Annotated in this window: 408 protein-coding genes, 7 tRNA genes, 2 rRNA genes and 1 pseudogene (1 of these 418 cut by a window edge); 219 read left to right on the top strand and 199 right to left on the bottom strand. The window is 30.9% G+C overall.

All coding sequences use genetic code 11. The features are described from left to right. Window positions 1-77: 77 nt before the first annotated feature. The 4 genes from tig (at window position 78) to dnaG (ending at window position 6,025) form a co-directional block, all read left to right on the top strand. Complete coding sequence (tig, locus tag LPB136_RS08830) at window positions 78-1,400, top strand: trigger factor (RefSeq protein ID WP_072555968.1); 1,323 nt, start codon at window positions 78-80, stop codon at window positions 1,398-1,400. A gap of 580 nt (window positions 1,401-1,980) precedes the next feature. Continuing rightward, complete coding sequence (gene clpP / locus LPB136_RS08825) at window positions 1,981-2,640, top strand: ATP-dependent Clp endopeptidase proteolytic subunit ClpP (RefSeq protein ID WP_072555967.1); 660 nt, start codon at window positions 1,981-1,983, stop codon at window positions 2,638-2,640. Window positions 2,641-2,694: 54 nt separating this feature from the next. Beyond that, on the top strand, window positions 2,695-3,933 hold the full coding sequence (gene clpX, locus LPB136_RS08820) for an ATP-dependent Clp protease ATP-binding subunit ClpX (RefSeq protein WP_072555966.1): 1,239 nt from the start codon (window positions 2,695-2,697) through the stop codon (window positions 3,931-3,933). A gap of 73 nt (window positions 3,934-4,006) precedes the next feature. Continuing rightward, window positions 4,007-6,025: a DNA primase gene (dnaG, locus tag LPB136_RS08815; protein WP_072555965.1), complete on the top strand. Its 2,019-nt coding sequence runs from the start codon at window positions 4,007-4,009 to the stop codon at window positions 6,023-6,025. 461 nt (window positions 6,026-6,486) lie between these two features. Here dnaG and nadE read toward each other — a convergent pair whose 3' ends face one another. Beyond that, on the bottom strand, window positions 6,487-7,275 hold the full coding sequence (gene nadE, locus LPB136_RS08810; RefSeq protein ID WP_072555964.1) for an NAD(+) synthase: 789 nt from the start codon (window positions 7,273-7,275) through the stop codon (window positions 6,487-6,489). A 147-nt stretch (window positions 7,276-7,422) separates the two neighbouring features. Here nadE and gldB point away from each other — a divergent pair, with 147 nt between their 5' ends. Beyond that, on the top strand, window positions 7,423-8,382 hold the full coding sequence (gldB, locus tag LPB136_RS08805) for a gliding motility lipoprotein GldB (RefSeq protein WP_072555963.1): 960 nt from the start codon (window positions 7,423-7,425) through the stop codon (window positions 8,380-8,382). After that, window positions 8,382-8,720, top strand: coding sequence for a gliding motility protein GldC (gldC, locus tag LPB136_RS08800; protein WP_072555962.1), 339 nt, complete (start codon window positions 8,382-8,384; stop codon window positions 8,718-8,720). Before gldB ends, gldC begins: the two co-directional genes overlap by 1 nt. 126 nt (window positions 8,721-8,846) lie before the next feature. Here the strand turns inward: gldC and folK are convergent, their stop codons facing one another. Then, entirely contained in the window at window positions 8,847-9,983 is a 1,137-nt protein-coding gene (folK, locus tag LPB136_RS08795; protein ID WP_072555961.1) for a 2-amino-4-hydroxy-6-hydroxymethyldihydropteridine diphosphokinase, read from the bottom strand. 329 nt (window positions 9,984-10,312) lie between these two features. On the opposite strand from folK, the pseudogene LPB136_RS08790 reads away from it, so the two are divergent. Then, window positions 10,313-11,245, top strand: a pseudogene (locus tag LPB136_RS08790) (IS110 family RNA-guided transposase). Window positions 11,246-11,383: 138 nt separating this feature from the next. Here LPB136_RS08790 and LPB136_RS08785 read toward each other — a convergent pair. After that, window positions 11,384-12,430: a ligand-binding sensor domain-containing protein gene (locus LPB136_RS08785; RefSeq protein WP_083426207.1), complete on the bottom strand. Its 1,047-nt coding sequence runs from the start codon at window positions 12,428-12,430 to the stop codon at window positions 11,384-11,386. Between the two features lie 391 nt (window positions 12,431-12,821). On the opposite strand from LPB136_RS08785, the gene LPB136_RS08780 reads away from it, so the two are divergent. From LPB136_RS08780 to LPB136_RS08730, 11 genes are all read left to right on the top strand, one after another. Continuing rightward, a complete protein-coding gene (locus tag LPB136_RS08780; RefSeq protein WP_072555959.1) occupies window positions 12,822-14,039 on the top strand; it encodes a site-specific integrase in 1,218 nt (405 codons plus the stop codon). 3 nt (window positions 14,040-14,042) lie between these two features. Next, window positions 14,043-16,091, top strand: a complete 2,049-nt coding sequence (locus LPB136_RS08775) for a hypothetical protein (RefSeq protein WP_072555958.1) — start codon at window positions 14,043-14,045, stop codon at window positions 16,089-16,091. A gap of 101 nt (window positions 16,092-16,192) precedes the next feature. After that, entirely contained in the window at window positions 16,193-16,477 is a 285-nt protein-coding gene (locus tag LPB136_RS08770; protein WP_072555957.1) for a helix-turn-helix domain-containing protein, read from the top strand. A gap of 5 nt (window positions 16,478-16,482) precedes the next feature. After that, entirely contained in the window at window positions 16,483-17,376 is an 894-nt protein-coding gene (locus LPB136_RS08765; protein ID WP_072555956.1) for a hypothetical protein, read from the top strand. Window positions 17,377-17,485: 109 nt separating this feature from the next. Next, window positions 17,486-19,087 (top strand): type I restriction-modification system subunit M, encoded by a 1,602-nt coding sequence (locus LPB136_RS08760; protein ID WP_072555955.1) that lies wholly within the window; start codon window positions 17,486-17,488, stop codon window positions 19,085-19,087. A 3-nt stretch (window positions 19,088-19,090) separates the two neighbouring features. After that, window positions 19,091-20,305 (top strand): restriction endonuclease subunit S, encoded by a 1,215-nt coding sequence (locus LPB136_RS08755; RefSeq protein WP_072555954.1) that lies wholly within the window; start codon window positions 19,091-19,093, stop codon window positions 20,303-20,305. 1 nt (window position 20,306) lies between these two features. After that, window positions 20,307-23,135 carry a type I restriction endonuclease subunit R gene (locus tag LPB136_RS08750; protein ID WP_072556956.1) on the top strand — a complete coding sequence of 943 codons (2,829 nt, stop codon included), beginning with the start codon at window positions 20,307-20,309 and terminating at the stop codon, window positions 23,133-23,135. A gap of 65 nt (window positions 23,136-23,200) precedes the next feature. Continuing rightward, window positions 23,201-24,226, top strand: a complete 1,026-nt coding sequence (locus LPB136_RS08745; protein ID WP_072555953.1) for a hypothetical protein — start codon at window positions 23,201-23,203, stop codon at window positions 24,224-24,226. Window positions 24,227-25,244: 1,018 nt separating this feature from the next. After that, window positions 25,245-25,412, top strand: a complete 168-nt coding sequence (locus LPB136_RS14020; RefSeq protein ID WP_158009627.1) for a hypothetical protein — start codon at window positions 25,245-25,247, stop codon at window positions 25,410-25,412. Window positions 25,413-25,661: 249 nt separating this feature from the next. Beyond that, window positions 25,662-26,102: a DUF6943 family protein gene (locus LPB136_RS08735; protein ID WP_072555951.1), complete on the top strand. Its 441-nt coding sequence runs from the start codon at window positions 25,662-25,664 to the stop codon at window positions 26,100-26,102. Window positions 26,103-26,239: 137 nt separating this feature from the next. Next, window positions 26,240-26,881, top strand: coding sequence for a DUF6266 family protein (locus LPB136_RS08730; RefSeq protein ID WP_072555950.1), 642 nt, complete (start codon window positions 26,240-26,242; stop codon window positions 26,879-26,881). Window positions 26,882-27,378: 497 nt separating this feature from the next. Here LPB136_RS08730 and LPB136_RS08720 read toward each other — a convergent pair whose 3' ends face one another. Further along, on the bottom strand, window positions 27,379-27,831 hold the full coding sequence (locus LPB136_RS08720) for a hypothetical protein (protein ID WP_158009626.1): 453 nt from the start codon (window positions 27,829-27,831) through the stop codon (window positions 27,379-27,381). Window positions 27,832-28,066: 235 nt separating this feature from the next. Between LPB136_RS08720 and LPB136_RS08715 the strand changes: the two genes are divergently transcribed. Beyond that, window positions 28,067-29,059, top strand: coding sequence for an IS110 family RNA-guided transposase (locus LPB136_RS08715; RefSeq protein ID WP_072554704.1), 993 nt, complete (start codon window positions 28,067-28,069; stop codon window positions 29,057-29,059). 167 nt (window positions 29,060-29,226) lie between these two features. On the opposite strand, the gene LPB136_RS08710 is transcribed toward LPB136_RS08715, so the two are convergent. The 4 genes from LPB136_RS08710 to LPB136_RS08695 form a co-directional block, all read right to left on the bottom strand. Next, window positions 29,227-29,769, bottom strand: a complete 543-nt coding sequence (locus tag LPB136_RS08710) for a hypothetical protein (RefSeq protein ID WP_072555947.1) — start codon at window positions 29,767-29,769, stop codon at window positions 29,227-29,229. Window positions 29,770-30,100: 331 nt separating this feature from the next. After that, a complete protein-coding gene (locus LPB136_RS08705) occupies window positions 30,101-30,577 on the bottom strand; it encodes a tetratricopeptide repeat protein (protein ID WP_162272277.1) in 477 nt (158 codons plus the stop codon). A 186-nt stretch (window positions 30,578-30,763) separates the two neighbouring features. After that, complete coding sequence (locus LPB136_RS08700) at window positions 30,764-31,567, bottom strand: phospholipase D-like domain-containing protein (RefSeq protein ID WP_072555945.1); 804 nt, start codon at window positions 31,565-31,567, stop codon at window positions 30,764-30,766. A 150-nt stretch (window positions 31,568-31,717) separates the two neighbouring features. Beyond that, window positions 31,718-32,194: an SRPBCC family protein gene (locus LPB136_RS08695; protein WP_072555944.1), complete on the bottom strand. Its 477-nt coding sequence runs from the start codon at window positions 32,192-32,194 to the stop codon at window positions 31,718-31,720. Window positions 32,195-32,414: 220 nt separating this feature from the next. Between LPB136_RS08695 and LPB136_RS08690 the strand changes: the two genes are divergently transcribed. Then, a complete protein-coding gene (locus tag LPB136_RS08690; RefSeq protein WP_072554704.1) occupies window positions 32,415-33,407 on the top strand; it encodes an IS110 family RNA-guided transposase in 993 nt (330 codons plus the stop codon). Window positions 33,408-33,574: 167 nt separating this feature from the next. Here LPB136_RS08690 and LPB136_RS08685 read toward each other — a convergent pair whose 3' ends face one another. The 16 genes from LPB136_RS08685 to LPB136_RS08610 form a co-directional block, all read right to left on the bottom strand. Then, window positions 33,575-34,465: a hypothetical protein gene (locus tag LPB136_RS08685; protein WP_072555943.1), complete on the bottom strand. Its 891-nt coding sequence runs from the start codon at window positions 34,463-34,465 to the stop codon at window positions 33,575-33,577. A gap of 148 nt (window positions 34,466-34,613) precedes the next feature. Further along, window positions 34,614-35,708: an AcrVA2 family anti-CRISPR protein gene (locus LPB136_RS08680; RefSeq protein WP_072555942.1), complete on the bottom strand. Its 1,095-nt coding sequence runs from the start codon at window positions 35,706-35,708 to the stop codon at window positions 34,614-34,616. Between the two features lie 322 nt (window positions 35,709-36,030). Beyond that, window positions 36,031-37,989, bottom strand: a complete 1,959-nt coding sequence (locus tag LPB136_RS08675; protein ID WP_072555941.1) for an AAA family ATPase — start codon at window positions 37,987-37,989, stop codon at window positions 36,031-36,033. A 167-nt stretch (window positions 37,990-38,156) separates the two neighbouring features. Next, the gene (locus LPB136_RS08670) at window positions 38,157-38,744 is read right to left on the bottom strand and encodes a hypothetical protein (protein ID WP_072555940.1); all 588 of its coding nucleotides are present in this window, start codon (window positions 38,742-38,744) and stop codon (window positions 38,157-38,159) included. Window positions 38,745-38,982: 238 nt separating this feature from the next. Beyond that, window positions 38,983-40,251 (bottom strand): hypothetical protein, encoded by a 1,269-nt coding sequence (locus tag LPB136_RS08665; RefSeq protein WP_072555939.1) that lies wholly within the window; start codon window positions 40,249-40,251, stop codon window positions 38,983-38,985. Between the two features lie 321 nt (window positions 40,252-40,572). Beyond that, window positions 40,573-41,238, bottom strand: coding sequence for a leucine-rich repeat domain-containing protein (locus tag LPB136_RS08660; RefSeq protein WP_072555938.1), 666 nt, complete (start codon window positions 41,236-41,238; stop codon window positions 40,573-40,575). 666 nt (window positions 41,239-41,904) lie between these two features. Then, window positions 41,905-42,588: a hypothetical protein gene (locus LPB136_RS08655; RefSeq protein ID WP_072555937.1), complete on the bottom strand. Its 684-nt coding sequence runs from the start codon at window positions 42,586-42,588 to the stop codon at window positions 41,905-41,907. A gap of 377 nt (window positions 42,589-42,965) precedes the next feature. Beyond that, window positions 42,966-43,283, bottom strand: a complete 318-nt coding sequence (locus tag LPB136_RS08650) for a type II toxin-antitoxin system RelE/ParE family toxin (protein ID WP_072555936.1) — start codon at window positions 43,281-43,283, stop codon at window positions 42,966-42,968. After that, window positions 43,274-43,516 (bottom strand): hypothetical protein, encoded by a 243-nt coding sequence (locus tag LPB136_RS08645; RefSeq protein ID WP_072555935.1) that lies wholly within the window; start codon window positions 43,514-43,516, stop codon window positions 43,274-43,276. The genes LPB136_RS08650 and LPB136_RS08645 overlap by 10 nt, the downstream gene beginning before the upstream one ends. A 215-nt stretch (window positions 43,517-43,731) precedes the next feature. Then, complete coding sequence (locus tag LPB136_RS08640) at window positions 43,732-44,172, bottom strand: hypothetical protein (protein WP_072555934.1); 441 nt, start codon at window positions 44,170-44,172, stop codon at window positions 43,732-43,734. Window positions 44,173-44,631: 459 nt separating this feature from the next. Beyond that, window positions 44,632-45,711, bottom strand: coding sequence for a type I restriction enzyme HsdR N-terminal domain-containing protein (locus LPB136_RS08635; RefSeq protein WP_072555933.1), 1,080 nt, complete (start codon window positions 45,709-45,711; stop codon window positions 44,632-44,634). Between the two features lie 159 nt (window positions 45,712-45,870). Continuing rightward, window positions 45,871-46,380, bottom strand: a complete 510-nt coding sequence (locus LPB136_RS08630) for a hypothetical protein (RefSeq protein WP_072555932.1) — start codon at window positions 46,378-46,380, stop codon at window positions 45,871-45,873. A gap of 27 nt (window positions 46,381-46,407) precedes the next feature. Further along, window positions 46,408-46,962: an XAC2610-related protein gene (locus tag LPB136_RS08625; protein WP_072555931.1), complete on the bottom strand. Its 555-nt coding sequence runs from the start codon at window positions 46,960-46,962 to the stop codon at window positions 46,408-46,410. 11 nt (window positions 46,963-46,973) lie between these two features. Beyond that, the gene (locus tag LPB136_RS08620; protein WP_072555930.1) at window positions 46,974-47,333 is read right to left on the bottom strand and encodes a hypothetical protein; all 360 of its coding nucleotides are present in this window, start codon (window positions 47,331-47,333) and stop codon (window positions 46,974-46,976) included. 55 nt (window positions 47,334-47,388) lie between these two features. Beyond that, a complete protein-coding gene (locus LPB136_RS08615; protein ID WP_158009625.1) occupies window positions 47,389-48,057 on the bottom strand; it encodes a hypothetical protein in 669 nt (222 codons plus the stop codon). Further along, window positions 48,054-48,470, bottom strand: a complete 417-nt coding sequence (locus LPB136_RS08610) for a hypothetical protein (RefSeq protein ID WP_072555928.1) — start codon at window positions 48,468-48,470, stop codon at window positions 48,054-48,056. Before LPB136_RS08610 ends, LPB136_RS08615 begins: the two co-directional genes overlap by 4 nt. Before the next feature lie 219 nt (window positions 48,471-48,689). Between LPB136_RS08610 and LPB136_RS08605 the strand changes: the two genes are divergently transcribed. Beyond that, window positions 48,690-49,682 carry an IS110 family RNA-guided transposase gene (locus tag LPB136_RS08605; protein WP_072554704.1) on the top strand — a complete coding sequence of 331 codons (993 nt, stop codon included), beginning with the start codon at window positions 48,690-48,692 and terminating at the stop codon, window positions 49,680-49,682. A 163-nt stretch (window positions 49,683-49,845) separates the two neighbouring features. On the opposite strand, the gene LPB136_RS08600 is transcribed toward LPB136_RS08605, so the two are convergent. The 12 genes from LPB136_RS08600 to LPB136_RS14195 all read right to left on the bottom strand — a co-directional run bounded on the left by LPB136_RS08600 (window position 49,846) and on the right by LPB136_RS14195 (window position 64,273). Further along, entirely contained in the window at window positions 49,846-50,559 is a 714-nt protein-coding gene (locus LPB136_RS08600) for a class I SAM-dependent methyltransferase (RefSeq protein WP_072555927.1), read from the bottom strand. A gap of 226 nt (window positions 50,560-50,785) precedes the next feature. After that, a complete protein-coding gene (locus LPB136_RS08595) occupies window positions 50,786-53,008 on the bottom strand; it encodes a toxin-antitoxin system YwqK family antitoxin (RefSeq protein ID WP_162272276.1) in 2,223 nt (740 codons plus the stop codon). A gap of 364 nt (window positions 53,009-53,372) precedes the next feature. Then, the gene (locus LPB136_RS08590; protein WP_158009623.1) at window positions 53,373-54,602 is read right to left on the bottom strand and encodes a hypothetical protein; all 1,230 of its coding nucleotides are present in this window, start codon (window positions 54,600-54,602) and stop codon (window positions 53,373-53,375) included. Window positions 54,603-54,805: 203 nt separating this feature from the next. Then, window positions 54,806-56,089, bottom strand: a complete 1,284-nt coding sequence (locus LPB136_RS08585; protein ID WP_072555924.1) for a HEPN domain-containing protein — start codon at window positions 56,087-56,089, stop codon at window positions 54,806-54,808. Between the two features lie 187 nt (window positions 56,090-56,276). After that, window positions 56,277-58,019: a TIGR04141 family sporadically distributed protein gene (locus LPB136_RS08580; RefSeq protein WP_072555923.1), complete on the bottom strand. Its 1,743-nt coding sequence runs from the start codon at window positions 58,017-58,019 to the stop codon at window positions 56,277-56,279. A 210-nt stretch (window positions 58,020-58,229) separates the two neighbouring features. Next, window positions 58,230-58,808, bottom strand: a complete 579-nt coding sequence (locus LPB136_RS08575; RefSeq protein WP_072555922.1) for a hypothetical protein — start codon at window positions 58,806-58,808, stop codon at window positions 58,230-58,232. A 158-nt stretch (window positions 58,809-58,966) separates the two neighbouring features. Next, on the bottom strand, window positions 58,967-59,974 hold the full coding sequence (locus tag LPB136_RS13955) for a toxin-antitoxin system YwqK family antitoxin (RefSeq protein ID WP_083426204.1): 1,008 nt from the start codon (window positions 59,972-59,974) through the stop codon (window positions 58,967-58,969). A 174-nt stretch (window positions 59,975-60,148) separates the two neighbouring features. Then, window positions 60,149-62,134, bottom strand: a complete 1,986-nt coding sequence (locus LPB136_RS08560) for a Helicase associated domain protein (RefSeq protein WP_072555921.1) — start codon at window positions 62,132-62,134, stop codon at window positions 60,149-60,151. Window positions 62,135-62,304: 170 nt separating this feature from the next. Next, window positions 62,305-63,150, bottom strand: coding sequence for a hypothetical protein (locus LPB136_RS08555; protein ID WP_072555920.1), 846 nt, complete (start codon window positions 63,148-63,150; stop codon window positions 62,305-62,307). A gap of 157 nt (window positions 63,151-63,307) precedes the next feature. Continuing rightward, the gene (locus LPB136_RS08550; RefSeq protein ID WP_072556954.1) at window positions 63,308-63,829 is read right to left on the bottom strand and encodes a hypothetical protein; all 522 of its coding nucleotides are present in this window, start codon (window positions 63,827-63,829) and stop codon (window positions 63,308-63,310) included. A 149-nt stretch (window positions 63,830-63,978) separates the two neighbouring features. After that, complete coding sequence (locus LPB136_RS14015) at window positions 63,979-64,140, bottom strand: hypothetical protein (protein ID WP_158009622.1); 162 nt, start codon at window positions 64,138-64,140, stop codon at window positions 63,979-63,981. A gap of 4 nt (window positions 64,141-64,144) precedes the next feature. After that, on the bottom strand, window positions 64,145-64,273 hold the full coding sequence (locus tag LPB136_RS14195; protein WP_257785978.1) for a hypothetical protein: 129 nt from the start codon (window positions 64,271-64,273) through the stop codon (window positions 64,145-64,147). Between the two features lie 271 nt (window positions 64,274-64,544). Here LPB136_RS14195 and LPB136_RS08545 point away from each other — a divergent pair, with 271 nt between their 5' ends. Next, window positions 64,545-65,612 (top strand): tyrosine-type recombinase/integrase, encoded by a 1,068-nt coding sequence (locus LPB136_RS08545; RefSeq protein ID WP_072555919.1) that lies wholly within the window; start codon window positions 64,545-64,547, stop codon window positions 65,610-65,612. Between the two features lie 91 nt (window positions 65,613-65,703). On the opposite strand, the gene LPB136_RS08540 is transcribed toward LPB136_RS08545, so the two are convergent. Together LPB136_RS08540 and rpsO are read right to left on the bottom strand one after the other, a co-directional pair. Beyond that, window positions 65,704-67,929: a polyribonucleotide nucleotidyltransferase gene (locus tag LPB136_RS08540; protein ID WP_072555918.1), complete on the bottom strand. Its 2,226-nt coding sequence runs from the start codon at window positions 67,927-67,929 to the stop codon at window positions 65,704-65,706. 182 nt (window positions 67,930-68,111) lie between these two features. Further along, on the bottom strand, window positions 68,112-68,381 hold the full coding sequence (gene rpsO / locus LPB136_RS08535; protein WP_072555917.1) for a 30S ribosomal protein S15: 270 nt from the start codon (window positions 68,379-68,381) through the stop codon (window positions 68,112-68,114). A gap of 143 nt (window positions 68,382-68,524) precedes the next feature. On the opposite strand from rpsO, the gene LPB136_RS08530 reads away from it, so the two are divergent. Both LPB136_RS08530 and LPB136_RS08525 read left to right on the top strand, forming a co-directional pair. Beyond that, window positions 68,525-69,139 (top strand): DUF4230 domain-containing protein, encoded by a 615-nt coding sequence (locus LPB136_RS08530; RefSeq protein ID WP_072555916.1) that lies wholly within the window; start codon window positions 68,525-68,527, stop codon window positions 69,137-69,139. Window positions 69,140-69,396: 257 nt separating this feature from the next. Then, window positions 69,397-69,762, top strand: a complete 366-nt coding sequence (locus LPB136_RS08525) for an MmcQ/YjbR family DNA-binding protein (protein WP_072555915.1) — start codon at window positions 69,397-69,399, stop codon at window positions 69,760-69,762. On the opposite strand, the gene LPB136_RS08520 is transcribed toward LPB136_RS08525, so the two are convergent. After that, on the bottom strand, window positions 69,759-70,598 hold the full coding sequence (locus LPB136_RS08520) for an AraC family transcriptional regulator (RefSeq protein WP_072555914.1): 840 nt from the start codon (window positions 70,596-70,598) through the stop codon (window positions 69,759-69,761). The genes LPB136_RS08525 and LPB136_RS08520 overlap by 4 nt on opposite strands. 140 nt (window positions 70,599-70,738) lie before the next feature. Beyond that, on the bottom strand, window positions 70,739-71,707 hold the full coding sequence (locus LPB136_RS08515) for a dihydrodipicolinate synthase family protein (RefSeq protein WP_072555913.1): 969 nt from the start codon (window positions 71,705-71,707) through the stop codon (window positions 70,739-70,741). A 298-nt stretch (window positions 71,708-72,005) separates the two neighbouring features. Between LPB136_RS08515 and LPB136_RS08510 the strand changes: the two genes are divergently transcribed. The 7 genes from LPB136_RS08510 to LPB136_RS08480 all read left to right on the top strand — a co-directional run bounded on the left by LPB136_RS08510 (window position 72,006) and on the right by LPB136_RS08480 (window position 79,449). Continuing rightward, a complete protein-coding gene (locus LPB136_RS08510; protein WP_072555912.1) occupies window positions 72,006-73,607 on the top strand; it encodes an aldehyde dehydrogenase (NADP(+)) in 1,602 nt (533 codons plus the stop codon). A gap of 73 nt (window positions 73,608-73,680) precedes the next feature. Further along, complete coding sequence (locus LPB136_RS08505) at window positions 73,681-74,688, top strand: 4-hydroxyproline epimerase (RefSeq protein WP_072555911.1); 1,008 nt, start codon at window positions 73,681-73,683, stop codon at window positions 74,686-74,688. A 40-nt stretch (window positions 74,689-74,728) separates the two neighbouring features. Next, window positions 74,729-75,091 (top strand): four helix bundle protein, encoded by a 363-nt coding sequence (locus LPB136_RS08500; protein ID WP_072555910.1) that lies wholly within the window; start codon window positions 74,729-74,731, stop codon window positions 75,089-75,091. A gap of 20 nt (window positions 75,092-75,111) precedes the next feature. Then, a complete protein-coding gene (locus LPB136_RS08495) occupies window positions 75,112-76,356 on the top strand; it encodes an NAD(P)/FAD-dependent oxidoreductase (protein ID WP_072555909.1) in 1,245 nt (414 codons plus the stop codon). A gap of 1 nt (window position 76,357) precedes the next feature. Next, window positions 76,358-77,656, top strand: coding sequence for an aminopeptidase P N-terminal domain-containing protein (locus LPB136_RS08490; RefSeq protein WP_072555908.1), 1,299 nt, complete (start codon window positions 76,358-76,360; stop codon window positions 77,654-77,656). A 1-nt stretch (window position 77,657) separates the two neighbouring features. After that, entirely contained in the window at window positions 77,658-78,866 is a 1,209-nt protein-coding gene (locus LPB136_RS08485; protein ID WP_072555907.1) for a M24 family metallopeptidase, read from the top strand. Window positions 78,867-78,900: 34 nt separating this feature from the next. Next, entirely contained in the window at window positions 78,901-79,449 is a 549-nt protein-coding gene (locus LPB136_RS08480; RefSeq protein WP_072555906.1) for a 5-formyltetrahydrofolate cyclo-ligase, read from the top strand. 1 nt (window position 79,450) lies between these two features. Here LPB136_RS08480 and LPB136_RS08475 read toward each other — a convergent pair whose 3' ends face one another. The 3 genes from LPB136_RS08475 to lhpI are packed head-to-tail and all read right to left on the bottom strand — an operon-like array spanning window position 79,451 to window position 84,543. Next, a complete protein-coding gene (locus LPB136_RS08475; protein ID WP_072555905.1) occupies window positions 79,451-82,489 on the bottom strand; it encodes an aminotransferase class III-fold pyridoxal phosphate-dependent enzyme in 3,039 nt (1,012 codons plus the stop codon). A 34-nt stretch (window positions 82,490-82,523) separates the two neighbouring features. After that, window positions 82,524-83,591 carry a proline racemase family protein gene (locus LPB136_RS08470; protein ID WP_072555904.1) on the bottom strand — a complete coding sequence of 356 codons (1,068 nt, stop codon included), beginning with the start codon at window positions 83,589-83,591 and terminating at the stop codon, window positions 82,524-82,526. Further along, the gene (lhpI, locus tag LPB136_RS08465; RefSeq protein ID WP_072555903.1) at window positions 83,575-84,543 is read right to left on the bottom strand and encodes a bifunctional Delta(1)-pyrroline-2-carboxylate/Delta(1)-piperideine-2-carboxylate reductase; all 969 of its coding nucleotides are present in this window, start codon (window positions 84,541-84,543) and stop codon (window positions 83,575-83,577) included. Before lhpI ends, LPB136_RS08470 begins: the two co-directional genes overlap by 17 nt. A 136-nt stretch (window positions 84,544-84,679) precedes the next feature. Between lhpI and LPB136_RS08460 the strand changes: the two genes are divergently transcribed. From LPB136_RS08460 to LPB136_RS08445, 4 genes are all read left to right on the top strand, one after another. Then, window positions 84,680-85,996: a S28 family serine protease gene (locus tag LPB136_RS08460; protein ID WP_072555902.1), complete on the top strand. Its 1,317-nt coding sequence runs from the start codon at window positions 84,680-84,682 to the stop codon at window positions 85,994-85,996. Between the two features lie 51 nt (window positions 85,997-86,047). Next, window positions 86,048-87,673 carry an adenine deaminase gene (gene ade / locus LPB136_RS08455; RefSeq protein WP_072555901.1) on the top strand — a complete coding sequence of 542 codons (1,626 nt, stop codon included), beginning with the start codon at window positions 86,048-86,050 and terminating at the stop codon, window positions 87,671-87,673. An 81-nt stretch (window positions 87,674-87,754) separates the two neighbouring features. Then, the gene (locus LPB136_RS08450) at window positions 87,755-87,988 is read left to right on the top strand and encodes a ribbon-helix-helix domain-containing protein (protein ID WP_072555900.1); all 234 of its coding nucleotides are present in this window, start codon (window positions 87,755-87,757) and stop codon (window positions 87,986-87,988) included. After that, the gene (locus LPB136_RS08445; protein WP_072555899.1) at window positions 87,988-88,275 is read left to right on the top strand and encodes a type II toxin-antitoxin system RelE/ParE family toxin; all 288 of its coding nucleotides are present in this window, start codon (window positions 87,988-87,990) and stop codon (window positions 88,273-88,275) included. Before LPB136_RS08450 ends, LPB136_RS08445 begins: the two co-directional genes overlap by 1 nt. 92 nt (window positions 88,276-88,367) lie before the next feature. On the opposite strand, the gene lpdA is transcribed toward LPB136_RS08445, so the two are convergent. Then, window positions 88,368-89,768, bottom strand: a complete 1,401-nt coding sequence (gene lpdA / locus LPB136_RS08440) for a dihydrolipoyl dehydrogenase (RefSeq protein WP_072555898.1) — start codon at window positions 89,766-89,768, stop codon at window positions 88,368-88,370. A gap of 132 nt (window positions 89,769-89,900) precedes the next feature. Between lpdA and LPB136_RS08435 the strand changes: the two genes are divergently transcribed. Both LPB136_RS08435 and LPB136_RS08430 read left to right on the top strand, forming a co-directional pair. Next, window positions 89,901-90,374, top strand: coding sequence for a heme-binding domain-containing protein (locus tag LPB136_RS08435; RefSeq protein WP_072555897.1), 474 nt, complete (start codon window positions 89,901-89,903; stop codon window positions 90,372-90,374). Further along, a complete protein-coding gene (locus LPB136_RS08430) occupies window positions 90,375-91,613 on the top strand; it encodes a glycosyltransferase family 4 protein (protein ID WP_072555896.1) in 1,239 nt (412 codons plus the stop codon). A gap of 51 nt (window positions 91,614-91,664) precedes the next feature. Here the strand turns inward: LPB136_RS08430 and LPB136_RS08425 are convergent, their stop codons facing one another. From LPB136_RS08425 to LPB136_RS08405, 5 genes are all read right to left on the bottom strand, one after another. After that, window positions 91,665-92,879, bottom strand: a complete 1,215-nt coding sequence (locus tag LPB136_RS08425) for a carboxypeptidase-like regulatory domain-containing protein (protein ID WP_072555895.1) — start codon at window positions 92,877-92,879, stop codon at window positions 91,665-91,667. A gap of 66 nt (window positions 92,880-92,945) precedes the next feature. Further along, complete coding sequence (locus tag LPB136_RS08420; RefSeq protein WP_072555894.1) at window positions 92,946-94,964, bottom strand: M3 family metallopeptidase; 2,019 nt, start codon at window positions 94,962-94,964, stop codon at window positions 92,946-92,948. Between the two features lie 57 nt (window positions 94,965-95,021). After that, the gene (purE, locus tag LPB136_RS08415; RefSeq protein WP_072555893.1) at window positions 95,022-95,501 is read right to left on the bottom strand and encodes a 5-(carboxyamino)imidazole ribonucleotide mutase; all 480 of its coding nucleotides are present in this window, start codon (window positions 95,499-95,501) and stop codon (window positions 95,022-95,024) included. 2 nt (window positions 95,502-95,503) lie between these two features. Continuing rightward, window positions 95,504-96,661 carry a 5-(carboxyamino)imidazole ribonucleotide synthase gene (locus LPB136_RS08410; RefSeq protein ID WP_072555892.1) on the bottom strand — a complete coding sequence of 386 codons (1,158 nt, stop codon included), beginning with the start codon at window positions 96,659-96,661 and terminating at the stop codon, window positions 95,504-95,506. 61 nt (window positions 96,662-96,722) lie between these two features. Continuing rightward, window positions 96,723-97,130 (bottom strand): Rieske (2Fe-2S) protein, encoded by a 408-nt coding sequence (locus tag LPB136_RS08405; RefSeq protein WP_072555891.1) that lies wholly within the window; start codon window positions 97,128-97,130, stop codon window positions 96,723-96,725. Between the two features lie 111 nt (window positions 97,131-97,241). On the opposite strand from LPB136_RS08405, the gene greA reads away from it, so the two are divergent. From greA to LPB136_RS08390, 3 genes are all read left to right on the top strand, one after another. After that, entirely contained in the window at window positions 97,242-97,715 is a 474-nt protein-coding gene (gene greA, locus LPB136_RS08400) for a transcription elongation factor GreA (protein WP_072555890.1), read from the top strand. 250 nt (window positions 97,716-97,965) lie between these two features. Then, window positions 97,966-98,355 carry an HIT family protein gene (locus LPB136_RS08395; RefSeq protein WP_072555889.1) on the top strand — a complete coding sequence of 130 codons (390 nt, stop codon included), beginning with the start codon at window positions 97,966-97,968 and terminating at the stop codon, window positions 98,353-98,355. 2 nt (window positions 98,356-98,357) lie between these two features. Then, window positions 98,358-98,549, top strand: coding sequence for a hypothetical protein (locus tag LPB136_RS08390; protein WP_072555888.1), 192 nt, complete (start codon window positions 98,358-98,360; stop codon window positions 98,547-98,549). Here LPB136_RS08390 and LPB136_RS08385 read toward each other — a convergent pair. Beyond that, window positions 98,546-99,697 carry a sensor histidine kinase gene (locus tag LPB136_RS08385; protein ID WP_072555887.1) on the bottom strand — a complete coding sequence of 384 codons (1,152 nt, stop codon included), beginning with the start codon at window positions 99,695-99,697 and terminating at the stop codon, window positions 98,546-98,548. The genes LPB136_RS08390 and LPB136_RS08385 overlap by 4 nt on opposite strands. A gap of 76 nt (window positions 99,698-99,773) precedes the next feature. Here LPB136_RS08385 and LPB136_RS08380 point away from each other — a divergent pair, with 76 nt between their 5' ends. Both LPB136_RS08380 and LPB136_RS08375 read left to right on the top strand, forming a co-directional pair. After that, on the top strand, window positions 99,774-100,634 hold the full coding sequence (locus LPB136_RS08380; protein ID WP_072555886.1) for a flavin reductase family protein: 861 nt from the start codon (window positions 99,774-99,776) through the stop codon (window positions 100,632-100,634). 7 nt (window positions 100,635-100,641) lie between these two features. Further along, entirely contained in the window at window positions 100,642-101,004 is a 363-nt protein-coding gene (locus LPB136_RS08375; protein ID WP_072555885.1) for a DUF3127 domain-containing protein, read from the top strand. A 364-nt stretch (window positions 101,005-101,368) separates the two neighbouring features. On the opposite strand, the gene LPB136_RS08370 is transcribed toward LPB136_RS08375, so the two are convergent. Both LPB136_RS08370 and LPB136_RS08365 read right to left on the bottom strand, forming a co-directional pair. Continuing rightward, window positions 101,369-101,608 (bottom strand): DUF1456 family protein, encoded by a 240-nt coding sequence (locus tag LPB136_RS08370; protein ID WP_072555884.1) that lies wholly within the window; start codon window positions 101,606-101,608, stop codon window positions 101,369-101,371. Window positions 101,609-101,627: 19 nt separating this feature from the next. Next, a complete protein-coding gene (locus LPB136_RS08365; RefSeq protein WP_072555883.1) occupies window positions 101,628-102,248 on the bottom strand; it encodes a YqaA family protein in 621 nt (206 codons plus the stop codon). 130 nt (window positions 102,249-102,378) lie between these two features. On the opposite strand from LPB136_RS08365, the gene aat reads away from it, so the two are divergent. Both aat and LPB136_RS08355 read left to right on the top strand, forming a co-directional pair. Next, on the top strand, window positions 102,379-103,020 hold the full coding sequence (gene aat, locus LPB136_RS08360) for a leucyl/phenylalanyl-tRNA--protein transferase (protein ID WP_072555882.1): 642 nt from the start codon (window positions 102,379-102,381) through the stop codon (window positions 103,018-103,020). Window positions 103,021-103,044: 24 nt separating this feature from the next. After that, window positions 103,045-103,371 carry a nucleotide pyrophosphohydrolase gene (locus LPB136_RS08355; RefSeq protein WP_072555881.1) on the top strand — a complete coding sequence of 109 codons (327 nt, stop codon included), beginning with the start codon at window positions 103,045-103,047 and terminating at the stop codon, window positions 103,369-103,371. 102 nt (window positions 103,372-103,473) lie between these two features. On the opposite strand, the gene LPB136_RS08350 is transcribed toward LPB136_RS08355, so the two are convergent. Further along, a complete protein-coding gene (locus tag LPB136_RS08350) occupies window positions 103,474-106,581 on the bottom strand; it encodes a WD40/YVTN/BNR-like repeat-containing protein (protein WP_072555880.1) in 3,108 nt (1,035 codons plus the stop codon). Window positions 106,582-106,636: 55 nt separating this feature from the next. Between LPB136_RS08350 and LPB136_RS08345 the strand changes: the two genes are divergently transcribed. The 4 genes from LPB136_RS08345 (at window position 106,637) to LPB136_RS08330 (ending at window position 111,509) form a co-directional block, all read left to right on the top strand. Beyond that, the gene (locus LPB136_RS08345; RefSeq protein WP_072555879.1) at window positions 106,637-107,869 is read left to right on the top strand and encodes a 3-phosphoshikimate 1-carboxyvinyltransferase; all 1,233 of its coding nucleotides are present in this window, start codon (window positions 106,637-106,639) and stop codon (window positions 107,867-107,869) included. A 68-nt stretch (window positions 107,870-107,937) separates the two neighbouring features. Further along, on the top strand, window positions 107,938-108,987 hold the full coding sequence (queA, locus tag LPB136_RS08340; protein WP_072555878.1) for a tRNA preQ1(34) S-adenosylmethionine ribosyltransferase-isomerase QueA: 1,050 nt from the start codon (window positions 107,938-107,940) through the stop codon (window positions 108,985-108,987). Between the two features lie 253 nt (window positions 108,988-109,240). Continuing rightward, entirely contained in the window at window positions 109,241-110,278 is a 1,038-nt protein-coding gene (rlmN, locus tag LPB136_RS08335; protein WP_072555877.1) for a dual-specificity RNA methyltransferase RlmN, read from the top strand. Between the two features lie 253 nt (window positions 110,279-110,531). Beyond that, a complete protein-coding gene (locus tag LPB136_RS08330; RefSeq protein WP_072555876.1) occupies window positions 110,532-111,509 on the top strand; it encodes a polyprenyl synthetase family protein in 978 nt (325 codons plus the stop codon). A gap of 8 nt (window positions 111,510-111,517) precedes the next feature. Here LPB136_RS08330 and LPB136_RS08325 read toward each other — a convergent pair whose 3' ends face one another. Beyond that, a complete protein-coding gene (locus LPB136_RS08325) occupies window positions 111,518-113,026 on the bottom strand; it encodes a GH3 auxin-responsive promoter family protein (protein ID WP_072555875.1) in 1,509 nt (502 codons plus the stop codon). A gap of 56 nt (window positions 113,027-113,082) precedes the next feature. On the opposite strand from LPB136_RS08325, the gene LPB136_RS08320 reads away from it, so the two are divergent. Then, window positions 113,083-113,877, top strand: coding sequence for a DUF2797 domain-containing protein (locus LPB136_RS08320; RefSeq protein ID WP_083426235.1), 795 nt, complete (start codon window positions 113,083-113,085; stop codon window positions 113,875-113,877). A gap of 36 nt (window positions 113,878-113,913) precedes the next feature. After that, window positions 113,914-114,867: a carbon-nitrogen hydrolase family protein gene (locus LPB136_RS08315; RefSeq protein ID WP_072555873.1), complete on the top strand. Its 954-nt coding sequence runs from the start codon at window positions 113,914-113,916 to the stop codon at window positions 114,865-114,867. Between the two features lies 1 nt (window position 114,868). Here the strand turns inward: LPB136_RS08315 and LPB136_RS08310 are convergent, their stop codons facing one another. The 6 genes from LPB136_RS08310 to LPB136_RS08285 all read right to left on the bottom strand — a co-directional run bounded on the left by LPB136_RS08310 (window position 114,869) and on the right by LPB136_RS08285 (window position 122,777). Further along, window positions 114,869-115,882, bottom strand: a complete 1,014-nt coding sequence (locus tag LPB136_RS08310) for a LacI family DNA-binding transcriptional regulator (protein ID WP_072555872.1) — start codon at window positions 115,880-115,882, stop codon at window positions 114,869-114,871. A 63-nt stretch (window positions 115,883-115,945) separates the two neighbouring features. Next, window positions 115,946-117,334 (bottom strand): MptA/MptB family glycosyltransferase, encoded by a 1,389-nt coding sequence (locus LPB136_RS08305; RefSeq protein ID WP_072555871.1) that lies wholly within the window; start codon window positions 117,332-117,334, stop codon window positions 115,946-115,948. Beyond that, window positions 117,335-118,825: a cellulose synthase family protein gene (locus LPB136_RS08300; RefSeq protein ID WP_072555870.1), complete on the bottom strand. Its 1,491-nt coding sequence runs from the start codon at window positions 118,823-118,825 to the stop codon at window positions 117,335-117,337. It lies immediately after the preceding gene. Next, entirely contained in the window at window positions 118,822-119,532 is a 711-nt protein-coding gene (locus LPB136_RS08295) for a glycosyltransferase family 2 protein (protein ID WP_072555869.1), read from the bottom strand. Before LPB136_RS08295 ends, LPB136_RS08300 begins: the two co-directional genes overlap by 4 nt. A 270-nt stretch (window positions 119,533-119,802) precedes the next feature. After that, a complete protein-coding gene (locus LPB136_RS08290) occupies window positions 119,803-121,425 on the bottom strand; it encodes a 4Fe-4S binding protein (RefSeq protein WP_072555868.1) in 1,623 nt (540 codons plus the stop codon). Window positions 121,426-121,427: 2 nt separating this feature from the next. After that, on the bottom strand, window positions 121,428-122,777 hold the full coding sequence (locus LPB136_RS08285) for an NAD(P)/FAD-dependent oxidoreductase (protein WP_072555867.1): 1,350 nt from the start codon (window positions 122,775-122,777) through the stop codon (window positions 121,428-121,430). A gap of 161 nt (window positions 122,778-122,938) precedes the next feature. On the opposite strand from LPB136_RS08285, the gene LPB136_RS08280 reads away from it, so the two are divergent. From LPB136_RS08280 to LPB136_RS08270, 3 genes are all read left to right on the top strand, one after another. Next, on the top strand, window positions 122,939-123,796 hold the full coding sequence (locus LPB136_RS08280) for a hypothetical protein (protein WP_072556953.1): 858 nt from the start codon (window positions 122,939-122,941) through the stop codon (window positions 123,794-123,796). 65 nt (window positions 123,797-123,861) lie between these two features. Then, on the top strand, window positions 123,862-124,824 hold the full coding sequence (locus tag LPB136_RS08275; protein WP_418361240.1) for a glycoside hydrolase family 113: 963 nt from the start codon (window positions 123,862-123,864) through the stop codon (window positions 124,822-124,824). Further along, entirely contained in the window at window positions 124,821-126,074 is a 1,254-nt protein-coding gene (locus tag LPB136_RS08270) for a POTRA domain-containing protein (RefSeq protein ID WP_072555865.1), read from the top strand. Before LPB136_RS08275 ends, LPB136_RS08270 begins: the two co-directional genes overlap by 4 nt. Before the next feature lie 69 nt (window positions 126,075-126,143). Here LPB136_RS08270 and LPB136_RS08265 read toward each other — a convergent pair whose 3' ends face one another. Beyond that, complete coding sequence (locus tag LPB136_RS08265; protein ID WP_072555863.1) at window positions 126,144-128,264, bottom strand: carboxy terminal-processing peptidase; 2,121 nt, start codon at window positions 128,262-128,264, stop codon at window positions 126,144-126,146. Between the two features lie 190 nt (window positions 128,265-128,454). Here LPB136_RS08265 and surE point away from each other — a divergent pair, with 190 nt between their 5' ends. From surE to LPB136_RS08240, 5 genes are all read left to right on the top strand, one after another. Continuing rightward, complete coding sequence (surE, locus tag LPB136_RS08260) at window positions 128,455-129,225, top strand: 5'/3'-nucleotidase SurE (protein WP_072555861.1); 771 nt, start codon at window positions 128,455-128,457, stop codon at window positions 129,223-129,225. Further along, the gene (locus LPB136_RS08255; RefSeq protein WP_072555859.1) at window positions 129,213-129,500 is read left to right on the top strand and encodes a hypothetical protein; all 288 of its coding nucleotides are present in this window, start codon (window positions 129,213-129,215) and stop codon (window positions 129,498-129,500) included. Before surE ends, LPB136_RS08255 begins: the two co-directional genes overlap by 13 nt. Before the next feature lie 15 nt (window positions 129,501-129,515). Next, a complete protein-coding gene (gene lpxB, locus LPB136_RS08250) occupies window positions 129,516-130,625 on the top strand; it encodes a lipid-A-disaccharide synthase (RefSeq protein ID WP_072555857.1) in 1,110 nt (369 codons plus the stop codon). A gap of 4 nt (window positions 130,626-130,629) precedes the next feature. Next, complete coding sequence (locus tag LPB136_RS08245) at window positions 130,630-131,109, top strand: C40 family peptidase (RefSeq protein ID WP_072555855.1); 480 nt, start codon at window positions 130,630-130,632, stop codon at window positions 131,107-131,109. A 152-nt stretch (window positions 131,110-131,261) separates the two neighbouring features. Continuing rightward, on the top strand, window positions 131,262-133,175 hold the full coding sequence (locus LPB136_RS08240) for a ComEC/Rec2 family competence protein (RefSeq protein ID WP_237267368.1): 1,914 nt from the start codon (window positions 131,262-131,264) through the stop codon (window positions 133,173-133,175). Between the two features lie 14 nt (window positions 133,176-133,189). On the opposite strand, the gene LPB136_RS08235 is transcribed toward LPB136_RS08240, so the two are convergent. The 4 genes from LPB136_RS08235 to LPB136_RS08220 all read right to left on the bottom strand — a co-directional run bounded on the left by LPB136_RS08235 (window position 133,190) and on the right by LPB136_RS08220 (window position 138,130). Next, window positions 133,190-133,651, bottom strand: a complete 462-nt coding sequence (locus tag LPB136_RS08235) for a thioredoxin family protein (RefSeq protein ID WP_072555851.1) — start codon at window positions 133,649-133,651, stop codon at window positions 133,190-133,192. A 3-nt stretch (window positions 133,652-133,654) separates the two neighbouring features. Further along, a complete protein-coding gene (locus LPB136_RS08230) occupies window positions 133,655-134,200 on the bottom strand; it encodes a thioredoxin family protein (RefSeq protein WP_072555849.1) in 546 nt (181 codons plus the stop codon). Between the two features lie 91 nt (window positions 134,201-134,291). Next, window positions 134,292-135,881 carry a peptide MFS transporter gene (locus LPB136_RS08225; RefSeq protein WP_072555847.1) on the bottom strand — a complete coding sequence of 530 codons (1,590 nt, stop codon included), beginning with the start codon at window positions 135,879-135,881 and terminating at the stop codon, window positions 134,292-134,294. A gap of 26 nt (window positions 135,882-135,907) precedes the next feature. Beyond that, a complete protein-coding gene (locus LPB136_RS08220) occupies window positions 135,908-138,130 on the bottom strand; it encodes a S9 family peptidase (RefSeq protein WP_072555845.1) in 2,223 nt (740 codons plus the stop codon). A gap of 143 nt (window positions 138,131-138,273) precedes the next feature. Here LPB136_RS08220 and LPB136_RS08215 point away from each other — a divergent pair, with 143 nt between their 5' ends. The 4 genes from LPB136_RS08215 (at window position 138,274) to LPB136_RS08200 (ending at window position 142,559) form a co-directional block, all read left to right on the top strand. After that, window positions 138,274-140,034 (top strand): hydroxymethylglutaryl-CoA reductase, degradative, encoded by a 1,761-nt coding sequence (locus LPB136_RS08215; RefSeq protein WP_072555843.1) that lies wholly within the window; start codon window positions 138,274-138,276, stop codon window positions 140,032-140,034. 7 nt (window positions 140,035-140,041) lie between these two features. Next, the gene (locus tag LPB136_RS08210; protein WP_083426203.1) at window positions 140,042-140,254 is read left to right on the top strand and encodes a GIY-YIG nuclease family protein; all 213 of its coding nucleotides are present in this window, start codon (window positions 140,042-140,044) and stop codon (window positions 140,252-140,254) included. A gap of 110 nt (window positions 140,255-140,364) precedes the next feature. Then, complete coding sequence (locus LPB136_RS08205; RefSeq protein WP_237267367.1) at window positions 140,365-141,351, top strand: GYDIA family GHMP kinase; 987 nt, start codon at window positions 140,365-140,367, stop codon at window positions 141,349-141,351. After that, on the top strand, window positions 141,348-142,559 hold the full coding sequence (locus LPB136_RS08200) for a BaiN/RdsA family NAD(P)/FAD-dependent oxidoreductase (protein ID WP_072555841.1): 1,212 nt from the start codon (window positions 141,348-141,350) through the stop codon (window positions 142,557-142,559). The genes LPB136_RS08205 and LPB136_RS08200 overlap by 4 nt, the downstream gene beginning before the upstream one ends. Window positions 142,560-142,628: 69 nt before the next feature. Here LPB136_RS08200 and LPB136_RS08195 read toward each other — a convergent pair whose 3' ends face one another. The 3 genes from LPB136_RS08195 to LPB136_RS08185 are packed head-to-tail and all read right to left on the bottom strand — an operon-like array spanning window position 142,629 to window position 144,421. Further along, on the bottom strand, window positions 142,629-143,006 hold the full coding sequence (locus LPB136_RS08195) for a ribosomal protein L7/L12 (RefSeq protein WP_072555839.1): 378 nt from the start codon (window positions 143,004-143,006) through the stop codon (window positions 142,629-142,631). 60 nt (window positions 143,007-143,066) lie between these two features. After that, entirely contained in the window at window positions 143,067-143,351 is a 285-nt protein-coding gene (locus LPB136_RS08190) for a hypothetical protein (protein WP_072555837.1), read from the bottom strand. Window positions 143,352-143,362: 11 nt separating this feature from the next. After that, entirely contained in the window at window positions 143,363-144,421 is a 1,059-nt protein-coding gene (locus tag LPB136_RS08185) for a branched-chain amino acid aminotransferase (protein WP_072555835.1), read from the bottom strand. Between the two features lie 122 nt (window positions 144,422-144,543). Here LPB136_RS08185 and LPB136_RS08180 point away from each other — a divergent pair, with 122 nt between their 5' ends. From LPB136_RS08180 to LPB136_RS14190, 3 genes are all read left to right on the top strand, one after another. After that, the gene (locus LPB136_RS08180; protein ID WP_072555833.1) at window positions 144,544-145,035 is read left to right on the top strand and encodes a DUF4920 domain-containing protein; all 492 of its coding nucleotides are present in this window, start codon (window positions 144,544-144,546) and stop codon (window positions 145,033-145,035) included. A gap of 95 nt (window positions 145,036-145,130) precedes the next feature. After that, on the top strand, window positions 145,131-145,784 hold the full coding sequence (mnmC2, locus tag LPB136_RS08175; RefSeq protein WP_072555830.1) for a tRNA (5-methylaminomethyl-2-thiouridine)(34)-methyltransferase MnmC2: 654 nt from the start codon (window positions 145,131-145,133) through the stop codon (window positions 145,782-145,784). A 10-nt stretch (window positions 145,785-145,794) separates the two neighbouring features. Then, window positions 145,795-145,926, top strand: a complete 132-nt coding sequence (locus LPB136_RS14190; protein ID WP_257785976.1) for a hypothetical protein — start codon at window positions 145,795-145,797, stop codon at window positions 145,924-145,926. Here the strand turns inward: LPB136_RS14190 and LPB136_RS08170 are convergent. The 3 genes from LPB136_RS08170 to LPB136_RS08160 form a co-directional block, all read right to left on the bottom strand. Beyond that, window positions 145,923-146,648 (bottom strand): Bax inhibitor-1/YccA family protein, encoded by a 726-nt coding sequence (locus LPB136_RS08170; protein ID WP_083426234.1) that lies wholly within the window; start codon window positions 146,646-146,648, stop codon window positions 145,923-145,925. The genes LPB136_RS14190 and LPB136_RS08170 overlap by 4 nt on opposite strands. Before the next feature lie 215 nt (window positions 146,649-146,863). Next, window positions 146,864-147,988 (bottom strand): glycosyltransferase family 2 protein, encoded by a 1,125-nt coding sequence (locus LPB136_RS08165; protein WP_072555826.1) that lies wholly within the window; start codon window positions 147,986-147,988, stop codon window positions 146,864-146,866. Further along, window positions 147,985-148,944 (bottom strand): lysylphosphatidylglycerol synthase domain-containing protein, encoded by a 960-nt coding sequence (locus tag LPB136_RS08160; RefSeq protein ID WP_072555824.1) that lies wholly within the window; start codon window positions 148,942-148,944, stop codon window positions 147,985-147,987. Before LPB136_RS08160 ends, LPB136_RS08165 begins: the two co-directional genes overlap by 4 nt. Window positions 148,945-148,964: 20 nt before the next feature. Here LPB136_RS08160 and ruvC point away from each other — a divergent pair, with 20 nt between their 5' ends. From ruvC to LPB136_RS08135, 5 genes are all read left to right on the top strand, one after another. Beyond that, complete coding sequence (ruvC, locus tag LPB136_RS08155; RefSeq protein WP_072555822.1) at window positions 148,965-149,519, top strand: crossover junction endodeoxyribonuclease RuvC; 555 nt, start codon at window positions 148,965-148,967, stop codon at window positions 149,517-149,519. A 111-nt stretch (window positions 149,520-149,630) separates the two neighbouring features. Next, window positions 149,631-149,996 carry a four helix bundle protein gene (locus LPB136_RS08150; RefSeq protein ID WP_072555820.1) on the top strand — a complete coding sequence of 122 codons (366 nt, stop codon included), beginning with the start codon at window positions 149,631-149,633 and terminating at the stop codon, window positions 149,994-149,996. A 32-nt stretch (window positions 149,997-150,028) separates the two neighbouring features. Then, a complete protein-coding gene (gene hemW / locus LPB136_RS08145; protein ID WP_072555818.1) occupies window positions 150,029-151,156 on the top strand; it encodes a radical SAM family heme chaperone HemW in 1,128 nt (375 codons plus the stop codon). Window positions 151,157-151,185: 29 nt separating this feature from the next. Further along, the gene (locus tag LPB136_RS08140) at window positions 151,186-151,935 is read left to right on the top strand and encodes a cyclase family protein (RefSeq protein ID WP_072555816.1); all 750 of its coding nucleotides are present in this window, start codon (window positions 151,186-151,188) and stop codon (window positions 151,933-151,935) included. Window positions 151,936-151,937: 2 nt separating this feature from the next. Continuing rightward, window positions 151,938-152,879 carry an alpha/beta fold hydrolase gene (locus LPB136_RS08135; protein WP_072555814.1) on the top strand — a complete coding sequence of 314 codons (942 nt, stop codon included), beginning with the start codon at window positions 151,938-151,940 and terminating at the stop codon, window positions 152,877-152,879. Here LPB136_RS08135 and lipB read toward each other — a convergent pair. Next, window positions 152,876-153,580, bottom strand: coding sequence for a lipoyl(octanoyl) transferase LipB (gene lipB, locus LPB136_RS08130; RefSeq protein ID WP_072555812.1), 705 nt, complete (start codon window positions 153,578-153,580; stop codon window positions 152,876-152,878). The genes LPB136_RS08135 and lipB overlap by 4 nt on opposite strands. A gap of 76 nt (window positions 153,581-153,656) precedes the next feature. Between lipB and LPB136_RS08125 the strand changes: the two genes are divergently transcribed. Next, window positions 153,657-156,974 carry a reprolysin-like metallopeptidase gene (locus tag LPB136_RS08125; protein WP_072555810.1) on the top strand — a complete coding sequence of 1,106 codons (3,318 nt, stop codon included), beginning with the start codon at window positions 153,657-153,659 and terminating at the stop codon, window positions 156,972-156,974. Between the two features lie 109 nt (window positions 156,975-157,083). Continuing rightward, entirely contained in the window at window positions 157,084-157,977 is an 894-nt protein-coding gene (gldA, locus tag LPB136_RS08120) for a gliding motility-associated ABC transporter ATP-binding subunit GldA (RefSeq protein ID WP_072555808.1), read from the top strand. On the opposite strand, the gene LPB136_RS08115 is transcribed toward gldA, so the two are convergent. The 4 genes from LPB136_RS08115 to LPB136_RS08100 all read right to left on the bottom strand — a co-directional run bounded on the left by LPB136_RS08115 (window position 157,974) and on the right by LPB136_RS08100 (window position 164,923). Further along, entirely contained in the window at window positions 157,974-158,630 is a 657-nt protein-coding gene (locus LPB136_RS08115) for an HAD family hydrolase (protein ID WP_072555806.1), read from the bottom strand. The two genes, gldA and LPB136_RS08115, sit on opposite strands and share 4 nt — an antisense overlap. Next, on the bottom strand, window positions 158,617-159,942 hold the full coding sequence (locus tag LPB136_RS08110; RefSeq protein WP_072555804.1) for a D-arabinono-1,4-lactone oxidase: 1,326 nt from the start codon (window positions 159,940-159,942) through the stop codon (window positions 158,617-158,619). The genes LPB136_RS08115 and LPB136_RS08110 overlap by 14 nt, the downstream gene beginning before the upstream one ends. 22 nt (window positions 159,943-159,964) lie before the next feature. Beyond that, window positions 159,965-164,305, bottom strand: coding sequence for a DNA polymerase III subunit alpha (gene dnaE, locus LPB136_RS08105; RefSeq protein ID WP_072555802.1), 4,341 nt, complete (start codon window positions 164,303-164,305; stop codon window positions 159,965-159,967). Between the two features lie 168 nt (window positions 164,306-164,473). Further along, window positions 164,474-164,923, bottom strand: a complete 450-nt coding sequence (locus tag LPB136_RS08100) for a ferritin-like domain-containing protein (RefSeq protein ID WP_072555800.1) — start codon at window positions 164,921-164,923, stop codon at window positions 164,474-164,476. A 376-nt stretch (window positions 164,924-165,299) separates the two neighbouring features. Between LPB136_RS08100 and LPB136_RS08095 the strand changes: the two genes are divergently transcribed. The 4 genes from LPB136_RS08095 to LPB136_RS08085 all read left to right on the top strand — a co-directional run bounded on the left by LPB136_RS08095 (window position 165,300) and on the right by LPB136_RS08085 (window position 167,227). Further along, window positions 165,300-165,800, top strand: coding sequence for a 30S ribosomal protein S16 (locus LPB136_RS08095; RefSeq protein WP_072555798.1), 501 nt, complete (start codon window positions 165,300-165,302; stop codon window positions 165,798-165,800). 14 nt (window positions 165,801-165,814) lie between these two features. Next, window positions 165,815-166,348 (top strand): ribosome maturation factor RimM, encoded by a 534-nt coding sequence (gene rimM, locus LPB136_RS08090; RefSeq protein WP_072555796.1) that lies wholly within the window; start codon window positions 165,815-165,817, stop codon window positions 166,346-166,348. A gap of 5 nt (window positions 166,349-166,353) precedes the next feature. After that, window positions 166,354-166,440, top strand: a tRNA-Ser gene (locus LPB136_RS14010). Between the two features lie 118 nt (window positions 166,441-166,558). After that, complete coding sequence (locus LPB136_RS08085) at window positions 166,559-167,227, top strand: tRNA1(Val) (adenine(37)-N6)-methyltransferase (protein ID WP_072555794.1); 669 nt, start codon at window positions 166,559-166,561, stop codon at window positions 167,225-167,227. A 28-nt stretch (window positions 167,228-167,255) separates the two neighbouring features. Here LPB136_RS08085 and LPB136_RS08080 read toward each other — a convergent pair whose 3' ends face one another. Next, entirely contained in the window at window positions 167,256-168,473 is a 1,218-nt protein-coding gene (locus tag LPB136_RS08080; protein WP_072555792.1) for an aminotransferase class I/II-fold pyridoxal phosphate-dependent enzyme, read from the bottom strand. A gap of 164 nt (window positions 168,474-168,637) precedes the next feature. Between LPB136_RS08080 and LPB136_RS08075 the strand changes: the two genes are divergently transcribed. Next, window positions 168,638-169,096, top strand: coding sequence for an Lrp/AsnC family transcriptional regulator (locus LPB136_RS08075; protein ID WP_072555790.1), 459 nt, complete (start codon window positions 168,638-168,640; stop codon window positions 169,094-169,096). A 35-nt stretch (window positions 169,097-169,131) separates the two neighbouring features. Here LPB136_RS08075 and LPB136_RS08070 read toward each other — a convergent pair whose 3' ends face one another. From LPB136_RS08070 to LPB136_RS08045, 6 genes are all read right to left on the bottom strand, one after another. Then, a complete protein-coding gene (locus tag LPB136_RS08070; protein ID WP_072555788.1) occupies window positions 169,132-171,141 on the bottom strand; it encodes a DUF3857 domain-containing protein in 2,010 nt (669 codons plus the stop codon). A gap of 8 nt (window positions 171,142-171,149) precedes the next feature. Then, window positions 171,150-173,093, bottom strand: a complete 1,944-nt coding sequence (locus LPB136_RS08065; RefSeq protein WP_083426202.1) for a DUF3857 domain-containing protein — start codon at window positions 173,091-173,093, stop codon at window positions 171,150-171,152. Beyond that, entirely contained in the window at window positions 173,093-175,006 is a 1,914-nt protein-coding gene (locus tag LPB136_RS08060) for a DUF3857 domain-containing protein (RefSeq protein WP_072555786.1), read from the bottom strand. Before LPB136_RS08060 ends, LPB136_RS08065 begins: the two co-directional genes overlap by 1 nt. Before the next feature lie 75 nt (window positions 175,007-175,081). Further along, window positions 175,082-175,720, bottom strand: coding sequence for a YceI family protein (locus LPB136_RS08055; RefSeq protein WP_072555784.1), 639 nt, complete (start codon window positions 175,718-175,720; stop codon window positions 175,082-175,084). Window positions 175,721-175,791: 71 nt separating this feature from the next. Beyond that, window positions 175,792-176,244 (bottom strand): D-aminoacyl-tRNA deacylase, encoded by a 453-nt coding sequence (dtd, locus tag LPB136_RS08050; RefSeq protein ID WP_072555783.1) that lies wholly within the window; start codon window positions 176,242-176,244, stop codon window positions 175,792-175,794. Between the two features lie 59 nt (window positions 176,245-176,303). Then, the gene (locus LPB136_RS08045; RefSeq protein WP_072555781.1) at window positions 176,304-177,326 is read right to left on the bottom strand and encodes a metal-dependent hydrolase; all 1,023 of its coding nucleotides are present in this window, start codon (window positions 177,324-177,326) and stop codon (window positions 176,304-176,306) included. Between the two features lie 136 nt (window positions 177,327-177,462). Here LPB136_RS08045 and nhaC point away from each other — a divergent pair, with 136 nt between their 5' ends. Then, entirely contained in the window at window positions 177,463-178,929 is a 1,467-nt protein-coding gene (gene nhaC / locus LPB136_RS08040; RefSeq protein WP_072555779.1) for a Na+/H+ antiporter NhaC, read from the top strand. A gap of 1 nt (window position 178,930) precedes the next feature. Further along, entirely contained in the window at window positions 178,931-179,389 is a 459-nt protein-coding gene (locus LPB136_RS08035) for a GNAT family N-acetyltransferase (RefSeq protein WP_072555777.1), read from the top strand. On the opposite strand, the gene LPB136_RS08030 is transcribed toward LPB136_RS08035, so the two are convergent. Both LPB136_RS08030 and LPB136_RS08020 read right to left on the bottom strand, forming a co-directional pair. Then, window positions 179,390-179,626, bottom strand: coding sequence for a hypothetical protein (locus tag LPB136_RS08030; RefSeq protein WP_072555775.1), 237 nt, complete (start codon window positions 179,624-179,626; stop codon window positions 179,390-179,392). It abuts the gene before it with no gap. Window positions 179,627-180,033: 407 nt separating this feature from the next. Then, on the bottom strand, window positions 180,034-182,166 hold the full coding sequence (locus LPB136_RS08020) for a putative porin (protein ID WP_072555771.1): 2,133 nt from the start codon (window positions 182,164-182,166) through the stop codon (window positions 180,034-180,036). Window positions 182,167-182,248: 82 nt separating this feature from the next. Here LPB136_RS08020 and LPB136_RS08015 point away from each other — a divergent pair, with 82 nt between their 5' ends. Continuing rightward, entirely contained in the window at window positions 182,249-182,848 is a 600-nt protein-coding gene (locus tag LPB136_RS08015) for a ribonuclease HII (protein WP_072555769.1), read from the top strand. A 4-nt stretch (window positions 182,849-182,852) separates the two neighbouring features. Here the strand turns inward: LPB136_RS08015 and LPB136_RS08010 are convergent, their stop codons facing one another. Next, entirely contained in the window at window positions 182,853-184,217 is a 1,365-nt protein-coding gene (locus LPB136_RS08010; RefSeq protein ID WP_072555767.1) for a saccharopine dehydrogenase family protein, read from the bottom strand. A gap of 83 nt (window positions 184,218-184,300) precedes the next feature. Here LPB136_RS08010 and LPB136_RS08005 point away from each other — a divergent pair, with 83 nt between their 5' ends. Together LPB136_RS08005 and pckA are read left to right on the top strand one after the other, a co-directional pair. Continuing rightward, on the top strand, window positions 184,301-184,681 hold the full coding sequence (locus tag LPB136_RS08005) for a DUF423 domain-containing protein (RefSeq protein ID WP_072555765.1): 381 nt from the start codon (window positions 184,301-184,303) through the stop codon (window positions 184,679-184,681). Window positions 184,682-184,768: 87 nt separating this feature from the next. Next, the gene (gene pckA / locus LPB136_RS08000) at window positions 184,769-186,379 is read left to right on the top strand and encodes a phosphoenolpyruvate carboxykinase (ATP) (protein ID WP_072555763.1); all 1,611 of its coding nucleotides are present in this window, start codon (window positions 184,769-184,771) and stop codon (window positions 186,377-186,379) included. A gap of 67 nt (window positions 186,380-186,446) precedes the next feature. On the opposite strand, the gene LPB136_RS07995 is transcribed toward pckA, so the two are convergent. The 4 genes from LPB136_RS07995 to LPB136_RS07980 all read right to left on the bottom strand — a co-directional run bounded on the left by LPB136_RS07995 (window position 186,447) and on the right by LPB136_RS07980 (window position 189,371). Further along, on the bottom strand, window positions 186,447-187,595 hold the full coding sequence (locus LPB136_RS07995; RefSeq protein ID WP_072555761.1) for a hypothetical protein: 1,149 nt from the start codon (window positions 187,593-187,595) through the stop codon (window positions 186,447-186,449). Between the two features lie 12 nt (window positions 187,596-187,607). Further along, window positions 187,608-188,423, bottom strand: coding sequence for a hypothetical protein (locus tag LPB136_RS07990; RefSeq protein ID WP_072555759.1), 816 nt, complete (start codon window positions 188,421-188,423; stop codon window positions 187,608-187,610). A 74-nt stretch (window positions 188,424-188,497) separates the two neighbouring features. Next, window positions 188,498-188,692 (bottom strand): hypothetical protein, encoded by a 195-nt coding sequence (locus LPB136_RS07985; protein ID WP_072555757.1) that lies wholly within the window; start codon window positions 188,690-188,692, stop codon window positions 188,498-188,500. 175 nt (window positions 188,693-188,867) lie between these two features. Beyond that, entirely contained in the window at window positions 188,868-189,371 is a 504-nt protein-coding gene (locus LPB136_RS07980) for a GNAT family N-acetyltransferase (RefSeq protein WP_072555755.1), read from the bottom strand. 171 nt (window positions 189,372-189,542) lie between these two features. On the opposite strand from LPB136_RS07980, the gene LPB136_RS07975 reads away from it, so the two are divergent. Beyond that, window positions 189,543-190,139 carry a PhnA domain-containing protein gene (locus tag LPB136_RS07975; protein WP_072555753.1) on the top strand — a complete coding sequence of 199 codons (597 nt, stop codon included), beginning with the start codon at window positions 189,543-189,545 and terminating at the stop codon, window positions 190,137-190,139. 137 nt (window positions 190,140-190,276) lie between these two features. Here LPB136_RS07975 and LPB136_RS07970 read toward each other — a convergent pair whose 3' ends face one another. From LPB136_RS07970 to LPB136_RS07955, 4 genes are all read right to left on the bottom strand, one after another. Continuing rightward, window positions 190,277-191,377: a DUF4407 domain-containing protein gene (locus LPB136_RS07970; protein ID WP_072555751.1), complete on the bottom strand. Its 1,101-nt coding sequence runs from the start codon at window positions 191,375-191,377 to the stop codon at window positions 190,277-190,279. Between the two features lie 175 nt (window positions 191,378-191,552). After that, window positions 191,553-193,529 (bottom strand): M56 family metallopeptidase, encoded by a 1,977-nt coding sequence (locus LPB136_RS07965; RefSeq protein ID WP_158009621.1) that lies wholly within the window; start codon window positions 193,527-193,529, stop codon window positions 191,553-191,555. Next, window positions 193,529-193,897 carry a BlaI/MecI/CopY family transcriptional regulator gene (locus LPB136_RS07960; RefSeq protein WP_204218397.1) on the bottom strand — a complete coding sequence of 123 codons (369 nt, stop codon included), beginning with the start codon at window positions 193,895-193,897 and terminating at the stop codon, window positions 193,529-193,531. Before LPB136_RS07960 ends, LPB136_RS07965 begins: the two co-directional genes overlap by 1 nt. 236 nt (window positions 193,898-194,133) lie before the next feature. After that, on the bottom strand, window positions 194,134-195,522 hold the full coding sequence (locus LPB136_RS07955; protein WP_072555745.1) for a dipeptidase: 1,389 nt from the start codon (window positions 195,520-195,522) through the stop codon (window positions 194,134-194,136). A 104-nt stretch (window positions 195,523-195,626) separates the two neighbouring features. Here LPB136_RS07955 and LPB136_RS07950 point away from each other — a divergent pair. Both LPB136_RS07950 and LPB136_RS07945 read left to right on the top strand, forming a co-directional pair. After that, window positions 195,627-195,708 (top strand) — tRNA-Leu (locus LPB136_RS07950). A gap of 67 nt (window positions 195,709-195,775) precedes the next feature. Further along, a complete protein-coding gene (locus LPB136_RS07945) occupies window positions 195,776-196,018 on the top strand; it encodes a hypothetical protein (protein ID WP_072555743.1) in 243 nt (80 codons plus the stop codon). A gap of 11 nt (window positions 196,019-196,029) precedes the next feature. Here the strand turns inward: LPB136_RS07945 and LPB136_RS07940 are convergent, their stop codons facing one another. From LPB136_RS07940 to LPB136_RS07885, 12 genes are all read right to left on the bottom strand, one after another. Beyond that, complete coding sequence (locus tag LPB136_RS07940; protein WP_072555741.1) at window positions 196,030-196,830, bottom strand: DNA/RNA non-specific endonuclease; 801 nt, start codon at window positions 196,828-196,830, stop codon at window positions 196,030-196,032. Between the two features lie 3 nt (window positions 196,831-196,833). Beyond that, on the bottom strand, window positions 196,834-197,277 hold the full coding sequence (locus LPB136_RS07935) for an acyl-CoA thioesterase (protein ID WP_072555739.1): 444 nt from the start codon (window positions 197,275-197,277) through the stop codon (window positions 196,834-196,836). A 162-nt stretch (window positions 197,278-197,439) separates the two neighbouring features. Beyond that, the gene (locus LPB136_RS07930) at window positions 197,440-198,501 is read right to left on the bottom strand and encodes an ABC transporter permease (protein WP_072555737.1); all 1,062 of its coding nucleotides are present in this window, start codon (window positions 198,499-198,501) and stop codon (window positions 197,440-197,442) included. Between the two features lie 82 nt (window positions 198,502-198,583). After that, entirely contained in the window at window positions 198,584-199,468 is an 885-nt protein-coding gene (locus LPB136_RS07925; RefSeq protein WP_072555735.1) for a sterol desaturase family protein, read from the bottom strand. Window positions 199,469-199,536: 68 nt separating this feature from the next. Continuing rightward, window positions 199,537-200,505 (bottom strand): arsenosugar biosynthesis arsenite methyltransferase ArsM, encoded by a 969-nt coding sequence (arsM, locus tag LPB136_RS07920; RefSeq protein ID WP_072555733.1) that lies wholly within the window; start codon window positions 200,503-200,505, stop codon window positions 199,537-199,539. A 71-nt stretch (window positions 200,506-200,576) separates the two neighbouring features. Next, window positions 200,577-201,392, bottom strand: coding sequence for a purine-nucleoside phosphorylase (locus LPB136_RS07915; RefSeq protein ID WP_072555731.1), 816 nt, complete (start codon window positions 201,390-201,392; stop codon window positions 200,577-200,579). A gap of 1 nt (window position 201,393) precedes the next feature. After that, entirely contained in the window at window positions 201,394-202,008 is a 615-nt protein-coding gene (locus LPB136_RS07910; protein WP_072555729.1) for a TIGR04282 family arsenosugar biosynthesis glycosyltransferase, read from the bottom strand. A gap of 59 nt (window positions 202,009-202,067) precedes the next feature. Further along, window positions 202,068-202,556: a rhodanese-like domain-containing protein gene (locus LPB136_RS07905; RefSeq protein WP_072555727.1), complete on the bottom strand. Its 489-nt coding sequence runs from the start codon at window positions 202,554-202,556 to the stop codon at window positions 202,068-202,070. Between the two features lie 41 nt (window positions 202,557-202,597). Next, complete coding sequence (gene arsS / locus LPB136_RS07900; RefSeq protein WP_072555725.1) at window positions 202,598-203,653, bottom strand: arsenosugar biosynthesis radical SAM (seleno)protein ArsS; 1,056 nt, start codon at window positions 203,651-203,653, stop codon at window positions 202,598-202,600. Between the two features lie 81 nt (window positions 203,654-203,734). After that, complete coding sequence (locus LPB136_RS07895; RefSeq protein WP_072555723.1) at window positions 203,735-204,070, bottom strand: arsenosugar biosynthesis-associated peroxidase-like protein; 336 nt, start codon at window positions 204,068-204,070, stop codon at window positions 203,735-203,737. Between the two features lie 74 nt (window positions 204,071-204,144). After that, window positions 204,145-204,855 (bottom strand): DUF547 domain-containing protein, encoded by a 711-nt coding sequence (locus LPB136_RS07890; RefSeq protein ID WP_072555721.1) that lies wholly within the window; start codon window positions 204,853-204,855, stop codon window positions 204,145-204,147. 54 nt (window positions 204,856-204,909) lie between these two features. Then, the gene (locus tag LPB136_RS07885; RefSeq protein ID WP_072555719.1) at window positions 204,910-205,596 is read right to left on the bottom strand and encodes a queuosine precursor transporter; all 687 of its coding nucleotides are present in this window, start codon (window positions 205,594-205,596) and stop codon (window positions 204,910-204,912) included. A 266-nt stretch (window positions 205,597-205,862) separates the two neighbouring features. Here LPB136_RS07885 and fabD point away from each other — a divergent pair, with 266 nt between their 5' ends. Next, complete coding sequence (gene fabD, locus LPB136_RS07880) at window positions 205,863-206,750, top strand: ACP S-malonyltransferase (RefSeq protein ID WP_072555717.1); 888 nt, start codon at window positions 205,863-205,865, stop codon at window positions 206,748-206,750. A 74-nt stretch (window positions 206,751-206,824) separates the two neighbouring features. Here fabD and LPB136_RS07875 read toward each other — a convergent pair whose 3' ends face one another. The 4 genes from LPB136_RS07875 to LPB136_RS07860 form a co-directional block, all read right to left on the bottom strand. Continuing rightward, window positions 206,825-209,656, bottom strand: coding sequence for a M16 family metallopeptidase (locus LPB136_RS07875; protein WP_072555715.1), 2,832 nt, complete (start codon window positions 209,654-209,656; stop codon window positions 206,825-206,827). 143 nt (window positions 209,657-209,799) lie between these two features. Next, window positions 209,800-210,201 carry an MFS transporter gene (locus LPB136_RS07870; protein ID WP_072555713.1) on the bottom strand — a complete coding sequence of 134 codons (402 nt, stop codon included), beginning with the start codon at window positions 210,199-210,201 and terminating at the stop codon, window positions 209,800-209,802. A 6-nt stretch (window positions 210,202-210,207) separates the two neighbouring features. Next, window positions 210,208-211,215, bottom strand: coding sequence for a UDP-glucose 4-epimerase GalE (gene galE, locus LPB136_RS07865; RefSeq protein ID WP_072555711.1), 1,008 nt, complete (start codon window positions 211,213-211,215; stop codon window positions 210,208-210,210). A gap of 37 nt (window positions 211,216-211,252) precedes the next feature. After that, window positions 211,253-212,380 carry a DegT/DnrJ/EryC1/StrS family aminotransferase gene (locus LPB136_RS07860; protein ID WP_072555709.1) on the bottom strand — a complete coding sequence of 376 codons (1,128 nt, stop codon included), beginning with the start codon at window positions 212,378-212,380 and terminating at the stop codon, window positions 211,253-211,255. 74 nt (window positions 212,381-212,454) lie between these two features. Here LPB136_RS07860 and LPB136_RS07855 point away from each other — a divergent pair, with 74 nt between their 5' ends. Continuing rightward, window positions 212,455-214,842: a penicillin acylase family protein gene (locus LPB136_RS07855; protein WP_072555707.1), complete on the top strand. Its 2,388-nt coding sequence runs from the start codon at window positions 212,455-212,457 to the stop codon at window positions 214,840-214,842. A gap of 182 nt (window positions 214,843-215,024) precedes the next feature. On the opposite strand, the gene LPB136_RS07850 is transcribed toward LPB136_RS07855, so the two are convergent. From LPB136_RS07850 to LPB136_RS07825, 6 genes are read right to left on the bottom strand one after another with little or no spacing between them, the layout of a single operon-like run. Further along, a complete protein-coding gene (locus LPB136_RS07850; protein ID WP_072555705.1) occupies window positions 215,025-215,303 on the bottom strand; it encodes a hypothetical protein in 279 nt (92 codons plus the stop codon). A 4-nt stretch (window positions 215,304-215,307) separates the two neighbouring features. Further along, window positions 215,308-216,048, bottom strand: a complete 741-nt coding sequence (locus LPB136_RS07845; protein WP_072555703.1) for a nitroreductase family protein — start codon at window positions 216,046-216,048, stop codon at window positions 215,308-215,310. A 27-nt stretch (window positions 216,049-216,075) separates the two neighbouring features. Then, window positions 216,076-217,449 (bottom strand): aldehyde dehydrogenase, encoded by a 1,374-nt coding sequence (locus tag LPB136_RS07840; RefSeq protein WP_072555701.1) that lies wholly within the window; start codon window positions 217,447-217,449, stop codon window positions 216,076-216,078. Between the two features lie 42 nt (window positions 217,450-217,491). Beyond that, a complete protein-coding gene (locus tag LPB136_RS07835; protein ID WP_072555699.1) occupies window positions 217,492-218,193 on the bottom strand; it encodes an RluA family pseudouridine synthase in 702 nt (233 codons plus the stop codon). Window positions 218,194-218,197: 4 nt separating this feature from the next. After that, the gene (yihA, locus tag LPB136_RS07830; RefSeq protein WP_072555698.1) at window positions 218,198-218,809 is read right to left on the bottom strand and encodes a ribosome biogenesis GTP-binding protein YihA/YsxC; all 612 of its coding nucleotides are present in this window, start codon (window positions 218,807-218,809) and stop codon (window positions 218,198-218,200) included. A gap of 8 nt (window positions 218,810-218,817) precedes the next feature. Further along, a complete protein-coding gene (locus LPB136_RS07825; RefSeq protein WP_072555696.1) occupies window positions 218,818-219,582 on the bottom strand; it encodes an alpha/beta fold hydrolase in 765 nt (254 codons plus the stop codon). Window positions 219,583-219,789: 207 nt separating this feature from the next. Between LPB136_RS07825 and mraZ the strand changes: the two genes are divergently transcribed. From mraZ to LPB136_RS07755, 14 genes are all read left to right on the top strand, one after another. Next, a complete protein-coding gene (gene mraZ, locus LPB136_RS07820) occupies window positions 219,790-220,257 on the top strand; it encodes a division/cell wall cluster transcriptional repressor MraZ (RefSeq protein WP_072555695.1) in 468 nt (155 codons plus the stop codon). Continuing rightward, complete coding sequence (gene rsmH / locus LPB136_RS07815; RefSeq protein ID WP_072555693.1) at window positions 220,244-221,143, top strand: 16S rRNA (cytosine(1402)-N(4))-methyltransferase RsmH; 900 nt, start codon at window positions 220,244-220,246, stop codon at window positions 221,141-221,143. The genes mraZ and rsmH overlap by 14 nt, the downstream gene beginning before the upstream one ends. 1 nt (window position 221,144) lies before the next feature. Then, complete coding sequence (locus tag LPB136_RS07810; RefSeq protein WP_072555691.1) at window positions 221,145-221,474, top strand: FtsL-like putative cell division protein; 330 nt, start codon at window positions 221,145-221,147, stop codon at window positions 221,472-221,474. 58 nt (window positions 221,475-221,532) lie between these two features. Beyond that, the gene (locus LPB136_RS07805; protein WP_072555689.1) at window positions 221,533-223,464 is read left to right on the top strand and encodes a penicillin-binding protein; all 1,932 of its coding nucleotides are present in this window, start codon (window positions 221,533-221,535) and stop codon (window positions 223,462-223,464) included. 1 nt (window position 223,465) lies between these two features. Continuing rightward, entirely contained in the window at window positions 223,466-224,932 is a 1,467-nt protein-coding gene (locus LPB136_RS07800; RefSeq protein ID WP_072555687.1) for a UDP-N-acetylmuramoyl-L-alanyl-D-glutamate--2,6-diaminopimelate ligase, read from the top strand. Window positions 224,933-224,935: 3 nt separating this feature from the next. Continuing rightward, window positions 224,936-226,162: a phospho-N-acetylmuramoyl-pentapeptide-transferase gene (gene mraY / locus LPB136_RS07795; protein WP_072555685.1), complete on the top strand. Its 1,227-nt coding sequence runs from the start codon at window positions 224,936-224,938 to the stop codon at window positions 226,160-226,162. Between the two features lie 65 nt (window positions 226,163-226,227). Further along, a complete protein-coding gene (gene murD / locus LPB136_RS07790; protein ID WP_072555683.1) occupies window positions 226,228-227,613 on the top strand; it encodes a UDP-N-acetylmuramoyl-L-alanine--D-glutamate ligase in 1,386 nt (461 codons plus the stop codon). A gap of 137 nt (window positions 227,614-227,750) precedes the next feature. Continuing rightward, entirely contained in the window at window positions 227,751-228,938 is a 1,188-nt protein-coding gene (locus tag LPB136_RS07785) for an FtsW/RodA/SpoVE family cell cycle protein (protein ID WP_072555681.1), read from the top strand. Then, window positions 228,925-230,013 carry an undecaprenyldiphospho-muramoylpentapeptide beta-N-acetylglucosaminyltransferase gene (gene murG / locus LPB136_RS07780; RefSeq protein ID WP_072555679.1) on the top strand — a complete coding sequence of 363 codons (1,089 nt, stop codon included), beginning with the start codon at window positions 228,925-228,927 and terminating at the stop codon, window positions 230,011-230,013. Before LPB136_RS07785 ends, murG begins: the two co-directional genes overlap by 14 nt. After that, window positions 230,013-231,359 (top strand): UDP-N-acetylmuramate--L-alanine ligase, encoded by a 1,347-nt coding sequence (murC, locus tag LPB136_RS07775; protein ID WP_072555676.1) that lies wholly within the window; start codon window positions 230,013-230,015, stop codon window positions 231,357-231,359. Before murG ends, murC begins: the two co-directional genes overlap by 1 nt. After that, window positions 231,356-232,081 (top strand): cell division protein FtsQ/DivIB, encoded by a 726-nt coding sequence (locus LPB136_RS07770; protein ID WP_072555675.1) that lies wholly within the window; start codon window positions 231,356-231,358, stop codon window positions 232,079-232,081. The genes murC and LPB136_RS07770 overlap by 4 nt, the downstream gene beginning before the upstream one ends. A 6-nt stretch (window positions 232,082-232,087) precedes the next feature. Further along, on the top strand, window positions 232,088-233,422 hold the full coding sequence (gene ftsA, locus LPB136_RS07765; RefSeq protein WP_072555673.1) for a cell division protein FtsA: 1,335 nt from the start codon (window positions 232,088-232,090) through the stop codon (window positions 233,420-233,422). A gap of 92 nt (window positions 233,423-233,514) precedes the next feature. Continuing rightward, complete coding sequence (gene ftsZ, locus LPB136_RS07760) at window positions 233,515-235,398, top strand: cell division protein FtsZ (protein WP_072555671.1); 1,884 nt, start codon at window positions 233,515-233,517, stop codon at window positions 235,396-235,398. 93 nt (window positions 235,399-235,491) lie between these two features. Further along, window positions 235,492-235,941, top strand: coding sequence for a GatB/YqeY domain-containing protein (locus LPB136_RS07755; RefSeq protein ID WP_072555670.1), 450 nt, complete (start codon window positions 235,492-235,494; stop codon window positions 235,939-235,941). 139 nt (window positions 235,942-236,080) lie between these two features. On the opposite strand, the gene LPB136_RS07750 is transcribed toward LPB136_RS07755, so the two are convergent. From LPB136_RS07750 to LPB136_RS07700, 11 genes are all read right to left on the bottom strand, one after another. Next, window positions 236,081-236,269 (bottom strand): YgaP family membrane protein, encoded by a 189-nt coding sequence (locus LPB136_RS07750; protein ID WP_072555668.1) that lies wholly within the window; start codon window positions 236,267-236,269, stop codon window positions 236,081-236,083. Between the two features lie 15 nt (window positions 236,270-236,284). Continuing rightward, the gene (locus LPB136_RS07745; RefSeq protein ID WP_072555666.1) at window positions 236,285-239,479 is read right to left on the bottom strand and encodes an efflux RND transporter permease subunit; all 3,195 of its coding nucleotides are present in this window, start codon (window positions 239,477-239,479) and stop codon (window positions 236,285-236,287) included. A gap of 109 nt (window positions 239,480-239,588) precedes the next feature. Further along, a complete protein-coding gene (locus LPB136_RS07740) occupies window positions 239,589-240,665 on the bottom strand; it encodes an efflux RND transporter periplasmic adaptor subunit (protein ID WP_072555664.1) in 1,077 nt (358 codons plus the stop codon). Window positions 240,666-240,673: 8 nt separating this feature from the next. Next, window positions 240,674-241,978, bottom strand: coding sequence for a TolC family protein (locus LPB136_RS07735; protein ID WP_072555662.1), 1,305 nt, complete (start codon window positions 241,976-241,978; stop codon window positions 240,674-240,676). Window positions 241,979-242,073: 95 nt separating this feature from the next. After that, the gene (locus tag LPB136_RS07730) at window positions 242,074-242,382 is read right to left on the bottom strand and encodes a hypothetical protein (protein ID WP_072555660.1); all 309 of its coding nucleotides are present in this window, start codon (window positions 242,380-242,382) and stop codon (window positions 242,074-242,076) included. A gap of 11 nt (window positions 242,383-242,393) precedes the next feature. Then, the gene (gene cydB, locus LPB136_RS07725; protein WP_072555658.1) at window positions 242,394-243,467 is read right to left on the bottom strand and encodes a cytochrome d ubiquinol oxidase subunit II; all 1,074 of its coding nucleotides are present in this window, start codon (window positions 243,465-243,467) and stop codon (window positions 242,394-242,396) included. Window positions 243,468-243,470: 3 nt separating this feature from the next. After that, window positions 243,471-244,802: a cytochrome ubiquinol oxidase subunit I gene (locus LPB136_RS07720; protein ID WP_072555656.1), complete on the bottom strand. Its 1,332-nt coding sequence runs from the start codon at window positions 244,800-244,802 to the stop codon at window positions 243,471-243,473. A gap of 59 nt (window positions 244,803-244,861) precedes the next feature. Further along, a complete protein-coding gene (locus LPB136_RS07715; protein WP_072556950.1) occupies window positions 244,862-245,455 on the bottom strand; it encodes a methyltransferase domain-containing protein in 594 nt (197 codons plus the stop codon). 2 nt (window positions 245,456-245,457) lie between these two features. Further along, complete coding sequence (locus tag LPB136_RS07710; RefSeq protein WP_072555654.1) at window positions 245,458-246,090, bottom strand: Crp/Fnr family transcriptional regulator; 633 nt, start codon at window positions 246,088-246,090, stop codon at window positions 245,458-245,460. A 12-nt stretch (window positions 246,091-246,102) separates the two neighbouring features. Further along, window positions 246,103-246,759, bottom strand: coding sequence for a ribulose-phosphate 3-epimerase (rpe, locus tag LPB136_RS07705; protein WP_072555652.1), 657 nt, complete (start codon window positions 246,757-246,759; stop codon window positions 246,103-246,105). A gap of 249 nt (window positions 246,760-247,008) precedes the next feature. Further along, the gene (locus tag LPB136_RS07700; RefSeq protein ID WP_072555650.1) at window positions 247,009-247,872 is read right to left on the bottom strand and encodes a sigma-70 family RNA polymerase sigma factor; all 864 of its coding nucleotides are present in this window, start codon (window positions 247,870-247,872) and stop codon (window positions 247,009-247,011) included. Window positions 247,873-248,077: 205 nt separating this feature from the next. Between LPB136_RS07700 and LPB136_RS07695 the strand changes: the two genes are divergently transcribed. The 3 genes from LPB136_RS07695 to LPB136_RS07685 are packed head-to-tail and all read left to right on the top strand — an operon-like array spanning window position 248,078 to window position 249,708. Then, window positions 248,078-248,650 carry an RNA polymerase sigma factor gene (locus tag LPB136_RS07695; protein WP_072555648.1) on the top strand — a complete coding sequence of 191 codons (573 nt, stop codon included), beginning with the start codon at window positions 248,078-248,080 and terminating at the stop codon, window positions 248,648-248,650. Between the two features lie 2 nt (window positions 248,651-248,652). After that, window positions 248,653-248,841 (top strand): hypothetical protein, encoded by a 189-nt coding sequence (locus LPB136_RS07690; protein ID WP_072555646.1) that lies wholly within the window; start codon window positions 248,653-248,655, stop codon window positions 248,839-248,841. 36 nt (window positions 248,842-248,877) lie between these two features. Then, a complete protein-coding gene (locus tag LPB136_RS07685) occupies window positions 248,878-249,708 on the top strand; it encodes a mechanosensitive ion channel family protein (protein WP_072555644.1) in 831 nt (276 codons plus the stop codon). Between the two features lie 275 nt (window positions 249,709-249,983). Here the strand turns inward: LPB136_RS07685 and porT are convergent, their stop codons facing one another. The 5 genes from porT to LPB136_RS07660 form a co-directional block, all read right to left on the bottom strand. Further along, the gene (gene porT / locus LPB136_RS07680; RefSeq protein WP_072555642.1) at window positions 249,984-250,691 is read right to left on the bottom strand and encodes a type IX secretion/gliding motility protein PorT/SprT; all 708 of its coding nucleotides are present in this window, start codon (window positions 250,689-250,691) and stop codon (window positions 249,984-249,986) included. Between the two features lie 3 nt (window positions 250,692-250,694). Continuing rightward, entirely contained in the window at window positions 250,695-251,423 is a 729-nt protein-coding gene (gene ubiE, locus LPB136_RS07675; RefSeq protein WP_072555640.1) for a bifunctional demethylmenaquinone methyltransferase/2-methoxy-6-polyprenyl-1,4-benzoquinol methylase UbiE, read from the bottom strand. A gap of 66 nt (window positions 251,424-251,489) precedes the next feature. Then, complete coding sequence (locus LPB136_RS07670; protein ID WP_072555638.1) at window positions 251,490-252,389, bottom strand: NifU family protein; 900 nt, start codon at window positions 252,387-252,389, stop codon at window positions 251,490-251,492. Between the two features lie 140 nt (window positions 252,390-252,529). After that, entirely contained in the window at window positions 252,530-253,915 is a 1,386-nt protein-coding gene (locus LPB136_RS07665) for an OmpP1/FadL family transporter (RefSeq protein WP_072555636.1), read from the bottom strand. Window positions 253,916-253,966: 51 nt separating this feature from the next. Beyond that, window positions 253,967-255,121, bottom strand: coding sequence for a hypothetical protein (locus tag LPB136_RS07660; protein ID WP_158009620.1), 1,155 nt, complete (start codon window positions 255,119-255,121; stop codon window positions 253,967-253,969). Between the two features lie 184 nt (window positions 255,122-255,305). On the opposite strand from LPB136_RS07660, the gene proS reads away from it, so the two are divergent. From proS to rpsT, 3 genes are all read left to right on the top strand, one after another. Next, complete coding sequence (gene proS, locus LPB136_RS07655) at window positions 255,306-256,784, top strand: proline--tRNA ligase (RefSeq protein WP_072555632.1); 1,479 nt, start codon at window positions 255,306-255,308, stop codon at window positions 256,782-256,784. Window positions 256,785-256,948: 164 nt separating this feature from the next. Continuing rightward, window positions 256,949-257,020: transfer RNA gene (locus LPB136_RS07650), tRNA-Glu, on the top strand. A 36-nt stretch (window positions 257,021-257,056) separates the two neighbouring features. After that, entirely contained in the window at window positions 257,057-257,308 is a 252-nt protein-coding gene (gene rpsT, locus LPB136_RS07645) for a 30S ribosomal protein S20 (protein WP_072555630.1), read from the top strand. A gap of 252 nt (window positions 257,309-257,560) precedes the next feature. Here the strand turns inward: rpsT and rodA are convergent, their stop codons facing one another. The 7 genes from rodA to LPB136_RS07610 form a co-directional block, all read right to left on the bottom strand. Next, complete coding sequence (gene rodA, locus LPB136_RS07640) at window positions 257,561-258,838, bottom strand: rod shape-determining protein RodA (protein WP_072555628.1); 1,278 nt, start codon at window positions 258,836-258,838, stop codon at window positions 257,561-257,563. After that, window positions 258,819-260,705, bottom strand: a complete 1,887-nt coding sequence (mrdA, locus tag LPB136_RS07635) for a penicillin-binding protein 2 (protein WP_072555626.1) — start codon at window positions 260,703-260,705, stop codon at window positions 258,819-258,821. Before mrdA ends, rodA begins: the two co-directional genes overlap by 20 nt. Next, window positions 260,706-261,212 carry a rod shape-determining protein MreD gene (mreD, locus tag LPB136_RS07630; RefSeq protein ID WP_072555624.1) on the bottom strand — a complete coding sequence of 169 codons (507 nt, stop codon included), beginning with the start codon at window positions 261,210-261,212 and terminating at the stop codon, window positions 260,706-260,708. Continuing rightward, the gene (gene mreC, locus LPB136_RS07625; protein ID WP_072555622.1) at window positions 261,205-262,026 is read right to left on the bottom strand and encodes a rod shape-determining protein MreC; all 822 of its coding nucleotides are present in this window, start codon (window positions 262,024-262,026) and stop codon (window positions 261,205-261,207) included. The genes mreD and mreC overlap by 8 nt, the downstream gene beginning before the upstream one ends. 12 nt (window positions 262,027-262,038) lie before the next feature. Then, window positions 262,039-263,067, bottom strand: coding sequence for a rod shape-determining protein (locus LPB136_RS07620; protein ID WP_072555620.1), 1,029 nt, complete (start codon window positions 263,065-263,067; stop codon window positions 262,039-262,041). 75 nt (window positions 263,068-263,142) lie between these two features. Continuing rightward, window positions 263,143-264,669, bottom strand: a complete 1,527-nt coding sequence (gene purH, locus LPB136_RS07615; RefSeq protein WP_072555618.1) for a bifunctional phosphoribosylaminoimidazolecarboxamide formyltransferase/IMP cyclohydrolase — start codon at window positions 264,667-264,669, stop codon at window positions 263,143-263,145. Window positions 264,670-265,119: 450 nt separating this feature from the next. Further along, window positions 265,120-265,572, bottom strand: coding sequence for a GAF domain-containing protein (locus LPB136_RS07610; protein WP_072555616.1), 453 nt, complete (start codon window positions 265,570-265,572; stop codon window positions 265,120-265,122). 39 nt (window positions 265,573-265,611) lie between these two features. Between LPB136_RS07610 and xrtF the strand changes: the two genes are divergently transcribed. The 6 genes from xrtF to LPB136_RS07580 all read left to right on the top strand — a co-directional run bounded on the left by xrtF (window position 265,612) and on the right by LPB136_RS07580 (window position 270,008). Further along, a complete protein-coding gene (gene xrtF, locus LPB136_RS07605) occupies window positions 265,612-266,157 on the top strand; it encodes an exosortase family protein XrtF (RefSeq protein ID WP_072555614.1) in 546 nt (181 codons plus the stop codon). Next, complete coding sequence (locus tag LPB136_RS07600) at window positions 266,154-266,591, top strand: exosortase F system-associated membrane protein (RefSeq protein ID WP_072555612.1); 438 nt, start codon at window positions 266,154-266,156, stop codon at window positions 266,589-266,591. The genes xrtF and LPB136_RS07600 overlap by 4 nt, the downstream gene beginning before the upstream one ends. 39 nt (window positions 266,592-266,630) lie before the next feature. Continuing rightward, on the top strand, window positions 266,631-267,038 hold the full coding sequence (locus LPB136_RS07595) for an HYC_CC_PP family protein (protein ID WP_072555610.1): 408 nt from the start codon (window positions 266,631-266,633) through the stop codon (window positions 267,036-267,038). A 73-nt stretch (window positions 267,039-267,111) separates the two neighbouring features. Then, window positions 267,112-269,355 carry a TonB-dependent receptor gene (locus LPB136_RS07590; RefSeq protein ID WP_072555608.1) on the top strand — a complete coding sequence of 748 codons (2,244 nt, stop codon included), beginning with the start codon at window positions 267,112-267,114 and terminating at the stop codon, window positions 269,353-269,355. 18 nt (window positions 269,356-269,373) lie between these two features. Next, window positions 269,374-269,754: a heavy-metal-associated domain-containing protein gene (locus tag LPB136_RS07585; RefSeq protein WP_072555606.1), complete on the top strand. Its 381-nt coding sequence runs from the start codon at window positions 269,374-269,376 to the stop codon at window positions 269,752-269,754. A 2-nt stretch (window positions 269,755-269,756) separates the two neighbouring features. Continuing rightward, window positions 269,757-270,008: a heavy metal-binding domain-containing protein gene (locus tag LPB136_RS07580; RefSeq protein ID WP_072555604.1), complete on the top strand. Its 252-nt coding sequence runs from the start codon at window positions 269,757-269,759 to the stop codon at window positions 270,006-270,008. A gap of 67 nt (window positions 270,009-270,075) precedes the next feature. Here LPB136_RS07580 and LPB136_RS07575 read toward each other — a convergent pair whose 3' ends face one another. From LPB136_RS07575 to miaB, 9 genes are all read right to left on the bottom strand, one after another. Beyond that, entirely contained in the window at window positions 270,076-272,424 is a 2,349-nt protein-coding gene (locus tag LPB136_RS07575) for a hypothetical protein (RefSeq protein ID WP_072555602.1), read from the bottom strand. A gap of 115 nt (window positions 272,425-272,539) precedes the next feature. Further along, complete coding sequence (gene groL, locus LPB136_RS07570) at window positions 272,540-274,171, bottom strand: chaperonin GroEL (RefSeq protein WP_072555600.1); 1,632 nt, start codon at window positions 274,169-274,171, stop codon at window positions 272,540-272,542. Window positions 274,172-274,277: 106 nt separating this feature from the next. Then, window positions 274,278-274,553 carry a co-chaperone GroES gene (locus tag LPB136_RS07565; RefSeq protein ID WP_072555598.1) on the bottom strand — a complete coding sequence of 92 codons (276 nt, stop codon included), beginning with the start codon at window positions 274,551-274,553 and terminating at the stop codon, window positions 274,278-274,280. A gap of 174 nt (window positions 274,554-274,727) precedes the next feature. Beyond that, window positions 274,728-275,066: a preprotein translocase subunit SecG gene (gene secG, locus LPB136_RS07560; RefSeq protein WP_072555596.1), complete on the bottom strand. Its 339-nt coding sequence runs from the start codon at window positions 275,064-275,066 to the stop codon at window positions 274,728-274,730. Beyond that, a complete protein-coding gene (locus LPB136_RS07555) occupies window positions 275,067-275,777 on the bottom strand; it encodes a hypothetical protein (protein WP_072555594.1) in 711 nt (236 codons plus the stop codon). 15 nt (window positions 275,778-275,792) lie between these two features. After that, window positions 275,793-276,293, bottom strand: coding sequence for an LptE family protein (locus tag LPB136_RS07550; protein ID WP_072555592.1), 501 nt, complete (start codon window positions 276,291-276,293; stop codon window positions 275,793-275,795). Between the two features lie 2 nt (window positions 276,294-276,295). Continuing rightward, window positions 276,296-276,487, bottom strand: a complete 192-nt coding sequence (locus LPB136_RS07545) for a hypothetical protein (RefSeq protein ID WP_072555591.1) — start codon at window positions 276,485-276,487, stop codon at window positions 276,296-276,298. Between the two features lie 11 nt (window positions 276,488-276,498). Next, window positions 276,499-277,719 (bottom strand): sigma-54 interaction domain-containing protein, encoded by a 1,221-nt coding sequence (locus LPB136_RS07540; RefSeq protein ID WP_072555589.1) that lies wholly within the window; start codon window positions 277,717-277,719, stop codon window positions 276,499-276,501. An 82-nt stretch (window positions 277,720-277,801) separates the two neighbouring features. Then, complete coding sequence (gene miaB / locus LPB136_RS07535) at window positions 277,802-279,259, bottom strand: tRNA (N6-isopentenyl adenosine(37)-C2)-methylthiotransferase MiaB (RefSeq protein WP_072555587.1); 1,458 nt, start codon at window positions 279,257-279,259, stop codon at window positions 277,802-277,804. 206 nt (window positions 279,260-279,465) lie between these two features. Here miaB and topA point away from each other — a divergent pair, with 206 nt between their 5' ends. From topA to LPB136_RS07500, 7 genes are all read left to right on the top strand, one after another. Continuing rightward, complete coding sequence (topA, locus tag LPB136_RS07530; RefSeq protein ID WP_072555585.1) at window positions 279,466-281,961, top strand: type I DNA topoisomerase; 2,496 nt, start codon at window positions 279,466-279,468, stop codon at window positions 281,959-281,961. A gap of 4 nt (window positions 281,962-281,965) precedes the next feature. Continuing rightward, window positions 281,966-283,123 (top strand): formimidoylglutamase, encoded by a 1,158-nt coding sequence (locus LPB136_RS07525; protein ID WP_072556949.1) that lies wholly within the window; start codon window positions 281,966-281,968, stop codon window positions 283,121-283,123. Window positions 283,124-283,201: 78 nt separating this feature from the next. Beyond that, on the top strand, window positions 283,202-284,569 hold the full coding sequence (porK, locus tag LPB136_RS07520) for a T9SS ring complex lipoprotein PorK/GldK (RefSeq protein ID WP_072555583.1): 1,368 nt from the start codon (window positions 283,202-283,204) through the stop codon (window positions 284,567-284,569). A gap of 53 nt (window positions 284,570-284,622) precedes the next feature. Next, entirely contained in the window at window positions 284,623-285,255 is a 633-nt protein-coding gene (gene porL, locus LPB136_RS07515; RefSeq protein ID WP_072555581.1) for a type IX secretion system motor protein PorL/GldL, read from the top strand. A 45-nt stretch (window positions 285,256-285,300) separates the two neighbouring features. Next, window positions 285,301-286,839 (top strand): type IX secretion system motor protein PorM/GldM, encoded by a 1,539-nt coding sequence (gene porM, locus LPB136_RS07510; protein ID WP_072555579.1) that lies wholly within the window; start codon window positions 285,301-285,303, stop codon window positions 286,837-286,839. Window positions 286,840-286,857: 18 nt separating this feature from the next. Then, the gene (gene porN / locus LPB136_RS07505) at window positions 286,858-287,718 is read left to right on the top strand and encodes a type IX secretion system ring subunit PorN/GldN (RefSeq protein WP_072555577.1); all 861 of its coding nucleotides are present in this window, start codon (window positions 286,858-286,860) and stop codon (window positions 287,716-287,718) included. A gap of 194 nt (window positions 287,719-287,912) precedes the next feature. Next, window positions 287,913-288,968 (top strand): NAD(P)/FAD-dependent oxidoreductase, encoded by a 1,056-nt coding sequence (locus LPB136_RS07500; protein WP_072555575.1) that lies wholly within the window; start codon window positions 287,913-287,915, stop codon window positions 288,966-288,968. Between the two features lie 6 nt (window positions 288,969-288,974). On the opposite strand, the gene LPB136_RS07495 is transcribed toward LPB136_RS07500, so the two are convergent. Beyond that, on the bottom strand, window positions 288,975-289,349 hold the full coding sequence (locus LPB136_RS07495; protein WP_072555573.1) for a DUF983 domain-containing protein: 375 nt from the start codon (window positions 289,347-289,349) through the stop codon (window positions 288,975-288,977). A 75-nt stretch (window positions 289,350-289,424) separates the two neighbouring features. On the opposite strand from LPB136_RS07495, the gene LPB136_RS07490 reads away from it, so the two are divergent. Continuing rightward, entirely contained in the window at window positions 289,425-291,341 is a 1,917-nt protein-coding gene (locus LPB136_RS07490) for an ABC-F family ATP-binding cassette domain-containing protein (RefSeq protein WP_072555572.1), read from the top strand. Here LPB136_RS07490 and LPB136_RS07485 read toward each other — a convergent pair. Further along, window positions 291,331-291,966: a transmembrane-type terpene cyclase gene (locus LPB136_RS07485; protein ID WP_072555570.1), complete on the bottom strand. Its 636-nt coding sequence runs from the start codon at window positions 291,964-291,966 to the stop codon at window positions 291,331-291,333. The two genes, LPB136_RS07490 and LPB136_RS07485, sit on opposite strands and share 11 nt — an antisense overlap. 319 nt (window positions 291,967-292,285) lie before the next feature. Between LPB136_RS07485 and LPB136_RS07480 the strand changes: the two genes are divergently transcribed. Then, complete coding sequence (locus LPB136_RS07480) at window positions 292,286-293,227, top strand: 1-aminocyclopropane-1-carboxylate deaminase/D-cysteine desulfhydrase (RefSeq protein WP_158009619.1); 942 nt, start codon at window positions 292,286-292,288, stop codon at window positions 293,225-293,227. Next, window positions 293,227-294,078, top strand: a complete 852-nt coding sequence (locus tag LPB136_RS07475; RefSeq protein ID WP_072555568.1) for a glucosaminidase domain-containing protein — start codon at window positions 293,227-293,229, stop codon at window positions 294,076-294,078. The genes LPB136_RS07480 and LPB136_RS07475 overlap by 1 nt, the downstream gene beginning before the upstream one ends. 61 nt (window positions 294,079-294,139) lie before the next feature. On the opposite strand, the gene LPB136_RS07470 is transcribed toward LPB136_RS07475, so the two are convergent. Together LPB136_RS07470 and LPB136_RS07465 are read right to left on the bottom strand one after the other, a co-directional pair. Further along, window positions 294,140-295,270, bottom strand: a complete 1,131-nt coding sequence (locus tag LPB136_RS07470; RefSeq protein WP_083426201.1) for a vWA domain-containing protein — start codon at window positions 295,268-295,270, stop codon at window positions 294,140-294,142. Between the two features lie 47 nt (window positions 295,271-295,317). Further along, window positions 295,318-296,031: an SIMPL domain-containing protein gene (locus LPB136_RS07465; protein WP_072555565.1), complete on the bottom strand. Its 714-nt coding sequence runs from the start codon at window positions 296,029-296,031 to the stop codon at window positions 295,318-295,320. A gap of 209 nt (window positions 296,032-296,240) precedes the next feature. On the opposite strand from LPB136_RS07465, the gene LPB136_RS07460 reads away from it, so the two are divergent. The 5 genes from LPB136_RS07460 (at window position 296,241) to LPB136_RS07440 (ending at window position 300,876) form a co-directional block, all read left to right on the top strand. Continuing rightward, on the top strand, window positions 296,241-296,975 hold the full coding sequence (locus tag LPB136_RS07460; RefSeq protein WP_072555564.1) for a carboxypeptidase-like regulatory domain-containing protein: 735 nt from the start codon (window positions 296,241-296,243) through the stop codon (window positions 296,973-296,975). After that, window positions 296,975-299,164, top strand: a complete 2,190-nt coding sequence (locus LPB136_RS07455) for a tetratricopeptide repeat-containing sensor histidine kinase (RefSeq protein WP_072555563.1) — start codon at window positions 296,975-296,977, stop codon at window positions 299,162-299,164. The genes LPB136_RS07460 and LPB136_RS07455 overlap by 1 nt, the downstream gene beginning before the upstream one ends. A 106-nt stretch (window positions 299,165-299,270) precedes the next feature. Beyond that, on the top strand, window positions 299,271-300,002 hold the full coding sequence (locus LPB136_RS07450; protein WP_072555562.1) for a LytR/AlgR family response regulator transcription factor: 732 nt from the start codon (window positions 299,271-299,273) through the stop codon (window positions 300,000-300,002). Between the two features lies 1 nt (window position 300,003). Continuing rightward, on the top strand, window positions 300,004-300,354 hold the full coding sequence (locus LPB136_RS07445; RefSeq protein ID WP_072555561.1) for a hypothetical protein: 351 nt from the start codon (window positions 300,004-300,006) through the stop codon (window positions 300,352-300,354). Window positions 300,355-300,360: 6 nt separating this feature from the next. Further along, window positions 300,361-300,876: a gamma carbonic anhydrase family protein gene (locus tag LPB136_RS07440; protein WP_072555559.1), complete on the top strand. Its 516-nt coding sequence runs from the start codon at window positions 300,361-300,363 to the stop codon at window positions 300,874-300,876. Between the two features lie 117 nt (window positions 300,877-300,993). On the opposite strand, the gene LPB136_RS07435 is transcribed toward LPB136_RS07440, so the two are convergent. Next, complete coding sequence (locus LPB136_RS07435; protein WP_158009618.1) at window positions 300,994-301,440, bottom strand: DinB family protein; 447 nt, start codon at window positions 301,438-301,440, stop codon at window positions 300,994-300,996. Window positions 301,441-301,580: 140 nt separating this feature from the next. Next, a complete protein-coding gene (locus tag LPB136_RS07430) occupies window positions 301,581-302,039 on the bottom strand; it encodes a Spy/CpxP family protein refolding chaperone (protein WP_072555555.1) in 459 nt (152 codons plus the stop codon). Window positions 302,040-302,164: 125 nt separating this feature from the next. Between LPB136_RS07430 and LPB136_RS07425 the strand changes: the two genes are divergently transcribed. The 5 genes from LPB136_RS07425 (at window position 302,165) to LPB136_RS07405 (ending at window position 326,889) form a co-directional block, all read left to right on the top strand. Beyond that, the gene (locus tag LPB136_RS07425; RefSeq protein ID WP_072556947.1) at window positions 302,165-303,784 is read left to right on the top strand and encodes a mechanosensitive ion channel family protein; all 1,620 of its coding nucleotides are present in this window, start codon (window positions 302,165-302,167) and stop codon (window positions 303,782-303,784) included. Further along, window positions 303,781-304,758: an endonuclease/exonuclease/phosphatase family protein gene (locus LPB136_RS07420; RefSeq protein ID WP_072555553.1), complete on the top strand. Its 978-nt coding sequence runs from the start codon at window positions 303,781-303,783 to the stop codon at window positions 304,756-304,758. Before LPB136_RS07425 ends, LPB136_RS07420 begins: the two co-directional genes overlap by 4 nt. 326 nt (window positions 304,759-305,084) lie before the next feature. Further along, the gene (locus LPB136_RS07415) at window positions 305,085-323,924 is read left to right on the top strand and encodes a DUF7507 domain-containing protein (protein WP_072555551.1); all 18,840 of its coding nucleotides are present in this window, start codon (window positions 305,085-305,087) and stop codon (window positions 323,922-323,924) included. 58 nt (window positions 323,925-323,982) lie between these two features. Continuing rightward, a complete protein-coding gene (locus tag LPB136_RS07410; RefSeq protein WP_083426198.1) occupies window positions 323,983-324,900 on the top strand; it encodes a PorP/SprF family type IX secretion system membrane protein in 918 nt (305 codons plus the stop codon). Window positions 324,901-324,912: 12 nt separating this feature from the next. Further along, window positions 324,913-326,889 (top strand): OmpA family protein, encoded by a 1,977-nt coding sequence (locus LPB136_RS07405; protein ID WP_072555547.1) that lies wholly within the window; start codon window positions 324,913-324,915, stop codon window positions 326,887-326,889. A 107-nt stretch (window positions 326,890-326,996) separates the two neighbouring features. On the opposite strand, the gene LPB136_RS07400 is transcribed toward LPB136_RS07405, so the two are convergent. Continuing rightward, complete coding sequence (locus LPB136_RS07400; protein WP_072555545.1) at window positions 326,997-327,830, bottom strand: universal stress protein; 834 nt, start codon at window positions 327,828-327,830, stop codon at window positions 326,997-326,999. Window positions 327,831-327,956: 126 nt separating this feature from the next. Between LPB136_RS07400 and LPB136_RS07395 the strand changes: the two genes are divergently transcribed. Then, complete coding sequence (locus LPB136_RS07395; RefSeq protein ID WP_072555543.1) at window positions 327,957-328,601, top strand: hypothetical protein; 645 nt, start codon at window positions 327,957-327,959, stop codon at window positions 328,599-328,601. Between the two features lie 54 nt (window positions 328,602-328,655). Here the strand turns inward: LPB136_RS07395 and LPB136_RS07390 are convergent. After that, window positions 328,656-328,731 (bottom strand) — tRNA-Phe (locus tag LPB136_RS07390). Window positions 328,732-328,830: 99 nt separating this feature from the next. On the opposite strand from LPB136_RS07390, the gene LPB136_RS07385 reads away from it, so the two are divergent. The 7 genes from LPB136_RS07385 (at window position 328,831) to LPB136_RS07355 (ending at window position 336,432) form a co-directional block, all read left to right on the top strand. After that, entirely contained in the window at window positions 328,831-329,562 is a 732-nt protein-coding gene (locus LPB136_RS07385; RefSeq protein WP_072555541.1) for a type III pantothenate kinase, read from the top strand. After that, the gene (locus LPB136_RS07380) at window positions 329,555-330,835 is read left to right on the top strand and encodes a hypothetical protein (protein WP_072555539.1); all 1,281 of its coding nucleotides are present in this window, start codon (window positions 329,555-329,557) and stop codon (window positions 330,833-330,835) included. The genes LPB136_RS07385 and LPB136_RS07380 overlap by 8 nt, the downstream gene beginning before the upstream one ends. Window positions 330,836-330,852: 17 nt before the next feature. Continuing rightward, window positions 330,853-332,166, top strand: coding sequence for a tetratricopeptide repeat protein (locus LPB136_RS07375; protein WP_237267366.1), 1,314 nt, complete (start codon window positions 330,853-330,855; stop codon window positions 332,164-332,166). 11 nt (window positions 332,167-332,177) lie between these two features. Further along, window positions 332,178-332,741, top strand: a complete 564-nt coding sequence (gene lptC, locus LPB136_RS07370; protein WP_072556945.1) for an LPS export ABC transporter periplasmic protein LptC — start codon at window positions 332,178-332,180, stop codon at window positions 332,739-332,741. Between the two features lies 1 nt (window position 332,742). Then, a complete protein-coding gene (locus LPB136_RS07365) occupies window positions 332,743-332,946 on the top strand; it encodes a hypothetical protein (protein WP_072555537.1) in 204 nt (67 codons plus the stop codon). Further along, window positions 332,946-334,214, top strand: a complete 1,269-nt coding sequence (locus tag LPB136_RS07360; RefSeq protein ID WP_072555535.1) for a hemolysin family protein — start codon at window positions 332,946-332,948, stop codon at window positions 334,212-334,214. Before LPB136_RS07365 ends, LPB136_RS07360 begins: the two co-directional genes overlap by 1 nt. A gap of 100 nt (window positions 334,215-334,314) precedes the next feature. Then, on the top strand, window positions 334,315-336,432 hold the full coding sequence (locus LPB136_RS07355) for a peptidylprolyl isomerase (RefSeq protein WP_072555534.1): 2,118 nt from the start codon (window positions 334,315-334,317) through the stop codon (window positions 336,430-336,432). 184 nt (window positions 336,433-336,616) lie between these two features. On the opposite strand, the gene rho is transcribed toward LPB136_RS07355, so the two are convergent. Beyond that, window positions 336,617-338,278 carry a transcription termination factor Rho gene (gene rho, locus LPB136_RS07350; protein WP_072555532.1) on the bottom strand — a complete coding sequence of 554 codons (1,662 nt, stop codon included), beginning with the start codon at window positions 338,276-338,278 and terminating at the stop codon, window positions 336,617-336,619. Between the two features lie 208 nt (window positions 338,279-338,486). Between rho and LPB136_RS07345 the strand changes: the two genes are divergently transcribed. The 4 genes from LPB136_RS07345 to LPB136_RS07330 all read left to right on the top strand — a co-directional run bounded on the left by LPB136_RS07345 (window position 338,487) and on the right by LPB136_RS07330 (window position 342,477). Further along, complete coding sequence (locus tag LPB136_RS07345) at window positions 338,487-338,918, top strand: DUF4293 domain-containing protein (RefSeq protein ID WP_072556944.1); 432 nt, start codon at window positions 338,487-338,489, stop codon at window positions 338,916-338,918. A 244-nt stretch (window positions 338,919-339,162) separates the two neighbouring features. Next, window positions 339,163-339,816, top strand: coding sequence for a response regulator transcription factor (locus LPB136_RS07340; protein WP_072555530.1), 654 nt, complete (start codon window positions 339,163-339,165; stop codon window positions 339,814-339,816). Window positions 339,817-339,980: 164 nt separating this feature from the next. Further along, the gene (locus tag LPB136_RS07335; RefSeq protein ID WP_072555529.1) at window positions 339,981-340,655 is read left to right on the top strand and encodes a hypothetical protein; all 675 of its coding nucleotides are present in this window, start codon (window positions 339,981-339,983) and stop codon (window positions 340,653-340,655) included. A 10-nt stretch (window positions 340,656-340,665) separates the two neighbouring features. Beyond that, complete coding sequence (locus LPB136_RS07330) at window positions 340,666-342,477, top strand: tetratricopeptide repeat-containing sensor histidine kinase (RefSeq protein ID WP_083426196.1); 1,812 nt, start codon at window positions 340,666-340,668, stop codon at window positions 342,475-342,477. Here the strand turns inward: LPB136_RS07330 and LPB136_RS07325 are convergent. Further along, the gene (locus LPB136_RS07325) at window positions 342,467-342,961 is read right to left on the bottom strand and encodes a metallophosphoesterase family protein (RefSeq protein WP_072555525.1); all 495 of its coding nucleotides are present in this window, start codon (window positions 342,959-342,961) and stop codon (window positions 342,467-342,469) included. The two genes, LPB136_RS07330 and LPB136_RS07325, sit on opposite strands and share 11 nt — an antisense overlap. Before the next feature lie 60 nt (window positions 342,962-343,021). Between LPB136_RS07325 and truA the strand changes: the two genes are divergently transcribed. From truA to LPB136_RS07310, 3 genes are all read left to right on the top strand, one after another. Then, complete coding sequence (truA, locus tag LPB136_RS07320) at window positions 343,022-343,762, top strand: tRNA pseudouridine(38-40) synthase TruA (protein ID WP_072555523.1); 741 nt, start codon at window positions 343,022-343,024, stop codon at window positions 343,760-343,762. Next, window positions 343,763-345,526 (top strand): ABC transporter ATP-binding protein, encoded by a 1,764-nt coding sequence (locus LPB136_RS07315; RefSeq protein WP_072555521.1) that lies wholly within the window; start codon window positions 343,763-343,765, stop codon window positions 345,524-345,526. A 78-nt stretch (window positions 345,527-345,604) separates the two neighbouring features. Beyond that, window positions 345,605-346,081 (top strand): hypothetical protein, encoded by a 477-nt coding sequence (locus LPB136_RS07310; protein ID WP_072555519.1) that lies wholly within the window; start codon window positions 345,605-345,607, stop codon window positions 346,079-346,081. A gap of 193 nt (window positions 346,082-346,274) precedes the next feature. Here the strand turns inward: LPB136_RS07310 and cdaA are convergent, their stop codons facing one another. The 4 genes from cdaA to LPB136_RS07290 all read right to left on the bottom strand — a co-directional run bounded on the left by cdaA (window position 346,275) and on the right by LPB136_RS07290 (window position 349,393). Next, window positions 346,275-347,054, bottom strand: coding sequence for a diadenylate cyclase CdaA (cdaA, locus tag LPB136_RS07305; protein WP_072555517.1), 780 nt, complete (start codon window positions 347,052-347,054; stop codon window positions 346,275-346,277). 36 nt (window positions 347,055-347,090) lie between these two features. Beyond that, window positions 347,091-347,711: an ExbD/TolR family protein gene (locus LPB136_RS07300; protein ID WP_072555515.1), complete on the bottom strand. Its 621-nt coding sequence runs from the start codon at window positions 347,709-347,711 to the stop codon at window positions 347,091-347,093. A gap of 274 nt (window positions 347,712-347,985) precedes the next feature. Then, window positions 347,986-348,810: a dihydropteroate synthase gene (folP, locus tag LPB136_RS07295; protein ID WP_072555513.1), complete on the bottom strand. Its 825-nt coding sequence runs from the start codon at window positions 348,808-348,810 to the stop codon at window positions 347,986-347,988. Window position 348,811: 1 nt separating this feature from the next. Beyond that, the gene (locus LPB136_RS07290) at window positions 348,812-349,393 is read right to left on the bottom strand and encodes an LOG family protein (RefSeq protein ID WP_072556943.1); all 582 of its coding nucleotides are present in this window, start codon (window positions 349,391-349,393) and stop codon (window positions 348,812-348,814) included. A 90-nt stretch (window positions 349,394-349,483) separates the two neighbouring features. Here LPB136_RS07290 and LPB136_RS07285 point away from each other — a divergent pair, with 90 nt between their 5' ends. The 4 genes from LPB136_RS07285 (at window position 349,484) to LPB136_RS07270 (ending at window position 352,286) form a co-directional block, all read left to right on the top strand. Beyond that, window positions 349,484-350,017, top strand: a complete 534-nt coding sequence (locus tag LPB136_RS07285; RefSeq protein ID WP_072555511.1) for a DUF1599 domain-containing protein — start codon at window positions 349,484-349,486, stop codon at window positions 350,015-350,017. Between the two features lie 187 nt (window positions 350,018-350,204). Beyond that, window positions 350,205-351,167, top strand: coding sequence for a BT_3928 family protein (locus tag LPB136_RS07280; protein ID WP_072555509.1), 963 nt, complete (start codon window positions 350,205-350,207; stop codon window positions 351,165-351,167). Next, entirely contained in the window at window positions 351,167-351,538 is a 372-nt protein-coding gene (gene crcB, locus LPB136_RS07275; RefSeq protein WP_072555507.1) for a fluoride efflux transporter CrcB, read from the top strand. Before LPB136_RS07280 ends, crcB begins: the two co-directional genes overlap by 1 nt. A 46-nt stretch (window positions 351,539-351,584) precedes the next feature. Next, window positions 351,585-352,286, top strand: coding sequence for a crotonase/enoyl-CoA hydratase family protein (locus LPB136_RS07270; protein WP_072555505.1), 702 nt, complete (start codon window positions 351,585-351,587; stop codon window positions 352,284-352,286). A 195-nt stretch (window positions 352,287-352,481) separates the two neighbouring features. Here LPB136_RS07270 and LPB136_RS07265 read toward each other — a convergent pair whose 3' ends face one another. Genes LPB136_RS07265 through LPB136_RS07255 form a run of 3 tightly spaced genes read right to left on the bottom strand, consistent with a single transcriptional unit; the run spans window position 352,482 to window position 354,685 of the window. Beyond that, window positions 352,482-353,099, bottom strand: a complete 618-nt coding sequence (locus LPB136_RS07265; RefSeq protein ID WP_072555503.1) for a DUF1684 domain-containing protein — start codon at window positions 353,097-353,099, stop codon at window positions 352,482-352,484. Beyond that, entirely contained in the window at window positions 353,099-353,632 is a 534-nt protein-coding gene (locus tag LPB136_RS07260) for a DUF4252 domain-containing protein (protein WP_072555501.1), read from the bottom strand. Before LPB136_RS07260 ends, LPB136_RS07265 begins: the two co-directional genes overlap by 1 nt. A gap of 9 nt (window positions 353,633-353,641) precedes the next feature. After that, window positions 353,642-354,685, bottom strand: a complete 1,044-nt coding sequence (locus tag LPB136_RS07255) for an SMP-30/gluconolactonase/LRE family protein (protein ID WP_072555500.1) — start codon at window positions 354,683-354,685, stop codon at window positions 353,642-353,644. Window positions 354,686-354,903: 218 nt separating this feature from the next. On the opposite strand from LPB136_RS07255, the gene LPB136_RS07250 reads away from it, so the two are divergent. Then, a complete protein-coding gene (locus tag LPB136_RS07250) occupies window positions 354,904-356,121 on the top strand; it encodes an MDR family MFS transporter (protein ID WP_072555498.1) in 1,218 nt (405 codons plus the stop codon). Window positions 356,122-356,173: 52 nt separating this feature from the next. On the opposite strand, the gene lysS is transcribed toward LPB136_RS07250, so the two are convergent. Together lysS and LPB136_RS07240 are read right to left on the bottom strand one after the other, a co-directional pair. Next, window positions 356,174-357,868 carry a lysine--tRNA ligase gene (gene lysS / locus LPB136_RS07245; protein WP_072555496.1) on the bottom strand — a complete coding sequence of 565 codons (1,695 nt, stop codon included), beginning with the start codon at window positions 357,866-357,868 and terminating at the stop codon, window positions 356,174-356,176. 374 nt (window positions 357,869-358,242) lie between these two features. Beyond that, window positions 358,243-358,746, bottom strand: a complete 504-nt coding sequence (locus LPB136_RS07240; RefSeq protein ID WP_072555494.1) for a DUF456 domain-containing protein — start codon at window positions 358,744-358,746, stop codon at window positions 358,243-358,245. 311 nt (window positions 358,747-359,057) lie between these two features. Here LPB136_RS07240 and LPB136_RS07235 point away from each other — a divergent pair, with 311 nt between their 5' ends. The 5 genes from LPB136_RS07235 (at window position 359,058) to LPB136_RS07215 (ending at window position 363,924) form a co-directional block, all read left to right on the top strand. After that, the gene (locus LPB136_RS07235; protein WP_072555492.1) at window positions 359,058-359,426 is read left to right on the top strand and encodes a BlaI/MecI/CopY family transcriptional regulator; all 369 of its coding nucleotides are present in this window, start codon (window positions 359,058-359,060) and stop codon (window positions 359,424-359,426) included. Between the two features lie 192 nt (window positions 359,427-359,618). Then, the gene (locus tag LPB136_RS07230) at window positions 359,619-361,154 is read left to right on the top strand and encodes a M56 family metallopeptidase (RefSeq protein ID WP_072555490.1); all 1,536 of its coding nucleotides are present in this window, start codon (window positions 359,619-359,621) and stop codon (window positions 361,152-361,154) included. 9 nt (window positions 361,155-361,163) lie between these two features. Further along, on the top strand, window positions 361,164-362,057 hold the full coding sequence (locus tag LPB136_RS07225) for a hypothetical protein (RefSeq protein WP_072555488.1): 894 nt from the start codon (window positions 361,164-361,166) through the stop codon (window positions 362,055-362,057). Between the two features lie 3 nt (window positions 362,058-362,060). After that, a complete protein-coding gene (locus LPB136_RS07220; protein WP_072555486.1) occupies window positions 362,061-363,314 on the top strand; it encodes a tetratricopeptide repeat protein in 1,254 nt (417 codons plus the stop codon). Between the two features lie 142 nt (window positions 363,315-363,456). After that, window positions 363,457-363,924 (top strand): hypothetical protein, encoded by a 468-nt coding sequence (locus tag LPB136_RS07215; protein ID WP_072555484.1) that lies wholly within the window; start codon window positions 363,457-363,459, stop codon window positions 363,922-363,924. 231 nt (window positions 363,925-364,155) lie between these two features. Here LPB136_RS07215 and obgE read toward each other — a convergent pair whose 3' ends face one another. The 3 genes from obgE to secDF form a co-directional block, all read right to left on the bottom strand. Beyond that, window positions 364,156-365,145 carry a GTPase ObgE gene (gene obgE, locus LPB136_RS07210; RefSeq protein WP_072556942.1) on the bottom strand — a complete coding sequence of 330 codons (990 nt, stop codon included), beginning with the start codon at window positions 365,143-365,145 and terminating at the stop codon, window positions 364,156-364,158. A 91-nt stretch (window positions 365,146-365,236) separates the two neighbouring features. Continuing rightward, complete coding sequence (locus LPB136_RS07205; RefSeq protein ID WP_072555482.1) at window positions 365,237-366,355, bottom strand: adenylate kinase; 1,119 nt, start codon at window positions 366,353-366,355, stop codon at window positions 365,237-365,239. Window positions 366,356-366,462: 107 nt separating this feature from the next. Further along, window positions 366,463-369,429, bottom strand: a complete 2,967-nt coding sequence (gene secDF / locus LPB136_RS07200) for a protein translocase subunit SecDF (RefSeq protein WP_072555480.1) — start codon at window positions 369,427-369,429, stop codon at window positions 366,463-366,465. Window positions 369,430-369,718: 289 nt separating this feature from the next. On the opposite strand from secDF, the gene LPB136_RS07195 reads away from it, so the two are divergent. Beyond that, window positions 369,719-371,395 carry a formate--tetrahydrofolate ligase gene (locus LPB136_RS07195; protein ID WP_072555478.1) on the top strand — a complete coding sequence of 559 codons (1,677 nt, stop codon included), beginning with the start codon at window positions 369,719-369,721 and terminating at the stop codon, window positions 371,393-371,395. Between the two features lie 202 nt (window positions 371,396-371,597). Here LPB136_RS07195 and mdh read toward each other — a convergent pair whose 3' ends face one another. The 4 genes from mdh to LPB136_RS07175 form a co-directional block, all read right to left on the bottom strand. Continuing rightward, window positions 371,598-372,524, bottom strand: coding sequence for a malate dehydrogenase (gene mdh / locus LPB136_RS07190; protein WP_072555476.1), 927 nt, complete (start codon window positions 372,522-372,524; stop codon window positions 371,598-371,600). Between the two features lie 125 nt (window positions 372,525-372,649). Beyond that, entirely contained in the window at window positions 372,650-373,666 is a 1,017-nt protein-coding gene (locus LPB136_RS07185; RefSeq protein WP_072555474.1) for a DUF6588 family protein, read from the bottom strand. A gap of 101 nt (window positions 373,667-373,767) precedes the next feature. Then, a complete protein-coding gene (gene gyrB, locus LPB136_RS07180) occupies window positions 373,768-375,705 on the bottom strand; it encodes a DNA topoisomerase (ATP-hydrolyzing) subunit B (protein ID WP_072555472.1) in 1,938 nt (645 codons plus the stop codon). A gap of 275 nt (window positions 375,706-375,980) precedes the next feature. Next, window positions 375,981-379,433: a pyruvate carboxylase gene (locus LPB136_RS07175; RefSeq protein ID WP_072555470.1), complete on the bottom strand. Its 3,453-nt coding sequence runs from the start codon at window positions 379,431-379,433 to the stop codon at window positions 375,981-375,983. Window positions 379,434-379,961: 528 nt separating this feature from the next. On the opposite strand from LPB136_RS07175, the gene LPB136_RS07170 reads away from it, so the two are divergent. From LPB136_RS07170 to trpA, 17 genes are all read left to right on the top strand, one after another. Continuing rightward, on the top strand, window positions 379,962-380,219 hold the full coding sequence (locus LPB136_RS07170) for an Asp-tRNA(Asn)/Glu-tRNA(Gln) amidotransferase subunit GatC (protein WP_083426233.1): 258 nt from the start codon (window positions 379,962-379,964) through the stop codon (window positions 380,217-380,219). A 2-nt stretch (window positions 380,220-380,221) separates the two neighbouring features. Next, on the top strand, window positions 380,222-381,622 hold the full coding sequence (locus tag LPB136_RS07165) for an amidase family protein (protein ID WP_072555466.1): 1,401 nt from the start codon (window positions 380,222-380,224) through the stop codon (window positions 381,620-381,622). Further along, the gene (gatB/aspS, locus tag LPB136_RS07160; protein WP_072555464.1) at window positions 381,622-384,954 is read left to right on the top strand and encodes a bifunctional amidotransferase subunit GatB/aspartate--tRNA ligase AspS; all 3,333 of its coding nucleotides are present in this window, start codon (window positions 381,622-381,624) and stop codon (window positions 384,952-384,954) included. Before LPB136_RS07165 ends, gatB/aspS begins: the two co-directional genes overlap by 1 nt. A 131-nt stretch (window positions 384,955-385,085) precedes the next feature. After that, the gene (locus LPB136_RS07155; protein WP_072555463.1) at window positions 385,086-386,060 is read left to right on the top strand and encodes an ADP-ribosylglycohydrolase family protein; all 975 of its coding nucleotides are present in this window, start codon (window positions 385,086-385,088) and stop codon (window positions 386,058-386,060) included. 62 nt (window positions 386,061-386,122) lie between these two features. Then, complete coding sequence (locus LPB136_RS07150; RefSeq protein WP_072555461.1) at window positions 386,123-387,190, top strand: hypothetical protein; 1,068 nt, start codon at window positions 386,123-386,125, stop codon at window positions 387,188-387,190. A 244-nt stretch (window positions 387,191-387,434) separates the two neighbouring features. Continuing rightward, the gene (locus tag LPB136_RS07145) at window positions 387,435-388,406 is read left to right on the top strand and encodes a hypothetical protein (RefSeq protein WP_072555459.1); all 972 of its coding nucleotides are present in this window, start codon (window positions 387,435-387,437) and stop codon (window positions 388,404-388,406) included. 27 nt (window positions 388,407-388,433) lie between these two features. After that, entirely contained in the window at window positions 388,434-389,426 is a 993-nt protein-coding gene (locus LPB136_RS07140; protein WP_072555457.1) for a hypothetical protein, read from the top strand. Window positions 389,427-389,442: 16 nt separating this feature from the next. Beyond that, window positions 389,443-389,883, top strand: a complete 441-nt coding sequence (locus tag LPB136_RS07135) for a hypothetical protein (RefSeq protein ID WP_072555456.1) — start codon at window positions 389,443-389,445, stop codon at window positions 389,881-389,883. A 6-nt stretch (window positions 389,884-389,889) separates the two neighbouring features. Next, a complete protein-coding gene (locus LPB136_RS07130) occupies window positions 389,890-390,684 on the top strand; it encodes a thioredoxin domain-containing protein (RefSeq protein WP_158009617.1) in 795 nt (264 codons plus the stop codon). A 176-nt stretch (window positions 390,685-390,860) separates the two neighbouring features. After that, window positions 390,861-392,252, top strand: coding sequence for an anthranilate synthase component I family protein (locus tag LPB136_RS07125; RefSeq protein WP_072555454.1), 1,392 nt, complete (start codon window positions 390,861-390,863; stop codon window positions 392,250-392,252). Between the two features lie 71 nt (window positions 392,253-392,323). Then, a complete protein-coding gene (locus tag LPB136_RS07120) occupies window positions 392,324-392,902 on the top strand; it encodes an anthranilate synthase component II (RefSeq protein WP_072556941.1) in 579 nt (192 codons plus the stop codon). Window positions 392,903-392,990: 88 nt separating this feature from the next. Next, entirely contained in the window at window positions 392,991-393,980 is a 990-nt protein-coding gene (trpD, locus tag LPB136_RS07115) for an anthranilate phosphoribosyltransferase (RefSeq protein WP_072555453.1), read from the top strand. Between the two features lie 12 nt (window positions 393,981-393,992). Continuing rightward, complete coding sequence (locus LPB136_RS07110; protein ID WP_072555452.1) at window positions 393,993-394,352, top strand: four helix bundle protein; 360 nt, start codon at window positions 393,993-393,995, stop codon at window positions 394,350-394,352. A gap of 29 nt (window positions 394,353-394,381) precedes the next feature. Beyond that, window positions 394,382-395,170, top strand: a complete 789-nt coding sequence (gene trpC, locus LPB136_RS07105; protein WP_072555451.1) for an indole-3-glycerol phosphate synthase TrpC — start codon at window positions 394,382-394,384, stop codon at window positions 395,168-395,170. A gap of 1 nt (window position 395,171) precedes the next feature. Continuing rightward, window positions 395,172-395,870, top strand: a complete 699-nt coding sequence (locus LPB136_RS07100; RefSeq protein WP_072555450.1) for a phosphoribosylanthranilate isomerase — start codon at window positions 395,172-395,174, stop codon at window positions 395,868-395,870. Beyond that, window positions 395,851-397,029 (top strand): tryptophan synthase subunit beta, encoded by a 1,179-nt coding sequence (trpB, locus tag LPB136_RS07095; protein WP_072555449.1) that lies wholly within the window; start codon window positions 395,851-395,853, stop codon window positions 397,027-397,029. Before LPB136_RS07100 ends, trpB begins: the two co-directional genes overlap by 20 nt. 93 nt (window positions 397,030-397,122) lie before the next feature. Beyond that, window positions 397,123-397,890 (top strand): tryptophan synthase subunit alpha, encoded by a 768-nt coding sequence (gene trpA, locus LPB136_RS07090; protein WP_072555448.1) that lies wholly within the window; start codon window positions 397,123-397,125, stop codon window positions 397,888-397,890. Window positions 397,891-397,927: 37 nt separating this feature from the next. Here the strand turns inward: trpA and LPB136_RS07085 are convergent, their stop codons facing one another. Beyond that, on the bottom strand, window positions 397,928-398,455 hold the full coding sequence (locus tag LPB136_RS07085; protein WP_072555447.1) for a hypothetical protein: 528 nt from the start codon (window positions 398,453-398,455) through the stop codon (window positions 397,928-397,930). Between the two features lie 115 nt (window positions 398,456-398,570). Here LPB136_RS07085 and LPB136_RS07080 point away from each other — a divergent pair, with 115 nt between their 5' ends. The 4 genes from LPB136_RS07080 to LPB136_RS07065 all read left to right on the top strand — a co-directional run bounded on the left by LPB136_RS07080 (window position 398,571) and on the right by LPB136_RS07065 (window position 400,931). Then, window positions 398,571-399,074 carry a GbsR/MarR family transcriptional regulator gene (locus tag LPB136_RS07080; protein ID WP_072555446.1) on the top strand — a complete coding sequence of 168 codons (504 nt, stop codon included), beginning with the start codon at window positions 398,571-398,573 and terminating at the stop codon, window positions 399,072-399,074. Between the two features lie 406 nt (window positions 399,075-399,480). Further along, entirely contained in the window at window positions 399,481-399,825 is a 345-nt protein-coding gene (locus LPB136_RS07075; protein ID WP_072555445.1) for a hypothetical protein, read from the top strand. 2 nt (window positions 399,826-399,827) lie between these two features. After that, a complete protein-coding gene (locus LPB136_RS07070) occupies window positions 399,828-400,208 on the top strand; it encodes a hypothetical protein (protein WP_072555444.1) in 381 nt (126 codons plus the stop codon). A gap of 12 nt (window positions 400,209-400,220) precedes the next feature. Then, complete coding sequence (locus LPB136_RS07065) at window positions 400,221-400,931, top strand: YqjF family protein (protein WP_072555443.1); 711 nt, start codon at window positions 400,221-400,223, stop codon at window positions 400,929-400,931. A 49-nt stretch (window positions 400,932-400,980) separates the two neighbouring features. Here LPB136_RS07065 and LPB136_RS07060 read toward each other — a convergent pair whose 3' ends face one another. Beyond that, a complete protein-coding gene (locus LPB136_RS07060) occupies window positions 400,981-404,421 on the bottom strand; it encodes a methylmalonyl-CoA mutase family protein (RefSeq protein WP_072555442.1) in 3,441 nt (1,146 codons plus the stop codon). Between the two features lie 464 nt (window positions 404,422-404,885). Here LPB136_RS07060 and LPB136_RS07050 point away from each other — a divergent pair, with 464 nt between their 5' ends. From LPB136_RS07050 to LPB136_RS07035, 5 genes are all read left to right on the top strand, one after another. Continuing rightward, window positions 404,886-406,880 (top strand): urocanate hydratase, encoded by a 1,995-nt coding sequence (locus LPB136_RS07050; RefSeq protein WP_072555440.1) that lies wholly within the window; start codon window positions 404,886-404,888, stop codon window positions 406,878-406,880. Window positions 406,881-406,890: 10 nt separating this feature from the next. Then, window positions 406,891-407,445, top strand: coding sequence for a DUF4136 domain-containing protein (locus LPB136_RS07045; RefSeq protein WP_072555439.1), 555 nt, complete (start codon window positions 406,891-406,893; stop codon window positions 407,443-407,445). Window positions 407,446-407,535: 90 nt separating this feature from the next. Further along, complete coding sequence (locus LPB136_RS14005; RefSeq protein WP_158009616.1) at window positions 407,536-407,703, top strand: DUF5522 domain-containing protein; 168 nt, start codon at window positions 407,536-407,538, stop codon at window positions 407,701-407,703. Window positions 407,704-407,754: 51 nt separating this feature from the next. Further along, window positions 407,755-408,459, top strand: a complete 705-nt coding sequence (locus LPB136_RS07040; protein WP_072555438.1) for a DUF4197 domain-containing protein — start codon at window positions 407,755-407,757, stop codon at window positions 408,457-408,459. A gap of 92 nt (window positions 408,460-408,551) precedes the next feature. Next, window positions 408,552-408,749 carry a Lacal_2735 family protein gene (locus LPB136_RS07035; protein WP_072555437.1) on the top strand — a complete coding sequence of 66 codons (198 nt, stop codon included), beginning with the start codon at window positions 408,552-408,554 and terminating at the stop codon, window positions 408,747-408,749. On the opposite strand, the gene LPB136_RS07030 is transcribed toward LPB136_RS07035, so the two are convergent. The 3 genes from LPB136_RS07030 to LPB136_RS07020 are packed head-to-tail and all read right to left on the bottom strand — an operon-like array spanning window position 408,732 to window position 410,966. Beyond that, a complete protein-coding gene (locus tag LPB136_RS07030) occupies window positions 408,732-409,517 on the bottom strand; it encodes an ABC transporter substrate-binding protein (protein ID WP_072555436.1) in 786 nt (261 codons plus the stop codon). The two genes, LPB136_RS07035 and LPB136_RS07030, sit on opposite strands and share 18 nt — an antisense overlap. Window positions 409,518-409,552: 35 nt before the next feature. After that, the gene (gene pyrF / locus LPB136_RS07025; protein WP_072555435.1) at window positions 409,553-410,368 is read right to left on the bottom strand and encodes an orotidine-5'-phosphate decarboxylase; all 816 of its coding nucleotides are present in this window, start codon (window positions 410,366-410,368) and stop codon (window positions 409,553-409,555) included. A gap of 4 nt (window positions 410,369-410,372) precedes the next feature. Next, the gene (locus LPB136_RS07020) at window positions 410,373-410,966 is read right to left on the bottom strand and encodes a hypothetical protein (RefSeq protein ID WP_072555434.1); all 594 of its coding nucleotides are present in this window, start codon (window positions 410,964-410,966) and stop codon (window positions 410,373-410,375) included. 62 nt (window positions 410,967-411,028) lie between these two features. Between LPB136_RS07020 and LPB136_RS07015 the strand changes: the two genes are divergently transcribed. The 6 genes from LPB136_RS07015 (at window position 411,029) to LPB136_RS06990 (ending at window position 414,958) form a co-directional block, all read left to right on the top strand. Beyond that, entirely contained in the window at window positions 411,029-412,105 is a 1,077-nt protein-coding gene (locus LPB136_RS07015; protein ID WP_072555433.1) for an ABC transporter permease, read from the top strand. Further along, window positions 412,106-412,609, top strand: a complete 504-nt coding sequence (locus LPB136_RS07010; RefSeq protein ID WP_072555432.1) for a TlpA family protein disulfide reductase — start codon at window positions 412,106-412,108, stop codon at window positions 412,607-412,609. A 51-nt stretch (window positions 412,610-412,660) separates the two neighbouring features. Then, window positions 412,661-413,419, top strand: a complete 759-nt coding sequence (tpiA, locus tag LPB136_RS07005) for a triose-phosphate isomerase (protein WP_072555431.1) — start codon at window positions 412,661-412,663, stop codon at window positions 413,417-413,419. A gap of 91 nt (window positions 413,420-413,510) precedes the next feature. Beyond that, window positions 413,511-414,347, top strand: a complete 837-nt coding sequence (gene prmA, locus LPB136_RS07000; protein ID WP_072555430.1) for a 50S ribosomal protein L11 methyltransferase — start codon at window positions 413,511-413,513, stop codon at window positions 414,345-414,347. A gap of 10 nt (window positions 414,348-414,357) precedes the next feature. Beyond that, a complete protein-coding gene (locus LPB136_RS06995; RefSeq protein WP_072555429.1) occupies window positions 414,358-414,669 on the top strand; it encodes an ATP-dependent Clp protease adaptor ClpS in 312 nt (103 codons plus the stop codon). Window positions 414,670-414,673: 4 nt separating this feature from the next. Then, window positions 414,674-414,958 (top strand): hypothetical protein, encoded by a 285-nt coding sequence (locus LPB136_RS06990; protein ID WP_072555428.1) that lies wholly within the window; start codon window positions 414,674-414,676, stop codon window positions 414,956-414,958. 354 nt (window positions 414,959-415,312) lie between these two features. Here LPB136_RS06990 and LPB136_RS06985 read toward each other — a convergent pair whose 3' ends face one another. Then, window positions 415,313-415,999 (bottom strand): Crp/Fnr family transcriptional regulator, encoded by a 687-nt coding sequence (locus LPB136_RS06985; RefSeq protein WP_072555427.1) that lies wholly within the window; start codon window positions 415,997-415,999, stop codon window positions 415,313-415,315. Window positions 416,000-416,104: 105 nt separating this feature from the next. Here LPB136_RS06985 and LPB136_RS06980 point away from each other — a divergent pair, with 105 nt between their 5' ends. From LPB136_RS06980 to LPB136_RS06940, 9 genes are all read left to right on the top strand, one after another. Next, on the top strand, window positions 416,105-418,480 hold the full coding sequence (locus LPB136_RS06980) for a heavy metal translocating P-type ATPase (protein ID WP_072555426.1): 2,376 nt from the start codon (window positions 416,105-416,107) through the stop codon (window positions 418,478-418,480). A gap of 3 nt (window positions 418,481-418,483) precedes the next feature. Continuing rightward, window positions 418,484-419,854, top strand: coding sequence for an oxygen-independent coproporphyrinogen III oxidase (gene hemN / locus LPB136_RS06975; protein ID WP_072555425.1), 1,371 nt, complete (start codon window positions 418,484-418,486; stop codon window positions 419,852-419,854). 100 nt (window positions 419,855-419,954) lie between these two features. Then, window positions 419,955-420,137: a cbb3-type cytochrome oxidase assembly protein CcoS gene (ccoS, locus tag LPB136_RS06970; RefSeq protein WP_072555424.1), complete on the top strand. Its 183-nt coding sequence runs from the start codon at window positions 419,955-419,957 to the stop codon at window positions 420,135-420,137. Window positions 420,138-420,144: 7 nt separating this feature from the next. Beyond that, the gene (gene ccoN, locus LPB136_RS06965) at window positions 420,145-422,346 is read left to right on the top strand and encodes a cytochrome-c oxidase, cbb3-type subunit I (protein WP_072555423.1); all 2,202 of its coding nucleotides are present in this window, start codon (window positions 420,145-420,147) and stop codon (window positions 422,344-422,346) included. 4 nt (window positions 422,347-422,350) lie between these two features. Continuing rightward, window positions 422,351-422,518: a cytochrome C oxidase subunit IV gene (locus LPB136_RS06960; RefSeq protein ID WP_072555422.1), complete on the top strand. Its 168-nt coding sequence runs from the start codon at window positions 422,351-422,353 to the stop codon at window positions 422,516-422,518. 12 nt (window positions 422,519-422,530) lie between these two features. Beyond that, the gene (locus tag LPB136_RS06955; RefSeq protein WP_072555421.1) at window positions 422,531-423,400 is read left to right on the top strand and encodes a cbb3-type cytochrome c oxidase N-terminal domain-containing protein; all 870 of its coding nucleotides are present in this window, start codon (window positions 422,531-422,533) and stop codon (window positions 423,398-423,400) included. A 30-nt stretch (window positions 423,401-423,430) separates the two neighbouring features. Beyond that, on the top strand, window positions 423,431-424,852 hold the full coding sequence (gene ccoG, locus LPB136_RS06950; protein WP_072555420.1) for a cytochrome c oxidase accessory protein CcoG: 1,422 nt from the start codon (window positions 423,431-423,433) through the stop codon (window positions 424,850-424,852). 110 nt (window positions 424,853-424,962) lie between these two features. Further along, complete coding sequence (locus tag LPB136_RS06945) at window positions 424,963-425,409, top strand: FixH family protein (protein ID WP_072555419.1); 447 nt, start codon at window positions 424,963-424,965, stop codon at window positions 425,407-425,409. Beyond that, window positions 425,409-426,113, top strand: coding sequence for a sulfite exporter TauE/SafE family protein (locus tag LPB136_RS06940; RefSeq protein ID WP_072555418.1), 705 nt, complete (start codon window positions 425,409-425,411; stop codon window positions 426,111-426,113). The genes LPB136_RS06945 and LPB136_RS06940 overlap by 1 nt, the downstream gene beginning before the upstream one ends. Here LPB136_RS06940 and LPB136_RS14070 read toward each other — a convergent pair. After that, window positions 426,110-426,250, bottom strand: coding sequence for a hypothetical protein (locus tag LPB136_RS14070; protein WP_204218314.1), 141 nt, complete (start codon window positions 426,248-426,250; stop codon window positions 426,110-426,112). The two genes, LPB136_RS06940 and LPB136_RS14070, sit on opposite strands and share 4 nt — an antisense overlap. Window positions 426,251-426,607: 357 nt before the next feature. On the opposite strand from LPB136_RS14070, the gene LPB136_RS06935 reads away from it, so the two are divergent. From LPB136_RS06935 to LPB136_RS06915, 5 genes are all read left to right on the top strand, one after another. Further along, window positions 426,608-427,852 carry a tyrosine-type recombinase/integrase gene (locus tag LPB136_RS06935; protein WP_072555417.1) on the top strand — a complete coding sequence of 415 codons (1,245 nt, stop codon included), beginning with the start codon at window positions 426,608-426,610 and terminating at the stop codon, window positions 427,850-427,852. Window positions 427,853-427,858: 6 nt separating this feature from the next. Next, window positions 427,859-428,944 carry a hypothetical protein gene (locus LPB136_RS06930; RefSeq protein WP_072555416.1) on the top strand — a complete coding sequence of 362 codons (1,086 nt, stop codon included), beginning with the start codon at window positions 427,859-427,861 and terminating at the stop codon, window positions 428,942-428,944. A 72-nt stretch (window positions 428,945-429,016) separates the two neighbouring features. Next, complete coding sequence (locus tag LPB136_RS06925) at window positions 429,017-429,352, top strand: helix-turn-helix domain-containing protein (protein WP_158009615.1); 336 nt, start codon at window positions 429,017-429,019, stop codon at window positions 429,350-429,352. Continuing rightward, the gene (locus LPB136_RS06920; protein WP_072555414.1) at window positions 429,352-429,690 is read left to right on the top strand and encodes a hypothetical protein; all 339 of its coding nucleotides are present in this window, start codon (window positions 429,352-429,354) and stop codon (window positions 429,688-429,690) included. The genes LPB136_RS06925 and LPB136_RS06920 overlap by 1 nt, the downstream gene beginning before the upstream one ends. A 2-nt stretch (window positions 429,691-429,692) precedes the next feature. Then, on the top strand, window positions 429,693-430,895 hold the full coding sequence (locus LPB136_RS06915) for a primase-helicase family protein (RefSeq protein WP_072555413.1): 1,203 nt from the start codon (window positions 429,693-429,695) through the stop codon (window positions 430,893-430,895). Between the two features lie 258 nt (window positions 430,896-431,153). On the opposite strand, the gene LPB136_RS13950 is transcribed toward LPB136_RS06915, so the two are convergent. From LPB136_RS13950 to LPB136_RS06875, 8 genes are all read right to left on the bottom strand, one after another. Beyond that, a complete protein-coding gene (locus tag LPB136_RS13950) occupies window positions 431,154-431,549 on the bottom strand; it encodes a DUF6508 domain-containing protein (RefSeq protein WP_083426194.1) in 396 nt (131 codons plus the stop codon). Between the two features lie 21 nt (window positions 431,550-431,570). After that, window positions 431,571-432,002: a hypothetical protein gene (locus LPB136_RS06905; RefSeq protein WP_072555412.1), complete on the bottom strand. Its 432-nt coding sequence runs from the start codon at window positions 432,000-432,002 to the stop codon at window positions 431,571-431,573. Then, window positions 432,002-432,373: a helix-turn-helix domain-containing protein gene (locus LPB136_RS06900; RefSeq protein ID WP_072555411.1), complete on the bottom strand. Its 372-nt coding sequence runs from the start codon at window positions 432,371-432,373 to the stop codon at window positions 432,002-432,004. Before LPB136_RS06900 ends, LPB136_RS06905 begins: the two co-directional genes overlap by 1 nt. Before the next feature lie 11 nt (window positions 432,374-432,384). After that, a complete protein-coding gene (locus LPB136_RS06895; RefSeq protein ID WP_072555410.1) occupies window positions 432,385-432,909 on the bottom strand; it encodes a hypothetical protein in 525 nt (174 codons plus the stop codon). Window positions 432,910-433,051: 142 nt separating this feature from the next. Further along, the gene (locus LPB136_RS06890) at window positions 433,052-436,405 is read right to left on the bottom strand and encodes an Eco57I restriction-modification methylase domain-containing protein (protein WP_072555409.1); all 3,354 of its coding nucleotides are present in this window, start codon (window positions 436,403-436,405) and stop codon (window positions 433,052-433,054) included. A gap of 572 nt (window positions 436,406-436,977) precedes the next feature. Then, a tRNA-Arg gene (locus tag LPB136_RS06885) sits at window positions 436,978-437,051 on the bottom strand. A gap of 44 nt (window positions 437,052-437,095) precedes the next feature. After that, window positions 437,096-437,323 (bottom strand): putative signal transducing protein, encoded by a 228-nt coding sequence (locus LPB136_RS06880; protein ID WP_083426193.1) that lies wholly within the window; start codon window positions 437,321-437,323, stop codon window positions 437,096-437,098. Window positions 437,324-437,338: 15 nt separating this feature from the next. Further along, window positions 437,339-437,491: an SsrA-binding protein gene (locus LPB136_RS06875; RefSeq protein ID WP_072555407.1), complete on the bottom strand. Its 153-nt coding sequence runs from the start codon at window positions 437,489-437,491 to the stop codon at window positions 437,339-437,341. Between the two features lie 624 nt (window positions 437,492-438,115). On the opposite strand from LPB136_RS06875, the gene LPB136_RS06870 reads away from it, so the two are divergent. Then, window positions 438,116-439,057, top strand: a complete 942-nt coding sequence (locus LPB136_RS06870; RefSeq protein WP_072555406.1) for a calcium/sodium antiporter — start codon at window positions 438,116-438,118, stop codon at window positions 439,055-439,057. Between the two features lie 76 nt (window positions 439,058-439,133). On the opposite strand, the gene LPB136_RS06865 is transcribed toward LPB136_RS06870, so the two are convergent. Continuing rightward, window positions 439,134-440,153, bottom strand: a complete 1,020-nt coding sequence (locus LPB136_RS06865) for a glutamine synthetase beta-grasp domain-containing protein (RefSeq protein ID WP_072555405.1) — start codon at window positions 440,151-440,153, stop codon at window positions 439,134-439,136. Window positions 440,154-440,719: 566 nt separating this feature from the next. On the opposite strand from LPB136_RS06865, the gene LPB136_RS06860 reads away from it, so the two are divergent. From LPB136_RS06860 to LPB136_RS06825, 8 genes are all read left to right on the top strand, one after another. After that, on the top strand, window positions 440,720-441,580 hold the full coding sequence (locus LPB136_RS06860) for a hypothetical protein (RefSeq protein WP_072555404.1): 861 nt from the start codon (window positions 440,720-440,722) through the stop codon (window positions 441,578-441,580). 89 nt (window positions 441,581-441,669) lie between these two features. Beyond that, window positions 441,670-442,119 carry a hypothetical protein gene (locus LPB136_RS06855; protein WP_072555403.1) on the top strand — a complete coding sequence of 150 codons (450 nt, stop codon included), beginning with the start codon at window positions 441,670-441,672 and terminating at the stop codon, window positions 442,117-442,119. 5 nt (window positions 442,120-442,124) lie between these two features. Beyond that, window positions 442,125-442,847 (top strand): CsgE family curli-type amyloid fiber assembly protein, encoded by a 723-nt coding sequence (locus LPB136_RS06850; protein ID WP_072555402.1) that lies wholly within the window; start codon window positions 442,125-442,127, stop codon window positions 442,845-442,847. A gap of 4 nt (window positions 442,848-442,851) precedes the next feature. Further along, window positions 442,852-443,268 carry a curli assembly protein CsgF gene (locus LPB136_RS06845; protein WP_072556939.1) on the top strand — a complete coding sequence of 139 codons (417 nt, stop codon included), beginning with the start codon at window positions 442,852-442,854 and terminating at the stop codon, window positions 443,266-443,268. 11 nt (window positions 443,269-443,279) lie between these two features. Beyond that, window positions 443,280-444,626: a CsgG/HfaB family protein gene (locus LPB136_RS06840; protein ID WP_072555401.1), complete on the top strand. Its 1,347-nt coding sequence runs from the start codon at window positions 443,280-443,282 to the stop codon at window positions 444,624-444,626. Between the two features lie 9 nt (window positions 444,627-444,635). Further along, on the top strand, window positions 444,636-446,135 hold the full coding sequence (locus LPB136_RS06835) for a carboxypeptidase regulatory-like domain-containing protein (protein WP_072555400.1): 1,500 nt from the start codon (window positions 444,636-444,638) through the stop codon (window positions 446,133-446,135). Window positions 446,136-446,250: 115 nt separating this feature from the next. Then, a complete protein-coding gene (locus LPB136_RS06830) occupies window positions 446,251-447,429 on the top strand; it encodes an AIR synthase related protein (RefSeq protein WP_072555399.1) in 1,179 nt (392 codons plus the stop codon). 119 nt (window positions 447,430-447,548) lie between these two features. Further along, on the top strand, window positions 447,549-448,598 hold the full coding sequence (locus tag LPB136_RS06825) for a nucleoid-associated protein (protein WP_072555398.1): 1,050 nt from the start codon (window positions 447,549-447,551) through the stop codon (window positions 448,596-448,598). Window positions 448,599-448,662: 64 nt separating this feature from the next. On the opposite strand, the gene LPB136_RS06820 is transcribed toward LPB136_RS06825, so the two are convergent. Both LPB136_RS06820 and LPB136_RS06815 read right to left on the bottom strand, forming a co-directional pair. Next, entirely contained in the window at window positions 448,663-449,607 is a 945-nt protein-coding gene (locus LPB136_RS06820; RefSeq protein WP_072555397.1) for a hypothetical protein, read from the bottom strand. A gap of 5 nt (window positions 449,608-449,612) precedes the next feature. Next, entirely contained in the window at window positions 449,613-450,047 is a 435-nt protein-coding gene (locus tag LPB136_RS06815; protein WP_072555396.1) for a DUF6265 family protein, read from the bottom strand. A 149-nt stretch (window positions 450,048-450,196) separates the two neighbouring features. Here LPB136_RS06815 and prfA point away from each other — a divergent pair, with 149 nt between their 5' ends. After that, window positions 450,197-451,273, top strand: coding sequence for a peptide chain release factor 1 (prfA, locus tag LPB136_RS06810; RefSeq protein ID WP_072555395.1), 1,077 nt, complete (start codon window positions 450,197-450,199; stop codon window positions 451,271-451,273). A 254-nt stretch (window positions 451,274-451,527) separates the two neighbouring features. Here the strand turns inward: prfA and LPB136_RS06805 are convergent, their stop codons facing one another. The 7 genes from LPB136_RS06805 to thrS all read right to left on the bottom strand — a co-directional run bounded on the left by LPB136_RS06805 (window position 451,528) and on the right by thrS (window position 457,043). Beyond that, window positions 451,528-451,911: a hypothetical protein gene (locus LPB136_RS06805; RefSeq protein WP_072555394.1), complete on the bottom strand. Its 384-nt coding sequence runs from the start codon at window positions 451,909-451,911 to the stop codon at window positions 451,528-451,530. A 211-nt stretch (window positions 451,912-452,122) separates the two neighbouring features. Beyond that, complete coding sequence (locus LPB136_RS06800) at window positions 452,123-452,881, bottom strand: MBL fold metallo-hydrolase (protein WP_072555393.1); 759 nt, start codon at window positions 452,879-452,881, stop codon at window positions 452,123-452,125. Window positions 452,882-453,061: 180 nt separating this feature from the next. After that, complete coding sequence (locus LPB136_RS06795; RefSeq protein WP_072555392.1) at window positions 453,062-453,652, bottom strand: hypothetical protein; 591 nt, start codon at window positions 453,650-453,652, stop codon at window positions 453,062-453,064. Between the two features lie 96 nt (window positions 453,653-453,748). Further along, the gene (gene rplT, locus LPB136_RS06790) at window positions 453,749-454,093 is read right to left on the bottom strand and encodes a 50S ribosomal protein L20 (RefSeq protein ID WP_072555391.1); all 345 of its coding nucleotides are present in this window, start codon (window positions 454,091-454,093) and stop codon (window positions 453,749-453,751) included. Between the two features lie 88 nt (window positions 454,094-454,181). Continuing rightward, window positions 454,182-454,379 (bottom strand): 50S ribosomal protein L35, encoded by a 198-nt coding sequence (rpmI, locus tag LPB136_RS06785; protein WP_072555390.1) that lies wholly within the window; start codon window positions 454,377-454,379, stop codon window positions 454,182-454,184. A 128-nt stretch (window positions 454,380-454,507) separates the two neighbouring features. Further along, window positions 454,508-455,026 (bottom strand): translation initiation factor IF-3, encoded by a 519-nt coding sequence (infC, locus tag LPB136_RS06780; protein WP_072555389.1) that lies wholly within the window; start codon window positions 455,024-455,026, stop codon window positions 454,508-454,510. A gap of 73 nt (window positions 455,027-455,099) precedes the next feature. Further along, window positions 455,100-457,043: a threonine--tRNA ligase gene (gene thrS, locus LPB136_RS06775; RefSeq protein WP_072555388.1), complete on the bottom strand. Its 1,944-nt coding sequence runs from the start codon at window positions 457,041-457,043 to the stop codon at window positions 455,100-455,102. A gap of 1,093 nt (window positions 457,044-458,136) precedes the next feature. Here thrS and LPB136_RS06770 point away from each other — a divergent pair. From LPB136_RS06770 to LPB136_RS06755, 4 genes are all read left to right on the top strand, one after another. Next, window positions 458,137-459,660, top strand: a 16S ribosomal RNA gene (locus LPB136_RS06770). 78 nt (window positions 459,661-459,738) lie between these two features. After that, window positions 459,739-459,812 (top strand) — tRNA-Ile (locus LPB136_RS06765). 83 nt (window positions 459,813-459,895) lie between these two features. Beyond that, window positions 459,896-459,969: transfer RNA gene (locus LPB136_RS06760), tRNA-Ala, on the top strand. A gap of 169 nt (window positions 459,970-460,138) precedes the next feature. Continuing rightward, a 23S ribosomal RNA gene (locus tag LPB136_RS06755) occupies window positions 460,139-461,373 on the top strand; it runs 1,640 nt beyond the window's last position. Together the 16S and 23S rRNA genes with 2 tRNA genes alongside form the textbook arrangement of a ribosomal RNA operon.

Here is a 461,373-nt window from a genome sequence, read left to right as displayed (position 1 = left end):
TCTTGTGTCTAATTGTCTTGTTTCTAAATAAATAAAAACGTAATTTTGCACCCGATTTTAAAGAAACATATTTTAAGATGAATATCACAAAAGAAAATGTAGATGCGTTAAACGCAGTTGTAAAAGTAAATATTGTAGCAGAAGATTATAATGACGCTGTAGCAAAAGTATTATCAAATTATCGTAAAACAGCCAACATTCCTGGTTTTAGAAAAGGTCATGTGCCAATGGGAATGGTTAAGAAACAATACGGTAAATCTGTAATGATTGATGAAGTAAATAAGCTTTTACAAGAGTCTTTAAACAAGTTTTTAGTAGAAGAAAAATTAGATATCTTAGGAAATCCATTACCAAGAGTAAAAGAAGATTTTAACTGGGATGCTGATGAGTTTTCTTTTGAATTTGAATTAGGTTTAGCACCAGAATTTGATGTAAACTTAAAATCTAAAAATAAAGTAACACAATATAATATTGTTGCTACAGATGAATTAATAGACAAAGAAGTAGAAAATATTCAATCTCGTTACGGTAAAATGTCTCCTTTAGAGGCAGCAACAGAGCACGCTAATGTAACAGGTACTTTTGTAAACGAAGAAAAAGGAATTGAGAAAAAATCTACATTCTTAGTAAACGATTTAAAAGGAAAGAAAAACGAAAAGAAAGTAATAGGCGCTAAAGTTGGTGATGTTATCGAATTAGATACTAAAAAATTATTTGAAGACGATCACAAATTACAGCACATTTTGGGTGTTTCTCATGAAGAAATTCACGATTTAGACATCAAAGTTACCTTAACTGTAGAAGATATTACAAAAACAGAACCAGCAGATTTAGACAAAGAATTGTTCGATAAATTATTTGCTGACGGAAGTGTAAATACTGTTTCTGAATTAAGAGAAAAAATTAAAGAAGACGCAGAAAAGCAGTTTCAACAACAAGGAGATCAGCAGTTATTAAACGCAGTAACTGAAAACTTAGTAGAAAATACAAAGTTCGATTTACCAGCAGAGTTCTTACAAAAATGGTTAGCAACAGCTGGCGAAAAAGAATTAACAGCTGAAGAAGCAACTGCAGAATACACAAAATCTGAAAAAGGTTTACGTTACCAATTAATCGAAGGAAAGATTATGAAGGATAACGATATCAAGTTAGATTATAAAGAATTGGTAGACTACGCAAAAGGATTTATCCGCACGCAAATGGCACAATTTGGTAACATGAATCCAGAAGAAAAAGAATTGGATGATATTGCTGGTAGAATCTTACAAAACCAAGAAGAAGCTCAGAAGTTACAATCTCAATTGATTAGTCAAAAATTATTGACTTTTTACAAAGAGAATATGAATTTCAAGACTAAAGAAGTTTCTTACGAAGACTTTATCAAAGAAGTTTACAAATAAACCTTGTTTATTTGTCATTCTGAACTCGTTTCAGAATCTTTCAAAACCTAAAAACCGATGCGAAAGTGTCGGTTTTTTCTTGTATTGAGCGTAGTCGAAATATGGGCGTTACCTTTCAGGTCGCGCTTTCCGCACTCGCTTTTTTTCGTGCCTCAAAAAGAGCTCAAACAAACGCTTCAATCGCTAACGCGGGCGTATTTATTAACCAATTGTTATTTCAGTTGGTTAATTTCTTCTTTATTTTAAGTATAAAAGTAATTACAATACCTTAAAAAAATAAAAGTAAATTCGTTTGCAATTGTCCCCTTGAGGGGACTTTAGGGGTGTTTTAATGTGGGCTTAAATAAACATGCTGCAATTGGTGTTTTTTTATTGAAGCCTGAGCTGATCTTGATTCAGTTTTTTCATCAATGGAAAAAAGAAAAAAACTAAAGAAAACCACATGTTTCATCCTCGTCACAAAGGAATCTACTTCTTTAAAACATTGATTTAAAGTCTTATTTCTTGTATCTACAAATCTAATAGTCTAAAAGACAAAATCTTCGTATCTTTACAACTTATAACTAAAATAAAACTCAAAATGGATTACGGAAAAGAGTTCGAAAAATACGCAACAAAACATCACGGAATTAACAGCACATACTTAGGTAAAATAACAAGTAGTTTAACGCCATATATTATGGAAGAACGTCAAATGAACATTACTCAAATGGATGTTTTTTCTCGTTTAATGATGGATAGAATTATATTTCTTGGTACAGGAATTAACGACCAAGTAGCAAATGTTATTCAAGCGCAATTATTATTTTTAGAAAGTGTAGACGCAAGCAAAGATATTTCAATATACATTAATTCTCCAGGAGGAGGCGTTTATGCAGGTTTAGGTATTTATGACACTATGCAGTTTATAAAACCAGATGTAGCAACAATTTGTACAGGAATGGCAGCATCAATGGGAGCAGTTTTAATGTGTGCAGGAGCACCAGGAAAAAGATCAGCTTTACCACACTCAAGAGTTATGATTCATCAACCATTAGGTGGCGCGCAAGGGCAAGCATCTGACATAGAAATTACAGCTCGTGAAATCTTAAAGTTAAAAGATGAATTGTATCAAATTATAGCAAAACATTCTGGTCAAACAGTAGAAAAAGTTGATCACGATTCAGACAGAGATTATTGGATGAAAGCAGACGAAGCAAAAGCTTACGGAATGGTAGACGAAATTTTAACAAGAAAATAATACAAGTTTGTCATTCCTGCGAAAGCAGGAATCTCATCATAAAAGAAGGATAAAATGTCGAAAGAAGAAAACTTACAATGCTCGTTTTGTGGTCGTAAAAAACCAGAAACAGATTTGCTTATTGCAGGTGTAGATGCACATATTTGCGATAAATGTATTGAACAAGCACATGGTATTGTAGAAGAAGAAATAGCCGAAGCAACCTCTACGAGTTTATCTAAAGATTTAACGTTAAAAAAACCAAAAGAAATTAAGGCGTTTTTAGATGAATATATCATTGGACAAGATCAAACCAAAAAATCGATGTCAGTTGCTGTTTACAATCACTATAAAAGATTGTTACAAGTAAAAGACGAAGAAAATGAAGTAGAAATAGAAAAATCTAACATTGTTTTAGTTGGAGAAACGGGTACAGGAAAAACTTTAGTAGCAAGAACAATTGCTAAAATGTTAAACGTGCCATTTTCAATTGTTGATGCAACCGTTTTAACACAAGCAGGTTATGTTGGAGAAGATGTTGAAAGTATTTTAAGCCGTTTATTACAAGCTGCAGATTACGATGTAATAAAAGCACAAAGAGGAATTGTATTTATTGATGAAATAGATAAAATAGCTCGTAAAGGAGATAATCCTTCAATAACAAGAGATGTTTCTGGAGAAGGAGTTCAACAAGCTTTATTAAAATTATTGGAAGGTACAGTTGTAAATGTTGCGCCAAAAGGAGGAAGAAAACATCCAGATCAAAAATTTATTCAAGTAGATACTAAAGATATTTTATTTATTGCAGGTGGCGCATTTTCTGGAATTGATAGAATAATCAGCAAGCGTTTAAATATGCAAGCTGTTGGTTTTAGCGCTTCTTTAGATGATGATAAAGTAGATGATGATAATTTATTACAATACATCATTCCTTCAGATTTAAAAGCATTTGGGTTAATACCAGAAATTATTGGTCGTTTACCAGTGTTAAGTTATATGAATCCGTTAGATGCTAATACATTAAGAGCAATTTTAACTGAGCCTAAAAATTCAATAATTAAGCAATATACAAAGCTTTTTGCAATGGATGATGTTGCTTTTTCTATGACAGAAGATGCGCTTCTTTATATTGTTGGAAAAGCAGTTGAGTATAAGCTTGGAGCTCGTGGATTACGTTCACTTTGTGAAGCTATTTTAACCGATGCAATGTTCGATTTACCAAGTTCTGACGAAAAAGAGTTTGTAGTAGATTTAGCATATGCAGAAAGTAAATTGACAAATACAACACTTAAAAAACTAAGAGCAGCTTCTTAGAAAAATATAATACCCAAAAGACAAACCTCACAGTGTATAAAATCTGTGAGGTTTTTTTTACATTTGTAATCTTATGATAACCAAACAAACCATAGACCGTGTTTTTGAAACTGCAAGAGTAGAGGAGGTTATTGGTGAATTTGTTCAGCTAAAAAAAGCTGGAAGTAACTTTAAAGGATTAAGTCCCTTTGTAGATGAAAAATCACCATCATTTATGGTGTCTCCAGTAAAACAAATCTGGAAAGATTTTTCTACAGGAAAAGGTGGAAATGCAATTTCTTTTTTAATGGAACACGAGCATTATTCGTATCCAGAAGCCATACGTTGGTTGGCAAAAAAGTACAATATAGAAATTGAAGAAACCGAACAAACTAACGAGGAAAAAGAGAAAATTAACGAACGAGAAAGTATGTTTTTGGTGTCTAAGTTTGCCAAAGATTATTTTCATGATTTAATGCTAAATTCTCAACAAGGTAAAGCAATTGGTTACAGTTATTTTAAAGAACGTGGATTTACAGAAGAAACGATAAAAAAGTTTGAATTAGGATATTGTAAAGATGAATGGGATAACTTTACAAATGCAGCTTTAGATAAAGGATACGATATAAAATACTTAGCTTCCACTGGTTTAACAATTGTTAAAGAAGGTGGTAAACAATTCGATCGATTTAAAGGCCGTGTTTTGTTTCCAATTCACTCAATGTCTGGTAGAATTTTAGGTTTTGGTGGAAGAATTCTTACCAACGATAAAAAAGCCGCTAAATACTTAAATTCACCCGAAAGTGATATTTATCATAAGAGTAAAATTCTGTACGGAATTTATCAAGCAAAAAAAGAAATAGCCAAACAAGATAATTGTTATTTGGTTGAAGGTTATACAGATGTAATTTCTTTTAATCAATCTGGAGTAGAAAATGTTGTTGCCTCTTCAGGAACAGCTTTAACATCAGATCAAATTAGATTGGTAAATAGATTAACAAAAAATATTACTGTACTTTTTGATGGTGATGCTGCCGGAATTAGGGCTTCCATTCGTGGAATAGATTTAATTTTAGAGCAAGGAATGAACGTAAAAGTGGTTCAGTTTCCTGATGGAGAAGATCCAGATAGTTTTGCAAAATCACATTCTGATGCCGAATTAAAAGAATATTTAGATACTTCTGCGAAAGATTTTATCAATTTTAAAGTATCACTTTTATTAAAAGAAGCAAATAATGATCCGGTTAAAAAAGCTGGATTAATAAGAGATATTGTTACCAGTATTTCTAAAATTCCAGATGCAATTCAACGAGAAGTGTACGTGCAAGAATGTTCTAATATTATGGACATTTCTGAACGTGTTTTATTTAGTGAGTTAGCACAAATTATAAGTAAAGAAGCTGCTAATCAGCGAAAGAAAACAAGTTCAAGAAGTAATTCTAATGTAGATCCAAATGAACCGCCGCCAGAGTATTTTCTAGAACAAGAACAAGCGCAAATGGGCTTGGTTAAAGGTGGTGTTTCTTCAGAAAAAATAGATCAGCTTTTAATTTTAGAAAAAGAAATTATTAGAATTTTACTTTTATACGGAAATGAAGAAGCAGATTTTGTTGATTTTATTGAAGTTGAAGATGAAAATGGTAAGGTGACAATTGAAAAAGAAAGTCATACAAATCAAGTTTCAAAAGAAGTCTATTTACACTTGCAAGACGATGAGATTGAGTTTACAAATCCGCTTTTTCAAGAAGTTTATTTTGAGATGATACATCAGTTAAATCAAGCTGAAAAAATAGATGTAGCTCAACTTACAAGCCATCAAAATGTAGAGGTAACATCTTTGGTTACTTCTATTTTAATGGATGAAGAAAATCCTAAAAGACAATTAAGCGATTGGGAACGTAAAAACATCTATGTAACCGAAGCAAGTAAAATCTTACCAAAATTAATCTCAGATGCAGTTTTTAATATTCGTAGAGTATTAATAGATCGTAAAATTAAAGACTTAATTACTCCAGATCCTTCCGAGGAAAAACCTATTATTAACCTAGAGTTAATACAAGATTACACCAATCTTAAAATTAAATTATACGAGAAATTAAACAGGGTAATTTAACTATTTCAGTTTAAGTGTTTTCCTTGTTTTAATGTTAACTAATTGTAAATTAGTATTTTTACTCTTTTTTTTAACTATCTTTGGATTCTAAAATTTCCGTGAAAAAGAATTTAAAAATATAAATTATGAAAAGAGTACTTCAAATATTGAAGCTGCTTAAGCTAATAATAGTTCTTCCTTTTGATGTTATTTCAACAGGATCAAAAAAGCGAGCATATCGTAAAATTAAAAAAACAATGATAGCTGCAAACTTACTTTAAGTTTCAGCTTGTTATTTTGTTAATTGTGACTTTTTAAGTCTTTGGGTGTCATAAGTATACCAAAAAGAAATAAAAATGTATACTATTTATCAAATTTTACTTGTTGTAGCGCACTTTATTTTATTGCCGTTTCATATTATTTTTACTGGCTCTAAAAAAAGAACGTATAGACGTATAAAGAAATTAATGATACAAGCTAATTTACTTTAAGTCATTAGGGATTTCACAAACAGGTATTGGCAACATTTTGTGCTGATTTATGCTGTTTAATCTTGTGTATATTTTAAAAACTTCCAATTCCCTACCATTAAAATCTGCATTAACTTTACCTTCATCTTGCATTTTCATAGCCCATTCTAGTTCGTCATAAGAAGCGCCAATTTGATCTTCATCAGTTCTACTATCACCAAATAAACCATCTGTAGGTTGTGCGTTTTGTATAGAATCTGGAACTTCTAAATGTGCTGCTAAAGCAAAAACTTCAGACTTTACCAAATCAGCAATTGGACTCAAATCCACACCGCCATCTCCGTATTTTGTGTAAAACCCAACACCAAAATCTTCAACTTTATTTCCTGTACCAGCAACTAAATAACCGTGTAAACCTGCAAAATAATATAAGGTTGTCATTCTTAAACGAGCTCTTGTGTTAGCTTCTGCTAAAGCAACCTTGGCAGCATCTTCAGTTTGTGGAACATTAGTTTTAAAATCTTCAAACGTAGAAGTTAAATTAACTTCTGCTTCACTAACATTTTTAAAACGTTTTTTAAGTTGTGCAATATGTTCATTTCCTCTGTTTACCTGACTCTCTGCCTGGTGTATTGGCAATTCAACACATAAAGTAGGAAAACCAGTTTTAGCACACAAAGTAGATGTTACTGCAGAATCAATACCGCCAGAAATACCAACAACAAAACCTTTTACTTTTGCATTTTCAGCATACTCTTTTAACCATTTTACAATATGATTGGTAACTTTCTCGGTATTCATTGATAAACTATTTTTTAAAATTGTTCTTCGAAGTTTTTCTTCGAAGTTTCCTGTTAATTATCATTCCGAACTTGTTTCGGAAACTAAATAAAGAGTTTAATGAAATTCTTTATTATTTTTGACGTTATATTCTGAATAGCTAATATAATGCGAAAAATTTTATTTTATTTTCTTCTTGCCCTTCTTTTTTTGTCTTGTGATAAAGAATCGAAAACAATTGTAGATGTTTCTGATGTTTCAGCCAATTTTTCTGTAAATCGATTTGATGTAGATTTTTATTCCTCAACAAAAGATAACCTTCAAACCTTAAAAAATAAATACCCGCTATTATTTCCAAAAGGAGTTCAAGACTCTGTTTGGGTTAATAAAATTAATAATAAAGACGAGCAAGAATTATTTGTAGAAACACAAAAAGAATTTAAAGGTATTACCTCTTTAAAAGAGCAACTTACCTCACTATTTAAACATGTAAAATATTACAATCCAAAGTTTGTAGCGCCTAATGTTATTACCATGCTTACCAATATAGATTATGATAATAGAGTAATTTATGCAGATAGCTTATTGCTAATTTCTTTAGATGCTTATTTGGGTAAAAATCACGAGTTTTATGGTAGTTATCCACAATACATCAAACAGAATAACACTAAAGAACATATAATTGTTGATGTTGCTAATTCAGTAATTGAAAAACAAGTTTTAGCCAATACAGAAAGAACTTTTTTAGGTAAAATGATTATTGAAGGAAAAAAAATGTATTTATTAGATGCATATTTACCTAAGGTTTCAGACAATGAAAAAGCCGGTTATTCTCAAGAAAAGTTTAATTGGGCGGTTGCAAACGAAGAGCAAATTTGGAAATATTTTGTAGAGAAAGATTTACTCTACAGTACAGATGCAAAATTAGATAAACGATTTATGGATTTAGCGCCATTTTCTAAGTTCTATTTAGCCGAAGATAACAAGTCTCCAGGGCAAATTGGAGGTTGGATTGGTTGGCAAATTGTACGCTCTTATATGCAAAATAATGATGTATCTTTGCGCCAATTATTACAATTAGATACAGAAACAATCTTTAAAAAATCTAAATACAAACCAAGACGATAATGGCTGTAAAACACACTTCTGAAATAAAATTTACTGTAGGCTTAGACGAAAATAAAGTTCCTGAAGAAATTTCTTGGAATGCACAAGATGGCGGAGTTACTAATGCCGAAACTAAAGCTATTATGCTTTCCGTTTGGGACTCTAAAGCTAAAGACACACTTCGTATGGATTTGTGGACCAAAGACATGCCGGTAGATGAAATGAAACAATTTTTTCATCAAACCTTAGTCTCAATGGCAGGTACTTTTGAACGCGCTACCGACGATCAGAAAATGAGTGCAACAATGAGAGATTTTTGTGAGTATTTTGCAGAAAAGTTAGAGATAGTTAAAAAATAATTATTGGGCGTTACCTTTCAGGTCGCGCTTTCCGCACTCGCTTTTTTTAGGGTTTCGGCTACGCTCAACCACCAAAAAAGAGCTCAAACAAACGCTTCAATCGCTAACGCAACATACTTGCTATCGCTATTGAGGTTTAGTGTGTGTTTTTATCTTCCTAAGAATGGTTTGGTAATCTTCTGGATTATTTACAAAATCAAGATCAGAAACATCAATAGTTAAAATGTTTAAATCTTGTTGCGTTTGTATAAAATTACTATAACCATCATGTATTTTTTGTAGGTACTCAGCTTCAATATTTTGTTCGTAATCGCGACCACGATTTTTAATATTCGCTAATAATCTACCCGTATTTTGATATAAATACACATATAAATCTGGCTTAGTAATTTCCTTATACATTAAATCGAACATTTTTCTGTACAATTTATATTCATCTTTTTGCAAAGTAACTTGTGCAAAAATTAGTGATTTAAAAATATAGTAATCAGAAACTATAAAGTTTTTAAACAAATCGAACTGCGCTAAATCATCTGACAATTGCTGATATCTATCGGCTAAAAAACTCATTTCTAACGGAAAAGCATAGCGTTCATTATCTTCGTAAAACTTTGGTAAAAAAGGATTGTCTGCAAAGCGTTCCAAAACTAATTTGGCATTAAATTCATTAGAAATTAGATTAGCTAAAGATGTTTTTCCTGCGCCAATATTCCCTTCAATAGCAATGTAATTGTACTTTTCTGTTATTGGAATTGGGCGCACAAGTATTTCTGGAATCACTTTTATTTTAGAAGAATCTGTACAGTTTTCCAAACAAATAGATAGCGATTTTTTCTCTATTGGATGTAAAATATCTGGTGCAATTTCTACTAGTGGAACTAAAACAAATTTACGATCTAACATTCTAGGATGCGGAACAATTAAATTTTCAGAAGATATAATTGTATCATCTAATAATAAAACATCTAAGTCAATTTTTCTGTTTTCGTAATTGCCAGAATTAGAACGTGTTCTACCTAATTCCTTTTCAATAGAAAGTAGTTGTTGCATTAACGTCTCAGGTAGTAAATAGGTAGTAACTTTAATTACCGTATTTAAAAAATCATCACCTTTAAAACCAACCGATTGTGTGGTGTAAACAGAAGCTATTTTTTGAACATCACCAATAGTATCTGCAATTATATTAATTGCTTTTTGTAGATTTTCTAACCTGTTTCCTTGGTTAGAACCTAAAGATAAATATGTGATTCTTTGTATTTTCATTTAAGGAATACAAAGAACGGAAAAACTAATGCTATTTTTTAGTATTAGCACAAAAAAAAACGACAACATTTGTTGGCGATTTTAATATTAATTATTTTTAATTCTACATGTTATACACGGCTTAAGTTTGTCTTTTAATAAATTTGATATTTAATCAGAAAGAATAAAAGAGAGCATTAAGTTTAATATACACGGTGAAGCTTAGACTTCGACAACATTAATAATCCTCCCTCTTTTCTACTAAAAATCACGTTCAGTTCTGTGAGACCAAGATCTCGTTTTCAAGTTGTTGTGAAAAGAGTAGGTTATTCTTTCGTAAATCAGTTCTTATGAATAAATATAAGGAAATTTTTGGAAGTAAAAGTGGTCATAATCAATTTAAAAATGATGCTAAAGGTTTTGTGTCTTTTCTTAAAAATCTTCCTAAAGAATCGTTAGTTGTTATGAAGGTAACAGGCTATTATCATTACAGATTCGCGCAGTTTCTATATAAAAACGGAGTCTTAGTTTCTGTGGTAAATCCTTTGTCTATAAAGCGTTTCATTCAAATGAAATTAGCAAAAGTGAAAATAGATAAAAGTGATGCAAAAGCAATTTGTGAGTATGGATTAATTAATGAAGTTCCATTGTATACAGCTTTAACAGATGTTCAAAGCGAATGTTTACAACTCTTTAGATGGTTAGATAATTTAATAAAGAAACGAACCGCCACGAAGAATAAAATTCATGGATAAAAGGTTTTAGGGTTTCCTTCAAAATATGTTTATCATTCACTAAATCGAACAAAAAAGCATTTAGATAAAGAGATACAAGGTGTTGAATTAAAGTTGCTTTCGTTGGTAAAACAAGACCAGCAGGCTCAATTAAGTTTATTGCAAAGTATACCAGGTATTGGTTTAAAAACAGCTTTATTTTTAATTGTAGTTACAGATGGGTTTAAGAAGTTTGAAACTTCATCACAATTATGCAGTTACGTAGGAATTACGCCAACAATTAGGGAATCAGGAAGTAGTGTAAGAGGAAGAAGTAGAATAAGTAAAGTTGGTAACAGAAAATTACGAAACCTTTTATTTCTGTGTTCGTTTACTGCATGTAAGCATAATAAAGGATGTCGAGAAATTTATGAACGAATTGTAAATAAAGGCAAGAGTAAAAAATTAGCTTTAATAGCGGTTTCAAATAAGTTAATCAAACAGAGTTTTGCAATAGCAAAATCAGGTTTGCCTTATGATGAAACACATGTTTCAGTTTTAACAAAATAAGTTGAAGTAAATAAAATAATAAAAGCCCAAAATAGAACGTAAATTTATTTTGAGCCTAGAATAATATTGTGCAAATTTAATGAAGGAAAGAGTTGTTTTTTAGCTCAGTTCTTTGTTAGCTGTAGCTTTTTTCATTCGTTATTTTTTAAATTTTTCAAATGTTCTACGATTAAATTTATATGCTCCGTTTTGGTGTGTTCCGAGCCATAGGTCACCATTATTGTCTTTGTAAATACTGAATAATGAAATGTCTTTCGAGTTATCTTGAACTGGATAGTGAGTTACTTTTGTTCCATCATATTTCCAAACTCCATCAAGATATGTTACGAACCATAAATCATTATTGTTGTTTATTGCACTTGAAAGATACTCGTCTAAATTACTGTCCTTTTTTCCATCTAAACTGCCAATACTTTTGTGTCTTGTGTAAAATTTTTCGCTTTCTAATGTTGTGCTATCGTAAACGCTATAACGATATTCAGTATTGAACCAAAAATCGCCATTTTTATCTTCAGTAATAGAACGCACTCCGTTGGCACCCTCGTTTCGAAATTCTGTTACATCGTCTTCCGTAATCCAATTAAATGATATTCCATCGTATCGGCAAACTCCAACTGGGTTTGTTCCAAACCAAATATTTCCTTTCTTGTCTTTATAAATGCTGTAAATTTCAAAAGGATTTGGAAGATTTTGTGGTTTGGGCAACTGCAATTTATATAAAGTAGTTCCATCATAACGATACACTTTCTCATTTCCGAACGTGTTTTTAAACCATATATCTGTGGATTTAAGTTTCCAATCATTACTGACTATTGGTGATAAAGTTGTAAATGTACTTCCGTCAAACTTAACTATCGTAGAATTAGGGTGACAACTGGTAAAGTATATGTTGCCAAATTCATCCTCATTTATCTCGTCAATTCTATTGTTTGGTAAACCGTGTTTTGTTGTGTAATTGGTCAATTTCTTGCCATCGTATTTATAAACTCCTGTTTCCCAACTACCGAACCAATAATCATTGTTCTTATCTTGATGGATAACCATTATACTTTTCCCAAGTTCAGCTACGGTATTGCCTTTTACAATGTTGTCTGTGTTAATCTTTTGTTTTTTGATTTGTCCATTACAGGATGTCAATAATATTAATGCGAAGAAAAATGTAATTCTGTTCAATTTTATTTCCATCTGTTTAATGTTTGCAGGATGTTTTTTAAGTTACAGCTAACGCCGCGAGGCGATGGGATGCAAAAGACCGAAGGTATTGCATCCCATCGGTCTTGTGTATGATTTCGTTGCGTGTTTAAGCACTAAAGTTAGCAAATAAATCACAGATAGAAAGTCCGTGAGGACTTTCGTAAGCAAGCCAGCACTAGCAATGAATTATATACGGTGTTGTCTAACTATTATATCCAATTTCTTTTAAATTCACTTAAAGCCTTATAAATAAAGGGTTTTGCTATTTTTCGTAAAGCAAAATAAAGTAATAAAATACAATAAAAAGCATTGTTTGTTGTACCTATTGTTGTACCTTAGTATTAGATTGCACTCTATTGCACCTATTCTAAACCAATAAGTTATGGCTTCAATAAAACTAATTTTAAAAAAATCAAAAGTAGATAAGTCTGGAAAAGCACCTTTATATTTAAGGGTGATAAAAGACCGTAAAACTAAATTCATTTCTTTAAGCTTAAAATTAGAGCCTAATGAATGGGATGAAGATAAACAAAAGGTTAAAAAAAATCATAGTAACTCTACACGACTAAATAAATACATCTCTCAAAAGGTTGCAGATGCACAAGGACAAATAGCAGATTTAGAAACTAAAAATCAATCCACATCAGCAAGAAAACTAAAAGAAGCTATAAAGGGGAAACCGTTAGTTAATTTCTTTGAGTATGCATACAACCGATGCGAAAAACAAAAAGACACTTTAGCACTATCAACATATAACAACTATAAAAACTACTTGAAAAAGTTTGAAAAGTTTATAGGCCATAAAGAGTTAATGTTCGATGATATTACTGTAACCACTTTAAAAGACTATGCAGGTTACTGTAGTACTACTTTAGGCAACAATAACACGACGATAAATTTTTCTTTAAAGATTCTTAACCTAATGTTTAAAGAAGCGCAGAGAGAGGATTTAATACCGTTAAATCATTTTCCTTTTAGTAAATTTAAAGTCAAGAAAGCAAAAAGCACAAAACGATTTTTAACAGTTGAACAGTTAGAAGCTTTTACTAAATTAGAGGTTTCAGATAAAGCAAAAGCACAAATTATAAAAGATATGTTTCTATTTGCTGTCTTTTCAGGAGGTTTAAGGTTTGGCGATATAATAGAATTAAAGTGGAATAATTACAACGCTAAAACACATAAAATAACAAAGACAATACGCAAAACAAACAGACAGCACAGTATTAGAATTGGGCAAGTTGCAATAGATATTTTAGAAAAATATAAAACTGAAAATGTAAATCAAGACGATATAATATTTCCTTTCGCAAATATTGATAACGATTATTTTACAGACAGAGAACAAAGAGCAAAAGTAGTAAGACAAGCAATAGCGTTAAGTAATATGTATTTAACTAAAATGGGTAAAACTTTAGAGTTACCATTTTCTTTAACCTTTCATATTAGCAGACATACATTTGCTACCAGAGCATTAAATAATGGTATGAGAATAGAACACGTATCTAAATTAATGGATCATTCCGATATTGGAATAACACAAGTATATGCAAAAATTATAAGTAGTGAATTAGATAATGCAGTAGATAAATACATCAATTAGAATATGTTTAACAAACCAATCAATACTATTTTAAAAGCTCAATTTGATACCATTCATTCTGAAGCAGTCCAGACAGCAGAACAAGATTTTAAAACTAACGTTTTAAATAAGATTGAGAATCTGGAACACTTTGATAAATTTAAGTTTCTTATAACTGAAGAAAACAGAATTAAAGACTTAATTGATAAAAATAAACATCCTTACTATGTGAAAAATCATAGTTCGGGAGATTGGTTACTTTCACAATTTTCAAGTAGGCATTTTTTATTAAATGTAGATGAATTTGCAGAATTAAAAGAAGCTATTTATTTAGGTAAGATTAATTCCTTAATACATAAAAGAGTTAGTGATTTAAAAAAGCAAATACCAAAATTCACTTATAATGATTTTTTATCTGGTAAAGAATGTAAATATCTTATTACGTACGATAACCAGTATAATATAGAAAAAGAGGACTATTATAAAATGGTGACTTGGCAATCTGATAGGCTTATAAAAGTAGTTTCTTATGAAGTTGAATTATTAGTAAAAAATCATCAAGAATATTGTTCTAAAATAGATGAGCCTTTAGAGTTTCTTAATCAGCAAATTCAAATACTTGAAGAAGAATTAATAGAATCATTAAACGATGCTAAAGAAATAAAAGAAATACTATCTAAACTGTTTGCTTTTAAAGATTTTGATATAGATAGTTTTAATGATGAATTGTTAGTATATAATTACCCATCTTTTTTTAACGACAGAATAGAGTTTAGACGCTTAAATCCATCAACAATAGGCAAAGTATTAACTAAGTTGTCAAGTGAGCCTAAAACGTTATTCAGTAATGAATATATGGTGTTTTACACGCTTGATGTTTTTTTATCTTGGTTAAAAGATATAGTTAAAGGAAAATCTATTCAACAACCTTTTAAATATCCTGTTTGGGAAGATTTATTAAATCAAAAAATTAAGGAAGCAGAAAATGAACTTCAACCTAAAATTGATGAGATACAAGATTTTGTGTTTGATTCAGTAAAAAGTAAAAAAGAGATTCGTAACTATTTAAGAAATGAATTTGAAAAGCAGATAGATAAATATAACACTATTGAAGAAAAGCAAATATTTTATCTATTAAGGGATGAAAATAAAAATCCGCTTATATCAGATTTTAAGATAAATGCATTATTTAATAATGAAGAAGAAGAATATTTAAAGAATTTAAAAGAGGCATATATTTTACAAAATATCAGTTGGCATATTTCATTAACTTTTAATGAAGTTTTTGATTCTAAAACTATCTACTTCAAAAAAGACACGACTTCACATTTAATGATTTTATCATTAACTAAGGATATGGTATTAGATAAAGAATTGTCAATTGAATTAGATGAAGCAATGGATTCTTTTTTTAAAGAAATGTATACTACTTCATTGCCTTTAGATATTCATTTTTATAATCATCGTGAAAAGTATAGTAGAATATTTGAGAAAAGTATAACACGCTTACAAGGTGTTTTAGATTATGCAGAACCAAATAATAAAGTTTTATATATACAAAGTAGATTAAAAGAGTTAAGACATAGAGAGCTAAAGTTTAGAAACTTATTAGGTAGAAAAAAGGATTTAAAAGATAAAGAAGATAAATACCCAAATCTATTTAAAGAGTTTTTAACGATTGAAGCCGAATTTATAAAAGAAACAGTTCAAATATTTCCTGTTACTTTATTACCTAATCAAACAGATCCTTTATTGTTAGAAAAAGAAACAGATAGTTTTAAAACATTTGTAAATCAAGAGAAGCAAGATTATATTCTAAAAATACTTGAAGATTTAGCGATTACAAAAGATGGTGTTTATAATTTAGGCGACAGAAGTAAAGGAACAGTAAGAGGTGTAATAGAAGCATTAAGAGAAGAGCATATTATTCCAAAATTGAGTTTAAAAAGATTATGTGATATAATAGCGAATCAAATTAACTTAGAATTAAAATCAAAATTAGATTGGTCAAATACATCAGACGACTATCATAAAAAGGCAAAACAATACATAAAAGACAATCCACTTCATTAAAATACAGCCAATAAAAGGTCTTATAAGGTCAGCCTTATAAGTACCTATCCAGAGCTTAATATTTGTTACAGAAATAATTAGTAACATTAAAAATTAAGTAAATGGAAGCAGTAATTTTAACAAAAGAACAGTACAACGAATTAGTAGTAAGATTAGATAAATTAAATTCTACTTTAGAATCTAATCAAAAACCATCACACGAAACCTTTCTCGATAATCAAGAGTTTATCCAGCTAATGAATATTAGCAAACGAACAGCGCAAACTTGGAGAGATGAAGGTAAAGTATCATTTTCTCAAATTGGCAGTAAAATTTACTACAAGATGAAAGATGTAGAAGTCTTACTGGATAAAAACTACAATAAAGCCTTTAAAAATAAAAGGTAGTCGTTTTGTACGATACGCTTAAAATAAAGCATCAAGTAATACAATTACCTAAAGAAGTTATAGAACAACAAGAAAGTCCATTTTTTTGGAAAGGCTTAAAATGGACGCCTATTTTCAATAAAAAAACAAACCAAGTAAAAGGTTATGAAACGAGTGTAAATAACTTAGACCTGCGTTTAAAAGGAAATATAATCTCTTGTAATAACTCATTACAAAAATGGTATATGGGTAATAATTACCAGTTGTTTACCTATGTACAAGTCGTTGAAGCATTAAAGAAACTAAATAGTGTTTTACCGTTCAATGTATATAATGCAAATATTCATTATTTGGCAGTAGGCACGGTAATAGAAGAAGAAGCACAGGCAATTCTAAATCCTTGGTTAAGCCTAAATGGTAAAACACCAATACCAATGTTAGGTGCAAATAAACAATACGGTAAAAAATTCTATCTTACAGATTATAACGTTAAGGGATATGATAAAACATTTGAAGTAAAAACACACAACCGTATAAATATAGGGAAACCAATATTCAGATTCGAGTTAGAAATATACACACGCAATTTAAATAAACGTAAAAATGCTATTGGTATTTATACCGTTAAAGATTTAATAGATAAAAAGAAATATAAAATGTTAGCTGATGAGTTATTGTGTAAGTATGATAAAATTGAAAAGGAACAGAGTATTCCATTGTCAGAACTTAATACTAAAGAAAAAGAGGTGTTAGCGTTATTTCAAAATCAAGAAATATTAAAACAGTATAAAATAGACCATTCTGAAACATACCGTAAGCGCAGAAAGGTGTATAATAATCTTAAAAAAAGCTCTAATAATAAGTATCTAACACACGTAAAAGAGCAATTAAAAACAAGTGTAAAACACACGCTATTTTAGTACTTGTAATATAACATAAAACAGGGGTAAAAAGTAAATGCGAAAATCCTTATAATTTAACCAATATATATTTATATTTTTAACATTTTAAAATACACCATAACAATCAATGTCAGAAGAACAAAAAAAACTATTAGAGAAACAACTATGGGCTATTGCCAACCTTTTACGTGGCAAAATGGATGCAGACGATTACAGAAACTACATCTTGGGCTTTATCTTCTTTAAATACCTTTCAGAAAAATTACATATCTACGCTAATAAAATATTAGCACCAGACAATTTAACGTATGAGCAGTTAGATGAAAATTCAGATAATGGCAAAGTATATGTAGAAGCTGTTAAAAAAGCCTGTATAAAAGAATTAGGCTACTTTTTAAAGCCAAGTGAACTATTTACTTCTATTGCTCAAAAAGGAAACAATCTTTCAGTAATAGTTACCAATGATAATGATGAAGCTACTCAATTTTTTATAATTGAAGATTTAGAGCGTATTCTTACCAACATTGAACAAAGTACAATGGGAACAGAATCAGAAGATGATTTTGTAAAACTCTTTGAAGATTTAGATTTAACTTCTGGTAAGTTAGGTAGAACTGTAAAAGCTCAAAATGAAACCATTGCAAAAATAATCACTCATTTAGATGCAATAGATTTTCAATTAGAAGATACTGAAAGCGATTTATTGGGTGATGCTTATGAATATTTAATAGGCGAATTTGCATCAAGGGCAGGTAAAAAAGCAGGAGAATTTTATACACCTCAAGAAGTATCTACCATATTAGCAAAAATTGTTACTACTCGTAAAAAACGATTAAAATCAGTATATGATCCAACGTGTGGGAGTGGCTCGCTACTGTTACGTGTAGCCAAAGAAGTTGATGATGTAGGGATGTTCTACGGTCAAGAATTAAATCGTACTACGTATAACTTGGCACGTATGAATATGATACTACACGGTGTAAATTATCGTGAGTTTGATATAAAACAAGAAGATACTTTAGAAGAGCCTCAACATATGGCTATCGACTTAAAAGCAGAGGCTATTGTAGCAAATCCACCATTTTCTGCTAAATGGAGTGCTAAAGGTATTTTTAGTACAGATGATAGGTTTAGTCAGTATGGAAAGTTAGCACCTAAAACAAAAGCAGATTTCGCCTTTGTTCAACATATGATTCATCATTTAGATGAAAACGGTATTATGGCAACGGTATTACCTCACGGTGTATTATTTAGAGGAAGTTCAGAAGCTCATATAAGACGTTATTTAATAGAAGATAGAAACTATATAGATGCTGTTATTGGCTTACCTGCAAATATCTTTTTTGGTACAGGTATTCCAACGTGTATTTTAGTAATAAAAAAATGTAGAGAGGTTAATGAAGATGTATTATTTATTGATGCTTCAAACCATTTTGAAAAGCAAGGTAAAGACAATAAATTATTACCAAGCCATATTGATGATATTGTAGATACATATACTAATAGAGAGGTCATAGACAAATATAGTTATAGAGCTACTTTACAAGAAATAGCAGATAATGATTATAACCTTAATATACCTCGTTATGTAGATACTTTTGAAGAGGAAGAATCAATTGATGTTAATGCAGTTGCAGAAGAAATAAAAGCATTAGATATAGAAATTGCAGAAACAGATATACGTATTGCATTGCATTGTAATGAGTTAAATATTAAAACACCTTTTTAAATTATGGTAGGAAAATCAATACCATTAATTAGGTTTCCAGAGTTTAGTGGTGAATGGACAAAAAAGAAATTAAGTGATATAGGTTATTTTTATTACGGTAAAAGTGCACCAAAGTGGTCTCTTTCTAAAGATGCTAAAACACCTTGCGTTAGGTATGGTGAATTGTATAGTACTTTTGGCGAAGTAGTTGATAAGATACATTCTTATACAAACATAGACCCTAAAAATTTAAAATTTAGTAAAGGTGGTGAAATTCTTGTGCCTCGTGTTGGAGAAGACCCATTAGACTTTGCTAACTGTAGCTACTTGCCCTTTAAAGATGTAGCGATTGGAGAAATGATTTCAGTATTTAATACTGAAGAAAACGGTTTATACCTTACATACTACATTAATGGTTGCCTAAAAAAAGGGTTAGCAAAAATGGTTGAAGGAGGTAGTGTTTCCAATCTTTATTTTAGATATTTAGAACCTCTTAAAATTAACATCCCATCCCTTCCAGAACAACAAAAAATAGCATCATTCCTTACAGATGTAGATAATAAAATTACCATATTAACCAAAAAGAAAGAGCTTTTAGAGCAATACAAAAAAGGTGTAATGCAAAAAATCTTTAGTCAGGAATTAAGATTTAAAGATGAAAATGGTAATGAGTTTCCTGAATGGAAGGATAAAAGATTGGGATTGATTGGTTCGATAATAAGCGGTTTAACATATAGCCCTAATGATATTAATAAAAATGGTGTTTTGGTATTACGTTCTTCTAATGTAAAGAAGCGTTTAATAACTTTAAATGATAACGTTTTTGTAAATGTTGAAGAAGGTAAGTTTAATCCTGTAGAGTTAAATGATATTTTAATTTGTGTTAGAAATGGTAGTAAAAGATTAATAGGCAAGAATGCTATCATAAAAGAAGAGCATATTGGTTTAGCATTTGGTGCATTTATGACTGTGTACAGAAGTAAATATAACCAGTTTTTATTTCATTTTTTCGATAGTCAACATTATAAAAAAGAAGTTCATAAGAATTTGGGTGCAACTATTAATTCTATAAATGGTAGCGATTTGAAAAAGTTTAAAGTGCCTTTTCCTTGTATCGAAGAACAAAATAAAATTTCTACTTTTTTATCAGATATTGATTTAAAAATTGAATCATTGGCTATTAATATTAAAAAAGCAAAATCTTTCAAAAAAGGCTTATTACAAAAAATGTTTATATAATATGACAACACAACCAGAACAAGTATTAGAAAACAATTTAGTAAGCCAATTAATAGCATTAGGCCATAAATCGGTTGTTATAAAAACAGAAGATGATTTATTAAGCAATCTAAAATCCCAATTAGAAAAGCATAATAAAACCACATTTACAGTTTCAGAGTTTGAAAGAATAGTCATACATCTTTCAAAAGGTAATATTTTCGATAAAGCCAAAACCTTACGAGATAAATATGTACTTCTAAAAGATAACGGAGATAAAGCATATATTGAGTTTATCAATCAAGATTTTTGGTGTCAAAATCAATTCCAAGTAACCAATCAAATTACTATCAATGGCAAACGTGAAAACCGTTACGATGTTACCATTCTCATTAATGGCTTACCATTAGTACAAATAGAATTAAAGCGCAGAGGTATAGAACTTAAAGAAGCCTTTAATCAAATACAACGATATCAAAAAGAATCATTTGCTTTTAATAATGCACTATTTAATTATGTACAAATCTTTGTAATTAGTAATGGTGTAGATACCAAGTATTATGCAAATAGTCAAAAGCAGAGTTTTAAGTTTACATCGTTTTGGGGTGATGAAAAGAATAAAAAAATCACACAATTAGAGCCATTTACAAGCATCTTTTTAGAGCCTTGTCATATTGCTAAAATGATTACTAAATACATTGTATTACACGAAAGTGATAAAACATTAATGGTATTAAGACCTTATCAGTTTTTTGCAGTAGAATCAATTATTGATAGAGTTAAAAATTCTGATAAAAATGGATATATATGGCATACCACAGGTTCAGGTAAAACGCTAACATCATTCAAAGCAAGTCAAATATTAACACATAATCCTAAAATTAAAAAAGTAGTATTTGTAGTAGATAGGCAAGATTTAGACGACCAAACCGTAAGAGAATTTAGGGCATTCGATAAAGATAGTATTGATGGTACAGAGAATACCAAAATGCTTATCAGTCAATTTTTAGATAATAACAGACCTTTATTAGTTACAACAATTCAGAAGTTAAACGGTGCTATAAAAAATGTAAAGTTTAGAAGGCAAATAGAAGTCTTAAAAGATGAAAAAGTAGTATTCATATTTGATGAGTGTCATCGTTCTCAATTTGGAGATACTCATAAGCGAATTGTAAACTTCTTTACCAATCATCAATTATTTGGTTTTACAGGAACACCAATATTTGTAAAAAATGCGATTAGTAAAAAGAGTATCAAACAAACAACTGCAAACCTATTTCACGAGTGTTTACATCAATACGTAATTACAGATGCTATTAGAGATGAAAATGTATTAAAATTCTCAATAGAATATTACAATGTTTTTAAATCTAAAGACGGTGTAGATGATACTAAAGTAGAGGATATAAACAAGCAAGAAGTATATGAAAGTGATGATTATCTAAATACCATTACTAATTATATAATAGCAAATCACAACCGTAAAACACATCATAGAACGTTTACAGCAATGTTTTGTGTAAGTAGTGTAGATATTCTTATAAAATATTACGACTTATTAAAAGCTAAAAAAGAAGCTGGAGAACATCTACTTAATATTGCTACAATCTTTTCCTATAATGTAAATGAAGAAGATAAAGATGCAAATGGTCAAATACAAGAAGAAGATGTAAATGATGATAAACCTGTAAATAAACATTCAAGAGATAAATTAGATGAATTTATTGCAGATTATAATAAGCAGTTTGGATCTAAACATTCTACTAAAGATGGTAATGCGTTTCTAAACTATAAAAAGGATATTTCAAAACGAGTTAAGAATAAGCAGATTGATATATTATTAGTAGTTAATATGTTCCTTACAGGTTTTGATAGTAAGTCTTTAAATACGCTTTATGTTGATAAAAATTTAAACTTTCACGGTTTAATACAAGCCTATTCACGTACCAATAGAATTTTAAACGAAAAGAAATCACAAGGAAACATTTTAGCGTTCCGTAATCTAAAACAAAACACAGATGATGCTATTGCATTGTTTTCAGATAAAAATGCACAAGAAACTATTATAATAGCACCTTATGAAGAGCAAGTAAAGAAATTCAATGAAGCATATAAGGTATTAATGGGTATTGCACCAACGGTAGATAGTGTAAATGATTTGGTTACTGAAGAAGATGAATTAGAATTTGCAAAAGCATTTAGAGAAATAATGCGATTAAAAAATATATTATCATCATTTATAGAATTTACATTTGATGATACCTATATGAAAGATCAAGAGTTTGCAGATTACACAAGTAAATATTTAGACCTTTACGATAAGATAAAAACAAATAACCAAAAGGAAACAGTATCTATCTTAGATGAAATTGATTTTGAATTAGAGTTAATACATCGTGATGAAATTAATGTAGCTTACATAATGAAGCTATTAGCACAATTAAAAGATGCGAAACCAAAAGACCAAGCAAAACAGAAAAAACAAATTATAGATTTAATAGCTGGTGAATCTGAATTAAGAAGTAAACGTGTTTTAATAGAAAAGTTCATTCAAAATAATCTTCCTAAAATAAACGATAGTGAAGCTATTGAAGATGAATTTAAAAACTATTGGCAAGTAGAAACTAAAAAAGCTTTACAAGACTTAAGTAAGGCAGAAGCATTAAAACAGGATAAAGTAGAAGATATTATAAACGATTTTCTTTTTACAGGTAGAATGGCAACCGAAGATGAAGTAATAGAAGCATTAGAAAAACAACCAAGTGTCTTGCAAAGAGAATCAATAAGCACAAGAATCACAGAAAAAATAAAAGACTTTGTAAAGACTTTTATAAATGGTGTGGATAATTAAATAGTCAATTTTGTATTATAGAGATAAAAGTTCTTTATTTACAGAGTTTTATGAAATAAGTTTTTATGAGTTTAGAATCAAATATTGAAAATTTTTACAGTTCAGTTCCTGTAATACCTCAAGGGAAAAATTATTGGTTAATTAGAACGTTATCAGGTAATCTCTATGAAACCTTTGTAGAAAGGAATTTTGTTGCTATTGGTTATAATGAAATATCTCTAGAAGCTATTCACACTATAAATCGCTCAAGTATTAATGAAAGTGATAAATTAGAAGATATAAAAAGTCTGATTGTTGACGCATATGAAAACGAAAAAAGACCAGGCTTAATAGCTAGTCAAATATATAAATTTACTTATAAACTTAAAAAAGGCGATGTAGTTGTAATACCTTCTAAAGATTCAGGTTATGTATCCTTTGGTGTTATTACAGAAACACCTCTTTTATCTATAGATTTCACTAAGAATGATGATTGTGATTTTTATAGACGTAAATCGGTTAAATGGTTAAAACATATTAAAAGAAATGAATTAGAGCCTTTACTTTTTAAGATGTTTTTCTCACATAATACGATTAATGACATAACAGGTTATGGAAGCATAATAGAGTCAACTTTAAATAATTATTTTATTAAAGATGATGAAGAATATGTTGTATTTAATATTGAACGCAATGAAGATATTTCCGCAATTGATTTATTTCAATTAGGGTTTTATTTATTAAAACTTACAGAGGAATTTTACATAAAAAACGGTTTAGATTTTGATATTGATGATTTTGATGTTAAGGTTAATCTTAATTCAAAAGGGAAGTTAAAGTTTATAAAAAAGTATGGAAAAGGTGCATTTATATTAGCATTAATCACTATCTTTATTAACGGTGGTGGTGGTACAATATCTTATGGCGATTTTAATTTAGACATAAGTTCCGACGGTTTAATACAAAAAATTATAGATTATCAAAACAATGAGTTTGACCGTAAAATGGTGGAGGAAATAAAAGAATCTATGGATTCTTTACAAATTGAAAATCCTAATGACGCATTAGAATTATTTAGACAATTTTCTGTAAACAAAAAGACTGAAGAATAAATATATGTTTTTATTATTAAATATTATTTCAATAATAGCAACTTTAATTGTTATTGAAGGTGTAATTTACTTTGCTCTTAATTCAACAATTGGCAGAATAAGTTATGTTAAGAAATTAGAATATAAGGATATATTTTTTTTATGTATTGGTTTAATTTTAATTCTTTTCTTTTTTGAATTTCATTTACCTTATAATTGAATCTATTTTTAGTAAGCTTTTGTAATTCCCCACAACCCAAAACCCAGTTTTTTCGTACCTCAAAATCCTCTGTCTTTTGTGTTGTTCCGCGCGCCACCGCATAGTTGGTTTTATGTCACAATAGTTGTAGCCAACGCTATAATAGCACATTGCTTCTTTTATTTAAAAGTATCTATTTTAAAAAAATGGTACAATAAAAAAGCAAAGAGCTATTGCCAACGCTAAAAACAACTATTCCGCCACAAAACCAACCCAAAGCTATGTTACATAATAGAAGTTATAGGAGCAAAAATCCTTTCAAAGGTTGCCTACGGCGTTTTATTATATTTTCGTCGCTATAACTGCTATTATGTAAAATATCCGCTCATCCAACGCTCACATCCGAACATATAACAACATTTTGAACAAACATTAAACAGTCGAACAATTAAAGGATTAAGATAATTGGAAATAATATTCGTTATCTCATTCAACTGCACAAAACCATCATTAAGTCCAAGTATTCCTTAACTCAAGTCTTTGTTTGTTTCATTTCACTAACAAATATTAAAGACCACTTTTCCCCACCACCCAAGAAATAGGATATAAAAAAATAGGTTTAAGAAAGTTAGTACTACGCCATAGCATATTGCTTTTTCTCGTGCCTCAAAAAAACAAAAAGCTATCGTCTAAAAGTCCTGTATAAGTATTAATTTAAATGCTGTTTTATCAAACAACTATTTAAACCAATACCCATACAAACGCTTCATCCACCGCACAGTAAAAGATTAAAACCTATTTTTTTAAGTGTTAATTCCCCAGAAAAGTTAAATTTATAGTATGAAAAAAATGATTGAAGATTTATTTGATTTATTCTTTCCTAAAGATATAGATAAAAACGGTATTGAAATTGAAAATCCTGAAGGCGACGATTCATATACAACAAAAGTTTTCACAATAGTTATGCTGATAATTATAGTAATATTCGCATTTATAGGATTAAAATAAAAAAAGGTAGCAAATATATGTGGCTTCCTCTGCCAGCCGCACAAGCCTGTAAAGGTCAAGCCCTACGGGTTTTGAATAAAACTTTTTTCACAAACCTTTTTCTTTTTCATTAAACATTTTAACTCAAAAAACTTTTATCCAAAAACCTTGACAGCCTTACCCACGCCACAACAACTATGGCTATCTTTTTATTCTTTTCAAAAAAAATAATGTAGCGAAGCGTAGCGAGCAATTTTAAATTGGATAGCTATGTCAACTTTTGAACTGAAAACACACCGTACAGGAAAAACTTACTCAAACCCTCATTTTTTCATCTTAAACAAAGGACTAAACAGCGGAAAACCGCTCTCAAATCCTTGTCCTAATTGTTTTGTAGTTACTACTTCAACCGAAAAAGAGAAAAACACACTTTTTCATTTATCTATGATGCTACAAATAGGCGGTTTTTACGCTTATTATTTAAAAGGAAGTGTTATTCCGTTTATCTCTATAGATGATTGCAGAAAAACGCTTAAAAATAGTTTAAAATCTAATTCTAATACAGAGGATATAATGCAAAAACATATTAAAGCGGTTGAGGTTATCAGTAAAAAAGAAAAAGAGTTACAAAATGTCATTGATAAAATGGCAGTTTTAAAGGTCGCATATATACGTAATTGTTTCAACTTGATGCAAACGAAAGAAGCATAATGCAAAGGCATCTAAACGACTGAAAACAGTAACAAAATGGCATTATTTTGGTTATATTAGAGGAGTAAACAAAGTTTAAAAGCAATATCAAGTCCGTACCAAATCCGAACAAATATTAATTTTAAATTGTAATAAAGATGGGAAAAATTCCACAGGGTATTTTAGGAAGCTTATCGGGTAAGGTAGGAAGTATTATTGGAGGTAGTTGGAAAGGTATCGACTACATAAGAATTAAGCCAGCAAGTGTGGCGAATCCTCGTACAGAGGGACAAGTGAATCAGCGTAATAAATTTACTATTACTTTGGAGTATTTGCAAGCGACTAAAGATTTTATAAAAATCGGTTATAAGTCATTTGCAACCAAGAAAACGGAATTTAATGCTGCTATGTCTTATGTGTTGAATAATGCAGTAGGCGGTGTTGCACCTAACTTCACGATTGATTATTCTTTAGCGTTATTAAGTAGAGGTGGTTTGTCTGGTGTTTTAAATGGTACAACTGATTTAACCAATGCAGGACAAGTTTCTTTTGGATGGGGTGACAACTCAGCAGAAGGAAATGCAAATGCAACGGATAAAGCAATGGTGTTAGTTTACAACCCAAGTAAGAAAGAATCAATTTCTATTCTTGATGGTGCTGATAGAACAGTAGGTTCTCAAGTCGTTACTATACCAGGCACTTATGCAGGTGATGCAGTAGAGCTATTTATGGCGTTTGTTTCTGCTGATGGAACACAAGTATCAAACAGCGTGTATTTAGGCTCTGGTACGGCAGCTTAATAACTTTAAGCATAAATACATTCAAAAAGAAACCGTTACAATATATTTGTAACGGTTTTTTTATGCTTATAGATCACTATATTTTCCTCTCTATTTTACAGTTTAAAAAGTTGTACCTATGTTGTACCTTTTTTAATTAATTTTTGTTTAAGTCAATAAAATCAATACATACAGAGTGTTATCTACACAATACGGTGTTGTAAAACGTTTTTATTTTTTTATTACTAATTTATATAGTTTTATAACTCCTATTATAATAAAGTGTAAAAGCACAAATATTCCTCCATAAAACAAGACAACAAGTGAATTACCATATCTGAAATTTTCTGAATCTGAAAAAACATAAATCATTATTGCTAAATAGATTCCAAAAAAAAGAAAATTCCATTTGTAGAATGCTTTATTTTTTGATTTTAATAAACCAAATATCAAAAACATTAGCATTAATAAATATGCGATATAAAGAGTCGTAAATTCGCTATCTGTTGGAATCATTTTTATTCAAATTCTTGATAATTGTTGTTTATGTTTTCCTTCATTTTATTCCATTCCGAATTATTCTTAACTTCTATTAATTCCACGTTTATTTCTGATTCAAATTTCGATGGAATTTTCGGTTTTTGATGCGAGTAGATTTTCAGAGTATTATTTTCCACTTTGTATATTATTCCTCCAAAGCCTTGAAAAATATATTCAGATATTGAGTCAGGTTGAAATTCAAGGTCTGACTTTGTCGAAATAACAGAAATTTTATGGTCAGCAGTCAATCCCCAATTTTTGCTTTTCAGATAAAGAAAGGTTTTTTTATTCGGAAAGTAAATCTGTTCCTTTTCAAATACTGGTTTTCCGATTTCGTCCCAACTTGCTAATTCACGCTCAACTTTCATTCCGAGCCAAAAGGAAAGTATAATCAATACAAACGAAATTATTATTAAAGTTCCTTTTTTCAATTCAGTTTTCGGTTTTTTTTTAAATGTTTTACAACGTGTTTCTTTAGTTTGTATTAAATATCTTTATATAGGAAAGGAGGAGAACTATAACGTGTTTTAGAATTGCAGTTCCCTTACACGTACGAGTCCTCAGTTCCTATAAAGTTGCAAAGAACCATTTGGAATACCAGGATTATAAAAACCCGATAAAGGAAGTAGTTTTTGCAACATATTTAATCATTCTAATTGTAAAAATATGAAAAATTACAGAGAAGTAGTAGGAATAGATGTATCAAAAAAGACGATTGATGCCTATTGTTATCATGCTCAAGTTCACCAAGAGTTTAAGAACGATATAGCTGGTTACAAAAGTCTCTTAAAATGGGTTTTAAAACAGACAAAAGAAAGTGCTGTTTTTTATTGTTTTGAGAACACAGGTTATTATTCATTAAAGTTGGCACTTTATTTCCATAGTAAGAAAGTTGTTTATGTTGAGGAGAGTCCGTTAAAAATTAAGCGTTCTTCTGGGATTGTAAAAGAGAAAACAGATAAGCTAGATGCTCAAGTAATAGCAAAGTATGGTTGGTTTTACAGAGAAGAGTTAATGCCGAGTACAGTAAAAAGCAGTTCTCATTTAGAACTTGGTAGACTGTTAGCTTTAAGAGATCAATTAGTTCGAAATAATGCAGGTTTAAAAGGCACTTTAAAAGAGATGAAAGTACTTTTAACAAGTTCTACAACAGATTTAGGTTGTATCAGTTTAAAGCGTAGTATTGACTATTTGTCTAAACAAGTAAAATCTATAGAAATTAGAATTGAAGAAATCATTTTTGATGATGTTTCTATGAGTAAAAATTACGAATTACTAAAAAGTATGAAAGGAATTGGTTTGGTCGTTGCTTGCCAATTAATTTATCATACAGGTAACTTTACCCGTTTTAAAAGTTGGCGTGCTTTTTCCAGTTATTGTGGAACTGCACCTTTTGAGCATCGTTCTGGCACCAGCATTCACAGGCGAAAACAATGTCATTATTTAGGAGACAGAAAGATGAAAAGTTTATTGAGTATGGCAAGTGTTTCTGCAATACAACATGATAGTGAGTTAAAGTTGTATTATCAAAAAAAGTTGGCAGAAGGAAAAGATAAAATGTTGGCGATAAATAATGTGAGAAACAAACTAATAGCAAGAGCATTTGCAGTTGTTAAAAGAGGAACACCATATGTTGTTCTTCAAAATTATGCTGCTTAAAATAAAAACTAAATTTTATTAGGATTTGATCTTGGAATACGTGTATGCTTTGTTGCGTTGGTTTAGCGTAAAGTTAGCAAATAATTACTGAATAGAAAATCCGAGAGGATTTTCGTAAGTTGGCTAAAAGAAAGCAATAAAATATACACGGTGTTGGCAAATCGTTTTTATTCAGTTTTTATTTTTTCCCATTTTCCTTTTCTAAAATACATATTATGAAACTTTTTAGATTTAAAAACTAAATAAAAATTCCACCAACTTTTTCGATAAGTTGTCGGGTTTGTTTCAGTAATATGGTGATTAGGCTCATTCATTTTTAGAACGAGTCTTTCAGAACTATATGGTTTTACTGTTGATATTGTTCCTTTGTTTATCGAAATTATTTTTCCATTTTCCATTGTGTAAAGAAAAATCGAATCGTTTTCAGTTATTTCCATTCTAAAATGGTTGTATTGCCAATCAGCTTGTTTTCCTTTGAAAAAATTTCGGTCAATTATATATTCTCCATAATAATCTTCTTTTTCAAGAACACTTGTGTCAGGAAATATGCTCATAATTACAGAAAGTCCAATCAGGCACAATATTGGAATCCAAATACAACCAATAGCTTTAAAAAACCCTCCTTTTTTTGTAATTGCTCCTAATAAAAAAAGTATTAAAGTCAGAGGAAGTATTATGAAAATCATTCCAAGATTAAATCCAAATCCCATTTAGTTTATTTTCGGTTTTTAATGTTTGCCAACGCCGCGAGGCTAAATTTAGTTTTTGAAATTGGAAGATACGCAGTATTTTTCAATTTCAAAAATTGAATTTAGCCGATGATGTGTGCAGTCCCGAAGGGCTGCGCATGTCATCGGCGAAGCCGCGCGGCGATGGGATGCAAAAGACCGAAGGTATTGCATCCCATCGTGTTTGTGTATGATTTCGTTGCGTGTTTAAGCACTAAAGTTAGCAAATAAATCACAGGTAGAAAGTCCGCGAGGACTTTCGTAAGTAGGCTATAACTAGCAATGAATTATACACGTTGTTGTAAACAGTTTTTTATTCACAATTCATTTTTATTCTTGGTCGGACATTTTCGTTTCCTAATTCCAAAGATTTTTTCCAATTCTCACAAGCCTTTTCATTATCTAATTTCAGTTTGTATGCATTTCCTAAATTTCCATATACAATTGAATAATTAGGATTAATTCGGATTGACTCTTTGTAATCAGAAATTGCTTTTTCATTATTTCCCATTTTCATATAAATAAGTCCACGATTCATATGAGCTTCGTTGTCATTTGGATTTAGTTCTAAAGATTTTGAGTAATCAGAAATTGTTTGCTTTTCCTTTCCACCTAATAAGTGTTGTGCGTAAGCTCGATTATAATATGCGTCTGCATCTTTAGGATTAACTTCTATCGCTTTTGTGAAATATTCTATTGCTTTTTCTTGATTTCCTTGTCTTGCTTGGTAAATTCCGAGATTGTAATAATCAGCTCCGTTACAGCCAAAAACCACTAATGCAAAAGTCAAAAATCCGTATTTTATTATTTTCCTCAATGTTCGTCTTAAATTGTTTACAACGTTGTTGTATATGGTTTGTTGAGTGTTTCAAGCAACTAATTTAGTAAATAATTACCGACAAAGAAAGTCCGCGAGGACTTTCGCAAGTAGGTAAGAAGCCAGCAATAAATTATATACGGTGTTAGCAACTGCTTTTTATTTCCCTTCTAATTTTTTTAATCTTTTTTCAGCTTTTTCTAAAATTTCTTTACTAAATAGTATTCTATATTTTTCCTGAAGAATTATACTTTCAAAACTTATGTCTAATCTTTTTATTTCCCAAAGTTTTATAAATCCTGATTGTAATTTTTCGGTTCCTAAATTAATTAATCTTGAAGCTCCTCCAATTGCTCCATAATTATGAATATATGAAATAATGTTATTTGAATTAATTTTCGCACCTAAATCATTAGCTTCTTTTATAGTTTCCATAAATCGTTCTTCTAATTCATTCTCAAGTTTTAGAAATTCGGTTTCTTTCGTGTCTGCTAATAATTCGGATTTACTTGATAGTATTAATTGGTCATAATTTGTAACAATTTCTTTTAAGTTTTTAAATCTAATATTGAATTGTTTCAACAATATATTTTCCTCACTTTGTATAATGAATTCGTGATTATAATATTCAGCTGAATTTGTCCAATTATAAGAACCAGCAATTAGCTTATTTTCATCAAAAACTGCAAATTTATCGTGCAGAAATTTCCCGCTCCTTGTTTGCATTATAAAAACTTTACCTCCAAGTTTAATAAATTTATCAAATGATAATCTCTTATTTTCAATATTGTCACTTATTATTATTTCAACTTGACACCCATTTTCAACTTTATCAATTAATTGACCTAATAAATCTTTACTTGTAAACCACGCAACAGAAATTTTAATTGAGCTTTTTGATTTTTCAATTTGTTCTTGAATTTTCTTTTTTATTCCTGTAAATGTTGCTGTCGTTGTCGTCATTTAGTTGTTGCTAACGGTTTTGTGTATGGAAAGTTGCGTTTTTGTTACGTCTGATTTTCCGAAGGAAAATCAGACGTAACAAAAATGCAACTGACTTTGGTTAAGCACTAAACTACGCAATTTTTTATACACGTTGTTACCATACGTACTTTATTCATTTATTATTTCTTTCCATTTTTCAGATTCCGCAAACTCTTTTACAACTCTATTTCGTTCGGTCAGTAATTCAGTCATATATTTTTTAAGGAATAGTTTGTCTGCAATCTTTCCTAATATTCCAAAAGGTGAATTATACTCAAAAATATCAGTCATCAAAGTTCCGTTATTCAATTCCGCAAAGTGATGTTCGTGTTTAAATTCTTTAAATGCTCCTTTAACCATTTCGTCCACAAAGAAATTTGGTCGGTCAAATTCCGTTATTTTGGAAGTCAGTTTTTGGTAGATTCCAAAATGTTTAGCTCTCCACGTTACGCTTTCATCCATTCCAATTAATCCGCTTGTTTTTCCAGCGATTGCTTCTTCATTAGTTTGTTCAGTGGAAATTTTGTGTAAATCGATACTTCTCGAAAGGTCAAATACAACTTTTCTATCAGCTTTTATTTCAGTTTGAAGTTCAATTTTGGGCATTTTGGCGTATGTATGGTAACGTGTTTCTTTAGTTTGTATTAAATATCTTTATATAGGAAAGGAGGAGAACTATAACGTGTTTTAGAATTGCAGTTCCCTTACACGTACGAGTCCTCAGTTCCTATAAAGTTGCAAAGAACCATTTGGAATACCAGGATTATAAAAACCCGATAAAGGAAGTAGTTTTTGCAACATATTTAATCATTCTAATTGTAAAAATATGAAAAATTACAGAGAAGTAGTAGGAATAGATGTATCAAAAAAGACGATTGATGCCTATTGTTATCATGCTCAAGTTCACCAAGAGTTTAAGAACGATATAGCTGGTTACAAAAGTCTCTTAAAATGGGTTTTAAAACAGACAAAAGAAAGTGCTGTTTTTTATTGTTTTGAGAACACAGGTTATTATTCATTAAAGTTGGCACTTTATTTCCATAGTAAGAAAGTTGTTTATGTTGAGGAGAGTCCGTTAAAAATTAAGCGTTCTTCTGGGATTGTAAAAGAGAAAACAGATAAGCTAGATGCTCAAGTAATAGCAAAGTATGGTTGGTTTTACAGAGAAGAGTTAATGCCGAGTACAGTAAAAAGCAGTTCTCATTTAGAACTTGGTAGACTGTTAGCTTTAAGAGATCAATTAGTTCGAAATAATGCAGGTTTAAAAGGCACTTTAAAAGAGATGAAAGTACTTTTAACAAGTTCTACAACAGATTTAGGTTGTATCAGTTTAAAGCGTAGTATTGACTATTTGTCTAAACAAGTAAAATCTATAGAAATTAGAATTGAAGAAATCATTTTTGATGATGTTTCTATGAGTAAAAATTACGAATTACTAAAAAGTATGAAAGGAATTGGTTTGGTCGTTGCTTGCCAATTAATTTATCATACAGGTAACTTTACCCGTTTTAAAAGTTGGCGTGCTTTTTCCAGTTATTGTGGAACTGCACCTTTTGAGCATCGTTCTGGCACCAGCATTCACAGGCGAAAACAATGTCATTATTTAGGAGACAGAAAGATGAAAAGTTTATTGAGTATGGCAAGTGTTTCTGCAATACAACATGATAGTGAGTTAAAGTTGTATTATCAAAAAAAGTTGGCAGAAGGAAAAGATAAAATGTTGGCGATAAATAATGTGAGAAACAAACTAATAGCAAGAGCATTTGCAGTTGTTAAAAGAGGAACACCATATGTTGTTCTTCAAAATTATGCTGCTTAAAATAAAAACTAAATTTTATTAGGATTTGATCTTGGAATACGTGTATGATTAGTTGCGTGGTTTATGCACTAAAGGTAGCAAATAAATCACTGATAGAAAGTCCGCGAGGACTTTCGTAAATAAGCTAAAACCAAGCAATTAATTATACACGGTGTTGCCCACAGTTTTTATTCCGTCATCCATTTTATCAAATCTTTTTCGTTAACAATCGCCCAAGAATGTGGATGTCTTTCTCCATTTGCTCGATAGCCTTTGTTCTCTGTTTTTATTAATTCGATATTTTTGTTTCCAAATTCAGATTTTAATTTGTCTGATACTTTTTCAATGTAAAAAGCATTTAAATCTTCAAAATCGTTTTTTCGGTTTTCTTTCCACCATTTCAAGTCAGGTTCTGTATATAATCTGATTTTTAAATTTTGTAATCCTTTTAAATTACTGATATTTTGTGTTTCATAAGTAAAAGGTGAGTTATTTTCATAATTGACTATTCCATTTTTTGGATTTCCAAACTCATTGTCAAAAAACTCTTTAATCCACTTTGCTTCTTGAATAGATGGCTCGGAAAAGTTCAATTCTAAATTCTTTTTAGCAGTTTTATAGAGTGCTAAAAGGTCAATTGGCGAGTCTACTATAAAAACGCCTTTAGGTTCAATTAGACTTTTGCTCTCCACAAGGTAATCGCTAATTAACAGACTTACATTTCCGCCACTTGAAAAACCACCTATAAATATATTTTCCTTTGATAGTTGGTTTTTAGTAATTATACTTTCCAATTGTTCTGCTATTTTTTGTTTTTCAATTTGTCTTAAAAATAGTCGTTGATTCAAGTTCATTGCTAAAACCGAAAAGTCATTTTCCAAACTGATTTCCGTAATTTTAAATTCAGATAATGTGTTTTCTGCATCACAAGGGAAACAAGGAAATAAAATCAATAATCCTTTTTGGTTTTCGGCTTTGATTAATTCAAATTCGTCCGTCTTTATAATTTCAGATTTTGGTTTTCCCTTACAAGAAGTTCCAATTAAAAGCAGAATTATTATATAATTGATGATTTTCATAAATTGTGGGCAACGTTGTTGTATAAGCTTTGTTGCGTTGTTTAAGCAGTGAATTTACTAAATAAAACACGAACGGCGAAATTCCGGAGGAATTTCTCAAGTGAGCTAAAACCAGCAATAAAGTTTATACGGTGTTAGCACCAGTTTTTTATTTTATTTCGTAAATATGTCCTTTTTTCGGTTCTCCTTTTTCTTTATTTACAATTGTAGGAATTATCCAAATAAGTTTTGATTCTAATAAATTTTCTCCAATTTTTTGATTTCTCCAATGTCCTTTTCTCCAATGAGTTGATATTTCTCTATCTGGAGTATTTGAGATATAATTCGACTTAATTTTCCGACCAACGTATTTGATTTTTGTAAACCCTCCTTTTATAATTTCAGTTTCTACAATTTCTTTTTTCCTTTTAGTATTAGCCTTATTTAGTTTTGTTTTCAAATAAGAGGGTAAATCGGATGGATATTCTTTTTCAATATCGACATCTTTAGTTGTTAGATATAAAAGACAATTTATAATGAAATTTATTGTTCTATCTACGAATTGTTTATGAATTAGATATAATTCTATTTTTGTATTATCATCTCTTTCGTCAAAAGTTGCTTCTCCAACAAATCCTTTTTTATCAAAATTAATAGCGTCTTGAATAGTTCTTAAATCACCATTTTTTTCAAGAAAGAGTGTCATTGAATGAAAACCTCTATCTCCATCCCAACAAAGATTTTTATTTATTTTCCAATATTTTTCAATGTAGTCTTTACCAGCAAAATCTACACCTATTGCTCTTTCAAAAGAGTCTCCATTGTCAGCATCATAATTTTCATCTGTTATAAACGCACCTTCAATAAACTCAGAGCCATTTTCTTCAAAAGGAATTTTTGCTGAAGTTAAGTCAATGTAAAAGTTTTTGTATGGTAGTTTTATAATTGAAATATCAAGGTCAAGGACATTTGTTTCTTTCAAAAGTTCTGTTAGGTTTTTTGAAAAATTAAAAATATTCTTTCCTGTATTTTTCCATTCTTTCCAAACTCCAAATTCTTGTAAAATAAAAGCTCTTTTTACAGCTTCTTTTATTGGTATATTCCCTATGTCAAGTTTTGTTCCCCAATTTCCCTCGTCTTTGTAATATGGAATTTCTTTCCCTCTGCAATATTCTTGAAACCTTTTTTCGTTTTTTAAATGTTTGTCAAATTTGAAATCTTTTGCAAGTTTGTTCGGATAATATTCTAAATATTCATTCGTCATATTTTCTTGTTAATTTTCAAATTGGTGCTAACGCCGCGAGGCTAAATTTAGTTTTTGAAATTGGAAGATACGCAGTATTTTTCAATTTCAAAAATTGAATTTAGCCGATGATGTGTGCAGTCCCGAAGGGCTGCGCATGTCATCGGCGAAGCCGCGCGGCGATGGGATGCAAAAGACCGAAGGTATTGCATCCCATCGGTTTTGTATAAGATTAGTTGCGTTGTCTAAGCAACTAATTTTGCAAATACAAACCGAATAGAAAATCCGCGAGGATTTTCGTAAGTAGGCTTGTACTAGCAATTAATTTTATACGTTGTTGTGCCTAGTTAATTACTTTTTTTATTTTCATAATCCATTCCATTTCATTTTCATCTTTGAAAAATGGTTTTTGTAAGATTTCAATATATTTTTCTGCAAATCTTATTTTGTTATAACCTTGATTATCATCGAAAAAAGCTTTGATATCATCTTTTTCACTATCTCTTAAATCGAAAGTAGAATAGGAGTTAGTCGCATTTTCTCTAACTTCACAGTTACTTATAATACTTTTAATGCTTTCGTATTCCTCTGTAAATTCAATTAATGTTTGCTTATAAACGTATGGATTCAAACAGTCTTCAATTTCAGTTGGTGGATTCATTGAGTTTCTGTTTACGTCTATAAGTTCAGTTTTTAAATTATTTTTTTTATTATTCCAAAGTCTATAAAAAAATAAATTTTTATTATTGTTTTCATAATCAACTTCTACTCTTTCTGAATCTGTGTCAATAAGGCAAATGACTTTACCATTTATAGTATAATCTGGATCTTTGATTGGAGATAATAAGTTATTATATAACTTTCTGACTTCTTTGAAAGAACCCAAAGGAAGTATTCTTAATTTGTTATTTTCAATTTCGTTTTTGAACATAATTTCAAAATATATTTTTTCTGAAAGACCTTCACATACAATCCAATTGTATGGTTCATTTTTTAAAATTGAAAATAGAATTGATTGAACTAAATCATTATAGCTTTTAATATTATAGTCAATTGGTAATTTACCTTTAGTTTTTTTTCTAGCTTGTGTTATTGTTTCTCTGTAATTATATAGATTAAAAAAATCAGCAGAGTTCTCATTTGAAGCTTTTTTTCTAATTGAAGTTGCACTTCCATTCAAAACAATTGGTAAAAATCCATACCAATGGGTAGATATGATTATTTGATGTTTATTTTTAGTTAAACTAAAAAGTTTTTCAAATTGGTCATAACAAGCAGAAATATGTAAAGATGCTTCTGGTTCGTCAACAGCTAGAATTACATTTGAATTTGTGTTCTTATTTTTTAAGAGAAATGAATATGCTACATCAATTAGTGCTTTTCTTTTCTCACCAGAACTTAATTCGCTGACAGGTATTAGTTTAGAGCCGTTTTTTGGCTTTTTGTTTAAAACCTTAATAGAAAAGTATGCTTCAATTATTTTAGAAACTAAATCAGGCATTGTTAAGCTATTCTTGTGATAGCCTTTATACTCGTATTCTTCTAATATACTTTCAACATCTTTAACAAAATAATTTAAATCTTTATTGATTTGTTTTAAGGTTCCTGGTTTAATTGCTTTAACGATTTCATCCTGAATGTTTTTGTCCATTAGTTTCTGCATTTCTACAGTTTCTAATTTGGTATAAGTAAAAACATCTGTTTCTACTGGAATATATAAGTAAGAATAGTGTGAGATAATATAATCATAAAAACCTTTAAAATATTCTTGTATTTCTTTTTCAGAGGGTTTTATTGTTGGTTTTTCTCCGATAAAATCTAGATAGTTTTGATAACCTCCAAAATATATAGAGTTATCATTATGTTTTTTACCAACGATTAGAATGAAATAATCATCTTTATCATAAGACTTTTTCAATTCATTAACGTGCTCATTAAATGCAGATGAACTTTTTGTTGGAGCCTTAAGATTATTGTTCCAAATAAAATTGGATAATTTTTCAGCTTTTCGGAATAATTCTTGGTCCGCTAGTTTTGTGTTTCTTAATTTTTCTTTTTTGATTAAAAATACTGGAGCTATATATGGAAAATTATCTCCACCAACACCTTCATTTTTGGCTTCGTTATTTATTGGCCAATTATTGTTTTTTTGATTCAAAACACAATCAATAGCTTCTAAAACAGAACTTTTTCCAACTCCATTTTCGCCAATTAAACTAGAAAACCCAACTCCTTCTGAAATAGGGATGAAAGTAATTCCTTTATAAATTTTAAAATGGCGTAAAAATATAGATGTTATCATTCAGTTTTTTTTCTAATTAGGCACAACGGTTATGTATATGGTTTGTTGCGTGGTTTAAGCAACCAAGTTACTAAATAAATCACGAACGGCTAAATTCCGAAGGAATTTCGCAAGTGAGCTAAAACTAGCAATAAATTATATACTTTGTTAGCTGTAGTATTTTCGTTTCATTCATCTACTTTCTTATGTATTAAATTATTAATTTCTTTATTATCACTGAAAGGAATTAAGAAATAGTATGTTCCGAATTCAATCTTTTTAAAGTCAGTTATTAAATTATTGTCTTTTAAATATCCAATTCTGAACTTTGATGAATAAATTGTGTTAAACAGAATTACTGGAACTGCACCCATTTTTCTATTCTGTTCAAAATATCCATTTCTCACTTTACCTTTAATTACATTTGATTTTAGGATTCTTTCATCAACTTTAATTTCAACCCTCAGACTGTTTTTATCGAGGACTTTCAATGTAATGAAATAAGGAACTTTTTTTTCAGAAATTAATTCATAAATAGATTGAAATTCTTTCATATTTATACGTGAACCCCAAAAATATTCAGAAAGTGCAGGTCCTTTGTACATATTATTCTTGTATGTACCGTTTAATAAGTTTAAATTTTCGTCAGTCAAATAGGTTTGATTTTCAGATAATTTACTTTTCTTAAATGAAGCACAAGAAGTTAGTGATGCGATTGCAATTACAAACAGAATAACTTTAATTTTCTTTAAATAAATATGAATTATAAGTTTCATTGTTCTTGCTTGCTTGGGTTCAGTTTTATTACAGCTAACGTCTCGTATATGAAAAGTAGCGCTGAAAATAAGCGATAATTTTCGGATTAAACACAAGCCAAATTTTTAAATTTCACTATTTATCTTTTTATTGGAAATCGTCAAATTTAAAAATTTGGCGACTTCCTAAAAATGCCCAAACCTTAGTATTAGCAACGACTTGCGCTATTTTTTATATACATTGTTATGCCTCGTTATTCTACAGTTCTTTTGAGGTTTCTAATATTAGAGTTTCAGCTATTAAACGCATTAAATACAATTCGTTTATCAAATCTTTGTCATTTTTAAACGGAACATATTTACTTTTTTCGTTTTCTTTACTATGAACAATAGCATTTCTTGTTTTATAAATCCTTTTAGCAAGATTTCTATAAATTTCTTCTTTGTTTGTGTTTTTAAAATCTACTTTTTGACCTTGACAAAAACTAACTTCATTCCCTTTATAATAATCAAGTAATGTTTCAGATAACTCATCTAAAGATTCTGTGAACATTTCTATATCTGATATGTATTTCTTTAAGGTTAATTCTAAAGCTTCAAGTTCGTTTATGCTAAATTCTTCATTTCGGTAACGTAATTTTTTTTGAATAGTACTTACCAAACCTTTTACATCTCTTTGTCTCTTGTATGAGAAATTTGGTTTTGTTAGTTCTTGCCTAATTGTGTCTATAACATCATCGTTATATATTTTTTCAAAGAAGTATTCCATAACGTGATAGTATGATAAATATTGATGGTCAATACTATCAGATGAAATAGCTTTTTGATAATGTAGTACTAAATCATTTATATAAATTCGTTTAGGTGGTTCGACTTCCATAGGTCTTGCTCTCCTAATTCTTCCAATTTTATATGGTTGAGTAAATTCTTCAATAAAGCGAAGAGGTTGAATGTTCATATCTAAATTAAAACCTAGATTAAATATGAAAGCATAAAGAAAACGTTCGTATTCATCTAATTTTCTAATAGTTTTAGATTTTATACTAATAGTTTCAAGACGCATTAATCCTCGTTTTATTACCTCAAGTAAAGAATGCTCAAATAATTCGGGTTGTTCCTCTTGTTCTCCAAATATTCTTTTTAATCTGTGACCCATTATACTTCTACGAAATATATTAGGTGTGTTCTCTTTATTTAGATTAAACAATAAGAAAACGAGATATTCATCGGAAGGACTATTTAGGCTATATTCCAACTTATTTACACTGTCAACTTGTTCTAATTCTCTTCTCATTGCAATTCGAGACTCATTTCGGACGAGTACTTCATAATTTTGAGAATCAAATAATTCTATGTTTTCGTTGGATTTTAAACCTCCTATTTTCTCTATTATATCAGAAAGATTTTGTTTGTCAAGAATTGCAGTATATTCAGATACAATTCGGAATGTAACTTTTGTTTCCGTTTCTTCAATCAGTTCAAAGTTGAAAAGATTAACGATTGATTCAATTATATCTTTTATTTCCATAGGTGGCTATTAATGAGGCATAACGCCGCGAGGCTAAATTTAGTTTTTGAAATTGGAAGATACGCAGTATTTTTCAATTTCAAAAATTGAATTTAGCCGATGATGTGTGCAGTCCCGAAGGGCTGCGCATGTCATCGGCGAAGCCGCGCGGCGATGGGATGCAAAAGACCGAAGGTATTGCATCCCATCGTGTTTGTGTATGCTTTGTTGCGATGGTTTAGCGTAAAGTTAGCAAATAAATACTGAATAGAAAATCCGCAAGGATTTTCGTAAGTTGGCTAAAAGAAAGCAATAAAATATACACGGTGTTAGCAAACGTTTTTATCTTAATTCAATTTTTTTTGATAATTTATCTTTCATTTTAGAATGATATGAATCTGGTAGTATTAAACAATTCAAATTTTTTAAATTCAGAAGGGAATTTAGATTTAACTTTGTTTTGATGTCTAAACCAAGTACTTTTAAGTTTTCCAATTTAGATAAAGGTTCAATATTTTTTAAATTCAAAGATTGTCCGTGATAATTTCCAAATAAGTTCAGTTTTTCGAGAGAATGTAATTTCGACAATTCCTCAACAGTTTCAATTCCGAAAAATTGAGAAAGTTTGCAATATCTTAGTTCAGGCAATAATTCAATTCCTTTCAAATTAGAAATTCCTTTACTACCGCAAAAATCAAGGTTCTCTAATTTTTTCAGTTTTCCAATAGAACTAAAATCTTTAATTTGACTGACTTTAACTTCAAGACCTTTCAAATTTGGTATATTACAAATTGATTCAAAATATTCTTGATTGACTCTATGTCCAACAAATAGATATTCAAGATTTTCAAGTTTTGGTAATACTTTTATCCATTCATTTCTTAATTTTTTTATTTTTGAATAACTCAAATTATTTTCCTGACTGTAATCAGGACTTAAAATTTTAGCATCATAGATTTGTGAATCTTCAATTCTAAAGTGTTCTATTTTCTTGTTCCAGAATTCCATTTTCTAATGTTTGCTAACGGTTTTGTGTATGAATAGTTGCGTGTTTGTGCGCGAGGAATTTCCGAAGGAAATTCAGATGTGTGCAAACGAGCAACTACCTTTTGATTAAGCCAATATAAGCAATTTTTTATACACGTTGTTACCTCTAGTTATTGATTTTCAGTTCCAGTTTTCCGTCCGCAATTCAATTCCGCTTGAGTAAATTCCGATTACGTTTTATTCCGCAAAGTTTTTCAATTCCGATAGAGTGAGCAAATCCGAAAGTGGCTCAATTCAGATGCAGTTCAGTTTTCATAAACTTGCTAAATTCCGATTGAGTGAAATTCCGCAATCGACTATTTTAGTTTTTACTTTCTTAAAACTCAAAAAAAAATCGAAAATCAAACTAGTTTTTTTTCGGTAAACTTGCTAAAATTCCGCAAGAGTAAATTCAGGTTTCGAGTGATAAATTCAGCATTTTGTTCCGCTTTAATTGCGCAGTTTTCAGTTCATATTTTGTTCAGATTTGAGTGCGTGCGTAATTAGAGGTAACGTGTTTATATATGGTTTGTTGCGTGAATTAAGCAACTAATTTAGTAAATAATTACAGACCAAGAAAATCCGCGAGGATTTTCGCAAGTAAGCAAAAAGCCAGCAATAAATTATATATGTTGTTAGGCACAGTACTTATTCCGCTCTAATTGGTTTAAATATTCCATAATCAGAGAACATTTCGACTTTTGTTTCATTTTTTGGCGTTAAAAAATATGTTTTATTAGAAAGAACTTCATTATTCTTTTTGTCAATTCTCAAATCTTCCATAACAATTTTTTTGATTATTCCGAGACTATCATTTTTTTGAATTAACACCATTTTCTTTTTTAGTTTTAAACTATCTAAATGAATTCCGTTTAAACTTTCTACGTCATCTAAATCATAGAAAAAAATACTATCTCTTTCTTCTTTGAAACTTTCAAAATGAAATCTTCCTAATCCACCACTTCTTTCCGCAAATCCACGATATTGATAAATGGTATTTTCGATTTCGATGTTTTCTTTTTTTGTGTATTCGGTTTCTATTGGCTCATAAATAGGTGTTGAGTTCTTATAATTTTCTCCACAACTATTATCACACTTATGGGTAACTCCTAAAATTTTATTCTTTTTTGGAATCTCTCGTAAGTAATAAAATGGTAATTCTTCTTGAACATTAACTTTAAAGGTTTCTGTTGAATCTAATATAATATATCCATTTGCGTTCGAATCTAATCCTCCCCAAGCGTCATATTTATAAATTATTTTAGAGCTTCCTTCTATTTTTAAGGCATATAGTTCACTAATATACCAATCTCCAAATCTGCAACCGTACATTGAGATTAAAAGACCGAAACAAAATATTTTAGCGATATTTTTCAATTTATTAACTGGTGTTTTTTCGTATTGTGCCTAACGCCGCGAGGCTAAATTTAGTTTTTGAAATTGGAAGATACGCAGTATTTTTCAATTTCAAAAATTGAATTTAGCCGATGATGTGTGCAGTCCCGAAGGGCTGCGCATGTCATCGGCGAAGCCGCGCGGCGATGGGATGCAAAAGACCGAAGGTATTGCATCCCATCGTGATTGTATATGGTTTGTTGCGTGGTTTAGCACTAAAGTTAGCAAATAAAAACCGAATAGAAAATCCGCGAGGATTTTCGTAAGTAGGCTAGAACTAGCAATAAATTATATACGGTGTTGGCAATCTGGCATTATTTCGTTCGCTTAATTTTCGGTGGATTTTGTCGAGTATCAAATACATCATTAATTTCAACCCAATTTTTGTTAGTATTTATCCAATAAATAATTTTATAATTATTAAACACTAAATATCTAAAATTTTGTTTCCTTCCTTTTAATAATTCCTCAATTTGTCCAATTTCTGGTTGAGTTTTTAATTTTAAAGTTTCATTATAAATTCCGTCAACTATTTTTTTTGCAACTTGATAATTTGCTTTTCTGTTATAATATTTAAAAATTTCAGTGAGTTCTTTTTCGGAAAATTCAGTCCAATATATTTTTAACCCCATTGTTCCATTTTGGCTTTTAAATCACTAGCCTCAATTAACTTTCCGTTTTCTGAATCATTCATTGATTGGTCAATCCTCAAATTAAATTCATTAATAGACATTGGTGTAAAATCAATATTTTCAGTATTGATCTTTCCTTTTCTCAATATATTTTCAAGCCTAGAAATAACTTCTTCACTTTGAATTTTAAGAAATTTTTGCATAAACTCTATTTTTCTTGATTGTATGTCCATTGTTATAACTTTTTTCAAATATACAAAATTTTCAAATTCAGAACTATTTTTTGTTTTTGGAACGGTTTTTTTTGCTTGTTGCCAACGGTTTCGGCTATGGTTTCGTTGCGTGAAAATCCGCGAGGATTTTCCGATTAAGAAACCAAGATAGTAAAAGTGCGAGGATTTTCGGCAGAAAATCCGAAGCAATGAACTATAGCCATTGTTAGCATACGTTATTTATTTTCAGTTAGTTTTTCAAAATTCATTTCGTTTTCCCAACAATCTCCAAATTCCGATTCGCAGTTTACTTCAATTCCGTTTTTCGTTATTTCTCCGTTATATTTTAATTGTCCTTTTGAAACTCCGCTTGTTGAATCCTTTTCTAAATTCTTTCTGTTTTTTACGATTCTAAATCGAGTCGTTTCGTATAAGTTTCTTTTTCCGATTTCAAAACTGATTTTATCGTTATCTAAATTCAGGTTTTCCATTCCGTTTCCATAAAAGAAAACTCCGTGTCCGCCGCTATCTTCGGTTCCGAAATAAAGTCCGTTATAATTTCCATTCAAAGTGTCAATAACGATGTAGTGATTTTCGGATTGTTCAGGTGTTTTATATTCATAAATTCCGATTAGGTCAGCATTTAGTTTTTCAGATGTAGTTTTTGATTCAGCCATTTTTTTGTCCGAATTACAACTTATAAAACTCAATATTAAAATCAGTAACGTGATGTTTTTCATAATGTATGCTAACGCCGCGAGGCTAAATTTAGTTTTTGAAATTGGAAGATACGCAGTATTTTTCAATTTCAAAAATTGAATTTAGCCGATGATGTGTGCAGTCCCGAAGGGCTGCGCATGTCATCGGCGAAGCCGCGCGGCGATGGGATGCAAAAGACCGAAGGTATTGCATCCCATCGTCTCTGTATATGGCTCGTAGCGTGCAAATTAGAAAATAATTTTCGGATTAAGCACAAGCTAGATTTTTAAATTTTACTATTTATCTTTTTTATTGGAAATCGTCAAATTTAAAAATTTGGCGACTTTCCAAATATGCCTTAACTTTGATTAAGCAACTACCAAGCTATGAGCTATATACGTTGTTGGCAACTGGCTTTTTGAGTTCTGATTTTCAATTCAGACTTCTTCCACTTGAAAACCTTCTTTTCTTGCTAAATCGACAATTTCGGTTATGTTATGTTTTCCCCATTGAGTTGATACAACAAATTTTATTCCATCGGAACTTTCTAAAATTTCGTCATTTTCAAGAAAATGTCTTTTGTCCGTTTTGTTGGCGTATTTCGTTTCTACAAACTCAAGTTCGTTAACAACTCCTGTAGAACCTTGAAATTCATCGAGAAACACGTTTTTCAAACGACTAAACGTTGTCGGTTTCCTTTTTAAATATTGTCTTACAAATTCCAAGACAAATCTATTTTTTGCAAGTCGTTTATTGCCACCATTTAGCCTGTATTTTGTCGTATCTCTTGAACTTCCGTTTTCCGAGTTAGTTTGTTCGTAAACTATTCGTTTTGGTGTTTCGATATTCTGATGTCCCAAAATATTTATTGTTATCTCGCTTAAGGCATTGTCAATTAATTCCGCATCATATTCGTTTAAGAAATCTTGCTTAATCAACTCTAAAACTTTTGATTGATATTCTTCCGATAATATTTTGTTGGTGAGAATTTTTCGGTCAGCTCTTCGATTGATTTTCTTTAAAGAATTTTCTGTAAATGACTTTAGTAAATCAAAACTGAAATTTTCTTTAGTGAACAATTCTACAAATTTCTCTCCTTTTGTTTCTGTCTTTTCTATTCGGAATGTTTCGAGTAGAACTGGGTCATCGTGATTTGTTAAATCGCCATCGTAAAATACTTGTATAGCTTCACCAATTAAAACTCCATATTCAAGCCTTAATTGTCGCATATAGGAAAAAAGTTGTTGCTGAAATTTAGTCGTTAATGGAATGCTTGGTTGTTTAATTTCAATTACAAACAGATTTTTCTTATCAGGTGAATTAATCACAAAATCAGGCATTATTCTGTTAGATGCTCCAAATGGAAATGATGGTCGAATTTGAATATCGCCAGCAAACTCTTTCCAATTCAAAACCCTTAACGCTTGGATTACATTTTGTTCAAATTCACTTTCGCTAATTTCTGTTCCTATATTTTCGGACAGTAAAAAGCAAATTTCTTCCCATTTTTCATTCATTCTCGATGTTTTTTTAGCTTGTTGCCAACGTTTTTGTATAAGCTTTGTTGCGTTGTTTAAGCAGTGAATTTACTAAATAAAACACGAACGGCGAAATTCCGAAGGAATTTCCCAAGTGAGCCAAAACCAGCAATAAAGTTTATACGGTGTTGGCAATAGTTATTTTTCTTTCATGTTAAATTCAATTCTACTTTTCAGAATTTCAATTTGTATTTTTTTTAAAATATCATAACTCGACATTTTACAAACTTTAGTTTTTTCGTAAATTAAACCTTCATTTTCTGGACAGACATAATGTGCATCTCCATCTATTTTGTCTATTAATATTTTTTCATTTTTTGGATTTTCTTTTTTTGAAATAATTAAATATGTATTTAATCTTTTCTGTAAATATTCCACAATTGTTGTAATGTCTATTCTTAATTTGATAGATATTTCTGTTATAGTTTTACTTTTATAATAGTCGTTTTCATATTCAATTAATTTTTCTCTGTGAGATTTTAAAAATTCAACTAATTTATCGTTTATTTCTTGATAGTCTTTAATAGCATACTTCTGTGGATTTTTTACATAAGTATGAATATTCAAATTTAAGTTGAATGTTTTATTATAATTATTTATAGTCTTATTGTAAACATCTAATTCTTTTCTTAATTCTCCTAAAGTCATTTGTTAATTTTAAATATGGTATGGTTATTAAGTATTAATTTCAATAATTTCCATTCCTTTTATCTTAAATAATTTTATGTTATCTTTAATTGCATTTCCGCTTGGATGAGATATAATTAGTTTGTTTTTTTTATCTATTCTTTGAATTCTTAAATAATCCCAACTCTTCTTGTGTTCAAATCTATTTAATTTAGGATTGAAGATATAATATTTTTCCCAACAACTATTTCCACAATTAATTGGAATAGAAAAATCCGTGTAACCATCAAAATTATAGTCATAAAAAGAAAAATAAATATTTCCAAGAGCTACTGAATCTTCTATGATTTTTATTATTTGTAATTTCTTATTTCCTTTGTGTATGGTCAATTTTTCAATTCCACCATAATAGCCAATATTTTTTGAATAATTTAATTTCTTATTCCAAGTAACATCGAATATTAAATCTTCAATTTTATATTCTCTTGTTTTATTTATTTCCAATATTATAATTTTCTCTTTCAAAAATTCTACCCAGTTATTTTTTTGAGCAAAAATTAAATTCGGTAAAATAATTATATACATAATTAAAATATTTTTCATTTTTTTGAGAGTTAAATATTTAATTTTTTAAAATAATCAGATATAATTTTTTCTGAATTTTCTGACATTACAATATCCATTGTTCTTTTCATTATTACTTCTGCATCTGATTGAGTAAATTGATTCTTGAAATTTTGTAAATAAAAGTCGCCAACATTCTCAAAAATTACTTCTAATTGGTATTTAGTTAAAGGACCTTTACCTTTTTTAAAGTTTTGTTGATGTAAGTTTTCTATAAAATGGGCTGAAATAAATGAGCCAACTTCAAGTACATACCCTTTATTAATTTCGTTTTTATCTAATAACTTTGAAATTATTTTATCTAATTTTAGTGATAATGGTATTTTTATTTTTGATTTAAAATCTTCCATTTTTGTGTATAATTATTAGTTTTTAAATTTTTTTAGAAAATTTTAAAATTAAGTTTTAAAGATTATCCCAATATTCAGGGCTTTGTTGGTCTAAATCTAATTGGTCATTGTAGCTATAGTCTGCACCAAAATCATCTTTTACATAATCGTCTACAATATCATTATAATGTTCTTTATGCTCATTATATAGATAATATTCCACAATTTCAATTAGTTCATTTTTATTAATTATTTTTTCAAATTCAAGTTTTGCAAACTCCAACAAACTTATTTCTTCCTCATTTCTTAAACAGACAATGTTTTTAACTAAAGTATTGTCATTTTCAACAATTTCACTTTTAATATTATTCAGAGACTCACCTTTTTTATAAAATTCATAATATATTTTTGGATTGAAGTGATTTAATATTGCCAAATAAGAGATAAGTTGCCAATCCTCTAATTTTCCAAAAAAAATAATAGTTGGTAAGTAAATAATTTTTTCTTCTTTAGCCACATAATCAAGAAAATTAATGCTTATTAAGTTTTTATAAGTGTATTTATTTTTTTTCCAAAAATCATATTCTAAAGTATATTCTTCAAAAAATCCTTTTCCTTTATTTATTATTTCAAAAGCAGGAACATAAATATTTGATTTGTTTTTGTACTCATCCATACAGTAATGGCAAAGAGTATGGTTCAGTCTAATTAATTCGAAAATCTTAAATTCTTTATTATGTTTCATTTTAAATAATTATTAAATTTTAGAAATTCATAGTTACCCCCTAAATTATAATCTATTGCATATGATGAAATATATTTTAAACAGCTACTGTTTTCAAATTTAAAATTTATGTCGTTATGAAAATTAGAATTATTTTTTTTAAGATATTTCTCAATTTCATCTAAAGGTCTGTTAATTTTTTTTGCAATATAGGAAGCAGTTTTATCGTGATAATTATCTTTTTCATATAAACGAATAAAATTATGATTTGATTTTAAAAAGTCAATAAATTCTGGCTTAAATATTGAATTTGAAACAAAACCTCGACCAATAAATTGATTATTAAAATCTATTCCAAAATCTGAACAAAAATTTTTAATAGTTTGTTGGTAAACTTTAAGTATTGAAGAAATTTCTTGAAAGGTGGTTTTCATTTTTTTAATTATTGCCAACGTGTTTCTTTAGTTTGTATTAAATATCTTTATATAGGAAAGGAGGAGAACTATAACGTGTTTTAGAATTGCAGTTCCCTTACACGTACGAGTCCTCAGTTCCTATAAAGTTGCAAAGAACCATTTGGAATACCAGGATTATAAAAACCCGATAAAGGAAGTAGTTTTTGCAACATATTTAATCATTCTAATTGTAAAAATATGAAAAATTACAGAGAAGTAGTAGGAATAGATGTATCAAAAAAGACGATTGATGCCTATTGTTATCATGCTCAAGTTCACCAAGAGTTTAAGAACGATATAGCTGGTTACAAAAGTCTCTTAAAATGGGTTTTAAAACAGACAAAAGAAAGTGCTGTTTTTTATTGTTTTGAGAACACAGGTTATTATTCATTAAAGTTGGCACTTTATTTCCATAGTAAGAAAGTTGTTTATGTTGAGGAGAGTCCGTTAAAAATTAAGCGTTCTTCTGGGATTGTAAAAGAGAAAACAGATAAGCTAGATGCTCAAGTAATAGCAAAGTATGGTTGGTTTTACAGAGAAGAGTTAATGCCGAGTACAGTAAAAAGCAGTTCTCATTTAGAACTTGGTAGACTGTTAGCTTTAAGAGATCAATTAGTTCGAAATAATGCAGGTTTAAAAGGCACTTTAAAAGAGATGAAAGTACTTTTAACAAGTTCTACAACAGATTTAGGTTGTATCAGTTTAAAGCGTAGTATTGACTATTTGTCTAAACAAGTAAAATCTATAGAAATTAGAATTGAAGAAATCATTTTTGATGATGTTTCTATGAGTAAAAATTACGAATTACTAAAAAGTATGAAAGGAATTGGTTTGGTCGTTGCTTGCCAATTAATTTATCATACAGGTAACTTTACCCGTTTTAAAAGTTGGCGTGCTTTTTCCAGTTATTGTGGAACTGCACCTTTTGAGCATCGTTCTGGCACCAGCATTCACAGGCGAAAACAATGTCATTATTTAGGAGACAGAAAGATGAAAAGTTTATTGAGTATGGCAAGTGTTTCTGCAATACAACATGATAGTGAGTTAAAGTTGTATTATCAAAAAAAGTTGGCAGAAGGAAAAGATAAAATGTTGGCGATAAATAATGTGAGAAACAAACTAATAGCAAGAGCATTTGCAGTTGTTAAAAGAGGAACACCATATGTTGTTCTTCAAAATTATGCTGCTTAAAATAAAAACTAAATTTTATTAGGATTTGATCTTGGAATACGTGTATGATTAGTTGCGTGGCTAAGCACGTAATTTAGCAAATAAAAACCGAATAGAAAATCCTCGCGGATTTTCGTAAGTAGGCTAGAAACAAGCAATTAATTATACACGGTGTTGCCAATAGTTATTTTATTTTTCTTCCTTTAATTCCACTTGCACAACCGAAAAAATATTCCACATATTCAACTTTAAATTCTGGTCTGTTAAAAATCCGATGTGTGTTTTTTGAGTTACCAAATTGTTCTGTATAAACTCCTAACATTCTATAAGTCTCTGGACTTCCAAGAAATACTTTTCCTAAAATAGGAATAATATTTTTCAAGTAAAACATATAAAATGGTTTTAATATTCTACTTTTCGGAACAGAAACGTCAATCAGTGAAAATTTTCCATTTGGTTTTAAAATTCGGTTAATTTCTTTTGCTAATTCTCCAAGTTGTTCATCATTAAATGTCTTTAGCCCAAAACCTGAAATTACATAATCAGCAGTTTCGTTTGGGATTGAGTTGTCAAAAACATTTTCTTTAAGAATCTCAACTTTAGATTTTCTGAATTTCGATTTATTCTTCTCCGCACGATTAATCATTTCCGTTGAGAAGTCAATTCCGATTAGTTTTGAGTTTTTGTCCGAATTTTTTAAAATATGTTTCCAACATTCTCCCATTCCAGTCATTAAATCGACAACTATTTTTCCTTTCTCGATTTCAATTTCTTCAACACACTGTCTTCTCCATCTTTCACTAAATCCAAATGAGGTTATGTAATTCATTTTTGAATACGAACTACTCATTTTGTCAAATAGCTTTTCAACAAATTTAGGCTCGTAGATTTCTTTCATTCGTGGTGGTGGTCATAATTATTGGCAACGGTTTTGTATATGGCTCGTAGCGTGTAAATTAGAAAATTATTTTCGGATTACGCCTAAGCCAGATTTTTAAATTTTACTATTTATCTTTTTTACTGAAAATCGTCAAATTTAAAAATTTGGCGACTTTCCAAATAATCCTTAACTTTGTTTATGCAACTAATTAGCTATGAGCTATATACGTTGTTAGCACCAGTACTTATTTTATTTTTCCGTCTTTGTATTTTACTTTTTTAATTCTTTTTCCAGTATTTATGTCGATAAATTCCGTATTTCCATTTCTTAATCCATTCTTAATTTTACGAATTTCTTTAATATAATCTTCTTCGTTAATATAAGTGAACTCTCCAGAGAATATAGCATCATTTAAATCCAAGTACTTTTCCGAAATAATTTTATTGTCGTCATATTCGATTTCTATTTTGACTTTTTGCGGATAGTAATAGTAAGTCCAATCTCCAATTTTACTTTCTTCAAAGTATTCTCCAATAATTAGAGGTCTATTATTTATGTCGTAATCTTTATATGTTCCGTCTTTGTAAATTTTTGACTTGTCGTTTTCTTTTAGTTTTAATAGGAATGAAATTTCAAACCAATTATGGCTTATTTCATTTTCTTTTTTTAACCAATAAACTTGAGAAATTTTTCCGTTTGGCAAGTATTGGGTAAATCTGCATTTATATCTGTTTGAATATTCATCAAAAATTTCAAATTTTCTTTCAGGCTGTTGTCCTATGCTATCATAAACAATTAGTTCCCTAAATTTTCCATCATCAAAACGTTTTATTTCTTTTGGTTTATTTTGATTATTCCATTCTGTGAATTTTCCATCAAATTCTCCGTTTGAATAATTTATAGTTTTGTTGATTTCTCCTTTTTTATAATAGTATATCCATTCTCCTTCTCGTTCATCATCTTCATAAGAGCCTTCCATAAAATATGTGTAAGGGTTACCGTCATAATCTTCATCTTCATAACGATGAAACCATTTGCCAATTTTTTGGTCATTTGTAAAATTACCTTTTGCTACTAAAATATCTAATGAATCTCTTAACTCAAAAGCACCATTCAATTTGTTGTTTTTGTAATTAGATTTTTGTAAAACTTTTTGGTAAACCATTCGAGTGCAGGAATCTTTTGGTTTATTGTTTTCGTCTAATTCTGAACACTTGTATTTCTCTTTATTCAAATAGGAAAATCGAGTTGACAATCCATTTAGTTTACCTTTTTTGTAATTTTCTATTAAGTACAGTTTTTCTGAATAGTGAGTAGGTTTATCGTCATTAGTATATTTTGAATAGTAATTTTTCCATTCGCCAGTTTTTTCATCGTTCAAATAGTTTCCTTCACTACTTAAAGATTTTGTTAAGGAATAGTTTTTCCAATAATCTGTTTTTTTATCTTCCTGATACTTCCCTTCTGATATTAAAAATAATTTTGAAACATCAGTCTCTATAACGCCTCCAAATACAGTTCTTGTAACATCTAAATAAACTTTGTAGTTGCCGTCTAATTTATCGTTTGTATAGTTTGCTATTATTAAGCTGTCTCCTTTTATATCTTGTGAATAACCATTTTTTAAACCTTTCGAGTAATTTGTTTTTGTTAATATTCTTTCTCCTTTTTCTTTATCTATGAAGATTAAACTCCAATTTCCTTCTTTTTCTCCTTCCAATAAGGTTCCAATTACTTTTAGGTATAGTCTTCCGCTTTCGTCATCATAATAGTATTCGGTTCTCTCTCCATTTTGAATATCATCTTTGTAGTGAGTTGAATAAGATATTTTATTGTCTTCGTATGCTGTTAATTTTCCATTTTTTTTATCGTTGCTCTGATAATATTCGAACGTTTTATTTCCTTCTTCGTCATACTCTACAAAGTTTCCATTTGCTAAACCATTTTTATAATAACCTGTCTTTTTTAGTTTTCCATTTTCATAATAGACTTTTAAAGCACCATTAATTTCTCCATTTACTTTTGTATATTCAGCTTGTTTTGTATTGCCATAATAGTAATCGACTTTCTTTCCGTTATCTGGGTCGTAAATACTTGACTTTTTTATTAATAAAAATCTGTATGCAGTAATACTTTCGTCAAAACTTGAATAACTATCTTTTTCTCTTTTTTCTGTTGTTATTTTTAAAATAAATTTGCTATTCGCATATGTAGAAATTAATTCATTGTTTTCAATTTCGCTATTTTGAAGTTTGTAACCTTTTGAACTTAGTGAATTTTGGATGGCAGAATATGAAGGCTTATTAAAAACGGAATAACTTAATTTATTTGGAAATCCTTCATAAGTATAAAGGTAAAACCAAGCAGAAGCCTTATCTCCATAAGTTTTTTCATAAGACCAAGTTATAGTGCTATACTTTTCTGAATTTCCCTTTTCAGATTCATAGTATTCCCAATTCTTATTCATTAGAAATTGATTGACACTTTCCCAATTTGATTTGTTGCAAATATTTTCAATGTCGTTCAATGTAAGTCTTTGTCCAAAAGAAATTTGGCTTATAAAGAGTAGAAGAAATAGTAATGTTTTCAATGTAATATTTTTCATTCGTTGGTTTTTCTCGTATTGGTGCTAACGGTCTTGTGTATGAAACGTAGCGTTTAAATAGACGCTAACTTTTCGGATTTAGCACGAGCCGAATTTTTATGTTTTGTTTTTACTTTTCTATTTTAAAAGCCAAATTTAAAAATTTGGTGGTCTTTGCAAATATGTACAAACCTTTCAGTTTAGCACTTACTAGCTATGTTTTATACACGTTGTTGGCAGCTGCTATTTACTCCGACATCTCTTCGTACATTTTTTCCATACATTCATAGTACACACTAAAATTTTTAGTTCTATAGAAGTTAGGGATATCGGTTTTGTCAATTTCACTCATCCAAATTCTACCCGCTAACCAATAGTATTCAAATTTTCCATCCGAAATATCCTTTATTCCGTGATATTTATCAGTATCAATATGTCCAAATTTGTTAAGTATATTTGGCACATTCCAATAATCAGTTGCTTGAGTAAGTTCAAAATTTATTGAGTTTATTGTGAGGTCTTCTTTAGAAAAATCAATAAATATTGAAAGGACAGTATTAGCATCTATTGGTAAATTCTCACAGATGTAATTAGAAATAGTTTTTTTTAGAATTTGCTTTAGTCCAATGAACTTATCCAAAAGCCCTTTCTCTTTTAAGTGATTTACTCTTTCTATGTGTTGGTGACAAACAGTTTCAAAGTCTTCATCATACAAATCATTTGGTAAACTAATACTCCAATTTCCAAGTCCGTCACGACATTCGTAACTAATTTCATTTAGATATTCAAAAGCTTTTATTGGGTCAATTTCTTCTGTTATCTTTTTAAAGTAATCATATATCTCCTCTATATTTATCATTGCAGAATGAGCAGATTCTTTTAAATTTTTAAATTCTTTTGGGATTTCTCCCCACCAATTATCTAAGGGTTCCTTAAATTCAGTTATTATGGCATCTGTATCTGAGTTCGCACTCGGCAATTTCCAAGAGAGAAAATTTCTGTTTTTTGTGAAATCTGCTAATTTTAACTGATTCTCTATTCTGTCAAGTGTGTTTTTATTAGAGGTAATTAGGTACCTGTTTGTATTTAAAACACTATTTCCAGATATTCTGAATTTTTCAACCCCATTTTTAATAATTACTTCAAAATTTTCTAAAATCTCTTTTGCAGTAAGAAAAAATGTCTTTGGATTGTCTTCGCTTCCTGTATGGCAAAGAACAAAAAATTCATCCCTTGATTTTTCTTCATTATCTACAATATAAACTTTAGGAATATAATGGTATGTCTTATTTGAATCAAAAAATTTTACTTGTACAACACCTAGACGTGGTGGATTTCTATCAAGAAGATTTTGTTTTGTAACTTTTCGTTGAATTATGAAGTCTGCTCCATCAATATCGACAGAGCGTTCTAATATCCAAAACCTGTCAATTAAGAAGGCTTTTGCTCTTGCTTCTCCAATTGAACCATTCTGCATTATTTTCAACCAAGTAGGTGTATTGTTATCTTCCATTTTAGTGAAGTACTGTGTTTTTTTTTAGTTGCTGCCAACGTGTTTGTATATGGTTTGTTGCGTGGTTTAGCATGTAATTTAGCAAATAAAAACCGAATAGAAAATCCGCGAGGATTTTCGTAAGTAGGCTAGAACTAGCAATAAATTATATACGGTGTTGCCAGTAGTTATATTTTCCTTATTGCTTTTACAGGCCAATACGACATATCGTCTTCGACATCATAAATTTCGACTTTATTTTGTTCTTTAAGTATGTTTGCAAGAGCATAACTTGGACCAAAAGAATAACCTTTCGAACCTAAAAGTTTGGTAATAAATGATTTCAGTCCTACATATTTAAAATGGGAAAGTTTGACAGACCTTTCTGCTCTTTCTAATACTTTCATAAATTCTTCTTCTGTAATAATTTCAAATTGTGATTCATCATCATCTTTATCAAATTCTGAAAGATCAACCTTTCCTAAAACTTTGATACTAGGTTTGTTTTCTTCTTTTTCATCTTTTTCTGAAATTGTCTCTCTAATTGCTACTTGTTCTTCAACTGAAAATTTGAAGTCATCTATTTTAGATTCTGCCGTTAAAATTATTTCTTTTAATTCTTTATGTAATGTAACAGTCGTTTTTAAATCTTCTAAAACAAATAAATTATTATGAGCAACTTTGTTACGGACTTTAAAAAGTTGTTTCCATTTTTTGTCAAAGTCTTTATCCTTAAAATTTTGCTTAAAAAATCTGTTGTAATTACTATCTAAATCTGCTTTTAGTTTTTCGAGCTCTTCAATTGTGTTTATGCTTACCAAACTTTCTGCTAAATTTTGAGGTCGATTGAAACCTAATTTGTGTTTGTAAATTATTTCTCCAAGGTCATCAAAATCTATTAGAGTAAGGTCTGTTTGAACTATGTTTGAAAATACATTTTCATTTCCTGTTCTCATTTTAGTTTTAGCAATAACTTTGTCAGGAACAGCCTTTTCCCACCAATCTAATCCGATTTTTTGAGTAAAAAATTTTGATATATATCGTCTTAAAAGATTTTCAAGTTCATTTATAAGAGGGTATGCTTTGTTCGATATTTCTGTAGAAATATCATCTGTTAGTATTCGAATATGTTCAAAAGAAAGACGTTTCCTTAAATGTATTACAAACAAGTATCGAAATCTTTCTAGTTTTTCAAAATCATTAGAAGTAATTTTTATTAAAAACCCAGCTTCAATCAAATCGTACAAAGTGGAAGATGTATCTACTGGTTTAATTTTTAATTCTATAGCTCCATCGCTAATAGAATATGTTCCATCTTTTTCTACACTTTTGGCATTGTCCCATAATTTTTCAGTTGACATTAAACCATAAACTAAACTTTTAGGCGATAAAATTTCACTCTTTCCATTTGGGTCAAGAATCAAAACTTCAAATGCGTATTCTTTTGATTCTTTAGCTGTCTTTTTTGTCATATTTCTCTTTCGTTTTTTTTAATTACTGGCAACGTGTTTGTGTATGATTAGTTGTGTGGTTAAGCAACTAAATTAGTAAACTTTTACGAACCTAAGAATATTCCGAAGGAATATTCCAGATGAGTACTTACAAAGCAATTAATTATACACGGTGTTAGCTGTAGTTGTTTTCGCAATGTTTTTGTTATTAGAAACAAGCATCATTCTTTATAACTTCAAAAGATAAATCATAATATTCTGTTCTCATTTCTTGGTAGCATTGTATTAATGATAACTTTGCAATGTTAGAGGTGTATTTATTCATTGTTTTCTGAAGTGGTTTGTTTTTCAAATGACTTGTAATACACATCACATATTTTATACTATCACTTTCTTTAAAAAGATTTACAAACTCTTCTTCTGTTAAGTTTCTATTTTTATTTTTTGTTTTTAAGCTTTTATAAACCTTTCGTAAGTAAATGTTTTTCTCATCTTTAAGGTCATTTTTTAATCTTCTTGCAGAAGATATGATTTGGCTATAAAGTTCTCTCATATCTGTGCTAAAGCCATATTTTACGTGACATAAATAAATTGTATTATCCTCAATATACATAACATCTGCTAATTCTATCGACTCTGGACTTATTGTATCTAGAACAAGATAATTCTCTTTTTTATATCTATCGTTGTAAGTTGATTCATTTTCTCGTTTTCCACTTGCTTTTTTAATCCATTCCTCATTTAGTACCTTATTTTTTAAATCTTGCCCATTTAAAATTTCAGAACATCTTTCATTCATTTCTTTTATGAAAATACCTCTCAATTTATACCACTTAGAATCTAAATAAATATAAGTACCTAAGTCTTTGATATAAAGTTCTGTGTTTAGATGGTATATTAGAGCTGTTTTTAGAATTAGTTTTTTTGTTCCATTTTTATATGTGTATATGTAAATATTATATATTCTATAACTGAATGATGCCAAATTGCCATCGAAATTTTCTGTATTTAAGTATACCAAAACAATTTTAAGAATCTCACTTTTGTCGTTTGTTCTACCAATTTCCTTATATTTTCTTTTGTCTTCTTTTAGTTTAATTACATATTCATCAGCACTATAAAAATCCTCTATTTTGTTAGGATAGCATATATCAAAATTCGAAATTTTATTATTTATAATGTTGGCTCGTTTGTTAAATAACTCATTTATGACTGCTGGTTTTAACGAGTCCGAAATAGTATCTTTATTTGTAATTTCTTTGTAGGAACTAAAAAAATCATCCGCTTTCTTCTTTTCGATATGTTCTAATATTTCTACTAAAAGACCTAATTCCTGAAAAGAGAGCTTTTTATTTATATTAAAACCGCTTGATATATTTAAAATTATGTTTGGCGACCTGTTTGTTAAATACTGACTAAAATAAAGGTCAGCAGTTTCAATCGAGAGTTTGATTTTTAATTCAGTTGGTATTTTGCCAAACTTTATGTAGTCCATTAAACGATAATTATCTTTAAACTGTTCTGACATTCCAGCACGTAAGCCAGTAACACCTCTAGTTTTGATTGTAATTATTTCATCTTGGACAGGATTCATTATTCGTGAATAAGTATTTAGTCCATAAGATGTGTCTAGGAAGGGTAGGATATATTTATAGAATGCTCCTCCAATTATTGAAAAGATTCCAGAATTTGTATTTACAAGTATGAGGATTGACGGTATTTGATACTCAAGAGATATTCCTTGGATGTATTCTTTCGGAAAGAATTTAGCCCATTCTGATTCTTTTTCACTTGACTGTATCACAATAAGCTTAGCATCATAATCGCTTAACTTAATATCTCGAACAATTGAAGGCTTTTTATTTACTAATAAGTGAGCTAAAACTCCATCAACTACAGTAGTGAAGTTATATTCTTGTTCTATTTTATATATAGTGGGATTCTGTTTCAAGGAATTTAATATCTGTTTTTAAATATATAAAATATGAGTTTTATGTTAGTTCGAGTTTTTTTTCAATTACAGCTAACGTTTATGTATAAGCTTTGTTGCGTGGTTTAAGCATTAAATTTAGCAAATAAAACACGAACGTTGAAATTCCGGAGGAATTTCCCAAGTGAGCTATAACTAGCAATAAAGTTTATACGGTGTTGTACACTGTTTTTAATTACAAATTTCTTCTTTCACTTTTCCATATTCAACAGATTTTATTAATTCGCCCAAAATTTCCTTTATTTTCTCAAAACTTTGATTTTCAAATTGTGTTGATGCGATTGAATAAATGAATTCTTCTGTTAATCTCGAAACAAATACTTGTCTTTCAGCTTTTATTGGTTCATTTATATTTTTCTTAAATTCTTCTGGTATTTTAAAAAACCATAAAACAGCTTTTTTATTTTTCTCTAATTCAATAGGTACAAAATTTAAGTCCAATTTAGACTTATAGACACTTGTAAGATATTCAGATTCTTTCAATATATAATTCACAATAATTTCAATTTCATTGTCTTTTCCTTTATTAAATTTATTTTTTTCTATTAATAAGGTTTGCAAGATATAGTCACCTAATTTGAAGACTTTTGGATTTTCAGTTTTTTCTAATTTTCCTTCTACTTTCAGATAAGAATGATAATTATTGTTTTTTATATAAAGGTAATTTATTGAGTCTTTACATTTTATAAATTCCTGTGAATAAGAGAATAATGTTGAAAGAAAAATAATCAGTAAAATCAGTCTTTTCATAGTTTTTTTCGTAAATAGTGTACAACGTGATTGTGTATGATTTCGTTGCGTGTTTGAGCACCTAATTTAGCAAATAAAAACTGAATAGAAAATCCGCGAGGATTTTCGTAAGTAGGCGAGTGCTAGCAATGAATTATACACGGTGTTGTAAGTAGTTTTTATTCAGACTTTTTTTTATAAATTAATACGTAATCTTTCTCATATTCAACTTTCATTTCGTTTTCTGTTATTCCAATTATTTTGTCAGATGATGCATCAAGAAAATTGCCATTTTCATCTTGTCTCCATTTTTTATTCGGTAACAATTTTTGAGTTTGAACTATTAATTTTCCTTGTCTTGAATCTCGAGCAATAAACATTTCATATTCAATTTCTTTTTCTGAAATAAATTTCCAATTTCCATAATCTGTATTATTTTCAGTGAATTTTTTCTCATAAGTTCCATCTTTATTTATGGTAATATCTGGTCCACTTGCAATAATTTTCATTTCTTCTCCATTTGGATACTTTCTAATAGTATGTTGAATCGAATTACTCTCTTTGTCAACGGTTTTTATATATTCCCATTTTCCAATGATTAATTGTTCTAAATTTTTAAATTTCAATTCGTTTTCTTGATTTGAAAAATCTTTTTCGTGTATTAGTTCTCCTCTTTCATTCCACCAAAACCATTTACCTATATTTCTATCGTTTAGTAATTTACCCTCGGATTCTTTTTCTCCATTTTCAAAATACCAAGTCCATTTGCCATTTGTGACTCCATTTTTATAGATTCCTTCCTTTTTTATTTTTCCGTTTTCAAACCACCATTTAAAATTTCCCTCTTCTTTATTATTTATATATTTTCCTTCTCTAATTTTATTTCCGTTAGCAAACCAAGCAATCCAAATTCCATCTTTTTCTCCATTTAACATTTTTCCTGAAACTTGTAATTTTCCATTTAAATACCAGTTTTTTATTTCTCCATTTAGTATTCCGTTTTTAAATTCAGCGAGAGATTCTTTTTCGTTATTGTCATAATAAGTATATACTTTTCCAGTGTATGGATTTTCTTTTCCTATTTCGTATTGAATTCCTGCACGTGATTCTAATTCAGATTTTTTTATTTGAGAATGAACATTAAATGATACAAATATTAAAATGATAATTACAAATTTATTTTTCATTGTTTATTGAAATTCAGTATTTTGGCTTAAATTACTTACAACGTGTTTGTATAAGATTAGTTGCGTGTTTTAAGCACTAAAGTTAGCAAATAAATCACAGATAGAAAGTCCGCAAGGACTTTCGTAAATTGGCTGAAACCAGCAATTAATTTTATACGGTGTTGTGCAACGTTTTTATTCACTTTCTATAATTCCTAATTCTTTTAATTTTTCTACTTTTTCAGTTTTCAATGCTTTTGCTCTGTAATTTGCTCTTTGCTGATTTACCCAAATATAAATCTCTTTATCAAATTCAGACGTAATTTCTTTTGTTCCATATTCCTCTCTAAAAAGTTCAATGATTTCAATATATTCATCCCACTTTTTTCTTTTTTTACTCCTTGCAGGAAGTTTTATGTTTAACTTTTTTAGTTCATTAATTTGTTCTTCTTTTAGTCTGCCATATCTAAAAGTTCTTTTTTGGTTATGAAGCCATTTAGCCAATTTAGGATATTCAAGATTATCTTTTTTTAAATCTGGATTCTTTAATTTTTTTAACTTGTTTAAGTTATTATACCAATTCTGTGTAATATGTCCGCCTTTTTCTTTTTTTGATTTCGTTCCAATTTCAAAGAACCCAATTTGATGCAATTTTTCTTTTTTCCAATCTTCTTTAATTCCTTTTGTTTTTATGCGATAAACATAATTTCCAAGATTTGGATTTGGTTTGTAATTTGATGGGATATTAAAATCTCCAAATTCTTTTTTGTATTCTTGAATTTCTTTAATTCTTTGTTCAAAATTATAAACATCCATATCCCAAATAACACCCATATCTTCTAAAAGAACAATTCTTTCCTCGTTCAAAAAATCTCTTTTCTTTTTGTAATATGTTCTTTGGTCATTTAACCATTTACCAAGTTTTGGGTATTTAGGATTCTTAAAAGTTTGTGAAACATTGCAATCTCCAAATTCTATTTTATATTGTTCTAAAAGTGCTAATTTATCGAGCCAATCATCTTCGTTATTTAATGACCTAACTCCATCCATTTCCCATTTAAAACCTATTTTTTCGAGTTTTTCTATTTGCCAATCTTTTAGTTTTCCTTTTTTATATTTTCCTCGTTCCAAAGCAACCCAATTTGAAATATAAAAAAGAGGATGAGTATTATCTTTATATCTTTTTACATTACTTTCTCCTGTTTCTTTATAGACTTTTAATAATTGACTATAACTGTCGAGCCATTTTTTGTCCCAATACAATACGTGAGCATCTCCGAAATAGAAATTTATTGTTTTTAATTTCTCTAAATGTTCTTTAGGTAAGATTCCAGCTTTAAATAATTGTTTTTGTTTACTATACCAACCGTAAAGTGTTCTGTCTTTGTATTCTCTTGGAACTGTACAATGTTCATTTTCTTTATAGAAAAGTTCCATTTTTTTAAACATATAATCCCACTTCGCAAGATAATCTTCTGTTATTTTTAGTATTGACTGATACTTTTTAATCGGTTTCTTTTCCTTGATTTCTAAATTACCTAAACCAGTAATTTTCGGATTTCTACCTCTTTTTTTTGAGTTATCGTGAATATTTGAATTGTAGTCAGAGCCTTTTGAAAATTCTTCAGATGATACTTTATCTTCAAGAACAAGTTTATTCAAGTATTCACTTGTCAATAATTCCAGATTTGGGTCGCTAAAATCGAAAAATGAAGAATAAAATTCTTTTAACTGATTTATAATTTTTAATCCACTTTTGTCAGTATTTGTAAAGTCCAAAAGGATTGAGGACTCAACGTTATAAAAAAGTCCTGATTTAGTAAGATTTGATGAACCTGTAATTATTCTATTTCTATCTCCTTCAAATAAGTAAATTTTAGGATGGTAAATGTAACTGTCAGAATAATAAATGTACGTTTCTGTGTCTAATTCTAAAAGTAATTCGAGAGCCTCTTTTGATGTAACTCTTTCATCAATTCCAACATAGAAAGTTACATTTCTATTTTCTTTTCTTGCTTGTTTTATGAAAGGTGCTAAATAGTCTAAACCAGGTTTTCTCAAAAATGCGACAAAGATTGTTATTTGTGTAAATGATTCGTCTTTTATAGCAGAACAAACGTGATTTCCGCACGTTTCATCTTCTTCGAGATGTAAGCCTTGTCCTAAAAATTCTACTATCATTCTTTTTTCACGGATTTTTTTTCAAATGTTGCACAACGTTGTTGTATATGGTTTGTTGCGTGTTTTAAGCACCTAATTTAGCAAATAAAAACCGAATAGAAAATCCGCGAGGATTTTCGTAAGTAGGCTAGAACTAGCAATAAATTATATACGGTGTTGTAAAACGTTTTTTATTTAATTCCAATTACTATCGGAATTTGGGATTTAACTTCTTTTTCATTTACACAAGCAGGATACCATTCAGTAAATTCAATCAGCAATTCCTTAACTTGTTTTTGTGTTTCGTTATTCAATTTTCTAAATTCTCCAAAAAACCTAAATGGTTCTTTTTCGATTTTCCCTTTTTCGTTAATTATAACGAAAGCTCTTATTTTTTCAGGTTTATAGCCTTGAATTTTTTTTATTTTTTCGGTCAGAATTTTATGGTCAGATTTTAATGAAGGCATTTTATCCGGACGCAAGTAAACTCCGTTTTCATTTGTTATTCCGTAAAATACTTTGTTTTGTTTCAAAGCCCATAAATAATCAGATGATGATTTATCAATTCCTTTGAAAGTTTTGAATTTTCCTTTGAATATTATTTTCTCTAATAGTTCTCCATCTAAACTAACTTTTTTTACTTGCATTGTATATTGTCCACGTAAACCGTTTATTTTTTCGAATGGATTTTGGTTCAATTTCAAATCGATACTATCTACTTTGTATTCCGTTCCAATTTCTGCAACATCCGTCCAATATTCATAGTTTGCTTTTACTACATTTAATTTTTTGTCGATTATTATTGAAATAGTGTGTCCAGTAAAACCTGTACTATATCTATTTAGAATTTTAATATTCGACTTGTCATTAGATTCTATATCTAAACTTTTATAACTTTTAAGTTCGTTAGCTATATTGTCAAATCGGTTGAATTCGTCTTTAATTTCATACTTTACAATATCTTTGTCAATCGTAACTTTTTCTTGTCCGAAAGCAAAATTTGCGATTAAAATCAGTATGATAATTTGAATTCTCAAGGTTCGTTTTAAATGTTTTACAACGTGATTGTGTATGGTTAGTTGCGTGGTTAAGCAACTAAATTAGTAAACAAATACTTGCCAGAGAAAATTCCGAAGGAATTTTCCAAATAAGCAATGACCAAAGCAATTAATTATACACGGTGTTGTGCGTTCGTTATTTTTCAAACGGTATTTTTTGTTTAAATTCAGGATTCCGTTTATCCCAATTCGTTTTTTCTATTAGATAATGCTTTTTAAATTCTGATAACATCTTTTCATAATCAGCTTTTGAGAATTCAAATCCGCTTATTTTTTCAAACCATTCAACTTTTGAGCCAACTTTTTCAGCGTCATATTCTGTCGTTTTATCAATTCCTAATTTATTCCACTTTATCGTATTTTTACAATTTTCAATTTCTGCCAAAATCAGAGTGCAAGAAAAGTCATTATCATCAGGACACATTAGAATTGGGCTAATTGCTATTTCTCCGACCTTTGGTAAAATTCTATTCCAAACAACTTTTTCCTCCTGTGCTATTTCCATTGCAAAAAGTAAAGTTGGATAAAGTCCTTTGTACATATTGTTCGGATAAAGTTCTTCGAGTTTTTCGTCAAGCCAAAATCCGTCAATTTTCAGATTCAGAAATTCATCTGTTCCGTAGTCACTTTTATCTATTTCGGCTTTTATCGTATTCATTGGTTTTAATGACGCACAACGGTTTTGTATAAGAATAGTTGCGGGTTTGCGTGCGAGGATTTTCCGAAGGAAAATCAGATGTAGCAAACACGCAACTACCTTTGTTTTAGCACAAAACCGCAATTATTTTTATACGTTGTTGTGTAACGTTATTTTTTTTCAGGAATCACAAAATCAACAACTTTGTCAATCATTTTACTTATCCAACTTCCACCTTTGTCTCCTAAATCATATGCGATTTTTTGATTAGGGTTTAGTTTGTCGAGAATAGAGTTCTCAATTTTTTCCAAACTGCTTTTTTCTTCATTCATAATTTTATTCAGTTTTTTTATTCAGTTTATTTTTGTCAGCATTAGCATCTTTTGCTAATCTCACACTTGCTGCTAATGCTGCAACTGCTGCAAGTCCTTTAACCACTACTTTTGTTATAATATTTGCGCTCATAATTATTCGGTTTTTTAATATTTTATTTTCGTTTAAGGCTTTCAGAAGTTTAAAAAGCCCTCAACTTTTGTTAGTTCAGATTGCGTGCTGTTAATGTTACACAACACGTAAATATACGTACGTATTGTTTCAAAAATACAATAATTTAATTTCACTCACAAACACCTGTTTTAATGAGTAATTACATGGTAGGTGTATACGGTTTCCATATATCATATTCTTTTTTTTGTTATATTTATAAATTATTGATATATAAATAACGTAATTATAAATGGATTTTAATCACTACACTTTTAGCCTAGGAGAACATAGAAAAAGAAATGTAATTTGGATCAGTTTTCAATATAAACAAAATCTAGTTAATGATTTAAAAAAACGTTTTCCATCCGCAAAATGGAGCCAAAGCAATAAGTCTTGGTATCTGCCAGATCTTCCTTCTGTAAGAACAGTTCTAGGAATAACTCAAGATACAAAACCTATAAAATTACTTAATAAGATAGGTGACAATAACAAAATAGCGTTGTTAAAATTTCATGAACAATTAGTGCTTAAGGCTTATAGTCCGAATACTATTCGTATGTATGAAGCAGAATTTACACACTTATTAATCATATTAAAACACAATTCTGTCGATGATTTATCACATAAAAGGTTAAAAGATTATTTCCTCTATTGTGTTAGAGTTTTAAATATGGGCGAAAGAAAAATGAATGGTAAAATTAATGCTATAAAGTTTTATTTTGAAAAAGTTATGCATAAGCCACAAATGTTTTTCGATATTCCAAGGCCTAAAAAGCCATCCACGCTACCTAAAATGTTGAGCAAATCTGAAATAAAAAAACTTTTTAAGCAAGTAGCTAATCAAAAGCATTTACTTGCCTTAAAGTTATGTTATGGCATGGGTTTGCGTGTAAGTGAAATTGTTAATATCAAGATTTCTAATATTGATAGCAATAGAATGCAAGTGCTAATTGAAGGTGCGAAAGGAAAAAAAGATAGGTATGTAAATTTACCAGAAAGTGTTTTAGAATTATTAAGAGAATATTACAAAGCTTATAAGCCCAAAAACTGGCTTTTTGAAGGTCAATATGGTGGCGCTTATAGTGCAAGAAGTGTGCAAGCTGTTTTTAAGCGTGCTATGAAAAATGCCGGAATAAAGAAACAAATAGGTATTCATGGTTTACGTCATAGCTATGCAACGCATCTTTTAGAAAGTGGTGCAGATCTACGTTTTATACAACAACTGTTAGGTCATTATAACATTAAAACCACACAAATTTACACACATGTATCTAATACAGCAACTTCTAAAATAAAAAGTCCATTAGATGTATTATAAAAAAAAACCAGAACAAATAAATGCTCTGGTTTAATTAAACTTATAATCGTCAAACTATTTTAGGGTGACTCGATAAGGTTCCATAAAAAAATTAATCTTCTTTTCTTGGAGCTCTAGGTTTTCTATCGTCACTTCTGTTATCACGTCCACGATTATCTCTACCTTTATTATTGTCTCTTGGTGGTCTTGCTACATAACCTTCTGGTTTTGGTAACAATGCCTTTCTAGATACTTTTTCTTTACGAGTTCTTGGGTCAACACCAAAGTATTTTACATCAAAAACATCGCCCATGTTTACTACATCAGTAACATTTTCTGTACGTTCCCATGCTAATTCAGAAACATGTAATAAAACTTCATTTCCTGGAGCTTCTACATATTCTACAACAGCACCAAAATCTAACATTTTAATTACTTTAACTTCGTATGCAGAACCTTTTTCTGGTTTGAATAACATAGATTCGATCTTAGCAATTACAGCTTCAATTCCTTCTGGTTTTGTTCCAAGAATTTCAATAATTCCTTCTTCAGTTACAGGGTCTTCAGTAATTACAATAGTAGTTTCTGTTTCTTTCTGTAATTCTTGAATGTGTTTACCACCTGGTCCAATAAATGCACCAATCATATCATTAGGTATGCGTCTGTTAATCATTTTAGGAGCATGATCTTTTACTTCTTCGTTTGCAGATGAAATTGTATCCGTTAATTTTCCTAAAATATGTAAACGACCATCACGAGCTTGTTTTAGTGCATTTACTAAAATTTCGTATGAAAGTCCTTTTACTTTAATATCCATTTGACATGCAGTAATTCCTTCAGAAGTACCCGTTACTTTAAAGTCCATATCTCCTAAGTGATCTTCATCACCTAAAATATCAGATAAAACTGCGTAACGATCTCCGTCAGAAATTAATCCCATTGCAATACCAGAAACCGGTCTTGTCATTTTTACACCTGCATCCATTAATGCCATTGTACCAGCACAAACAGTTGCCATTGAAGAAGAACCGTTAGATTCTAATACTTCAGAAACAACTCTTACTGTATATGGGCAATCATCTGGAATCATTCCTTTTAAACCACGCTGAGCCAAGTTACCATGACCAACTTCTCTACGAGATGTTCCTCTTAATGGTCTAGCTTCACCCGTACAAAAAGGAGGGAAGTTATAATGTAAATAGAAGTTTTCTTCACCTTCGTAAGATGGCATATCTATTTTAATTGCATCTCTAGAAGTTCCTAAAGTTACCGTTGCTAATGCTTGTGTTTCTCCACGTGTAAAGATTGAAGAACCGTGTGTAGATGGTAAGTAATCTACTTCACACCAAATTGGTCTAATTTCATCAGTCTTTCTTCCATCTAAACGTAAACCTTCTGCTAATGTTAATTCTCTAACTGCATTTTTTTGTGATTTATTGAAATATTTTCCAATTAAATCTCCATAATCTGCAATTTCTTCTTCGGTAAAAGTAGCTACTAATTCTTCTTTTACTTCTGCAAATGCAGTAGAACGTTCTACTTTAGAAGTTCCTTTTTTAGCAATTGTATAACATTTGTCATAACAAAAGTCATTTATTTTTGCAGCTAATGTTTCATCTTCTCTTTCTCCTTCGTATTCTCTTGTTTCTTTTTTACCAAAAGCTTCAGCTAAACGAACCTGAGCAGCACATTGAATCTTGATAGATTCGTGAGCAAACTTAATTGCATCTGCCATTTCTTCTTCAGAAATTTCATCCATTTCACCTTCAACCATCATTACTGAATCGGCTGATGCTCCAATCATCATATCGATGTCAGATTCTGCTAATTGAGCTCTACTTGGGTTAATTACAAATTCTCCATTTACTCTAGCAACACGTGCTTCAGAAATTGGACATTCAAAAGGAAAATCAGATAATTGAATAGCTGCTGATGCTGCTAAACCTGCTAATGCATCTGGCATAACATCTTCATCATGAGACATTAATTGGATCATTACTTGTACTTCACTATGATAATCTTTTGGAAATAACGGACGTAAAACACGGTCTACTAAACGCATTGTTAAGATCTCTCCGTCACTTGGTCTTGCTTCTCTTTTAAAGAATCCTCCAGGATATCTACCTGCAGCAGCAAATTTTTCTCTATAATCTACTGTTAATGGTAAAAAGTCAACAGTACCTGCTTTGTAGCTAGAAACTACTGTACATAATAACATTGCTTTTCCCATTTGAACAACAACCGAACCGTGTGCTTGTTTAGCTAATTTACCGGTTTCTAACGAGATGGTTCTTCCGTCTCCAAGGTCAATGACCTCTCTAAATACTTTTGGAATCATAAATTTTTAATTCTAAATTTAACTTTGTTTTGTTGTTGTGTTGTGGTTTTTCCTGATGGAAATACAGAACTGTTGTTAAGAATTCTGATTTTTTATATTTTGCTGATGTTGTTAGTTTCAGACTTTTAATTTGTTTTCATAAAAAAAAGAGGCTGAAAATTCCAGCCTCTTTTGTATAAGAATTATTTTCTAATTCCTAATTCTTTAATAATTGCACGATATCTATTGATTTCTGTTTTCTTTAGATAATCTAATAAACTTCTACGCTTACCTACTAATCTTACTAATGAACGCTCAGTATTGTAATCTTTACGATTTTGCTTTAAGTGCTCAGTTAAGTGATTAATTCTAAATGTGAATAATGCAATTTGTCCTTCAGATGTTCCAGTATCAGTTTTACCTTTACCGTGCTTTTCAAAAAGACCTTCTTTTACTTCTTTTGTTAAATACATTCCAATATTATTTAAATGATTATTATGTATATCAATGACTTTTCATTGAAGCTGCAAATATATGATTAATTTTTGAAACAAAACCACAGTAAATGGTAGCTTTTTAATGGTTAGTTTAAAGATAATTAGTAATTTCGTTTTCTATGGAATTACTTTTTCTCGGATTAATTGGCGGAGCCATTATTTCTTATTTTATTTTTCTTCGATTTTCGTTTTCTAAAAAACGTAATTTAACTGAAAAACAATCGGTTATATTGTTAGATAAAATAAAAAGAGTGCTAAAACTGATAACTGTTCAAGGTGAATTCTCTGAAATTTATCATCATGAAAACACCAAAGAAAAATGGATGGGAATGTTTACCAGCAAAAAGAAAGCACTTATCTTAATAAATGCAAAAGCACATATTGGTTTCGATTTTAAAAAGATGAAAATGGTTGCCGATAGTAAACGTAAAACAATAACAGTTACAGATTTTCCGCAACCAGAAGTATTATCATTAGAACCAGATTTACGTTATTATGATATGCAAAACGGCATGTTAAATAAGTTTGATGCATCAGATTTAACCGCTTTAAACAAAGAAGCAAAAGAGCATATTTTAGACAAAATACCAGAGAGTAATTTAATGGAAACGGCAAGTAAAGAAGCTCTTGAGGCAATTCATTTAATGGAAAATTTAGTAGAAACTATTGGCTGGTCTTTAGATTATTCTCAATTAGAGTTACCGATGTCTGCACAGAAGAAATTGAAAGAATAGTTTTTTATGATTAGAAAGTATTCTAGAGTTATAATTTATTGTGTGCTGTCTTGGGTATTATATTATTTGATTAATTATAGTGAACCTACGAAGGTATCTATTAATAATCTTTTTTTGATATTAGAAAAGTCTTTACATTTTCGTAGAGTAGATTTTTCAAGTTTTATGTTTTTAGGGCTACTTAAATATTTCCTATTACTATTTGGAATAATATCAATAATCTTTTTAATCATTAAATTCTTCAATAAAAAATAACGATGCACATAGAACAACTAAGAGATTATTGTATTGCTAAAAAAGGAGTGACAGAACATTTTCCTTTTGATGATGTTACATTGGTTTTTAAAGTAATGAATAAAATGTTTTTACTCACAGGTTTAACTTCTTGGGAAAAAGGTGACGCAAAAATGAATGTAAAATGCGATCCTGATTGGGCAGTAGAACTTCGTGGTGAATATGAAAGTGTACATCCAGGTTATCACATGAATAAAAAACACTGGAATACTGTTCATTTAAATGCTGATGTTTCAGATACTTTTGCTTTTGAATTGATAGATCATTCTTATGATTTAATAGTTAGAAGTTTGACTAAGAAGTTAAAGGAAGAGTTCAATAATCTTTAGTTTTTTCGATATTTTGAAGGCGTAATTTTCTTAACTTCTTTAAACTTTCTATTAAAATTAGATAAGTTTTTAAACCCACATTGATACGCAATTTCACTTACAGATAAGCCTTTATTTCCTACCAATAATTTACAAGCATTTTCAACTCTTAGTTCGTTTAAAAAAGAAAAATACGTTTTGTTAGTACGTTGTTTAAAATACCTACAAAAAGCATTCGGAGTCATATTTGCTTTGTTAGCAATCTCATCCAAACCAATATTTTTATAGTAATGATGTATGGTGTAATCCATAACATTTCGCATTCGTTTTCCTTCGTTATCCGTATATTTTTTAGGATAGACAAACTCAGCCAAAGCTTGCGTTTTAGATTTTTTTATCAACTTAATAATTTCAAAAAAACCAATAAAACGTTCTAAATTAGAAGCTGTTTGTAAACTTAAAAACTGTTTTTGTACTTTTTGTTGATTGGATAATAACTTAAAACCAGTGCGAGATTTTTTAAAGAAGGGTTTTAATTCTTTAAAGTCATCCAAAGCAAAAAAGTTTTTTCCAAAAGAGTTTTTTGTGAAAAATAAAGAAATCATAAAAGATGCGTCTATAGTAGAAGTGTCGCTTTTAAATACATGAGGTAAATTACTACCAATAACCAAAACATCTCCAGATTTATAATCGTTAATAGTGTCTCCAATAATTAAAGTTCCTTCACCTTTAACGATATAACACAATTGTATCTCTTCATGTTGATGCAATTTATCATAAAAAAGTTCTTCTTTATCTTCTTGATAAATCAGTCCTAAGTTTTTTGTTTTTGGTATTTCAAATGGTAAAACTTTCATTAAGTTTTTGTTTTTAATAGACAGTTTTAAATTTATATCCGAATAAAAAGAAGAAAATCACTCTATAGAAATTTACAAAGTATTTGTTGCAAAAGCCACACAAATGGAGTTTTCCTTTTTTGAATAATAAAAAAGTCGTTCTATATTAGATCTAGAGCTTCAAGTCTTTCTTTTGCTAGAATATATCTTGCTTTGACATCATCAATTTGTTGTTGCGTTAATTTATTACCAAAGGTACGAAGCCCTCCGTCAGTATCATTATGATGAATTGCAAAAGCATATTTAAGATATTCCATAAGTAGCGGCTGCGCATCTAGGTATGAAATAGAATTCATAGCTCGAGATATTTGATTGGCTTTCGCCCATTCACCGTTTACCACATACTCTTGCATAGTAACACTAGCTTTTGGAAAGATACAACCTACACCTGTAATTCCACCACATGCTCCAGCAAGTCCTGCATGTACAGTTACAGTATCAACCCCTGCCAAAACTTTTAAATCGTTGTTCTCTAGCATCAATGTTTCAATAATGGAAACATCTATAGTCGATATTTTAAGAGCAGTTACATTAGGCAGCACAGAAATTCTTCTAAGAAGATTTGTTGAAAGTGCATGATATCCTGCTGCGTCGGGATTATTATAAGGCATAATAGTTACACCTGCACCTCTTGCAGTTATTTCAGCAAGCTCATAATACGCAAACATCTCTTCATCAGATGGAACTGTTGTGGTTTTTGGCGGCATAACCATAACAGAATCCACCCCAATAGTTGCAAGGTCTTCTACGATTTTAGCAAGCTCTTCTTTAGTTTCTGCTGCAGCTCCGCTAATTAACGGTACACTGTATTCTTTAGCAACTTCAGAAAGGGCTTTAAGTAGAGCAAGCCGTTGTTCGGAAGTTAGGTAACTATTCTCACCCAAAGTGCCAGAACCGACAAGTCCTCCCATTCTGCTTCCACCTTTTCCCTGAACTTTTAAAATATTTGCAGCGTGTTTTTTTGTTGCATCAAAGTCAATTTCAAGGATACCAGGTTTTACTTCTTTTAGCCATGTAAACACAGCTGGCATAACTGTATGTCTCCAATCTGTTCTATTTGTTTTTTTCATATTTTTTTCATGTCTAAAATTATGTCAATAAATTCCTTACAAAGCTATATAAAATAGCCAAAGAAAACAATGTATTATGTATGATATTTGCGTATAAAGTTAATAAATACGTTTAAATAGGTAAAATAATACCATAACAAGATAGAAAACAAACAAAACATACATTAAATCAATATTATTTTTGTAATCAAAATATTTATTATTAGCTTATTACTATAATAGGCTACATAAATTAAAATCTTTATAAAGATGAAGTACTTTAGGTATTTCATTTAACATTTTTAAAATTAAATAGATTATGAATACAGCTGGAACACACGTTACAGGAAAAAATTACATAGGCAATCAATTATCTGCCAAAGGAAAAAAAACGTACACAACTTTTAATCCGCAAACAAACACAGAGAATACGAATGTTTTTACTGAAGCTACTCAAGATGAAATCAATCAAGCAACAGATTTAGCAGCAGATGCATTTCAAGTGTACTCTAAAAAATCTGGAAAAGAAAAAGCAGGTTTTTTAAGAGCAATAGCTGAAGAAATTGAAAACCTAGGAGACGAGTTACTTACTGTATATGCTTCAGAATCTGGCTTACCAGCTGGAAGAGCAATAGGAGAAAGAGGAAGAACGCTTGGGCAATTAAGAGCTTTTGCAAATCATGTAGAAGAAGGTTCTTGGCTAGAAGCAACAATTGATACAGCACAACCAGAAAGACAACCAATGCCAAAAGGAGATTTACGTAAAATGAATATTGGTTTAGGACCAATAGTTGTTTTTGGAGCATCCAATTTTCCGTTAGCATTTTCAACAGCTGGAGGAGACACAGCAGCAGCTTTAGCAGCTGGATGTCCTGTACTTGTAAAATCGCATCCAATGCATGCAGGAACAGGAGAAATGGTAGCTTCTGCAATAATTAAAGCAGCAGAAAAAACAGGAATGCCAAATGGTGTATTCTCTAATTTAAATTCTAGCGGAATTGAAGTAGGACAAGCATTAGTGAAAAATCCAAATGTAAAAGGAGTAGGATTTACAGGAAGTATTCGTGGAGGTAGAGCTTTATATGATTTGGCAGCTACAAGACCAGAACCAATACCAGTTTTTGCAGAAATGGGAAGTATAAATCCAGTAGTGTTTTTACCAGAAGCTTTAAATAAAGAAGCAGATGCTTGGGCAAAAACATATGCAGGTTCTATTACTTTAGGAGCTGGACAATTTTGTACAAATCCAGGATTGTTATTAGGAATTAAAGGAGAAGGATTAAATACATTTGCACAAACATTAGCAGAAGAAATTGTAAAAATTGAACCTTCATGCATGCTGCATCCAAATATCGTTGGTGCTTACAAGAGTAATAAAGAAAAAGCGCTTGCACAAAAAGGTGTAGAAGTTTTAGCAAATTATGATGGAACACCAAAGGCTAACTATGGTCGCCAAATAGTATCTAAAGTTTCCGGTAAAACATTTTTAGAAAATCCAACATTACATCACGAAGTATTTGGCCCATTTTCTTTATTAGTAGAAAGTGATAATGAAGCGCAAATAGAACAAATTTTAAATAAATTAGAAGGACAATTAACAGGAACAATTGTAGCAACAGATAAAGAAATTGCTGCAAACCCAAATATTGTTTCTGCATTGCAAAATAGAGTTGGACGTATTATTTTTAATGGCGTTCCAACAGGAGTTGAGGTTTGTCCTTCCATGTTACATGGTGGGCCATATCCAGCTTCAACAGATTCTCGCTTTACAGCAGTTGGTGTAGATTCTATAAAACGATGGGTAAGACCATTTAGTTTTCAATCTTGGCCAAATAATTTATTACCAAACGAACTTAAAAATGAAAACCCATTAAACATTTTAAGACATGTAGATGGTGTAAAAACAACTGATAAAATATAAATTTAATATCCTATAAGGTTTTCAAAACCTGTAGGTGTTTTTAATTAGATTTTCGTTTTAACGGAAAAGAAATATGAAAAAAACCTTTGTTTGTATTGATGCACACACTTGCGGAAATCCTGTGCGAGTTATAAAAAGTGGTGGACCAAATTTAATTGGAAATACCATGAGTGAGAAACGTCAACATTTTTTAAAAGAATACGATTGGATTCGTAAAGGACTAATGTTTGAACCTCGAGGACATGATATGATGAGCGGAAGTATTCTGTTTCCTCCACATAATCCGGAAAATGATTTTGCTATTCTGTTTATAGAAACTTCTGGTTGTTTACCAATGTGTGGACATGGAACCATTGGAACAATTACCATAGCAATTGAAGAGGGTTTGATAACACCAAAAATTCCTGGAAAAATTAAAATGGAAGCTCCAGCTGGTTTGGTAGAAATTGCATATCAGCAAACTGGAGAAAAAGTAGATTGGGTAAAATTAACGAATGTAAAAAGTTATCTAGCGGCTCAAAATTTAACGATAGAATGTCCAGAATTAGGAGAAATTACTTTTGATGTTGCCTATGGCGGAAATTATTATGCCATTGTAGATCCACAGAAAAACTTTTCTGGAGTTCATGATTTTACAGCTTCCAAAATTATTCAATATTCGCAAATTGTTCGCGACAGAATAAATGAAAAATATCCAAATCTATTTGTGCATCCAGAAAACGAAACCATTAGAGATGTTACGCACATGTTATGGACTGGAAATCCAATAGATCCAACTTCCTCAGGAAGAAATGCTGTTTTTTATGGAGATAAAGCAATAGATAGAAGTCCTTGCGGAACAGGAACTTCGGCACGTTTAGCACAATTGTATGCTAAAGGAAAACTGCAAGTTGGTGAGCCTTTTATTCACGAAAGTTTTATAGGAAGCAAGTTTATTGGTCGTGTAGAAAAAGAAACCCTTTTAGATGGAAAAAAAGCCATAATACCAAGTATTCAAGGTTGGGCAAAAATTTTTGGGCACAATACCATTACAATAGATGATGTAGATGATCCTTATGCGTTTGGTTTTCAGGTGATTTGATTTTTAATGAAGCAATGAGATAATGAATAAATAATATATTATGAGTAAAACAGAATTTGTAGAATTATTAAAAAAAAGGACAAAACAGCTAGCTTTAGATGTTATTCTGTTATATGATAATATTAAAAAAACAGATTCTACAAGAGTTATTGGGCGACAATTAATCCGTTCAGTGACATCTGTTGCTGCAAATTACAGAGCCGCATGTATAGCTCGTTCTCAAAGAGAGTTTTTTTCAAAAATGTCAATAGTAGTTGAAGAAGCTGATGAAACATTGTTTTGGTTAGAAATGTTAAAAGATGCTGGTTTTGTTTCAAATGAAAAAATAGAACCTTTAATGGATGAAGCATTACAAATTCTTAAAATAGTATCAAAAGCTAGAAAAAGTGCTGGTAACAATTAATTCATTTAATCATTAATTCAATGAAACATTGTATAGTTATTGGAGGCGGAATTATAGGTTTATGTTCTGCATATTATCTGCAAAAAGAAGGACATCAAGTAACAGTTATAGATAAATCTAATTTTTCAAGTGGTGCATCTTATGTAAATGCTGGTTATATAACACCAAGTCATTTTATTCCGTTGGCAGCTCCAGGAATGATAAATAAAGGAATTAAATGGATGTTTAATTCGTCAAGTCCTTTTTATATAAAGCCTCGTTTAAATTCCGATTTTTTAAAATGGACTTGGGCTTTTAAAAAGTCTGCTACAGCTTCTAAAGTAGAAAAAGCAATTCCTGTAATTAAAGATATAAATATTTTAAGTCGTGATTTATACGAAGATATAAAAGCATCCAAAGATTTTAATTTTCATTATGAACGCAAAGGCTTACTCATGTGTTACAAATCTGATAAAGTTGGAGAAGAAGAATGGGAAATTGGTAAGCGAGGAATTACAGAAGGTTTAGGAGTAAAAAACTTAACCAAAAAAGAAGTAGCTATTTTAGAGCCTAATGCAAACCTAAATATTAAAGGAGCAATTTATTATGATAGTGATGCTCACATGACTCCATCAGATTTTATGTCTGAAATGTTAAATTATTTAAAAGTAAGAGGTGTTATTTTTTATGCTAATGAAGAGGTTAAAGATTTGGAGATTTTAAACGGAAGCATTTCCAAAATCATAACAAATAATCAAGAACTAGAAGCAGATGAAGTTGTTTTAGCTGCAGGAAGTTGGAGCCCTTTACTTACTAAGAAACTAGGATTACAAATTCCAATTCAAGCAGGAAAAGGATACAGAATTAATATAAACAGAGAAACAGGAATTTCTATTCCTGCAATTTTATGCGAAGCCAAAGTAGCTGTTACACCAATGCAAGGTTTTACACGTTTTGCTGGTACTATGGAAATTGCCGAAATTAATCATAAAATCAATCTAACTAGAGTAGAGGCTATTGCTAATGCAGCAAAAAGTTTTTATAATAATTTAGATATTTTGGAAGTAGAGAAGGCTTTAGCAGACTGTGGTTTGCGTCCTTGTTCACCTGATGGTTTACCATATATTGGAAAATCTTCCAAGTGTAATAATTTAACAATTGCAACAGGACATGCAATGATGGGTTGGAGTTTAGGACCTGCAACTGGGAAGTTAGTTTCCGAAATTATCTCAGATAAAAAAACTTCGCTAAATTTACATGCATTTCATCCAGATAGAAGATTTTAATATGAGATATCAACCAATTCCGAATACCTTATTCCAAAAAAATAGAAATAATTTCAGTTCTAAAATGGAACCAAATACCATTGCTATTTTAACATCCAATGATGTCAAACATAATAATGCAGATGATGTTATGGGTTTTACACAAAACAATGATTTGTTTTACCTCTCAGGAATAGACCAAGAAGAAACCATTCTTGTTTTATATCCTGATGCACATAAAAAGGAGAATAAGTCTATTCTATTTGTCAAAGAAACTAGTGAACAAATAAAAATTTGGGATGGAGAAAAACTAACCAAAGAGCAAGCAACTCAGGTTTCTGGAATTTCTAGAGTAGAATGGATTCATGATTTTGAAATGCTTTTGCAATACATGGCATTTGAAGCAGACGGATTTTATCTTGGACATAATGAATATTTAAAACGTGCAACTAAAGACCAAGAAACACAACAAGATAGAATGATACAATGGTGTAAAAAAAAATATCCTTTACATAATTATCATCGAGCAGCAAAAATAACTAGAGATTTGCGTCCAATAAAATCGGAAGTAGAAATTGCGCAAATGCAAAAAGCTGCAGATATTAGTGTTGTTAGTTTTAAACGTGTTTTAAAAACCTGTAAACCAAATATAAATGAATATGAGTTAGAAGCAGAATTAGCTTATAATTTAATAAAATCTGGAGCAACAAGACATGCTTTTAAACCTATTGTAGCTTCTGGTAAAAACGCTTGTGCATTGCATTATAATACCAATGATGCTGTTTGTAAAGATGGCGAAATGATACTCATGGATTTTGGTGTTTGTTATGCCAATTATAATAGCGATACTACACGTTGTTTTCCTGTAAATGGAAAATTTAGCAAAAGGCAAAAAGAAGTATATAGCGCTGTTTTACATTGTTTAAAAGAAGGAAGTAAGCTGTTGAAACCTGGAGTACTTCCAGCAGATTACGAGTTAGAAATGGCAAATTTAGTTGAAACAGAATTGATAAAACTTGGTTTGTTAGATGCAGATGCCGTTGCTAACCAAGATCCTGAAAAACCATTGTATAAAAAATATTTTATGCATGGTACAGCACATCATATTGGATTAGATGTGCATGATGTTGGATTGTATTCTCGTCCATTAGAAATAGGAATGGTACTTACTTGCGAACCCGGAATTTATATTCCAGAAGAAGAAATTGGTTGCAGGTTAGAAAACGACTATGTAATTACAGAAAACGGAAATAGCAATTTAACAGAAGCAATGCCAATAGAAATAGAAGACATTGAGGCTTTAATGAATAATAAAAAATAGTATGATAGGAATAGGAGGATCCACCATAAAAGCAGAATTAGCAGCAATTAAGCCAACTGCACATTTAGTAAAACCAATTCAAAAAGAAGAGTTTCAACAAAGAATAGACAAAGCTTGTAAGTTAATGCAAGAGCAAAACGTTCCTGCTTTGTATCTTCATTCTGGTACCAATTTATTCTATTTTACAGGGATGAAATGGAATGCAAGTGAACGTATGGTTGGTGCGTTATTGTTTCCTAATGGGAAACTAATTTATATTACTCCAGAATTTGAAATAGGAACTATTTTCGATTTTATGCTAATAGAAGGAACTGTTCATGGTTGGGAAGAACATGAATCTCCATACCAATTATTCGCAACACTTTTAAAAGAAAATGACGTGGCATCTGGAGCTATTTCTATGGATGAAGCAACACCTTTTTTTGTGTTTGATGGTATAAGAAACTGTCAGGATTCATATACATTAGTAAGCGCAAAAGCCATTACTGCAGGTTGTAGAATGATTAAATCGGAAGCAGAAATTGCTATTATGCAACATGCAATGAACATCACATTAGAAGTCCATAAAGCAGTAGCAAGAATTTTACGTGTAGGAATTTCAGCAAAAGAAGTAACCGATTTTATTAACGATGCGCATATAAAACATGGAGCAGCTTCAGGATCATATTTTTGTATTGTATTATTTGGTGTAGATTCTTCTTTTCCGCATGGCGTAAAAACACCAAAAAATCTAGAAGAAAACGACATGGTTTTAATAGATACCGGTTGTATGTTACAGGATTATATTTCTGATATAACAAGAACTTATGTTTTTGGAAAACCAAATGAAGAGCAAACTCGTATTTGGAATATTGAAAAAGAAACACAACAAGCAGCATTTGATGCAGCACAATTAGGAAATACTTGTGCAGATGTAGATAATGCTTCAAGAGTTGTTTTAGAATCTCATGGTTTAGGACCAGATTATAAATTACCAGGATTACCACATAGAACAGGACATGGAATTGGTTTAGGAATTCATGAATGGCCATATATTGTTAGAAATGATAAAACCATTTTAACCGAAGGAATGACCTTTAGTAATGAACCCATGATTTGTGTTCCAGATAAATTTGGTATCCGTTTAGAAGATCATATTTATATGACAAAAGATGGCCCAAAATGGTTTACTAAGCCTATGTTTAGTATTGAGAATCCGTTTGGTGTTTAATAATATTAAAAGTTTTCTTAATATCTTTGATAGCATGAAAAAAAGCGAACTTAGAAAATTATATAAAGAGAAACGAAACAATTTGTCTGAGGTTGAAATTACTCAATTTCAAGAAAACATGTATCAACAAATCTATGATTTAGACATTTCTAATGTTAAAAATGTGCATTTATTTCTTTCCATGAGAAAGTTTAAAGAGATTGACACAAAACCTCTAATAGGTTATTTTAGAAGTAAAAACAAAAGAATTGTAGTAAGTAGATGTAATTTTGAATCTACTACTTTATCTCATTTTTATTTTGATGAAGATACTAAAATAACCCTTAATAAATTCGGAGTTCCAGAACCAATTAATGCAGAAGAGATTTTAGAAACGGAGTTGGATTTAATATTTGTTCCGATGTTAATTTCCGATGAAAATAACTACAGAGTTGGTTATGGAAAAGGATATTACGATCGGTTTTTATCGAATTGCAGAAAAGATGCAATGATTATTGGTTTAAATTTCTTCAAACCAATCTCAAAAATTGAAGGTTTGCATGAATTTGATGTTGCTTTAGATAACGTTATCTATCCGAGGTAATTTAATTCACGGTCATAAAATCTTCTTTTAAAATTTTCTTTAAGTAAAGTAATAATTCATTTGCATTTTCTATGGTAAAAACAATTGGAGGTTTAATTTTTAAAACATTATAATCCAAACCATCTGTACTCATTAAAATACCATGATCTTTCATTCGGTTTGCTAAATAATCTGTTTGCGCTGCTAACGGATTTAAGTTGACATCTACCAATTCAATCCCTAGAAACAATCCTTGTCCGCGTACATTACCAATTATTGGAAATTCTTTAGAAAGTTTATGTAATTCAGCTTTTAAAAACTCGCCAACTTCTAACGCATTTTCTTGTAGTTTCTCTGTTTTTACAGTTTTTATAACTTCGGTGGCAATGGCACAAGAAACAGGATTTCCACCAAAAGTGTTAAAATATTCCATTCCGTTTGCAAAAGCTTCTGCCACTTTTTGAGTGCAAGCAACAGCCGCAATTGGGTGTCCGTTTCCTAAAGGTTTTCCAATAGTTACAATATCTGGCACAACATTATGCAATTGAAAACCCCAAAAAGTTTTGCCCATTCTACCTACACCTGTTTGCACTTCATCTGAAATACAAATGCCGCCAGCTTGTCTAACTAATTCGTAAGACTTGGCTAAAAAACCTTCGGGTAGTTCTATTTGTCCGCCACAAGAAATAATAGGTTCAACAATAAATCCACCAACATTTCTTCCTTTTTTCTGAATGTTATCTATACATTTTTGAACTTCTGCTACATATTTACAAGCAACATTTTCTCCTCTATATTTTCCTCTAAACGCATCTGGTAATGGAAATATGTGTGTGTGTTCTGGTGCTCCGTTTCCACCTTTTCCATCAAATTTGTAAGAGGAAATATCTACACACATATTCGAGTTTCCGTGATAGCCAACTTCACTGGCAATCATATCTTTTTCTCCCGTAACTGCTTTTACCATTCTTATGGCTAGTTCATTTGCCTCGCTTCCAGAATTTACGAAGTGTAAAACATTTAATTCTTTGGGCAAAGTTTCAATCAGCTCTTTTGCTAATTCATTCATATTTTCATGTAAATACCTAGAATTGGTATTTATCAAAGCCATTTGTTTTTGACCCGCTTTTACAACCTTATAATGTTCATGACCCACATGTGCTACATTATTTACAGTATCTAAATATTTTTTTCCGAATTGATCCATTAAATATTGACCCGCTCCACGAACCATTTTAATAGGAGTTTTGTATTGCAGACTTAAACTTTTTCCTAAATGCTGTTTTCTGTAGTTGATAATAGACTCATTAGAAAGTGTTGTTTTTCCTATCAATGCATCCGATTTAAACAATAAGTTAGGGTCTGGGCAAACACTTTTCCAAACATCAATTTGTTTTAAATAAGCAACACCAGGAAAGTCAATTTTATAATCAAATAAGGAAAGCATAATTTGAAAATGTAGATGTGGCGCCCAATTACCGTTTTCAGGATAATTTGCCAATTCAGCAATTTTATCACCCTTTAAAATTAGATCTCCAATTTTATTTTTTGTTGCACTTTCTGCAGTATTATGGCCGTATAAAGTGTAGAATTCAAAATCTTCTAAGATATGTTTTAATACTACCAATCCACCATATTCTTTTTCTCCAGCATCGTTAAAAGCAATTACAACTTCGCCATCAAAAAGCGCATGAACTGGTGTATAAGCTGGCAGCCAAAAATCGACTCCTAAATGAATAGTTCTGCTTTCTCGTCCAGAGTTTCCAACGGTATCATACGCCTTAGAAGTGTATAAAGCTCTTGGTTCTAAATAACCGCCGGCAAAAATTTTAGTTGGATTTTTTTTCTGTAATTGATCTATTTTAAACTGAAATAAATCTAGATTATTAAAATCATTTTGATGACCAATCCATTTACTAGAAACACTTAAATCTAAATGATAGGCTTCGTTTCTTTGTATGGTTGGAAACAAGTCGGATAATAGAAAAGTATTATTAACAGTCCATTTTTTGAACTTTTCTTCATTAGGATGCGCAATAAATCCGCACACAGCTCTAAAGCTATATTCAGCAAATTGTGGATGAATGGCTCTCCATTTTTTTAAAACGTCCCAAGCACGCTGCTCACTAATTAATAAATACTCGTTATTTGGTTCTTCAATTTTATTGATGGCAGATTTTGTAACAGAAATAACCAAGCGCATTGCAATGGCATTGTACAAATGAGCTAACTCATTTTCTTGTAACGGAAAAGTACTATGATACCCTTTTATGATTGGCAAACAAGCCTCTAAAACATCATTATGATTCATAATTGCATACGCACAAGCAATTGCTAAATCGTTAATTATTTGTGTGTAAATAGCGTCTCCATAATCTATAGCAGCTTTTACGGTTGGGTTTATAAGTTCTTTAGATACAATAACATTATTGTCATTAGCATCATTATGTACAACCGATTTTCTTAAAGCATCATAGGATGTTTTTTTTGCTTCAAATTCATTTTGGAAATAGGTGATAATTTCTTTTTTTTTATCAGAAAATAAATGAATATGCTCTTTTGTCCAAAGAGATTGTGCAACATCCCAAACAAATGCTCTTGATGCTTTTTTGTGGTTAAAACCTTTTAAAGAAGCAGTTAATAAACCACATTGTTTACCTAAACTAGAACGTAAACTGTTTAACTGCGGATTTACAGAGCTCCAGACTCTGCCAGAAACCCATGTTAATAAACGTACTTTTCGGGTGTTTCCAAAATCGTCTTTAATAGTTGCAATTACTTTTCCTTCTTTATCATTTACTACTTTTGGAGCAATTAAATCTTCTCCATTTTCTGCAACATATTGTAATAGTTTTTGTTGAAAATCTAAATAGTTTTCATCTTCATTTGGACGCGATATTTTTAGAATATAACCTTCAGAATTATCAACTTTAATTCTAAAATTAAAATCGATTTCTCCTGGTAAAATAGCCGCTTTCCCTTTTATTTGAAATACTTCAGAAAGAATTTCTTCTGCTTTTTGGGTTGTGATTTTAACTTGATTGTAATCTGTTTTCAACATATAAAATACTATTGTTGGGTCTTTGTTGTATTTATTATCTCAGTATAAAACCGTTTTTCATTGGGTCGTTTGGATCAACTACAAAAGTGTGCATTCCTGTAATATGTGCAGTTCCTTCAACTTGTGGAATTACAGCGGTAAACGGACCATAATCTTCTTCTGAAATTATAGAACCTTTAAAAACAGAATTGGTGATACTTTCAATAGTTATGGTTTCTCCATAATCTATTTCATTTCTAGCTTTATGTATTGCCATTCTGCCTGATACTCCAGAACCTGTTGGGCAACGATCTACTTCTCCCTCAGCAAAAATGCAAACGTTTTTGCTATCATTTCCAGTGGGCTGTTTGTTGTTGTCTATAAAAATAGTTCCGTATAAAAAACTTAAATCATCTTCAAAAGGATGTAAAATTTCTTTATCTGCTTTTAGTACGGCATTTTTAATTTTCATTCCGTTTGTAATTAATGCCCTATAAGAGTTTGTACTTAAATCGAAATTAAAATTATTTTTTGCCATATCTACATACGCATAAAAAGCACCTCCATAAGCTAAATCATAAGTAATTTTACCTAAACCTTCAATTTCTAAAGTTCTATCTAACCCGACAACAAAACTAGGCACACAATGAAATCGGACTCCTTTTACTTCTCCGTTTTCTACATTTGCAAAAGAAGTAATTCTTCCGCATGGTGCATCAATTTTAAGAATATTTTCTCCTTCAGTTACAGTTATCCAGTTCATTTTAATAGCTAAAGTAGTTATAGCAATAATTGCATGCCCACACATTGTAGAGTAGCCTTCATTGTGTAAAAAGATAATTCCGAAGTCTCCATCATTATCATTTGGTGGCAATAAAATACAACCATACATATCTGCATGTCCGCGAGGTTCAAACATTAATGCAGTTCTTAAATGATCGAAATTTTCTTTACAATAACGTCTATATTCTAAAACTGAACTTCCTTTTAATTCAGGAAAACCATCAACAATAACACGCAGCGGTTCTCCTCCTGTGTGCATATCGATCGTTTTAATTTTTAACCAATCTTTATTTGGTGTAAAATTGGTTTTTGAAAGTATATTTTTATAGGTTGTACTCATTTATAAATTTATTATAATAGTAATTGACCGCTGCTAAATCTTCTAAGGCATGCCCCACAGATTTAAATACCGTTATTTCTTTTTGGTTATTTCTACCCGATTTTTGATTAGAACATAGTTGAAATAAATCTGCTTTTATGTCTTCTTTTTTTAGAGTTTCGTTTTGTAATGGAATAACAATATCTCCACTTTCTTTTAATCCACCTTGAAAAGTATCAAGATAAATCGAAGCTTTAGAAATAGTTTCATCATCTGCTTCTCTCATGTCTTTTTTATAAGCACCAACCAAATCTATATGCTGTCCTTTTTGTAAATATTTTCCTAAAATAAGGGGTGTTTTGGATAAAGTTGCACAAGAAACAATAGCTACTTCAGCTATTTTTTCTTCAATCGTTCTTATAGGAGTTATCGTAAAGTTTTCATTCTTTAATGCTTCAGAAATTGCGACTGCTTTGTTAAAATTTCTTCCCCAAATAAATACATTCTTAATCGGGCGAACAGCTGCATGCGCTTTAATTAAATTAATAGACAGCGCACCCGTTCCAATCATTAATAAAGTTGACGAGTCTTCCCTAGATAAATAACTTGATGCTAAAGCAGAAGCTGCAGCGGTTCTTATAACCGTTAAACTTTTGGCTTCTAAAATTGCTTTAATAGATCCCTTAACTGCATCAAAATAAATATAAGTACCTTGGATAGAAGGTAAATCAAACTGCCCATTTTCCGGACTCACAGTCACAATTTTTACACCTGCATTTTTACTTGGGTTCCAGGCTGGCATTAAAAGTAAAGTAGAATCTGCATTCACTTCTGGGTTAGGAAAATCGTGATGATGACGCATTGGCACTATAACTTCATTAGAAGAAAAAGATTGTTTTAATTCAGTAATTAATTCTAGAAAATAGGTATTCTCCTCAATAAATTTATTACTTATTTGTTTAATTTTATCCATAAATTAAAAATAAGAAAAATTCAAGGTATAATAACATAATAGCTTGTTTTAGCATAATATTTACCAATACTTGGTTAAAATACTATCAATTAGATTAATTTACTTCCTTTAAATTTAGAAAATTAAATCGATAAAAATGAAGGCACTAAAAACAATATTCATTCTACTATTTATTTCTGTTGCAATTGTTTCCTGTTCAACAAAAAAAAAGCAACAAGATGGTTTAACTTTTAAAGAACAGTTAGCTATCTTATTTCCAAAGGCAAAAATAGATTCTGTGAAAATAACAGATCATTTTACAGGTGCATTTGAATTGACCTTACAACAACCTTTAGATCATAATAATTTAAAATCAGGAACATTTGAACATCATATATATGTTTCTCACTCAGATTATAACAAGCCAACTGTTTTAGTAACTGAAGGATATAATGCAAGACCACAAACGTATGAGTTAAGCACCTTGTTAAAAGCAAATCAAGTACAAGTTGAATATCGTTTTTATGGAAAATCTAGACCAGATTCTATTCAATGGAAATATTTAAAAAATGATGCAGCAGTTGCAGATTATCATGCTATTGTAACCAAATTGAAAGCAATTTATAAAACGAAATGGTTGTCTACGGGAATAAGTAAAGGAGGAGAAACGGTAATGATTTACAAATCTAAATATCCTAATGATATTGATGTTGCTGTGCCGTATGTTGCTCCATTAATTAATACACAACAAGATAAAAGAACAACAGATTTAATTAATTCGTTTGGTAACAAAGAGTGTAGGGGTAAGATTAAAAATTTTCAAAGAGCTATTTTAAAAAACAGAAAAAGTATTATGGCAGAACTTAAAAGTTTTGCTGAAAAAAAGAATGTATCTTTCACTAAAATACCAATTGATGAAGCTTTAGAGCATGCAGTGCTAGAATTTCCTTTTTCTTTTTGGCAATGGGGAAGCAAGTGTGAAGATATTCCAGATGAAAGTGCAAGTCCACAAGATTTGTTTCAATACTTAAAAAAGGTTGCAGGATTCTATCTATTTAGTGATGCTGGAGTTTACAATTATTTGCCATCTTTTTATCAGCATATGACAGAATTAGGGTATTATGGTTATGATTTTACACCCGTTATAGATTTATTGAAATTTGTAAAAACTACCTCTTTAATAAGTTTTGGACCACAAGATGTTGCCTTAACGTATAATCCAAATTACATAAAAGAAGTAAGAAGTTATATTGAAAATAAAGGGAATAATATTTTATTTATTTATGGAGAAAATGATCCTTGGGGTGCTTGTGCACCAAACCCAAAACCAGAAGTAGATGCTTTAAAAATGGTTTTAAAAGGTGGGCATCATGGAACAAGAATTAAGGATTTCTCAAAAGAAAATCAACAAAAAATATATGATAAATTACAAAGTTGGTTGGGTAAGGATGTGAAAATATATCCTTTTGAATAAATTGTAGTAGAGGTGTTTTTCTTTGTAAATTTGTTTTAGAAACAGAACGCAATGATAGTACAAGGAAACATAGTTGACATACAGAACAAAAGAATTTTTAAAGGTGAGGTTGAAGTTGAAAACGGAAAGATTTCAGCAATTAGAGAAGCCAATCATAGTAAAGAAAATTACATTTTACCGGGTTTTGTAGATGCGCATATTCATATTGAAAGTTCAATGTTGGTGCCTTCGGAATTTGCTAAAATTGCAGTAAAACATGGAACAGTTGCAACGGTTTCTGATCCGCATGAAATTGCCAATGTTTTAGGTGTAAAAGGTGTTGAATTTATGATTGAAAATGGAAAAAAAGTTCCGTTAAAATTCAATTTTGGAGCTCCAAGTTGTGTTCCTGCAACTTCTTTTGAAAGTGCTGGCGCAATTATTAATGCAGAAGATATTAAATTAATGATGGAAAATCCAGACATTAAATATCTTGCAGAAATGATGAATTATCCAGGTGTTTTATTTGACGACGCTGAAGTTTTAAAGAAAATTCAACATGCAAAAAACAACAATAAACCAATTGATGGTCATGCGCCAGGTTTAAGAGGAGATGATGTTACCAAATATATTGCTGCAGGAATTTCTACAGATCACGAGTGTTTTTCTTATGATGAAGCATTAGAAAAGTTACAGAAAGGAATGAAAGTAATTATCAGAGAAGGTTCTGCGGCAAAAAACTTTGAAGCTTTAATAGATTTATTACCAGAACATTTTGAAAACATGATGTTTTGTTCAGACGATAAACATCCAGATGATTTGTTGTTGGGTCATATAAATCAGCTTTGTGAAAGAGCAGTTGCTAAAGGAATTGATGTTTTTAAAGTATTACAGGCTGCTTGTGTAAATCCTGTAAAACATTACAATTTAGACGTTGGATTGTTGCAAAAAGGTAACGATGCAGATTTTATTGTTGTTGATAGTTTAGAGAAATTCAACGTTTTAGAAACCTATATAAATGGAGAATTAGTCGCAAAAAACGGAGAATCTTTTGTAAAGCATGTAGATTTTGAAGTGCTGAATAATTTTGATACTGATAAAAAGAACATTTCAGACTTTAGGTTTGAGTCTTCATCAGAAAAAATAAGAGTTATTGAAGCTTTAGATGGTGAGTTGGTTACCAATCAACTTGAAGAAGATTCTTTAATTGTAGATGGAAATTTAGTTTCAAGTATAGATACCGATGTTTTAAAAATGACCGTTGTAAATCGTTATAAAAATGACGAACCGGCTATTGCGTTTATTAAAAACTTCGGATTAAAAGAAGGTGCAATTGCAAGTTCTGTTGGGCACGATTCTCATAATATTATTGCGGTTGGAGTTTCCGACGAAGCCATTTGTAAAGCAGTAAATTTAATTATAGAAAATAGCGGTGGAGTTTGTGCGGTAAACAATTCCGAAGAAAAAATAGTTTCTTTACCTGTTGCAGGAATTATGTCTGATAAACCTGCGGAAGAAATTGGAAGAGCTTATGCTGAGTTAGATAAAATGGCTAAGCAAATGGGAAGTAAATTACGTGCACCTTATATGAGTTTATCTTTTATGGCATTGTTGGTAATTCCTGCTTTAAAACTATCGGATAAAGGTTTGTTTGATGGAACTTCATTTAAATTTACATCGCTTGAAATAGTGAAATAGTTATTCGGTATTTATAAAGCTGAGAAATTAAAATTTGTAAACTAATCATTTTTGGTGTAAATTAGCACCAAAATAAATATTATGGCAAGACAAAGTATTTCATTTACGCAACCAAATGATGAGTGGTTAAAAAGTCAGGTTGACCAAAAAGAGTATACTACTAAAAGTGAGCTTGTAAACGATTTAATTAGACAAGCAAGAAAACAACAAAGACAAATTGATTGGATTAGTGCTAAGTTAGAAAAAGCCGAGAAAAGCGGATTTACAAATTTAAATAAAGAACAGATATTAGCGGAATCTAAGTCGTTAATTTAATGACAAGCTATAAGCTAAGTAATATAGCGAAAGAAGACTTACTTAAGATTCATAAATACGGAGTTGAAAAATTTGGAATGATTCAAGCAGATAAATATTTCGATTCTTTTTTTGAGTATTTTGATATTATAACAGAAAACCCTTTTTCTTTTGAATCTGTAGATTATATAAAAATTGGATATAGACGTTGTGTATGTGGTTCTGAAAGTATTTATTACAAAATAAATGGCAATACGGTAGAAATTATGGCAATTATTGGTAGACAAGATTTAAAAAATATAACGTAATTTTTATTCAAAAAAAACAAAAAAATCCGAAGTAAATTTTACTTCGGATTTTTTTTATAAATGTCATTCCCGAGAAATCGGGAATCTATAATTTAAGAATTCAAAGGTTTTCCATCCCAAGCGGCTTTAGAAGCTTCTTTTACTGCTTCAGAATATGTTGGGTGACCATGACAAATTCTTGCAATGTCTTCTGCAGAAGCTCTAAACTCCATAGCAACTGCCATTTCCATAATTAAATCGGCAACACGTGCGCCAACCATATGAACTCCTAGAATTTCATCTGTATTTTTATCAGCTAATACTTTTACAAATCCGTCAATATCTCCACTTGCTCTAGATCTACCTAAAGCACGCATTGAGAATTTTCCAGCTTTATAAGCAACACCAGCATCTTTTAATTCGTCTTCAGTTTTACCTACAGCAGCAACTTCTGGCCATGTGTAAATAATTCCTGGAATTAAATTATAATCGATATGTGGTTTTTCTCCTGCTAAAAATTCAGCAACAACAACACCTTCTTCTTCAGCTTTGTGTGCTAACATTGCTCCACGAACAACATCTCCAATTGCAAAAATATTACCAACATTTGTTTGTAAATGATCGTTAACTTCAATCATTCCTCTGTCAGAAACTTTAATACCAACTTTTTCTAAACCTAGTCCAGTTGTAAATGGTTTACGACCAACAGCAACTAAACAGTAATCTCCAGTAAAAGTAACTTCTTCACCTTTCTTATTGGTAGCTTTTACAATAACTTCATCACCATTTCTTTCAACAGAAGTAACACCGTGATTTGCGTTAATTTTCATTCCTTGTTTCTTCAGTACTTTGTTAAGTTCTTTAGAAATATCAGCATCCATAGTTGGAGTTATTTTTGGAGCGTACTCAATAACGGTAACTTCTGCGCCTAAACGCTTGTAAACTGAACCTAATTCTAATCCAATAACCCCACCACCAATTACTAATAAATGTTTAGGAACTTCTTTTAATACTAAAGCTTCAGTAGACGTAATAATACGTTCTTTGTCTAAAGTAATAAAAGGTAAAGTAGATGGTTTAGAACCTGTTGCAATAATGGTATTTGTTCCTTCAATTATTTCAGAAGTACCATCGTTTTTAGTTATTTTAACATGTGTTGCATCTTCAAAAGAACCTAATCCTTCAAAAACATCCACATTGTTTTTATCCATTAAATATTTAATTCCGCCAGTTGTAGTTTCTACAACTTTAGCTTTACGATCAATCATTTTTCCGAAGTCAAAAGAAGGATTTTCTACAGAAATTCCATGTTCTTCAAAATGATGTACAGCATCATAATAATGATGTGAAGAATCTAATAATGCTTTTGATGGAATACAACCAACGTTTGTACATGTTCCTCCAAGAGTTGCGTATTTTTCTATAATGGCTACTTTTTTTCCTAATTGAGAAGCTCTAATTGCTGCGATGTATCCTCCAGGACCAGAACCAATTACAATAATATCGTATTTCATGTGTGTTTGTTTTCGTATAATCTAGCCTTTCGGCTGTTTTCTTAATTACAGTTAACAAAAATACGGATATTTTCACAAATTAAAGAGGGAATTTAGTAGTTTTACTTATTCTAACATTTTAAAACCAAGCTTATGAAAATTATTAAAAAAATAGCACTAGTACTACTTATTATTTTATTGATTTCGCAATTTTTTGGGCCAGAAAAAAATGAAGGAGATGTAAATGCTGTTTCAGTTTTTATTGCTGAAACGAATCCACCAGAAAATGTACAGAAAATTTTAAAAGAAAGTTGTTTTGATTGTCATTCAAATACAACTAGTTATCCTTGGTATAATAAAATTACTCCGGTAAATTATTGGTTAGCAAACCATGTTAAAGATGGTAAAAAACATTTAAATTTTTCTGAGTGGAATTCCTATTCTTTAAAACGAAAAGAGCATAAAATGAAAGAGGTTTGGGAGGAAGTAGAAAAGAAAAAAATGCCTTTAGACTCTTATACTTGGACGCATGCTGAAGCAAATTTAACACCAACGCAAATTGAAGCTGTTGTTGTTTGGGGAAAGAAAGTTCAGGCTGATTATCAACAACAATTAAAAGCAAAATAATTGAAGAATAACGTTTTAATAATTGGTTATGTTTGGTTAGAAACAACATCTGCTGCAGGAAGTAGAATGTTGCAGTTAATTGAACTTTTTACAGCACAAGGTTGGAATATTACCTTTGCTTCTCCAGCTCAAAAAACGGAAAACTCAATTGATTTAAGTTCTTTAAATATTGATGAGGTTTCAATTGAATTAAATAATGCTTCTTTTGATGCTTTTATACAAGAATTGAATCCAACTATTGTGTTGTTTGATCGTTTTATGATGGAAGAACAATTTGGTTGGCGTGTTGCAGAAAACTGCCCAAATGCATTACGAATTTTAGATACAGAAGATTTACACTTTCTAAGAAAAACCCGTCATCAACAATTAAAAAAAGGTGAGGAGTTTACCAACGAAGCTTTATTGAAATCTGATGATGCAAAAAGAGAAATTGCAGCTATTTTACGTTGCGATTTATCGTTAATTATTTCAACTTTCGAATATGATTTGTTAAAAACTGTTTTTAAGATTGATGAAAATTTATTGTATCATTTGCCTTTTTTACTGAATAAGATTGATGAAAAAGACATTCAAGTTTGGAATTCTTATGAAGAACGAGAACATTTTGTTTTTATCGGAAATTTCTTTCACAAACCAAATGTTGATGCAGTTTTAACGTTGAAAAATGAAATTTGGAATCAAATAAGAGAAATGCTTCCAGAAGCAGAAATTCACATTTACGGAGCTTATGCAACACAACAGATAAATCAGCTACATAATAAAAAAGAAGGTTTTTTAGTAAAAGGTTTTGCTGAAGATGCTGAGGAAGTTGTAAGAAATGCAAAAGTTGTTTTAGCACCAATCAGATTTGGAGCTGGAATAAAAGGAAAATTGACCGAAGCAATGATTTGCGGAACTCCTTCAATTACAACTTCAATAGGAGCAGAAGGAATGCAAAATAATTTACCATGGAATGGTTTTATAGAAAATAACTTTACTCAATTTTCAGAAAAAGCAACTCAGTTATATTCAGATGAAATTCTTTGGAAAGGATCTCAGCAAAAAGGTATAAAAATCATTAATCAGATTTATGATAAGAAAAAAATTGGTGCGCCTTTTATCAAAATAATTAAAGAACTTCAAGATAATTTAGAATCACATAGAACTCAGAATTTTTTAGGTAGTTTATTGCAGCACAAAACGATGCAAGCCACAAAATATATGAGTAAATGGATAGAAAGTAAGAATAGTAAACAGTAGACAGTTTAGTTAGTAGTATTCAACTAACTTAAAATTGAGACTTACTGAATACTAATCTTCAGGTCTGTAGTCCAATGGTAATGTATTTGCGAATTTCTCATAAGACCAATAACCTTCGTAATAAATATCTAAAGGGTTAAATAAGAGTCCGTTTTTGTCAACTAAACTATTTGCTTTTAAAGCTATCATAGAGGAAGTTTGAGGTAGTCCTTTTCTCCTTTTATTATGAGGCAGTCTTAGTTGATAGCCACTTTCTTCTTTTTCATTATTATAAACAATACTTAAATTATCTTTAAAAGATAATTGAGTAAAGTTGTTTTTATAGGTTATTATTTCATCTTTTGTTAATTTAGATTTGTATAGATAGTCTCTAAACCTTGGAAGCCTTATTTTACTTAGTACAACTCTAGCTGAATCAATTGCATTTTTTGGGTTGATAATATTTTTACGATCAAAGTAAGTTGAACCGGATAAGCGAATCAATTCTCTCGCTTTTTTTACTTCTTGTTCGCTTGGTCTTTGAGGGTTTTTCACTCTTTTAAATTGATTTACAATATAACCTTCTTCAGTAAAAGTGTCGTTTAATACAGATTTTAAAAAATGAGCTACAGAGCCATTATAAGTTAATGTTCTATTGTTCTTCCAGCGCTTTAATTTTCTCGCTCCACCTTTAATTTCTTCATATTTAGAGTACCCTAAATAAGTAACGTAGTTTTTATTGATTTCAAAACTCACTAATTCATAGGAAATTAAATAACCTAAACTTTTGTTTTTTATTTGTAAGGGTTCTTTTGCAAAAGCAGTTAAAATATTGTTTTTACCATCAAATTCAAAATGTAAAACTTTAGGATTTAAAATTGTACAGTTTTTGGATATTTTTGTTGTGCCTATAAACTCTCTTTTAAACCTATTTAAATTATACTTCCAATTTTCATCATATTTTGTTTTTCTTATAACAACTTCATTTAAGAGGTTGTCTTCTTCTTCCAATGAAAATAAAAGAGGGTTTTTGTATTCGCTAGTGTTTAATGAAAAAACTTTCTTTTTATAGCCTAAATAAGAAATAATTAAATCGAATTTTCCTTCTTTTGTTTTGAATGAAAACTCTCCGCTATTATTTGTAATTGTACCAGCTGTAGTATTGTTTAGATAAACAGAAGCGCCTTCTAAAGGGGTGTTTTTAAATACAACTTTACCTTTTAAAGTCTTTTGAGAAAAAGTTAAGTAATTAATAAAAAATAAAATTGCAAAAACCTTTATTTTCATAGATGAAATTTTCTCTAAAAATAAAGGTTTTTTATAAATGATTGTGTTTTGAAGTGTTATTTAATGTTAAATTAAACCTGCTCTTCTTAATAACGCATCTGGTTTTGGTTCTTTACCGCGAAAGCGTTTGTATAATTCCATTGGTTTTTCTGTTCCTCCTTTAGAAAGTACATTTTCTTTAAACTTGGTGGCAACTTCTTTGTTGAAAATTCCTTCTTCTAAGAAATATTCAAAAGCATCTGCATCTAAAACTTCGGCCCATTTATACGAATAATATCCGGCAGAATATCCGCCTTGAAAAATATGAGAAAAAGCAGTGCTCATGCAGTTTTCTTCAGCATCAGGATATAGTTTTGTTTCTGCAAAAGCAGAAGTTTCAAATTCTTTTACAGATGTTATTGTCTGTGGCGACTCGCTACCGTGCCATTGCATGTCTAAAAGACCAAAACTTAATTGACGAAGCGTTTGCATACCTTCATGAAAACTTGCTGATTCTTTTATTTTCTGCACATATTCCATCGGAATTGTTTCACCAGTTTCATAGTGTTTAGCAAATAATTCTAAAGCCTCTTTTTCAAAACACCAATTCTCTAAAACCTGACTTGGTAATTCAACAAAATCCCAAGAAACTGAAGTTCCAGATAAACTATTGTAGGTTGTGTTAGCCAACATTCCGTGTAAAGCATGTCCAAACTCATGAAACAAAGTTGTAACCTCGTTAAAAGTTAATAAAGACGGTTTTGTTTCGGTTGGTTTGGTGAAATTACAAACAATAGAAACTTGTGGTCTTTCGTTAATTCCGTTTTTAATTTGTTGCGATTTATAACTTGTCATCCATGCGCCATTTCTTTTCCCTTTTCTTGGGTGAAAATCAGCATAAAAATGGGATACAAAATTTCCTTTGGCGTCAGTTACAGAATATGTTTTTACATCTTCGTGATATTTATCAATTGAGTCAATTTCTTCAAATTGTAAATCGAATAATTTATTGGCAATTTCAAAAACACCGTCAATTACGTTTTCTAATTGAAAATACGGTTTTAGTAATTCTTGATCTAAAGAAAATAATTCTTTCTTTAATTTCTCTGAATAATAACTACCATCCCATTTTTGAAGCTTGTCTATTCCATCTAACTTCTTAGCGTAGTTTTCTAAATTGGTAAATTCTCGTTGCGCAGCAGGTTTTGCTTTTGCTAATAAATCATTAGAAAAAGAAATCACTTTCTCCGGAGTTTCTGCCATTCGTTCTTCTAAAACAAAATGTGCGTGTGTTTTATAACCTAAAATATTGGCTCTTTTATGACGAAGATTTACAATATCTAAAACAATCTGTTCGTTGTTGAATTCGTTTTGTTGAAACCCTTTTTTACCAGCAGCTATTGCTAATTTCTTACGCAGTTCTCTATTGTCTGCATACGTCATAAACGGTATATAGCTTGGATAGTCTAATGTAAAAACCCAACCATCTTTCTCTTTAGATTTAGCAACTTCTTTTGCCGCTTCTTTTACACTTTCAGGTAAGCCAGATACATCTTTTTCATCTGTTAAATGCATTTCAAAAGCATTGGTTTCTGCTAAAATATTTTCACCAAATTTTAAAGATAATTTAGATAATTCAGCATCAACTTTACGTAATTCGGTTTTATCTGTATCGCTTAAATTCGCCCCATTTCTCGCAAAACTTTTATATTGTTTGTCTAACAACATTTGTTGCTCTGGAGTTAAGTCTAAACTTTCTTTAGCGTCAAAAACGTGTTTTACTCTTTTAAATAAATCTTCATTTAACGTAATATCGTTACTAAATTCACTTAACCAAGGAGAAACTTCTTGTGCTATTTTCTGAATTTCCTCGTTAGTTTCAGCAGAATTTAAGTTGAAAAAAATAGACGTAATTCTATTCAGTTTTTCGCCTGTAAAATCTAGTGCAACTGTTGTGTTTTCAAAAGTAGGAGCATCTGTATTATTTATAAGTGCATCAATTTCTGCTCTAGCAATTTCAATCCCTTTTTTAATTGCGGGTTTGTAGTCTGTATTAGAAATTTTAGAAAACGGAGCAGTATTAAAATCTTGTAAAAGTGGATTCATCTTAAAAAATGTGTAATTGGTTATTTGTTGAAGCGTGTAATTGTTAAAAATGAATTTTTATTTTCTTACGCGTTCAGAAGCTTTTTCAACCTTCACTTTTAACTCTTCTTTGTAGGCTATAATTTTATCTAAAACAGTTTTGTCCGAAGCACCAATAATTTGTGCTGCTAAAATACCTGCATTTTTTGCGCCATCTAAAGCAACAGTTGCTACAGGAACACCGCCAGGCATTTGTAAAATTGATAAAACAGAATCCCAACCATCAATAGAATTTCTACTTTTTACAGGGACTCCAATTATTGGTAACGGACTCATAGAAGCTACCATTCCTGGTAAATGCGCTGCACCTCCAGCGCCTGCAATAATTGCTTTTATGCCACGTAAATGTGCGTTTTTAGAATAGTCAACCAATTTTTCTGGAGTTCTGTGAGCAGAAACAATGTCTACTTCAATTTTAATATTAAAACTCTCTAAAATATCAATTGCTTCTTGCATTATTGGAAGATCAGAATCGCTTCCCATTATAATTCCTACCATAATTATTTACTTATTACTCTAATTGTTTCTTTTACTTGTTGCGCTATTTTTCTAGCGTCATCTATATTTTCATTTACAATAGTTACATGTCCCATTTTTCTAAAAGGACGTGTTTCTTTTTTACCGTAAATATGTGGCGTTACACCATCAATTTTTAAAATTTCTTCGATATTTTCATAGATAACTTCACCAGAAAAACCTTCATCTCCAACTAAGTTTACCATAATTCCTGCAACTTTACTGTTAGTGTTTCCTAAAGGAAGATTTAAAATGCTACGTAAATGTTGTTCAAACTGATTTGTATAACTTGCTTCAATAGAATAATGCCCAGAATTATGTGGTCTAGGAGCTACTTCGTTTACTAAAATTCTATCATCTACTGTCTGAAACATTTCAACAGCCAATAAACCAACAAAATCTAAATCACTTACTATTTTTAAAGCCAATTCTCTTGCGTTTTCAGCAACTTGAGAATCTATTCTTGCTGGGCAAATAACATATTCTACTTGGTTTGCTTCTGGATGAAACTCCATTTCTACAACGGGATATGTTTTTACTTCTCCGTCAGCATTTCTTGCAACAATTACAGCCAATTCGTTTTTAAAGGGAATTAACTTTTCCGTAATACATTCAACTAACGGTAAACTTTCTAAATCTTCAATATTTCTAACAATTTTTACGCCGTTTCCATCATAACCAAAACGAGCAGCTTTCCAGACAAAAGGGAATTCAACGATATCGTTTTCTACCGCGTGTTTTAATTCTTCCAAATATGCATAATGAGAAAACGCTGCTGTAGGTATTTGATGATCTACATAAAAATTCTTCTGCCTAGCTTTACTTTGAATAATTCGTAAATCTTTAGGTTTAGGAAAGATGGTTAATCCTTCGTCTTCCAATTTATCTAACGCATCTAAATTTACATTTTCAATTTCTATGGTTAATAAATCTACTGTTTTTCCAAAGTTATAAACTGCATCAAAATCAAGTAAATCACCTTGATGAAATTCGTTACAAATTTGTGCACAAGGTGCGTTTTTATTACTATCTAAAATAGCTGTATAAATGTCTAGTTTTTGAGTTTCGGCAAGTAGCATTCTACCTAGTTGACCGCCACCTAAAATTCCTAGTTTAAAATCGGAAGAGAAATAATTTTTCAAAAGTGTTATTGTTGAGTTGTGTACACAAAAATAACAATCTAAATGTAGAAATTAGATAAAATTAACGAGTAATTTGTAAAGTGTTATTACCAACATTAAAGATACTGTATTCAAGCGCAAAACAACCTTCTCCATTAATTGGTGAACCGTCTAAAGTGCTATATTCTTTGCTGGAGCAAGTACATTTCAGTTTTAAACCATCAAAAGTCATTGGTGTAGTGCAATCATTTTCTGGGCATTTTAAATCAAAAGCTTTATAAGCAGTATTAGTTCTACGAATAATTATTAAATTTCTTGCAGCAACACTAGTAATAGAACTTCCGCCTGGAACTTGTATATCTATATATTGCGCATTATTAAGATCAATAGTTTCATTAAAAGAAAAATTAGAGAAACAATTATTATTTATAATATCGCTACTGCAACCTAAAAAAGTAATAAAAACAAGTAATAATAATAAATTTTTCATCTTAAAAAAGGGCTTTGTATTTAGGTAAACGAGTGCAATTTACAAATATTTTGTACATTTGTAATCTAATCTCATTCCTATTGGTGTGAGATTTTTTAAATTATTAGAAAGATGAGTGAAATATCATATTATTCGCCAGAAGGTTTAAAAAACCTAAAAGACGAGCTAGTTCAGTTAGAACAAGTAGAAAGACCAAGAGTAACGCAAGAAATTGCAGATGCAAGAGATAAAGGAGATTTAAGTGAAAATGCAGAATATCATGCAGCAAAAGAAGAACAATCTCACTTAGAATTTAAGATTGCAAAATTAAAAAATGTAATTTCTAATGCACGTATTATAGATGAATCTCAATTAGATACGTCTAAAATATTAATACATTCAATTATAAAAATTAAGAACACCGTAAACAATATGGAGTTCAGTTATACCTTAGTTGCCGATTCAGAAACTGATGTTAGAAACGGAAAACTATCGGTAAACTCGCCAATTGGTAAAGGTTTATTAGGTAAAGAAGTTGGAGATATTGCAGAAATTCAGGTTCCAAACGGAATTATGAAGTTCGAGATTATGGAAATTTCTAGATAATTTTTTTAGAAGCTATTTCCTGCTTTCCGCACTCGCTTTTTTTGGGTTTTCGACTACGCTCAACCACCAAAAAAGAGCTCAAACAAATGCTTCAATCAGGGCTAAGCTACTTTATAAACTGTAGTGTTTACTCAAAAAGCATAGTTTTTTAAGAAGATTAAATTATAAATTCGGGTTTTGGCTTTGCCAAAACCCGAATTCTTTTTTATATTTACTAAGAACTTAAAACTAAAAATTTAGAACTTAAGAAATGAGCATATTTACAAAAATAATAAACGGAGAAATTCCATCTTATAAAATAGCAGAAGACGATACTTATTTTGCTTTTTTAGATATTAATCCAAATGCAAAAGGACACACATTAGTAGTTCCAAAACGAGAAGAGAACAAATTATTCGACCTTCAAAAAGACGAATATTTAGGTTTAATGGATTTCTCATACAGAGTTGCAAAAGCTATTGAAAAAACAATACCATGTAAACGGGTTGGTATGAGTGTAATTGGATTAGAAGTGCCGCATGTTCATGTACATTTAATTCCGTTAAATGAAATGGCAGATATTCAATTTAGCAAAAAAGAAAAATTAACAAATGAAGAATTTGTTGCTTTGGCAGAAGGAATTGCAGGAAATTTTATTTAGTTATGAAAAAATGGCAAAAAGTTGGCTTAGTTTGGGGTTTAAGTATGTTTATATTTATGTCTTTTGTATGGCCTCTAATTAGTGGAGAAGAGATTACTTTAAAAAAGATTTTAATTGGTATTCCAATATGGACAATAGCTGGTTTTCTTTTTGGTTATTCACAAAGAAATAATTTAGATAAAAAGAAAAACTAAACCTTTTCTAACTGTACCTCAAAAGTAGTTCCTTTTCCAATTTCCGATTTTTTTACAACTATTTTTCCTTTGTGGTAATCGTTAATAATACGCTTAGAAAGCGATAAACCTAAACCCCAACCACGTTTTTTGGTAGTAAAACCAGGTTTAAAAATCTGTTTTTGTTGCGATTTCGGAATTCCTTTTCCCGTATCAGAAACTAATATTTTTACATGTTTGTTGGTTTCTTCAATTTGTACACTTAAAGAACCTTTACCTAACATTGCATCAATAGCGTTTTTAATCAAATTTTCTATAACCCAACTATATAATTCGGAATTTAAGTTAGCAAAAATGGCTTCCTGCGATGCAGAAAAAGAAAAGGTAATTTGCTTAGAGCTTCTAGATTTTAAATAATTGTAAGATGTTTCAGTTTCTGTAACAATATTTGTTTTCTTCAATTCTGGCAAAGAACCAATTTTAGAAAAACGATTTGCAATAGTGTTTAATCTATGTACATCTTTTTCTATTTCATCAATATATTTATCATCTACCTTTTCCATTTTTAAAATAGCAATCCAACCCAAAAGAGAAGAAAGCGGCGTACCAATTTGATGCGCGGTTTCCTTTGCCATTCCTGTCCAAAGTTTGTTTTGTTCCGCAATTTTATTCGAATTAAAAAACAAATAAATAACCGATAAAAACAAGATTAAAATCAAGATTAACGCTAACGGATAATACGTAAGTTTATTCAGTAAATCGGAATTTCTATAGTAGATTAGTTTTTTGTTTTCACCTTTATAACTAATTTCAATAGGTTCATTTTCTGACTTCATTTTTGCCAACTGTAATGCAACGTATTCTGGATTTAAAGATTTTATAGCATCTAAATTCTGAAACGATTCTATTTTACCATTTTCATCAACAAGAATTAAAGGAATGTTATTACTACTTTCAATAACTTTTAGTGGTAAATCTACATTTGCATTTAAGTCTGTGTTAGTTGCAAGTTCCTTTTGTGCGGTAGCTAAAATTTCCATTTTAACGCGTTCTTCATCCTTAAATTTCTGAAAGAAAACGTAGGTGTTCCAAAGAATTAAAGAAACAATAATAAACGATATTAAGATGGCAAATCGTTTAAACCATAATGTGTTTTTAAAAAGGCTCATTGGTCAAATATAAAGCATTCTCAAAACATAACTTATATTATAAATAGATAGTATATTTACAGTAAAATTTTTATTGATGCTTACAATAGACCCAAAAGAAATACCAACAGGCAAATTACACGGTTATTTATTAGGTGCAATTGCACCAAGACCCATTGCATTTGCAAGTACAATTGATGCTAATGGAAACCCAAATTTATCGCCATTTAGTTTCTTTAATGTGTTTGGTGCAAATCCGCCAATGTTAATTTTTTCTCCTGCAAGAAGTGTTAGGAATAACACAACAAAACACACTTTAGACAATGCGGAAATCACAAAAGAAGTAGTAATAAACGTAGTGAATTACGATATTGTTCAGCAAATGTCTTTAAGCAGCACAATGTATGCAAAAGGTGTTAATGAGTTTGAAAAAGCAGGATTAACAATGTTAAAATCGGACATTGTAAAACCATTTAGAGTCGCGGAATCTCCAGTACAATTAGAATGTAAAGTAACCGATATTATTTATACGGGAACAGAAGGTGGCGCAGGAAATTTAATTGTTTGCGAAGTTGTAAAAATGCACATAAATGAAGACATTTTAGCAGAAGACGGAAGTATAGATCAGCACAAAATAGATTTAGTTGCCAGAGCAGGAGGAAGCTATTATACGCGTGCAAGAGATGGGTTTTTTGAAATACCAAAACCAATATCAACTTTAGGAATTGGCGTAGATGCAATTCCTTCTTCAGTAAGAAATAGTACTGTATTAACAGGTAACAATTTAGGAATGTTGGGTAATGTAGAAAAATTACCAAACACAGCAGATGTTGATAACTTTGCAAAAGAACAACCACAGTTTTTAAACATTTCTGAAGAAAAAAAGCATATTTTTGCCCAAGAATTTTTAACAAAAAACGATGTGGATAGCGCTTGGAAAGTGCTATTAATTAAATAGATAGAAAATGGAAGTAATAGGAAAAATCAAATTAGTAGGCGAAACTCAAACTTTTGGAAGTAATGGATTTAGAAAACGTGAAGTTGTTGTAACAACTGACGAACAATATCCACAAATGATAATGATTGAGTTTGTACAAGATAAATGTGATTTATTAAACAGCTATAAAGTTGGTCAAGACGTAAAAGTATCTATTAATTTACGTGGACGTGAGTGGATTAATCCAGAAGGAGTTGCAAAGTATTTTAACTCTGTACAAGGTTGGAGAATTGAAGGCCTTTCTCAAGCAGCATCTAGCACACCACCAGCAGAGCAATTTGCTCCAGCTCCAGATTTAACAGCTAGCGAGCCAGACGATTTACCATTCTAGTTATAGAAGTAAGATTTTTAGAATCAAGAGACAAGACTAAAAAAGAGAGCGAATATTTTCGCTCTCTTTTTTGTTTATTTCTATTTTGTCTTGGTTCTTGTATCTAAAAGCGAAGCGGTCTTTTTTCTAAAAGATTTTTTTTTGAAGCTATTTCCAGCTTTCCGCTATATCTTTTTTCTTTTGTTCTCGATACAAATTTTTCATTCTTCAAAATTCACTCGAACTGACAGAAAAAAGGATGCTCCCGAAACTTCGGGACAATCTGGGCTAGGCTTGTTTGTTATTTATAGGTAAAATTGTTTTGCCTTCTAACGTCTAGTATCTAAAAGCAAAGCGGTCTAAAAATCTAAAAAAAAAAAGAAGTTTACTTCTTTTTTTCTGGCATTGGTCCACGAAGATGTATAATTAAACCATTTAAGAAATTACGTAAAAACTGATCTCCACATTCCATGTATTTCGGATGTTCTTCATTTCTAAAAATTGCACCTAATTCTCCTTTAGTAACTTTAAAATCTACCAAGGCACAAATTTCAATAATATCTGTATCACGTAGTTTATTAGCTACTCTTAATTTTTTGAAAATATCGTTATTTGTCAATCCCATTTTAATAAATATAAATTATTTAATTAACTACATTAAAAATTAATGAAGCATAAAAAGCAAAACGTAAAAAACGAAATAACCCAAAAAGAACTACTCGTTTAAACGGATATTTGATCATACCAGCTGTTAAACAGCTAATAGCAAAAGGAAGTGGTAATAAAGCACCTGCAATAATTAACAGGCTTCCCCATTTGCTAGTATTTTTTAGATTGTCGGCCATTTTTACTTCTAGGTATTCTTTAACCGATTTTATTTTTAAAGACATTCTTCCTAAAAAATAAGCCGTTAAACCTCCTAAATAAGATAAAGTAGCTAAAATAGATAAGTTTAAAATTGGGCTTGCAGTTTTCTTAGACCAAGCTATAAAAATTTCTGGAGGAATTAATCCAAGAATAGTTTCAGAAATATAAAAAGTAACTAAAACTCCAATTCTAGAAAAGGTCTCAGTAATTGTTTGCAAACCATCGTTGATATTATAAACGTACTTATTAAATAAAATTAATCCAACAACAGCGGCAACAATAGGCCAAAAAGCTTTTTTTAAACTTTCCCAAAGAAACATGTAAAACCCTGTACGTTGATAGTAGTTGTGTATCAGTTTCGCTTTTTGCTTAGCAGATTTTTGTTTCTTTTTAGCCATTTAATTTTTGTTCCTTTTTCGGAATAGCAAAAGTACGCACATTTTAATAATTTCATTGTTAAGATTTTTCTATTTTTGAATTTAATTTAAGTATAACCTTTACCAACCTAAAAAAAACAATCATTTATTAATGATTTGGCTCAGTGAAAAATTAGAATTCCCACCACACAAAACCGCTACAAAAGATGGTGTTTTGGCGTTAGGAGGTGATTTATCAATAGAAAGATTAAAGTTAGCATATAGTAACGGAATTTTTCCTTGGTATTCTGAAGGAGAACCAATTGTTTGGTATACTCCGCCAGAAAGGATGTTATTGTTTCCTGAAAATTTAAAAGTGTCTAAATCGATGCGTAAAGTCATCAAAAAAAATGATTTCATAATTACAGAAAACACAGCTTTTGAAGAAGTTATTTTTAATTGTAAAACAATAAATAGAAAAGACGAATTTGGTACTTGGATTACAGATGATATGCAGCAAGCCTACATTAACTTACATAAAAACGGATTTGCAAAATCGATAGAGGTTTGGCACTTCGACTCCGCTCAGTATAAGCAAATTTTAGTTGGAGGTTTATATGGAGTAGATTTAGGAAACGGAGTTTTCTGTGGAGAAAGTATGTTTAGCAAAGTCTCCAATGTTTCTAAATTGGCATTTATTCATCTAGTAAATAATTGTGGGTATAAATTTATAGATTGCCAAGTATATAACCATCATTTAGCTAGTTTGGGGGCGCTTGAAGTTAGTAGAAAAGAATTTTTAAAGTATCTTTGATTTTTAATTTTTTCATATAAAAAGATGAACATACAAAACGCACAGCAACAAGTAGACGATTGGATTAAAAATCACGGAGTTCGTTATTTTAACGAGCTTACAAATATGGCACAGTTAACGGAAGAGGTTGGTGAAGTAGCACGTATTATTGCACGTCGTTATGGAGAACAGAGTGAAAAAGAATCTGATAAAAATAAAGATTTAGGAGAAGAATTGGCAGATGTTATGTTTGTTGTTTTATGTTTGGCTAACCAAACAGGTATTAATTTACAAGATGCTTTTGAAAAAAAGTTAGACATTAAAACAAAAAGAGATCACGATCGTCATCATAATAATGAGAAGTTGAAATGATTATTTGTCATTCCTGCGTAGGTAGGAATCCATAATTTGCCAATTACAATTAATCAACTTTTAATAGATTCCTGCCATTGCAGGAATGACAGAAATGTTATGTTAATCCAACTGAATTAAATCAATATTACTGTCTTTTACTTTCTGATTTAATTCTTTTACGCCATTTGTAAATAGTGCATTTAGTTTACCTAATTCTACATTAATTTCTTTCGTAATTTCATTTTTAAAATCGATAGATTGCTGCGTAGGAGCATAGTTTCCTATTCTTGTTAACGAGTTTAAATGGGCTAATTTATTGTTTAATCGAATAGGGAAATTCAACGGATCTTGACCGCTTTTAGATTTTGTTTGATATAAAGTTTCTTCAACTTTCGTCATGTCTTTTACCAGTTTGTCAGCAAAATCTAGTAGTTCTTTATGTTTTTCCTTGTCTTTAATAGACTTCTTTAAACTACCAACTTGAGTTCTCACTTTCTTTACATTTTTTAAAGCAACATGAATTTCAGTCATTTTTTCGTTGATTTCATTTATAAAATCAAATTGCATTTTCATATCGCTTTCGGTAGCTTCCGAAGTTGGATTTCTCAAAATTGTAAATTCAGAAATTTTCTTAGTGTCATTAACTGCTAATTCCACTTTGTAATTTCCAGGCAACGCCATTGGGCCATTTAAAGAAGCCCACCAAAGAATCATTCCTTTTACTTTTTCTGCTCCAGGATACATCATATTCCAGTAGAAAATATTGTTACCATCCTCAACTTTTAATTTTTCCTCTTTTTCTTCCTTATCAGGTCTTGTTGAGTATTTTTTAATCAATTTATCATTTGAATCAAAAATTGATAACGAAATTGTATCCTTTTCAGAAGTTTTTTTGATGAAATAATTTATGGCAACTCCACCAGGATGATTTGTTCCTGCTGTTCTGGAAGTTCTACCATTTCCGCCACTCATATTGTAGGCATCTTTCGGTTTGTATAAAACCATATCTTCATTTAATAGGGAAGAATTTAATTGATGAAGTGGTGTTAAATCGTCAATAATCCAAAGTGAACGTCCTTGCGTTGCAGCAATTAAATTATCATCTTTAATTGTTAAATCTGTAATTGGAACAATTGGTAAATTCTGCTGAAAAGATTGCCAATTTTTTCCGTCATCAAAAGAAATATACATACCTCTTTCTGTTCCTGCATACAATAAACCTTTACGTTTTGGATCTCCTCTCAATGCTCTTGTAAAATCTTCTGAAGCAATTCCGTTGGTAATTTGTTTCCAAGATTTTCCGTAGTTTTCTGTTTTATAAATATACGGTTTGTAATCTCCAGATTTGTATTTTGTTCCAACAACGTAAGCACTTCCTTTATCAAAAGGACTTACTTCAATTGCGTTAATCATCATCCATTCTGGCATGTTTTTAGGCGTTACATTATCCCAAGAAGCTCCATTGTTTTTAGTAACATGTACTAATCCATCGTCTGAACCCGTCCAAATTAAACCAGTTTCTAAAGAAGATTCTGTGGCAGCGAAAATAGTTCCGTAATATTCTACTCCTGTATTGTCTTGCGTTATTGGTCCACCAGAAGATTTTAAAGTTTTAGGATCGTTTCTTGTTAAATCTGGACTAATTACTTTCCAAGATTGTCCTTCATTTTCACTTACGTGTAAATGATTGGAAGCTGCGTATAACTTCTTTTTATTATTAGGCGAAAAGAAGATTGGAAAATTCCATTGAAAACGATATTTAAAATCTTCAGCTCCGTGTCCCATTGGATCATCTGGCCAAACATTTACGGCTCTTGTTTCTCCTGTTTTATGATTTTTTCTGGTTAACAAACCACCGTAACTTCCACCATAAACAACATCATCATTTAAAGGATCTACAGCGATATGAGCACTTTCTCCACCAGCGGTAGATTCCCAATCAGATTCAGTAATAAAACGTCCAGCAGTTCTGTGAGAAATTCTAACTGTAGAATTATCTTGTTGTGCTGCTAAAATTCTGTACGGAAAATGATTATCGGTAGTTACTCTATAAAATTGTGATGTTGGTTGATTCATATATGTACTCCAATTTTCACCAGCATCAAAAGAAACTTGCGCGCCACCATCATCTCCTATAACCATTCGTTGGTTGTCTTCTGGCGAAATCCATAAATCGTGATGATCTCCATGTGGAGCATTATACGTTTTATAAGTTTTTCCGCCGTCTGTAGATTTATGATAACGAACATTTAACACATATAAAATATCTTCGTCTTGCGTATCTGCATACAAACGCGTGTAATACCAAGCTCTTTGGCGTAATTTTCTTTCTGAATTGATAAGTTTCCAGGTTTTTCCAGCATCCGTAGATTTATAAACACCACCTTTTTTATTTTCGATTAAAGCATACACAATATCAGAATTTACAGGTGAAACTGTAACGCCAGAAATTCCCCAAACACCTTTTGGTAAACCTTTATTTGCAGAAATATTTGTCCAAGTTTCTCCACCATCTGTACTTTTAAACATTGCCGAGCCTTTTCCACCAGAAGATAAACTATAAGGTGTTCTTCTAACATCCCAAGTAGTTGCGTATAAAATTCTTGGGTTATTTGGGTCTATAATTAAATCGATTGCTCCAGAATTTTCATCAGAAAATAAAACACGTTTCCAGTTTTCTCCGCCATCTATAGATTTATAAACACCTCTTTCTTGGGTTGGTTTATATAAATCTCCCATAACGGCAGCAAAAACAATGTCGGAGTTTTTAGGATGAATTCTCATTCTCGAAATATGACGTGAATTTTTTAGTCCAATATGGCGCCAAGTTTTACCTGCGTTTTCAGATTTCCAAATTCCGTCTCCAGAAGAAACATTTCCACGAACTGTTTTTTCTCCCATTCCAACATACATTACATTATTGTCGGACTCAGAAACAGCAACGGCACCAACAGAACCACCAAAAAATCCGTCGGAAATATTTTGCCAAGTATTACCAGCGTCATTGGTTTTCCAAACACCACCACCAGTTGCGCCCATATAAAACAAGTTTGCTTTATTTGGAACACCAGTTACAGCAGCAGATCTTCCGCCTCTAAACGGACCAATATTTCGCCATTTTACAGCGCTAAAATATTCGGTAGAAACTTTGTCAGTTTTTTTTTGTGCATTAACTTTGAAATTTGCTGATAATAACAAGCAAATTGATAAAAAAAGGATTTTTTTCATGTTGATTAGTTGTAAGTTTGGGCATTAAAAGTAAGAATTAAAATTAGTTTTTAGAATGGATGTATTGTTAAAAGTTTTAAACGATAAAATAATAAAAGAAGAAATCATTATTTCGGGTTCTAAAAGTGAATCTAATAGATTGTTAATTCTTCAGAATTTGTTTCCGGAAGTAACCATAGAAAACTTGTCCGATTCAGATGATTCTGTACATATGCAACACGCACTTTCTACAAATAATGAAACGGTAGATATTGGCCACGCAGGAACAGCAATGCGCTTTTTAACATCGTATTTTGCTGTAAAAGAAGGTAGGGAAGTTGTGCTTACAGGTTCAGAAAGAATGCAAAATAGACCTATAGAAATATTGGTTAATGCATTAAAAGATTTAGGAGCAGAAATTACTTATGAAGACAAAATTGGTTATCCTCCAATTAGAATTAAAGGGAGAAAAATTACTACAAGTAGAGTAGCAATAAACGGAAATGTAAGTAGTCAATACATTTCTTCATTATTATTAATTGCTGCTAAGTTAAAAAGTGGTTTAGAGATAGAACTTATTGGTAAAATTACTTCTGTTCCATATATAAATATGACGCTTAGTTTGTTAAATCAACTTGGAATCGAAACTAGTTTTCAGGAAAATAGTATAAAAGTTCTTCCAAAGAAATCAATAGAAAAACAAACAGTTGTTGTAGAGTCAGATTGGTCTTCGGCAAGTTATTTTTATTCAATAATTGCATTGGCAAAAATAGGGTCAGAAATAAAATTATCTGCCTATAAAAAAGATAGTTTACAAGGAGATTCTTGTTTGGCAGAAATTTACCAACATTTTGGAGTAGAAACAGTTTTTGGAGATAATTTTATCAACCTTAAGAAAGTAAAAGATACTCAAAAAGAAGTATTGGAAATCAACTTACAAAACGCACCAGACATTGCACAAACTATTGCAGTAACTTGTTTTGCAGAAAGTATAGCGTGTAATTTAACAGGTTTGCACACACTTAAAATAAAAGAAACAGATAGGTTAGAAGCACTTAAAGAAGAACTTACTAAATTAGGCGCAACAATTTCGGTAACAAATGAAAGTTTGCATTTAGAAGTAAGTTCAGAAATTAAAGAAAATGTAGCAATAAAAACCTATAATGATCATAGAATGGCAATGGCATTTGCGCCACTTGCTTTTAGAACTTCTATTAAAATTTTAAATGCAGAAGTAGTTTCAAAATCCTTTCAAAGTTTTTGGAAAGACATGCAACAAGTTGGTATTCAAACGCAAGAAATAAAATAAACATCAAAACACTTGACAACGCCTATTCCGATATCGTATATTTGCCCACCTTATAAGAAAACGCATATATGAAATTATCACACTTTGGATTTGAATTGCCAGAAGAATTATTAGCAGAATATCCTACTGAACATAGAGATGAGTCTCGTTTAATGGTATTACACCGCGATACGCAAAAAATTGAACACAAACTTTTTAAAGATGTAATCGATTATTTTGACGAAGGTGATGTTATGATGCTAAACAATACCAAGGTTTTTCCTGCGCGTATGTTTGGTAATAAAGAAAAAACAGGTGCTCGTATAGAGGTTTTCTTATTAAGAGAATTAAATGCAGAAAACAGATTGTGGGATGTTTTAGTAGATCCAGCACGTAAAATTAGAATTGGAAACAAATTATTTTTTGGAGAAGATGATAGTTTAGTAGCAGAAGTTATAGACAACACAACATCTCGTGGTAGAACTTTACGTTTCTTGTTCGATGGAGATTACGATGAGTTTAGAGTAAAGTTACAAGAACTTGGACAAACTCCATTACCAAAAACTATAAATAGAGAATTAGAACCAGAAGACGAAGAACGTTACCAAACAATATTTGCAAAGCATGAAGGAGCTGTAGCAGCTCCAACTGCAGGTTTACACTTTTCTAAACACTTAATGAAGCGTTTAGAAATTAAAGGAGTAGACTTTGCAGAGTTAACGTTACACGTTGGTTTAGGAACCTTTAACTCTGTAGAAGTAGAAGATTTATCGAAGCACAAAATGGATTCTGAAAAAATAATTATACCGCAAAAAACTAGCGATATGATTAATAATGCATTAAAAACTAAAAAACGTATTTGCGCTGTAGGTACAACAGTTATGCGTACTGTAGAGTCTTCAGTTTCTTCAAGCGGAGAATTAAATGCTTTTGAAGGTTGGACAAATAAATTCATTTTTCCACCGCACGATTTTAGCATTGCAAATAGTATGATTACAAATTTACACACACCAAAATCTACTTTATTAATGCAAGCAGCAGCTTTTGGAGGTTACGATTTTGTAATGGAAGCTTACCAAGTTGCCATAAAAGAAAAGTACAGATTTTCAACTTACGGAGACGCAATGTTAATTATATAACAAGTAAACAACATATATTTTCTAGAAAACTGATAGCGCAAGTTATCAGTTTTTTTTGTATCTTGAGTATAGTAAAAAGATGGGCGTTCCCTTTCAGGTCGCGCTTTTTGCACTTGCTTTTTTCGTTCCTCAAAAGAGCTCAAACAATTGCTACAATCGCTAACGCGGGCGTACTAATAAAAGGTAGTTATAACCTCAAAATATATACGTATTTTTGCAACTCATATTTTTATAACCTTTCAATAGCAATCACTTGGATAAGAAAAAAGACATACGCGCTCTAACTAAAGAACAACTAAGAGATTTTTTTGTAGAAAACGGAGACAAAGCCTTCCGAGGAAACCAAGTATACGAATGGTTGTGGAGTAAGTCTTTACATACTTTTGAAGATATGACTAACATTTCTAAAGAAACAAGAGAAATGTTAGAAGCTAACTTTGTAATCAATCACATAGAAGTAGATTCTATGCAACAAAGTAAAGACGGAACTATCAAAAACGGAATAAAACTCCACGATGGTTTAATTGTAGAGTCTGTTTTAATACCAACACCAAAAAGAACAACAGCTTGTGTTTCTAGTCAAGTTGGTTGTAGTTTAGATTGTAAATTCTGCGCAACCGCACGTTTAAAAAGAATGCGTAATCTTAACCCAGATGAAATTTACGATCAAGTTGTAGCAATAGACAAACAAAGTAGATTATATCACGGTCATAAACTTACAAACATTGTGTTTATGGGAATGGGAGAACCGCTTATGAATTACAATAATGTAATAAAAGCTATCGATAAAATTACATCGCCAGAAGGTTTAGGAATGTCTCCAAAAAGAATTGTAGTTTCTACATCTGGAGTTCCAAAAATCATTAAAAAAATGGCAGATGATGAAGTTAAATTCAATTTAGCTGTTTCATTACACTCGGCAATAGATGAGGTAAGAACGTCAATAATGCCATTTAATAGCAAGATGAATCTAGTAGATTTACGTGAGTCTTTAGAATATTGGTACGAAAAAACTAATAGAATGATTACGTATGAATATGTAGTTTGGAACGGAATTAATGATCGTAAAGAAGACATAAAAGCATTGGTAGAATTCTGTAGTTACGTTCCTTGTAAAGTAAATTTAATAGAATACAATCCAATTGACGACGGAGAGTTTCAACAAGCAACAAACTCTGCTATAAACAATTATATTTCTAACTTAGAAATGAATGACATTACTGTAAATGTGCGTCGTTCTCGTGGAAAAGATATCGATGCAGCTTGTGGGCAATTGGCTAATAAAAGTTAAGATAAGACACGAATTTCACAGATTTACACGAATTTTTGAAAACCTTTAGGATTTCTATTTATTTTTTTTAGCGTTCTGTCATTCCTGCGTAGGCAGGAATCTACATATTTTGTATTCATTATCTTTTTTAAACGTGTGTAAATTTATCCGTATAAATCTGTGAAATTCGTGTCTATTTTTTATTTTAATTCAAGTGCTTTCACAGTTATTAAATTAGGTGAATTCTTGTATATATTTCCTATTTTTGTAATGCATGAAACCAGTAGAACAAATAAAGCTTCCTATTAAAAGTGAAATGGAACTCTTTGAAACCAAATTCAAAGATTCTATGCTTTCTAAAGTACCGTTGTTAAACCGAATTACGTATTATATTGTTCGTAGAAAAGGAAAACAAATGCGACCAATGTTTGTGTTTTTGGTAGCAAAAATGGTCTCAGATGGCGGTTTTGATGAGCGTACTTATCGTGGCGCTTCTGTAGTAGAATTAATTCATACCGCAACTTTGGTACATGACGATGTTGTAGATGATAGTAACAGGCGTAGAGGTTTCTTTTCAATAAATGCACTTTGGAAAAATAAAATTGCTGTTTTAGTAGGCGATTTTTTACTTTCAAAAGGCTTGTTACTTTCTATAGATAACGAAGATTTTGACATCTTAAAACTGATTTCTATTGCTGTTCGCGAAATGAGCGAAGGGGAATTATTACAAATAGAAAAAGCACGTAAATTAGACATTACAGAAGATATTTATTTTGAAATTATCCGTCAAAAAACAGCAACTTTAATTGCTGCTTGTTGTGGTATTGGAGCAGCATCCGTTGGTGCAAGTCAAGATACGGTTCAGCAAATGAGAAAATTTGGAGAATACATTGGTATTGCCTTTCAAATTAAAGACGATTTGTTTGATTATTCTGACGAAAAAATAGGGAAACCGACTGGAATAGATATCAAAGAACAAAAAATGACGTTGCCGTTAATTCATACTTTGAATACTTGTTCAGAGAAAGATAAAAAGTGGCTAATCAACTCTATAAAGAAATATAATAAAGATAAAAAACGTGTAAAAGAAGTTATTGCATTCGTTAAAAATAATGGCGGAATTGAATACACAACAGCCCAAATGCACGATTATAAAAGTAAAGCAATTGCTATTTTAGATAACTTCCCAACTTCAGATTATAAGAGCTCGTTACTACAAATGATTGAGTATGTTGTAGAACGTAAAATCTAACTTACTATTTATAGTTCTAAAAGTTCTTCAATAAAATCTCTTTTATTAGATAAACGAGGCACTTTATGTTGCCCTCCTAATTTACCTTTTGAGCTCAACCAAGCATAAAATAAACCTTTTTCTGCAACATGAACGGTTGGCATTCCTAGCGTCATATTATTGTAACGTTTTGCTTCGTAATCAGAATTTATAGCTTTTAAAGCATTGTCTAAAAGCTCAGTGAAATAGGCAATGTTGTTTGGTTTTTTATTGAATTCAATAATCCACTCGTGTCCGCCTTTTTGTGTTTCGCTCATAAAAATTGGGGCAACAGTATAATCTAAAACAGCAGCATTTGTTTTTTTACAAGCTTGTTTTAAAGCTTCTTCAGCATTTTCAATAATTAACTCTTCACCAAAAACATTTATAAAATGTTTTGTACGTCCAGTAATTTTTATTCTGTAAGGTTCTGTAGAAGTAAATTTAACAGTGTCACCAATTAAATAACGCCATAAACCACCATTTGTAGTAATTACAATAGCGTAATTAATCCCTTTTTTAACTTCCGAAATTGGAATTGCAACGGAGTTTTCTTCATCGTAAGAATCCATTGGAATAAATTCATAGAAAATTCCATAATCTAACATTAATAATAGTTCATCAGAATTATTACGATCTTGAATTCCGAAAAATCCTTCTGATGCATTATAGGTTTCAAAATACTTAAAATCTGCTTTAGGAATCAGTTTTTTATACTGTTCTCTATAAGGATTGAAGTTTACGCCTCCGTGAAAATAAACTTCCAAATTTGGCCAAACTTCTAATATATTATTTTTTCCAGTTTTTTCTAAAACCCTGTTTAGTAAAACCAACATCCAACTTGGTACGCCAATTAAACTAGTAATGTTTTCATGAATGGTTTCATCAATTATGGCTTCCATTTTGGTTTCCCATTCGCCCATTAAAGCTACTTCTTGGCTTGGTGCAGAACTATAATCTGCCCAAAAAGGCAAGTTTTCAGTAATAATTGCAGATAAATCGCCAAAATATGTATTGTTGTCTTCGTAAATTGCTGTACTTCCGCCTAATTTTAATCCTTTTCCTGTAAACATTTTAGTTTCTTCGTTGTTGTTTATGTATAAACACAACATGTCTTTACCTGCTTTTAAATGGCAGTTTTCTAAAGCTTCGTCACTAACAGGAATATATTTACTTTTAGCATTTGTAGTTCCACTAGATTTTGCAAACCAACGTATGTTTGTTGGCCAAAATAAGTTTTGTTCTCCTTTTCTACAACGTTCAATTAAGGGTTCAATACTTTCATATTTCTGAATAGGAACAGCATCTGCAAAATCACTATAACTATTTATAGAAGAAAAATCTAGTTGTATACCAAGCTCTGTGTTTTTTGCAGTTTCTACAAGTCTTTTTAATAATTCTTGTTGAACATCATCAGGATATTTTAAAAATAATTCTATTTGGTGTTTTCGCTTCTTCAAGAACCAAGATATAATAGAATTTATAAACGGAAACGCCATAGATTAAGACTTAATTTGTAAGTTTGTTAGGAGTTAAAAATAGTAAATTTTACGCAATGCAATACCAAGGAGTTTTAAAAAAGATGTTAACTGAAAATAATGATGAGATTCAGTATTATTTAGATATGGAATCTGATTTTATTAATATGAATCAGTTACTTACAAAAACTATTACTATTCAGTTTGTAAAATATCAGTGTTTAAATTGTGGTTTAGACAAGCAAATTTACCGACAAGGATTTTGTAAAAGCTGTTTTTTTGAAACAGCTCGTGCTGGAGATTGGATTATGAGGCCAGAATTAAGTAAAGCACATTTAGGTATTGAAGATCGTGATTTAGAATATGAAAAACAGTCGCAATTAAAGCCTCATATTGTGTATTTAGCTAATTCTAGCAACGTAAAAGTTGGTGTAACGCGTAAAAGTCAAGTGCCAACGCGTTGGATAGATCAAGGAGCACATGAAGCTATTGAAATTGTTGAAGTTCCAAATAGATACTTAGCAGGAATTACCGAAGTTGCTTTAAAAGAACATGTTGCCGATAAAACTAATTGGCGTAAAATGTTAAAGAATGATGTTGTTGATGAAAGCTTAGAAGATTGGAAAAATAAATTAAAACAATACATTCCTGAAGAAGCAAAAGAATATTTTATAGAAAATAATAAAGAAACTGAATTAAAGTTTCCTGTTATTGCTTATCCAGAAAAACCTAAAAGCTTAAACTTGATTAAAACGCCCAATTATTCTGGAAAATTAGTTGGAATAAAAGGACAATATTTAATTTTTGAAGACCAAACAGTTTTTAATGTGAGAGCAAATGAAGGTTTGGTTGTACAAATTAGTATTCAGTAAAATAGTGGCAGTTTTCAGTATTAAAAATAAATAAAAATGAAAAACAACTTACTAAAAGTAGCCTTAGCGCAGATTTCACCAGTTTGGTTGAATAAAGAAAAAACTCTTGAAAAGATTGAGAAATCTATAGTTGATGCTTCAAAAGTGAGTTGTGAACTTATTGTTTTTGGTGAAGCGTTGTTGCCTGGTTATCCATTTTGGATTGCCTTAACAAATGGTGCAGAATGGGATTCTACAACGCAAAAGGAAATTCATGCACATTACGTCCGTAATTCAATTACTATAGAAAAAGGTGAGTTGGATTCCGTTTGTAAATTGGCAAAAGAAAATAATATTGCTATTTATTTAGGTATTATGGAACGTGCTCAAAATAGAGGAGGACACAGTATTTATGCTTCTTTGGTGTATATAAATCAAGACGGAAAAATAAAATCTGTGCACAGAAAATTGCAGCCAACTTTTGATGAACGATTAACTTGGGCGCCTGGAGACGGAAACGGATTACAAGTTCATCCGCTTAAAGAATTTACGGTTGGTGGTTTAAACTGTTGGGAAAATTGGATGCCTTTACCAAGAACTGCATTATATGGTTTGGGAGAAAATTTACACATTGCTGTTTGGCCCGGAAGCGATCATAACACAAAAGATATTACACGTTTTATTGCAAGGGAATCTCGTTCTTTTGTGATTTCTGTTTCTAGTTTAATGGCAAAATCAGACTTTCCAAAAGACGTTCCGCATTATGATGAAATTGTAAAAGAGGCACCAGATGTTTTAGCAAACGGAGGTTCTTGTATTGCTTCACCTGATGGAGAGTGGTTAGTGGAACCTGTTTTACATAAAGAAGGTTTAATTATTGAAACTTTAGACTTTAATAGAGTTTTAGAAGAGCGTCAAAACTTTGACTGTGTTGGTCATTATTCTCGACCAGATGTTACTAAATTACATGTAAATAGAGAACGACAAAGTACGGTTTCTTATGATGATTAAATTACTTCGTAGAATCTCTAATTACTAAATCTGTTTTTATAATTTTAGTAATAGTTTCAGTGTTTTTCTTTTCTAATTTATCAAGTAGGATTTTAGCAGCAGTTTCACCTATTAATTCTCCATGTTGACTAATTGTTGTTAATTTAGGACTAGAATGTCTTGCTAAAATTCCGTTAGAGAAAGCAACAACAGAAACGTCTTTTGGTATTTCTTTTCCGTTTTTTACTAAGGCTTTCATTGTAGCAACTGCGGCAGATTCTCCAGTTGTAATTACACTATCAATTTTATTTTTTTCTAGAAAAGGAATTAAAATTGCTTCGTATTTTTTGTAATCTTTTTCAAAAATGTTAATTACTAAATCTTCTTTAAAAGGAATTCCAACATTTTCTAATCCTTTTTTATATCCCAAAAAACGTTGTTTACCAATATGTAAATTACTAAGAGTAGAAACAAAAGCTATTTCTTTATGTCCTTTTTTATAAAGAAACTCTACGGTATCAAGAGCACCATTAAAGTCATCAGTTATTACTTTATCACAATCAATAGTTTGTGCAACTCGATCAAACATAACAATTGGTGTTCCGTCTTGGATAGTTTCATTAAAATGATTGTAGTTGTTTTTTAGCTCAGTTTCCTTAGACATTGACAAAATAAAACCATCAATACTTCCATTAGAAAGCATTTCTATAATTTCTGTTTCTTTATCGTGGGATTCATTTGAGATACAAGTAATTATTTTATATCCTTTTTTATTTGCGGCGTCTTCAATCCCTTTAAATACTTGAGCAAAAAAATAATTTAGCATTGTTGGTATAATTACTCCAATAGTTTTTGTACTTCTGTTTTTTAAGCTAATTGCGTTAAAATTGGGCTTGTAATTATTTTCTTTGGCGTATTTTTTAATTTTTTCTTTTGTAGCTTCACTTATCTCATAACTATCATTTAAAGCTTTTGAAACTGTAGATATAGATACACTAAACTCTTTTGCAATGTCTTTAATGGTAAGTTTTTTCATAAAAAAAATAAAGGCTCAATATACGGAAAATCTAGCGAGTAGATTTTAAGTTAAAATTAAATTTTAATAGATTTTTGGTTTGAACCCTTTCAGTTCCCAAATTAAGAAACCATAAACTATACTGTATTCTATGGCAACAAACCATAAATTTTCTTTCCAAGGAATATTTGCATACGCTTGATAACTTAAAATTACTACTAAACTCCAAACAATTGGAAATTTATATTTAGTAAAAAGAGACAATAAAATTAAGGTTGCTAAATACCAAGGATGCATTGTAGTTGTAGTAAAATAATAAAATGATAATCCAAATAATAATGTTGTAATTAAATCTTTAAAAGAATTATTTCTTCGGAAGAGACTTAGGTAAACTAAAAATAGTATAGTTAAAATTGGAAGCGCTTTTCCGATAAAAGCAATTTCATTATAACCTCTAAAAAGATAGCCTATTTCTCTAAAAACATAATAAATACTCGCGTTAAATTCAAAGTTTTTAAACCATAAACCAACCGAATTCATATAGTTTTCAATCAATTCTAATGAGTAAAAAGGTAAGAATAATAGGAGAGAAGTTATTATTACAATTGCGTAAAAACCAAACAACTTTGTCATTCCTGCGAAGCTAGGAATCCATTTTAACTTTTGTGTAGACTTTTTTAGGTTACTGAGCGAAGTCGAAGTAAACCATTGAAAAAACAACGGTAAAAATAATAAAGGAATTAATTTTACGGTTACAGAACAAGCTAATAAAATACCTGCAAAAATCCATTTTTGTTGCTGTAATTTATACAAACTCCAAATTAAGAAAAACAACATTACAGGCTCAAAATGTAGGTTTCCTGTTAGTTCTATTATCACAAACGGATTTAATATGTACCAGAATATTTTCTTTGGATTTAAATTGAGATTCTTCAATAATTTACTTCCGAAGTATAAAATACCAATGTCCGCTATAATTATTTGCAAGCGTAAAACAACCGCCGACCAAAAAATACTTTTACCTGCAAATAGTGCTGCAATAAAAAACGATAATTGATTTAACGGAGGATAATTTGTGTAATGACTTCCGTTAAGTTCTCCCATTCCGTTATACAATTCTTGAGCTTCGGGTATTGGAAAACTTCTTTGCTGAATAAATGTTTCCGGTAAATACAAGTATGGGTTAAATCCTTCTAAAAGCATTCTTCCATCCCAAATAAAACGATAGAAATCTTGTGATAAATTAGGTGTTGCAAAGAGAAATATTAACCGAAATATAATTGCAATTCCTGCTAAATATTTAAATGAAAGTTGCTCGGTTTTCATCAACAAATAAAAACATACGAAGAGAAAAAACCAAGTAATAACTAATGTATTAAACTGTGTTCTTTCTAAAAAATAAGCAAAGAAAAAATATAAAATGGTACTCGAAATTGAGAGTAATATTCCTTTATTTCTGTTGAGAAAATCCACTTATGCTTTTGAGAAAATAGATTTGAAAAAAACATAACCAAATCCTATAAATAACATAAAGTGAAACGGAAATAATCCAAAATCACCACCTTCATTTCCAACAATAAAAGCGCTATACATTCCAAAGACAAAATACAAAGCTAAAAGCCCTTCAATAATAACATGTACAGATGGTTTCTTTTTAATGTATTTGTTGTTTTTCCAATTTCCTTTTAATCCGGTAATGTTAAATTTTGGAGTTCTAATAAACTCACTTTTTTTACCAAAATGACCTTCTAAAACAGCAATTGTATTGTGTAGAGAAAAGCCCATTGCTACCGAGAAAAAAGTAAAAAATGCACCAATGTATTTAAAGAAATTTTTAATTCCGCTTCCGTAAATGTTTTTATACATAAACCAATAACAGATAAAAAAGATTATAGAACTCACCACAAAGAAACTCATCATTAAAAAGTAAGATTTTAAGTGAGCGTATTCATTTTTAATGTAGAGCATTGGTATGCTTAAAACAGCAACTAGAAAGATACAAGTAAACATTGAACTGTTTAATAAATGTAACAATCCATGAATTTTAGTTTTCGCAGAAATATTTTTATTTTTAATGATACCTTTTATCATTTTTTGAAAATTCTCAGCTCCACCTTTGTTCCATCTAAATTGTTGAGAACGGGCTGCACTAATAACTACAGGCAATTCTGCAGGAGTTTCTACATTTTCTAAATATTTGAATTTCCAGTTTTTAAGTTGAGCTCTATAACTTAAATCAATATCTTCAGTTAATGTATCGCCTTGCCAGTTACCTGCATCCAAAATGCATTCCTTTCTCCAAACTCCGGCAGTACCGTTAAAATTTATAAAGTGTCCTTTACTATTTCTACCAGTTTGTTCTAGGGTAAAATGCGCATCTAACATAAATGCTTGGATTCTTGTAAGCGTAGAGTAATTTCTGTTGATATGTCCCCAACGCGTTTGAACAACACCAATTGCAGCATCTTTAAAATACGGAATGGTCTTTTTTAACCAATCTGTTTGTGGTAAAAAGTCGGCATCAAAAATGGCGATAAATTCGCCTTTAGCAACTTTTAAACCTTCTTTTAATGCTCCGGCTTTAAAACCTTCTCTATTTTCTCTTCTAATGTGTTTAATGTCTAAGCCAGTTTTCTCTAATTCTGCGATTAGTTTGGCTGTTATTTGTATAGATTCATCCGTAGAATCATCTAAAACCTGAATTTCAAGTTTTTCTCTTGGGTATTCAATTTTTGCAATGTTTTCTAGCAAACGTTCCATTACATAAAATTCGTTATAAACGGGTAATTGTATGGTTACTAAAGGGATTTCATCAGCATTTTCAAAATTGAACGTATCGGAAACTTCTTTGTTTTTTTTAGCGCCTAAATAGTTAATTAACAAATTTAATTGGGCTAACGAATACATAAATATCAATAAAATTGATATGGTGTAGATTGTAATAATTATATATTCAAGTATCATTTTTTAAAACTGTATTTAAAAATCCAACCTAAGATTTTTACACCTGCAAATATAGTTCCCTTTACGGTTCCTGAAACTTTTGAAACACCAATTCTGTTTCTATATTTCATAGGCACTTCAACATAGGTTAATTTTTGTTTCAATGCTTTTAATTGCATTTCTACCGTCCATCCATAGGTTTTGTCTTCCATTTTTAAAGCCAATAACTTATCATATTTTATGGCTCTAAAAGGTCCTAAATCTGTAAATTTTGCGCCAAAGAATAGTTTCATTAAAAAGGTTGCTAACCAATTACCAAAAACTTGTTGTGGCGTCATAGAACCTTGTTCACGTAATCGTTTTACGCGAGTTCCAATTACAAAATCTATGTTATCATTAATAATTGGTGCTACAAGTTCTGTAAGTTGTTCGGGATAATCTGAGTAATCTCCATCTATAAAAACAATAATGTCTGGTTTTGTGTTTGGATTGCTGAGTGTTGTTGAAGCAATGTATTCCATTCCTTTTAAACACGCATAACCATAACCTTTTCTTTGTTCTTTTAAAACTGTTGCTCCTGCATTTCTAGCATTCTCTTCAGTTTTATCTGTAGAGTTATTGCTGATAACAATTATTTCTTCAACAGTTTTTGGAATATCATTGATAACATTTGCAATTGAATCTTGCTCGTTGTAAGCAGGAATAATAACTTTTATTATAGGGCTCATTTTCTTAAATCATTTAGAATGTTTTCATCTTTAAAGGATGAGCAATCTGTCCTTCTTTTGTGTCTTTTTTTGTGGTAAATTTTTCGCAGTAAAAGTACCAATATTTGGTTTCTAAATCATCTTAAAAACTACCTTCTTTTTTTGTTTGTTTATTTGGAAAAAAGAATATGCTTCAACAAGCTCAGTTAGACATTAAAACCTATAATTACAATTTACTTTAATTAGCTTAATTGCAACTAATTACCGCTACCGCTACTGAAAACTGAAAACTTACTTCTGATTTACCAATTCCATTAAATCTACATCATTTCCTAATAAAACATCTGTAGGATTAATTCTTCCTTCCTCTGGACCATTTTCTAATTTTAAAACACCTCTTGGACATACTGCAGAACAAATTCCACAACCAACACAACTAGAACGTACAATGTTTTCTCCTTTTTGCGCATATGCTCTAACGTCTATTCCTTGTTCACAATATGTTGAGCAATTTCCACAAGAAATACATTGGCCACCATTTGTAGTAATCCTAAATCTTGATTTAAAACGTTGGATAAAACCTAAATAAGCTGCTAAAGGACAACCAAATCTGCACCAAACTCTATTACCAAAAATTGGATAGAAACCTGTACCAATAACACCGGCAAAAACAGCACCTATTAAGAATCCATAAATATCTTGAATAGTTTGTGTTTTAATTCCTAGAACTTGGTCTGCACCAGAAAAAAACGTGTACAAAGCAAAACCTGTCATCACTAAAACAAATACTAATACAGAATGAATTATTATACGCTCTGCTCTCCAAGAAAGTAATGTTTTACTAGAGTTTTGTCTGTAAGGATCTCCTAAAGTTTCAGCTAAACCACCACAACCACAAACCCAAGAACAGTACCATCTTTTTCCGAAGAAATAAACCATTACTGGTACAACTACAATAGTTAAAACAACTCCCCAAACTAAAATAAATAGACCAAAACCTCCGCTAGAAAGTAGTTCATCTAGATTCCATTTAAAGAAAAAGTCATAATCTAAAGGGAACGCATTTTTAAAATCGTACCAAGGTTTTTCAAAACGAACTAAAATTTCAGGAATCAAAAATGCAAATACAATTTGAAAGAATAAAACCGAAGTTGTTCTTAATATTTGATATTTATTATGGCGATATTTTATATACATTCTTACGGCCATAACAGTCATAACAACACAATATAAAAATCCATATAAAAACCATTGACTTGCCGGGTTTCCGCTAATAGATTTGCTAATTGGATCTACTAAATACACCCAGTTTACTATTAAATCTGGCATAAAATAAAGCAGAATATAAAAAGTAACTAAAAATATAAAAGCAAACCAGCCAATCCAACCACGATTAGTTGCTGCGTTTAGGAATATTCCATCGTTTTTAATACCAGGTTTTCCTAATAAAACAACATCTGGAATAATAAATAGTAATGCTCCAAGAATACCTAATCCGAAAGTTAAAAACCAAGCTAATCCTGTGTTTTCTGGTGCGAAACCTTTACCTGCTTTTTTTGCAAGTTCAAAACTTAAACTATGCGGTTTTCCGTATATTTTATATTGAAATTGAGCTCCCTTTTTGTCCCAATTTTTTTCAGCATCGTATTTTGCAATGAGCGCGTCATAATGATTGTTTGATGTTTCAAATGCACTTCTAACCTTGCTAGAAAATTGAAAAATATTTAAGTTTTCAGAAGCTACTATTGCTTTAGAAAGTTCTTCTTTTATGAGTTCACTTTTATAACCTTTTTCAGAAATATAAGTGTCTAATTCATTTTGTGTTAAGCTAAAAGAACCCGTGAAAATAGTTCCTATAAAGATGAGTAACCCCAATAAAAAGAGCACTAAACCTGTTTGTTTTATAAATTTCATAATTATGATTTGCTAAAAATTCTTTTCCAGCTTTTCTTTTTTAATTGAATAGTTGCGTTGTTTTCTTTATTGAATTTGGCTACAATTTCAGCTTCATGAAGTTTGTAAAATTCTGGATCAAAATTGGCGTCAGACAAATGTTCTAAAACATGCTGTATTGTTTCATTTTCTGAAAGCCATTTGTCAAATATTTCATGGCGCATTCTAATTCCGAAGGTATTTATACCTAAAAACTGATTGGTGTTCTTATCGAAAGAAATTGTAATGCATTTATTATCTTTTGGATGTTGCCATTGAAAATAAGCCTCGTTTTCTTTCTTACCTCTTTCACTAAAAACCCAACCGTAAGTTTGGTATTCAATATCTAAAAACTTAGCAGAATTAAACCAATGTCCTGGTTTGTATTCGGTTTTATTACCACAAATTGTTTGTGCTAAAGTTTCTCCCATCATTCTTCCAGTATACCAAACTGCTTCAATATTTCTACGTTGCCCAATTGCTTCATGTTGTTCTGCACAATCTCCAATTGCATACACATCTTTTGTGTTGGTTTCTAAAAAACGATTCACTTTTACACCTCTTCCTAATTCAATTCCAGAGTTTTTAATGAAATCTATGTTTGGTGTTACTCCAGCTGTTAAACCAACAACGTTACAAGCAATTTCTTCGCCCGTTTCTTCAATAATAACAGATTTTACGCGCCCGTTTTCATCAGCTTTAATTTCTTTCAAGTTGGTGCTTAAACGTAAATCTATATGGTGTTCTTTTATGTGTTTGTTAATCAATTCAGATTCTTGTGCAGGTAAAACTCCGTTCCAAAAACTAGCTTCACGTACTAAAAAAGTTACAGGAATTTTTCTGCTTCGTAACATTTCGGCAAGTTCAATTCCAATTAATCCACCCCCAACAATTACAGCTCTTTTACAAGTTTTATTGTCTGGAGCATATTTTTCTAAATTTTCTAAATCTTGTTTATGATACATTCCCATAACACCATCTAAATCTTGACCAGGCCAACCAAATTTATTAGGTTTTGATCCGGTTGCAATAATTAGTTTATCGTATGAAAGGGAAGTGTTATCAGAAAAAACAACATTTTTTTCTTCAGAATTTATTGAAGATACAAGCCCTTTTTTAAGATTGATGTTGTTCTTTTCCCAAAACCAATTTTCATAAGGTTGTGTGTGTTCAAACTTCATGTGGCCCATGTAAACGTACATTAAGGCTGTTCTGGAAAAGAAAAATTCTGTTTCTGCAGAAATTATAGTAATTTTTTTATCAGAAAGTTTACGGATATGTCTTGCGGCAGTTACGCCAGAAATTCCGTTTCCAATAATAACAATATGTTCCATGTTTTATAAATAGGTGTTGGTTATGTCGAACTTAAAGGTAAGAACTTAATTGCTTGATTTAATTTAGAATTGTTTTAAATAACTTGTTTTTTTTTGAAAAACGTAATTGCTTAGAAATTAGTTCGACTTACGAAGTGTTTAAAATTAATCAAAATAACAAGATGAAACAAACAATCTTATTTACAATTTCATTTTTACTAACGGGTTTTGCCGTTTTTTCTCAAGATGAAAATAAAAGTAATATTCAAACTTATACACCATCAAAGCTTTTAAATAAAGGGCAATGGGACATTAAATGGTTTAATAATTTATATACGGAAACTAAATTTGCAGATTCTAATGGTGATAGTCAATCAAAAGCCAGAGAAAATTATTTTACCTCAACGATTGAAGCATTTACAGGTATTTCTGATAATAACAGCATAAATGTTGGTGCTATTATTGAATTTAGATCAAATACTATCGCGGGCAGAGAAGCTTTTTCTGTATTCAGTTTAGATGATACAGCAACCGATAGAAAAGGAATTACTTCAATTGCACCTGCTATAAAATGGCAACCAATTAAAGATGTTGGAAATTTCTCTATTCAATCTGCATTTCATATTCCTTTAGTAGAAAATGAAACTGAAAACGGAGTTTTCTTGGATCAATCTTCTTGGATTTTACAAAATAGATTGTTCTATGATTATACTTTTGATAGTGGAAAATGGCAGTTGTTTACTGAGTTAAATACAGAATATAGTTTTGGGGAAGAAACGAGTTTTGCAAATAATACCTTCTTATTAGCTCCAGGTCTTTTTATGAGTTATTTTCCAAGTGATAAATCAACTTTGTTAGGTTTTGTACAGCATTCACAACGTTTTGGAGATTTTTCTCAAGACTATACTGCTTTAGGTTTAGGTGGTAAATATCAACTTTCTAATACGTTAAATATAGAGGCTTTATACAGTAAATTTGTTAGAGGAACCGATAATGGTTTAGGGCAAAGTTTTAATATTGGCTTAAGAGCATTGTTTTAATAAAAAGAAGTATTTTTAGGGAATATATGAAGATAAAAAATTTCCTTTTATTACTATTAATATTTTTGATTTTTTCTTGTGAAAGTCAGACAAAAAAAATTAATGGTGTAAGTTTTGTTGCATCAAGAGATTCTATAAATGACAAACATATAAACCCAGTCTTAAAGGTACAAAGCAATTTTGTAGCTTTAATGCCTTATAGTTTTATACGAAATGTTGAAACTCCAAAAATCGAATTTAATACTAACAGAGAGTGGTTTGGTGAAAGTGAAAATGGACTTTTACAATACGCAAAAGAATTTCAAAAAGTTGATGTAAAAGTTATGGTAAAGCCGCATTTGTGGTTAAGAAGAGGAGGCTTTACTGGGCATTTAAAAGCAGATACTGAAGAGAATTGGATAGTTTTAGAGAACTCTTATAGAGATTATATAATAACCTATGCAAAGGCTGCAGAAAATATGAATGCAGAAATTCTTTGTATTGGAACTGAATTAGAACAATTTGTGTTAAAAAGACCTGACTTTTGGTTGAAACTTATCAAGGAAATTAGAGAAATTTATAAAGGAAAACTAACATACGCTGCAAATTGGGATGAATTTAAACGAATTGCATTTTGGGGAGAGTTAGATTTTATTGGTGTAGATGCATATTTCCCTTTAACAGATAAAAAATCGCCAACAATAGCAGATTTTGAATTAGGTTGGAAACCCCACAAAGAAGAAATAATAAAAATACATAAGCAATTTAATAAACCAATTCTATTTACAGAGTTTGGTTATAGAAGTATCGATTATACAGGGAAAGAGCCTTGGGATTCTAGTAGAATTGTTGAGAATGTAAATCTTGAAGCTCAGAAAAATGGATTACAAGCCATACATAATCAGTTTTGGAAAGAAGATTGGTTTGCTGGCGGTTTTGTTTGGAAATGGTTTCACGCACATGATCGTGTTGGAGGAGAAAAAAACAACAGATTTACACCACAAAATAAACCTAGTGAAAAACTGCTAAAAGAATTATATTCAAAATGAGATGGCTTTTAATCATATTAATAAGTTTTACTTCATTTGTAAATGCACAAAATAGTATTGTTTTAGAAGTAGAATTTATTGGTGCTAAAAAAACAAAAACATCATTTCTAGAAGCGTTAATTTCAACCAAAAAAAATCAACCTTTAGATTCTGTTCAGCTAAATAAAGACCTAATACTCTTAAAGAGATTGCCTGCAATTTCAAATGCAAATTATAAAGTAATTAAAGGTAAAGAAAACAATTATAGTGTCTCTTTTAATATAGAAGAAAACTTTACAATTATTCCGGAAACAGGTTTTTGGACTTCTGCTAACAATCAATTTTCTTATAAAATAGGTTTGTATGATTATAATTTTTCAGGAAGAAATATAACTCTTGGGGGTTTCTATCAAAATAATGGTTATAATACCTATGGAGCTAACTTTAAAGCGCCAAACTTGTTTTCAAATAAATTTGGATTAGCAATAAGTTACCAAAACTGGAAAAGTGAAGAGCCTTTGTACTTCGATAATACTTCAGCTAATTATTTGTATAACAATATTTCTTATGAGGTTTTGGGTTTGTATCAGGTCAATTTTAAAAATGAAATAAATTTTGGTGTTAATATTTTTAATGAAAAATATGAATACATTTCCGGTGCAACAAATCCTACTGTTCCTCTGAGTTTAGATGTAGATAAAATGCTTTATAAGTTTGTGTTTTCTTATAATAATCTAGATTATTTTTATCAATATGTAGATGGTTTTAAAAGTGTTTTCTATGGACAGTATGTATCTTCTGATAACGAGTTTCAGGATAATTTCCTCATTTTTTGGAACGATTTTTTTTACTACAAAAGAGTTGGTGAAAAGGGAAATTGGGCAAGTAGATTACGAGTTGGTTTGTCTTCAAATAAAAAAACTCCGTTTGCACCATTTGCTTTAGATAATAATGTAAATCTACGTGGAGTTGGTATTTTGGTTGATCGTGGTACTGGAAGTATTGTTTTAAATACTGAATATAGGCATACTTTATATGATAAAAAGAAGTTTACAGTACAAGGAAATATTTTTGTAGACAGTGGAACTTGGAGAAATCCTGGAGGCAATTTAAACGATTTTTTTAAAAGCGAAAATGTTAGAATTTATTCTGGTATTGGCTTGCGGTTTTCAAGTAAAAAAATATACAATGCAACTTTTAGAATTGATTATGGCTTTAGTTTAAAAGACAAATCTGGAGGATTAGTTTTTGGAGTTGGTCAGTATTTTTAAAATCATTTTATGACAAATAAAAAGCCGATGAATCTCATCGGCTTTTTTTGTTATAAATAGTAAGTGTTCTTAGTTTTTAACTGGTTCTAGATTTCTATTCATCTTTAATTCGCTAAGTACATTTAATGCTTCGTTTACATAAATGTCTTTTGATAAGTTTTTATGCCAAGCCATACGTTTGTCTTCTAAAACGCTGTCTTTTTTAAACAAATCAAATTCGTATTTTGGTGATAAAAATTTAAGGTTAGAATCAAATTTAAAAACTTCTTTAAATTGATCTCCACTTTTATCTTGTTTCTTACTTTCTGCAAGAAAGTCTTTATAGTTTAAAGAATACGTTGTACGTTCTTGATTAGCTTTTAACCATTTAGCGTATTCATTTATCATTTTAAATTTAGAGTCGCTATTAATTCTGTTTTTACTGTTGTATAAAACATCATTAAAATTCTCATACGAGTTAGTTTGTGTGTATTTTGCTTGCGCAACTTTATCCCAAGGTAAAGCGCCTTCTAAATCTCGCTCACCAACTTCCATATAACTATATCTATCTGGCATTGCAATATCGGAATATACACCTTCAATTTGTGTAGAACCACCATTAATTCTATAGAATTTTTGGATAGTCATTTTAATTGCACCCAAATCATCAGGATAGTTTTGTGCAAATCGGTTTATTGGCAATATATTTTGAACAGTACCTTTTCCGTAGGTTTGTTTTCCTCCTAAAATTACACCTCTTTTATAGTCTTGCATTGCAGCTGCAAAAATTTCTGATGCCGAAGCAGAAAATTCATTTACCATTACCACTAAAGGTCCATTCCACTGTATTTTTGGGTCTGTGTCTTTTTTAATTATCGGCTGTTCCCCACGATATTTGACTTGTACAATTGGTCCTTCATTAATAAATAAGCCACCAATTTCTATGGCAGTTTTAAGCGATCCACCACCATTATTTCTTAAATCTACAATTAAACCTTCTACACCTTCACTTTGTAAACGTGCAATTTCTTGTTCCATGTCTTTTGCAGAATCTCTACCGTTCGTATCACTAAAATCAATATAAAATTTTGGAAGATTTATTATTCCGTATTTTTTTCCATCCTTTTCAACAATACTAGATTTTACAAATGTTTCCTCTAATTCAACAACATCTCTTGTTATAGAAATAACTTTGGTAGAACCATCTATTTTCTTTTTAACAGTTAAACGAACCTCAGTTCCTTTAGGACCTTTAATAAATTTAATTGCATCGTCTAAGCGCATACCAACTATATCTAAAGGTTCTTCTTCTCCTTGTGCAACTTTTAAAATAATATCTCCTGCTTCTAATTCTCCTTGTTTCCATGCAGGACCTCCAGAAACTAATTCAAAAATGTGCGTGTAAATTCCTTTCTTTTGAAGTCTTGCTCCAATACCTTCTAATTTACCAGACATATCTTGGTCAAAACGAGATTTTGATCTTGGAGACATGTAAGTTGTATGTGGACCAAAACCAGAAACCACACTATTTAAAAAAGTAGAATACCAATCTGCGTGTTCAAGTTCTTCAATTCTTAAATATAAATCGTCCATGTTTTTCAACACTTTAGTACGAGCTTCATGTTCAAAATCTTCAAAAGTTTTTTGTACTGTTTTTGGATCTTTTTTAGTTTTTTCTACTTGTAAATCTTGCAAGTTTTCTATGTTGCTTAAAACTTGTAGTTTTAACTGTTTTCTCCAATAATCAACCAGTTCGTTTTCATTTTTTGCAAATGGCATTTTATCATAATCAATATCGATACTTTCCTTTTTACTAAAATCAAAAGATTGTGTTAGTAAAACACCGTAATAAGTTTTAGCAGATTTCATTTTTTCTAAAAAACGCCCATAAACCAATTTATAGAAATCTATTTTATTATCTAATAATTGATTGTCTATTTCGTATTTGAATTGAGAAAATTCTTTTAAATCATCTTGAGTAAAGTAACGTTTGCTTGGATCTAGTCCGTCAATAAATGAATTGTAAACATGTTCAGAGAAGTCATCATTTAGTTCTTTTTGAACATAATGACCACGTGTTAAAATGTTTTTTAATACATAAATTATAACTTTATCTTTATCTGGATCCTTCTTTGTGTTAGCATTAGTAGTAAAACTAGATGCAAAAACAGTTAATAGTAGGATGTATATTGTTGTTAATTTCGTCTTCATAAATCTTCAGTCGGTGTTTATTTTTAATATTTACAAAATGGTAGTAGCTAAACTACTAAAATAATGCCAAAAACTATAATATTTTAATATATACAAGATTACAGAAAAACTTAATGATTAAATCTTTACAAAACGTTAAAAATATATTCATATAAATCTGTTACATTTGTTATCTTAAAACCCATTAACAATGCAAGAAAAGCCTTTAATTTTAGTTACTAATGACGATGGAATAACAGCTCCTGGTATCAGAGCATTGATAAGAATAATGAATACTATTGGAGAAGTTGTTGTTGTTGCACCAGATAGTCCGCAAAGCGGAATGGGCCACGCAATTACGGTAGATAACGTTTTGCATTGTAATCCTATTACAATAGATGATGGGCCACAAATTGAATATAATTGCTCGGGAACACCTGCAGATTGTGTAAAAATGGCAAAGCATGAAATCTTAAATAGAGTTCCAGATATTTGTGTTTCAGGAATTAATCATGGAGCTAATTCTTCAATAAATGTAATTTATTCAGGAACTATGAGTGCTGCCGTAGAAGCCGGTATTGAAGGAATTCCTGCCATTGGATTTTCATTATTAGACTTTAATTATCACGCAGATTTTAAGCAAGCCGAAGAATTTATCAAAAAAATCACCTTAAATGTCTTGTTAAATGGTTTGCCAGACGCAACAGTTTTAAATGTAAATATTCCGAAGTTAAAGAAAGAAGATATAAAAGGAGTTAAAATCTGTAGACAAGCAAATGGGTATTGGAAAGAAGATTTTGATAAGCGTAAAAGTCCTTTTGGAAAAGAATATTACTGGCTTTCTGGCGAGTTTGTAAACAGAGATAAGGGCCAAGATACAGATGTTTGGGCATTAGAAAATGGTTATATTTCAGTAGTTCCTGTTCAGTTTGATATGACTGCGCATCATGCAATTCAAAAATTAAATCAATGGGAGCTATAACAAAAGAAGTCTTAATTGGAGTTTTAATTTCTGTTTTTGCTACTTGTTGTGGTTTGTACATTTACTTGCAGTATGTTTCTAGATTTGGGTTCTATGAAACCATAGACATGATTTTTAAAGGAGATGTTTTAGGTCCAGTAATTGCTTTAGCATCAATACCAAATTTGTTTGTTTTTTTAATTTTCATTAAAAAGAAACAAGATTATAGAGCGCGAGGAGTATTGCTAACAACAATAGTTACGGCATTATTTACATTAATTTTAAAGTTTATTTAATACTTTTTTCTTCGGATGAAATACTACATACTTGTTGGTGAAGCTTCTGGCGATTTGCACGGTTCTAATTTAATGAAGGCACTGTATAAAAAAGATACAAATGCAGATATTAGATTTTGGGGTGGAGATTTAATGCAAAAAGTTGGCGGTACTTTGGTAAAACATTACAAAGAACGTGCTTTTATGGGTTTTGTTGAAGTGTTAATGAACCTTAGAAAAATTCTTGGTTTCATGTCTTTTTGTAAAAAAGATATTGAAGAATTTAAGCCAGATGTTATTGTTTTTATCGATAATTCTGGGTTTAATCTAAGAATTGCAAAATGGGCAAAACAAAAAGGTTTTGCAACAAATTATTATATTTCTCCGCAAATTTGGGCAAGTAGAGCAGGTAGAGTTAAAGATATTAAAAGGGATATCGATAAAATGTTTGTGATTCTTCCTTTTGAAAAAGAATTTTATAAAAAGTTTGATTATGATGTAGAGTTTGTTGGTCATCCATTAATTGATGGAATTGCAGGAAGACCACAAGTTGATGAATTTGTTTTTAGAAGAGAATATAATCTAGGAGAAAAACCAATAATTGCATTATTGCCCGGAAGTAGAAAACAAGAAATAACTAAAATGCTTTCTGTTATGCTTTCTCTTGTAGGAAAATTTAGCGATTACCAGTTTGTTGTTGCTGGTGCTCCAAGTCAATCTTTTGAATTTTACAACGAGTTTATTAACAATAAAAACGTACAGTTTATTAACAATAAAACTTACGATTTATTAAGTATATCTTCTGCTGCATTAGTAGCATCAGGAACAGCAACATTAGAAACAGCATTGTTTAAAGTACCGCAAGTAGTTTGCTATAAAGGAAGTGCAATTTCGTATCAAATAGCAAAGAGAATTGTTACTTTAAAATATATTTCTTTAGTCAATTTAATTATGGATAAAGAAGTAGTAAAAGAATTAATTCAGAATGATTTTACATCAAAAAAATTAGAAGAAGAATTAACTAAAATCCTAGACACAAACTCTAGAGAGCAACAATTTGAAAACTATTACGAATTAGAAAAAATTCTTGGAGGAAAAGGAGCTTCAGAAAAAACGGCAACATTAATTGTAGAAGGATTAAAATAAAAGCATGAGAAAAATAGTACTTTATACCTTATTAATCTTCTTTATAACCTCTTGTTCTTCTTCCAAAAAAGTAGTTTCTTCATCAACAAAAAATACTGAAATTTCTGTAGCCGATAAAATAGTTTGGACTGCCGTAACCTACAAAGGAACACCATATAAATATGGAGGAACTACCAAAAAAGGAATGGATTGTTCAGGTTTAATTTACACTTCATTTAAACAGCGTGGAGTTGCTATTCCAAGAGTTTCTTACGTAATGGCAAAAGAAGGGTTTAAGATTTCTTTAAATGAAGTGCAAAGAGGAGATTTGTTGTTTTTTAGTACATCTAAATCTAGAAGAGGAATAAATCATGTTGGTTTAATTACTTCTGTTGATGGTGAAATTAAATTTATACACGCTACAACATCTAAAGGTGTAAAAATCTCTTCACTTTCAGAGAATTATTGGAAAAATGCCTTCGTAAGAGCAAAAAGAGTTTTGTAATTTATTGATATTAAAAAATTTAGTAACTTGAGTCCGCTATGGAAAAGTTGCTGAAATATCTGCCTTTTCACTTTTTACTGTGTTTAATAATTGGAATTTCTATTCAGTATTATACTAATGGTTGGCAATTTGGTGCGCAAAAATTAAGTTTTTTGGCAATCTTTTTTATGTTGATTTTGGTATTGTTTATTCAACTAAAAAAGAAGAAATTATTCACATTTTCTTCTTGGATTTTCTTTGTTTTTATAGGTGTTTCCATCGTTTATATTTCTGATAAAAGAAATAGGACTAATTATTATAAAGCATATTTATATGAAAATGTTACTGCAATTTTAACTATTGATAAAGTTTTAAAATCTGGCAATTATTATGATAAATATGAAGCTGAAGTTTCTCAAATAAATGAAGAAAAAACAGTTGGTAAAGTGCTATTAAATATTCCGAAAGATAGTTTGCAAAAAACATTAAATGTTGATGATAAACTCTTTTTGAAACCGAGCTTTATAGCGTTAACTCCATCATTAAATCCGCATCAATTTAATTATAAAGAGTATTTAGTAAAACAAGGAATTTATCATCAAGTTTTTGTTAATAACCAAGAGTTTAAAATTGTTGATAAGCGAAACTTTTCTTTACAAGGTTTAGCAGCTAAAGCAAGAGTAGAAATTCAGAATTCATTAAAAAAATATAATTTTAAAGAGGAAGAGTATGCGGTAATAAATGCATTGTTGTTAGGGCAAAGACAAGATATTTCAAAAGAACTAATTAATGATTACTCTAGAGCAGGAGCAATACATATTTTAGCGGTTTCTGGGTTGCATGTTGGTATTGTTTTGCTGATTTTAAATTGGTTGTTTAAAAGATTAGATACATCTAAATTAAGTCGAGTTTTTAAAACTATTTTAATTATTACTTTATTATGGATGTTTGCCTTTATAGCAGGTTTATCAGCATCTGTAGTTAGAGCGGTAACCATGTTTACGTTTGTAGCAATTGGGCAATCTTTTAAACGAAAACGGATTGTAGAACATTCTTTAATTACATCAATATTTTTACTTTTGTTAGTAAAACCATTGCTTTTATTTGATGTCGGTTTTCAGTTAAGTTACCTAGCTGTTTTTGGAATAATTTGGGTGCAACCTAAACTGTATAGTTTATGGCAACCAAAAGTAGTTATTCTAGATAAAGGTTGGCAATTGTTTACTGTTTCTATTGCTGCTCAAATGGGTGTTTTACCAATCAGTTTGTATTATTTTCATCAATTTCCAGGGTTGTTTTTGCTTTCTAATTTAGTTATTATTCCGTTTTTGGGAGCCATTTTAATCGGAGGAATAATTGTAATAATTTTATCATTATTTGAAGTTTTACCTCAGTTTATTGTAGAAACTTATGGTGCTATAATTTCTTTGATGAATACTTTTGTAAGCTGGATTTCTAAACAAGAAAGCTTTCTATTTAGTGAGATTTCAATGTCAGGTGTTTTAATGTTATCATGGTATTTTGTTATTATTTTTGGTTTTCTGTTTTTCATTAAAAAAAGACCAAAAAACTTTATTTTATGGCTGATTTCAATTGTTTTAGTACAATCTCTGTTCATTTTTAATGATTTTCAAAAAAACAAAAAGCATGAATTTATAGTTTTTCATAAGAATAAAAAATCTGTTTTAGGTGAAAGAGTAGGAGACACGTTATACGTTTTTCATAATCTAGATACTGCTATGATTAAACAAGAGAAAGTGTTGATTTCTTATAAAGTTGGTGAAGTTATTAATCTAAAATACGAAACTACAAGTCCATCAATATTTCAATTTAAAAATCAGCAAATAATTGTTGTTGATAGTTTGGGGATTTATAAAGTAGATTCACTTAAAAACCCTATTGTTATTCTGCAAAACTCTCCAAAAATTAATTTGGAAAGGTTAATTGACACTTTAAATCCGAAGGAAATAATTGCAAATGGTAGTAATTATAAAAGTTATATAGCAAGTTGGAGAGAAACTTGTAGGTATAAAAAAACACCATTTTATGCTACAGGAAAAGATGGTGCTTATGTATTAAGGAATTAAAAATGCTAAATTGTTTAGTTAACTATATTATTTGCTGTCTTTATCCAGTTTTTAACACCTCCGCGTACATAACCTGTTTTACCAAGATTATTTAAATTTGTTTTGCCGTTTTCAAGTTTTTTTGCGCTCACAAAATGTATTGTAGGAAAACCACGGACATTAAATGCTCTTTGTAGTTTTCTGTTTTGAGTTTTAATTTTTATGTCTTGTGCTGTTCTCTTAGGAAAGTCTAATTCAACTAGAATAAAATCTGCAGACCATTTTTCAAAATCTGGAGTTTTCAAAACATCATTTTGTAACTTTTTACACCAACCGCACCAATCTGAACCTGTAAAAAATAATAACAAATTCTTGTTTTCTTTAGTAGCTAATTCTAAAGCTTCATCAATATTGGTGTGCCAAGTTAATTTTTCTTGAGAAAAACTATTTGTGGAAATTAGTATTCCAATAAAAAATGTAAATAGTATTTTTTTCATGATCTAGCTCTTAAAACTTGGCTTAAAAGCTTCAAAGTATTCATTAAACTTTTCTTGAGTATTTAATTCTTTGTGCTTGTCTTCGTTAAACATTTTTAAATACAATTCTAATTGTTGCGCATTGTAATACCCTTTTAAAGGTGTGATATAATCTCCATTTTCATCAAAAAAAGCAATTGTAGGGAATGCTTTAATATCCATGTAATTACTAAATTCATGTGGACTATTATTCTTATTAGCTTTTTTAGGGTTGTAATTTGGGTTTCCAAAAGTTTTCCCTTTATAAGTGATATTTTGTGTGCCTTCAGCGTTAAACTTTACAGCGTAATAATTTTTATTTACGTATTCAACAAGATCAGGATTGTGAAAAGTGTTTTTGTCTAACAATATACATGGTCCACACCAATTTGTGTAAACATCCATCATTATTTTTTTAGGGTTTTCTTTTTGAAGAGCTAAAGCTTCATTTAATGTTACCCAATTAATTTCTTGAGCTTTTACAGTTATAGCGCCAATAATTAAAAGTGCCGTAAGAATATATTTTTTCATGTTATTTATGTCGCAAATTATGTGCCAAATTTACAAAAATAAAAAGCACCGAATTCGGTGCTTTTTATTTTTATAAATATTTTAAGAATTATTACTCAATTCCATGCATTTTTCTTTTAAGCATAGGGTTTAATAGTAGCATAATTAAAGCTGCTGCAATTGGTATAATTGTAAATATTAAAAAGAAAGTAGATAAACCATGTTCTTCCATTATTGGATCCATATAACTACCTGTTATACCACCCAAAAGATTTGCAAAGAAATTTGCTGTAAACCAAATACCAAACATTAAACTTACAAACTTTACAGGAGCTAACTTACTTACATATGATAAACCAACTGGGGAAACACAAAGTTCTCCCATAGTATGTAAAAAATATGCAACTACTAAAAATATTAAACTTACAGATGCGCTTTTGGCTCCTTCTGGTATTCCTGATGCACCATAAGCTAATGCACCAAAACCTAATCCAACTAGAAGTAGTCCAATCGCAAACTTAACAGGACCTGATGGATTAAATTTACTTTCCCATAATTTAGAGAAAGCAGGAGCAAATAATATTATAAACAGCGAATTAAGTACGGAGAACCAAGATGCAGGAACTTCAGTTGTGTCAGATTGAAACTCTCTATTTAGCATCCATATTACAATTCCCCAAATAATTACAAAACTTGCACCTAATAAAATATTTGCTAATGAGTATTTACTATAAGTTTGTTTAAATAACATTGCTAAAACCCAAGAAATAACAATCATTGGAACAATAGTAATTATTGTATTTACTATTTTAAAAGTTGTTGCAGCATTACCAACTAAAGCTCTGTCAGTGTAATCTGCTGCAAAAATAGTCATAGATCCACCTGCTTGTTCAAATGCCCACCAAAAGAATATTACAAATAAGGAAAATACACCAATTACAAACATTCTGTCTCTAATTACTTTAGAACTTTCAGCTTCTTCAATAGCATCTTCAATATTGTCTTCTAACTTATCAACACTATCTTCAATAATATCATCAAAATCTTTTGTTTGATTTGGAGTCAATCCAATTTTACCAAAGATCTCTTGAGTAAAATAAAATTGTAACATTCCTAAGAACATGAAAATTCCTGCAAGACCAAATCCATAATGCCAACCTATATTTTCACCTATATATCCACATAATAGAATTCCTAAAAATGCTCCAGCATTAATTCCCATATAAAAAATAGTATAACCACCATCTTTTTCTTTTCCTTGTGTTAAATATAATTGACCAACCATAGAAGAAATATTTGGTTTAAAAAAACCATTCCCTATAATTAAAAACGTAAGACCAGCGTAAAAAAACATTGATGTCATTCCTTCTAAAGCCATTGAAGCATGACCCAGAGTCATTATAAATGCACCTAAAATAATAGCTTTTCGATACCCCATAAACTTATCTGCAATAAACCCTCCAATAATAGGTGTTAAGTATACTAATCCAGTATACCAACCATAAAGTACCAATGCATCTGCTCTAGACCATTCCCAGCCGCCATCAAGTACAGTTGAAACTAAAAATAACACAAGTAATGCGCGCATTCCATAGTATGAAAAACGTTCCCACATTTCTGTAAAAAATAATACAAACAATCCAGAAGGATGCCCTAAAACTGTTTTTTGGTTCTCTGCGGAACCACCAAATTTAAATTCCATATTTTAATTATTAATGAGTGATTTTTTTATCCTTTTATTTCTTTAGTTGTTTCGTTCTTGTTTTTACCTAAATGTTCTTCAATAAATGAAGTCATTTTGTTATATAAATGAAGACGTGTGTTGCTTCCTTTGTAAATTCCGTGCGCTTTATCTGGGTAGATGAAAAAATCGAATGGTTTATTTGCATCAACCAACGCATTTACCATTTGCATTGAGTTTTGTACGTGAACATTATCATCTCCAGAACCGTGTACTAATAAATAGTCTCCTTTTAGTTTTTCAACATGATTTATTGGAGAATTATCATCATAACCACTTGCGTTTTCTTGCGGAGTTTGCATGTAACGTTCCGTATAAACCGAATCGTAAAAACGCCAAGAAGTAACAGGTGCAACAGCAATTGCCATAGAGAAAATATCATTCCCTTTTAGTAAACAATTACTACTCATAAAACCACCATAAGACCAGCCCCAAATGCCAATATTATCAGCATCTATATAATTGCGTTTTGCTAATTTTTTAGCAGCGGCAATTTGATCTTCAACTTCATATTTACCTAATTCTTTTTGCGTTACCTTTTTAAAGTCACGACCTTTTAAACCGGTTCCACGTCCATCAACACAAACAATAACATAACCTTTTTGAGCTAGTATATTATGCCAATAATCGTTACTTGCGTTCCAGCTATTTTTAACTTGTTGAGATCCTGGGCCCGAATATTGAAACATTAACATTGGATATTTCTTGTTTTCATCAAAATCAGCAGGTTTAACCATCCACATATTTAAATCGTTTCCATTAATGTTTATGGTAGAAAATTCTTTCGGGCTCATTTTGTATTCAGCAATATTCTTTTTTAAAGAAGCATTGTCTTTTATAATTTTAACACGAGTTCCATCAGCTTTGTATAATGAATATACTTGCGGCGTTTTAGCATCAGAAAATGTATTGATAAAATAATTCATGTTCTTGCTGAAAGAAGCTGAATTTGTTCCATAATCTCTACTAATTACTTTTTTATCAGAACCATCTAATTTAATGCTATACACATTTCTGTTAATAGAACCGCTTTCTACCGATTGGTAGTAAATAGTGTTTAACTCTTTATTGAAACCATAGTAATTGGTTACTTCCCAATCTCCTTTAGTAACTTGATTTTTTAATTTTCCGTTTGAATTATAATGATAAATATGATTAAAACCGTCTTTTTCACTTGTCCAAATAAAACTGTTATCATCCAAGAACGTTAAGTTGTCTTGTATATCTACATAGGCATCATCTTTTTCGTTTAGCACAACTTTAGATGATCCACTTTTAGCATTGATGAAGTATAATTTTAAATCATCTTGATGGCGATTTAAAGTGGTTGCAGATAAAGTGTTTGCATCATTTGTCCACTGAATTCTTGGAATGTATTCATATTTACCAACATTTAATTTCTTAGTAGAACCCGCATTTAAGTTGTGTAAGTGCAAACTAACATTAGCATTTTTTTCTCCCGCTTTTGGGTACTTAAAAACTTGTTGGTTTGGATACAAACTTTTGCCATACATATCCATTGAGAAAGTAGGAACATCCGTTTCATCAAAACGTAAAAAGGCAATGTATTCACTTGTTTTGTTCCATTCAAAAGCTCTAACAAAACCAAATTCTTCTTCATAAACCCAATCTGTTGTTCCGTTTATGATAGAGTTAGTTTTTCCGTCTGAAGTAATCTGAGAAACTTTTCCTGAAGCTAAGTTTTTAACAAATATATTGTTGTCTTTTGTGTAGGCTACTTTTTTACTGTCTGGAGAAAAAGTAGGTTGTTGTATGTTTTCTCCTATTAAAGTTACTTTTTTTGAAGCAATATCAAACGCATAATAAGTTCCTGTAAAAGAACGTCTGTATACTTTCTTGAATTTTGAACCTAAAATTAATTTAGTTTCATCGTTATTGAACTCATACGAAGAAAATCGATCTAAACCATTAACATCTTTACTATCAACAATGGTTGCAACTTTTTCTAAAGTTTGATAACTATATTTGTCTACGGAAGTAGATTTTGTGTCTTTATCAGAATTTAAAAGAGAATAAAAGTCGCCATTCATAGAATTTAAAGCGTTCATTCTTTCGGCAGAAAAAGTGCCATTCCAAATTTCTTCAACAGTTATTTCTTTAGTTCCAGTAGTAAAATTGGTAGTTGATTTGTTTTCTTCTTTACAAGAGAAAATAATGGCTAAGATTGCCAGAAAAAACATTTTTTTCATCAGAATAAGTAGTTTTAATAATGATTTGCCAAGTTTACGGAAAAATCAGCAAAAATCAACGCTAAAAATTATAAATCTTGAAATTTTAACGTAGTTAAAGGCTATTCAATTATCTTTGTTCTTTATCAAAATTTGATACACAAATGACCAAAATCATATCCGGTTTTTCAAAACTTACCAAAGAAGAAAAAATACAATGGTTGGCAGCTAATTATTTTAGCAATCAGCCAGAGATTATAAAAACAATAAAACAGTATTGGAATGTAGACGAAAAATTACAACAGCTCCATGACGATTTTATTGAAAATACAATCACTAATTTTTATATTCCGTACGGAGTAGCACCCAACTTTGTAATTAATAACAGAGAATATGTAATTCCAATGGTTGTTGAGGAAAGTTCTGTAGTTGCAGCGGCTTCTAAGGTGGCAAAGTATTGGAGTACTCGTGGAGGTTTTAAGACGGAAGTGATTGGAACAACTAAAATTGGTCAAGTGCATTTTATGTACGCTGGAAATAAAACCGAATTAGAAACCTATTTCAACAAAAATAAAACTGAATTATTTGCTGCAACGGCTTCCATTACAAAGAACATGGAAAAACGTGGCGGCGGAATTTTAGATATCGAATTAATAGATAAAACAGATAAGTTAGCCAATTACTATCAGCTTCATGTAACGTTTGAAACCAAAGATAGTATGGGCGCAAACTTTATAAACTCATGTTTAGAGGTAATTGCGAAGGAATTTGAAAAGGAAGACATTGAAATTGTAATGAGTATTCTTTCCAACAATGTTCCGCAGTGTTTGGTTAGAGCTGAAGTTTCTTGTAAGGTTGAAGATTTAGGTGGAGAAAATCCTGAGAAGTTTGCGCAAAAATTTGAACAAGCAGTAAAAATTGCAGAAATAGAACCATACAGAGCTGTTACCCATAATAAGGGAATTATGAACGGAATTGATGCTGTAGTTTTAGCAACAGCAAACGATTTTAGAGCCATTGAAGCTGGAGCTCACGCATATGCATCAAAAGATGGAACTTATAAAAGTTTAACGCATTGTACAGTAAAAGATGGGTTTTTTAGATTTTGGATTGAAGTTCCATTGGCGTTAGGAACCGTTGGCGGATTAACAGCTTTGCATCCAATGGCAAAATTGTCTTTAGATTTAATGCAAAAACCATCAGCAAGAGTTTTAATGCAAATAATTGCTTCTGCTGGTTTAGCGCAAAATTTTGCAGCTTTAAGAGCATTGACAACAAAAGGAATTCAGCATGGACACATGAAAATGCATTTGCAGAATATCTTGAATCAGTTAGGGGCAACAAAAGAAGAAAAAGAAGAAATTACTGCGTATTTTGATAAAAGAACAGTTTCTCATTCAGCAGTAGTTACTAAATTTAAGGAATTAAGAAAACCAACAATTAACTGGGTGAATTTTTTAGATGAAGTTGAGGTTAGAAATATTTTGTCAACTTTAAAAGTAGATAGTAAACCGCTTTTTGGTAAAATGAATGCCCAACAAATGATAGAGCATTTAAGTGCTGTAACCCAAATTGCAAATGGAAATTGGCGAGTTGATAGTTATGTTTCTGATGAAAAACAAGCGCGTAGAAAGCCGTATTTAAATACTGAAGGTGAATTGCAAGTTGGTTTTAAAGCACCTTTTTTAGCGGAAGATCCAACGGAATTAAAATTTAATTCAATGGAGGAAGCCATAAATGATTTAATGAAACAAGTTGTAATTTTTGAAGCTGTTTTTGCAAAAGATAAAAACAGAACTGTTGTTCATCCATTTTTTGGTGAGCTAGATTATGAGTATTGGAAGAAATTTCAAGTAAAACATTTTACGCATCACTTTAAACAATTTGGATTGATTTCGGCTACGCTCAATCACCAAAATTCTTGATAAAAAGGTGCCTAAAGGATTTGTTTATATATTAGAATGTTCAGATGGTAGTTTTTACACCGGAAGCACAATAGATTTAAATAGAAGAATGTTTGAGCATTCTAGTGGAGAAGGTGCAAAACATACTCGTAAAAGATTACCAGTAAGTTTAGTTTATTTTGCAGAATTTGAACATGTTTATCAAGCGTTTTATAGAGAAAAACAGATTCAAGGTTGGTAAAGAAAGAATAAAATAGCTTTGATTAATGGCGAACATGAAAAACTTTCAGGACTTTCATAATGTAAAAATGGAACTCATTATAAAATCCATAAGTTAAAGAGTTTACAGTAATGATGAAAAAAAACACAAGCGCTAAGGTAGCTGAGCGTAGCCGAAGCTACTCCAACGGAAAACTTTTATTAACAGGAGAATACCTGGTTTTAGATGGCGCAAAATCTTTAGCGGTTCCAACTAAATTTGGGCAAGATTTAATTGTCTCAGAAATAGAAGAGCAACAGCTCGTTTGGGCAAGTTTTACGAACACAGGAGAATGCTGGTTTGAAGCAACTTTCGATTTATCAAAACTCCGTTTGGTTTTTGCTACATTTAATTCTGATAAAGAAGGAAGTGCAGAATTTATTGGAGAAACTTTGTTAGATATTTTAAAAGAAGCTAAAACTTTAAATCCTGATTTTTTAAATACGGAAAATGGGTTTTTGGTGAAAACAAACTTAACCTTTCCTCAAAATTGGGGTTTAGGAAGCTCTTCAACTTTAATAAATAATATTGCCAATTGGGCAAAAGTAGATGCTTTTAAATTACTGTGGAATTCGTTTAAAGGAAGTGGTTATGATATTGCTTGTGCGCAAAACGATTCACCAATATTTTATAAAATAGAAAAAGATCTTTCAGCTGCGCTCAAAATAACACCTAAAGTTGAGCAAGTTGAATTTAACCCAAGTTTTAAAGAGAATCTATTTTTTGTGTATTTAAATCAGAAACAAGATTCTAAAGAAGGTATTGCGAAATTTAGAGAAAGTGGTATTGATTTTCAGAATGAAATAAAAAGAGTTTCAGAAATTTCTAATGAATTTTTAGAAGCTAAATCATTAAAGGAATTTGAGAAATTAATAGTAGAACATGAACAAATAATCAGTTCAATAATTAAACTAAAACCCGTAAAAGAAAGATTATTTCCAGACTATTTTGGAGCAATAAAAAGCTTAGGAGCTTGGGGTGGAGATTTCGTTTTAGTAACAGGGAATAAGAAAACATCAGCATATTTTAAAAATAAAGGATTTGAAACAATTCTTACGTATTCAGAAATGATTTTATGAAGAAAGTAATAATTATTGGAGGAGGAGCAGCAGGTTTTTTTACTGCTATAAATGCAAAGGAACAAAATCCGGATTTAGACATTACAATTCTAGAAAAAGGAAAAGATGTTTTACAGAAAGTGAAAATTTCTGGAGGCGGAAGATGTAATGTTACGCATGCGTGTTTTGAACCAAAAGAACTCGTAAAATTTTATCCAAGAGGAGAAAAAGAGTTGCTTGGACCTTTTCATCAATTTATGACTGGAGATACATTTGAGTGGTTTGACGATAGAGGAGTTCCACTTAAAATAGAAGATGATAATCGAGTTTTTCCAGAAGCAAATACAAGTCAAGCTATAATTGATTGCTTTCAAAAAGCTGTTGATAAACTTAATATTAAAGTGTTAACAAACTGTGGTGTAACTTCGTTTTATCAACAAGATGAAACTTGGATTATTAACACAAAAAAGGAAAAATTTATTGCTGATAAATTAGTGATTGCAGCAGGAAGTTCTAAGAAAATTTGGGAAATGACTAATGAATTAGGTCATTCCATAATAGAAACTGTTCCATCATTATTCACCTTTAATATTAAAGATAAAAGGCTAACAGATTTATTAGGAACTTCGGTTCCAAATGCAACTGTGAAAATTGTAAATACAAAATTAGAAGCATCAGGACCTTTGTTAATTACACATTGGGGAATGAGCGGTCCAGCGGTTTTAAAATTGTCAGCTTTTGGTGCGAGAATTTTAGCTGATAAAAATTATCAATATAATGTTGAGGTAAATTGGTTGTCAAGACCAACCGATAAAATTTTAAACGTTTTACTGAATTTAAAAAAGAAAGAACCGCGTAAAACGGTTGTTTTAAAATCGCCTTTTGCTGAAATTTCAAAAAGATTGTGGGAGCGTTTTGTAATACATTCTGATATTAGACAAAATCAAAATTGGGCAGATTTAAATAATAATCAATTAGAAAAATTAGCAAATCAACTTACAAAAGGAGTTTTCAATGCAAATGGTAGAACTACGTTTAAAGATGAATTTGTAACCGCAGGTGGAATTGATTTAAAAGAAATCAACTTCAAAAGATTTGAAAGTAAACTACACAAAAACCTCTTTTTTGTGGGTGAAATTTTAAATATTGATGCCGTAACGGGTGGCTTCAATTTTCAAAACGCTTGGACTGGTGGTTTTATTTGCGCGAAAAGTATTGCGGAGGATTAGTTGTTTTTTAATTTTTGAGAGTAAAATTTTGGGTGCTTAACAACTTAATTTAGCTAAATTAAAGAAGGTTTAATTTATTACTAATAAATATAAAAGTGTAATAATTAAAGCAAACCCTATAGCATACATCCATTTTTTAGCTATGCTTTGATTTTTTACAATATGTGAACCAAATTTTTTATGAGTATTTAAAATTCTCTCTGTTGTATTATTTTTTCTGTCAAGAATAATACTTTCCTTCTCAGAAAAATCTTTTTCAGCTATTTTTATAACTGAATTATCATAATAATTTGGATTTTTGTAAAGGTTTTCAACAATTTCTTTTGCATCTTTTAAGCCAATGTTTGCAACATTTCTTATATGAATAATGACTTGTAATTTGTTTTTAGCAATTAACTTAATTAATTCACTTTTATCAAATTGTTTATTATTTATTTGAATTTTCATTTAAATTCTTAAGAAGTGCTGGTATAGATTGGCTAAATTGTTTTAGAAATTAAGCTAAATTTACTCCTCTTCGTAGCAATTAAAAACCATTGTGTAACCGAACTCTTGTGCTTCTGTAAAGAAGTTCTCTTGGTCTTCATCAACATCTTCTAAAGAACTTAACGTAAAGTATTCTTCTTCAATTTCAGTTACTTTCCAACCTTCTTCTTTAATATAATGTTTGGCTAATTTAAATGCGCCATCAATATCTTTATAGTCAACATATACGCTAACGTAAGCTCCTATTACTTCGTCATAATGTTCAGAAGATTTTTTTGGTTTTGCAAGTGCGTTTATTAAAAACATAGTTTATTAAATTATAATTTAACTCTCCAACCGTAAGGGTCTTCAGCTTTATTAGTTTGAATATCTGTAATTTGTTTTTTTAATTGTAATGCAAGCGGATTCTCTAATTCTGGTAAATCATAATCTTTTTCTTGATATCCAAAACCAGCAATTGGAGAAATAACTGCAGCCGTTCCTGCTCCAAACATTTCTTTTAAACTTCCGCTTTGCGCAGCAGCAATTACTTCAGAAACTGTTATTTTTCTTACTTCAACATCAATGCCACTATCTTTAGCAATCTGAATAATACTTTTACGCGTTATTCCATCTAAAATTCGATCACTAGTTGGGCTTGTAATCAAAGTGTCATTTATTCGAATAAAAATATTCATTGCACCAGCTTCTTCAATGTACTCATGTGTATTGTCATCTGTCCAAATAACTTGGTTGTAGCCTTTTTCTATCGCCAATTGTGTTGGGTAAAACTGAGCAGCATAATTACCACCAGCTTTAGCAAAACCAACTCCGCCATTTGCAGCACGTGCATATTTCTCTTCAATTAATACCTTTACTTTACCAGCAAAATAAGCGCCAGAAGGAGCTGTACAAATAAGTAATTTAAAAGCATTTGCAGGAGAAGCGTGAAAGCCGTTACCTGAAGCAAACATAAATGGTCTTATGTATAAAGAACTTCCTTCTTTTGTAGGAATCCAATTGTTGTCTATTTCTAACAACTTCTTTAAACCAGTCATAAAAATATCTTCTGGTATTTGAGGAATTACCATACGTTCTGCAGATTTGTTTAATCGTTTGCAGTTTTCTAAAGGTCTAAAAAGTAATGTAGAACCTTCAGCGTCTTTATACGCTTTCATTCCTTCAAAAATAGATTGTCCGTAATGAAAAATCTTTGCAGATGGATCTAAAGTAATAGGAGAATATGGCTTAATAACAGGTGTTTGCCATTTACCGTCTTTATAATCACATTCTAACATATGATCAGAAAAAACCGATCCAAAAGGTAAATTATTAAAATCTACTTGGCTAATTTTTGATTCTTCAATCAATTGAACTTTTATATCAGAACTTTGCATGTTTTATGTTTGTTTAAGATATGCCAAAAATACAAAATAAGAATGAGTTTTTTGGTTATAATCTGTAAGAGGTTTTCTTATAATTTCTTATATTTGTTTCAATAAAATTAAACTATTAGAAAATGAAATTATTATTTAAAATTACGATGATTTTTGCGTTAGTATTTACAGCGTGTAAAACTGAGAAAAAAGCAGATATAAAATCAACTGAAAATGATTACGAATTCATTGGAAATCAAATTTCTGTAGGTGAAGCTTTAACGGCAGAAAAAATGTTAGAGAAGTTTAATACTCTAAAAGTAGGCGATACAATAAATGCAAAATTTGCTTCAACAATAAAAGAAGTTTGTACTAAAAAAGGTTGTTGGATGAAACTTCCATTAAATGGTGAAACAGAAACAATGGTTAAATTTAAAGACTATGGTTTTTTTATGCCATTAGATAGCCAAGGTAAAGAAGTTATTGTTGATGGAATTGCTTTTGTAAAAGAAACTCCTGTTGAAGAATTACGCCATTATGCAGAAGATGCAGGTAAAAGTAAAGAAGAAATAGCTAAAATTACTGAACCTAAAGTAGAATTTGCTTTTGAAGCGAATGGTGTTTTACTAAAATAATTGTCTGTCACCTCGAGCGCAGTCGAGAGGTCAAAAAATAGATTTAATTTTAAAAAAGATCTCGACTGCGCTCGACCTAACAAAATATTTAGATTATCAAAAGAGAAATAATTATTACCTCAGATGGTTCTTCAACCATTAATTTACCTGATTGGAATGAGCAATATCATTCTAAAAATGGATCAATTAATGAAACCTATCACGTTTTTATAAATAGCGGATTAAAATTGGTTGAAAACGATACAGTTTCCATACTTGAAATTGGTTTTGGAACCGGTTTAAACTGTTTTATTACATACTTAGAAAGTGAAAAACCAGTAGATTATGTTGGCGTAGAAGCGTATCCGGTTTCTGCTGAAGAAGTTGAAAAAATGAATTTTATTTCGGTCTTAAAAGCTGAAAAAGAAAGTGAAGCTTTTAACAAAATTCACAGTGTTCCTTGGGAAGAAAAGCATCAGGTTACCGATAGTTTTTCAATTTTAAAAAGAAAACAATTTTTCGAAGATATTGATGATGTAGAAGCGTTTAATCTAATATATTTTGATGCTTTTGGTGCACGTGTGCAACCAGAATTATGGACAGAAGCTATTTTTACAAAAATGTATAATGCGCTAAAACCAAACGGAATTTTAGTTACCTACTCAGCCAAAGGAAGTGTAAGAAGAGCAATGATAGCTGTTGGGTTTGCTGTAGAGCGTTTGCCTGGACCTCCAGGGAAAAGAGAAATGCTTCGTGCAATTAAAAAATAAATATTAGTAAATGGAATTCAAAAGAAAATTTGGAAAAAAGAAACAAGCAAAACCTCAAAAAGGATTGTTTTTAGTGGTTTTATTAGCAATTGCATTGTATTTATTTTTCAATGCAGACTCTTTGTTGAGTAAGTTCTTTTAAAAGCGTATTGCCAATTTTTTCATCAATCGTAACACTTCAACATATAACCAAATAAGCGTTATCAAAAATCCCCAAGTTGCCAACCATTCACGTGTTTTTGGCGCTTTTCCAATTTGTCTTTCTATATAATAAAAGTCTAACAATAAGCTAAACGAAGCCACAATTGCAGCCACAAAATTAAAGGCAATTGCAAAGTTAGAAGTGCCGTAAATAAAGCCCAAGTGAATTCTGAAAAAAGATAAAATCCAAGTAATTATATAAATAGTAAAAATAGTTATAGAAGCCGTAATTACAATGGCTCTAAACTGACGCGTAACCACAATTAATCTGGTTTTAAACAAGAATAACATCACAAAAAATGTGGTAATTGTTACAGCAATTGCTTGCAACGGTAAACCGGGAAAACGTTTGTGTGCGTACGCACTAATTCCGCCCAAGAAAAAACCTTTTGCTAATGCGTAAATTGGCAACAACCATTTTGCTGAATTGTGCTTAAAAGAGATAAATAAACTCGCCACAATTGCCACAAAACCGCCAATGGTTGTGTGCCATTTTATGTCGGTTCCTTCAAAGAAAATCTTCCATGTATAAGAAGCTGTTACGGCAACTAAGCCTAACATTAAAAACGATTTAAAAATGATGCCGCCAAGACTCATTTTTTGCCTCGAGTAGCTCTTTTTTCGCCAAAAATAACTCGAAAAAGCCGGATTAGATGTTCTCATTCCAAATACGCTCATACGCCAAATATACTATAAATTGTCCCCTTGAGCGCTGTCGAAAGGTTTTCAGAAGCAATTTCCCGCTTTCCGTTATATCTTTTACTCATTCTTCGTAAAAGGATGCCACTTCAATCGGGGCTAAACTTGTTTGCTAATTTCTGTCATTCCCGAGAAATCGGGAATCTACACAAGCAACTATGTAACTATGTGGTTTAAATTTATTTCTTAAACGATCTCCCTTTCCAATCATACTTAAAAAAGACCGATTTAAAAATAACCCAAATACTAAAAAAAGGATATAAAAAACTACTTAACAAGTAGCTTTCCCAAAACGATTTTTCTTGCTCAAAAAACTTGATTGTTGGCAAAAATAAAAACAAATCAATAAGTGATTTGGAGGCAAACAAAATTAGAAATAATGTGTAGGAACTTTGCTTCATTAAACATCCAAAGAAAGAAAAAAGGATACTCGCGTTTATTAATAAAATCAACAACCCAATCAGTTTAACTTTTACCGATTTAAAATTACCCGTTTTAGAAGCCCAACGAACTCGTTGATTAATTAAATCTTTCCAAGAACCAACAGGAAAAGTGCTCACAATTACATTTTTAGATTTTAAAAAACAAACCGAATTCTTATCACTTTTCACAAATTTTTCTAACAGAAAAACATCATCACCACTTGCAATGTTGTTGTTTCCTTCAAAACCATTTAGTTGTATAAAATCTTCCTTTTTGTACGCTAAGTTTGCGCCGTTGCACATAAATTTAAAATCCAATCCAAACCCGCCAATTGTAGTTCCTTGCATGCTCATAAAATCGAGTAATTGAAATCGATGTAGAAAGCTGTTTTTAGCTTTATAATTTACAGGAGCAACAATCATTTTCGTATTGTTTTGTTGGATAAAATTATCTAAAACTTGTAGCCAATTTTTAGGCAATAAACAATCTGCGTCCGTTGTTACAATCCAATTGTTCTTGGCAATTGAAATTGCTGAGGTAATTGCATCTTTTTTAGGTGAATTTGAAGTTCTATTGTTGTTAATTATCGAAAAATTCAAATTAGAACAAATTGAGTTTTCTATGATTTCAACCGAATTATCCTCCGAAGAATCATCAACAAAAATAATTTCAAAAAAAACTTTTGGGTAGTTTAATTCTTCAATTGTTTTTAATGAGAATGGCAACTTTTCAGCTTCATTTCTAAACGGAATTACAACAGAAAACTTTGTTTTTGGAATTGTGTTTTCTGAAGCAAACGTTTTAACTTTTCTAAATCCGATTGATAATGAAATAATCAAAATTGCATAGCAACTAAATATGAAGATTAAAAACCAAATCATTTGTTAGCAACAGGTTTAAAAATTAACACAAAATAGCTTCCAATAATAGCTGGAATTACAAAATTAAAAATCCACATTAAAGTTGTAATCGATAAAATTGTAATTGGCGGAATATCAAAATACGTAAAAACCCAAATAGCAACTGTTCCTTTTAAAACAACATCAAACAAACTTAACATTGGTACAATTGAAGCAATAAAGTAAACCGAAGTAATTGCTGTAATTGCATCAAAATAAGAAATTTCAACATTAAATAAAAGCAACAAGAAATAAAACTGATGCGAAAAAACAAGGTAACGAAACAACGATAAAAATGCAGTTTTTACATTTAAGCTAAACTGAATTCTATCAATAAATTTTCGTGCTTTTTCAGTGCTATAACCACGATATTTAAAATGTTTTGCGCCAAAAAAGAAAGCAGAAATCAAAAATAAACCAAGAAGTAAGATGCGCATAACTCTTCTAAAATTTATAGTAACATCATTATTATAATAGAAAAAGCCAAAACCAATAACGCCAAAAATTAATGTGATTAGCATCTGATAAAAATTACCAACCAAATTCAATCCAACAATTTGTTTTCTATGTTGTTTTTTGAAATACAATGCTTTTGCTCCATATTCGCCAATTCTGTTTGGTGTAATTAAGGAAGTTGTTAAAGAAGCTAAACTTTGTTTTGTGGCTTCGTAAAATGAAATTTTTTGAACAGAAGAAGCAAGATTTTTCCATTTTGTAATTTCTAAAATCCAGTTAAAAAATGTGAAAAAAAGTAAAATAACACTATTTTTTAATGAAAAAACGTTGTTTTTAATCAAATTTTGATAAAAATCAGAAAAATGAAAATTATCATTTTCTACTAATTTTTGATATACAAAATAACCGCAACCAATTACAATTGATAATTTAATAGCTAACCAAAAGAATTGCTTAGTTTTGTATGGAAGTGAATTGAGCATTTCAACAAAGAACGACAAATTTGGCGACAGAAAAAATCATATTAGGCGTAGATCCAGGAACCACAATTATGGGTTTTGGAATTATAAAAATTGTAAATAAAAAAATGGAATTTGTTCAAATGAACGAGTTGCTTTTAAATAAATACAAAGATCCATACGTAAAATTAAAGCTAATTTTTGAACGTACAATTGAGTTAATAGATACATATCATCCAGATGAAATTGCTTTAGAAGCACCTTTTTTTGGTAAAAATGTGCAATCGATGTTAAAATTAGGTCGTGCTCAAGGAGTAGCAATGGCTGCGGGTTTATCAAGAGAAATTCCCGTTACAGAATATCTTCCGAAGAAAATAAAAATGGCAATTACAGGAAACGGAAACGCAAGTAAAGAGCAAGTTGCATTGATGTTAAAATCACTTTTGAATTTAAAAACCTTACCAAAAAACTTAGATGCAACGGATGGTTTAGCAGCTGCGGTTTGTCATTTTTATAATTCAGGAAAAATAGTTGGAGGTAAAAGTTATTCTGGTTGGGCAAGTTTTGTGAAACAAAATGAGAAACGCGTTAAAAAATAAAGTTTAGTTTTCAGTAGCAGTAGCAGTAGCAGTAGCAGTAGCAGTAGCAGTAGCAGTAGCAGTAGCAGTAGCAGTAGCAGTAGTAAGTTTTTCAATTAGAATTAATATAATATGAGTTTTACAGATTTATTAGCGTTTAAAAAATCATTTTCTTTAGCTATGAAAATTTTTGAAATTTCTAAGTCTTTTCCAAAAGAAGAAAAATATTCTTTAACGGATCAGATTAGAAGGTCTTCGAGAAGTGTTTCTGCAAATATATCTGAAGCTTATAGAAAAAGATTGTACCCCAAGCATTTTGTTAGCAAATTAAGTGATTCTGATGCGGAAAATTCAGAAACTTACACCTGGTTATTATTTGCGTTAAAATGCAATTATATAGATAAAAACGTATTTGATGATTTATCAAAAGAGAATAGTGAGGTTGGTAAGCTAATAAATTATATGATTAATAACCCAGGTAAATTTGGAGTAAACTAACTGCAAACTGATACTGTAAACTGAAAACTATTTTGTCCGGAATCTACATTCACATACCGTTTTGCAAACAAGCATGTAATTATTGCGATTTTCATTTTTCTACTTCGTTAAAAAAGAAAGATGAACTAATTTCTTGTTTGATAAAAGAAGTTGAGTTGCGTAAAGATGAATTGCAAAACTCAACAATTGAAACCATTTATTTTGGAGGAGGAACACCAAGTTTATTATCAGCAAGTGAAATAGAGTTATTGATTAATTCGGTTTATGATAACTTTAATGTTGTCGAAAATCCGGAGATTACGTTGGAAGCAAATCCAGATGATTTATCCGAAGAAAAAATAATAGAACTTTCTAAAAGTCCGATAAACAGATTGAGTATTGGTGTGCAATCTTTTTTAGAAAAGGATTTAAAATTGATGAATCGTGCACATAATTCTGAAGAAGCAAAAAATAGCTTATCTGTTGCTGTTCGTTACTTTGATAACATTTCAGTCGATTTAATTTATGGAATTCCAGATTGTACAAATGATGAATGGAGAGAGAATATTAAGACTGTTTTGAGTTATGGAATTCCACATATTTCAAGTTATGCATTAACAGTTGAGCCAAAAACAGTTTTAGAAAAGTTAATTGCAAAAGGGAAAGTTAAAAACGTTGACGAGGAAAAAGCTTCAGAACAATTTCATATTTTAATTGAAGAATTAAAGAAAAAAAACTTTGTGCATTACGAGTTGTCTAACTTTGGTAAAGAAGGTTTTTTTAGTAAAAATAATTCGGCATATTGGTTAGGTAAAAGTTATTTAGGAATTGGTCCTTCAGCACATTCTTTTGATGGAATTCAACGAAGTTGGAATGTGAGAAACAATTCAAAATATATAAAATCGATTCAAGAGAATCAATTACCAATTGAAAGAGAAACTCTATCGAAAACCGATGGTTATAACGAATATATAATGACAGGTTTAAGAACTATTTGGGGAGTTTCTTTAGATAAAATTAAAACTGATTTTGGTAACGATTTTGTTGAATACTTAAAAAATCAATCAGAAAAATATATAAAACAAGAATTATTGTATATTGAAAATCGAATTTTAAAAACTACTTTAAAAGGTAAATTTTTATCAGATGGTATTTCAGCAGATTTATTTATGGTAAATTAGGTTTTTATAAAAAAAAAGAAAAGTATAGCATGAAAGCGATAATAGAATATAACTCTAGAAAAATTGAAGTAAATATATCTAATCCAATAGATATTTCAATTCCTATAGATGTTTCAAAGGAAAATGTAAATGCTTGGTACATAGAAGATCCAAAAATTTTTCCTGAAGAAATGGATGGAGAAAAGATAAAAGTTTCAGAAGGAGCTGTTGTTAATTTTAATAATATTCATTTTAATCCACATTCTCATGTTACACATACAGAATGTGTTGGTCATATAACTGAAGAAGTACATTCTGTAAATAAAAATTTAAAATATTACATCTTTCTAGCGGAAGTAGTTACGATTGCACCTTTGTTTCATAATGGAGATTTTATTATTGGAGTTAAACAGTTGAGTAATGCTTTGAGAAATAAAAAACGAGATGCGATTGTAATAAGAACTTTACCCAACTTAGAAGATAAAAAGAGTATGAGATATTCTAATACAAATCCAACTTATTTGTCTGAAAAAGCAGCTATTTATTTAAGAGAAAAAGGAATAAAACATTTATTAATTGACTTACCATCTGTAGACAAGGAAAAAGATGATGGTAACCTTTTATCTCATAATGCTTTCTGGAATACCGCAGGTAAATTAAGAATGGATGCTACTATAACGGAGTTTATTTATGTGCCAAATTCAGTAGAAGATGGTGAGTATTTATTAAATTTAATGATTGCGCCTTTTGAAAATGATGCAACACCAAGTAAGCCTATTTTATATAAGATTATAAAATAATTATGAAGAAAAATTCTAAAAAGAAATATCTTTTCTATGCAATTCTTATTGGTCTAATCCTGTTGATAAAAGGAGCTGTTTATTCTGATATTTCTGTTGAAGTTTTAAAAGAGAAATATGCAAATGAACATTCGAAATTTGTAGAAATTGATGGTATGCAAGTGCATTACAGAGACGAAGGAAAAGGAATGCCAATTGTGTTAATTCATGGAACCGGAGCGTCTTTACATACTTGGGATTATTGGGCTTCAAAATTGAAAGAGAAGCACAGAGTTGTAAGAATGGATTTACCAGCTTTTGGTTTAACGGGAGCAAATTCTAACGGAGATTATTCAATAGAAAATTACACTAATTTTTTAACTAAATTTCTACATAAAGCTGAATTAGATAGTATGTATTTAGTTGGGAATTCTTTGGGAGGAAATATTGCTTGGAATTTTACTGCTGAAAATCCTGAGGCTGTTAAGAAATTAGTTTTAGTTGACGCATCAGGTTTGCCAACAAATAAACCGCAACCATGGATTTTTAAAATGGCAAAAACGCCTATTGTAAATTCAATGTTTTTATATGTAACTCCAAGAGCTGTTATTAAAGATAATATTGAGCAAGTTTATGAAGATGATTCAAAAATTTCTGAAGATTTAATTACGCGTTATCATGAAATGGCTTTAAGAGAAGGGAATAGAAAAGCCTTTATTGATAGGGCTAAAACCGATTTTAAATTAGGAGATAATTCAAATTTAGAAAAGTTGAAAAGTATCAAAAATAAAACTTTATTAATTTGGGGAGAAAATGACAATTGGATTCCGCTAGATAATGGAAAAAGAATGGATAGTTTAATGCCAAATTCTAAATTAATAATAGTAAAAAACTCAGGTCATGTTCCAATGGAGGAAAGTCCAAAAGAAAGTCTATTACTATTTGAAGATTTTATAAATAATTAATTCTGGATAAACTTGTCAACCTCAAAAAGCACTTTAAAGTGTTTTAAAATTTTTAATTTTACTTCTTCTGCGTTTACTTTTGTGCCAAGTTCTGCTTCCATTGAAGTTACAGCTTTACCTTTAATTCCACATGGAATAATATTATCAAAATAGCCGAGATTTGTGTTTGCGTTTAATGCAAATCCATGCATGGTTACCCATCTACTTGATCTAATTCCCATGGCACAGATTTTACGAGCAAAAGGTGTTCCTACATCTAGCCAAACTCCGGTTTCTCCTTCGCTTCTTTCGCCTTTTAAACCGTATTCAGCAATGGTTAAAATGATAACTTCTTCAAGTAAACGAAGGTATTTATGAATATCTGTAAAAAAATTTTCTAAATCCAAAATAGGATACCCAACTATTTGCCCAGGACCATGATAAGTAATATCACCACCACGATTTATTTTATAGAAAACAGCGCCTTTTTCTTCAAGTTGTTTTTCATTTAATAAAAGATTACTTAAATCTCCGCTTTTACCAAGAGTGTAAACGTGTGGATGCTCAACAAAAAGAAAGTGATTTTGAGTTGGTTTTTTTTGCTCGTTTTTACGGTTATCAAACTTAATATTTACTGTTTCTTGTAGTAAAACTGTTTGGTAATCCCAAGTGTCTTTGTAATCTTTTTGAGATAAATCTTTTAAGTGGATGTTTTTATTCATAACTTTGGTACAAATATACCTTTTTTATAAATTATAGCAATTCATATTTTTGCTAGATATACTAATTTTAATTATTATGAAAAAAATTACTTTATTAATTTTCTTGTTTTGCTTTTCGATGACGAATGCACAAACATTGTGGAAGAAACAAGTTAATTCAGAAAAGATATTTTCTAAATCTGAGCTAAAGGTTAGAAAAACGATCCCTAATAAATTCGATATTTATACTTTAAATTTAAATGATTTTAGGGGTTCATTGTCTGATGTTTCTAAATCTAAACAAAAAGTTATTTTATTGCCTTCTGTAGGTGGGGAATTAGCTAAATTTTCTATAAAAGAAGATTCTAATTTTAGTACTAAGCTTAGTACTAAATTTAATCAAATTAACTCTTATTCAGCACAGGGGATAAGTGACCCAACTGCTGTTGCAAAAATTAGTATTGGTACAGATGGTGTCCACATAATGATAATGTCAGGTAAACATAGTACTTTTTATGTAGACCCTTATACAAAAGATATTGGCAGTTATATAGGGTATGAAAGAAAGAGTTTGCCAAGTGGTAATAAAGAGTTTGAATGTCTAATTGATGAGAACCAAAGCTTGCCAAACACTAAAATTGAGACAAGGACTAGTGCAAGAAATGCGGGTGATAGTAAGTTAAGAGAATATCGATTAGCAATTGTGTGCTCTGGAGAGTATGCTCAATTTCATATAAATGCTCAAGGAGTACCAGCTTCTGCAACTGATGCAGTAAAAAAAGCAGCAGTGTTGTCGGCAATGAATACCTCTATGTCAAGAATAAATGGTGTGTATGAAAGAGATTTAAGTGTGAAGATGGTTATAGTATCTAATAATGAAGATGTTATTTTTTTAGATGCAGCTACAGATAATATTACTGACGGGGATGCTGGTGCAATGATAAATGAAGTTCAAACAATTTGTGATAATTTTATTGGTGCTTCTAATTATGATATAGGTCATGTTTTTAGTACTGCAGGATCTGGTTTAGCTAGGGTGAATTCGGTTTGTATTAATGGGATAAAAGCAAAAGGAGTTACAGGTATTGCTACTCCAGTAGGAGATCCTTATGATATAGATTATGTGTCGCATGAGATTGGTCATCAATTTGGTGCAACACATACTCAAAATAATGGTTGTAACAGGTCAGATAACACAGCTGTAGAACCAGGTAGTGCATCAACTATTATGGGGTATGCAGGTATTTGTGGTCCAAATGTTCAAAGTAATAGTGATGATCATTTTAACGCTATTAGTATCGATCAAATGTGGACTCATATTCAAGTAAGTGGAAGTTGCGCTGATGCAACCGCTATCGACACAAATAACGCTACTCCTGTAGCAAATGCAGGAAATGATGTTAGTATTCCTAGATCTACTCCTTTCATACTTAAGGGTATTGGGACTGATGCAGACGGAAATGAAAGTTTGACCTATAACTGGGAGCAGCAAGATAATGAGCTTTCTACTCAGCCACCTTTACCAACAAACACAGCTGGGCCTAATTTTAGATCTTCACCATCAAGTATTTCACCGAATAGGTATATGCCATCATTAACCACTGTTCTTGGTGGAAGTACAGCAAATACTTGGGAGGTTGTTCCTGCTGTAGCAAGAAAAATGAATTTTTCTTTAGTTGTTAGAGACAATAAAGCAGGAGGTGGAGCAAGTGCAAGAGATGATATGGAGGTTACTGTTACGGATGCAAATCCTTTTTTAGTAACATCTCAGAGTTCTTCAGAAACTTGGGATTCAGGAACTACACAAACTATTACTTGGGATAAAAGCACAACCAATATAGCACCTATAAACTGTGCTAATGTGAAAATTAAATTATCTATAGATGGAGGAAATACATTTCCGATAGTTTTAGCTGAAAGCACACCTAATGATGGAAGTCATTCAATAACAGTCCCAGATCATCCAACAACTTCTGCTAGGATTATGGTAGAGGCAGTTGGGAATATTTTTTACAACCTTAATTCAGCAGGTTTTATTATAAACTCAACAACACCTACTTTTAATTTTAGTAATTCAACAGATACACAAAGAGCTTGTAATACTGGAAGCGATTCTGTTAGTTATATTTTAAATTTAGATTTTGTAAATGGTTTTGCTGAAAATGTTTCATTTTCAGCAATTAATCAACCTGTTGGTGCAATTGTTTCTTTTTCACCTTCAACTATTAGTGGAGATGGTAATGTAACTATGACTGTAAGTAATTTGGATGGAGCTACAGAACAATTAAATACAATTGAAGTAACAGCTACTTCTGCAACAACTGGAATTAGTAAAACTGTAAATGCAAAACTAGAAATTATTGGGAATTCTTTTTCTGACTTAACGCTAAACTCACCTTCGAATAATCAGGTAGATGTGGTTCTTTTACCAGAACTTAATTGGGAGCTAATTGATAATGCAGATGTTTATGATGTTCAGGTGGCTACAGATAACGCGTTTTCTGCACTAGTGGTAGAAGAGACTATTAATACTAATTCATATACGGTTTCGTCTACTTTAAACGTAAGTACAACTTATTTTTGGAGAGTAAAACCTAAAAATAATTGTGGAGAAGGTTCTTTTTCTACTATTTATAGTTTTACAACACTAGCACCTGCTTATTGCGACTCTACCTTTAGTGAGTCAGCGAATAGTGAATGGATTTCTAATGTTACATTTAATACAATAAATAATGATTCAGATAATGATTATGATTCAAATACAGATGGTGTATTAGATGGTTATCAGGATTTTACTGCTATTTCTACAGTATTAAATACTAGTGATATGTATGAGGTAAGTGTAACTTTTGATACAGCAGGTTTTCAAGATCATGTTTATGTTTTTATAGATTGGAATCAAGATTACCAATTTAATCTTACTGATGAACGTTATGATTTAGGTACTCATTTTGATGACGTTTCAACAGCAACAATGAATATAACAATCCCAGCTAATGCAGTAATTGGTAATACTAGAATGAGGGTAGTCTTAGAGTATACTAAAAATGATCAACTGCATGGAGACGGTCCATGTACTGCTAATTATTCTAGTGGTTATGGAGAAACAGAAGATTATACATTAGAAATTCAGAACCCATCGGCATCAATAGAAGATTTTGCTTTTAGTGGTTTCAATTTATACCCAAACCCTTCAAATGGGGAAATTAATTTAGCTTTTGAAGTAATTAATACAGATGAAGTTAAAACTCAGTTATATGATTTAAGAGGAAGAAAAGTAAGTCAACAAACATTTAAAAATGTTTCAACACAATTCTCTGAAAAGTTAACATACGATACTATTACAACAGGAATTTATTTATTAAGAATTTCTAATGGAGGGAAAGTTTCCACAAGGAAAATTATTATAAAATAAACTTTTTACAAAGTATAAAAAACCGATTGAATTATTCAATCGGTTTTTTTATGCAAACTAATTAGGTAAAAACTTCGTTGAATAGATAAATCATTTATATTTTTGAAAAATGTCTATACAAGTAACATCACTTTCTAAAAATTACGGAGAACAAAAAGCTGTAAACGATATTTCTTTTTCAGCAAGAAAAGGTCAAATTATAGGTTTTTTAGGTCCAAATGGAGCTGGAAAGTCTACTACAATGAAAATGCTAACAGGTTTTTTAAAACCTACCGAAGGTGAAATTAAAATAAATGATATTGATGTTATCGCAAATCCAATATCGGCACAAAAAACGATTGGTTACTTGCCAGAACACAATCCTTTATATTTAGAAATGTATGTGCGTGAATATCTACAATTTCAAGCTTCAATTTTTAAGGTTGATAAATCTCAAATTGAAAGTGTAATTGAAAAAGTTGGATTAACATTAGAAGCTTCAAAAAAAATAAGCCAATTATCTAAAGGTTATAGACAGAGAATTGGTTTAGCCGCAGCAATTATTCATAATCCAGATGTGTTGATTTTAGATGAGCCAACAACGGGTTTAGATCCAAATCAGTTAGTAGAAATTAGAGAGTTGATTAAAGAATTAGGAAAAGAAAAGACAGTGTTGCTTTCTACGCATATAATGCAAGAAGTAGAAGCAATGTGCGACAGTGTTATAATTGTTGATAAAGGCGAAATTGTAATTAATAAACCGCTTAGTGAACTTAAAAATCAAAAAGAACAAGTACTAAATGTTATGTTTGATTATAAGATTGAGGAACAGTTTTTACAACGTTTACCAAACGTAAAAACAATAAAAAACAACTTCGATAATTCGTGGTTGCTTACTTTTTCTTCGGATGAAGACATGCGTCCAAAAATATTTGACTTTGCGCAAGAACATGAGCTTAAGATTCTTGAATTAAACTCTGAAAACAAAAATTTAGAAAAACTATTTAGAGAATTAACCAATTAAATTTTGCTGGTTAAAAACTGATAAGCTTCCAACAAAGTTGGGAAAACTAAAATACTTCCTGCTTTCTTTAATTCTTCTTTAGAATACTGTGTAGTAATCCCAATTGGAATCATGCCAGCTAATTTTGCTGCTGTTACACCTGTTAAACTATCTTCAAAAACCCAAATATCTTTAAAGTCTGTTTCTTTAAAATTTAAAGCTTTTGCAAGTGTAATATAAGCTTCCGGAGCTGGTTTTGGTTTTATGTAATCTTGTACACCAAAAATGGTAGTAAACTCTAAATTTAAATGATGAATACTGTTCTTTAAAAATTGTTTTGTAGCGTTACTTGCAATTCCATAAGAAATGTTTTTTTTGGATAAAAAAGTTGTAAACTCTCTAACTCCAGGCAGTAATTTAGGTACTTTAAAATATTTATCTAAATGAGTATCTTTCAAATAAAACAATTCTTCCGTTCTTTTTTCTTGACCAATAACGCTGCAAAAGTATTCAGCAATAATCATTGGCGACTTTCCTGCATGCGTTTTAGGAAATGGAGCTATTTCTGAATTAAATAACTCTTTAAAAGCTGAAGCCCAGGCAGAATTATGACTTTCTTTACTGTCAACAACAACTCCATCAAAGTCAAATAAAAATCCTTTAGGTAGTTTCATTAGTTGTTAGTTTTTCATTAAATAATTCAGCCAAATATGGGTTTAAAAACTTATTGTTAGGATCTAACTCTTTTCTTAAAACTTTAAAGTCTTCCCACTTATCGTAGATTTTAGAAAGTTCAGCGTCTTTAGCGGTAAATCGTTTTCCCCAATGAGGTTTTCCTCCATACTTTAAGAATATTTTTTCAATACTTTTAAATGCCTCATAAGTATCTGCAGTGGCCGCGTTTCTGGAAACACAACCCATTGTTACAATATCCTCTTCGTAAGCATAGCTTAACCAAGAGGTGTCTTTGTAAATAAAGCGAACATCCATAGGAATATGAATAAACGATTTATTAGACCATTTGTTAATTTCTGTTTTTAACTCTTCAAAAACCGTTGGAAATTTATCTAATCCAATTGTCCATTCTGCTAACTCTAAAGTAGAGCCTCTAGATTTAGTAACGGTTGCTTGGTATAAAGAACCTTTGTGTTCTTTTGTAGCGCTGAAAAACCCTCTATATAAAAGTTTATTTGCAATTGCAGTTATCCAAGGAAAAATGTGCGTGTACTTGTATAAGATTTTTGATGCTTTTCTTCTATGTTTCAAGAATTTAGGGCCTAAGTTTTCTTGTATTTCTGTATCAGCTGCAATCTTATCACCAATAATAACATAGCCTTTATCTGTATGAGGAAGCCATAAAATTCTAAGAAAATCATGTTTTTTTAGACGCTCCTTAATTTTTGGCAACCAATCACTATCATTTTCAGGACCTTCTTTTACGTGTAAAGTATAAATATCTTCACATTTAAATGTGATTTCAGACAGTACACCTAAAACACCCAGAGAAACTCTTACGGCATGTATCAATTTGTCTTTTTCTGTAATTTCTTTTAGCGAACCATCTGCTAAAATAATTTTACATTCTGTCATGTATTCACTTAATAATTTCCCACTAGTTCCATGGGTTCCTGTTGTTAAGGCACCACCAATAGTAATTGTATTAATATCTGGTAAACAAGGAATACACCAACCTTTTGCTTCGATAGCTTCTAGTAAATCTCCTAAAATTACACCAGACTGAACTGTAACTGTTTTTTCGGAATCATTAAAAGATAAAATTTTATTATACGTTTTAATGTCAACTAAAGTTGAAGCTCCTGAAACAATATCTGAAGAAGATTGTTTGTTTCCAAAAACACGAATTTTTTCTGAATTTCTTACAACTTCTTGAAGTTCTTCTTCTGAGTTGATTTTATATAGTGATTTGTAATTGAAAGAAATGTTTTCATTCCAACTATTCCAAACTCCGTTTATATCTTGGTTCATTTTATTCTTTCGATAAAAAAAATTAATTCAACTTAAAGTCTATATTATTAGTTTTAAGTGAACTCAAAAATTCATTAGTAATATTCACTTTTGTATTTCTACTTGGTGTATTTACTTCAATTTTCTCTGCTGCATCCCAAATAGTAAAATGCAAAGATTGACTTCCGCTATTGGTTGCAAATGTGTGTTCTAGATTTTTAATGGTGTCTTTTGTAATTTGATGTAAAGGTATTTTTAAGGTTATTTTTTTACATAACTCACCCATTATATCATGTAACAGTTTAAAGTCTAAAAACTTTAATCTTGGTTCACCAACAACTCCTGTATTTTTATTTGTCCAGCCTGCTTGAATAGTAGAGCGTACAAAAAGGAATGAATTTGGAACTAAAAAGTGTTTAAATTTTAAGTAATCTTCTCCAAAAACTCTAAATTCATTACTATCTGAATAGTCTTCAATTGTAAAAGCTGCCCAGCCTTTTCCAGCTTTAGAAACTCTGTGTTGTACATCAGTAACAATGCCAGCAAAAGATAAGTTTGCTCCAACATATTTACTAAAATCATCTTTGAAATGTCTTATTGTTGCGTTGCAAAAAATCATTTCATTTTTAAAATCATCTAACGGATGTGCAGAGATATAGATACCAATAACTTCTTTTTCTTGCGATAAAAGTTCCATAGTTCCCCAAGTTTCACATTCAGGAATGTCTGGTTCTGGAAATTGAACCGTAGAAGCTTCTCCAAACATAGAAACTTGCGAGGAATTTTCGTTTTCTTGAAATTTACTTCCAAATTTCATGGCACGTTCCAAAAAGGTCAAGCCTTTTTCATCGGTTGCAAAATATTGGGCTCTGTGTGTATCTGTAAAAGAATCAAAAGCACCTGCTTTTATCAAACTATCAAAAGACTTTTTGTTGGCAGATCGCAAATCAACACGTTTAGCTAAATCGAAAATAGAAGTGTAGTTTCCATTTTCTCTTCTTTCTTCAATAATTGCTCTTACAGCTCCTGCACCAACACCTTTAACTGCTGCCATTCCAAAACGAACTGCACCTTCATCATTTACAGAGAATTTTAAATAAGATTCATTTAAATCTGGACCAAAAACTTGTAGTCCCATTCGTTTACATTCTTCCATAAAAAATGAAACTGCTTTTATATCTTTCATGTTGTTTGAAAGTACGGAAGCCATATATTCTGCTGGATAATGTGCTTTTAAATATGCGGTTTGATAAGCAATCCAAGCATAACAGGTAGAGTGAGATTTGTTAAAGGCATAACTTGCAAAGGCTTCCCAGTCTTTCCAAATTTTCTCTAATTTTTCTTCATCGTGCCCATTTTTTCCAGCTTGCTCAATAAACTTTGGTTTCATTTTATCAAGTACTGCAATTTGCTTTTTACCCATTGCTTTACGCAAAACATCGGCTTCACCTTTTGTAAAATCTGCCAATTTTTGCGAGAGTAACATTACTTGCTCTTGGTAAACTGTAATTCCGTAAGTTTCTGCCAAATATTCTTCCATGGCAGGTAAATCGTACTCAATATCTTCGGTTCCGTGCTTTCTATTAATAAAAGACGGAATATATTCCATTGGTCCAGGTCTGTACAATGCGTTCATTGCAATTAAATCTGCAAAAACCGTAGGTTTTAAAGAGCGCATGTGTTTTTGCATTCCTGGAGATTCATATTGAAAAATACCTACAGTTTCTCCTCTTTGGAAAAGCTCATATGTTTTTTCATCATCTAAAGGAAAATTCTCTGGATCTAAATCTACATTATGTTTTGCCTTTACAATTTTAACGGTGTCTTTAATTAAAGTCAACGTTTTTAAACCCAAGAAATCCATTTTTAATAAACCTGCAGATTCTACTACAGAGTTATCAAACTGGGTAACATACATGTCGGAGTCTTTTGCCAAAGCAACCGGAACATAGTTTGTAATATCTCCAGGTGTAATGATTACACCACAAGCATGAATACCAGTATTTCTAACAGAACCTTCTAATATTGTAGCTTTATTTATTGTTTCTGAAACCAAATCGTTTCCGAAAGACATGTTTTTTAATTCTTCTACTAATTGCTTTTCTTCTGAACGTAAGCCAGCAACTTTCCCGATACTTTTTGCATCATCTCCAAAAATATTTTTAAGTTTAATTCCTGGAATTAATTTGGCAATTCTATCGGCTTCAAAAAGTGGTAAATCTAAAACCCTGGCAGTATCTCTAATAGAAGATTTTGCCGCCATTGTTCCGTAAGTAATAATTTGTGCAACTTGATTTGCGCCATATTTATCAATTACATAATCCATTACTCGTCCACGACCTTCATCATCGAAATCAATATCAATATCGGGCATGGAAACACGTTCCGGATTTAAGAAACGCTCAAAAAGTAAATCGTATTTTATTGGGTCAATATTGGTAATCCATAAACAATAGGCAACTACAGAACCAGCTGCAGAACCACGTCCTGGACCGACAGAAACGTCCATGTTTCTTGCTTCGCGAATAAAATCTTCAACAATTAAAAAATAACCAGGATAACCTGTTTTTTCAATTACTTCCAATTCAAAATCTAAACGTTCTTTAATGGATTCTGTAATTTCTCCATAACGTTTTTTAGCACCTTCAAAAGTTAGGTGTTTAAGGAAATTATTTTCACCTCGTTTTCCGCCATCTATTTCATCTTCTGCATCTTTAAATTCTTCAGGAATATCAAAAGCAGGTAATAAAACGTCTCTTGCAAGTGTGAAAATTTCAATTTTATCTACAATTTCTTGAATGTTGATAATAGCTTCTGGTAAATCTGCAAAGAGATTTTTCATTTCGTTGGTAGACTTGAAATAATACTCTTCGTTAGGTAAACCATATCGATAACCACGACCTTTTCCTTTTGGCGTAGCTTGTTTTTCTCCATCTTTTACACACAATAAAATATCGTGTGCATTTGCATCTTTTTTCTCTAAATAGAAAGTGTTGTTTGTGGCAACAATTTTAATATCATGGTTTTTAGAGAATTTTAATAACGTTTCATTTACAATTTTTTCATCTTGTTGATTATGACGCATCAACTCAATGTAAAAATCTTCTTTAAATTCTTCTTTCCACCAAAGCAATGCTTCTTCAGCTTGTTTTTCTCCAACATTTAGAATTTTACTTGGTACTTCACCGTATAAATTTCCTGTTAAAACAATAATATCTTCTTTGTATTGTTTTATAACTTCTCTATCAATTCTTGGAACATAATAGAATCCATCCACAAAAGCAATGGAAGACATTTTTGCTAAATTGTGATATCCTTTTTTATTTTTTGCCAATAAAACAACTTGATAACCGTTGTCTTTTTGCGATTTGTTTTTATGATCTGTACATACATTAAACTCACAACCAATAATTGGTTTCATTGGAGTTTCAGCAGTTTTATTGTGCTTTAAAACAGCGCTAACAAAATGAAATGAAGCCATCATGTTTGCAGTATCTGTCATTGCAACTGCTGGCATGTTGTCTTCTGCTGCGGCTTTAACAATATTACCAATTTGCATGGTAGATTGTAGTACAGAGTATTGTGTGTGATTGTGTAAATGTGAAAACTGAACACCTTCTAATTCCGCTAAACCTGCTGAGGTAGATTTAGTGTCAGCTGTGTCTTTTAACTTCTCAAGACTTTTACGAATCTTCTCACTTTCCCTTTTAAGGTTGATGTGTTTTAAACCAATTACTTGAATCGGTTTTGGATTCGCTTCAGAGAAATTTTTGAAATAATCGTCATCAGCATCTAATTGTTCTTTGGTAAATTCTTGTAAACGAATTAACTCTAAAAAACAACGTGTAGTTGCCTCAACATCGGCAGTTGCGTTGTGTGCTTCGCCAAAACCAGTACCAAATAAATGATTGTGTAATTCTGTTAAGGTTGGTAATTTAAACTTTCCGCCACGACCTCCAGGAATCTGACACATTAATGCAGTTTTCTCCGTACAAGTATCTAAAAGTGGAAGTGTTGTTAAATTATTTTCAACACCTAATCTGTGGAATTCACATCCCATAATATTAATATCGAAACCTACATTTTGACCAACAATAAATTTTGTTTTTTGTAAGGCTTCGTTAAATAGTTGCAATCCTTCGGGTAAAGTAATTCCGTCTTTGGCTGCTAATTCGGTAGAAATACCATGAATTCTTTCTGCATCAAACGGAATATTGAATCCATCTGGTTGAATTAGAAAATCGTTGTGTTCTAAAACGTTTCCCATTTTGTCATGCAATTGCCACGCAATTTGAATACACCTTGGCCAGTTGTCTGTGTCGGTAATTGGAGCGTTCCAACTTTTAGGTAATCCAGTGGTTTCCGTGTCGAAAATTAAGTACATAAATGGGTTCTAAATTAGAATAGTTTTGGAAAGTTAAAATTACAAAAACGAAAATGATAAATGAATATTAACTTACTTTGATTTATTAACAAAAAAAAGTTAACCATTAAATATGGTTAACTTTTTAATTTTATAGTATAGAACTATTTTTTTGCTTAAACTCTCTAATTAAGAAACTAAATGTTCTTCTAATTTTAAGGTGTTAATAGCAGATTGAATTTGTTGCTTTTGATTTTCTAACATTTTTCTTGTTGAGGGCACAAAGGCTTGTTCTTTTAATATTTCATTGTATTCATTTAAACTTGCTTTTTCTCCTCTTATTGCCTCTTCTAAAATGGCTTCTTCGTTATTTCCACTAAAAAGTGATTTTAAAGACATCCAATTTCTGTGTATTGCACCTTTAATTGAACCATTGTCTTCTGGTATTTGTCCGTAAGACAAAATTTCGGTTCTTAATTCTTTAGCAAATTGACTTCTTTCTGAAGCTCTTTTTTTAAAGAAAATTTTTAAACTAGCACTGTCTACATTGTCAGCAGAGTTTAAGTATCCTTTTTCAGCATCGTAGTTTTTTTCTAATAATTCGTTTAATTTGTTCGAAATTTTTTCTGTGTATTTCATAATATCTTATTCATTTTAAATTCCAATAAATTATTTTAAGATGTGTATTGTTTCGCATCTGGTACAAATATATATCTTGTTTGCAGTTTGTTTTTGCTCATAAGGTTTAGAAATTAACTCATTTCATTTTTTAATTGTTAATACTAACATAACAGTGAGCGCGTTAGGGATTGCAGTGGTATCCTTTTTTGAGGTACGAAAAAAAGATATAACGGAAAGCCCGCTCGAACGCCCTAAATATTTGGATTAGATTTAATGTAAATATTATTGAAAATTAGCGTTTTAGTTTAAAAAGGTTTTGTATTTTTGCGCCCACTTACTACGAGATAGTAGGATTTATTAATAACAAAGGTCGCGAACCTTAAAAATTAAAATTATGCCAGTAAAAATTAGATTACAAAGACACGGTAAAAAAGGAAAACCTTTTTATTGGGTTGTTGCTGCTGATAGTAGAGCAAAAAGAGATGGACGTTACTTAGAAAAAATTGGAACGTACAATCCTAACACTAATCCTGCAATTATTGACTTAGATGTTGATAAAGCTGTAGATTGGTTACAAAAAGGTGCACAACCTACAGATACTGCGAAAGCATTATTATCTTACAAAGGTGCAATGTTAAAAAATCATTTAGCAGGAGGTGTTGCTAAAGGTGCTTTAACTGAAGAGCAAGCAGAAGCTAAATTTACTGCTTGGTTAGAAGAAAAAGCTTCAAAGATTTTAGCTAAAAAAGAAGGTTTATCTAAAGCAGATGCTGATGCAAAAATTAAAGCTTTAGAAGCTGAAAAAGCTGTAAACGAAGCGCGTATTGCTGCTGCTGCACCAGTTGTTGAAGACACTGAAGAGGTTGCTGCAACTGCAGGAGATAGCGAAGAATAAATTATAGTAACAATATGCGTAAAGAAGATTGTTTTTATTTAGGTAATATTGTTAAAAAACATAGTTTTAAAGGTGAAGTGGTTATCAAATTAGATACCGATGAACCCGAACTATATGGAAATATGGAATCAGTTTTTGTCGATTTAGGCAATAATCTGGTTCCATTTTTTATTGAAAAATCTTCTTTAAGTAAAGGCACTGCTTTGCGTGTTAAATTTGAAGGAATTTCTAATGAAGCTGACGCAGATGCTATGATGCGAGCTGGTATTTATTTACCATTAGATTTATTACCAAAACTGTCTGGAAACAAATTTTATTATCACGAAGTAATTGGTTTTACTGTGGTTGATACTAATTTTGGAGAAGTAGGAGAGTTGGTTTTTATAAATGATAAAAGAGTAGCACATCCGCTTTTAGAAGTTGAGCGAGATGGAAGTACAGTTCTAATTCCTATGATTGATGACTTTATCAAGAAAATAGACAGAGAAAACAAGGTTTTTGAAGTTGAAACTCCTGAAGGTTTGATTGATTTGTATTTAGAAAACTAAAAACTAGAGAGGTGCTAGAGCGGCCGAATAGGCTACCTTGGAAAGGTAGTGTACTGGAAACGGTACCAAGGGTTCGAATCCCTTTCTCTCTGCAAAAAAAAATCCCATCCTAACCTTCCCAAAGGGAAGGAACAAAAAATTAATCAATTAATTTTTATATTGAAACCATTCCGATTTAAAGAATTTACAGTTAGCCAAGACAAAACGGCCATGAAAATTGGTACAGATGCTGTTTTATTAGGCGCTTGGTGTACTGTTGATAATTATCCAAATGCTGTTTTAGATATTGGTTCTGGAACAGGAATTATTTCTTTAATGATTGCTCAACGCTGCGATGCTATGACAATTGATGCGGTTGAAATAGACGAAAATGCGTACGAACAAACGGTTGAAAATTTTGAGCAATCAGATTGGGGAGATCGTTTGTATTGTTATAATGCTTCTTTTCAGGATTTTGCAGAAGAAATAGCAGAGGAAGAAGAAACGTACGATTTAATTATATCGAATCCGCCTTTTTATACTGATGAATTTGAAACCGATAACGAAGCCAGGAATAAAGCTCGTTTTATATCTTCTTTATCTTTTGAAGCGTTAATAAGTGGAGTTTCTAAAATTTTATCGAAAAGCGGAACGTTTTCTGTTGTAATTCCGAAGAAAGAAGAAGATTCTTTTGTTGCTTTAGCTTTAAAACAAAACTTGTTTTTAAATAGAGCTTGTCGTGTAAAAGGAACTGAAACTTCAGAAATTAAACGCAGTTTGTTGGAGTTTTCTTTTGAAGAATCTACACTTATTGAAGAGGAATTGATAATTGAAATCTCTCGCCATAACTATACAAAAGAATATATAGCATTGACGAAAGATTTTTATTTGAAGATGTAGTTTCGGCTACGCTCAACTACCTGTTTTTTTAAACCATTTCTGGTTTTAAAACTCCTACTTCCAACATGGATTCTTTCATCATTTGATAAGTACGTTCAATATCATTATCTAAACCAATAGAAAATCTAATTAAACCATCTGTTAAACCCATTTCTTTTTGTTCGTCTGCTGGAATCTCTGAAGAAGTTGAAGTTCCTGGAGCAGAAAATAATGTTTTATAAAAACCTAAACTTACTGCTAAATATCCCAAGTTTTTTTCTTGCATTAATTCCATCAACGCATTTGCTTTTTCTAAAGAACCAGCATCAATAGTTAACATTCCTCCAAAACCATATTCTTTATTCATCATTGATTTAAAAACTTCGTGTGAAGTATGCGATTTTAATCCTGGATAAACCGTTTTTAAACCGATTGATTCAAATTTTTCAGCTAAAAAAGCAGCATTTTTACTGTGTTGTTTCATTCTTATATGCAAAGTTCTCATATTCTTTAAAATTGAAGAAGAACGAAGAGAATCCATCGAAGCGCCTAATAACATACTTGCACCATCAATAACACTTTTAGTAGCATTTACAAAGTCTGAAGTTCCGCAAATAACGCCGCCCATTGTGTCTGAAGAACCATTAATAAACTTTGTTAAACTATGAATTACAACATCTGCACCTAATTTAGCAGGAGAAATTGATAACGGAGAAAAGGTATTATCAACCACTAATTGTAAATTATGTTTTTTGGCTAAAGTGGATAATCCTTTAATATCGGCAACTTCTAACAACGGATTACTTACCGATTCGCAATAAATTATTTTTGTATTTTCTGTGATCGCAGCTTCAACAATATCCAATTTAGTAATGTCTACAAACGAAGTTTCAATTCCCATTCTTGGTGTAAAGTTTTTTAAGAAAGCATACGTTCCGCCATAAATTGTTCTGCTTGAAACAATATGATCTCCAGCGCCACAAATTTGTAAAATAGTTGGTGTAATTGCGCCCATTCCTGAACCAGTAACATTTGCAGATTCTGTGCCTTCCATTGCTGCTAATGCTTCACTTAAATACAGGTTTGAAGGAGTAGAATGGCGAGAATATAAATAACAGCCGTCTGTGTTTCCTTCAAAAGTATCGAACATTGTTTTTGCTGATAAAAAGGTATAGGTTGAAGAGTCTGATATTGATGGATTTACGCCACCGAATTCGCCAAAATATTGTAAATCTTGAATTTCGTTTGCAGGTTTAAAGTCTTTCATAAGAAATAGTATTAGTAGTTTGTTTTAGACAAAAATACTATTGAGTAGAAAAATAATCAATCAATTGATTTAAATATAGTTTAATTTTCTAATTTTGTATTAGTTAATAGTTTTAATAACTATGTAAATGTGTTTTTAATAATAATTTTAGAATTTTTTTCATTATGAATTTAGATGCAACGGATAAAAAACTAATTAATTTATTACAAAGTGATAGTAAACAGACTACAAAACAGTTGTCTTTGCAATTAAACTTGTCAGTGACGGCAGTTTATGAACGTATAAAGAAATTAGAAAAAGAAAATGTTATTACTAATTATGTTGCGTTGGTAGATAAGCAAAAAGTGAATCGTTCTTTTTTGGTTTTTTGCCACATTAAATTAATTCAGCATACCAAAGAATATTTGTCTAATTTTGAGAAAGAGGTTCAGAAATTAGAAGAGGTTTCTGAATGTTTTCATGTAAGTGGAGATTACGATTACATCCTAAAAATCTATGTAAAAGACATGCAAGAATACAGAGAGTTTATGGTGAATAAAGTTACAGCTCTAAAACATATTGGAAGCACGCACAGTTCTTTTGCAATTACTGTAGTTAAAAATGAGACTAAAATTGTAGTATAAAAAATCCCAAAACTATGTTTTGGGATTTTTTTAATTTATTTTGATAACACTATTTTTTCAAGTTGTTTAGCAACTACTTTGCTATAAAATTCTTTTAAAATAGGATAATATTGTGGTGAAATTATAGCTGAGTTAAATTGTATGTGAGAAAGTACTTTTATTTTTTTTTCGGTAGTTGTAGTTTGAAATTTAAAAAAGCCTAAATTATCTGGTAATCCTATTGCTAAATTATCGGGAGTTGTTTCAATCTTATAACCTTCGGGTATTTCAATTGATGTTTTATTAATTTCTTTCCAAGGAGAAGTAAAGTCTACAGGGAATTTTCTACTTTCAGCTTTAAAAGGATTTTCTGTTTGTGTTAAGAATAATAGTGGGTGTACATATAGTTTCCCGTTAATACGTTCAACTAAATCTTCAGAAGAAAATTTTGACATTTGGTTGATAGGTTTACTTATATTTTTTTTATTTGATAATCTATAGTTTTCAATTTCAATATTATATTTTTCTTCTAGTTTATTAATTAATTCTTCATTTTTAATATGGCTATACGATTTTCTGAAATTTAATGCATTTAGATTGTCAAGTTTTGATCTTAAAAAACCTGATCCAGATGTGTCTGAAGCAATTTTAATAGTAACAGTATTTTCTTCTTCAGCTAGTTTATTTGAAGTTAATTTTATCCAAGAAGATTTCCCTTCTCTTGTTACCTTTCTACCATTCCAATTTAGTGCTCTTGTGGGCAATATGTTTGGAGAACTATAAGGTTCTGTAGCATCAAGTAAAGTATAGGTATTATTAGGGAATTCTACTAATGCAATTACATAATTAAACCCTTCAAGAGTTGGGAAAAGAGGAACTCCATTTTTTCTTGTACTAACTAAAACAGGACTTGCATTTAAGCCTGCTTCTCTAAGCATTGAGGTAAGTATTAAATTTATATCAGCAACATTACCAACACCCTCTTTATATGCTTTTTTTACACCAACATCTGTGTATTTTCCATTGTAACCATTCCATTTAACTTTTGACTTTACAAATTGAAAAATAGCAATTGTTTTTTCTAAGTTAGAAGAATTGGTTTTAATTAAATTTTGTAGATCATTTTTAAAATAATTAGTTTTATTAAGTTCACTACCAAAGCTAGATGATTGGTATATTTTCTTACTAACATTTTCCCAAGAAGTTGAATAGGTGTTTATGGATCCTCCTAATTTAAAAAAATTTATTTCCCTTAATTCAAATTTCACACCTCCTCTATAATTACTAATGTTACTTACAAAAGTTTCGTTGTCTTTTAAAGCGGGTATATTTTTAGCATTATATTTTGATGAAAGACTTACGTAATCTATTTTACTATAGTTATATGTGGTTTTCGAAGTATTCCACCCACTTCTATTCTTAGTGTTAATTTCAATGAAATTGCTTTTTCTTTCTATTTTAGGTTTAATATAATAATAACCTTTAGGAATGTTATTAAATAAAAAATATTCAGGAATAAGTAATGAATAATCTAAGTTCTTTACAGGTATCTCAAATTGAAAATCCAAATCATCAATTTTATTATAAAAAGGAGATATTATTTTGTATTTTATATCAATAATACATCCTTCTTTTATATTAGGCATTGTTAGCTTTTTTAGACTCCAATATTTATTTTCTTCCTTATCAAAAATATCACGACTAGATAATTTTTGTTTTTTTTCTCCTAAATTAAACGTGTATGCTTTTATAGAAGTTACTTTTTCAGTGTCTTTATTACTACTAGGTTTATAATAATAAATGTTTTGGGTAGCTTTATCAAAACCTTCTTTATTATAAATTTTTATTCTATTATGTACTTCTGTTGTAACATTAAAGCTTCCTTCCTGTTGGTTAAAATCATAATATGTTTTCCTGCCTCTATATAAATATGCCGCGTCTGTTGTAGAGTCTAGTGGGTAAAATTTTTCTTCTAATTCTATTTTTGATACTTTTCCAAACTCAATTTCTTGAGAGAAACAATTTATTGATGCAATTGTAATTAAAATAAATAATAGTTTTTTCATAGTGTATTTTATAAAGTTTTTAATTTGATAGTTCCGTTTTGTATTTGTATTAATTGGTTGTAAAACTCTTTTAAATAGTGGTATTCATCTTTAGAATATATTTTTTTATTGACACTATATTTTAAGTAAATGTTTATAGCATTATCTTTATAGTTACATTTAAATATAATGATACCTCCTTTATTTGGTAAGGCCAGAGTTTTTTCTTTCGGTAAATTTAATACTTCATATTTTTCAGGCATTTCAATTTTTAAATTATAAGTAAATGACCTTTTATACCCATAATCAACAGGGTAATACCTTTCATTTAGTTTAAATGGGTTTGTAGAAATCTTCCCATAAAAAAAAGGGTTAAAGTTTATGATATTGTTGTCATTGTCGTTTTCTATTAAAACTTTAAAGCTTTGTTTTAACTTGATATTATTGTTTTCTAAATTGGTACTTAAATAATCATCAACCTCTAAACTTGTGTTTTCAGATTCAAAATTATCTAAGTACTCTTCCTCATTTATATCTGATAATTTTTCTCTCTCATCTGATGCGAAATATCCCTTTTTTGTAACGTCTATATTACCAATGAGATTATTACTTTCATTAAACTCTAGTTTTACTCTAGTATTTATAATAGATTTTATACTACTTTTCAATTCCTCCCAATAACTACCTTTTTTAAAATCTAATACCCTTCCATCTCCATTAATACATTTAAAAGGTATTTGACCAAATGCTAAATTTTTGTTAGAAGCATCAACGAAAAAACTTTCTCCATTAATAATAACTTTTACTAAAATGTAATTAAAGTCGTTTACAACAGGAAAAAGTTTTGTTGGTAGTCCATTATTTCTAGTAGAAAGTGCAACAAGGTAACTTTCTATATTTGCGGCTTGTAAGCTATTGTATAAAATTAAATTTATAGCATCTACACTTCCAGAGCCTTCCTCATAAACTTTCTTAATTTTTAAATCTTCCCTAGTCCAATATTTCTCATTCCAATTTAATTTTTCTTGGATATGACTATATACTTTTTTAGCCTTATCAAGTTCATTTTCTATAGTTAGAATATCTTTAGGTAAGTTTTTTTTGAAATAGTTTTTTTTAGAAGTTTGTTTGTCTAATAAAAACACTCTTAAAGTTCTGTCTGCATTTTTCCATGTTTTAGTATAGTTTGTTTTGGAGCCATCAACAGCAGTATAAGAAATTAAATCAAAAACCAATCTTGACATAAAATTCTTCTTATTCAACATGTAATCTTCTTCTTTAAAAGCTGGTACATTGTTCATTCCGAAGGAAGACAATAAGCAATTTCCGTTTCCAATACCAGGTATGTATAGACAGCCTTTTTTTATAGAGGAATCACTTTTATCTAATGCTTTAAAACCAATTACTCTAATGTTATATTTATAATTCCCTAAGATTGCGATGTCAAACTCACTTTTAATTTTTGGTATACTTGATTGAAAATTCCAGTCATCTATCTGTGGATATGGGCTAAGAACACTATAAACGTATTCAATTACACTACCATTTTTTAAGTTAGGTAACGTAAATTTTGTTTCTTTCCAAGATTCATTTCTTTGCGTGGTGAAAATTTTACTATCACCAACAAATTTTTTCTTGATAAAGTCTTCTTCTAAATTATAGGTTACTGCTTTTATTTCTAGAAGTTTTTCTTTTTTATAAAAAGGTATTTCAATATCAGCTAAATCAAAAGATTCTTTATTAAAGAGCTTAATTCTAAAGTAATAATCTGTTCTAAATTGAAATTTATTTTTTGGGTCTATGTAAACATTTGCATGCTCATAAAGAACAACAGCATTGGCGGTTGAGTCTTTTTCATAGAGAGTCATTTTTAATTCATCTTTTGTGACTTGTCCAATTTTTTGCGACTTCTCTTGTTGAGAAAACCCTACAAAAACGGTCAAAAATAGGAGGCAGGTAATTTTTTTTATCATTATTTTTTAGTTATAGCAATTCTTAAGTTTTCGTATTTAGCTATTTTTTTTCTAAAACTTCTGTATAATTTATAATCTTCTTTTGAGTAAATGCCTTCTTTAATTAATAGTGATTTTTTATATAAAATAGTATTCTCATTTAATTTTTCAATTGAAGCTGTATAAGAACCAAATTTTGAAGTAATTTCTTTTTTATTAGGTAATTGATTGATTAAATATCCTTCAGGAATTGTTATTTTAAATTCATCAACATCCTTATAACCTCTTTCAATTTTTAAAGGTAATTTTCTACTTCTGTTTCTTTTTGGGATATAATTATTTTTATTGAATACGTTTACTCTAAATAAATATTCACTTTCATTTACGGTAGCATAATTATATAAAGAAAGGTCTAGGTTTTCAGAAAAAACAACTTTTTCTTTATTGTTTTTTATATCGATAGAATTAATTTCTAAATTATTGATATAGCTCCAAATAGAAGATTTGTAATATTTTTCTAACTCTTTTTTAGTTTTAGATTCTATATAAGATTTATTATCGTATTGAATTCCTTTTGACTCGATATTAAGTTTTGCATCAATTTTTCCTTTAGTGTCTAATTGAATATTGGCTTTTAATGTTTGTAAATTTGTTTTGTTTTTATAAGCAGGTGTTCTTTTAATTACACCGCCTTCTGGAGTTACAACTAATACATTTCTATCATCTGTAAAATCTCCTAAAAATCCGAACGGAATAGTTTGGCTTGTACATTCTAACCAAACATCATTACCGTTATTTGGTAAATTAAGTATTACATGATTCCCTTGCATTGAAGTGAAATCAGGTTCAATATCTCTTCTATCTTTAGCAAAAACTACCGTGTAATTAGATTTTACACCAACTACATCTAATAAAGCTTTTGTGTAATTTGTAAGACCTTTACAATCTCCATAACCAACTTTGTCAACCTCACTTGCAAGTATTGGCTCCCAACCACCAATACCAACTTGTACACTTATATAGCGAGTTTTATCTTGCATGTATTTGTATACAATTTTTGCTTTTTCTAAATCTGTTTTTGCATCTTTTACTAAGTTAGTAATCTTAGCTATTGTAGCTGGCTCTAATTTATTTCTTCCTAATAATAAATTGTCGTTCATCCATTTTCCAAATGATTTCCAATCTTCACCAAAACCTTTTACTTTTTTTAGTGAAAAATTATTAGATGCAACTAAAAGACTAGGCATCAAGTCAACAAAAGAGAGTGTGTTGTTTTCATATTTAATTGCAGGTTGATTTTCCATTTCATAATGAATCTCTGCATCTGAATTTTCTGTTTTTTGAATTGGAAAACCATCAAAATTTTTCTCTTTAGTTCTTAATGTTAAGTTTTTTGGGTTGTAAAGTTTGTAGGTACTACTTTGGATAGAAACATAAAATGACTCTAATGGATACCATTTTGGAATAAACCCAGTTGATGAGTTAATGTATTCACTCTCATAAACAACTGTGTAAGGATAATCTGTTGGTGTATAATCTATATATTTTACTCTAGCGTCTGAATATAAAGTTCCGCCACTAACGGCGCTAATATCAGTAAATTTCTTCTTAGAATACTTTTTTATTTCTTTTCCTAAAGCATTATATATTTTTACTGAAAGTTTAGATATTTTTGTATCATCATTATAATGAATATAAGTATCTATTTCTCTATCACCAACTTTATTTAAAACTGTAATTACACGCTTTTTTTTAATTCTCATTTTATCGATATCTTCAATAAAGACTTCAATAACGTTGTCCCTAACAACAGCATTTGCGTTCTCTTTTAATTCTAAAGGTATTATTAAAGATGAAAGATTTAGGTCTTGTGAAGTTGCTTTAAAAGAAAAAAGCAGGAACAGGAAAAGAATAGGCAAATAACCTTTTATCATAGTTTTTTCATGCAATATAAAAAAAATCCCAAAACAATGTTTTGGGATTTTTTGAAAAGTTTTAAAAACTTTAATTTATGCTTTTGTTTTTACTTCAAAAGACATTTCCATTAAGTCATTAATAAACTTGTCTTTTAAATTATCAAAGAAAGATTTAGAGCCATATTTTACATTAAAATCTGCTCTGTTAATGTTAAATTTTTCACTTTTAAAAGTTACAACGCCATCAGTTTCAGAAACTGTAGCTGGTATTGTAATACTTTTAGTAACATCTTTTACTGTTAAGTTACCTGTAACATTTAAAACGTTTTCACCTTTTGCAACACTAGTAATTGTAAATTTAGAAGTTGGGTATTTTTCAACATCAAAAAAGTCAGCATTTTTTAAATGACCTTCTAATTTTCCTGCACCGTCACTTCCTTTCATGTCTAAATTAGTAATAGAATTCATATCTATTACAAACTCCCCAGAAGTTAAAACTCCGTTTTCAACTGTTAAATTACCTTCTTTAAGAGAAACAATTCCATCATGAGCTCCTGTTGGTTTTGTTCCTTTCCAAGTTAAAACTGAAGCATCTAAGTCTAAGTTATTTTTAAGTTCTTGTACTTCTACAACTTTTACTTCTTCTTTAACCGCAACTTCTTCTTTTTTTTCTCCTTTACAAGCTGTTAAAACTGATGCTATAACAACAAGTGATAAAATTACTTTTTTCATTTTTAATAATTATTTAATTGATTTATGTTCTTTATTGAGTACAAATATACAAAATTTATTTTCCGTGGAAACTAATTTTTATTTTTACTGTCAATTATTATGGTAACAGGTCCGTCGTTTAGTAATTCTACTTGCATGTCTGCACCAAATTGGCCTGTTTGAATTTTCTTTCCCAAGTCTTTTTCAACCTGAAAAATAAAGTTTTCATACAATGGAATCGCAACTTCCGGTTTTGCAGCTTTTATATAACTAGGTCTGTTTCCTTTTTTAGTGGAAGCTTGTAAAGTAAATTGACTAACAACAATTGCATCTCCGTTACTATCTAATAACGAAGTATTCATCACATTATTTTCATCATTAAAAATACGCAGATTTACAATTTTTTTTGATAACCAAGTTATGTCTTCTTGTGTGTCTTCATCTACAATTCCTATAAGAATTAATAATCCGTTTTTAATATCTGCAACCTTATTTTTATCAATAGTTACACTTGCTTTAGACACTCGTTGAATAACAGCTTTCATTTAGTTTAAGTTTTTTAAGTAAGAGTAAGATAAATTAATATCAAAAACCCATTATGGGTTTATATTCCTTTTATACGTTCAAAAAAAGCATTTAAATCTTCTTTATTTGGAGGCGTTCCTCTAAACGGAATTATATCCCAACGAGTTCCTTCTTGTTTCAGTGAAAAACTAAACACGGAAGAATTTGGATCGTTTGAGTTTAATAACGGATAACGTAAATCATTATACTGAATTGTTTCGGTAGAATCTTTTTGAATTAAGTTGAAATAATTATTACTAAACCACCTTAATTTTTTAATATCTGGATGATGTATATCAACCAAATCATGATTTTTAGGAATGGTTAAAATATTATCAGCAGTAGCACTTTTATCTAATAAAGAATAAAAGGTTACTTTAAAGTTTGTGTCGGTTTCTGCGATTGCATACCATAAGACATTATTCAATATTGAAGGTTGCGCAGAAAAGCGGTTGTATTCAATTCCAGCTTTTACAAATGATTTTTTAAAAACAGAATCCATATATAACTTATTTCCTATTGTAAATAACATGTATGCCGAACTGATATAAATACCTGCTTTTACCCATTTCTTTCTTCGGATATTATTTCGGTTGAAAAACATAGCAATTAGTAAACACAGCAAAAACGGAACAGTATATGCAGGATCTGCCACAGAAATATTGTTAAAAGCAACTCTGTAATCAGAGAAAGGAGCAAATAATTGTGTTCCGTAAGGTGTAAAACAATCTAAAATTGGATGTGTAAAAATTGATAAAAAGAACAACCAAATCCAATCTTTTTGAGTTGTGGTGTCTTTCCTTTTTCCGAAGTTATAGAGTTTGTAAAACAGATAACCAAAGACAAAAGCGCCAATAAAAGCAAACAAAATAGAGTGCATAAAACCTCTATGAAACATCATTATATCAATTTCATTGCTGTAAAATAATCTTCCTATAAACACATCTAAATCCGGTATTGTACCGCCAATTGCGCCAAAAATCATTGCTTTATTGCCAATTTTTTTACCTAAAACTAATTCGCCACAAGCTGCGCCTAAAACTATTTGTGTTAATGAATCCATATAGTTTACAAAAGTAAGAAAGAGTTATGTATTTTATCATTTCATTTTAGAACAAGTCTGTGTATTTAAAATCCCTCGATGAGGGTTTGTGTAATTCTTTACAAAATCGTAACATTACAAAACCAAAATTTAGACGATGCAAGACGATAAGAATATATCTGAAATTAAAATTGAAGATCAAAAAATAATTGACAACAAAGAATTAAATATTTGGGAAGCTTTAATTCCAGTTTTTATTTTAATGGGAATGTTAGCTTATAATATTTTTTATGCAGATGGCGCTTGGTTGGGAGATTATTCTAATCAATATATTTTATTATTAGGAGGTTTAGTTGCAGCTGCGGTAGGTTTATTTAATAAGGTTTCTATTAATAGAATGATTACTGAAGTTATTGAAAACTGGAAAAGTGTTTTTGTACCGATAATGATTTTATTTCTCGTTGGTGCATTGGCAGGAACTTGGTTGGTGAGCGGAATAATTCCAGCAATGGTGTATTACGGATTACAAGTATTAAGTCCCGAAATATTTTTACCAGCATCAGTAATAATTGCAGCAATAATTTCTATTGCCACAGGAAGTTCTTGGACAACTTCTGCAACTGTTGGTATTGCATTGGTTGGAATTGGAAGCGCATTAGGAATTCCATCTGGAATGATTGCAGGAGCCGTAATTTCTGGAGCGTATTTTGGAGATAAAATGTCGCCACTTTCGGATACTACAAATTTAGCGCCTGCAATGGCAGGAACCGATTTGTTTACACACATAAAATATATGGCTTATACTACAGTGCCAACAATTATTGTAACGCTAATTGTATTTGCTGTTTTAAGCGGAACAATTGATACAACTGGTAGCGCAGATGTAAGTAATTTGTTAGTGTCAATTGATAATACTTTTACAATTACACCTTGGTTGTTTTTAGTTCCAGGAGCCGTAATTGCAATGATTTTATTAAAAACGAAACCATTAATTGCATTAGGAACTGGTGTTTTATTAGCAGCGGTTTTTGCATTTATTTTTCAAGCTGATGTGTTAAATACCTTGTCTGATACTAAATTTTCTTCAATATTGAATGCAATCTGGACTGATACTCAAATAACAACTGATAACGAAAAATTAACAGAATTATTTAGTTCTGGTGGAATTTTAGGAATGATTTGGACAATCCTATTGATTATCTGTGCAATGGTTTTTGGAGGTATTATGGATGCAATCGGAGCATTGGCAAAAATTACAAAAGCATTGTTATCTGTTGCAACTTCAGTTTTCGGATTATTTGCAAGTACTGTTGTAAGTTGTTTAGGTTTAAATGTAATTGCTTCAGATCAATATTTAGCATTAGTAATTCCAGGAAAAATGTTTAAAAAGGCTTATGAGGATAAAGGATTAGCACCAGAGAATTTAAGTAGAACTCTAGAAGATTCTGGAACTGTAACATCGGTTTTAATTCCTTGGAATACTTGTGGAGCATACCAATCTGGAGTTTTAGGAGTTGGAGTAGGAGAGTATTTTGCTTATGCTATATTTAACTGGTTATCTCCTTTTACAACCTTATTGTTTGCAGCTTTTAGAATTAAAATTAAGCAATTAGTTAAGAAATAATATGATTGTAAAAGCTATTATTTCTGACGCGAAACAACTCACTGAAATTGCTTTAAAATCGAAAGCGTTTTGGGGTTATTCTGATGAAATTATTGAAAGTTGGCGAGAAGATTTAACAATTACCGCCAAAATGTATGATGACTCTAATATCTACAAATATTTTGTTGATGACAAAATAGCTGGATTCTATATTTTAGAAAGAGTTAATATTAGAACAAGCGTTCTTCATTTTTTATTTATTTCTCCAGAGTTTATAAAACAAGGAATTGGGAAACAACTTTTAGATCATGCAATTGCATATTGTATAGAAGGGAGTTCAGCTATTTTAAATGTTTTATCGGATCCAAATGCAGAAGCATTTTATATAAAACAAGGTTTTAAAGTAATTGCAAGAAGAGAAAGTTCTATTGAAGGAAGATTTTTACCAGAAATGGAATTAGAGTTCCCAGAAAACATGTAATTATTTCTTTCTTGAAATATTTAAAATTCCAGAAATTAGTAGCAAAAGCCATGGAGTTCCATGTAAAAAGATATCAAACAAATCTTTGCTTTGCATTGCGTTTTCTCCGCTAAAAGCATTTCCACCTAGAAGCCAATTTAGTTTACCGACAATGTGTGGCGGATTAAATGGAGCTAAACCTAAGGTTAAACTTGCTATTAAAAATAATTTCCAGTTTTGTTTAAGTTGTTTTTTCATTTTTCTTTTTTGTTGTAGCAAATATATAGATTGAAAAAATAAAGATCAAAAATGAATGTAATGTTAAGAATACTAAAGTTTTAAAGTAAAACCCTGGAATAACTTTATTGTTATCAAATTTATACGCTAAAAATGTGTAAATAAAAACTATTGATAAATTTATAAAAATAAATTCAACTAACCTTTTCCACTTTATTAAAAGAAGTAAGCTAGAAAAACTAAAACCGAAAAGAGAAAGAATAAGTATTAACAACATCTTTTTATTTCTTAGATAAATTTTTAAATAAGCAAATTAATCAATTAATTGCACTTAGTTTATTGATAAGCCGCGTTAGCGATTGAAACGGCATCCTTTTACGTTAGTAAAAGATATAGTGGAAAGCGCGACCGAAGGGAACGCCCAAAAACTATATAAACCAATTCCACACTAAACCAAAACGAATAGAAAAATCTCTATACGGATAACTAGGTGCAGAGAAGTAATTTTTTTCAGCAAAACTGGAAGTTACATTTTCTAATTTTAAATAAATTCTTGTTCTACGAACTCTGGCATTAAAGAAAACGTCAACTGTTGGGTAGCCAATTTCTGTGTCGTTTTGTAGCTGAAATTCTGCTAATAACGGGTTGTATGCGTTGGCTTTGTATTTAGAGAAGTATTTAAAAGTTGCTCCAATATTTACGAGTATTGGCTTTCCTTTAAACCAACTGTCGGCATAATATAGAGTGTTTCTAGAAACTAATTCTGGGACTCTAAAAACCGAGCTTCCGTTAGATACATTTTGATACATTAAGGTGTTGTCTAAAGCAAACTTACCAAACTTAAATTCTTTTGATACTTTAGCTTTTAGATAATTTATGTTTTCTGATGTTTGTTGCGGCGTTCCGTTTTCATCAAAATAAACATAGCTATCAATATTGGTAATGTCAATAGAAGCATTTCCCCATTTGCTTTCAAAAGTTCCGCCAATGTTTCTAGTTCCTATATTTTCAAAATTGTTTTGCCAATTGTAATTGTCATAATTACTTTGGTGTAATAAGGTGTTGAAATTTGGAGATCTAGAATTAATATTTAATCTTCCTTTAATAGTGAAAACGCTGTCTTTTTTATAAGTAGCTTCTGCTCTTAAATGGTTACCCGCTAAACGCCCGTTTCCTGGTGTAATTTGTGCACTTGCGTTAACCTTAAACTTGTCTATTTTTCCATTCCAATCTGCTCCAAATGAAATTGCGTCTCCGCTTAATTTATCTACATTAACATCAGGATATGCATTTATGTTTGTTAATTCGTTATAACCGTATTCATAAGTAGAATGTGTAACTTTTGCTCTAAAATTTCCTAAAATATATTTTGAATTAAAGTCTAAAAAAAACTGATTGCTTAAAAATTGATAATCGGTTATTGTAGCTATATTTCCTGTAACATTTGCGTTTCCAAACATTGTTGTGTTTAATGTTGGTTGTTCAAATTTGTAAAATTTATTGTCTAGTAAAACTACATGTCCAACTTTTAAATTGGTGAAGTTCGTCTTTTCTTTTGCAAGCGTTTTATTAGCAATACTATCCTTTTTAGAGGAAGTATTTATTTTAGTAATTGCTTTATTTTTAGCTATGCTATCTTTTATGTTGATAAATAAAGAATCTCTTGGGATCTCAGTTTTAGTATTTGTTTTTTCTTTTCCTTTCTTTTTGCTTTCTGTAGAAAATAACCTAAAACTATGCTCTAAATAATAGCGTTTACCGTCAAAATAATTTTCTGTATCGGTTAAATTAACATCTAAACGACCTCTATCGTTGGCGGAATTTTCATCGTTTGTAACAAAGGCTGTTAAAGAATCGTCAGTTAAACCACCGCTTTCTTCATTAAAAATATCTTGGATTGCTGTATGTCCTTTTATTGTGTATTGCCCCTCTTTAGTTTCATAAGTAAAGGAAGCTCTAAAGTTTCCATGACTTGCTAAGGAACTACGATAATGCCCTAAAGAACGCAATCCTTTGTATTCTAAGGCAACATTTAATCGTTTAGAGAAGTTTAATGTAAAAAGAGCATCTAAAACCTGTCCTTGTTCCATACCGCTTCTGTACATAATTTGTGTTGTAGGGGTTGGTAAATGATAGTAATTTATATCTTCTATTTGATAAAAGTTAAATTGTTTAGCACTAAAACCTATATCAGGATAAAGGGAACTGTTGGAAAAGTCGTAACCTAAATTATTAAATGTTTGTCCTTGGTTATGAAAAGGTAATAATTCAAAGTTATCTTTTCTTAAAAAGTTAAATTTATACTCTTTTTGTATGGTAAGAGTTGTATCTATTATAGTTGTATCTCTTTTATGAGAAATAATTTTATAGTCTGTGTATTTAGTTTTTCCGCTTAATGTTACATCAATTTCTCCAGAAGATATAGAGTCGTTTATATTACCACCGATTCCTCCAGATTTAGGCGTATTAATACCACTTCTGCTTAATTTTCTTTTTTGAGAAAAACTAGAAAAGCTATTAAAAAACAGTAGTAAAAAAGTAAAAAATAAAAATTTATTCATAAAGAATTTTATAAAGCAAATGTAAAATAATAAAACGGAAAAAATTAGTAATAATTTCTTTAGAAATTGTAACATTGTGTTAATGTTAGAATTTAATTTTAGTGGATTTTCTTTAGAGGTAGGGACAGACGAAGCGGGTAGAGGCTGTTTAAGTGGTCCTGTTGTAGCTGCTGCTGTAATTTTACCTGAAGGATTTACGCATCCTTTTTTAAATGATTCTAAACAATTGTCGGAAAAAAAGCGACAAGAATTACGTCCTTATATAGAAGAAAATGCACTTGCTTTTGGTGTTTCTTTTGTTGGTCAAAAAGAAGTTGATGAGATTAATGTTTTACAAGCTTCCATTACAGGAATGCATCGTTCCATTTCTGCATTAAATGTTACACCAGAATTTATAATAGTTGATGGAAATAAATTTAATCCATTTAAAGATATACCACACGAAACAATTGTAAAAGGAGATGCTAAATTTATGAGTATTGCAGCAGCTTCAGTATTAGCAAAAACATATAGAGATGATTATATGGAGAAAATTCATCAAGAGTTTCCTATGTATAATTGGAAAAAAAATAAAGGTTACCCAACCAAAGAACATAGAAATGCAATTCGAGAATTTGGAGCGACAAAATATCATCGCAAAACCTTTAAATTATTACCTGAGCAGTTTAAGTTAAAGCTATAAACTCTTAGAGATTCATTGGGTTATATCCAAAGTAGTCTACTTTTTTCTCTATAAAATTGATACCATATTCTTCCAATTCTTTTAAAATAGGTTCGTAAACTTCTTTTGTAATTGGTAACTGTACACCAGGAGTTGTTATTTCTGTATTCAATATTTTTAGAGTTGCCATTGCTACTGGTAAACCTACGGTTTTAGCCATTGCTGTAAACGTTTGGTCTTCTCCATTAATTACCATACTACTTTCAATTTGACGTCTTTCACCTTGGTGTTCATAACCAAATTTGTGATGCATTACAATCATGTCTTTATCATGTTCTTGTAACGTCCATTGATCCATTAATATTTTTTGAAGAATTTGTGCGGGAGTTGCATTTTCTAAGCCAATATTCTTATCCGGATTAAAAATATCAAGTTCTAAAAACTTGTCCCACATAATATCATCTTGTTCAATTTTTAAGTAAGAACGAAACTTTAATTCCACAGAGTCTGAAGGAGAATACGCTAAAAATAAATTTGTAAAATCTCTATAAGACATATTCATAGAGTCTTCAATAGTGTAAGTATCATCAGTCATACCTAATTGAACAAAAACATTCCAAGCTCTAGAAAACCCCACTTTTCTTATTGTTCCTCTGTACATTGTTGGTATGTTATCCAGACCATAAACACTTCTGTATTTTAAAGAATCTCTATTTGCATAGGCTTCAAATTTACCACTTCCATCTATGTTTAAAAATTCTGTTCTTCTAAATAATTTATGATAAGGAATGTATTTGTAAGTGCTTTCTTGTATAAACATTGCTGCACCTCCTTGACCAGCTAAAACAACATTTCTAGGGTTCCAAGTAAACTTATAATTCCAAAGATTTGTATCACTTTCCGGAGCAACTAATCCACCGCAAAAAGATTCAAAAAGCAGCATTTTAGCGCCATTCTCTTTAATTTTATCAATAACTTGCATTGCGCTCATGTGGTCTAAACCAGGATCTAGCCCAATTTCATTCATAAAAACTAAACCTTTCTTTTTTACAGCTTCGTCTAATTCTTTCATTTCTTTAGAAATGTAAGAAGCTGTAACCATGTGTTTATCTAAATCAACACAATCTTTAGCAACTTCAATATGGAAACGAGCAGGTAGCATTGATATTACAATGGTAGCTTTTTCAATTTCTTCTCTACGTTGTTTAGTATTAAAAACATCAAAAAGTAAAGCAGTTGCATTTTTATGATTATTAGCTCTCTCTTTTGCATTTTCTAAAGAAATATCTGCAATGGTAATATGTAAGTTTTCACTTGTAGATTTATCTAATAAATATTGAATTAATGACGAACTAGATCTACCAGCACCAATTACTAAAACTTTTCTCATTGTAAAATTCTCTTTATTTTTGCTAAAAAATTAGCAAATCCTCAATAGCGAAATTAGCAATTTTCAATTCTAAAAAAACAAACATGTATAAAAATTTATCTATTACAGCATTCTTAGGGCTTTTAGCAATTATTTTAGGTGCTTTTGGAGCACACGCTTTAAAAGAATCTCTTTCAATTGAAGCTTTACTTAGTTTTGAAACAGCAGTACGTTATCAAATGTATCATGTAATTGTACTTTTATTTATAAATACGTTCACTCAATTTTCTGAAAAACAAAAAAACTACCTTAGTAATTTGTTCTTTGCAGGAATTTTATGCTTCTCTGGATCCATTTATGCTATACATTTACTAAATTTATCAGCAAAAACTATCTGGTTTATTACACCATTAGGTGGATTGTTTTTTTGTATAGGATGGATTTTGCTTTTTATCAATTTTGTAAAAAAAGTTATTAATAAGTAATAGTTGATAAAAATTTAACTTAGAGTTTTTTATCTTAAAATATTCTGTACTTTTGAACTTTATTATAACACAACTAAAAATTAAGGAATGACAGATCTTAATACGAAAACGATTTCGTTAGACGGTTTAGGAATTAAAAACGCAACAATTCGTTATCAATTATCTTCAGATGATTTACATGCTGAAGTTTTAGAAAAAAAACAAGGAAAAGAATCTTCTTTAGGGGCAATTGCTGTTAATACAGGAGAGTTTACAGGACGTTCACCAATGGACAGGTTTATTGTAAAAGACAATATTACTAAAGACAAAGTTTGGTGGGGAGATATTAACATTCCTTTTGATGCAGTTAAATTTGATAAATTGTATGATAAAGTTGTAGCTTATCTCTCTAATAAAGAAATTTTTGTTAGAGATTCTTATGCGTGTGCAGACGAAGATTACAAGTTAAATATTCGTGTAGTAAATGAATATCCTTGGAGCAACATGTTTGCTTATAATATGTTTTTAAGACCTACAGAAGAAGAGTTAAAAGATTTTTCTCCAGAGTGGACAGTAATAAACGCACCAGGTTTTATGGCTGATGCTGAAGTTGATGGAACTCGTCAACACAATTTTGCAATTTTAAATTTTGAAAAGAAAATTGCATTAATTGGAGGTACAGGTTATACAGGTGAAATTAAAAAAGGAATTTTTTCTGCTTTAAACTTTATTTTACCAGTTTATAAAAATACGTTGCCAATGCATTGTTCTGCAAACGTTGGTAAAGATGGAGATACAGCAATTTTCTTCGGATTATCGGGTACAGGAAAAACTACACTTTCTACAGATCCTGATAGAAGTTTAATTGGTGATGACGAACATGGTTGGACTGCTGAAAACACTGTTTTTAACTTTGAAGGAGGTTGTTACGCAAAAGTGATTAACTTATCGCAAGAGCAAGAGCCAGAAATTTTTGGAGCAATTAAAAAAGGAGCTATCTTAGAAAATATTGTAATGGATGATAAAGGAGCTATCGACTTTGCTGATACTTCAATTACTCAGAATACAAGAGTTAGTTATCCAATTTATCATATAGAAAATATTAAAGAGCCATCAATTGGTAAGAATCCAAAAAATATTTTCTTCTTAACGGCAGATGCTTTTGGTGTTTTGCCTCCAATATCTAAATTAACACCAAACCAAGCAGCGTATCACTTTATTTCTGGTTATACAGCTAAAGTTGCAGGTACAGAAGCTGGAGTTACAGAGCCAACACCAAGTTTTTCTGCATGTTTTGGAGCACCGTTTATGCCCTTACATCCTACAAAATATGCAGAGATGCTTAGTAAAAAGATGAAAGATGCAAATGTAAATGTTTGGCTAATTAACACTGGCTGGTCTGGTGGTAAGTATGGAGTTGGTAGAAGAATGCCATTAAAATACACAAGAGCAATGATTTCTGCTGTTTTAAATGGAGATTTAGGAAGTTACAGATATGAAGATTATCATATCCATTCTGTATTTGGTGTAGCACAACCAAGAACATGTCCTGGAGTTCCAACAGAGTTATTAAGCCCAAGAGCTACTTGGAATAATGATGAAGAATATTATAAAACAGCATTTAAATTATCGAATGCATTTAGAAATAACTTTACGCAATTTGAAGACGTTGCAAATGAAGATATAAGAAGAGGTGGTCCTCAGCGATTTACTTTTTAATTTATCAGATTCTATTAGATATAAAAAAGCATCCAATTTGGATGCTTTTTTATGTCTAAGACTTTTATTAAGAAGTGATTTTGTCTTTTAAAATTTTAACCCATTTCTTTAGATAAGTAAATACTATCATATAGAAAATAGAAATTGTTACATAGTTGTATTGTATTATTACTTTAGAAAATTGTAAAGTAAAAATGTTTTTAATTAAGTTCCATATTGTCGCTGGAAATTCAGAAATACCAACCCAATTATATTTTAATTGAAAAAAAATAAAATTACCTATTATTATAAAGTTAAAAGCTCCGTAGAAAAATAAAAATACTTTTTTTAGTTTTATTTTTCCTTTTAAAAAGTATGGAGGAAGCAATATTTCTTTAAGAACCTCTTTAGATTTAGATAACAGGTTTGGTGTAGAAGTAAGGTCAGATAATAACCAATAACCATCACTTCTAATAAATGGTAGTAATTGAATAAAATTATAAACTCCTGTTAAAAAAATCATATGAATAAAAATAGGAGATTTTGTAATAAAATATAAGCCAATAAAAAGTAACATACACCAGAGTTGCATGTAGATTCCTGCTAAATTAGCTATAATTCTTTCTTCTTTTTTACCATGCCAAATAGCAGATATACTTGAGAAAAAAACAGGAAAAACTATATAAATACCCATGCCAATTTCACTTGATCTTCCGGTAAACTTCTTACAAGCAGCAACATGGCCAATTTCGTGTAGTAATATGGTAGGGAAATAAAGTAGCATAATTAAAAACACGGGTAACCTTGTATTACCGTATATAGGAAGCTTGATTACAGAAATTATAGCAATAATAATTAAAATAAAAAATGAAAACCAAAAAAAAATTGGGTTGAATAAAAACTCAAAATAAGAGGAGATTTTTCCAGCTCTATTTTTATTTAAAATAATTTTCTCAAATTTAATAAAGCTTTTTGTCTTGGTTGGTTCTTTACTGTCAAGTAAATTTAATTTTGTAAGTGTTTTATGAATGAATTCTTCAAATTCTATTTCATTTAAATTATCATTAAAATGTAAATTAAAATTAATTAAAGCTTCATTAGGGGTATTGTTGTTTTCTAAGATTTTTAATAACTCTTTTACATTTTCTAAAATAATAAAATGATTATTATCTACTTCAATTACCCATTTATCTTTTTGATAAGAAGAGAGTATGTATGTTTTTTTAATTAAAGACATCAATAAAAAATATTAGTCTAATAAACTTAGTATTAATTTCTCGTTACTTTCTATATCTGAAATAGTTTTTTTAAGCCAAGAAGTTAATTCTGTTAGCTTTAATTCTAAAGATAATTCTAAAGCTTTATTAAAATGTTTTTTAGAGTATGTTATAGCTTCTGATCCTATGCCAGAAACATATAAAACTCGTTCTTTAAAGTTGGTTAAATCTGTATTGTTTTTTATTTTTTCTTGTTCAATAAAATTATCAACATTTGCATGTAAGTATGTCCATTGATTATTGTTGATGTCTTTTGTATAGTCTTCTAAATCATCATTCATTTGAATAGCAAAAAATATGTGCTTATAAATTTTTTTAAGCGTCATTTTATCATGATAGCCATTAAATAAATAATCTAAACCTAAAATTGGTATATAAGCTAAGCAATGTTTAGCTTCTGCATATATTTCAAAATCTTTAACTGTAAAGTTTGGTTTCTGGATGTTTTGATGTTTTTCTGTTAAAGTATTCTGATAGTATAGCTCTTGCATATTATCTAAATCATTCCAGAAAGAATTTTTTTTCTCAAAAATCTTAGATAGTATTTGTATAGAAACTTGACCGCTTTTAACTGCTTGAAGTGTGTTGTTTACTTTTGCTTTGTGCTGAGCTATAAAGTTAGATTCTCCATCAACGATTTTATCTAGTTCTAAAGTATAATAGCAATATAATTCTACAGCTTCATTAAAATCATTAAATAAATCAATATTATTTATTAAAAAAGCTTCTTTTAGAAAGGAAACCTGATTTTTAAAGAAAAAGATTTTATTATCTTTAGTTGCTTTCATTTTTTAAGTAATAATATAAAAAAAGCTTGAATTAATATTAACCCAAGCTTTTCTAAAGTGAAATTGTATTTATCCTATCCGTTTCCGCCTCCGTTTCCGTCACCGTTTCCGTTTCCACCGTTTCCGTTTCCACCGTCACCGTTTCCACCGTCACCGTTATCACAACTACAGTAACAACTGTGACTATGAGAGTAGTAAAAAGTAAATTCTTTTCTTTCTTCTAATTTTTCTATTGAAAAATTAGATAATTTTTGTTCCAAATTTTGCATAAAATATATATTAACGATTAATTAAAACTGTATTTGGTAAATTTTACCAAACAAGTTATTTCAATATTATAATTTATGGGGGATGTTTTTTAGTTGGAAGGAACGGGAGATAAGTTCAACTAAAAATCTAATGCCTTTTTAAAAGCGATGCAAATATAAATATATTTTTCTAATATCAAAATAATAATTCAAAAACTGCGTCTTCTTCGTTTTCAAAAATAACTTGTAAACCAACGTACTTAAAATTTAAGTTCTTTAATAATTTTTGAGAAGCCACATTATCAGGCATTGTAAAAGCTAACACCTTTTGCTGTTTAAATTTTTTACGAACGTATTCAATAATTAGTTTTGTTGCTTCTGAAGCATATCCTTTTCCACGATATTTTGGTAAAAATCCGTAACCAATATCTACAAAATCTAAATTGTCGCGTTGTAAAGCTGTAGAAACACCAATTGCTTTATTGGTTTCCTTTAAGAGTACAGTGAAGAATCCTAATCCGCCAAGTTTAGCGTTATCTACTTTCATTTTTTTAAGATAAGCTTCAGTTTCTTCAATGGATTTTAAGTTTTTGTCAGAAATAAATTTAATCCAATCTGGATCGTTAAATAACGCAAAGTAAAATGGAGCATCACTAATTTCAATTTCTCTAATAATTAAACGTTGGCTTTCTAAATTCATAAAGTAAAGATAAACTTAATTGGTTAAGTGTAAAAGTTGGCAAGTATGCTTAGCCCTGATTAAAGCATTTGTTTGAGCTCTTTTTATTCTTTTTCGGAATAAAAAAGCGAGTGCGGAAAGCAGGAATAGCTTCAAAATAAAATAGTACTTTTGCGCTATAAAATTTATAATATGAGTTTACAAGAAGAATTAGAAAGCAGAAGTGGAAATAAGTGCGAATTGTGTGCGTCAACCAATAATTTAGCAATTTATGATGTAAAACCAACCATAACAGGTGGAGGTGGAGTTGATGGAAGTTTACTAGCTTGTGAAACTTGTAGAATTCAAATTGATGATGCGGAAGCTACGGAAGCAAACCATTGGCGTTGTTTAAACGATTCTATGTGGAGTGAGCACAGAGCGGTAAAAGTAGTTGCTTGGCGTATGTTGTCTCGTTTACGTAACGAAGGTTGGCCAAAAGATTTGTTAGATATGATGTACTTGGAGGATGATGATTTGCGTTTTGCAAAAGAATCTGGAGATCATTTAGATGAGAGCGAAAAGATAATTCATAGAGATGCAAACGGTGTAATTTTACAGGCTGGAGATTCTGTGGTTTTAATTAAAGATTTAAAAGTAAAGGGTTCTAGCATGGTTGCAAAACAAGGAACTGCGGTGCGTAGAATTTCTTTAGATCATGAAAATGCTAACTTTATTGAAGGTAAAGTTGGACCAACTCAGATTGTAATTATTACAGATTACGTTAAAAAAATGTCTGAAAAGGAGTAAATTTATTTGGGCGTTCCCTTTCAGGTCGCGCTTTCCGCACTCGCTTTTTTTAGTGTTTCGACTACGCTCAACAACCAAAAAAGAGCTCAAACAAATGCTACAATCGCTAACGCGGGCGTGTTTGCAAACAAATAGTATTACAACATTTTTTGTTGTTTTTTATAAAAAGAATCGGCTTGCAGTTTTAATAAATCGCGAGCCATTTTTTGTTTATAGGCATAAATTTCTTCTTCGTTTTTAATGTCTTCATATACTTTTTTATTGATATCAATATCTGCTTGTAGCATTTCCTCTCGCTGATTAACTTGTTGTTGTACCCAAGTTTTAATAGCCGTTTCTTGGTCTTGTAATTTAAAGTCATATTCGCCCTTTGGTGAAATTAATTTAGCGAAAATAGGCGATGTTTCAATTGCTAAAAATAATAGAAATATAAAGAACGATGGTAGCCAAGGTAATTTGTTTAGTGCGGTAACTCTTGCCATTAATCCGTCGAAATTGTTTATAATCGGTTGTGTTTTTGTTTCTGTTAATTTTTGATTTTCAATTAATGAAGCAATTGCAGTTTCTTTTTGGTTAATCTTATCAGTATTTGTTGTTTTCAACTGATTTAATTCTGCTAAAGCAGCATCGTGTTTTTCTCGTTTTTCTTTGTAAACCGGTCCTTTTCCTAATAATTTAGTTCCTTTTCTTCCTTCTGCTTCTGCAATATAAGTTTCGTATAAAGCATCAGTTTCTGTTTCTTTTGTTGCTATTTCTGTTTTTAAAACTTCAATTTCAGAATTAATTTTTGCAATTTCAGGTGTAAATTGTTGTGCAATTTGCGTTTTATTATCCAGCGTCATTTGGTTTTTTTCTGTCAATAAAACCTGATTGATTTCTTTCTCAAAAATCTTTAATTCCAACGGTTTAGAAATAACTACGGCAATAATTATAGCTAATAAAATTCTTGGTGAAGCTTGTAAAAATTCTTTCCATTTAGAATCGTTTTTTTTGATTGTAGCAACTATAAATCGATCTAAATTAAAGATTAGTAAACCCCAAATGATTCCAAAGAAGATTGAAGTATATGGATTATCGAAAACAGTAAACAAAGCATAACTACCAGCAATAGTTGCCATAATTGCGGTAAAGAAAACTGTTGCGCCAATACCAACGTATTTGTTTTGTTCTCCGTTAGCGCAGTTATCTATAAGTTTTAAATCTACTCCAGAGCAGATTAGGAAGAATTTTTTAAGCATTGGTTGTTTTTAAGTATTGTTTGTTCTAATTAATATTAGAAACTTCTCGATACAATTCCGCCCAAAAGCGGAATCACTCGATGTGACAGTGTGTGATTGTTTATACTTAAACAACGAACAATTTTAGAAATTGTTACAAAAAAAGCCTCACATTGTGAGGCTTTTAACAAAAAAATCAATAATTTTTTGTGAGTAACTCGAACATTTTATCTTGGCTTTTAGTTAGATACCAATTTGAAATACTTTTTTCTTTATTTGCATATCTACTACTTATAAGATAATCTTTATCGTTTTTTATCAGTTTAAAGTATTCTTTTTTAGAAATTTTTTTATCCTCTAAATAATAATGATCTTTAATCTGTTTTGAATGATTTAGTAAATAATTGTTGTTTTTTGGTTTTTCTTTTATCTGTTTTTCTTCTATAATATTTACTTTTGGATCAACTACCCATTTAGATTTACTTTTTTGTTTAGATGTTAGTTCTTTCCCTTTTTCATCTACTTCCTTTCCCCAACGATTAAAATATTTAGTTTCTCCTTTTTCTTTTACATAATATAATGTTTGGTTATTTGTATAAGACCAACCTTTTTCAATTCCGTTTTTAGTTTTAACTGGCGGTGGAGGAGGTGGGATATTAGATTCTTCTCCTTTTTTAACCTTTGGAGCAGGCGGTGGTGTCGGAATGTTTGACTTTTCACCTTTCTTTACCTTTATTGGTGGAGGTGGTGGTGGAATTATATATTGATAGTCTTCAACAGAATTTTTCTGCTCTTTAGACATAGAACTATATAGATATTGTAGTTTTATAATATCCTTATTTTTAAATAATCTGTCTTTTTTACCTCTTTCTATTATGGAATTGTATTCTTCCAATTCTGCTTTTGAAGCTGAAAGTTTTTCATACTTAATAGTAATTGGCTTTTTTATAGTGTCTTTTTGAGTAAGCCTCATTTTAAGAGCATTTACATCTTCTAATTTTAGTTTAATATCTTCTAAAACAGGATTAGGTGAAATACTTTGTTTTGAAGATTTTCTTTTCTTAGGTTCTTGCTCATAAATTATTATTGGTTCTTTAGATAAATTAATAATTGTTTTGCTATTAATTTCTTTAGATTCAATATTTATATCTTTTACCTTTTTAATTAACTCTATAGCTTCAGAATAATTAATCTCTTTTTCATTATAGAAATAAGATGTATCCTTGTTTTTTTGTTTTTTAACATATTGTAAAGGAGACATTGGTGGAGGTGGAGGAATTCTTTCTTCAACAATCTCAATTATTTCCTGTGCTTCAACTCTTTCTGCAAAGAGGAATAGAAACCCTGCTAAAAGCGGAATTACCGCCAGTTTTTTAAGCAAAATTTTTACTTGTGAACTTTTTGTTGTCATCATTTTTAATCTTTTTTTTGTAAGTGAATAATTCAAATTACTGGCCAAGTAATATTCGTTGTTCCATGCAGCTTTGTTCAATAATAAATGCTGATATTGGAAAGTGTTTTTATGTTGATTGATAACCTTTTCATCGGCCAAAAATTCGTGATTTAATTGTATTGCTTTTTTTAGTAAAATAAACATTGGATTTATCCAAAATACTATTTGAAGCAGTTCTATTAAGATAACATCAAAAGTGTGTTTTTGAGTTACGTGCGTAAGCTCGTGTGTAAATAACTCGTCTTCAATTGCACCGTTGTTATATTCGTTTTTATTGATAAAAATATAGTTCCAAAATGAATGTGGTAAAATTTTAGTTTCCACTAAAACAAGTGTTGCAGATTTTAAATTTACATGTGTGTTCTGCTTTACTTTACTGATTATTTTATACAAATTTCTGATAAAACGAATTCCGAAAACAGCAGAAATTAAAATATAAAGACTCGTTAAAATTGTAGTCCAATTGATACTTTCTTCTACAATGTTTTCAGATATAGGAAACTCTAAAGTTGTAAATTCTTGTGTTGTTTCTGGAATTGCTGTTAAAGCTGGAATTGCCTCCACATAAATTATAAAAGCGGGTGCAAAAAATGCAAATAAAATGCTACCTAATAAATAAAAACGATTGAATTTATGCATTTTTTCTCGCTCTAATACTGAGTGATAAAAACCTAATAATAGCGCTAAACATAATGCGGATTTTAATAAGTAAGTTATCATTATTCTTGCTTTTTAATTTGAGTATCTATTATCTTTTTTAAAGCTTCTAACTCTTCTGTTGTGAGATTGGTTTCTTTTGTGAAAAATGACGCAAACTGACTTGCAGAATCGTTAAAGAAGTTTTTAATTAATCCGTTTACATGTTTAGAAAAATAATCGGTCTTTTTAACTAACGGATAATATTCTCTTGATTTTCCAAATAAAGTATAGGCAATAAAACCTTTATCACTCATTCTTTTTAATAAGGTTGCAACGGTTGTTGTTGCTGGTTTTGGTGTTGGAAAATCTTCTAATAAATCTTTCATAAAAGCTTTTTCTCGCTTCCATAAATATTGCATTAATTGTTCTTCGGATTTTGATAATTGCATCATAAATTCATTTTTACTCTACAAACATAGAATAAATACTTTAATTCTACAAATGTAGAGTAAAAAATCTTTGAAGTTTTAATTGGAGTTGGCAAGTATGCCCGCGTTAAGGATTGAAACGGCATCCTTTTTTTGTTTTAAAAAAAGATATAGTGTAAAGCCTGACCCAATTATTTGATAAATAATTGGGTAACGCCCCAAAAAAAATCCGCTCATTGCTGAACGGATTGTTTGTTTTATTTTGACATTTCTGTAAAATAGGTATAGAAATATGGAATGGTTTCAATTCCTTTTAGGTAATTAAAAATTCCGAAATGCTCGTTTGGCGAGTGAATTGCATCAGAATCTAAACCGAAGCCCATTAAAATAGTCTTACTTTTTAGTTCTTGTTCAAACAAAGAAACAATAGGAATACTTCCGCCGCTACGTTGTGGAATTGGCGTTTTACCAAAGGTAGTTTCGTACGCTTTACTTGCCGCTTTGTACGCAATATTGTCTATTGGCGTTACATAACCTTGACCACCATGATGTGGTTTTACAACAACGGTAACCGATTTTGGAGCAATACTTTCAAAATGCTTTTTAAACAATTCAGTAATGTCTTTCCAATCTTGATTTGGCACTAAACGCATAGAGATTTTAGCATAAGCTTTGCTTGCAATTACCGTTTTTGCGCCTTCGCCAATGTAACCTCCCCAAATTCCGTTTACGTCTAAAGTTGGTCTAATTGAATTACGTTCGTTGGTTGTGTAACCTTTTTCACCATGAACAGCATCAATTTTTAATGCATCTTTATAGTTCTCTAATGAAAATGGTGCTTTTGCCATTTCTGCTCTTTCTTCTAAAGAAAGTTCTTCTACATTATCGTAAAAACCAGGAATGGTAATGTGATTGTTTTCGTCGTGTAAAGAAGCAATCATTTTTGTTAAAATATTGATTGGATTTGCAACTGCGCCTCCATATAAACCAGAGTGTAAGTCTCTATTTGGGCCTGTAACTTCTACTTCTACATAACTTAAACCACGTAAACCTGTGGTAATTGACGGAATATCGTTGGCAATCATTCCTGTATCAGAAATTAAAATAACATCGTTGGCTAATTTTTCTTTGTTTCTTGGAACAAACCAAGCTAAACTTTCTGATCCAACTTCTTCTTCACCTTCTATCATAAACTTTACGTTACAAGGTAAATTTCCTGTTGAAGTCATGTATTCTAATGCTTTAACGTGCATGTACATTTGTCCTTTATCATCACAAGCTCCACGAGCAAAGATTGCTCCTTCAGGATGTTTGTCAGTTTTTTTTATTACAGGTTCAAATGGAGGAGAAGTCCATAATTCAATTGGATCTGCAGGTTGAACATCATAATGTCCATATACTAATATTGTAGGTAAATTTTTATCAATTATTTTTTCTCCATAAATTATTGGATAACCAGGCGTTTCACATAGTTCAACTTTATCGCATCCTGCTTTTTTTAAACTATCCAAAACAAAATCGGCCGTTAATAAAACGTCTTTTTTGTAAGCAGAGTCTGCACTTACAGATGGTATTTTTAACAGTTCTACTAATTCGTTTATAAAACGATCTTTATTGTTTTCTATGTAAGATTTTATAGTACTCATTGGTTGAATTTTATTTTAACTCAAAAATAGAAAAATAATTATGAACTGCTTTGTAGTTTCTGCTTATTGTTTATATTTGCATCCCGATTTACTTCGGATAAGTTGCAGGCGTGGTGGAATTGGTAGACACGCTAGACTTAGGATCTAGTGCCGCAAGGTGTGAGAGTTCGAGTCTCTCCGCCTGTACAAACAAAAAGCTTCTCATTTAGAGAAGCTTTTTTTAGTTTAATGAAAATTTTATTATTATTGATTTATGGATACTAATTTTAATCAACTTCAAATAGAATATTTAGGAACAAAAAAAGTTTCTTCTTTTTTTAAACTTATCTCTATTTGTTTGATTCTAATTTTCGCATTTGTTCCTTTAGCTGAATTTATTAATGGCTTAGATTATCATTATATAGAATCTTATCCAGTTAGGTCTTGTATTGTTGGTTGGGAGAATTATTATCAACCAAAACCTTTGCAATTTAATTCATTACCTCCTATAAAGTAAATTTTATTTTTTTATCTAAAACTCCAGCCTTTATAATCACTCGAAGCTTCTAGTTTGGTTTCAATATTATCTGGTAATTCAGGGAAAAAATCGATGCCCGTTTTTTGTTCCAATTCATCTATCGAAACTACAAACTCGTATAAAGGTTTGTTACTTTCTTTGTGAGGTAATAAAAAGGCAATCGCTTTAATTTGTGGTTGCGTATAATCTAACAAAACTTTGTAAAACTGATTTGGAACTGCAACTTTATCTTTTCCAATAGTTTTCATATTTCCTTTTAAAACGCCACCAGTTACAACAAATAAATGATCGTATTTCTTTGCCCAATAACGAGTTTTCTGTTCTAACCTGTTCCAAATCCCAGCATTAAAATCGTGTTTTTGAGGAGAAATATTAGACGTTAAAAAGGTTTCGTTAAAGCTCTCTTCTGTTAGTTTTCTATCTCCAGCAGGGCATAAATGACCGCGATCATAACCCGATTTTTTATAGCTTCTCCAATGCGCAGCTGTTGTTTTTACTTTTTTATCTACGTAAAAATACGGTCGTTTTCTATCCGTGTAAACAATGTCTTTTTTATCTAAAGAATACGCAACCCATTCCGCTTGTTCATGTTTTTCTGAATACGATAAATTATAACCGCTATGCTGTACTATTTGCCCTGTTGTAGAAGTTGGAAAATAGTTAAATCCTTCTGTATTAACTACCACATCATTAGAAATTACAGATATTGTGTTTTCATTTTTCTCTTGAAAATAATAAACAGTCAGTAAGACAACTAAAGCAATTGCAGATATAATTCTCTTCTTATTCATGGATTACTTTTTTAGTATAATTTCTTCAAAATCTTCAGTCTTTTCAGCATCTTTAAAAAGCTCTTGAAATTTTGTTGGCAGAACCGTTAATTTTCTTTTTACTAAATCTAACCAAGCTCCGTAAACTGTAATAACTGCCGATAATTTTCCTGCTTCATTAAAAACTTCGTGCTGTAATTTCCAACGTTCTCCGTTTCTCGATAAACCTAAAACTTTAACATTGGCCGAAATATTTTCTCCTAAATGTATTTCTTTTAAAAAACGAGTGTTCTCTTCAAACAAAATAGGACCAATTTTCTCCTTCCCAAAATCTTTTATAGTAATATTTTTTTCTTTAAAATAACGCAATCTAACTTCTGCAGCGTAGTCATTATAAGACGTGTGACGCATGTGAATATTGGCATCAAAATCTGCCCAACGTGTTGTAAAATTTACAGTAAAACTCATTGTTATCTTTTTTTTTAGAAATGCGAAAATACATTTTTTTTGGGCGTTCGAGCGGGCTTTCCGCACTCGCTTTTTTTTGTTTTGTATTTCCCGCTTCGCTCAATAATCAAAACAAAAAAAGAGCTCAAACAACTGCTTCAATCCCTAACGCGGGTTTACTTGCTAGCTTTTTACATCAAGAGCGTCTCTCAATGCATTACCAACCAACATAAAAGCCATCACTAAGCTCATAATTGCCAAACCAGGTATTAATGCTAAATACGGTTTTCCTAAAATAATATAGTTGTAGTGATTCTTAATCATTGCGCCCCAAGAAGGCGTTGGAGGTTGTGCTCCAATTCCTAAGAAACTTAAACCACTTTCTATTAAAATTGCTCCTGCAAAATTTGCAGCAGAAATTACAATTACTGGTGCAATTATATTCGGTAAAATATGCTTAAAAATAATTCTGAAATCAGAAAAACCTAATGCTTTTGCAGCCTCTACATATTGTTGCTGTTTGGTAGTTATCACTTGCCCACGAACAACTCTGGCAACTTCTACCCACATTGTTAAACCAACCGCAATAAATACTTGCCAATATCCTTTTCCTAAAGCTAAAGTAATTGCAATTACTAATAACAGCGTAGGAATTGACCACGTAATATTAATAAACCACATAATAATTGTGTCTACTTTTCCGCCAAAATAACCAGCAATTGCGCCAATTGGAATTCCAATTAAAAGCGAAATAAACACGGCAATAAAACCAATAAAAAACGAAATTCTTGCTCCAATTAATAATCGACTTAATAAATCTCTTCCATATTTATCGGTTCCAAAATAGAAGGTCCTTTGTTCAATGTTTTTAGAATACGAAGCTGGATATTCTTTTGTTAATCCGTCTGAAAAGGTAATTACGTGTAGTTTATTCCCTTCAGTTTTATGAGACTTTATTGGAATTTCAGTGGAAGAAATACGTTTTCCGTATAGAAACTTGTTAAACCAAGATTGTGTATTTTTTTCTTCCGAAGGTATGGAAAGCATTTGTACAGAAAAACCAGGTTTTTTAGAATGAATTTCTACATGCATTTGATTTGCAGAATTGCTGTTATCTGGTGCTAAAACATAGCAAAAAACCGCAATAAATCCACAAAGAATAATATACCAAAAGCTCACAACTCCTGTTTTGTTTTTCTTAAATTTTTGGATGGCAAGTTGCCAAAGTGAGTTGGAGTTATTCATTTTAACAAATGTAATAAAGAAATGTTAGATGAGATTCTGAAACAAGATTCAGTTATTCGTGAAAATCTGTGTAATCCGTGTCTTATTTTTTATTCATAGGATATAGTTCTTGCCCAAGAAAATCTTTAGGAAAATCTTCTTCGCCATCAAAACCTAATTCAATATCGCGACCTGAATGCGGAATGTAATTGGTTTTGAAAATATAATCCCAAATACTTAATGTAATTCCGAAGTTTACACCGTTTTTTCTTCCTTCAGGTAATTCTTTAGCATGATGCCAAATGTGCATTTTGGGATTGTTTAAAATGTACTTTAAAAAACCATAATTCCAATTAATATTAGCGTGATTTAAATGTCCAATTGTAATATTAAAAAAGTGAACTATTGCAACATCTTGCGCTGTAAAACCGCCCATAATTGCTAGTGGAATATATTTCATAGAATTGTACAAAACTGGTTCCATCCAATGATAACGTAGATGTGCTGCAAATCCCATTTCTTTTACCGAGTGATGTACTTTATGGAAATTCCAAAGAAATTCAAATTTATGCAATAAAGTATGTGTAAACCATTGTACAAAATCGATGATGATAAAAAAGACAAAAAGACGCAACCAAAGAGGAAACGTATTAACATCAAAAATCTGAAAATTTGTAATTGACAAACCAATAACTCCTAAAATATCATTAAAAATTGCTGCGGCAGAATTTGATAAGGCAATTAATACAATTAAGTTCAATAAAAAGAAATTGAAGAACATGTAAAATACATCTAACCAAAAGTCTTTTCTAAACAACGATTGATTTTTTCGCCAAGGGAAAATAGCTTCCAAAGCCCAAACTACCAAAGAAATAATTATTAGTCCGTAGAAATAGTTTTCCCAATTTAATTCCATTAAAACAGATTGTTTAATGTAATTCCAGTAATTGGAATAGGAGTTTTTTATTATGTCGATATATTTATTCAAAAGTAAAAACGTTTACTTCAAAGTTAATGAAATAAACGTTTTTAAAATAATTTAATGTTGATTATCGCCTAGCAACATCCGCCTCCATCATAATGAAAAGTAGATTCTGAGAAATAAATATCATCTCTACCTAAAGCTTGTAAATCTCCTGCAGTTTTATCGCAAATTGCTATAGGTTGGTTTTTTAATAATGTATGTCCTTTTCCGTCATCAAAGAAATCTTCGTCACCATAATAAATAGCAGCTTTTCCTGTAAAAATACAAGGACCATCTTCTGGCATTGGATCTTTAATTGCAGCAACTTCAATAGACTCTATATAAATTAACTCATCTGTTGGATAATTTTTTGGGTCTAAAATTCTGTAGGGTTTTCTGGCTCTAATTTCAATAGTTCCAAAGCCAGCATCTGTTAAAGCTTTTACATAATCGGCTATTGTTAAACTTCCACTTAAACACAAAGCACGTAAACGTTCGTCGTTACGCAATTCGTCATTCATTGGTTGCTCACAAGTAGGATCGCTCATTACCAATTTACCGTTCGGTTTTAAAACTCTGTACATTTCTGCAATCGCCTTTTTTAAATCGTCAGACTTAAAAATATTGAATAAACAATTCTGTGCAGCAACATCAATAGAATTATCTTCAACAGGTAAATTCATTGCATCACCTTTGCGTAAATCAACAAAATCAGATTTAAACCAATCGTTTTGTTCTTCAGCAATTATAAAGTTTTTACGTGAAGCTTCTAACATTTCATCCACAACATCTAAACCAATTACACCGCCTTTATTTCTATTGAAATATGCAAATTGTAATAATTCCATTCCGCCACCAACACCAACATATAGCATTTTTGGATTGTTAGTTAAATCTCTTGCATGCACAGTTGAACCACAACCGTAGTTCATTTCTTGCATGATACGTGGAATTTTTAATCCAGGTAATTCCCAAATAGGATTTGTAGTACAGCAAAGTCCAACATCTGGTGTTAAGGCTGCTTCTTTATAAACGTTGTGTGTGGTTTCTAGGTAACTCATATTCTCAGTTTACAGTTTGCAGTTTTCAGTTTTCAGTATCAGATTAACTGAATACTGCTACTGAATTACTGCTAACTTATTTTTATTAATTCTTTAAATAATGTTATCATTTTTGGTTCTGCTTTTCCTGCAACAGCAATGATTTCTCCAATATCTACAGGTTGTAAATTCTTTGGATCACACTCATCTGTTAACACAGAAATAGCCGCACAAGGTAAATTTAATTGCTTTGCAACAATAACTTCTGGAACTGTGCTCATTCCTACAGCATCAGCTTCTAGAATTTGTAACATTCTGTATTCTGCTCTGGTTTCTAATTGTGGACCAACAACACTTGCATACATTCCTTCGTGCAATTGTATGTCGTTAGCTTTTGCAATTTCTTTCAGTTGTTTATTGATTTTTTTCGAATACGGTTCTAACATATCAGCAAAAATGTTTCCGAATTCGTTTGCGCCTTTAAACGCTAGGGGAGAACCTCCTTGTAAATTTAAATGATCTTCTAACAACATTAAATCGCCTTTTTTATAAGAAAGATTGATTGCTCCAGCAGCATTAGAAATCAATAAAGTTGAAATTCCTAAACCGTGCATTGTTCTAATTCCGTAGGTAACTTCCCAAAGATTATAACCTTCATATACATGAAAACGACCAGACATAACGATTACTTTCTTGCCAGATAAAGTTCCGTAAATTAATTTTCCAGAATGAAACTCTACAGTTGCTTGTGGAAAATTTGGGATTTCTGAATAGGCAATTTCTTTTTCGATTTCTATTTCGTCAACTAATTTTCCTAAACCTGTTCCTAAAACAATTCCTATTTGTGGATTTGTAATTCCGTTTGATTTTAAAAAATCTATTGTTTCTTGTAGTTGCTCTTTTTTCATTTTAGTTCTTTAGAAATTTTTGAAATGCTGGATGATTTTCGATGTCTTCAATAACATCAACATCATTTAATTCTTGCAACAAATGTACGTTTACTTTTTCTAAATCGATAAGCGTTTCTGCTCTTACAGTTGAAGTTCCCCAAGTTTTGTTTTCAAAAATATTAGGCTGTAACGTTTTCATTCCTAAAAGATAATAACCGCCATCTTCAGCAGGTCCAAGAACAACATCGTTTGTGTTTAATTTTGAAAAAGCATCTTCAATAATTGTTGGTGTTAAATCGTATAAATCGCTACCAACAATCATTACTTTTTGATAACCAGCTTCAAAAGAATTTTTAAATGCATTTTGCATTCTAAAGCCTAAATCTTCGCCAAACTGTTGGTGTTTTTGGTAAATGGATGAACTCCAAATATCATTATCTCTAATTTTTACCGAATAATAAACTGCTTTATCACACGTTAAATTCTGAGTAATTTCTTTGGTTTTATTGAGTAGGAACTTATAAATTTCTAAGGCAGTTTCATCTCCAACGGATTTAGCTAATCTTGTTTTTGCTTTACCTAATTCTGGATTTCTAGTAAAGATTAGTAGTAAGTTTTTATTTTTTTGATTCATTTTTTATTTTATCCATAACAGTAAGAACTGAAAACTGTTACTGCCTACTGCAAACTTTTTTAGTATACTTTTTCGCCTTTTAAAAGCCATTTACTCCATTCTTTAGAAAAAGCATGTACTTTTTCTGTTTCTTTTCCTTTAGAATTGTATACTTTTTGATTGAGATTTTTCCATTCAAAAATTCCTCCATATAAATTTAAAACATTTGTGTAACCTGCTTTTTTAAGTTGTTCTGCAACATCTTCAGATCTTACTCCAAGAGAACAATACACTACTATTTCAGCATTTTTATTTGGAAGCTTTTTAATAGTTTTTTTAAGGTTGAATTTGTCATAACCAACAAACACAGCATTTTCTAAATGACTGGTTTTAAATTCGTCTTTCTCACGTGCGTCTAATAAAACAACATCCTTAGAAATGTTTTTTAAACTATCTACAGAAATATATGGAACACTTTCTGTGTTGTACTTCTTCAATAATTTATCTAAACTATTTTGGGAACAAATAGTTTGACTTAAAATTAATAGTATAAAAAAAACGTTCTTCATTTAATATTGTTTACTGATAACTGCCGACTGATAACTGAATTTTACGCCACAACTCCTTGGCAACTACTTCCAGCACCAGCAGTACAACCGTAACAATGTTGGTTGATAATTATATTTCTATCCTGTAACAATTCTTCGTTGTATTCGGAAATATGTTTTACTTTAGAATTAACTTTTAAATTCAGCATTTGATTAAAATCGCAATCGTACAACCAACCATCCCAACTTATAGAAAGTGTGTTTGTACACATTACGTTTTCTACTGCAGCAGGATTGTATGCGTCAACTAAAGAATGCATATAATCTTCGTAATTTTCTGAAGCAATTAAATAATCTAAAAATCTACTAATTGGTAAATTTGTGATTGCAAATAAACTATGAAAGTCAATATTAAAATCGTCTTTCAAAGCTTTTTTGAAATCGTTTTCTAGCGCCATTTGATCTCCTGGTAAAAATGCACCAGACGGATTGTACACTAGATCTAATTTTAGGTTAGAACCTTCCATTCCGTAACCAACTTCGTTTAGCATTTGTAATGCTTTGATTGACTTGTCAAAAACACCATCACCACGTTGTTTATCGGTTTTTCCACGTGTCCAATGTGGCATTGAAGAAACTACATGAACATTGTGTTTCTTGAAAAATTCAGGTAAATCGTAATACTTTTTATTGGCTCTAATAATTGTTAAGTTAGAACGAACAATAAAATCTTTAATTCCTGCTTTAGAAGCTTCTTCTACAAACCACCTAAAATTTGGGTTCATTTCTGGTGCGCCACCAGTTAAATCTAGTGTATGCGCTTCCGTTTTTTTAATAACATCTAAACATTGTTGCATGGTTTCAATGGTCATAATCTCTTTTCGATCTGGACCCGCATCTACATGACAATGTGCACAAACTTGGTTACACATATAACCTAAATTTATTTGTAGAATTTCTAATTTCTTTGGACGTAAAGGAAGCTGATTTGTTTCCTTTATTTTATTAGCAAAAGTTGGCAACTCACCGTCTGCGAAAATTCCGTTTGAAAGAATTTCCATTTGACGCTGTGTGTTTGCTAAATCGTTATTTCTTGCTTTTAAAGACTTTGTAGCCATTTTTTAGTTTTCAGTTTTCAGTCGCAGTAAACAGTTTGAGCAGGTTTATCTGCCAACTGATACTGTAAACTGTGTACTTATTTATCCGTCTAATTTATTCACTTTATTCATCATTTGAACTCCATGTACTAAAGTTGCGCCACTTTTTATGGCTGCTCCAACGTGAATGGCTTCCATCATTTGTTCTTTTGTAATACCACGTTGTAAACTATCTTTTGTATACGCGTCAATACAATACGGACATTGTTCCGTATGTGCAACAGCTAAAGCAATTAAGCTTTTTTCACGAGCAGTTAAAGCACCTTCTTCAAAGACTTTTCCGTAATAATCAAAGAACTTGTTTCCAAGTTCTTCGTTCCATTCTGTTATTTTTCCAAACTTTCTTAAATCAGCTGGATCGTAATATGTTTTTGACATTTTGTTTTATTTCAGTTGAAAAGTAAAAGTACAAATTGTTTTCAATTATATTTTAAATAAAGTAGCAACGCTACCTACTTACCGTTAAGATTCCAATCGTAAGGTAAATAATGAATTTTAGCATCCGTATTTACTTTTTCTGATGCGTATTTATTAATGAAATCTATAACAGAACCATCTTTTGTAAAATCCTCTTTAAACCAGTTAAAAATTTCTGAAAGATGAACAGTACTCTTTTTATTTAGTTTGTTTTTGTTGCTATCATTAACAAAAGCAACCATTAGTTTATCCAATTCGGCATTAATGTTTTCTTCTGTAAAAGCCTTGTTGTGTAACTTAGGACAAGAACCAGATGCACAATTTACGCCAACATGAACTCTAGGGTCAAATAAGTCTTTACGCAAAATCTTGTGTTCAAGATGATCCAATGTATAAGTTTTTTTACCAACTTTTACAAATGGAATTTTCCAAGCTATATTGCCTTTTTCCTTTATATCTGTAATGCTTTTTAAAGGATAATTACTTAAAATTAATTTTAGAGTATATGCATTATAAGCGTTAATCCAAAAGGCTTTTTGCTTATTTGTAGACCAAGATTTATCTGGAGTTGTTGTAGCTAAATAGTTTAGGTAACTGTCTAACTTAGTCTCGTTAGTTTTTAATCCTTTGTAATCTACATTTCCTTGTTTGCTAACATGTTTTTGCAATAGTTCATTAAATGTTGAAGTTTGTGCACTTGCTGAAACAAATAACATTAAAAGTATTGCTGTTATAAAATTCTTCATTTTTATATAATTTATTGTTTTTTAGACGAAACCTTTTACTATTGATTACAAAAATTAATCCAAAATTTCTTCACCTACTTTTAAATTGAATTTTCTTCGGAAAAGGTATATAATTCCGTATAAAATTGGAGTGTCTAAAGCCGCTATAATTACTTTGAATAAAAATCCGCTTATTAGTAATGATGTAAAAATAGACCAAGGTAAAATACCAAAAATAGATAATAAGGAAACTACTGTAAAAGTGTCTATAAATTGTGAAGCAAAGGTTGAAAAGTTATTACGTAACCAAAGGTGTTTTCCTTTAGTTAGTTTTTTCCAGAAATGAAAAATTCTAATATCTATAAACTGCGCAAGTAAATATGCCAACATGGATGCTAAAACTGCTAAAGGAGATAATCCAAAAACTTGATGAAAGGTTTTATTATCTATTGGAGAATTATCAATTGCAGGAGTGAAATCTGCCACTAAAATAATTAACATTGAAAAAAAGGATGCAAAAATACCAGCAATTACAACTTGATTTGCTTTCTTTTTTCCGTAGATTTCTGATAAAATATCGGTTATTAAAAAAGTAATCGGATAGGGAAGTATTCCAACAGAAATTTCAAATCGGTACAAACCAAATGGTTCCCAATAAAAGAATTTCTGAAATATTAAGTTTGATGCTACCAAAGACGCAATAAACAATGCAGCCAGAATTAGATAAATATTTTGGGCAAGATTTTTGTTTTCTAGTGTCATAGAACGAAAATAGTGATTTTAGATAACTCGATAGTTAGATTATTAGATTTTTAGAATTGATGACTAAAGTTAGCAAACAAGTTTAGCCCCGATTGTAGCGGCATCCTTTTTTACTGTCAGTTCGAGTGAATTTGTGAAGTATGAACAAATTTGTATCGAGAACAGAGGTAAAAAAGATATAGCGGAAAGCGGGAAATAGCTTCAAATTAAAATGTTTATTTTTGCCAACAATTAAACGAATAAACAGTTACACAAATACACAATACATGAAAGCATATATTTTTCCGGGTCAAGGAGCGCAATTTACAGGAATGGGATTGGATTTATACGAAAACTATCCGTTAGCGCAAGAACTGTTTGAAAAAGCAAATACTATTTTAGGTTTTTCTATTACGGACGTAATGTTTGAAGGAACCGCAGAAGAGTTAAAACAAACTAAAGTTACGCAACCTGCCATCTTTTTGCATTCTGTAATTTTAGCGAAAGTTTTAGGAGATTCTTTTAAACCAGAAATGGTTGCAGGACATTCTTTAGGAGAATTATCGGCATTAGTTGCCAACGGAGTTTTGTCTTTTGAAGACGGATTAACCTTGGTTTCTAAACGTGCTTTGGCAATGCAAAAAGCGTGTGAAATTGCTCCATCTACAATGGCAGCGGTTTTAGGTTTGGATGATAAAATAGTAGAAGATACTTGTGAAGAAATTGATGGAGTAGTGGTAGCGGCAAATTACAATTGTCCTGGACAATTAGTAATTTCTGGTGAAGTTTCTGCTATTGAAAAAGCGTGTGAAGTTTTTAAAGAAAAAGGTGCAAGAAGAGCTTTAATGTTACCTGTTGGTGGAGCTTTTCACTCACCAATGATGGAGCCAGCAAGAGAGGAATTAGCTGCTGCGATTGAAGCAACTGTATTTAATGAACCTACTTGTGCTGTGTATCAAAATGTGCCAGCAAAAGCGGTTACAAATCCTGCTGAAATTAAAGAGAATTTAATAAAACAATTAACTGCGCCTGTAAAATGGACACAGTGTATTCAGGCTATGATTGCTGATGGAGGAACTGAATTTATTGAAGTTGGGCCAGGTAAAGTTTTACAAGGTTTAATGCGTAAAATTGATAGAAGCGTTGCTGCTAGTGGAGCTGTATTATCGGAATAATTTTAGGTTATTAATAATAGAAAGCCCCAATGTTAAATTTAACATTGGAGCTTTCTTATTTAATTATTTTAAATCTAGTTCTTAATTTTCTGCTGCCTTTTATTTAATAGAATTGGTTCTCCATAGCCTAATTCTTTCATTCTTTCTAGTTGTGTTTCTGCATCACCAACAACTAACCAAATCATTTTATTTGGGTTTACATATTTATTAGCAAGTTCCTTAACACGTTCTTTTGTCATATTATTTACTATTTTTTCAAAGTCGTTCACATAATCAGCTTTTAACCCGTAATCACTAATATTGGAAAGCATATTTAGTTTTGCCCAAGAGGTTTCAAATGCTCTTGCATTACTTTTAATTAAGAAACTTTTTGTTGTTTCTAAATCTTTATCAGAAAAAGTAGTTGGATAGTCTTCTAGTATTTTTTTAACTGCTTGTGCAGATTCTAATGTAACATTAGAACGAACTCCACTTGAAATTGTGAAAGCTCCTTTTGCTTTTGTACCAGAAAAACCAGAACGGATTCCGTAAGTATACCCTTTTCCTTCTCTTAGTTCCTGTGTTAGACGAGAAGCAAATCCACCTCCGCCAAGAATATAATTCATAACAGTAGCTGCATGATACTCTTTGTCTGTTACCGCTAAAGCTGGAGCACCAAATTTTAAAGTTGATTGTTTTGCATTAGGAATGTCATAAAAATAAACTGTTGGTTTAGTAGGAGCATCTGGTGTTTTGTACACGGGTATTGTAACTTCTTTTGCTTTCCATTTTGTATTCAAATTTTCTAGAGATGTTATTACTTTTTCTTTAGAAATATCTCCAACAACTAACATTTTTGTGACAGATGGAGAAATGTAATTATTGTAATAGGTTTTTAAATCGTCAATTGTTATTTTTTCTACAGACGTTAAATTACCTAAAATATTTTTAGAGCGGATATTATCTTTTCCGTAAATTAATTCGTTGTAAGCATTACTTGCAACTGAATTTGGATTTGCTTCTTGCTGGCGTAAGTTAGTAATTGCAGCTTTTTTAAGTAATTCGAACTCTTTTTTATCGAATCTAGGTTCTAACAAAATTTCTTCAGCTAATGCCAATGTTTGGGTGTAGTTTTTAGCTAAAGTTGTTCCGCTTAAAGTAATGTTTTCTGTATCTGAATATACATTAATTGTAGCGCCCAAATCTTGAATTGCTTCTTCTAATTCTTTTACACTTTTGTTTTTTGTTCCTTTGTTTAACAAGTCTGCTGTTAAATTAGCAACGCCTAATTTATCCATAGACTCTAGTAATTGTCCGCCATCAATAGTAATATTAAAACGCACTAAAGGAACTTCATCATTTTGTATTCCGAATATTTTTAAGCCATTTTCTAGGCTACTCTCATAAACTTTAGGAACTGCTAATGAAGGAGTATTTCCGTATGGAGGTTCTATACTTCTATCAAAAGTAGAAGGGGTTTTCTCGTAAGTTGCAGCAATTTTTGGATCGAATTTCTCTTCTGCTCCTGTTACAATTTTCTCTTCTACAACATCCGCTAAAATAGCTCCTGTTAAAGCTAATTCTGCAGAACTTCTAGGAACAAAACTAGTGGCTACATAATTTTTGGCTTTAATGTATTTGTTATAAACACGTATTACATCTTCTGTTGTTACAGCAAGTGTGTTTTTTATGTCTTGTGTTACAAAGCCAGGATTTCCTGTATATGTATTGTAAGAAGCTAAATTGGTTCCTTTTCCTAATACGCTAGATAAGCTACTGTAAAAGCGTGTTTCTTGTCCGGCTTTAATTCTATTTAAATCTTTTTCAGAAATACCTTCTTCTTCAAATTTTGCAAAAGCTTTTTCTATTCCAGCTTTTACATCATCTAATTTTACATTGTTAAAAGCTCTAATTGCAATTTGTGTTTCTCCTGCTAATTCGGAATTTCTACTATACATTCCTGTACGAGAAGTTAGTTTTAAATCATCAATTAAAATTGTATTAAATGGAGCCGATTTTCCGTCTGTTAAATATTGGGATAAAACGTTTAATGCATAAGAATCTGGATGGTATTGTTCAACAGTTGGCCAAACCATAGTTAATTGTGGTACTCTTGCAAAATTATCTTCGTAATATAAAGATTTAATTTGGTTAACTTTTCCTGGTCTTTTTTCTAATGCAGGAATTTCATTTCCTTTAGGGATTTCATCAAAATATTTATGAACCCATTTTGTTGCCTGTTCTACATCTATATCTCCAGACAAAACTAAGGTTGAATTATTAGGAACATACCATTTTTTAAAAAATGTTTTTACATCTTGCAAAGTAGCATTTTGTAAATCTTCTAAAGAACCAATTACTTGCCAGTTATAAGGATGATCTTTTGGATATAAGTTTTTACCAATTACATATTGATTATGACCATAAGGTCTATTATCATTACTCTGTCTTTTTTCGTTCTTTACAACTTGTTTTTCTTTTGCTAAAACTGGGTCTGTAACGGTGTTTATAAACCAACCTAATTTATCTGCCTCTGCCCAAATCATTTTTTCTAAACCATTTTTTGGTACAGTTTGCAAGTAGTTTGTTCTGTCTCTAGAAGTAGATCCATTTGCTCCAGAACCACCAATTCTTGCGCTCATTTTATCTAACCCACCTTTTCCTAAGTTTTCAGATTCTAGAAATAATAAATGTTCAAATAAATGAGCAAAACCTGTTCGGCCTTCAATTTCTCTAGCAGAACCAACGTGTACCATTAACTCTACTGCAACTACAGGATCTGATTTGTCTACATGAAAGATAACATCTAATCCATTTTTTAATTCTATTTTTTTGTAATTAATACTTAGTTCCGGTGTTTTTTCTTTGGAAGTATTACAAGCTATTAAACTTGTAATTGCTAAAAAAGCGATACATATTTTTTTCATTTGAGTTGATTTTTGAGTTTATAAAATTACTAAAACTAAATTAGGAAAATCTTTATGTATTGTTAAAAAAAAACTCAAACTAGATATAGTTTGAGTTTTCTTTAAAATTAGTTGTTATAATGTTTCATTTAAAACTACAAACGCTATAGTTTAATATCTAACTCGTTTTCAATTTTTTCTTTAGTAGGTTTTACTAAAAATAAGTATAATATTAGTAAAAGCCCAAAAATAGCTAATTCAGGTTTTAGAAATAAAATTAAAAATGCACTACCTTCTAGAATTGCCCAACGAACAATTGAAGCTGTTTGATATTGCATCATTTTTTCTTCTTTAGATTGTATCTTATCTATTTTTGATAGTAAGTTTTTAAATACAAAGTTACTTGCTAAAACTGCAATTGCAGGAATAAATATATAATACAAGTTTTCTCCTTCTAGTGTAGGAACCGTAATGTTTAAGATGTCTCCAATTATAAAATAGCCAAGTGTTAATCCTGCTAATAATGCAAAATGAATAATTTTTAATGTCTTAATTTCGTTTTCCATAATTTATTATTGTTTTTGTTGCCATTTCCAGGCAGAGAGTAACGCTTGGTCTAAAGTTTTTTCTGTTTTCCAATTCAGTTCTTTGTTGGCGAGAGTAGTATCTGCATAGGCAGAAGTTATATCTCCAGAGCGTCTTTCAACAATTTTATAATTTAGTTTTTGATTGGTTACTTTTTCAAAAGTTTTTATAATTTCTAAAACTGAAGTTCCTTTTCCAGTTCCTATATTAAAAACTTCAAAATTTGTTTTGTTACTTTTATTGATGAGTCTTTTTAATGCTGAAATATGTGCTTTTGCTAAATCTACAACGTGTATATAATCACGAACAGCGGTTCCGTCTTTAGTTGGATAATCGTCTCCAAAAACAGATAATTGTTCTCTAATTCCAGCTGCAGTTTGGGTTACGTACGGAATTAAATTTTGTGGAATTCCTAAAGGTAATTCGCCAATTTTAGCACTTTTGTGCGCGCCAATAGGATTAAAATAACGCAATGCTATTGCCTTTAAATTGTTTGAAAGACAACTTTCATTTATAATTTTTTCGCCAATTTGTTTGGTTTCTCCATACGGAGATTCCGCAGGTTTAAGTGGAGCGTTTTCTGTAATCGGCAATTCATCTGCTTGTCCATAAACGGTACAAGAAGAACTGAAAATTAAATTATTGAGGTTTCTGTTTTTAATTTCAGCTAATAGATTAACTAAACCATCTACATTATTTTCAAAATACTCTTGTGGTTTTTGTACGCTTTCACCAACACTTTTTAAAGCTGCGAAATGAATAATTCCGTCTACTTTTTCAGTATCAAAAAAACTTTTTAAAGCTTCTTTACTACGAATATCAATATTGTAAAAATCTGGTTTTACACTTGTTATGGATTTTATTTGTTCTAAAGCCTCTATTCTAGAATTAGAAAGGTTGTCAATAATTAAAACATTAAATCCAGCGTTTTGTAACTCTACAACAGTGTGAGAACCTATAAAACCTAATCCGCCAGTAACAAGGATTTTTTTCATTTTATTATTTTAGGGGGTAAATAATATTTTATGATTTTTACTTAATAAAATTTAAAATTGTTTTAGTTATAAATGCTAATTGTTCTTCATCTAACTCTGTGTGCATTGGTAAAGAAATGACTTCATCAATTAATTGATTGGTAACTTTAAAATCTGCTTCATTATAACGTTCGTCTTTATAAGCCTTTTGCGCATGTAAAGGAACTGGATAATAAATTGCATTTGGAATATTATTATCTAATAAATGTTGATGCAATTCATTACGTTTTCCATTCGTAATTTTTAAAGTATACTGATGAAAAACATGAGTTGTAAAATCGCTAATTACTGGTGTAATAATATTTGGATTGTTAGCAAAAGCAGTAGAATAGTATTCCGCAGCGCTTCTTCGTGCATCACAAAAACCATCCAGTAAAGGTAATTTTATTTGTAAAACAGCAGCTTGTAAACTGTCTAAACGAGAATTTACTCCAACAACATCGTGGTAATAGCGTTTGTACATTCCGTGATTTACAATACCTCTTATTGTGTGGGCTAAATCGTCATCATTTGTAAAAATTGCGCCACCATCTCCATAACATCCTAAGTTTTTAGATGGAAAAAATGAAGTAGTTCCTACATTTCCAATAGTACCAGATTTCTTTTTTGTTCCATCTGAGAATGTATAATCTGCACCAATTGCTTGTGCATTATCTTCAATTACATAAAGATTATGCTCTTTAGCAACTTCCATTACGGCTTCCATATTGGCACATTGTCCAAATAAATGAACAGGAACAATAGCTTTTGTTTTTGGAGTAATAGCTTTTTTTAACGCTTCAATATCTATATTAAAAGTATCAGGTTCAACATCAACCAAAACTGGCGTTAATTTTAATAGTGCAATCACTTCTACTGTTGCAGCAAAAGTAAAATCTGCCGTTATAACTTCATCTCCTTGTTCTAAACCTAAACCCATCATTGCAATTTGCAAAGCGTCGGTTCCGTTTGCACATGGAATTACGTGTTTTACATCTAAATATTTTTCTAAATCTGCTCCAAAGCCTTTAACTTCAGGGCCTCCAATATAGTAAGCTGTGTCTAAAACACTTTCAAAAGCGGTGTTTACTTGCGATTTTATCTTTGCATATTGACCTTGTAGGTCAACCATTTGAATTTTTTTCATCTTGTTGAATGAATTTTTTAGAACACCAAAAATACGAATTAAATTTCTGTTATCTTTGGAATTAAATTTATCAAATGAAACTATTTAAAAAGGCAGTAAAAGTAATTTTTATTTTATTAATTCTTCTTGTAGCTGGAGCATGGGTTTTCTCAAGAACTTTGCATCCAACTTATAATGGAGAATTAGAATTAACGAACATTTCTGATAAAGTAACTGTCTATTATGATGAAGTTGGCGTGCCGCATATTAACGCGGAAAACCAACAAGATGCATATGTGGCTTTGGGCTATGTGCATGCGCAAGATAGATTGTGGCAAATGGAATTGATTAGAAGAATTTCTGCGGGTAGATTAGCAGAACTTTTTGGTAAAGATTTAGTGAGAACAGACAAGTTTTTCTCTGGTTTAGGTATTGAAGAAGCTGCTGAAAAAACGATTGAAAACTTAGATAAAAATTCGGAAGCATATAAACTTACGGAAGCTTATTTAAATGGAATAAATCAATTTATTACTGAAGGAACAACACCATTAGAGTTTCATTTAATAGGATTGGAAAAAGAGAAATATTCCATAAAAGATATATATAATGTTTTTGGATATATGGCTTTTAGTTTTGCGGTTGCTCATAAAACCGATCCAATGTTAACGGAAGTGAAAGAAAAATTAGGCGATGCTTATTTTAATGAATTAGTAGGTGCTGAATTTCAGAATTTAACCTTAATCAAAAATGAAAAGAATCCAGAATTGAAAGCAGATTTTGCTGCTTCAATGAATGTGTTGTTAGAGAAATTACCAATTTCTCCTTTTATTGGAAGTAATTCTTGGGTAATTGGAGCAGATAAAACAAAAAACGGAAAAGTAATTTTTGCAAATGATCCACATATTGGTTTTTCTCAACCTTCCGTTTGGTATCAAAACCATATAAAAACACCAGATTATGAAATGTATGGTTTCAACTTGGCTTTAACGCCGTTTCCGTTGTTGGGACACAATAAAAATTATGCCTACGGATTAACAATGTTTGAAAACGATGATGTTGATTTTTACTATGAGAAAAACAACCCGAATAATTCTTTAGAATATAAAACTTCAGATGGATTTCAACAATACAAATTAATTGATAAACGTATAAAAATTAAAGGAGAAAAAGATACTGTTTATCAAGTGAAAGTTAGTAAACACGGACCAATAATGAATGGCTTAATTGATTTTATTGACGATGAACGTCCAATAGCAATGCAGTGGATTTACACCAAATTTAACAATCAATTGTTAGAAGTTGGTTATGATATTTCTCACGCACAAAATTTATCAGAATTTAAAGTAGGTGCAAGCAAATTACATGCACCTGGTTTAAATATAATGTATGGTGACGCAAAAAATAATATTGCTTGGTTTGCTTCTGGAAAGCTATATAAATACAGAGATTCATTATACACAAAAACAATTTTAGATGGTGCTTCTGGTAAAGATGAAATTGTAGAGTATTTAGATTTTGAGGAAAATCCACAAGCTATAAATCCGAGTTTGAATTATGTTTATTCAGCAAATAATCAACCAGATTCTATTGCTGGAAAATTATATCCAGGTTATTATTTAGCTGAAAATAGAGCGAGAAGAATTGTAGATTTATTGGCACCAAAAAACGATTGGACAAAAGAGGAAGTGGCAACAATGTTGTATGATGTTGTTTCACCTTCCGCTCCAGATGTAATAGTAAGTTTCACGAATTCGTTAGATTTAGAAAATGTTTCTGCAAGTGAAAAAAAAGCTATTGATATTCTGAAAAAATGGAATGGTTATTACGGAAAAGATGAAGTTGCCCCGGTAATTTATAACCGTTTTGTTTATGAGTTTCAAAAAAATACATTTAAAGATGAAATGGGAAAGGCTTATAATCAGTTTGTAAATACGCCGTTTGTAGAAAAGGTTCTACCTGTACAAGCAGCCAAAGAAAATTCTGTTTGGTGGGACGATGTTTCTACAAAAGATAAGGTTGAAACGAAACAAGAGATTATTTCTAAATCGTTCAAAAAAACTTTTGAGTTTTTACAAAATCAGTTAGGAGAAAATGTGGAAGATTGGAAATGGAACCGTGTTGCTTCTGTAGAGTACGAACATGCAATTGGTAAAGCTGGCGGATTATTACGTAAATTTTTTAATGTCGGTCCTTTTAAAACTAACGGTGGAGATCAAGTAATAAACAATCAAATTTTTAGTATTGATAGCACAGGAGTTTATAAAATAACTGCTGGACCTTCAACACGCCGCGTAGTTGATTTTTCTGATGTTGATAATAGTTTGGCTATTTTGCCAACAGGGCAGTCGGGTAATGTGTTTAGTGAACATTATAAAGATCAAGCTCAAAAATATGTAGATGGAGAGTTTGTAAAGATGAAAATTAATCAGAAAGAAATAGAACAATCAGAAAATAAATTGGTGTTTTTGCCGAAAATCAAGTAGTATGTAGAAATACGTCATTGCGAGGAACGAAGCAATCTGTAATTTAGAAAAGACTAAGTTTGTAACAATCATGTATGAAAAAATCTCAGGTTAATTAATTAATTAATTAATTAATTAATTAACCTGAGATTTTTTAACTTACACAGATTTTAGGATAGTGTCCAATGACGCGTTTCTTGATGTCATTTTTTATTCATTTTCAAATTCAACAAACTATCTTGTGTTTTTAAGATTTTTAACTCAGCTCTAGTAATAGAATCTATTCGTCTTTTAGTTTCATAAGAAGTAGTATCTGCTAAGCTAATGTTATCTTCTATCCAACTTCTTTGCCTGTCCATAATCTCTTCACCTTTACTTAATGAAATTTCATTATAGTTCGCTAAAACTGTGTAAGAAAAAATAGCGATTCCAATTACTAAAAGAGTAATTGCAACAAGTATGTATTTTATTTTTTTGCTCATTTTGTTAAACTACTGTATAAATTTCTTCAAACGGAATTCTAAAACGCTCACCATAAACACCTTCTGGTTTTCTTATTCCGCAAGATACTATCATATTTATTTCTGCGTTTCGTGGAATGTTTAATAATCGTTTTACGCGCCAAGTATCAGAGCCTTCCATTGGGCAAGTATCATAATTTTCTGCCGCCATTGAAAGCATAAATGTTTGGGCTGCTAATCCGCAAGTTTTATGAGCAACAATTCGCATGTCGCTATTTCTAACTTCTCTATACATGGGTTTAAATAAACCCGTAATTAAAATCATAATATATTTGAAAAAACCAGCAATTCCGAAGAAATCAAAATACGCAAACGGAATAATTTTTCCGTAATAATTACGTGCAACTTTCTCTCTGCTTTTTTGTTCTGACTTTGGATTATTCTTTCCAAACATTTTATCTAACATAGATAAGTTTGCTTTTGCACGTTTACGCCATAAATCTTTTCTAACCACAAAAATAACTAGTTCTTGTGCAGTTTTTGCAGCATTTTGGTTGAAACACATTGGTGCAATTTTAGCAATAGTTTCTTTGTTGGTAATGTGAATAAACTCCCACAACTGCATATTACTACTCGTTGGCGCTAAACTTGCTTGCTCTAAACATCTTTTAACTATGGAAGTTTTAATTGGTTTTTCTGCATCGAAAATTCTAACAGAACGACGATAGTTTATAGCTTCAGAAACGGTTTTTTGTTGATTATTCATTTAAGTCTTTTAGAATGATTTAGAAATTTAACTCCATTTCATTAACATTTTTAATTGCTTTAATTTTCCAGTATATGGAGCGTAACGTGTCGGTACATCTAGCCAGTTACCTCTTGTTACAACTCCTTTTTTATGTGAAAAAGTATCAAAAGTTTGTTTTCCGTGATAGCCTCCAATTCCGCTTTCTCCAACACCACCAAAAGGCAAGCGATGGTTTGCAAAATGAACAGTTGTATCGTTTATAGTTCCGCCTCCAAAAGAATACTTAGCAATCATTTTTTTAGCAAAACTATTTTTATTTGTAAAAACATAAAGAGCTAAAGGTTTGTCATACTTATCAATTACGGAGTCGAAATCTTGTTCAGTTTCGTAAGAAATTAACGGAAAAATTGGTCCAAAAATTTCTCCTTTCATAACTTCACTTTCTAAATTGGGTTCATCAATTAAAGTAGGAGCAATGTAATTTTGGTTTCTATCAGTTTCTCCACCAATTACACAGTTTTCGTTTGCTAACATCAAAGCTAATCTATCAAAATTTTTGGTGTTTACAATCCTTGGATAATCTTCAGATTCCTTCGGATTTTCGCCATAAGCTCTAAAAATTTCATCTTTAAAACACGATACAAATTTTTCCTTTACAGATTTGTGAATCAATAAATAATCTGGGGCAATACAAGTTTGTCCTCCGTTTATAAATTTCCCCCAAACTAAACGTTTTGCGGCTAATTTTATGTTGGCAGTTTCATCAACAATACATGGACTTTTTCCTCCTAATTCTAACGTAACCGGAGTTAAGTGTTCTGCTGCTGCTTTGGCAACGATTTTTCCAACAGGTACGCTTCCTGTAAAGAAAATATAATCCCAGCGTTGTGCTAATAATTCTTGAGATGTTGAAACACCTCCTTCAACTACAGAAACATGATTTTTGTCAAACACAGCTTCCACAATTTCTTTGGTAATTTTTGATGTGTTGGGTGTTAATTCCGAAGGTTTTAAAATCACAGTATTTCCAGCAGCTATTGCTCCAATTAGTGGTGCTAAAGCTAATTGATATGGATAATTCCAAGGTGCAATAATTAATGTTGTTCCGTAAGGTTCACTGTAGATTTTTGCTGATGATGGAAAATTTAACATTGATGGTAAAACACGTTTTGGTTTGCTCCAAGAATGTATGTTTTTTAGAGTCATCTTTAATTCTGCCAAAACTATAGATGTTTCGGTCATTACGGCTTCGTATTCAGATTTCTTAAAATCGTTATGTAAAGCTTTTATAATGTCATTTTCTCTCCTAATAACTTCTTTCTGAAGTCTTTTAAGTGCATTTTTTCTAAAGGAAATATCTTTGGTTTGTTGACTTGCAAAAAAATCTTTTTGCGATTGTACCAATTGAGGAATGTTCATAAATTGTAATTTGCATAAAGATACAAATTTAACCGATTACTTTTAAGTTAATGTTGGTTGCAAACAAGCATCCCAAATAGGGTCTTTTGGTGTTGGAGCAATAACTTTAATTAGTTCTTTATTTACTGGGTGAATAAACTCAATTTTACGAGCATGCAAGTGAATACTTCCGCTTTTGTTGCTGCGTTTTGCTCCGTATTTTAAATCTCCTTTTATGATTGATCCAATAGCAGATAATTGGACTCTAATTTGATGATGACGCCCAGTTTCTAAATCAACTTCTAATAAAGAATAATTATCTAATTTTTTCAATAATTGATAATGTAAAATTGCTTTTTTACTTCCGTCAATTTCTTTAGAATAAGCGGTAGATTTGTTGTTTTTTGGGTTTTTCTTCAAGAAATTTACCAGTGAATCTTTTTCTTTCTTTGGAAATTTCTCTACAACTGCCCAGTAGGTTTTTTTAATTGTTTTTTCGCGCAGCATTTTGTTTAAACGCTCTAAGGCTTTAGAGGTTCTTGCAAAAATTACGATTCCAGAGGTTGGTCTGTCTAATCGATGAACCGTTCCAAGAAAAACCGCGCCAGGTTTATTGTATTTTTCTTTTACGTATTCTTTTACAACATCACTTAGTGGTTTGTCACCAGTTTTATCACCTTGAACAATATCACCCGAACGTTTATTGACAATTATTAAATGATTGTCTTCGTGTAAAACCAGTAAATTTTCTTTTGAAGAATGCATAGATTTATTTAAAATCTTTAGCTACGTCTTTATTAATTCCGTCAATAAATTCTAAAAATTCTTCACGCCCATAACTTGTTGAAGATGATGTTACAAATGAAGTAGGAATTGGGTCCCAGAAATTTGCTAATTTCTTTTTGTATGCATTAATTTGATGGTTCAATTTAGAACTTCCTAATTTATCGGCTTTTGTAAAAACAATACAAAATGGAATCTGATTGTCTCCCAAAAACTGCATAAATTCTAAATCAATCTTTTGCGGATCATGACGAGAATCAATTAAAACAAATGTGCAGACTAACTGCTCACGTTCTTTAAAGTAATTTTCAATAAAAAACTGAAAAATGGTACGTTTCTTTTTAGAAATTTGTGCGTAACCGTAACCAGGTAAATCCACTAAAAACCAGTCGTTATTAATCTTAAAATGATTTATAAGTTGTGTTTTTCCAGGTTTTCCAGAGATTTTCGCTAATTCTTTGCGCTCCATTAACATGTTAATTAATGAAGATTTACCAACATTAGAACGACCTATAAAAGCATACTCAGGAATTCTGTCTTTTGGTGCTTTAGTAACATTACTGTTACTCATTATAAATTCTGCAGATTTTATTTTCATCTTGTAGTTTAGATGTTTTTTTCTGTTAACCAGTTTTCTAAAACTTGATTAAATTCTTCTGGTCTTTCCATCATTGCTGCGTGTCCACATTTGTCAATCCAAAATAAGTCTGAATCTGGTAAATGCCTGTGAAAATCATTTGCAACTTCTGGTGGAGTTACTGAATCTTGTTTTCCCCAGATTAAACAAGTTGGTTGTTTCATATTTGGCAAGTCTTTTGCCATATTATGTCTAACTGCGCTTTTTGCAATAGCCAGTGTTTTTAACAACGTATTTCTGTCGTTAATTACATCGTAAACTTCATCAATAAGTTCTTCAGTTGCAACAGCAGGATCGTAAAAAACTTCACGTGTTTTATTAGCAACAAATTCTTTGTCTCCACGTCTAGGGTAGTTGTTTCCCATAGAGTTTTCGTATAAGCCAGAACTTCCTGTTAATACCAAACCAGCAACATCTTTTGGATATTGTTTAATATAGTACAGTGCTATGTGTCCTCCAAGAGAGTTTCCTAGTAAAACCACATCTTCAAGGTTTTTATGTTCTATAAAATCATGTAAAAAACTCGCTAAATTCTTAACGTTTGTTTTTAACAATGGAAGAGTGTATAGCGGTAATTCAGGAATTATAACTTTATATCCTTTTTTTGAAAAATGATCAAAGGTATCTCCAAAATTACTTAACGCTCCCATAAGTCCATGCAATACTATTATTGCTCTTCCTTCTCCTGCCTCAGCGTATGTAAACTTTCCTTCTGTTTTTAAATTGTTTGTCATTTATATTGTGGGTTTGACATAAACGCAAATATAGTTTTTTTTTACTGATGATTAAATCATTTTTAAAATTAGGGTTTTCAACATAAAATTCACACTCAAACTATTATAAACACTAAAAAAGGGTAAATTTATCAACAATGTGGTAAAAAGTGGTAAAAAGTGGTAAAAAATTTATATTTTTGAATATTGATAAACTAACATTTAATAGTGATAAATTTAATTGGAACATACGAGTGTAAAGCCGATGCTAAAGGAAGGTTGATGATGACATCAGCTTTTAAGAAGCAACTTGCGCCTGTGTTACAAGAGGGTTTTGTTGTTAAAAGAGCGGTTTTTCAGCCTTGTTTAGAGTTGTATCCAATGAAGGAGTGGAATTTGATGATGGAGAAAATCAACAAGTTAAACAGGTTTGTTAAGAAGAATAATGATTTTATCCGTCGTTTTACTGCAGGTGTAAAAGTAGTTGAAATGGATGCGTCTGGAAGAATTTTAATTCCGAAAGATTTGTGTCAATTTGCGGGAATTCAAAAGCAAGTGGTGCTTTCTTCAGCAGTTAATATTATTGAGATTTGGGATAAAGATAAGTATGAAAAAGCTATTGATGATGCCGCTGTAGATTTTGCGGATTTAGCTGAAGAAGTAATGGGAAATACAGATGTAGATGAGTTATCATAATCCAGTTTTGTTGCACGAAAGTGTAGATGCTCTTGATATAAAAGAAGGTGGAGTTTATGTGGATGTTACCTTCGGTGGAGGTGGTCATTCTAGAGAAATATTAAGTCGATTAGGTGAAAATGGAAGATTGTTTGCCTTTGATCAGGATCCAGATGCGTTAGAGAATAAAATTGATGACAAGAGATTTGTGTTGATTGCAGAGAATTTTAGGTACATCTCAAGGTTTTTAAGGTTTTACGGAATAAGTAAAGTTGACGGAATTTTAGCGGATTTAGGTGTTTCGTCTCATCAGTTTGATGTTGCAGAACGTGGTTTTTCTACGCGTTTTGATGCGGATTTAGATATGAGAATGGATCAGAATTCAAAAAAATCAGCAAAATTTATTATCAATAAATATAGTGAAGAAAGACTTGCGGATATTTTGTTTTTATATGGTGAGTTAAGAAACGGAAGAGCGCTGTCTAAAAAGATAGTTGCAGCAAGAAAAGAAGAAGAAATTAGAACAAGTTTTCAGCTTAAGGAAGTGTTACAAGAGTTTCTTCCGAAGGCAAAAGAACATAAAATATTAGCTCAAATATTTCAAGCAGTTAGAATTGAAGTAAACCAAGAGTTAGAAGTATTAAAAGAGTTTTTAGAGCAAATCCCTACGCTCTTAAACTCAACCGGAAGATTAAGTGTAATCTCATATCATTCTTTAGAAGATAGATTAGTAAAGAGATTTATACAGATGGGTAAATTTAGCGGCGAGCCAGAAAAGGATTTTTTTGGTAACACAAGTGAACCTTTGAAAAAAGTTGGCAAATTGATAATTCCAACCCCTAAGGAAATCAAATTGAACAACAGGGCTCGAAGCGCTAAGTTAAGAATAGCAACTTTAAAAAAGTAAAATGAATAAGGTCAAAAAGAACGTGTATGGTATTCTTCGAGGAAGTTTCCTTACGGATGAATCTGCGTTTAAAAATTGGCGAATAATCATATTTATAGTTGGGTTATTATTAATAATGATTTCTAGCGCTCATAGAGCAGATGAAAAAGTTGTAAAAATAGCAACGCTTAATAAGAAGAAAAGGGAGTTGCATGCCGAGTTTGTAGATACTGGTACTATTTTAACTAGAATGAAAATGGAAAGTAGTATTCGGAAAAAAGTTAAGCCAACAGGTTTAGAAACGGCAAAAACGCCTCCTCAAAAAATAAAAGTAACCATTAATAAAGAGTAAAAAGTTGAAAACGTTAAAAAAAAGCATATTAAATAAACTTTACGCAGTGGCGGGTTTAATGGCGCTTTTTTTTATTGCGATACTTTTTAAAATCTTTAATCTACAGTATGTTGATGGTGATAAGTACAGAAAACTATCTGAGGAAATAACTGAGAGAAACGATACTATTTTTGCAAATAGAGGTAATGTGTATGCTTCTGATGGTAATTTGTTGGCTACTTCAATGTCAAAGTATACTATTAGAATGGATGTTGTTGCGGTAAAATCTGAAGTATTTGAGAAAAATATAAAAGAGCTTTCTAAGTCATTATCTAATATGTTGGGTAATTCTGTTAGTCATTATCAAAATAAACTTCGCCAAGCTAAAAAAAGAAAAAACAGGTATTTGTTAATTGCTAGAAGCGTTGGTTATAATGACTATGTTAAAATGAAAAGCTTTCCTATTTTTAAACTAGGTGTTTATAGAGGCGGTTTTATTGCTGAACAAAAAACTGTAAGAGCGCATCCAATAGGTAAAATTGCTGAAAGAACAATTGGTTATGACGATCATAGAGGTGGAGCAGGAATTGAAGGTGCTTTTGCTTCTTATATGGAAGGTGAAAATGGTTGGCGTTTAAAGCAGAAAATAGCAAAAAACCAATGGAAACCTATTAATGATGTAAATGAGAAAGAGCCAATTGATGGTAGAGATGTAATTACAACTATAGATGTAAATATTCAAGATGTTACGCATCATGCTTTATTAAGGCAATTAGAATATTTTGAAGCAGAACATGGTTGTGCCATTGTAATGGAGACCAAAACTGGTGAAATTAAAGCGATTGCTAATTTGGGTAGAACTTCTAAAGGAAAGTATTACGAGAAAAGAAATTATGCAGTTTGGGAAAGTCATGAGCCTGGTTCTACTTTTAAGTTAGCGAGTTTAATGGCTGCTTTAGAAGATAAGGTTGTGGATACTTCAACAGTAATAGATACGGAAAAAGGTAGAATTTTTATTCACGGTAAAAAAGTAGAAGATAGTAAACATGGTGGTTATGGAAAAATATCTCTAGCGCGTGTTTTTGAAGTTTCTTCTAATGTGGGAATTGTAAAAGCAATAAGAAAACATTACGATAAAAATCCAAAAAAGTTCACAGATAGAATGAGTGATTTTGGATTGGATCAAATGACGGGTGTAAAAATTAAAGGTGAAGGAAAACCATATATTCCACTTCCATCCGATAAAAAAAGATGGAATAAGATTTCACTTGAGTGGATGGCTTGGGGTTATGGAGTTTCGTTAACGCCATTACAAACCTTAACTTTCTACAATGCTGTTGCAAATGATGGAGAAATGGTGAAGCCACGTTTTATAAAGGAACTTCGAGTTGGAAGTAAGGTTGAAAAACGTTTTGATAAAGTAGTTCTAAAGAAAAAAATAGCATCACAAGTTACTATTGATAAAGTACGCAAAGTGATGGAAAATGTAGTTGAAAAAGGAACTGCAGATAACATATATTCCCCTAACTTTTCGATGGCAGGAAAAACAGGAACAGCAAAAAAGGTTGTAAATGGTGCTTATTCAAGTAGGAACTATGTGGCTTCATTTGCTGGTTTCTTCCCTGCTAAAAATCCAAAATATTCTTGCATTGTAGTGGTTCATGATCCTAAAAAGGAGAAGGGTTATTACGGAGCAATTGTAGCAGCTCCTGTTTTTAAAGAAATAGCGCAAAAAATTTACACTACAACGCCAATAGATAATCAAGCGGTATCAGATACAATTTCAATAGAAAGTATAGATAAAGATTATAGAAGTTACTATACGAAGTTGCAAAAAGCAATCCAAAAAGTACCCAATGTTAAGGGAATGAGTGGAATGGATGCAATTTCATTGTTAGAAAATATTGGGTTAAATGTTCAGTTTTCGGGAACAGGAAAAGTAACCTATCAATCAATGACTATTGGTCAAGAGTTTAAAAAAGGGAATACAATTATTTTAAAGCTATCATAAATTGAAGATTTTAAAAGACATATTATATAGGGTTTCTGTTGATGCTGTTTTCGGCGCAACAGATATTGCTGTGTCTGCAATTCAGTTTGATAGTAGAAAAGTGCAAAAAGATAATGTTTTTGTTGCGCAAAAAGGAGTGTTGTCCGATGGTCATCAGTTTATAAGTAAAGCAATTAATTTAGGAGCAACAGTAATTATTTGTGAAGATATTCCTTCGGAAAAAATAACTGGAATTACCTATGTACAAGTTCAGAATTCTGATGTTGCTTTAGCAATTATGGCTTCTAACTTTTTTGACAACCCTTCTAAGAGATTGGAGTTGGTTGGTGTAACTGGAACTAACGGTAAAACCACGGTTGCAACACTTTTATATCAGCTATTTAAAAAAGCGGGTTATAAAGTTGGGTTGCTTTCAACTGTAAAAATATTGGTTGATGAAACTGAATATAGGGCAACACATACAACGCCAAATTCAGTTGCAATAAATGAGTATTTGGATAAAATGATAGAGGAAGGTGTTGAGTACTGCTTTATGGAAGTTAGTTCTCATGGAATTCATCAAAAAAGAACAGAAGGTTTAACCTTTGCTGGTGGAATTTTCACCAACCTTTCTCACGATCATTTAGATTATCACGAAACATTTGCAGAATACAGAGATGTTAAAAAAATATTTTTTGACAGTTTGCCAAAAACGGCTTTTGCATTGGTTAACATTGATGATAAAAACGGCAATTTCATGTTGCAAAATTCTGTAGCAAAACATAAAAGTTACGCTTTAAAAACTGTAGCAGATTTTAAAGCGAAGATTTTAGAAAAACGCTTATCGGGAACTTTAATAACTATTAATAATGTTGAGGTTTGGACTAAGTTAATAGGTGAATTTAATGCCTATAATTTATTGGCAATTGTTGGAACTGCGGAATTATTAGGTATAGAAAAATTGGAGGTTTTAAGAATTATTAGTGAGTTAGAAAGTGTAAGTGGTCGTTTTCAATATGTGGTTTCTGATGAAGGAGTTACGGCAATTGTAGATTATGCGCACACGCCAGATGCATTGAAAAATGTATTAGAAACTATAAATGATATAAGAACAGGAAACGAAACTGTAATTACGGTTGTTGGTTGTGGTGGCGACAGAGACCAAACAAAAAGACCAAAAATGGCACATATTGCTTCACAATTAAGCAATCAAGCAATTTTTACTTCGGATAATCCTAGGAGTGAAAATCCGCAGACAATTATAGATGAAATGGAAGCGGGAGTTTCTGCTGAAAATTATAGAAAAACACTATCAATTTTAGATAGAAGGCAAGCAATTAAAACCGCTTGCAAATTTGCACAAAAAGACGACATTATTTTAATAGCTGGAAAAGGACACGAAAATTATCAAGAAATTAACGGAGAGCGTTTTCATTTTGATGATTTAGAAGAGGTGGTTGAATGCTTTAATCAATTAAAAAAACAATAAAAAATGCTGTATTATTTATTTCAATATTTAGAGCAAGAGTTTAGTTTACCGGGAGCTAGTGTGTTTCGTTTTATTACGTTTCGTGCAGCGTCTGCGTTTATTTTGTCTTTGTTGATATCAGCAATTTATGGTAAAAGAATTATCAACTTTTTACGCAAACAACAAGTTGGTGAAAGTATTAGAGATTTAGGCTTAGAAGGTCAAGTTGAAAAAGCTGGAACTCCAACAATGGGCGGAATTATTATTATTCTGGCTACGTTAATTCCGGTTTTGTTATTGGCTAAGTTGGATAATATTTACATCATCATTCTAATTATAACCACAATTTGGATGGGTTTAATTGGTTTTGCTGATGATTATATAAAAGTATTTAAGAAAGATAAAGGTGGTTTAAAAGGAAAATTTAAAGTTTTAGGGCAAGTTGGTTTAGGAATTATAGTGGGTTCTATGCTTTATTTTAATGATGATGTTGTTATTAAGGAGCAACTTCCAATATCTGAGCAAGTTGTATTGGAAAGTGGAAGAACTAAAGTGTATGGAGATGCACATAAATCTACTAAAACTACCATTCCGTTTTTAAAGGATAACGAATTGGATTATGCAAAAGCGCTTAGTTTTTTAGGTGATGGATATGAAAAGTACGGTTGGATTGTCTTCATTTTTGTAGTGGTTTTTATTGTAACAGGAATATCAAACGGAGCAAATTTAACCGATGGAATTGATGGTTTAGCAGCAGGAAATTCCGCTATTATGGTAATTGCTTTGGCGATTTTTGCTTGGGTTTCTGGAAATATAATTTTTGCCAACTATTTAGATGTAATGTATATCCCAAATTCCGGTGAAATGACGGTTTTTATACTTGCTTTTGCTGGAGCATTAATAGGTTTTTTATGGTACAATACATTTCCTGCACAAGTATTTATGGGAGATACAGGAAGTTTAACTATTGGTGGAATTATAGCGGTTATAGCAATTGCAATTAGAAAAGAATTATTGCTTCCAATTTTAGCAGTAATTTTTGTGGTAGAAAATTTATCAGTGATTTTGCAGGTTTTTTGGTTCAAGTTTACGCGTAAGAAATATGGGGTTGGAAGACGAATTTTTAAAATGGCACCATTACATCATCATTATCAAAAATCAAATTACCACGAAAGCAAAATTGTAGTTCGCTTTTGGATTGTAGGAGTCTTATTTGCAGTGTTTGCAATTGTTACGCTGAAATTAAGATAAATAAGCCCATCCCAACCTTCCCGAAGGGAAGGAGTTAGCGAGTTTTTGGGAAATAAATAATAAAAATGAAAAACCAAGATAAAAGTCAGATTCCATTTTTTTCTCCTTCGGAGGAAAAGAGGTTTCTTGTTATTCTTGGTGGAGGAGAGAGCGGCGTTGGAACCGCGATTTTAGGAAAACAAAAAGGTTACGATGTTTTTCTTTCTGATAGAGGAAGTATTAAAGAAAAGTATAAAAAAGTTCTTTTACAAAACGAGATTGAGTTCGAGGAAAATCAACATACAGAAGCAAAAATTTTTGCAGCGGATGTGGTAATGAAAAGCCCTGGAATTCCAGATAAAGTTAAGTTGATTCAAGATTTAATTTCAAAAGGAATTTCTGTGGTTTCGGAAATAGAATTTGCGTCAGAATTTACAGAGGCAACTATTGTTGGGATTACGGGTTCAAACGGAAAAACAACAACAACGTTGTTAATGCATCATATTTTAAAAGCTGGTGGATTAAATGTTGGAGTTGCTGGAAATATTGGAGACAGTTTTGCAGCCCAAGTTGCTGTTGAGGATTTTGATGAGTATGTGTTGGAGTTGAGTAGTTTTCAGTTAGATGGAATAAAAAATTTTAGCCCACATATTGCCATAATTACAAACATAACACCAGATCATCTCGATAGATATGATTACAGTTTTGATAAATATATAGCATCAAAATTTCGTATTACAAAAAATCAAACCCCTAATGATTTTTTGATTTATGATGCAGACGACGAAGCCATTTGTAATTGGCTAAGTCAGAATAAAACGAAAGCAAAATTAGTTCCGTTTTCAATAACAAAAGAATTGTCTTACGGAGCATTTTTAAGAAATAAGGAAATAATAACAAACATTAATTCAGACGAATTTAAGATGAGTATAGCTAAACTAACATTACAAGGAAAACACAATACAAAGAATGCAATGGCATCTACATTAGCAGCTCAATTACTTAAGGTGAGAAAGCAAACAATTGCCGAAAGTTTAGAAGATTTTGAGGGTGCAGAACATCGCCTAGAAAAAGTTCAGAAAGTAAACGGAGTTGCATTTATAAATGATAGTAAAGCAACTAATGTTAACGCAACTTTTTATGCTTTAGAGTGTATGGATAATCCAACGGTTTGGATAGTTGGTGGTGTTGATAAAGGAAATGATTATTCTGATTTAATGCCTTTGGTAAGAGAAAAAGTAAAAGGTATTGTTTGTTTAGGTTTAGAGAATAAAAAAATAATTGAAAGTTTTGGTAATGTAGTAGATGTTATTGTGGAAACTGCGGGAGCAGAAGAAGCTGTAAAAGTTGCTAATAAAATTGCAGAAAGAGGAGATGTTGTTTTGTTGTCTCCTGCGTGTGCAAGTTTTGATTTATTTGAAAGTTACGAAGATCGTGGACGTAAATTTAAGCAAGCAGTAAGAAATTTGTAAGAAAAAGCCCATCCCAAACTTCCCAAAGGGAAGGAGTGAGCAAGTTTGAGAAGAGATTGCATAAAATTTAAGTAAAAATAATTAATACAAATAAACACAAGAGTGTTTCTCTCCTTTGGAGAGATTAAGAGAGGCTTATGAAAACCATTTTTCAACATATAAAAGGAGATAAAACCATTTGGGCAATTGTTGCTGTTTTGGCTATATTTTCATTTATGCCAGTTTATAGTGCAAGCACAAACTTAGTGTATGTTGTTGGTAATGGGTCAACTTTAGGACATTTACTAAAGCATATAGTTTTATTAATAATGGGCTTTGCAATAATTTATGGAGTACATAAAATTCCGTACAGGTATTTTAGTGGAGGCTCTGTGCTAATGCTTCCAGTGGTTATAGTGTTGTTGGTTTTTACAATGGCGCAAGGAACCACTATTGGAGGTGCAAATGCAAGTCGTTGGATTCGAATTCCGTTTGTAGGTGTTGGTTTTCAAACATCAACATTAGCAGGTTTGGTCTTAATGGCATTTGTTGCTAGGTATTTAGCAAGAAATAAAGATAAAAAGATAGTTTTTAAAGAGAGTCTATGGCAATTATGGTTGCCAGTAGGCTGTACGTTAGCGCTAATATTACCAGCAAATTTCTCTACAACAGCAATTATTTTTAGTATGATTGTTTTGCTGGTTTTTATTGGTGGTTATCCTCTAAAATACATAGGTGTAATATTGGGAGTGGGATTTTTGTCTCTGTTGCTTTTTATATTAGTAGCAAAAGCTTTTCCAGATGCAATGCCTAATCGAGTGCAAACTTGGCAAAATAGAATTGAAAATTTTTCTAGTGGAAATGCAAGTGAAAATTATCAAGTAGAAAAAGCAAAAATAGCAATAGCAACTGGTGGTTTAACAGGGAAAGGTCCAGGTAAAAGTGTTCAGAAAAACTTTTTACCTCAATCGTCATCAGATTTTATTTATGCTATCATCATTGAAGAGTATGGTTTAATTGGTGCTTTTATGGTGGTTTTTATTTACTTCCTTTTACTCTTTAGAATTTTGATTGTAGCTACAAAAAGCAACACTGTTTTTGCAACATTGTTGGTTGTTGGTGTTGGAGTTCCAATTATTTTTCAAGCGATGATAAATATGGCTGTAGCTATAAATTTATTTCCTGTTACAGGACAAACCTTGCCTTTAATTAGTAGTGGAGGAACTTCAATTTGGATGACTTGTTTTGCTTTAGGAATGATTTTAAGTGTAAGTGCTTCAAGAGAAGTTACAGAAGAAGATATTTTAGATGATAACCCTTTAGATATTTTGCATGAAACCATATAGATTTATAATTTCTGGAGGAGGAACTGGAGGACACATTTATCCAGCAATTGCAATTGCAAACGAATTAAAGTTGCGTTATCCTGATGCTAAATTTTTATTTGTTGGTGCAAAAGATAAGATGGAAATGGAAAAAGTTCCGCAAGCGGGATTTGAAATAAAAGGACTTTGGATTTCTGGTATTCAACGAAAATTAACATTGAAGAATTTATCTTTTCCTTTTAAGTTAATAAGTAGTTTATGGAAAGCAAATTCAATAATAAATAAATTTAAACCAAATGCAGTAATTGGTACTGGAGGTTTTGCAAGTGGTCCAACTTTAATGATGGCAAATCGAAAAGGAGTTCCGACTTTGGTACAAGAACAAAACTCGTACCCAGGAATTACCAATAAATTGTTGAGTAAAAAAGCAGGCAAAATATGTGTTGCTTACGATAATTTAGAACGATTTTTTCCTTCAGAAAAAATTGTAAAAACAGGAAACCCAGTTCGTCAAGATTTGTTGTCAATTCATACGAAGACTGAAGAAGGGAAGACTTTTTTCAAATTAGATAAAAAGAAAAAAACGGTTTTAATTCTAGGTGGAAGTTTAGGTGCAAGAAGAGTAAATCAATTAATTGAGAGTCAGTTAGAGTTTTTTAAAAATCAAGAAGTTCAATTAATCTGGCAATGTGGAAAATTATATGTTGATGAATATAAAAAACATGATGATTTAGAAAATGTACAAGTTCATCAGTTCTTAAACAGAATGGATTTAGCGTATGCAGCTGCAGATGTTATAATTTCTAGAGCAGGAGCAAGTTCGGTTTCAGAATTATGTATTGTTAGTAAGCCAACTATTTTTATTCCATCACCAAATGTTGCAGAAGATCATCAAACAAAAAATGCAAAATCTGTTGCAGATAAGCATGGTGCAATTCTGTTAAAAGAAAGTGAATTAGATACGTTTTCAATTGTATTTGAAACTTTGATGAAAGATAAAGGAAAGCAAGAAAATTTATCAGAAAACATAAATGAATTAGCATTACCAAATGCAACAAGTAATATAGTAAACGAAATAGAAAAGTTAATTAAATAGTGAATTTAAAAAATATACATAATATCTTTTTTGTAGGTATTGGCGGAATTGGAATGAGTGCAATAGCTCGTTACTTTGCTGCTAATGGTAAAAATGTTGCGGGTTACGATAAAACAGCAACACCAATTACTGAGGCGCTGCAAAAAGTTGGTGTAGAAATTCATTTTGAAGATGCTGTAAAAAATATTCCTATTTCATTTTTAGACAAAGAAAAAACGTTGGTTGTTTATACGCCAGCTATCCCTAAAGAACATACGGAATTAAATTACTTTTTTAATGCTGGTTTTACCGTTTTAAAACGTGCAGAAATTTTAGGTAGAATTACTGAAAATACATTTTGTTTAGGAGTTGCGGGTACACATGGAAAAACAACAACGTCTTCAATTTTAGGACACATAATGCAACCAAGTTTAGCAACTTCTTTTTTAGGAGGAATCGCAGAAAATTATAACTCGAATTTAATTTTAGGTGAAGATAAAATTTCGGTTGTGGAAGCAGATGAGTTTGATAGATCGTTTTTGCATTTATCGCCAAATATTGCGTGTGTAACTTCTATGGATGCAGATCATTTAGATATTTATGGTGAAGCAGAAGAGTTGCAAAATTCATTTAGAGAATTTGCGAGTAAAGTTTCTGAAACGTTAATAGTAGCTAAAGGTATTCCACTAAGCGGATTAACATATAGTGTTGATGATGATGCAGATTATAAGGCTTTTAATCTTAAAATTGAAACTGGAAAATATGTTTTTGATGTTAAAACTCCTTCTTCTGAAATAAAAAATATTGAATTTAATTTACCAGGAAAGCATAATGTTATGAATGCTTTAGCGGCACTTGCTATGGCAGATGTTTATGGTGTTTCTTTAGAAAATATAAAAGAGCAATTAAAAACTTTTAAAGGAGTTCAAAGAAGATTTTCTTATAGAATTAAGAGTGACGATTTGGTGTTAATAGATGATTATGCACATCATCCAACAGAAATTAATGCTGTGGAAAACTCGGTTAGAGAAATGTATCCAGGAGAAAAAGTTTTGGCAGTTTTTCAACCGCACTTGTACAGTAGAACAAAAGATTTTGTTGATGATTTTGCAGTGGCACTTTCTAAGTTTGATGAAGTTATTTTATTAGATATTTATCCGGCTAGAGAATTGCCGATAAAAGGGGTTACTTCTCAATGGTTGTTGGAAAAAATTACCACAAAAAATAAAATGGTGTCTACCAAAGTAGATTTAATTAAGAATATACAAAAGTCTTCAACAAAAATTATAACAATGTTGGGAGCAGGAGATATTGGATTGCTAATAAATGATGTTGTAACGTCATTAAAAAAAGCACAGAAAACATGAGGTTAAAGAGCTTTGTAAAATACATGTTACCCCTTGTTTTATTTGGGTTATTGGTCTTTTTGTACGGTTTTACTTCTAGCAGAAATGCTAGTAAGAAAATAGCTAAGATTGAGGTGGAATTTGAAGCAGGTGACAACCATTTCTTAACACATCAGATGGTTAATAAATTGTTAATACAAAATCAAAAAAGTGTTGTAAACCAACCAAAAAGTATGTTAGATTTACATGGTTTAGAGCAAAGTGTCTTAACAAATCCTTATGTAGAAAAAGCATCAGTTTTTGCAAGTATAAATGGTGTGCTTAAAACTGTAATAAAACAACGAGAACCAATTGCTCGTTTAATAGAAAAATCAACATCATATTACGTTGATAGAGATGGGGTTAAAATCCCTTTATCTCAAAATTTTTCAGCCAGAGTACCTTTGGTTTCAGGTGTTGAGTCAGCAACAGAAATAAAAGAGATTACACAATTGGTAAATTTAATTTTATCAGACAATTTCTTAAAAAAGGAGGTTACTGGTATTCAAAAAAATGAAGCAGGAGAATATGTTTTTAATGTTCGAAGTGGAGATTATAAAATAGAATTTGGCAATTTTATTAATGCTGATGTAAAATTTAAAAAGTTAAAAGCGTTTTATAATAAAGCGTATGCAGATAAAACGATAGATAACTATCAAACAATAAATGTAAAATATCACAACCAAGTTGTGTGTACAAAATAGATCGCAATGGAAAACTCTAAAATAGCTGTAGGTTTAGACATAGGAACAACAAAGATTGTTGCTATGATTGGGCGTAAAAATGAATACGGTAAAATTGAAGTTTTAGGTATTGGTAAAGCTAAAAGTTTGGGTGTTAAGCGTGGTGTTGTTAGTAATATTACACAAACAATTCAATCTATTCAACAAGCAATTGATGAAGCAGAAGGAGTTTCTGGTCAAAAAATTGAAGAGGTTGTAGTTGGTATTGCGGGTCAGCACATACGTAGTCTACATCATAGCGATTATATAACACGTAACAATCCAGAGGAAGTTATAGATGAAGATGATATTGCTAATCTGGTAAATCAAGTTCATAAATTGGTAATGTTACCAGGTGAAGAAATTATACACGTTTTACCACAAGAGTTTAAAGTTGATTCTCAGCCAGATATTAAAGAACCAATTGGTATGTATGGAGGAAGATTAGAAGCTAATTTTCATGTAGTTGTTGGTCAAGTTTCATCAATAAGAAATATTGGACGTTGTGTAAAAAGTGCAGGTTTAAATCTTTCAGATATAACATTAGAGCCCTTAGCATCAGCATCAGCAGTGCTTAGTCAAGAAGAAAAAGAGGCAGGAGTTGCTTTAATAGATATAGGTGGTGGAACAACAGATTTAGCCATTTTTAAAGACGGAATTATACGTCATACAGCCGTAATTCCTTTCGGAGGAAATGTAATTACAGAAGATATAAAAGAGGGTTGTTCTATTATAGAAAAACAAGCTGAGTTATTAAAAATAAAATTTGGTTCTGCTTGGCCAGGAGAAAATAAAGAAACAGAAATTGTTTCTATTCCAGGTTTAAGGGGAAGAGAACCAAAAGAAATAACGCTTAAAAATCTTTCAAAAATAATTCATGCTCGTGTGCAAGAAATTATTGAGCATGTGTACTTAGAAATAAAAAACTATGGACATGAAACTCAAAAAGGAAAATTAATTGCCGGTATTGTTTTAACAGGAGGAGGTTCTCAATTGCAGCATTTACGTCAGTTGGTAGAATACATCACAGGAATGGATGCGCGTATTGGCTTTCCAAATGAACACTTAGCAGGAGATTCTGATGAAAAATTATCAAGCCCAAGTTACGCTACAGCAGTTGGGTTGTTAATGGAAGGATTAGAAAAAGCGCCATTAATTGAAGAGGAAATTATACAAGAAGTTGTAAAAGAAGTGTCTGAAGGAGAAGAAGTAGAAATTAAAACCGAAACTCAAAAAATATCTCCTGAAAAGGCAGAAAAGAGAAAGTCATTTTTAGAAAGATTTAAAGAAGGTTTTAAGGAGTTTTTAGACAACGCAGAATAAAAAAAACAGTTAAAGTTCTCGGTTCAATTTATTGAATTATCCCCTGAGAGAGCTTTTTAATAATATAAAAATAAAAAAAAAGAGCAGTTATTATGAGCGCAGAATTTGATAACATTTCGTTCGATATGCCAAAAACACAATCTAATGCTATAAAAGTAATTGGAGTTGGAGGAGGAGGTAGCAATGCCGTAAACCACATGTATAGCCAACAAATTACAGGGGTAGATTTTGTTATTTGCAATACCGATTCTCAAGCATTGGATAGTAGTCCAATTCCTAATAAAATTCAATTAGGAGCAAATCTAACTTCAGGTTTAGGAGCTGGAGCAAATCCAGAAATAGGAGCAAAAGCAGCAAAAGAAAGTTTACAAGAAATACAGCAAATGTTAAGCACACATACAAAGATGGTGTTTATTACTGCTGGTATGGGTGGTGGAACAGGAACAGGAGCAGCACCAGTTATTGCAAAAATTGCAAAAGACATGGATATTCTTACTGTTGGTATTGTAACAATGCCATTTCAGTTTGAAGGTAGAATGCGTTCTAAACAAGCACAAAAAGGAATTGATGAGCTGCGCAGTAATGTTGATTCTTTAATTGTAATTAATAATAATAAACTTAGAGAAGTATACGGTAATCTTGGTTTTAAAGCAGGTTTTTCTAAGGCAGATGAAGTTTTATCAACAGCAGCTAAAGGTATTGCAGAAGTAATTACGCATCATTACAAGCAAAATATTGATTTACATGATGCAAAAACAGTGCTTTCTAATAGTGGAACTGCAATTATGGGTTCTGCAAAAGAGGAAGGAACTAATAGAGCTAAAAATGCCATTGTTAAAGCATTAGATTCTCCTTTGTTAAATGATAATAAAATTACCGGAGCTAAAAATGTATTGTTACTAATAGTTTCTGGCAAGAACGAAGTTACATTAGATGAAATAGGTGAAATTAATGATTACATCCAAACTGAAGCAGGTTATGATGCCAATATTATTATGGGTATTGGTGAAGACGAGTCTTTAGAAGATGGAATAGCTTTAACTATTGTTGCAACAGGTTTTGCGGCAGATCAGCAAAGTACAATTACAAATACTGAAGCTAAGAAAATTGTTCATACTTTAGAAGAAGAGCAAAAAGCTACGTATAATTTCTCTGAAAAGAATACTGTTACAAAAGTAACAAGCATCAATGAACCTTTAACTAAAAAGGTTGAAGAAAAAATTGTACATGTTTTAGAAGATGATGTGGAAGCAGAAGTACAAATAGATTTAATTCCAACATCTGAAGTAATAAAGAATATAGAAGTTGTATATGATGAAGTCTTAACATCTGTTTCTGAAGAGGATTTCATTATAACAGAAATTCAACCAGAAGTTGAAATTCAACCAGAAGTTAAATCAGTTCAACAAGATTTAATTTTTGATTTACCTTTAAATCCTTCTGAAGAAATAAATGCAGAAACTACCGTTTTTGATTTAGATGAAGAAATCAATTCTATTGATGTTGTTGAAGCAACTGAGCTTAAAGTTGAAGAGCAAAATGTAGTGGAAAAAAGATATGTTTTAGAAGATTTTGATGTACAGCCAACAATAGGAAAAGCATCGACAATTTCTGTTGAAGATGAAGTTGAAGAAGGTTTAAATTTTGAGTTAAAATCTTCAACACCTCAATCTGAAATTAATAAGATAGAAATAGAGAGTGAAGAGGTTTCTCCTTTAAGTTTAACAATTTCTGAATTGCAAAAGAAATCAGATACAAGGAGAGAGCAAATGAAGAAGTTTAACTATAAATTTACAGATCAAGTTAGTCAAAATATTGATGAAATTGAACGTCAACCCGCATATAAAAGAGCAGGAGTAAACTTAGATGAAACAAATCAGAGTATCAGTAAAACCAAAACAACATTAAGTACTGGTGAAAAAGATGATATTCAATTAAGATCAAATAATTCGTTTCTACATGATAATGTAGATTAGTAGTCCCCTTACTCTATCCTTGTGATAGTTAAGAATTCCCGAGAAATCGGGAATTTTTTTATGCTTATATTTGTTTTCCTAAAAATTTAAAAGATGAGTTTACAAAAACAAATAATGGACAAAATGAAGGAAGCTATGAAAGCAAAAGATACTGTTGCTTTACAAGCTTTAAGAGCTGTAAAGTCTGCTTTTTTATTAGCAAAAACTGAGACTGGAGTTCAAGAAGAATTGTCTGAAGAACAAGAAATGAAAATTATTCAGAAGCAAGTAAAACAGCGTAGAGATAGTGCTACAATTTTTATAGAACAAAACAGACAAGATTTAGCGGATCCAGAATTGGCAGAACTTAAAGTTTTAGAGCAATTTTTACCAGAACCTTTAACAGAAGAAGAAATTGAAAGAGTAGTTATTTCTACAATAGATCATATTGGTGCATCAGGAATGAAAGACATGGGGAAAGTAATGGGGATTGTTTCTAAAGAATTAGCTGGACAAGCAGATGGTAAAACAATTTCTGCACTTGTTAAAAAGAACTTAATGTAGAAAACTGAGCCCTGTAGTTCAATTGTATTGAATTTCAGATTTCGGCTCTGGCGATTATAGTTTCAAAACCTATCTGAGTCGCAAAAGAGAACATAAAAAAGGCAAGCTAATGAGCTTGCCTTTTTTATTATAAGTGTTTTTATTTTTCAATTTTAAATACTTTTGTTAAAATAGTTTCCAATAAACACCATTTTGTAAAAGCGGATTGTATTAAATTCAGGCCAATAAAAACGGTAAACCACATCCATTTTGGGTTTACGTAAACAGATAGTACAACACTTAACAATACCATTATTCCAACTATAACTCTAAAATATTTATTTAACATTATTTATATATTTAATTATTTATAATTCTTCTTTTCTATCATATAGTAAACTAATGGCACAACTAATAAAGTTAATACTGTAGATACTATTGTTCCTCCCATTAATGAGATTGCTAATCCTTGAAAAATAGGGTCAAATAGTATCACAAAAGCTCCAATAACAACTGTTCCTGCTGTTAGCAAAATTGGTGTTGTTCTCACTGCTCCAGCTTCAATACAAGCTTGTTTTAAAGGAACTCCTTCTGCAGTTCTTAGGTTAATAAAATCAATCAATAACACCGAGTTTCTAACCATAATTCCTGCTAAAGCAATCATTCCAATAAAAGATGTTGCAGTAAAAAATGCTCCCATAATCCAGTGTCCTAAAACAATACCTATTAAAGACAATGGAATTGCAACCATCATTACAATTGGAGCTTTAAAGTTTTGAAACCATCCTACAATTAAGATGTAAATTAAGATAATGGCTCCTAAAAAGGCGATTCCTAAATCCCTAAAAACTTCTAAGGTAATTTGCCATTCTCCATCCCATTTTACGGTGTAATTATCTTCAAAATCTGGCTGACCTAAATACATTTCGTTTAATTCATAACCTTTAGGTAATGGTGTTTCTTTTAGTTTTTCTTCCATTCCAAGAATTGCATATGCAGGACTTTCAAGTTCTCCTGCCATATCAGCCATAACGTAAACTACACGTTTTTGGTTTTTTCTAAAAATACTCTTTGCTGCTGTAGTTTCTTTTATATCAACTAGATCTGCAATAGGTACCATGTTTCCTTGTTTCGATTTTACTTTAAGTTGAGAAATATCAGAAATTGTAGACTTCTCTTTTTCGTCTAAAGCCAATACCAATCCTACTTGATTTACAGCATCTTCATCATATAAATTAGTGATAGCTCTGTTAGACAATGCCATATTCATGGTGTATGCTATTTGCTGAGGAACAACACCATATAGCATCGCTTTTTCTTTATTAATATCAAACTGATATTCTGTTTGATCTGCCTCAACCATCCAGTCAATATCTACAACATCATCGGTGTTTTTTAAAATATCTTGAACACTATTTGCTATTCTAATTTGCTCGTTATAATTTGGACCATAAACTTCAGCAACAATAGTCGATAAAACTGGTGGTCCAGGTGGCACTTCTACTAATTTAATATTAGCATTATACTTAGCAGCAATTTTTTGAATATCAGGACGCAATAACTTAGCAATTCCGTGACTTTGGATATCACGTTCACCTTTATCAATTAAATTTACTTGAATATCTGCCATATTAGATCCTCCACGTAAATCGTAATGACGAACCAAACCGTTAAACGTAATTGGAGCAGAAGTACCAACATAATTTTGATAGTTTACCACTTCTGGTCTTGTAGATAAATATTGAGAAACCTCTTGAGTAACAACTCCAGTTCTTTCAAGAGTAGTGCCTTCTGGCATATCTATTACCACTTGAAATTCATTTTTATTATCAAAAGGAAGCATTTTTACTGCAACAGATTTTGTAAAAAACAATACCATTGTTCCCATTAATACCAAAAAAGTTAATCCTAAAAATAGCCAACGTTTTGGCTTACTCTCTAATAAAGGACGTTCAAACTTGTTATATATTTTATAAATTAAAGTGTCTTCAGTAGGTTTTTCTGGTTTGTCTTCAGCTCCTTTTTTGTCTTTTTCTCTTAGAAAAATATAACCTAAATAAGGTGTAATAGTTAAAGCTACAAAAAGCGATAATATCATGGCAATAGATGCTCCAATTGGCATTGGTGCCATATATGGGCCCATTAAACCAGAAACAAAAGCCATAGGTAAAACAGAAGCAATTACCGTAAATGTTGCCAGAATAGTTGGGTTTCCAACTTCGTTAATAGCATATAATGCAGCGTCTTTAAAAGGTAAGCGTTTCATTTTAAAATGCCTGTGCATATTTTCGGCAATAATAATGGAATCATCTACTACAATTCCTGTTACAAATACCAAAGCAAAAAGAGTAATTCGGTTTAACGTATAATCAAGCATGTAGTAACTTAACAGCGTTAATGCAAACGTAATTGGAACCGATAAAAAAACTACCAATCCACCTCGCCAACCCATTGCTAACATAACCACAAGTGTTACAGCAAATATAGAACCTATAAGGTGTAATAATAATTCTGATACTTTATGAGAAGCAGTTTCACCATAATTTCTAGTGACTTCAACATGTACATCATCTGGAATTAAAGTAGCACGTAAATGGTCTACTTTAGTAATTACTTGCTCAGCAATTTTCATAGCATCTGCACCTTTTCTTTTTGCTGCAGAAATTGTAACTGCTGGATATTCAGATTTATAATCGGCCGATTTTTCTCCACCTTTTCCAAAACCTAAACTCACATAATTTTGTGGAATTTCTGGACCATCAATAATTTTTGCAACTTGTTTTAAATAAATAGGCTGATTTTGTTGTACACCAACCACCAAGTTTTCTACATCTGTAACAGATTCTAAAAATTTACCGGTGTTTACCAAAAACTCATTATCATTCTTATCAAAACTTCCAGAACTTAATTGGCTATTATTGGCCTTAATCATTTCAGAAACTGACAAGAAATCTAAACCACTAGAAGCCAATTTATCTTTATCTAAAACCACACGTAATTGACGGTTTCTACCACCAATTTTGTGCGTAATAGCAACGTCATTCACCTTTTTAATTTCTGCTTCTAACTCTTGAGCCATTTGGCTTAGTTGGTAATCGTCATAATTTTCACTCCACAACGTTAAACCTAACATTGGCACATCATCAATAGCACGCGTTTTAACTAATGGAAACGTAACACCTTGAGGCATTTGGTCCATGTGTTTATTAATTTCGTTGTATAATTTCACGAAACTACGTTCGATGTCTTCTCCAACATAAAACTGAACAATCACCATTCCTTGTTCTTTCATAGACGTAGAATACACATATTCCACGCCTTTAATATTCGAAATTAACTGCTCTAATGGTTTTATAACTCGAGACTCAACTTCTGTTGGGCTAGCTCCTGGATAGCCTACAAAAATATCTGCCATTGGTACATCAATTTGTGGTTCTTCTTCACGTGGTATTAAAAACGAACTATACACACCAATTACCATAAACACAATCATTAACAAGACTGTTAACTTAGACTGCATAAAGACTTTAGCAATTTTTCCTGCGATACCTTCTTTCATTATATTTTATTTTTTGGGCGTTTTAACAGGCTATCCATTACAATCTTTTTTTGCCATAAATGGCAACAAAAAAAGGATTTCCATTGCTATCCTTAACGCGGCTTTTTAATTATTGAATTGAAATTTTAACGCCATTAAATAGTTTTCCTTCAGCAGAAACAATGTATGCTTCATCTGCATTTAAACCAGATAATACTTCTACTTGATTTCCAAAAGTTCTACCCAAACGTAACCAGCGTAATAATGCTGTATTACTTTGACTTGGTGTATACACTCCAGATAATTGTCCATTAGTAATAATTGCTTCTGTTGGAATTAAAACTAATGTTGATTTTGCTTTTCTTTCTACAGGAAACTGAACTGTTGTAAACATTCCAGACAGAATTTTAGCTTCCGTTTTGTCTAAATCTATTTTCACTAAATATTGTCCGCCTGTATTTTTAGCAGAAGTACTTACCTCTGTAACTTTTCCTTTTATGGTTTTGTTAATAGATTTTACTAGTACATCTACAGTTGTTCCTTTTTTGATTTCAGAAATTTCTGTTTCAGGAATCATTGCCATCACTTCAAAATTACCTGGTGTTTCTATACTTATTAAAGGCACTCCTGGATTTGCCATATTACCAGCTTCTACATTTTTACTCGTTACTATTCCACTAAAAGGCGCTGTAATATTACTGTATGCAAATTGTGCGTTGATTTCGTTTTTCATTTGGTTTGCAGATTCAACTCGTGCTTTTGCCATTTCAAAATTTGCAATCATATCATCCATTTCTTTTTGTGATGCACTGTTATCTGCAAACAAGTTTTTAAAACGATTATAATCTTTTTGTGCATTATTATAAGCAGCTGTTGCTTCTGTTATTCCTGCATTTATTTGTGCTCTTTTAGCTTGTAAATCACTATTGTTAATAGAAACTAATAATTGTCCTTTACGTACTTTATCACCAACATTTACATGTACTTTATTTACATAGCCCATCATTCTGGTACTTAAATCGGCACTGTTACTTGCTTGAATTTTTCCGCTTACGCTTAAAAACGGACTATTACTATTTGCAGCTACTGGTCTCACTTTTACAGCAATTGCTGGTGAATTATCTACAACTGGTTTTTTGTCTTCGCTTCCACAACTTGCTAATAAAAGAGCTACAGAAAGTGTTAGAATTGTATATATATTTTTCATCTTAAAAATTATTCTTTAGTTAAAAATTGTAAGTACGCTTGTGAGTAATTGTATTCAAAAATGGTTTGATAATATTCTAATTGCTTTTGCGCATATTTTGTTTCGGCTATTAGTAAATCAGACGTTTTTTCTAGACCTTCTTTAAATCTATTAGTTCTAATTCTTAAAGATTCTTTAGATTGTTCTAAAGCTAAAGTGTTTAATTTTAGTTTGTTTTCGGCATCTAAAAAAGCACGTTTTGCTTTATTCAATTCTAAATTACTTTTAGATACATATTGCTTGTATTCTAATTTAGATTTTTCAAATTCCGCTTTACTTTTCTGGACTTTTCCAAAACGTTTAGAGCCTTGGAAAATGTCCCAACTTAGTTGAGCTCCAATTAAATATCCATTTGCACTTCCTTGAAATATTTTGTTGTCATACATTTCATAACTTCCAAAAGCATTTAATTTTGGTAAAAACGCCATTTTATCTGATTTATTCATCGCTTCATAAGCGTTTGAAGCTAATTGCATTGCTTTAATATCCGAACGATTTTCAGACACCATTTTATCTTCAATACTAAAAGTAGAAATCATTAATTTATCTGTTGGTTTGTAAACAACATAAGTTTTATCATTCATTAAAAACGATAAATAATTAGAAGCATTTTGCACATTGCTTTTTGCTGTTTGTAATTGATTTTGAACTTCAGTAACGCGTACTTCCACATTCAATACATCAGCTCGTTGGAGGTAGCCTTGTTTAAAACTATTATCTGCTAATTTTTTATTTGCATTTGCTGCTTCTAAGGCTTTTTCTAAAACAGCTACTGCTTTGTAAGCTAATTGTAATTGCATGTATGCTTTTTCTACTTCAAACGTCATAAAATCTTGTGTGCGTTCAGTTTTTAAAGACATAGCTTCCATTTTAGATTTAGCGGCTTTACGTTGATAAATACCATCTAAATTAATTAGTGGTTGTTGAATTTCAATCTTAGTTGCAAAATTTCTAGTAGTTGTTGGGTCATTTAACAATGCTGGATTAAAATCGTTTTGTGTTAAAATTTCTTGATTCAATTTAGAGCCAAAAGCCATTAACGGATTTGTAGTTGAAATTCCTGTATGACTTGCTGTAATGTTCGGTAAAAACACCGCATTTGTTTGTTTGTAATCTGCTTTTGCTACATTAAACTCTTGTTCAGAAATTTTAATACTTGTATTTTTTTCAGAAACTTGTTTTAAAACTGCTTTTTTAGAAATTGGTTTTATCTCTTGCGCTTGTAAAAACAATGTTCCTAAAAACAGAAAAAGTATAAATAGTGGATTTTTCATGTATCATTCAATTATCTGATACAAAGGTAAGTTGAGAATAAACATTGGTTTGTAACCTATGTTACAAGAAAAGAGAATTGTATTTAAAGAAGTAGCTAGTTAACCGTTTTTTTATTCATTTTTAAATACATTTTTTTAAGAAGAATGAGTCCTAACATTCCTCCTAAAAAGGATAAAATACAGTTTAACACAAATAGCCATTTATGAAATATTCCGTTTTCCATTATTGATTGTGGATTAAAACCTAATCTGCCAAAAGCCTTTATTATAAATATGCACCCAAAAACACCTGCAATTGTATTTCCAATAATACCAAACGAGTATTTCTTTGTGAAAAAACCAACACTAATTGCGCCAACTATTCCTATAAAAATACTAATTAATGAAATTAATGTTTCTGTCATTACAGTGTTGTTTAATGTCCATAATCCATATCATCAACCTTTCCACCTAACAATCTTTTTTGAATAATAGCGTAAATTACAAGCAGTATAAGACCAATAATTCCCCAGATAAAAGCTACAGATAAACCATAGTCTGATGTTGAAGTATTGTAAATGGTTAATGATTCATTTAAATCATTAATTGAAGGTAATATTACAGGAAATATAGATGCTAAAGAAGATGTAATTCCGCCTAAAATTAATAAAGTTGACAATAAAAAAGCCACATAATCTTTTTTTATTTTTTTAATAAAAAACAATCCTACTAGTCCTGTTAAATAAATAAGAGGAAATATTAATAGATACGGTTTGTCAACAAAATTATTTAAAGAATTAGGATTTACAATTTGCCAAACGGATAACGACAAAAAGGTAAGAATAGCCAAGGCGATATTCAATTTAAAAATAACTCCTTTTAGTTTTAAATTAATGGAAGAATTTGTTTTAAGAATGACCCAATTGGCACCATGAATAGTTAAAGTAACAACAGCTATTAAGCCAATTATAATTGTAAACCAATCAATAACTCCTGGATGTTCTGTTAACGGACTAAAGCTACTATTCCATAATGGCAAGAAAAAATAATGTCCTTCGTAAGCAGAAACACCATTTTCTACACCTCCTAGATTTACGCCTCTGATAATATTTCCTAAAGCAATACCAAAAAATAAAGCTAACAACAAACTAGAAACTCCAAAAGAAGTATCCCAAATATCTTTCCACATTTGGTAATTAAATTGATTTCTAAATTCTAATCCGATTGCTCTAAAAATAATTAACCATAAAACTAGTATTAAAGGCAAATAAAAACCACTAAAAACTGAAGCATAAAATGTTGGAAAAGCCATAAAAAGCATTCCGCCAGCAGCAACTAACCATACCTCATTAGAATCCCAAAATAAACCGGCAGATTTTGCAATTACCTGCTTGTCTTTTTCTTTTTTAGCGAAAAATAAATGGACGATTCCTGTTCCAAAATCATATCCATCTAAAATAAAAAATACTGCTAATACAAATGCTATAATTATATACCAAAATATTTCCATAGTTTAATGTTTTTGAAGTTTTGGACCTTCGTTAATTGTTTTACCTACTAATACTAAAAATAGCAAACCTAACAGCATATATAAGGCCACAAAACCAAGTAAGGTAAATAAAGTGTTACCAGATGAAACTGTAGGAGAAACTCCATCGCTTGTTTTTAATAAACCATAAACTAAATAAGGTTGTCTTCCTAATTCTGCGGTATACCAACCTGTAATATTAGCAATGTAAGGAAACGGAACTAAAAACATAATAAACCAAAGTAATGGTTTAAAAGTGTATAATTTTTTTCTCCATAAAAGGAAAAGCGCCAAAACCATTACACCTATAAATATGGTACCTAAACCAACCATTATGTGATAAGAATAATATAAAGCAGGTATATTATCTGGCAATTCTTCTTCTTTAAATTGATCCATTCCTGGTATTTGCTGATTCCAATCTTGGTGGGTTAAAAAGCTTAATATATTAGGAACCGCAATTTTATTGTCTAACTTTTTTTCTACCATATTAGGTTGCCCAATTAAAACAATTTCTGCTCCTGCTTCTTCAGTTTCAAAAATTCCTTCCATAGCAGCGAAAGTAGCTGGTTGATATTTTGCTACATTTTTAGCATTCCAATCTCCTGTAGGAAAAGCCACTAAGAGACTAGAAATTAAACCGAAAATTACGCCTGTTTTTAAGAATAATTTTCCATATTCTACTTGTTTTTTTCTAATAATATAAAAAGCTCCAATACTTGCAACTACAAAAGAAGATGTTACAACAGAGGCCATTTGATTGTGTAAAAAGGCAGGTAATAACCAAGGATTTGAAAATAATTCCGAAAAGTTTTCTAACACAAATTTCCCGTTTTCTAAAATCTCATAACCAACAGGATGTTGCATCCAAGCATTAGTAGCTAAAATAAACCAACCACTTGCCCAAGAACCTAAAAAGACTAAAAAACCAGTTAAAAAATGGAGTTTTTGTCCCATTAATTTTTCACCAAAAATAAAGAGTGCTAAAAAGGATGATTCTAAAAAGAATGAAAACATGCCTTCCATGGCTAAAGTCTGACCGATAATTCCGCCTGTTAATTCAGAAAACTTTGCCCAATTGGTACCAAATTGAAATTCCATTGGAATTCCTGTTACAACACCCATTGTAAAATTAACGGCAAAAATCTTCATAAAAAATTTTGCGGCATTGTTGTACTTTTCGTTATTGTTTCTTAAATATTTCCATTTAAAATAAACAATAATTAGTGACAAACCCATTGTCAATTGCGGAAATATATAGTGAAATGTGATAGTAAATGCGAATTGCAATCTATCGTAAAAGATCATGTCTTCCATATGGTATTTTTATCGACTATAAAAATACGAAGTAAATAACAATTTTTATGTAACCTTTATTACTTAAAAATTATTTTTTCTGAAGCATAACAAAACAACTCTTTTCCTTGCCTATTATGATAAGAATTATAACAAGGTTCCATTTTATTAATTGAAAAATAAGGTTCAAAATAAGAAAGATATTCTTTTTTATTTCCACCAAAAGGCGGATGATCATCGTTTAGTATTGCATCAAAAAGTAAACCAACTAATTTTCCTTTCGACTTTAAAACAGAATGCATTTTAGAAGCATATTTTGGTCTTAAATTAGGATTTATAGCACAAAAAAAAGTTTGTTCTATTACTAAATCAAAGGTAGTATTTAAATCAAAAAAGTTGGCATGTAATAATTGAGAATCTGGAAATTGAGGAATTCTAGTTTTAATATTTTCTAAAGCAATTTTTGATAAATCTATTACAAAAACATTTTTAAATCCGTTTTTAAACAGGTATTCTGCTTCATAAGAATTTCCTCCGCCAGGAATTAAAATTTTAGTTTTTTTATTTTCTAATTGATCAAAATAGGCCTTTAAAGGCGGAGAAATTGCGCCTAAATCCCAACCTGTTTTATTGTCTTTATATTTGTTATTCCAAAAATCTGCTGATAAGTGTATCATTACAGTTCTAAAACTTTAATGCTATTTCTAAAAAGTTGAATTTTACCTTCGTTTTCTAATTTTTTAAGAAGTCTAGAGATTACAACTCTAGAAGTGTGTAAATCGTCTGAAATTTGCTTGTGTGTTGTGGTTAATTCATCATTATTATTTACCATTGCTTTGTCTTTTAAATATTTAAAAAGACGTTTATCCATGTTTAAAAAAGCGATGGTATCTATTGCTTCTACAAATTCTTGTAATCTATTATGATAGCTTTGTAATATAAATTCTTGCCAGCTTTTATAAGTACTTAGCCAGTCAGTCATTTTTTGCTTTGGAATCATTAATAAAGACACGTCGGTTTCTGCAATAGCTTTAATTTTACTTTTTGTTTGACCCATACAACAAGATAACGTCATAGCACAAGTATCTCCTTTTTCTAAGTAATACAGCACTAGTTCGTTGCCTTCTTTATCTTCTCTCAATATTTTTATAGCACCATTTAATAATAGTGGTATAGAAGTAATATAACTTTCAAAGTCTATAATTGTACTGTGTGCTTTGCATTCCTTTAGAACAGCAATTTTGCTTATTTCATCCAATAAAGCATCTTCAAATAAATATCCGTAATATGTTTTTAAATCCTCTGTCAAAGTAAAATTGTTTTAATTTACTAATCCTTTTAGATCAGCAATTGTCTCTGTTGGATTTTCACTTTTAAAGACATAGCTTCCTGCAACTAAAATATTTGCACCAGCTTCTACCAATTGGTTAGCATTTTTATCAGTAACTCCGCCATCAATTTCTATTTGACAATTAGATTCTGAAAATTCAATTAAGTGTTTTAATTGACTTACTTTTTTGTAGGTGTTTTCTATAAATGATTGTCCGCCAAAACCTGGATTTACACTCATAATACACACTAAGTCTAAATCGGCAATAATGTCTTCTAAAACTGCAATTGGTGTGTGTGGATTTAAGGCAACTCCAGCTTTCATTCCAGAAGCTTTTATTGCTTGAACTGTTCTATGCAAATGTGTACAAGCTTCGTAATGTACTGTTAAAATATCTGCGCCTAAATCTGCAAAAGTTTGTATGTATTGATCTGGATTTACAATCATTAAATGCACGTCAATTGTTTTGGTGGCATGTTTAGATATTGCCTTTAAAACTGGCATCCCGAAAGAAATGTTGGGTACAAAAACGCCGTCCATGATGTCGATATGAAACCAATCGGCATCAGAATTGTTTACCATTTCTATGTCTCTTTGTAAATTGGCAAAATCTGCCGCTAAAATTGAAGGTGCAATTAAATTACTCATTTGTTTGTGGTTGTGTTGTTATTTTTATGTTGCAAAGATAATTAATTAGTATAGCAAGATTGAAAGGGAAGCAATAAAATTAATAAATATGTTTAGCCCTGATTGAACGGTTTGTTTGAGCTCTTTTTTGGTTGTTGAGGCGTAGTCGAAACACCAAAAAAAGCGAGTAGTGAAAGCAGGAAATAGCTTCAAATAAAAAACTCCCAAAAATTAATTTGAGAGTTTTTAAAGTTTTATTTATAAATATGATTACCCAAGGTAAGTCATTAAAATTCTACTACGAGAAGTGTGTTTTAATCTTCTAATTGCTTTTTCTTTAATTTGACGAACACGCTCACGAGTTAAATCGAATGTTTCACCAATTTCTTCTAATGTCATTGGTTGGTGTTCACCTAAACCAAAGTATAATTTTACTACGTCTGCTTCACGTGGAGTTAATGTCTCTAAAGCTCTGTTTATCTCAATACGTAAAGATTCGTGTAATAAAGATTTGTCTGGATTTGGAGATTCTCCTGAGTTTAATACATCATATAAGTTAGAGTCTTCTCCTTCAATTAATGGTGCATCCATAGATACGTGACGTCCAGAATTCTTCATAGATTCTTTTACGTCATTAACTGTCATGTCTAATTTCTTAGCAATTTCTTCTGGACTTGGAGGTCTTTCGTTTTCTTGCTCTAAGAAAGCGTACATTTTGTTAATTTTATTGATTGAACCAATTTTATTTAACGGTAAACGTACAATTCTTGATTGTTCTGCTAAGGCTTGTAAGATAGATTGACGAATCCACCAAACGGCGTATGAGATAAATTTAAATCCACGAGTTTCATCAAAACGTTTTGCTGCTTTAATTAAACCTAAGTTACCTTCATTAATTAAATCTGGTAATGTTAATCCTTGGTTTTGGTATTGTTTTGCAACAGAAACCACAAAACGTAAATTCGCTTTTGTTAATTTTTCTAATGCTCTTTGATCACCAGCTTTAATTCTTTGTGCTAATTCTACTTCTTCATCGGCAGTAATTAAATCTACCTTTCCTATTTCTTGTAAATATTTATCTAAAGACGCGGTTTCTCTATTAGTAACCTGCTTGGTAATCTTAAGTTGTCTCATATTCTTTTGTCTAAATTTATTAATTATTGCATAGCCTGCATTTACTTATACGTAAGGTTTTAAGTAAATGTTACAAAAGTTTTAATATTTTTTTAAATTTTTATCTTTTTTATTAAAGAAGTGTTAATTTTGATTCCTGAATGAATTAGATAAGTGACTTTTAACTTATTTAAGTGTCTAAATTTGAAACCAACTATACTAACAATTGAAAACGACTAATGCTACTTCATTAAGTGATGAAGACCTTGTCAAAGAAATAGTAGAAACAAATAATACACATTTGTTTGCTGTTTTATATGATAGGTATTCTAGCGTAGTATATAATAAATGTTACGGCTTTTCTAAAAGTAAAGAAGAGGCGCAAGATTTAACACATGATGTGTTTATTAGATTGTTTGTAAAACTACGTTCATTTAAAGGTAAATCTAAGTTTTCTACTTGGTTGTATTCTTTTACTTATAATTTCTGTGTAAATTATGTGCAAAGAAACACTAATAAGAAAAATGAAAAAGTTACTGTTGTAACTGATGTTATTAAAGATGAAGATATAAATGAGAACGAAATTGATGATGCCACATTATTTGAGTTAAAATCAGATAAATTAGCAAAGGCTATGGCGTTAATAGATCCACAAGATAAAATGATTTTATTGATGAAGTATCAAGATGATATGAGTATTCAAGAAATTCAGGAATCTTTAGAATTGGGCTCTAGCGCAGTTAAAATGCGTATTAAAAGAGCTAAGGAACGAGTAGTTAAAAAGTATGAAGAATTGTAAGTATGGAAAATCCGTTTAAAAAAATACTACATAACGAAGAAGTGCCACAGATACTTAAAGAAAAAGTATTAAATGATATTGGCATGATAAAACTTACCCTAGATTTAGCCGATTTATTTGTGGTTAAATATCCTAGTACAATAGGTGATCTATTGTCTGGTGGAGAAAAATCAAATTCAAAAGAAAACTAACCATAACATTAATATAATTAACCAAAACCAATTATTATGAAGAGCTTATTACTAAACTTAAAAATTGATATTATAGGTCCTTTTAAAGAAATTTTTGACAAACTTGTAGAATCTCTACCAACAGTAGCTGGTTTTATTGGTTTTATAATTGTTTCATGGATTTTTATTAAAGTATTTTTATATATAATCCGTAAAGCTTTAGCAAAAACAAATATTGATAAATGGTCAGAAAAATTAAGTGAGACTGAAATTTTTGGAGATACAACTATTAATGTAATGTTAACCAATGTAATTTTAGGTGTACTAAAATGGTTTCTTATTTTAATATTTGTAATGGCTGGTGCTGGTATATTTGGTATGGATACTGTTTCTAATGGTATTAGTAGCTTCTTTGCATATCTTCCAAGGTTACTAACAGCTTTAGCAATTTTTGTAGCAGGTGCGTATTTAGGTACAATGGTAAAAAAAGCGATAACTTCTATGTTTAAATCTTTAGAGATTTCTGGAGGAAACTTAGTTGGGAACATTGCTTTTTATTTAATAGTAATATTTTTATCAATTACAGCATTAGATCAAGCAGGTATTGATACATCTGTAATTAAAAGTAATTTAACACTTATAATTGGTTCTATTCTAGCTGCATTTACAATAGCATTTGGATTGGGTTCTAGAGGTGCTGTTGAGCGTTTGTTGTTTGGATATTATACTCGTAAGAACTTAGAAATTGGAAAAAAGATAAAAACTAACGATACCGAAGGTGTTATTATAAGTATTGATAATATTTGCTTGGTTTTGTTAACTTCTGAAGGTAAGGTGGTTATACCGATTAAAGACGTTGTGGATAGTAAGGTTGAAGTTTTAGATTAAAAAAAAACAATTTTATTGTGACTTTATATAATATAGCCGTGTCTTAATATATATAGAAAAAAGATAGGGCAAAAGTTTTGGGGGAAACTCCTATCTTTTAGAAAGGCTGCTTAATTGCAGTCTTTCTTTTTTATGTGACCTAATTATTTTTATTGGGTCTAATAAATAGCTATGAATAAGAAGAAGAAGGTAGAAAGTGAAAAAGTGATATTTTCAGGGATTTTTCTAATACTTTAGAAAATTAAAAAGGTTGCCAAATGGCAACCTTTTTTTTATTATTCAAATGCAAAGTGTAAAAATACGCCTCGCGTTCCCATGTAGTTTATTGGGTCTGTCCATTGACTTGGACTTGTGTCATCGTATTTTAATTCGTCTGTAATTGCAAATACACCACGAATTGATGGTGAAAATTTAAAGTATTGTAAATAAATATCGATTCCAATACCAACTTCATACATGAAATTACTAGATTTCATTCTAAATTCTCCACTAGTATTATCGTCTTGTTGATCTTCATTACTAGAAAAGTTATGGTCAAAAGATAATCCGCCTAAAATATAAGGTCTAACATTATCTAATCTGTCCGTGCTAAATTTTAAAATTACAGGCATGTGTAAAAACGTTGAGCCAACTTCCTCTCTTACTCTTTGAGCATCCGTACCTACAACATGATTAAAAGTTATGGTTTTTGTATTAGTCATTAATCCTGGCTCAAAACGTAGATTAATGTTCTTATGAAGTCTGTAATCTGCAATAAGACCAACATTAAAACCAATAGATGGTTCAATAATAACGTGTGGGTTATTGGTGGAAGAGTTAGGTCTATAGTCTAATTTAAAGTCGTTTCTGTTAAGTCCTAAGTAAAATCCGTAATGAAAACGAGGTTTATCAAAACTAGGTAAGTTCTCTATTCTATCTCTTTGAGCAAAAACATTGCCTATTATCAAAAGTAAAAAACCGAAAATTATAAATTGTTTCTTCATTGGTTATTTTGTGGCTGTATAAATTGATGCAACTCCAAAAGTTACAGGAATATCTTTCGTATTACTAAACCCATTTTTTTGTAAAATATTGTTGAAGGCTTTTCCAAAAGGAAAATGATTTGCACTTTCAGATAAATAAGAATAGGCTACTTTGTCTCTAGAGAAGATTTTCCCAATTACTGGCAAAACGATATTTGTGTATAATTTATAACCTTGTTTAAATGGAAATTTAGTTGGATTAGAGGTTTCTAAAATCACCAATTTTCCATTAGGTTTTAAAACTCTATTTATTTCGGTTAAACCTTTGTCTAAGTTTTCAAAGTTTCTTACACCAAAAGAAACCGTAATTGCGTCGAAAGTATTGTCTTTAAAAGGCATGTTTTCACTGTCTCCAACAATCATTTCTATTTTGCTTGAAAGATTTGCTTTTGCTATTTTTTGTTTACCAACTTCTAGCATTCCGGCAGAAATATCTAAACCAACAATACGATCTGGATTTAATGCTGCCATCATCATAGCTAAATCTCCAGTTCCTGTTGCGATATCTAAAATTTGTTTTGGATTATTTTCTCCAACCAATTTCACTACTTTTTTACGCCAGCTAACATCTATTCCTAAAGAAATTACACGGTTTAAGCCATCGTAATTTTCAGAAATGTTATCAAACATTTTAGCAACTTGCTCTTTTTTTCCTAAGTCAGAATCTTTATAAGGTTTTACCAATTTACTCATTCAAGGTTTATTTTATTTTGAAATTCAATATTACAGTAAACTGAAAACTGTTTACTGCCAACGGAATTACCCATTTATTGCAACTACTTCGTTAATTTTATTTGGTAACATTTCTTTTAACATGGTTTCAATTCCATTTTTTAAAGTAATGGTAGAAGATGGACAACCGCTACAAGCTCCTTGTAAAATTACGCTTACACGTTTACTCTCTTCATTATAAGATTGAAATGCAATGTTTCCACCATCAGAAGCAACAGCAGGTTTAATGTATTCATCTAAAATATCAATTATCTTGGCTGATGTTTCAGATAAATCTTCTTTAGAAACTATAATTTCTTTTTTTGATTCGTCTTGTTTTGGAAGTTCTTTTAAAATGGTTTTACCTTCTTGTAAATATTCTCTAATAAAAGTTCTTACTTCTCCGTAAACTTCATTCCATTCCACCATATCATATTTAGAAATAGAAACATAATTGTCAGAAATAAATACTTCTTTAACAAACGGAAAAACAAATAATGCTTGTGCTAGAGGAGAAGACTTACTTGCTTCATCAATATTCTTAAATTCAACATCAGTTTGTGTAAGTGCTTTGTTTGTTCCAAATTTCATTACTGAAGGATTTGGAGTAACTTCTGCATACACTTCAATTGCCTCTTTTTTGTTTGTTCTTTCTTCTTTTATTACTGTATTACCTTCTTGTAAATACGTTTCAACTTGTTCTCGTACTTCTTCTTGTACGTCACTCCATTCTACAATGTCAAAACGTTGAATTGCTATAAAGTTAGCTGTAACAAATATTTTTTTTACAAATGGTAAATAAAATAATTGTTGTGCTAAAGGCGAGTTTTTTGCCTCGTCTATATTGGTAAACTCATAACTACCGCCGTTTATTAAAATTGAATTACTTACAAATTTAATAATTGCATTGTTATTGGTTTCTTGTATTGTTATTTTAATGTCTTTCATCTTTAAGGAAAACTGAAATCAGCTAAATTTATTATATGCATTTTATAATGCAAAAGGAGTTGCAAAATTACGGTAAAAAACTGACTTTTAGTAATAAAAAAATCCCGCTATTGCGGGATTTTTTTTACTTTTTATTCTTTCTATAAATTAAAGGTTAGTGTACCTGTAATTCTTGTGTTGTTTGTATTTAATTCTATTGGACTAACTGTTGCGCTATTGTAGATTGAATATGGAGCGTTTACACCAGAATTTCTATAAGCTAAATCAAATTTAAATTTACCAAAGTTATATCCTAAACCAGCTGAGTATCCTTTTTTGTTATCGCTATCTAAGGCATCTTTTAAAGGGTTCTGTTCGTAATGATAACCAGCGCGTAAACTCATTCTGTCAAAACGCCATTCTGTACCAACGTTTACTGCGTGTGTTGCTCTATAGTCTGTTGAGAAACCTTGGTTTTCATCATTAAAACCATTACTTGTAAATTTAGTGTTAGAATAGTTTCGATATGTGTAATCTAAACTGATTAAACCTTGTTTGTCAAAGATTATAGCGCTACTTGCAGTAAGTTTGCTTGGTGTTCTTAATTGAAATGAATTTAATTCAAAATATTCAAAATCATCATCATTATATATACCATGTTGTTCAGATTCAATATCCATATATCCAATGTAATCTGGGTAGTTCTCATTGAATGGAATAATGTTAGAATCTTCTAATACTTCGTTGTACCAAGTTGGTGTTTCGTAGGCTAAACCAATTCTAAAGTTTTGGTGTAACTTGTATATGAAACCTAATCCAAGAGAAAAACCATTTGCTTCAATAGTGGTAATCTGTTCGTTAAAAGCATCTAAAGTGTTTCCGTCACCGTCTTGGTTAATTTCATTTAACTGAGTTGTTTGTCCAAACCTAATATCATGTATATTAACCGATGCCCCAACAAATAATTTATTTTCATGTGCAGCAGAAAATCCCATTGTAAACACACTGGATTCTCCATTTAAATAGTTTTCAAAACGTTGTTCTTGTGCGTTGTTAAATTCTGTTTGAGGATTAGCATTGTCATTAGGGTGTACATTATAGTAAGCTTCTCCGTTATTTCCGTCTACACCAAAATAATTTTCAAAATTATTTTTTAACCTGTAATTAAAAGATAATGCAAAATTACTCCACCCAGAGTTTGAGTTTGTGTCAAAAACTAGTATTCCACCTGCTTGTGAGATATTAAAATAGTCCTCTTCTGTATTAAATGTGGTGCCGTAATAACTTGCATTTACATCATTATTTTTGTTTCCCAATGTTACAGAAAACATACTATTGTTTGCAACCGCAGCACCTGCTGGATTTATTCCTATAGAAGAAACGTCTCCTCCTAATGCTCCAAAAGCACCGCTCATTGCGTTAAATCTAGAGGTTCCATAATTGTTGTCTTGTCCAAATAAAATTCCTAAATCATTATAACCTAAAGATTGAGAATAGGACGTGAAAGTTGTAGCGACAATTGCCGCGAATGTTAAAATTCTTTTCATGTTTTTGCTAATTCGTTTTACTTAACTTTATAAAGATTGGTTAAGAATATATTATTTTCTTCCTCTGCTACTTCTAGAGGAAGAACTTCTGTTTCCTGAACTTCTTGAAGATGAGCTTCTACTGCTAGTACTCCTAGAAGAAGAACTTCTTGATGAGCTTCTAGACGCATTTCTTGATGAAGAAGATCTACTTGGAGTATAGCTTCTAGAAGAACGAGTAGATTTAGAGTTTTGAGAATATCTCTTTGTGCTTCTTTTAGGAGTTGTACTTCTTACGTTTCTAGTAGATTTTGTATTTCTAGTGTTTTTTACTCCTCCAGTTCTATTAGTACGTGTACTTCTTACTGGTTTGACTCCTCTTGTATTGCGTGTGCTTCTTGTAGAGCGTATTTTACCGTTACTATTATATTGTCTTATAGTTCTTTTAGACCTTGTAGAATTAACAGTTCTTCCATTTCTAGCAGAACGAGAGTTTCTAGTTTTGGTATTTACTCTTCTATTGTTAGCGTATCCTCTTCGAGAATTAGATGCTACACTATATCTTCCTCTGTAAGAATTTGCTCCTCTACGAGTGTTTCTGTAGTAATTTCCATTTCTGTAGTAGTTTCCATATCTGTATGGAGTATAATAAGGGTTTCCGTAGTAAGCATATCCGCCACCATAAAATCCAGTATTCCAATAACCTCCATAATGATAAGGGTGCCATGAGTTATATCCCCATCTATTCCAACGATTCCATCTATTCCAGCGGTTCCATCCATATCCATAACCGTAGAAAGGTGAACCCCAATATGAGTTGTAGCCAAAACCGGTATTAATATTTATAACAACATCTGCATTGTCATAACCCCAAGGTTCATTATAAGTTATTCTAGTTTGAGAATCATCTTCGTATATTTCTTCTTCATATTCCTCATCTTCATCGCCATAAGATTTATAGCTATCAATATCTGTTATAATATCAGAACCGTTTAATTCATCTAAACGTTGTAACTCCTTTGTAAAATAATTGTCGTTGTATTCTCTATATTCTTTTTGATCTGCAATAATAACTCTTCTTCCTTCAGTTTCAGAATTACTATCAGCGTAGATACCATCTTCGCTATTAGTTACAGTTTGCGCAGTTCCGCAAGAAATTAAAGTTGTTAGCATTAAAAATGATAACATATAAAGTGGAAGTTTGGTGTTGGCGTAATGTAACTTCATGTTTTCTAGTATTTAAGGTTTTTTCTCTTATTCTTTTTGAATCGATAATTTACAAAATTAAAACTAACTGTTAGGCAACTTACCTTTTTTAGTGTAGTTTTGTTTCGATTTTAATAAAAATCACAATTTTGCAAACACAAATTACATTTATTTAGGTAGCAAGTTTTGTGCCAAACTTCTGATTATGAGTAAAAAATTGACAAAGCGTTCCGAAGATTATTCGAAATGGTATAATGAACTAGTTGTAAAAGCTGATTTAGCTGAAAATTCTGCTGTACGTGGTTGTATGGTTATTAAACCTTATGGCTATGCTATTTGGGAGAATATGAAAGCGGAATTAGATAAAATGTTTAAAGAAACAGGGCATCAAAATGCTTATTTTCCACTTTTAGTGCCTAAAAGTTTGTTTGAAGCTGAAGAAAAAAATGCAGAAGGTTTTGCAAAAGAGTGTGCGGTTGTAACTCATTATCGTTTACAAAACGATCCGGAAAAAGAAGGGAAACTACGTGTAGATCCAAAAGCAAAGTTAGAGGAAGAGTTAGTTATTCGTCCAACTTCTGAAGCAATTATATGGAATACATTTAAAGGATGGGTTCAATCTCACAGAGATTTACCATTGTTAATAAATCAATGGGCAAATGTGTTTCGTTGGGAAATGCGTACACGTTTATTTTTAAGAACGGCAGAGTTTTTATGGCAAGAAGGACATACAGCACATACAACAAAAGAAGAAGCTATTTCAGAATCTAAGCAAATGCAAGAAGTGTATGCAACCTTTGCAGAAAACTTTATGGCAATGCCAGTTGTAAAAGGAGCAAAGACAGAGAGTGAACGTTTTGCAGGAGCAGATGAGACCTATACAATTGAAGCTTTAATGCAAGATGGTAAAGCATTGCAAGCAGGTACTTCTCACTTTTTAGGACAAAATTTTGCCAAAGCATTTGATGTTAAATATACTTCTAAAGAAGGTAAGCAAGAATACGTTTGGGCAACTTCTTGGGGAGTTTCAACACGTTTAATTGGTGGTTTAATAATGACGCATTCAGATGATTTAGGATTGGTTCTGCCTCCAAAGTTAGCGCCAATTCAAGTAGCAATTGTTCCTATATATAAAGGAGAAGAGCAATTAGCCGCTATTTCTGAGAAAGTTAATGTTTTTGTAAAAGAATTAAAGGCTAAAGGAATCTCTGTAAAATTTGATGATAGAGACACTTATAGACCAGGAGCAAAGTTTGCAGAATATGAGTTAAAAGGAGTTCCAGTTAGAATTGCAATTGGTAATAGAGATTTAGAAAATAACACTGTAGAGGTAGCTCGTAGAGATACATTAGAAAAACAAACTATTTCTCAAGATGAAGTAGTAGATTTTGTTGCAGTACTTTTAGAAGAAATTCAAGAGAACTTATTCAATAAAGCACTTTCTTATAGAGAGCAACATACTACAGAAGTAACAACTTTTGATGAGTTTAAAGAAGTAATAGAAACTAAAGGAGGTTTTGTTTCTGCGCATTGGGATGGTTCTGAAGAGACAGAAGATAAGATAAAAGAGCTTACAAAAGCTACAATTAGGTGTATCCCTAATGACGCAAAAGAAGAGTCCGGATCCTGTATTTATTCAGGAAAGCCGTCTTCAAAAAGAGTTTTATTTGCTAAAGCATATTAATTGAAAAGAGTCTCTAAAGACTTTGTTTTTAGGCTTTAATTAAAACTGACATTCCCGTGAAAACAGGGATCTAAAAAAAAAAATGATTTTTTTTTAAAAAATTATTGCAAATGTTGAAAAACGTTGTATATTTGCACCCGCAATCGATAAGATTGATTGCTACTGGTCCGTTCGTCTAGGGGTTAGGACGCATGGTTTTCATCCATGTAACACGGGTTCGATTCCCGTACGGACTACAAAGTTTTATATAAACTAAATAAGAAAAAAGTAAGATGGCAAATCACAAGTCAGCATTAAAGAGGATTAGAAGTAACGAAGCTAAGAGATTACGTAACAAATATCAGCATAAAACTACACGTAATGCTGTAAGAGACTTACGTGCATCTTCAGATAAGAAAGAAGCTGAAGGGATGTTAACTAAAGTTATTTCTATGTTAGACAAATTAGCAAAGAATAACATTATTCATAAGAATAAAGCAGCTAACTTAAAGTCTAAATTGACTAAGCAAGTAGCAGCTTTATAAAAAATTAATAAGAATTTTTCTTATTAAAAAACGCTCTGATTTTTCAGAGCGTTTTTTTGTTTTTGTTTAAGCTATTTCCTGCTTTCACTACTCGCTTTTTGTTCATTCTTCACAAAAGAGCTCAAACAAACCGTTCAATCAGGGCTAAACTAGTTTGCTAACTATTGTGAATCCTGCAAGGCTTTAGAAACCCTGTAGGTATATATGTTTTCATAACTTCTATGTGAACTATGTTTCTATGTGGTTTTTTACCTACCAATCGTATTTCTTATGAGCATCCAATCTTATAAAGATAAAAAGTAACACTGTAAAACCCCAAAGAGAAGAACCTCCGTAACTAAAAAAAGGCAGCGGAATACCAACAGTTGGAAACAATCCTATAACCATACCAACATTAACTAAAAGGTGAAAGAATATAATGGAAGCCACGCCGTAGCCGTAAATTCGCCCAAATTTATTTGTTGTTGTTTCGGATAAGTAGATTACTCGATAAAGTAAAACAACAAAAAGAATAATTACAAGACTACTTCCTAAAAAGCCCCATTCTTCTCCAACAGTACTAAAAATATAATCTGTATGTTGTTCTGGAACAAAATTTCCTTGAGTTCTATCTCCTTGTAAATATCCTTTACCTAAAAAACCTCCAGAACTAATTGTTAATTCCGCTTGGTGAGAATTGTATCCAATTCTTTTAATATCTATTTTTTTTCCCAAAAGAACATCAAAACGATCCCTATGGTGTTGTTTAAATACATTATTAAAAATAAATCCAAAAGCTATAATAAATAAACCAACAGCAGTATATAAGCCAACTATTTTAGGCCAATTGAAACGTAAAAAACGTTTATCTCTATAAATGGCATAAATGGTATATGCAGTTATTAATAGGAAAGAAATTATTAAAACCCAAAGTGCACCAAAGTATATTGTTAGTAAAAATAAAAGTACTGTAATTGCTCCAAAAATAATATAATTTAATGTTAGACCTTCTCTGTTAAAAACAAAAAAGAAAGCCAAATAGATAAGTACAGAACCCATATCTGGTTGTAATGCAATTAAGAAAGCAGGAGTAAAGATTACTATAAATGCTTTTATTTGGTTTTTTATAAGTTTTAAGTTGTAATTTCTGTCACTTAATAATTTAGCAACAGCTAAAGCTGTAAACGCTTTTGCAAACTCAGAGGGTTGTAAACCAATACTGCCAAAGTTATACCAAGAAGTAGCTCCATTTATATTCTTTCCGAAGAGAAATAAACCTGCGAGTAATATTAAAGAGAATATATATAGAACACTAGAAAAGCGCTCATAAAATTTAGAGTTTAGAAATAAGATTAAAATAATTAGCGGAATAGATAGAATAATAAAAATTAGTTGTTTTCCATATTTTGTTGAAAAATCTAATAGCTCATTATTTTCTGGAGTTGTAGAAGCGGCATAAATATTCATCCAGCCAAAAATAACTAGTGTAGCGTATAAAGCAACAAGTATCCAATCTAAGCCTAAAAATATGTTATTTCGTTCCTGACGCAAGAGAATCTGGTTTTTGAATTTGTTTATTATATATTTTCTGTAAACTAGTGTTAAACATTTTAGTTTCTCTGTACTTTGTTGCTTTTGATATTTTACCGTTTAAATACTTTTCAATCATTAAACTTGTAATTGGTGCAGCAATTGTTGAACCATAACCACCATTTTCCACAAAGATTGCTAATGCAATTTGTGGGTTTTCTCTAGGTGCAAATGCCATAAAAATTGAATGGTCATCTAACTGAGTTTTCTTCCCATCAATTCTTATAAAATTTTCAACTGTCCCCGTTTTTCCACAGATTTCTATCCCTTTTACTTGACAGTATTTACCGGTACCCGTTTTAAAAACTTCATACATTGCTTCCACAACTGGGGTAAAGTGTTGAGAGTCTATAGTTGTTTTTTTTGGGACGGTATAATTTTCATTATCAATATTTTCACCATCAATTTTTTTAACAATATGTGGTGTGTAAAAGTAGCCTCTATTTGCAATTGCTGCTGTAACATTTGCTAATTGAATTGGTGTTGTTTCCACTTCACCTTGACCAATTGAGTTAGAAATAGTTGTTGTAGCTCCCCATCTAAAATCATAATTATCACTATAATATTTGCCGTCAGGAATCCTACCTTTCTGTCCGGAAGGTAAATCATATCCTAAAAAATCACCTAGGCCGAAGCTTTTTGCATGGTTTGCCCAAGCGTCCATTCCTTCAGCGGAAGTTTCATATTTATCAATAATTTTTCTGTAGGTTGTGGCAAAATAAGTGTTACAAGATTTTGCAATAGCTGTTTTAAGTTTAATTGGTCGTCCATGAATACCACAATGGCAACCCATAAAAGCGTTTTTTCTACGTCCGTATCTGTAACCATTTTTACAGAACACATGAAAATTTTCATCAACTACATTTTCCTGTAGTCCAATTAATCCATTGATCATTTTAAAAGGTGAACCAGGAGCGTAACTTGCTTGCAGACCTCTATCTATCATTGGTTTGTTAATAGAATCGTTAAATAATATACTGGATTGTTTTTTACGTTTTCTACCTACCATTAAATTGGGATCGTAACTTGGTGCGGTTATTAATGCAAGTATTTCACCACTTGAAGGTTCAATTGCAACAATTCCACCTCTTTTTCCAGCCATTAATAATTCACCATATTTTTGTAAATCACTATCTATGGTTAGTGTTAGGTCTTTACCTGCTAAAGCTGTTGTATCGTATAGTCCATTTTTAAAAGAACCTATAATTTTATTAAGATTATTTCTCTTTAAGTGTTTTTTACCTTTTATTCCGCGCAATATTTTTTCATATTGTTTTTCAACTCCCCAAGAACCAATTAATTCCCCTTGTTCATAATCATCACTATTTCTAGCAGTGTATTCGTTAACTTCACTAATATATCCAACTACGTTGGCTGCTGATTTTTCCGGGTAATTTCTAATTATTCTTTTCTGAATATAGAAACCCTTGTATTTGTGTAATTTTTCTTGAAGAAAAGCAAAGTCTTCTTTAGAAAGTTGTTTTAAAAATACTGATGGTAGCCAGCGTGCATATTTTTCAGCTTTTGCAAAACGTCTTTTAAAGTCTTCTGTATCAATTTTTAAAAAAGAACAAAACTCTAAAGTATCTAAAGGTTCTACATCTTTTGGTGTTACCATTACATCGTAAGAAAGTTGGTTGGCAACTATTAGTTTTCCATTGCGGTCAAAAACATGTCCTCTTTCTGGGTAGTCATAAACAATTTTTACAGCAGAGTTTTTAGTAGGATTATAGTTTGATCCATCAATAATTTGTAATTGAAAAAGTCTTCCAATAAAGATTATTCCAATAAGTAGTATTAAGAAAATTAATAAATAACTTCTTTTCATTTATTGTTGTTTTGAGCTAAAAATATAATTTCCTAAGAAGAATAAAATTAGTGTAAAAACACTTGATAAAACAGTGTTTAAAATTATGTGTGTAAAGTTTTGAAAGCTAAAGTTAATTAAAGTAAACAATATAAAATGATGAAGTATTGTTAAAATTGCGATGAAATTAAAAACATTGCCAAAAGATTCTAATTTTAAGTTAAATAGCTGATAATCTTGTGCATTCTTTTTAAAAATAGAATGGATTAAATAAATTCTAAAGTAGGCTATAAGAACTATTGAAAAGGCATGTACGCCTCCAGAGTTTGAAAAAAAATCCACAAACAGCCCTAATAAAAATGCTAAAACTAAAAAGGGAAATCTGTTTTCGCGAAGTGGATATAAAAAAACAAAAGCAATGTATAGGTATGGGTTTACATATCCTAAATAAAGAATGTTGTTTAATATAAATACTTGTAAAAAAAGTAAGAAAATAAACAATAGAGAGATGTAAACTGTTTTATTCATTACTTAAATTTTGGAGCTCTTTTTTATATAAATTTTTCACTACATAAACTTGATTTAAATTACTCATGTCATTAAATAATTGAATATCTAGTGTGTTAGAAGCAGTGTGCTTTTCAGGAATGTTAATTATGGTTCCAATAAGTATTCCTTCGGGGAAAATTGTAGACATTCCACCAGTTATAATTGTGTCACCAATTTTAGAAATTGCTTGCCTTGGTATATCTTTTAATTGAACAATCTTGTAATCTTTTCCGTCCCATTCTAACGTTCCAAAATAGTTGTTATTTTTAAAACGTGCATTAATCTTACTGTGTCTATTTAATATAGATTGAATTCTTGAGTGTCCATTACCAACATTTTCTGTAATTCCAATAATTCCTTTTCCATTAATTACAGCCATTTCTGTTGTAATTCCGTGTTTTAATCCTCGATTAATGGTTAAAAAATTATTTGAGCTACTATATTGGTTAGCGGTTATTTTGGCATTTATATTAGTAAAATGCTGATTGTATTTTACGGAGTCTACAACTGTTGTTTCTAAAAGACTATCTGAAGAGACGTGTACTTGTTCAAGTAAGTTTTTTAATCGAATATTTTCTTCAGCTAAAGCTTTGTTTTGTGTTTCTAAATTAAAATAGTCTGAAATTTCTGACGATGTGTTTAAAAGCCCTCCAGTAATTCCATTTGTAGAGCTTACAAATTTACTTTTATGAAAGCTATTGTTGTTAATAATTAAAGCAAAAGCAATAAATTCTAACAGCAAAAAAAATAAAAAATATTTATATTTCTGAAAGAAATAAATAAGCTGTTGCATGAATTATATTTTTTATTTAATCAAAACGTTCTTGTATTTTTCTAAATCTTTAAGAGCCATTCCTGTACCTCTAACTACAGCACGTAAAGGATCTTCTGCTACATAAACAGGTAAGTCTGTTTTTCTAGAAAGACGTTTGTCTAAACCTCTTAACATAGATCCACCTCCAGCTAAATAGATACCTGTATTGTAAATATCCGCAGCCAATTCCGGAGGAGTTTTTGATAATGTTTCCATTACTGCGTCTTCTATACGTAAGATAGACTTGTCTAAAGCTTTTGCTATCTCTCTATAAGAAACCTGTACTTGTTTTGGTTTGCCGCTTAGTAAATCTCTACCTTGAACTAACATGTCTTCTGGAGGGGTTTCTAAGTCTTCAGTTGCTGCACCAATTGTTATTTTAATTTTTTCTGCAGTAGTTTCTCCAACGTGTAAGTTATGTTGAGTACGCATGTAATACATAATGTCACTTGTAAATAAATCTCCTGCTACTTTTACAGATTGATCACAAACAATACCAGCAAGTGCAATTACTGCAATTTCTGTTGTTCCTCCACCTATATCAATAATCATGTTACCTTTTGGTTCCATGATGTCTACACCAACTCCAATAGCTGCAGCCATTGGTTCGTAGATTAAATAAATTTCTTTGGCGTTCATATGACGAGCAGAATCTATTACTGCACGTTTTTCAACTTCTGTAATTCCTGAAGGAATACAAATTACCATACGTAATGAAGGTGGGAAAAGCTTCTTTTTTATTGCTGGAATTTGTTTTACAAATTCCTTTATCATTTCTTCAGAAGCCTGAAAATCTGCAATTACACCATCTTTTAAGGGTCTAATTGTTTTAATATTTTCATGGGTTTTTCCTTGCATTAAATTGGCTTCTTTACCAATTGCAATAATTTTTCCAGTAGTTCTATTCCTTGCTACTATTGAAGGGCTATCAATAACTACTTTTCCATTGTGGATAATTAGTGTATTTGCAGTTCCTAAATCAATAGCAATGTCTTCTGTCATAAAATCGAAAAAACCCATAAAATATCTTTGTTTCTTTTATTATTGTAATCTCACAAATTTACTAAAAAAATGTGTTGTTTTAACTTGTTATTGTTAATGTTTAAAATGTCTTACACCTGTAAAAACCATAGAAACATTATTTTCGTTACAATAGTTAATACTTAGTTCATCTTTTATAGATCCACCAGGTTGTATCACACTTTTTATACCGGCATTATCTGCAATTTCTACACAGTCTGGAAATGGGAAAAAAGCATCACTTGCCATAACAGCTCCATTTAAATCAAAATTAAAAGAAGTAGCTTTTTCAATGGCTTGTTTTAAAGCATCAACTCTACTTGTTTGACCAGTTCCTCCAGCTAATAATTGTTTGTTTTTTACTAAAATAATAGTATTAGACTTGGTGTTTTTACATAGTTTAGAAGCAAACAATAAGTCTTCTAACTCACTTTCTGAAGGTTTATTGTTAGTTGGATAAGATAAATCTTCTAATTTATCAGTTATAAAGTCTTTATCTTGAACTAAGTTACCGTTTAAGCAAGTTCTAACTGTTTGAGTTGGTAATGTTACTTCTTTCTGAATTAAAATAACTCTGTTCTTTTTTCCTTTTAAGGCAACTAAAGCGTCATCAGTATAACTTGGTGCTATTACAACCTCGCAAAATAACTTGTGAATTTCTTCAGCAGTGTCTTTATCAATAGTAGTGTTGGCAATTAATATTCCGCCGAAGGCAGAAACCGGATCACCAGCTAAAGCATCTACATAAGCTTGGTGTATCGTTTCTCTTTGGGCAAAACCACAAGCGTTGTTGTGTTTTAAAATAGCAAAAGTAGGCGCTTCTCCTTTAAATTCGGCCATTAAATTAACAGCTGCATCTACGTCTAAAAGATTGTTGTAGCTTAATTCTTTACCATGCAATTTGTCGAACATTGCATCTAAATCACCAAAGAAATACCCTTTTTGATGTGGGTTTTCTCCATAGCGTAGCGTTTTAGAGATTGTTTCGCTTGCTTTAAAAACTACTTCATCTTCATTAAAATAATTAAAAATAGCAGTATCGTAATGAGATGAGATATTAAAAGATTTTGCAGCAAATTTCTTCCTTTGTTCAATTGAAGTTGTTCCGTTGTTTTCTGAAAGAATACTTAAGAACTCTTCATATTGATCCATTGAAGAAACAGTAAAAGTATCTTTAAAGTTTTTTGCTGAAGCTCTAATTAAAGAAATTCCACCGATATCAATTTTTTCAACGATATCTTGTTCAGGTGCTCCAGAAGCTACAGTTTTTTCAAATGGATATAAGTCAACAATAACTAAATCTATTTGTGGAATTTGATATTCTGCTAATTCAGCAATATCACTTTCGTTATCTTGTCTGTTTAAAATTCCTCCAAAAACTTTTGGGTGTAAAGTTTTAACTCTTCCTCCTAAAATAGAAGGGTAAGAAGTAACTTCATCAACAGGAACAACGTCTATACCTAATTCTTTAATGAATTTCTCTGTTCCTCCAGTAGAGTAAATTGTTACGTTTAATTCGTTTAGTTTTTGTACAATTGGCGCTAAGCCATCTTTGTGAAATACCGAAATTAATGCGGATTTAATTGTTTTTGCAGTGCTCATTTAGTGTTGTGTTGTTAAGCAAGCAAAGCTACTAAAACCTTAACGGTATAGCAATAAAAAGATACTCACAAAAAGGTGTAGTAATTAACAATTATTTAGCCGTCATTTTTTGTTTAAAATCAGACAATAACATATTGTAGTCTTTAGGTTGTTTGTTGGGTTTCTTGTAAAAGTTGGAAATCAACTTTTTTAAAATTGTTTGTTTTTTCATTTCGGGGGGATTTTTTTGAAAAAAATATTATTCTGCTTTTTCGATAAAATTATAGAGCCATTTGACTACTTTTCTAAGTATAGTAGGTTTTTCTTGGTAATGCGAAGTGCTTGTACCTATTGCTGAATAGGTTGTTTGGTTTTTATTATTCATATTGAAGGGATTGATGAATTAATAATTTGATTAATATGTTCAACAAACTTAAATAAAAAATAATTATAAAGCAAGTAATTAGTTAGTTACACTATTTTAGAAACTTTTTCGCATATATATTCTAAAAGATTTTCATCTTCTTTTGTAAATGGGTTTACTGTGTGAGAGTCGATGTCTATTTGACCAATGTTTTCACCTTCAACAAAAATTGGAATTACAATTTCACTCTTTACCTTCCAACCACAAGAAATGTAGTTATCTTGACTAGAAACATCTTGCACAACAAAATTTTCATTACTAACAGCAACTTGTCCACAAATCCCTTTTCCAAAAGGAATTATAGTGTGCTCAGTTTCTTCACCAGTATATTGAGCTAATTTTAATTCGTCTTTATCTCCATTTTTAAAGTAAAACCCAACCCAATCATAATAGGTGATTTGTGCTTCAAGGTAATCGCAAATCTGTTGTAATTTCTCTTCTCTTAAGCCAGTTGATTCTATAATAGAATCAATTTTAGATTTTAATATTTCTATATTCATTATTTACTATCTTCGTTCAATATAAGGATGCAAAAATAAATGATTTTAACGCTAAAAAAACATAAAAAAGTACTTCTTTTTTTACTTAAGTTTTTTGCAACATATTTTGTGTTATTTGCAATTTACTCTAGTTACTTAAAAAGAAACCAACAATTAGATCCATTTGTAAATGCTCCAGTTACACAGTTGGTGGCAAATCAATCTGCATGGGTTTTAGAGGTTTTTGGGTATCAAGTAGATAAAGTACAACATACAGAAGAGCTTTCTATTTTTCTTGCCTTAAATGGTAATTATGTTGGTAAAATTGTTGAGGGTTGTAACTCTATTAGCTTAATAATTCTTTTTGTAGCATTTATTATAGCTTTTTCAGGAAAGCTTAAAGCAACATTATTGTATATGCTTTTTGGGGCTGCTTTTATTTGGATAATTAATATTATAAGAATAGTTGTTATTTGTATAATGTTAGATAAATACCCAGAACAAGAAGCATTTTTACATAAGTTACTTTTCCCCGCAATAATATATGGAGCGGTTTTTTTATTGTGGGTTATTTGGGTAAATAAATTTTCAGCAGTAAAAAAATGAAAAAAAAATACAACTATTTAATTATAGCTTTTTTGTTTTTCTTATTGATTTTAGTCAGAGCATTTTCAACTAAAATGTTCTATGATCCAATGACTAGTTATTTTGAAGATGAATACTTATATATTTCTCCTGAAAGTGTTATCTATTGGAAGTTGTTTTTAAATATGCTCTTTCGATTTTTAATAAACACAGTTATTTCTTTAGCTATTATTTGGTTGGTTTTTAAAAGAGTTGATTTTGTAAAGTTTTCTGCAATATTTTACGGAGTTGCCTTTGTTATTTTAAGTGTTATCTTTTATTTCTTATTAAAAGATGATTTCTCTTCGGGTCATTTATTGCCATTTTATATTAGGCGATTTATAATTCACCCTTTAATTTTATTGGTGCTTTTGCCAGCTTTATATTATCAAATAGTACAAGAAAAAGAACTTTAACATAGTTTTTAAATTTTGTGTTGTAAATTTGCACTTGTAATGAAACAGTTTTTTAAAAATATAACTTCAGTAACACTAGCTTTTTTAGTGTTATTTTCAACCTTTTCTTTTACGGTTGAAAAGCATTATTGTGGAGATTTTTTAGTTGATGTTTCCTACACAGGAGATGTTAAAGAGTGCAACATGGAAGAAGGTTCTACAGGTGTTGTACAAATGAAAAAGTGTTGCAAAAATGAAGTTGAGCAAGTAAAAGGGCAAGATGAACTTCAGCAACATTCAATAAACAAAATAACTTTTAAAGATCAGCAATTTATAATTTCATTTGTAATTGCACATTTAGATTTACTTACTGATAATGAATTAAGTAAATCTTTATTTGAATATCACTTTCCACCACCAAATCTCGATAGAGATTACCAGATTTTTTACCAGTCTTTTTTAATCTGATTTTATTTTTAATGCGATAAAATTCATCCTTTTAGATGAAAACAAGTCTATTTAATAAATAAAATTAATATCAATGAAAAAATATATAGTTGGCATACTTATGCTACTTCCATTTTTATCATTTTCTCAACAAGAATTAAAGGGAATGATAATGGACAAAACAAATCCAAAAGATAATTTAGGCGTTTTTGGCGCCAATGTTTACTGGTTAAATACAACAGTTGGAGCAACTACCGATGAAAAAGGTTGGTTTAAAATTCCATACAAATCAAGTTATAAAAAGCTGGTAGTAAGTTTTATTGGATATAAAACTGACACAATTAATATTACTAGTTTAAAACCAATTCATCATTTTATTACTGATCAAAGTACTTTAGATGAAGTTAGTGTATCTGTTAAGAAAAAAGCTACGCAGAAATCTTTCTTGCAAACAACAAATGTGTTTACAGTAAATAGTGATGAATTATTAAAAGCGGCTTGTTGTAATTTGGCTGAAAGTTTTGAAACAAATCCATCAATTGATGTAAACTTCTCAGATGCTTTAACAGGTACAAAGCAAATACAAATGTTGGGCTTAAAAAGCCCGTATTTATTAATTTCACAAGAGAATATTCCTTCAATAAGAGGAGCGGCACAAGTTTTTGGACTTACATTTACGCCAGGAACTTGGGTAGAAAGTATTCAAATTACCAAAGGAGCTGGAAGCGTAATTAATGGTTTCGAAAGTATTTCTGGGCAAATTAATGCTGAACTTGTAAAACCTTTAACCGATAATAAGTTGTTTGTTAACGCTTATGGTTCTTTAGGAGGGAGATTAGAATTGAACACTCATTTTAATCAAAAAGTATCAAATAAATGGAGTACAGGTTTGTATGTTCATGGAAATTATAGGGGAGAGAAATTTGATAGAAACAATGATAATTTTTTAGACAATCCGCTTGCGGAACAAATAAATATTATGAACCGTTGGCAATATATAGATGCTGAAAAAGGTTGGGTTAGTTTTATTAATTTCAGGTATATGGATGATGCTAAGCAAACCGGTGAAATAGATTTTAATCCACTTACAGATAAAGGAACAACAAATGCTTGGGGAAGTGAAATTAAAACCAAACGTTTTGATACTTCGTTAAAATTAGGCTATGTTTTTCCCGAGTTACCATTTCAAAGTTTCGGATTTCAATTAGCATATAGTAACCATAAACAAGATTCTTATTTTGGGTTAAGAGATTATAATATTAAACATCAAAGTGTATATTCTAACCTATTGTTTAATTCAATAATTGGAGATACAAGAAATAAGTTTACTACTGGAATAAATTTCACGTATGATGTGTATGATGAATTGGTGAATATTACAGATTACTCTAGAAAAGAAAATTCGTTTGGTGGTTTCTTTGAATACGCTTTCGATAATTTAGATGACTTTAGCTTTACGGCTGGTTTACGTTTAGATACACATAATTTATTAGGAACTTTTGTTACACCACGTTTTCATATGCGTTATGCTCCATGGGAAAAAGGAGTTTTTAGAGCTTCAATTGGGCAAGGAAGAAAAGCAGCTAACATTTTTGCGGAAAATCAACAATTATTTGCAAGTTCAAGACAAATAGATGTGCAGAGTACTGGTGGAAAAATTTATGGATTAGACCCGGAAGTAGCATGGAATTATGGAGTTTCTTATTTACAGGGATTTAATTTATTTGATAAAAAAGGAGACATAACGTTAGATTTTTATAGAACAGATTTCCAAAACCAAGTTGTTGTAGACTGGGAGAATCCACAAGAAATAGCATTCTATAATTTAGAAGGGGAAAGTTATGCAAATAGTTTTCAAGCAGAAGTAAATTATAATATTGCAAAATATTTTAATATGCGATTAGCATACAAATATTATGATATTGAAACGGATTATCAATCAGGAAAAGCAATAAAACCATTAACTCCAAATCATCGTTTTTTTGCAAACGTTTCATATGAAACTATTAAAGATGAGGAAATTGAAGGTCATTGGAAATTTGATCTAACCTATAATTTAATAGGAGAGCAACGTTTGCCAAATACAAGTACTAATCCAATTCAGTATCAATTGTCAGAATATTCAAATTCATATAGTTTATTAAACGCTCAAGTAACAAAAGTGTTTTCGAATAAATTTGAAGTGTATGTTGGAGGAGAAAACTTAACAAATTACAAACAGGAAAATCCTATTTTAGCAAATGATGATCCATTTGGCGCAAATTTTGATACTACAATAGTGTACGCGCCAATTTTTGGACAAATGTTCTATGGGGGATTACGATTTAAAATCAATTAACTTTAAAATAATTTAAAAATGAAAAAAATATTAGTAATAGCAAGTTTGTTTTTCTTCGGAATAGTTGCAAACGCACAAAAGAAAAACGCAAAAGTATCTTTAGAAGTAGATGGTATTTGTGGTATGTGTAAAAAACGAATAGAAACAGCAGCTTTAAAAACAAAAGGAGTAAAGTTTGCAAGCTGGAATGTTAAAACACATAAATTAAGTTTAATTTTAGATGAACGTAAAACTTCTGTAGAAAATGTTCAAAAGAGTGTTGCAGCTGTTGGTCACGATTCAAAAGGGTTTATAGCTACTGATGAAGCTTATGACTCAGTACATCCTTGTTGTAAATATAGAGATGAAGAAATTATAGAGAATCACGCAGGAGAGTTGAAAAAACAAAAAAAGAAGTAATAATGAAAAAAATAATTCTGGTAGTAGCAATCGTATTTGCTTCAAATTTAGTTTTTATTTCATGTAAAACTGAAAAGAATGAAGAGGTAAAGGAGCAAACTACAATAAATGGGAGTGAAGTAGCTAAAGAAGAAGTTTACCAATGTCCAATGGAATGTGAAAAAAGTAAAACTTACAAAAAAGAAGGCGATTGCCCAGTTTGTAAGATGAAGTTAAAGGAGAAAAAATCACTAAAAACTGAAGAATCTGATTAGTTTTTTCAGAATTAAAATTAAAAAATCCGTTAGAATATTTCTAACGGATTTTTAGTTAATAGTCGTTTTAGTTGATGGTTAAAACTCTTTCTTCATAAATTATAGCACCCTTATTTGTTATTCCTTCAATATATAAACGAATCGTTTTTTGATTTAAATGCGGAGTTTTAAAACTGTAGTTTTCTTTATTAATAACGATATTGGGTTTCCAGAATATTGCGCCATAATTTTTAAAAATAGAATTATTGGTACTCAGGTAATTAGGTTTGTAATAGGTCTTCTCTTTTGCAAAGCCTAAAGAGGTTGTGGTTTCTTGGAATAAGTTCTTAGTAGAAGCTTTTCTTTCCTTATTGCTATAAAGGTAAATTTGACCACCATCATTTTTTGAAATTATTATTTCTTCAAAATCATCTAAAATCATGTTGCTAATTAAATTTAGGTTGTTTTGATCTTGTGTAACAATAGGCATGTCATCCAAGGTTACTTCTGTTGCAGCACCTTTATTTCCTCTTAAGTTAGAGACACCTCTATTATTGTAAATTACTTGATTTGGAAAACTACCAACAATTCTAAACCCTTTTGAAGTTAAAAAAGATATGATACCTCTCCTTCTAAGGTAAGACTTGTCAGTGTTTTTATAGGAAGTTCTGGAAGCAAATAATCTTGTAGGAGTGTTCTTCTTTTTAGGTTTTGATTCAAGTGTTACTTCGTCTAAAATAACTCGTTCACCAATAAAACTATCTAAGTTTAAATCTAATTTTTTATTTTGATAAAAGTGTTTTTGAGTAATTGTAGTATTAATATTCTGTTTGTTTAATTTTGGATAAAATGTTGTGTAAACTTTTGGTTTTAAAAAATTATTCTTTTGCTGAATTGAAAAACTAATATTACTAAACGCTCTTAAGTAAATATTTTCAAAAGAAAATTTATTTTTAATTATTGGAGTATTAATAATTAAGTTCTCTTCAGGAGAGAATAACATTATGTTAGTGGAATCTTTTACGCTTGAGTTTATTGCGCCTTTAATAGTTATTCCTTTTTCAAACTTAAATTTTATATCTGGGGTATTGTTGAAAATATTATGCCAATTATATTTACTCCAACCTTGATTTAATAAAAGTAAATCCAAATCAGTTAATTTTTTTTGATTAATGTTAGTGAAATAATATGAGCCTTTTTCAATTGTTCCTTTAACGTATGGTTTTAAAAGGAATTTTGTTAAAATATTATTTTCAAAATCATAGCTTTTTGTTTCTTCAGGTAAAATACTAGCGCTTAAATATTGTACATCGTTATTATTTCTATTTAATTGTATAGAAATAGAATCATTTAATTTTGTAGTAGATTTAATACTTATTGTTGAAAATAGGCTTTCGTCATAATTAAAAACCAAGCGTTCAAGTACGGGTTTGTTGTCTTCGGTTAAAATTGTAATTGTATTAATACCTTTAGGAGTTTCTTTTGTAGGTAAAAAGAAATTATATGTATTTGTGTTTTTTTTTAGAGTAAAAGAACTTTTTGAAATAGATACAGTGTTATGGATATATACATAATATTTTTGTCCAATATTATTCTTTAAAGTCTCGTTATTTGTTTGAATTTTTAACTTAATAAATGTTGAGTCAGTATTTTCAACATTAAGTGTTATACCATTTTTTTTAGCAGGGCTAACAAGTTTAGTTATTTCTTCATCATCAAAAGTGCTAACTTTAACGTTGTAGATTGTGTTAGGTTTGTAATGAAATTTAATTTTCCCTAATCCAAATTGATTTGTGGTAAATTTTCTAACAATATTGTTCTTGTCATCAAGTATAGTCCCAGATTTTATTTTGACACCTTCATTTTGTTTGTTTTTTAAAATAATACCCAAAACAGCGTTTGTTGATTCCACTAAATGACCACCTTCAGGTAGTAGTTGTAGATCATAGTTACTGTCAGATATAATTGTTTTTTTTGTGTTATTTTTATTCCCTATAATATTAAATTTTTGCAAAAAGGCTTCATCTTCAATAAAGTTTCGCATCCAATTGGTAGAGGCTTTTATATAGTACGTGTTTTCTGTAAATGTAGAGTCAATTTTAATACTATTTGCAGCAACACCGTCTTTTATATAAAGTAATTTAGTTTGCTTGTATTCTCCTTTTTCATTGTAAATGTTGCAATATAAGTTTGCTGTATCTTGATGTAGTTTTTTTGTGTTTTGGTTTAAAACATAGGCTTGGAGCCATAATTCTTCACCTACAATAAAATTAGTTTTATTTAAATGGAGGTATGGTATTTCTCTTGTTAAGTTAAAGTATTGTAGGTATTTTTTGCTAGTATCATTTTTTTCTTGTGAGTTGCAATAAAATGAGAAGAGTAAAAAGAGAATAGTTATTTGATATTTTGAAAGCATTTTTTTTGACCAATTTAACATAAACTATTCCATTAAAAAAATAAAGTCCATTAGAATTAATTCTAATGGACTTTATTTTTCATTATTAATTTGTCGTTCCTTTAGAGAATAAAAAAACATCTATGGCGATTCGCCACTACATCATTCCTGGCATTCCACCACCCATTGGAGGCATTCCGGCAGGAGCATCTTCTTTAATATCGATTAAAGCACATTCGGTTGTAAGAATCATTCCTGCAACAGAAGCTGCATTTTCTAAAGCAACACGCGTTACTTTTTTAGGGTCAATGATTCCTGCATCTAACATATTTACGTATGTTTCTGATTTTGCATCGTAACCAAAGTCTTTTTTACCTTCTAAAACTTTATTAATAACTACAGAGCCTTCTCCACCAGCGTTTTCTACGATAGTTCTCAAAGGAGCTTCAATTGCTTTGTTTACAATTTGTACACCTGTAGTTTCGTCTAAATTATCAGTTGTAATTTTAGTTAAAACGGCTTTTGCTCTAACTAAAGCAACACCACCACCAGCAACAATACCTTCCTCTACAGCAGCTCTTGTTGCGTGTAAAGCGTCATCAACTCTGTCTTTCTTTTCTTTCATTTCTACTTCAGAAGCAGCACCAACATAAAGTACAGCAACACCACCAGCTAACTTAGCCAAACGTTCTTGTAGTTTTTCTTTATCGTAGTCAGATGTTGTGGTTTCTATTTGAGATTTAATTTGATTAACTCTCGCTTTAATTGCTGTAGCGTTTCCAGCACCATTTACAATTGTAGTATTGTCTTTGTCTACTGTTATTGATTCTGCAGTTCCTAATAAATCTAAAGTTGCGTTTTCTAATGAAAATCCTCTTTCTTCAGAAATTACGGTTCCTCCAGTTAATATTGCGATGTCTTCTAACATTGCTTTTCTTCTGTCTCCAAAACCTGGAGCTTTTACAGCAGCAATTTTTAATCCACCTCTTAATTTATTTACAACTAAAGTAGCTAATGCTTGTCCATCAACATCTTCAGCAATAATTAATAAAGGTCTTCCTGATTGAGAAACTGGTTCTAAAATAGGAAGAATTTCTTGTAAGTTAGAAATCTTTTTATCGAATAATAACACATAAGGATTGTCTAAATCTGCAATCATTTTGTCTGCATCTGTAACAAAATAAGGAGATAAATAACCTCTATCGAATTGCATACCTTCAACAACATCTACATACGTATCTGTTCCTTTTGCTTCTTCTACAGTAATAACTCCTTCTTTACCAACTTTACCAAAGGCAGTTGCAATTAAATCTCCAATAACAGAATCGTTATTAGCAGAAATAGATGCTACTTGTTGAATTTTATCTGAAGAATTACCAACTTTCTTAGCTTGCTTTTCTAAATCTGTAACAATTGCAGTTACAGCTTTATCAATTCCGCGTTTTAAATCCATTGGATTTGCGCCTGCGGCTACATTCTTTAAACCTTCTTTTACAATTGCTTGCGCAAGTACAGTTGCAGTAGTTGTACCGTCTCCAGCTAAATCGTTAGTTTTAGAAGCAACTTCTTTAACCATTTGCGCTCCCATGTTTTCTAACTCATCTTCTAACTCAACTTCTTTTGCAACAGAAACACCATCTTTAGTAACTGTTGGAGCACCGAAAGATTTAGAAATAATTACGTTTCTTCCTTTTGGGCCTAATGTTACTTTTACTGCGTTTGCTAAAGCATCAACTCCACGTTTTAAACCGTCTCTTGCTTCAATATCAAATTTTATATCTTTTGCCATTTTTTATGTTTTGCTTTTAGCTCTTGGCTCTTGGCTTTTGGCTAAAATGGTTTACTTTAATTTTTAATGTTTTGCTAGAGGCAAATAGCCCAAAGCAAATAGCTATTTAAACAATTGCCATGATATCGCTTTCACGCATCATTAAATAATCTTTTCCTTCTAATTTTAGTTCTGTTCCACCATATTTACCATACAAAACAGTATCACCAACTTTTACAGTTAAAGGTTCGTCTTTTGTTCCATTTCCAATAGCAACAATTGTTCCTTTTTGTGGCTTTTCTTTTGCATTATCAGGAATAATTAATCCAGATGCTGTTTTTGTTTCTGCAGGAGCTGGTTCTACAAGAACTCTGTCTGCTAAAGGTTTTATGTTTAATCCCATTTTATATGAATTTTAATTAATTGCTTTTTTATAGTTTGAATTAGTCAGAAATTATGCCAATTGAATTCAACTGACAAATTTACGAACTAACCGTTTTTTAACTTAAAATAGTTGTATAAAAAAATGCCAACGTGTCATTTTCGTTGGCATTTTTTTATAGTGTTTTTTAGAAAACTACTGGATACTGTCGTTTCCGGTATTTGTTGGAGTTTCAGTTGGAGTAGTAGCTTCTATTCCATCTAAAGTGTTGTCTAATTGATTTGAATCGCTTCCATTTCCTCTAGGAATTGCAAAGTTTGCTAATAAAATTAATGCAAACATAGCAATTGCTAATGTCCATGTTGTATTGTCTAAAAATTTGTTTGTGTTTTGAACACCTCCTAAAGATTGTGAACCGCCACCACCAAAAGAAGAAGATAGTCCGCCACCTTTAGGGTTTTGAACCATTACTATTAAGATTAGTGCAATTGCAACAATTATGATTAAAATTAAGATTAAACCGTAAGTTGTCATTTATTTTGAGTTTTGTAAAATTTGTATTCGTTTAATTTGGTCTGCAAAGAAACCACTTTTTTCTGGATATTTCAAACTTAAAATTTCATAAGCTTTTATAGCGTTTCCATACTTTTTTTGTTCAAGATAAACTTTAGCTAAAGTTTCTGTCATTAAAAGGCTTGGTTGCTCATTTTTATCGACTTTTATTTCAGAAATAGTGCCTTTTTTAACTCTTGATATTTTTGGGCTATTTTGGATAAATTTTTCTATAATTGAAATTTTATCTTCTGTTTTAGGTTTTTCTGGAGTTCTTATTATTGGTTTTTTAACAGATAGTTGTAACCATTGATTAAAAGAATGAGATTCGTTTTGTGTAAATGAGAATGGTTTTCCTATTGATAATTCTTCTTCTATATTTAGAACTTCTTGTGGTATTTCTTCTGCTAATTGTTGGTGAAGTATTGCTTCTTTGGTTGATTTTTCTTCCTCTTCAAAAATAGTTGAAGTAATAAAATCGAATAAAACAGTTCTATCTGTTGTGTAAGCTGCTGTAATTTTAAGTTCATTATTGTATTTAAAACTTTTATGGTTGTTTAAAGCTTTTAAATACAAAGATCTTGCACTTTGAAAATAGGGGAATTCATCAATAACCTTTTTTAATTCAGTAGTTTCTTCTTGCTGAATTAAATGTGGGTTACTTAGAATTTGTATGTATTTATCTTTATTCATTTTACTTCTAGAATCTTACCATTTTGCAACAGAAGCATTAAAAATATCTTGCGTAATTCGCTCAATAATTTCTTCTAATGCAGTTTCTAAAACACCTCCAATTAATTGTTGCTGTGCTCCGTAATCAGAATAAAAAGAAAAACTTCTTTCAAAATCATCTTTCTCTTCAAGCTTGTTTGTAAATCGAACATTTACGGTAACTGTTAATCTATTTTGAGATGCAGTTTGATCTGCATTTGCACTCATTGGTGTTATTCTGTAACCTGTAATTTCACCTTGTAAAACTAAGTCGCCATTTGGGCCTAAAGTTAAGTTGGTTTGTCTTGTAAATAAATCTTGTAAATCGTTCGTAAACTTTTGGCTTAATGTTGGCTCTACTAAAGAAGCTTGATTTGGGAAAAAATCTATTTGAATAGTTTTTGCGTCACCAGTATTTCCACCTGTAAAAGAATAAGCACCACAACCTACAATTGTAATTGCAACTATAAATAAAAAACCAATTTGACGTAATTTCATAATTAATATGTGTTAGGTTTTTTCATGGTAATAAAAGCATAAAAATAACGACTTTCAACAGTAAAAGAAGCAGACACTAACCTGTAACCTTTGTAGTGTTTTTCATTGATTAAATCTTCTGCTTCAGTTTTAATTGTTTCTGAACTGTTTGGGGAAAAAGATTTTCTTATTTTAAAAATTTCTACAGCTTTCATGTATTAAAGTTTTATAAATCGTATTGTTTAATTTTTCTGTACAAGGTTCTTTCTGAAATACCGAGCTCTTTTGCAGCCAATTTACGTTTATTTTTGTTTTTTTCTAATGATTTTCTAATCATTTCAACTTCTTTGTCTTGTAATGATAAGCTTTCGTCTTCTTCTACGGTTTCTGCAAAATCGTAATTATTTTCAACTGAGTTTTGTGGTAGCTGTACAACTTCTACTTTGTGTTGCGGAGCAGGTTTTTCTTCGTAAATACGTTCAATTAATCGGCTATTTTCTTCTTGTACCTCTTCGGAATTACCGTGTTGCATTAAATCTAAAGTTAATTTCTTTAAATCGTTAATGTCGTTACGCATATCAAACAAAATTTTGTACATAATATCGCGTTCAGTAGAAAAATCGTTTGCAGCTGTTCCACCAATAACAGCAGGTAAATTACCATTGTTATTTGGTAAATAGTGCACCATTTTATCCGCAGTTATTTGTCTGCTTTCTTCTACAACAGAAATTTGTTCTGCTATATTTTTTAGCTGACGAATATTTCCTGGAAAACGGTAATTTAATAACATTTTTACTGAATTATCATCCAATCGAATAGTTGGCATTCTGTATTTCTGTGCAAAGTCTGATGCAAACTTTCTGAACAATAAATGAATATCTTCACCACGTTCTCTTAACGCCGGTAAGTTTATTTCAATAGTGCTTAACCTGTAGTATAAATCTTCTCTAAACTTCTCTTTTGCAATAGCTTGTTGCATATTTACGTTGGTTGCTGCAACAATACGAACATTGGTTTTTTGTACCTGAGAAGAACCAACTTTTATAAATTCGCCATTTTCTAAAACACGTAATAAACGCACTTGTGTTGTAAGTGGTAATTCTCCAACTTCATCTAAAAAAATAGTTCCGCCATCGGCAACTTCAAAATATCCTTTTCTGGTTGCAGTTGCTCCTGTAAAAGCTCCTTTTTCGTGCCCGAAAAGTTCACTGTCTATCGTTCCTTCTGGAATTGCACCACAATTTACGGCAATATATTTTGCGTGTTTTCTGTGTGATAATTGATGTATTATTCTCGGAATATTCTCTTTACCAACACCGCTTTCTCCAGTAACTAAAACAGAAATATCTGTAGGCGCTACTCGTAATGCTTTTTCTATTGCGCGATTAAGCTGCACATCGTTACCGATAATGCCAAAACGTTGTTTTATTGCTTGTAGGTTTTCCATATCTTTCTTTAGAATAGAGAAAAAAGAATAGAGAGAAAAGAAATTGACTTATGTCTTGTCTCTTGCTTCTCGTTTCTAAAAATTAATTATTATCAGAATATCCAACAACAGTTCCTTTTAAGGTTGCTGAAGTACAATCTTCTACTTTTACCATTACATAATCACCTAATTTATAGTTTCCTTTTTCAAAAACAGCAACAGTATTTTGGGTGTTTCTTGCTTTCCATTGGTTTGGATCTTTTTTAGAAGTTCCTTCAATTAAAAACTCTTCAATCTTTCCTAAATGTTGTTGTGTTCTATATAAAGCATGTTCTTGTTGTAAGTCGATTAATTCTTGTAAACGACGTTTTTTAACTGGTTCAGGTACATCATCTACCATTTTTTTGGCAGCTAAAGTTCCTGGTCTTTCAGAATAGGTGAACATAAAACCGAAATCGTATTTTACATATTTTAACAATTCTAAAGTATCTTGATGATCTTGTTCTGTTTCTCCACAAAAACCAACAATCATATCTTGAGAAAGCGACATTTCTGGAACAATTTTAAAGATATTGTCTACCAATTCCATGTATTCTTCACGTGTATGTTGTCTGTTCATGGCTTTTAACATTGCGTTAGAACCACTTTGAACAGGTAAGTGTAAATATTTACAAACATTTTTATGTTTAGCCATTACATGTATTACGTCCAAGCTCATATCCTGCGGATTAGAAGTTGAAAAACGAAAACGTGTTTTTGGGAATTCTGTAGCGCACATATCTAACAATTCTGCAAATTCTACAGCTGTTTCTTGTGCTAATTCAGAAGCTTTTTTAAAATCTTTTTTTAATCCGCCGCCATACCATAAATAAGAATCTACGTTTTGACCAAGTAGTGTAATTTCCTTGAAGTTTTTATCAACCATAGATTGAATTTCTTCAATAATACTTTTTGGGTCACGACTTCTTTCTCGTCCACGAGTAAATGGAACTACGCAAAATGTACACATATTATCGCAACCACGAGTTATGGAAACAAATGCAGAAACTCCGTTAGAATTTAAACGAACTGGAGAAACATCTCCATAAGTTTCATCTTTAGAAAGTATCACATTTACAGCATCTCTACCAGCTTCAATTTCCTCTAAAAGGTTTGGAATGTCTCTATACGCGTCTGGACCAACTACTAAATCAACTATTTTTTCCTCTTCTAAAAACTTTTCTTTTAAACGTTCTGCCATACAGCCTAAAACACCAACTTTCATGTTTTTGTTAGACTCTTTTTTTACTCTATTGTATTTTTGTAAACGTTTTCTTACGGTGGTTTCGGCTTTTTCTCTAATTGAACACGTATTTACCAAAACTAAATCGGCTTCTTCTAAAATTTGAGTAGTGTTAAAACCTTGGTCAGAAAGAATAGAAGCAACAATTTCACTGTCGTTCATATTCATTTGACAACCGTAACTTTCTATAAAAAGTTTTTTAGTGTTTCCGTCTTTATGTTCAGTAGTAAGTGCTTTACCCTGCACTCTTTCGTCAATTACTTTTTCAATCGGTTCCATGTGTACTTTATTCGTGTAAAATAGAAGGCAAATATACAACCAAAATATAAGGATTGTGACAAATTGGCAGAATATTAACGTGTATTTTTCCATTAAAAACACCTTAAAATGGAATAAAAAATTTGTTTTTAAAAAAAACGTTCTACTTTTGCAAACTCATTACATCATATATATAAGGTGTAAGTTATTGATAATTGAAAAGATTTATGGCAAAGAATTTAGTTATAGTAGAGTCACCAGCAAAAGCAAAAACCATTGAAAAATTTCTTGGGAAAGATTTTCAAGTAGAGTCTAGTTATGGTCATATTGCAGATTTACCTTCTAAAGAATTAGGTATTGATGTAGATGGCGATTTTAGTCCAAAATATATAGTTTCTGACGATAAGAAACCAGTTGTTAAGAAGTTAAAAACTTTAGCGAAGAAAGCAGAAACTGTTTGGTTAGCAAGTGATGAGGATCGAGAAGGAGAAGCAATTGCATGGCACTTAAAAGAACAATTAGCGCTTAAAGATGAAAATACAAAACGTATTGTTTTTCATGAAATTACTAAAAATGCCATTTTAAAAGCAGTCGAAAATCCAAGAGATATAGACTATAATATGGTAAATGCACAACAAGCACGTAGAGTTTTAGATAGACTTGTTGGGTATGAGTTATCACCAGTTTTATGGCGTAAAGTTAAAGGAGGTTTATCTGCAGGTAGAGTTCAATCTGTTGCTGTACGTTTAATAGTAGAAAGAGAAAGAAGTATTCAGGAGTTTACTTCTGAAACACATTATAAAGTAGTTGCAGAATTTTCGAACAATGAAGGAAAGAAATTTAAAGCTGCTATTCCTAAAAATTTCGATTCTAAAAAATCAGCAGAAACTTTTTTAAAGTCTTGTGCTAATGCAGATTTTTCTATTGCGGATTTAACAAAAAAGCCAGCAAAAAAATCACCAGCAGCACCATTTACAACATCAACTTTACAGCAAGAAGCATCAAGAAAATTAGGTTTTCCTGTTGCTAAAACAATGCAAGTTGCACAACGTTTATATGAAGCTGGTTTAATTACGTATATGAGAACAGATAGTGTAAACTTATCTGTAGATGCAAGAAATGCTGCTGAAGAAGAAATTACCAATTATTACGGAAAAGAATATAGTAAACAACGTGTTTTTAAGTCGAAAGCAAAAGGTGCTCAAGAAGCGCATGAGGCGATTAGACCTACAAATATGAAAATGCATGCTATTGATACTGAATATGATCAAACTAGATTATATGATTTAATTTGGAAAAGAACATTAGCTTCTCAAATGAGTGATGCGCAATTAGAAAGAACCAATTTTAAGATTGAAAATTCTGAAAACGCAAAAATCTTTACTGCAAACGGAGAAATGATAAAGTTTGATGGTTTCCTTAAAGTATATTTAGAAGGAAATGATAATGAAGATGAAGAGCAAGCAGGAATGTTACCTAACTTAAAGGTTGGAGAAGCTTTAAATTATACGTTTATAAACGCAACGCAAAGATTTACAAGTCCACCTTACCGTTTTACAGAAGCTTCTTTAGTAAAGCAATTGGAAGAATTAGGTATTGGACGTCCGTCTACGTATGCACCAACAATTTCTACTGTACAAAGAAGAGGTTATGTAGAAAAAGGAGAAGATGAAGGTTTAGAAAGAGGTTACGAGCAGATGATTTTAACTGCTGGAACTGTTAAGAGTCAAACTTTAACGGAGAAAACAGGTTCTAATAAAAATAAATTAGTACCAACCGATATTGGGAATATTGTAAACGACTTTTTAGTTGCTAATTTCTCTAATATTTTAGATTTCGGATTTACAGCTAAAGTAGAAAATTCTTTTGATGATATTTCTGAAGGTGATGAAGATTGGATAGAAATGATTAAAGGTTTCTATACTAAATTTCATGAAACTGTAGAAGATGTTAAAGAAAATGCAGACAGAGAAAGCGGAGAACGTATTTTAGGAAAACATCCAGAATCAGGAAAAACTGTTTTAGTACGTTTGGGTAAATTTGGGCCAATTGCACAAATTGGAGCGCCAGAAGATGAAGAGAAAGTATTTGCTAGTTTAAATAAAGATCAAAATTTAGGAACCATAACAATGGAAGAAGCTTTAGAGTTATTCTTGCTTCCAAAAACATTAGGTTCTTATGAAGGTGAAGAGGTAATTGTTTCTAACGGTCGTTTTGGACCTTATATCCGTTTCGGAACTATGTTTGTTTCTCTTGATAAGGGAGAAAACCCTATGGAAGTAGATTTACCAAGAGCACAAGAATTAATTGTTGCAAAACAAAAAGCAGATGCACCAATTTATCATTACGAAGATTTACCTGTACAAAAAGGTGTTGGACGTTTTGGGCCATTTATAAAATGGAACTCAATGTTTATCAACGTTAATAAAAAATACGATTTCGATAATCTTTCTGATGATGATATTGTTGAATTAATTGAGGTTAAAAAACAAAAAGAAATCGACAAGGTAATCCATAATTGGGAAGATGTTGGTATACGTGTAGAAAAAGCAAGATGGGGAAGATTCAACGTTTTAAAAGGTAAAATTAAGATTGAATTGCCAAAAACCACTGAAATAGAAAAACTTTCTAAAGAAGAGGCGGTAAAAATGATTGAAGCTAAGACACCGAAAAAGAAAGCTAGAAAGAAAGCACCAGCTAAAAAAACAGCAAAAAAGAAATAAGTTAATGATTGCAGATTTTTTATCACCTGTAAAAGACACTGTTATTGCGCATCTTGTGTTGCAATCAGATCAGGCTTTGGGGAATACTATTACTATTCATTCTCAACAAGATGGTTTTCCAGAATTAGACGATGTTAAAATCGCCATTTTTGGAGTGCAAGAAGATAGAAATGCAGTAGATAATATTGGATGTGGTGAAAATTTGCATCATATTAGAAAACAGTTGTATCAATTGTTTCCAGGAAAATGGAATGCAGTTATTGCAGATTTAGGGAATGTTCAAAAAGGAAATACTGTAAAAGACACTTATTTTGCGGTTAGAGAAATTATTTCTCATTTGTTGAAAAATGATATAATACCAGTTATCATTGGAGGTAGTCAAGATTTAACTTTTGCAAATTATAGAGCATATGATGTTTTGGAGCAAACGGTAAATTTAGTTTCTGTTGATAGTCGTTTTGATATTGGTACACTTGAAGATGAGTTAACATCAACCTCTTTTTTAAGTAAAATTATTATGCGACAGCCTAATAATTTGTTCAATTATAGTAATATCGGTTATCAAACATATTTTAATTCACAAGAAGAATTAGAATTATTAGAAAACATGTTTTTTGATGCATATCGTTTGGGTAAGGTTAAAGATATAACTTTAGTTGAACCAATAATGAGAGATGCAGATATTGTTTCAATAGATATTGGCAGTATTCGCCAAAGTGAAGCTCCGGCTAATAATAATGCATCACCCAATGGTTTTTATGGTGAAGAGATTTGTGCAATAGCGCGTTATGCAGGAATAAGTGATAAAGTAACATCATTTGGAGTTTATGAGTATAATTCTAAGCATGATGCTAACTTTCAAACAGCGCATTTAATAGCGCAGATGATTTGGTATTTTATTGAGGGCGTAAACTTTAGAGCAAAAGATTATCCGTATTCAACCAAAGAAAGTTATCAGAAATTTACGGTTCTATTAGAAGATGACGATCCAATAAACTTTTACAAAAGCGATAAAAGTGGTCGTTGGTGGATGGAAATAAATTTAATTACAAATAATAAATACAAAAGACATGCGTTAATACCATGTACATATCAAGATTATAAAGAAGCAATAGCTCAAAAAATTCCTGATAGATGGTTTAAAGCTCTGAAAAAAATATAAAAGACTAACAGAAAACGTTGTTTTTTAGTTAAAAAAATAATAGGTTTACAGACTTTTTTGAAAAGATATAGAAGTAATATGAAGAAAATCGCAGTATTTGCAGTACTAATAGCATTTATTTACAGTTGTGGCTCTAATGATAGAGGAGAACTTGTAGGTGTTAAATCTAAAAGAAAATGGTTTGCAGAAAAGCCTTTAGGGATGACTTTAATTCCAGGAGGATCTTTTACTATGGGTAAGCAAGATGAAGACCCATTAGCAACTATGAATGCTCCAACTAGAACAGTTACGGTTCAACCATATTATATGGATGAAACTGAAATAACAAATAGTGAATATAAACAATTTGTTTATTGGGTTAGAGATTCTATTACTAGAACTAAGTTAGCTTATCAAGCAGAGTTTGCCGTTGGAGGAGACTCTGGTGTAGAAGGAGATGATGCTGCAGGTATACAACGTTATGCTTTTGCATCCGCAGACACAACAAACCAAACCGCTTATCAAAAATACATGATAGAAAACTATTATGATTTAGGCGAAGGTTTAGATTCTTTAAAACCATTAAATTGGGAAGAAGAATTACTTTGGGACAAAAATGAATATCCAGATGCAGATTATGTTGAGGTTATGGATTCATTATACATTAAAAGAGACGAAGCTTTAAATGGAGTTAGAACTTTTAATACAAAGTATTTAGAATATCGTTTTTCTTGGTTTGATAATGAAGAAGCTGCACGTAAAGGAAAAAGTAGAAAAAACTTCTTAAAGCATGAAGCTGTAAATGTTTTTCCAGATACTACAGTTTGGATAAAAGATTTCAATTATTCATATAATGATCCAATGCACCAAGAGTACTTCGCGCATCAAGCTTATGAAGAGTATCCAGTTGTGGGTGTAACTTGGGATCAAGCAAGAGCATTTTGTAATTGGAGAACAAAAATTAAAAATGCTTACCAAAGTTCAAGAAAAAAATTAGGAAGTGTACCAGGCTTTAGATTACCAACAGAAGCAGAATGGGAATATGCTGCACGTGGAGGTTTAAAATACGCAAAGTATCCTTGGGGAGGTCCAAGTACTACGAGCGACCAAGGTTGTTTCTTAGCAAACTTTAAACCTGTAAGAGGAGACTACGCAGCAGATGGAGCTTTATATACAGTAGAAGCAAAATCATACAACGCAAATGAATACGGTTTGTATAATATGTCTGGAAATGTAGCAGAATGGACTGCAACAGGTTACAATCAAATGTCTTACTACATGGGTTCTACTATGAATCCAAATGTAGAAAATAGAGAAAATAAAAAGAAAATAATTCGTGGAGGTTCATGGAAAGATGTAGCTTATTTCTTAGAAGTAGGTTCTCGTGATTGGGAATATGCTGATACAGCAAGAAGTTACATTGGTTTTAGAACTGTTCAAGATTATCTTGGAACTAAAAAGAATTAAATTTAATAATCAAACTTTAACATTTTTAAACCCTTAATTAAAAGAAAAAAATTATGGCACAATCAAAATCAACTAAGAAATTATTTAACATGGCTTACGGTATCGGAGCTGCAGTAGTAATTTTAGGAGCATTATTTAAAATTTTACACTGGCCTTATGGTAACGAAGTATTAATGGTAGGTATGATCGTAGAAGCAATTGTATTCTTTATATCAGCTTTTGAACCAGTTGAAGACGATTTAGATTGGACCAAAGTATATCCAGAATTAGCAGGAGCTGAAAGTTTATCTTTAAGTGGAGATTCTTCTCCAGCTGATGCACAAAGTTTATTATCTCAAAAATTAGATAATATGCTTTCTGAAGCAAAATTAGACGCAGGTTTAATGTCTCGTTTAGGAGATGGAATTAAGAACTTTGAAAATGCTGCACAAGGATTAACTTCTGCATCAGAAACTGTTTCTTCAACAAATAAATATAACGAGCAAATGTCTTTAGCTGCGGTTAAGATGGAGCAATTAAATAGTTTATATGTAAACCAAGTTGAATCTGCTCAAAAGCAATCAGATTTAAATTCTGAAATGGTAGCAAATGCATCTCGTTTACAAGAGCAAATGGATTCTTTAGCAACTAACTTATCTTCATTAAATGGAGTGTATGGTGGTATGTTATCTGCAATGTCTAAATAATAATTAATTAGTTCAACTAATTTTAACTAAAAAAAACTAATTAATATGGCAGGCGGAAATTTATCTCCAAGGCAGAAAATGATTAACTTAATGTATCTTGTGTTTATTGCAATGTTAGCAATGAATATGAGTAAAGAAGTTCTTTCTGCTTTTGGATTAATGAATAAAAAAATAGCAGACTCTAATGTTAGAGCTGAAAAGAGCAATGCAGCTTCTTATGATGCGTTAAAATTGAAAGCTTCTGAACAAGCTAAACAATATGGTGATGCTAAAAGAAAGACAGATAGTATAAGAACTATGTCTGATGATCTATATAATTATTTAGAAGGATTAAAAGGACAAATGACTTCAGATGTAGAAGATAAATCTGCTTATGAGGAAATGGATAAGCCAGACTTTTTAGATGAGTACTTCTTTCAAGGAGGAAAAACTTCACCTAACGGTCAAGAATTTTTATCTAAAGTTAACAACTATCGAAATGAAACAGTTAAGATCTTAGGAAAAAGAGAATTAGCTAGTGTAGTATCTTCTCGTTTTGAAACTACTGATGTTACAGATAGTGAAGGAGTAACAAAAAACTGGTTAAGTTATAACTTTGAAGGTTTTCCTTTAATAGCTTCTGTAACTAAGTTAACTCAGATGCAAGCAGATATTAAAGCTACGGAAGCCGATGCATTATCTGCATTATTAACGCAAGAGTTATCTGCTGCAGTTTCTATGACCAACTACGATGCAATGGTGGTTTTTGATAAGAATGCATATTACGCAGGAGAAAAATTATCTGGAAAAATTGTTTTAGGTAAGAACGATCCAAATTTAACAGCAGAAAGAGTGGTGTTAAACGGTAAAGATGTTGAAAAATCTAAAATTCAGGCAGGTCAAGTTATTTTAGACGGACCAACAGGAGGAGTAGGAGATCATGATATAAAAGGAGAATTTATGTTTAGAGAAGGAGATTCTCTAGTTAAAATTCCAATTAAAGGTTCTTATGCAGTAATTCCAAAACCTAATGAAGCGGTAATTTCTGCGGATAAAATGAATGTAGTTTATAAAGGGTTAACAAACCCAATGACTATTTCTATACCTGGAATTCCTTCAAATAAAGTATCTGCTTCTGCGCCAGGTTTAACTAAAGGTTCAGGAAGTAAGTATAACATGCGTCCAACAGGAGCAGGAGGTTCTGATGTTTCAATTAGAGTTTCTGGAAAATTACCAGACGGAACACCTGTAAGCTCAAATAAAAAGTTTAGAATAAAAGATATACCAGCAGCAATGGGTATGGTTCGTGGTCAATTTGGTGTTGTTAGAATGCCAAAAAGCAGTGCAACAAGAATACAAGTTGCAGCAGGTTTACCAGATTTTTTATTCGATTTAAAATTACAAGTATTAAGTTTTAAAGTTAAAGTTCCTGGACAATTAACTGTTACGGTTAATGGTTCTGGATTAAACGCAAAAGCAGCAAGTTTAATAAACAAAGCTAGAAGAGGAGATCAAGTAACGTTTTATGATATTAAGGCGAAAGTTAGTAACTCTTCATACCAACTTAAAAAAGTACTACCTGTAATTGTTGAAATTACTAATTAATAGATAAAATTTAAAAGTATGAATTGGAAACGTTTTTATATGATTTTAGTGTTAGTAACTACCGTAGGTGTTACAAATGCACAATCTAATCTCTTAAATGCAAAAAAAGCAGGTGAGATTGGAGTAAAATCTGAAGAGCAAAAAGCAGTAGACAAAGATAAACCATTGCCTTACGGTTATATAGCCGATAGAGATGTTTTATGGTCTAAGGTTGTTTGGGAGTATGTAGATTTAAGCCAAAAAATTAATTTACCGTACTATTTTCCAATCGATACTTTAAATGCACCATCAAATCGTCGTTCATTATTCGACACGCTTTTAAAAGGAGTAAAATCAGGACAACTTACAGAAGTGTATACAGATTCTTATTTTACTTCAAAGGTGAATATTGATGAGTTAGATCAATTGTTAGTAAACTCACGTCAAAATGGAGATTACGTAGATAATTATGAAATAAAATCTGAGTTAATCGAAGGGTATATGTTAAAAGGAATGTGGTATTTTGATAAACGTCAAGGTGAGTTAAAATATCGTTTATTGGCAATTGCGCCAATGGGTCCAGATGTTCAATCTTTAGGAGTTGAAGAAATTGATGATTCAGAAAATGTTTACGAACTTTTTTGGGTATTTTATCCAGAAGCAAGAGATTTGTTACATAAAGCTAAAGTTTTTAATCCAAAGAATTCATCGCAACCAATATCGTACGACAACTTGTTAAATGCGCGTAGATTTAATGCAACTATTGTAAAAGAAGAAAACATTTACGGTAATAGAGGTATTAAAGATTACGTTCGCGGAAACTCTTTATTTCAACTGTTAGAAGCAGACAAAATTAAAGATGGTATTCGTAATAGAGAAATGGATATGTGGAATTACTAGACAAAAAAATGTCATTCCTGCGCAGGCAGGAAACTAAAAGCGCTCTTTTTAAAGAGCGCTTTTTTTATTTGTAGCTATTTCCTGCTTTCCGTTATATCTTTTATTCATACTTCATAAAAGGATACCACTTCAATCAGGGCTAAACTATCAATTAACTTAGCTCCAACTCCAAAAACAATCCGTATTTTTGAAATGTGAAAGTAGATTATATAATAGTTGGTTTAGGACTTGCAGGTTTAGCATTTGCAGAAGAATTAGTAGAAAATAACAAAAGCTTTATCGTTTTTGAAGATAGTTCACAAACATCTTCTTTAGTTGCAGGTGGAGTTTATAATCCGGTTATTTTAAAAAGATTTACACCTGTTTGGAACGCAAAAGAACAATTAGCAGTTGCGCTTCCTTTTTACAAGCAACTAGAAGCTAAATTCAATACAAAGTTTGATCAAAAATTTACAACCAAAAAAGTTTTTAAATCAATAGAAGACCAAAATAATTGGTTTGAAGCTTCCGATAAACCAAAGCTTGTAGATTATATAGATCCTAATTTAGATACCAAAAGTTACAACGGAGTATTAGCAGATTTTTCATTTGGAAACGTAAAAGAAACTGGAAGAATAGATACTAAAAAACTAGTTGAAACCTATAGGAATTATCTAGAAAGTGAAAATGCTATTAGATTCGAGAAGTTTGAACATCAACAAATAAAATTTCAAGAAAACACAGTTAAATACGAAGAAATAGAAGCAAACAATATTGTTTTTTGTGAAGGTTTTGGAGTTACTGAAAATCCGTTTTTTAATAAGTTACCTTTAAACGAAGCAAAAGGTGAGCTTATTACCATTCATGCGCCAGAATTAGATATTGATTTCTTATTAAAATCAACATTATTTGTACTTCCTTTAGGAGATAATATTTACAAAGTAGGTGCAACTTTTAATTGGACAGATAAAACATCTAATCCTTCTGAAGAAGGAAAAAAAGAACTTGTAGAAAAGTTAGAAAAGGTAATTAACGTTCCCTATAAAATTATTGAGCAAACAGCAGGGATAAGACCAACGGTAGCAGGAAGAAGACCTTTAGTTGGTGTACATCCAACATATAAAAAATTGGTTGTTTTAAATGGTTTAGGAACTCGTGGAGTTATGATTGCACCAACAGTTGCAAAACAATTGTATAATCACTTAGAAAATGGTGCAGACTTAGACCAGGAAATCGATATTATAAGGTTTATCAAAAAGTTGAAAGCTTAAAAAAACTTATTTTTTCTTTTTGTAATGTACAAAAATATTTATCCAAATAATTCTAGAAAGACGTAAGCAAAAAGGTGTAAGTAGTATTGATACTATTATTATTGCAATAAAACTTTCTAAAATTGTAAGCCCTAAAAGTACTTTAGCAATAATAAATACAGCTACAAAAGTTGCTACGGATAAACCATAGTTTACATACATTGCTCCATAATAAAAAGAAGGCTCTAGCATATATTTTTGGTTGCAAACTTCACAATTATCGTAAATTTTAAGAATTTTTGAAGGTTTAATTGTAAAAGGATACTTAAAGAATTTACCTTCATGGCAATGTGGACATTTACCTGTAAAAATACTGTAGAGTTTTGTTCCTTTTTTAAACATCTTGCGTTATAATTTATATACTTTTGCAAAGGTAATTTTTTTATCCATTTAATTAAGTAACATTTATTACATTCTATGCTTAACGTACACAATTTAACGGTTTCTTTTATGGGAACTGATTTGTTTTCTGGTATCACTTTTAAATTAAATAAAGGTGATAGAATTGGTCTTATTGGTAAAAACGGAGCAGGGAAATCTACTTTATTAAAAGTGTTGTCTAAAGATATTGAGTCTAGTGGAGGTTCAATGGCTTTTGATAAGGATATTAATATGGGTTTTTTACGTCAAGATATTGACTTTGTAGAAGGAAGAACAATATTGGAAGAAGCGTACCAAGCCTTTGAAGAAATTAAAGAAATAGAAGCAAAGCTAGATGAAATTAACGAGCAATTAGCTACAAGAACCGATTACGAAAGTGAAGAGTATTCTCAATTAATTGTAGATCTAACAGAATTTACAGAGCGTTACGAACTACTTGGTGGTTATAATTACCAAGGAGATACTGAGAAAATATTACAAGGTTTAGGTTTTCAAAGAGAAGATTTTGATAAACTAACAGATACTTTTTCTGGAGGTTGGAGAATGCGAATAGAATTAGCAAAATTACTACTTCAAAATAATGATATTTTATTGTTGGATGAGCCAACAAACCACTTGGATATTGAATCTATTATTTGGTTAGAGAACTTCTTAAAGTCGTATTCTGGTGCAATTGTATTGGTTTCTCACGATAAAATGTTTTTAGATAATGTAACAAATAGAACTATAGAAATTTCTTTAGGTCAGATTTATGATTACAAAAAACCATATTCACAATTCTTATTATTAAGAGCTGAAATAAAAGAAAAGCAGCTTCAAGCACAGAAAAATCAAGAAAAAGAAATAAAGCAAAAACAGCATTTAATTAATAAATTTAAAGCTAAAGCAAGTAAAGCTTCTATGGCACAATCTTTAATGAAACAACTTGATAAAGTTGAATTAATTGAAGTTGACCAAGATGATAATCAAGCCATGAATGTTCGTTTTAATATATCTAAAGAGCCTGGTAAAATTATTGTTGAAGCAGAAAACCTTAGTAAAAGTTATGGAGATAAACATGTTTTAGAAGGTGTAGATTTATTAATTGAACGTAATAGTAAAATTGCCTTTGTTGGTCAAAACGGGCAAGGAAAATCTACATTAGCAAAAATGATGGTTGGAGAAATTCCTTTTGAAGGACATTTAAAACTAGGTCATAATGTAGAAGTTGGATATTTTGCTCAGAATCAATCAGAACATTTGCCACCAGAAAAAACGGTGTTGCAAATTATGGAAGATGCAGCTACAGATACAAACAGAATGCGTGTTAGAGACATGTTAGGTTCGTTCTTATTTGGAGGAGATGCAGTAGATAAAAAAGCAAAAGTACTTTCTGGAGGAGAAAGAAATAGACTTGCCTTGTGTAAATTATTATTACAGCCATTTAATGTATTAATAATGGATGAGCCAACAAACCACTTGGATATTGCCTCTAAAACTGTATTAAAAGAAGCATTAAATAATTTTAATGGAACGTTAATTGTTGTTTCTCACGATAGAGATTTTTTACAAGGATTAACCACAACAGTTTATGGTTTTAAAGACAAAGAGATTAAAGAATATTTAGGTGATATAGATTATTTTTTAGAACAACATAAAATTGAAAATCTTCGCGAAGCAGAAAAAAGAACCGTTGTAAAAGTTGAAAAAACACCTGCTAAAAAAGAGGCACATCAATTATCTAGAGATCAAGAAAAAGCATTAAAAAAGTTAAAGAATAAACTTAATAAAATTGAAACTGAAATTGCCGATTTAGAAAAGGAAATTAGCAAGATTGATTTGCAATTAGCAGAAAACTATGATGAAGTTTCTTCGAAGCCTAATTTCTTTGAAAACTATAAAGCCAAAAAGAAAAAAGTAGAAGATTTAATGACAGCATGGGAAACAGTAGAGGAACAAGTTACTAATTTTTAGTCTTTAAAGATTTACCAACAAGGTAAACATAATAAAAGTCTATAATAAAAGTAATAAAGCCAATATACATTATTGAGTCTATTTTGCCACCTAGACGGTTAATTCCAAGAACACCAACAAGAATTGTAATAGCTAAAGTTCCTATACATTTAGCAGATGCAATTAATAAAGACTGTCCTTCTAAATTACTTCTTTTATAAAACAATCTAATAAATAGAATAGACATTAATAAGTTAATCCAAAAGCCAGCATAAACGGCACCTTGAATTAATCCTAATTTATAACCAATATAATGTTGAAGGCAAAAAGATAGTAGCAAAATTGAAATTGAGTATAGGTAAAACGTTTTTTTATCTTTCCCTAATTCTTTATTTCCATACTTAAAATAAGTGTATAGAATAAGCATATCTAATAAAGTCCAAACAATATTTATTTTTGTAGAAATATGAAAACCTGCAAAAAGATATCCTTGTATTGTGTTGTAAACTTCCCAAGAAAAATTAAGAGACAATGCTAAAAAAGGCATTGCATACGTTTTATCTTTTAAGCCTTTTCTAGCAACAGCTATATAAGTTATAGACCAAAAAGCACCACAAATAATTAACAAGATTAACTTTAAATTCATAGGTTTTCTTTTTTTGTTACCTTTTTGGCTAATTTATTAAAATAAACCAATTTATTTGGTTTATTGAATTGATAAATATAATTTTAAAAAGCATTCAAATAAATAATGATTTCTTTCTTGTTTTAAATTATTTTTATAATTTTAAGCCAAAGTTACTATTATTATAAAGTTAAATTTTATTAAAAAATAAACGTTTTTTATAGGTTTTCGTTATTATAAATACAAAATCAAACACTATTTTTGCAATTATCTAACCTTTTGGTAAAGATAGAAATCTAACTGAATAAATTTATAAATCCAGTTTTTGGAAAATACTAATATGAATATTTTTAAAGAAGGAATTACAACCCAAAATCAACAAATTAATCTTTCTATTCTAGAAGAAAAAGGAGTGGAGTTATTTGTAAAAAGAGAGGACGCAATACACCCTTTTGTTTCGGGTAATAAATTCAGAAAATTAAAATATAACCTTCAAGAAGCACAAAAATTAAAGAAAAAAATATTATTAACTTTTGGAGGAGCTTTTTCTAATCATATTGTAGCAACAGCTGTTGCAGGTAAGAAAAGTGGTTTTAAAACAATTGGTGTTATTCGTGGAGAAGAGTTAGGTCTTAATATAAAGGAAACTTTAAAAAACAATGCAACTTTAAGAGAGGCACATGAAAATGGAATGCATTTTCAGTTTGTTCCTAGAGATGTTTATCGTCAAAAAACATCGTTTGGTTTTATTGAAAAGTTAAAAAACAGATGGGGAGATTTTTACCTTATTCCTGAAGGAGGAACAAATTGCTTAGCTGTAGATGGTTGCCAAGAAATTTTAACAGAAGAAGATAGTCAGTTCAATTATATTTGTAGTGCAGTTGGTACTGGAGGAACAATTGCAGGGTTAGTAAATTCAGCAAAAAAGAACCAAAAAATATTGGGTTTTCCTGCTTTAAAAGCCTATTCTTTAGCTGATGATATTAAAAAGTATACAACTAGAAATGATAATTGGAAATTGCAAAAGAAATATCATTTTGGTGGATATGGAAAATATAATGAAGAATTAATTAGCTTTATTAATCAATTTAAAGAGGAAACATCAATTCCATTAGATCCAGTTTATACAGGTAAAATGCTATTTGGAGTTTTAGATTTAGTAGGTAAAGATTACTTTGAAAAAGGAAGTAAAATTTTAGTGATTCATACTGGAGGTTTACAAGGAATTGACGGAGTTAACGCGCAATTAAAAACAAAGAATAAAGAGTTAATATTGGTTTAATGAAGTTAAAGTATTTAATAATAATTGTTCTATCAACTTTAGCGTTTACAAGCTGTGGTTCTAAAAAAAAGGTTGTTCAACCAACAAAGCCAGTTGTTGTAATTGTTGAGGAAACACCTGAAGAACAGCCAAATGTTAATCAAGAAGAACATGTGGAAGAGATTATTAAAGCGAATCCTAATTTAAACAGATATACTTTACAATACATTAATAAATTTGCACCAATTGCTGTTTCAGAAATGCATGCGCATAAAGTTCCTGCAAGTATTACATTAGCACAAGGAATTTTAGAATCTGGAAATGGACGTAGCGATTTAGCAACGCGATCTAACAATCACTTTGGAATAAAATGTCACAGAGGTTGGCAAGGTCAAAAAGTATTGCATGACGATGATGAAAAAGGAGAATGTTTTAGAAAATACCAACACCCAGATACTTCTTTTAAAGATCATTCACTTTTTTTGGCAGGTAGAAAAAGATATGCAAGTTTATTTACTTTAGATCCTAAAGATTATAAACGTTGGGCAAAAGGATTGAGAAAAGCTGGTTATGCTACCGATCGTAAGTATCCAAGTAAATTAATAAGTATTATTGAAAGGTATAAATTGTACGAATTCGATTATGCTAAGCCACAAAATAACCATACAATTGTTGAAGATAATCCTGAAATTGTGAAAGAAGAACCTAACATTGTAATAGAAAATACTGTTGGTAATTATTATCAAGTTGTAAAAGGAGATACACTATATTCAATTTCTAGAAAGTACAATACTACTGTTGAGAAGTTAAAAGAAATTAACGGACTAACAAGTAACGAAATTAGTATTGGCCAGCATTTATTGTTAAACTAAAAAGTTCGCAGAGATTTCTAACAATCTCCACGAACCCACTAACTAAATCAACCAAACTTTTTTACCAAGTATAACTTTTCTTTTTTGCTTGTTTTTTAATAGCATTAATCATCACGCTATTTAGCTCATCTTTATTGGTTTTTTCTTGCTGTTTTTTAGTAACAAAAACTCTACGTTTTTTATCTAATTCCTTAATTTCTTTTTGAATTTTAGCACGCTCTTCACTTTTGGATTTTACATATTTTTTAATTTCTGAAGTAGATTTCCCTTGCAATTCTTTAGGTAATTGCGTCTTTTTTATCTTGTTGTAATTAAAATCAGCTTCTTTTTCAGCATCTACTAAATCCCAGTTTTTATTATTATACAAGCGAGAACTTTTACTAACCGCACGTTTTACAACTACAACTTCGTCTAATGTTTCAGCATTCATATCTTGCGTGTATTGGCTTGCAAATTTAGAAGCACCCTTATTGCCATAATAAACGTAAGTTTTGTTTAAACGCTTGTTTAAGATGATAATTTCATCATCATAAGGAGTTACAACGTGTACAATTTTTTTATTGTGGTTTATCGTCATGTAATCTCCATTTCCATGCGTAGCTCCATCTTGCCACATTCCTGAAACTCCAGTTCTGTAATCTCCACAAAAAATAGTATTTACCACAACGTCATTTTCTTTTGCATTGGTAATTGCGTCTTTATAAAACACATTTCCTTGCGTAAAAGGTTCGTTACCAGCAATAAAAATCATTTTTAAATCACCTTTATTTTTGCCCCATTCTAACTCGTTTATTGAAGTCTGAATAACTTTACCACAATACTCACTTCCGCCGTTTGTAGTTAAAGAAAACAAGCGCTCTGAGATTTCATCTAAATCCGTGCTAAAGTGTAAAACCTTTCTTATGAAACCACTTTCTGAAGATATTCTGTCGTTTCCATATTCATACAAAGCAATTTCTAAATTAGGCTTATCGTTGCCACATTTTGCATACGAAAGTTCGTTTACAATTTCCCATAATTGTGCTTTTGCTTGGTTTATTAATCCGCTCATGCTTCCGCTTGTATCGAGTAATAAAGCAACTTTAATGGTGTTTTTTTTCTTCGGATGTTTCTCTGAAGCATTTGCGTTTCCGCAAGAAATTAATCCTAAGAAAAGGAATGAAAGGACGAACGTTTTTACTGATGTTTTCATAATATTTTGTTTTAAATGATACAATTAATTGAGTTTGGTTTGTGGTATTATTTAATTTCAAACTTTACATAAAAAGTTGCTGTTATTTTTATTTTTTGAAATTGAACAGCGCTTCTTTTTTTGTAAGATTGCTCTTCTATTTCATAAGAAGAAATTTTGTTTATCGAACGATTTGAATGGTTTGCTAACACATAATTTTGTTGCTGTTTGTTAGTAAGATCATTTATAACAATAGGTTTTCCTGTTTTTTCACCAATGGCAGTTAATAAATCATCTGCTTTCAATTTTGCCTGTTTAATTGCTTTTATTCTAATTTCTCTCCTTATTTCTTCAATTTTAGAATGTGTTGCTCTGTTTATGTATGCGTTTGTGATTTTTAGTTTTTCAATAGCTTCGAACACTTTTTTTAGTTGAAGAGCGCCGTTTACTTTTAATTCATAATTAGCTTTAGATAGCACATTTTTTCTCCACCAACCAGTTTTAACAATCACAGCGTTTATGTCTCCAATTGAAAGATTTTCAATTGGAATACCTGCATTTTTGAGCGCTGTTTTTAATTCGCTTTCTTGTTGTTCAATTGTTATTTTCTTTCCCTTTTCCATTCGTTCCTCTAAACAGATATCGATGTAAATTTCATCTGGAACAATTTCTTTTTCCGCTTTTCCGGTAACTTCTATGTATGGCTTTTCAAAAGGCTTTACAGTTTGCGCTATTAATGAAGTTGAAATAATAAGTGTTATAATAAATGCAATTTTTTTCATAATGTTTGTTGTTTGATGGTATAAAACTACTGCCAACTTTCTTCTTAAAAAAACCAGAATGAGTGAAGTGTACTTTTGAATGAGTGAACGAGAATAAGAATTGAGTAAACATGGTTTTTTAGCCATTTTATCAACTATATATTAGGTTTTGTGGTTTTTTTGGTTGGTTTTTTGTGATTAAGTTTACCAAGAAATTAAAACAAATTATTATGAAATATCAATTATCTATTCCGAAACCATGTCACGAAAACTGGGCTAAAATGAGTCCTGTTCAAAAAGGAAAATTTTGTAAAAGTTGTAATAAAGAAGTGGTAGATTTTACAAAACTTACAGATGCTAAAATAACACGTATAGTTTCAGAAAGTAAAAATTTATGCGGTCGTTTTAAAAACTCTCAATTAGAAAGAGAAATCGAAACTCCACAAAATAAAAGTTTATCTAAAGTAGCTGCAAGTTTCGCATTAATGTCTATGATTTCTACTGCTGAGCCAATATTGTCTCAAGATAAAGTAAATAAGGTTGAAAGTCATCATTTTAAAAAAGTAGATCCAACTATTGAGGCTGTTTTTGTAGATAAAGAAGTTAAGACAGATAGTATTTCAATAAAAGGAAAAATTAGTGATGTTACAGGTCCTTTACCTGGAGCAACAATTATGTTAAAAGGAACAACAATTGGAGCAGAAACAGATTTTGATGGAAATTTTTCTATAGAAATACCCAATAAAAAAAGAAAGTCTCATATCTTAGTTATTTCTTATGTAGGTTTTATGACTCAAGAAATTGATATTTTATCAATTAAAAAGCCACTTGTAATTCTAATGGAAGAAGATGATAGTATTTTAGGGGAAGTTGTAACTGTAGGAATGATTGCTGTTGCAGAAAAACCTAATTTTTTTCAAAGATGTTTAAATATTTTTAGAAGTAAAGAGAATAAAAGATACTAATGAACAAACAAATTAACATACTTTTTATATTCCTTTTTGGAGTTGTTTTTTCTGTGTTTTCACAAGAGAATGAAGCAGTTTCAAATCCAAAATCCTTTATAGTTAAAGTAAGGGTAGTAGATAAAGAATATAATAATGCCATAAAAGATGCCGAGGTTCAGGTAAATGGTTTTGTTACTTCATTTGCCGATTTTAATGGAGTTTATAAAGTGAAAGCTAATGTAAATGATGAGTTAATAGTTAGTCATCCTGATTTTGATACGGTTCATTACACGATAAAATCAGATGAAGATGTTAAGATTTTGGTTGAAGGTTTTCCTCGGAAAAGAAAATCTAAATATGTATCAAAGTCCAGCGTAGTAAATCAAACTCATTTTTTAGATTCAGCTAATTTCTACAAGAAAAAAGACATTGATAAAAGTTTATCTTTTATAACGGAAGCATTAAAAAATAACGCGTCAAAAGACAATAATTCAGTAGCGTATAAAACATTAGGAGATGTATATTCTTATTGGAAACAATACGATTTAGCAATAGAAAACTATACTATTTCACTTCGTTTAACTGATAAGGTAGATACGCGTTTACAGTTGGCTAAAAACAAGTTTTTATTTAAAAAATATAATGATAGCGAGCAAAATTATAAAACACTTTTAAGTAATAAGTTGACTAGTTATCAGGTAATTGTGGTAAATGAAGGTTTAGGAGATGTCTATTTGGCGCAGCAGAAATTTAACCTTGCAAAAACACATTATCAAACAGCGTTAAATGTTGCTAAGAAAAATTTAGTAACACCAAAAATTACGGACTTAAATTCAAAATTAGCGGAAGTTTCTGCAAATCTTGGTAATGCAATAGAGGCAGAAACGTTGTTTAAAAACTCTTTAGATTTAGCGTCTAAAGAAAACAAAAAACGTTCTTTAAAAGAGCAAGAAAGAGTAGCAGATTATTACAATAAATCTAGTAGATATGACGATGAAATTAAACTCCGTCAACAAACGTTAGAGGAAGCTGAAGAGATTGAAGATTTAGAGTTGGAGACTCCAATTGCTATAAATAAAGACTCAATAAACACGCAAAAAATAAACTATAAAATTGGGAATGCTTATTTGTTAAAAGAAGAATATCCTAAGGCAATTAGTTATTTTAAAAAGAGTAAAAGCGAGGCAAAAAAAGAAGGCGATTTTGAAGTTGAAAAAGATGCAACACGTAGAATTTCTGAAGCTTTTGCAACCGTTGGAAACGATGCAGAAGCATTAAAAAATTACAAAGAATATGTAAAGTTGGTAGATGAAGATTATGTGAGAAAGCAACAGGAGATTCAACAAACAAAACGTTTTTCTAAGAAAATTTCTGACAATCAAAATAGGATTTCAAGCCTCGAAAAAGACAAGGAATTAAATAATAGCAAAATTAGTTTAGCGTATAAAGATCAGCAGCTTACGCAAGAAAGTAATAAACGACAACAATACATAATTTACTCTTTAATTGCAGGTTTTTTATTGATGAGTTTGTTAGCGTATTTTATGTTTAGAACCACAAAACAACAAAAATTAGCTAACAATTTGTTGGCATTAAAATCGATGCGTTCTCAAATGAATCCGCATTTTATTTTTAATGCTTTAAACTCAGTAAACAGTTTTATTGCGGTAAATGACGAGCGAAATGCAAACCGATATTTATCTGAATTTTCAGTTTTAATGCGTTCGGTTTTAGAAAATTCTGACGAAGATTTTATACCGTTTACAAAAGAAATTGAATTGTTAGAATTGTATGTGAAATTAGAGCATAATAGATTTAAAGATAAGTTCGATTATCAAATAAACGTAGCTAAAAATATTGATTTAGACCAATTTTCTATTCCGCCAATGTTATTGCAACCGTATATTGAAAATGCTATTTGGCATGGTTTGCGTTACCGAAAAGAAAAAGGAAACTTATCCATTTCTATAATTCAAAAAGATGCTGAAACGCTTCAGGTTTCAATTGAAGATAATGGTATTGGAAGAAAGCAATCGCAGGCATTGAAAACTAAAAATCAGTTGAAGCAAAAATCGAAAGGAATGAGTACAATTAAAAATAGAATTGCCATTTTAAACGATATGTACAAAGAAAAAATTTCTGTAACAATTACTGATGTTTCAGCAGACGGAAGCGGAACAAAAGTGGACGTTTTTTTAAAGAAATAAAAGAAGTAAGCAAACAAGTTTAGCCCTGATTGAAGTGATATCCTTTTTTTATTTTTCATAAAAAAAGATATAACGGAAAGCAGGAAATAGCTTCAAAAAATTAAACATGAAACTAAAAGCAATAATTGTAGAAGACGAACAAATAAGCAGAGATATTCTCCGTAATTATTTAGGTAAATACTGCCCAAATGTAACATTGTTGGGTGAAGCAAGTAACATAGAAGATGCGTATAAGTTAATTCAAAAACACGAACTTGATTTAGTTTTTCTAGACGTAGAAATGCCGTTTGGTAATGCGTTCGATTTGTTAGAAAAAGTAGCAGACAGAACCTTTGAAACAGTTTTTGTAACCGCTTATGATCATTATGCAATTGAAGCCTTAAACAACCATGCAAGTTATTATTTGCTAAAACCAATTTCTATAGATGAGCTTATTAAAGCTGTAAATATTGTCACAGAAATTAAAGAAAAAGAGAATCAATTACAGCATCAAGTTTTAACACCAACTACAAATTCAGCTTCAGGAAAAATTACAATTCCACAACAAGACGGCTTTGAAGTTTTAGATATAAACGATATTGTTTTTTGTAAAGCAGATGATAATTATACCGAAATTCATTTAGCAAATTCCAAAAAGTTGGTCAGTAAAACGCTGAAGTATTTCGAAGATATTTTAAAAGAATACACCTTTGCAAGAATACATAAATCGTATTTGGTAAACGTAAATGCAATTACTAAATACAAAAAAGGAAAGGGTGGAAGTGTAATAGTTTCTAACGGAAAAGAAATTTTGGTTTCTGCCTCAAAAAAAGCTAATTTGTTATCTTATTTTAAATAGTATGAGAAAAATAATTTTAGTATTAATATTTTCTTTCTTTGTTTCTTGCAAATTTTACAAAGAAAATGTAATGTTTGAAATTAAAAATAATTCCAATTCTGTTTTAGATTCCTTAATAATTCAACCTAACTATAGTAACTTTATTAGCTTAAAATCTGGAGAAACCAAAAAGTATATTGTAAATATGAATAAGGTTTCTAAAGGAGACGGTGCTTATGTTTTACAGTATAAAATTAATGATGAGAGAAAAAGTTATGCTTTTGGTTACTTTACTAATGGAATTCCATTTGACGATTACTTTATTGTTACTATAGAAAAAGAAAAAGTTAAATTTACTTCAATTGATAAATAAATTAATATGCCAATAATAAAACCCGTAAACGGAAAACATCCACAAATACCAGAAGGAACTTATGTTGCAGAAAACGCTACCATTGTTGGTGATGTACAAATGGGACAAGAATGTTCAATTTGGTTTAATGCAGTAATAAGAGGCGATGTACATTTTATTAAAATGGGTAATAAAGTCAATATCCAAGATGGCGCAGTAATTCACGCAACCTATCAAAAATCGCCCACAACAATTGGCAATAATGTCTCTATTGGGCACAATGCCATTGTACACGGTTGCACAATTCAAGACAATGTTTTGGTTGGCATGGGTAGCATAATTATGGACGATTGTGTGGTGGAATCTAACTCAATTATTGCTGCTGGAGCTGTAGTTACAAAAAACACACACGTTAAAAGCGGAAGCATTTATGCGGGCGTTCCTGCCAAGAAAGTTAAAGACATTTCGCAAGAATTAATCTCAGGAGAAATTGATAGAATTGCTAATAATTACGTAAAATATTCGAGTTGGTTTAAAGAATAGTTGGGCGTTACCTAAAGGTCAGGCTTTCCGCACTCGCTTTTTTTTAAGAAAAATAAAAAAAGAGCTCAAACAAGTGCTTCAATCCCTAACGCAGGCGTATTTGTTTGTTTATGGCGTTTATTTGTCTATTAGTCTTCTGTGGTAATTTATTTGCCCAAGATGATACGTTAAATGTGTGGTTAAATGAACCAGTAAATACTCAACGGATTCAGTTTTAGAAAACTTTAAAAGCGTGTAGTCTTTCTTTAAATCCTCTTCCGATAAAGGAGAAAGTGCTTTTTTAATCATTTTTAAAGTATTTTTTATGCTTTCAATTAACACTAATCTTGAAACATTTTTTTGATTAAATTCTAGCGGTCTATTTCTTACATAATTTGTTTTACCAATTTCTTTTCCAATAAAAGTGTGTAGATTTCCAATAATATGAAGCGTTAAATTTCCAGCAGAATTAGAAATATGTTTTTCTGTTAACCACATATTTTCTTCCTTTTTGTAAAGTTCTAATTCAGCAGTTAATCTGTTTAAATCTCTTTCAAAAAATGTTATTATTTCGTCTTTATTCAAAGTTTCAATTATTAGGATAATTACAATAACAAAGTTAATAATTTACGTTAAGTTAAAGTAGGATTTAAGAAACAAAAAAACTCGATTTCCTTTTACCGAAACCGAGTTTTTCAATCAAAAAACTAATCAACTAAACTAATTTATTTTCTATTTTCTTTTTTGCCTTTACGCTTCTTATTCATCTTTCTTTTCATTTTTCCTTTTTGCTTTGCAAACTTCTTTTCAAACTTGGCAAATTGCTCATCGTTTAAAATATTTTTCATCTTGCTTTTCATTGCAATTTGCTTGTCTAATTTTTTACTTTGCATAGCGTAGCGTTCGTCGGCAGAAAGTTTTTTACGTTTTTCTCCGCTTTCTTTCATTGCTTTACGCTTCTCAAACATTGCTTTTCTTTCAGAAATTTGCTCTGTAATAAGTGACTTCATTTGAGTTTGTTGGCTTGCTGTTAAATCTAAAGCTAAAGTCATTTTCTTAAGTTTTAAATCGGCCTGTTGTGCAACGGTTAATTTTTCAAAATCTCCACGTTTTTGTTTTTTCTGTGCTTGTGCAGTAAAAGTTACAGCAAACAATAATGCTACTATTGTTACTATTTGTTTCATCTTTATTATTTTAAGTTTATAAATTATTTACATATCTAAGACCGTCAGATTTTAAAAAGGTTTAACTTTGGTTTTTACTTTAACAGATGATTAACAATCTTCCAGCTATAGAAAATCGTACTCTAATGAGAAACTTATTATTTATATTCCTATCAATAACTACATTTACTTTTGCTCAAAATACTGAGAAAGTAAATCTTTCCAATCCTAATGCTACAATTTACACACATTTGTATTTTTTGCAGTCGGATAGTTATTTTCCTAAGAAAGCGGCAAAGACTATTAATGGTTTGCCAGAAGATTTGGCTATAAAAAAAGCGAAAAGGATAAAACAAGTTTTAGATGGAAAAGGTTTGTTTGTGGATTTTAGTAAAATACCAACAAACCCAAATTATAACGATACTATTGGTTATGTGAAATCTTATAAATATGTTTTGTTTCCAAACAGAATGCCATTAATTTCGGTTGAAAAAACGGATAAAAATTGGCATTATTCAGAAGAAACAATACAAAATATAGATGCACTTTATAATGAGGTTTATCCTTGGTATGTTAGAAAAATTCAAGACTTTGTTCCAGATGCTGGTCATAAAAAACTATTTGGCATAGAATTGTGGCAAATACTAATGAGTCTTATTTTATTTGGAATTGCCTTTGTAATTTATTTTATCTGTAAATGGATTTCGTATTTCATTTTAAGAAAAGTTCAATACAGGATAACACATAGTAAGAATGCAGAAATAAATTCATTTTTAAAAAAGTTAGCGCATCCAATTAGTTTGTTGGTTGGTATATGGTTTATAGAAACTATTTTTCCGTCTTTAAAATTTGGCTTACATGTAAATAAATGGGTTTTCTTAATTTTAAATATTGCAGCAACAGTTTTTTGGATTTATGTGTTCTTAAAATTGGTGAAAGTTGTAATGAGAATCTATTCTGAATTTACAGAAAGAACACACGGAAGATTAGATGATCAATTAGTGCCAATTTTGCATAAATTTTTAACAGGAATTGTGCTCTTTTTAGGTTTCTTAAAATTATTAACTTTATTAGGAATAGACACAACTGCGGTAATAGCTGGAGTTTCAATTGGTGGTTTGGCGTTAGCATTAGCCTCTCAAGACACGGTTAAAAATTTAATAGGAACGGTTATGATCTTTTTAGATAAGCCGTTTCATATCGGAGATTGGGTTGAGGCAGATAGTATTTCTGGTGAAGTAGAAGAGGTTGGTTTTAGATCAACCAGAATTAGAGGAGTAGACACATCAATCTATCAAATTCCGAATAGCAAATTAGCAGAAATCACTATTAATAATAAAGGTTTGCGTTTATTTAGACGTTACAATACGCAATTGGGTATTCGTTACGATACTCCGCCAGAATTAATTGAAGCCTTTGTTAAAGGTGTAAGAGAAATTATTATTGCGCATCCAGAAACAAGATCAGAATCTTATAATGTTGAGTTTAATGGTTTTGGAGATTCGGCATTGCTAATTTTAGTAAATGTGTATTTTAAATCTTTAGAATGGGGTGTTGAGCAATCTTCAAAGCATAAATTCCATATAGCAATTGTAAAATTAGCAAAAGCATTAGGGGTAGAATTTGCTTTTCCATCATCAACAATTATGATAGAACAATTTCCTGATAAAAAATCCGTAGATTTAGCCTATAATACAAATCCAGAAAATATAAATACATCTATTACTAAAGTAGTAGAGGAATTCACTAAAAACCATCTTAAATGAAACGCTTTTTTAAAACACTAAGTTTATTTGTTTTTTTATTATTAATTGCTTTTGCATTGTTTTTTGTTTGGGCATCTTCTCCAACCATGGAAGAAAACCAGTATGAAAAATTAATTACAAAAGAATATCCAACAATTACAGATAACGATAGCGTTTATAGTATTGTAACCTATAATATTGGTTATTTAAGCGGAATGACAAATAACAGAGCAGTTGCAAAACCAAAAGAGCTGTTTGATAAAAATTTAGAAATTGTAACTACCGAATTTAAAAAAGTAAATGCAGATATTATTGCGTTTCAAGAAATAGATTATGCCGCAGCAAGATCTTATGATGTAGATCAGCAAGACGAAATTGCAAAATTAGGCTATAACTATATTGCTGAAGGTACAAATTGGGATGAAACTTATGTGCCTTTTCCGTATTGGCCACCAAGTATGCACTTTGGTAGAATGCATTCTGGGCAATCAATCATCAGTAAATATCCTATAAAAGAATATAAACGTATAGTTTTAGAACGCGTAGCAGATGCTCCGTTTTATAGAGATGCTTTATACATTGAACGTTTAGCTCAAATAACTAAAATTATAATTGAAAATAAAGAGGTTGTAGTTATAAATGTGCATTTAGAAGCGTTTGATAAAACTACAAGAGTAAATCAGTTTAATGCTGTTTTAGAATTGTTTAATTCTTATAAAAATGAATATCCAACCATTTTATTGGGTGATTTTAATTCAAGAGCCAGAGACAAAGAAGCAATAATTCAAAAAATGTTTGCTTTAGAAGATGTTGGTAATGCAGCTTTTAATACTGAAAACCCAGGAAACACATTCGATTCTAAAAATCCTATTGAAAGAATAGATTACATTTTTTACACAAAGAATTCAATAGAGTATGTAAATGGAAAAGTGTTAACACAGTTTGGTGAAGCTTCTGATCATATACCTGTAGAGATGCGTTTTAAATTGAAGTAAAATATTATAAATATCTGCTTGTTTTAAATAGTTATTATTATTATGCCAATGTTAAGTTTTGCTCCCTAGTCTTAATTTTCTTAATAATTTCTTAAAATTTTCTTAAATTCCGTCTATATTTGTTTTAAATTGAGTTTTTATGCTCATTTTTTTTATGAAATTGAATTAAAAACTAGGCATTCGACTAAGTGTCCGTGTGACATTTACCTAGAAATTGTGTCTAAATTTTAATATCATAGAAAATTACATTTATTTCAATTCAAGTTTTTAGTTCAAAGAACTTGATGTAATTTTTAGTTTAAATAAATCACTTAACGCTCCCTTGTATGAGAATATTTTACATTAATTTAAGAATTAGTAATAATCTTAAAAAAACATTAATATCAGCTTTCTTTTTGATATTAGGGTGTTTTTCAGTCAGTGCTCAAACACAAACTTTAGCAGAAATACAAGCAAAACCAGGTTGTGCTACAATTACGCAAGCTGTTGTAAATGAGTTTTACAATCCAATACCTGCATCAGGAAATAATCCAGGGGATGCTGGAATTGTTGTAACAATAGATGTTACTGCAGAAACAGCAGCAGGAGATGCAAACCCTACTAATTATCAAGCAACAACTACTGGTAATTTAACCGATGCTCAATACTGTCAGGTAGGAACTGAAGGGCCAGATTTTCTTTTTAATTTTACAGTACCACCTGGAGAAACCACAACGTGTTCAAACGCAACAACAGTAATTAATACGCAGGGAGATTTTAATAGTGGTACAGAATGGGTGCTTGTAATTGATGAAAATAATGAAGTAATTGGAGGTATTCCTCCAAGTAGATTAGGTGAGTGTTCTGGTACAGTAAGTACCGTAACTATAGATTTATTAGGAGATGATATAAGTGCCTTAGCTGCAGATGGAGTAGTTAGTTTAGAATTGAGGTCAAAAGGAGGAACTGCTGGTAATAGTGGTAATGAAACTGATGGCCCATGTTCTGCTCCAGGAAATTGTGCACGTATAGAAAGTATCACTTGGGATGTTTTTTCAAAACCTACTATAAATTCACCTCTACCATCATCAGATTTATGTGTTGGGGAATCAGCTGCAATTACTGTAGATGCTAGTGGAGATTTGCCCTTAGCGTATAGTTGGAATGTTATTTCAGGGGATATTACTTTAACAAATACGGATCAGGAAACTGTAACTGTAACAGCAGGTAATACACCAGGTCCTTATGAGTTGAGTGTTACCGTTAGTTATATAGATGAACCTAGATGTACCGATACATTCTCAGATTCTGCTACTGCTCAAGTAAGACCTAATCCAACTTTTTCAACGTATTCAATTGAAGAGTGTGAAGAATTTCCAATACAGACATTAGACGCTAACGATGCTTTACCGTTACAACCAGGGGAAAGTGCGACTTGGTATGATGCTTTAACAGGAGGTAATATAGTACCTAGCCCAACATTAGATTCAGTTGGTACTATTGTGTATTATGCTGAGGTTGGTAATTCTTTTGGTTGTGTTAGTGCTTCCAGATCAGATGTAACATTAACAATTTTCGATTCACCAGTAGGAACAGATACTTCTGAAGCGGTGTGTTCTGATGATCCATTTTCATTAGATTTAACAACAGTGTCAGATGGAACAGATTTTAGTTATACAGCCGTTTCATCAAATGCAGGAGTAATCCCTTCTCCAGCAGCTGGTACTGGAACTACAATTTCTGGTACTTTTAAAAATGAAAGTCTAAACCCAGTAAACCTTACGTATACAGTAACACCAATAGGTCCATCTCCAAATAATTGTCCTGGAGATCCTTTTGAAGTTATTGTAACTGTAAATCAACAACCCAAATTAGCAAGTGTACAAGACTTAATAGAATGTTTTAGTGGGCAAACACTAGACGCTAATGACGCCATTACTTTAAACCCTAATACAGGTGTAAGATGGTATGATGCTTTAACAGGAGGTATTCTAGTTACAAGTCCAACTCATAGTACTGTTGGTTCAACTTCATATTTTGCTGAAATTTTTGATACAGCAACTCCTTGTGTTAATCCAGTTAGAGAAGAAGTGGTTTTAAGATTAGAATCACCACCTTTTCCAGATTTAACAGAAGCAGTTTGTTCAAATGAAGCATTAAATATTGGAATATCTGCATTTCCAGCAACCTATACAGTTTCATCTTCAGATCAATTAAACGTTCCTGCAGGTGCAGATCGTACAACTGAAATGACTGCAAATATTACGGATACTTATGTCAATACTACTGCAGCGCCAGTTACAATTATTTATACTGTAACTATTGGAGGGGTTTCTGCATGTGCAGGAGAAGTTTTTGATATAACAGTTACAGTTAGTCCTGAGCCAGTTGTTTCAAGTACATTAAATACAACAGTTTGTAGTGATAACACTATTGACGTGGTTTTAGATGTGCAACCAACAAGTGTTGCAGCTGCATCTTGGAGAATTATTAGTGTTAGTCCTCAAGCTGGGCTAGTTGCAGGAAGTTCTAATGTTGCTACGGGACCAGGAATGGCTTCGAATGCAATAGCAAATGATGTGTATACAAATTCAACAACAGGAGACTTAACAGTAGATTATGTTGTGGAAGCAACATCTGCTTCAGGTTGTACTGGTGAAACAGAAACGATTACTGTGACTATAAACCCTGCTCCAACATCAAATGTTGGAACAGAAACGGAAGCAACAATATGTTCAAGTGAGATGTATACTTTTTCTGATGGAACGTCGTCAGGAGGAACTGTCTCTTGGTCTACAAGTGGAACAGGAGCATTTAGTAACGCAACAGATGAAAATCCAACATATACACCAAGTACAGCAGATGTTTCAGCAGTAACGGTAACGTTAACAAAAACAGTGAACGGAGTTGGTACTTGTTCAGGTACACTAGTAACTTCGGAATTTACATTAAATATAAGTGAAGAGCCAACAGTTGAAGCTGGTCCAAATACCACATTATGTGAAGGTTTTGGAAACTATCAATTATCTGGGTCAAGTATTGGAGGTGGTGCAACAACAGGAATTTGGACAGTTACAACCAATCCAGGAAGTGCAGGTTCAGTAACTCCAGCAACTGCTACCGCAACACCAGATAGCGTAAACTTTAGTGCTACTGCAGCAGGAGTTTATGTATTAACTTTAACAACAGATGTAACAGCTCCTTGTGTTGCCGTAAGTGATACGGTAACAATAACTGTTGATGCGACACCAACATCAAGTGTAGGTACAGAGACTGAGGGTTCTATATGTCCGGATGCAGTGTACACTTTTACAAATGGAACATCATCAAACGGAACAGTAGCATGGACTACAAGCGGAACAGGTACCTTTAGTAGCGTCTCTAATGAAAACCCTACATATACTCCAAGCGCTGCGGATGCTACAGCTGGAACAATAACTTTAACAAAAACTGTAAACGGAACAGGAAGTTGTTCAGGTACACCTGCAACTTCAGATTTTACATTAACAATTTTTGATTCCCCAGTTGGTACAAATACAGTTGGAGCAGTTTGTTCTGATAATCCTTATTCATTAGATTTAACAACTGTTTCAGATGGAACAACTTTTAGTTACACAACTGTTTCTTCAAATCCAGGGGAAATACCAGCTCCAGCTCCAGGAACTGGAACTACAATTTCGGGTACTTTTAAAAATGAAAGTTTAAACCCAATTAATTTAACTTATACAGTAACTCCAATTGGACCAGCTCCAGGTAATTGTCCTGGAACTCCTTTTGATGTTGTGTTAACTATAAATCAACAACCAAAATTAGCAAGTGTTCAAGATTTAATTGAGTGCGAAAGTGGGCAAACATTAGATGCTAATAATGCTATTACATTAAACCCTAATACAACTGTAACATGGTATGATGCTTTAACAGGTGGTGCACAGGTTGCAAGTCCTACTCAAACTGGTACAGGTTCTGTATCATATTTTGCAGAGGTTTCTGATCCAGGAACTTCATGTGTAAACCCGGTGAGAGAAGAGGTAGTTTTAAGGTTAGAAGAGCCTCCTTTTCCAAATTTAACAGAAGAAGTTTGTTCAAATGAAGCATTAAATGTAGGTATATCAGCATTTCCTACAACGTATACAGTATCGTCATCAGATCAATTAAATGTTCCAGCAGGTTCAGATCGTACAACGGAAATGTCTGCAAATATTACGGATACTTATGTAAATAACACTGCAGCTCCAGTTACAATTATTTATACAGTAACTATTGGTAGTGGTGCAGGTGCATGTTCAGGTCAAGTTTTTGATATAACAGTTACGGTTAGTCCAGAGCCCGTTGTTTCAAATACATTAAATACAACAGTATGTAGTGATAATGTTGTAGGTGTTAATCTAGATGTAGCATCAACAAGTGTCACGGCTTCATCTTGGAGAATTATAAGTATTACTCCGCAAACAGGTTTGGTTGCCGGTGGTTCTAACGCTACAACCGCAACAGGTTTACCATCAAATGCAATAGCAAATGATGTGTTTACAAATACAACAACTGGAGATTTAACAGTAGCTTACGTTGTACAAGCAACTTCTACTGCAGGTTGTGAAGGGGATACTGAAACTATTACAGTTACAGTAAGTCCGGCGCCAACTTCAAGTGTTGGAACAACAACATTTGCATCCATATGTACAGGAGCAATGTACACCTTTACAGATGGAACATCATCAAACGGAACAATAACTTGGGCAACAAGTGGTACAGGTGTATTTAGTAGTCTTTCGAATGAAAACCCAACATATACACCAACTCCTGCAGATGCCTCGGCAGGAACTATAACCTTAACAAAAACGGTAACTGGAACGGGTAGTTGTTCTGGAACATCTGTAGTTTCAGATTTTGTATTAAGAATTGATGCATTGCCAACACCACCAACATCAGGCGGAGATATCACAGAGTGTGAAGCATCACCAATTCAGACCTTAACAGCAACAGCAACCCTAGTAGAAGGAAACAATACATTAACATGGTATGATGCAGCAACGGGTGGAGCTGTAGTTACAACACCAATATTAGATTCAGTAGGAACGGTAACCTATTACGCGGAAGCAAGTAACAATGCAACCGGATGTATTTCAGGTTCAAGAACCGCAGTAACGTTAACTATAAATGCAGCTCCAGTAGCACCTGTTAGTTCAGGAGATTTTACTGAGTGTGCATTAGAGCCAGTACAAACTTTAGATGCTAGCACAACAGTTGCGCCATTAGCAGGTATTACTATTACTTGGTATGATGCAGCAACAGCAGGGAATTTAGTAAGTGCCCCAACATTAAGTTCAGTAGGAACGATTACGTATTATGCAGCATCAACAAATACAGATGGTTGTTCAAGTTTAACAAGAACACCAGTTGTATTAACAATCAATGCAGCACCAAATGGTATCGCAAATCAAACTGATGTAGTGTGTTCAGACGAAGCATTAGATTTTGATTTATCAGCATTATCAGCAGGAAGTACATTTACTTATACAGTAGCTTCATCAGATGGCGGAAATGTACCAGCAGGAGGAGCAAGAACTACAGGAAGTGCAGCAAATATTACAGACACCTATAATAATGTTACAGCAGATCCAGTAATGATAACATATACAGTAACACCAGAAGGCGCAGCACCAGATAGTTGTGTAGGTACACCGTTTGATGTAGTTGTTACAGTAAACCCAGAACCAGTAGTTTCAACAGCATTGGATACTACTGTTTGTAGTGACGGGCCAATCGGGGTAACTTTAGATGTTTTACCGACTAGTGTAGCAGCATCTACATGGGAATTAGTAAGTGTAACACCAGATTCGGGATTAGTTGCAGGTGGAAGTAACGCCACAGCAGCAACAGGCTTACCATCAAATGCGATAGCAAATGACACCTTTACTAACGCAACAGGCGGAGCATTAACGGTAGCTTATGTAGTTACACCAACATGTTTAGGAGGTTGTGTAGGAAATCCAGAAACAATAACGGTAACAATAGATCCAACACCAGAGGTAAATGCCGGATCAGATGAATCAATTTGTGCCGATGGCGGAAGTTTTGATTTAAGTACAGCAACCACAGTTGCAACATCAACATCAGGGACTGTAACTTGGACAACAAGTGGAGACGGAACTTTTGATGATGCCACCGCAGAAACACCAGTTTATAGTTTAGGAACAGCAGATCAATCTGCATCAGTAGTTCAATTAACAAAGACAGTAACAGGAATTGGAAGTTGTTCAACAGTAGTATCCGATGTTATGAACTTAACAATTGATGCCTTACCAACGCCACCAACATCAGGCGGAGATATCACAGAGTGTGAAGCATCACCAATTCAGACTTTAACAGCAACAGCTACTTTAATAGATGGCGATACTTTAACTTGGTATGATGCAGCAACAGGAGGAACCGTAGTTTTACCAGCAAATGCAACATTAGACTCTGTAGGGACTGTTACTTATTATGCAGAAGCGAGTAATAGTGCAACCGGATGTATTTCAGGTTCAAGAACCGCAGTAACGTTAACTATAAATGCAGCTCCAGTAGCACCTGTTAGTTCAGGAGATCTTACTGAGTGTGCATTGGAGCCAGTACAAACTTTAGATGCTAGCACAACAGTTGCGCCATTAGCAGGTATTACTATTACTTGGTATGATGCAGCAACAGCAGGGAATTTAGTAAGTGCCCCAACATTAAGTTCAGTAGGAACGATTACGTATTATGCAGCATCAACAAATACAGATGGTTGTTCAAGTTTAACAAGAACACCAGTTGTATTAACAATCAATGCAGCACCAAATGGTATCGCAAATCAAACTGATGTAGTGTGTTCAGACGAAGCATTAGATTTTGATTTATCATCATTATCAGCAGGAAGTACATTTACTTATACAGTAGCTTCATCAGATGGCGGAAATGTACCAGCAGGAGGAGCAAGAACTACAGGAAGTGCAGCAAATATTACAGACACCTATAATAATGTTACAGCAGATCCAGTAATGATAACATATACAGTAACACCAGAAGGCGCAGCACCAGATAGTTGTGTAGGTACACCGTTTGATGTAGTTGTTACAGTAAACCCAGAACCAGTAGTTTCAACAGCATTGGATACTACTGTTTGTAGTGACGGGCCAATCGGGGTAACTTTAGATGTTTTACCGACTAGTGTAGCAGCATCTACATGGGAATTAGTAAGTGTAACACCAGATTCGGGATTAGTTGCAGGTGGAAGTAACGCAACAACAGGAACAGGATTAGCATCAAATGCAATAGCAAATGACACCTTTACTAACGCAACAGGCGGAGCATTAACGGTAGCTTATGTAGTTACACCAACATGTTTAGGAGGTTGTGTAGGAAATCCAGAAACAATAACGGTAACAATAGATCCAACACCAGAGGTAAATGCCGGATCAGATGAATCAATTTGTGCCGATGGCGGAAGTTTTGATTTAAGTACAGCAACCACAGTTGCAACATCAACGTCAGGTACTGTAACTTGGACAACAAGTGGAGACGGAACTTTTGATGATGCCACGGCAGAAACACCAGTTTATAGTTTAGGAACAGCAGATCAATCTGCATCAGTAGTTCAATTAACAAAGACAGTAACAGGAATTGGAAGTTGTTCAACAGTAGTATCAGACGTTATGAATTTAACAATTGATGCATTGCCAACGCCAGTTATAACAGCTCCAATTTATGTTTGTGCAGGAGAACCAGCTTTAGACTTAACAACAATAGTTACTCCTGCTTTTAGTTCTGGAGGAACAGGAACAGTTATTACAATTAATGGTACTGCAAATACAACTTTTGATCCAGCAGTTTTAACAGCAGAAACTTATACAATTGAGTATACTTTTGTAGACGCAACTACTGGTTGTATAAATTCTACAACTGCAGAAATTATAGTTTGCGATCCATCTTTAGAATTGGTTAAAACAAGTTCTTATGCCGACACAAATGGCGATGGCGTTGTAAGTCCAGGTGATCAAATTAACTATACGTTTGTAGTAACCAATACAGGAAATGTAACAGTAACGAGTATTGATGTAACAGATAGTAACTTAACACCAACATTAGTAGGAACTATTGCGAGTTTAGCACCAATGGCGAATCAGACCTTAAGTGCAAGTTATACGATTACGCAAACGGATGTAAATGCAGGACAAGTAATCAACGAAGCAGTTGCAATCGGAACTGATCCAAACGGAAATTCAGTAAGTGATGATTCAGATTCAGGAAATGCGAATGATGGACCAAACGATGATGATGATACATTAACATTATTACCATTAAGTTCAGAGTTGACATTAACAAAAAGTTCAACATTAGATTTAGCAACGAAGACTATTACATATACGTATACAGTTGAGAACACAGGAAATACATCAATAAATGATATAAGTGTAACAGAAACAACGTTCTCAGGAACAGGAACTACACCAACACCAGTTTATACAGGAGGTGGAGTAGCTTTAGGAGGCGATGCAACTATTTTTGATGCAAACCCAGGAGACGTTTTACAGTTTACAGCAAGTTATGTATTAACACAAGCCGATATTGATGCAGGAGTTGTAACCAACGAAGCACAAACAAGTGGAACGGATCCAAGTGGAGCAACTATAATGGATGCTTCAGATTCAGGAAATGCAGGTGATGATACAGGAGCAGGAGATGATGCAACAGCAACAGCAATTCCAGCAAGTCCAGAATTGACTTTAATAAAAACAAGTACGTATGTTGATAATGCGCCAACGGGATTAGATACCAATGATGTAATCAACTATGTTTATACTGTAGAAAACACAGGAAACGTAACGGTGAATGATGTAACAGTAGCTGAAACAACGTTTACAGGATCAGGAACAGAACCAACACCAATGTATAGCACAGGAGGTGCAGATTTAGATGGAGAAGCAGATGCATTTGATGCGATTCCAGGAGATGTAATTACGTTCACAGCAAGTTACATGATTACACAAGCTGATATCAATGCAGGAACAATTAGTAACGAAGCCTTAGCAAGTGGAACCGATGCAAGCGGAACACCAGTAACTGATGCTTCAGATTCAGGAAATGCAGCTGATGATACAGGAGCTGATAATGATCCAACCAACAGTCCATTACCAACCACAAGCAGTATCGCATTAACCAAAGGTGTAAGTCCTTTAACCGATACAAATGGCGATGGTTTAGTAGGAGCAGGCGATCAAGTAACCTATACATTTACAGTAGAAAATACAGGAAGTACTACTATTGAAGCTGTAACGGTAACCGATGCAACTATTGGCTTAAGCAATGCGGTAGTAACACCAGCAACGTTACAACCAACAGAAACAGGAGTAATTACATCAGTATATACAATTACACAAGCCGATGTAAATGCAGGAAATGTGGAAAACACTGCAACAGCAAGTGGAACCGATCCAAGTGGAACAGGAGTATCAGATACCTCAGATAGTACGAATCCAAATGATGACGAAGGTCAACCAGGAAACAGTGATGCAGATACAGATGATACCAATGATCCAACCAACTTAGCAATTGCACCAACACCAGCATTAGAGTTAGTTAAAACAAGTTCTTATACCGACACAAACGGAGACGGCGTTGTAAGTCCAGGTGATCAAATTAACTATACGTTTGTAGTAACCAATACAGGAAATGTAACAGTAACCAGTATTGATGTAGCAGATAGTAATTTAACGCCAACATTAGTAGGAACTATTGTGAGTTTAGCGCCAATGGCGAATCAGACATTAAGTGCAAGTTACACGATTACCCAAACGGATGTAAATGCAGGACAAGTAATCAATGAAGCCGTAGCAGAAGGAGAAGATCCAAACGGAAATTCAGTAAGTGATGATTCAGATTCAGGAAATGCGAATGATGGACCAAACGATGATGATGATACATTAACATTATTACCATTAAGTTCAGAGTTGACATTAACAAAAAGTTCAACATTAGATTTAGCAACGAAGACTATTACATATACGTATACAGTTGAGAACACAGGAAACACATCAGTAAATGATATAAGTGTAACAGAAACAACCTTCTCAGGAACAGGAACAACACCAACACCAGTTTATACAGGAGGTGGAGTAGCTTTAGGAGGCGATGCAGCTATTTTTGATGCAAACCCAGGAGATATTTTACAGTTTACAGCAAGTTATGTATTAACGCAGGCAGATATTGATGCAGGAGTTGTGACTAACGAAGCACAAACAAGTGGAACGGATCCAAGTGGTGCAACTATAATGGATGCCTCAGACTCAGGAAATGCAGGTGATGATACTGGAGCAGGAGATGATGCAACAGCAACAGCAATTCCAGCAAGTCCAGAATTGACTTTAATAAAAACAAGTACGTATGTTGATAATGCGCCAACGGGATTAGATACCAATGATGTAATCAACTATGTTTATACTGTAGAAAACACAGGAAACGTAACGGTGAATGATGTAACAGTAGCTGAAACAACGTTTACAGGATCAGGAACAGAACCAACACCAATGTATAGCACAGGAGGTGCAGATTTAGATGGAGAAGCAGATGCATTTGATGCGATTCCAGGAGATGTAATTACGTTCACAGCAAGTTACATGATTACACAAGCTGATATCAATGCAGGAACAATTAGTAACGAAGCCTTAGCAAGTGGAACCGATGCAAGCGGAACACCAGTAACTGATGCTTCAGATTCAGGAAATGCAGCTGATGATACAGGAGCTGATAATGATCCAACCAACAGTCCATTACCAACCACAAGCAGTATCGCATTAACCAAAGGTGTAAGTCCTTTAACCGATACAAATGGCGATGGTTTAGTAGGAGCAGGCGATCAAGTAACCTATACATTTACAGTAGAAAATACAGGAAGTACTACTATTGAAGCTGTAACGGTAACCGATGCAACTATTGGCTTAAGCAATGCGGTAGTAACACCAGCAACGTTACAACCAACAGAAACAGGAGTAATTACATCAGTATATACAATTACACAAGCCGATGTAAATGCAGGAAATGTGGAAAACACTGCAACAGCAAGTGGAACCGATCCAAGTGGAACAGGAGTATCAGATACCTCAGATAGTACGAATCCAAATGATGACGAAGGTCAACCAGGAAACAGTGATGCAGATACAGATGATACCAATGATCCAACCAACTTAGCAATTGCACCAACACCAGCATTAGAGTTAGTTAAAACAAGTTCTTATACCGACACAAACGGAGACGGCGTTGTAAGTCCAGGTGATCAAATTAACTATACGTTTGTAGTAACCAATACAGGAAATGTAACAGTAACCAGTATTGATGTAGCAGATAGTAATTTAACGCCAACATTAGTAGGAACTATTGTGAGTTTAGCGCCAATGGCGAATCAGACATTAAGTGCAAGTTACACGATTACCCAAACGGATGTAAATGCAGGACAAGTAATCAATGAAGCCGTAGCAGAAGGAGAAGATCCAAACGGAAATTCAGTAAGTGATGATTCAGATTCAGGAAATGCGAATGATGGACCAAACGATGATGATGATACATTAACATTATTACCATTAAGTTCAGAGTTGACATTAACAAAAAGTTCAACATTAGATTTAGCAACGAAGACTATTACATATACGTATACAGTTGAGAACACAGGAAACACATCAGTAAATGATATAAGTGTAACAGAAACAACCTTCTCAGGAACAGGAACAACACCAACACCAGTTTATACAGGAGGTGGAGTAGCTTTAGGAGGCGATGCAGCTATTTTTGATGCAAACCCAGGAGATATTTTACAGTTTACAGCAAGTTATGTATTAACGCAGGCAGATATTGATGCAGGAGTTGTGACTAACGAAGCACAAACAAGTGGAACGGATCCAAGTGGTGCAACTATAATGGATGCCTCAGACTCAGGAAATGCAGGTGATGATACTGGAGCAGGAGATGATGCAACAGCAACAGCAATTCCAGCAAGTCCAGAATTGACTTTAATAAAAACAAGTACGTATGTTGATAATGCGCCAACGGGATTAGATACCAATGATGTAATCAACTATGTTTATACTGTAGAAAACACAGGAAACGTAACGGTGAATGATGTAACAGTAGCTGAAACAACGTTTACAGGATCAGGAACAGAACCAACACCAATGTATAGCACAGGAGGTGCAGATTTAGATGGAGAAGCAGATGCATTTGATGCGATTCCAGGAGATGTAATTACGTTCACAGCAAGTTACATGATTACACAAGCTGATATCAATGCAGGAACAATTAGTAACGAAGCCTTAGCAAGTGGAACCGATGCAAGCGGAACACCAGTAACTGATGCTTCAGATTCAGGAAATGCAGCTGATGATACAGGAGCTGATAATGATCCAACCAACAGTCCATTACCAACCACAAGCAGTATCGCATTAACCAAAGGTGTAAGTCCTTTAACCGATACAAATGGCGATGGTTTAGTAGGAGCAGGCGATCAAGTAACCTATACATTTACAGTAGAAAATACAGGAAGTACTACTATTGAAGCTGTAACGGTAACCGATGCAACTATTGGCTTAAGCAATGCGGTAGTAACACCAGCAACGTTACAACCAACAGAAACAGGAGTAATTACATCAGTATATACAATTACACAAGCCGATGTAAATGCAGGAAATGTGGAAAACACTGCAACAGCAAGTGGAACCGATCCAAGTGGAACAGGAGTATCAGATACCTCAGATAGTACGAATCCAAATGATGACGAAGGTCAACCAGGAAACAGTGATGCAGATACAGATGATACCAATGATCCAACCAACTTAGCAATTGCACCAACACCAGCATTAGAGTTAGTTAAAACAAGTTCTTATACCGACACAAACGGAGACGGCGTTGTAAGTCCAGGTGATCAAATTAACTATACGTTTGTAGTAACCAATACAGGAAATGTAACAGTAACCAGTATTGATGTAGCAGATAGTAATTTAACGCCAACATTAGTAGGAACTATTGTGAGTTTAGCGCCAATGGCGAATCAGACATTAAGTGCAAGTTACACGATTACCCAAACGGATGTAAATGCAGGACAAGTAATCAATGAAGCCGTAGCAGAAGGAGAAGATCCAAACGGAAATTCAGTAAGTGATGATTCAGATTCAGGAAATGCGAATGATGGACCAAACGATGATGATGATACATTAACATTATTACCATTAAGTTCAGAGTTGACATTAACAAAAAGTTCAACATTAGATTTAGCAACGAAGACTATTACATATACGTATACAGTTGAGAACACAGGAAACACATCAATAAATGATATAAGTGTAACAGAAACAACGTTCTCAGGAACAGGAACTACACCAACACCAGTTTATACAGGAGGTGGAGTAGCTTTAGGAGGCGATGCAACTATTTTTGATGCAAACCCAGGAGACGTTTTACAGTTTACAGCAAGTTATGTATTAACACAAGCCGATATTGATGCAGGAGTTGTAACCAACGAAGCACAAACAAGTGGAACGGATCCAAGTGGAGCAACTATAATGGATGCTTCAGATTCAGGAAATGCAGGTGATGATACAGGAGCAGGAGATGATGCAACAGCAACAGCAATTCCAGCAAGTCCAGAATTGACTTTAATAAAAACAAGTACGTATGTTGATAATGCGCCAACGGGATTAGATACCAATGATGTAATCAACTATGTTTATACTGTAGAAAACACAGGAAACGTAACGGTGAATGATGTAACAGTAGCTGAAACAACGTTTACAGGATCAGGAACAGAACCAACACCAATGTATAGCACAGGAGGTGCAGATTTAGATGGAGAAGCAGATGCATTTGATGCGATTCCAGGAGATGTAATTACGTTCACAGCAAGTTACATGATTACACAAGCTGATATCAATGCAGGAACAATTAGTAACGAAGCCTTAGCAAGTGGAACCGATGCAAGCGGAACACCAGTAACTGATGCTTCAGATTCAGGAAATGCAGCTGATGATACAGGAGCTGATAATGATCCAACCAACAGTCCATTACCAACCACAAGCAGTATCGCATTAACCAAAGGTGTAAGTCCTTTAACCGATACAAATGGCGATGGTTTAGTAGGAGCAGGCGATCAAGTAACCTATACATTTACAGTAGAAAATACAGGAAGTACTACTATTGAAGCTGTAACGGTAACCGATGCAACTATTGGCTTAAGCAATGCGGTAGTAACACCAGCAACGTTACAACCAACAGAAACAGGAGTAATTACATCAGTATATACAATTACACAAGCCGATGTAAATGCAGGAAATGTGGAAAACACTGCAACAGCAAGTGGAACCGATCCAAGTGGAACAGGAGTATCAGATACCTCAGATAGTACGAATCCAAATGATGACGAAGGTCAACCAGGAAACAGTGATGCAGATACAGATGATACCAATGATCCAACCAACTTAGCAATTGCACCAACACCAGCATTAGAGTTAGTTAAAACAAGTTCTTATACCGACACAAACGGAGACGGCGTTGTAAGTCCAGGTGATCAAATTAACTATACGTTTGTAGTAACCAATACAGGAAATGTAACAGTAACCAGTATTGATGTAGCAGATAGTAATTTAACGCCAACATTAGTAGGAACTATTGTGAGTTTAGCGCCAATGGCGAATCAGACATTAAGTGCAAGTTACACGATTACCCAAACGGATGTAAATGCAGGACAAGTAATCAATGAAGCCGTAGCAGAAGGAGAAGATCCAAACGGAAATTCAGTAAGTGATGATTCAGATTCAGGAAATGCGAATGATGGACCAAACGATGATGATGATACATTAACATTATTACCATTAAGTTCAGAGTTGACATTAACAAAAAGTTCAACATTAGATTTAGCAACGAAGACTATTACATATACGTATACAGTTGAGAACACAGGAAACACATCAGTAAATGATATAAGTGTAACAGAAACAACCTTCTCAGGAACAGGAACAACACCAACACCAGTTTATACAGGAGGTGGAGTAGCTTTAGGAGGCGATGCAGCTATTTTTGATGCAAACCCAGGAGATATTTTACAGTTTACAGCAAGTTATGTATTAACGCAGGCAGATATTGATGCAGGAGTTGTGACTAACGAAGCACAAACAAGTGGAACGGATCCAAGTGGTGCAACTATAATGGATGCCTCAGACTCAGGAAATGCAGGTGATGATACTGGAGCAGGAGATGATGCAACAGCAACAGCAATTCCAGCAAGTCCAGAATTGACTTTAATAAAAACAAGTACGTATGTTGATAATGCGCCAACGGGATTAGATACCAATGATGTAATCAACTATGTTTATACTGTAGAAAACACAGGAAACGTAACGGTGAATGATGTAACAGTAGCTGAAACAACGTTTACAGGATCAGGAACAGAACCAACACCAATGTATAGCACAGGAGGTGCAGATTTAGATGGAGAAGCAGATGCATTTGATGCGATTCCAGGAGATGTAATTACGTTCACAGCAAGTTACATGATTACACAAGCTGATATCAATGCAGGAACAATTAGTAACGAAGCCTTAGCAAGTGGAACCGATGCAAGCGGAACACCAGTAACTGATGCTTCAGATTCAGGAAATGCAGCTGATGATACAGGAGCTGATAATGATCCAACCAACAGTCCATTACCAACCACAAGCAGTATCGCATTAACCAAAGGTGTAAGTCCTTTAACCGATACAAATGGCGATGGTTTAGTAGGAGCAGGCGATCAAGTAACCTATACATTTACAGTAGAAAATACAGGAAGTACTACTATTGAAGCTGTAACGGTAACCGATGCAACTATTGGCTTAAGCAATGCGGTAGTAACACCAGCAACGTTACAACCAACAGAAACAGGAGTAATTACATCAGTATATACAATTACACAAGCCGATGTAAATGCAGGAAATGTGGAAAACACTGCAACAGCAAGTGGAACCGATCCAAGTGGAACAGGAGTATCAGATACCTCAGATAGTACGAATCCAAATGATGACGAAGGTCAACCAGGAAACAGTGATGCAGATACAGATGATACCAATGATCCAACCAACTTAGCAATTGCACCAACACCAGCATTAGAGTTAGTTAAAACAAGTTCTTATACCGACACAAACGGAGACGGCGTTGTAAGTCCAGGTGATCAAATTAACTATACGTTTGTAGTAACCAATACAGGAAATGTAACAGTAACCAGTATTGATGTAGCAGATAGTAATTTAACGCCAACATTAGTAGGAACTATTGTGAGTTTAGCGCCAATGGCGAATCAGACATTAAGTGCAAGTTACACGATTACCCAAACGGATGTAAATGCAGGACAAGTAATCAATGAAGCCGTAGCAGAAGGAGAAGATCCAAACGGAAATTCAGTAAGTGATGATTCAGATTCAGGAAATGCGAATGATGGACCAAACGATGATGATGATACATTAACATTATTACCATTAAGTTCAGAGTTGACATTAACAAAAAGTTCAACATTAGATTTAGCAACGAAGACTATTACATATACGTATACAGTTGAGAACACAGGAAACACATCAGTAAATGATATAAGTGTAACAGAAACAACCTTCTCAGGAACAGGAACAACACCAACACCAGTTTATACAGGAGGTGGAGTAGCTTTAGGAGGCGATGCAGCTATTTTTGATGCAAACCCAGGAGATATTTTACAGTTTACAGCAAGTTATGTATTAACGCAGGCAGATATTGATGCAGGAGTTGTGACTAACGAAGCACAAACAAGTGGAACGGATCCAAGTGGTGCAACTATAATGGATGCCTCAGACTCAGGAAATGCAGGTGATGATACTGGAGCAGGAGATGATGCAACAAATACATACATTCCTCAAGACGCAAGTATGAACTTGGATAAGACAGGAGTATTAGTTGATGGAGGAGATGGTTTGCAAGCTGGTGATACTATTGATTATAATTTTACTTTGACAAATACAGGTAATACAACTATTACTGATGTAAGTTTAAATGACCCATTATTAGGAGGTATTATTTCTGGTCCAGTTTCTGGAGATGACAATACAGATTCAATTTTAGACTTAGAAGAAGTTTGGATTTATAATGCAACATATACATTATTACAATCTGATATAGATGCAGGAATGGTAGAAAATTCAGCAACTGTAACAGGTGAAGCTCCAAACGGTGCTCCAATAACAGATATATCTGATGATCCAAACAATAATTCAAATGTAGATTCTAATGGAGATGGGAATCCAGATGACCCAACAATAATCGACTTTGGTTGTATGCCAGACATCGTTTTATATAAAGAAGATATTTCTTTTTCAGGAGATGTTTCAAATCCAGTTCCAGGTGATATTATTACTTTCCAATTTACAGCAGTAAATACTGGTAATATTACATTATTAAATGCAGAAATATTTGATGCATTACTTGGTGGATTTGTTGGAGAATTTGAAGAAATTCTTGTAGGGCAATCATTAACTACAACACAGAGTTATACAATTACTCAGGCAGATATTGACTATGGACATGTTTTAAACACTGCATTTATAGTTGCAGATCCTGTAGGAATAGATTGTGATGAAGTTAGAGATGTATCTCATGATAGAGACTATGCAACAAGTGGAGTAGATTCTAATGCAGATGGAAATCCAGCTAACGATCCATTAATAGATTCTGATGGAGATGGAGAACCAGATAATGATACAGAAGTATTTTTACAGCAAAATCCAGTAATTAATTTAACTAAAACATTTGTGTATTTAGATACAAATGGAAATGGAGATATTGATTTTGGAGACCAATTACAGTATAACTTCGTAATAACTAACAATGGAAATGTAACTATTACAGATATTGTAGTAAATGATCCATTACTTGGTGGAGTTGTAGGAGTTGTAGATGTGTTAACACCATCTGATACAGGTAATGTTACTGCAACATACAATTTAACACAGGATGATATTGATACAGGAAATGTAACAAATACAGCAACTGCTATTGGTAATGATCCTTTCGATAATGATGTGGCTGATGATGATACCGTAGTATTCTCAATTGCAGAAATGCCAAGTTTATCTTTAGTAAAAGGAGCACAAGTTATAGATACTAATGGTAATAACTTAACAGATGCAGGAGATGAAATCGCTTATACTTTTACGGTAACTAATACAGGAAATGTAACTATAGATAACGTAATTATTGACGATACAACTATCGGTATTTCAAATTTACCAGTTGTGCCATCAACTTTAGAGCCTAATGAAACAGGTATTGTTATTGCTAATTATACAATGACACAAACTGATATTGAAAACGGTAGACTTGTAAATTCTGCTATTGCTAGTGGAACAGATGCTATGGGGCAACCAGTAACAGATATTTCAGATAGTGCAAATCCAGCAGATGATACAGGAGCAGGTGATGATCCAACAGTAACAGAATTTGAAATAGCAAGAATTTCATTATTAAAAGAAGCTGAATATGTAGATGCTAATAATAATGATGTTGTTGATGAAGGAGATGCTATTCATTATTCATTTACAGTAACAAATACTGGTAATGTGAACTTATTTGAAATTACTATTACTGATGATTTAGTATCAGTAAATGGTGGTCCAATTAATTTATTGGTAGGAGCAACTGATAGTACAACATTTACAGCTATATATAACTTAACAATTGCAGACCTTCAAGCAGGTATGGTTGAAAATACTGCAACGGCTAAAGGGCAAGACAGTAACGGTAATATTGTTAGTGATATATCTGATGATCCAAGTAATCCGTCTGATATAGATGTAAATAATGATGCAAATCCAGATGATCCAACAATTACAATGTTAGAGACTCAAAACGATTTAGAAATCTTTAATGAAATATCTCCAAACGGAGATGGAGATGGTGATTTCTTTGTGATTCAAGGTTTACATAATTATCCAAACAATACATTATATATCTATAATAGATGGGGTAATATAGTGTTTGAAGCTAAAAACTATCAAAACAATTTTGAAGGTATTTCAAATGGAAGAGCAACAGTTGCAAAAGATAAAGAGTTACCTGTAGGAACATATTATTACCTATTAGATTTAGGTGATGGTTCTAGAGTAAATTCAGGATGGATATATATTAACAGGTAATTTAAAAGAATAAATTAAAAAGAAGACAGATTAAACTTTCTTCAAAATAAAATTTTATATGAAATTAAATTTAAAAACAATAATAGGAGTGTGTTTGCTAGCTTTAGGAAGCAATGCTTTTGCACAACAAGATCCTCAGTTTACCCAGTATATGTACAATACATTGTCGGTAAATTCTGCTTACGCGGGTACAAGAGGTCATGTTGCAATTACAGCAATTCATAGATCTCAATGGGCAGGTTTAGAAGGAGCACCAGAAACACAAACATTAAGTTTTGATTCTCCGATAGGTAGAAATTTAGGTTTAGGTATTTCTATTGTTCAAGATAAGCTAGGACCATCAAAGGAAACTTATTTTGATGCTAATCTTTCATATTCAATAAAAACTTCTAAAACTCATAGGTTATCATTAGGGCTTAAAGGAGGATTAAGGTTATTGAATATTGATTGGTCTAGAGGAAATCATCAAGCAAGTGGAGATATTCTTTTTCAGGAAAATATCAATAGAACACTTCCAACTTTAGGTGCAGGATTGTATTATTATAGTGAAAAGAGTTATTTAGGTTTTTCTATTCCCAATTTTTTCGCAGATCAACATTATGACGATATTCAAGGTGGAGTTGCAACAGAACGTTTACATATGTTTTTTATCGGTGGATTGGTTAGAAATATAAGTGATAATATAAAATTTAAACCAGCATTTTTATTAAAAAGTGTTTCGGGTGCTCCGTTAATTTTAGACTTATCAGCAAACTTTATGTTTAATGAAAAGTTTAGATTGGGTGCAAGTTATAGATGGGACGATTCTGTAAGTGGTTTAATTGGTCTACAAGTTTCTCCTAAATTATTGTTAGGGTATTCTTATGATTATACAACAACAGAGTTGCAAAGAGTAAATTCTGGAACGCATGAATTTATGCTTCGTTTTGAGCTTATATCTAAAGAAAGAAAATTAAAATCACCTCGATTCTTTTAAAAAAAACATCATATGAAAAATATAATAACTTTAAGTTTTATTCTTATTTCTGTTAGCCTAAGTTATGGGCAAGAAACTTATAGAGCTGCTGATAAGGTTTTTGAAAAAATGCAGTATTTAGATGCAGCAAAAATGTATGAATCTAAATTAAGTAAGGGAGATTATTCTAAAGAATTACTTGAAAAAGCTGGCGACGCTCATTATTTTAATACCGATATGGCTAAAGCTAATAAGTGGTATGATATTTTAATAAGTGATTATTTAAATGAAGTTGATGCGGAATATATTTTTAGATACGCACATACTTTGCAAGGTATAGGTGAAAATAATGCTGCTAAAAAGTGGATGAAAATTTTTGCAAAAAGAGCTAAGCAAAATGATAAACGAATTGAAGATCATTCTGAAGGAGATGTTGTTTTAGAAAATGTATTGAGTATTAAACCTCAGTTTAGATTACAAAACTTATCAATTAATACAAGGAATTCAGATTTTGGACCAATGTATTATAAGAATAAATTAGTCTATTCATCAGCTTTAGATTCGTCATATTATCACGAAAGAATATATAATTGGAACAATCAGCCATACTTAAGTTTCTATTTAGGTAGAATTAATGCAGTTGAAACTGATGTGAAATTTATAGAAGAATTTTCTGAAAATATAAACACAAAATATCACGAAGCTACTTTAGCCTTCTCACCAGACAATCAAAAAGTATATTTTACAAGAAATAATTATATTGATGAATTAGGTAGAGATGATGATGGTGTAAATCATTTAAAATTATATAGCGCTGAGTTATCAGTTGATACTTTATCAAGAACAAAAAGAAAAGAATGGCGAAATATAAAAGAATTACCATTTAATAGTGAAAACTATTCAGTTGGTCATCCAACAGTTAGTAAAGATGGTAAAAAGTTGTATTTTGTTTCAGATATGCCAGGAACTATTGGAGCTACAGATATATTTGTTGTAGACATTTTGGAAGACGATACCTACTCAACTCCAAAAAACTTAGGATCAAAAGTAAATACTTCAGGTAGAGAAATGTTTCCATATATTACTAATAACTCATTGTACTTTGCTTCAGACGGTCATATTGGTTTAGGAGGATTAGATGTTTTTGAAAGTGCTTTAACTTCAGAAACATTTCAAAAACCTACAAATTTAGGAGCTCCATTAAATAGTCAATTAGACGATTTTAGTTTTATTATTAAAGAAAAAGAAAACATTGGTTTTGTTTGTTCTAATAGAGAAGGAGGTAAAGGAGATGATGATATTTATTCTTTCGAAAGATTTAAAGCAATAACTCCAGTTAAGGTAGAAGATTGTCAGCAATTTGTTAAAGGTTACGTGTCTAACAGTAAAACAGGAGAACGTATACCAGATGCAACAGTAACACTTTACAATGAAAAAGATGTAAAACTATCTCAGACACAGAGTAGAATAAATGGAGATTATGCATTTAACTTCGACTTAGGATGTAGTAAAAAACATTATATAAAAGTTGAAAAAAATGGATATAATCCAAATCAAAAGATATTTGTGACCTCAAGTATTTCTTCGGAAACTATTGTTCCATTAGATATTGAAACAATAGATGAATTAATTGTTGAAGATAATGGGCTTTTAAAAATTAAAATAGGAATTATATATTTTGATTTAGATAAGTTTTTTATCCGTGATGATTCTGCTAGCGAATTAAACAAAATTGTAGTGTTAATGACTAAGTATCCTAAAATGGTTATTAATATTGAATCTCATACAGATTCTCGTTCTAAAGATGATTATAACTTAGAATTATCAAACAATAGAGCTCAAGCAACCAAAAACTATATAATATCAAAAGGTATTTCGGCAAACCGAATTAACAATGCTACAGGTTTTGGAGAAACTCAGTTAATTAATAAATGTAGTAATGGTGTTTCTTGTACTGAAGCTCAGCATCAACTTAATAGAAGATCAGAATTTATAATACTAAAGATTTAAAATAATATATTTACTACTTCAAAAGCCCAAACATAAGTTTGGGCTTTTTTGATACTTCTATTTGTTGTTTAACAAATGTTCTAACTTTTCCTCTTTTTTAATACCTTTTATTCAGGAATTATTAAAAATGGAATTTCTAAATGATGTCCTAGTTTTTTTATTACTGGTTCGTGTAATAATTTTTCAAGAAAACTATGTTTATATCGTATCATAGCTAAAATATCGATATCAAAGTCAAAGATGAAATCAACTATTTCTCTAGTTTTATCAGCATAATTTGACATTAAATGATAGCTGGTCTTGACATTACTTCTATATAGGTACATTGTTAATGCGTCTAAGTTTTTCTGTTGCTCTGCACTTAATTCACCTTCAGTATTTATGTGCATAATTCTAACTATTGAATTACTAATTTTAGCCATACCTTTAATAGGATTTAATAATTCACTTTTATATAATCTATTGAAATCTGAAGGAAAGCCAATATCTTCTGGCATTAAAATATCTACCATAATTGGTACAGCTAAAACTGGGCAATCATTAATTTTGTTTATAACATTTATAGTATTGCTACCCAAGAGTACTTCTTTTAAACCACTTGCTCCTTTGGTTCCCATAACAACTAAATCTATTTGATGGTTTTCTATGGTAATTTCTATTGCTTGTTCTAAATCATGACCACTTTCAGAAATTTTGAAGGTATGCTTAGAGTTTGAATCTACTTTTTCTGCTCTTTCTTGTAAGTGTTTTAAGTCTGTTATAGCATTTTCTCTCATAACATTGGTTAATTTCTTTGAGATGTTAGATGCCATAGATACACCTATTTTTGTTGAGTGCAAGAAAAAGAACTCGCACTCTTCACTAGAAAAAAGATTTAGAACATATTTGGTAGCAAACCAAGCGTTGTCAGAAAAATCGGTAGGTATTAATATTTTTTTCATTTTAATAAGGTTTATTGTTTATTAAAAGTAAAAGATAAAAAGGGGTAAAAAGCTGATATTTATCAGTACTTAAAAAATAAAAACCAATTAACTTTGTAGGGTTAATGTTTTTAAATACTGGGTTTTATGAAGATATCTCTAAAAATATTCTTACTATTTTTTATATCAATACTTTTTAATAACTGTACAACTGCAGATTTGGTTGGAAGTTGGAAGAGTCCGGACATTGATACACTTACCGTAACCAAAATTTTGGTTATTGGTATGACTCCAAATGTCAACGCACGTAGAGAATTTAAAAAAAAAATAAAAGATGAATACGCAGTAAGAGGTATAGAGGCAGTAATGAGTTTAGATGTGCTTGATTCAAATTTTACTTTTGATAGTCTACCTGAAAATCAAATTAAAATTATTGAAAATATTTTAACTTCCAATTTTTATGATGCTGTACTTTTTACCAAAGTAAAAGGAATTGAAGATAGAGTAGTGTACAATGATAATTTTGAAAGAAAAGAATATTTAGATGTTAAATTTAAGGAAGATTATAATAATCACCTAAAAATAATAAATGATCCAAAGTATTATGATAAGTATAAGGTTTATCATGCGGAAACATCTTTATATTGTATTTGCCCTACAAAAGATAGAGATTTAGCATGGAAAGGCTCAATTAATATAGTAGACCCAACATCAGTAGAAGAAACAGTTAATGATTATGTTAATGTGCTTATATTAGCAATGGAAGAACTGAATCTAATACCTGAAAAATAAATTAGTTTAAAATTTATTTAATTAAAAAAGCCCAAACATAAGTTTGGGCTTTTATGGTGGTGCCTCCAGGAATCGAACCAGGGACACAAGGATTTTCAGTCCTTTGCTCTACCAACTGAGCTAAGGCACCATTGCGTTAGCGGATGCAAATATAAGACCCTTTTTACTTATTAACCAAATAAAAGTTAAAAAATCTGTTGTATTTTTACAATATATTAAAATTAAAAGAATGTACTTAATTATAGATGTTGGAAATACAAGAATTAAAGCAGCTGTTTATCAAAATGATAGCTTGTTGGAACTTGTGGTATTTGATAAAAAAAGAATTATTTCTGAAATAAAAAAAATAGTAAAAAAGTATACTATTTTTAAAGGAATTATATCTTCTGTAGCTACAATCTCAAAATTTAAGATGGATAAATTGAAAGATGTTCTACCTATTGTGGAGCTTTCTCATCAAACTAAAGTACCTTTTAAGAATAATTATAAAACTCCAAAAACACTTGGTGTAGATAGAATTGCATTGGTTTCTGCTGCTGTTCAACAATTTCCTAAAGAAAATACCTTAATTATAGATGCTGGAACTTGTATAACGTTTGATTTTGTTACAAAAGAAGGAAAATACTTAGGTGGAGCAATATCTCCAGGAATTAAAATGCGCTATAAAGCACTAAATACTTTTACGTCTAAACTACCGTTATTAGAAAATAAAGAGATAGAAAATTTTATAGGGGATTCTACAGATACTTCTATCCATTCCGGAATAGTTAATGGAGTTTGTAATGAGTTAGACGGTGTAATTAATCAGTATAAAAAACAATTTAATGATTTAACAGTAGTTTTAACAGGAGGAGATACAAATTTCTTGGCTAAACAATTAAAAAGTAGCATATTTGCGACTCCAAATTTTGTTTTGGAAGGATTACACACAATTTTGATTTACAATTCTAAGAATGATTAAGAAAATATTATTTGCGTTTATACTATTATCAACTTCAGTAATAATAGCACAAAGAAACAATTCATCACCATATTCTTTTTTTGGTTTAGGTGAAGAGTTTAGCTCAACAACAGTAGAGCAATCTTCTATGGGAGGTATTGGTGTTGCTTTTAAGACAGATCATTATTTAAATTTCATCAATCCAGCTGCAAACGCTAATTTACGTTTTGCAACTTATGGAATAGGAGGTTTAATGACCGATTTAACATTAAAAGAGAGTTCCGGAGAACAATCTGGTTCTGCAACAAGTTTACGATATATTGCTCTTGGTTTTCCAATTGGTGATAAAGCTGGTTTTTCTGCAGGATTACAACCTCAATCTTCAGTTGGTTATGCATTATTAAATCAAAAATATGATGCAGATGATAATTTAACAGAATTTACCCGTTTTACAGGAACTGGAGGAACAAGTAGATTGTATGGTGCTTTTGGTATAGAGGTTTTAAAAGGATTATCTTTAGGAGTAGAAGCATCCTTTGTTTTTGGTACAGTTGATAATGATATTTTAAATCAAAGAGAAGGTTTAGCTTTAGGAACAAAAAATGAGGAAACTACTAGAGTTAGAGGTGGTTTATATAAAGTAGGTATGCAATACCAAAAGGAATTATCTAATAAATTACAATTAAATGCAGGTGTGTCTGTTCAATTAGAAAGTAATTTAACAGAAAAAAATCAAGCTTATTTATATTCACTTTCTTTTGATGGTTCAGGATTTGAAATTCCAAGAGATACACTCTCAGCTTCATCAACAGTAACTACATTTAATATTCCTTTAAAAACCAATTTAGGAGTTGGTCTTGGTAAAAGAGATAAATGGTACGCTGGTGTTAATTACGAGTTTCAAGATGCATTAGATAATAATTCAGCAATAGGAAGTACTTATATGTATGGAGAATCTAATAAATTAGCTATTGGTGGTTTTTATTTACCAAAAATAAACTCTATTTCTAGTTACTGGAATCGAATAACTTACCGTGCAGGATTAAGGTTTGAGGACACTGGTTTATTAGTTGATGGGAGTGGAAATGGAAATAATTTTACACCAATTAAAGACTTTGGCATAAATGTTGGATTAGGATTGCCGTTGGGTAACCGAGCTTCTAATATTAATATAGGATTAGAGTATGGACAAAGAGGAACAACTGACAATAATTTAATACAAGAAAATTATTTTAATTTTAGATTAAGTTTATCTTTGAACGATATTTGGTTCAAGAAAAGACAAATAGATTAACAAAAAAATACGGACAGATGATGAAAAAAATTACACACTTATTAACAGGATTATTTTTCTTAGCAGCAATTGGTGTTAACGCACAGGCACAAGATTGTAACATTAAATACAACCTTTTTAAGGGAAATGTAACAACAAAAAAATATACCGAAGCTAAAACACAATTAGATGGGTTATTAACTAGCTGTCCTACTTTGTCTGTTAATATTTACAAATATGGGACAAAAGTAGCTGAGAGCTCAAAAGACCATGCGTTAGTAAAAAAACTATATGAAATGCGTTTAGCTAACTTCCCTAATAAAGGAACAGCAAAAGCACATAGTGATTACGCTACGTATTTAGCTAAGAATAATTTAGGTTCTGAAGATGAAATTTTTTCAATCTTAGAAAAAGCCTATAAAATTTCACCAAAAGATATGGGTGTTAAAAACATCTATAAATATTTCCAAGGTGTAACAGATAAATATAAAGATTCTGATCCTCAAAAAGTATTTAACACTTATGATGACGTAATGGAATCTGTAGGAGAAAAATTAGATGATTATTCTAAAAAGATTGGTAAAGCAAGAAAAGATTCTGCAAACTTAGATAAAAGAGGTTTAAGAAATTTAAGAGCTTATAAAATTAACTCTAAATCTTTAGGGCAAGTAGAAGGTGGTTTGGATAACATTATTTCTGAAATTGCAACATGTCCAAGATTAATACCATTATTAAGTAGAGATTTTGACGCTAACAAAAATGACGCAACATGGTTAAGAAGATCTGTTTCTAGATTATATAACAAAGGATGTCAATCAGATCCATTATTTGAAAAAATGGCAAGAGCTTATGCTGAAGCTGCACCATCTGCAGACTCATACAAATTCTTAGCAGGTGTTTTATCTAATAATGGAGACGAAGCAGGAGCTATACAAATGAGACAAAAGTCATTTGATTTAGAAACTGATCCTTTTAAGAAAGCGAAAATAAAATTAAGTTTTGCACAACAAGCAGCTTCTGCGGGGCAAAAATCTAATGCAAGAGCTTTAGCTTTAGAAGCATTAACATTTAACCCTAATTATGGTAAAGCATACTTATTAATTGCAAACCTATATGCAAAAAGTGCTAACAGTTGTGGTAGTGATGAGTTTGAAAAAAGAATGGTGTATGCAGCAGCATTAAAAATGGCAAGAAAGGCACAATCTGTAGATCCAGGTTCTAACGCCGGAAGATATGTGTCTAGTTATAGAGCATCTTTACCTTCTAAGAAATTAATTTTCCAAAAAGGAGTCGCATCTGGAAGTTCTTATAGAGTTGGATGTTGGATTGGAGAAACGGTAAGAGTACCTTAATAGTTTACAATTTGAAACATATAAGAAATATATATATTAACATTGCTACCATATTTATGGTGGCAATGTTTTTTTCTTGTACAAACAATGCTAAAGAAGTTCGTAATTTTTTAGCTGAAAAAAACTTACCAATTGCAGTTGCAAAGAATGCTCATCACGTGTATAAAGATTCTGGTAGAATAACTTCTAAATTAACAACACCTTTATTACACGATTTTTCAAATAGAAATGAACATCCGTATAACGAATTTCCAGAAGGAATTAAAATTGTAACAATTGATAAAAACGGAATAGACTCAACAACAGTTACAGGGAATTACGCATTATCTTATACTAAAACTTCGATTTCAGAAATTAGAGGAAATGTTGTGGTTGTTAATCATACTGGAAAGTCTAAATTAGTTACAGATCAATTATATTGGGATCAAAAAATCGGTTACTTTTTTTCCGAAGATAAATTTATACTTATTAAAGAAAAAGATACTTTTACAGGCATTGGATTTGAATCTAAAGAAGATCTAACAAAATGGATGGCAAAAGATGTAACTGGTAATTTAGAAGCAAAACAAAATTAAGATGAATAAACTTTGGAAAATAATACAATACGGTTATTTAGTTGTAGCTGTAATTTGCCTTGTAGAAGGAATAATTAGATTCAATTCTGATAGAAATAAAGCATATCTATTTTTAATAGTTGCAGTTTTAGTTACCTTTATGTTTTTTGTAAAGAGAAGATTAAGACAAAAAATAGAGAAAAGAAATAATAATAAACCCAATTAATGCAAGTAGAAATCATAATTGCAATAGCTTCCATTTTATTCTCAGCTTTTTTTTCTGGGATGGAAATTGCTTTTGTTTCTGCAAATAAGCTTCACATAGAATTAGAGAAAAAACGAGAGGGGTTTTTACCTAAAATTCTAACAAGACTTACCCATAAATCTTCAAAATTTATTACCACAATGTTAGTTGGTAATAATATAGCCTTGGTAATTTATAGTTATTTTATGGGAAGAATCTTACTAAGGTTTCTTCCAGTAGCAATGTTTTCTAATTTTATTATTTTAGTAATACAAACACTTATTTCTACATTAATAATTTTGGTGACTGCTGAGTTTTTACCAAAAGCTATTTTTAGAATTTATGCAAATGAAGCTCTTAAGATATTCGCAATTCCTGCTTATATTTTTTATGTGGTTTTTCATTTTATTTCAGAATTTATAACAGCTATTTCAGATTTTTGTTTGCGTGTAATTTTTAAGACTAACTCTAAAGAAGAGCAAACAGAATTCAGTAAAGAAGAACTTGGGAATTACATTACAGAACAATTAGAAACTACAAATTCTGACGATGAAGAATTAGATTCAGAAATTCAAATTTTTCAAAATGCATTAGAATTTCATAATGTAAAAGCAAGAGAAATTATGGTTCCTAGAACCGAGATAATGGCTGTAGAACTACGCCAAACGGTTACTAATTTAAAAAAAGAATTTATAGAAACCGGTTATTCTAAAATATTAGTTTACAAAACTTCTTTAGATGATATTATTGGATACGTAAACGCATTTGAGCTGTTTAAAAGTCCAAAAACAATTAAATCTATTTTGCTTCCTGTAGAAATAGTACCAGAATCTATGATGATTAATGATGTGCTTAATGTTTTAATGAAAAAACGTAAAAGTATAGCTGTAGTTGTAGATGAATATGGTGGAACTTCCGGAATGATAACTGTTGAAGACGTTGTTGAAGAGTTATTTGGAGAAATTGAAGACGAACACGATAGTCAAGATTTTTTAGAAGAGAAAATTAATGATAGCGAGTTTAACTTTTCTGCACGTTTAGAAGTAGATTACTTAAATGAAACCTATGATTTAAATATAGTGAAAGAAGAAGCTTATGAAACTCTTGGAGGTTTTATTATACATCATACAGAAAACATTCCTGAACAAGATGAAGTAATTATTATAGACAATCTTCACATTAAAATCTTAAAAGTTAGTACCTCAAAAATTGATGAAGTTTATGTAAAACTTCTAGATTTTGAAGAGTAAAATTTAGCTCTTTCAAAGAGCTGAAAATCTTGCTTGTAAATCATTGCATTTTACAAACCCAAATTGTATCTTCGCCCACTGAAAATAAATTAAATTACGTATGGCAATTTTATCGAAAATTAGAGAACGTTCAATGTTCTTAATTCTTGTAATAGGTTTAGCACTTTTTGCATTTGTGTTAGATCCATCAACTTTAGGAGATTTTTTTAATTCTTCTAAAATAAATGAAGTAGGAGACATCAATGGAGAAACTATTTCTAGACAAGAGTTTGCAGAAGCTTTAGAGTTATATCAAACACAAAATGGTAATAGAGTTTCAGAAATGCAAGCTTCTAAAACTGTTTGGGATAATTTAGTAAGACAAAAATTATACACAACTCAATTAGAAGAAGCAGGTATAACATTAGGAGAACAAGATATTATGAATATTTTGTATCAAACACCTTCTGTACAAAATGATCCAAGGTTTCAAACTGCTGGTATGTTTGATAAAAGCAAGTTTTTAGAATATTTAGCTACCATTAAAGAAGATTCAAGTCAAAAAGAAACTTGGAATTCTTGGCAAAATTATATGAGTTCTATTGGTGATAATTTAAAAAGAACTACTTATGACGATCTAATAGGAGCTGGATTAGGAGCTTCATTAAAAGAAGGAGAAGCTCAATACTTTAATGAAAATACTAAAATCTCGGGTAGTTTTGTATATGTACCTTACGCTACAATAGTAGATAGTTTAATTGTTTTGAAAAAGAGTGATATTCAAAACTATATAGATAAAAACCCAGCAGATTTTAAAACTGAAGCTTTAAGAGATCTTAAATATGTAAAGTTTGATATCTTGCCTACGGCGGAAGATGAATTAGCTATAAAAAATGAAGTTGGTGCTTTATTAGAAGATAATGAGCAATTTGCATCTAAAGGATTAAAAAATACAACAGATTATGTAGCTTTTTTAGATGAAAATAAATCAGACGAGCCTTTAAATAACAATTATATGTTTAAGAATGATCTTTTTGCAGAAGTAGCAGAAGGTATTATTTCTAAAAATGAAGGTGAAGTTTTTGGTCCTTATAAGGATAGAGGTTTTTATAAGATATCTAAAGTAAGAGAAGTTGCTCAAATGCCAGACTCTGTAAAAGCGAGTCATATATTAATTCCTTTTTTAGGGTCTAGATCAGCTACAGCAGAGACTACTTTAGTAGAAGATGATGCAAGAATACAAGCAGACAGTATTTTATCTGTATTAAAACGTAATAGAAGTAAATTTACAGCTTTAGCTAAACAATTTTCTGCAGACCAAACAAACGCAGATAAAGGTGGTGAGTTAGACTGGTTTGCTTACAATAGAATGGTTCCTGAGTTTAGAGATTATTCTTTTAATAATAAAAAAGGGGACATTGGTGTTGTAAAATCACAGTTTGGTTTTCACATTATTAAAATTGATGATCAGACTAAAAAGCAAAAAGTTGTAAAATTAGCAACATTATCACGTAGAATTGTGGCTTCAGAGGCAACAGAGAATACTATATTTCAAAATGCAGAAATATTTGCTTTAGAGTTGTCAAATGGTAGTTCAATTGATGATGCAGCTAAAAGTAAAGAATTGCAAGCAAGGGCATCAGTTGGTTTAAAAGTTTTAGATGAAAATGTTGCAGGTATAGGTAACCAAAGACAAATAGTTTCTTGGGCTTTTGGAAATGATGTTGAACCTGGAGATTTTAAAAGATTTGATATTGACAATGGTTATGTAGTTGCTACAGTTACGGGGAAAACTAAAAAGGGTTTATTATCTGTAGAAAAAGCAACAGCAAGAGTTCGTCCGTTAGTTTTAAAAGAAAAGAAAGCTGAATTAATTAAAGATAAAATGAACGGAGCTACTTTAGCAGATATAGCAAGTGCTAGTGGTCAATCTGTAAAAAATATTTCTTCAGTAACATTAAATTCTCCAACAATTTCAGGTGTAGGTAATGAACCAAGTGTAGTTGGAGCAATGATAAATGCTAAAGAAAATGAATTATACAATAAGGTAGAAGGAGAAAAAGGTGTATTTGCTTTTAGTGTTTCTAGAAAAGAGTTGCCAACTGCTTTACCAAATTACGATACTTACAGAAAACGTATTGCAGATCAGAGAAAAAATCAATCTTTTAAAATGTATGAAGCAATTAAAAAAGCTTCTAATGTTGAAGATAATCGTGCTTCTTTTTACGGAATTCAGTAAAACAAAACATCATATATAGAAAAACCGAAGCATTTGCTTCGGTTTTTTTTTGCTTAATGTTAATGCTTTTAATGTTCAATTCTTTATTACTTGTAATTAGTATGTGTAGGAATTAACACAAATAAAAAACACCTTTTTGATTTATCAAAAAGGTGTTTTTTATTTAATAATAATAACGAGTTAATTAACCATTCATAGAAATTAAGAACTCATCGTTGTTTTTAGAATACTTAACCTTGTCATTAATAAACTCCATTGCTTCAATAGGGTTCATATCTGCTAAATATTTTCGTAAAACCCACATGCGTTGTACGTTTTTAGGATCTAAAAGTAAATCATCTCTCCTTGTAGATGATTTAATTAAGTCGATAGCAGGATAAATTCTTCTGTTAGAAATATTTCTATCTAATTGAAGCTCCATATTACCGGTTCCTTTAAATTCCTCAAATATAACTTCGTCCATTTTAGAACCAGTGTCAGTTAATGCAGTTGCAATTATTGTTAATGAACCTCCATTTTCAATTTTTCTCGCCGCTCCAAAGAAACGTTTTGGTTTGTGTAAAGCATTAGCATCAATACCACCAGATAAAATTTTACCAGAAGCTGGCGCTACAGTATTATAAGCTCTTGCTAATCGAGTAATAGAATCTAAAAGAATAACAACATCATGGCCACATTCTACCAAACGCTTTGCTTTTTCTAAAACAATATTAGCAACTTTAACATGCTTGTCTGCTGGCTCATCAAAAGTAGAAGCAACAACTTCTCCACGTACATTACGTTTCATATCTGTAACTTCTTCAGGTCGTTCATCAATAAGTAAAACTATTTGATATACTTCTGGATGATTTGCAGCAATTGCATTGGCAACATCCTTTAATAACATGGTTTTACCAGTTTTAGGTTGTGCTACAATCATACCACGTTGTCCTTTACCAATTGGAGAAAATAAATCAATAATTCTAGTAGAAAGCGAACTTCCTTTTTCAGCTAAATTGAATTTTTCTTGAGGAAAAAGAGGTGTTAAGTGTTCAAATGAAACTCTATCTCTTACAATATTTGGATTTAATCCATTAATTTTTGATACTCTAATAAGGGGAAAATACTTTTCACCTTCTTTTGGAGGTCTAACAATACCTAAAACTGTATCTCCAGTTTTAAGACCAAATAATTTAATTTGAGATTGAGATACATAAATATCATCTGGAGACGATAAGTAATTATAATCAGAAGAACGTAAGAAGCCGTAGCCATCTTGCATCATTTCTAACACACCCTCACTTTCAATAATACCATCAAATTCAAAATCAGGGTCGCGATATTTATTTCCGCTTTTATGACTTAAATTTTGATTTTTCTTATTGTTATTTCGGTTTTTATTTGCGTTGTTATTTTGTGCTTGTTTTGGATGTTGAGACTTAGGTTGCTGAGGTTTTTGTACTTTCTGTTGCTTGTTCTCAGGTTTCTTGTCTTCCTTTACAACCCTGTCATTTGTTGCGGATTTTTCTTTTGTATATTCTTTTCCAACTTTTGTAGCCTTCTTAACTTCTCTAGTCTTATTAGGGACTACTTGTTTTTTAACTTCTGGTTCCTTTTTTTCTATAGTTACAGGAGTAATTTTAGTTTCCGCTTTATTTGTAGCCGTATTTCTTACTACGCGTTTTCTCTTTGGTTTTTCTGAAGTAGTATTTTCTTTTTTCGCAGCATTAGATTCTGCTTGAGCATCTAGTATTTTATAAACTAAATCTAATTTTTTAAGTTGACTAGTTTTTTTTAAACCAATTGTTTTAGCAACTCCTTGTAATTCGGGAAGTGTTTTTGCTTTTAGTTCTTCAATTTCGAACATTCTGTATATGAATTAATTATTTTTTATAATTTCTTAATGATAATTAAGATTGAGAGGTGATGTTTTTTTTGAATAGAATGCTAAATAGATGGAATTCAGCATCAACTGTTGTGTAGTTGAATATATAGCAAATATAGTATATTATTTTAATATGCAAAGTTTCTTATTAAAAAAGAAAATGCTACTTTTGCTATCTCAATTTTTAAAGATGATTCAGAGAATACAAACTATATACTTAATACTTGCAGCAATAGTAGCTGGAGGATTAATTTTTGTTTTTAATATTTGGACTGTTTCTAATAATACACTTTTTGCTCAAGATTTTATGCAAGTAGTTGATGTAAAGCAAAAAGCAATACCAGTATTATTTATTTTATCATCTTTAATATCCTTAATAACTGTATTTCAATTTAAAAAAAGAAAGCTACAGTTTGTTTTAGGAAGAGTAGTAATTTTGATTAACCTTCTTTTATTAGGACTGTTGATATATCTAATGCTAACATTATCTGGAGAAGCTTCGGTTTCTGAGAAAGGTATTGGGATGTTCTTACCTATTATTGTTATTTTGCTTACTGTGTTTGCAAATAAAGCCATTAAAAAGGACGAAGATCTTGTGAAATCTGTAGATAGATTACGATAAACCTAACATCTTAGTAATATTTTGTGCGAGAAAACCGAAGTGAAAGCTTCGGTTTTTGTATTTTTGTAATTAGCTATAAAACAGCTTGTTAATTGTGTTTAGTGTAGTTGATTTACAATTTTTTAAAAAATAAGTAACCAAATTTGCGGTAAAACCGAAGGCTATTTGCGGTAAAACCGCAGAAACGTTTCGTATTTTTACCATTGTAAGATATAAAATAACCCCATAGATTTGTAACGTAATAATGAAACAACAGATACAAGTTCACATTGCTGACGATCACAAAATTTTAATTGAAGGAATCGTAGCATTATTAAATACTGATGATGAGATTAATGTTGAAGGATATTCTTTAACAGGAAGGCAAATTATAGAATGGTCTAAAAATAATAGTGCAGATGTGCTTATTTTAGATATTAATATGCCGGAAATGGATGGAATAGATGTTTTAAAAACATTTAAAGCCAGGAACGTTGATCAAAAGACAATTATCCTATCAAGTTTGCAAGACCCTAAGCTTGTAGATGAAATGATTAAGTTGGGAGCAAATGGCTTTATTGAAAAAAGCGCAGCAAGCGAACATCTAATAAAAGGAATAAAAACAGTACATAATAATCAGCAATACATAAGCGATAATGTAAAAGAAAATTTGTTCGAAATGTATTTCTCTAACACTCAAAAAGCAAGTGAAAAAGAAGAGTTAGAAGAAGAATTAACAGATAAAGAAATAGAACTTTTAAAGTTAGTAGCACAAGAAAAAGATACTATCCAAATAGCAGAAGCTATGAATGTTAGTATACGAACAATAGAACATTACAGAAGTCGATTAATTAAAAAAATAAATGTAAAAAATGCAGTAGGTTTAGCAATGTACGCAGTTAAAAACAATATACTTTAAGCCCCCTAATTACCCTTCAGCTTTTCTATCCCCCTAAAGAAAACTTGATTCCCCCTAATTATTGTTATTGTATATTGCTAAAACCACTCATTTTAAATTAAATAAACCAAATATAACCAAGTTAAAGACTTAAATAAGTCTTTAAAATAGTAAAACTACCTCTTATGAAAAATTTAGTATTAAGTGCTTGTGCTTCAGTTCTTTTTTTAGGATTAACATCTTGTTCAAACAATGAATCTCTTGACAATGTTGAGCTAGGTACTCAAGGAAAACTATTAAAGTCCTATAAGTTACAAAAAGATGTTAACGGACGTTACTCTATGGATTATACCTTAAATGATAATACAACAGCAGAAGTTGTAAAAAGTAATGGTGCTAAAGAGATTTATTTATATGCTGGAGAATTAACAGGAACGAAGAAAAATAGTGAGGAGTTATCTTTAGACAATAATCAATTAAGTGTAGATTTTGTTGAAGATTCTCAATCAAAAACATCTTTTGTTATTGAAGATGAAGACATTGTTTTAGCAAAAGGAGAAAGTAATATTAAATTTTTACAGCAGCATAGTTTCTTTGTAAATAAAGAGGAGCAAACAGTTGAATTAGATTTTAAAGTAAGAAAAGGAGTAAACGTTTCTTTCGCTTATAATGAAGCAGAAGAGATTTATGAGATTCACTTAAAAGAAGGAGAAAGTAAAGGGACTACATTTTCTAAAATATTTTCAAATGATGGAAATCCTATTAAAATTGATTTCGTAAATCATTTAAATGAATTTTCTCGTTCAGAGTCAGTTTCAGCATCATTAGTTAGAAGACCAAGAAGTATAATTATATTATAAAAAGATCATATTGAAAAATAAGATTATTAGTACAATAATAATAACGTTAATCCCCCTTGTTTCATTATTTAGTAATAGAGTTAATTATGAAAGTGAAGAAGTTGAGTTCCCCCGCTCAGCTTCTTTCACTTTCTTTGTAATTCAAAAAGATTCGATATCTAAAGAATATTATAAAGCCATAGATAAATTTAAGAGAAAAGAGTTTTCTGAAGCTCTAGAGTTATCTTTTGTAGCTCTTGAAAAATCAAATGCACAAGAAGAAATTATTAATGTAAATTATTTAATAGGAAATATTTTTAGAAAAACGAATAATCATAACAGAGCCATTAAGTATTATTTAAACACTTTAGAATACTTTAAAAATAATGCATCTATTATTCAGGAAAATAATTTAATAAATGAAGATTTATTAAGTAATCTGTATTACCGTCTTGCTACTGAATATCAATTAAATAAAAATATTGACAGCTCTCTCTTTTATTACGATAAATTATTTGAGTTAAATTTGATAAATAAAAAAGCCTCTTTGTTAAAATCTAATGCTTATAATAATCTTTCTGCAATTTATAGGGATAATAGTAGTTTAAAGGATCTTACAAAGGCAAAGTTTTTTATTAACAAAGCATTAGATATAAACAAAGTATTTGGAGAAAACTTAGTATTAGCTTCTAATTATGGAAATTTAGCTAATATCTTTATGGAGGAAGAAAATTTTAATAAAGCAAAATCTTTATATCTTAAAGCAATAAAACTTCTGGAAAATGACAATAGAGAAGAAGCAGTAAAATATAAAGAAGTTTTATATGATAATATTGGTTGGACTCTCTATAACATGAAAAACTATCGTGCTTATGAATATCTAGATAAATCTGTTGCAATAAGAGATAGTATAAATGATATCGGATTAAGAAAAGCAATTAAAGAAATTGAAACAAGAAATAATGTGGAATTGGCTACAAAAGATGCAGAATCTAAAAGAATTATAGCCGAAAAAAATGAATTACAAGCAAATCAAACTACTTGGTTAGTAGGTATAGCTGGTTTTGCTACTATTGCTCTTTTATTGTATTTAGTAAATGTTTATAAGCTTCGTCAGCAAAAACTTAAAACCCAACTATCTGAAAATGAGTTAATTCAGCAAAAGGATATAGAAAAAATTAAGTTAGAGTCTCAAATAAAAATTTTAAATGCTACGTTAGATGGTAAAGAAACAGAACGAAAACAAATTGCAGAAACTTTACACGATAATGTAAGTGCTCTTCTATCTTCGGCAAACCTTCATTTACAAGCAAGTCAAAAACAATTTAACGGAAATATTCCTGTAGAGTTAGATAAAACTCAAGAAATAATAAAGCAAGCATCTCAACAAATTAGAGACTTATCGCATAACTTAGTCTCTTCTATTTTATTGAAATTTGGATTAGAATACGCTATAAAAGATACAGCTGATAAATTTTCGAATTCAGAAATCTCTTTTTTCACAAAGATTGAAGGAGTACGTCGTTATGATCAAAGTTTTGAAATTAAAGTGTATAACATGGTTCAAGAATTTGCTAATAATATTTTAAAGCATAGTAAAGCTAATGAAGCTTTTTTAAGTGCTAAAGAAGAAAACGGAGTGTTAGAAATCCTAGTTGAAGATAATGGAAAGGGCTTTAATTCAGAAGATCCAATTAATAAGGATGGAATTGGCTTAAATCAAATTAATGCAAGAGTTAAAATGTTAAATGGAACTTTTGTTATTGATTCTGCAGAAAATGAAGGCACTAAAATTAAAATTACCCTACCAATTCAAGAAAGAAAGAAGACATTTATCGTTTAGCAAGTTCTATTACTTCCATTTCTTTTATATCTCCTTTACTAATCTGAAAACGAATCATTGTACGTATCTTATGAAAACCATGTTTGCCACAAGCTCCAGGATTTAAATGAAGTAAGTTTAGCTTTTGATCAAACTGAATTTTTAAAATATGGGAATGACCAGAAATAAATATTTTTGGAGAATTTTCTTTTATTTCTTTCCTAATACGTTGATAATAGTTGCCAGGATAACCACCAATATGTGTAATCCACACAGAAACACCTTCTAAAGTAAACTTATTATCTAAAGGAAATTCAGCTCTAGCATCTTTATCGTCAATATTCCCAAAAACAGCACGTAATGGCTTTATTTTTTTTATAGTATCGGTAACTTTTAAATCACCAATATCGCCTGCATGCCAAACTTCATCAGCTTGTTTTACAAACTTTAATATTTGATCGTCAATATAACTATGAGTATCTGAAAGTAATAAGATTTTCTTCACACTGCGAAAGTACAAAGAACAAAATAAATTCAGTAATTTTGATGTTTCCAAAAAACAACTTTGAGATACTTTTTAGAACTAGCATATAACGGAAAAAATTATCACGGTTGGCAAGTACAACCAGACGTAATTTCTGTACAAGAAGAAATTAATAAAGCACTAAGCACAGTCTTGCAAACTACTGTTAACGTTGTAGGAGCAGGAAGAACCGATACTGGTGTTCATGCTTCTCAGATGTTTGCACATTTTGATATTGATAGAGAAATAGAAGAAAATTATGTGTTTAAGTTTAATTCAATTTTACCAAAAGATATAGTAATTTATAAACTGATTTTGGTAGAAGATGAAGCTCATGCGCGTTTTGATGCACTAAGTAGAAGTTATCAATACAACATTTGGTTAGGTAGAAACCCATTTACGTTAGAGAATTCTTGGCAAATTCATTCACAAAAATTTAATGTAAGTTTGATGAATGAAGCCGCAAAAATTCTTTTTGAATATGAAGATTTTGAAAGCTTTTCAAAAGTAAAAACAGAAGTATATACTTTTAACTGTACTATAACTGAAGCAATATTTAAACAAAACGGAAACGAAATTATCTTTTATATATCTGCAAACAGATTTTTAAGAAATATGGTTAGAGCCATTGTTGGTACATTATTAGAAGTAGGACAAGGAAAAATTTCTATTGAAGATTTTAGAAAAATTATAGAAAGTAAGAATAGAGGTAATGCAGGTTTATCAGTTCCTGCAAAAGGATTATTTTTAACAAAAGTAGCATATAATTATATTAAAAATTAAATGAGTAATAAAACCGGAAACGCATTCGATATAAAGATTTTTGCAAGAATAATGAGTTTTGCAAAGCGTTATCGTATGCAATTTATTATTGCAGCCTTATCAACAATTTTACTAGCAATAGTATCTGCTGTAAGACCTTATGTTTTGGTTTTAGCGGTAGATGACTTTACAGAAAGCAAAGATTTAAATAATCTAGTAAACTTTGTGTTACTAATGTTTGGCCTTCTAATTGTAGAAGTTTTATTACAATTTGTATTTATTTATTATGCAAATTGGGTTGGTCAGCATGTAATTAGAGATATGCGAGCTAAAGTTTTTCGTAAAATATTAGCCTTTAAAATGACCTATTTTGATAATACTTCCGTTGGAAAATTAGTAACAAGAGTCGTTTCAGATATAGAAACAATTGCAAACTTTTTTACACAAGGAGTGTTTATGATTGTGAGTGATTTGCTAAAAATGATTGTAATAACAGGAGTAATGTTATACATAAATTGGAAGTTAGCTTTAATTGCATTAGCAGTTTTACCAATTTTAATTTATGCAACAAAGTTATTTCAAATAGCCATAAAAGCCACGTTTCAAGATGTTAGAGATCAGGTTTCTAATTTAAACGGATTTGTGCAAGAACGTGTTACAGGAATGAAAATTGTGCAATTATTTAATAGAGAGAAGATCGAGTATCAGAACTTTATGAAAATAAACGATAAGCACAAAAAAGCACATGTAAAAACAGTTTGGTACTATTCAATTTTCTTTCCAATTGCAGAAATATTTTCATCAATAGCAATTGGTTTATTAGTTTGGTATGGAGGTTTCCAAGCTATTGGAGACGAAGCTGTAACTGTTGGTGCAATTATTGGATTTATAAAAATGTCTCAAATGTTATTTCGTCCTTTGAGGCAAATTGCAGATAAATTTAACCAATTACAAATGGGAATTGTAGCGGGAGAACGTGTTTTTAAAGTAATTGATACTGAAAGTTCTATTGATGTTTCAGGAACAACATCCGCAGAAAACTTACAAGGAAATATAGATTTTAAAGATGTTCGTTTCAGTTATATAAAAGGAGAAGAAGTCTTAAAAGGAATTTCATTTTCAGTTAAAAAAGGACAAACTGTAGCCATTGTTGGTTCTACAGGAGCAGGAAAATCTACAATTATAAATCTAATAAATAGGTTTTACGAAATAGATAATGGTGTAATTTCAGTTGATAAAACGCCTGTTCAAGAATATGATATTGAATCCTTAAGAAATAAAATAGCGGTAGTTTTACAAGATGTATTTTTATTTTCAGATTCAATTTTCAATAATATAACCCTAAAAAACGAATCTATTTCATTAGAAACGGTTCAAAAAGCAGCAAAACAAATTGGGATTCACGATTTTATAATGACACTTCCTGGCGGTTATAATTATAACGTTAAAGAACGTGGCGCAATGTTGTCATCAGGTCAACGTCAATTAATAGCTTTTTTAAGAGCTTATGTTAGCAAGCCAAGTGTGTTAATTTTAGACGAAGCAACATCTTCAGTTGATGCGAATGCAGAACAAATGATACAATATGCAACCGAAGAAATTACTAAAGGAAGAACTTCAATTGTAATTGCACATAGGTTAGCAACAATTAAGAAAGCAGATAAGATTATTGTGATGGATAAAGGAGAAATTGTGGAAGAAGGAACCCATCAAGAATTATTAGCTAAATCAAATGGATATTATAAAAATTTATTCGACAAACAATTTAGCACACAAGTAGCATAAATAACGTAAAAAATGCTTGTTTACTTGTAGGAATCTGCTATTTTTGTTGTTCAATCAAAACATTAAAATCAAAACAAAATGAAAAAAGTAATTTTATCTGTATTTGTTGCTGGAGCATTATTAGCAACTGGATGTAAAAAAGCACAAGAAGCAGGAAAAGATTTAAAAGATGCAACAGTAGAAGCAGCTGATAAAGCTGGAGATGTTGTAGCTGATGGAGCTAACAAAGTAGTTGACGGAGCAGAAAGTGTTGTAGACGGAGCAAAAGATTTAGCTGATAAAGCTGGAGATGCTTTAACTTCTGCAGTAGAAGGAGTAACTATTCCTAAATTTGAAGACCCTAAAGTTGGTGAGCACTTACAGGCTTATACTGCTTACGCAAAAGAATATATGGCAGCTGGAAAAGATGCTTATAAAAATGCTGAGTTAATGAAAAAAGGTAAAGATTTACTTGCAAAAGGTAAAGAAATCGTTGCTAACTTAGATGAAGATTCTGCAAAGAAATTCAAATCAGTAATGAACGCTATCCAATCTAAAATGGCACCAGCTAACTAATTAGATTAGAAAATTATAATTAAAAAGGCTCTCAATTATTGAGAGCCTTTTTTTATGCTATAGTTTTCTTATTTGTAGCTATTTCCTGCTTTCCGTTATATCTTTTTTCTGAAAAAGAAAAAAGGATGCCACTTCAATCAGGGCTAAGCTAATTTATAAAGGTAGCTTTATTATTTAACTAATTAGTGATTTTTTAACCAACTAAATCACCACGAAGTTTTTCTGCAAGTATTTCAAAATCTTTATACAGTACAAACTCACCATCCTTAATATATGAAATTTCTCCTGTTTCTTCAGAAACTAAAATACAAACAGCATCTGTTTTTTCAGTAACACCAATTGCTGCTCTGTGTCTTAAACCAAAACGTGCTGGAATTTTAGTATTGTTAGAAACCGGTAAAATTACTCGCGTTGCAACCACATAATTGTCTCTTATTATAGTTGCACCATCGTGTAACGGACTATTTTTATAGAAAATACTTTCTAAAATGGCTTCGTTAATTAACGCATTCATTTTATCACCAGAGTTTATAAGAAAATCTAAACTGTTAGTGCGTTCTACAACAATTAACGCACCTGTTTTGGTTGTACTCATTTTTTTACAAGCGCCTAAAATAATATCACTATCAGTTTCGGAACTAATTTCTGATTGTAAAAACTTTAATTGCTTTAAAAAACTCTTTTTGGTAGAAAAATTGGTAGTACCAATCATTAATAAAAACTTACGTATTTCTTGCTGAAACACAATAATAAGTGCAATAACTCCACCAGAAAGTAAGTAGCCTAAAATACCACTTAACATTTCCATTTTTAAAGCTTGTGTTACTTTCCATATTAAAAAAATTAGCGCAATTCCTATAAAAATATTAATAGCAACAGTTCCTTTTAATAACTTATAAATATAATAGAGTAGTGTTGCAACCAACAAAATATCTAAAACATCCAAAAAAGAAAAATCGATAAAATCTAACATTAAAAAGTTTGTGTTTTGGGTAAATGTACTAATTATTTACCTTTTTGCCATATCTGGACTAACATCAATATCAGAAATTAATAAAGGATATTTTTCTCGTATGTTTTTAATTTTTTCTAGAATTGGCGCTTTGTTTTTGTCTGATTTCTTATAAGTTGCTTCTAAACTATTGTAGTTTTTACCATAAAGTTTAACCGAAAGTTTGTTTCTAAGTTGTGCATAAGCACTATTTAAATTGTCTAAAACGGTAATGTATGTTCCGTAATCTGCATTTCTATCCGCTTCAATTGCTATAACAGCTTTTGTTGGATGATCTGAAGATTTTGGATTCTTATCACCATTACACCAAGAACAGTTTTGTCCGTCTTTATTAAATCCGCCACCATTATCTATAAAATTTAAAGCAATTTCTTTGAGTTCAGAAATAGCAACTGTTTGCTCGTTTATAAATAACTGGTTGTTTTTGTTGATTGTAATTTCTAAAAGATTTTTCTGTTTGATATCAATTGGTGGAGGATTTTTTTCTTTCTGTGGTATTTTTTTTAAAATACCAGAATCTACATCCATAGTTGTGGTAACTAAAAAGAAAATTAATAATAAAAATGCGATGTCTGCCATTGAGCCAGCGTTAATTTCTGGCGAATCTTTTTTGCTCATAATACGTAGTTTTTAAAAATTAATAAATTGATTTTCTTTTCAATAATTATTGAAAAGCAGTATTAAAGTTTAAGTTGGTTGCGCTTATGGTGTTAACATAATTTTAACAAAAAGAGTGCCAAAGAATCTTTTTTAGATTTCTCAATCGCTAAAAAGCTCATTTCGAAATGACATTATGCTAAAAGTTAGCAAACAAGTTTAGCCCTGATTGAACGGTTTGTCTGAGCTCTTTTGAGGAACGAAAAAAGCGAGTAGTGAAAGCAGGAAATAGCTTCTAAAAAGAAATTTGATTCACAATTTTTATAGCTTCAACGGCTTCTTTTACATCGTGAACACGTAAAATATTTGCGCCATTTAAAAGTGCAATTGTGTTAGCCGAAGTTGTTGCGTTTAATGCTTCTTGAGCTGTAATGTCTAAAGTTTTATACAACATAGATTTACGAGAAATTCCAGCTAGTATTGGCGCATCTAAACTTTTAAAAAGCGATAAGTTTTTAAGTAACTCGAAATTATGTTCAATGGTTTTTCCGAATCCGAAACCAACATCGAGTATAATATCGTTTACTTTTAGTTGATGTAAAATGTTAATTTGTTCAGCAAAAAATGAGATAATTTCTTTGGTAACATTTTTGTATTCTGGATTTAGTTGCATGGTTTGTGGCGTGCCTAACATGTGCATTAAAATATACGGAACTTGCAATTTTGCAACGGTTGTAAACATGTTTTCGTCCATTTTTCCGCCAGAAATATCGTTAATAATTGCTGCACCAGCATTTATAGTTTCTTGAGCAACCTTACTTCTAAAAGTATCTACGGAAATAATAATTTCAGGGAAATTTTTAACCAATAATTCTATAACAGGAATAATGCGTTGCAATTCTTCTTCTTCAGTAATATGTTTAGCTCCAGGACGAGAAGAATACGCGCCAACGTCTATAAAAGTTGCGCCATCAGAAAGCATTTTAGTTACTTTATCTAAAATATCCTTTTCGTCTTTGTAAGAACCGCCATCAAAAAAAGAATCGGGTGTAATGTTTAAAATCCCCATTACTTTTGGAGAAGATAAATCAATTAGTTTTTCCTTGCAATTTATAGTCATATTAAGATACTACTTTGTTAATAACATGCCCAATTTTTGGTGCTTTGTAATTGTTCATTTTTTGCATTAATTGGTTAACGGAAGTTCCAACTAATAACATGTCTCTATTGGTTTGTTTTAAAAAACCTTCTTCAATCATTTTATCTAATTGTAATAAAACAGCATCAAAAAAACCATTTACATTTAAAAGACCAATTGGCTTTTGTTCAATGTGTAATTGACCCAAAGTTAAGGCTTCAAAAAGTTCGTCTAAGGTTCCGAAACCACCAGGAAGTGCAATATAACCATCAATTAATTTGCTCATTATTACTTTGCGTTCGCTCATTTTTTTGCAAACAATCATTTCTTCAACCCCAGTATGAACAACTTCTTCTTTCTCTAATAATTCAGGAATTACGCCAATAACTTCGCCGTTTTTATCTAAAATAGTGTCAGCAAGAACTCCCATCATTCCAATTTTTCCACCACCATAAACTAAACCGATTTTATTATCAGCAAAATAATTTCCTAATGAAATGGCAGCTTCTTTATAAACAGGTTTAAAACCTGTGCTTGCACCACAAAAAACAACAATTCTTTCCAATTTAATGAGTTTTAAAATTCTTATGTAAAAATAAAAGAAAAGCATATAGGATTTAGTATTTTTGAACAAATACTTTTTTAACAAGAGAAAATGCAGAAAACCTCAAAAGAATACGATTCAGTTATTAACGAATGTAGAAGTCTATTTATTAAAAAAATGAGTGATTACGGTAGTGCTTGGCGCATTTTACGTTTGCCATCACTTACAGATCAAATTTTTATAAAAGCACAAAGAATTCGTCAGTTGCAAGAAAATGAGGTTAGAAAAGTTGATGAAGGAGAAAGACCTGAATTTATTGGAATTATAAATTACTCAATAATGGCGTTAATTCAGTTAGAATTAGGCGTTGTTGAAAATCCTGATTTAAACACTGAAGAAGCAACTGTTTTGTATGATAAGCATAGTAAAATAACCAAAGAGTTAATGCTGAATAAAAATCATGATTATGGAGAAGCTTGGCGAGATATGCGCGTTTCTTCTTTAACAGATTTAATTTTACAGAAGCTTTTACGCGTTAAACAGATTGAAGATAATAAAGGAAAAACCATAGTTTCTGAAGGTATTGATGCAAATTATCAAGACATGATTAATTATGCGGTTTTTGCAATGATTCATTTGGGGTAAAAGTAGTTGCAGAGTAGCAAAGTTACAGAGTAACAAAGTAATTATCATTGCGAGGAAGGAAGTAATCTCTTGTTATTGAGAGAAGAGTAATCACAACCTGTCACTTCGAGTGATTCCGATTTTTTTATCGGAATTGTATCGAGAAGTTTTAAAAATAAAGTAGAGTAGTCAAAGTAATATTATATAAATGAAAACACTAACACACATAATTAGATTTATAGTCGGAGGATTATTCATCTTTTCAGGCTTTGTAAAATTGGTAGATCCAATTGGTTCGCAATATAAATTCCAAGAATATTTTTCAGAAGGCGTTTTAAATTTAGAATTTTTAATTCCGTTTGCATTGCCATTTGCAATCCTTTTAATTATTGGAGAAATAGTTTTAGGTGTTGCGCTTTTAGTAGGTTGGCTGCCAAAATTAACTTTATGGAAACTTTTAGGATTAATATTAGTTTTCTTGTTTTTAACTTGGTATTCTGCTTATTATAACAAGGTTACAGATTGTGGTTGCTTTGGAGATTTTATGAAACTTACGCCTTGGCAATCGTTTTATAAAGATGTTGTTTTAACCATTATGATTGTCTTTTTATTGTTTCAACAGAAGCATATAAAGCCAATTTCTTCTCAGAAAATTGTTGCAAGTATTACCATTTTATCATTTTTCGCATGTATGTATTTGTCATTTCATGTATTAACGCATTTGCCGTTAATCGATTTTAGACCGTATGCAATTGGTGAAAATATTTCGGAAGGAATGGAATACAAAGGCGATGGAGAAATCCCGAAAGTACACGATTTTTCTTTAGAAAGTGCAGAAGCAGATTTAACCGAAGAGCTTTTATCCAAAGAAAAAGTAATGCTTGTTATTGTTTATAATATTGATAAAGCTGATGAAAACGGTTTTCCTGCAATTAAAAAAATGACTGACGAAGCAATTGTTAAAGGTTATACCGTTTATGGAGTTTCAGCTTCTTTTGAAGACGACTTAGTAATTGCTCAAAATAAATACGATTTACCTTTTGAGTTTCTTTTCTGTGATGAAACAACCTTGAAAACTATAATTAGAGGAAATCCAGGAGTTGTAATTTTAAACAAAGGAACTGTTACAGGAAAATGGAATTATACGGATGTTGCAGATATAGAATTATAATGAAACAACTGTTCTTAGTTTTTATTGGAGGTGGATTTGGTAGCGTACTTCGTTTTATGATAGGGAAGTGGCTGAACAATTCTGAAAATGGGGTTCCTTACGGAACTTTTGCGGCCAATATTTTAGGAAGTTTGTTAATCGGAATAATTTTAGGCTTAGCGGCAAAAAATAATACACTTACAGAAAATAGTACATTGCTTTTAGCAACTGGTTTTTGTGGAGGTTTTACAACCTTTTCTACCTTTGCTTATGAAAATCATGTGTTTTTAAAATCGGGTGATTTTACAAGTTTTGCTTTTTATACCATTGCAAGTTTTATAGTTGGGTTTTTAGCAGTTTTTGCAGGAATGTATGTAGTTAAATTTATATAAACAATGTCAGTTCGAGCGCAGTCGAGAACTATTTAATAAAAATTAAATGAACGAAGTAGTAAAATATCAATCAGAAGAAAAGTACGCAATTATAAAAATTGAAAACGGAAAAGCAAACGCAATTTCACACGAAGTTGTTGAAGGTTTAAACTTAGCTTTAAATAAAGCAGAAGCTGATAAAAAAGTAGTAATTCTTACTGGACAAGCAGGAATTTTTTCAGCAGGATTTGATTTAAAAATAATGACTGCTTCGCCAGAAAGTGCAAAAGAATTAGTAACCAAAGGTTCTAAATTATCGCACAGAATGTTGTCTTTTCCAATGCCAATAATTGTTGCTGCTACAGGACATGCAATTGCAAAAGGTGCGTTTTTATTACTTTCTGCTGATTATAGATTAGGTGTAGAAGGATCGTTTAAAATTGGTTTAAATGAAGTTATGATTGGTATGACAATGCACCAAGCTGGAATTGAAATAGCCAAAGCGCGTTTGTCTTCAGTATATTTTGAAAGAAGTGTTTGTAATGCAGAAATGTACAATCCAAAAGATGCAATTACGGCAGGATTTTTAGATAAAGTTGTTCCAGATACTCATTTGTTACCAACGGCTATTAAAATTGCTGAAATGTTTTCACAATTGAATATGAAAGCACATGCTGGAACTAAATTAAAATCGAGAAAACCTTATTTAGATAAGTTAGCAGCTGCTATTGAATTAGATTTGGTTTCTGATATTTCTATAAATTCTTAATTATTTTTGTCATTCCTGCGAAGGCAGGAATCCATAATTAGAATATTAATAAGCGTTGTTTTTTATTGTAAGAAACAACGCTTGTAGATTTGTTTAGCCCTGATTGAGCGGTTTGTTTGAGCTCTTTTTTGGTTGTTGAGCGTAGTCGAAACACTAAAAAAAGCGAGTAGCGAAAGCAGGAAGTAGCTCCTAAAATTAATGTTTGTTAAAAGCTTTAACGCCAGCGTTAATTTCTACATCTAAATGATTTTTGCGTGGTGTAATTGGGCAAGAATATTTTGGATTATAAGCGCAATAAGGATTATAGGTGTTGTTGAAGTTTAAAAGCACTTTGTTATTTGATGAAATATCTGAAATAAAAACATCCATATAACGACCGCCCCCGTAAGATTCATTTCCACTTGTGTGGTCTGTGAAAGGTAAAAATAGATAATCGTCATATTTTTTATCTCTGTCTAAACTTTGATCTTGATAAACCGTTAATTCTCCTTCTTTTCCGTTAACGGTAAAGTTTAGTACGCCATATTCTTTGTATAAAGGTCTTCTGTCTGTAGTTGTTTTCATTTCAAAAACAGGCGCATCAATTGTTGGTGTAAGTGATGCTATTACAATGTAAGAACTGTCTACAGGGAAAAAATCTAAACCTTTAAAATTCTTTAAATCGTGTTTGGTTAATGGAGATTCTGAGGCGTCTTTATAACTTGAATTTAATTCTTGTTGATACTTGGTTTCGCCAATTAAAGCTCTCTTTTTTTGAGAGTTACAGCCGTTTATAAAAAATGAGACAAGAATTATTAGTGCTAATTTTTTCATTATTTATTGGGATTAAAACCAGGTGTTAATGGAGATTGGTATTGGTTTAATAGTTTTGTAGACAATTGATCAAACTGATCTTTTTCAGAAATTTCTTTTAATGTATTTGGGTCAAAACTTCCTTTTAAATAAAAAACTGAAGTTTTTGCAAGTGTAGAATTGAAAATAATGGCTTCTTTAACAACGTCTCCATCTTCTACTACAGACAAAATTTTTGTTTTTTCAACCTTATTTTCTCTTAAAATATCGGTGTATTTATTTGCTGTTACCAAACTCATTTGATTGATGAGTTCGCTTTGTTTTATGTTGTCAATTTCATTGAAAGTGATAAACTTAAAATCTTGAATGTTATCAAAAACGCCACCCATTTCTGGAGAAATAGAACCTAACAAGGTTCTCATAAAATTGGGAACTTGAAAGGCAGTTACGCCAATGTCATTTTTATGATCATTAAAAAAACTTTGAAAAGATTTTCCGCTTCCGCAAGAAATAAATAAGAATAAGGTTAAAGTTAATATTGCAACTCTTTTCATAAGGGTAAATTAATTTCTTTTTAAAATTATAAAATTATCGTCCATAACATTACCAACAAAAATTAAATCTCCAAACGTTACAGCTACTGTAGAAGCAGACATTTCTGTACCGTCTTCCATATAAACTTGCTCAATTGTATAATCTCCTTTTGCTTTGTAATTGATTTTAATTATTTCTGATGGTGATGTTTCTTTGTTTCCTTTTGCGTATTCGGCAAAGTGTAATAAATTAGGATGAGAACCAATCCAAAGATTTCCTTCTTCATCAAATTCAATATTATCAACACCTGTACCACATTCTATATCTTCAATAAAAGTTAAGGTATTGTCTTTGTTTTTTTGATACACTTTTACAATGAATTTTCTTGGTGAAGCAAGAAAGACTAAATCTCTTTTTTTGTCGATATTTATTCCGTTGGCAAATGCAATTCCGTCTGCAACTTCTGCGTAGTTTTCTCCATCAAAAAACACAACGTTTGCTATTTCTACGCCAACATAATCTTCTACAAGTCTACCAATTCCGGTTTCATATTTATGATCATTACTAAAATAAAAACTGTTTTTATCTAACCAAACAACATCATTTGGACTTGTCATTGATACATCTTTAAACGTTTTTTGGTGTGTTAATGTTTTTCCATTGAGTGTGAAAACTTCAATTGTATGGCCTTTTTCAGTATGATTTATCGCTGCAATTTTATAAGTGCTATCCACTTTAATCATTGAAATTCCATGCGGAGCAAATTGAGTTTTAAACTCTGAAGTTAAATTTATAGGTTCAAAATCGTTGGTTTTTAAATCTAGATAATACAATCCGCCAGTTTCATAATTCACTTTTGGTAAAGCTCTCCCTTTGGTTGATGAAATAATAGCAAAGCTGTCAATTCTACTAATAACAATGTCTTCAGCTCCTGGAAGGTTTATTTTTTTAATGATTTTTCCATCAAACTTATTTTCAATAGTTCTAAAAAAACCGGTTGAAATAAAAACATACGCAACAAAAATTAGAGTACCTAAAAACAGGATTAAAAAAAATCTTTTAAATAATTTCATTTTATAAAAATACAACTTTCAATTATTTTGTGTAGTTTTGGAGTATAAATAATTAAGAAATGACAATTTATAATTCATATAAGAAACAATTTACGGCTGTGAGAAACGGAAGAAGTTGGGCTGTGTATGTGTTATGATAATATCAATATAAAATCATTCAATCATAAAAAGTCCGACTTCGCAGTCGGACTTTTTATATTTATACAATTAACCAAACCATGAAAAAATTATACAACAACTACATAAACACTTTTAGAGGTCTCTCTATAGAAGTTTGGTGGCTTTCATTAATAACACTTATTAATAGAGCAGGAACCATGGTAATTCCGTTTTTATCAATTTATTTATCTGAAAGTTTAGATTTTGAAAAGTCTGATATTGGATGGATTATGACATTCTTTGGATTAGGTTCTGTAGTAGGAACTTGGATTGGAGGAAAATTAACTGACAAAATTGGCTACTATAAAGTGATGTTGTACAGTTTATTTGGAACAGGAATTTTGTTTGTACTCTTACAATATGCTTCAACTTTTGAAGAGTTTTGTCTCGGAATATTCTTAGTAATGTTAGTAGCAGATACTTTTAGACCTGCAATGTTTGTAGCTCTAAGTGCGTATAGTAAGCCTGAAAATAAAACACGTTCGGTTACTTTAATTCGTTTAGCAATTAACCTTGGCTTTTCTGCTGGACCTGCAATTGGCGGATTGATAATCACGTTTTTTGGTTATAAAGGTCTGTTTTGGATAGACGGAATTACCTGTACTTTGGCGGCAATTTTATTATTACAAGTTTTACATCCGAAGAAAGCAAAAATTTTAGACGAAGTAAAAGTAGAAAACCCTGTTTCGGTTTATAAAGACAAAGCATTTTGGATATTCTTTGTTGCAATGTTTATTTTCGGATTTGTATTCTTACAATACTTCTCTACAATGCCATTGTATTATAAAGAAGCAAGAATGCTAACAGTTTTAGAGGTTGGTTTGTTAATGGGATTCAATGGTGGATTTATTGCGGTTTTTGAAATGCCATTGATAAAATGGTTAGAAACTACCAAGAATTCCAAAACAAAATTAGTTGCTATTGGTTTGTTTTTAGTTGCAGTTAGTTTTTTAGTTTTAAACTTAACTACTTGGGCAGGAATACTAATTTTAGGAATGTTTTTAATGACTATTGGGGAAATGATTGCGTTTCCGTTTTCTAATGCCTTTGCTTTAGATAGAGCTAAGAAAGGAAATCAAGGAGAATATATGGCGTTGTATGCAATTGCTTTTTCATTATCGCATATATTTAGTCATAACGCAGGTATGCAAATGGTAGATAAATTTGGTTATGAGTTTACTTGGAATGTTATAACCGTTTTAGCTTTAATTGGTGTTTTGGTTTTACTTTGGTTAATGGCAGTTTTGAAGAAAGAAAAAGGAACTACAATTTTGTAGTTCCTTTTTCAATATTTTATAGATTCCTGCCTACACAGGAATGACAGAGTTTCTATAAAGTCTCCACAAACAAACCTTCGTCTGTTTTAGAAACTTTTGCAACCTCTTTTTTAGTTAAACCTTTAATGGTTTTGTCCCATTTTTTATTAGACAAACCAGATTGCGTTTTCAATTCGTTTAAATCTATTTTTTCAGCTTTGGTAATTATATCTAAAACAGCTTTTTCTTCATCGTTTAATTCAATAGAAGGCGCTTTTTTCTCAGGTCGCATTTGAGGAAAGAATAACACTTCTTGTATGGATTGATTGTTAGTTAAAAACATAATTAATCGGTCCATTCCAATACCTAAACCAGAGGTTGGTGGCATTCCGTATTCTAACGCACGTAAGAAATCTTCATCAATAAACTCTGTAGCTTCATCATCACCTTTTTGCGCTAATTTTAATTGATGCTCAAAACGTTCACGTTGGTCAATTGGGTCGTTTAATTCAGAATAAGCATTTGCAATTTCTTTACCACAAACCATTAATTCAAAACGTTCTGTAAGTTCAGGATTATCTCTATGTTCTTTACAAAGCGGAGACATTTCCTTAGGATAATCAGTAATAAAAGTTGGCTGAATGTAGTTTCCTTCACATTTTTCTCCAAAAATTTCATCAATTAATTTTCCTTTCCCCATGGTTTCATCAACCTCAATATGCATACCTTTTGCTGCAGCTCTAATTTCATCTTCTGTTTTTCCATTAATGTCAAAACCAGTAAAATGTTTAATTGAATCTGCCATGGTAACTCTTGCGTATGGCGCCTTAAAATCTATTTTATGTTCACCAAAAGTAGCTTCTGTAGTTCCATTTACAGCAGTAGCACAATGCTCTAAAAGTTTTTCGGTAAAATCCATCATCCAGTTGTAATCTTTGTAAGAAACATAGATTTCCATGGCTGTAAATTCAGGATTATGCGTTCTATCCATTCCTTCATTTCTAAAGTTTTTAGAAAACTCATAAACACCATCAAAACCACCAACAATTAATCTTTTAAGATATAATTCGTTTGCAATACGCATGTATAACGGAATGTCTAAACTATTATGATGCGTAATAAATGGTCTTGCTGCAGCACCTCCAGGAATTGGTTGTAAAACAGGAGTTTCAACTTCAAAATAACCAGCATCATTAAAGAAAGTACGCATTGCAGTAAACAATTTTGTACGTTTAACAAACACTTCTTTTACATGCGGATTTACAACTAAATCAGCATAACGTTGTCTGTAACGCATTTCAGGATCTGTAAAAGCATCAAAAGTAACACCATCTTTAACCTTTGGCATTGGTAAAGGTTTTAAGGCTTTACTCAATAATTTAAAGTTTTTTACACGAACTGTTTTTTCTCCCACTTTTGTGGTAAACAATTCACCTTCAATACCAACAAAATCGCCTAAATCTAGTAATTTTTTAAAAACTTCGTTGTACAATGTTTTGTCTTCACCTTGGCAAATTTCATCTCTGTTAAAATAAACTTGGATTCTTCCTTCACCATCTTGTAATTGCGCAAAAGAAGCTTTTCCTTGCACATTAATTGCCATTAATCTACCTGCAATTATAACCTGTTTACCTTCAGAAAAAGACTCTTTAATCTGTTTTGAGTTAGAATTTAACGGAAATAAATCTGCTGGATACGGATTTATACCCAAAGCACGTAATTTTGTTAACTTTTCTCTACGGACAATCTCTTGTTCTGACAACTGCATATCGGTTTATTTAGATAGATTTTTAAAAGACGTAAAGATACAAACACTCGTAGAATTAGGCAATGTAAAAAAAAACGATTTTTTGTTGCAGTTTAGGTTAAAGTATTTATATTTGCAGGCTGTTTATTTTTAAGCAGCAGTTGTGTTGTTAGGCACTTAAATGTGTCAAGGTTTTTGTTAAACCGATGGAAAGCTTCCCTTAAATGGGACGCTTTTTTTTTGCACTAAATTCAAAATGCTTTTTTTTGAAGCTATTTCCCGCTTTCCGTTTTATCTTTTGCCGAAAAAGCAAAAGGATGCCACTTCAATCAGGGCTAAACTTGTTTGCTAATGTATTGTCTTGCTTTTAACCTATTTTTAATTTTGCTTATTGCTTACTGAAAGAACACTCCTTTATATTCCCAAAACTGAACTAAAAACATCACAAAATACACAACTGCAATAGAAAATTTAATAGTTGCAGAAGCTAAAAACCCTAAAAAAGCACCAAATGAAGCTTTTAAAGCACGATTTGTGTCCTTTCCGTCATACATCAATTCACCAATAAATGCACCTAAAAAAGCACCAATTAACATTCCAAACGGAATAGGAGAGAACAAGCCAATTAGTAAACCAATTGTGGTTCCGTAAACTCCGTATTTAGTTCCGCCAAAGCGTTTTGTTCCCATGGCGGGAATAAAATAATCGAGAATCCAAATAAGTATGGCAATAGCCAATGTAATTCCGAGAAAAGTCCAATCCATTGGAAAAATCTTAGTAGAATGTAATAAAAGTAGTCCAATCCAAGAAGTTAAAGGTCCAGGTAATACTGGTAAAAAAGAACCAATGATGCCTAAAACAACAAACACAAATCCTAATAAGAGTAAAAATATATCCATAAATAAAAATCCTTGTTATAGCGATGAGGTATAATGAAGCAATCTCTCATTCTATTGTATTTGTTGAGATTGCTTTGTACTTCGCAATGACATTTTCTACTAATATGACGAACAAATTTAAAGTTTGTTACAAATTAATCAACTAAAAAATTAGTTTAAACTAATTTTTTAGTTATATTTGGAGTGTGGAAGAGTTTGTCATTCCTGCGTAGGCAGGAATCTCAAAATTAAAGATTCCAAAATATAAAACAAGATTCCTGTTTTCACAGGAATGACAGAAAATATAAAAATAGTTTATAAGAATATAATATATGAGCAAACAATTAACAAAAGCAGAAGAGCAATTAATGCAAGTTTTATGGAAATTAAAAGAAGCTTCGGTAAAAGAAGTAATTGAAGAATTGCCAATACCAAAACCAGCATACAATACAGTTTCTACAATTATTAGAATTTTAGAAACTAAAGAATTTGTTGGTCATAAAGCCAAGGGTAGAGGTTATGTGTATTTTCCTTTGATAGAAAAATCTGAGTACAGCAATCAAAGTTTACACAAACTTATGGATGGTTATTTTGAAGGTTCGTTTAAAAGCATGGTTTCGTTTTTTGTAAAAGAAAACAAAATGGATATGAATGAATTGGAAAAGATTTTAAAAGAAGTTAATAAAAGCAGTAAGCAGTAAGCAGTAAGCAGTAAGCAGTAAACAGTAACAGTAAACAGTTTTCAGTTGCTGTCAGTTCGAGTGAATTTTGAGGTACGAAAAATTTGTATCGAGAACTTTTAAAGGAAAAATCTCCTAATAAAAAGATTTCTCAATCGCCAAAAAGCTCATTTCGAAATAACATAAGTGACCATATAATAAAAAACAAAAGTTATGATAAACTATATAATTCAAGTAATTCTATTTCAAGTATTGTTTTTAGCGGTGTACGATTTGTTTTTAAGTAAGGAAACTTTTTTTAACAAAAACAGATGGTATTTATTAGGAACAGCAATTGGTTCGTTTTTAATTCCTTTTATTAAAATACCAAGCTTTCAAAAAGCAGTTCCTTTAGAATACAGTGTTTTGTTGCCAGAAGTTGTTTTGTCTCCTCAAAAAGTTATTGAGAGTACAACAATGTATCAATCTGCATCAATAAATTATATTCAAATACTATTTTGGTTGGGTTGTGCAATTTTCTTTGTGTTATTTCTCTATAAATTAGAAAAGATAATCCGATTGATTTTAAAGAACGAAATAGTAAAAAAAGTAAATTATAAACTTGTTTTATTACCAAAAAAAAGCAATGCTTTTTCATTTTTCAAATTCATTTTTTTAGGAAAAGAAATTTCTGAAGTACAAAAAGAAAAAATAATTGCGCATGAGTTGGTGCACAGTTCTCAAAACCATTCGGCAGATTTATTAATCTTCGAGTTTTTAAAAATAATAATGTGGTTCAATCCAATGATTTGGATGTATCAACACCGTATTTCTTTAGTACACGAATACATCTCAGACAATATAGTTGCAAAAAAGAGCGAAAAAGAAAATTATATAAACACCTTACTTTCCGATCTTTTTCAAGTAGAAAATATCTCGTTTATCAATCAGTTTTATAAACATTCATTAATTAAAAAAAGAATTATTATGATGACAAAAAGAAAATCAAATCAAACAAAACAATTACGTTACTTATTGTTAATTCCAGTGTTGACAAGTATGCTTTTTTATACGGCTTGTACGGATGAAGTACAAACTACTGAGGAAGAAGTTGTTGTTGAAAAACAAAACATGAAAACCTACCTTTCCAAAGATAAAAGTTTTTCAAGTAAATCATTAGAAACATACTTTGATTTATATATTGGGAAATTACCAGATACAAAAGAGTTTCAATATTCAGACTTAACAACTCTTGAGAAAGAAGAATATGATAAGTTTAATGATAAAGCAGAAGGAAGTAAGTTTTGTAATCCAAAAATATATCAAGCCTTTGATTCAAAAAGAAAAATGTTAGTTTATGATAAGGACATTATGACATCAAAAGTAGAAATCCAAGAATTAGATGAAAACGGAAAAGCAATTGAAGACGTTCCTTTTTCAATTATAGAAACACCACCAACATTTCCAGGTTGTCCAGAAGGAGATAAAGATTGTTTCAATAAAAAAATGAGAGAATTTGTAAGAAGTAATTTTGATGCCAAATTAGCAAATACTTTAGGTCTATCTTCAGGAAAAAAGAAAATATACGTGCAATTTAAAATAGCTAAAGATGGTTCAATTACTAACTTAAAAGCACGTGCTCCTCATCCAGATTTAAAAGCTGAAGCTATGAATATGATTGGGAAGTTGCCTAAATTAAAATCAGGAAAACATAGAGGTAAAAAAGTTAGAGTTGGTTATACATTGCCGATTACATTTATGATAGAGTAAAATAGAAATATGAAAAATAAGATCTACTTTTTCTTTTTTATGTTGTTTGCTCTAAACTTAAAAGCACAACAAATTCCTGATAGTTCTTATGTGCCAAATATTATAAATAAAGCATATCCAAATTTAAACGGGACAACAGTTTTTATAGATGAAGCACATAATAATTTTCATACAAAAGACAATCGATTTTTAGCATTTTCAAATGTTTTAAAAGCAGATGGTTATAGTGTTAAATCTTTTACAGAAAAATTTACTGTAGAGAGTTTAAGTGGAGTTAAAATATTAGTAATATCAAATGCTTTAGAAGAAAATGCGAGAGGTCCGTTTGTAATTCCTACTAAAAGTGCTTTTACTAAAGAAGAAGTAAAAAGTGTGAAAAAATGGGTAGAAAAAGGTGGTTCGCTATTTTTAATTGCAGATCATATGCCTTTTGCTGGAGCTGCATCTAAATTAGGTGAAGCATTTGGATTTACATTTTATGATAGTTTTTTATTCGATGAAAATAGAAGAGGTATTTTAGATTTTTACAAAGAGAAAAAAGATTTAGGAAAACATAAAATTACGGACTCAATTAGTAAAATAAGAACGTTTACAGGGCAAGCTTTTAAAATACCAAATAAATCTGTTTCAATTTTAAACCTAAAAAAGAAATACAATGTTTTTTTGCCAGACACAATGTGGGTTTTTAATGATAAAACTAAAAAGTTTAATGCAAATAATTTATCACAAGGTGCAGTTTTAGAATTTGGCAAAGGTAAAATTGCAGTTTTTGGGGAAGCAGCTATGTTTACTGCACAATTAGCGGGTAGAAATAGATTTAAAGCTGGAATGAATTCCGAAGACGCATCTGAAAATTATAAATTATTATTGAATATTATACATTGGCTTGATAAAGTAAAATAAACTATGAAAAAGAAAATTTTAGTACTATTTGTTTTAATTTTTCTAACAAAAGTCGAGGCGCAAACTTCGGCTTTTGCTACGATAGATAGTTTGTTGCAAAAAGGACGTTATAAAATTGCTTTACAGCAATTAGAGAATATGCCAGAAAGTTTTGTGTCTAACTATAAAACAGCTTCCATTTTTGAAGCAATAGACAATAATAAAGAAGCAGTTTTATATTATGAAAAAGCACTTAGTTTTAAAGACGATTATGCAACAAAAGTAAAACTTGGTAAAGCGTATCAAAAATTAAAGAAATATAAAAAAGCCATTTCAGTTTTTGAAGAAATTACTAAAAACGATTCAGAAAATCTATTAGTAAATTATAGGATTGGTCGTTTGTATTTGTTGACCAATCAACCTAAAAAAGCAAAAAATATCTTTCAAGAACTAATTAAAAAAGATGCTGAGAATGCTAATTATTCCTATCAGTTAGGTTTAGCGTATGCGATGCTTAAAAAAAGAAACTTAAAAATTAATAGTTTTTTAGAAACGTATAAAAAAGACGATGAACATATAAAAGCAATTCATCAATTAGCGACCTCTTTTATCTTGTTAAGAGATAGAGATTCAGCAAATATTTTTATTGAAAGAGGTTTGGTAGTAGATGCAAATCATATTCCGTTAAATAAACTAAAAGCTAATAAGTTATACAGAGATAAACGCTATTTAGACGGAATTAGAATTTTAGAAAAATTAGATTCACTTAAACCTAATGAAAAGTTTACTCAAAAGATGTTGGGGAGAAGTTGGTATAAATTAAAGAATTTTGAAGAAGCTAAAAAGTATTTTAATAAAGCCAAAAAAATAGATCAAAGTGATTATAAGAGTTATACCTATTTAGGTCAAATTGCTTTAGAAGAGAAAGACTTTAAAACTGCTTTTTTTCAATTTAGCATGGCAACTTTTACCGGTAAAGATAGGAGAGATGAAGAGTATTATGGTTTAGGTCAAGTAAATTTGGAAACCAAAAAAATAAAAGAAGCAATTGCTATGTTTAAAAGAGCATATCAGGAAAATCGTGCTAATTATAAAGCTTTATATCAAATGGCTACCTTATCTCAAGAATATTATAAGGACAAGAAAATAGCGTATAAACATTTTAATAATTACGTGGATAAGTTTGAAGAAAAGGATAGTTTATTAACTAATCATGCAAAAGAACAATTAACAATAATTAAGAAGTATTATTTCCAAAAAGGAGAAATTTTAGATTAGTTTTTGTCATTCCTGCGAAGGCAGGAATCCATACAAACTTATTCATAGATTCCTGCTTCAGCAAGAATGAAAAGTATAAAATTAATAGGTAAAATTTATTAATCTAATTTTTGTATTTTCACGTAATAATTTATATAACTAAATGCGTGTATTGTTTTGTTTATTGCTGATAATTTGTTGCACTTCGTGTACGTATTTTTCTTCGGATAAAAACAAAGGACAGCAAAGTTTAGATACAATTATCAATTTTAATAAAGTTGATGTTTTTCCATCATTTGCTGAATGTAAAGACAAAATTGATGAAGCTAAAACAAGTTGTTTTAGAGAAACAATTCATCGGAAAATTGCTGATAACTTATCGCAACATCATTTAGAAATTAAAAAAGAAATTGATGCCATTGTAACGGTAGAATTAGAAATTTCTACTGAAGGAAAATTTATCTTAAAGAAAATAAATTCATCAGAAAATATTAGAGAACAATTACCTAAGCTAGATAGTTTACTAGAAGTTTCTGTAAACACTTTACCTAAAATATTTCCTGCTATCAAACGCGGAATTCCTGTTGCTACGCAATATTCTTTACCAATTAGAATTCAGTTGAAGGAATAAAAGGTTATTATTTGTCATTCCTTTGAAGGCAGGAATCTATGCAAATAAATTTATTATACTATTGTCATTATGGATTCCTGCCTACGTAGGAATGACAGACTGTATGAAAATTTATCTGTCAACCTGAACTTGTTTCAGGTTCTCATTATTGTATTAGAATGTGTCTGTTTTTAATATGAGATTCTGAAACCAGTTCAGAATGACAAGTCATAATAAATGTAACTTAATTGTTTAATTCAACATTTTCCATAGTTTATCTTTCAATTCAGTAATACCTTGTTGGGCAACAGAAGAGATAAATAATGCTTCAATACCTTCTGGTAAATCTTGCTTAATTTCTTCTTTTAATTCATCATCCAACATATCTGATTTTGAGATTGCTAACAACTTATCTTTATCTAACAATTCGGGATTGTGTTTTTTAAGCTCGTTTAGTAAAATTTCGTATTCCTTTTTAATATCATCACTATCAGCAGGAACTAAGAATAACAAGGTAGAATTACGTTCTATATGACGTAAAAAACGATGTCCTAAACCTTTTCCTTCTGCGGCTCCTTCAATAATCCCAGGAATATCTGCCATTACAAAACTCTGATAATCGCGATATTCTACAATACCTAAATTAGGTTTTAGTGTTGTAAAAGCATAATCTGCAATTTTTGGTTTTGCGGAAGTTATAACAGATAATAAAGTTGATTTTCCTGCATTAGGAAAACCTACCAAACCAACATCTGCTAATAATTTTAATTCTAATCTGTACCAACCTTCTTGACCTTCAATACCAGGTTGCGCATAACGTGGAGTTTGATTTGTAGAAGATTTAAAATTCCAGTTTCCAAGTCCACCTTTTCCTCCAGGTAATAAAATTACTTCTTCTTGATCTTCTGTTATTTCAAACAATATTTCATCAGTATCAGCATCTCTAACAATGGTTCCTAATGGAACAGGAATTACAGCATCAGAACCATCTGCACCAGAACTACGGCTTGCACTTCCGTGTCCGCCATGATCTGCTCTAAAATGCTTTTTAAATTTTAAGTGAAATAATGTCCACATATTTTTATCACCACGAACAATTATATGTCCGCCACGACCACCATCTCCACCATCTGGACCACCTTTGGTAATAAATTTTTCACGATGTAAGTGCACCGATCCACCACCGCCTTTTCCAGACTCTGCGTGTATTTTTATGTAATCAACAAAATTTCCTTCTGTCATAGTTTTAATTTCTGTCATTCCTGCGAAGGCAGGAATCTAATTAAACTTGTTCTAAATATTTTGAGATTCCTGCCTGCGCAGGAATGACAAACTACAGTTTGTCAAAAACTTCAGATAAACGTGCTGTAATTTCTTCAATAGAACCTACACCATTTATACCAAAGTAATTTCCTTGCGCCTCGTAAAAATCTTTTAAGACGGCAGTTTTAGTATTGTATTCGTTAAAACGATTTCTAATTTTAGATTCGTCTGTATCATCAGTTCTTCCACTAGTTTTACCGCGTTCTAATAAACGCTCCACTAATAAATCTTCTGGAACTTCTAAAGCAACCATACCGTTAATACGTTCGCCTTTTTCCGCTAAAAAAGCATCTAAAGCTACAGCTTGATCTTCAGTTCTTGGAAAACCGTCAAAAATAAAACCGTTTGCATCCGCATTTTTTTCAACTTCAGCTTTTAACATGTTTATAGTTACTTCATCCGGAACTAAATCTCCTTCATCCATATATTTTTTGGCTAATAAACCAAGCTCAGTTTTATTTTTGATATTGTAACGAAATACATCTCCAGTAGAAATGTGAATTAAGTTATACGTGTCTTTTAAAACGGTTGCTTGTGTTCCTTTTCCAGCTCCTGGAGGACCAAATAATACGATGTTTTTCATTTTAGGTTGTGTTGTTAGTTGGTATATAGAAGGTAGGTTTCTACCTAATTCGTTGTAATCTAATCCGTAGCCAACAATAAATTTGTCGTCTATATTTTTACCAATATAATTTATTGGCAATTCTTTTTTGTAAACATCTGGTTTAAAGAATAATGTTACAATTTTAAGTTCTTTTACATTGTGATTTCTAAAAATTGTATAAATCTCCTGTAATGTTGTTCCAGTATCAATTATATCTTCAAGAATTATTACTGTTCTACCAGTTAAATCTTCATTGATACCTACCAGTTTTTTTACATTTTCGGTTGAAGATGTACCATTATAAGAAGCTAGTTTTACAAATGAAACTTCGCAATTACCATTATATTCTCTAATAAAATCTGCGGCAAATACAAAGCATCCGTTTAAAATTCCAACAAATATTGGCACTTCATTTTTATCTAAATCGCCTTCTACTTGTCTTGCTAAGCTTTTAACAATACTTGTAATTTCATCCGAAGGGATAAATTCTTTAAAATATAAATCGTGAATTCTTGTTATTTTCATCAGGTTGTAAAGATAGTTGCTTGATATTAAATACAAAAACCGTTTTAGAGTTACTGAAATAAATTCAGCACAAGAAAACGGTTTTTGAATATTTTGTAAAAAGAGTTTTAGTTCTTTTTGTTTTCTTCTTTTTTAGAAGTGTCGAACATTAATGGAGTCGCCACAAATAATGATGAATATGTACCTACAACAACACCTACAATTAAGGCAAACATAAATCCTCTAATAGAATCTCCTCCAAAGAAAAAGATTGCTAACATTACTAATAATGTTGTTAAAGATGTATTTATTGTTCTTCCTAAAGTAGAGCTTAATGCACGATCAACATCACTTTCTGCAACTGTTTTCTTACCACCAACAAAGTCTCTAATTCTATCAAATATAACTACGGTATCATTTAATGAATATCCAACTACAGTTAATATAGCTGCAATAAATGATTGTCCAATTTCCATATCAAATGGCATTATTTTATAGAATATTGAGAATACTCCTAATACGATTAATACATCGTGAAATACAGCTCCAACAGCTCCAATAGAATAAGACATTTTTCTAAAACGTAATAAGATGTATAAGAAAACAACTAATAATGATCCTAAAACTGCCCAAATTGCAGATTGTTTAATATCATCTGCAATAGTTGGTTCTACTTTCATGTAGCTCATAACCCCGCTTCCAGCTTTTTCAAAACCTGGTTTAAAGCCTTCATAAGTTGTATCTCCTAAGTAAGATTTTAATCCAGTAAACAATGCATTTTGAACATCGTTATCTACATTTTTACCTTCTTCTTCAATTTTATAAACGGTTGTTATTTTTAATTGATGATCATTTCCATAAGTTTTAACTTCTGGAGCAGTACCAAATACATCTTTTAATGAATTAGAAACTTCTGTTGGGTTCATTGTTTGGTCAAAACGAACAACATAAGAACGTCCTCCTTTAAAATCAACTCCTTGTTTTAATCCTAAAGTTCCAATAGAAACTAAACCAGCTAAAATAATAGCACCAGAAATAAAGTAAGCAATCTTACGTTTTCTTAAGAAGTTTATGTTAATGTTTTGGAACCATCCTTTAGAAATTGAAGTGTTAAACGTTAAGTTACTTCCTCTTGCAACAGCACCATCAATAAACAAGCGAGTAATAAATACTGCTGTAAATAAAGATGTTAAAATACCAACCATTAATGTTAATGCAAAACCTTTAATTGGTCCTGTACCAAATACATATAAAATAACTCCTGTTAAGAAAGTAGTAATATTTGCATCAATAATTGCAGATAAGGCTCCTTTAAAACTAAAACCTTCTTCTACAGATTGTTTTAAACCTTTTCCTCCGTAAAGCGCTTCTTTAATTCTTTCAAATATAATTACGTTTGCATCTACAGACATACCAATTGTTAAGATAATACCAGCAATACCAGGTAATGTTAACACCGCATTAAATGAAGCTAAAACACCAAAAATAAATAAGATATTTACTAATAATGCAATATCAGCATATAAACCAGCTTTACCGTAGTATAAGAACATCCAAACTAATACTAATAAAATTGCTAATCCAAAAGACCAAGTACTTGCACTAATAGATTCTTTACCTAAAGATGGTCCAACAACTTCCGATTGAATAATTCTTGCAGCAGCAGGTAATTTACCAGCTTTTAAAACCGTAGCAATATCTTCAGCATCTTCCACAGTCATATTACCAGAAATAGAAGTTCTACCTCCAGTAATAGCTCCAGGAACAGATGGTGCAGTATATACATAATCATCTAAAACAACAGCTACAAATTTACCAGTATTATCACCAGTTAATTTTGCCCATTTCTTAGAGCCAACACTGTTCATTGTCATGCTAACTTCAGGCTTACTTAATTGATCGTAAACTTGTGCAGCATCTAAAATAACATCACCTTCTATGTTTGCAACATCATTTCTGTTACCTTTAATAGCATATAAGCCAATGTATTCAGTTCCGTCTGTACCTGTATTAGATTTATAATCCCATAAGAATTTTGTGTACTTTAAGTTTGCAGGTAATAAAGCTCTAACGTCTTTCATTGCTAAAAGAGTATTCACTTTAGCAGTATCTAATACACTTGCGTTAGCAACTAAAGAGCTAATTTGTTGTTGGTTTTGAGCAACCATTGGTTGTAAATACTTAAACAACGATTCTTGTTGAGCAACCTTTGTAGAATCTGCACTTTCACCTAAAAGATCATCAATACTATTTGTATCTGTAGAATCTTTAGCTTGTTCAGTAACTGAAGTATCTTTTAATAACTCGCTTACTTTTGCGTTAGCTTCAAAGAAAAAGTTTTGTACTTCTGCATTTGTGTGTACTTCCCAGAATTGTAATTCTGCAGATGCAGTAATTATTTTCTGAACACGTTCTATGTCTTTAGCTCCAGGTAATTCAACTTGAATTCTTCCAGAGTTTCCAATACGTTGTATGTTTGGTTGTGCTACACCAAATTGATCAATTCTACTACGTAATACTTCAAAAGTAGTATTAATAGAACTGTTAATTTCTTCTTGTAATATAGGCTTTACTTCAGCATTTGTTTTTTTAAAGTCAATCTTTTCACGTAAAGCTTTTGTTCCAAAAACTCCAGGATCACTTAGCTTTATAGTTCCGTTTGCTTCCTTTTCAAAAGCATCAAAAAATAAGTCTAAGTAGTTATCTTGACTATCTTTCTGAGCTTCATCAGCATTTGCTAACGCCTTTTTAAATACTACACTCTTAGAATCGTTAGATAAACCAATTAAGATATCCTTTACAGATACTTGTAAAATGGCATTAATTCCACCTTTTAAATCTAACCCAAGGTTCATTTCCTTGTCTTTAATATCATTGTAGGTATAACCCGCAATAATATCTTTGTTAGCAACACTATCTAAATATTTTTTCTCTAGCGTAGCAAGTTCTCTACCTGTTTTTTCAATAGCCATTTCCTGAGAATAGGCTTTTGCGCTGTTCTCTACATTGGTTGTAAAAAACGAAAATGATAATTGGTATAAACTAACTAATCCAAAAAGGATAGCGAATACTTTAATAAGTCCTTTGTTTTGCATCTTTATATTTTTGTTCGACTTTTGTGTAAAAACGTGCAAATATAGTATTTCAAATACTCTTACCCAATTCTTTTTTAATACAATTACAAGTGTTTTAAAAAGTTAACTTTTTTACTTACAAAAAACAGTATATTTACTTGGTTTTTATTGTATTGAAATATTGTTGTTTGGGCGTTCGAGCGGGCTTTCATTACTCGCTTTTTATTCGTGCCTCATAAAAGAGCTCAAACACGCCATTCAATCCCTAACGCAAAACCAAAATCGAACATAAACAACTAAATAGATAAGAATGAGTTTTAAATCGGATATAGAAATTGCACAAGAAAAGCAATTATTACATATAAAAGAGATTGCAAAAAAACTTGCTATTAAGGAAGATGATTTAGAGATGTACGGAAAATACAAAGCTAAATTACCTTTAGATTTAATAGACGAAAATAAAATAAAGCACAACAACCTAGTTTTAGTTACTGCATTAACACCAACGCCTGCTGGCGAAGGAAAAACAACAGTTTCCATTGGCTTAACCGAAGGTTTAAATAAAATTGACAAACAAGCAACCGTAGTTTTAAGAGAGCCTTCTTTAGGACCAGTTTTCGGAATAAAAGGTGGAGCTGCAGGTGGTGGATTCTCACAAGTTGTGCCAATGGAAGACATAAATCTTCATTTTACGGGTGATTTTAACGCTATTGAAAAAGCTAATAATTTATTGTCTGCATTAATTGATAATAATTTACAAAGCAAAGAAAATAACTTAAACATAGATCCAAGAACTATTCTTTGGAAACGTGTTATCGATATGAATGATAGAGCATTGCGCGATATTACCATAGGTTTAGGAGGAACAGCAAACGGAATTCCAAGACAAGACGGATTCAATATCACACCAGCTTCGGAAGTAATGGCAATTCTTTGTATGACAACCGATTTTGAAAACCTTAAAAAACGTTTAGGTGATATCTTTATTGGATTTACGTTTGATAAAAAGCCAATCTTTGCGCGCGATTTAAAAGCTGAAAACGCCATGGCAATTCTGTTAAAAGATGCTATAAAACCAAATTTAGTACAGACTTTAGAAGAAAATCCTGCCATTATTCATGGAGGACCGTTTGCAAATATTGCACAAGGAACAAATACCTTAATTGCAACCAAAATGGGACTTTCATTATCTAATTATGTAGTAACTGAAGCTGGCTTTGGAGCCGATCTAGGCGCAGAAAAATTCTTAAATATTAAATCTGCTTTTGGCGGTTTAAACCCTAAGTGTGTAGTTTTGGTCGCAACCATTAGAGCATTAAGACATCATGGTGGAGCTAAAAAAGAAGCATACAATACACCAAGTTTAGAAAAAGTTAAAACCGGATTTTCAAATTTAGAAAAACATATAGAAAATATTAGAAAATTTAATATTGAGCCAGTTGTGGCAATCAATTCTTTTATTTCAGATTCTGATGAAGAAGTGAATTTTGTGATAGAGAAATGTGCAAGTTTAGGTGTGCAAGCAGTTTTGTCTAAAGGTTGGGCAAATGGAGGAGAAGGAACTAAAAACTTAGCAACTGCGGTAGTTGATGTTGTAGAAAATAAAGCCACACAATTTAAACCGTTATATAATTGGGAATCTCCTGTAAAAGACAAAATTGAAACAATTGCCAAAGAAATTTACGGAGCAACTTCTGTAGAGTACGATAACAGAGCAAAATTAAATCTACGCAGAATTGATCGACTTGGCTTTAACAATTTTGCAATTTGTATGGCAAAAACACAAAAATCATTTTCAGACAATGCTGCTTTAATTGGTAGGCCAGAGAATTTTGTTGTTACCGTTCGCGAAATTGAAATTGCAGCAGGTGCACAATTTATAATCCCAATTTTAGGTAAAATGATGCGAATGCCAGGTTTACCGTCCAAACCTGCTTCCGAAGGAATGACAATAGATAATAATGGTGTAATTTCTGGATTGTCTTAAATTTTAGAGAAAAGAAAAACTCCAAATTTAAAAGTTGGAGTTTTTTTATACGTTTCGCTAACTTAAATGATATGCCGAGTTTTAATTCGATATATCAGGAGTTAGCGAAGTTCGTGTTTTTTTACGAGAAAGTCAAGTGCCAAAAAACCAAAAAAAAAGCAACTCAGAAGAGTTGCTTTTTTAAATACTATTAAGTTCATTATTATAATTCTAACGCAGCGTTGTTATTTTTAACCGCTTCTGCAGAAGAACTTAAATGCGCTTTTTCAGCGTCAGATAAATTAATTTCAACGATATTTTCAATTCCGTTTTTTCCTAATACAACAGGTACTCCAATACATAAATCAGATAAACCGTATTCTCCATCTAATAATGCAGAACAAGGAAAAATCTTTTTAGTGTCACAAGCAATTGCTTGTACCATTCCAGAAACTGCAGCACCTGGTGCGTACCAAGCAGAAGTTCCTAGTAAACCAGTTAATGTTGCTCCACCAACTTTAGTGTCTTGCATAACTTTGTCTAACCTTTCTTCAGATAAAAATTCTGAAACTGGTACAGAGTTACGTGTAGCTAATCTAGTTAAAGGAACCATTCCTTTATCTGAGTGTCCACCAATAACCATTCCGTCAATATCAGAAATCGGAGCTCCTAAAGCTTCGGCTAATCTATATTTAAAACGAGCAGAATCTAATGCTCCACCCATTCCAATAATTCTGTTTTTTGGTAATCCAGTTGTTTTATGAACTAAATACGTCATTGTATCCATTGGATTAGAAACAACGATAATAATTGTGTTTGGAGAGTGTTCAATTAAGCTTGCAGAAACCATTTTTACAATACCTGCGTTTATTCCTAATAACTCATCACGAGACATTCCTGGTTTACGAGCAATACCAGAAGTAATTACACAAATATCAGAACCTGCAGTTTTAGTGTAATCTCCAGTAGTTCCTGTAATTTTAGTGTCAAAACCGTTTAAAGAAGCGGTTTGCATTAAATCCATTGCTTTACCTTCCGCAAAACCTTCTTTAATATCTACTAATACAACTTCTGAAGCGAAGTTTTTAATGGCAATGTACTCTGCACAACTTGCACCTACGGCTCCTGCGCCAACAACTGTTACTTTCATTTTATATTTTATTTAATTGTGTTATTAATTTAAGTTACACAAAAGTAGTTATTTAGCTAGTTATAAAAAAGTAAAACTCCATTGAAATTTCAATGGAGTCCATATAAAATAATGTGATTTTATTTTTATCTAAAACTAAATGCAATACCTGCATTTACTGAGTTATATTCTTGAAAGGTATAACTTCCAAATATTTTGAAAAACCCTAAACTTATTCGTGTTCCAAGTGTTGCATTCATTCCGCTTGAGTTGAAGTCTAAATTTAATGGATCGTTTAGTGTTCTTTGATTTAAAGAAGCGTTATAAGAAACAGTATATTTTCCAGACATTACAAAAGAAGAAGAACCGCCATTATAACCCACACCTCCATAAACATTAATGACAGGAAAATTTAAAGAAGCAATAGCTTGAATTGTATAAGAATTTAAATCAAAATCTACTTTACCGTTTTCAATTTCAATATCATCAGAAGGATCTTCGTCTGTAATATTATAGTCAACATTCATGGTAGAATAAGCTGCTAATAAAGAAATGTGCAGTGGTGTTTTTCCTAATGGTCCAAACCAGTCTGTTATTTCTTTTTTCAGTCCAACACCAAATAAACTTCCCTTTACGTCATCATCTCCAACTTTAGGAACATAGCGCACCATAATATCAGATTGAAATGGAAGTCCTAAACTTGCTTGTATTGCCGGAGCAGGAACAGCGTTAATTGGTAAATCTTCTTTTATTCCGCCAGGCATATCAAAAGTCCCGGTAAATGTAATTCCGTTTTCTTGAAACGTAACTGTAGCGGTGCTTCCGTCATTTTCTGAGCCAGCAATTGTAGCTGAAGTTAAATTTCCTGATGGTTGATTGATTGAATTTAAGTTTGTTAATGAAAACATTTCGTCTTTTGAAGGAACTATAGATCCGCTAACTCCAATTGTAATGTCGAATCCAAATTTTTTATGAACTTTTGCTGTATGATACCAACCATTATTCATGCTTAAAATTAGTCCGTTCATAACAGGGTTTACGTATCCTTCTGCTAAACGGTTTGTATCTTCTGAAGCCGCAAAAAGAATTCCTTCTGCACCATCTTGAGAGTACATATTAATTGTTGAGGCTGAAAATAAAAGTAGTAAAAGTATTTTTTTCATGTTGATTTGATTTTAAAAAGTAAATATATGAAACTGAAATTTAGTGCATAAAAAAAAGCCCAATTTAAATTAATTGGGCTTTTTAAGGTTGTTGCTAATATTTAAGCATCAATATTTGCATATTTAGCATTTCTTTCGATAAAATCTCTACGTGGTGGAACTTCGTCTCCCATTAACATAGAGAAAACTCTATCTGCCTCAGTAGCGTTGTCTATAACAACTTGACGTAGTGTTCTAAATTCAGGATTCATTGTAGTGTCCCAAAGTTGTTCTGCGTTCATCTCACCAAGACCTTTATAACGCTGAATATTTACTGAACCACCCATTTTTTGAGCAATTAAATCACGTTGATTGTCATCCCAAGCGTATTCTCTTTTTTGTCCTTTTTTTACTAAATATAATGGAGGAGTAGCAATATAAATATAACCTTGCTCAACCATTTCACGCATATATCTAAAGAAGAATGTTAATATTAAGGTGGCAATATGCGATCCATCTACATCGGCATCACACATAATAACTACTTTATGGTATCTTATTTTTGATAAGTTTAATGCTCTTGGATCTTCCTCTGTTCCTATAGAAACTCCTAAAGCAGTAAACATGTTTTTGATTTCTTCGTTTTCAAAAACCTTATGTTGCATTGCTTTTTCAACATTTAAAATTTTCCCACGAAGTGGAAGAATTGCTTGAAAGTTTCTGTCACGACCTTGTTTTGCTGTTCCACCTGCCGAATCTCCCTCAACTAAGAAAATTTCACATTGTTCTGGATCAGTTTCAGAACAGTCAGATAATTTACCAGGTAAACCTCCAATAGACATTACAGTTTTACGTTGTACCATTTCTCTGGCTTTACGTGCTGCATGTCTTGCGGTTGCTGCTAAAATTACTTTCTGAACAATAGTTTTTGCATCATTAGGGTTTTCCTCTAAGTAATCAGTTAGCATTTCTGAAACTGCTTGAGAAACTGCAGAAGATACTTCTCTGTTTCCTAATTTGGTTTTTGTTTGCCCCTCAAATTGTGGTTCTGCAACTTTTACAGAAACAATGGCTGTTAATCCTTCACGGAAATCATCTCCAGCAATTTCGAACTTTACATTTTTTAATAAACCAGATTCATCTGCATACTTTTTTAAAGTGTGCGTTAATCCACGTCTAAAACCAGATAAATGCGTTCCGCCTTCGTGCGTATTAATGTTGTTTACATACGAGTGTAAATTCTCTGAATACGACGTATTATAAACCATAGCAACTTCAACAGGAATTCCGTTTTTCTCGCCTTCCATAGAAATTACTGTAGCCGTTAATTGCTCGCGAGTAGAATCTAAATATTTGATAAATTCTGGTAATCCTTCTTTAGAGTGAAACGTTTCAGAAACAAAGTTTCCTTCATCGTCTGTATTTCTTTTATCTGTTAAAGTGATTGTGATACCTTTATTTAAATACGCTAATTCACGCATACGTGTTGCTAGCGTTTCATAATTGTATTCTGTAGATTGCTGAAAAATAGAAGTGTCTGGTAAGAAAGTAACAATTGTTCCAGTAAAATCGGTTTCTCCAATTGTTTTAACTGGATATAATGTTTTTCCTTTAGAATATTCTTGTTGCCAAACTTTTCCTTCTTTATGTACTGTTGCGGTTAAGTGTTCAGATAATGCATTCACACAAGAAACACCAACACCGTGTAAACCACCAGAAACTTTATAAGAATCTTTATCAAATTTACCACCAGCACCAATTTTTGTCATTACAACTTGTAATGCAGAAACGCCTTCTTTTTTGTGAATTCCAACAGGAATTCCACGACCGTTATCTTTGGTTGTAATAGAGTTGTCTTCGTTAATTGTAACTTCAATTGTGTCACAATAACCACCCATTGCTTCATCAATAGAGTTATCTACAACTTCGTAAACTAAATGGTGTAAACCACGTACGCCAACGTCTCCAATATACATTGAAGGACGCATTCTTACGTGCTCCATTCCTTCTAATGCCTGGATGCTGGACGCATCATAATTATGTTTTTTTTCTTCGCTCATTATAAAGTGAATTATTAAGGTTTAATATCATAAAAAATCGTCTTTAAATAAGACGACTTGAATTGTATCAAATTTACGAAATTTTGATGTTAAATGAAAGCTTTTAATGGAGTGAAGTTGATAATTATCAACATTTGTTAAGAAGGAAGAAAGTGGCTTAAATCGCTGAAAATTGACTTTAAATTTAATTCTGATGTATTTTTGTTTTGATGCATAATTGAAGAAACAAAAAAACCTCGCAGAAGCGAGGTTTTAAGTTTGGTGTAAACTGTGTTTTATGCTAATTTAATCACTAAATCTTCTGAGTTTACCATAACTCCAGCTTTTAAAACTAACTGTTTTATGGTTGCGTCTTCTGTTGCGGTAATGGTGGTTTCCATTTTCATGGCTTCAATAATAAATAAAGGTTGGTTTTTACTTACTTTTTCACCTTTTTTAACCAAAATAGTAGATAACATTCCTTGTAAAGGCGCACCAATTTCTTTCTCGTTGGCTTTTTCAGCTTTTACGTGTTCTACTTTGTTAATTTTTATAGATTCGTCTTTTATTTGAACTGTTCTAACTTGACCATTTACTTTAAAATAAACTTTTACTATTCCGTCTTCATTGGCTCTTCCAATAGAATCTAAAGTGATTAGCAGCGTTTTTCCTTTGTCTAATTCTACTATAATTTCCTCGCCACGTTCCATTCCGTAGAAGAAATTTTTGGTAGGTAAATTTATTAAACTGTCGTATTTTAAATGCTTGTTGTAGGCATCTGTAAAAACTTTTGGATATAGTTTATACGATAAGAAATCCGTAAAATCAATTTTCCTACTTAAATCGTTTTCAAATATTTTTTTGAAATCGGCATATTCAGCATCAATGTCTAAAGGTTCAATATGAGCGTTTGGTCTATCTGTGTAAGGTGCTTCATCTTTTAAAATCAACTTCTGAAGGTCTTTTGGGAATCCACCAACGGGTTGCCCTAAATCTCCTTTAAAAAAGCTCACTACAGATTGTGGAAATGAAATAGTGTCACCGCGTTCTAAAACATCTTGTACTGTTAGATTATTACTCACTAAATATTGCGCCATGTCTCCAACAACTTTAGAACTTGGAGTTACTTTTACAATATCTCCAAAAAGTAGGTTTACATCGCCATACATTTTAGTTATTTCGTGGAATCTATCTTCCAAGCCTAATGCTTGCGCTTGTGGTTTTAAATTTGAATATTGACCACCAGGAATTTCGTGTTTAAAAACTTCACCAGAACCCGCTTTTAAACCAGATTCAAACGGATAATAATATTCTCTCACAGTTTCCCAATAATTAGAATATTCATTTAAAGAATCGATATTTAAATCACTTTCTCTTTCGTTGAATTTCATCATTTCGGCAACCGAATTAAAGTTAGGTTGAGATGTTAATCCAGATAAACCACCCAATGCAACATCAACAACGTCTACACCTGCTTCAATAGCTTTTAAATAGGTTGCTGATTGAATAGATGAAGTGTCGTGAGTATGTAAATGAATAGGAATATTTACCTCTTGTTTTAATGCTGAAACCAATTCGAATGCTGCATATGGTTTTAATAAACCAGCCATGTCTTTTATGGCAAGAATATGCGCACCTGCATTTTCGATATCTTTTGCTAAAGTTGTGAAGTATTTAAGATTGTATTTTTTGTTTTTAGGGTCTAATATATCGTTTGTATAGCAGATTGATCCTTCGGCTAAACCGTCCGTTTTATTTCTAACGTGCTCTATACAAGGTGCAATTGATTTCATCCAGTTTAACGAATCGAAAATTCTAAAAATATCCACTCCGTTTTCCCAAGATTGTTGCACAAAACTTTCAATTAAATTGTCTGAATATGCGGTGTAACCAACTCCGTTTGAACCTCTAATTAGCATTTGAAGCAATACGTTTGGCATCGATTTACGTAATAATTGCAATCGTTCCCACGGATTTTCCTGTAAAAAACGCATACAAACATCAAAAGTTGCGCCTCCCCAAACTTCCATACTAAAGATATTCGGATTGTTTTTTGCATATCCTTCAGCAACTTTTAGCATATCGTAGGTTCGCATTCTGGTTGCCAATAAACTCTGATGTGCATCACGCATTGTGGTGTCTGTAAAATGAACTTTCTTTTCATTTTTTAACCACTGAGAAAATTTATCTGGGCCTAATTCTGTTAATAAATCTTTTGTTCCCTTCGGGAAACTTGCGTTTGCATCAAATTTAGGAACAACAGGTGTTACAAACGTTTTTGTTGGATCTAATTTTTTTACATCCGAATTTCCGTTTACAATAACATCACCTAAATAGGTAACTAATTTTGTAGCTCTATTTCTTGGGGCTTTAAAATTGAATAAATCAGGATTTTGTTTGATAAAGTTTACGGTAACTTCTCCTTTTCTAAAAGTTTCGTGTTTTAGAATATTATCTAAAAACGGCATATTTGTTTTTACACCTCTAATTCTGAATTCTGCTAAAGCTCTTCGTACTTTTCTGCAAGCACCGTCTAAAGTTCTACTATTTGCAGTAACTTTTACCAACATAGAATCGAAAAAAGGTGAAATAATTGCACCTTGATACACGCTACCTGCGTCTAAACGAATTCCAAACCCTGAAGCACTTCTGTAGGTTGTAATTTCTCCATAATCTGGTTTAAAATCATTTTGAGGATCTTCCGTAGTAATTCTACATTGTAAAGCGTAACCATTTACTTTTACTGCTTCTTGATTTGGTATTTTAATTTGCTGATCTGCCAATTTATAGCCGCCAGCAATAAATAATTGAGTCTTAATTAAGTCGATATTTGTTACTACTTCGGTAACGGTATGTTCTACCTGAACTCGTGGGTTTACTTCAATAAAATATATAGAACCATCATCATCAACTAAAAATTCTACAGTACCAATATTATTATAGTTTACAGCTTTACAAATGTTAATTGCGTATGTGTAAAGTGCATCTTTTGTTTCTTGTGCTAAATCAAACGAAGGTGCAAATTCAATTACTTTTTGGTAACGACGTTGCACAGAGCAGTCACGTTCAAAAAGATGAACTGTATTTCCATAATTGTCGGCAACAATCTGAATTTCAATATGTTTTGGGTTTTCAACAAACTTTTCAAGAAAAACAGTATCGTCTCCAAAAGCATTTAAAGCTTCACGCTTACTTTCGTTAAAAGCACGTTTTAATTCATCTGCTTTTCTAATAACACGCATTCCTCTTCCGCCACCACCAGAAGCGGCTTTTAGCATAATAGGGTAGCCGATTTTATCAGCTTCGCTTAAAGCAGTTTCAATATCTTTTAAAGGTTTGTCATTACTTTTAATAATTGGAATATTGTTAGCAACAGCAACTTCTTTTGCGGTGATTTTATCACCTAAAGATTTTAAAACAGACACTTTTGGTCCAACAAAAATAAGACCGTTGTCTTTACATTTTTGAGCAAGATTTGCATTTTCAGATAAAAATCCATAACCAGGATGTATCGCATCAGCGCCACTTTCTAAAGCAACTCTAATAATTTCATCAATGTTTAAATAAGGCTTTAAGGGTTCGTTATTCTCTCCAATTTGGTAAGATTCGTCAGCTTTATATCTGTGTAGAGAATATCTGTCCTCAAAGGTGTAAATTCCTACAGTTTTAACGCTTATTTCTGTACAAGCTCTAAAAATTCTAATAGCGATTTCTCCTCTGTTTGCGACAAGTACTTTTTTGATTTTCATTTGTTGTTGTGTGTTTTGAATCCTGTTAGCGAATGTTCGCTACAAAAATAGGAAACGCAATTTTAATTAACAATAAAAAATTAACTAGAATACTGTTGCTTATTAACAATCTAGTTTTTTTAGTGTCACTTTTAATTATTTTAAAGCATGTGTCCAGTGTCGTTAAAATATTTATTTAATGAAAGTGTACGTAATATTTCGCGTTATTTTACAATATCTGTAATTAAATATCAATATTTTACAAATACTTCAATAGCTTTATAAAAATAAGAGAAAGAGGTTTTTGTACCATATTTTCTACATATATTTGTCAGTAATATAACAAAAATGACAAACAATAATAACAATCGTAATTTCAATAATCCTAATTTATAGGACGGAAGGTTGTTGTTTAGAAATATATAAAGCCTTCCAAATTTTGGAAGGCTTTTTTAATTAAAGAAATGTTTCTCGATTTTCTGCGAGGTTTCAAAAGAATTGTCATTCTCACGAAAGAGGGAAACTAAAAATAAAGAGATGAGTAAAATAATGACTGTCGACATTTTGTCGAGTATTAAAGGAGCTAAAGAATCTGAAGCTGTAAGTAAATTGTTTGACGCAATTAAAAGCGCAAACACTTCAAATAATAATGCCGTTAATACAAATCATAATAACGCAGTGTCTTTAGATGATTTAAGAGAAGATGTGGTAATTGATAGTCCGCAAGCGGAAAAAGAAATCATTATTGAAAACTTCCCGAAAGAAAAGAACGGATACTTAGTAGTTGCTAAAGTGATAGAAGAATAATTATGGAATCTCAAATACATAAAATTCATCAACAATTGGTGAGCAAAGAAATTTCATGTACAAAATTAGTGCAAGAAAGGTTAGATTTATTAAAATCGAATACACACAATACTGTTAACTCACTTTTAGATACTTTGGCGTTAGATTTAGCGGCAAAAGTAGATGTTAAAATTGCAGGTGGACAAGAAATTGGTTTGTTAGAGGGGATTCCTTTCGGAATTAAAGATGTGTACATGGTGCAAGGAACTTTAACAACTGCAAGTTCAGATTTGTTGAAGAAATACAAATCGCCATATACGGCAACAGCTATTCAAAAATTATTAGATACAGGCGCAATCCCGTTAGTAAAAGAAAATTGTGATAGTTTTGGGCATGGTTCTTCATCAGAAAACACCATTTTCGGCGCTGTTAAAAATGCAATTAATACAGATTTAGTTTCTGGAGGATCAAGTGGAGGTTCTGCTGTAAATGTAGCAAAAGACTTTACGGTTTTTTCAATTGGTGGAGATACAGGAGGTTCTGTTCGTCAACCAGCAGGTTACAATAAAATTTATGGATTAAAACCAACCTACGGTAGAATTTCTAGATTCGGATTAATGGCGTATGCTTCATCTACAGATTGTGTTGGACCCATTGCAAAATCGATAGAAGATATTAGAATTGTTTTAAATGTGATGAGTGGTAAGGATATTAAAGACCAAACTACGTATCAATCCAAAGCAATATCAGAACAAAATATTTTAAATGCTGATGAAATTAAAACCGTTGGTTATTTTAAAAATTTCATTGAAACGGATGCAATTGATGCAAAAGTAAAAGCAGATTTTTTATCAGCAATAGGAAAAATAAAAGCCAAAGGAATTGAAGTTAAAGAGTTAGATTTCTTTGAATCTGACACCTTAGTTTCTACGTATTACACGTTGGCAATGGCAGAAACAGCATCAAATCTTTCTAGATTAGATGGTACAAATTACGGAAACAGAATAGAGGGAGTTAATTTAAAAGACACGTATTCAATTACGCGATCTGAGAATTTTTCTGAAGAAACAAAACGTAGAATAGTTGGTGGTAATCAAGTGTTATCGCAAGGTTTTTCTGATGAAATCTATTTAAAAGGATTGAATTTAAGAGATCAGATTTCTGAAAATTTTGAAAAAGATTTTAAAGAAGTTGATATTATTTTATCACCTGTTACTCCAAATTCGCCACCAAAAATTGGCGATAGTTTAAAAGATCCATTAGCAATGTATTTGTCTGATGCGTATACGGTTGGGTTTAGTTTAGGACAATTACCAACGTTAACAGTGCCACAAGGAACAGAAACTGGATTGCAAATTACGGCTGCAAAAAATAATGACGAACTCGTTTTGAAGTTTGCTAACTTCTTAAAAGATACGATATAATGGAATTGGAACAATTAAATGAGCTTATAGAAAAGCACGATTTAGAGTTAGTAATTGGTTTAGAAACACACGTTCGATTAAATACAAAAACAAAGTTATTCTGTTCTTGTGCAAATCAAGAAATAGAAAAACCAAATCAGAATATTTGTTCTGTTTGTACTGGGCAAATGGGTGTTTTACCATCTATAAATAAAGAAGCAATTACAAAAGCTATTTATTTTGGAAAGGCTGTAGAGTCTACTTTTTCTAATGAAGTAATCTCGTGGGATCGTAAACATTATGAATATCCTGATAACCCTAAAAATATTCAAATTACACAGTTTCATAATCCTGTAATTCCAGACGGAAAAGTTTCTTGTTATAGAAATGATGGGAGTCAATTTACAGTAGAATTAACGCAAGTTCATATTGAGGAAGATGCAGCAAAATTGATGCACGAAAAGAAAGTTTCTTTGGTTGATTTTAATAAAGCGGGTGTTCCGTTAATTGAAATTGTTACGGAACCTTGTGTTCGTAATATTGAAGACGCATCTATATACGCACAATACATTCAGCGTATTGTTCAGAATTTAAAAATATCGGAAGCAAACCTAGAAAAAGGAGAGTTTAAATCGGATGTTTCTGTATCCTTAAGAAAGAAAAATGATACAGGTTTAAATCCGCGTACAGAAATCAAAAACTTAAATTCTTTTAAGTTTATGGTTGATGCTTTAAAGGAAGAAATTGAAAAACAACTAAATTACTATATAGAAAATAACGCGTTTAGACCAGATCAAACAACAGTTTTATGGGATGCTGATTTAAAGCAAACCAAAACAATGCGTAAAAAGGAATTTGAAGCAGATTATCGTTTTATTTCTGAGCCAGATTTACCTTTTGTAAGCATAAAAAATGTTGTAGAAAGTATAGATGTTGATGTAAGTTCTTTGCCTTATGCAGTTGAATCAATTTTGATTGAAGGTGGTGTTTTACCACAAGATGCTAAGTTTTTTACAGCAGATTCGTTGCGTTCAGAAACCTTTGTAGCTATTAATAATAAGGTGAATGATGCTTCTTTTGTAGCAAAAACGTTAACCAATAATATTAAGCCAGAACAATATAAGGATATTCAGAATATTGACGATTTAAGCGCTATTTTCTCTTTATTAAAAGAAGATAAAGTAACGGTTGTGTTGGCTCAAAATGCTATTACATCTTTATTAAAAGATTCAAAATTTGACTATACAGCATATTTTAAAACAAATACAATTTCAGGAGCTCAAATTGAAGCTGCAATTCAGAAGGTAGTTTCAGAAAATGAAGCAATTGCAAACGATATTAAAGCAGGAAACCAAGGTAAAGCAGGTATTCTTGTTGGTAAAGTAATTGGAATTATAGGCAAAGGAGCTTCCGGAAAAGTAATTAGAGAGGGAATTATAAGAGCTGTTAGCAATTCGCCTTTAGATAATAGCCAAGAGCAAACAGCCAAAAGCGAACAGCCAAAAGCAAATAGCGAACATCCAAAAGCAGAAGAGGAGTTACCACAAATTCCTATTATTATAAAAGAAGAATACAGAACACATAAAATTTCTCAATTATCCGAAGCTTCAATCAAAGAAGAAGTAACATTATCGGGTTGGGTTGCAAGTGTTAGAGATCATGGAGAATTAATTTTTATCGATTTAAGAGATTCAAGTAATCAAGTTTTTCAAGTACGTTTAAGTAAAGAAACGTTTCCTAATTTAGACGAATTAGTAAAGCTGAAACCAGAATCGGTAATTGCTGTAACTGGTGTTGTAGTGCAAAGAAATGAAGACGATTATAATGTAGGTTTAAGAACTGGTAAATTAGAATTAGAAACGGCTAGTTTAGAGATTTTAAACCTTTCTAAAACGTTGCCTTTCGAAATTAAAAGAGCATTTAAAAGTAATGAGCAGGTTCGTTTTCAATATAAATTTTTAGATCATAGAAATGATGAAGTTCGTAAAGCAATTGTAAACCGTCATAAGGTTATCAAGCTAATGCGAGATATTTTAGACGAAGAGGAATTTTTAGAAATTGAAACGCCAATTTTAACTGCTGGTACAGATGAAGGCGCAAGAGAATTTATTGTTCCAACAAGAAAACAAGCAGGTTCTTTTTATACGCTTCCACAAGCGCCACAACAATTTAAACAAATGTTAATGGTGGGTGGATTTGAAAAATACTTCCAAATTGCACGTTGTTTTAGAGATGAAGATTCTCGCGGAGACAGACAACCAGAGTTTACACAATTAGATATTGAAATGGCGTACGCAAGTATGCAACAGATTATCGATTTAAACACCAAAATGTTTAATGAAATTGTACGTAAAATTTATGGTAAAAAATGGATTTTACATCCGTTTGAAGTCATAACATATAAAAATGCAATGGATAAATATGGTTGCGATAGACCAGATTTACGTTATGGATTGCAAATGCAAGACATTACAGACATTGTAAAAGATACAACGTTCCAAGTCTTTAGTAAACCTATTGAAGAAGGCGGAATTGTAAAATGTATTAAAGTTTCTGCAAAAGAGCAAGGAAACAAAAGAATGTCTAAAGGTCAAATTGAAAACCTAACAGCTATTGCACAACAAAATGGTTTAGGCGGTTTGGCGTATATTATTGTAAATGAAAACGATTTACAATCGCCAATTATTAAATTTTTAGGCGAAGAAATTGCAGCAAATATTATAAAAGTAACCAATGCGCAAGTTGGAGATATTGTGTTTTTCTCTGCGGCAGATTATGCAACAGCAAACAAAGCATTAGACGCTGTTCGTCAAGAAATGGGGCGCTTGTTAAAATTGATTAATCCTAAAGAGTTAAGGCCTGCTTGGGTTGTAGATTTTCCAATGTTTGAAAAAACAGACGAAGGAAGATGGACATTTACACACAATCCATTTTCTATGCCAGCAATCTACGATTTAGAAAAGCACATGACTGGAGAAGGTGAGGAAATAGGAACCATTATTGCTCAACAATATGATTTAATCTTAAACGGTTATGAAATTGGTGGAGGTTCTGTTCGTGCACACAAATCAGAAATTTTAGAAGCAACCTATAAAAACATGGGTTATGATAAAGAAGAAATGATGAAAAGTGTAGGAACCATGTACAAAGCATTTCAATATGGAGCGCCACCACATGGAGGAATTGCTTGGGGAGTTGACCGTTTAATGATGATTTTAGAAAAGAAAGCTTCTATTAGAGAAGTAATGGCTTTTCCTAAAACAGGTTCGTCTGAAGATTTATTATTTAACGCACCATCAATTTTATCAGATAAAAAGGTTGAAGAAATGAATGTGAAGATAATTAGGAAATAGTCTTTATGTATCCTTGAAAAATATAAAAATCTCGCTTTAGCGAGATTTTTTTGTTAAAAACAGGTTATTGTAATTTTTTATTAATAATCTACTATTAATTATTAGCTTTAAGCTCTCAAGAGATAAGCAATATGAAAAAAAAGAAGCTTTCAAACGGAATTATGGGATTGATTTTAGCAGATGCCTTAGGTGTTCCTGTTGAATTTCAAACAAGAGAACAATTAAAAGAAAATCCAGTTGTGGATATGCGTGAATACGGAACTTATCTACAGCCAAAAGGAACTTGGTCAGACGATAGTTCGCTCACCCTTTGTACATTAAAAAGTTTGCAAAAGGGATTCAGTTTAAAAGATATTGCCAAAAATTTTATTGCTTGGAAGTTTGAGGCTGCATTTACACCACACGGAGAAGTTTTTGATATTGGTTTTACCACAAGTAAAGCTATAGCTAAATTAGTGACCATTATTGAAGCTAAAAATTACAAAGAATTAGAATTGTTAAAGTTAGAAACTGATGAAAAAACAAACGGTAATGGCTCTTTAATGCGAATTTTACCTTTGTATTATGAAGTAAAAAAGAAAGGAGTAGAGCAAGAGTTTGAAAAAATATGGAATGTTTCTGCATTAACGCATGGACATATACGTTCTGCAATTTCGTGTTTAGTCTATCTTGTTTTAATAGACGAACTGATAAAGGGAAAAGAAAAACAAACAGCTTATAAAAACACGCAAAACCGTGTGAAAGTCTTCTTTAAAGAAAATGAAATATCAGTTTATGAGCAAGAAAAATTTGATAGCTTAATTAAAAGCGATATTTCTAAATTAGATGAAAATCAAGTAAAATCTACAGGTTATGTAATTGATAGTTTAGAAGCAAGTATTTGGTGCTTTTTAACTACAAACTCTTATAAGGAAGCTGTTTTAAAAGCTGTTAATTTAGGTGAAGACACCGATACTATTGGAGCAATAACAGGAGGTTTAGCAGGTGTTTTTTATGGGAAAGATAGTTTGCCAAAAGATTGGTGGCAAGATGTTGTAAATTATAAATATGTTGAAAAGTTATCTATTAAATTAGAGAGAGGTTTTATATCTTGGTGGAAAATTTAAATGTGTAAAACATTTATTAAGATTGTTAGAGAGTATTAATGTTTAAATAAAATGTTATAAAAGTGAAAAATGAATTTCTATTAAAAAATGAGTATAAAAATTGGTTAATTGAAAATACTCAAATTACGGAAGGGTCAGCGATATCATATTTAAGTTATGTTTCTGGAGTAAATAAACTTATTTCCTTTTCTAAGGAAAAGAAAGAAGAACAGTTGAATTTATTTACAACGCTTAATACAGAATTTGAAAAAAAGAACTATAAAGCTATTAATGAAATCTTGTCTTTTGTAATTGACGAATTATCAATAAAAAATGTTGAAGTTATTTTTGGTCGCCCTAAAAAAACTCTACAAAATTATAAAAGTGCTCTTTATCGATACTTAGAGTTTTTAATAGAGTACCTTCCTGATTCTGAGGATGATATTGAAAGTGGAGTTAAGACTAGTGAGGAACAAGTAGAAAATATGCAAATTTTCACTACTAAAGGAAAGGTGCTGTCTAGTGGAATAGTAGATAGAGTATATTTAAAAAAAGATTTAGTAAAAACTTTTCTGTCACGAATTAAAACACAAGATCGCACTTATGAAAACATATTTTTTCCTATCAGATTTATAACTCGTATTTTTAGATTGAAAAAAGAGCATAAAGCTTTTAATAAATGGTTAAATGATTTACTTTGTTCTATTAATATATTTGTAAAGGATAGTGAAATATCTTTTAAAGATGTAACGAAGCTGTGTATTATAAATAATGAAGTTTATATTACTTATAATGGAGTATCTAAATTAGCGTATACAAAATTGTCTGACAATAAAACAATTGAACCGTTTGATGTACCAGCTTTGAGGAAGATAGCGATTGATCACGATCGTTCTTTGTTTAATGTTATGAATGATAACTTAAAGAATTTACCAACAATTCTTTTGATTACAAACGAATTAAAAGAAAACATTCATGGAAAAATAACTTACCAAAAGCTGTCTAAGCTAAGCCATTCTAATAAATTAGATGAGTTTATTAAAAAAAATATAAAAACTGATTCTTTGCTTAAAGAGTTAAAGTTAATTGCCTCTGAGACTAAATTACAGTTAATGGATAATTCTCAAAATGTGAGTAAAGGGAAAAAATAAAATTTTTAGAAATAAATATAGGATTGTAATTTTAATCAAAATCACCCAAGAATCGCGTATTTAAAAAATAAAATTTTTATTTTTTAAATACGCGATTCTCAGTTTTTGTACTGGTGTGTATCGCGAGTTCTAAAAAGGTCTTTTTTTAGTTAAAATAGTGTTAAATTATGTTGAAAATTGACGAAAAGGTTAATTAAAAGCAAAAATATGGATAATACAGGTAATTAACTTTAAAACAAAGATTATGAACAATTACCCAATTTTTTATGTTGTACACGCAGAGTTTTTTGAAAATTCTGATCCAAAAGAGAAAAAACTCAAAAAAATTACAAAGGTTTTTGAAAATAAAAAACCTAAAAAACTGAGAAAAAAGGCGTTAGGTTTTTTCGACGAAATTAGAGACCAATTTTTAGGTAAAAACACTTGGATAAATTGTCCGAGATTTCCTTATTCAGAAAGAAGAAAGCAAGAGCAACAAAAAAGACCTTATGTAGATACAATACAAGATGTGTATTTTTATACAAAGAATGCATGTTATGGAAATATTGCGCTAACTGTTTCTTTTGGTATTAAAGGACGAGAACGTACTTACGATTACAGTAAAAATTTATACCCTATTTGTGCGGTTGGTCCTTCTTTACATGAAGTTGAAGATGGATTAAAAATTAGCCTAATTTTAGAAAGACAATTATATAAAAACTACAAAATAGAAGATGCTCCTAAAGAACACTATGTTAAAAATTTTATTAGTAATGAACTTAAAGACAGTTATGTTTTAGATAACCTTTTTGTGGAACACAATTATTTAATTCAAAAGTTTTTAAAAGATAATAGGCGACATAACAATAATAATGATAATCGATTTTTCTCAACATTTCAGTTTTACGAAGTAAAAAGTGTTAAAGAGGATAATGCTATAAGCGAAAAAGAAACTTTTTTAGAACTGTCAGTGCGCTTGGATAAAAATAGAACGTTACAAAAAACAGCCATTTATAAAAAAGAATTGGAGTTGCTATCTCATTTTAATACAATTATTAGCGGAACTAAAATTAATTTATTAGAAAGTAATGCTGAACTTTTTAGAAAATCAAACAGCTATTTTTTTAGTAATTTTTTCACTTCAGAACAATTAAAAATACATGAAGAAATGAAAGGGGTAAAAGAAGTTTCAAAAGAGCAAAAAACTTTAGAAAGATATATTAAAGATTGGTTGTAGAATTTAGTAAACGATAAAATTAAAAAAATGAAAACAAGTAGAATGTTTTATGTAGTTCATGCTCAGTTTTATGTGAACTTGGGTGTAAATGGTAAGCGTTTAAAAAAAATAACAAAGTTTTTTAATAGTGCAATTCCTAATGAATCACGTGAAGAAGCAATTCAATTTTTTACTAATATAAAAAATGAATATCTTATTAAAAGCGGAGCAGATTGTGTTTCCTATGATGAGTTTTTTAATCAAAGGAGCAAAGATGATGTTGATTTTTCTTTATATGATATAAATTTTCTGGGTAAAGCAAATTCTAATATTGCCTTAACACTTTCTTTTGGAGTTAGTGATGAGGCAATTTATAAAGAAGATATTGAAAATAGTTATTACGCTAATGTTATAAAACCAATATGTGCTGTTGGTGCTTCGTTAAATGAAATAGAATCTGAGTTGTTAATTAATTTGTATGCCGAATGGCATATTTATATTCTTTTAAAATATAAAACTCAAGAAGAAATTACAATTAACAATACGGTTGATAAGGTCTTTTTAAGAAAATATTTTGCAGTTAATTTTTTAAGAACGTCAAGTTTTATAATAAAAAATGTTGATGTATTTAATAATGGAAATTTTACAAGTGATTATAATGTTGTTAATAATATTACAGATTTAGTGAAAGTAGAAAATTTTAAAATATTGCCAACTCCTCAATTTACTAAAAGCGAAAGTGAAAAAGTAAGTATTGAGAAATCGCGGAATGGTTGTTACATTGATTATCTAAAAAGTAATTTAAAAGTAAAACATGATAGTGAGCTACGGAACTATAAGATAGAGTTGGAGAATTTGTCAAGTTTTTTTACAGTCCGATTAGGAAGAAGGATAGATGTTGCTAAAGGCTTAAAGTTAGAATTAACCAATTTGTATGGTAAAAACAAAGAAGATTATTTTTTTGTTAGTTCTCAAAAAGAAATACACCAAAAAATAGTTGATAATTGGCATTATCATGGTTTTGTAATAGAGTGGGTTTAATTAAAAAATAAAAAATATGATTTATTTAGTCAGCGGATTTCTATACAGAAATCCAGAACATAAAGAGAGTGAATTAATAAGTGTAAATGAAGAATTTAAAGATAAAAACCCTAAAGTAGCTCGTAAAAAAGCGTTTGATTATTTTAAAAGTCTTGTCGAGGTTTTATTAGAATCAAAAGGAATAACATATCAAAATGACAAACAAGCAGAATATGATTTAAAAGTGTTTTTTGAGTCTAACAGAATAGAAAACCATCCGATATTGCCGCATGTTAGTTATAATTTAGATAATGATAAATTAATTACAATTTCATTTTCTACAAAAGTAAAACCCGATTACGTAACTAAAACAGGAATTAAATTTTATAATGATGAAAAAATAATTCAGGCTTTTGGGTATCAGTCAGAGTTATTGGAAGAAAGAATCATTAATAATTTACAAATAGAAAAAAAATAAAAAATTATGAATAGGAAACAGGAACTTTGGAAAAATTATAATTTGTCAGCAAAACTAATGAAAGATGAATTAGGGAGAACGAGTAATATTGTTGGAGAGTATGCTGAACATCTTGTTAAAGATTATGTGGGTGGAGAGTTACTTCCTCCATCTAATAAAAGTGCAGATGTTAAAGCGAAAGACGGTAGGTTATATCAAGTGAAATCAAGAAAGGTTAAAGGAAAATTAACTGGTTCATTGGGTATAATTAGAAGTTGGGGTTTTGATTATTTAACTGTGATTTTATTTGATGAATATGGAGGAGTATTATACGCTATAAGCTCACCAAAAAAAGTTGCAAAAGAATATGCTAAAAGTAACGACCTTCAGAACGGAGATGTAATTTCTATAACTCAAGATTTTATTAATGATATTAGAAATATAAATATTACAAATGCTATTATGAAAATTAATTTACAAGAAGTTGATGAAAGCGTTTTTGAAATAAAAGAAGAGATTTTAAAAATACCAATAGGTAAATATGTTAGGTTAAAGCTAAATGAAGTATTAGGAAAAGAATTAATAAATGAAGAAGAACTTAAAAAAATGCAAGACTTAGAATATTCTAAATTTACTTTTGGAATTCAATTTCCATTTTTTAAGTCAGTAAAATCTATTGAAGAAGTCAAGGTTTCTCGTTATTGGAAAGAGCCCGTAACGGTTTTAGATGAAAAATACTTTGTTTGTTCTGAATGGTATGAAAGAGAAGGGAACAATGATAGACCATATTTTGAAGAGTGGTTATCTAAAATAGTTAAATAAAATCATTTTTAAGGTTGTTTAATATAAAAATCTACCTTACTTTTGTTGCACAATGAATAAACAATTAAACATATCTTGGTGGTGGAACTCTCTTAATTAATAAGTGAGAATAAATCCTATATGTAAAAAATATAAAAAAGGCTTATCTCACGATAAGCCTTTTTCAATTTAATAAAATGAAGAAAATAAAATTTAATACGATAACAAAAAAACGAATTTCAGACACAATTACTCCTGTAGGATTGTATTTGCGCTTTAGAGATAAGTTTGCCAACACCTTGTTATTAGAGAGTTCTGACTATCATAGTAAAGAAGAAAGTTTTTCTTTTATAGCTATTGAACCTGTTTTTTCGATGAAAGCAGATAAGAACGTTTTTTCTACGAACTATAAAGGTAGAGAAGTAGATAATCATAAAATTGATGGTAATTTCTATGAGTTATTTGATGGATTTTGTAATAATGTAGATTTAAATTGTGATGAAAATTTAAAATCTTTCAACGGATTATACGGTTACACAACTTTTGATTCTGTGCAGTATTTTGAAACCATAAAGTTCGACAATCCAGATGCGCCTTCTGCAATTCCGCAGATGCAATACAGTTTTTATCGATTTATCATTGCAATCAATCATTTTAATGATGAATTAACATTGATTGAAAACATAGAAGAAGGCACAGAATCAAGAATTTCTGAAATTGAAACAATCATTGAAGCGCAAACTTTCAATACACAAAAATTTGAAATTGTTGGTAATGAAACTTCAAATTGTACCAACGAAGATTTTAAAGAATATGTAAGAAAAGCAAAACAACATTGTAAAAGAGGAGACGTTTTTCAACTGGTATTATCACGCCAATTTCAGCAAAAATTTAAAGGAGACGAGTTCAATGTGTATAGAGCGTTGCGTTCTATAAATCCGTCGCCATATTTATTTTATTTCGACTACGGAAGTTTCAAATTAATGGGTTCTTCACCAGAAGCACAAATTAAAATTTCCGAAGGAAAAGCAACTATAAATCCAATTGCTGGAACGTTTAGAAGAACTGGAGATATGGCTGAAGATATTAAGTTAGGTAAAAAACTTTCTGAAGACAAAAAAGAAACAGCAGAACACGTAATGTTGGTAGATTTAGCGCGTAACGATTTAAGCAAACATGCAGATAATGTTACCGTTGAGGTTTTTAAAGAAGTTCAGTATTTTAGCCATGTAATTCACTTGGTTTCAACAGTTCGTGGTAAAATAAAAGGAGATCCGATTGAAATTGTTGGCGATACTTTTCCGGCAGGAACATTAAGTGGTGCGCCAAAATACAAAGCGATGGAATTGATTAACAAATATGAAAATCAAACCCGTGGATTTTATGGTGGCGCTGTCGGAATTATCGGTTTAAATGGCTCGGTAAATTTGGCGATTGCAATCCGTTCTTTTGTCAGTAAAAACAACGTGTTGTATTCGCAAGCTGGAGCCGGAATTGTAATTCATTCCGACGAAAAAAAGGAGTTACAAGAAGTAAATAATAAGTTAGCTGCGTTAAATAAAGCGTTGATTTTAGCAGAGAATATTTAGAAAATTGCTTTCAGCTGTTTGCCGTTAGTTTTTTGCTAATTGCTAAAAGCCAAAAGCCAAAAGCTTTTAAAATGAAAATATTAATATTAGACAATTACGATTCGTTTACCTATAATTTGGTTCATATGGTTGAGAAAATTACCAATAAAACGCCAGATGTGTATAGAAACGATGAAATTTCAATTGAAGGAGTTGGAACATACGATTTAATTATGTTGTCTCCAGGACCAGGAATTCCAGACGAAGCAGGAATTTTAAAAGATGTAATTAAAACCTATGCTGGAAAAAAACCAATTTTTGGTGTTTGTTTAGGTTTGCAAGCAATTACAGAAGTTTTTGGTGGGAAAATCATCAATCTAGACGATGTTTTTCACGGAGTAGCAACAGAAATGAAAATTACTGATACAACAGCTACTATTTTTAAAGATGTTCCAGAAACATTTTTAGCAGCACGTTATCATTCTTGGGCTGCAACAGATGAAGGTTTTCCAGCGGATTTAATTGTAACAGCAAGAGATGAAGATGGAGGAATTCAGGCTATAGAACATAAAACATTTCCAATTTCAGCTGTACAATTTCATCCAGAAAGTATTTTAACTGAAGTTGGGGAGCAATTAGTAACAAACTTTATAAATAGTGTAAAAAAGTAAATATGCTGTCATTCCTGCGAAGGCAGGAATCTCAATGTTAAAAAGGTAAATAAAAATAGATTCCTGCCTACGCAGGAATGACAAAGAAATGAAAGATATTTTAAACGATTTATATCAACATAAAAGATTAACGCAATCTCAGGCAAAAGAGGTTTTGATTAATATTGCTTCAGAAAAATACAATGATGCACATTTAGCGTCGTTTATGACTGTTTTTATGATGCGCCCAATTACGGTAGAAGAACTTTCTGGGTTTAGAAATGCATTAAAAGAATTGGCAATAAAAGTAGATTTTTCAGACTATAATACTATTGATATTGTTGGAACTGGTGGAGACGGAAAAGATACATTCAACATTTCAACCTTAACCTCATTTATTGTTGCAGGAACAGGACAAAAAGTTGCGAAACACGGTAATTACTCTGTGTCTTCAAAGTCAGGTTCTTCAGATATGTTAGAAAGTTTTGGTTATGAGTTTACAAATGATGAAAACACGTTAAAAGAGCATTTAGAAAAAGCGAATATTTGTTTTTTACATGCGCCAAAATTTCATCCAGCAATGAAAGCCGTTGGACCAACAAGGAAAGCATTAAAGTTAAAAACGTTCTTTAATATATTAGGGCCTTTGGTTAATCCGAGTTCGCCACAGAACCAATTATTAGGAACTTTTAATGTTGAGGTTGCTCGTTTGTATAATTATATTTTACAAGAGGAAAATACAAACTACGGAATTGTACATGCATTAGATGGTTATGATGAGATTTCGTTAACAAGCGGATTCAAATTATTCACCAAAAACGGTGAACAATTAATAAATCCAGAAGATTTTGGTCAGAAAAGAATAGAACAGTCAGAAATTTTTGGAGGAAATTCTGTTGCTGATGCAGCAAAAATTTTCAAAGATATTTTAGAAGGAAACGGAACGGATTCACAAAATTCAGTTGTGTTAACAAATGCAGCTTTCGCATTACAAATTGTAGATTCAAATAAAAATTTTGAAACAGCTTTTGAAGAAGCAAAAGATTCTCTTTTCGGATTGAAAGCAAAACAAACATTAAAGAAGTTAATTACGAATTAATAATTATGAATTATGAAAAAGGATAATGTAATTCAGATTAAAAGCTATGATTTTGCTGTTCGAGTTGTAAAATTATACAAACATTTATCTCAAGAAAAGAAAGAATTTGTATTAAGTAAGCAGTTATTACGTTCAGGAACATCAATTGGAGCTAATGTTGAAGAAGCTATTGGAGGTCAAAGTAGAAAGGATTTTTTTGCTAAATTAACTATAGCTTATAAAGAGGCAAGGGAATCTCATTATTGGATTAGATTATTAAAGGACACTGATTTTTTATCAGACAAAGAATCAGAATCATTATTAAAGGATATTGAAGAAATTTTAAAAATTATTGGAAGTATTCAAAAAACTATTAGAAATAAAAAATCGTAATTCATAATTTTGAATTCATAATTAATTATATGACAATTTTAGATAAAATAGTAGCTTTTAAAAAGAAAGAAATTGCAAAGATTAAAGCAGACGTTCCATTAAAGAAATTAGTGGAAAGTCCAAAGTTTAAAAGATCTGTAATTTCTTTAAGATCATCTTTATTAGAAGTTGGTTCTACAGGAATTATAGCAGAGTTTAAACGTCAATCTCCATCAAAAGGAATAATTAATGATAAAGCTACCGTTACTGAAGTTACCAATGGATATTTAGATGCAAATGTTGCAGCACAATCTATTTTAACAGATACTTCTTTTTTTGGAGGAACTATGGCAGATTTAATGGAAGCAAGAGTTATCAATAACATAAAACCAATTTTAAGAAAGGATTTTATTGTTGACGGATTTCAAATTGTGGAGGCAAAAGCCATTGGTGCAGATGTTATTTTGTTAATTGCTTCTTGCTTAACTGCTGAAGAATTAAAGAATTACGGGAGCTTAGCAAATGATTTAGGTTTAGAGGTTTTGTATGAAGTGCATACGCAACAAGATTTAGATAAAATCAACAATTTAGACAATAAAATAATCGGAATTAATAACCGTAATTTAAAAACGTTTGAAGTTGATTTAGAACATTCTATAAAATTGGCTGGTCAAATTCCTGATACTTGTATTAAAGTTTCAGAAAGCGGAATTTCAGATCCAAGAATTATTACAGGATTAAAAGAATACGGTTTTCAAGGTTTTTTAATTGGAGAAAACTTTATGAAGACAGAGAATCCAGGAGAAGCTTGTCAAGAATTTATCAATCAAATTAGGTAAGATGAAGCTGAAAGTTTGTGGAATGAAATACATCGAAAATATCCAACAAGTTGCAGATTTGCAACCTGATTATTTGGGGTTTATTTTCTATGAAAAATCAAAGAGAAATTTTGAAGGTATTATTCCTGAACTTCCAAAATCAATAAAAAAGACAGGTGTTTTTGTTAATGAATATTTAGAGATTGTAATTTCTTTGGTTGAAGAATACCGCTTAGATGCCATTCAATTACATGGAGATGAATCTGTGGAATATGTTACAGAATTAAAAAGTCAGTTAGCAGACAGAAGGGCTTTGTTTATTGAAGAAAATAAGCTGCAAAAAAAGAAAAAAAACAAGCAATATGTTGCTGAGTTTCCAATTGAAATTATAAAAGTATTTGGAATTAAAGATGAATTCAATTTTGATGTTTTAAAATCGTACGAAGAAGTAGTTAATTATTTTTTATTCGATACAAAAGGAAAAGAACGAGGAGGAAATGGTGTAACTTTCGATTGGAAAGTTTTAGCGGAATATCCGTTTTCAAAACCATTTTTTCTAAGCGGAGGAATAGGATTAGAGCAGATTAAAGAAATAGAAGAAATTAAAAAAACTGACTTGCCAATTTATGCTTTAGATGTAAATAGTCAATTTGAAATTGAGGCAGGATTGAAATCAGTAGAAAATATAAAGAAATTTAAAGATGAAATTTCAACCAAGTAAAGACGGTTATTACGGGCAATTTGGAGGCGCTTTTATTCCAGAATTATTGTATCCAAATGTTAAAGAGTTAGAAGATAATTATCTAACAATTTTAGAATCAGAGGCATTTCAAACTGAATACAAAGATTTGTTGCAGCATTATGTTGGACGACCAAGCCCGTTGTATTTAGCTAAACGATTGTCGGAAAAATATGGAGCTACAATTTATTTGAAACGAGAAGATTTAAATCATACCGGTGCGCATAAAGTAAACAATACAATTGGTCAGATTTTAGTAGCCAAACATTTAGGAAAGACTAAAATTATTGCAGAAACTGGCGCTGGGCAACATGGAGTTGCAACAGCAACTGTTTGTGCATTAATGGGCTTAGAATGTACTGTTTTTATGGGTGAAATTGATATTAAACGTCAAGCTCCAAATGTAGCCAGAATGAAAATGTTAGGAGCCAAAGTTGTTGCCGCTACAAGTGGAAGTAAGACTTTAAAAGATGCAACAAATGAAGCAATTCGTTATTGGATTCAGCATCCAGATACTTATTATTTAATTGGTTCGGTTGTTGGTCCACATCCTTATCCAGACATGGTAGCACGTTTACAAGCAGTAATTTCTGAAGAAATGAAAGCACAATTAAAAGCACAAACAGGAAATGAAAATCCTGACACAATTATAGCTTGTGTTGGTGGAGGTTCTAATGCTGCAGGTGCATTTTATCATTATTTAGAAGATGAAAATGTAGAGTTAGTTGCTGTAGAAGCTGCTGGTTTAGGTGTAAATTCTGGAGAAAGTGCAGCGACTTCTCAATTAGGAGAAGTTGGTGTAATTCATGGAAGTAAAACCATTTTAATGCAAGATGAATATGGGCAAATTGTAGAACCTTATTCTATTTCTGCTGGATTAGATTATCCTGGAGTTGGACCATTACATGCTTTTTTACACGAAACAAAAAGAGCAAAATTTTTGAATGCAACTGATAAAGAAGCATTAACAGCGGCTTACGAATTGACAAAGATTGAAGGGATTATTCCTGCCTTAGAAAGTGCACATGCTTTGGCAGTTTTACCAAAAATGAAGTTCAAAAAAGACCAAGTTGTAGTTGTAAATTTATCAGGCAGAGGAGATAAAGATTTAGAAACGTATATCAATAATTTAGAAAAGTAGCTGTCATTCCTGCGAAAGCAGGAATCTCATGATTATAAGAATACATAAAAAATAGATTTCCGATTTCTAGGGAATGACAAAATGAAGAATAAAATGAACTCAATTCAGCAATTATTTCAGAAAAAAGAGAAAAATGTATTGTCTATATATTTTACTTCTGGTTATCCGAATTTGAAAGACACAATAGAGGTTATTTCTCAATTAGAAAAAAGTGGTGTAGATTTTATAGAAGTTGGTTTGCCGTATTCAGATCCTTTGGCAGATGGACCAACTATACAAGATAGTAGTCAAGTTGCGCTACAAAACGGAATTAATTTAGATATTATTTTTGAGCAATTACTTTCTATAAAAAACACTAATAAAACTCCTTTGGTTTTGATGGGCTATTTAAATCAGATGCTAAAATATGGTGAAGAAAAATTCTGTCAAAAAATAGTTGATTGTGGTATAGATACGGTAATTCTTCCAGATTTACCAATGATAGAATTTGAAAATCATTACAAAGCGCTGTTTGAAAAATACGGAATTACAAATGTGTTTTTAATTACCCCGCATACTTCAGAAGAAAGAATAAGAAAGATTGATTCGTATACAAATGCATTCATTTATGTAGTTGCATCTGCATCAATTACTGGTGCAAAAGGAGATATTTCTAACAATCAGGTTGCTTATTTCGAAAGGATTAAAAACATGAATTTACAAAGTAAATTAATTATTGGTTTTGGTATTTCTGATAAACAAACGTTTACAACTGCTTGTAATTACGCAAACGGAACTATTATAGGTTCTGCTTTTATAAAACACTTAGGAAATAACGGAGTTGAAAGGATTGATAATTTTATAAAACCAATAATTTCATAAAACAAAAAAGCGAAACTTAGTCAGTTTCGCTTTTTTGTTATTTAGATTTTACACCACTAAAATGTTGATTTTTCAATTTAAACAACACATTAAAAGTTGTTAAACTTCCATAGATTCGGGTAATATATTGTTGCAAATCAATTTTATCTTGATTGTCTAATGTTTTACTGGCATTTACTTTTTGTTCCATTACACGGATTCTATCACGAACCATAACTATTTTATTAAAAAAAGTGTCCATCGGAATTTCTTTAGAAGCTAAATTAGTGTCTTTTGGTTCTAGAATTAGTTTCCCACCTTTCCATTTGTCTGCAATATGTACAACTTCAGAAATGTCACTATATTGCTTTAATAAGTTTCTCAATGTACTTTCAACTTCATAAAAACTTACGGTGTCTAATTCATCTTCAATAGCCTCAATTATTTCTATTTCACTATTAATCTCAATAGTTTCTAATCCATTTTCTTGAAAAGTTACCCAGTAGTTTTTACTATCAACATTGGTTACAACTCCAAAACCAAACTCTGGATGATTTATTCTAGATCCTATTCCTAATATTTTCATTTCTAATTATTTTAAATCGAAGATAAATAAATCGTAAATATTGATTCGTATTTATATAAATTATTTTATTTTCAATAATTATTGAAAGTTTAAAAAGTAATTGTATATTTGCCTTATGAAATTAGCAGATGCAAAAATAAAATACATTCATACTTGGGGAAGTTTAGCAACTTCTTGGGGAATAAATAAAACAATGGCACAAGTACACGCGTTATTATTGGTTTCTACAAAACCACTTTCTGCTGAAGATATTATGGAAGCGTTGCAGATTTCTCGTGGAAATGTAAATATGAATGTAAGAGCATTAATTGATTGGGGAATTGTAAGAAAAGAATTTGTAGTTGGTGAGCGTAAAGAATTTTTTGTTGCCGATAAAGATATTTGGGAATTGTTTAAACAAATTACAAAAGAGCGTAAGAAAAGAGAAATTGAACCTGTCTTAAAAGTTTTAGAAGAGTTGCAACAAGTTGATGAAACTTCTGATGAAGCAAATGAATTTAAACAAGTTCTTGATGATCTATCTAAAGTAACAACAACTGTAAATGGTATTTTAGATAAAGCTATAAAAGCTGATGAACATTGGCTATTGTCTAACTTTACAAACATTATAAAAAAGTAAAAAAATTTGAATATAAACTTTCAAAAATTATTGAAACTATGAAAATAAGTATAATGATAATGACATGGATTAATAGGTTCTTAATTATTCCTTTTTTGCTATTTATTCTTTTAGGGTGTTTTATTGCTGATTTCTTATATCTGGGCTTAATTTTAGCATTTGGAATAGGTGCTTATCAAGTTTTTTAATTCTTATTTACTTTGTTTTATTTGAAACTAATTGAAAATAAAATAAGAAGTATGATTGGTATTTATATAATTTCTGTGTTAATATATTTTATTAGCTGTTTTTTTATAATAGAGTTTGATGTAAGTAAACCTAATATAATTTTCTATATAATCTATATTATTCCAGTAATCTTATCAATCTTTTGGACATACGTTTTAGAAACTGTAAAAAGAATAAAATGAACCAATTCACATACATATTATACATTTTATTATCAAGTTCAGTGGTTATTTATGTTGGAGATTTTTGTTATAGAAACGGAAAAACCTACATATTAAGTTATTTTTCTAACGATATAAATTTTGGAAACGGAATTAATAAATTATTAAGAATAGCATATTATTTACTAAACATAGGGTTAGCAATTTGGAGTTTGCATTCTATGAAACAAATACAAAATTTAGTTGAAGCAATTCTTGAAATAAGTTCAAGAATGAGTTATATATTATTAATTATATCTGCGCTTCATTTCATTAATATTTACACAGTTTATTTAATTCACAAACATTTTAAAAATCAATAATTATGAATACTTCATTAGAGTTAATCGCATACATCATTTATTTACCAATTGCTATTGGGTTAACAACATTTGTTTCTCAAAATTTATTTAAAAATAGTAAAATTTTTATGTTAGATATTTTTAATCAGAAAGCAGAAATTGCGTTAGCAACCAATCGTCTTTTTAAAATAGGTTTTTATCTTTTAAATATTGGGTTTGCACTAAGAATTATTAAAATTTACAACTTGGTAAGTTATAAAGATCTGGTAGAAACGTTAAGTGCTAAAGTTGGAGGTTTCTCTATTTACTTGGGTATTGTAATGATTTTCTTTATTCTATTTTTCTTAAAAGGAAGAAAAGCGAGTAAAGAGAATAAATTGAAGCTTAAAGAAAATGAATTATAAAAAATTAAAACTATGAGTTTCTTAAAAGCAGAATGGAGAAAGTTGGTAATGATAAATTATGAAGTGAATCCAAAAATATTAGAAAAGTATCTTCCAGTTGGTACAGAGTTAGATTTTTTTCAAAATAAATGCTATGCAAGTGTAGTAGGTTTTATGTTTAAAAACACAAAACTATTAGGAGTTAAAATTCCATTTCATATAAATTTTGAAGAAGTTAATCTTCGATTTTATGTAAAACGAAAAACTAAAGAAGGTTATAAAAGAGGTGTTGTTTTTATCAAAGAGATTGTACCAAAATCAGCTATTACTTTTGTTGCAAATACTTTTTATAATGAGAATTATGAAACCCTACCCATGATACATTCTTGGGAAGACAAAGAAGGTAGTCTTAAGGTAACTTATCAATGGAAGAAGAATAAAAAGTGGAATTATATTAAGGTTGAAGCCGAAAATTCACTCAATAAAATTGAAGAGAATTCAGTAATAGAATTTATTTCTGAACACTATTGGGGATATGCAAAAGAAGATGATAAATCAACCACAGAATATGAAGTAAAACATTCTAAATGGGAATATTATAAAATAAATACTTATACTGTTTCTATTGATTTTGAATCAAATTATGGTTCTGATTTTTCCTTTTTAAATGATGAAAAACCAACTTCAGTAATGCTTTTAGAAGGTTCTGAAATTTCTGTTGAAAATAAAAAGAGTATAAAATAAAAATCCGCACAAATTGTGCGGATTTTAAATTATCTAAAGGCATTGCCTTTTACATATTCCTTCTATACTGTCCGCCAACTTTAAATAGCGCTTCAGTAATCTGACCTAAAGAACAGAACTTTGTTGCTTCCATTAATTTGTCAAATAAATTTTCATTCTGAATTGCCGCTTCTTGTAAGATGGCAATTTGAGCAGCTACTTTATCAGGATTTGCTTTGTTTAAGTTTTCTTTAGTTTGAATTTGGAATTGCTTTTCTTCTTCAGTAGCTCTAATAACTTCCGCAGGTTGCACCGTTGGAGAACCTTTAGAACTTAAGAAGGTGTTTACACCAATAATTGGAAATTCTCCTGTATGTTTTAACGTCTCATAATACAAACTTTCTTCTTGTATTTTAGAACGTTGATACATTGTTTCCATCGCTCCTAAAACTCCACCACGTTCAGTAATTCTGTCGAATTCCATCAATACAGCTTCTTCCACTAAATCGGTTAATTCTTCAATAATAAATGAACCTTGAATCGGATTTTCATTCTTTGTTAATCCTAATTCTTTGTTGATAATCAACTGAATTGCCATGGCTCTTCTTACAGATTCTTCCGTTGGCGTTGTAATTGCTTCGTCGTACGCGTTTGTGTGTAAAGAATTACAGTTATCGTTAATTGCGTATAAAGCTTGCAGTGTAGTTCTAATATCATTAAAATCAATTTCTTGAGCGTGTAAAGAACGTCCAGAAGTCTGAATATGATACTTTAACATTTGTGCTCTCGGATTTGCTCCGTATTTGTTTTTCATGGCTTTTGCCCAAATTTTACGAGCAACTCTACCGATTACTGAATATTCTGGATCAATTCCGTTTGAGAAAAAGAACGATAAATTCGGTCCGAATTTATTAATATCCATTCCTCTTGATAAATAATATTCAACGTATGTAAATCCGTTTGATAATGTTAACGCCAATTGTGTAATTGGATTGGCACCAGCTTCTGCAATGTGATAACCAGAAATAGAAACCGAATAAAAGTTTCTTACTTGTTTTTCAATGAAATATTCTTGTACATCACCCATTAAACGCAATGCAAATTCTGTAGAGAAAATACAGGTATTTTGTGCTTGATCTTCCTTTAAAATATCAGCTTGTACAGTTCCTCTAACTTGCGCTAAAGTGGTTGTTTTTATTTGTTGATAAACATCAGCAGGTAACACTAAATCTCCAGTTAAACCTAACAACATCAAACCTAAACCATCATTTCCTTCTGGTAATTCTCCTTGATATGTTGGTCTTTCTAATCCTTTTGAATCGTAAATTTCTTTAAACTTTGCTTCAACAGCTTTTTCTAACTTGTTTTCTTTGATGTATTTCTCACAATTTTGATCAATTGCCGCATTCATAAAGAAACCTAACAACATTGGAGCTGGACCATTAATAGTCATAGAAACTGAAGTCATAGCATGACTTAAATCGAATCCAGAATATAATTTTTTAGCATCATCCAAACAGCAAATGGAAACTCCTGCGTTTCCAATTTTACCGTAAATATCTGGTCTTTCTCCAGGATCGTTTCCGTATAAAGTAACCGAATCAAAAGCAGTTGACAAACGCTTTGCATCCATTCCTAAACTTACATAATGAAAACGTCTGTTGGTTCTTTCTGGCCCACCTTCACCAGCAAACATTCTTGTTGGATCTTCACCTGTTCTTTTAAAAGGATACAATCCTGATGCAAAAGGAAATTCTCCAGGAACATTTTCTTGTAAATTCCAACGTAACAAATCTCCCCAAGCTTTGTATTTTGGTAAAGCTACTTTAGGTATTTGTGTATGTGACAGCGACTCGCTGTGCGTTTCAATATTAATCTCTTTATCACGAACTTTAAATGTGTAAATAGGGTTTTTATATTTGGCTACTTTATCGTTCCAGTTTAGAATAATTTCCCAGTTATGTGGATCGAAATTTAGTTTTACTTTTTCGAATTGTGCTAATAAAAGTTTAGCAAAATCTTTTTCATCATCTTGAACTTGTTTCAGGATCTCATCATTATCTAATCCGTTTTTAGAAATGAAAGATTCCTTCACTTCGTTCGGAATGACAGATAAAATCGTTTGATGAATTCCATATAATTTTTGAGCAACAATAACTTGATCGTCAACTTTTTTGTCATACGCTCTATTACTTTCAGATATTTCAGATAAATAACGAACTCTACTTGGCGGAATTACAAATATCTTTTCAGACATTTCTTTGGTGATTTCCATGCTCGTTTTTAAATCTGCATTTGTTTTTTCAACCAATTTATCCATAATACGTTTGTACAACGTATTCATTCCAGGGTCGTTAAATTGCGATGCGATTGTTCCAAAAACAGGCATGTCATCCATATGAACATCCCATAAATTATTGTTGCGCATGTATTGCTTTTTTACATCACGAATTGCATCTAAAGCACCTCTTTTATCAAATTTATTGATGGCAACTAAATCAGCAAAATCAAGCATATCGATTTTTTCTAATTGTGTTGCAGCTCCAAATTCTGGAGTCATAACATATAAAGAAGTGTCTGAATGTTCTATAATTTCTGTGTCCGATTGTCCAATACCAGAAGTTTCTAAAATAATTAAATCGAATTCTGCAGCTTTTAAAACTTGTACGGCTTCGTTTACATATTTAGATAAGGCTAAATTGGATTGACGTGTTGCTAAAGAACGCATGTACACACGCTCGTTATTAATAGCATTCATTCTAATTCTATCTCCTAATAATGCTCCACCAGTTTTTCTTTTAGATGGATCTACTGAAATTAATCCGATTGTTTTTTCTGGAAAATCGATTAAAAAACGCCTTACCAATTCATCAACTAAAGAAGATTTTCCCGCTCCACCAGTTCCAGTAATTCCTAAAACTGGAGTTTTAGAATTCTTATTTTTTTCGTGAATAGCATTTAATGTTTCTTTGGCAACTTCAGGGAAGTTTTCCGCAGAAGAAATGGTTCTTGCAATACTTCCAATTTCTTTTTTTGCTAAATCTTCAATTTTTACGTTTAGTTTATCTCCAACAGCAAAATCAGATTGTTGTACCAAATCATTAATCATTCCTTGTAAACCAAGTTCACGGCCATCATCTGGAGAATAAATTCGCGTAATTCCATAATCCATCAATTCCTTAATTTCTTCAGGAAGAATTACGCCGCCACCGCCGCCAAAAATCTTTATGTGCGAAGCACCTTTTTCCTTTAGCAAATCATACATATATTTAAAATACTCGTTATGACCTCCTTGGTAAGATGTCATTGCAATAGCATTTGCATCTTCTTGGATTGCACAGTTTACCACTTCTTCAACAGATCTATCGTGTCCAAGGTGAATTACTTCAACTCCGGTAGATTGAATAATACGTCGCATAATATTTATGGCGGCATCATGTCCGTCAAAAAGCGAAGCTGCAGTTACAATTCTAACTTTGTATGTTGGTTTATAAGGTGTAATTTGTTCCATTCGTAAAATTTATAGAAAATTGATGTCGCAATTTACGAATTTCTTAAAATAAACAAGAATTCTTTATCAATTATAAATAGTTAATAAAAGCCCAATTTTTTCGAGTTTTAGGATACTTAAAATCGTGTTCATTTATATAAGCTTCACGTTCAAAACTTAAGTTCTTATAAGTAATAAAAGCATTTTTATATTTGAAGAATTTTATTAAAAACTCCAAGCCGTAAAAAATATAAAAGAAAATAATTAATAATTCTTTTTGTTGTTTTAGATGAATTTTTTCATGATTGATTAAAATCTTGTTCGTTTTTAACGCTCTCTTTTTTAGAAAGATAAATGGAAATAAGGTGATTCCAACAAACCCTTTTGGAACAATATATTTAGAAATAAAAATCATTAATTGTAAAATAAACAAATATCAGTCCAAAATAAATATATTTGTTTACAGATACAAAAGAAGTTTAGTAATGACATTTAAAGAGCAAATACAACAAGGAATTCCAGCTGTTTTACCAGTAAAAAAAGTGTATGATTTAGCTATAAATCACGCACCAAAGAGAAAAGATATTTTATCTGCTGAAGAAAAAAAATTAGCCCTTAAAAATGCATTACGTTATTTTGAAGCAAAACATCATGCAGAATTATTACCAGAATTTGCTGAAGAATTAGAAAAATACGGAAGAATTTATATGTATCGATTTCGTCCAGATTATGAGATGAAAGCAAGAGATATTGCAGAATATCCAGGGAAATCTGTGCAAGCAAAATCTATTATGTTGATGATTCAGAATAATTTAGATTATGCTGTGGCGCAACATCCACATGAGTTGATAACTTATGGAGGAAACGGAGCTGTTTTTCAGAATTGGGCACAATATTTATTAACGATGCAATATTTATCAGAAATGACAGATAAGCAAACGTTAACAATGTATTCTGGTCATCCAATGGGATTATTTCCATCAAACAAAAATGCACCAAGAGTTGTGGTTACTAACGGAATGGTAATTCCTAATTATTCTCAACCAGACGATTGGGAAAAAATGAATGCTTTAGGTGTTTCTCAATATGGACAAATGACTGCGGGAAGTTATATGTACATTGGTCCACAAGGAATTGTGCACGGAACCACAATTACGGTTTTAAACGGATTCAGAAAAATAAAGAAAGCACCTAAAGGAGGTTTATTTGTAACGGCTGGTTTAGGCGGAATGTCAGGAGCGCAACCAAAGGCAGGAAACATTGCGGGTTGTATTACGGTTTGTGCTGAGGTAAACCCGAAGATTACACAAGTTCGTTTAGATCAAGGTTGGATTGATGAAAAAATAATCGATTTAGATGAATTGGTTACTCGAGTAAATTCAGCTAAAGAAAATAAAGAAACGGTTTCCATTGCTTATTTGGGTAACATTGTAGAAGTCTGGGAAAAGTTTGATGAAGCAAATGTTTATATAGATTTAGGTTCAGATCAAACATCTTTACACAATCCTTGGGCTGGAGGTTATTATCCAGTTGATATTTCGTTTGAAGATGCCAATAGTATGATGGCGGAAAATCCTGAGTTATTCAAAGAAAAAGTTCAAGAAACATTAAGAAGACACGCAAAAGCAATAAATAAACATACTGATAAAGGAACATATTTTTTCGATTATGGAAATGCTTTTTTATTAGAAGCAAGTAGAGCAGGAGCAGATGTTATGAATCCGAATCCAACTATAGGAAGAGAATTTAAATATCCATCTTATGTACAAGATATTATGGGGCCAATGTGTTTCGATTATGGTTTTGGGCCATTTAGATGGGTTTGTGCTTCGGGAAAGCCTGAAGATTTAGCAAAAACGGATGCAATTGCCTGTGAAGTCTTAGAGAAAATAAAAGAGAATTCGCCAAAAGAAATTCAGCAACAAATGGCCGATAATATTCAATGGATAAAAGGCGCACAAGAAAATAAATTAGTAGTGGGCTCACAAGCAAGAATATTGTATGCAGATGCAGAAGGAAGAATGAAAATTGCGAAAGCATTTAATAAAGCGATAAAAAAAGGGGAAATTGGTCACGTAGTTTTAGGAAGAGATCATCATGATGTTTCTGGTACTGATTCGCCTTATAGAGAAACTTCAAATATTTATGATGGCTCTCAATTTACAGCTGATATGGCAATTCAAAATGTAATTGGCGATAGTTTTAGAGGCGCAACTTGGGTTTCAATTCACAATGGAGGCGGCGTTGGTTGGGGAGAAGTTATAAACGGAGGTTTTGGCATGCTTCTTGATGGTTCTAAGGAAGCATCAAAGCGCTTAAAATCAATGCTTTTTTGGGATGTAAATAACGGAATCTCAAGAAGAAGTTGGGCAAGAAACAGTGAGGCTGTTTTTGCAATTAAAAGAGCAATGAAATCGGAGAAGAAACTAAAAGTTACACTTCCTAATTTTGTAGATGATGCTTTATTAAAAAACTTTTAAAACCTTTAAAATGAAACTTAAAAACTTACTTTTTTTACCACTAATTGCACTTTTAGTTACTTCATGTAGTTCTGTAAGAGTAACAACTGATTATGATACCAAAGCAAATTTTAATAAATATAAAACATTTGCATTTTATAAAACAGGCATTGATAAAGCAACGATTTCTGACTTAGATAAGAAACGTATTATGCGTGCTATTGAAGCTGAATTAACGGCTAAAGGAATGACCAAATCTCAAAATCCAGATGTTTTAGTAAGTCTTTTTACTAAAAGTAGAGAACGTGTAAATGTAAATAGCAACAACGCAGGTTGGGGTTATGGATACGGTTTTGGTTGGAATCCATGGATGTATGGCGGAATGAATAATAACGTTAATGTTTCGCAACATACGGAGGGAACCTTGTTCATTGATATTATTGATGGTAAAAAGAAGGAATTAGTGTGGCAAGGAATTGGTTCAGGAGCTTTAAGAACTAAAAATGTAGAAAAGAAAGAAGCTCGCATTAAGGAATTTGTTGCCGAAATTATGGCAAAATATCCTCCAGGAGCTGATAAAAAATAATTTAAGAATTATTAAATTTTAATAAATTTATAACGTCAAACTAAATTGAATTCAATTTAGTTTGACGTTTTTTGTAGATATTTATAAAGCATGAGAAATAAAATTTTAAAACCAGAACCTCACGAGTATTATGAAAACGAGCAAGGTTACCGAGTTTTTAAAGAAAATTACCATTTAAGAAGAGGTTATTGTTGTAAAAGCGGATGTAAACATTGCCCTTACGGTTATGATAAAAAAACTGACGGTTTCAAAAAATAATAATAATTCGTGTTTTTGACCAGTTGTATTCAATAAATTAATAAATAAAAGATGATTAAAAAAGTAGTACTATTATTAGTTGTAATTAGTTTTTCTGGTTGTGCAGAATTACAAAAAGTAGTGAGCCAATTACCAACAGGAGGCGTTTTAACGCAAGAGCAAATTGGTGGAGGTTTAAGACAAGCATTAGACAATGGAATAAGCAATCAAGTGTCTAAATTAACATCAGAAAACGGGTTTTATAAAAATGATTTGGTTAAGATTTTATTACCAGAGGAATTACAAACAGTAGATAATGCCTTACGTAAAATAGGTTTAAGTAATTTAGCTGACGAAGGAATAAAAGTTTTAAATAGAGCAGCTGAAGACGCAGTAAAAACAGCAACTCCAATTTTTGTAAGTGCTGTAAAAGACATCACATTTGCAGATGCTAAAAATATTCTTTTAGGGGAGCAAAATGCAGCAACTTCTTACTTACAAGGAAAAACCGAAAGTGCATTGTTTAGTAGCTTTTCACCAGTAATTAAAAATTCTTTTGACAAAGTAGGAGCAGATAAAATTTGGGCAAACTTAATTAATAAGTATAATACTATTCCTTTTGTGAATAAGGTAAATCCAGATTTAACAAATTATGTTACTACTGAGGCATTAAAAGGTGTTTTTACAATGATTGCTGTTGAAGAGAAAGGAATTAGAGAAAAAGTAGGGTTACGTAATACAGCTTTATTAAAGCAAGTATTTGCATTACAAGATTAAGAGGTAAAACCTCTTTTTTTACTTAGTGTTAAAATTAATTGCTTATAAGTTAAATAATTATGTATATTTATAAACAATTAATTTTTTGCATTATGTCAAGACTAAATCAACTTAAAAGATATCGAAAGCACTTAGAAGAACGCTACAATAAATTGGTAGAAAGAGCTAATGATTATAAATATGTTGATGAAGGTAAAAGTGATAGATCTGCTTTTAAAGCTATGAAGGTTTTAGAAAAATTAAACAGAATTAAGTATTTAGATCAAGAAATTTCAAATGCTATTTCTTAGCGTTTTAAAATATTCAAAAGCTTTTAAAAGTCTACTTCCGTACCAAGAAAACATTTCTCCATCAACAAGTATAACTTTTACGTTAGGTAGTTTTTTTTGTAATTCTAAAATGTGCTTTTCTTTAAAAGGATAAGGTTCGGACGATAATAAAATAGCATCAACAGAAGATCGTTTTGTTATGTCAACTTCAGGATAGCGTTCTTTGTCTCTAAAAACATTCTCAAAATTATTTAATTCCAATAAATGATTGATGAAAGTAGTATTTCCGGCAACCATCCATGGGTTTTTCCAAATAAAATAAGCAACTTTTATCGTTTTTTCACCTTTTATAAATTGCTGAAAATTGGTTAGTTTATTAGTTAAATCATCCAAAATTTCTGAAGATTTAGAAACACAGTCAAAAATTTCTCCATACTGATTGATGAGTTCTATTACATCATCAATCGTAAAAATATCAGAAACATGTGTTGGCGCAATTTTAAGGCAAGCTTCAACAATTTCTTTTGTATTTTCTTCTTTATTGCAAAGAATAATATCTGGTTGTAAAGTTTTTATTTTTTCAGTATTGATGGTTTTTGTCCCACCAACAATCGTTTTTTCTTTTCTTAATGAAGATGGATGAATGCAAAATTTTGTAATACCAACAATGGAATCTTTTAAACCTAAATCAACCAATAATTCAGTCTGACTTGGCACTAAAGAAACAATTCTTAGAGGAGTTTTTTTTAACCCCAATACATTTCCAATTTGATCTTGATAGGTTTTCATAATTATGAGATTCCGTATCAAGTACGGAATGACAGTTAATTGTTAAGAATAACTTCCATTTGAGTTTGCAATTCCTTTGCTTTTTCGGCAGCAGAATTGGCAAAATTTTCATCTTTAGAAGCGTAAATAATTCCACGAGAAGAATTAATTAGCAAACCAATATTTTCAGATAAACCGTATTTACAAACATCTTGTAAATTACCGCCTTGTGCGCCAACTCCAGGAACTAATAAAAAAGAAGTCGGAATTATTTTTCTAATTTCAGCAAAATATTCAGCTTTTGTAGCACCAACAACATACATTAAGTTTTCGCTATTTTTCCAAGATTTAGAAGTCTCTAAAACTTGTTTGTATAGCTCTTTTCCATCAACTGTCTTTGTTTGAAAATCAAAAGCACCTTCGTTAGAAGTTAAGGCTAACATAATAGTGTGTTTGTTTTCAAAAGCTAAAAAAGGTTCAACAGAATCTTTTCCCATATAAGGCGCAACGGTAACAGAATCAAATGCTAAATCTTCAAAAAAAGCTTTTGCATACATTGTTGAAGTATTACCAATATCGCCACGTTTAGCATCAGCAATTGTAAAAATTTCAGGATGCTTTTCGTTTAAGTAATTAATGGTTTTTTCTAAAGATTTCCAACCTTTTATTCCATAAGCTTCATAAAAAGCCGTGTTGGGTTTGTAGGCAACACATAAATGATGAGTTGCATCAATAATTGCTTTGTTAAAGGCGAAGATTGGGTCTTCTTCTTGTAATAAATGTGGCGGAATTTTAGCTAAATCTACATCTAAACCAATACATAAGAAAGATTTCTTTTTGATAATTTGCGCTACGAGTTGTTTTGTTGTCATTATTTTAATCTAAATAATATTGAATAGAAAATGTATTGTATTTCTTATTACTTGAGTTATAAAAAAAGGTGTAATTATTATAAACATCATTATTCAAAAAGTTTAAATGAATATCTTCAGGAATTGAATTATCAATAGAAAATTTGTTTTGTAAAATAGATTCTTCAATAATTTTGAAATCAGATTCATTAAATATTAATTTTGAAGCCCATAAAATTCTCGATAAAATATAATCTTTATTTTGTTTGAAAGTTATTGACTTTGGAACAATAAATTTAGCATTTAAAGCAAAATGGTCACAACCACCTCTATAAATTTCTAAAACTTCATTTTTAGAAATATTTATTGTTGCTGTTTTTGTTTTTTTATCCCAAGAATAATTTTTCAATTCTACAATCCCTTTTAAAAAATCATCATTTTGAGTTTCTTGGTCAAAAATACAATCTTCTATAATGATATTTTGTTTAGTTTTTATAGTATCTAAAACTTTCTCTATTAATATAGATTTATGTTTTTTTTCTTCTTCCTTTTTAAAATTACATCCAAAGAAAAGAAAAGAAAAGAATAATAAAATTAAAGAAATATTTTTAAATGTCATTACTATGTATAAAAGTTAAGCAAAAGTACACTTTTTTAACGCTTTCTACTATCTTTGTTTTAATGATACGTTACTTTCTTAATAAAATTTTCTACGGATTTTTAACACTTTTTGGTGTGGTAACCGTCATTTTCTTTTTGTTTAATATTTTGCCAGGAGATCCTGCAAGAATGTTAATGGGACAACGAGAAGACACAGCACAGTTACAAAACATCAGGAAAAAGTATGGTTTCGATAAACCTGTTTTTACGCAATATTTATATTATTTAAATGATGTTTCTCCACTTTCTTTTCATAGTAAAGACAAAGAAAATTACACTTTTTTATCCGAAGGGAAATATACACATCAACAACTATTTTCGGCAGGAAATACAAATGTGGTTTTAAAATATCCATATTTAAGAGAATCATTTCAAAAAAACGGAAAAAGTGTTTCGTCAGTTATATCAGAAACATTACCAAATACAGCAGTTTTAGCCGTTTTTGCAATTGTTATTGCTATCTTTTTCGGAATAATTTTAGGCGTTTTTTCCGCCTTGTATAAAGATACTTTTTTCGATAGAGTTATAGCTGTTATAAGTACATTAGGAATGAGCGTTCCGTCGTTTTTCTCGGCAATACTGTTTGCTTGGTTCTTCGGATTTGTCTTGCACAAATACACCAATTTAGAAATGACAGGAAGCTTATACGAAGTAGATAATTTTGGAGAAGGAAGCTATATTCAATGGAAAAACTTGATTTTACCAGCAATCGTGTTAGGAATTAGACCATTAGCGGTTGTAATTCAATTAATGCGAAATTCTTTGTTAGAAATATTAAATCAAGATTATGTAAGAACTGCAAAAGCAAAAGGACTAACCTTATACCAAGTGGTGAAAAAACATGCACTTAAAAATGCATTAAATCCTGTTGTTACTGCAATTTCTGGTTGGTTTGCATCCATGTTAGCTGGAGCTGTATTTGTTGAATATATTTTTAACTGGAACGGTTTAGGTAAAGAAATTGTAAATGCATTAAACACCTTAGATTTACCCGTAATTATGGGAAGTGTTTTGGTAATTGCCACGTTGTTTATAATAATTAATATTCTGGTTGACTTTATTTATAGTTGGCTAGATCCAAGAATTAGATTGAATTAAATGAAAAAACTTATCGTATTAATTACACTTGTTTTTTCAAGTTGTAATTTTGAAACTCCAACACAATTTTCTGAAAAAGCAAATAAAGATATTCTCTATTCTTTAGAAGATACACCACAAACTTTTAAAGAAGTAATAGATCAATATAAAGGCAAAAAGGTCTTAATAGACGTTTGGGCATCTTGGTGTGCAGATTGTGTAAAGGGTTTACCAACCGTAAAAGAATTGCAAACAGCATTTCCAGAAGTGGTCTTTTTATTTCTTTCGGTTGATAAAAAAAGTAACTCTTGGAAAAACGGAGTTAGACGTTTTAATATTGAAGGAGAACATTACAATTTACCAAGAGGAATGAAAGATGGTGATTTTGTAGACTTCTTAAATGCTAATTGGATTCCGCGTTATGTAGTAGTTGATGAAGTTGGAAATATTTCTTTATTTAAAGCCACTAAAGCTTCTGATAAAAGAATTGTAAAGGCTTTGGAAAACAATACAGAATCGATTTAGTAAGTATTTCTTTTTTTGAATTATATTTACAGTCTAAAATAACTTAGAATTATGAGGACAAAAATAGTTGCAGGAAACTGGAAAATGAATAATGACAAAGATGCTACAAAGTCATTATTAAAGGATCTTAAAAAAAGTGTTAATAATTTACCTTTAAAAAACACAAGAGTTATTGTAGCTCCAACGTTTGTGAATTTATCTTCAGCAATAAAAAGAACAAAGAAAACTGAAATTGAAGTTGTTGCTCAAAATATGCATCAAGCAAAAAATGGTGCTTTTACAGGAGAAATTTCTGCTGAAATGCTAAAAAGTATTGGTGTAGAAACGGTTATTTTAGGACATTCAGAAAGAAGAACGCTTTTTGGTGAAACAGATGCTATTCTTGCCGAAAAAGTAGATACTGCACTTGGAAATAAAATGGAAATTATTTTTTGTTTTGGAGAATTGTTAGCCGATAGAAAATCAGAAAATCATTTTAAAGTAGTAGAAAGTCAACTTAAAAAAGCACTTTTTCATTTAGAAGCAGCTGCTTTTAAAAACATAGTTTTAGCATACGAACCTGTTTGGGCAATTGGAACAGGAGAAACCGCAAGTCCAGAACAAGCACAAGAAATGCATGCTTTTATTAGAAAAGTATTGGCAGAAAAATACAATCAAAATACAGCTTTAGCCGTTTCTATTTTATACGGAGGTAGTGTAAAACCAGCAAATGCAGAGGAAATTTTTTCTAAACCAGATGTAGATGGAGGTTTAATTGGTGGAGCAGCTTTAAAGGCTGAGGATTTTACAGCAATTATTAAAGCAATTTAAAAGTAGTTAATTTGTAATACTTCTAAAGAAAACTAATAAATTTGCATCGAGATTTTAAAATCTTGATGCATTTTTTTTTGAATACAATTTTATGGATAATATTTATATAGAGTACAATTTTTCAGTTTCGCCAAAAGAGCCTGGAGTAGAAATTTTAATTGCAGAATTAGGAAACGTGGGTTTTGAGAGTTTTGTAGAAACTGAAGAAGGTGTTACTGCTTACGTTCAAAAAAATGATTGGAATTCAACAATTCTAGAACCAATTTTTATTCTTTCTTCGGAAGAATTTAAAATTGACTACACTAAAGCTGAAGTTGCACAAACTAATTGGAATGCAGAATGGGAGAAGAATTTTCAACCAATTGAGGTAGATAATTTAGTTAGTGTTCGTGCTCCGTTTCATGAAAACCCAAATTTAAAATACGATATTGTAATAGAGCCAAAAATGAGTTTTGGAACTGGTCATCATGAAACAACCCACATGATGATTCAGCATTTAATTGATTTAGATGTTGAAAATAAAAAAACATTAGATATGGGTTGCGGAACTGGAATTTTAGCAATTTTTGCTGAAATGAAAGGAGCAAAACCTATTGATGCAATAGATATAGACAATTGGTGTTATGAAAATTCTGTAGAAAATGTAGCGCGTAATAAACGTGAACATATTTCAGTTTTTGAAGGAGATAGCTCTTTGTTAGTTGATAAAAAATACGATGTAATTATCGCAAACATTAACAGAAATATTTTATTAAATGACATGAAAACGTATACAGATTGTCTAAATAAAGAAGGTGTTTTATTGTTGAGCGGGTTTTATAAAGAGGATATTTCTACAATAGATGCAGAAGTTTCTAAATATGGGTTATCTTTAGCAAAAACAATAGAACGTAATAATTGGGTTGCTTTAAAATACCTAAGCAAATAATTAAGTAAGTATGAAGAAAATTAATATTCATATAAAAATAACAAAGTCTAGCACAAAAGAGAAAACGCAAGAAGAGGTTGATGTACTCGAAAAAGAAGTAAATCAACATCAAATTGTATTGCATAATGATGATGTAAATACATTTGATCATGTTATAGATTCTTTAATGGATGTTTGTGATCACACTTTGGTACAAGCAGAACAATGTGCAACTTTGGTGCACTACAAAGGAAAGTGTACTGTAAAAACTGGTGAGTTTAAGGATTTAGAACCTAGATGTTCTAAATTATTACAGTTAGGTTTATCTGCAGAATTAACATAAAAGTATGGAGAACGTTTTTAGATATTATGATTTTTCTACTTTTTTTATAGACAAATCGGGTGCTTTTTCAGGAAATGAAATAGCGTACACAGAATTAAATACCGAACATTTTTTAATTTTTGAAAAAAATATTGAAAATAATTTAGAACATTATAATTTATATGTTTCTAAATATATCGGTAAAAAGGAAATAGGGCAGAAACCTCCGGAAATACTGCAATTGTTGGTGGAGAATTATGACAAATCTTTACCAGAACATCGTTTAAAAATTAAACAATATTTATATTAAAATCTCAAAAAAAATCTTTTTTTGAGATTTTTTTTGTTCTTAATGTGACCTATCAAATAATTGTGTGTCATAAGAGTGTAGATAAGTTAGTAATATTTATAGAATTAGTTAAGTTCAGAGTAAAAAATAGAAGACATAGTTCCCTTAAGAATTAGTCCCTAATAATTAAAACTTCTCAGAGTACGTTTTACCTCTTAGTTTTTCGCAAGAAAGACACTCAGAAATGAGAAGTTTAATTAAGAAATTGTAGCACTGCAAAGTGCATTAAAGATAGTAGTAGTTAGTTTTATACTAAGTTTGGTTAGACGAAAGACCTCAAGCACTTGCTTGGGGTTTTTCTATTCATATAATTAACTAAAACCCTTGAGATTCTTTGGTTAAACCATTTAAGTCAAGAATAAAAATATCTTTACCCGTTAACTGTATGTATTTTTTCTTTTTAAATTCAGACAGTAATCGAATTGCACTTTCTGTTGCAGTACCAATAATATTGGCTATATCTTCTCTAGTTAAGTTAATGTCAATAGCATTATTGTCTTTTTTTGGGAATTTTTCATCTAAATAGATAAGTGTTAAGGCAAGTCGTTGTTTAACTGTTTTCTGCGCCATGTCTACAATAACATTATCTGCATTTTTAAGAGATAACGCCATGTTTTTTAAAATATCCATAGTAAAGTTTGGATTCTTTTGTAAGTCGTTTATAATTTCCTCTTTAGGAATAAAACAAACTTCCATGTCATTAACAGCAGTAGCTTTAAGGTTGGAAACTTCTGCATTAATTAAACTACGTTCTCCTAATAAATCGCCCTTTTTAATTAAATGAATAATTTGCTCTCTACCATTATCGCTCATTTTAGAAACCTTGCAAATACCATCTTTAATGCAGAAAACACCATTAATATGTTCGCCTTCGTTAAATAAAACCTCGCCTTTTTTAATTATAGAAGTAGTCTTGCAACTAGAAATTCTAACTAGCTCATCTTTGGTTAGCGTTTTAAGTGAGTTAAATTGACGAACTATACATTGGTTACAGTTACTCATAGATAAGTAGTTTTTGGTAGAATATCAAAGATAATTAAAAGCTGATAAATATCATATTTTAATTTGAATGAATCATTGAAATTTGCCACAGGCAAACGAGTAAATATGAAAGACATAACGTGTTTTCATTGTGGTAATGAGTGCGATACAAACAAAATAACCATTGAAGAGAAATTTTTCTGTTGTAATGGTTGTAAAACTGTTTTCGAAATTTTTTCTGAAAACGATTTAACTTGTTACTACGATTTTCAAAACAATCCTGGAGCAATTCCAGAAGAAATTTCTGGGAAATATGATTTTCTAGAAAATAAAACTATTGTAGAAAAATTACTAGAATTTAGCGATTCTAATATTCAAATTGTAAACCTATACATTCCACACATACATTGTAGTTCTTGTATTTGGGTGTTAGAAAATCTACATAAACTACAAAAAAATATAAGCTCTTCACAAGTAAATTTCCCTAAGAAAACGGTTAGAATTACTTTTAATGCTGAAAAAACAACACTTAAAGACATTGTTTTTCTATTGAGTTCTATAGGTTATGAACCTTATATAAGTTTAGAAGATTACGAAGTTGGTAAAAAGAAAGTAGATAGAAGCTTAACCTATAAACTAGGAATTGCAGGTTTTGCCTTCGGAAATGTAATGTTTTTATCTTTTCCAGAATATTTTGAAGTTTCAGGGTTTTGGTTGGATCAGTATAAGAATGTTTTTCGTTGGTTAATGTTTTGCTTTTCATTACCTGTAGTTTTTTACTCTGCACAAGATTATTTTATTTCAGCTTATAAAGGTTTAAAAGCAAAAATTTTAAATATTGATGTTCCAATTGCACTTGGAATCTCAGTTTTATTTATACGAAGTTCCGCAGAAATAATATTCGATTTAGGAACTGGTTTTTTTGATAGTTTAACAGGTTTAGTTTTCTTTTTATTATTGGGTAAGTTTTTTCAACAAAAAACATACAACTTCTTGTCTTTTGAGCGCGATTATAAATCGTATTTCCCAATTGCTGTTACCAGAGTTTCTTCAGATAAAAAAGAAGAAAATATACAGATTTATGATGTGAAAAAAGGTGACAGGTTATTAATTAGAAATCAAGAGTTAATTCCAGTTGATGGAATTCTAATCAACGGAAATGCACAAATTGATTACAGTTTTGTAACAGGTGAATCAAAAACGATAAGAAAACAATCTGGAGATAAGCTTTTTGCTGGAGGTAAGCAAGTTTCTGGCGCTATAGAATTAGAGGCTTTAACATCTGTAGAGCAAAGTTATTTAACGCAATTGTGGAGCAATGATGTTTTTAAAAAAGAGCATAAATCTAATTTTAAAACACTTACTAATTCAATAAGTAAACATTTTACAATAACAGTATTATTAATAGCAATTGTATCGTTAATTTTTTGGTTGTTTTTTGATGCGAGCAAAGCATTAAACGTATTTACAGCAGTGCTAATTATTGCGTGTCCCTGTGCAATTGCATTGGCGGCTCCGTTTGCATTTGGTAATTTACTACGCATTTTAGGTAAGCAAAAGTTTTATGTAAAAAATACAGATGTTTTAGAGCAATTAGCAGCAATAGATACGTTGGTTTTTGATAAGACAGGTACCTTAACTTCAAACAAAAAAAGTACTATAAAATATGAAGGGGATTCACTTTCTGAACCTGAAGAAATATTGTTGAAAAATACACTTCGTGGTTCTAATCACCCGTTAAGTAGAGCTTTATACAGCTTGTTAGATGAAAATGATATTATCACTTTAGATTCTTACGAAGAATTTGTAGGAAAAGGAATTGAGGCAAGTTATCAAAATAAAAACATTAAGGTAGGTTCGGCTAAATTGGTCAATAGTACTATTGAAGAAAAAGAGTTGAACACTGCTGTACACATAAGTACAGATAATACATATAAAGGAAAATTCACTTTTTATAATAGCTACAGAAAAGGAGTTTCAAAATTGTTTAATAAGCTAAAAAAGCAGTATAATTTGGTAATTCTTTCTGGTGATAATAATAGTGAAAAAGAGAATTTAGAAAAGTTACTTCCTGCAAAAACAAAACTGATTTTTAATCAAAAGCCAGAAGATAAGTTAGAATATATCAAATATCATCAAACAGAAGGTGCAAAAGTTGTAATGGTTGGCGACGGTTTAAATGATGCTGGCGCGTTAGCACAAAGTAATGTTGGTATAGCAATTGCTGAAAATGTAAATGTGTTTTCACCTGCTTGCGATGCTATTTTAGATGCTTCAAAATTACACCTCTTAGAAAAATATATTTCAATCGCAAAATCTGGAATCTCAATTGTGAAATGGAGTTTTGCTTTGTCTTTTATCTACAATAGCATTGGTTTGTATTTTGCAATTACTGGGCAATTAAAACCAGTAATTGCTGCAATTTTAATGCCTTTAAGTTCTATAAGTATAGTTGTGTTTACAACAATTGCTACAAATTTAATTAGCAAAAAAATAAAGTAAAAGATGAAGAATTCACTAATTCAAAAATACAATATTCCAGGACCAAGATATACTAGTTATCCAACAGTTCCTTATTGGAATAATGACACTTTTTCTAAAGAAAAGTGGATTAAAACATTTAAAAAATCTTTTACAGAAAGTAATTCTGAAGAAGGAATTAGCGTTTACATTCACTTGCCTTTTTGTGAGAGTTTGTGTACGTTTTGTGCATGCCATAAACACATTACAAAGCGTCATGAAGTAGAAGAGGAGTATATTGAAACTGTTTTAAAAGAATGGAAACTATATGTTGCTTTAGTTGATGAAAAACCAATTATTAAAGAATTGCATTTAGGAGGAGGAACCCCCACTTTTTTCTCTAAAGAAAACTTGCAATATTTAATGGATGGTATTTTTAAATTGGCAGAAAAACATCCAGAATCTGAGTTTAGTTTTGAAGGGCACCCAAATAACACTACCAAAGAACAGTTACAAACGTTGTTTAACTGTGGTTTTACAAGAGTAAGTTTTGGAGTACAAGATTATAATGAAAAAGTGCAAAAAGCAATACATAGAATTCAGCCTTTTGAAGCTGTAGCACAAGTAACCAAATGGTCACGAGAAATAGGCTATACATCTGTAAGTCACGATTTAATTTTTGGATTACCACATCAAACTTTAGAAAACGTAATTCATAGCATCAACAAAACAAAAGAATTACAACCAGACCGAATCTCGTTTTATAGTTATGCTCATGTTCCATGGGTAAAAGGAGTTGGTCAACGTGGTTTTAATGAAGAAGATTTACCGAAAAATGAAGAGAAAAGGGAGCTTTACCAAACAGGTAAGGAACTTTTTGCAGAATTGGGCTATGTAGAAATTGGTATGGATCATTTTGCGTTAAAAACAGATAGTTTATACAAGGCAACCATTAACAAAACATTACATAGAAATTTTATGGGTTATACGGCCAATAAAACGCAATTAATGATTGGTTTGGGAATGTCTGCAATTTCCGATTCTTGGTATGCCTTTTCTCAAAATGTAAAAACGGTAAAGGAATACCAGAAGTTAGTTAACGAAGGAGAAATTCCAGTTTTTAGAGGCCATGTTTTAACGGAGGAAGATGCAATTATAAGAAAACATATTTTAAATATGATGTGTCATTTTTCCACTTCGTGGGAAGAAGAAAGCATGAAAATTAATACCATTGAAACACATTTAGCATTGTTGAAAGAAATGGAGAACGATGGTTTGGTTGCAATAGATTTAGCATTCAAATCTTTATCAATTCCAGAAAAAGCAAGACCATTTGTAAGAAATATTTGTATGGCTTTTGATGTACATTTATTAGAGAATAAGCCCAAAACAAAATTGTTTTCTATGACGGTTTAGATTGGTCTAAAATTTTCAAAAGAAAAGTTAAACATGACAAATATCATATTTTAAGAAATCAATCAATATTATTTTTGATGTATAATTTATCAGGCAAGATATGAGCGTAATATACCTACTGCTTTCACTAAGTATTCTAGTGGCAATTGTATTCTTTATCGCATTTATTTATTCAGTAAAAAATGGACAGTACGACGATTCGTACACACCATCTGTGCGTATGTTGTTTGAAGATGAATTGGTTAAAGAGCAACCAGAAGAACTAACAAAAACTAAACATTAAATTAATTATGGAAATGCAACAATTTTATTACGATAATAAAATCGTTAAGAAGTTTATCTACGCAACGCTACTTTGGGGGATTGTAGGTTTTAGCGTAGGTTTACTTCTTGCTTTTATGTTCTTATTTCCCAATGTAACTAGCGGAATTTCTTGGCTAAGTTTTGGGCGTTTAAGACCATTGCACACTAATGCAGTAATTTTTGCCTTTGTAGGAAATGCTATTTATGCAGGAGTTTATTACTCATTACAACGTTTGTTAAAAGCAAGAATGGCAAGTAACTTTTTAAGTAATTTTAATTTTTGGGGTTGGCAATTAATAATTGTTGCTGCCGCAATAACATTACCTTTAGGATATTCTAGTTCTAAAGAATATGCTGAGTTAGAATGGCCAATAGATATTGCTATCGCTTTAGTTTGGGTAGCTTTTGGGGCAAATATGATTTGGACAATCTTACAGAGAAGACAACGCCATTTATATGTTGCTATTTGGTTCTATTTAGGAACTTTTGTTACAGTTGCCGTCTTACATATTTTTAACAGTTTAGCATTACCGGTTAGTTTTTTAAAATCATATTCTGTGTATGCAGGTGTACAAGATGCTTTGGTGCAATGGTGGTACGGACATAATGCAGTAGCATTTTTCTTAACCACACCTTTTTTAGGATTGATGTATTATTTTGTTCCTAAAGCAGCTAACAGACCTGTGTATTCATATAAGTTATCAATTGTACACTTTTGGTCTTTAATTTTTATATACATCTGGGCAGGACCACATCACTTATTATATACCTCTTTACCAGAATGGGCTCAAAATTTAGGAGTAGCATTTTCTATTATGTTATTAGCACCTTCTTGGGGTGGAATGATAAATGGATTGTTAACGCTTCGTGGAGCTTGGGATAAGGTTAGAACAGATCCGGTTTTAAAGTTTATGGTTGTAGCAATTACTGGTTATGGTATGGCAACTTTTGAAGGACCAATGTTGTCTTTAAAAAATGTAAATGCAATTGCACATTTTTCTGATTGGATTATAGCACACGTTCACGTTGGAGCTTTAGCATGGAACGGATTCTTAACTTTTGGTATGTTATACTGGATGATACCAAGATTATTTAAAACAAAATTATATTCTACAACGTTGGCAAACTTCCATTTTTGGATAGGTACTTTAGGTATTATAATGTACGCTTTACCAATGTATGTTGCAGGTTTTGTGCAAGCGTCTATGTGGAAACAATTTAATCCAGATGGTACATTAACGTATGGTAACTTTTTAGAAACTGTAAATGAAATTATACCAATGTATTGGATGCGTGCAATAGGAGGAAGCATGTTTATTTTAGGAGCTTTTGTAATGCTCTATAATGTTATAAGAACTGTTAGGTCAGGAAGTGATGTTACAGATGAATTGGCAGAAGCACAAGCGTTAGAAAAAGTTTCTAAGCATAGAACGTCTGGAGAAGCATGGCATACTTGGTTAGAAAGAAAGCCTATTAAATTAACAATTTTTGCAACTATTGCAATTTTAATTGGTGGTGCAGTACAAATAATTCCAACATTGCTTATAAAATCGAATATTCCAACAATTAGTACAGTAAAGCCTTATACACCTTTAGAATTAGAAGGTAGAGATATTTATATAAGAGAAGGTTGTGTAGGTTGTCATTCTCAAATGGTTCGTCCTTTTAGAAGTGAAGTAGAACGCTACGGAGAGTACTCTAAAGCTGGAGAGTTTGTGTATGATCATCCATTTTTATGGGGATCAAAAAGAACTGGGCCAGATTTACACAGAATTGGAGGGAAGTATTCAGATAGCTGGCACTTAAACCACATGTATGATCCACAAAGTACCTCTCCAGGATCAATTATGCCTTCTTATCAATGGTTATTAAAAGATAAGTTAGATAAAACAGGAACTGAAGATAAGTTAAAAGTTATGGTAAGTCTTGGTGTTCCTTATACAGAGGAAGAAATAGCTAATGCACAAGCAAACATGGACGCTCAAGGAAGAAAAATAGAAGAGAACTTACATCAAGATCCAGATTTTGCAAAAACGTATGAAGCTGATAAAAAATATGCACAAGAAAATGGGCAGGATTTTATTGAAATGAAAGACAGAGAAATTGTAGCAATTATAGCTTACTTACAAAGGTTAGGTGTAGATATTAAGCTAAAAGATGTTCAAGACAAACTAACTTCTAAAAACTAAAACGATGTTGAAATTTGTAAAAAAACACATGGAAAGTATAATTGGAATAGAAATTTATCCAATAATATCTTTAATCATATTCTTTACCTTTTTTGTAGTCTTATTTTGGTGGGTTTTTACTGCTAAAAAAGAGTATATAAATAAAGTAAGTCAATTACCATTAAACGATTAAAAAGAAATTAAAATGAAAAAATATATACAATCAATAGTGTCTTTTATTTTTGTTTTTTCGATGCCATTTCTATTAGTCGAAGTAACAAAAGCATATAATGAGCCTTATAATTTTCTTGAAAACCCATTGGTTTGGGTGCTTATTTTGTTTTTTGGATTAGTAGTTGTGTTCAAAGAAGTTTTAGCAGTAACTGCAATAAAAAAAGCAGAAAAACTTCAAATGGAAAAAGATGGAGTTGTTCCAGAGAAAGTTGATCCTTGGGCAGCTATAAAAGCTATTATTCAACGTTGGACAAATTCTAAACCAATAGAACAAGAAGGGGAAATTGCCTTAGATCATAATTATGATGGAATTAGAGAATTAGACAATTCGCTTCCACCTTGGTGGAAATACATGTTTTACGCTTCAATAGTTTTTGCTGTTGTGTATTTAGTTCGTTTTGAAGTTTTAGATGGCGATAATCAAATTGTTGAATATGAAAAAGCTGTAGCTCAAGCACAAGCTGAAATCAATAAATTCAAAAAATCTTCACCAGATATTATAGACTTAGAAAATGTAACATTATTAACCGAAGCATCCGATTTAAGTAGAGGTAAAGCGGTGTTTAATTTAAACTGTGCGTCTTGCCATATGGCAGATGGAGGAGGTTCTATTGGACCAAATTTAACAGATGAAAACTGGATTTTAGGTGGCGGAATTAAAAATGTATTTGCAACCGTTTCTAATGGTGGTAGAGATGGAAAAGGTATGGTTGCCTGGAAAAAAATATTAAAACCAATTGATGTGCAAAAAGTTGCAAGTTATGTGTTGTCTTTACAAGGTACAACACCCGCAAAAGCAAAAGCACCTCAAGGAGAGGTTTGGAAAGAGGAAGCAAAATAATAGTGAAAGAGAGTTTTTAATTAGTTAATTATGGAAACACCCGAGAATGAATATTTTAGAGATAGTATAGGTACTATTGATGAGCAAGGTAAACGTTCTTGGGTATATCCTAAAAAACCCAGCGGTAAGTTTTATAAATATAGAACTACCGTTAGTTATTTTTTGCTAGCTTTTCTCTTGGCTGCACCTTTTGTAAAAATCAATGGGAATCAGTTTTTACTCTTTAATGTTTTAGAGCGTAAGTTTAACATTTTTGGTTTTCCATTTTGGCCACAAGATTTTCATTTACTCGTAATTTCTATGATTATTGGAGTAGTTTTTGTAATTCTTTTTACAGTAGTTTTTGGTAGAATTTTCTGCGGATGGATTTGTCCGCAAACCATTTTTCTGGAAATGGTTTTTAGAAAAATAGAATACTGGATTGATGGTGATAGAGGAAAACAAATTCGTTTAGAGAAGCAAGCTTGGAATGCTGAAAAAATCAGAAAAAGAGTTACTAAATGGATTATCTTTTTTATCATTTCATTTATTATCGCAAATGTGTTTTTAGCTTATTTAATCGGTGGAGACACTGTTATTGAATATATAACAGGTAATCCGCTAGATAATACAAGTACGCTAATTTCATTGTTAATTTTTACGAGTGTTTTCTATTTTATTTTTGCTTGGTTTAGAGAGCAAGTTTGTATAATAGCTTGTCCTTACGGGAGGTTGCAAGGCGTTTTATTAGATAATAAAACAATAAATGTTGCTTACGATTATAAACGAGGAGAAGGAGAGAAGGGAAGAGCAAAATTCAAGAAGAATGAAGATAGAAAAGAAGTTGGAAAAGGAGATTGTATAGATTGTAAACAATGTGTTGTTGTTTGTCCTACAGGAATAGATATTAGAAACGGTACACAGTTAGAGTGTGTAAATTGCACAGCTTGTATTGATGAGTGTAATCATATAATGGAAAAAGTTGGTTACCCTAAAGGATTAATTAGGTATGCAAGTGAAGAAAATATTGAAAAGAAAACACCTTTTAAGTTTACACCAAGAATCAAAGGATATTCTTCTGTATTACTAATTTTAATAGGATTTTTAATAGGAATGTTGTTTTTAAGGAATGATGTTGAAGCTAGTATTTTAAGGCTGCCAGGGCAATTGTATCAGCATAAAGAAGGTAATGTTATAAGTAATGTTTATACCTATAAAGTGGTAAATAAAACTACAAAAAATATTGAAAACGTTCAGTATAAATTACTATCTCATCAAGGAAAAATTGAATTAGTAACACACACAAACTTCGAAGTTCCAAAACAAGGTTTAGCAGAAGGAACATTGTTTATAGAAATAAACGCATCAGCATTAAAAAAAGATAAAGAACAACTTAAAATAGGTGTTTTTAGTGGAGATAAATTAATTGAAACCACAACAACCAATTTTTTAGGGCCAAGAAGTTATAAATAGTTAGTTTGAAGAGTGAAGTTGAAGGAAAATTATAGTATAGGAAAGATTGTTATTTCGACTTTAAGAGAAATCTCATTATAAAATTTTTAGGTTTGCAAAATATATAAATTATGAAAGTAAATTGGGGAACAGGAATAGTAATTGCAATTATAGCTTTTATGGGATTCATACTTTTTTTTGTGATAAAAATGAGTAGCAATAAAAAATATAGTTACGATCTAGTTTCAGAGAAATACTATCAAAAAGAGTTGGTATATCAACAAGAAATAGATGCTGCAAATAATGCAGCAGAATTAAAAGAAAAAGTTACAATAAAAAGAACTATTGAAGGTTTACAAATCTATTTTCCAAAGGATTTTTCTTCTGAAGAAATTAAAGGAAAAGTGTTCCTATATAGACCATCTAATAAACAGTTAGATTTTGAAATACCTATTTCACTTTCTAACACATATTTGCTCGTGCCTGAGGATCGTTTATTAGATGGTCGTTGGAACATTATTGTAAAATGGAAAATTAAAGATAAAGATTTTTTATTTAAAGAAGAATTAATTTATTAATGTTAGCAACAGCACTTATATTTGGTTTATTGGGTAGTTTTCACTGCATTGGTATGTGCGGACCAATAGCATTTATGCTACCATTAAATAGAAAAAATAAGTTTAAACAATTCCTACAGGTTGCTAGTTATCATTTAGGTAGGCTTTTTACCTACAGCTTAATCGGTTTGCTTTTTGGAGTCTTAGGTAAAGGTTTTTATTTCTTCGGATTTCAGCAAGTTATTTCTATAGTAGTTGGTGTTTTAATGATTCTATTCATATTGCTTCCAAAGGTGTTTAATCAGTTTAAATCTTTTGATTTTATTCAAAGAAAACTGATGAAAATAAAAAGTAAATTAGGAAAAGAATTAGCAAAAAAAGAAAATGATACTTTTTTTACAATCGGATTTTTAAATGGATTTCTTCCATGCGGATTGGTGTATATGGCACTTTTTGGTGCTCTAGCAACTGGTAACGCCTTTAAAGGAAGTTTGTATATGTTTCTTTTCGGCTTAGGAACTGTTCCTTTAATGACAGTTGTTGCTTACTTCGGAAACTTTTCTAATGTGTATTGGAGACAAAAGATTCAGAAAGCAATACCTTTTGTAGTTGTCTTTGTCGGAATTTTATTTGTATTAAGAGGTTTGGGTTTAGGAATTCCATTTGTATCGCCTCTAGAGCCAGTTTTAACCAAAACTTTAGAAGCTACATCTGGTTGCCATTAATTTATATCTTCTTTATTTTTACCGCCAAGTACTAAAACTAATACTGCCGCAATTAAAAGAACGCATACAATTGCAAAAACAGCAATCATAAAAACACCGTTTCCCCAAGAAACTAAAGGTAAATTCTGTAACATCATAATTTTTAAATTTTCATCAAAAATAAATTGATAAAACTGTTTTAAAAATGACTTTTGTCATAAAACAAAAAAATATGATGTAGTGAAATAAGCAAAAAGGAGAAGGAATAAAAAACCCTATCAATTAATTTTGATAGGGTTTTTCTTGTGACCATGCTAGGATTCAAACCTAGAACCTCTTGAGCCGTAATCAATTATTGTACTATTTGTTTGTGTTGTGTTTGTTGTTTTCTGTTACTGTAAATCAATGACTTGTGTTTATTTAGTATTGTTTGTTACTATCTAGTATGTATCTATTATTGTTTTTTGTGGGCAAATTGTGGGCAAATGATTACTTTTGTTTTTAAATGCTAGACAATGATTTATACTATTTCAATTGTATTGGACAAAAGACGCTTAAAAAGTAATGGAACTTATCCTCTTAAATTAAGAGTGTTTAATCGTCAGCTTAAAAAGGACAAACGTTATTCTTTAGATATTGATTTATCAGAAAAAGAATATACTGAAATTTGGAAAAACCCCGATGGCTTAAAATTTAGAGGTGCTAAAAAGGAACTTGAACTAAAACTGAAAGGAATAGAAGCAAGGGCAAATGATGAAGCAAAACAAATAACTGTTTTTGACTTTGAACAATTTGAAATTAAATTTTTCAGAAAGTCTTCAGATAAAAACAGCGTAAAATATTATTTTGATACTGTTATTAAAAATAAAATTAAGGAGAACAAAATTGGTACAGCAGAAAGTTACAAATACACTTTAAACTCGTTAAAAGAATTTAGCGAAATTGAGAACAACTTAAATGTTGATAAACTTACCTTTAGTATAATTACTTATAGTTGGTTAAAAGAGTACGAAAAGTTTATGTTGGCAAAAGGAAAAAGCTACACAACAATTGCAATTTATACTAGAACATTAAGGGCGGTATTTAATATCGCAATTGAAAATAATGATATAAGTAATGATATTTATCCTTTTGGGAAAAATAAATACAAAATACCAAGAACCAAAAAAGTGAAAAAAGCATTAAACTCAGTACAATTAAAAAAGTTATTTAATGCTGAAACTTTAAATGATAATGAACAGAAATGTAAAGATTTTTGGTTTTTTAGTTTTGCTTGTAATGGTATGAATTTAAAAGATATTGCTCTTTTAAAATATTCAGATATTAAAGATGACAGGTTTAGGTATTATAGAGCCAAAACATTTGATAAGTCTGCTGAAAAAAGTGTTATAACTATTTATTTAACGGATTTTACAAGTTCTGTAATTAATAAATATGGCAATAAAAATAAAAGCGGTTTTGTATTTAATATTATTGATATTAAAGAGGATGACGAAACTCATTACAAGAAGATAAAAAACTTCAATCGTTATATTAATGACCATATTAAAAGAATAGCAATAGCAAACGATTTACCTAAAGACATTAGTTTCTATTATGCTAGACATTCTTTTGCAACTAATTCTTTAAGAAAAGGTGCTAGTATGGAGTTTATAAGTGAGGCTTTAAACCATAGTGATTTAAATGTAACTAAAAATTACTTTGCAGGTTTTGAAGATGAAGCCAAAAAAGAATTTGCTAATACAATAATGGATTTTTAGATTTATATGATTTTAGAAAAAATAAATATTATTATTAGAAATAAGTTTGGAAGTATTGAAGAAGGAGATGGAAATTTAAGTGAAATTGAAATCATTGATAAATATTTAAACTTTACAGATATAAAAGTAGAAAAACACCACATTTGTCTTCTTAGGGACTATATGGATAATGATATTTTATTTGAGGAGAAATTGAAACTTTTTTCACCAGAAATTCCTCTTTTTAAAAAAGAAATAGAACACGATTCTTGTATCGATTGTGAATTAAATTGTTTTTCTAATTTGAACTATAATTTAGATTCATCTACCCTATTCTTTATTATGCAAATCCATAATATGGAAGGCGTTTTAAGTAAACAAGACAAAAAGAAGTTAAGTTTAGAGTTTTTCAATCAGTTTTATGTTTTAAATGGTATTTGGTGTTATAATCCAAATAGAGTAGGTAAACTTATTAAAGACTATTATTTAGAATTTTTAAATAAATCATTTTATAATCGCAATGCTATTGAGAACCTTAAAGACTTGTATTTATCTAAAGACATTTTATTAAATGTTTCTGAACGGTTTAAAAATATGAGTGAAGAGGAGAATTTTGCTGAAGGGGATTTTCTTATCAGATTTATAAACAATAAAATTGAATATTATGAAAAAATGTATGCTATTGAGAAAGAATTGAAAAAACCATCATTGAGTGTAGATGAAAATAGTGATGCTGGCAACTTTAATGAAAAAACAAAAAAAAAGAAAAGCGAAATTGTTTTAGAAAGAATAAATGAATACGGATTTTCTGAACTTGAAATGTTAAAAGATGTAAATGTAGTTTCTTTAATAGAGCATATTTTTATTAAAACTAAACTTCCCTATCAAATAGCTTATTTATGGCACTTGGGTTTTGTTGATAAGATTGATGCTGAGCAATGTAACTCACAGAAAGAACTCCATAAGTTATTAGGAAGAATAATTGACGCAGATGAAAGAGCTGTAAGAGGTAATGTTAATGGAATAAAACAAGAAAAATCTACTGATAGAAAACGATATACTGCTTATAAACATATTGAAAAAGTAAAAAAACACTATCAAACTTTAAAATAGGGAGTACTCCCTCGTATTTGCCCCTAAATGACCTTCCTACAATTGTACTATTATTAATTTAAAAGTATGATTATGATATCATTTGAACAAACGCAACAAGATGTTGCAGAGGTTAAAAAAGACCTCAAAGAATTAAAAGCCTTACTACTTGAAAAGGCAGAAACTACAACTGGAGGTGAAACTCCAATTAAAGTTGATGAAGTTTCCAAACTCATTGGTTACAAAAAACAAACTATCTACAAGTATTGCCGAATTAACAAAATTCCGCATCACAGAAAGAGTAATCGTTTGTTTTTCTTCAAATCTGAAATTACAGATTGGGTAAAACTAGGGAAGCAAAAAACGATTACCGAAATTGAAGCTGATACTGATGCTTTTTTGTCTAACCGAAAAAAAAGGCAGAAATAATGGAAAACTATTCAGTAAAAGACAGTGGTCTTACGAGAAATGCAATCATTCTTTTAGAAAGAATCATAGTTGTATTAGGTAGATTGAGAGTTGATAGGATTTTAGATTTAAATCTCTGTCGGACAATTGAGCATTTAATTTTAGAACTCGAAAAAATTAGAATTCTAATTAATTTACTGCCAAGGCTAGATTGGATTGCTATTCAAAATATAATTGACGAAGCCTATTCTAGAGACAAAAGCTCTACTGGTGCAAATATTATGTTACGTTGGAAGGAATGTAAACCAGAAGATGAAAGAATTTTACTAATCCATTACAAAATCACTAAAAACAAATAATTATGGAGTTTAAAAGGATAGGTACTGACTATTTTAAAATTTGCAATGTGCCATTGCTAAGTGGCGATAGTATTAAGATGTTAAGAAAGTGGACAAAAGGAGAAATAATTACAGATAATGGTAAAGATTTCCTTCAGACAATAAAAAAATATGATGGTTTTATAACAATTCCAGATCATGTAAATTATAAGCAAGAAATTAATTCTTTCTATAATGAGTATGAGAAAATTGAACATAAACTTATAAAGGGTGAGTTTCCAAAAACAATAGAATTTTTAAAACATATTTTTGGAGAACAATATGAAATAGGTATTGATTATCTAACTATTTTATGGCAAAAACCAATTCAGGTTTTACCAATTTTATGTTTGGTAAGCGAGGAGAGAAAAACTGGAAAAACTTCTTTTTTGAATTGGTTAAAATTAGTTTTTCAATCAAATATGACTATCAATAAAAATGAAGATTTTAGAAGTAGATTTAATAGTGATTGGGCATCTAAACTAATAATTTCTGTAGATGAAGTGCTGTTGGATAAAAGAGAAGATAGTGAGCGAATTAAAAATCTATCTACAGCTAACACTTACAAAACCGAGAGCAAAGGGAAGGATAAGGTTGAAACCAATTTTTTTGGCAAGTTTATATTATGTTCTAATAATGAAGAAAATTTTATTCAAATAGATAATAAGGAAATACGTTACTGGGTAAGAAAAGTAAATACTATCACTAAAGAGGATGTAGATATGTTAATTAAGCTAAAGTTAGAAATTCCTCAATTTTTATATTTTCTAAATACCAGAAAAATTAAGTCTGAAAGATTAACAAGAATGTGGTTTACAAAACAGCAAATTTACACACCAGCTTTAGATAAAGTTGTTAAAGGTAATAAGACATATTTAAGCCAAGAAATAAAGGAAATTTTAATAGATGATTTTGTTGCGTTCGAAGTTGAAGTATTGAGATACACTGCATCTGATTTATTAGATAAATTAATTAAAAGTAATATAAGAGCCATACGTAATAAAGTTTCTAGTACTATAAAAAATGATTATGGTATAGATACTAAAAATGGGAGTTATAAAAAGTATTTTTCATCAATTAGTCTTGAACAAAAATCTATAGTTTGTTCTGAAACTAAAAAAGGTAGATATTTTGAGTTTAGAAAAGAAGATTTTATAAACGAAAGTGTTGATAGTTGCTTATTTTAAGAAAAAATAATGGTAGCAAGGGTTTTGCGATGTAACAAGCAGTCAACAAAGTGTCAACGGTTCAACTTTTAAAAGTGCTGTTGACACTTTGTTGACTTGTTGTTTTGGTTTAAGTTGTTGTTTGTGTGTTGTTTACGTGTGTTTTGTAACAGGACAACAGGATTTAATGATTTTAAACAATAGAGTTTTTAAATTGTAGTTTTTTTTAAGTATAGCAACAGTTTTGTTTAGGTTGTAACAATACTTTTTATAACGGATTTATAAACTATTTTTAAAGATTTGGTTTTTTAAGTTCATCAGAATTTTTTCAATAGTTCCGTTTTTAAAACAAGAGAGAGTGTAACCTTCATTAAATCTATTAGAACGAATTATACAAGTCATTACTTTGCATAAAGAGATTTTATCTAAACTAGAATAATCAAAATTATTATTTGTTAAAATCTCTTTGCCAAGTTTCCAATCTAACCAGTTAAAAACTGGCGGTAAATTTAATTCATATATAATGTTTAAAGTTTTACTAATAATTTTAGCACTATCTATGTAATTTCCAAAATCTTTAGTTTCCATAATTTCTGGAATACAATCAAAGAGTTTGTTCCATTGATTAAAAGTTATTTGATTTAAGTGGTTTTCTAAATTTTCAATTTCAATCATTTCTTTTATAATAATACTAATTTATTCGTTATTTCTAGAGATTAGCATTTTGTAAGGAGACACTATAGGTAATATCATTCCTTTAAATTTAGTGTCTTGTAGTTGTTGAAAAATTAGTCCTCTGGCAGTTGAAAAACTGATACCAATTAAGGTGGCTATAAATTGACCTGAAAAAACAGCTTTATTATCTTTGTTTAACTGATATTGGTCTTTTAGGTCTTCGATAGTGTAATGAAAGTCTATGTGATACTTAACACCAATATCATTGTTAGAAAGTAGGTTGATAAATAACTCTATTTTAACTCTTTCTTTTTCAAGATTATGTTTAGTGTTGTGAGCTACACTAAATTCAAGGTTCAAATTATCAGTAATAGTGTCATCATTAATATAGGTGTTAATAACATCAATATTAAATAACTTTATTTTATCAGGCACTATTGTGTTTTCTTCCATTATACTGCTTCTTGTGTATAATAAGTTTGTTCGTAATTATCTTTAGCCGTAGCTACTTCATTAGAACCGCCTTCGACCATACCAAGATAAACATATTGTGGTTCAGGGTTTAATAAATTGGTGTTTAAAGCAACTTCCATTTTGGTTATGCTTTTTAATGTTAAATTATGTAATCCTGAGAGCCACTTAGTAACTTCTGAAGGTCGTTTATTTAGCATTTTAGCAAACTCACTTTTCTTTATACCTTTTTTCTTTAATATAGAGCACACTTTTTGTGTAATCTCTAAATTACGCTCTATAAACCTATCAATTTCAGGGTTTTTGTTTTCTGTTAACCAGTTATTTAGTGTGTTTTCTTTTGGGAATTCCATTTTTGTTTCTTTTAATAATAGAGTATAAAATCTTTACTACAGCTTATTAATGTGCAATCTTCGTTCCAAATAATATCTTTTTCTCTAAAAGCATTATCTATGGCTTTAGTTAATGTGTTTGCTAAATTAAAATGCTTTCTAACATTTAGACATTCTTGGGCTTTTTGTTTTGTTTTAATATCGCCATTAAAAAGGAATACGACATTGGGGCTTGCTTTTAAGCAATACAATCTTAAATTGTTTGCTTTTTTCTTGCCAAACTCGACATAGTAAGGTTTTTGGTCTTTGCCAATTGGCGGTAATGCAGAAGTGTCTGCAAATTTTGCTTCATTTCTAAAAAAACGATTTTGTGCACCATATTTTTCACCTATTAATTGTAACCATTTTTGAATATGATATAACTTGTCCTTGTTTTCAATCGTATGTTTTTCAACAAATTCTTGATAAAGAGTTGTTTCATTATCCTCTAAACAAACAGAGTAATATGCTACTCTGTTGAATTTGAATAATGGTTTTATGCGTGCAAAGTTATTCACTTATAAGTTAATTTACAAATTTATTTCACTTTAAAGTGAAATTTTAACGTTTTATGTTATTAATAACGTGTCCTTAGATTAATTCAAAAGTACAGTTATTATAATATTTTAAAAAAATAAATATAGAAATAGTTGTTAACGATTAACTATTCTCTACAATTGCAATTTCCTCCTCAGTTAAACCATACAACTCATACACCATTGCATCTATTTCTTTGTCTGTTTGGTTAATTTGTGTTTGTAATTCTTGTGCTTTTTGTTTGTTTTCTTCAAAAAGGTCTAACCACTCAAACTCGTCTTTTTTGGTTAAAGTTGGTATAATTTCATAAGGTGTGCATTCTTTTAAAGCGCCTTCTGGTTCTCCTAAATCTATAATTGCATCTTTTTGGCGTTGCTTATTGGTTGCTTTTATGGCTTTGTTAAGCTCTTTTATAAAATCTCCAAATTCTAATTCGTGCCAATTTTGTAGTTTTTTGGAGAGTTTTTCTAAGCTAAATTTTTGTTTTAGGTAGTTTTGGAATTTATTATCAATAAGTTGAAAATTTTTAGTTTCTGAAAGCATTAAATCTACTTTCTCTATAAAAGGAATTTGACTTTCAATATTTTTAAGTTTTGGTAATGGAAAGGGTTCTAAATATTTTGTCTTAAATCTAAAATATCCACCTCTTAATACAGCACCAGTTTGTTGTAAGTAATACCAAAAAACAGAAGAGTTTAAAATAGCTAACCAAAATTTATTATCTAGTACAATATTTTTGTTTTTTTCAAGGGTGTAGACTTGTGTATTATGATAATAACCAAAACTATCAATAGTTAAATTACCACCAAGGGAAGTTTCAGGAGTTACAATTTTTTCTTGTTCAAAAAGACTTATTTCTCTAGACCTGTGCAAACTATACCATGCTTTAGGGTTTGTTTTATATCTAACTTTTTTTTCTATTAATTCTTCTTTAAAAGGTAGCATATAATTATAAGCTAATGGATAATTTTCCTTTAAATATTCTTCATCTAATGGTATTGTTTTTCCCTCTTTTTCAGAATGTGGATATAAACAGAAATAGTCATTATTTAATGAAGCGTATTTTTTTACATTTTCGCCTTTTAATAATGGTTTTACAATGTTGGCTTCAAGTATAATTTCACCATTAATTTTATCAGAAAAACCAATAAATTTATCGCCTTTAATAATACCTTTCATTAAAAAAATATCATCACCAACTGAAACTACACCTTGACTTATGTTTTTAAAAACATCTTTTACTGTCCAAGGATTAGTGTTTAATTTTCTGAAAAGTTTTTCTATTGTCTTACTTTTTAAATTCCATTTTTCTTTAGATAATGAATCATAACTACTAATTTCAAAATCAAACGGATTAAGAATATCAATAGGTTTAACATCTTTAAATTTAATAACAGAATTGCTGTGAGCTAAATTTATTATGCAAGTATAAGTTGAAGCATCAGAAAAGACCATCTCAGAACCAAAAGTTAATATCGATTCTACAGATTTATTATCAACAAAGAATTGCCTAATACCTGTTCCAAAATCACTAACTAAGAACTTGTGAGGAAGTATAAATGATACAATTCCATCATCATTAATTAGGTCAAAAGATTTTTCCATAAAAAGTACATAAACATCAAATCTACCAGTTGCAGATTTAAACGTTTTTTCATAAAAAATAGATTCCCTCTCGAAATTTTCTCTTAATCCTTGAACTCGTAAATAAGGCGGATTCCCAATAATTACATCAAAACCACCATTTTCAAATACTTGTGGGAAGTTTTCTTCCCAAGAAAAGGCTTTGTCTCCAGCAACTGTTTTACTATCAATTAAAGAATTACCACATTTAATATTGCTACTTAAATCGTTTAACTTTCTACGTGGTTGTGCAGTTCTTAACCATAAAGATAATTTTGCTATTTCTACAGATTCTTCGTTTAAATCTACTCCAAAGATGTTGTTTTCTAAAATGGTGTTTTCAATATCAGAAAATTGTAATCCGCCTCCTAAAACCTTAGTTTTAAGTTCGTCTATATAATTGTGTTCTTTTATTAAAAAGTCTAACGCTTGGTTTAAAAATGCTCCAGAACCACAAGCTGGGTCGCAAATGGTTAATTGTAACAACCATTCTCTATAAGTATCTAATATTAAAACTAGATTTGTAATTGTGTCTTTATGTCTTTTTTTACGTCCTCTAAAATACTCTTCTTCTTTAAAACCGAGTTCAATTTTCTTTTCTGTACATAATTTACCAATGGTGTTTTCTACAATGTATTTGGTAATGTATTTTGGTGTGTAAAAAACACCGTCTTTTTTACGTTTACTGGTTTGCTTGTCAAAATCAGATCCTTCAATTTCTGCATTTACACTTTCTATTTCATTTAAAGAGTTTTCAAAAATGTGCCCTAAAATATTAACATCAACTTGGCTTTCAAAATCGTAAGCAGCTAATTTGTGCGTATGTCTGTATAATAACTCATTATCTATTTCTAAAGCATCTAATAAGGCATCTTCTTTAAATAATCCTCCATTATATGCATAGATTTCTGCATTGCCACCTTGTGCTTGTCTTCCTTTGTCTAAAAAATTAAAGTAGAGTTTAAAGAAATTATATAGAGGTCTTACATCTCCATAATCATAATCTTTTTTCCATCTTTCTAAAATAAGTTCTGTACTATTTGCTGGTAGTAAACTTCTATCTTCAGCAAAGAATATAAAAAGGAATCTATCTATTAATTTTTGAGATTTTTTAAATAAAGTAAGTTTTACATTTTTTTCTAATGCTTTTGTTTCGTTTTCAGATAGGGTAGCGGTTGTTGCAAATTTTGTTTTTAAACTTTTTGCGTTTTGTTTTACTAAATCTCTATATAATTCTCTTTTAAAGAGTGAATAATCTTTATAAAAGCCTTTTGTAATTTGTTGCTCTTCTACAATAGATGCTTCTTTAATTTTTAAAGGAGCATTGTTTATGATATTGTCTTTTTGTAAGCATAAGTAGAATAACTCAAAACGTTCTGGAGTTAATTCAAATAAATTAAACTCTTCAAATTCTGTTGCATCATTTATATAAAAACGGAGTTTCTCAAAATTAGAAGTAATTACATACACACAACCTTTTTGGTTTGCTTTATAATCAAACGCTTGCTTGCGTATGCTTTCTAAATCTTTGGTGTTTGTACCTTTTAATTCAATTACACCTATTGCAATATCTTTATGCAAGATTGCACCATCTGCTTTACGTGCATTAGTTTGGTTTTTATATTCTGCAACTAAATTAAAATCTGCTTTTGGTTTTAGGGTGTAATCTAAAATATTAACAAACAGTTCAGTTAAAAAAATACCTTGGTATTCTTCTTCTTTAGAACTACGGATGTTTTCTTGTATTGTTGGATTTAAAAAATACGTGACATATTTTTTGTAGGCTTTATTTACTTGCTCTTTATTTTGTTGGTTGAGGTATCCTTTTAGAACAGAAGTTTGGAATAATGACATTTGTAGCTTGCAATTTTTTTGAAGCTTAAAAATATAATTTTAATAGAACAATACGGTTGTTTTATTTTTAAAATTTAAAACAACAAGAGTGTTATTCTTTTTTTATAATTGAATTACTGTTGTTGCAATACTTCATGTGAAACAATTATTGTGTTGAAATGTTGTTTGTTTCACAGCAATACTTGTGTTGTATTTTTAATTAAGTAGTTGCAATACTGTTTAATTCGTAGCAATACTTATTCTATATTTTCAATTGAGTTGTTGCAATATTGTTTAATTTGTAGCAATACTTATGTTGTGTTTTAAATTAAGTAGTTGCAATACTGTTTAATTTGTAGCACTACTTATTCTATATTTTCAATTGAGTTGTTGCAATACTGTTTAGTTGGTAGCAATACTTATGATGTATTTTTAATTAAGTAGTTGCAATACTTTTTAGCTGAATTGTTTTTGTTGAAGTCTGTTGGAAAAACGAATCTTATTTAAGATTAATTTTCATTTCATGGGCAAATCGTGGGCAAATGAAAAAACCAGTACGTTCAAAATGTCTTTGAAAGTACTGGTTTTATTAGTGACCATGCTAGGATTCAAACCTAGAACCTCTTGAGCCGTAATCAAGTGCGCTATTCAGTTGCGCCACATGGCCTTTTTGCGGTTGCAAATATAAGATGTTTTTAGAAATTAAAAAGACTATTCTTCAATTTCTTTTTTATAAGTTTCAATTATTGGTTTAGCCTTCTCTAAATCAGTATTTAAAATAAATAATTGAGCCGATAAAGAATGAGACCCAAAGCCAGCTAATCTGCCAGATTCTGCTTCATCTTTTAGTATTGTTGGTATCTCTGCCTGCTCTAAAATTGTTTTTAATCTGCTAGCAATTATAGGCATTCCCGTAAAAATTTTAACATGTTCTTGCATAATTAGTAGTTTAAGTTAATCTAAAGAATTCATTGTTATAAAAGCTTTCCAGCCAATTATTGCTAATTGAAATTTAGAAGCTTTAGTTATATCCAACTTCTGTTTAGTAAAAGAAGGTAAAAGAGCTTTGTTTAATTTTGCTATAAATTTAAAAAAATGTTTTTTCATTATAAGTTTGGTTGTACGCCAAAAATAATCATTTTTTTCTTTTATAGAGCAAAGCTACTTTAATAGCCTTGCTCATTTAGGTAGATGTTAGTTGTCTTTTTCTTTTAGCAAATTTCCCACATTAAAAATAAATAGATATAATAGATATTGTGGATTCAATAGTTTCAATTGTTAGTGTAATGATAATTGTGAACATAGTTTTGTAGTGTATTTAAGTTAGTAAATTAGTGTAATTCTAGAATTGTCTTCTCAATATATGAGGGTTGTAAATCACTACCAAATTTTTTCATCACTATTGATTTGTTTGACTTTATATATGAAGTTTAAAAAGCAACAACTGTTTTAAAATGTTATGCAGTTGTCTATGATTTAATTTTAATTTGTATTCATATTAAGTAAATAAGGTTTTAATATGTTATTAAATAAAGGTTTTTTTTAGAGGCTTTTTAAAAAGTAAAGGGATTTACTTCTTTTAAAAGCCCGTTTTATAGTGTTTCTATCTTTTTAGAAAAATATAAACTGATATAAGTCATAGTTTTAATGATGTTATTTTTGTATCTATTTCAGGTAAAAAACGAAGAATTAAATTCGGCAAAGTTCTATCTTCGCAAAAAAAATATTTAAATGAGTATTGCTTATATTATTATTGGATTAGTCCTTTTAGTTTTTGGAGGAAATTTTTTATTGAAAGCAGCAGTTGGTTTATCACTTAAACTGAATATTCCAAAAATAGTCATTGGTATGACGGTTGTATCTTTTGCAACATCTGCTCCTGAGTTAATAGTTAGTATAAAATCTGCCTTAGATGGAGCAACTGGTTTAGCTGTAGGTAACGTTATAGGTTCTAACATTGCAAATATTGCTTTGGTTTTGGGTGTAACTATAATTTTATCTACAATTAATGTAGAGAAAAGTTTTTATCAAACAGATTGGCCGGTAATGATGTTTGCATCATTATTATTTTATTCTTTTATAGCGTTTGATAGTACTATTCAACAATATGAAGGAATAATAATGGTTTCACTTTTAATTGTGTTTTTAATCTATTTATTGAAGTTTCAAAAAACAGCAGTTGTAGATGAAATGCCAGAAGATGATGAAGAGTTGCCTTTATATAAAATCGTGCTTTTTTTAGTTTTAGGAGGTTTAGGACTTTGGGGTGGTTCAGAATTACTAGTTGATGGAGCAACAACATTAGCAAAAGGTTTAGGAGTTAGTGAGGCAATAATTGGTGTTACTATAGTTTCTATTGGTACAAGTGTTCCGGAATTGGCAGCTTCTATAATTGCGGTATTAAATAAAGAGAAGGCAATTTCTTTAGGAAACTTAATTGGTTCTAACATCTTTAATATTTTAGCTGTTTTGGGTATAACTTCTATTATTACTCCAATAACAGTAAACCCAGGAGATATGAGTTTGTTAGATCATGATATTTATTGGATGTTGGCTATTTCCTTCATTATATTACCATTAGTGTTTTTTCCGAAAGGATATCGTTTAAATTGGCGCGACGGAATTGTTTTACTTTCTTTATATGGATTATTTATTTATCAAACGATTACTTAAAAGAACTTAAAAATTAAGAATAAAAAAACGCTAACAAATTAATGTTAGCGTTTTTTGTATATACAAAGCTTTGAGATTATTTAATCGGCTTAACCGTTTTAATAATTCTTGCTGCAATTTTATATGGATCTCCGTTAGAAGAAGGTCTACGGTCTTCTAACCATCCTTTATATCCTTTTTCTACTGCGATAATTGGAATACGAATAGAGGCTCCTCTATCTGAAACTCCCCAAGAGAAGTCGTTAATAGAAGCAGTTTCATGATCTCCAGTTAAACGTTGTTCGTTATGCTCACCATAAACTTCAATGTGTTCTTTTACTAAAGGACGAAAAGCTTCACAAATTTCAGCATACTTTTCTTTAGAACCACAAGTTCTTAAGATTGTGTTAGAGAAGTTAGCGTGCATTCCAGATCCATTCCAGTCCATATCTTTTCCTAATGGTTTTGGGTGGTATTCAATATACATTCCTTTACCTTCAGTTAACCTATCTAATAAATAACGAGCAATCCAAATTTCATCTCCAGCTTTTTTAGCGCCTTTTGCAAATAATTGAAATTCCCATTGACCAGAAGCGACTTCTTGGTTAATTCCTTCAAAGTTTAAACCAGCATCAATACATAAGTCTGCATGTTCCTCAACTAAATCACGTCCATGGGTATTTTTACCACCAACAGAACAATAGTACATTCCTTGTGGAGCTGGGTAACCACCTCTTGGAAAACCTAAAGGTAATTCTGTGCTAGTATTCATAATAAAGTATTCTTGTTCAAATCCAAACCAAAAATCGTTATCATCATCTTCAATAGTTGCACGTGCATTAGAAACATGTGGAGTACCATCTGCATTCATAACTTCAGTCATAACTAACCATCCATTTCTACGAGTTGGATCTGGATAAATAGCCACTGGTTTTAAAATGCAGTCAGATGCTCCTCCAGAAGCTTGTTTTGTAGAAGAACCATCAAAAGACCAAAGTCCTAATTCTTCAACTGTACCTTTAAAGTTTTCATGCTCTTCAACTTTGGTTTTACTTCTCATGTTTTGAGTTGGGTAATACCCATCTAACCAAATGTATTCTAATTTAATTTTTGCCATAATGTGTTGTTGTAATGTGTTAAAACTTAGCAACAAATATAAAATATTTTTAAGCTTTTGACTTAAAAAATGACAAGATTGGGTGTTTTTTACCAAATCATTAATTTTAATACTTTATTTTACTGATATTATAATTTTATATAACTATAAAAAAAGATACAATAAGATAGGGATGTTATAAATGATTTAGAAATACACTTAGCAGCTATAGGTATTTTTCCTATATTTTAGAATGTGAATAAAGTTAATATTTCATTGAGGGGCTTGTTTTTGTTGAGTTTTTATGATTTTTATAAATTATATATTGTCGTTTTAATTGTATAGATGTTTTTTTTTTGAAAAAAAGTTATATATTAGCAGTGTTTAAACGAACAAACTATATAGTTTATAAGTACAACTCTAAATTTGAGTTGATGAAAATGTAAATTACACCTTAATAAATTACATTTTACCCTGATTTTATTTTACCCTTAAATTTTTATTAAGCATTAATGTATTCTATTGTAAAAAGAATATGAATATTTTTTATGCAAATTTTTAACTAACGTATTTTAAAATTATTTATCATGAAAAAATTATTAAGTTTAGCTATGGTATTAGCTACAGGAGCGCTTTTCGCGCAAAACACAAACAATTCTTACCAAAACGGTTTTTTTAACGATGTTACTGTTACTCAAATGGGTATCAATAACAGTTCTAATGTAAATCAAGATGGTACCTTTTATGGTGCAGGAAATGGTGGGGATGATAATATGGCAACTATTAATCAAACAGGATTATTAAATAGTTCTGATGTAAGTCAGCAAGGTAATAGAAATATTGGTACTGTTGATCAATTAGGATGGGGTAATGATGCTACACAAGATGTAGGTGTTGGTAATGCAGAAGACAATATGGCTTCAGCTGATCAAACAGGAGGATTAAATACTTCTATGCAAAGACAACGTTTTGATAATAATAATGCTTCAGTTACACAAATTGGTACAGGTTTCTTAGGGTATGGTAATAACTATGCTAGACAAAACCAAAGTAGTGGAGCAGATGGTGTTGCAGGTAGTACAGCTACTATTTATCAAATGGGTACAGATAACCGTTCGGTTCAAAGACAAAGAGGTAGTAATAATGACGCTACGGCTGTTCAATCTGGAGCTAACAACTGGTCTAGAGAAAGACAAACTTCAGTAGCTGGTGGTTTATATGCTAGTACTTCTTTAGTAATCCAATCTAGTGCTACAGATGGTCATAGAGCTGATGTAACTCAAAACTCAACAGGTGCTGCTAACTCTAGTATTGTTTTACAAGGAGATTTATTAGGATTTGGAGGAAACTCTGCAATTGTAAACCAAGATGCAATTGGAAGTGGAAATGCTAGTTTAGTAGTTCAATTCGGAAGAAATACTGCTACAATTAACCAAACTGGTATGTAATATTTAGTCTTTTGACATTATTTAAAAAGCAAGAGATTTTTTTAATTCTCTTGCTTTTTTTAAATTTAACAAGTTTTAAATTTTTGATTATGAAAAAATATATAACAGTTTTATTAGTGCTAAGTATACTATTAATCAGTAATTCTTTGTTTTCTCAAAAATCACCTACTTATTTTTCAAATGAACAAAATACTTTTGATCAAAGTAAATTAATAACAACAAATAACATAAATTCATTAATAAGCGTTAATCAGTTAAACATTGGGAATCAGAATCAAGTTATTCTAAACCAAATAGGAACATATAATGTGGCAGATGTAACACAATCTCAAAAAACACAACAAAATATTAGTCAAATAGGGAGAGAAAATTATTATGGTTTTATTGATTATTATAATAAAACACCAATTAATTTTAATATTTTGCAGGAAGGTAATTCTAATTCGTTACAAATTTATGGTTCAAATTCAATAATGAACGGTATGGAAATAATACAGAAATCCAATTTTAAGAGCATAGTAATTAAAAACTATAAATAAAGTAAATGGGTAAGAAATATCTACATACCTTTCTGTTTATTTTTATCGCGTGCACTTTAAGTTCACAAACAAACAAAGATATTTCCAGTAAAATTAATGTTGAAAAGCAAGATAATTTTGTTATCTTGAGAGCGCTTGTAGAAAATGAAGGTCAATTATTTAAAGATCAATTAACATATAATTTTATAGCGCTAAAAAAAGGAGAAGATGGTAATTACTCAAACAATAAACAGTCTGGAGAGTTTTCTTTAAAACCACACGAAGAAAAAGAGCAAGCAGTAATTAGGCTAAATTTAAGCAATAAAGAAGAATTACGTTCTTATTTATTTATAAAATATAAAGATAAATTGATTTCAAAAGATTCTATTTGGATCAATGTTAAAGGAGTTGCTAAAAAAAGAACACAAGGTCAAATAGAAAATAATTTTGTTTTAAAAGGAATAGTCACAAATGAAGCTTTTACAAAAATAGGTAGAGACTTTCACGATTATTTCTACCAAGCCTATTTGCTTTCTAGTAGAAAGTACCCCTTTATAATAAAGATAAAAGAAAAACCAGGAATGGGAAGATCTAGCATATTATCTATAGAGGTTGAAGATTATAAAATCCATGAGTTCTTTTCAAAACCAGGAGAAGAATATCTAAAAGCACATGTAAAGTATGTGTTAGAAAGAATAAGTAGTTATGATAAAAAGCGTAGAGAGATATATAAAACTAACAAATATTAATGTTATGAAAATTAGTAAAAATATTTTAGTAATGCTATTTTTTTTAGTTACAAATGCTATTTTTTCTCAAGCAATAGTATATAAACCGATAAGCATTTTCTTTGGAGGAACAGATGCTTTTGCTTATCAACAAGTTTTAGCTTCAGCAAATGCACAAAATGATTTTCAAGAATCATCTAACAATCAATTTGAGCAACCTTCTGAAATAGATAACTTTACAGAAAATTTAAATAGACAACTCTTAAACTCTTTATCACAAAGTTTATTTCAAGAACAAATTGGTACAGAAGATTTATCTGTAGGAACTTATGTTTTTGGATCTTTAGTAGTAGAAGTTGCACCAGGTGTTGGTGGTTTAAGTGTTAGTATTTTAAATACATCAACAGGAGAACAAACTTATATAACTATACCAAATAACTAACTAAAAAGACTATGAAAAAAATTACCATAAGCATATTGTGCTTATTATTTGCTTTTTTATTTGTTGGTTGTGGCGCTTACTTTAATCAGCCATTAATTCAAACAAAAGCTAGAATTGGAGAAAACACATCTACCGTTTCTAGTGTAAAAAATATATTGCCAAAAGCTAAAAAAGTTGTTGGAGTATATAAGTTTAAAGACCAAACAGGGCAATACAAACCTGTAGAGAATGGATCTACATTTAGCACTGCAGTAACTCAAGGAGGTACAACTATTTTATTAAAATCCCTTGAAGAATCTAATTGGTTTACTACTATAGAAAGAGAAAATATTAGTAACTTATTAAATGAACGTCAAATAATTAGAAACACAAGGCAAGAGTATTCTAATAACAATCAACCTGTAAAATTATATCCGTTATTATTTGCAGATGTTATTATTGAAGGAGGCGTCGTTTCTTATGATTCTAATATAATAACAGGAGGTTCTGGTTTAAGATATTTTGGAGTTGGTGCTTCAAACCAATATAGACAAGATAGAATTACAGTTTATTTAAGAGCTGTATCTACTAATAACGGAAAAATATTAAAAAACGTTTACGCCTCCAAAACTATATTGTCTCAAGGTATTTCAGCAAACTTATATAGGTTTGTATCTTTAAGAAGGTTATTAGAGGCAGAAACTGGAGTAACAAAAAATGAACCTGCTCAGTTAGCAGTTAAAGAAGCGATAGATAAAGCAGTAGAGCTGTTAATTACAGAAGGGATTATTGATGGATTGTGGCAACCAGCAGGTGGAGAAGCGGTTGTAGATTTAGTGAAAAAAAATTACGAAGAAGAGAAAAAAGAAGCAGATGCTACTAAGTTATTTAATAGAAAACAAGAATTAAGAAGAGGAAGAAACTCTATTAATGCTACCGCAGGTGCCTCAAGAATTAATGGAGACTATAGTAACGCAGCATTTAGTTTTGGTTTCGATTTTAAATTTAAATATTTATTAAAAGATCCAAGATTTGCTTTATCTCTTGGTGTAGGTAAATTTGAATTAGAAAATACAGGTATCTTTTATGAATCTTTTATAAACTCTAACGCCAATTTCGAATATAATATTTTGCCTTATGATAGGTTTACACCTTTTTTATATGCAGGTATAGGTTCTGTTTCAAAGAAAAACCTTAGTGATACGTATTTTAAATTTCAATATGGATTTGGTTTAGAATACCTTCTTACTAATAACTGGGGCTTAACTGTAAATGCAGAACATAATATTCTATCCACAGATAGTTTAGATAATTTAGTTCGTGGCCAAAGAAAGGACCAAATTTGGAATATTAGAGCGGGTATTAATTTTTATTTTTAAACTAAGAAGATGAAAAAATTACAAAAAATATTAATCTTATTAATTTTTACAGTTTTTGTTAACTGTAGTGAAGATAATACTGTTGGTGGAGTAGAATTTGGTGAGATTACAGGAAAGGTTGTAAAAGCTAATAGTTTTGAACCAATAGAAAACGCAAAAGTTACACTCTCTCCAACAAATAATACAACATTTACTGATGCAAATGGAAATTTCATTTTTGAAGAAGCACCAGTTAATGAATATTCAGTTGAAGCTTCAAAAGAAGGATTTTTAAACACTTTTGAACCTGTTACACTAGATGTCGGAGCTACAGTAAACATCGTTTTTGAAATGCAAATTTCTTCTGCTTTAAACAATCCGCCTACAACTCCAGAATTAATAGCACCAATTGATGGTACTATAGATACAGATAATTCTGTAGAATTAGTGTGGTCTTCTTCAGATATAGATGAGGATCCAATAACGTATAGATTAGAAATTAAAAACGATTTTAATTCTGATGTAATAAATGTAGAAAGCCTCACAGATACTACTTATGTAGTTTCAGATTTAAAATTTGGAGGAAAATATTTTTGGCAAGTTGCTGCAAACGATAATATAAACACAGAAGTATTAAGTTCATCAAACACTTTTACAGTAACAGAAAATCCTGAAAACAGATACACTTATGTTAAGGTGGAGGGAGGTAATAATGTAATTTATTCATCTAACATAGATGATGATTCTAGTGCAATAAATACAGTTCAATTAACAGAAACATCAGCTAATTCATGGAGACCAAGGAAAAATAATACAGTTGGCCTTATAGCTTTTCTAAAACTGTTTAACAATGAAGCGCATCTTTTTACAATGAAACCAGATGGTTCTGAGATAAATAGAGTTACTTCAAATGTACCTATTAATACTTTTGATTTAAATGAAATTGACTATTCTTGGTCTACATCTGGAGATAAATTTATATATCCAAGTTTCGATAAATTGTATATGATTAACAAAGACGGAAGTGGTTTACAGTTAATTCATCAAACAACAAATGGGCACTTAATTACTGAGTGCGATTGGAGTAACGATGGAACTAAAATAGCTGTAAGAACCAACGATTCTGATGGTTATGATGGTTATATTTATACAATAGATATGAGTGGAACAATTATAGATACAGTTGTTTCCTCTAACGTAGGTGCCTTAGGAGGTTTAAATTTCTCAATAGATGGTAACACGTTGCTTTACACAAAAGATGTTAGTAATTTTCAAGCTTCAAATTATAGAAAACTAGATAATAGAATTTTTATATATGATTTTTCTTCAATGATAGAAAATGAAATTCTTACAGGAAAACCCTCAGGTACTAACGATTTAGATCCAAGGTTTTCTCCAAATGAAGCAGAAATTATATTTGTAAACACATCTAATGATGGTATATCAGAAAAGAAAATATTCTTTTCAGCTGTTAGTGGTGGAACTAAAGAAGAAATTTTTCAAAATGCTTTAATGCCAGATTGGGAATAACATCAAATAGAATATGTAATTATAAAAACCGAATGATGAAAATCATTCGGTTTTTTTTATGATGCCAAATAAAAGAAAGTTAAATTTGCATTCACAACACAACAACAATTATATAATGAGTCAAGAAGTTTCTAAGAGATATGCACAAAGAGGTGTTTCTGCGTCTAAAGAAGATGTTCATAATGCAATTAAAAATATAGATAAAGGATTATTTCCTAAAGCATTCTGTAAAATTGTACCAGATTATCTTACAAATGATGAAGATTATTGCTTAATAATGCACGCAGATGGCGCAGGAACAAAAAGTTCTTTAGCGTATATGTATTGGAAAGAAACGGGAGATATTTCTGTTTGGAAAGGAATTGCACAAGATGCGTTAATAATGAATATTGATGATTTATTGTGTGTTGGTGCAACCGATAATATTATGTTGTCTTCAACCATTGGAAGAAATAAAAGTAAAATTCCTGGTGAAGTTTTATCAGCAATTATAAACGGAACAGAAGAATTAATTTCGGATTTAAAAAAGTTTGGAGTAACAATTCATTCAACGGGTGGAGAAACTGCTGATGTTGGTGATTTAGTAAGAACAATTATTGTAGATTCTACAGTAACAGCTCGTATGAAACGTACAGATGTTGTTGATAATGCAAACATAAAAGCTGGTGATGTAATTGTAGGTTTAGAGTCTTTTGGACAAGCAACCTATGAAACTGAATATAACGGCGGAATGGGAAGTAACGGATTAACATCTGCAAGACACGATGTTTTTCATAAATATTTGGCAGACAAATATCCAGAGAGTTTTGATGCTGCTGTTCCAACTGATTTAGTGTATTCAGGAAATACAAAATTGACTGATGCCGTTGAAAATTCTCCAATTGATGCAGGTAAATTAGTGCTATCTCCTACAAGAACCTATGCGCCAATTATAAAAGAAATCCTTTCTAAGTTTACTTCGGAAGATGTGCACGGAATGATTCATTGTTCTGGTGGCGCGCAAACTAAAATTTTACATTTTGTAGATAATTTACACATTGTAAAAGATAATATGTTTCCAATTCCGCCATTATTTAAACTAATACAAGAACAATCTAAAACCGATTGGAAAGAAATGTATCAAGTTTTTAACTGTGGACATAGAATGGAATTGTATGTTTCTCCTGAAATAGCAGAAGACATTATTTCAATTTCAAAATCGTTTAACGTAGATGCTAAAATTATTGGTAAGGTAGAGGCTTCAGAGTCTAAAAAACTGACTATTATAAGTGAATACGGAACTTTTGAATATTAGAGAATTACATTAAAATTGTCATTCCTGCGAAGGCAGGAATCTCAAAATAAAAATTAACAAAAATAAACCAGTAACCACACTGTAATTTCTTCCCTTCGGGAAGATTAAGATGGGCTAATATGATTAAAAGAACACGCGCAGAAATAAGTAAATGTATAATTCATAAAGTAGGGAACAAGTACAATAGCGGACAGAATGCTATGTCTGAAAGTTTGGTGCGTTTTGATGAAGAAAGTTACGAATTATTAATGCCGTTTTTATTAAAACCCTTTGCAAATGTTACGCAAAGTTACCGTTTTAATCATCATGCAGATGTTCGTTTAAACGAAATGAACAACTATTCTCATGAAGTTTTTGGAGATAATGAAACATTTATTGAATATTCTAAAAACATTGTAAATCATTTGTATGAGCAATCTAATTCGGCGCAAATTAAAGCAGGAGATGTTTTAGTGGTGTTGTTTGATAATTTAGATTACAAAGACATGATGGTGCAAGGTGTTGGTGTCTTTAAAATTGAAAATAAGGTCGATTTTTTCCAAACCTATTTAGAAGAAGATAGTTTTGATGTGGTGGTTCAAAAAGGGATTTCAACCAAAAAATTAGACAAAGGTTGTATCGTTTTAAATACAACAGATGCTGAAGGAACCGTTGTTTTATCAGTAGATAACAATAATTACGATGCACAATATTGGATTAAAAACTTCCTGAATGTAAAATATGCTGATGACAGGAATTCGCACACACAAAACTATTTAGAAATGTGTAAAGAATTTTCTGAAGAAGTAATAAAACCCGAGCTTGGTAAACAGGAGCAAAGTACTTTTTTAGCCAATACGGTAGATTATTTTAAAGAGCATGAAAATGTAGATTATCATACTTTTAAAGATGAAATTTTTGAAGAAGAAAAACACAAAGAAAAGTTTGAAGACTACAAAAAACACTTCGAAGGTTTAAACGATGTCTTAATTAGAAACAATTTTGAAGTTTCTGATGTAGTACTTAAAAAGGAAAAAAGTAAGTTTAAAACTGAAATTAAACTTGATACAAATATCAAAATATCAATAGATGTAGATGCGCCAGACGCTTCTTCAGAATATTTAGAAAGAGGTTACGACGAAGAGAAAAAAATGAAATACTATAAAGTGTTTTTTAATGAGGAGAAGTAAATTTACTATTTTAGTATGTTGATTATAATCATCTGTGAATTATAAACGTTATTAACTATAATGTTTATTCCCAAGTATAATTATATATAAATTCTGAAACCCCTTTTTTTAATTCACTCTCTAAAAAGAACCAATAATTTTCTTTTAATTTCAAATCGATGTTTCTCATTTGAAATTTATGTTCAAAATACTTTTCTTGATTAGTTTTATTATCTGTTTTTTGAATTTTAATTATCTCTTTACTTTCTATTACTTCAGCAATAAACCCATTAGGATTTATCTTTATTTTTTTTAAATTTAGTAGAAATGGGTTTGGGAAATCTGAAATCTTTTCAATTGTTTTTCTTTGATAAACTGGATGAAATACCCAAAATGATTTTTCTATTCCATTTTTAATTATTGAAGTATAAGCAATTATTGACCAAATTAGAAAAGATTTTCCTTTATATTCCATTATAAACAATCCTTCTTCGAGATGATTTGTTTTCTGTTTTATTAATTTGAGTGAATTTTCTAATTCTAATATTTCATTCTTTGTTAGAAATACAGAATTAATCATATTGATAATATGCTTGAAAGTATTAATTAAGATAATTCCCATTAATCTTCCTGCTTTATGATGAGCAAAAGTATTTCTTAAGTTTTTAGAATGTAACCATTCTTTATGAAGTTCATTTGATGAATATTTTTCAAGTCGTTTTATTTTAGAATTAAGAGATTCAAACCCTTTTTTCTCAATTTTTAACTCTTCGATTTTTAAATTTATGCTTGCTTCGAAAATCCTTGTCAATTTCCCAAATGCTTCATCAATTATTGGATAATTGTAGTAACTAAAGAATAATAATCTTTCAACTATTTTATAATCATTTTTAATTTTTTCAGGGACATTTTTATGAAATCTTCCTTTAGTAATTATTTTATTAATAAAATCTTCTTGAGATTTAATTCCTAAAATATCCCAAAACTTATCAGGTTCTAAAAACTCCTTAATTTGTTCTTTAGCTTTCATTTTCTTTATTCCATTCTCTCAAAAACAAACTCCACATCAAATTCATCATTAGAAACCTTCGCTTTTAATTGTTTGTTTTCTAACCAATATTCAATTTTTGTTGGGAATTCATTTTGTGGATTTTCACAAACAAAAGAACTATCCGTTTGTTCGGTAAATTTAAATAAAGTTGGTTGTTCATTTACACCTTCAACTTTTAAATGTAGCGTATCATTTTTAGAAATTATACTTAATGTTTCTTTGAAAACAGTATCGTTTTTCTTTAAAGTAAATCCTATTCCTGTATAATTATCTTCCCAATTCTCAAAAGTTGTTTTTCCAAGTTCATCATTTGTGCGTTGCCATTTTCCTAATAGAAAATCAGGGTAGTTTTGTTTGGTTTCCGTTTGGCAAGAATTCAGTAAGAAAAGTAGTATTAGTATGGAACAAAATGTTTTCATTTATAAGTTTTATAAGAATGTTTTTCAAACTTACTAAATTTAAAATTGAAAGAGATTTGTTTTTGCTTTTATAAACTTCTTTTTTCTATGCTCTCTATTCTTTTTTCTCTTTTTAAAAACGTAAATTCGCATTTCAGAAAAGACACCCAATGTTAGATAAAATAAGAATTGTAAAGCAGCGTTTTGATGAGGTTTCCGATTTAATAATTCAACCAGAAATTATTATGGATCAGAAACGTTATGCTAAATTAAGTAAAGAGTATAAAGATTTAGGAGATGTTGTAAAAAGAGGTGATGAATACCAACGTTTACAAAACAATATAGAAGAAGCAAAAGAAATTATTGACGACGGAAGTGATGCGGAAATGGTGGAAATGGCTAAAATGGAAATAGATGAAGCAAATACTCGTATTCCAGAATTGGAAGAAGAGATTAAGTTTTTACTAATTCCTAAAGACCCAGAAGACAATAAAAATGCGGTTGTAGAATTGCGTGCTGGAACAGGTGGAGACGAAGCAAGTATTTTTGCCGGAGATTTATTTAGAATGTACACAAAATATTGCGAAGGTAGAGGTTGGAAAGTTTCTACGGTAGATTATTCTGAAGGAACAAACGGTGGATTTAAAGAAATTCAGTTTGAAGTTACAGGAGATGATGTTTATGGAATTTTAAAGTTTGAAGCCGGTGTGCATCGTGTACAACGTGTTCCTCAAACGGAAACTCAAGGTCGTGTGCATACTTCTGCCGCTACTTGCATGGTTTTTCCAGAAGCAGAAGAGTTTGATGTTGAGATAAACCCAAAAGACGTACGTATAGATTTTTTCTGTTCATCAGGTCCAGGAGGTCAATCTGTAAATACAACCTATTCGGCGGTTCGTTTAACGCACATTCCAACAGGTTTGGTTGCGCAATGTCAAGATCAAAAGTCACAACATAAAAATAAAGAGAAAGCCTTTAAAGTATTACGTTCTCGTTTGTACGATATGGAATTGGCTAAAAAACAAGCAGAAGACGCCTTAAAACGTGGTTCTATGGTTTCTTCTGGAGATAGAAGTGCAAAAATTAGAACCTATAATTACGCACAAGGTAGAGTAACAGACCACAGAATTGGGTTATCTTTATATGATTTGCCAAATATTATGAATGGCGATATTCAAAAAATATTAGACGAATTAATGTTGGCAGAAAACACCTCTAAATTAAAAGAATTAGGAGAAAGTATTTAATATTCCAGTAATTGCACGTTTCGAAGTTTCGGAAGAAGCAATTTTAAAATTAATAAACATAAAAAAACCAAGTTGAAAGACTTGGTTTTTTCGTAGAATACTTACTATAAAAATTTTTTGGGCGTTCCCTTTTAGGTCGGGCTTTCCGCACTCGCTTCACGCAAAAAAGCGTGAGAGCTCAAACAATTGCTACAATCCCTAACGCGCGTATTTGCTAACTATTTTCATTAGCATAAAACATATAGATTTCTTGTTTAAATAATATTTTTAAATGGATTGAAGTCCTTTTTAAATATGTTAAAACTTATGCCGAATATTGCAAGAGCACTAACAGCTGCTACAGTTAAGGTTGTTAAACTAGTTTTTAGTAGAGAAAATTTTCTTTTCTTTATCTCTTTAATGTCTTTTTCTGAGATTTTTAAATTTTTCCCTTTTGATAATATTTGAACTGTATCATTATAAAAGCCAACAATCTTTCCTTTTATTCTTTTTGAGTTTTTTAAATCAATCTTATATTTTTTTAATAATTCAATATCTTTTTCATTACTTTTTATCGTTTTGTAGCTATAACAACTTTGAAAAAGAATACAATAAGATAAAAGAATTGAAACATGTTTTAAATAATTTATAGCTTTCATATAAAATAGTTTTAAAGTTACATTTTATAAAACTAAACCTCTATTTAAATTTAATGTCCGAAAACGTCTAATATTGAACATTCTCGGACAAAGTTGGACGTTTTGGGACATAATTTAACATAAAAAAGAAAATCCCAAGTTCTTAAACTTGGGATTTATTTGTTTTAAATACTAAATACTAAATACTAAATACTAAATACTGAATACTGTTTTACTTCATATACCAATCACGTAAGCGAACTTCAATATCTAATTTTTCAGCATCAACAAGTTCTTTAAATTTTTTAGTGTCGCTAACCATTCCTTTTCCTCTATAATGATATGGATACATAATTTTTGGTTGAAAAGCTAAAACGCCTTCCGAAGCTTCATTAATATCCATTGTGTACGGTAGATTCATACAAACAAATGCCAAATTAATTCCATATAACATTTTCATTTCTTGAATAGCTGAAGTATCACCAGAAATATAAATATCAAAATCTTCAATACTTATTGTATAACCATTTCCACGCCCTTTTGTATGTCTGCTATCTTCAGTTTCTGGTAAATTATACATAGGTATTGCAGAAATAAAGAAACCCATTCTATGAACACCTTGTTCGTTTTTTAAAGCTATTGAGTTTTTTTTATAAGTGTAAGTTAATTCATTTGCAACCACTTCAGGAGCAACAATTACAGCATTCTTTGCATCTAATTCCTGTATAGTTTCCATGTTAAAATGATCTCCATGTATATCAGTAATAAGAATCATGTCTGGTTTTGCAATTCCTGTGTAGGCTTTATTTCCACCAGTAGGATCAACATAAATAGTTTTTCCGTTATAAGTTAAAACTAAACTTCCGTGTTTTATGGGTTGAACGGTTAATTCTCCATAGCCTGTATTAATAATATCGGCTTTTGGTAAGTTGTTTTGTGCTTGAATGTTTCCGAAGAAAATTATAGTAATAAAGGTAAAGAGTGATTTCATCTATTTCATTTAAAGAGTTAAATAAATTTATGCTTCTATTAAATGCCTATTATGGGCTTTTGGTTTATGTATTAGTTTGCAAACAATGTACCAAAATTACTAAAAACAAAAAAACTCTCAAAAGTTTATTCTTTTGAGAGTCTGTATTGATTCTTGTTTCTAAAAACCTTGATTCTTTAATTAAACACCACGTTGTTTATTAATTTCATCTTGTAGTTGTCTACGTAGTTTCTGTTCTTTTTCAATAGTTTTCTTACGGTGTTGTTCTAATTCTTGTTCAACATCAGACAATGCTTTTCTTGCCTCACTAGTTAATGAATTGCTATTATTATATCTGAAGATAAAAAATAATAAACCAGCTAATAAGCCAGCTATAATTCCCCATAAAATAGTGTTATAAGTAATTTTGTTTAACTGTAGTCCAAAAAGAGATATGTTATCTTCTTTAGTCATAGAAACAGTTAAGTCTTTATTAGTTTTAGATATTGTACTTTCTAAAGAGCTAATTGTTTTTTGTTGAGAATTAATAGTTTGTTGTTTATTAGAAGCTTCTTTTTTAATAGCAGAAATACTATCTAACACATTCTTTTGTAACTTTAAAAAATTATCTTTTCTCATTACCTTATAAACTTGGTAATTGTTAGATTTTTTGTAAAGTTTTTGAAACTGACCTTCAATAGTTTTAGGAAATTCTTGAACTTGATTTGGTTGTTGCGCGAAAATATTTAAAGTTAATAAAGCGCTTAAAATAGTTAGTTGTATAGTTTTCATCTGAAAAATAATGTACAGTTGGTTTTATAATATAATAAGTGTAAAAAAACCCAAACGTAAAGTTTGGGTTTTTATTATAAGCAAGGTTATTAAAACTTATTTTACTTTTTCTACAATTGCCTTAAAAGCTTCTGGATTGTTCATCGCTAAATCAGCTAAAACCTTACGGTTTAATTCGATATTGTTAGCTTTTACTTTTCCCATAAACTGTGAGTAAGACATTCCATACTGTCTAGCTCCTGCGTTAATACGCACGATCCATAAAGAACGGAAGTTTCTCTTATTGTTTTTACGGTCACGGTATGCATATAGCATAGCCTTTTCAACCGCATTTTTTGCTACTGTGTAAACGTTTTTACGTCTTCCAAAGTAACCTTTTGCTGCCTTCAAGATTTTTTTTCTTCTTTTTCTTGAGGCTACTGAATTTACTGATCTTGGCATAATTTCAATGTGTTTTGTAGTAGGCGATTCTAAAATTTGAATTCTTTGAGCCTAATACATGGTTAATAATTAAATTCCCTTATTAAACTTACTTTAAGTTTAACTGTTGCTTGATGTTCCCTTCATCAGCCTTGTGGACTAATGTTGAGTGTGTCAAGGCTAGCTTACGTTTTTTAGACTTCTTTGTTAAGATGTGACTTTTAAACGCGTGCTTTCTTTTGATTTTACCAGTACCTGTAACTTTAAATCGTTTTTTGGCACTAGATTTGGTTTTCATTTTAGGCATCTCTGTCTCTCGTTTTTATCTTGCTTATTATCTTTAGTAATTAAAGTTGAAGGTTTATAAAGTTAAAAAGTTAAGTATGAACTAATACTTTAAAAACTTTAAGAACTTTTAAACTTTAAAAACTCTTTTTATTTCGTTTTCTTAGGAGAAATAAACATAATCATACGTTTACCTTCTAATTTTGGCATTTGTTCTACTTTACCATAATCTTCTAACTCTTGTGCTAGTTTTAATAGTAAAATATGACCTTGTTCCTTAAAGATGATTGAACGCCCTTTAAAAAACACAAATGCTTTTAATTTAGCGCCATCTTGTAAAAATTTAATAGCGTGCTTCTTTTTAAACTCATAATCATGCTCATCAGTTTGAGGTCCAAATCTAATTTCCTTTACGATAACCTTTGTAGCCTTAGATTTCTGAGCCTTTTCACGCTTCTTTTGTTCATACATAAACTTTTTGTAGTCTATAATTTTACAAACAGGCGGTACAGCTTTCGGTGAAATTTCAACCAAATCTAATTCTTGTTCTCTTGCAAACTCTCTTGCCTTTGAAATCGGATAAACTCCAACTTCAATATTTTCACCAACTAAACGCACTTCTTCTACGTCACGAATCTTTCCATTGATTCTATGTTGATCTTCTTTAATTACTCGTAATGGTCTTCTCGACCTTTTTCTTCTAATTGCTATGACTAATATATTTAAAAGTTAATTTCTATTTTTATTTAAAAGGAACTAGGGTTTTACTAACTTCATTCTGTATTAGAGAAATGAATTCTTCAATAGTAAAGGTACCTAAATCACCTTCTCCATGTTTTCTTACAGATACCGTGCCATCTTGCTCTTCCTTTTCACCAACAATAACCATAAATGGTATTTTGCTTACTTCGGCATCTCTAATCTTACGTCCCGTTTTCTCATTACGTGAGTCTACGAGGGCGCGAATTTCGGAATTTTCAAGCAGATTTAAAACTTTTTCTGTATATTTTTCATATTTCTCACTGATTGGCAGTATAATAACTTGATCTGGTGTTAACCAAAGAGGGAAATTACCTCCTGTATGCTCAAGTAATACGGCAATAAAGCGTTCCATAGAACCAAATGGAGCTCTATGAATCATTACAGGTCTGTGAGATTGATTATCTGAACCTTTATACGTTAAATCGAAACGTTTAGGTAAATTATAGTCAACTTGTATAGTTCCTAATTGCCAACTTCTACCTAAAGCATCCTTTACCATAAAGTCTAACTTAGGTCCATAAAAAGCAGCTTCGCCTTCTTCAATAACAAAATCTAAACCTTTATCTTTTGCTGCACTAATAATTGCATTTTCAGCAATATCCCAAGTTGCTACATCACCGATGTATTTGTCGGGGTTCTCAGGATCCCTTACAGAAACTTGCGCTGTAAAATTTTCAAAACCTAAAGAACCAAAGACATATAATACTAGATCTATAACTTCTTTAAATTCCTGGTCTAACTGTTCAGGAGTACAAAATATATGAGCATCATCTTGTGTAAAACCTCTAACACGCGTTAAACCGTGTAGTTCTCCACTTTGTTCATATCTATAAACCGTTCCAAATTCAGCAAAACGCTTTGGTAAATCCTTATATGAATAAGGTTTAAAGTTATATACCTCACAGTGATGTGGACAGTTCATAGGCTTTAATAAAAACTCTTCATCCATTTTCGGAGTTTTTATTGCCTGGAAACTATCTTCACCATATTTTTCATAATGACCAGAAGTAACATATAGTTCTTTTTGTCCAATATGAGGGGTCATTACCATTTCGTAACCAGCCTTCTTTTGTGCTTTCTTTAAAAAGTCTTCCAATCTTCCTCTTAAAGCAGCACCTTTTGGTAACCATAAAGGTAAACCTTGTCCAACTTTTTGAGAGAATGTAAAAAGTTCTAACTCTTTACCTAATTTTCTGTGGTCACGTTTTTTAGCTTCTTCTAAAACTTCCAGATACTCAGTAAGCATCTTTTGTTTAGGAAAACTAATTCCGTAAACACGTGTAAGTTGATTATTCTTTTCATCACCGCGCCAATAAGCACCAGCAACGTTCATTATCTTTATAGCTTTTATAATTCCTGTGTTAGGAATATGCCCACCACGACATAAATCAGTAAAGTTACTATGGTCACAAAAAGTAATATCGCCATCCGTTAAGTTTTCAATCAACTCAACCTTATATTCATTATTCTCTTCCTTATATAAAGACAAAGCATCCGCTTTAGAAACCGATCGCATAGAAAACTCATGTTTACCACGAGCAATCTCTAAAAATTTCTTCTCCAATGCAGGGAAATCTTTTTCAGAAAGTGTTTCATCGCCTAAATCTAAATCATAATAGAAGCCATTATCAATCGCGGGTCCAATAGTTAACTTCGCATTCGGGTGAAAACTTAAAATAGTTTCCGCTAAAACGTGTGCAGAAGAATGCCAAAAAGCCTTTTTTCCTCCATCGTCATTAAATGTATATAGTATTAAAGAACCATCTGTGGTAAGTAGAGTAGTGGTTTCAATAGTAGTTCCGTTAAAATTTGCCGAAATAACGTTTCTTGCAAACCCTTCACTAATGCTTTTAGCAACATCCATTGGTGTGCTATTCTTTTCAAATTCTTTGACGTTTCCGTCAGGTAAAGTAATATGTATCATTATATATGTTTCATTTCCCTACAAGCGGAAATATTCGAAAGGCAAAGATATTGTAAAACTAAAACCTGTACAATATATATGTATACATATATAGGAGTAATTTTTCGTTTGTGCGTTACTTTATCCTGAAGGCGTTCAGGACCAAGGTCGGGCTTTCCGCTATATCTTTTTTATGCTGAATTTAGTTCAGCATCTTTGTTTTTAGAAGCAATTTATTGTTTAGATAAGCCGTTTAAGTTATTTTGGTATAAAAAAGGATGCCGCTTCAATCCCTAACGCGGGCGTATTAATAAAGAACATTACCTATATATAATAAGGTAATAGTTTATGTTGTGTAAAATAAAGTTTAGATTTCCATCTAACCATCTAACCATCTAACCATCTAACCATCTAACCATCTAACCATCTAACCGACCAGAAACTATGTTTTCTATGTTACGATGTGGTATCTTAAGGTTGTTTTAATATGAAAATGAAAAAACTTTAAATATAAACCACTCTTAATCAGTGTATGTAAAAAAAAGATTAAAAAAAGATTAAAAAAGTTAGTTTAGAATAGAAAATGTGTTGTATGTTTGCAGCCGCTAACGGAGTAAGTACTTAGTTAGTTTAGTTCATTGAGATTGTTGTTAGAGTAGGCGTAAATAGTAGAAGCTATTAATTGAGTAAGGTAAATAAAAGTTAAAAAAAACTTTAAATTTTATTTGGTTATCAGGAGAAAAAGGTAGTATCTTTGCAGTCCGATTTTTTCGGCAAATAAGTTCAGTTTTCTTGAGGTTTTAGATAACGGTAAAAAAGATTAATTTTTTATTGTGAGATTAAAATAAAGTTTTATATTTGCAGCCGCTAAGAAATACAGCAAATTAGTTCACAGAAATTTTGGAATGACAGTTTAAAAAGTCAGTTAGTTCGAGTCTAGCATTTCTACAAAATATTAATTAGGATATCGATTGAAATAGGATTGATTATTAAGGTTAATAAAGTTCATTGAAAATATTGAAATTGACAGCGTAAACAAAGAGTAGAATAACCATGTTTAAATTTATTTAGACAAATTCTTTTGAAACTTATTCATTCATATTATTAAAAATATACAATGAAGAGTTTGATCCTGGCTCAGGATGAACGCTAGCGGCAGGCTTAACACATGCAAGTCGAGGGGTAACAGGAAAAAGCTTGCTTTTTTGCTGACGACCGGCGCACGGGTGCGTAACGCGTATAGAATCTGCCTTGTACAGGAGGATAGCCTTTAGAAATGAAGATTAATACTCCATAATGTTGAGAAGTGGCATCACTTTTTAATTAAAGATTTATCGGTACAAGATGACTATGCGTCCTATTAGCTAGATGGTGAGGTAACGGCTTACCATGGCAACGATAGGTAGGGGTCCTGAGAGGGAGATCCCCCACACTGGTACTGAGACACGGACCAGACTCCTACGGGAGGCAGCAGTGAGGAATATTGGGCAATGGAGGCAACTCTGACCCAGCCATGCCGCGTGCAGGAAGACGGCCCTATGGGTTGTAAACTGCTTTTATACAGGAAGAAACAGTCGTACGTGTACGGCCTTGACGGTACTGTAAGAATAAGCACCGGCTAACTCCGTGCCAGCAGCCGCGGTAATACGGAGGGTGCAAGCGTTATCCGGAATCATTGGGTTTAAAGGGTCCGCAGGCGGTCAATTAAGTCAGAGGTGAAATCCCGTCGCTCAACGACGGAACTGCCTTTGATACTGGTTGACTTGAATTATACGGAAGTAGATAGAATAAGTAGTGTAGCGGTGAAATGCATAGAGATTACTTAGAATACCGATTGCGAAGGCAGTCTACTACGTATATATTGACGCTCATGGACGAAAGCGTGGGGAGCGAACAGGATTAGATACCCTGGTAGTCCACGCCGTAAACGATGGATACTAGTTGTTGGGCATTAGCTCAGTGACTAAGCGAAAGTGATAAGTATCCCACCTGGGGAGTACGGTCGCAAGACTGAAACTCAAAGGAATTGACGGGGGCCCGCACAAGCGGTGGAGCATGTGGTTTAATTCGATGATACGCGAGGAACCTTACCAGGGCTTAAATGTAGTATGACAGGTTTAGAGATAGACTTTTCTTCGGACATATTACAAGGTGCTGCATGGTTGTCGTCAGCTCGTGCCGTGAGGTGTCAGGTTAAGTCCTATAACGAGCGCAACCCCTATTGTTAGTTGCTAACAGGTCATGCTGAGGACTCTAGCGAGACTGCCTACGCAAGTAGTGAGGAAGGTGGGGATGACGTCAAATCATCACGGCCCTTACGTCCTGGGCCACACACGTGCTACAATGGTATGGACAATGAGCAGCCACTGGGCGACCAGGAGCGAATCTATAAACCATATCACAGTTCGGATCGGAGTCTGCAACTCGACTCCGTGAAGCTGGAATCGCTAGTAATCGGATATCAGCCATGATCCGGTGAATACGTTCCCGGGCCTTGTACACACCGCCCGTCAAGCCATGGAAGCTGGGAGTGCCTGAAGTCGGTCACCGCAAGGAGCCGCCTAGGGTAAAACTGGTAACTAGGGCTAAGTCGTAACAAGGTAGCCGTACCGGAAGGTGCGGCTGGAACACCTCCTTTCTAGAGAAAGATGGTGAGTTACAAAAGGAAATTTTACTCTTTGCTGTTAATTTTAAAAAATAAGTATTAAGCTATTATAGTCTCGTAGCTCAGCTGGTTAGAGCGCTACACTGATAATGTAGAGGTCGGCAGTTCGAGTCTGCCCGGGACTACAAAAATTTAATATTAAAGGAAATTCTGGAAACTAGAGAATTCTAAATTCGTAATTCTGAATTCAAAATTCTGAATTTCAAATGGGGGATTAGCTCAGTTGGCTAGAGCGCTTGCCTTGCACGCAAGAGGTCATCGGTTCGACTCCGATATTCTCCACAACGGTCAATATTAATATATAGACCACAAGTTCATTGACATATTGGTAAAATGATATCGTAAAGAAATCAAGATAGAGAAGTTAGATATTTATATCTAACGAAATATTTTTATATAAAATTAAATTATAAAGAGTTCATAACTAGAATTTATTCTAGTGCAAAAAGTACAATAAGCTAAATAAGGGCGTATGGAGGATGCCTAGGCTTTCAGAGGCGATGAAGGACGCGATAAGCTGCGAAAAGTTACGGGGAGAAGCACATATTTTATGATCCGTAAATATCCGAATGGGGCAACCCAGCATGTTGAAGACATGTTACCCGTAAGGGGGCAAACCTGGTGAACTGAAACATCTAAGTAACCAGAGGAAGAGAAAACAATAGTGATTCCGTTAGTAGTGGCGAGCGAACGCGGAACAGCCCAAACCAATATTGTTACGGCAATATTGGGGTTGTAGGGCCACAATATTCGATGCTACGTGAATTAGAACTGTTTGGAAAGACAGACCAAAGAGGGTGATAGTCCCGTATAAGTAAGCAAAGTTAAGATAGTGGTACCCTGAGTAGTGCGGGACACGAGTAATCCTGTATGAATCCACCGGGACCATCCGGTAAGGCTAAATACTCCTGAAAGACCGATAGTGAACTAGTACCGTGAGGGAAAGGTGAAAAGAACCCTAAGTAAGGGAGTGAAAGAGAACCTGAAACCGTACGCCTACAAGCGGTCGAAGCACATTTACTGTGTAACGGCGTGCCTTTTGCATAATGAGCCTACGAGTTACTGTTGCTAGCAAGGTTAAGGATTTAAGGTCCGGAGCCGAAGCGAAAGCGAGTCTGAATAGGGCGACCATAGTTAGTAGTAGTAGACGCGAAACCGAGTGATCTACCCATGGGCAGGTTGAAGCTGTAGTAACATACAGTGGAGGACCGAACCAGTTGACGTTGAAAAGTCTTTGGATGACCTGTGGGTAGGGGTGAAAGGCCAATCAAACTCGGAAATAGCTCGTACTCCCCGAAATGCATTTAGGTGCAGCGTTGAGCGAAAGTTTTATAGAGGTAGAGCTACTGATTGGATGCGGGGGCTTCACCGCCTACCAATTCCTGACAAACTCCGAATGCTATAAAATGTTACTCAGCAGTGAGGGCATGGGTGCTAAGGTCCATGTCCGAGAGGGAAAGAACCCAGACCATCAGCTAAGGTCCCCAAATATATGTTAAGTTGAACTAACGAGGTGAAACTGCTTAGACAGCTAGGATGTTGGCTTGGAAGCAGCCATTCATTTAAAGAGTGCGTAACAGCTCACTAGTCGAGCGGTTTTGCATGGATAATAATCGGGCATAAACATATTACCGAAGCTATGGATTTATACTAAGTATAAGTGGTAGGGGAGCATTCTATGGGTGT

Origin of the sequence: Tenacibaculum todarodis (assembly GCF_001889045.1) — a bacterium.
GTDB classification, from domain to species: Bacteria; Bacteroidota; Bacteroidia; order Flavobacteriales; family Flavobacteriaceae; genus Polaribacter; species Polaribacter todarodis.
This window is presented reverse-complemented; position numbering and strand designations above follow the sequence as displayed.

Coding starts and splice junctions, on each gene's coding strand:
- tig (WP_072555968.1), top strand. CDS start 78: ATGAATATCACAAAAGAAAATGTAGATGCGTTAAACGCAGTTGTAAAA.
- clpP (WP_072555967.1), top strand. CDS start 1,981: ATGGATTACGGAAAAGAGTTCGAAAAATACGCAACAAAACATCACGGA.
- clpX (WP_072555966.1), top strand. CDS start 2,695: ATGTCGAAAGAAGAAAACTTACAATGCTCGTTTTGTGGTCGTAAAAAA.
- dnaG (WP_072555965.1), top strand. CDS start 4,007: ATGATAACCAAACAAACCATAGACCGTGTTTTTGAAACTGCAAGAGTA.
- nadE (WP_072555964.1), bottom strand. CDS start 7,275: ATGAATACCGAGAAAGTTACCAATCATATTGTAAAATGGTTAAAAGAG.
- gldB (WP_072555963.1), top strand. CDS start 7,423: ATGCGAAAAATTTTATTTTATTTTCTTCTTGCCCTTCTTTTTTTGTCT.
- gldC (WP_072555962.1), top strand. CDS start 8,382: ATGGCTGTAAAACACACTTCTGAAATAAAATTTACTGTAGGCTTAGAC.
- folK (WP_072555961.1), bottom strand. CDS start 9,983: ATGAAAATACAAAGAATCACATATTTATCTTTAGGTTCTAACCAAGGA.
- LPB136_RS08785 (WP_083426207.1), bottom strand. CDS start 12,430: ATGGAAATAAAATTGAACAGAATTACATTTTTCTTCGCATTAATATTA.
- LPB136_RS08780 (WP_072555959.1), top strand. CDS start 12,822: ATGGCTTCAATAAAACTAATTTTAAAAAAATCAAAAGTAGATAAGTCT.
- LPB136_RS08775 (WP_072555958.1), top strand. CDS start 14,043: ATGTTTAACAAACCAATCAATACTATTTTAAAAGCTCAATTTGATACC.
- LPB136_RS08770 (WP_072555957.1), top strand. CDS start 16,193: ATGGAAGCAGTAATTTTAACAAAAGAACAGTACAACGAATTAGTAGTA.
- LPB136_RS08760 (WP_072555955.1), top strand. CDS start 17,486: ATGTCAGAAGAACAAAAAAAACTATTAGAGAAACAACTATGGGCTATT.
- LPB136_RS08755 (WP_072555954.1), top strand. CDS start 19,091: ATGGTAGGAAAATCAATACCATTAATTAGGTTTCCAGAGTTTAGTGGT.
- LPB136_RS08750 (WP_072556956.1), top strand. CDS start 20,307: ATGACAACACAACCAGAACAAGTATTAGAAAACAATTTAGTAAGCCAA.
- LPB136_RS08745 (WP_072555953.1), top strand. CDS start 23,201: ATGAGTTTAGAATCAAATATTGAAAATTTTTACAGTTCAGTTCCTGTA.
- LPB136_RS14020 (WP_158009627.1), top strand. CDS start 25,245: ATGAAAAAAATGATTGAAGATTTATTTGATTTATTCTTTCCTAAAGAT.
- LPB136_RS08735 (WP_072555951.1), top strand. CDS start 25,662: ATGTCAACTTTTGAACTGAAAACACACCGTACAGGAAAAACTTACTCA.
- LPB136_RS08730 (WP_072555950.1), top strand. CDS start 26,240: ATGGGAAAAATTCCACAGGGTATTTTAGGAAGCTTATCGGGTAAGGTA.
- LPB136_RS08715 (WP_072554704.1), top strand. CDS start 28,067: ATGAAAAATTACAGAGAAGTAGTAGGAATAGATGTATCAAAAAAGACG.
- LPB136_RS08710 (WP_072555947.1), bottom strand. CDS start 29,769: ATGGGATTTGGATTTAATCTTGGAATGATTTTCATAATACTTCCTCTG.
- LPB136_RS08700 (WP_072555945.1), bottom strand. CDS start 31,567: ATGACGACAACGACAGCAACATTTACAGGAATAAAAAAGAAAATTCAA.
- LPB136_RS08695 (WP_072555944.1), bottom strand. CDS start 32,194: ATGCCCAAAATTGAACTTCAAACTGAAATAAAAGCTGATAGAAAAGTT.
- LPB136_RS08690 (WP_072554704.1), top strand. CDS start 32,415: ATGAAAAATTACAGAGAAGTAGTAGGAATAGATGTATCAAAAAAGACG.
- LPB136_RS08685 (WP_072555943.1), bottom strand. CDS start 34,465: ATGAAAATCATCAATTATATAATAATTCTGCTTTTAATTGGAACTTCT.
- LPB136_RS08680 (WP_072555942.1), bottom strand. CDS start 35,708: ATGACGAATGAATATTTAGAATATTATCCGAACAAACTTGCAAAAGAT.
- LPB136_RS08675 (WP_072555941.1), bottom strand. CDS start 37,989: ATGATAACATCTATATTTTTACGCCATTTTAAAATTTATAAAGGAATT.
- LPB136_RS08670 (WP_072555940.1), bottom strand. CDS start 38,744: ATGAAACTTATAATTCATATTTATTTAAAGAAAATTAAAGTTATTCTG.
- LPB136_RS08665 (WP_072555939.1), bottom strand. CDS start 40,251: ATGGAAATAAAAGATATAATTGAATCAATCGTTAATCTTTTCAACTTT.
- LPB136_RS08660 (WP_072555938.1), bottom strand. CDS start 41,238: ATGGAATTCTGGAACAAGAAAATAGAACACTTTAGAATTGAAGATTCA.
- LPB136_RS08655 (WP_072555937.1), bottom strand. CDS start 42,588: ATGTACGGTTGCAGATTTGGAGATTGGTATATTAGTGAACTATATGCC.
- LPB136_RS08650 (WP_072555936.1), bottom strand. CDS start 43,283: ATGGGGTTAAAAATATATTGGACTGAATTTTCCGAAAAAGAACTCACT.
- LPB136_RS08645 (WP_072555935.1), bottom strand. CDS start 43,516: ATGGACATACAATCAAGAAAAATAGAGTTTATGCAAAAATTTCTTAAA.
- LPB136_RS08640 (WP_072555934.1), bottom strand. CDS start 44,172: ATGGCTGAATCAAAAACTACATCTGAAAAACTAAATGCTGACCTAATC.
- LPB136_RS08635 (WP_072555933.1), bottom strand. CDS start 45,711: ATGAATGAAAAATGGGAAGAAATTTGCTTTTTACTGTCCGAAAATATA.
- LPB136_RS08630 (WP_072555932.1), bottom strand. CDS start 46,380: ATGACTTTAGGAGAATTAAGAAAAGAATTAGATGTTTACAATAAGACT.
- LPB136_RS08625 (WP_072555931.1), bottom strand. CDS start 46,962: ATGAAAAATATTTTAATTATGTATATAATTATTTTACCGAATTTAATT.
- LPB136_RS08620 (WP_072555930.1), bottom strand. CDS start 47,333: ATGGAAGATTTTAAATCAAAAATAAAAATACCATTATCACTAAAATTA.
- LPB136_RS08615 (WP_158009625.1), bottom strand. CDS start 48,057: ATGAAACATAATAAAGAATTTAAGATTTTCGAATTAATTAGACTGAAC.
- LPB136_RS08610 (WP_072555928.1), bottom strand. CDS start 48,470: ATGAAAACCACCTTTCAAGAAATTTCTTCAATACTTAAAGTTTACCAA.
- LPB136_RS08605 (WP_072554704.1), top strand. CDS start 48,690: ATGAAAAATTACAGAGAAGTAGTAGGAATAGATGTATCAAAAAAGACG.
- LPB136_RS08600 (WP_072555927.1), bottom strand. CDS start 50,559: ATGAAAGAAATCTACGAGCCTAAATTTGTTGAAAAGCTATTTGACAAA.
- LPB136_RS08595 (WP_162272276.1), bottom strand. CDS start 53,008: ATGAATAAGAATTGGGAATACTATGAATCTGAAAAGGGAAATTCAGAA.
- LPB136_RS08590 (WP_158009623.1), bottom strand. CDS start 54,602: ATGCAGAATGGTTCAATTGGAGAAGCAAGAGCAAAAGCCTTCTTAATT.
- LPB136_RS08585 (WP_072555924.1), bottom strand. CDS start 56,089: ATGACAAAAAAGACAGCTAAAGAATCAAAAGAATACGCATTTGAAGTT.
- LPB136_RS08575 (WP_072555922.1), bottom strand. CDS start 58,808: ATGAAAAGACTGATTTTACTGATTATTTTTCTTTCAACATTATTCTCT.
- LPB136_RS13955 (WP_083426204.1), bottom strand. CDS start 59,974: ATGAAAAATAAATTTGTAATTATCATTTTAATATTTGTATCATTTAAT.
- LPB136_RS08560 (WP_072555921.1), bottom strand. CDS start 62,134: ATGATAGTAGAATTTTTAGGACAAGGCTTACATCTCGAAGAAGATGAA.
- LPB136_RS08550 (WP_072556954.1), bottom strand. CDS start 63,829: ATGAATACGATAAAAGCCGAAATAGATAAAAGTGACTACGGAACAGAT.
- LPB136_RS14015 (WP_158009622.1), bottom strand. CDS start 64,140: ATGAATGAAGAAAAAAGCAGTTTGGAAAAAATTGAGAACTCTATTCTC.
- LPB136_RS14195 (WP_257785978.1), bottom strand. CDS start 64,273: ATGAGCGCAAATATTATAACAAAAGTAGTGGTTAAAGGACTTGCAGCA.
- LPB136_RS08545 (WP_072555919.1), top strand. CDS start 64,545: ATGGATTTTAATCACTACACTTTTAGCCTAGGAGAACATAGAAAAAGA.
- LPB136_RS08540 (WP_072555918.1), bottom strand. CDS start 67,929: ATGATTCCAAAAGTATTTAGAGAGGTCATTGACCTTGGAGACGGAAGA.
- rpsO (WP_072555917.1), bottom strand. CDS start 68,381: ATGTATTTAACAAAAGAAGTAAAAGAAGGTCTTTTTGAAAAGCACGGT.
- LPB136_RS08530 (WP_072555916.1), top strand. CDS start 68,525: ATGGAATTACTTTTTCTCGGATTAATTGGCGGAGCCATTATTTCTTAT.
- LPB136_RS08525 (WP_072555915.1), top strand. CDS start 69,397: ATGCACATAGAACAACTAAGAGATTATTGTATTGCTAAAAAAGGAGTG.
- LPB136_RS08520 (WP_072555914.1), bottom strand. CDS start 70,598: ATGAAAGTTTTACCATTTGAAATACCAAAAACAAAAAACTTAGGACTG.
- LPB136_RS08515 (WP_072555913.1), bottom strand. CDS start 71,707: ATGAAAAAAACAAATAGAACAGATTGGAGACATACAGTTATGCCAGCT.
- LPB136_RS08510 (WP_072555912.1), top strand. CDS start 72,006: ATGAATACAGCTGGAACACACGTTACAGGAAAAAATTACATAGGCAAT.
- LPB136_RS08505 (WP_072555911.1), top strand. CDS start 73,681: ATGAAAAAAACCTTTGTTTGTATTGATGCACACACTTGCGGAAATCCT.
- LPB136_RS08500 (WP_072555910.1), top strand. CDS start 74,729: ATGAGTAAAACAGAATTTGTAGAATTATTAAAAAAAAGGACAAAACAG.
- LPB136_RS08495 (WP_072555909.1), top strand. CDS start 75,112: ATGAAACATTGTATAGTTATTGGAGGCGGAATTATAGGTTTATGTTCT.
- LPB136_RS08490 (WP_072555908.1), top strand. CDS start 76,358: ATGAGATATCAACCAATTCCGAATACCTTATTCCAAAAAAATAGAAAT.
- LPB136_RS08485 (WP_072555907.1), top strand. CDS start 77,658: ATGATAGGAATAGGAGGATCCACCATAAAAGCAGAATTAGCAGCAATT.
- LPB136_RS08480 (WP_072555906.1), top strand. CDS start 78,901: ATGAAAAAAAGCGAACTTAGAAAATTATATAAAGAGAAACGAAACAAT.
- LPB136_RS08475 (WP_072555905.1), bottom strand. CDS start 82,489: ATGTTGAAAACAGATTACAATCAAGTTAAAATCACAACCCAAAAAGCA.
- LPB136_RS08470 (WP_072555904.1), bottom strand. CDS start 83,591: ATGAGTACAACCTATAAAAATATACTTTCAAAAACCAATTTTACACCA.
- lhpI (WP_072555903.1), bottom strand. CDS start 84,543: ATGGATAAAATTAAACAAATAAGTAATAAATTTATTGAGGAGAATACC.
- LPB136_RS08460 (WP_072555902.1), top strand. CDS start 84,680: ATGAAGGCACTAAAAACAATATTCATTCTACTATTTATTTCTGTTGCA.
- ade (WP_072555901.1), top strand. CDS start 86,048: ATGATAGTACAAGGAAACATAGTTGACATACAGAACAAAAGAATTTTT.
- LPB136_RS08450 (WP_072555900.1), top strand. CDS start 87,755: ATGGCAAGACAAAGTATTTCATTTACGCAACCAAATGATGAGTGGTTA.
- LPB136_RS08445 (WP_072555899.1), top strand. CDS start 87,988: ATGACAAGCTATAAGCTAAGTAATATAGCGAAAGAAGACTTACTTAAG.
- lpdA (WP_072555898.1), bottom strand. CDS start 89,768: ATGAAATACGATATTATTGTAATTGGTTCTGGTCCTGGAGGATACATC.
- LPB136_RS08435 (WP_072555897.1), top strand. CDS start 89,901: ATGAAAATTATTAAAAAAATAGCACTAGTACTACTTATTATTTTATTG.
- LPB136_RS08425 (WP_072555895.1), bottom strand. CDS start 92,879: ATGAAAATAAAGGTTTTTGCAATTTTATTTTTTATTAATTACTTAACT.
- LPB136_RS08420 (WP_072555894.1), bottom strand. CDS start 94,964: ATGAATCCACTTTTACAAGATTTTAATACTGCTCCGTTTTCTAAAATT.
- purE (WP_072555893.1), bottom strand. CDS start 95,501: ATGGTAGGAATTATAATGGGAAGCGATTCTGATCTTCCAATAATGCAA.
- LPB136_RS08405 (WP_072555891.1), bottom strand. CDS start 97,130: ATGAAAAATTTATTATTATTACTTGTTTTTATTACTTTTTTAGGTTGC.
- greA (WP_072555890.1), top strand. CDS start 97,242: ATGAGTGAAATATCATATTATTCGCCAGAAGGTTTAAAAAACCTAAAA.
- LPB136_RS08395 (WP_072555889.1), top strand. CDS start 97,966: ATGAGCATATTTACAAAAATAATAAACGGAGAAATTCCATCTTATAAA.
- LPB136_RS08390 (WP_072555888.1), top strand. CDS start 98,358: ATGAAAAAATGGCAAAAAGTTGGCTTAGTTTGGGGTTTAAGTATGTTT.
- LPB136_RS08385 (WP_072555887.1), bottom strand. CDS start 99,697: ATGAGCCTTTTTAAAAACACATTATGGTTTAAACGATTTGCCATCTTA.
- LPB136_RS08380 (WP_072555886.1), top strand. CDS start 99,774: ATGCTTACAATAGACCCAAAAGAAATACCAACAGGCAAATTACACGGT.
- LPB136_RS08375 (WP_072555885.1), top strand. CDS start 100,642: ATGGAAGTAATAGGAAAAATCAAATTAGTAGGCGAAACTCAAACTTTT.
- LPB136_RS08370 (WP_072555884.1), bottom strand. CDS start 101,608: ATGGGATTGACAAATAACGATATTTTCAAAAAATTAAGAGTAGCTAAT.
- LPB136_RS08365 (WP_072555883.1), bottom strand. CDS start 102,248: ATGGCTAAAAAGAAACAAAAATCTGCTAAGCAAAAAGCGAAACTGATA.
- aat (WP_072555882.1), top strand. CDS start 102,379: ATGATTTGGCTCAGTGAAAAATTAGAATTCCCACCACACAAAACCGCT.
- LPB136_RS08355 (WP_072555881.1), top strand. CDS start 103,045: ATGAACATACAAAACGCACAGCAACAAGTAGACGATTGGATTAAAAAT.
- LPB136_RS08350 (WP_072555880.1), bottom strand. CDS start 106,581: ATGAAAAAAATCCTTTTTTTATCAATTTGCTTGTTATTATCAGCAAAT.
- LPB136_RS08345 (WP_072555879.1), top strand. CDS start 106,637: ATGGATGTATTGTTAAAAGTTTTAAACGATAAAATAATAAAAGAAGAA.
- queA (WP_072555878.1), top strand. CDS start 107,938: ATGAAATTATCACACTTTGGATTTGAATTGCCAGAAGAATTATTAGCA.
- LPB136_RS08330 (WP_072555876.1), top strand. CDS start 110,532: ATGAAACCAGTAGAACAAATAAAGCTTCCTATTAAAAGTGAAATGGAA.
- LPB136_RS08325 (WP_072555875.1), bottom strand. CDS start 113,026: ATGGCGTTTCCGTTTATAAATTCTATTATATCTTGGTTCTTGAAGAAG.
- LPB136_RS08320 (WP_083426235.1), top strand. CDS start 113,083: ATGCAATACCAAGGAGTTTTAAAAAAGATGTTAACTGAAAATAATGAT.
- LPB136_RS08315 (WP_072555873.1), top strand. CDS start 113,914: ATGAAAAACAACTTACTAAAAGTAGCCTTAGCGCAGATTTCACCAGTT.
- LPB136_RS08310 (WP_072555872.1), bottom strand. CDS start 115,882: ATGAAAAAACTTACCATTAAAGACATTGCAAAAGAGTTTAGTGTATCT.
- LPB136_RS08300 (WP_072555870.1), bottom strand. CDS start 118,825: ATGATACTTGAATATATAATTATTACAATCTACACCATATCAATTTTA.
- LPB136_RS08295 (WP_072555869.1), bottom strand. CDS start 119,532: ATGAGCCCTATAATAAAAGTTATTATTCCTGCTTACAACGAGCAAGAT.
- LPB136_RS08290 (WP_072555868.1), bottom strand. CDS start 121,425: ATGAAATTTATAAAACAAACAGGTTTAGTGCTCTTTTTATTGGGGTTA.
- LPB136_RS08285 (WP_072555867.1), bottom strand. CDS start 122,777: ATGGAACATATTGTTATTATTGGAAACGGAATTTCTGGCGTAACTGCC.
- LPB136_RS08280 (WP_072556953.1), top strand. CDS start 122,939: ATGAAACAAACAATCTTATTTACAATTTCATTTTTACTAACGGGTTTT.
- LPB136_RS08270 (WP_072555865.1), top strand. CDS start 124,821: ATGAGATGGCTTTTAATCATATTAATAAGTTTTACTTCATTTGTAAAT.
- LPB136_RS08265 (WP_072555863.1), bottom strand. CDS start 128,264: ATGAAGACGAAATTAACAACAATATACATCCTACTATTAACTGTTTTT.
- surE (WP_072555861.1), top strand. CDS start 128,455: ATGCAAGAAAAGCCTTTAATTTTAGTTACTAATGACGATGGAATAACA.
- LPB136_RS08255 (WP_072555859.1), top strand. CDS start 129,213: ATGGGAGCTATAACAAAAGAAGTCTTAATTGGAGTTTTAATTTCTGTT.
- lpxB (WP_072555857.1), top strand. CDS start 129,516: ATGAAATACTACATACTTGTTGGTGAAGCTTCTGGCGATTTGCACGGT.
- LPB136_RS08245 (WP_072555855.1), top strand. CDS start 130,630: ATGAGAAAAATAGTACTTTATACCTTATTAATCTTCTTTATAACCTCT.
- LPB136_RS08235 (WP_072555851.1), bottom strand. CDS start 133,651: ATGAAAAAAATACTATTTACATTTTTTATTGGAATACTAATTTCCACA.
- LPB136_RS08230 (WP_072555849.1), bottom strand. CDS start 134,200: ATGAAAAAATATATTCTTACGGCACTTTTAATTATTGGCGCTATAACT.
- LPB136_RS08225 (WP_072555847.1), bottom strand. CDS start 135,881: ATGGAATTTAAATTTGGTGGTTCCGCAGAGAACCAAAAAACAGTTTTA.
- LPB136_RS08220 (WP_072555845.1), bottom strand. CDS start 138,130: ATGAAAAAAATGTTTTTTCTGGCAATCTTAGCCATTATTTTCTCTTGT.
- LPB136_RS08215 (WP_072555843.1), top strand. CDS start 138,274: ATGACCAAAATCATATCCGGTTTTTCAAAACTTACCAAAGAAGAAAAA.
- LPB136_RS08205 (WP_237267367.1), top strand. CDS start 140,365: ATGATGAAAAAAAACACAAGCGCTAAGGTAGCTGAGCGTAGCCGAAGC.
- LPB136_RS08200 (WP_072555841.1), top strand. CDS start 141,348: ATGAAGAAAGTAATAATTATTGGAGGAGGAGCAGCAGGTTTTTTTACT.
- LPB136_RS08195 (WP_072555839.1), bottom strand. CDS start 143,006: ATGAAAATTCAAATAAATAATAAACAATTTGATAAAAGTGAATTAATT.
- LPB136_RS08190 (WP_072555837.1), bottom strand. CDS start 143,351: ATGTTTTTAATAAACGCACTTGCAAAACCAAAAAAATCTTCTGAACAT.
- LPB136_RS08185 (WP_072555835.1), bottom strand. CDS start 144,421: ATGCAAAGTTCTGATATAAAAGTTCAATTGATTGAAGAATCAAAAATT.
- LPB136_RS08180 (WP_072555833.1), top strand. CDS start 144,544: ATGAAATTATTATTTAAAATTACGATGATTTTTGCGTTAGTATTTACA.
- LPB136_RS14190 (WP_257785976.1), top strand. CDS start 145,795: ATGGAATTCAAAAGAAAATTTGGAAAAAAGAAACAAGCAAAACCTCAA.
- LPB136_RS08170 (WP_083426234.1), bottom strand. CDS start 146,648: ATGAGAACATCTAATCCGGCTTTTTCGAGTTATTTTTGGCGAAAAAAG.
- LPB136_RS08165 (WP_072555826.1), bottom strand. CDS start 147,988: ATGATTTGGTTTTTAATCTTCATATTTAGTTGCTATGCAATTTTGATT.
- LPB136_RS08160 (WP_072555824.1), bottom strand. CDS start 148,944: ATGCTCAATTCACTTCCATACAAAACTAAGCAATTCTTTTGGTTAGCT.
- LPB136_RS08150 (WP_072555820.1), top strand. CDS start 149,631: ATGAGTTTTACAGATTTATTAGCGTTTAAAAAATCATTTTCTTTAGCT.
- LPB136_RS08140 (WP_072555816.1), top strand. CDS start 151,186: ATGAAAGCGATAATAGAATATAACTCTAGAAAAATTGAAGTAAATATA.
- LPB136_RS08135 (WP_072555814.1), top strand. CDS start 151,938: ATGAAGAAAAATTCTAAAAAGAAATATCTTTTCTATGCAATTCTTATT.
- lipB (WP_072555812.1), bottom strand. CDS start 153,580: ATGAATAAAAACATCCACTTAAAAGATTTATCTCAAAAAGATTACAAA.
- LPB136_RS08125 (WP_072555810.1), top strand. CDS start 153,657: ATGAAAAAAATTACTTTATTAATTTTCTTGTTTTGCTTTTCGATGACG.
- gldA (WP_072555808.1), top strand. CDS start 157,084: ATGTCTATACAAGTAACATCACTTTCTAAAAATTACGGAGAACAAAAA.
- LPB136_RS08115 (WP_072555806.1), bottom strand. CDS start 158,630: ATGAAACTACCTAAAGGATTTTTATTTGACTTTGATGGAGTTGTTGTT.
- LPB136_RS08110 (WP_072555804.1), bottom strand. CDS start 159,942: ATGAACCAAGATATAAACGGAGTTTGGAATAGTTGGAATGAAAACATT.
- dnaE (WP_072555802.1), bottom strand. CDS start 164,305: ATGTACTTAATTTTCGACACGGAAACCACTGGATTACCTAAAAGTTGG.
- LPB136_RS08100 (WP_072555800.1), bottom strand. CDS start 164,923: ATGAAATACACAGAAAAAATTTCGAACAAATTAAACGAATTATTAGAA.
- LPB136_RS08095 (WP_072555798.1), top strand. CDS start 165,300: ATGCCAGTAAAAATTAGATTACAAAGACACGGTAAAAAAGGAAAACCT.
- rimM (WP_072555796.1), top strand. CDS start 165,815: ATGCGTAAAGAAGATTGTTTTTATTTAGGTAATATTGTTAAAAAACAT.
- LPB136_RS08085 (WP_072555794.1), top strand. CDS start 166,559: ATGAAAATTGGTACAGATGCTGTTTTATTAGGCGCTTGGTGTACTGTT.
- LPB136_RS08080 (WP_072555792.1), bottom strand. CDS start 168,473: ATGAAAGACTTTAAACCTGCAAACGAAATTCAAGATTTACAATATTTT.
- LPB136_RS08075 (WP_072555790.1), top strand. CDS start 168,638: ATGAATTTAGATGCAACGGATAAAAAACTAATTAATTTATTACAAAGT.
- LPB136_RS08070 (WP_072555788.1), bottom strand. CDS start 171,141: ATGAAAAAACTATTATTTATTTTAATTACAATTGCATCAATAAATTGT.
- LPB136_RS08065 (WP_083426202.1), bottom strand. CDS start 173,093: ATGATAAAAAAAATTACCTGCCTCCTATTTTTGACCGTTTTTGTAGGG.
- LPB136_RS08060 (WP_072555786.1), bottom strand. CDS start 175,006: ATGATAAAAGGTTATTTGCCTATTCTTTTCCTGTTCCTGCTTTTTTCT.
- LPB136_RS08055 (WP_072555784.1), bottom strand. CDS start 175,720: ATGAAAAAAGTAATTTTATCACTTGTTGTTATAGCATCAGTTTTAACA.
- dtd (WP_072555783.1), bottom strand. CDS start 176,244: ATGAAAGCTGTTATTCAACGAGTGTCTAAAGCAAGTGTAACTATTGAT.
- LPB136_RS08045 (WP_072555781.1), bottom strand. CDS start 177,326: ATGGATTCATTAACACAAATAGTTTTAGGCGCAGCTTGTGGCGAATTA.
- nhaC (WP_072555779.1), top strand. CDS start 177,463: ATGCAAGACGATAAGAATATATCTGAAATTAAAATTGAAGATCAAAAA.
- LPB136_RS08035 (WP_072555777.1), top strand. CDS start 178,931: ATGATTGTAAAAGCTATTATTTCTGACGCGAAACAACTCACTGAAATT.
- LPB136_RS08030 (WP_072555775.1), bottom strand. CDS start 179,626: ATGAAAAAACAACTTAAACAAAACTGGAAATTATTTTTAATAGCAAGT.
- LPB136_RS08020 (WP_072555771.1), bottom strand. CDS start 182,166: ATGAATAAATTTTTATTTTTTACTTTTTTACTACTGTTTTTTAATAGC.
- LPB136_RS08015 (WP_072555769.1), top strand. CDS start 182,249: ATGTTAGAATTTAATTTTAGTGGATTTTCTTTAGAGGTAGGGACAGAC.
- LPB136_RS08010 (WP_072555767.1), bottom strand. CDS start 184,217: ATGAGAAAAGTTTTAGTAATTGGTGCTGGTAGATCTAGTTCGTCATTA.
- LPB136_RS08005 (WP_072555765.1), top strand. CDS start 184,301: ATGTATAAAAATTTATCTATTACAGCATTCTTAGGGCTTTTAGCAATT.
- pckA (WP_072555763.1), top strand. CDS start 184,769: ATGACAGATCTTAATACGAAAACGATTTCGTTAGACGGTTTAGGAATT.
- LPB136_RS07995 (WP_072555761.1), bottom strand. CDS start 187,595: ATGTCTTTAATTAAAAAAACATACATACTCTCTTCTTATCAAAAAGAT.
- LPB136_RS07990 (WP_072555759.1), bottom strand. CDS start 188,423: ATGAAAGCAACTAAAGATAATAAAATCTTTTTCTTTAAAAATCAGGTT.
- LPB136_RS07985 (WP_072555757.1), bottom strand. CDS start 188,692: ATGCAAAATTTGGAACAAAAATTATCTAATTTTTCAATAGAAAAATTA.
- LPB136_RS07980 (WP_072555755.1), bottom strand. CDS start 189,371: ATGAATTTAGAAAGCCAACGTTTAATTATTAGAGAAATTGAAATTAGT.
- LPB136_RS07975 (WP_072555753.1), top strand. CDS start 189,543: ATGAGTTTACAAGAAGAATTAGAAAGCAGAAGTGGAAATAAGTGCGAA.
- LPB136_RS07970 (WP_072555751.1), bottom strand. CDS start 191,377: ATGCTTAAAAAATTCTTCCTAATCTGCTCTGGAGTAGATTTAAAACTT.
- LPB136_RS07965 (WP_158009621.1), bottom strand. CDS start 193,529: ATGATAACTTACTTATTAAAATCCGCATTATGTTTAGCGCTATTATTA.
- LPB136_RS07960 (WP_204218397.1), bottom strand. CDS start 193,897: ATGCAATTATCAAAATCCGAAGAACAATTAATGCAATATTTATGGAAG.
- LPB136_RS07955 (WP_072555745.1), bottom strand. CDS start 195,522: ATGAGTACTATAAAATCTTACATAGAAAACAATAAAGATCGTTTTATA.
- LPB136_RS07945 (WP_072555743.1), top strand. CDS start 195,776: ATGGATACTAATTTTAATCAACTTCAAATAGAATATTTAGGAACAAAA.
- LPB136_RS07940 (WP_072555741.1), bottom strand. CDS start 196,830: ATGAATAAGAAGAGAATTATATCTGCAATTGCTTTAGTTGTCTTACTG.
- LPB136_RS07935 (WP_072555739.1), bottom strand. CDS start 197,277: ATGAGTTTTACTGTAAATTTTACAACACGTTGGGCAGATTTTGATGCC.
- LPB136_RS07930 (WP_072555737.1), bottom strand. CDS start 198,501: ATGAATAACTCCAACTCACTTTGGCAACTTGCCATCCAAAAATTTAAG.
- arsM (WP_072555733.1), bottom strand. CDS start 200,505: ATGAGTTACCTAGAAACCACACACAACGTTTATAAAGAAGCAGCCTTA.
- LPB136_RS07915 (WP_072555731.1), bottom strand. CDS start 201,392: ATGAAAAAAGAGCAACTACAAGAAACAATAGATTTTTTAAAATCAAAC.
- LPB136_RS07910 (WP_072555729.1), bottom strand. CDS start 202,008: ATGAATCAAAAAAATAAAAACTTACTACTAATCTTTACTAGAAATCCA.
- LPB136_RS07905 (WP_072555727.1), bottom strand. CDS start 202,556: ATGAAGAACGTTTTTTTTATACTATTAATTTTAAGTCAAACTATTTGT.
- arsS (WP_072555725.1), bottom strand. CDS start 203,653: ATGGCTACAAAGTCTTTAAAAGCAAGAAATAACGATTTAGCAAACACA.
- LPB136_RS07895 (WP_072555723.1), bottom strand. CDS start 204,070: ATGTCAAAAACATATTACGATCCAGCTGATTTAAGAAAGTTTGGAAAA.
- LPB136_RS07890 (WP_072555721.1), bottom strand. CDS start 204,855: ATGAAGAATTTTATAACAGCAATACTTTTAATGTTATTTGTTTCAGCA.
- LPB136_RS07885 (WP_072555719.1), bottom strand. CDS start 205,596: ATGACACTAGAAAACAAAAATCTTGCCCAAAATATTTATCTAATTCTG.
- fabD (WP_072555717.1), top strand. CDS start 205,863: ATGAAAGCATATATTTTTCCGGGTCAAGGAGCGCAATTTACAGGAATG.
- LPB136_RS07875 (WP_072555715.1), bottom strand. CDS start 209,656: ATGAAAAAAATATGTATCGCTTTTTTAGCAATTACAAGTTTAATAGCT.
- LPB136_RS07870 (WP_072555713.1), bottom strand. CDS start 210,201: ATGGAAAACGAAATTAAGACATTAAAAATTATTCATTTTGCATTATTA.
- galE (WP_072555711.1), bottom strand. CDS start 211,215: ATGAAAAAAATCCTTGTTACTGGCGGATTAGGTTTTATAGGTTCTCAC.
- LPB136_RS07860 (WP_072555709.1), bottom strand. CDS start 212,380: ATGAAAAAAATTCAAATGGTTGACCTACAAGGTCAATATGCAAAGATA.
- LPB136_RS07855 (WP_072555707.1), top strand. CDS start 212,455: ATGAAACTATTTAAAAAGGCAGTAAAAGTAATTTTTATTTTATTAATT.
- LPB136_RS07850 (WP_072555705.1), bottom strand. CDS start 215,303: ATGAGCAAAAAAATAAAATACATACTTGTTGCAATTACTCTTTTAGTA.
- LPB136_RS07845 (WP_072555703.1), bottom strand. CDS start 216,048: ATGAATAATCAACAAAAAACCGTTTCTGAAGCTATAAACTATCGTCGT.
- LPB136_RS07840 (WP_072555701.1), bottom strand. CDS start 217,449: ATGAACATTCCTCAATTGGTACAATCGCAAAAAGATTTTTTTGCAAGT.
- LPB136_RS07835 (WP_072555699.1), bottom strand. CDS start 218,193: ATGCATTCTTCAAAAGAAAATTTACTGGTTTTACACGAAGACAATCAT.
- yihA (WP_072555698.1), bottom strand. CDS start 218,809: ATGAAAATAAAATCTGCAGAATTTATAATGAGTAACAGTAATGTTACT.
- LPB136_RS07825 (WP_072555696.1), bottom strand. CDS start 219,582: ATGACAAACAATTTAAAAACAGAAGGAAAGTTTACATACGCTGAGGCA.
- rsmH (WP_072555693.1), top strand. CDS start 220,244: ATGAGTTATCATAATCCAGTTTTGTTGCACGAAAGTGTAGATGCTCTT.
- LPB136_RS07810 (WP_072555691.1), top strand. CDS start 221,145: ATGAATAAGGTCAAAAAGAACGTGTATGGTATTCTTCGAGGAAGTTTC.
- LPB136_RS07805 (WP_072555689.1), top strand. CDS start 221,533: ATGGCGCTTTTTTTTATTGCGATACTTTTTAAAATCTTTAATCTACAG.
- mraY (WP_072555685.1), top strand. CDS start 224,936: ATGCTGTATTATTTATTTCAATATTTAGAGCAAGAGTTTAGTTTACCG.
- murD (WP_072555683.1), top strand. CDS start 226,228: ATGAAAAACCAAGATAAAAGTCAGATTCCATTTTTTTCTCCTTCGGAG.
- LPB136_RS07785 (WP_072555681.1), top strand. CDS start 227,751: ATGAAAACCATTTTTCAACATATAAAAGGAGATAAAACCATTTGGGCA.
- murG (WP_072555679.1), top strand. CDS start 228,925: ATGAAACCATATAGATTTATAATTTCTGGAGGAGGAACTGGAGGACAC.
- LPB136_RS07770 (WP_072555675.1), top strand. CDS start 231,356: ATGAGGTTAAAGAGCTTTGTAAAATACATGTTACCCCTTGTTTTATTT.
- ftsA (WP_072555673.1), top strand. CDS start 232,088: ATGGAAAACTCTAAAATAGCTGTAGGTTTAGACATAGGAACAACAAAG.
- ftsZ (WP_072555671.1), top strand. CDS start 233,515: ATGAGCGCAGAATTTGATAACATTTCGTTCGATATGCCAAAAACACAA.
- LPB136_RS07755 (WP_072555670.1), top strand. CDS start 235,492: ATGAGTTTACAAAAACAAATAATGGACAAAATGAAGGAAGCTATGAAA.
- LPB136_RS07750 (WP_072555668.1), bottom strand. CDS start 236,269: ATGTTAAATAAATATTTTAGAGTTATAGTTGGAATAATGGTATTGTTA.
- LPB136_RS07745 (WP_072555666.1), bottom strand. CDS start 239,479: ATGAAAGAAGGTATCGCAGGAAAAATTGCTAAAGTCTTTATGCAGTCT.
- LPB136_RS07740 (WP_072555664.1), bottom strand. CDS start 240,665: ATGAAAAATATATATACAATTCTAACACTTTCTGTAGCTCTTTTATTA.
- LPB136_RS07735 (WP_072555662.1), bottom strand. CDS start 241,978: ATGAAAAATCCACTATTTATACTTTTTCTGTTTTTAGGAACATTGTTT.
- LPB136_RS07730 (WP_072555660.1), bottom strand. CDS start 242,382: ATGACAGAAACATTAATTTCATTAATTAGTATTTTTATAGGAATAGTT.
- cydB (WP_072555658.1), bottom strand. CDS start 243,467: ATGGAAATATTTTGGTATATAATTATAGCATTTGTATTAGCAGTATTT.
- LPB136_RS07720 (WP_072555656.1), bottom strand. CDS start 244,802: ATGGAAGACATGATCTTTTACGATAGATTGCAATTCGCATTTACTATC.
- rpe (WP_072555652.1), bottom strand. CDS start 246,759: ATGAGTAATTTAATTGCACCTTCAATTTTAGCGGCAGATTTTGCCAAT.
- LPB136_RS07700 (WP_072555650.1), bottom strand. CDS start 247,872: ATGAGACAACTTAAGATTACCAAGCAGGTTACTAATAGAGAAACCGCG.
- LPB136_RS07690 (WP_072555646.1), top strand. CDS start 248,653: ATGGAAAATCCGTTTAAAAAAATACTACATAACGAAGAAGTGCCACAG.
- LPB136_RS07685 (WP_072555644.1), top strand. CDS start 248,878: ATGAAGAGCTTATTACTAAACTTAAAAATTGATATTATAGGTCCTTTT.
- porT (WP_072555642.1), bottom strand. CDS start 250,691: ATGAAGAAACAATTTATAATTTTCGGTTTTTTACTTTTGATAATAGGC.
- ubiE (WP_072555640.1), bottom strand. CDS start 251,423: ATGAGTAAATTGGTAAAACCTTATAAAGATTCTGACTTAGGAAAAAAA.
- LPB136_RS07670 (WP_072555638.1), bottom strand. CDS start 252,389: ATGAAAGACATTAAAATAACAATACAAGAAACCAATAACAATGCAATT.
- LPB136_RS07665 (WP_072555636.1), bottom strand. CDS start 253,915: ATGAAAAGAATTTTAACATTCGCGGCAATTGTCGCTACAACTTTCACG.
- LPB136_RS07660 (WP_158009620.1), bottom strand. CDS start 255,121: ATGAAGTTACATTACGCCAACACCAAACTTCCACTTTATATGTTATCA.
- proS (WP_072555632.1), top strand. CDS start 255,306: ATGAGTAAAAAATTGACAAAGCGTTCCGAAGATTATTCGAAATGGTAT.
- rpsT (WP_072555630.1), top strand. CDS start 257,057: ATGGCAAATCACAAGTCAGCATTAAAGAGGATTAGAAGTAACGAAGCT.
- mrdA (WP_072555626.1), bottom strand. CDS start 260,705: ATGAAAAGAAGTTATTTATTAATTTTCTTAATACTACTTATTGGAATA.
- mreD (WP_072555624.1), bottom strand. CDS start 261,212: ATGAATAAAACAGTTTACATCTCTCTATTGTTTATTTTCTTACTTTTT.
- mreC (WP_072555622.1), bottom strand. CDS start 262,026: ATGCAACAGCTTATTTATTTCTTTCAGAAATATAAATATTTTTTATTT.
- LPB136_RS07620 (WP_072555620.1), bottom strand. CDS start 263,067: ATGGGTTTTTTCGATTTTATGACAGAAGACATTGCTATTGATTTAGGA.
- purH (WP_072555618.1), bottom strand. CDS start 264,669: ATGAGCACTGCAAAAACAATTAAATCCGCATTAATTTCGGTATTTCAC.
- LPB136_RS07610 (WP_072555616.1), bottom strand. CDS start 265,572: ATGAATATAGAAATATTAAAATCTAAAATTGATTCTATTATAGAATCA.
- xrtF (WP_072555614.1), top strand. CDS start 265,612: ATGATTTTAACGCTAAAAAAACATAAAAAAGTACTTCTTTTTTTACTT.
- LPB136_RS07600 (WP_072555612.1), top strand. CDS start 266,154: ATGAAAAAAAAATACAACTATTTAATTATAGCTTTTTTGTTTTTCTTA.
- LPB136_RS07595 (WP_072555610.1), top strand. CDS start 266,631: ATGAAACAGTTTTTTAAAAATATAACTTCAGTAACACTAGCTTTTTTA.
- LPB136_RS07590 (WP_072555608.1), top strand. CDS start 267,112: ATGAAAAAATATATAGTTGGCATACTTATGCTACTTCCATTTTTATCA.
- LPB136_RS07585 (WP_072555606.1), top strand. CDS start 269,374: ATGAAAAAAATATTAGTAATAGCAAGTTTGTTTTTCTTCGGAATAGTT.
- LPB136_RS07580 (WP_072555604.1), top strand. CDS start 269,757: ATGAAAAAAATAATTCTGGTAGTAGCAATCGTATTTGCTTCAAATTTA.
- LPB136_RS07575 (WP_072555602.1), bottom strand. CDS start 272,424: ATGTTAAATTGGTCAAAAAAAATGCTTTCAAAATATCAAATAACTATT.
- groL (WP_072555600.1), bottom strand. CDS start 274,171: ATGGCAAAAGATATAAAATTTGATATTGAAGCAAGAGACGGTTTAAAA.
- LPB136_RS07565 (WP_072555598.1), bottom strand. CDS start 274,553: ATGGGATTAAACATAAAACCTTTAGCAGACAGAGTTCTTGTAGAACCA.
- secG (WP_072555596.1), bottom strand. CDS start 275,066: ATGACAACTTACGGTTTAATCTTAATTTTAATCATAATTGTTGCAATT.
- LPB136_RS07555 (WP_072555594.1), bottom strand. CDS start 275,777: ATGAATAAAGATAAATACATACAAATTCTAAGTAACCCACATTTAATT.
- LPB136_RS07550 (WP_072555592.1), bottom strand. CDS start 276,293: ATGAAATTACGTCAAATTGGTTTTTTATTTATAGTTGCAATTACAATT.
- LPB136_RS07545 (WP_072555591.1), bottom strand. CDS start 276,487: ATGAAAGCTGTAGAAATTTTTAAAATAAGAAAATCTTTTTCCCCAAAC.
- LPB136_RS07540 (WP_072555589.1), bottom strand. CDS start 277,719: ATGGAAAACCTACAAGCAATAAAACAACGTTTTGGCATTATCGGTAAC.
- miaB (WP_072555587.1), bottom strand. CDS start 279,259: ATGGAACCGATTGAAAAAGTAATTGACGAAAGAGTGCAGGGTAAAGCA.
- topA (WP_072555585.1), top strand. CDS start 279,466: ATGGCAAAGAATTTAGTTATAGTAGAGTCACCAGCAAAAGCAAAAACC.
- LPB136_RS07525 (WP_072556949.1), top strand. CDS start 281,966: ATGATTGCAGATTTTTTATCACCTGTAAAAGACACTGTTATTGCGCAT.
- porK (WP_072555583.1), top strand. CDS start 283,202: ATGAAGAAAATCGCAGTATTTGCAGTACTAATAGCATTTATTTACAGT.
- porL (WP_072555581.1), top strand. CDS start 284,623: ATGGCACAATCAAAATCAACTAAGAAATTATTTAACATGGCTTACGGT.
- porM (WP_072555579.1), top strand. CDS start 285,301: ATGGCAGGCGGAAATTTATCTCCAAGGCAGAAAATGATTAACTTAATG.
- porN (WP_072555577.1), top strand. CDS start 286,858: ATGAATTGGAAACGTTTTTATATGATTTTAGTGTTAGTAACTACCGTA.
- LPB136_RS07495 (WP_072555573.1), bottom strand. CDS start 289,349: ATGTTTAAAAAAGGAACAAAACTCTACAGTATTTTTACAGGTAAATGT.
- LPB136_RS07490 (WP_072555572.1), top strand. CDS start 289,425: ATGCTTAACGTACACAATTTAACGGTTTCTTTTATGGGAACTGATTTG.
- LPB136_RS07485 (WP_072555570.1), bottom strand. CDS start 291,966: ATGAATTTAAAGTTAATCTTGTTAATTATTTGTGGTGCTTTTTGGTCT.
- LPB136_RS07480 (WP_158009619.1), top strand. CDS start 292,286: ATGAATATTTTTAAAGAAGGAATTACAACCCAAAATCAACAAATTAAT.
- LPB136_RS07475 (WP_072555568.1), top strand. CDS start 293,227: ATGAAGTTAAAGTATTTAATAATAATTGTTCTATCAACTTTAGCGTTT.
- LPB136_RS07470 (WP_083426201.1), bottom strand. CDS start 295,270: ATGAAAACATCAGTAAAAACGTTCGTCCTTTCATTCCTTTTCTTAGGA.
- LPB136_RS07465 (WP_072555565.1), bottom strand. CDS start 296,031: ATGAAAAAAATTGCATTTATTATAACACTTATTATTTCAACTTCATTA.
- LPB136_RS07460 (WP_072555564.1), top strand. CDS start 296,241: ATGAAATATCAATTATCTATTCCGAAACCATGTCACGAAAACTGGGCT.
- LPB136_RS07455 (WP_072555563.1), top strand. CDS start 296,975: ATGAACAAACAAATTAACATACTTTTTATATTCCTTTTTGGAGTTGTT.
- LPB136_RS07450 (WP_072555562.1), top strand. CDS start 299,271: ATGAAACTAAAAGCAATAATTGTAGAAGACGAACAAATAAGCAGAGAT.
- LPB136_RS07445 (WP_072555561.1), top strand. CDS start 300,004: ATGAGAAAAATAATTTTAGTATTAATATTTTCTTTCTTTGTTTCTTGC.
- LPB136_RS07440 (WP_072555559.1), top strand. CDS start 300,361: ATGCCAATAATAAAACCCGTAAACGGAAAACATCCACAAATACCAGAA.
- LPB136_RS07430 (WP_072555555.1), bottom strand. CDS start 302,039: ATGAAACAAATAGTAACAATAGTAGCATTATTGTTTGCTGTAACTTTT.
- LPB136_RS07425 (WP_072556947.1), top strand. CDS start 302,165: ATGAGAAACTTATTATTTATATTCCTATCAATAACTACATTTACTTTT.
- LPB136_RS07420 (WP_072555553.1), top strand. CDS start 303,781: ATGAAACGCTTTTTTAAAACACTAAGTTTATTTGTTTTTTTATTATTA.
- LPB136_RS07415 (WP_072555551.1), top strand. CDS start 305,085: ATGAGAATATTTTACATTAATTTAAGAATTAGTAATAATCTTAAAAAA.
- LPB136_RS07410 (WP_083426198.1), top strand. CDS start 323,983: ATGAAATTAAATTTAAAAACAATAATAGGAGTGTGTTTGCTAGCTTTA.
- LPB136_RS07405 (WP_072555547.1), top strand. CDS start 324,913: ATGAAAAATATAATAACTTTAAGTTTTATTCTTATTTCTGTTAGCCTA.
- LPB136_RS07400 (WP_072555545.1), bottom strand. CDS start 327,830: ATGAAAAAAATATTAATACCTACCGATTTTTCTGACAACGCTTGGTTT.
- LPB136_RS07395 (WP_072555543.1), top strand. CDS start 327,957: ATGAAGATATCTCTAAAAATATTCTTACTATTTTTTATATCAATACTT.
- LPB136_RS07385 (WP_072555541.1), top strand. CDS start 328,831: ATGTACTTAATTATAGATGTTGGAAATACAAGAATTAAAGCAGCTGTT.
- LPB136_RS07380 (WP_072555539.1), top strand. CDS start 329,555: ATGATTAAGAAAATATTATTTGCGTTTATACTATTATCAACTTCAGTA.
- LPB136_RS07375 (WP_237267366.1), top strand. CDS start 330,853: ATGATGAAAAAAATTACACACTTATTAACAGGATTATTTTTCTTAGCA.
- LPB136_RS07365 (WP_072555537.1), top strand. CDS start 332,743: ATGAATAAACTTTGGAAAATAATACAATACGGTTATTTAGTTGTAGCT.
- LPB136_RS07360 (WP_072555535.1), top strand. CDS start 332,946: ATGCAAGTAGAAATCATAATTGCAATAGCTTCCATTTTATTCTCAGCT.
- LPB136_RS07355 (WP_072555534.1), top strand. CDS start 334,315: ATGGCAATTTTATCGAAAATTAGAGAACGTTCAATGTTCTTAATTCTT.
- rho (WP_072555532.1), bottom strand. CDS start 338,278: ATGTTCGAAATTGAAGAACTAAAAGCAAAAACACTTCCCGAATTACAA.
- LPB136_RS07345 (WP_072556944.1), top strand. CDS start 338,487: ATGATTCAGAGAATACAAACTATATACTTAATACTTGCAGCAATAGTA.
- LPB136_RS07340 (WP_072555530.1), top strand. CDS start 339,163: ATGAAACAACAGATACAAGTTCACATTGCTGACGATCACAAAATTTTA.
- LPB136_RS07335 (WP_072555529.1), top strand. CDS start 339,981: ATGAAAAATTTAGTATTAAGTGCTTGTGCTTCAGTTCTTTTTTTAGGA.
- LPB136_RS07315 (WP_072555521.1), top strand. CDS start 343,763: ATGAGTAATAAAACCGGAAACGCATTCGATATAAAGATTTTTGCAAGA.
- LPB136_RS07310 (WP_072555519.1), top strand. CDS start 345,605: ATGAAAAAAGTAATTTTATCTGTATTTGTTGCTGGAGCATTATTAGCA.
- cdaA (WP_072555517.1), bottom strand. CDS start 347,054: ATGTTAGATTTTATCGATTTTTCTTTTTTGGATGTTTTAGATATTTTG.
- LPB136_RS07300 (WP_072555515.1), bottom strand. CDS start 347,711: ATGAGCAAAAAAGATTCGCCAGAAATTAACGCTGGCTCAATGGCAGAC.
- folP (WP_072555513.1), bottom strand. CDS start 348,810: ATGACTATAAATTGCAAGGAAAAACTAATTGATTTATCTTCTCCAAAA.
- LPB136_RS07285 (WP_072555511.1), top strand. CDS start 349,484: ATGCAGAAAACCTCAAAAGAATACGATTCAGTTATTAACGAATGTAGA.
- LPB136_RS07280 (WP_072555509.1), top strand. CDS start 350,205: ATGAAAACACTAACACACATAATTAGATTTATAGTCGGAGGATTATTC.
- crcB (WP_072555507.1), top strand. CDS start 351,167: ATGAAACAACTGTTCTTAGTTTTTATTGGAGGTGGATTTGGTAGCGTA.
- LPB136_RS07270 (WP_072555505.1), top strand. CDS start 351,585: ATGAACGAAGTAGTAAAATATCAATCAGAAGAAAAGTACGCAATTATA.
- LPB136_RS07265 (WP_072555503.1), bottom strand. CDS start 353,099: ATGAAAAAATTAGCACTAATAATTCTTGTCTCATTTTTTATAAACGGC.
- LPB136_RS07260 (WP_072555501.1), bottom strand. CDS start 353,632: ATGAAAAGAGTTGCAATATTAACTTTAACCTTATTCTTATTTATTTCT.
- LPB136_RS07255 (WP_072555500.1), bottom strand. CDS start 354,685: ATGAAATTATTTAAAAGATTTTTTTTAATCCTGTTTTTAGGTACTCTA.
- LPB136_RS07250 (WP_072555498.1), top strand. CDS start 354,904: ATGAAAAAATTATACAACAACTACATAAACACTTTTAGAGGTCTCTCT.
- lysS (WP_072555496.1), bottom strand. CDS start 357,868: ATGCAGTTGTCAGAACAAGAGATTGTCCGTAGAGAAAAGTTAACAAAA.
- LPB136_RS07240 (WP_072555494.1), bottom strand. CDS start 358,746: ATGGATATATTTTTACTCTTATTAGGATTTGTGTTTGTTGTTTTAGGC.
- LPB136_RS07235 (WP_072555492.1), top strand. CDS start 359,058: ATGAGCAAACAATTAACAAAAGCAGAAGAGCAATTAATGCAAGTTTTA.
- LPB136_RS07230 (WP_072555490.1), top strand. CDS start 359,619: ATGATAAACTATATAATTCAAGTAATTCTATTTCAAGTATTGTTTTTA.
- LPB136_RS07225 (WP_072555488.1), top strand. CDS start 361,164: ATGAAAAATAAGATCTACTTTTTCTTTTTTATGTTGTTTGCTCTAAAC.
- LPB136_RS07220 (WP_072555486.1), top strand. CDS start 362,061: ATGAAAAAGAAAATTTTAGTACTATTTGTTTTAATTTTTCTAACAAAA.
- LPB136_RS07215 (WP_072555484.1), top strand. CDS start 363,457: ATGCGTGTATTGTTTTGTTTATTGCTGATAATTTGTTGCACTTCGTGT.
- obgE (WP_072556942.1), bottom strand. CDS start 365,145: ATGACAGAAGGAAATTTTGTTGATTACATAAAAATACACGCAGAGTCT.
- LPB136_RS07205 (WP_072555482.1), bottom strand. CDS start 366,355: ATGAAAATAACAAGAATTCACGATTTATATTTTAAAGAATTTATCCCT.
- secDF (WP_072555480.1), bottom strand. CDS start 369,429: ATGCAAAACAAAGGACTTATTAAAGTATTCGCTATCCTTTTTGGATTA.
- LPB136_RS07195 (WP_072555478.1), top strand. CDS start 369,719: ATGAGTTTTAAATCGGATATAGAAATTGCACAAGAAAAGCAATTATTA.
- mdh (WP_072555476.1), bottom strand. CDS start 372,524: ATGAAAGTAACAGTTGTTGGCGCAGGAGCCGTAGGTGCAAGTTGTGCA.
- LPB136_RS07185 (WP_072555474.1), bottom strand. CDS start 373,666: ATGAAAAAAATACTTTTACTACTTTTATTTTCAGCCTCAACAATTAAT.
- gyrB (WP_072555472.1), bottom strand. CDS start 375,705: ATGAGCGAAGAAAAAAAACATAATTATGATGCGTCCAGCATCCAGGCA.
- LPB136_RS07175 (WP_072555470.1), bottom strand. CDS start 379,433: ATGAAAATCAAAAAAGTACTTGTCGCAAACAGAGGAGAAATCGCTATT.
- LPB136_RS07170 (WP_083426233.1), top strand. CDS start 379,962: ATGACTGTCGACATTTTGTCGAGTATTAAAGGAGCTAAAGAATCTGAA.
- LPB136_RS07165 (WP_072555466.1), top strand. CDS start 380,222: ATGGAATCTCAAATACATAAAATTCATCAACAATTGGTGAGCAAAGAA.
- gatB/aspS (WP_072555464.1), top strand. CDS start 381,622: ATGGAATTGGAACAATTAAATGAGCTTATAGAAAAGCACGATTTAGAG.
- LPB136_RS07155 (WP_072555463.1), top strand. CDS start 385,086: ATGAAAAAAAAGAAGCTTTCAAACGGAATTATGGGATTGATTTTAGCA.
- LPB136_RS07145 (WP_072555459.1), top strand. CDS start 387,435: ATGAACAATTACCCAATTTTTTATGTTGTACACGCAGAGTTTTTTGAA.
- LPB136_RS07140 (WP_072555457.1), top strand. CDS start 388,434: ATGAAAACAAGTAGAATGTTTTATGTAGTTCATGCTCAGTTTTATGTG.
- LPB136_RS07135 (WP_072555456.1), top strand. CDS start 389,443: ATGATTTATTTAGTCAGCGGATTTCTATACAGAAATCCAGAACATAAA.
- LPB136_RS07130 (WP_158009617.1), top strand. CDS start 389,890: ATGAATAGGAAACAGGAACTTTGGAAAAATTATAATTTGTCAGCAAAA.
- LPB136_RS07125 (WP_072555454.1), top strand. CDS start 390,861: ATGAAGAAAATAAAATTTAATACGATAACAAAAAAACGAATTTCAGAC.
- LPB136_RS07120 (WP_072556941.1), top strand. CDS start 392,324: ATGAAAATATTAATATTAGACAATTACGATTCGTTTACCTATAATTTG.
- trpD (WP_072555453.1), top strand. CDS start 392,991: ATGAAAGATATTTTAAACGATTTATATCAACATAAAAGATTAACGCAA.
- LPB136_RS07110 (WP_072555452.1), top strand. CDS start 393,993: ATGAAAAAGGATAATGTAATTCAGATTAAAAGCTATGATTTTGCTGTT.
- trpC (WP_072555451.1), top strand. CDS start 394,382: ATGACAATTTTAGATAAAATAGTAGCTTTTAAAAAGAAAGAAATTGCA.
- LPB136_RS07100 (WP_072555450.1), top strand. CDS start 395,172: ATGAAGCTGAAAGTTTGTGGAATGAAATACATCGAAAATATCCAACAA.
- trpB (WP_072555449.1), top strand. CDS start 395,851: ATGAAATTTCAACCAAGTAAAGACGGTTATTACGGGCAATTTGGAGGC.
- trpA (WP_072555448.1), top strand. CDS start 397,123: ATGAACTCAATTCAGCAATTATTTCAGAAAAAAGAGAAAAATGTATTG.
- LPB136_RS07085 (WP_072555447.1), bottom strand. CDS start 398,455: ATGAAAATATTAGGAATAGGATCTAGAATAAATCATCCAGAGTTTGGT.
- LPB136_RS07080 (WP_072555446.1), top strand. CDS start 398,571: ATGAAATTAGCAGATGCAAAAATAAAATACATTCATACTTGGGGAAGT.
- LPB136_RS07075 (WP_072555445.1), top strand. CDS start 399,481: ATGAACCAATTCACATACATATTATACATTTTATTATCAAGTTCAGTG.
- LPB136_RS07070 (WP_072555444.1), top strand. CDS start 399,828: ATGAATACTTCATTAGAGTTAATCGCATACATCATTTATTTACCAATT.
- LPB136_RS07065 (WP_072555443.1), top strand. CDS start 400,221: ATGAGTTTCTTAAAAGCAGAATGGAGAAAGTTGGTAATGATAAATTAT.
- LPB136_RS07060 (WP_072555442.1), bottom strand. CDS start 404,421: ATGGAACAAATTACACCTTATAAACCAACATACAAAGTTAGAATTGTA.
- LPB136_RS07050 (WP_072555440.1), top strand. CDS start 404,886: ATGACATTTAAAGAGCAAATACAACAAGGAATTCCAGCTGTTTTACCA.
- LPB136_RS07045 (WP_072555439.1), top strand. CDS start 406,891: ATGAAACTTAAAAACTTACTTTTTTTACCACTAATTGCACTTTTAGTT.
- LPB136_RS14005 (WP_158009616.1), top strand. CDS start 407,536: ATGAGAAATAAAATTTTAAAACCAGAACCTCACGAGTATTATGAAAAC.
- LPB136_RS07040 (WP_072555438.1), top strand. CDS start 407,755: ATGATTAAAAAAGTAGTACTATTATTAGTTGTAATTAGTTTTTCTGGT.
- LPB136_RS07035 (WP_072555437.1), top strand. CDS start 408,552: ATGTCAAGACTAAATCAACTTAAAAGATATCGAAAGCACTTAGAAGAA.
- LPB136_RS07030 (WP_072555436.1), bottom strand. CDS start 409,517: ATGAAAACCTATCAAGATCAAATTGGAAATGTATTGGGGTTAAAAAAA.
- pyrF (WP_072555435.1), bottom strand. CDS start 410,368: ATGACAACAAAACAACTCGTAGCGCAAATTATCAAAAAGAAATCTTTC.
- LPB136_RS07020 (WP_072555434.1), bottom strand. CDS start 410,966: ATGACATTTAAAAATATTTCTTTAATTTTATTATTCTTTTCTTTTCTT.
- LPB136_RS07015 (WP_072555433.1), top strand. CDS start 411,029: ATGATACGTTACTTTCTTAATAAAATTTTCTACGGATTTTTAACACTT.
- LPB136_RS07010 (WP_072555432.1), top strand. CDS start 412,106: ATGAAAAAACTTATCGTATTAATTACACTTGTTTTTTCAAGTTGTAAT.
- tpiA (WP_072555431.1), top strand. CDS start 412,661: ATGAGGACAAAAATAGTTGCAGGAAACTGGAAAATGAATAATGACAAA.
- prmA (WP_072555430.1), top strand. CDS start 413,511: ATGGATAATATTTATATAGAGTACAATTTTTCAGTTTCGCCAAAAGAG.
- LPB136_RS06995 (WP_072555429.1), top strand. CDS start 414,358: ATGAAGAAAATTAATATTCATATAAAAATAACAAAGTCTAGCACAAAA.
- LPB136_RS06990 (WP_072555428.1), top strand. CDS start 414,674: ATGGAGAACGTTTTTAGATATTATGATTTTTCTACTTTTTTTATAGAC.
- LPB136_RS06985 (WP_072555427.1), bottom strand. CDS start 415,999: ATGAGTAACTGTAACCAATGTATAGTTCGTCAATTTAACTCACTTAAA.
- LPB136_RS06980 (WP_072555426.1), top strand. CDS start 416,105: ATGAAAGACATAACGTGTTTTCATTGTGGTAATGAGTGCGATACAAAC.
- hemN (WP_072555425.1), top strand. CDS start 418,484: ATGAAGAATTCACTAATTCAAAAATACAATATTCCAGGACCAAGATAT.
- ccoS (WP_072555424.1), top strand. CDS start 419,955: ATGAGCGTAATATACCTACTGCTTTCACTAAGTATTCTAGTGGCAATT.
- ccoN (WP_072555423.1), top strand. CDS start 420,145: ATGGAAATGCAACAATTTTATTACGATAATAAAATCGTTAAGAAGTTT.
- LPB136_RS06960 (WP_072555422.1), top strand. CDS start 422,351: ATGTTGAAATTTGTAAAAAAACACATGGAAAGTATAATTGGAATAGAA.
- LPB136_RS06955 (WP_072555421.1), top strand. CDS start 422,531: ATGAAAAAATATATACAATCAATAGTGTCTTTTATTTTTGTTTTTTCG.
- ccoG (WP_072555420.1), top strand. CDS start 423,431: ATGGAAACACCCGAGAATGAATATTTTAGAGATAGTATAGGTACTATT.
- LPB136_RS06945 (WP_072555419.1), top strand. CDS start 424,963: ATGAAAGTAAATTGGGGAACAGGAATAGTAATTGCAATTATAGCTTTT.
- LPB136_RS06940 (WP_072555418.1), top strand. CDS start 425,409: ATGTTAGCAACAGCACTTATATTTGGTTTATTGGGTAGTTTTCACTGC.
- LPB136_RS14070 (WP_204218314.1), bottom strand. CDS start 426,250: ATGATGTTACAGAATTTACCTTTAGTTTCTTGGGGAAACGGTGTTTTT.
- LPB136_RS06935 (WP_072555417.1), top strand. CDS start 426,608: ATGATTTATACTATTTCAATTGTATTGGACAAAAGACGCTTAAAAAGT.
- LPB136_RS06930 (WP_072555416.1), top strand. CDS start 427,859: ATGATTTTAGAAAAAATAAATATTATTATTAGAAATAAGTTTGGAAGT.
- LPB136_RS06925 (WP_158009615.1), top strand. CDS start 429,017: ATGATATCATTTGAACAAACGCAACAAGATGTTGCAGAGGTTAAAAAA.
- LPB136_RS06920 (WP_072555414.1), top strand. CDS start 429,352: ATGGAAAACTATTCAGTAAAAGACAGTGGTCTTACGAGAAATGCAATC.
- LPB136_RS06915 (WP_072555413.1), top strand. CDS start 429,693: ATGGAGTTTAAAAGGATAGGTACTGACTATTTTAAAATTTGCAATGTG.
- LPB136_RS13950 (WP_083426194.1), bottom strand. CDS start 431,549: ATGATTGAAATTGAAAATTTAGAAAACCACTTAAATCAAATAACTTTT.
- LPB136_RS06905 (WP_072555412.1), bottom strand. CDS start 432,002: ATGGAAGAAAACACAATAGTGCCTGATAAAATAAAGTTATTTAATATT.
- LPB136_RS06900 (WP_072555411.1), bottom strand. CDS start 432,373: ATGGAATTCCCAAAAGAAAACACACTAAATAACTGGTTAACAGAAAAC.
- LPB136_RS06890 (WP_072555409.1), bottom strand. CDS start 436,405: ATGTCATTATTCCAAACTTCTGTTCTAAAAGGATACCTCAACCAACAA.
- LPB136_RS06880 (WP_083426193.1), bottom strand. CDS start 437,323: ATGCAAGAACATGTTAAAATTTTTACGGGAATGCCTATAATTGCTAGC.
- LPB136_RS06875 (WP_072555407.1), bottom strand. CDS start 437,491: ATGAAAAAACATTTTTTTAAATTTATAGCAAAATTAAACAAAGCTCTT.
- LPB136_RS06870 (WP_072555406.1), top strand. CDS start 438,116: ATGAGTATTGCTTATATTATTATTGGATTAGTCCTTTTAGTTTTTGGA.
- LPB136_RS06865 (WP_072555405.1), bottom strand. CDS start 440,153: ATGGCAAAAATTAAATTAGAATACATTTGGTTAGATGGGTATTACCCA.
- LPB136_RS06860 (WP_072555404.1), top strand. CDS start 440,720: ATGAAAAAATTATTAAGTTTAGCTATGGTATTAGCTACAGGAGCGCTT.
- LPB136_RS06855 (WP_072555403.1), top strand. CDS start 441,670: ATGAAAAAATATATAACAGTTTTATTAGTGCTAAGTATACTATTAATC.
- LPB136_RS06850 (WP_072555402.1), top strand. CDS start 442,125: ATGGGTAAGAAATATCTACATACCTTTCTGTTTATTTTTATCGCGTGC.
- LPB136_RS06845 (WP_072556939.1), top strand. CDS start 442,852: ATGAAAATTAGTAAAAATATTTTAGTAATGCTATTTTTTTTAGTTACA.
- LPB136_RS06840 (WP_072555401.1), top strand. CDS start 443,280: ATGAAAAAAATTACCATAAGCATATTGTGCTTATTATTTGCTTTTTTA.
- LPB136_RS06835 (WP_072555400.1), top strand. CDS start 444,636: ATGAAAAAATTACAAAAAATATTAATCTTATTAATTTTTACAGTTTTT.
- LPB136_RS06830 (WP_072555399.1), top strand. CDS start 446,251: ATGAGTCAAGAAGTTTCTAAGAGATATGCACAAAGAGGTGTTTCTGCG.
- LPB136_RS06825 (WP_072555398.1), top strand. CDS start 447,549: ATGATTAAAAGAACACGCGCAGAAATAAGTAAATGTATAATTCATAAA.
- LPB136_RS06820 (WP_072555397.1), bottom strand. CDS start 449,607: ATGAAAGCTAAAGAACAAATTAAGGAGTTTTTAGAACCTGATAAGTTT.
- LPB136_RS06815 (WP_072555396.1), bottom strand. CDS start 450,047: ATGAAAACATTTTGTTCCATACTAATACTACTTTTCTTACTGAATTCT.
- prfA (WP_072555395.1), top strand. CDS start 450,197: ATGTTAGATAAAATAAGAATTGTAAAGCAGCGTTTTGATGAGGTTTCC.
- LPB136_RS06805 (WP_072555394.1), bottom strand. CDS start 451,911: ATGAAAGCTATAAATTATTTAAAACATGTTTCAATTCTTTTATCTTAT.
- LPB136_RS06800 (WP_072555393.1), bottom strand. CDS start 452,881: ATGAAATCACTCTTTACCTTTATTACTATAATTTTCTTCGGAAACATT.
- LPB136_RS06795 (WP_072555392.1), bottom strand. CDS start 453,652: ATGAAAACTATACAACTAACTATTTTAAGCGCTTTATTAACTTTAAAT.
- rplT (WP_072555391.1), bottom strand. CDS start 454,093: ATGCCAAGATCAGTAAATTCAGTAGCCTCAAGAAAAAGAAGAAAAAAA.
- rpmI (WP_072555390.1), bottom strand. CDS start 454,379: ATGCCTAAAATGAAAACCAAATCTAGTGCCAAAAAACGATTTAAAGTT.
- thrS (WP_072555388.1), bottom strand. CDS start 457,043: ATGATACATATTACTTTACCTGACGGAAACGTCAAAGAATTTGAAAAG.